Here is a 407,666-nt window from a genome sequence, read left to right as displayed (position 1 = left end):
TTCGTTGGCCGCCAGAAGCGCCGCCGCTCTCGTTCGATGAGCGGGTTATAAGCCCACCCATGCGGACACGTCAACAGCGGGGATCAAGAAAAATCAAAAAACTTACAAGTCACTGAAATAAAACAACTTTCTTATTCAACACCGCACAACACATCCCCAAAACACACCCCAAACAACCAAAACACACACCCAAATCTTGTCCGGACGGTAAAAAACATGACGAAACCATGACGAATGTCAGTTTGCCGCGATCACCCGATCCCCGCCCCTTCTCCAAGGGGGTGCTGCCGGGATATTCAGGGGGGCAGAGCAGACCGGAGAAGAGCATGTCCGCCTCCTATAATGACGCCTCCTATAGAGAGGGTACGATCTGAGCATGGCGTCGATCCTCGATACATTGCCGAGCCTGCCGGTGCTCGAAGCGCTGCCGGCGCTCGGTGCGGCCCTCTCATCGGGCACGAGCGCCGTGCTGTCGGCGCCGCCCGGTGCGGGCAAGACGACGCTGGTGCCGCTCTTCCTTCTTGGCGAGGCCTGGCGGGGCGACGGGCGGATCATCCTGCTCGAGCCGCGCCGGCTTGCCGCGCGCGCCGCGGCGGGCCGCATGGCGGCACTTCTGGGCGAACGGGTTGGCGAGACCGTCGGCTATCGCATGCGGCTCGACAACCGCGTCTCGGCGCAGACACGGATAGAGGTGGTGACGGAGGGCGTTTTTGCCCGCATGATTCTCGACGATCCGGAACTGCCCGGTGTTTGCGCGGTGCTTTTCGACGAATTCCACGAACGTTCGCTCGATGCGGATTTCGGCCTGGCGCTGGCGCTCGACGTGCAGGCGGCGCTGCGCGAGGACCTGCGCATCCTCGTCATGTCGGCGACGCTCGATGTCGCGCGGGTGTCGGCGCTGCTCGACAATCCGCCTGTCATCGTAAGCGAGGGGCGCACCTTCCCCGTCGATATCCGCTACCAGGACCGGCCGGCCGGCGAGCGCATCGAGGACGGCATGACCCGCACCATCGTTGCGGCGCATCGTGAAGAGAGCGGCTCGATCCTCGCCTTCCTGCCGGGACAGGCCGAAATCACCCGCACCGCCGAACGGCTGGCGGGCCGGTTCGGGCCGGAGACCACCGTCGTGCCGCTCTATGGCAATCTCGGCCAGAAGGACCAGGATGCGGCGATCCGACCGGCACCGGCCGGCACGCGCAAGATCGTGCTGGCGACGTCGATTGCCGAAACGTCGATCACCATCGATGGCGTGCGCATCGTCGTCGACAGCGGGCTGCAACGCCTGCCGGTCTTCGAGGCGGCGACCGGGATCACGCGGCTGGAGACGGTGCGCGTGTCGCGCGCCTCGGCCGACCAGCGTGCCGGCCGCGCCGGGCGGACCGAGCCTGGCATTGCGATCCGGCTCTGGCATGCCGGCCAGACGGCGGCGCTGCCCGCCTTCACGCCACCGCAAATCCTGTCCAGCGACCTGTCCGGCTTCGTGCTCGACCTTGCCCATTGGGGCGTGGCCGATCCCGCTACTCTCCGCCTCGTCGACCAGCCGCCGGCCGCAGCCCTTGAGGAGGCGCGCAATCTGCTGCGCCTGCTTGGTGCGCTCGATGCGACCGGTGCGCTCACACAGGCGGGAAAACGCATCCGCGCGCTGGCGCTGCCGCCGCGGCTTGCCGCCATGATCCTGCATGCCGCGCAGGACGGCGAACAGGCGGCAGCGGCGCGGCTGGCCGTGCTGCTGACGGAACAGGGGCTTGGCGGCCCGGCCGTGGATATCGAAGACCGCCTGCGGCGCTTTGCCAACGAACGCGGCGAGCGTGCGGACGCCGCGCGCCGGCTCGCGAGCCGTATGGCGGAGGGGTTTGGCAAGGCGAAGGGAGACGGAACGAGCATACCGGGCGCCTTGCTGCTGCATGCCTTCCCGGACCGGGTTGCCCTGCAGCGCGGCGGCCGCGGGCGGTTCGTCATGGCGAACGGGCGCGGCGCGGAACTGCCGGAGACCGAGCGGCTTGCCGGCTGCGACATGATCGTCGTCGCCGACCTGACGGGACAGGCCGGACGCCAGCGCATTCTCGCCGCCGCCGAAATCGACCGTGCCACGGTCGAGGCCGAGCTTGCGGACAAGATCGTGCGCGAGGATCAATGCGTCTTCGACCGCGCCAGCCGCCAGGTGCGCGCGCGCCGGGTCGTTCGCCTCGGCGCGATGATTCTAGAGGAGACGCCGCTTCCGCGCCCGAGTGGAGCGAAAGCCGCATTGGCGCTGGCAGACGGCGTTCGCCAGCTCGGCCTCCAGGCCCTGCCGTTTTCCCGCGAGGCGGCACAATTGCGTGACCGGATCGGCTTCCTCCATCGTTCGATCGGCGCGCCCTGGCCGGATACCAGCGACGACGCGCTGCTGGCGACGCTCGACACCTGGTTCGTTCCCTTCCAGGAGACGACGCGCGGCATCGACGATATCAAGTCGTCAAGCCTGCAGGAGGGCCTGATGGCGCTGGTACCTTATGAGGTTCAGCGCGATCTTGCGCGGCTGGCGCCCACCCATTTCGAGGCACCGACCGGCCAGCGCCACCCGATCCGTTATGATGGCGACGAGCCGGTGCTGGAAATCCGCGTGCAGGAACTGTTCGGGTTGAAGCAGCATCCGGCCATTGCAGGCGGCCGGCTGCCGCTGCTGCTCGAACTGCAGTCCCCGGCGCACCGCGTCATCCAGACGACGCGCGACCTGCCCGGTTTCTGGGCGGGCTCGTGGCGCGATGTCAGGGCCGACATGCGCGGGCGCTATCCGCGGCATCCCTGGCCGGAGGATCCGGCCGAGGCGATGCCGACGACACGCGTCAAACCGCGCGGTACATAAGAGCAAGCAAGTCCAGCAAGAGTGCGAAACGGTTTTGCGGCCGCAATTACGCAAAGGCTCCAGAGCCAAGAGGAAAAGACATGGCAGGATATCAGGACATCGAGTTCGAGGGCGCCGGCCGGCGGCTGCGCCTCGAAACGCTCATTCGCCTGCGCTGGCTGGCGGTGGCGGGCCAGACGATCAGCGTCATCGTCGTCGGGCTGTGGCTGGCATTTCCGCTGCCGCTGCTGCCGGCCGGGATACTGATCGCCCTGCTTGCGGCGGTGAACTTCTTTCTTGCCGTGCGTTTTCCGCCCGCACACCGGCTGACGCCGGCCTCCGCCTTCCTGCTGCTCGCCTTCGACCTCTGCCAGCTGACGGCGCTGCTCTTCATTACCGGCGGCCTTGCCAACCCGTTTGCGCCGCTCGTCTGCGTGCCGGTCATCATCTCCTCGTCGTTGCAGCCGATCCGCTTCAGCCTGCCGCTCGGTTTCCTGTCCTTCCTCGGCATCACCGCCCTTGCCTTCACGCCGTTCCCCTTGCCGTGGTTTCCCGGCACGCTGCTCGTCGTTCCGCCGATCCTGACCGCCGGCTTCTGGTTCGCCATCGTGTCGACCACCGCCTTCGCCGCCTTCTATTCCTATCGCGTGTCGCAGGAAGCCGCCGAGCTTTCCAATGCGCTGCAGGCGACCGAACTCATTCTCCAGCGGGAAAAGCACCTGTCGCAGCTCGATGGCCTTGCCGCCGCTGCCGCCCATGAACTCGGCACGCCGCTCGCCACGATCAGCGTCGTGGCGCGCGAGATGGAGCGCGAACTCGGCACCGACGAGCGCTTCAAGGAAGACGTGCAGCTGCTGCGCAGCCAGAGCGAGCGCTGCCGCGACATCCTGCGCCGGCTGACGACGCTGTCGACGGAGGACGAGGCGCATATGCGGGTGCTGCCGCTCTCCTCGCTGCTGGAGGAGGTGCTGGCGCCGCACCGCGAATTCGGCATCCGGCTCAACCTGGTCGAAAACAACGACCGCAACGGCGAGCCGGTCGGCAACCGCAATCCCGGCATTCTCTACGGTCTCGGCAATCTTCTGGAAAACGCGGTGGACCATGCCCGCGAAGAGGTCACCATTACCGTCGACCACACGCCGGAGCGCGTGACGATCGTCATCGAGGACGACGGCGACGGTTATGCCGCGGACATTCTCCAGCGCATCGGCGACCCCTACGTCACCAAGCGCCAGCGTGACGAACGGGCCGGCGGGCTTGGTCTCGGGCTGTTCATCGCCAAGACCCTGCTCGAGCGCTCGGGCGCCAAATTGACCTTCGGCAATCGCACGGGCGACCGGCCGGGTGCGCGCGTCTCGGTCGATTGGCCGCGGGGCCGCATGGAGGCAAAGGCCGCGAAATGACTTTACCCGCCCCCGCTTACGGGCGATAAGCTGATCTTGATCAAGAACGGACGAAAATCGGCCTCGGAAGACGAAAATGGCAGAAAACACCGACACGAACAGCATCGCAGCAGACGATATCGGCCCGGATCCGTCGTTGCTCCTCGTCGATGACGACGCGCCCTTCCTGCGCCGTCTTGCGCGCGCCATGGAAACGCGCGGTTTCGCCGTCGATACGGCTGAATCCGTCGCGGAGGGCATTGCCAAGGCCAAGACGAACCCGCCGAAATATGCGGTGGTCGACCTGCGCCTCGGCGACGGCAGCGGCCTCGACGTGATCGCCGCCATCCGCCAGCGCCGCGACGACACGCGCATCATCATGCTGACCGGCTACGGCAATATCGCCACCGCCGTGAACGCCGTGAAACTCGGCGCCGTCGATTATCTGGCAAAGCCCGCCGATGCCGACGACATCTTTGCCGCGCTGACGCAGCGCCCCGGCGAACGCGTGGAACTGCCGGAAAACCCGATGTCGGCGGATCGCGTGCGCTGGGAGCATATCCAGCGCGTCTATGAAATGTGCGACCGCAACGTCTCCGAGACGGCCCGCCGCCTCAACATGCACCGCCGCACGCTCCAGCGCATCCTGGCGAAACGCGCACCGAAGTAAAAAAACCGGGACTGCGCGGGCGTCAGGTCAGGCCAACCCGAAAATGGTCGATTTTTTCGACGCGCCGGCTGCTAAGCACGGTTGAAAGCCAGGACGCTCGCCGCTACGGCAATCGTCGATACGGCTTCCAACCTGTCCGGAGACTTCAGTGAGCGACGCATTCGGCTTCATGTTCGGGTTCTACGGCCTGCTGCTCGGTCTCGCCGTTGCCGAGGTCGTCTCCGGCTTTTCGCGCGCCTATGACGAACGCAGCACCCGCCGGATCGGCATCGTCGCACCGCTGTTCGGCACGCTGCTCCTCGTCGATCTCATCACCTTCTGGATGAATGCCTGGGCCTATCGCGATCTGCCCGACGTGCGTTACCTCACCGCGCTTGCCGTGGCGCTGGTCGCCCTGCTCTATTATTTCGCCGCCACCCAGGTTTTCCCGAAGGCCACCGAGAAGGACACGCTGGACAACCACATCATGGAACACCGGCACGTGGTGGTGTTCTGCGTGCTGGCGAGCAACCTCATCACCCAGATCCCGAACGTGATCTCCGCCGTCACGACGCCGTGGGCGCCGTCGGATATCGCGCTCTGGCTCGGTCTCAACATGATCTACTATGTGCTTCTCGGCACCGCCGCACTGGCAAAAAGCAAGACGGTCGTCTGCGTGGTCGTTGCCGTGGCCATTCTGTATGTCACCGGAGCGACGACGATCTTCGCCTAGGCTGGCTCGTCGCGCCGGCCGGAGACGATGGCCGAGATATCCGGCCCGTCCTGCCGCCCGTCCATCGAAAACTCGGCAAGCAGCAGCCGGCCGGCGGCGACGCGGGCAAAGGCGAAGGTCACGGACTTGCGTGTCGGCGGTGGCAGCCTGTGTTCCGGCGCGTCGCGAAGGATATGCGCGCCATAGGCGTCGGAGAGGATCAGGCCGCATTCCTCCGGGAAGATATCGAGCGGCACCTCTTTATGGGTGGCGAAGAACAGCCGGTCGCAATGGCGCCGGTAGTCCGGCCATTTGCGGTCCACCTTGAAATCCTCGATCGACGTCTTGATCTCGACGATCCAGATCTCCCCCTTGTCGGACAGGCTGATCAGATCGGCGCGCCGGCCGCTTGCCAGCGTCAGTTCGGGCAGCACCGCATGGCGCATCTCGGCCAGCATGCGCTGCACGCCGCGGCGCACCATCATGGCACGGTCGGACTGGCGGCCGTCGATCAGCGGATTGTCGTTGTGAAGCGATACGATCGTCATTCAAAAAACCTCGGCGAATCGCATTTTACCGCGAAACGGTTTTTCGGCCGGGAAAAAGTTAAGCCGACGGGCGGATTGGCAGCCGGGAAAAGACTTCGTTAACCGCATGCCGCGGTTCCTGTGCGGCTTCGAAGCAGGCGGGGCGCAAGGCCATTGAATGGCGCGCGCAGGCATGCTTGGCATGGCTCGGGTGTGGCGAAAGCGGCAGGTTACCGGGCATTGTTGTTGCAAAAAAACAATCCGCCGGCTTTTTGCTTTGGCTTTAGCCCACGCCGGAGCACACAGACTTGCATTGGCTGGTTTAATCGAAAATAAACCATAACCGATGAAAGCTCCGCGTCTCGGAACTTCTTAATTCCTTTTTCCAAGAGAATCACATGCGTTTCCGCAATGCCCTCCTCCTGTGCGGCCTCGCAGCGGCCGTCACGCTCGCCGGTTGCTCTTCTTCCTCCGTGTCCCTTCCGGGCGAAAAGGTGGCGACCAATGCCATCTTTACATCGGAATATGGCCCTGTTGAGGACAATGGCTATGCCCTGCCGGGCATCCCGATCAACAAGGTGAACCCGAAGTTCCACCGCCAGATCGTCGATTACGCCACCAAGGAAAAGCCCGGCACGATCGTCGTCAACACGCCGAACCGCTTCCTCTATTACGTGCTGCCCGGCGGCAAGGCCGTTCGCTACGGCATCGGCGTCGGCAAGGCGGGCTTTGCCTGGCAGGGCGAGGCCTACATTGCCTGGAAGCAGGAATGGCCGAACTGGCATCCGCCGCAGGAAATGGCAGACCGCAAGCCGGAAGTCGCACGATACGTCAAGGACGGCATGGGCCCGGGCCTGAAAAACCCGCTCGGTGCGCGCGCGCTCTACCTCTTCAATGAGAAGGGCCAGGACACGCTGTTCCGCCTGCACGGCACGCCGGAATGGGCCTCCATCGGCACAGCCGCATCGTCGGGCTGCATCCGCCTGATGAACCAGGACATCATCGATCTCTACAAGCGCGTCCGCCCCGGCCAGGGCGCCCGCGTCGTCGTCCAGCAGTAAGCGGACGTCCTTCCTCAAACGAAAGAAGCCGCCGGATCGCTCCGGCGGCTTCTTTCGTTTGTGCTTTGCATGGCCACCTTGATGGGTACCACGCTCACCTCCCCACCAACGTCATCCTCGGCCTTGAGCCGAGGATCCACCGCCTCGCCCGGGGTGTGGATGGTCGGGTCAAGCCCGACCATGACGGCGGAAAGGTGTGCAGCCCTTGTCGGCAGCCGAGCCGCCGGATTGCTTCGGCAGCGTCCTGCTATCAGCCGTTCGCCGCCTTCAGCTCCAGCCGGCGGCGGTGCAGGACCGGCTCGGTATAGCCGTTCGGCTGCTCGCGGCCCTTGAGCACGAGGTCGAGCGCGGCCTGATAGGCAATCGAACCGTCGAAATTGCCGGCCATCTTCTGGTACAGCGGGTCGCCGGCATTCTGCCCGTCGACGACGGCGGCCATGCGCTGCATGGTCTCGACGATCTGTGCTTCCGTCACCACGCCGTGGTGCAGCCAGTTCGCCATGTGCTGGGCGGAGATGCGCAGCGTGGCGCGGTCCTCCATCAGGCCGACATCGTTGATATCAGGCACCTTGGAGCAACCGACGCCCTGGTCGACCCAGCGCACGACGTAACCCAGAATGCCCTGCGCATTGTTGTCGAGCTCGCGCTGGATTTCCTCCGGCGTCCAGTTCGGCCGAACGGCGACCGGCACGGACAGGATATCCGACAGCTTTGCCCGCGGACGCGAGCGCAGCGCTGCCTGAACCTCGGCGACATTGACCTTGTGGTAGTGCGTGGCATGCAGCGTCGCGGCCGTCGGCGAGGGAACCCAGGCGGTGTTGGCGCCGGCCTTCGGATGGGCGATCTTCTGCTCCAGCATGGCGGCCATCAGGTCGGGCATGGCCCACATGCCCTTGCCGATCTGCGCATGGCCGGAAAGCCCGCATTCCAGGCCGATATCGACGTTCCAGTTCTCGTAGGCCGCAATCCACGCGGCCTGCTTCATGTCGCCCTTGCGGATCATCGGACCCGCTTCCATCGAGGTGTGGATCTCGTCGCCGGTGCGGTCGAGGAAGCCGGTATTGATGAAGACGACGCGCTCTTGTGCCGCGCGAATGCATTCCTTGAGGTTGACCGTCGTGCGGCGTTCCTCGTCCATGATGCCCATCTTCATGGTGTTCGGCGCCATGCCAACGGCAGCCTCGACCCGGCCGAACAGCTTTGACGCGAAGGCGACTTCTTCCGGCCCGTGCATCTTCGGCTTGACGACATACATCGAGCCCTCGCGCGAATTCTTGCGGCGGCCGTTTACGCCGATGTCGTGCAGCGCGATCAGCGCGGTGACCATGGCATCCATGATGCCTTCCGGCACCTCGTTGCCGTCGCGGTCGCGGATCGCCGGGTTGGTCATCAGGTGGCCGACATTGCGCACCAGCATCAGCGAGCGGCACTTGACCTCGAAGGGCGAGCCATCGGGCGCCGTATAGGTAAAGTCGTCATAAAGCTTGCGCTCGACCGTCTCGGAGCCCTTCTTGAAAGTCTCCTTCAGGTCGCCCTTCATCAGGCCGAGCCAGTTGCGATAGACGAGCACCTTGTCCTCGGCATCGACGGCGGCGACCGAATCCTCGCAATCCATGATCGTCGTCAGCGCGGCCTCGATATTGACGCCGGCAATGCCGGCCGGGTCGGTCTTGCCGATCTCCCAGTCGCGGTTGAGAAGGATCTCGATGCCGAGGCCATTGTTCTTGAGCAGCACATGGCGCCAGCCCTCGTGCTCCGCATGGCCGGCATATTGCTCGGGCCGCTTCAGCGAAACGGAGCGGTCGCCCGCCATCAGAAGCAGTTCCGAACCGGCTTTGATATCGGTAATATCGGCCCAGCGGGCGTCGACGAGCGGTGCAGCCTCGTCGAGGAAGGCCTTGGCCCACGCCACCACCTTCTCGCCGCGCTTCGGATTGTAGCCCTTGCCCTTTTCCGCGCCGTCGGTTTGCGGAATGACATCCGTGCCGTAGAGCGCATCGTAGAGCGAACCCCAGCGCGCATTGGCGGCATTCAGCGCGTAGCGCGCATTCATGACCGGCACGACGAGCTGCGGGCCGGCGAGGCTGGCAATCTCGGGGTCGACATTGTCCGTCGTCACCGTGAAGTCGCCGCCTTCCGGCAGCAGGTAGCCGATCTCGCGCAGGAACGCCTGATAGGCCGCCATGTCCACCGGCGCGCCGTTTGCGCGATACCAGGCGTCGATCTTTTCCTGCAACGCATCGCGCTTGGCGAGCAGCGCACGGTTTTCCGGCGCAAGGTCGTGCACGATGGCGGAGAAATCGGCAAAGAAGCGCTCGGCGTCCACGCCCGTGCCGGGAAGAGCCTCCGTGACGATAAAGTCATAAAGGGCACTGTCGATCGAAAGACCGGCTTTTTCGGTAAAAGTCATCTGAAAAGGCTCCGAATGGCGGGACGAAGGGGGAGTATCCCGAATGCTGTCACTTTCCGGAGCTTTCATTCATAGTCAATTCGGCAAAGGCATAAAGAATTTATTCCGCTACGGATAAAATCGTACTTATCAGGCCACTGACAACCAGCCTCCAGGGCGGCAAACAAACCCCAGGGCCCCTCATCCGGCCCTACGGGCTACCTTCTCCCCGTTGGGGAGAAGGGAAACGAGACGTCTGCGATAATCCCCTTCTCCCCAACGGGGAGAAGGTGCCGGCAGGCGGATGAGGGGGTTCAACAGGCTAAAGCGATTTCTTGTCATGCTCGGGCTGGACCCGAGCATTCACGCGTCACCCGCCGTATAGATCCTCGGGTCAGGCCCGAGGATGACGCTCCGGGTGTGGTAGGCCGTCACGCCTCGTCGGCAATGCGCGGCCGGCCGCTGGCCGTTGCGGTAAAACGCGCCTCCATGAGCTTGCGGCTGCCCTCCACCTCCGGCGCATCGATCTCTTCCGACAGCGTCACGACCGGCTCGTCCGCACCATTGGCCCGGGCAGAATGCAGTGCCGCCGTCACCGCCCGTTCCTTGGCCAGCGAGAAGGCAGCCGCCTCGTCGATCAGGCGCACGCTGTCACCTGCACCATTGACGATGAAGACGCCGTCCTCCGGCATGGTCACGAAGACCGTGACGGCCGCGCGCACCTGGCCGACGACCGCGCCGACGGCATTGGCGACGCCGGCATCGGCCGGAATGGACGATTCGGCGCCCAGCATCTCGGCGATATCAGGGTAGTAGACCGGCGCCGACGCCCCGAGGCCGACAAGCGGCCGGTCGAGCGCGACGCGGAATGTCACGATGCCCGGCACGCGGTGAAGCGCGCGGTCGATTGAAATCGAATTGGCCGGATCGAGCGCCCCCACGCCGTCATCGGCAAGGCAGGCGGAGAGAATGACATCCGCCGACTGGCGGGTCAGCCGGTCGACAATTGACCGTGCCAGGGCTTCCGGGCTGTCGGCGATCGGCCGGCCGGTGCCGTCCTTGGTGCGCGCGGCGAGTTCCAGCCCGAGGCGGGCGGCAGCGGCATCCCACTGGCCCTGCCCGCCGAGCACATGCATGGCGTCCGACGGCGTGATGCCGACAAGATGCACGAGGCCGCGGGCGACCAGCCGGTCGAGCGTCGCCTTCTGCAGCGTGGTGACGAGCAGGCCGTCGAGCGGCAGCGGCGCAGCACCGATCTTGTCGTAAAGCGACTGTTCCTGCGGCTGGAGCCCGCTGGCAAGCCGCTCCGGCACGCCGGTGCGCACGGCAAAACGGCCATCATGCCGCCCGACATGCGCCGTACGGATCTGGCGTTCGAGCACCGGCACGATGGCGCCGGGATGCAGCGCCGAGGCGAGGCTGAGCGGCAGGAAACGGCGCGGCCCGAGATCGATCTTCGCCTTGAGGCCGCGATCGTTGATGCGCACCTCCGAATCGCCGCCGAGCCCGAAGGTCCGCATGGCGACGGCCTCGACCATGGTGCGGTAGCCGCCGACGACGGCGCCCTCCGCATCAAGCTTCGGCCGGCCGCCGTCGAGCACCGCGACATCCGTCGTCGTGCCGCCAATGTCGGAGACGACGGCATTGTCGAGGCCGGTCAGGTGGCGCGCGCCGACAAGGCTTGCCGCCGGACCGGAGAGAATGGTTTCGATCGGGCGAAGCCGCGCCTCGGCAGCCGAGATCAGCGCGCCGTCGCCGCGCACCACCATCATCGGCACATGGATGCCGCGGCGCGTAAGATAGTCCTCGCAGGCGCCGATCAGCCGGTCGATCATCGAGACCAGGCGAGCGTTGAGCAGCGTCGTCAACGCGCGGCGCGGGCCGCCGAGTTTGGAGGACAGTTCGTGGCTGCAGGTCACCGGCAGGTGCGAGACCGCGCGGATGCGGTCGCGCACGCGCTGCTCGTGCGCCGGGTTGCGCACGGCGAAATAACCGGCGACGGCGAAGGAGGACACGGTTTGCGACAGCGTCGGCAGGGCCTCGTCCAGCGCCGTCATGTCGAGCGGCGTCTCGTTGCCGTGCACATTGTGGCCGCCGGGCAAAAACAGCACTGGATCGTTGCCCAGCGCATCGGCAAGCCCGTCGCGCTTCAAGTCGTCCGGGCCGAAGCCGATCATCACCAGCCCGGCACGGCCGCCCTGCCCCTCGACCAGCGCATTGGTGGCAAGCGTCGTCGACAGCGAGACCAGGCCGATCGCGGAAACCGCGGCTTTCGCCTGCTCCAGTACGGCTTCAACCGCCCCCGAAATGCCGACCGAAAGATCGTGGCGGGTGGTGAGCGCCTTGGCGCGGGCCACCACGCCGTGGGTTTCGCTGTAGAGCACGGCATCCGTATAGGTGCCGCCGGTATCGATGCCGAGTAATAAATGATCTGCCACGAGAATTCTTCCGGACTACCTGCCGTCTTCTTCAAAACAGGACTGGCTCTTTTCAAAGCCGGTCTGGAATGGTGTTATTGCATGTCCAAGTCGATTGCCACCATCCCGCCGGCGACATCAGGTGAAAGAACGAGGAGTCCACCCAGTGATCGATCTCTCCATCAGAAGGCCGCTTCTGGCTGCCCTTCTTCTCGGCACGGCCCTTGTTGCCGGCAGCCTGCCCGCCAAGGCCCAGGAAGAGGGTGAAGAGCAATACCAAGCGCAGATCCCGGACGTGGCGATCTACAAGGCGATGCTGGATGCCAACAAGCAGACGGGCTGGGTGCAGTTCCGCGAGTTCGCCGACCAGCAGCTCATCTATTTCACGGCCTTGCAGACCATGCATTGCCGACTGAAGGAGGTGCGTTATTCGATCAATTCCGACGCGCTCGACAAGACGTTCCCGATGGCGGCATGCGATCCGGAACTGCCCTTCAACCTGCCGTCGGACGACAGCCAGAACTGGCTCTATCTCAACCTGAAGCCGGGCGAGGCGCAGACGATCGCCGTGCAGGCAGTCTGGGACGATGGCAGCGGCAGCGAAATCGTCGTCTACCAGCCCTGCAAGAATCCGGAAGCGACCTGCGCCTCGATCAAGACCATCAAGAAATCGAAGAAGCGGGCCGACGAGCCGTCACCCGCAACGCCAATCCGTTAGCCGGCTGCGTCGTCAGGCGCTGCACTGGCCAGGGGCGCGTCGTCTCAGTCATGTCGAAGCGGAAGCGGTGCATCAGCACGCCGAGTGCGATGATCGCCTCCTGCATGGCGAAGGTCGCGCCGATGCAGATGCGCGGACCCGCGCCGAACGGCAGGTACTGGAAGCGGTGGATGGCATCGCGGTTTTCCGGCAAAAAGCGTTCCGGCATATAGGCGCGCGGCTTCTGCCAGAGAAGCGCATGGCGATGCAGCGTCCAGGGCATGACGAGGATGGTCACGTCCTTGGGGATCTCGACCCGCTCGCCGGAAGGGCTCGTCCAGACGTCATCGGCGATCGCCTCGCGGTTGATCGAGGGGGCCGGCGGATAAAGCCGCATCGCCTCCTCGAAGGCGGCGCGCGTCCAGGGCATAAGCTCCAGCCATTCGACGGGATCGGCGCCGCTTGCCAGCACCCGATCGATCTCCTCTTCCATCGCCTCGCGCACATGCGGGCTATTGGCCACGCAATAGAGCGTCCAGGCAAGCGCCCGCGCCGTCGTCTCATGGCCGGCTCCGATGAAGGTGAGGATATTGTCCTCCACCTCCTCCATGGTCAGCCCCTCCGGCCCGGCAGCACGTAGCAGCAGGGTGAGGAAATCGTTCGGCGCGTCGCCCGCGGCGCTGTTCATGCGTTTCAAGCGCAAATCCATCGTGTCGCGCACGATCTTGCGGAATTTTCCGAGCACCCTTAGCCCGCCAATCCGCGTGACACGCGGCACCCAGGCGGGCGCGCGCAGCAGATCCATCGGGTCAACGCGACCCATCGAGTGCAGCAGGTCGTCCACGTCGTCGGCGAAATTGTTGGAGGAGGTGACGATCTCGCCGGAAAACAGCGTCTCGGACAGGATGGCGAAGGCGAGCTCCGTCATGTCGTTGCCGATATCGAAGGCCGCACCGTCCGCGCCCTCGTATTTCTGCGCGTAAAGCTCCGACTGCGCCAGCATCTGGCTGGCAAAGCCCTTGGCATGGCGCGGCGTGAAGATCGGCGCGACGGCCTTGCGGGACCGGCGCCAGACCGCACCCTCCGCCGTCAGCAGGCCGTCACGCAGGATCGGCCGCAGCACGAGCTGGCGCACCACCGCCATCTTGTAGTTGGCGGCATTGTCGACGAGCAGATATTTGATGAGACCGGGATCGTTGACGATCAGCGTCTTCTCGCCAAAAAAACTCGTCATGATCCAGGGCAGCGTATAGGAGGGCTCGCCCCACAGCTCCAGCGGATTGCGGAACACCGTGCGGATGATCTCGAGCTTCGACGGCGGCACCGTGCGCGGGATCGGCGCCGGCGGTTCGAACGGCTCGGGACGCATATCCATCGTCTGGCTCCTATGATCGGCTCACCTGTAGACTGGGCCGATATAGAGGCGGAAGTTAGAGCAATTCCAGCAAACTACGTAGCGGTTTTGCGCACCGCGACGTGCGGACGATCAGAGCAGGGACCGAAGCTCCGCCAGTTTGTCGTTCACCAGCCAGCCGTAATAGTTCTCTTCCGGCCAGGTCACCTCGCCGGCGGCGCGGCGGGCGGCGAAGGCGCTCGCGCGGGCGTCCGGGTTGCCGATATTGTAGAGGGTTGCCGTCACGCCGGGGTTTTTCGAGATGTCGACGCCGGCGATCTTCTTGTAGGCGTCGATCGAGCGGCGGATCGAGGCTGCCATATAGGCAAGCGAGATATCCGGATCCATGATCGCCTTGTAGACGCCGGCGGCATCCGCCTCGTCGAGCCGGTCGTAGCCGGAAATGCGGGCCACATCGTCCGTCAGCGTCAGCGCCGTCAGCGGGTTGATCTGGCCGAGGCCAAAGGTCTGGCCGGCATAGAAGGGTTGGAAGAACACCGCGCTGAAGCGATTGTTCGGGAAGGACGTGCCGCCGACCGTGCGGCCCTTGAACGACCGGTTCCAGACCTGCTCGCGGCAGGTCCACAGCCCGTAGGAGCCCTTCTTGCTGGCGCATTGCGCAAATTCCGGCCGATCGACGAAATCCGCGACCGATTCCCCGTCATAGGCAAAGCGGAAGCTGCCCGTATAGGAGGCCGCCTTCACATAATAGCTCTGCAGCCGGTCATAGGCATCGACATTGTAGGTGTGTTCGCCGACGATCGCGCCGACCATGTGGATCGGGTCGATGCCGTATTTGCCGGCAGTGGACTTGATCTTGCCGGTGAGCTCGCGGTCGGTGGCGAGAAGATCGCGCACCTTCTCGTATTTCGCGTCGAAGGAGGTTTTTCCGGCCTTCGTGCGGCGCACGGAGGCGCCCGGGATGTTCGGCTGCTCGGCATTGATGTTGCCGGCGGGCACCACGTCGATGGCCAATGCCACGGTCTGGCTCTGGACAAAAAGGGCGGCTGCGAGGGCAAACACAGGGATCAGCTGTCGCACGATTGCGGTTCCGTCTTCTGGTGATGTCGGCGAATGGCGAGACCGATGGAAGAGAAACATGTCGGAATGATGCCAAAACGTGGCAATGACCTAGGCCGCGATGCCCTTGCTGTCGAGGCCCCTTCCCGTCAAAAACCCCGCACCGGCGGTCGCGAAGGCGACCACCGGTGCGGAAACGTCACAGGATGTAGCGCGACAGGTCCGTATTGGCCGCAAGCGCCCCGACATGCTTGCGGACATACTCCGCGTCGATGACGAGCGTGTTGCCCGGCTTGTCAGGTGCCTCGAAGGAGATCTCGTCGAGCACCCGCTCCATCACCGTCTGGAGACGCCGCGCGCCGATATTCTCCACGCTGGCGTTCAACTGCACCGCCACGTCGGCCAGCGCATCGAGCGCATCCTCGGTGAAGTCGAGGTCGACGCTTTCCGTCAGCATCAGCGCCTTGTACTGGCGGATGAGGCTCGCCTCGGTCTCCGTCAGGATGCGGCGGAAGTCCTGCTTGGTCAGCGCCTTCAACTCGACGCGGATCGGCAGGCGGCCCTGAAGCTCCGGCAGCAGGTCCGACGGCTTGGAGACATGGAAGGCACCGGAGGCGATGAACAGGATATGGTCCGTCTTCACCGGCCCGTACTTCGTCGCAACCGTCGTGCCTTCGACAAGCGGCAGCAAGTCACGCTGCACGCCCTCGCGGGACACGCCCGCCCCCATGCCGCCGTCACGCGCGGCGATCTTGTCGATCTCGTCGATGAAGACGATGCCGTCATTCTCGGCCGAATGGACCGCCTCGCGCTGGATCTGCTCCATGTCGAGCAGCTTGTCGGACTCGTCGTCGATCAGGATCTTGTAGCTGTTCTTGACCGTTGTCTTCACCTTCTTCGTGCGCCCGCCCATCGCCTTGCCGAACATTTCCGACAGGTTGAGCACGCCGATATTGGCGCCCGGCATGCCGGGGATTTCAAAACCGCCGGGCATGCCGCCGCCGGTATCGGCAACGTCGACCTCGATTTCCTTGTCGTCGAGCTCGTTGTTGCGCAGCTTTTTACGGAAACTATCGCGCGTCGCCGGCGAGGCGGTGGCGCCGACCAGCGCGTCGAGCACCCGTTCCTCGGCATTGGCATGGGCCTTGGCCGTCACCTCGGCGCGCTTCTTTTCGCGCACCAGGCCGATGCCGACCTCGACGAGGTCACGCACGATCTGCTCGACATCACGGCCGACATAGCCAACCTCGGTGAACTTGGTCGCCTCGACCTTGACGAAGGGCGCGCCGGCGAGTTTTGCCAGGCGGCGGGAAATCTCCGTCTTGCCGACGCCGGTCGGGCCGATCATCAGGATGTTCTTCGGCATCACCTCGTCGCGCAGGTCCGGCTCCAGCTGGTGCCGGCGCCAGCGGTTGCGAAGCGCAATCGCCACGGCGCGCTTGGCGTCGTGCTGGCCGATAATGTAGCGATCGAGTTCGGAAACGATCTCGCGGGGGGAAAAATTGGTCATGGGTTTCCTCTAGCAACGATCCCGGGCCATCATCAGCGCCGGGCCGTCCTCAGTCATGCGTTGATCGAAAGCATGGAATCCGGCCTTTTCATAGGCCCGGATGGCATGCGCATTGTCGGGATGCGGATCGAGCACGACCCGGTCGATACCCTCAGTGAAGACCTTCTGCACAAAAGCCTCGATCATCGCCGGTCCGTGGCCGATGCCGACCATGTCGGCAAGGCCGATGAACTGGTCGATGCCGACGGTGCGCTCCGGCCGGTCACCGAAGGACAGGTCGTCCGAAGCGATCCGATAGGCCTGCAGATAGGCGAAGGGTGCGCCGGCATGGAGCACCACGAAGGATTCCATGGTCGGCTCGTCGAAATCCGCCGCGATGCCGGCGACCTCGTCCGCCGGCTCGCCCCACCAGCGCCGGACATGCGGCGCGTTCAGCCAGCGTTCCAGCATTGGCAGGTCGGCTTGCGTCACCGGCCGGAAAACATAGGCCTCAGCGGTCGGCATCCAGCGTCTCCACCACGACATTGTGGTTGGTGTAGACGCAGATGTCGCCGGCAATGTGCATGGCGCGGCGCGCGATGTCCTCGGCCGACTTGTCGGTGTCCATCAGCGCACGGGCCGCCGCATAGGCGTAGTTGCCGCCCGAGCCGATCGCCATGGTGCCGTGTTCCGGCTCCAGCACGTCGCCATTGCCGGTCAGCGCCAGCGTGACGGACTTGTCGGCGACCAGCATCATCGCTTCAAGACGACGCAGATATCGGTCGGTCCGCCAGTCCTTGGCAAGCTCGACGGCGGCGCGCATCAGCTGGTCGGGATATTGTTCGAGCTTGGATTCCAGCCGTTCGAGCAGCGTGAAGGCGTCGGCCGTCGCGCCGGCAAAACCGGCGATCACGTCGCCCTTGCCCAATCGGCGGACCTTGCGCGCATTGCCCTTCATCACCGTCTGGCCAAGGCTCACCTGGCCGTCGCCCGCCATCACCACCTTGCCGTCCTTGCGAACGGTGATGATCGTCGTGGCGTGCATGGAAGCGTAGGGGTTGTGTTCACTCATAAGCGTACCTTCGAAAACCCGGCATCCCGGGCATGGCACCGCCATCGAGGCGGCCTCGTTGTCTCCTATGTAAGCGGCGTTTCGACAATTGCAAACGGCGGGCGGGTGCGACCTGGCCCGGCGCCGGCACGCGTCGCGGACCGAAACGACGGCCCATCCGCTTCAAAAATAAATCTTGCTTTCTCCGCGCGATAAGCAAGTTATTGTCTCCTAACCAACACGAGGGAGACGGCAATGGCCAAGGGTCAGGTTCGAAGCAACAAGGAAACGCGCAAACCCAAAAAGGACAAGGTCGCCGACAAGGCCGCGCCGACGCTGGGTTCGCAGGTCAAGAACAGCGAAAGCTCGACGAAGAAGAAGTAACGGGTACAGGCAGCGGGTTTTCTGAACAAAGTCCCGCAACCCCTTCCCTCCGTGATCCTCGGGCGTGCCCCGGGGATCCATTCCTCCTCGCCGCAGCGCGTGGATCCTCGGGTCACGCCCGAGGATGACAGGGAGCGCATGGCAAGGGTTTCCCAAGGCAATGGGCGTCGATCCCGACCTTTATCTCGCTTTTTTACATCCTCGATTTTCCCCACCCCCAAAACGTCCCGTATCCTGACCGTCCTTCCGCCGCCGGACGGATCGCGTAACGTGTCGATGCGGACGGGAGGAGGCGCTTTCGTGTTCTGCCGAAACGTACGGCAGGGGCGAAAGAGGCGTGGAGCGCCGTGGTGACCGAAGGCCTTTTCCCGTGTCTTACGGGATCGGGCCGGCGGGAGCTGCGGCGGGCGAGGCTTCCCCCTTCCCCGGGTCGCGGGGTCGGCTTGGGTCCGCCATGCAAGCATGGACGCGCATGCCCCCGAAACCCGTGCCAAGCGGTTTTCGGACAAGGCGATGCGAGGACGATGCGCAGCGAAGCCTTGCCATGCCTGAAGGAGGACTAGGCCGCCTCCGAAGAACGCCTGGGCCGCGCGAAAGCGAAGCCACCCACTTACCCCTTCCAGAGGCAACGCTTTCGCGCGGTTCTCCGGACCAGGACAATGTCGGCAAAAGTGCGGAACGCGGTTTTGCGGGCATTGCGGAAACAAAGCTCTTCAACAACCCGCGGGCAACCGGCGGGCCGTTTCGGCCTGCGGCGAGAAACCTCGACAGACTGGCGTTTTCCATGGAGCCCTGTTAAGGAGCGGCGATAAAATTACCGGAGACTGCAATGAGCCGCACAGCCAGCGTTTCGCGCAAGACGAACGAGACCTCCGTTTCGGTCACCGTCGACATCGACGGCACCGGCGCGTCGACCATTTCGACGGGCGTGGGCTTCTTCGATCATATGCTCGACCAGCTGTCGCGCCATTCGCTGATCGACATGCAGATCAAGACCGATGGCGACCTGCATGTCGACGACCACCACACGGTGGAAGACACCGGCATCGCCATCGGCCAGGCCATTGCCAAGGCGCTCGGCGATCGTCGCGGCATCACGCGGTATGCCTCGCTCGACCTTGCCATGGACGAGACGATGACGCGCGCCGCGGTCGATGTGTCCGGCCGCCCCTTCCTCGTCTGGAACGTCAATTTCTCGGCCCCGAAGATCGGCACCTTCGACACCGAGCTGGTGCGCGAATTCTTCAACGCGCTCGCCCAGCACGCCGGCATCACGCTGCATATCCAGAACATCTACGGCGCCAACAACCATCATATCTCGGAGACATGCTTCAAGGCTGTCGCGCGCGTGCTGCGCACCGCGACCGAGATTGACCCCCGCCAGGCGGGCCGCGTTCCCTCGACGAAGGGTTCGCTGGCCTGATTGGCCCATCTGGAGGCCTGTCGATGGCCACATTCCTTGTTCTGATACCGCCGGGCGCAAAATCCCAGGACGAAAAGGCCCGGATCATCCGCGACCGTTTTTCGTGGCTCGCCTTCATCGTCCCGGTCGTCTGGCTGCTCTGGCATCGCGCCTGGCTTGCCGCAGCCCTCGCCTTCGCCGTGCAGTCGCTCGGTTCGATGATCGGCGACCATCCGGTCTTCGGCCTTGCCGGCCTCGGCGTCTCGCTTGCCACCGGCCTCCTCGTCGCGCTTGAAGGCCCGTCGATGGTCGTCGCCTCGCTGGAGGGCAAGGGCTGGACGGTCGATGCGGTGATATCGGCCGACGACCGTGCAACGGCGGAAGAGATTTACTACATGGAAAACCAGACCGGCGACGCGCCGGCGCCGGAAAGCGCCCGCCCCGTCCTGCCGGCATCCGAAACCTCCGCGCGCCGGCACGCTCCCATGCTTGGCCTCGTGGGTTTCCAGGAAGGACGCTGACATGCGTGTAGCCATCATCGACTACGGCTCGGGCAACCTGCGCTCGGCCACCAAGGCGTTCGAACGCGCCGCCCGTGAGGCCGGCATCGACGCCGAGATCGACCTGACGGACAAGGCCGACCGCGTCGCCACCGCCGATCGCATCGTGCTGCCCGGTGTGGGCGCCTATGCCGATTGTCGCCGCGGCCTCGATGCCGTGCCCGGCATGGTGGAAGCGCTGCGCGATGTCGTCGAGGCGAAGGCCCGTCCTTTCCTCGGCGTCTGCGTCGGCATGCAGCTGATGTCCTCACGCGGGCTCGAAAAGACCACGACCGAGGGCCTCGGCTGGATCAAGGGCGACGTCGTTTTGATGACGCCCAGCGATCCGGAGCTGAAGATCCCGCAGATCGGCTGGAACACGCTGGACCTCCAGCGCCGGCATCCGCTTTTCGAGGGCATTGCCACCGGGGAGGCCGGCCTGCACGCCTATTTCGTGCACTCCTACCATCTCGCCGCGGAAAACCCGGACGATGTGGTCGCGACGGTCGATTACGGCGGCGCGATGACCGCCTTCGTCGCCAGCGGCAACAAGGCCGGCGCACAATTCCATCCGGAAAAGAGCCAGACGCTCGGCCTCGCCCTCATCACCAATTTCCTCCGCTGGAAGCCCTGAACTGGAAAACGCCATGATCCTCTTTCCCGCCATCGACCTGAAAGACGGCCAGTGCGTTCGCCTCAAGCTCGGCGACATGGACCAGGCCACCGTCTACAATCCCGACCCGGCCGCGCAGGCGAAAGCCTTCGAGGACCAGGGCTTTGAATGGCTGCACGTCGTCGATCTCAACGGCGCCTTCGCTGGGGAAAGCGTCAACGGCGCTGCCGTCGATGCCATCCTGAAGGCGACGAAGAACCCCGTGCAGCTCGGCGGCGGTATTCGCACGCTGGACCATATCGAAAACTGGCTGTCACGTGGCCTCTCGCGCGTCATTCTCGGCACGATCGCCGTGCGTGACCCGGCGCTCGTCATCGAAGCCTGCAAGAAGTTCCCCGGCAAGGTCGCCGTCGGCATCGACGCCAAGGGCGGGAAGGTTGCCGTCGAAGGCTGGGCGGAAGCCTCCGAACTCGGCGTGATCGAGCTTGCCAAGAAATTCGAAGGCGCCGGCGTTGCCGCGATTATCTATACCGATATCGATCGCGACGGCATCCTGACTGGCATCAATTGGGAGGCCACGCTGGACCTCGCCGAGGCGGTCTCCATTCCCGTCATTGCCTCCGGCGGCCTCGCTTCGATGGACGACATCCACCACCTCATCGCCCCGGAAGCCCACAAGCTGGAAGGCGCGATTTCCGGCCGGGCGCTCTATGACGGCCGCATCGATCCCGCTGAAGCGCTGGCCGTGATCCGCGATGCGAAAGGACGTGCCGCATGACCCTCAAAGCCCGCGTCATACCCTGTCTTGATGTCAAGGACGGCCGCGTCGTGAAGGGCGTCAGCTTCGTCAATCTGGTCGATGCCGGCGATCCGGTGGAATCGGCGCGCGCCTATGACGCCGCCGGTGCCGACGAGCTCTGCTTCCTCGACATCACCGCGTCCTCCGACAACCGCGACACGATCTTCGACGTCGTGGCGCGCACGGCCGAGCACTGCTTCATGCCGCTCACCGTTGGCGGTGGCGTGCGGGCGGTGGCGGATATCCGCAAGCTCCTGCTTGCCGGTGCCGACAAAGTCTCGATCAACTCCGCTGCCGTCGCCAATCCGGATTTCGTGGCTGAGGCCGCCGACAAGTTCGGTAACCAGTGCATCGTCGTGTCGATCGATTCGAAAAAAGTCTCCGCCGAAGGCGAAGAGGACCGTTGGGAGATCTTTACCCATGGCGGCCGCAAGGCGACCGGCATCGACGCCGTCGCCTTCGCCGAAAAAATGGTGGAGCGTGGCGCCGGTGAACTGCTGCTCACCTCCATGGACCGCGACGGCCAGAAGGGCGGTTATGATATCGCGCTGACTCGCACCATCGCCGACCGCGTTTCGGTACCGGTCATCGCCTCCGGCGGCGTCGGCAATCTCGACCACCTCGTGGAAGGCGTGCGTGACGGGCATGCCACTGCGGTGCTGGCCGCCTCGATCTTCCACTTCGGCACCTATACCGTTGGAGAGGCCAAGCGCTATATGGCCGAGCATGGCATTGCCATGCGGCTCGACTGAGGAGGGACGAATGAGCACCTTCACCCTTGCCGATCTGGAACAGATCGTCGATGCCCGCGCCAAGGCCGATCCGGCGGAAAGCTGGACGGCCAAGCTCGTTGCCGCCGGACAGCAGAAAGCGGCAAAAAAGCTTGGCGAAGAGGCCGTCGAGACCGTTATTGCGGCGATCGAAGGCGAAAAGGCCGCTCTGACGAGTGAATCAGCCGATTTGCTCTATCATCTGATGGTCGTATTGAAAATCGGTGGCGTACCGTTACAAGATGTCATGGCGGAATTGGCCCGGCGTACGGGCCAATCCGGCCTAGCAGAGAAGGCCAGCCGGCAGAGTTGATGATCCAGGCAGCGCTCGACAAGGACCAGGCGGATATTCCGGACGATTTCGGCAACCGCGACTATTCTCCCTACCGCTTCTTCTCGGCAGAGGAATGGGCGCATTTCCGAGCCGATACCCCGCTGACGCTCAAGGCTGACGAGGTGCAGCGGCTGCGCTCGCTGAACGACCCGATCGACCTCGACGAGGTGCGCCGCATCTACCTGTCGCTGTCGCGCCTGCTGTCGGCCCATGTCGAATCCTCGCAGATGCTGTTCCGCCAACGCAAGCAGTTCCTCAGCCTCTCCGACGAGGCGAAGACGCCCTATGTGATCGGCATCGCCGGCTCGGTCGCCGTCGGCAAGTCGACCACGGCGCGTATCCTCGCCGAGTTGCTGGCCCGCTGGCCATCGAGCCCCAAGGTCGATCTCGTGACGACCGACGGCTTCCTCTATCCGAACGCCGTGCTCCAACGTGAAAACATGATGGACCGCAAGGGTTTTCCGGAGAGCTACGACATCGGCGCGCTCTTACGCTTCCTCTCGGCGATCAAGGCCGGCAAGGCCGACGTCAAGGCGCCGATGTATTCGCACCTGACCTACGACGTCCTGCCGAACGCGTTCCGCACCATCGACCGGCCGGACATCCTGATCTTCGAGGGCATCAATGTCCTGCAGTCGCGCAACCTGCCGGCCGACGGCAAGGTCGTGCCGATGGTGTCCGACTTCTTCGACTTCTCGATCTATATCGATGCGGAAGAGGCGCTGATCCACAACTGGTATGTCGAGCGCTTCATGCGGCTGCGCGACACCGCCTTCAAGGACCCCGATTCCTACTTCCACCGCTATGCGACGATCAGCGAGACAGCGGCGCTGGCGATCGCCGAAGGCCTGTGGAGCAACATCAACCTGAAAAACCTGCACCAGAACATCCTGCCGACCCGCCCGCGCGCCGACCTGATCTTGCAAAAGGGCCAGAACCACCTGATCGAGACGGTGGCCTTGCGCAAACTATAGCCGGCTATGGATTGACCCGTCGCAGTGTGAGATTGATGCGCCCGGGATTCTTCAAAAGCGTTGAGGTGCCCGGATAGATCCGGTCAACCCCATGAAAAATCAGCCGACTTTCTCCACCAAACACGAAGACATCGCCGCTCGATAGCCGGAAGGAGCGGGTCGGATCGTTACGGGAAACTCCGCCGACGCGAAACAGGCACTGATCGCCGAGCGATACGGATACGACCGGTGCGCCGAACTCCGTTTCGTCGCGGTCCTGATGCAGCCCCATCTTCGCCTCGGGCTCATAGAAATTGACCAGGCAGGCTTCCGGCGGCTTTTCGAAGCCGGCAACCGTCTCCCACAAAGCCAGCAGCGCATCGGGAATGGCCGGCCAAGAGCGTCCGGTCTCGGGATGCGCCGGTTGATAGCGATAGCCGTTGTCCTTGTCCGTCACCCAGCCAAGCGGCCCGCAATTGGTCATGCGCACCGACATCGGCTTGCCTGTCTTCGGCATGCGCGGCACGAAAAGCGGCGCTTCGGTCACGACGTGCCGTATCGCGGCGACAAGCGTCTCCTGCGCCGCACGGTCGAAATGATCGGGGAAGTAGCGCAGCCCCGGGGCGAGGCCGCGCTCAGCCATGGCCACTCACGCTTCCGACAGGTCCGGAATGCGCAGCACCTGCCCGGGATAGATCTTGTCCGGGTGGGACAACATCGGCCGGTTGGCGTCGAAGATCAGGATATGCTTGGCGCCCTTGCCCTTGCCGAAATAGGTCTCGGCGATCTTCCAGAGGTTGTCGCCCTTCTTGACCGTGTGCAGCGTCGGCTCCTTGGCGGACGTCGACACCTTCAACAGCTCCGTCAGGTCGATCTTGTCGAGCTTCAGGCCGGAATCGGGGGAGGCAACCTTAAGATCGGCCGCTTCGACCTTCGAAATTCCCAATGTGTTGCCAACGGCGATGACCGCCTTTTCAAAGGCCGTCTGGTCAGCCACGACGCCCTTCAGCACACATTTGTCACCCTCGACGGAAACTTCGACCTTCTGCGTGCCGAGATCGAAGGAATCGAGCTCCTTCTTGACCGCGTCCGCTGCCGGCGCTTCGTCGTCGCCGATGCCGAGCTTCTTGCCGGCGCTCTTGATGAAGCTGAAGAGACCCATGGTTACCTCCCGTGTTTTGTTTTCTTTGACTTAAGCAGAGCCTTCCTGCGAAGGGAAGGTTTCGTTTCACTCTCACGTATAAACGGCCAAGTTGCGGCAATCATTCGCCGTCGGGCTTCGCGCGCATACGTTTCACGCCCGACCGGCCCGATTTTTCCTTGAGCCGGCGTTCGACCGACCCCTTTGTCGGCTTGGTCTTCCTGCGTGGCGGTGGTGGCGGTTCGGCAGCCTTGAGAATCAACTCCTTCAGCCGCTCGCGCGCATCCTCGCGGTTGCGCTCCTGGCTGCGGAAGCGGTTCGCCTCGATCATCAGCACGCCATCCTTGGAGACCTTGCGGCCGGCAAGCTTTTCGGCATTCGCCTTGACGCGCTCGTTCAGCGACGGCGAGTTGCGCAGGTCGAAGAACAGCTGAACCGCCGTCGACACCTTGTTGACGTTCTGGCCACCCGGACCGCCCGCCAGCACGAACTGTTCGGTCAGCTCCCAACCGGCAATCGTGATGGAATCCTTGATGTAAAGAGGGTCGCTGGCCATGGAGGTTCCTTTCCAGGCCGTTGTAACGGGCAGACGGGGAAACGGGAAGCCGTGTGCCGAGACGAAAAACCCGGCCTTTCGAGCCGGGTTTCACGTGAATCATTGCCAAAACCTTACTCGGCGGCAGCCTTGAGGCCCGGTGCCGCGTCGCGCACGCTGCCATCCACCTGACCCTCGAACTTCTCGAAGTTGGTGATGAACATGTCGACGAGCTTTTCGGCCTGCTTGTCGTAAGCAGCACCGTTGGCCCAGGTCGAGCGCGGGTCGAGGATCTTCGTATCGACATCCGGCACCGAAACCGGGACCTGGAAGCCGAAATTGTCGTCACGGCGGAACAGCGCATCCTTCAGCGAGCCGTCGAGCGCTGCGGCGAGCAGCGTACGAGTCGCCTTGATCGGCATGCGACGGCCTTCGCCATAGGCGCCACCGGTCCAGCCGGTGTTGACCAGCCAGCAGTCGACGCCTTGCTCGGCGATCAGTTCCTTGAGCAGGTTGCCGTAGACCGTCGGGTGGCGCGGCATGAAGGGCGCGCCGAAGCAGGTCGAGAAGGTGGCTTCCGGCTCGGTCACGCCACGCTCCGTGCCGGCAACCTTGGCGGTGTAACCGGAGAGGAAGTGGTACATGGCCTGGTCGGGCGTCAGCTTGGCGATCGGCGGCATCACGCCGAAGGCATCGGCCGTCAGCATGATGATCGTCTTCGGATGCGGCGCGCGGCCGGTCTCGCTGGCATTCGGGATGAAGTCCAGCGGATAGGCGCAACGGGTGTTTTCCGTCAGCGAGCCGTCGTTGAAGTCCGGAACGCCGTTCGCATCGAGCACGACGTTTTCCAGCACAGTGCCGAAACGCTGCGTCGTGGCATAGATTTCCGGCTCGGCTTCGGCCGAAAGACGGATCGTCTTGGCGTAGCAGCCGCCTTCGAAGTTGAAGATGCCGTTTTCGCCCCAGCCGTGTTCGTCGTCGCCAACCAGCGTGCGGTTCGGATCAGCCGACAGCGTCGTCTTGCCGGTGCCGGACAGGCCGAAGAACACGGCGGCATCGCCATCCGGGCCGACATTGGCCGAGCAGTGCATCGGCATGACCTTTTCCGACGGCAGCAGCCAGTTCAGCACGGTGAACACCGACTTCTTCATTTCACCGGCATAGAAGGTGCCGGCGATCAGCACGATGCCGCGCGACAGGTCGCAGGCGATCATGGTTTCCGTGCGGGCACCATGGCGGGCCGGATCGGCCTTGAAGGTCGGCAGGTCGATGATGGTGAGTTTCGGCGCGAAACCGGCAAGGTCCTTCTCGTCCGGGCGGATGAGCAGGTTGCGGATGAACAGCGAATGCCAGGCGAGTTCCGTGACGACGCGGGTCGGCAGGGCATATTCGGCATCGGCACCGCCGATGAGGTCCTGCACGAAGAGATCGCGGTCGCCGGCATGCGCTAGCATATCGGCATGCAGCACGTCGAAATGCTCGCGCGACACGGCCTTATTGTTGTCCCACCAGATGGCGTCGACGGTGTTTTCGTCACGAACGACGAACTTGTCCTTCGGCGAGCGGCCGGTGTGCTGGCCGGTGAGCGCGCGCAGCGCGCCATGCGCCGTCTTGACAGCTTCGCCGCGACCGAGCGCCTCTTCGTAAAGAGCCTCTGCTGCAAAGTTGTACCGGACCGTGCCGTTGGTGTGGATACCCATCGCGGTGAGCCCCTGAGCGGGGTTGCGAACGCCAAGTTCCTGCATGGTCCAGTTTTCCTCCGTAGGCGACAAGACTGGTGTGAATTTTCGAGGAAACTAATCTGGCACTGTCACAAAAACAAGAGGCAATTCGAAATTAGGCAACAATATCAATTATTTAATCGATTTAAAGAATTGTGTTACTTTTTTAATCGTTTGAATAATCGATTTAAAAAGCGACTCGTCCCCGGCTCACAAAACGTCATCCTTTATCTTTGCCACAATTTGTTCCACCTTTATCCCCAAGGAGGCGCATCACATCCAGGACAGGAACTCGATCCGAGGTTGGGAAAGGCGCCGATGACTATGGAGATTAGCAGGATGCAGACGATCGCACTCGTAGACGACGACCGGAATATCCTCACATCCGTATCGATCGCCCTGGAGGCGGAAGGTTACAAGGTCGAGACCTATACGGACGGCGCCTCGGCGCTCGATGGTCTGCTTGCCCGCCCCCCGCAGCTTGCCATCTTCGATATCAAGATGCCGCGCATGGACGGCATGGAGCTGCTGCGCCGGCTGCGCCAGAAGTCGGACATTCCCGTCATCTTCCTCACCTCAAAGGACGAGGAGATCGACGAGCTGTTCGGCCTCAAGATGGGCGCCGACGACTTCATCACAAAGCCGTTCTCCCAGCGCCTGCTGGTCGAGCGCGTCAAGGCCATCCTGCGCCGTGCTTCCAGCCGCGAGGCGGCCGCAACGGCCGGTGCCACAGGTGCACCGAAGGCCGGCGAAGTTGCCGCCCGCTCGCTGGAACGTGGGCAGCTCGTCATGGACCAGGAGCGCCACACCTGCACCTGGAAGGGCGAACCGGTGACGCTGACCGTCACGGAGTTCCTCATCCTGCATTCGCTGGCGCAGCGCCCGGGCGTCGTAAAGAGCCGCGATTCGCTGATGGATGCGGCCTATGACGAGCAGGTCTATGTCGACGACCGCACCATCGACAGCCACATCAAACGGCTTCGCAAGAAGTTCAAGATGGTCGATGACGACTTCGACATGATCGAAACGCTTTATGGCGTCGGTTATCGCTTCCGCGAAAGCGCCTGAAGCCGCTCATCCGAAGCGATTTCGCTTGCATCGACTGCGGCGGCGATGGCATGCCGCAGTCCTGGCGGCGTATCGCCGCCGCCCGCATTCAAGGATAGGACCGCGTGCCGCAGACCGTGCTCGACAGGGATGGAGGAGAAACCGAGGGTCGGCCCGCGCCGCGCTCGTTTCGACGCCGCTGGACCCATCCGTTCACGCTCGCCCGCCGCATCTTCGGCAATGCCGTCTTTTCCAGCCTCACGCGCCGCATCCTGTTCTTCAACCTCGTGGCACTCGTCGTGCTCGTCGCGGGCATCCTCTATCTCAACCAGTTTCGCGAGGGCCTCATCGACGCACGCGTCGAAAGCCTGCTGACGCAGGGCGAGATCATCGCCGGCGCGATTTCGGCCTCCGCCTCGGTCGATACCAACTCGATCACCATCGATCCGGAAAAGCTGCTGGAGCTGCAGGCCGGCCAGAGCATCACGCCGCTGCCGAATGACGAGGACCTAGAGTTCCCGATCAACCCGGAGCGCATTGCCCCCGTTCTCCGGCGGCTGATCTCGCCCACTCGCACCCGCGCCCGCATCTACGACACCGACGCCAACCTGCTGCTCGATTCGCGCCATCTCTATACCCAGGGCCAGGTGCTGCGCTTCGACCTGCCGCCGGTGGAGCCGGAAAGCACCAGCCTCATCGAGCGGATGAATGTCTGGTTCAACCGCATTCTCCAGCCGAGCAACCTGCCGCAGTATAAAGAGGCGCCCGGCGGTGACGGCTCGATCTATCCGGAAGTGATGAATGCGCTGACCGGTGTGCGCGGCGCCGTCGTGCGCGTCAACGACAAGGGCGAGCTGATCGTCTCGGTCGCGGTGCCGGTGCAGCGTTTCCGCGCCGTGCTTGGCGTGCTGCTGCTCTCCACGCAGGCCGGCGACATCGACAAGATCGTGCATGCCGAGCGGCTTGCCATCATGCGCGTCGCGGGCGTTGCCGGCCTCGTCAACATCGCGCTGTCGCTCCTGCTCTCCAGCACCATCGCCAACCCGCTACGCCGGCTTTCGGCGGCAGCGATCCGCGTGCGGCGCGGCGCCAAGGAGCGTGAGGAAATCCCGGACTTTTCGGTGCGCCAGGACGAGATCGGCAACCTTTCCATTGCGCTGCGCCAGATGACCAACGCGCTCTATGACCGCATCGACGCGATCGAGAGCTTTGCAGCCGACGTCAGCCACGAGCTGAAGAACCCGCTGACATCGCTGCGCAGCGCGGTCGAGACCCTGCCGCTGGCCCGTACGGAAGAATCCAAGAAACGGCTTCTCGACATCATCCAGCACGATGTGCGCCGCCTCGACCGCCTGATCAGCGACATTTCCGATGCCTCGCGGCTCGATGCGGAACTGGCCCGCAGCGACGCGCGCACCGTCGACCTCGAAAAGCTGCTCGGCGACCTCATCGACATTTCGCGCCAGGTCAACACACGCAAGAAGCCGGTCACGCTCGATTTCGTGGTCGACCGCAAGGACAATCCAAAGGCCAAGTTCGAGATCAGCGGCTACGAGCTGCGCATCGGCCAGATCGTCACCAACCTCATCGAGAATGCGCGCTCCTTCGTGCCGGATCCGGGCGGGCGCATCGTCGCGCGGCTGTCGCGCGGCCGCAACGACCGCTGCATCATCCAGATCGAGGACAACGGGCCGGGTATTCAGGCCGAGGACGTCGATCGCATCTTCGAGCGCTTCTACACGGACCGACCGTCAACGGAGGATTTCGGGCAGAATTCCGGCCTTGGCCTCTCCATCTCGCGCCAGATCGCCGAAGCCCACGGCGGCACCTTGAAGGCCGAAAACATCGTCGACAAGGCGACCGGCAACGTGATGGGCGCCCGCTTCACCCTTTCGCTCCCAACAGGCACGCAAAAATGACCACAGGCTCCAATGTGCACGGGACGGCGATCGTGATCGGCACAAGGGGGTATCTGTTCGTCGGCCCGTCCGGGGCAGGCAAAAGCGCCATTGCGCTCCATTGCATTGCCGAGGCGCGCGCCCGCGGCCTGTTTGCCGCGCTCGTCAGCGACGATCAGGTTCTGGTGTCAGAAATGGCCGGGCGCCTCGTCGCCCGGGCGCCCGCCAGCATCGCCGGACTGGCCGAAGTGCGGGGCGCCGGCATCGTCAAAATGGAGGCAATCGAGTCCGCCGTGCTGGAGCGGGCGATCCGCCCGATCGAGCCGCCTTTTGCCGAACGCCTGCCGCCGGAGGGCGAAACCGTCGAGGTCCTGCCCTCGCTCTCCCTGCCCCTGACGCGGCTGCCGCTCTTTCCGGGCTGCTCGGCCTTTTCGACACTGACCATAATCCACCCGGAAATCCTGAAAAGTTGACGCCAAAAGCGCCAGCAAAACACGAAATCAGCCATTTTGGGCTTGCACTTGGTCTTTTCATTGACATGATGGCCACCCCAACGGTGGACGGAATTGCTGCGTTGCGGTATTCGCCGTTCGTTTTGAATTGGGAAACTGGAGCGACTGCTGATGATCGGACTGGTGCTTGTCACCCATGGCAAGCTGGCGGAGGAATTTCGTCACGCCCTTGAACATGTGGTCGGTCCGCAAAAGGCGATCGAGACCGTCTGCATCGGCCCCGAGGACGACATGGACCAGCGCCGCCAGGATATCCTGGAAGCCGTCCAGAAAGCCGACCAGGGGCACGGTGTCATCATCCTCACCGACATGTTCGGCGGCACGCCCTCGAACCTTGCGATTTCCGTCATGACCGGCGACGGCATCGAAGTGATCGCCGGCGTCAACCTTCCCATGCTGATCAAGCTTGCCGGCATCCGCGGCGAGAACAACATGGAAAAGGCGCTGATCGACGCCTCCGAGGCCGGCCGCAAATATATCAATGTGGCCAGCCGCGTCCTGAGCGGCAAATAAGGTTTCCCGCCGTCCATGACCGTCTCGAAAGAGCTTCTCATCATCAACAAGCGCGGCCTGCATGCCCGTGCTTCGGCTAAATTCGTCCAGACGGTGGACGGCTACGACGCGGAAGTGACGGTTTCCAAGGACGGCATGACGGTGGGCGGCACCTCCATCATGGGGCTGATGATGCTGGCCGCCAGCCCGGGATGCAGCGTGTTCGTCACCGCGACGGGCGCCCAGGCGCAGCAGGTGCTGGACGCATTGGATGCGCTGATTGCCGACCGTTTCGGCGAAGAAATGTAAACCAAGTGTCGATATAAGGATATAAAGACTTCTTTATATCCGGTTGCTCCAGCTGACGTTTCCTGATAGGAAGCGCCATCACCAAAAGCCAGAAGGCTGGAGACCTCCATGACCACCACGAAGGACTACCACGTCGCCGATATCGCGCTTGCCGATTTCGGCCGCAAGGAAATTCAGATCGCCGAAACCGAAATGCCGGGCCTGATGGCCTGCCGCGAAGAATTCGGCACGGCAAAGCCGCTCAAGGGCGCGCGCATCGCCGGCTCGCTGCACATGACGATCCAGACCGCCGTTCTCATCGAGACGCTGGTCGCACTCGGCGCCGACGTGCGCTGGGCCTCGTGCAACATCTTCTCCACGCAGGACCATGCCGCCGCCGCGATCGCCGCCGCCGGCATCCCGGTCTATGCCGTGAAGGGCGAGACGCTGACGGAATACTGGGAATACACCGACAAGATCTTCCAGTGGACCGATGGCGGCCTCTCCAACATGATCCTCGACGATGGCGGCGATGCCACCATGTACATCCTGCTCGGTGCCCGCGCCGAAGCCGGCGAGAACGTGCTGTCGAACCCCGGTTCGGAAGAAGAGGAAATCCTCTTCGCACAGATCAAGAAGCGCCTTGCTGCAACGCCCGGCTGGTTCACCAAGCAGCGCGATGCCATCCAGGGCGTCACCGAAGAGACTACGACCGGCGTCAACCGTCTCTACCAGCTCCAGCAGAAGGGCCTGCTGCCCTTCCCCGCAATCAACGTCAACGATTCGGTCACCAAGTCGAAGTTCGACAACAAGTACGGCTGCAAGGAATCGCTGGTCGACGGCATCCGCCGCGGCACCGACGTGATGATGGCCGGCAAGGTCGCCGTCGTCTGCGGTTACGGCGACGTCGGCAAGGGTTCGGCTGCATCGCTCAAAGGTGCCGGCGCCCGCGTAAAAGTCACGGAAATCGATCCGATCTGCGCGCTCCAGGCTGCCATGGACGGTTTTGAAGTCGTGCAGCTCGAGGACGTCGTCTCCTCGGCCGACATCTTCATCACCACGACCGGCAACAAGGACGTCATCCGCGTCGACCATATGCGCGAGATGAAGGACATGGCGATCGTCGGCAATATCGGCCACTTCGACAACGAGATCCAGGTCGCCTCGCTGAAGAACTTCAAGTGGACGAACATCAAGCCGCAGGTCGACATGATCGAGTTCCCGAAGGGCAACCGCATGATCCTGCTGTCGGAAGGCCGCCTGCTCAACCTCGGCAACGCCACAGGCCACCCGTCCTTCGTGATGTCCGCTTCGTTCTCCAACCAGGTTCTGGCCCAGATCGAGCTCTTCACCAAGGGCGACGCCTACAAGAACGAGGTCTACGTTCTGCCAAAGCAGCTCGACGAGAAGGTCGCGCGCCTTCACCTCGCCAAGCTCGGCGCCAAGCTGACCGAACTTTCCGACGAGCAGGCCGGCTATATCGGCGTGACGACGACCGGTCCGTTCAAGGCTGAGCACTACAGGTACTGATCCTTACCCGGATTATCCACAACATCTAGAGGCGGTGCGCTTGACAAGGCGCGCCGCCTCTTTTTTGGCCTCGTCCCTTCCCGACGATTCGGTAAACAAGTATCGTTAAGCAGTTGATTCGGCGTTGAGATGCGGACCTTACGCGCCGGATGGGATGTCTTGTCGATCAGGCGGCAAACGGACGGAGACATACCGGGGATGATGTCGGAATTGAAACGAGGCCGTTCCAGGCAGGCTTTCGCCATGCCGGAACGGGACACAGCGCATTCGTTTGCGCTCCAAAAATTTATGGTTAACGGATGGTTTACGAACGGCAGGCGCCGTCTCGTATCGATACTGGCGGCCGGCTCTGCGCTGGCGTCTGTTGCCGGCCCGGCGCATGCGGCTGGCCCCTATCTGGCCACGACCGAAATCGTCACCATTTCCATGCTGCTCGGCGTGATGTCCGCGGCGATGGTTTCTGCCATCTGGATGATCCGCCAGCGCGGCCGCATGGAAGCGGAAAGTCGCGAGCTGAAGGCAAGTCTTGCCGACGCCCGCCACAACGTCTCGCGCCTCCAGGCGCTGATCGGCGACAAGGACCGGCGCATCGTCGTGTGGGACGGCCTTTCCGACAAGCCGGAATTCCTAGGCCAGTTGCCGGCGGAAACCGGCGCTCCGCAGGCCGACCGTGATTTCCTGGCCTTCGGCCGCTGGCTGAAACCCAACTCCGCCGCGGACATCGAACGCGCCGTGGAGCGGCTGCGCTCGCAGGCGCAGAGTTTTGACCTCATCATCGAAACGGCGCGGGACGAAGTCATCGAGGCGCAGGGCCGCGTGTCCGGCGGACAGGCCTTCGTGCGTTTCGTCGCCCTCAACAATCTTCGTGCTGAGGCAGCCGAGTTGAAGCTCGAGCGCGACCGGCTTGTGCAGGCGCTGACCACGCTGCAGGGCCTGCTCGACCAGATCGACCTTCCCGTGTGGCAACGTGCCGGCGACGGATCGCTCGCCTGGGTGAACGAAGCCTATGCCGAGGCCGTCGAGGCGAAGGATGCGGCCAGCGCCGTCCACGAGGGACGCGAACTGCTGCCGGCCATCGCGCGCGAAAAGATCCGCGCCGCCAGCACCTATGATGCCCCCTTCCGCGACAAGGTCTCGACCGTCGTGCACGGCAACCGCAGCTTCTTCGATGTCGTCGACGCGAAAAGCGCGACCGGTTCCGCCGGCATCGCCGTCAACATTTCCGATATCGAGGCCGTGCGCGAGGAACTCGTGCGCACGCTGAAGAGCCATGCCGAGACGCTCGACCATCTGGCAACACCGGTCGCAATCTTCGACGGCGAACAGCGCCTGCAATTCTATAACCAGGCTTTCCAGCGCATGTGGGAGATCGAAACGGCCTTCCTCGAAAGTAAGCCGGGCAATGGCGAGCTGCTCGACAGGCTGCGTGCCGGCGGCAAGCTGCCGGAGCAGCTGAACTGGAAACAGTGGAAGGACGCCGCCCTTTCCGTCTATCGCGCCATCGAAACCCAGACCGACCTCTGGCACCTGCCGAACGGCCAGACGCTGCGCGTTTTCGCGACCGCGCGCCCGCAGGGCGGCGCCACCTGGGTCTTCGAGAACCTGACCGAAAAGGTCGATCTCGAAACGCGCTACAACACGCTGGTGCAGGTGCAGGACGAGACGATCGACCATCTCGCCGAAGGTGTGGCGGTGTTCAGCCCGGATGGGCGCATCCGGCTGTCCAATCCGGCCTTCCGCGCGCTCTGGGGCATCAGCGAGGCGGAGGTGAAATCCGGCACGCATATCCGCGCTATCGAGCAGGCCTGTGCGGTCTCCTACGACAAGCCGGACGGCTGGAAGCGCTTCGCGCACATCATCACCAGCTTCGATGACGAGCGCCCGTCCTGCCAGGGCGTGCTGGAGCTGCGCACCGGCCTGATCCTCGACTTCGCCGTCATTCCGCTTTCCAACGCCCAGACGATGCTGACCTTCGTCAACGTCACCGACAGCGTGCGCGTCAGCCGTGCACTGACGGAAAAGAACGAGGCGCTGCGCAAGGCGGACGCGCTGAAGAACGATTTTGTCCAGCACGTCTCCTATGAGCTGCGCTCGCCGCTCACCAACATCATCGGCTTTGCGGACCTTCTGAAGACGCCGACCATGGGCGAACTCAACGACCGGCAATCGGAATATGTCGATCACATCGCGACCTCCTCGGCCGTGCTGCTGACCATCGTCAACGACATTCTCGATCTCGCCACCGTCGATGCCGGCATCATGGAACTCGACTATAGCGAGATCAACCTGACGGACCTGCTCGACGACGTGTCGATGCAGTTTTCCGACCGCCTGCACGACGCGCAGGTGACGCTGGAAATCACCGCGCCGGACAATCTCGGCACCATCGTCGCCGACCAGCAGCGCCTGAAGCAGATTCTCATCAAGCTGCTCAGCAACGCCGCGAATTTTGCGCCGGAGGGCACGTCCATCGGGCTCAAATGCTGGCGCGAGGGCAGCGACCTTGTCTTCACCGTCTCGGACCGCGGGCCGGGCATCCCGCAGGATGTGCTGAAGACGGTGTTCGATCGCTTCGAAAGCCACGGCCGCCACGGCGGCGCGGGCCTCGGTCTCTCCATCGTCGAAAGCTTCGTCAGCCTGCATCACGGCACCGTCACGATCGATAGCCACGAGGGCCGCGGCACGGATGTCGCCGTCCGCCTCCCCTCCGCGACGATGACGTCGTTTGCAGCGGCGGAATAGGCCCGAAGGACCACCATGTCGCTCGACATCTTTCTCGCCGACGACGCCGCAACCATCCGCTTCGGCGAGGACATGGCGCTCGCCCTGAAGCGCGGCGACTATGTAGCGCTCCATGGCGATCTCGGTGCAGGCAAGTCGACCTTTGCCCGCGCGGTGATCCGCGCCATTGCGGACGATGCCCTGCTGGAAGTGCCGAGCCCGACCTTCACGCTGGTGCAGAGCTATGAGCTGCGCATCCCCGTCGCGCATTTCGACCTCTACCGCATTGCGGACGCTGCCGAGATCGATGAACTCGGGTTCGATGAAGCGCTTTCCGACGGTATCTGCCTCGTCGAATGGCCGGAAAAGGGTTCTGGCGCGCTGCCGACCGACGGGATCACGCTGCGCTTCGTGCACGAGGGTGATGGCCGCCGTGTTGGGATCGACGGGCCGGCGGCAGCACTTACCCGGATTCGGCGCTCGCTGGCGATCCGCGCCTTCCTCGACAATGCCGGCTACCAGAATGCGACACGGCGGCACCTGACGGGCGATGCGTCCGTTCGTGCCTACGAGCATGTCTACACGGGTGAAAAGCGTCTCGTCCTGATGGATTCGCCGCGGCACACGCCGGGACCGATCCTTGCCAAGGGCAAATATTACCAACAGATCGCCCATATCGCCGAAGATGTGCGGCCGTTCATCGCGATTGGCAGATACCTCGTCTCCCGCGACCTTCGTGCGCCTGCCATTTACGACATGGACATCGACCAAGGTATCCTGCTGATCGAAGACCTCGGCAGCGAGGGTGTCCTCGACGCCGATGGCGTGCCGATCACTGAGCGCTACCGCGAAAGTGCCGCCTGCCTTGCGCGCATGCACGGGCAGGTTTTTGCGCGTGATCTGCCTGTCGCCAATGGTATCGTCCACCGCGTGCCGGATTTCGACCGTGACGCCATGCAGATCGAGGTGAGCCTGCTCACCGACTGGTATCTGCCCTGGAAGCGCGGAACGCCGGCAAGCGACGAAGAACGGCGCGACTATATCGCGATCTGGGATGGGCTGATCGAAAGCCTCGCGGAAGCGGAACACAATCTGCTGCTGCGCGATTTCCATTCACCGAACATCATCTGGCGTCCGGAGGCGACCGGCACCGACCGGGTCGGCATCATCGACTTCCAGGATGCGATGATCGGCCCGTCCGCCTATGACGTCGCCTCGCTGGTGCAGGATGCCCGTGTCGACATGCCGGACGGTGTGGCGGACGATGTGCTGGACCACTATCTTTCCCTGCGCGGCAAGGAGGCCGGTTTCGACCGCGAACGCTTCCTGCGCGACTGGCATGTCATGGCGGCACAGCGCAACTGCAAGCTCATCGGCCTGTGGGTGCGGCTGATGCAGCGCGACGGAAAGCCCGCCTATATGCGCCACATGCCGCGCACCTTCCGCAATCTCACGCGTGTGCTCGGCCATCCCGACCTCGCCCCCTTGCGCGACTGGTGCGAAAAGGCTGGAATCCTCGCGACCGAATCATAAGCGCGAGTATCCGATGACAATCGAAGACGCCATGGTGCTGGCCGCCGGCCTTGGAACGCGCCTGCGCCCCATCACCGATACGATGCCGAAGCCGCTGGTGCCCATCGCCGGAAAGGCGATGATCGACTATGGGCTCGACGCGCTGGCAGAGGCGGGCGTGAAGCGCGCCGTCGTCAACGTTCATCACTTCGCCGACCAGATGAAAGCCCATCTCGCAACGCGCACGGAACCAGCGATCATTCTCTCCGACGAAACCGATGGCCTGATGAATTCGGGCGGCGGGCTCGCCAAGGGCTTGAAGCTGCTTGGCCGGGATCCTGTGCTCGTGATGAATGCCGACCTGTTCTGGATCGGCGAGACGCCGGATCGGCCGAGCAATCTCGCCCGGCTGGCCGAGGCCTTCGATCCGGACCGCATGGACATGTTGCTGCTTTGTGTAAAGCTGGAGGACACGACCGGCCACAATGGCAAGAAGGATTTTTCCATGGACACGGCGGGGCACCTCAAGCGCTACAAGGACGGCGACGGTACGCCGTACGTTTATGCCGGTGCCATCGCCATGATGCCTGGTCTGCTGGATGATGCGCCCGACGATGCCTTCAACCTCAACATCTATTTCGACCGGGCGATCGAAAAGGGCCGGCTGTACGGCATCATGCTGGAAGGCCACTGGATCACTGTCGGCACGCCGGACGCGATCGGTGCGGCGGAAGCCGTGATCGGCGCCTTCCGCGAGGCCGCGGCGTGACATTCACCGAAAGGCATGAGGGGTCTCCCCCTCATCCGACCCTACGGGCCACCTTCTCCCCTCGGGGGAGAAGGGGAAACGAGACGTTTACGGTTTTTTCCTTCTCCCCCGCGGGAAGAAGGTGCCGGCAGGCGGATGAGGGGGCGTCTCGCACTGCGACCGCACCTCTCGGAGAACTGTCATGACGGAACGCGGCCGCATCTATTCCATTCCGGCGAGCCTGCCCTTTCTGAAGACGGTGGCCTCGACCCTCATCGACGGCCAACTTGTTCCCGGCTTTACCTATGATCCGGCCGATCCGCTGGCGCTCGCCGACGTGACGGTCTATGTGCCGACCCGGCGTTCGGCCCGCGTGCTGCGCTCGGAATTCGTCGATCTTCTCGGCGGGCGCTCGGCGATCCTGCCGGTCATCCGGGCGCTGGGCGAGACCGACGACGACAGCGGCTTCTTCGATGACGTCACGCCGGCACTGCTCGATATGGCGGAACCGCTTTCCGGGCCGACGCGGCTTATCGAACTCGCGCGTCTCGTGCTGGCCTGGCGCAACCGCCTGCCGGCCGCCGTCACCGCCGTGCATGCCGAAAGCCCACTGGTGGCGCCGGCGAGCCCGGCCGATGCCGTCTGGCTTGCCCGCAACCTCGCCGACATCATCGACGCGATGGAGACGGAGGAGCTCGATTGGCTGGCGCTCGACAATCTCGACGTGTCGAACCATGCGCTCTGGTGGCAGCTGACCGCCGAATTTTTGAAGATCGCCAGCGAATATTGGCCGGCGCGACTGACCGAGCTCAACCGCTCCTCGCCATCGCTCCGGCGCAATGCGACGCTGCATGCCGAAACGGAGCGCTACAGACACGCGCCGCCTGCAGGCCCGGTGATCATCGCCGGTTCGACCGGCTCCATTCCGGCGACGGCCGGCCTTATCGCCGCCGTGGCGGAGCTGCCGAACGGCGTCGTCATCCTGCCGGGGCTCGACCGTTTCATGTCCGACGCCGAATGGCTGCTCGTCGGCCATCAGGGCAGTGCATTGGGCGCACAGAAACCGGATGCAGCCGCCCGCAGTCATCCGCAATACGGCCTCTACCGCCTGCTCGCCCGCATGGGCTGCACCCGCAGTGATGTCGAGCCGCTCGGCACGCCCCACGAAGCGTTGGAGTACCGTGCAAAAGTCCTCTCCAGCGCCTTCCTGCCGACGCAGGCGACGGCAAGCTGGGGCGATGTTCGCGGCGCGCTCGATGTCGAACGACTAGAGGACGCTTTCCGTGACGTCTCGCTCGTCGAGGCGGCCAATGAACGCGAGGAGGCGCTGGCGATCGCCATAACGCTGCGTCTTGCACTGGAAGACGGCGAAGACGCCCAGGCCGCGCTGATCACACCCGACCGCAAGCTCGGGCGACGCGTGGCGGCGGAACTTGCGCGATTCGGCATCGAGGCGGACGATTCGGCCGGCACGCCGCTCCTGTCCACGCCGCAGGGCACGCTTCTGCGGCTCCTGGTCGAGGCGGCGCTGCGTCCCGGCGATCCGGTGCCGCTCGTTGCACTTCTAAAACACCCGCTCGCCCACTTCGGCCTGCCTTCCGCCGACCTCGGCGACGCCGTCACCGCGCTGGAGCTGACTGCGCTGCGTGGCGGCACGGCCGAGATCGACATCTCCACGCTCGAACCCCTGCTCGATGCCGCACTAGAGCGACAGGCGGACGACCGCCATCCACCCGTCTGGCGCACGGCCCTGCCCGAGCAGGCTATCCCGCTGGCGCGTGATCTTGCACGCCGCGTTGCAGACGCCGTCGAGCCGCTGGCCGGCGTGCTGGTGCAGCAAAGCCGCACCGGGCGTCGCTTTTCGTCGAAACTCACCGTTTCCGACTGGGCCGAGCGGACCGGCCGTGCGCTGGAGGCGGTGGCGGTGGATGAGCGCGGCGATCTTGCTGCACTCTGGTCCGGTGAGGCGGGCGATGCCCTTGCCAACCTGCTGAAGAGCGTGATGGAGACGGACGGCCAGATCGAGGCGGACGGGCCGCAATGGTGCGACATCATCGAGGCGCTCGCAGCGAGCGAAAGCGTCAAGCCGCGCTCCATGCGCCATCCCCGCGTCTTCATTTTCGGCGCACTCGAATCGCGCCTGCAGAGCGTCGATACGGTCGTAATCGGCGGGTTGAACGAGGGCACCTGGCCGGGGCAGGCGACGAACGACGCCTTCCTCTCGCGCATCATGAAGGTGGAAATCGGCCTGGAGCCGCCGGAACGGCGGATCGGCCAGCTGGGCCATGATTTGCAGATGGCGGCCGCGACCCCCAAACTGATCCTGACCCGGGCGTTGCGCAACGGCACGGCACCGACCGTCGCCTCGCGCTGGCTGCAACGGCTCATCGCCGTCGGTGGTCCGGTTCTGGCGGCCGATCTGCGCCTGCGCGGCAAGGACGTCATCGACTGGGCAAACCAGCTCGACAAGGGACCCAATGTGGCGAATGCAGCGCGCCCGGCACCGCGGCCACCCGCCGAGCTGCAACCGAAAAAATACTCCTTCAGCCAGATCGGCCGCCTTCGGCGCGATCCTTATGCGATCTATGCCCGGCATATCCTGCGTCTCGATCCGATCGCACCGTTCAACCTCGACCCGGGGCCGGCCGAGCGCGGCTCGCTCTATCACCGCATCGTCGATCGCTTCGTGCGGGAGGAGGCAACGGGCGAGCCCCACACCCTCGTCGCCCGCATCCTGAACGAGGAATTCGATGCGGTCGCGCTGCCGCCGCATATCGATGCCGTCTGGCGTCCGCGGTTTGCCGCGGTCGCCCGCGCCTTCGTGACATGGCATCTCGAACGGGCCGGCGGCGTTCGCGAAAGCCTGACGGAAGTTCCGGCCTCGCTCGATCTCGGTGTCGCCGGTATCCGGCTGACCGGCATTGCCGACCGGATCGACATCCTGCCGGATGGCAGCGCCGATATTCTCGACTACAAGACCGGCAGCACGCCCTCACTCAAGGTGGCACGCGCACTGCTCGATCCGCAGCTGGCACTGGAAGCGGCGGCACTCAAGCGCGGTGCCTTCCGGGGGCCGGGCATCCGTGAGCCGGCAAACCTTCTTTATGTGCGCCTCAAGCCGGGTGAGCGGTTCAAGGCCGAACAGGTCAATAACGAACACGCCAAATCCGCCGGCACGATACCGAAATCCGCCGCCGACCTCGGCGAGGATTCTCTGACGGAGCTGGAAAAGCTGCTGACCGGGCTGATCGAGGGGCGCTACGGCTTCGCCTCCCGGCTCATTCCCGAGCAGGAACGGGACTATGGCGGCGAATACGACCACCTGGCGCGGGTCGCCGAATGGTCATCGGCGGAAAATGGCGGGGAGACCGAGGATGCTTGAGGACGGTGTTCCCAAGGACGATCGGCCCGCCTCCGCCGATCCAGCCACCTGGCTGAGCTGGACGTCGCAGAAACAGGCGACGGCGTCGGATCCCGATCGCTCGGCCTGGGTTTCGGCCAATGCCGGCTCTGGCAAGACGCACGTCCTGACCCAGCGTGTCATCCGGCTGCTGCTCGCCGGCTGCCGGCCATCGGCCATCCTTTGCCTGACCTATACCAAGGCAGCAGCCTCCGAAATGTCGAACCGCGTCTTCGAGCGGCTCGCCGATTGGGCGACACTCTCCGACGCGGAACTGTCCGAGCGCGTGGCCTCCGTCGAGGGCAAGCGGCCGGACCTCCTCAAGCTCGCCGAGGCGCGCCGCCTGTTTGCCCGGGCGCTCGAAACGCCGGGCGGCCTCAAGATCCAGACCATCCACGCCTTCTGCGAGGCGCTGCTGCACCAGTTTCCGCTGGAAGCCAATGTGGCCGGTCATTTTTCCGTGCTCGATGACCGGGCGGCAGCGGTGCTTCTGGCAGATGCCCGCCGCACGCTGCTGACGGCAACGACGAGCGAGGACGACGCGGCGCTGACCGACGCCTTCGCCACCGTGCTCGACATTGCCGACGATACCGGGCTCGAGCGGCTGATCTCCGACATCGTCGCGCGCCGCGGGCCCATCCGGGAGTTTCTTGAAGGCGCGACGAAAGCCGGCGGCGTGGATGTCGTGCTGCGCCGGGAAACCGGGCTCGATCCCAGCGAGACGGCGGAGGACATTCTGGCGTCTTTCTGGCCGCTCGATGGCTTGCAGGGTGTCACGCTTGAATCCTACCTCGTCGCCGCCGAAAATCTTGGTAGCGAGACGGTGAAGGCGTCCGCTGCCGGTTTGCGCGGCCTGATAAAGCTGACGGATGCCGAGGCGCGGCGGGCGGCACTCTACGATCTGTTCTTCACCGGCACCGGCGCGCCGCGCAGCCTGGACCGGTCGTTCTTCTCCAAGAAAGTGCGCGACAGCGCGCCCTATCTGGAAGAGGCGCTGCTGGCCGCGCAGGCGCATATCACGGCCTGCGAAGACCGACTGCGGCGCTTTCGCATGTATGAGGCGACATCGGCAGCCCTTGTCATCGCGGAGCGGCTGATCGGCGACTATGAGGATTTGAAGCGGGCGCGCAGCCTGCTCGACTTCGACGACCTGATCGACCGGACGGCGGCGCTCTTGACCCGTGACCGGGTGAGCGCCTGGGTGCACTACAAGCTCGACCAGGGCATCGACCACATCCTCGTCGACGAGGCGCAGGACACCAGCCCACGGCAATGGCAGATCGTAAAAGCCTTGACCGACGATTTCTTTGCCGGCGAAACGGCGCGCGTTACGGGGCGCACGATCTTCGCCGTGGGCGACGAGAAACAGTCGATCTATTCCTTCCAGGGCGCCCGGCCGGAACGCTTTGCCGAGGAAGGCCGCGAGGTTTCGCGGCGCACGCGGGCGGCGGACACCGCCTTCAGCCCGATCCGCCTGCTGCTCTCCTTCCGCTCGACACGTGATGTGCTGTCAGCCGTCGACCGGGTGTTTCTCGAGGCCGGCAATGCGCGCGGGCTGTCGCCGGATGGCGGGGAGATCGTGCATGCCTCCAATCGCGGGCGCGAGCCGGGGGCCGTCGATATCTGGGAGGTGATCGCCGCACCACCCGGGCTGGACGAGGACGACTGGACCGCGCCCTTCGATGCCGTGGCCGAAGAAGCGCCGATCAACGTGCTGGCGCGGCGCATCGCCGACACGCTGGCGGGCTGGATCGGCCGCGAGACCGTGACGGAAAAGCGCAAGGCGCGGCTGATGGCCGCCGGCGACGTCATCGTGCTTGTGCGCAAGCGCGACGCCTTCGTCAATGCGCTCACCCGCACCCTCAAGCAGCGGCACAACCTGCCCGTCGCCGGTGCCGACCGGCTGGTGCTGACAAAACATATTGCCGTGCAGGACCTGATGGCGCTCGGCCGCTTTGCCGTGCTGCCGGAGGACGATCTTTCCCTTGCGGCGCTGTTGAAGAGCCCGCTGTTCGGCGTCGGTGAGGACGCGCTGTTCGAACTGGCGGCGCGGCGCGGCGAAAAGGAAGGCCTCTGGGCGCGGTTGCGCGCGGCGGGGGAAGAGGATGTCACGTTTTTTTCGATCGTTCGGCGGCTGGAAAATCTTGTCCGTGACGCGCGTGGCCAGTCGGTGCACGACTTTTATGCGCGCATCCTGGGTGCCGGCGGCGGGCGACGGGCGTTTCTTGCCCGGCTCGGGACGGAGGCGGGCGAGATTATCGACGAATTCCTCACCTTCGCGCTGGAGCAGGAGGAAAACGGCCTGCCCGGCCTTCAAGCCTTCGTTTCCACGCTGGAGCTGGAGGCGCCGACGGTCAAGCGCGAGCAGGACAAGGCGCGCGGCGAAATCCGCATCATGACCGTGCACGCGGCCAAAGGGTTGGAAGCGCCGGTTGTGTTCCTCGTCGATGGCGGGGCAAAGGCTTTCAGCCACAGCCACATGCCGACCCTGCGCTTCCTTTCGGCAGAAAACCTCGCCGGCGGCCTACCGGCCTGGCTGCCGCTGAAGGATTTCGGCAATGCTCTGACCGCGACCGATGCGGAGCGCATCAAGGCCGGTGCCGAAGAGGAATACCGCCGGCTGCTCTATGTGGCGATGACACGCGCGGCGGACCGGCTGGTGGTTTGCGGCTATCGCGGGCGGCAGGAGAACAAGGATACCTGGCATCCCATGATCGCGACGGCGCTATTATCCGATAGTGAACGCGCCGTCGAAACGACCTTTTCGACGGCGGGCGAGAGCTGGCAGGGCCTGGCCTGGCGTGAAGCCGGCGCGGCGGCTGTCGGCGACGTCATCGTAGCCTCCATCGAGGAGAAGACCAGAACCATCCTGCCCGAAGCGCTCGGCAAACCCCTGCCGGTGCAGAAAGCCTTGCCGCGGCCGCTGAGCCCATCCGGTGCCGCAGCGGTGATCGAGACGGATGCAGCTGATCTGCTGGTGCCCTCGGCGCTGTTTGCGCGGCGGGGCGGCGGCGGCCCGGATACGGGGCTAGCGCTGGAGCGCGGACGCATCCTGCATCGGTTCCTGCAGGTCCTGCCGTCCTTCGACCCGGGCGAGCGGCCGGAAGCGGCGCGGCGTTATCTCGAACGGGCCGCCGCGAACTGGCCGGCCGCAGCGCGGGCTTCGCTTGTGACAGCGGCGCTGGCGGTGATCGACGACAAGAGCCTTGTGTCGATCTTTTCCCCTGCGGCGCGGGCGGAAGTGTCGATCATGGGCACATTGGCGCTGGGCAGCCGCGACTATGCGGTATCGGGTCGGATCGACCGCATGGCCGTCAGCGAAACGGCGGTGGAGATCGTTGATTTCAAGACGAACCGGGTGCCGCCGGCGTCGGCGGAGGCGATTCCCTTCGAACACCGCGCGCAGCTGGCGATCTACCGGGCGATCCTCGGACCACTCTATCCCGGCCGGGAAATCCGCTGCGGACTGATCTACACGGAAGCGGCGAAAACCTATTGGCTGGAGGCCGGGGTTCTGGAGGCGAGCCTTGCCGAACTCACGTCAAAGTGAGATACCGGGCAGAACAATCCACCATCGGCCGGGCTTGAAACCGCAGGCCAAAAGCATCACATCCTGTGCAACAATCACCATTCAAGGAGAGCCTCATGGCTACCGTTAAAGTCGATCAGTCCAATTTCGAGGCCGAAGTGCTGAATTCCGCCGAGCCGGTCGTTGTCGATTTCTGGGCTGAATGGTGCGGCCCGTGCAAGATGATCGCCCCGGCACTCGAAGAAATCGCCACCGAACTGGCCGGCAAGGTCAAGGTCGCCAAGCTGAACATCGACGAGAACCCGGAACTCGCCGCCAAGTTCGGCGTACGCTCCATTCCGACGCTCGCCATGTTCAAGGGCGGTGAAGTGGCCGATATCAAGGTCGGCGCCGCGCCGAAGACGGCCCTGTCCTCGTGGATTTCCAGCGCCGCCTGATCGGCTGACGGCTGCTTTAAAGAAAAAGCCCGGCTGGAAAGCCGGGCTTTTTGTCGTTCAGGTGGGCGGCGTGCCGTTGTCGGCGAGCACGTCACCGACGAGATAGAGCGAGCCGCCGATCAGGATGCGCGGCGGCACGGAATCTTCCGCGGTGATGTTGCCGATTTCGGCCAGCGCATCGGCGACCGTCAGGAGCGGTGCCGCTTCCAGGCCGGCGCGGGCGGCATCTTCGGCAAGCGCCACCGGATCGAGCCCGGCATCCGAGCCGCGGATCGGCACCGTGAAGACGCGTTCGGCAAGGCCGCCGAAGGGTTCGAAGTAGCCGATCGGATCCTTCGTATTGATCATGCCGGTGATGAGGAAAAGCGGGCGCGCCTCGCGCTCCTCGAAATTCGCCATGGTCTCGGCGATCACCTGACCGGCGCCGGGATTGTGGCCGCCATCGACCCAGATCTCGCTGCCGCGCGGGGCAAGCCGCTGGAGCGTGCCGTCGGTCAGCCGTTGCAGGCGACCCGGCCATTCGACGCGGACGAGGCCCATTTCCAGGGCATGGTCGGAGATGGTGAAACCGGCAGCCTTGACGGTTCGGATCGCAGCAGCCGCGTTGCCATATTGGTGGCGGCCCGGCAGGCGCGGCAGGGGCAGGTCGGCCAGGCCGAATTCGTCCTGATAGACGAGCCGACCGTACTCCTCATGCGCCATGAAATCCTGGCCATAGATGGCATGCGGGCAGCCGAGCCGTTCGGCGGTCTCGATCAGCACGTCGCGGGCGGCCTCTTCCGACTGGTAGCCGATGACGACCGGCGTGCCGCGCTTCATGATGCCGGCCTTTTCCGCCGCGATCAGTTCGACGCGGTCGCCGAGATAGGCCTGGTGGTCGAGCGAGATCGGCATGATGACGCTGACCGCCGGGTGCGGCATGACATTCGTCGCATCGAAGCGTCCACCCAGGCCAACCTCGATGATCGCCACATCCGCCGGATGCTCGGAGAACAGGACGAAGGTAACGGCCGTCAGGATTTCGAATACGGTGATCTTTTCGCCGCCATTGGCTTCCGCGACGCGGCGGACGACATCGGCCAGCACGGCGTCTTCCACGAACTGGCCACGACCGCCCTTGACGCCGATGCGGTAGCGCTCGTGCCAGTTGACGAGGTGGGGCGAGGTGTGGACGTGGACGCCAAAACCCTGGGCCTCCAGGATCGAACGGCAGAATGCCGTAACCGAGCCCTTGCCATTGGTGCCGGCCACATGGATGACCGGCGGTAGTCTCAAATGAGGATCGCCGAGGGCTGCGAGAAGCCGCGTGATGCGGTCCAGCGAAAGATCGAATCCCTTGGGATGGAGGCCGAGAAGCTTCTCGATCTCCGCTGCCGCTTCGCTGGCCGTTACCATCGTCATCTTACCCTCGCGATGAGGTTTTTTACTGCGCCGCAATGGCGACAGCGCCGTTCGCGACGACAGGGGATGCCGCCGCTGCCGGCTTCTTCATCAGGATTTTCAGAAGGCGAGCCAGCGTGTCCGGGATGTCATGGCGCTTGACGACCAGGTCGATCATGCCGTGTTCCAGCAGGTATTCCGACGTCTGGAAGCCTTCGGGAAGTTTTTCGCGGATCGTCTGCTCGATGACGCGCTTGCCGGCAAAGCAGATTTCGGCACCCGGCTCGGCAAGGTGGATATCGCCCAGCATCGCGTAGGACGCCGTAACGCCGCCGGTCGTCGGGTTGGTGAGCACGACGATGTAAGGAAGGCCGGCTTCCTTGAGCATTTCCACGGCCACCGTGGTGCGCGGCAGCTGCATCAGCGACAGGATGCCTTCCTGCATGCGCGCGCCGCCGGAGGCGGGGAACATGACGAGCGGGCATTTTTCGGCAATCGCGCGTTCGAAGGCCTTGATGATCGCCTCGCCTGCGGCAATGCCGAGCGAGCCACCCATGAAGTTGAACTCATGCACGACGGCGACGAGCTTGACGCCGCGCGACTTGCCGACGCCGGCGACAATGGTGTCTTCCAGATCGGTCTTGGTGCGGCTGTCGCGCAGGCGGTCGGTGTACTTCTTCGAATCGCGGAATTTCAGCGGATCCTGCGCCACCTTCGGCTGCTGCAGGGCCTCGTAGACGCCGTCGTCGAACAGATCCTTGAGCCGTGCCTTGGCCGGCATCTTCATGTGGTAGCCCGAGGCGGGGATGACCCACTTGTTTTCCTCGAGATCGCGGTGAAACACCATCTCGCCGGTTTCCGGGCACTTGATCCAGAGGTTTTCCGGAACGTCCCGGTCGGGGCGGCCAAGCATCGAGTTGATCTTCGGCCGAACGTAATTCGTGATCCAGTTCACGGTCTAGACTCCCGTTATAATGGTGGTTCCCATGTGGGAACTTTACTCCGCCGCCGCAAGGCGCGACGCACGCACGCCCGATGCGAGGCTCATGACCAGCGTCTCGACGCCGGCAACGGTGGCGGCACTGGCCTTGCCGTCCGCCGTCAGGCTGGAGGCGATCTGGTTGACGATGGCAGTGCCGACGACGACACCATCCGCCGAAGCGCCGATGGCGCGGGCGTGTTCCGCCGTCTTGACGCCGAAACCGACGCAGACCGGCAGCGTCGTATGCGCCTTGATGCGGCCGACGGCGCCGCCGATGAGCGACGGATCCGGCAGAGCCGAACCGGTGATGCCGTTCATCGACACATAATAGACGAAGCCCGAGGTGTTTTTCAGCACTGTCGGCAGGCGTTTTTCATCCGTGGTCGGTGTTGCCAGACGAATGAAGTTGATGCCCTTGGCAAGCGCCGGGATGCACAGTTCGTCGTCCATTTCCGGTGGCAGGTCGACGACGATCAGGCCGTCGATGCCAGCTTCAAGCGCCTCGTCGAGGAAGCGGTCGACGCCGTAGATGTAGATCGGGTTGTAATAGCCCATCAGCACGATTGGCGTCGCGTCGTCGTGCTTGCGGAAGTCGCGGGCCATCTGGATCGTCTTGGCGAGCGTCTGGCCGCCGGCGAGCGCGCGCTGGCCGGCCAGCTGGATCGCCGGGCCATCGGCCATCGGGTCGGAAAAGGGCATGCCGAGTTCGATGACGTCGGAGCCTGCCTTCGGCAGCGCCTTCATGATCTCCAGCGAGCTGGTGTAGTCCGGGTCGCCGGCCATGAAATAGGTGACGAGGGCCGGGCGGCCTTCCGCTGCGATATCCGCAAAGCGTTTGTCCATGCGTGCGGTCATCTTAGAGCTCCATGCCGAGGATCTTGCCGACGGTGAAGATATCCTTGTCGCCGCGGCCGGAGAGGTTCATCAGGATGATCTGGTCCTTGCCCATCTTCGGCGCGCGCTTGATGACTTCGGCGATGGCGTGGCTCGGCTCGAGCGCCGGAATGATGCCTTCGAGCTTCGTCAGCAGCTGGAAGGCTTCCAGCGCTTCATCGTCCATGATCGGCACATATTCGGCGCGACCGATCTGGTGCAGCCAGGCATGTTCGGGGCCGATGCCGGGATAGTCGAGGCCGGCGGAAATCGAATGGCCTTCCTTGATCTGGCCGTCCGCATCCTGCAGCAGGTAGGTGCGGTTGCCATGCAGCACGCCCGGCGAACCGGCGGTCAGCGAGGCACAGTGCAGGTCGCCGTCAAGGCCCTTGCCGCCGGCTTCGACGCCGACGATCTGCACGCTCTTGTCGTCGAGGAAGGGATGGAAGATGCCGATGGCGTTCGAACCGCCGCCGACGGCCGCGATCACCATGTCCGGAAGGCGACCCTCGGCGGCCAGAAGCTGCTCGCGGGCTTCCGTGCCGATGACGGCCTGGAAGTCGCGCACCATCTCCGGATAGGGGTGCGGGCCTGCGGCGGTGCCGATCAGGTAATAGGTATCGTCGACATTGGTGACCCAGTCACGCAAGGCCTCGTTCATGGCGTCCTTCAGCGTGCCGCTGCCCGCCGTCACCGGCTTCACTTCGGCACCGAGCAGCTTCATGCGGAAAACGTTCGGCGCCTGACGCTCGACATCCGTCGCGCCCATATAGACGACGCAGGGGAAGCCGAAGCGTGCGGCAACGGTGGCCGACGCCACGCCATGCTGGCCGGCACCGGTTTCCGCGATGATGCGCGTCTTGCCCATGCGCTTGGCGAGCAGGATCTGGCCGATGCAGTTGTTGATCTTGTGCGAACCGGTGTGGTTCAGCTCTTCGCGCTTGAAATAGATCTTTGCGCCGCCGAGATGCTGCGTCAGGCGCTCGGCATAATAGAGCGGGCTCGGCCGGCCGATATAGTGCGCGCCGAGATCCTTCAGCTCCGCCTGGAACGCTGGATCGGTCTTCGCCCTGTCCCACTCGTCCTGAAGCTCGAGGATCAGCGGCATCAGGGTTTCGGCAACGAAGCGGCCCCCGAAAATGCCGAAACGGCCGTCCTCGTCCGGACCCTCGCGGTACGAATTCAGGTTGGGTGACTGGTTCACTTGCCTCTCCCTGCGACGGCGGTCTCGTGTTCCGCTTTTCGTGCCGCTTCAAAAAACGCTTCGATCAGGCCGAGATCCTTGACGCCCGGTGCGCTTTCGACGCCGGAGCTGGCATCGATGCCCGGTGCGCCGGTCAGCCGGATGGCCTCGGCGAGATTATCCTTGTTCAGCCCACCGGAAAGCATGTAATCGACGCCGTCGTCAAGCAAATGCATGAGCGTCCAGTCGAAGGACACGCCATTGCCGCCCGGAAGTTCGGAGCCGGCCGGCGGCTTGGCATCGAACAGGAACCGGTCGGCGATGCCGATATAGGGTTCGATCTTCTTCAGATCGTCCGCGTCGCGCACCGAAAAGGCTTTCATGACAGGCAGGCCATAGACCGCCTTGACGTTCAGCACGCGTTCCGGGGTCTCGCTGCCGTGCAACTGGAGAATGTCGGGTGAAAGCTGGTCGACGATCTCGTCGAGTTCGTCATTGTCGGCATTGACCGTGACGGCGACGATCTTCACCCGGCCGCGCACGCGATCCGCCAGACGGCCGGCATCCGAGGGCTCGATGTTGCGCGGGCTTTTCGGAAAGAAGATGAAGCCGATATGCGTGGCGCCGAGCGAAACAGCCTTGTCGACGGCCTCCTCGGTCTTCAGCCCGCAGATCTTGATGTCCAGTGACGTGTCGCGTGTCATGGGCAGGGAAGTCGCACGATTTTCCCGAAGAGTCGAGCCGAAAGACGGCGGCGAATCGTCCGGAACCGGCACCCTTGCATGACAGCCCGGCGGTCCCATATGGGTTGAAGATACAGACTGGAGACCTCCATGCGGCTCATCATTGCCATCCTCCTGCCCTTTCTCGTGTTTTTCACCATCGGGCGGCCGATTGCCGGCATTATTTGCCTCATCTTGCAGATCACGCTGATCGGCTGGCTGCCCGCCGCCATCTGGGCCGTCTACGCTCTGGGGCAGTATAATACGGACAAGAAAATCCGGGATGCACTGGGCGACCGACGCTAGGTATCAGCCGAAATCCAGGGCGTGCAGCAGGCTGCCATTGCGCTTCAGCCAGCGTTTCGCCTCTTCCGTGGTCGGGCAGAGCTGTTCACACAACGCCCAGAAGGCCGGACTGTGGTTCATCTCGCGAAGATGCGCTACTTCGTGGGCCGCGAGATAGTCGATAACACCGGGCGGCGCCATGGCGATGCGCCAGGAAAAGCTGAGGGCGCCATCGGCTGAACACGAGCCCCAGCGGCTGCGCGTATCACGCAACGTCAGCGACTTCACTTTCTTACCGATGCGGCCGGCATGAACGGCGACGAGCCTGTCCAGCTCCAGCCGCGCCTCCTTCTTCAGGAAATCACTGATGCGGCGCGGAATGCTCTCTTCCATGCCGCCGACGCGCAGCACCGCCTCCTCATCGATGATCAAGGCTTCCGTCAGGCCGCGCAGCCGGCCCGTCGCCTCGATCCGGTGGGAAATACCACGGATCATCACATAGCCGCCATCCGCCAGTTCGTTCGTCGTGCGAAACTTTGCCAGCTTGGTCATCAGCCAGCCCTGATGACGATCGAGGAAGTCGCGGATATCGCGCTCCGGCACGCCGCTCGGCACCGTCATGCGCAGCGCCCGCCCGCCGGGCTCGATGCGCAGCGTCAGGCGCGTCGCGCGAAAATCCCGCCGGATGGTGAGCGGCAGGCGCCTGCCGTTGACGTCGACCTCACGCCTTTCCGGCGGGGGCGGCGTCTTCAGGGCCTTGCGCGGCTTGCGAAGCGAGGAAAACATGCTGCCTTTCATAGCCGATTCGGCCCCGACTGAAACGCCCCGACGAAAAAACCGGCGCCTGGGCGCCGGTCGGGAATTCACCACCCTCTCTCCTGTCATGGTCGGGCTTGACCGACCAACCATGCCGCGGACGCTGCGTGGATCCTCGGGTCAAGCCCGAGGATGACGAAGGGGGGCGACGCCTACGTAGCGGGGAAGCCCGGGACGTCGCCATGGCCGGAGGCGCGGCGTTCGCGCATGAAGCGGTCGAACTCCTCCTGGTCCTTGGCGCGGCGCAGCTCGCGGCTATAGGCATCGAACTCCTCGCGCATTTCGTCAAGCTTGCGGCGCTCCTCGTCGAGGCGGGCGAGCTCGGCGTCACGCCAGTCGTCGAAGGCGACGTTGCCGGTGGCGGCGCGGAACGCGGAACGACCGCGACCACGGCCGAACTTGCTGCGGCAGGAGGCGAACATGCCATCGAGATTATCGTTGGCGTCTTTCTTGAAGGATTTCAGGCGGTCGCCGAAGATGATGTAGGCGAGCATGGCGAGGCCGAGCGGCCAGAACACCACGAAGCCAAGCACCATCAGGGCGATGGTCGCAGGCGTCCAGTCCGGACGGATCAGTGCTGACTGGTTCATGTGCAATCTTCCTCACGATCGGCGGAAACCACCTCGGTTTCCACTGATTCCGATGTGGTTAGACCGCCCATCGCGTTCAAGACGATGTCCGATGAATTCGGACAAGTGCCTGAAAGCAGCCCGAAAAATCAGGAAGCAGCGCTCGACTTGCCGCCCTTGATAACACGAGGCATCGGCTTCGCCTTCGCGCTGCGGGCATGTTCGTGCATGAACGCCACGATGCGCGGCGCGATCTCCTTGCGGAAGCGCGAGCCGTTGAAGACGCCGTAATGGCCGACATCCGGTTGCATGTAGTGCATGCGCATATGGTCCGGAATGTTGGTGCAGATGGTCTGCGCCGCCTTGGTCTGGCCGACGCCGGAAATGTCGTCGTTCTCGCCTTCGACGGTGAGGAGCGCCACATTACGGATCGCCGTCGTATCGACGGGACGGGCGCGGTGCATCATCTCGCCCTTCGGCAGAGCATGTTTCATGAAGACCGTTTCGACCGTCTGCAGATAGAACTCCGCCGTCAGGTCCATGACCGCCAGATACTCGTCGTAGAAATCCCGGTGCTTTTCGGCAGCGTCACCATCGTTCTTCACGAGATGTGCAAAAAACTCCTTGTGCGCGACGACGTGGCGATCGAGGTTCATCGACATGAAGCCGGAGAGCTGCAGGAAGCCCGGATAGACCATGCGCATGACGCCCGGCTGCGGCCACGGCACCGGCATGATGACATTGTCGCGGAACCAGTCGATCGGCTTTTCTTCCGCGAGCTTGTTGACCGCGGTCGGGTTGATGCGCGTGTCGATCGGCCCGCCCATCAGCGTCATGCTGGACGGCGACAGCGGGTCATTGTCGGCTTCCATGACGGCAACAGCGGCCAGCACCGGCACGGCCGGCTGGCAGACGGCGACCACATGCGTATCCGGACCCAGCGCATGCAGCATCTGGATAACGTAATCGATATAGTCGTCGAGATCGAAACTACCATCGGAAAGCGGCACCATGCGCGCATCCACCCAGTCGGTGATATGCACTTCCGCATGCGGCAGCAGCGCTTCGACCGTGCCGCGCAGCAGCGTTGCATAGTGGCCGGACATCGGCGCGACGATCAGGACCTTCGGGTCCTTGCGGTGGCCGGCCGGCAGACACCGCTCGAAATGGATGAGATTGCAGAAGGGCTGTTTCCAGACGACCTTTTCGTGAACCGAAATGGTCTGGCCATCGACAACCGTGGTGGGAAGGCCGAATTCCGGCTTGCCATAGCGGCGGGTGGTGCGTTCGAGCACTTCGAAGCCTGCGGCCATGGTGCGGCCGAACGTGGTATGCGTCAGCGGATTGAGCGGGTTGCGGAACGCCATGCGCATCTGGTCCGCGACGACACGCCAGGGTGCCATCATCGCATGGTTGAGTTCGTAGAGCTGATAGTACATCGGACGCGTTACCCCATTTCCCGGTGCAAGGCCCAAGCCCGCTGCACCACCGGTTTCCGCAGATGCGAAAAGACTAACATGTTTTCGCTGCGTGGCAACACGCCGCATGTCCATCCTAAGCCCGCGAACCTTTCGCGGGCATGAACAGAATTCTGCCCTTCGCCGGGTTTCCGGCCCCGTTCAGGCAGCAACGCGCACGATCGCCTTGATGAGGCCGGCCTTTTCCGCCGCCCAGCGGGCAAGGTCGAGGGGAACGCGCTCCAGCGTGGTGCGATGGGTGACGAGCCTGTCCACCGGGATCTGTCCCGCGCGGATCGCCGCCATCACATGCTCGAAATCGACGCGCGTCGCGTTGCGGCTGCCGACCAGCGTCATTTCCCGCTTGTGGAACTCCGGATCGGAGAAACGGATCTCGTCCTTCACCACGCTGACCAGCACGAGCGCGCCGCCATGGGCGACATAGGCGAAGGCCGCTTGCATCGACGCTGCGTAGCCGGTGGCATCGAAGACGACATCGAAACCGTCGCCGCCGGTGGCATCCAGTACCATCTGCGCCGCCGCCGAGCCCGCGACGATGCCGTCGTCGAAACCGAACCGCTCCCTGGCCATGGCGAGGCGTTCGGTGGACGTGTCCATCAGCGTCACGGCGTGGCCGGCAATGCGGGAGAACAGTGCGGTGCCCAGGCCGATCGGTCCGGCGCCGATCACCAGCGCCCGGGATCCTGCGGGCGCCAGCGAGCGGCGCACGGCATGGGCGCCGATCGCCAGAAACTCCACGGTCGCGGCCGCCTCCAGGGAAAGACCGTCAGCCGGATAAAGATTATCGGCCGGGACGAGGATTTCCTCACAGAGCGCGCCATCCGTATGCACGCCGAGAACGCGGATCGCGGTGCAGCAATTGGGCTTGCCCTTCCGGCAGGCGATGCAGGTACCGCAGGAAATATAGGGGTTCACCACGACAGGAGCACCGACAGCAAGTGCGCTCTGGCCGGGGTCGGTGACGATGGCGGAGACTTCGTGGCCCATCACCCGGGGATAGTCGAGGAATGGGTGTTTGCCTTCGAAGATGTGGTAATCGGTGCCGCAGATGCCGACATGGCTGACGGCGACGCGCACCCAGCCGTCGGGCGGTGCGCCCGGGTTTTCACGGACAGCAATCTCCAGCCGGCCGGGTTCGATGCAGACGATGGCTTTCATCTCAGCGGCTTCCGCGGCGGCGCAGCTGGTCGAAATAGACGATGACGATGATCAGCAGGCCGGTGATGATGCGCTGCCAGAACGAATTGACGTTCAGGAGGTTCGCGCCGTTGTTGATGGTCGCCAGGATGAAGGCGCCGAGCAGCGGGCCGTGCACCGAGCCCACCGCGCCGAACAGGCTGGTGCCGCCGATGACCGACGAGGCGATCGCCTGAAGCTCCCAGCCTTCCGCCTGCGTGGCATTGCCGATGCCGATGCGCGAGGCGAGCAGCAGGCCGACGAAGGCGGCGCAGGTGGCCGAGAGAATATAGGCGAGGTAGATTGTGCGGTTGACATTGACGCCGGACAGCCGCGCTGCCTCACTGTTCGAGCCGACGGCGAAGAGATAGCGGCCGAAGCGCGAGAGATGCAGGAAGACGAAGGCCGGGATCGCAACGAGGATGACCATCCAGAACAGGCTCGGCACGCCGAGGAAATCGGTGCGGGAGAAGTTCGTGAAGCCTTCATGGTTGATCGAGATCGTCGAGCCGTTGGTGATCAAGAGGCCGATGCCGCGCAGCGAGGTGAGCGTGGCGAGCGTGATGATGAAGGGTGGCAGGCCCATGCGCACGATGCCGAACCCATGGAAGGCGCCGATCGCAACCCCCATCAGCAGCGTCAGGATGATCGACGCCCAGAGCGGCACGCCGGCCTGAAGCAGCCAGGCGACGATGACGCTGGTGAAGCCGACGATCGCGCCGACGGACAGGTCGATGCCGGCGGTGATGATGACGAAGGTCTGGCCGACCGCGAGGATCGCCGTCATCGCGCCCTGGCGCAAAAGGTTGCTGATATTGCCCGGCGTCCAGAAGGCATTGGTCGACAGGCCGAGCAGCAGCCAGAGGAACAGCAGAAGCCCGAGCAGCGTCAGGCCAAGCAGGATGTTGGTGCCCCTCTTCGGCGCCGGTGCGCTTTCCGTCGTCGTGTCCACGCTCATGTTTCTTCTCCTTGTTTTCGCGCGGCGCTCAGATGCCGATGGCCTGGGTCAGGACGTCCTCGTGCGAGGCCACCCGATGGTCGTGGCTGGCGACGAGCCGGCCGCCACGGAAGACATGCAGCCGGTCGGAAAGCTCGTAGACTTCCGGCAGGTAGGACGAAATGAGGATGATGCCGGCGCCCTTTTTCAACAGTTCGCCGAACAGGCGGTAAATTTCCGCCTTGGTGCCGACATCGACGCCGACCGTCGGCTCGTCGAAGATGAAAAGCCGGGCGCCATGGCTCAGCCATTTGCCGATGACGATCTTCTGCTGGTTGCCGCCGGACATGGCCGACGCCAGCACGCGGCGCGACGGGGTCTTGATGCGAAGATCGCGGATCTGCCGGTCGGCATTCGCCGCCTCGTCACCCTTGCGGATCACCAGTCCAGAACTCAGCCGCTTCAAGACCGGCAGGTTGATGTTGAGGCCGATGGGCAGGTTGAGGCAGAGGCCCTGATCGCGACGGCTCTCCGGCGCCAGCGCGATGCCGAGTTCCATCGCGGTGCGTTCGTTGCGGATATCGACCTTCCTGCCGTCCCAGAAGATTTCACCGGAAGAAAGCGGCTGGCGGCCATAGAGGCCGAGCGCGAACTCGCTGCGGCCGGCACCGATCAGGCCGTAAAGGCCGACGATCTCACCCGCGCGCACCGTTAGCGAGACATCCTCGAAACCCGGGCCGGACAGGCCCTTCGTCTCGACGATGACATTGCCGATCGGCACCTTTTCCTTGTGGTAGATCTGCTCGATCGTGCGGTTGATCATCAGCGCGATCAGCTCGTTCTCGTTGGTCTCGCCGATCAGGCGCGTGCCGACATGGGTGCCGTCGCGCAGAACCGAGACACGGTCGGCAAGCTCGAACACTTCCTCCATGCGATGGCTGATATAGACGATGGTGACGCCCTGATCGCGTAGCCGGCGAATGAGCCGGAAGAGCTGGGCCGATTCCTGGCGCGTCAGATAGGCGGTCGGCTCGTCGAAGATCAGGAAACGGATGCCGCGCATGGCGGCCTTGGCGGTCGCCACCAGCTGCTGCTGGCCGATGGTGAGATTCTGGAGGGGTGCGGCGGCCGGCAGCTGGAAACCGAGATCATCGAGCACCGCCTGCGCCGCGCGCTCCATGGCACCCTTGCGCATCAGCCCGTAGCGATCCATCTCGTCGCCAAGGAACATATTGGCCGCCACAGAAAGGTGCGGGCAGAGCACCACTTCCTGATGCACGGCATTGATGCCGCGGGAGATGGCCTCGGTTGGGGTCGCGAGTTGCACGGGCTTGCCGCACCAGAACACCTCGCCGGCCGTGCGGCGGATGACCCCGGTCAGGAGCTTGATCAGCGTCGATTTGCCGGCGCCGTTTTCGCCGACGATGGCGTGGATTTCGCCAGCGAGAAAAGTCACCGTTGCCGGTTTCAGCGCCTCGACCAGGCCGTACTTCTTCTGAAGCCCGCGCAGTTCGACGATCGGCGCGCCACGCGGCACCGTTTCGGATTCAGCGAGCTTCGCCTCGTCTTCATGCCGATGGCTGAGCTCTTCAAGGCTGCTCATCGCTGTCTCCTCCCGACTGCGTGGAAAGCGTCCCGCCCGGATCATGCGACCCGGGCGGGAGATGGTCAAACGGTCAGATCTTCGGGTTCAGCAGCGCGTCGATCTTCGGATCAGCCATGTTCTCCTTGGTCACGAGATTGGCACCGGTATCGACGAAGGTTTCCACCTTTTCGCCCTTGGAGACGGCGAGCGCCGTCTTCACGCCGTCATAGCCCATGCGATAGGGATCCTGCACGACGAGGCCGGCAAGCACGCCTTCCTTGAGGAAGCCGACGGTCTTTTCGTCGCTATCGAAGCCGATGACCTTGATCTTGTCGCCGAGCTTGTTTTCGGCGATCGCCTGGCCGACGCCCTGCGCCATGATGAGGTTGGAGGCGAAGACGCCGACGAGGTTGGGGTTGGCGGTGATGAGGTCGGTCATCATGTTGAGGCCGGTGGTGGCCTGGCCGTCCGCATATTTATCGGCAACGACCTTCAGGCCCGGATATTTCGTCTTGACCTGATCGAGGAAACCCTCGCGGCGCTGGTCGAGCGAGCCGACGCCCGGCAGGCTGGTGATGATGGCGATTTCGCCCTCTTCCTTGCCGGATACTGCCTTGATCGCGGCAGCAAGACCATCAGCCGCGATGCGGCCGCCCTGCACGTTGTCGGTGGTCAGGAACGAGGTGAAGGCCTTGGAATCCGCGCCCGAGTCGATGCCGATGATCGGAACGGACTTGGCCGCTTCATCGACCGGCTTGCCGAGCGCCTTGAATTCCGTCGGCGAAATGACGACGGCGGCCGGGCCGCCCGCGACGGCGTTTTCAAGAATGGTGATCTGGCCGTTGATGTCGGATTCCGACTGCGCGCCGAGTTCCGGCACGTTGACGCCGAGATCCTTGCCGGCAGCGCGGGCGCCAGCCAGCACGATCTGCCAGTAGAAGGACGTGGTGTCCTTGACGATGATCGGGATGGTGACGTCCTGCGCGAAGGACGCGGCAGGGGCCATGGTGGCGAGGACTGCGGCACTCGCCAGCGCCGTGAAGGCGCGGCGAGACAGAAGCGATCTTACAATGCTCATCAGATTTCTCCTCTCAGATGCTTCCTGTTCCTCTTTGGATCGGGCCGCAGGAAGCGAACAACTCGACCTTTTATCGATAAAAAACATTTATGGATCAAACTATACCCGCCTGCCATCCTTGGCAAGCAAGCAATTCTCACTATAAAGGCTGCATTTCCAAGCGTTCCAGTCCATTGCCCTCCGTCCTCCCAAACGGTGGCTGCCAGGTGATTAGACCCGGTAGACCTCATGCGGGTGCACGACACCCTTCTTCAGAATGATGTTGCCATAAAGCCGGAATTCCGTCGTCGCGACAATATAGGCCGCCTTCTTCGCCATCTCATAGAAGGCAAAACGCTCGACCGCATGGACGGTGAAATCGCCGGCCAGTTCGCGCACCACATCCTGAAACGTCGCGCAGATCTCGGGAACCGCCGTCGGATCGCCAACAACCTCCATGCGCCAGGCAGCCTGCGGCACGAACGTATCGAGCGGCATATGCGCCAGCACCGCTTCGGTGATCGACACCGCATCGACGCCGTCCGCCCGGATCACCTTGGGGCCTAGAAAACTCGACGGGAAATTCGCGTCGGCGATGACGATATCGTCGCCATGGCCCATGGTCCTGATCGCGTGCAGCAGGTCCGGCCCGAGCAGCGGATGAATGCCTTTCAACATGGTTTTGCGATCCTCCCAGATCGACATTACTGCCGGACGGCGTCTTCTCCCAGTTCGGGCGCCACCAGCGTGTACGGCTCGAAAGCCGGGTAAATATCCTGCGGCACGTCCATGCGCGCGAGCGCCATGTTGCGGTGCAGACTTTCAGGCTTCGCCGTGCCGAGCAGGACAGACGCCACGGCCGGGTGCTGCAACGGGAAATGCAGGGCGGACGCGGCAAGCGGCAGACCCTTACCCTCTGCAATCCCCACCATCGCGCCGACCTTGGCCAGGATATCCGGCGTCGCCGGCATATAGTCGAAATGCGCGCCCGCGACCGGGCCGGTCGCAAGGATGCCGGAATTGAAGACGCCGCCGACCACCAGCGACGTGCCCTTTTCCACGCAGAGCGGCAGAAGCGCGTCCACCGCAGAACGATCGAGCAACGTGTAGCGGCCGGCGAGCAGGATGGCGTCGAGATCGGCATGGCGCATGACATCGAGGCAGACGGGAACTTCGTTCACACCAAGCCCGAACGCGCTGATGACGCCGGTGGATTTCAATTCGGCAAGCGCCTTGAGACCGGAGTCGAGCAACTGCCTGATATAGACGGCGTTGCGCTCGGCACCATGTGTGTAGACGCCGATATCGTGCACATAGAGAATATCGATACGATTGAGCCCCAGCCGCGCGTAGCTCAATTCGACGGACCGCATGATGCCGTCATAGCTGTAATCGTAGAGCACATCGAAGGGCAACGGATCGACAAAACCATAGTTCGGCACCCTGTCGTCCGGCACCGGCACCATGACACGGCCGACCTTTGTGGACAGCACATAGCTACCCGTCGGCTTCTCGCGCAGAAAGTCGCCGGTGTAACGCTCGGCGAGCCCAAAGCCGTACCAGGGCGCGGTATCGAAATAACGAAGCCCCTCGTCCCAGGCGGCATCCAGGGTGGCCATCGCGGTGTCGCGCGGGCAGGCGCGGTACAGCCCGCCAAGCGATGCCGTGCCGAAACTGAATTCGGTGACGGCAAGATCCGTCCTCCCGATGGTCCTCGTCTTCATGCGACCTCCCCGCCGATGTCCTCTCATCGGCGTTTTGTCTTTTATCGACAATAGACAGATCGTCGTCAATGGGTAATATGCAGGAAGGAGGAAGCGGGAGGATGACAGCGGACGGCGCCTTGCGCGCCGGGCGTCTGGCCATTTGCCCGGTCAGCCATTAAGGGACGCGACACCTCGAGAACCGGCGGCACCCATGGCCAAACAGAACAATGTCTTCAAGGACGCTTTCAATCGCTGCGTCAAGCTTCTGGAGCAGACGGCGAGCCTGCCGTCCGAGCCGGAACTCGGCGCCACGCTCGGCGTCAGCCGCACGACCGTGCGGGCGATCCTGACCCGGCTGGAAGACGTCGGCCTGCTGACCTGGGAAAAGCGGCGCAAGATCGTGCTGAGAAAACCCGTCGCCGCCGATTATTTTCCCACCGAGGAGACGGATTCGCTTTCCGAAATCATCGAGCGCAGTTTCATGCGCCGGATTCTCGCCGGCGGCGCCGAACCCGGCATGCAGATCAACGAGCTGGAGCTGGCCCGCGAGATCGGCATCGGCACGACGAGCGTGCGCGAATTCCTCATCCGCTTCAGCCGTTTCGGGCTCATCGAAAAGCGGCCAAACAGCCATTGGGTGCTGAAGGGGTTTACCCGCGAATTCGCGTTGGAGCTGACGGAAGTGCGCGAAATGTTCGAACTGCGTTCGGCCGCCGCCTTCGCCCGCCTGCCGGAGGATCATCCGGCCTGGCAGGAACTCGACGCGATCGAGGCCGTGCATCACGCGATCCTCGCCGATATCGACAATCGTTACCTGGATTTCTCCGAACTCGACGAGCGTTTTCACCTCCTGGTGCACCGCGCCTCGAAGAACCGTTTCATCGTCGATTTCTACGATGTGATCGCCATCGTCTTCCACTACCACTACCAGTGGAACAAGACGAATGCGCGCCAGCGCAATGCCCGGGCACTTGAGGAACATCTCGCCTATATCGCCGCCCTGCGCTCGCGCGACGCGATCGAGATCGAGCTCGCCTGCCGGCAGCATCTCAAATCCGCGCGCGAAACACTGCTGCAATCCATCAACTGAGATGACCGCCATGCCGACGCCTATCGTACAATTCGGAACCAGCCGTTTCCTTCAGGCGCATGCGGATCTCTTCGTCAGCGAGGCCTTGGAAAAGGGCGAGGCGCTCGGCCCCATCACCGTCATCCAGACGACCGGTTCGCCCGAGCGCGCCGGACGCCTCGCCGCGCTGGCGGCACCGGGCGGCTATCCCGTCATCGTGCGCGGCCGACAGGACGGCCGTGACATCGAGCGCGAACTGCGGGTGACCAGCGTCACACGCGCGCTTTCGACGGCAAACAATTGGGATGAAGTCCGGCGGGTTTTTTGCGAGGAAGCCGATGTCGTGCTGTCGAACACCGGCGACACCGGCTACGACGTGGGCGGGAACGATCTTGCGAGACCGGTTCCGGCCTCGTTTCCCGGCAAGCTTCTGGCGCTGCTCCACTACCGTTTTCAGGCGAATTCGCGCAAGCTGACCGTATTGCCCTGCGAACTCGTATCCAGAAACGGCGACGTGCTGAAGCGCCTGATCCTCGACCTCCAGGCCGTCCGTTACCCGGAGTCTGAATTTCGCGAATGGCTGCAGACCGACGTGGTCTGGGCCAATACGCTGGTCGACCGGATCGTCTCCGAGCCGATCGAGCCAGCCGGCGCGGTGGCGGAACCCTATGCGCTGTGGGCAATCGAAAACCAGCCAGGCCTGACCGTGCCGTGCCGGCATCCCGCCATCCACATCGTCGACGACCTGACGCCCTTTGAAAAACTGAAACTGCACATCCTCAATCTCGGCCACACCGTGCTGGCCGATTTCTGGATGAAGGAAAACCGCCCGGCGGACGAGACCGTGCAGGCGATGCTGCGTGATGCCGATATCCGGCAACGGCTGCTTTCCCTCTACAGGGCCGAGATCATCCCCGGCTTCGCTGCGAAGGGTTTATGCAGGGAAGCGGAGGCCTATGTCGCCGCAACGGTGGAGCGTTTCGACAATCCGTTTCTCGATCACCGCATGCGCGATATCGCCAACCACCACGCGGAAAAGCTCCGCCGCCGCCTCGTCGACTTTCACGCCTGGACGCCTGATGTCCCGAAGCCGGTGCTGCTGGAAATCGCTGGCGTTCAATAACCGCCGCCGCGCTTGTCGGAGACATCTTCACCAAGGAAACGGCGGCGAAGGCCGTCAACCGCCGAAACGAGGCAGTTCACGTCGGTTCCGATGGCCATGAAGTCCGCACCGAGATCGCGGTAGACCTCGGCCTGCGGCAGCGAGACGGTCATGATGCCGCGTGCCTTGCCGTGCGCCTTGGTGCGCGCGAAGATATGGGTGATCGCCGCCAGGACCTCCGGGGCGCCCGGATTGCCAAGGTGGCCCATATCCGCCGCGAGATCCGATGGGCCGATGAAGATGCCATCCACACCCTCGACCGCCGCGATTTCGTCGACCGCCGCAAGGCCCGCCTTGTTTTCGACCTGCACGATCAGGCAGATCTGCTCATTGGCGGTCGTTATGTAATCCGGCGTGCGGTTGAAATCGCTCGCCCGGCCAAGACCGGCGCCAACGCCACGGATGCCATGCGGCGGATAGCGGACGGCGCGGACCAGGGCTTCCGCCTGCGCAGCCGATTCGACCATGGGAATGAGGAAGGTCTGGGCGCCCTGATCAAGCAGCTGCTTCAGAATCCAGGCCTCGCCCATCGGCGGGCGAACCATGGCATGGGTAGCCGAATGACGCAGCGCACCGACCTGCGCACTCATCAAGGGCATATCGTTCGGGCCATGTTCGCCATCGATCAACAACCAGTCGTAGCCGCTCGTCGAGAGGATTTCCACGGCATAGGCGCTGCCGAGGGCTGCCCAGAGCCCGAGCTGGAACCGACCGTCGCGAAGCGCGGCCTTGAAGGCGTTTTTGGGTGCTGACACGATTTTTCCTCTCAAAACAGAAACCGGCCGGGCGGTGCCGGCCGGACCTTGCTCTCGAAATGTCTCAGGCGATGCCGCCGAGGCAGACATATTTGATCTCGGTAAATTCCTCGATGCCGTAGCGCGAGCCCTCGCGGCCGAGACCGGAGAGTTTTACGCCGCCGAAGGGCGCTTCCGCCGTCGAGATCAGGCCGGTATTGACGCCGACCATGCCGTATTCCAGCGCCTCGGCGACGCGGAACACCCGCGACAGTTCCTTGGCATAGAAATAGGAGGCAAGGCCGAACTCCGTGTCGTTCGCCTGGGCGATGACGTCATCCTCGTCCTTGAAGCGGAAGAGCGGCGCGACGGGGCCGAAGGTTTCTTCCCGCGCAACCGCCATGTCCGGCGTCACGTCGGCAATGACAGTCGCCTCGTAGAAGGTGCCGCCGAGCGCGTGGCGCTTGCCGCCCTGCAAGACTCGGCCACCTTTCTTGACCGCATCCGAAACGTGCTCTTCGACCTTCTCCAGCGCTGACGTATCGATCAGCGGGCCAAGAATCACGCCCTCGTCGAAGCCATTGCCGGTCTTCAGCTTGCCGACGGCGGCTGCCAGCTTTTCGGAGAAGGCGTCATAGACCCCATCCTGCACATAAAGCCGGTTGGCGCAGACGCAGGTCTGGCCGTTGTTGCGGAATTTGGCGATCAGCGCGCCTTCGACCGCCGCATCGAGATCGGCGTCGTCGAAGACGATGAAAGGCGCGTTCCCGCCGAGCTCGAGGCCGAGCTTCTTGATGGTCGGGGCGCATTGCTTGTAGAGTTCGGCGCCGATTTCCGTCGAGCCGGTGAAGGTAAGCTTGCGCACGGTCGGGTTGGCGGTCATTTCCGCGCCGATTTCGCGGGCAGAGCCCGTGATGACGGAGAACAGGCCGGCGGGCAGGCCGGCGCGTTCGGCGAGGATGGCGATCGCGATCGCTGAGAATGGCGTCTGCGAGGCGGGTTTCAGCACCATGGCGCAACCGGCGGCAAAGGCGGGGCCGGCCTTGCGGGTGATCATGGCATTGGGGAAGTTCCACGGCGTGATGGCCGCGACGACGCCGATCGGCTGCTTCATCACGAGGAGGCGCTTGTCCTTCTGGTGACCGGGAATGATATCGCCGTAGAGGCGACGCGCTTCTTCGGCGAACCATTCGACGAAGCTTGCGCCATAGACGATTTCGCCGGTGGCTTCGGCGAGCGGCTTGCCCTGTTCCATGGTCAGGATGCGGCCAAGGTCGTCCTTGTTGTCGATCATCAGCTCGAACCACTTGCGCAGCACGCCCGAGCGCTCCTTGGCGGTGCGGGCGGCCCAGCCCTTCTGGGCTACTGCGGCCGCATCGATCGCTTCCTTGGTCTCCTTGGCGCCGAGCTTCGGAACATAGCCGACCAGCTCACCCGTCGCAGGGTTCTTCACGGCAATGCCGCTCGAATCCGCGTCGATCCAGCGTGTGCCGACAAGGGCTGCCTGGCGCAGCAGGCTCGGGTCTTTCAGGCTCATCGGATATCTCCCATTTCGCGATGCCGTTTCTCATGTGTCGCAAGGGTTATATTGCCTTCGCACCCCCTTCGACAATGCGACAGACATGCGATTTTACCGCTTGCGGCAGCCGGTGGCGGGGCTAAGGTCGGGGCGCAATTTCTGACATTCGAGGCTTGTTATGACCCATCCCACCGGCCGCATCGCGGACCACACGATTGCCCCCCTCTTCCTCGACCGCTGGTCGCCCCGCGCTTTCACCGGCGAAGCCATGCCGCAGGCGACGCTGCTCTCGCTCTTCGAGGCGGCACGCTGGGCGCCGTCGGCCGCCAACGGCCAGCCGTGGCGCTTCGTTTACGGCCATCGCGGCACGGAGGCCTTCGATACGATCTACAACACGCTGGACGAGGGTAACCGCCGCTGGGCGGACAAGGCCTCCGTGCTCGCCGTGATCATCTCGCAGACCCACCGGAAGAATGCCGACGGCGAGATGCGGCCCGCCTATACCCATGCCTTCGATACGGGCGCCGCCTGGGCCTATCTCGCCCTTGAGGCGACGCGCGCCGGCTACCACGCGCACGGCATGGGCGGCATCGACCGGGAAAAGGCCATGCAGGTTCTCGGCGTTCCGGAGGGGTTTCGCGTAGAGGCGGGACTGGCGATCGGCAAGATCGCGCCGAAGGAGACGCTGCCGGAGGATCTTATGAAACGCGAGGTGCCGAGCACGCGCAAGCCGGTGGCGGAGTTCATCTCCGAAGGGACATTCACCGCCTGACCCTCGAAATGAAAGAGCCGCCTTTCGGCGGCTCTTTTCGGATCAGATGTCGAGGTTAGCGACGCTGAGGGCGTTTTCCTGGATGAAGTCGCGACGCGGCTCCACCTCGTCGCCCATCAGGCGAGAAAACAGTCCATCGGCATCCGTCGCATCGGGAACCTTCACCTGCAGCAGCGAGCGGACGTTCGGATCGAGCGTCGTTTCCCAGAGCTGCTCGGCATTCATCTCGCCGAGACCCTTGTAGCGCTGCATCGAAAGGCCCTTGCGGCCGGCTGCGAAGACGGCATCCAGCAGGGCGCGCGGGCCGGTGATTTCAAGCTGACCGTCCTTGCGGCGCAGCACAGGCGGCGGCGCGTAGGTTTCCCGGAAGCGTACGGAAAGCTGGTCGATGTGGCGCGCATCGGACGAGCCGATCAGCGCCATGTCGACATGGGCGGATTCCTTGACGCCGCGCACCATGCGCTCGAGACGCAGGCCGCCATCGGTGGCGACAGACCCCGTCCAGCCGCGCTCCGTCTCTTCGGAGATCAGGTCGAGCCGGCGAGCCACCTCTTGCGCCTTGTCAGCATAGGCCTCGCGGTCGTGGCTGAGCTCGAGGTTCAGCGCGCCGGAAATGGCCGCCTGTTCGACGATCGAGCGGCTGTAACGCGAATGTAGGCCATCGAGCAGCGAGCGCAGACGCAGCGCATCCTGGATCAGTTCGCGGATATCCTGGCCGGCACGCACCTCGCCGGAAGCCAGCTCCAGCGTTGCATCGTCGAGGCCGGCATTGATCAGGTAGTCTTCCAGTGCCTTTTCGTCTTTCAGGTACTGGCTCGATTTGCCGCGCGCCACCTTATAGAGCGGCGGCTGGGCGATGTAGAGATGGCCGCGCTCGATCAGCTCCGGCATCTGCCGGAAGAAGAAGGTGAGCAGCAGGGTACGGATATGGGCGCCGTCGACGTCGGCGTCCGTCATGATGATGATCTTGTGGTAACGCAGCTTGTCGGCGTTGAACTCATCCTTGCCGATCGACGTGCCGAGTGCCGTGATGAGCGTGCCGATTTCCTGGCTGGAGAGCATCTTGTCGAAGCGCGCGCGCTCGACGTTCAAGATCTTGCCGCGCAGCGGCAGGATGGCCTGGTTCTCGCGCGAACGCCCCTGCTTGGCGGAGCCGCCAGCCGAATCACCCTCGACAAGGAAGACTTCAGACTTTGCCGGGTCCCGCTCCGAGCAGTCGGCGAGCTTGCCGGGCAGCGACGAGATGTCGAGCGCACCCTTGCGCCGTGTCAGTTCACGCGCCTTGCGCGCGGCCTCGCGAGCGGCAGCCGCCTCGACGACCTTGCCGACAAGGATTTTTGCGTCCGACGGATGTTCCTCGAACCAGGTGGACAGCGCCTCGTTCACGAGGTTTTCCACGGCAGGCCGAACTTCCGACGAAACCAGCTTGTCCTTGGTCTGCGAGGAGAATTTCGGATCGGGTACTTTCACCGAAAGCACCGCGGTCAGGCCCTCGCGGCAGTCTTCGCCCTGCAGCGTCACCTTTTCGCGCTTCATGATGCCGGATGTGTCGGCATAGGAAACGACCTGGCGGGTCAGCGCGCCGCGGAAACCCGCCATATGCGTGCCGCCGTCGCGCTGGGGAATGTTGTTGGTGAAGCAGAGCACGTTCTCGTGGTAGCTGTCGTTCCACCACATCGCGACCTCGACGGTGATGCCGTCCTTCTCGCCGCGGATGGCGATAGGCTTCGACACCAGCGGCTTCTTGGCGCGGTCGAGATATTGCACGAAGGCTTCAAGGCCGCCCTCGTACATCAATTCGTCCTGCTTGATATCCGAATGACGGCGATCGGTGAGCACGATGTGCACACCGGAATTCAGGAAGGCGAGTTCGCGCAGGCGATGTTCGAGCGTCGAATAGATGAATTCGATGTTCGAGAAGGTGTCGGGGGACGGCAGGAAGGTGACTTCCGTACCAGTCTCGGCACCGCATTCGCCGGTCACCACGAGCGACCCATCGGGCACGCCATGGGTGAAGCTCATTTCGTGGATCTTGCCGGCGCGGCGGATCTTCAGCTTCAGCTTGACGGAGAGCGCATTTACCACCGAAACGCCCACGCCGTGCAGACCGCCGGAAACCTTGTAGGAATTCTGGTCGAACTTACCGCCGGCATGCAGCTGGGTCATGATGACCTCGGCCGCCGAGACGCCCTCTTCCTTGTGGATGTCGGTCGGGATGCCGCGGCCGTTGTCGGTCACCGTTACGGACCCGTCCGCGTTGAGCGTGACGGTCACGATATCCGCATGGCCGGCCAGCGCCTCGTCGATCGCATTGTCGACGACCTCGTAGACCATGTGATGCAGACCCGAACCGTCATCGGTGTCGCCGATATACATGCCAGGGCGCTTGCGCACAGCATCGAGTCCCTTCAGGACCTTGATCGAATCTGCGCCATACTCGGCCGGGCCGTTTTCGGTCTCGGGTGTGTCAGTCATACAAACGTCTTTCCAGAAGTTTCGCGGAAGGCGGGAAGCGCGGCGAATCACCGCTTTCCAAGTCTTTGAATATAGGGATTTTGCCCTCAAGTTCCAAACCTGAGAGCGCGTAAACACGGCAGAATTCGGGGAATCAACCGGGTTTTACCCGAGAATTGCAAGCTTTTTCGAGAATACCGGCAAGACGGCGTACCGTCTCGGGCGGCAGGCTGCGGATTTCCGCCGAAAGCCGGTTGGCAAAGGCGGTATATTCCGGCGGCAGGCCGGCCGTATCGACCACGATGCGCGGGTCGGAAATCTGCGCAATGCGGAAAAGTTCTTCCGCTTCGTCCCAGATGACGTTGAAATAACCGGCCACCCGCTGGAGAAAATCGAAGCTCGGCATGCCGCGCTTGCCATGTTCCAGTGCCGAAAGATAGGCGGGGCTGACGCCGAGCGCCTGGGCCATTTCCTTCTGCGACACACCCTTGCGGTCGCGCAGATGGCGAACCGCCTTGCCGAACGGCGTCGTCATGGCTTTTCCCCCGGCTGGCGGGCGAGCCGCACATAAAGCGCACCCTCCCCGCCGTGATTGCGCGCTGCCGCCTCGTAGGACGAGATCAGCGGCCGGAATTCCGGCAGCGAAAACCACAGCGGCACCGCCCGCTTCAGCGCACCGTCACTGCCAAGCGAGGTGCCCTTGCCGGTGATGACCAGCACATGCCGCAGGCCACGCGCATGCGCCTTGATGAGGAAGCCGAGCAGGAAACCGTGCGCCTCGCTCTGGATCATGCCGTGCAGGTCGATGCGCGCTTCCAGCGCCAGGCGCCCCTTGGCAATCTTGCGCTTGACGGGACGCTCCAGCGGGTGGTGGCGGGTTTCCTTGCCGCGAGCGGTCGTGAGGGCAATGCCTTCGGCGGCCGGCTTGTCGGCCTTCGCCTTTTTCGGCTCTGGTGCTTTCTGCTCCTCGACCTTTTCCGCGAAGACAGCTTCGAACTCCGTCAGGGCATCGAGCTTGCCCGGCATTGCACGCGTGCTGCGCGCCACCTTGCCCCAGAGAATGCGGTCCTCGCTCGAGAGCGTCTTATCCTTCGGCATCGAGGTATCGCCCCGCAGCCGCCTTGGGGATGAGGATATGGAAGGTCGCCGCATTGCGCACGTGCCCCGCCAGCGCACCCGCCGCATCCCCCGACCCAGTAAAAATATCGCCGCGCGCCGGGCCGACAATGGCCGTTCCCGTATCGAGCGCCAGCATCAGGCGCCGGAACGGTTTTCCCTCATCCATGTGGGTGAGGCCGTCGCTGGAGATGAAGAACGGCAGGCCGAAGGTGTGGATCATCCGGTCGACAGCCAGCGCGCGGCCAGCGACCAGCGGCACCTTGGCGGCGGCGATCGGCCCGAGCGAATCATCGGTTACCACCGCTTCCTTGAAGAAGATGAAGGAGCGGTTGTGCCAGAGCACGTCGTCCACCTCGGCCTCATGACGGCCAAGCCAGTCGCGGATCGAGGCCATGGAGACGGTGGCCGCATCGATCTCGCCGCGATCGATCAGGAGCTTGCCGATCGGCGAGAACGGGTGGCCGCTTTTGGCGACGTAGGTGATGCGCTTAACGGAACCGTCCGGATAGACAAGCCGTGCCGCGCCCTGCACATGGGCGAAGAACACATCCACCTTCGAGCGGGCATAGGCGATTTCCAGCCCGCGGCCTGCGAGATAGCCCCGTTCGATTGTGCCGCGATCCGGATGTTCGACGATCACGCCATCCTTCAATTGGCCGAATGCAAAACCCGGCGCGAAACCGGCCGGACGATTGTTGTCGTCGATATCGACCAGGTCCTCCGGCCGGGAATAGAAGGGATAGCGATATTCCGCATCGGGCTCCGCCCGCACCGCCACCTCGGGCTCGTAGAAGGCGGTGACGAAACCGGAAGAGCCATCCGCCTTGTCGATCAGGAACGGCACGCAGTGCGTCTCGAAAAACGCCCGTACCGCCGCGGCACCTTGCGGCTTCTCGTCAGCGGCAGCATCCAGCAAGGTCAAAAGCTCGCCGGCGGTGATGCCAAGCGAGCCTGTCTTGTAGGGCTTTATCATGCGGATGTGGGCGCGACAGCGATCCATCGCCGCCAGCAGCGGCGTTGGATCATCGTCGTCCCAGCCGGGAAGCGCGGAAAACCGGGCCGGTACCAGGCGGTAGTCCATGATTGGGCCTCGCTCAGCCTTCCGATTCGGTGGCGATCAGCTTCCAGTTCGGATCGCGCGAACGGATGTCGCGGGCAAAGGTCCACAGGTCGTTGACTTCCGCCACCGTCTCCGCGTCGCCTTCGACCAGCGCACCGGCCTTGTCATAGGTGGCGGAGATCAGCTGGCTGATGATGCGCAGCGTCACGTTCACTTCGCTGTCCTTGACCTCTGCACCGACGATATCGGCCTTCTCGATGCCGACGAAGCTGGAGCGAACAACCTCACCCTTGCTCTCGCGTTCGGAAATCGCAGCATCAAAGCCCTCGTAGACTTCGCGCGACAGAAGGTTGCTCAGCGTCTTGCGGTCTCCATCGGCAAAAGCCACGACGACCATTTCGTAGGCCATGCGCGCGCCGTTGACGAATTCCTTCGGGTTGAAGGACGGATCGACCTTGATGACGCTGCGCAAGGATTCGTTGAGCGGCGTGCCCGGTGCTGCGAAGCTATCGACGGAGGCATAAGGATTTTCCTCCTCATCGGTACCATCACGCTTCGGCAGCGTGACCACTTTGCCACGATCAGCCGAATCAGCCTCACCAACGCTCTCGCGTTTGGAATAGGGATCGAAGGGCGGGCGTTCGCTGCCGGTGCGACGGCCGAGCACGCTGCGCAATTGCAGGAAGATGACCACCGCAGCCACAAGGAAGAAAATCGTTACAAAGTCGAATGAGCCCATTATCGATCCGAAACCGGTTCCTGTTTTTCTTTTCTATCCCCATATAGTCCGCAAAGCCTGATCATTCAAATGGCGATGACGTGAATGCGACCAAGACGCGCGGAATAGGTGTCGGCAGTATCGATCTGAGCGAATCTATGCGACAGTTGCCGCCATGCTAAGACGTCTTGTTCCTCTCTTCATTCTTTTGCTGCCGCTGGCGGAAATCGCCTGTTTCATTGTTGTCGGGCGGCGCATCGGCCTGTTTCCGACACTGTCGCTCGTCGTGCTTTCGGCCGTTGCCGGCATTGTCCTGATGCGCGTCCAGGGTTTTGGCGTGCTCAACCGGTTGCGCCAGTCGGGCCAGGCCGGGCGCGCGCCTGGCAAGGAGCTGCTTGACGCGGCGATGATCCTCATTGCCGGCATCCTGCTGCTCATTCCGGGTTTCCTTACCGATATCCTCGGCCTTGCGCTTTTTCTTCCGCCGGTCCGCAGCTTTCTCTGGAACCGGCTGATGCGCAACGTGGTTGTGGTCGATATCGGCGGCGCGCGGCCGGACAATCGGCCAAGAACCGACCCGCAGCGCACCATCGATCTCGACGACGGCGACTTCCGTCGCGACGACCGGCCCTGAGGCCCCGAGGGTTGTAAGCCCGGGGCCGAAATGATAGATGGCCTGACTTTCTTAAGTCCCCGAGGATCGTTTCCATGACCGACGCAGTGTCCGACAATTCCGCCGCGAGCCCTTCGCTCAACATCCTGGCGCAGTATGTGAAGGATTTCTCCTTCGAAAACCCGGGCGCACCGCGGTCGCTGCAGGCCCGTGACAAGGCGCCGGCGATCAACATCAGCGTCAACGTCAACGCCAATCCGCTTTCGGAAACGGACTTCGACGTCATCCTGTCGCTGAATGCCGAAGCCAAGGACGGCGACAAGATGCTGTTCAACGCCGAGCTTGCCTATGGCGGCGTCTTCCGCGTCACGGGTTTCCCGCAGGAACACATGCTGCCGGTTCTCTTCATCGAGTGCCCGCGCCTGCTCTTCCCCTTCGCGCGCCAGATCATTTCCGACGCCACCCGCAACGGTGGCTTCCCGCCGCTGATGATCGACCCGATCGATTTTGCCCAGATGTTCAGCCAGCGCATGGCCGAAGAGCAGGTCAAGGCCAAGGTTCAGGCCAACTAAGCCGACCAGAGCTTTCCAAACACAACGCCCGGCCACTTGGTGACCGGGCGTTTTCTTTTGCCTACCGATAGCCGAAGCCGGATTCAGGCGTCGTATTTCGCCCAGATCGCCTTGCCGCCCATCGTGCCTACCATGGCGGCATGGGCAGTCTGCTCTTCCTCGGTGAGACGGGGTGCCAGGGGTTTCGGGCGCGCGCCGAGCTGCAGAGCGACCTCATCCTCGGCCTCGACGAGGGTCCTGCGGCCCATTTCGGCCGTGCCGAGACCGAGTGCCGCCTGCCGGCCACCGAGCATCTCGATATAGACCTCGGCGAGCAGTTCGGAGTCGAGCAGCGCGCCGTGCTGCGTGCGGTGCGAATTGTCGATGCCGTAGCGCCGGCAGAGCGCATCGAGCGAGTTCGGCCCCATCGGATGTTTCCGGCGCGCCAGCGCCAAGGTGTCCGTCACCCGTTCCTGCAGGATCGGCGGCCGGCCGAGCCGATCCAGCTCGGCATTGATGAAGCCCATGTCGAAGTTGGCGTTATGCGCGACCCACCGGGCCTCGCCGAAGAAGTCGAGGATTTTTTCAACCACCTCGCCGAAGGAGGGTTTGTCCTTCAGCGATTCGTCGGTGATGCCGTGCACCGCAAGCGCATCGGGGTGGACCTTGCGGTCGCCCGGATTGATATAGAGATGGAGCGTACGGCCGGTGGGGAAATGGTTTTCCAACTCCACGCCGCCGATCTCGATGACGCGGTCGAGCTTGTTGTCGAGGCCGGTCGTTTCCGTATCGAAGATGATCTCGCGCATCAGTCCTGCCGTCCCTTCAAGCTATGGATTTGCCTTGACGCAATTCCAGCAAAACCTCTTCCACCTGTTTGCGTGCCGCTTCAAGCCCCCGGTCCGTATCGATGAGGAAATCGGCCCGCCGACGTTTTTCCGCATCCGGCATCTGGCGCGACAGGATCAGCTCGAATTTTTCCGCCGTCATGCCGGGGCGGGCAAGCACCCGCTGCCGTTGCGTCTCGGGATCACAGGTGACGACGACCACCTTGTCCACCCGCTTCTCGCCCCCCGTTTCATAGAGCAGCGGAATATCGAGCAGAACGAGCGGCGATCTGTTACGGCGTGCCGCATCGAGAAAGGCGGTTTCCCGCGCCCGCACCAGGGGGTGGATGATGGCCTCCAGTTCGCGAAAACGCCCGGGCGCCTGCGCCAGGACTGCCGACAGCGCTTTCCGGTCGATGGCACCATCTTTCAGCGCCTCGGGAAATCGCTCAGCCACCGGCGCCACGGCTTCCTTGTGATACAGGTCGTGAACCGTTGCATCGGCATCGTGCACCGGCACACCCAGATCGGAAAACATCTGCGCGGTCGTCGACTTGCCTGTCCCGATCGATCCCGTAAGGCCGAGCACGATCATCAATGGGCCTCCATGTCCGCAAGGATCCGGCGACGCAGTTCCGCATCGACGGTCGGTCGTTGACCGAACCACTTTTCGAAGCCTGGTGCCGCCTGGTGCAGCAGCATGCCGAGGCCATCCACCGTGGCAAACCCCTGCGCCTTTGCCTGGCTGAGGATGGGCGTGATCAAGGGCACATAAACGATGTCCGTCACCACCGCGCCGTGAGCCAGCGGCGAGAAATCGAAATTCGGCGCCGGCTCGCCATCCATGCCAAGCGACGTCGTGTTGACGAAAAGCCCCGCCGCTTTCGACACCTCGGGCAAGGCCGCCATGTCATGCGCATGGACCTTTGGTCCAAAACGGTCGGCCAGTTCCTGCGCCCGCGCGACGGTGCGGTTCACCACATGGATTTCAGCGACACCACGATCGCGCACGGCCTGGATGATCGCCCGGCTTGCCCCTCCTGCCCCGAGAATAACGGCACGATCGGTCTTGTCCCAACCGGGTGCAACAGCATCGAGATTGGCCAGAAAGCCAAAGCCGTCCGTGTTCGTTGTGTGAAGCGCACCGTCCTCCAGCCAGAGCGTGTTCGAGGCTCCGAGTTCCTCGCTCAGGGCATCCGGCCTGTCGGCCAGTGCAAAGGCTGTCTCCTTGTGCGGAATGGTGACATTGCCACCGGTGAAGCCGGATTCACCACTCTGCAGCCTAGAAATGAAGCCGGCGAAATCCTGCGGCGAAATCTCTTGGCGTGTGTAGGAACCAGGAATCCCCAGGGTTTCCAGCCAATAGCCGTGAATGAGCGGCGAGCGCGAATGTTTGACCGGGTAGCCCGTCACGAAGGCATGGCGGGCGATTGTTTCACGTGAATCATGCATCGATGGCACCGAGATCGCGAAGTTTAGCCAGCAACGGAAGCAGTGGCAGGCCGAGGATGGTAAAGTAGTCGCCGTCGATCCGCTCGAAGAGTTGGACCCCTTCCCCTTCCAACTGATAAGCGCCGACGCTCGCCAGCACGCGCGTGCCCACCCGGGCGAGATGACGGTCGATGAAGGTTTCGGACAGCGGCCGCATCGTCAGGTTCGCAATCGAAACGTCGCTCCAGAGCGTTTCCCCATCCCGCACAAGCGCAATGCCGCAGTTCAGCGAATGGATTTTCCCGGACATCGCCGTCAGGTGCGACTTCGCCTCCGCCATATCCGCCGGCTTGTGAAACACGCGGCCTTCAAGCGAAAGCGTCTGGTCCGAGCCGATTACCAGCGCACCCGGATTGCGCCGGGCAACGTCCCGCGCCTTCTCGATCGCCAGCGCCTCGGCGATCGCCTGCGGCGTCGGATTGTGCGCGGCAAGGGCCGCCTCCGCGGCACGCTCATCAATCTCGGCCGCCCGCGTTTCAAAGATCAGGCCGGCATTTTCCATGAGCATACGGCGAAAGGGGCTTTGCGAAGCCAGGATCAGGGGCACCGTCATCCAGATATCTCCGTGGGTCTTTCCCCGCGTTAGCGAAGCTTGGGACGAAGCGCAACGATGGCGGCGGCCGTTTCCTCGATGGAGCGGCGCGTGACGTCGATGATCGGCCAGTTGTGGCGCGCGCAGATGGCGCGGGCATATTTCAGTTCCTCGGAAATCTGCGCGCGGTCGATATAGTCTTCGCCGCGAAAATCCTGCGTCTGTCCGAGCAGCCGGTTCTGCCGCACCTGGGCGATCCGGTCCGTCGTGGCGATCAGGCCGACGACCAGCGGTTTCGTCGTGGTCGACAACCGATCCGGCAGCGGCACGCCGAGCACGATCGGCACATTGGCTGTCTTGATGCCGCGATTGGCGAGATAGATGCTGGTCGGCGTCTTGGACGTGCGGCTGATGCCAACGAGGATGACATCGGCCTCCTCCAGATTGGCGGGAAGCTGCCCATCGTCATGGTCCATCGTAAAGTTCAACGCGTCGATGCGCGCGAAGTATTCCGCATTCATCACATGTTGCGCACCGACCCGGCGGCGCGACGGCGCGCCGAGATAGGACTGGAAGAGATCGATGACCGGCTCAAGCACCGAAACACAGGGCACGCCCATCTCGCGGCAGCGCTGGTCGATGATGTCCGACAGCTCCCGGTCGACGATCGTATAGAGCACGATGCCCGGCGCACCATCGATCGCATCGAGCACCGGCATCAGCTGCTTGCGGTTTCGCACCAGCGGATAGACGTGTTCGAGCGCCTGCGAAGACTGGAACTGCGCCGCCGCCGCCCGTCCCGCCGCGATCAGCGTTTCGCCCGTCGAGTCCGAAATGAGGTGCAGATGGAAGTAGTTTTTGGTGCTTTCCACAATATCCTCGACCCCCTGTTGATGACCCGGGATAAACAGCAGCTAAGAACGGCAGGGGGGCGGAGGCAAGAGGATAAGTGCCGATTTATCCACAAATGGCAGTCGCGAGGAAAGCGATTCAGGGCGCTTGTGGATAAGACTCACATCATGGCAAAGTGTCGCGTTTGCCCACAGCCTATCCACAGGAAAACGCTTTTGGCGGCACGAGGAATCATTTTGATTCTAAAAGAGGAATCTGGATTTCCTCGTTCTGTAATGAAAATAGCATTCGGCCGTTCGCCTTTTCCTCTCTCTGTGCGCTGAGACCCGCCGGCTGTGGAGAGGATTTAATCCTTGATAGTCACCGACTCTAAGAAATAGAAACCCTTTTAAGAGAGATTATTTCTTTATTGGAGAACCCCGCGATGTCTGCGAAAAGCCGGAAGATCGTCGAAGTCCTGAATGGCAAGACGGTGTCTCCGCCTCCTGTCTGGCTGATGCGGCAGGCCGGACGCCATCTGCCGGAATACCGGGCAACGCGTGCAGAAGCCGGAAGTTTCCTCGATCTCTGTTATTCGCCGGCACTGGCAACGGAAGTCACGCTCCAGCCGATCCGCCGCTATGGCTTTGATGCGGCGATCCTGTTTTCCGACATCCTCGTCATTCCCGATGCCCTGAAGCGCAATGTGCGTTTTGAGGAAGGCCATGGACCCCGTCTCGATCCGATCGACGCGGACGGTATTTTTGCCCTGAAGGGAGACGACGTTCAAAATCACCTCCAGCCGGTCATGGAAGCGGTCGGCCGTATCCGCCATGCCCTGCCACCGGAAACCGCCCTGCTCGGCTTCTGCGGCGCTCCCTGGACGGTTGCGACCTATATGATCGCCGGTCAGGGAACGCCGGACCAGGCGCCAGCCCGCCTCTTCGCCTACAGGGAACCCCGCGCCTTCGCCCGACTGCTCGATGTGCTGTCCGAATTGTCCGCCGACTACCTGGTGGCGCAGATCGATGCCGGCGCCGACGCGGTGCAGATCTTCGATTCCTGGGCCGGCGTCCTCGGCGAAAAGGAATTTGCCGATTATGCCGTGCGGCCCGTGCGGCGAATCATCGATTCGGTGAAATCCCGCCGTCCTCACGCCAAGGTAATCGCCTTCGCCAAGGGCGCCGGCCTGCTTTTGAAGACCTACCGGCAGGAGACGCGCGCCGACGCCATCGGCCTCGACTGGTCAGTGCCGTTGTCCTTCGCCGCTGATCTCCAGAAGGACGGCGCGGTACAGGGTAATCTCGATCCCATGCGTGTCGTCGCCGGCGGTGCGGCTCTGGACGAGGGTATCGATGCCATCCTGCAAGCCCTCGGCAATGGCCCGTTGATCTTCAATCTCGGCCACGGCATCACGCCGCAGGCCGATCCGGAAAACGTCATGCGCCTGGTGGCGCGCGTTCGCGGAGAAAACCGGTGAGCGAGAAACAGACGGGCGAAAGCGCCGGGCGCCGGGCACGATTGCGTGCGGCGGCCGCCCTTGCTGTCTTCGCCCTGCTGGCCGTCGTCCTGATCGCCTTTCCACCAGACGATTTGTATCTTTGGATCAGGGCGTTGCACATCATCGCGGTGATGTCGTGGATGGCGGGGCTGCTCTACCTGCCGCGGCTCTTCGTCTATCACACGGACGCGCCGGCCGGCTCCGCCCAGTCGGAGACGTTCAAGGTGATGGAGCAGCGGCTCTACCGCACCATCATGCAGCCGGCCATGGGTCTTTCCTGGCTGCTCGGCCTCTATCTCGCCTGGTCCGTCTATGGTTTTCAGGGCGGCTGGCTCCATGCCAAGCTCGCTTTCGTCGTGCTTTTGACAGGGGTTCATCACTTTTACGGCAACGCGGTCAAAGCCTTTGCCGACGACAAAAACACCAAAACCGGCCGGCAATGGCGCATCTGGAACGAGGCTCCGGCCCTTTTGATGATCCTCATCGTCGTGATGGTGGTGGTCAAACCGTTCTAGGTCGTCGCGACAAAAAAGACGAAATTTGCAGGCCCCCTTGCGAGGCAGCGCCGGAACCGCTACTTTCCGCCCATCTCATCTCTCGTGGCATGTGTATTCGTTCAGTGGACTGCACCGGACCCCGCGCAGTTCGTCCTTGACCCGCACGCCTTTTCCCACCCCCGACGATCCCAGCATGGACCATTCATGGCCGAAATGAAGCTACAAGACCTCAAGAACAAGACTCCGACCGACCTCCTTGCTTTCGCCGAATCGCTCGAGGTCGAGAACGCGAGCACGATGCGCAAACAGGAACTGATGTTTGCCATCCTGAAGATGCTGGCCTCGCAGGAAGTCGAGATCATCGGCGAGGGTGTCGTGGAAGTGCTGCAGGACGGTTTCGGCTTCTTGCGCTCGGCCAATGCGAACTACCTGCCGGGTCCGGACGATATCTACATCTCGCCCTCCCAGATCCGCCGCTTCTCGCTGAAGACCGGCGATACCGTCGAGGGCCCGATCCGTGGACCCAAGGAAGGCGAGCGTTACTTTGCGCTCCTCAAGGTCAACACGATCAACTTCGACGACCCGGAAAAAATCCGCCACAAGGTCCATTTCGACAACCTGACGCCGCTCTATCCGAACGAGCGCTTCAAGATGGAACTCGACGTTCCGACGTCGAAGGATCTTTCGCCGCGCGTCATCGATCTGGTGGCGCCGCTCGGCAAGGGCCAGCGCGGCCTCATCGTCGCCCCGCCACGCACGGGTAAGACGGTTCTGCTGCAGAACATCGCCCATTCGATCACGGCGAACCATCCGGAATGTTATCTCATCGTTCTCCTGATCGACGAGCGTCCGGAAGAAGTGACGGACATGCAGCGCTCGGTGAAGGGCGAAGTGGTGTCCTCGACGTTCGACGAGCCGGCGACGCGCCACGTGCAGGTCGCCGAAATGGTCATCGAAAAGGCCAAGCGCCTTGTCGAGCACGGCCGTGACGTTGTCATCCTGCTCGATTCGATCACCCGCCTCGGACGCGCCTACAACACGGTCGTGCCGTCGTCCGGCAAGGTTCTGACCGGCGGTGTCGACGCCAACGCCCTGCAGCGCCCGAAGCGCTTCTTCGGTGCTGCGCGTAACATCGAGGAAGGCGGTTCGCTGACGATCATCGCTACAGCGCTGATCGATACCGGTAGCCGCATGGACGAAGTGATCTTCGAAGAATTCAAGGGTACCGGCAACTCAGAAATTGTGCTGGACCGCAAGGTCGCCGACAAGCGCATCTTCCCGGCGATGGATATTCTCAAGTCCGGCACGCGCAAGGAAGACCTGCTCGTGCCGCGCGGGGATCTCCAGAAGATCTTCGTTCTCCGCCGTATCCTTGCCCCGATGGGCACGACCGATGCGATTGAGTTCCTGATCGATAAGCTGAAGCAGACGAAGAGCAATGGCGATTTCTTCGATTCGATGAACACCTGATCGGTTCCGCCGATTTGTTAGCCCCATGGTCCCGATCGCAAGTCGGGACCATTTTCGTTTGTGAAACACAAATCGATTCTACACCGAAACAAACCGACCGATTCGTATCCGGAACGACAAAAGAATGAAGGCCAAAGACACGATATTTGCCCTGTCGAGCGGCGGACTGCCCTCCGGCGTCGCTGTGATCAGGCTGAGCGGCCCGCAGAGCGGGGATACTATTGGGCGGCTCTGCGGTCACGTACCCCGGCCACGGCACGCGTCGCTGTTACCGATTCGGGACCGGAATGGTGCGATGCTCGATCAGGGGATCGTGTTGTATTTTCCTGGCCCCAACTCGTTTACCGGCGAAGATTGCGCCGAACTTCAGATTCATGGAGGACGCGCGACGGTCAAAGTCGTGCTGGCGACCCTCGCCGGGCTTGAAGGATTGCGGGTTGCCGAGGCTGGAGAGTTCTCGCGCCGCGCCTTTCTGAACGGACGCATGGACCTGGTGGAAGCAGAAGGCCTTGCTGATCTCATCGTCGCCGAAACAGAGATGCAGCGCCGTCTTGCGGCGGAGCAGGCGTCGGGAGGCCTGTCCACGCTTTATGATTCGTGGGCGAAACGGTTGACGCACGCCCGGGCGATGATCGAAGCGGAGCTGGATTTTGCCGACGAAGACGACGTCCCAGGATCGGTCGCTGCCTCGATTTGGCGTGATATGCGTGCCTTGGAACAAGATATTATTAACCACCTCGCCGAGGCAAAAACCGGCGAAATCGTTCGGGACGGCTTGAATGTCGTGATCGCCGGCCCGCCGAATGCGGGAAAGTCGAGCCTCCTGAACCATCTCGCCAGGCGTGATGTCGCGATCGTCACGGACGTGCCGGGAACCACCCGGGACGTGCTTTCTGTCGATCTCGACCTGTCGGGCTTCGCCGTCCGTCTTCATGATACGGCGGGTTTGCGCGAGACGGATGATGTGGTTGAACGGGAGGGTATTCGACGGACGCATCTCTCCATGTCGCAAGCACATCTTGTTCTGCTGCTGTCCGAACACTCGGGCGCCGATAGGCTACTGCTCGATGAGCATTACGAAGGCCCGGTTCTTCACGTTCGCACGAAGGCAGATAAGACGGAGCAGCCTTGGCTGACCGATGGTACGGATGTTATGATCTCCGTGAAGTCCGGTGAGGGCATAGCGGAACTGCTCGACGCGATCGGGCGGCATCTGCCCGATCTTGAGGCCGGCAGCGCCTTGGCGCTCCCGACACGGCAACGACATGTCGCCAGCTTGACGGAGGTACGGAAGCAGATAGGGCTTGCCCTTGAATCGGATGTGGAAGGCCTGGATATACGGGCGGAATATCTCCGCCGCGCCGGCCAATCCCTTGGTCGCGTGACGGGTCGCGTCGATGTCGAAAATTTGCTCGACGTTATCTTTTCGGAATTTTGTATTGGCAAATGATTCACGTGAAACACCACAACGTGCACGAGTCGTTTCGAGCGTTTCACGTGAAACAGGTAGGTGCGATATGACAAGTATAAACAGCTATGATGTCATCGTCGTCGGTGGCGGCCACGCTGGCGTCGAGGCCGCGGCTGCGGCGGCACGGTTCGGTGCCAAGACGGCATTGGTCACCCATAAAGCGACGACCATTGGCACCATGTCCTGTAATCCCGCGATCGGCGGTCTTGGCAAAGGCCACCTCGTCCGCGAAGTCGACGCCCTGGATGGTTTGATGGGTCGTGTGGCGGATCACGCCGGTATTCAGTTCCGACTGCTGAATCGTAAAAAAGGGCCTGCGGTGCGTGGACCGCGCACGCAGGCTGACAGGAAGCTCTACCTTCAGGCAATGCAGGCCGAGATTTCTGGTATTTCCGGCCTGCACGTTATTGAGGGTGACGCCTTCGACTTGGCGTTCTCTGATGGACAGCTCGAAGCCCTGATCATGAAGGATGGACGCCGGCTTGCATGTCGCGCTGTGGTCATTACGACGGGCACGTTCTTGCGCGGCCTTATTCATATCGGCAGCGAAAAGATTCCGGCTGGCCGCGTTGGTGAAGACCCATCGATCGGGCTTTCCGCGACCTTCGAACGGCTTGGCCTCTCCTTGGGGCGGTTGAAGACCGGCACGCCGGCGCGTCTGGATGGACGGACGATCCGGTGGGATGCTGTCGGTCGTCAGGCTGCCGATGAAGATCCGGTGCCGTTTTCCTTCATGACGGATCGCATCACGACGCCGCAGATTGAATGTGGCGTGACACGCACGACACCGACGACCCACCGCATCATCGAAGAAAACATCGGCAAGTCCGCCATGTATTCCGGGCAGATCGAGGGTGTGGGACCGCGATACTGCCCGTCGATCGAAGACAAGATTGTCCGGTTCGGGGAGCGGGATGGGCACCAGATCTTTCTGGAGCCAGAAGGTCTCGACGATCACACTGTCTATCCCAACGGCATTTCCACTTCGTTGCCTGCCTACGTGCAGGAAGCTTTCATCCGGACCATTCCCGGTTTGGAGGAGGTGACAATCCTGCAGCCCGGCTATGCGATCGAATACGATCATGTCGATCCAAGGGAACTGTCAGCGTGCCTTGAAGTCAAACGCCAACCGGGCCTCTTTCTCGCGGGGCAGATCAATGGCACGACCGGTTACGAAGAGGCGGCGGCACAGGGACTGGTGGCGGGTCTCAATGCCGCGCGGCGTGCGGCGGGTCACGATGGCCATATCTTCAGCCGGACCGACAGCTATATCGGCGTGATGATCGATGACCTGACATCGCGTGGCGTCACCGAACCGTACCGGATGTTCACCTCCCGCGCGGAATACCGACTGTCCTTACGAGCGGACAACGCCGATGCCCGACTGACACCACTCGGCATTGACCTCGGTATCGTCGCCAAACCGCGCCGGGACCGTTTTACCCAATGGTCGGGCGACATGCAGACCGCACGAGAGAGGTTGCAGACGCTGCGGTTATCGCCGAATGAGGCGGCAGTGCACGGCATCAAGATCAATTTCGACGGTGTCCGTCGAAGCGCTTACGACCTGCTTGCCTATCCCGACATCAACTTTAGAGATCTGGCGGCAATCTGGCCGGAAGACCTCGCTGAGTTTGTGTCGCGTGTTCGGGATGCGATCGAAATCGAGGCCACCTACGCCGTCTATATGAATCGGCAGGAGAGGGACATTGCCGAGGCGCGCCGCGAAGAGGAACGCCGAATTCCGGACGACTTTGATTTCAGCACGCTGCCGGGCCTATCGATCGAGCTTCGTCAGAAGCTTGCCGCGGCGCGCCCGTCAAACCTTTCCCAGGCGTCGCGCGTCGATGGTATGACACCAGCGGCACTGACCCTTCTCCTCGCATATCTGAAGCGTCTACCGGCGGACGCAGTGCAAAAGGCTGCCTCTATATGAAGACTATGCCTCGCGATTTGGATGGCCTGAATGTTTCACGTGAAACTGTGGAGAGGCTGAACGGCTTCGTCGTGCTTTTTCAGAAATGGGCGAAAGCCATCAATCTGGTTGCGCCGTCGACTCTTTCCGAGGTTTGGGCCCGGCACGTCGTGGATAGCGCGCAGATCTATGCACTCTATCCCGGAGCCCGGACGTGGGTTGATCTCGGCAGTGGGGGTGGCTTCCCCGGCATCGTGACAGGCATTCTACTCGCTGAGCGGGACGATGGCTGGGTTCATCTGGTCGAGAGCAACAACAAGAAGGCGGCTTTTCTGCGAACAGCAATTCGCGAAACCGGCGCGCGCGCTTCGGTCCATGCGATTCGCATCGAGGAAGCGCCGTCCGTTATTCCCCAGTGCGATGCGATCTCTGCCCGAGCCCTGGCAGATCTTGATCTTCTCATGGATTTCGGCCTCCCTTGGGCGGAGCGGAATCCGGATTTGCGACTTTTCCTGCACAAAGGGCGGGATTACCAAAGGGAGGTCGATAAAGCGCTTGGTCGGTGGAGATTCGATCTGGTAAAACATGCCAGTGTTGTCGAGCCGGATTCTGTCGTGCTCGAACTCTCGCATCTTTCGCGAAAACCTTAGGGATTGCATGTCCATGGCAGGCGAAAAGAACCGGATCATTACGATTGCGAACCAGAAGGGCGGCGTTGGAAAGACGACGACGGCGATCAATCTCGCGACGGCGCTGGCAGCTATCGGTGAGCGGGTCCTGATTGTCGATCTGGACCCCCAGGGAAATGCCAGCACGGGCCTGGGCATCGACCGCCGCAATCGCGAACTGTCGTCGTTTGATCTTTTAATCGGCAGCCACGGTGTGGCCGAGACAGCGGTACCAACCGCTGTGCCCAACCTGTCGATCATTCCATCCACAATGGACCTGCTTGGCATCGAAATGGAAATTGCCCAGCAGAATGACCGGGTCTTCCGCTTGAAGCGTGCGCTCGCGTCTGAAGGCGCGTTGTCTTACTCTTACGTGCTCGTCGATTGCCCGCCGTCCTTCAATCTGCTGACGATGAATGCCATGGCGGCGGCCCATTCCGTGCTCGTGCCGTTGCAATGCGAGTTTTTTGCCCTGGAAGGCCTTAGCCAGCTTCTGGAAACGGTCGACCAGGTGCGTCGCACAGTCAATCCGCGACTGGATATCCAGGGCATCGTTCTCACCATGTTTGATTCGCGCAACAATCTGGCGCAACAGGTCGTCAACGATGTGCGCACGCATCTCGGTGAGAAGGTCTATCATACGCTCATTCCGCGGAATGTGCGCGTTTCGGAAGCGCCTTCCTATGGCAAGCCGGCCATTCTTTACGATCTCAAATGCGCCGGAAGCCAGGCCTATCTTCAGCTCGCTTCCGAGGTGATCCAGCGAGAAAGGCAGCGGAAGGCTGCTTGATTCAGTATCCGTGAGTAGAACCGATGAACGATGATACCTCCAAGCGGCGCCTCGGCCGCGGCCTCGCGGCACTGATCGGGGAGATGGACCAGGTGCCGACCGCCGACATCGGTGATCGACCGGCAGTCAATCCCGATCGACTTGTGCCGATCGAGTTTATCGGTCGAAATCCGCGTAACCCGCGGCGTTATTTTGACGAATCCGAATTGCAGGATTTGGCGTCCTCCATTCGCCAGCACGGTATTGTCCAACCTGTCGTCGTGCGTACGATTGCAGAAAGCCGCTACGAAATCATCGCTGGCGAACGTCGCTGGCGCGCGGCCCAGCTGGCAGGTCTGATCGAAATCCCGGTTATCATCCGCGACGTGGACGACCGCACGGCGCTGGAAATTGCGATCGTCGAGAACGTTCAACGTTCGGATCTCAACCCGCTGGAAGAAGCGATGGGCTATGAGCTGCTGATCGCCGATCATGGCTATACGCAGAACGACCTCGGCGAGATCATCGGCAAGAGCCGCAGCCACGTGGCAAACAGTCTTCGCCTGTTGAAGTTGCCGGAGCCTGTGCGCGATATGCTTGCCTCCGGCACGCTATCGGCCGGGCACGCGCGGGCGCTCATTCCGACATCGGATCCCACTGTCCTTGCGAAGGCTGTCGTGGCAAAAGGCATGTCCGTACGGGATACGGAGCGTCTCGCCCAGAACGATATCAAAGCTCAGAGCGATCCGAGCCATGCGCAGACACCGCGCAAGGAGGAAAAGGATGCCGATACGCTGGCCTTGGAGCGAACGCTTTCGGATGTCCTTGGTCTCGATGTCACCGTAAATCACAAGGGCGGCGGCGGTCAGCTTCGGATCGCCTACAAGACACTGGAACAGCTCGAAGAAATCTGCCGGCTTCTAGAGCGTCGTTGACGCTTCCAAGAGGCTCGCTATTCCACGCGAAGGTCACAAATCCTTAGCCGGATTCAGCGGCGGGCCGACTGAAGCACGGTTGCCAGCAGGGTCTGCATGGCAATCGTATCTTCCAGAGCAGCGCGCTGCCGGCTTTGCAGGATCGCCGCCTGCAGGCGCTGTGTTTCACGCCGAATGGCCGGACCTGTCCAGGTTTTCAGCGCATTCTCCACGATCGGTTTGCGGCGGAAATGAAGATGCCGGCCCAAGGTCGCAATGGCCTGCGCGGCGGGCGCTCGTTTTTCGTCCATTTCTGCACGCATCAGTTCCATAAGCTGGAACTGTCGCAGGCATCCTTGCAGGACGAGGAAGACCGGCGTCTTGGAGGAAACGATCTTCTGGATGGCATGCAGGAAGCCGTCACGATCGCCCTTGAGGATGGCATCGATGGCGTCGTCCGTCGAGATCGCACTGGCATCGCCGACAATTTCCTCGACATCCTGCTCCTCGATAAGCGCCTTGCCGCGACAATAGAGCGCCAGCTTGCGCACCTCGTTGCGAGAGGCCAGCCTGTCGCCGCCGATGGTTTCCGTCAGGCGCTGCCGGGCGGCGGGAGAAATTCGCAGGTTCTCGGCCGTCAGTTCCTGATCGATCAACGTCTGCAGGGCGCGGCCGTCATCGGAATAACAGGGGACGGCGACGATCTGGGCGGAGGATTCTGCCGCCTTGCGCAGGGCTGCACCCTTCTTCAGGTCGCCGGCTTCTATGATCAGCGTAGAGGAGCCTGCTGGCTCGCGCGAGAGGATTTCCAGGGCATCGGAAACACCCTTCTCGCTGCCGACGTTGCGGATCCAGACAAGACGATCACCGCCGAACAGGCCGATGGCGTTCATCTCGTCAATGAGCCGCCCCGGTTGGCTGCCGATTTCACCAGCGTCGAGTTTCACGACGGAGAACGCGTCTTTGAGATCGACACCGCTGGCCGCGGCAAGCGCCGAGGCTCGTTCGGAAACGAGCCCGCGGTCGGGTCCGTAGATAAGGAGCAGGCGCGCAGGCAAAGGCTTCCGTTTCAGGAAACCATCAAATTCGTGCGATTTGATCTCGGCCATAGCCGGCTCAGCGACGGCCGAGAGCCGACGCGATATCGGCTCGGACCAGCTCTGCGAGTTCGCGGGCACCGCGGTTTTCCGCATCGCGAACGGCGCGCAGCTTGGCGAATTCCTGGATCGGGAAATCGACCAGCGCGACGGCCGAACGTTTGCCGGATGTAATCGTTTCGCCGGAGTCGGACTTCACGAGGTTGTAGTCCGCCGACACGACGATACGACCGGCACGTGGAACATCGTCTGCCACATCGATCAGCACGCCGATATTGCGCACGGAGACATTGAGATCCAGATGATAGAGGGCGTTTTGCGGTTCGCCCGCACCGCCGGCAAAGAGGAAGATCAGGTCGTTGCGGACCTGCTGTTCCACACGGTCGTCGGCCTCCGAAATGGAGACGGAGGCAAGCTTGCCTTCCGTGCCGGCGGCCGTGGAATAGAGCGGGCGCACCTGGCACCCGGCGAGCGCGCCGAGAAGAGCGATGCCGGCGAGTGCCTTGCCGAGTCGCGAGAGGCCGGTTCCGTCAGACAACAACATTCACGATCCTCTGCGGTACGACGATGATCTTCTTGGGGTGCTTACCGGCAAGTGCTACCTGGACGGCCTCGAGGGCCAGCACGGCCGCTTCGACCGCACTCTGGTCCGCATCGCGGGCGATTGTCAAATCCGCACGCTTCTTGCCGTTGATCTGCACGGGCAGCGTGATCTCGTTTTCGATGACCAGACGATCGTCATAGGACGGCCAGGCTGTCATTGCCACGAGGCCTTCGCCGCCGATTTCTCGCCAGCACTCTTCCGCCAGATGCGGGGTCATCGGCGCGACGATGCGGATCAGGATGCCGATGGCTTCCCGAAGGGCCGCAGTGAGTTCAGGCGAGGCCTTGCCGGCGGCTGCCGTTGCCAGCGGCGCGGCGATCGTGTTGACGAATTCGTAGATGCGCGCGACAGCCTTGTTGAAGGCGAGCTTGTCGTAATCCGCCTGGACGGCCTTCAGCGTCTTGTGCGCGGCCTGCGAGACAGCGAGTGCCTCGCCCTCGGCGCCGGCGTGGCTTTCGACGGTCTTCAGCACCGGTGCGGCTTCGGAGACGAGACGCCAGACGCGCTGGACGAAGCGGTTTGCGCCTTCGACGCCGGCTTCCGACCAGATGACGTCACGGTCCGGCGGAGAATCGGAGAGCACGAAGAAGCGGGCGGTATCGGCGCCATAGGAGGCAATGATATCGTCCGGATCGACGACGTTCTTCTTCGATTTCGACATCTTCTCGATCGAGCCGATGGCAATTTCTTCGCCGGATTCGAGATGCAGTGCGCGGCGTTTGCCGTCCGCTTCCTCGATGCGGATTTCCGCCGGCGTCACCCATTCGCGCTTGGCGCCTTCGCCGCGGCTATAGGTTTCGTGCACGACCATGCCCTGCGTGAAGAGGCCCTTGAAGGGCTCCTTGATGTCGAGATGGCCGGCCACCTGCATGGCGCGGGTGAAGAAACGCGAATAGAGCAGATGCAGGATCGCGTGTTCGATGCCGCCGATATACTGGTCGACCGGCAGCCAGGCATTGGCGGCGGCCGGGTCGGTCGGGTTGTTTTCCCAAGGGGCGGTGAAGCGCGCGTAGTACCAGGACGAGTCGACAAAAGTGTCCATCGTGTCCGTCTCGCGACGGGCATTCTTGCCGCAATGCGGGCAGGCAACATGACGCCAGGTCGGGTGACGATCGAGTGGATTGCCGGGCTTGTCGAAGGTGACGTCGTCCGGCAGCTTCACCGGCAGGTCGGCCTTAGGTACGGGCACGACACCGCAATCATCGCAATGGATGACCGGGATCGGGCAGCCCCAATAGCGCTGGCGCGAAATGCCCCAGTCGCGCAGGCGGAAATTCACCTTGCGCTCGCCCTGCGGCGCGTTGCCGAGCGTTGCCGCGCTCAGGCGCTTGGCCACCTCTTCGAATGCTTCGTCCGTGCCGAGGCCGTCGAGAAAGCGGGAATTGATCATCACGCCGTCGCCGACATAGGCTTCGTCGCCGATCGCGAAGGTGGCGGCGTCGCCATCCTTCGGCATGACGACGGGCACGACCGGCAGGTCATATTTGCGCGCGAAATCGAGGTCGCGCTGGTCACCGGAGGGGCAGCCGAAAATCGCGCCCGTGCCGTAGTCCATCAACACGAAGTTCGCGACATAGACCGGCAGTTCCACGCTGGCATCGAAGGGATGGCGAACGCGGATGCCCGTGTCCATGCCCCTCTTCTCGGCGGTTTCGAGGGCGGCAAGCGAGGTGCCGGCGCGGCGGCATTCCTCGCAGAACGCCATGATCTCTGGATTGGTGGCGGAGACTTCGCGGGCCAGCGGATGATCGGCGGAAATCGCAAGGAACGAGGCGCCGAACAGCGTGTCGGGACGCGTCGTGTAGACGGTGACATCCTTCTCGGTCGTCAGGCCGGCGCCGCTGGACACTTCCCAGCGCACCAGCATGCCTTCGGAGCGGCCGATCCAGTTCTTCTGCATCAGCCGGACCTTTTCCGGCCACTGATCGAGCGTTTCCAGCGAATCGAGCAGGTCCTGGCTGAAATCGGTGATGCGGAAGAACCACTGCGTCAGCTCGCGCTGCTCGACGAGCGCGCCCGAGCGCCAGCCGCGGCCATCGATGACCTGCTCATTGGCGAGAACGGTGTGGTCGACCGGGTCCCAGTTCACCTTGGACTGCTTGCGATAGACGAGGCCCTTTTCCAGGAAGTCGAGGAACAGGTGCTGCTGGCGCTGGTAGTACTCGACATCGCAGGTGGCGAATTCACGCGACCAGTCGAGCGACAGGCCCATCGACTTCAGCTGCGCACGCATCGTCGCGATGTTTTCGTAGGTCCAGCTCTTCGGGTGCACCTTGTTCTGCATGGCGGCGTTTTCGGCGGGCATGCCGAAGGCGTCCCAGCCCATCGGGTGCAGCACGTTGAAGCCGCGCGCACGCTTGTAGCGGGCAACCACGTCGCCCATCGCATAGTTGCGCACATGGCCCATGTGGATGCGGCCGGACGGATAGGGGAACATCTCTAGCACGTAGTACTTTTCGCGCGGGTCGTCGTTCTGGGTCAGAAAGACGTTTTCTTCGTTCCATTTTGCCTGCCAGCGGGGTTCGGCATCGCGCGGATTGTAACGTTCGGTGGCCATGTCTTTGATGTTCCGGAAGTCTTTTGGGAGTCTTGGAGGGCGGTTCGCCCATGCGAATATAGTGGCGAGACCTTCATCATGAAACCGCCGAAGCGTCAAGTTTTGTGGGCCTCGCGCGGGCTTGTCGCAGCGTCTCGTGCTTGGCAAGCGGCGCCGTTTTCGCTAGGTCCGGAGCCTGATGCTGATGGAGAGTGATCATGGACCTTCAGGACCGTCTCGAGGACGTTCGCAACCGCATGCGCAAGGCAGCCGTGGAAGCCGATCGGCGGCCTGAAGCGGTCACGCTCGTCGCGGTCTCGAAGACCTTCGATGCCGAAGCGATTCGCCCGGCGATTGCGCTTGGACAGCGTGTGTTCGGCGAGAACCGCGTGCAGGAAGCGCAGGGCAAGTGGCCCGGCCTTCGCGAGGAGACGGCCGGTATCGAACTTCACCTGATCGGCCCGCTGCAATCCAACAAGGCTGCCGAGGCGGTGGCGCTGTTCGACGTCATCGAGACGGTGGACCGCGAGAAGATCGCCCGCGCACTTGCCGCGGAAATGGCGCGGCAGGCGCGCGCGCTCAGGCTCTATGTCCAGGTCAATACCGGGCTCGAGCCGCAGAAGGCCGGCATCGCACCGGACGACACGGTCGCCTTCGTTGCCCTCTGCCGGGAAGAGCTTGGCTTGGTCATCGAGGGCCTGATGTGCATTCCGCCGGCGGACGAAAATCCCGGTCCGCATTTCGCATTGCTCGCCAAGCTCGCGGCACGCTGCGGTCTCGACAGGCTGTCGATGGGCATGTCCGGTGACTATGAAACTGCCATCGGCTTCGGCGCGACCAGCGTGCGCGTCGGCTCGGCGATTTTCGGCACGCGCTAAATCGCCTGTTCGATTTGATGAAGCGCAAGCGGCGGTTTTGTCGCTTAGGGCTTTCGTCTGGCTTTGCGAAAAGCCCTCCCTCTCCTATTCTCCCAACCGGAGGAGCCGGCCGCTTTATGGCCGGCGGGAGGAAGCGATGCACAAAAATTATGCCGAGACCTATCGGGCCTGGAAGGATGACCACGAGGGTTATTGGACCGAGGCCGCGCGGGCGATCGACTGGTTCACCGAGCCAGTGAAGATTTTCGACGCCGGCCAGGGCGTCTATGGGCGCTGGTTTCCCGATGCGTTCAGCAATACCTGTCACAACTGCGTCGATCGGCATGTGGAGGCCGGTCGCGGCGATCAGGTCGCGCTGATCTACGACAGCCCGGTGACTGGCCGCAAGGCGCGCTACAGCTATGCCGACCTGTTGGTGCAGGTGAACGCCATGGCGGCGGTGCTTGTCGATCATGGTGTCGCGAAGGGTGACCGCGTCATCCTCTATATGCCGATGATCCCGGAAGCGATCTTCGCCATGCTCGCCTGCGCCCGCATCGGGGCGATCCATTCGGTGGTGTTCGGCGGTTTTGCAGCAAGTGAACTCGCGGCGCGCATCGACGATTCCACGGCGAAGCTCGTCGTTTCGGCGAGTTGCGGCGTCGAGCCCAATCGCATCATCGCTTACAAGCCGCTGCTCGATTCGGCGATCGAACTTGCGAAGCACAAGCCGGAGCATTGCCTCGTGCTGCAACGCGCTGAGCTCGCGGCAGACCTCACGTCCGGTCGGGATGTCGATCTCGGCGCGGCGCTGGAGGCTGCTGCGGGGCGCACGGTTGCCTGCGCGTCGCTTGCCGCGACCGATCCGCTCTATATTCTCTACACGTCAGGCACGACCGGCCAGCCGAAGGGCGTCATTCGCGACAATGGCGGGCATATGGTGGCGCTTGCCTGGTCGATGGGGGCGCTCTACGGCGTGGCACCCAGTGAGGTGTATTGGGCGGCATCGGATATCGGCTGGGTCGTCGGCCATTCCTATATCGTCTATGGGCCGCTGCTAAACGGCAGCACGACGGTGCTCTACGAGGGCAAGCCGGTCGGCACGCCGGATGCCGGCGCCTTCTGGCGCGTCGTCGAGGAGTACAAGGTCTCCGTGCTGTTTACGGCGCCGACCGCTTTCCGTGCGATCCGCAAGGAGGATCCGGAGGGTGTGTTCGTGAAACGGCACGATCTCTCCAGCCTGCGCGCGCTGTTCCTCGCCGGCGAGCGCGCCGATCCGGAAACGATCCGCTGGGCGGAAAGTGTGCTGGGCGTGCCGGTCATCGATCACTGGTGGCAGACGGAGACTGGCTGGGCGATTGTCGGCAACCCGCTTGGCCTCGATCCGCTGCCCGTGAAACACGGATCGCCGACCGTGCCGATGCCCGGTTACGAGTTGCACGTACTGGACGATGCCGGCCATGAGGTGCCGGCAGGCACGCTCGGCAACATCGCGATAAAACTTCCCCTGCCCCCGGGCTGCCTGCCGACCTTCTGGAACGCCGACGAACGGTTTCACACGACCTGCCTTGCGGAGTTCCCTGGCTATTACAAGACAGCAGATGCGGGCTACCTCGATGAAGACGGGTATGTCTTCGTCATGGCGCGCACCGACGATATCATCAATGTCGCCGGCCATCGGCTTTCGACGGGCGCGATGGAAGAGGTTTGCGCCAGCCATCCGGACGTTGCCGAATGCGCCGTCATCGGTGTTGCCGATGCGGTGAAGGGACAGGTGCCTGCCGGCTTCCTCGTTCTGAAGAGTGGTGTTTCACGTGAATCATCGCTTGTGGAGCAGGAGGTCGTGGCGCTGGTGCGCGAGCGTATCGGCCCCGTCGCGGCCTTCAAGACGGTACTTTGCGTGAAGCGACTGCCGAAAACGCGTTCCGGAAAAATCCTGCGCGGCACCATGCAGAAGATCGCCGATCGGGAAGAATGGAAGATGCCGGCGACGATCGACGATCCTGCTGTTCTCGATGAGATCGCCGGAGCGCTGTCGGCACGACGAATCGGCTAGCCGCCTTGCATACAGGCAAAGAAAAAGCCCGGTCGTGGAAACGGCCGGGCTTTTTGATGTGGTGTTCGACGGTGCTTAGAAGCGCTCGTCTTCATCCTCGTCGGGCGTTGCCGACTTCAGCGACTTGAGCTTGGCAAAGACGGCATCGGCGTCGATTTCCTTCTCTTCCTCGCGGTCGGTGCCGTAGGGCAGCTTTTCCGTTTCCTGCGCGGATTCGAGTGTTGCACCCAGTTCGGCGGCGGTCGGCAGCGGACGACCCTTCGAGGCGCGTTCGACTTCGAGGTCGAGGTCGATCTGCGAGCACAGGCCCAGCGTCACCGGATCCATCGGCGTCAGGTTGGTCGAGTTCCAGTGGGTGCGTTCGCGGATCTGCTCGATCGTCGACTTGGTCGTGCCGACGAGACGCGAGATCTGCGCATCCTTCAGTTCCGCGTGGTTACGAACCAGCCAGAGAATGGCGTTCGGGCGATCCTGACGCTTGGAGACCGGCGTGTAGCGCGGGCCCTTGCGCTTGGATTCGGGCACGCGAACCTTCGGTTCGGAAAGCTTGAGCTTGTGGTTCGGGTTGCCTTCCGCACGGGCGATTTCGTCGCGGGAAAGCTGGCCGGTCGAGATCGGATCAAGGCCCTTGATGCCCTGGGCCGATTCGCCGTCGGCGATCGCTTTCACTTCGAGCGGGTGCAGTTTGCAGAACGTGGCGATCTGGTCGAACGACAGCGCCGTGTTGTCAACAAGCCAGACGGCCGTTGCCTTTGGCATAAGCAGCTGTTGAGCCATGGATATAGTCCTCTTGTGCGTCCGCGCCGGTGTCGCGGGCCGTGGGTAGTAACCACTATGTTCCGGGAATTCGGCCCTCTATAACCTCACTGTCGCAGAAATGCAATTCTTCAAGCGACAAATGACCTTTGTCTAATTGCCCGACGGATTTGACCTGTTATGTATGGCGCAGGAGTTGCGGGGAGCCCGAGGAGATGCGGCATCCCGCCTATGCGCAGTGAGGAGGAATCCATGTCCGCAAAGACCTATCCGGTCCTGAAATCCGCGAAAAGCCGAGCGCTGATCGACAACGAAACCTATCAGAAATGGTATCGCGAGAGCGTCGAGAACCCGGAGCGTTTCTGGGACAAACACGGCATGCGGATCGACTGGTTCAAGCCCTATACCAAGGTCAAGAACACGTCGTTCACCGGCAAGGTCCCGATCAAGTGGTTCGAGGACGGCATCACCAACGTCTCCTACAATTGCATCGACCGCCACCTGAAGACGCATGGCGATCAGGTCGCCATCATCTGGGAAGGCGACAACCCCTATATCGACAAGAAGATCACCTATAACGAGCTTTACGAGCACGTCTGCCGCATGGCGAACGTGATGAAGAAGCACGGCGTCAAGAAGGGTGACCGCGTCACCATCTACATGCCGATGATCCCGGAAGCGGCCTATGCGATGCTCGCCTGCGCGCGCATCGGCGCCATCCACTCGATCGTCTTCGGCGGCTTCTCGCCGGATGCGTTGGCCGGCCGTATCGTCGACTGCGAATCGACCTTCGTCATCACCTGCGACGAGGGCGTGCGCGGCGGCAAGCCGATCCCGCTCAAGGAAAACACCGATACGGCGATCGACATCGCGGCGAAGAACCATGTCATCGTCAACAAGGTTCTGGTCGTGCGCCGCACCGGCGGCAAGATCGGCTGGGCGCCGGGCCGCGATATCTGGCACCACCAGGAAGTGCTGACCGTGCCGCGCGATTGTCCGCCGGCAAAGATGAAGGCGGAAGATCCCCTCTTCATCCTCTACACGTCCGGTTCGACCGGCAAGCCGAAGGGCGTGCTGCACACCACTGCCGGCTACCTCGTCTATGCCTCGATGACGCACAAATACGTCTTCGATTACCAGGATGGCGATATCTACTGGTGCACGGCCGATGTCGGCTGGGTGACCGGCCATTCCTACATCGTCTACGGCCCGCTGGCGAACCGCGCGACCACGCTGATGTTCGAAGGCGTGCCGAATTTCCCGGATGCCGGCCGCTTCTGGGAAGTGGTCGACAAGCACAAGGTCAACATCTTCTACACCGCGCCGACGGCGATCCGCGCGCTGATGGGTGCCGGCGACGCCTATGTGAAGCGCTCGTCGCGTTCGTCGCTGCGCTTGCTCGGCTCGGTTGGCGAGCCGATCAACCCGGAAGCCTGGGAATGGTACTACAACGTCGTCGGCGAGGGCCGCTCGCCGATCGTAGATACCTGGTGGCAGACGGAGACCGGTGGCATTCTCATCACCCCGCTGCCGGGCGCGACGGACCTCAAGCCGGGTTCGGCAACACGGCCGTTCTTCGGCATCAAGCCGCAGCTCGTAGACAATGAAGGCAATGTGCTGGAAGGGGTCGCTGACGGCAATCTCTGCATCACCGACAGTTGGCCCGGCCAGATGCGCACGGTCTATGGTGATCACAAGCGCTTCGTCGAAACCTATTTTTCGACCTACAAGGGCAAGTATTTTACCGGTGACGGCTGCCGGCGTGACGAGGACGGCTATTACTGGATCACCGGTCGCGTCGACGACGTGCTCAACATTTCCGGCCACCGCCTCGGCACGGCCGAAATCGAATCGGCGCTCGTCTCGCACCATCTGGTCTCGGAAGCTGCCGTCGTCGGCTATCCGCACGGCCTCAAGGGTCAGGGCATTTATTGCTACGTCTCGCTGATGGCCGGCGAAGAGGGCAATGATGCGCTGCGCCAGGACCTGGTGAAGCATGTGCGCAAGGAGATCGGCCCGATCGCGAGCCCGGACAAGATCCAGTTCGCCCCCGGCCTGCCAAAAACCCGTTCCGGCAAGATCATGCGCCGGATTCTGCGCAAGATCGCCGAGGACGATTTTGGCGCACTCGGTGACACCTCGACGCTTGCCGATCCGGCCGTTGTGGATGACCTGATCGCCAATCGGCAGAACAAGGCCGCCGGCTGATTGAAGAGGCTCGGATTAATGCGAAACGGCGGCCTAGGCCGCCGTTTTCTTTTGGAGAATTGCTTGAGGGAATATCCTCTCCTCTCCTCTCCTCTCCTCTCCTCCCCTCTTCCGTCATCCTCGGGCTCGACCCGAGGATCCATGCGGCGGGTGCGGCGTGAATGGTCGGGTCAAGCCCGACCATGACGAAGGAGAGGTAACGGACCGCGGTGATAGGCCGGGTCATTCCTGAGCCGGATTCCCACCCTCAGAAATCGATCGCCCGACCGTTGACTTCCCAATCGCCGAAACGGGCCGGGTCCGCACCGCCGCGGCCGCCAACCTCGGGAGCCGGTTCAACCGGCTGCGCGGCCTTGCGCCGTTCTTCGGCTTCCTGGAGGGCGCGCAATGCGGCGGGAGAAAGCACCTTGCGGCCGCCTGAATGATTGTCGTTGTCGTTCTGCATGAAAATCGGCATCCTTCCCGGATATTGAAGAATTCCTGTTCGCTTACCATCATATAGGAGCGTGACGGCGCTGTGGAAAGCGCTGATTCACGTGAAACACTCCCTTGACAACAGGGGAATGCACGCGGGCAACGAGACCCGACAGGAGCCGAAAACCTATGAACATCGTTCGCACAGCCATGCTTCTCGCCTTCATGACGGCGCTTTTCATGGGCGTGGGCCTGCTCATCGGCGGCAAGGGCGGCATGATGATCGCGCTGCTCATCGCCATCGCCATGAATTTCTTTTCCTACTGGAATTCCGACCGCATGGTTCTGTCCATGTACGGCGCCAAGGAGGTCGATGAACGCTCCGCGCCGGAATATTTCGGCATCGTGCGTGACCTCGCAAAACGCGCCGGCCTGCCCATGCCGCGGGTCTATGTCATCAACAGCGACCAGCCGAACGCCTTTGCAACCGGCCGCAATCCGCAGAATGCTGCGGTTGCCGCCTCGACCGGTCTTCTCCAGGCGCTCTCCTATGAAGAGGTGGCGGGCGTGATGGCGCACGAGCTTGCCCATATCCAGAACCGCGACACGCTGACCATGACGCTGACGGCGACGATTGCCGGTGCGATTTCGATGCTTGCCAACTTCGCCATGTTCTTCGGCGGTAGCGGCAACCGCGAAAACAGCAACCCGCTCGGCTTCATCGGCGTGCTGATCGCGATGATCGTTGCCCCCTTTGCCGCCATGCTGGTGCAGATGGCGATCAGCCGGACGCGCGAATATTCGGCCGACAAGCGCGGCGCGGAAATCTGCGGCAATCCGTTGTGGCTCTCGTCGGCGCTCGGCAAGATCGCCGTCGCGGCGGGCCGCGTTCCCAACAACGATGCCGAGCGCAACCCGGCCACAGCGCATATGTTCATCATCAACCCGCTCTCGGGCGAGCGTATGGACAACCTGTTTTCGACCCATCCGAACACCGAGAACCGCATCGCGGCGCTGGAGGAAATGGCCCGTGGCATGCAAGCGCGCTCGACGGAGCCGGTCCGGGCTGATAATCCCTCACGCAAATCGCGCTCCGTCCCGACGACGGGCTGGGGACGCGGTGGTTCCGAACCACCCAAGGGTCCCTGGTCTTGAGCGACGACAGAAAACACAGAGCACATCCAAACAGGCATCGCGGCGGCAAGGGGCGAGCCCCCGTGGAGGCGCCCGAGAGCCATTCGGAAAAGCCGGGCCTGCGCGCCCGGCAGGCGGCCGCCAAGATCCTTGCCGCCGTCATCGACCGCCGGACGCCGCTCGACGGCATGCTGGACGCCGAGAACGGCAACCCGGCCTATCGGCAGCTCAACGACGCCGACCGTGCGCTGGTACGCGCCATCATCAACACGGCGCTGCGCCATCTTCCCCGCATCGACACCATTCTGGACACGCTGGTCGGCACGCCGTTGCCGGTGGGCGCGCGCGCCTTGCAGCACGCCCTGACGGTCGCCGCGGCACAGATCCTCTATCTCGACGTTCCGGACCATTCCGCTGTCGACCTTGCGGTCGAGCAGGCGCAGATCGACCCGCGCAACCGCCGCTTTGCCAGCCTCACCAATGCGGTGCTGCGTCGCCTGTCGCGCGAAAAGGCCTCGCATCTGGCGGCGACCCGTTCGATTCCCGTCGTTCCGGACTGGTTCTACCAACGGCTTATCGACATCTACGGGCGTGAGCACACGGGACGGATTGCCGAAGCGCTTCTCGAACCGTCGGCTATCGACCTCACCGTCAAATCCGACCCGGAAGGCTGGGCTGCTCGGCTGGGCGGTCTCGTCCTGCCGACCGGTTCCGTGCGCTTGCCGGCCGCCTCCGGCGCCATTCCGGCATTGGAAGGGTTCGACGCGGGCGAATGGTGGGTGCAGGACGCCGCCGCCAGCATTCCGGCAAAGCTGTTTGGTGATCTTGCCGGCAAGCGCGTTGCCGATCTCTGCGCTGCGCCCGGCGGAAAAACCGCGCAGCTGGCGCATGCCGGTGCCGAGGTCACGGCGCTCGACCAGTCCGCCAACCGCCTGAAGCGGCTCATCGGCAATCTCGAGCGCCTGGCGCTCCCGGTGACGGCTGTCGAGGCGAACATGGCCGACTACCGTCCTGACGCGCTTTTTGACGCCGTCCTGCTCGATGCGCCCTGCTCGTCCACCGGCACGATCCGTCGCCATCCCGACGTGCTCTGGACCAAGGGTCCGGAAGACATCGAAAAACTTGCCCGTCTGCAGGAGCGCCTGCTGCGCCACGCGCTGACGCTGGTGAAGCCCGGCTGCGTGCTCGTCTTCTCCAATTGCTCGCTCGATCCGAACGAAGGGGAAGAGACGGTCGCCCGCGTTCTCGCCGACAATCCGTCCTGGCAAATCGACCCCGTCGATCCTGCCGATTGGCCGGGCCTGGAATCGGCGATCTCGCCACGCGGCGAATTCCGCACGACACCCGCCATGTTGCCGGCGACCGAGACCCATGCCGGTGGTTTGGACGGATTTTACGCCGTGCGGCTGCGGAACGGCGGCTAAACGACAGATCCTCACGCCCTGCCTGGCCGCGTCATCAACAGTCCATCAGCTCCGATGAATTGACGCGGCTTGCCGCATCAGCCTACCTATAGGAAGGAGGCATTCGTTAACCATGCAGCTTTCCGACCGGCAGCGGCTTCTCTATCTGTATTTGCGTGAGGGTTGGCGCCGGTTCTCGCGGCGGCTTGCCTTGGGCCGAATTAGCGCCATGCGGTTTTCCGGCGGCACGCCGGATCGCCTGGTCGTCGCACCCACCGACCTGCATCCCGCCGATTCTTTTGCCGGCGAAGAAATAGCCGCCGGCCGGTTCCCTCTGGCGGGGCGTGTTCTGGAGTGCGAGGGTGATTCGCCCTTCGCGCTGGAGCTTCCCTCGGAAGAGTTCGCCGTCCGCCTGCATTCGTTTGGCTGGCTGCGCCATATGCGCCTCGTCGATCCGGAAAAGGCAGCACAGACCTCCCGCTTCATCGTCGACGACTGGCTGCAAAGCCATGGCCGCGTCATAGGCGGCCTCGCCTGGCGGCCGGACGTCGCCGCGCAACGCATCATCGCCTGGCTCTCCCATTCGCCGGTCGTGCTGAAGGATGCCGACTATCCGTTCTATCGCCGCTTCCTGAAGAGCCTCGCCTTCCAGGTCCGTTATCTGCGCCACGTCGCCGATACGACGCGGGATGGCGAGCCGCGGCTCAGGGTGCGCATAGCCCTTGCCATGGCCTCCATCGCCATGCCGGCCACCGCCGCGCGAATGCGCAAGGCCGCGCGTCATCTCGACGAGGAACTCGACCGGCAGATCCTTGCCGATGGCGGCCATTGCTCGCGCAATCCGCGGGCAGCACTCGATCTGCTGCTCGATTTGCTGCCGCTGCGCCAGACCTATGTCAATCTCGGCCATGACATGCCGGCGCAGCTCATTCCCTGCATCGATCGGATCTATCCGGCGCTGCGTTTCTTCCGCCACCAGGGGGGTGAACTCGCGCTGTTCAACGGCGCCACCTACACGCTGGCGAACGAATTGATGTCGGCCCTGCGCTACGACGAGACGGGCGGCGCGCCATTCAAGGCGCTGCCATCCATCAATTACGATCGCCTCGCGGTGAAGGAGACGGTCGTCCTGATGGACACCGGCCTGCTGAAAGCCGTCGATCTTTCCGCGACGGCGTCTGCGGGAACGCTTTCCATCGAGATGTCGTCCGGCAAAAACCGTTTCATCGTCAATTCCGGCCGGCCGCGATTTGCCGGAGAGGCCTTGCGCCAGCTGTCGCGCACGACGGCGGCCCATTCGGTCGCCACCTTGAACGATACCTCATCGTCGCGCATTTCCAGCTCGCGCTTCCTCGGGCCGATCATCATCGGTGGCGTCAAGAAAGTCGATGTCGCCCGCACCGAGCGCGAATCCGGTGCCGATGGCGTGACGGCCGGCCATGACGGCTACCTGAAGCGTTTCGGCCTTCTCTACGAGCGCGATATCCTCGTTGCAGCCACCGGAAGCGAAATTCGCGGCCGGGAGCGTTTCTTCAAGCCGAACGACCCGAGCGGCACCATCGAAAAGGGCCAGGCGGTGGTGCGTTTTCATATCCACCCGACCATCCAGCTCTATCGCGCGTCGTCGAACGAGACCCGGCTGGTCGCGCCGGATGGAGAAGCCTGGGCGCTGACCTGCGTCGATGTGCCGGTCGAGGAGGAAGAGGACGTCTTCTTCGCCGATCCCTCCGGCGTCAGGACGTCGCGCCAGCTGACGCTGACCATGCCGCTCAATACGGTGCCCGAAGTTCAGTGGTCGCTGGTGCGACAGCGCTGAATTGCGGGCGTTTGCCGTTTTCTCCGGGCGACGGCTGTGATAACGGGGCGCATGACCATCCGGCCCCCCTCCCGCGGGCCGTCAGAACGGAGCGCCCCCATGGCCGTTGTTTCCAAGAAAATCCCCGCCCCTGATCGTGTTGTCGTGCGCACCGCGCTTCTCTCCGTCTCCGACAAGGCGGGCATCGTCGATCTCGCCCGCGCGCTCGCCGACAAGGGCGTACGCCTGCTGTCGACCGGCGGCACGCACAAGGCGCTGAGCGACGCCGGCCTTACGGTGACCGACGTGTCCGAGGTCACGGGCTTTCCGGAAATCATGGATGGCCGCGTGAAGACCCTGCATCCCTCCGTGCATGGCGGCCTGCTGGCGATCCGCGACGATGCGGAGCATGTCGAGGCGATGAAGGCGAATGGCATCGATGCGATCGACCTGGCGATCATCAACCTCTATCCGTTCGAAGAGGTGCGTGCCAAGGGCGGCGACTATCCGACGACCGTCGAGAACATCGACATCGGCGGCCCGGCAATGATCCGCGCATCCGCCAAGAACCATGCCTATGTGACTGTTGTCACCGACCCGGCCGACTACCCTGCCCTGCTGGAAGAACTGGCGGGTGGGTCGACCTCCTATGCCTTCCGCCAGCGCCTCGCCGCCAAGGCCTATGCCCGTACGGCGGCCTATGACGCGGCGATCTCCAACTGGTTTGCCGAGGCGCTCGACATCGCCACGCCGCGTCACCGCGTGCTTGGCGGCGTGCTCAAGGAAGAGATGCGCTACGGCGAGAACCCGCACCAGAAGGCCGGCTTCTACGTCACCGGCGAGAACCGCCCCGGTGTCGCCACAGCGACGCTGCTCCAGGGCAAGCAGCTTTCCTACAACAATATCAACGATACGGACGCCGCTTTCGAACTGGTCGCCGAGTTTCTGCCCGAAAACGGTCCGGCCTGCGCGATCATCAAGCACGCCAATCCCTGCGGCGTCGCCACCGGCAAGACGCTGAAGGATGCTTACGCGCGGGCGCTGGCCTGCGATCCGGTCTCCGCCTTCGGCGGCATCATCGCGCTCAACACAACGCTCGACGGCGAGACGGCGGAAGAGATCGTCAAGCTCTTCACCGAAGTCATCATCGCGCCGGATGCGGACGAGACGGCGCGGGCCATCATTGCCGGCAAGCCGAACCTGCGCCTGCTGGTCACGGGCGCGCTGCCCGATCCGCGCGTGCCGGGCCTTTCCGCCAAGACGGTTTCCGGTGGCCTGCTCGTGCAGAGCCGCGACAACGGCATGGTCGAGGATCTCGAACTCAAGGTCGTCACCAAGCGCGCACCGACGGCACAGGAACTGGTCGACATGAAGTTCGCCTTCAAGGTCGCCAAGCACGTCAAGTCGAATGCCGTGGTCTATGCCAAGGATGGCCAGACGGCTGGCATCGGCGCCGGGCAGATGAGCCGCATCGATTCCGCCCGCATTGCCGGGCTGAAGGCGGAAGAGGCTGCCAAGGCGATGGGCCTTGCGGAGCCGCTGACACGCGGCTCGGCCGTGGCTTCCGAAGCCTTTTTGCCCTTCGCCGACGGCCTGCTTTCGGCGATTGCCGCCGGTGCGACCGCGGTCATCCAGCCGGGCGGCTCGATGCGCGATGCGGAAGTGATTGCGGCGGCTGATGAGGCGGGCGTCGCGATGGTCTTCACCGGAATGCGCCACTTCCGGCATTGAATTTATCCGGATTCTTCCCCGGAATCGAAACGCCCCGCTTGCGGGGCGTTTTGCGTTTCAGGTGTTCACCCCGTTGGCCGGATAGGGTGTGCGCAGCAAGAGCAGGAAGCCGACGACGAGGAAGGCGATGAGCGCCATCATGCCGATGCGCGCCGAGCCTGTTGCCGTGGTGATGAGCGCGACCGACAGTGGTGCAAGGAAGGACGTGGCGCGGCCCGAGAGAGCATAGAGGCCGAAATAGCGGCCGGCTTCGTCCGGATGGATGCTCTGGGCGAGGTAGGAGCGGGCGGAGGCCTGGACGGGGCCGAAGGCGACGCCGATCAGCAGGCCGTAGAGGATATAGGCCTTTTCCGCTGCCGTGGCGAAGAGACCGCCGGAATCGGCGGTCGATAGCGGGATAAGGCCGAACAGGGTGACGCCGGGGCCGGTGGAGACGATGCCGATCGTCGCAATGGTCAGGCAGACGAGGCTGATCACTACAACGGTTTTCGAGCCGAGACGCTTGTCGAGCCGGCTGGCATAGAGGCAGCCGCCGATGGCGACGACGTTGAGGATGATGCCATAGATGCCGAGTTCAAACGTCTGCCAGGCGAACATGCCGGCGGCAAAGGTGCCGCCGAGTGCCAGGAGCCCGTTGACACCGTCCTGGTAGATCATGCGGGCGACTAGGAAGCGCAGGATGCCCGGCTTGCCGCGCAGGTCGCGCAGGGTGGCGGAGAGATCCGCCAAGCCGGCGCGCACGGCGGCGGCGATCGGCAGTCCTTTGCTTTGATCCGGCGTGAAGAAAAACATCGGCAGTATGAAGACGAGATACCAGAGTGCTGAAATCGGCCCGGTGATGCGGGCGTCCGCGCCGGTCGCTGGATCGAGGCCGAACAGCGGCGCAATGCCGATGGCGGTCGTTCCCGTCTCCGGATTGGCAGCGAGAAGCGCAACGACAGCGATCAGCACGATCATGCCGCCGAGATAACCGAGGCCCCAGGCGATGTTGGAGATACGGCCGGCATCTTCCGGTTTGACGAGGCGCGGCATCATCGAATCGTTGAAGACGATAGAAAACTCGGCCGCCACCGTCGCCAGCACGATCATGGCCATGGCGAAGGGCAGGCTGCTGCCGGGCGTGGCATGCCAAAGCGCGATGAGTGACAGGATCTTGATCACCGCGAAGACGGCGATCCAGGGTTTTCGCGCGCCGGAAGCATCGGCGATCGAGCCCATGATTGGCGCGAGCAGCGCAATCACGATGCCGGAAATAGTGAGCGTATAGCTCCAGGCGGCCTGCCCGGCAGCATGGTCTTCGGTCAGGCGCGAGACGAGGTAGGGGCCGAAGATGAAGGTGGTAATGACCGTGAAGAAGGGCTGTGCCGCCCAGTCGAACAGCATCCAGCCTGTAATACCGAGACGGCCTACGCGCGGCTCCCGGCTTTCTACGACATCCGTCATCGCCCCTCCTGAAACGCGGGGCGAAGACTGAGCGCCCGTCCGCAAGCCGGCTAATGAAGCCTATGCTTCGTCAACCGGCAGCAGGACTGTGTCATTTCGCCCGTTCCTGCGCAAGATCGCTGAGGACGCCTGCGGCGACGCTCACCTTCGCGAGCGTGGCCTCGCCCGCTTCGATCAGCGCAGAGAGATTGGCCGTCACACGGGCAAGCTTCTTCTCGTCAGCCTGTTGCCAGGCCGCGAGCGGCGCCTTGTCGCCCTTGTGGCGCGTCAGGACGACCGTCGCGAGATCGCGGCGGGCATTGGCGATGTCGGTGAGGCTGCGTTGCAGGGCGAGCGCCTCGTAGAGATCGCCGGTCTGGATGCGGCTTGCCGCCGAGAGCAGCCGGCCGATATTGAGCGTCGAGCTGATACCGGCGAAGGTCTGCGCGGTCTTGCCGAGCGTGTCGCCCGTCGACCCGGCAATCAGCATCACCTCCGGCACAAAGATCAGCATGGAGAGCGTGGCGATTTCTTCCGCCAGATCCGCCGGCACGCCTTCGTCCTCATAGGCATGGGCCTTGCGGCGGGCTTCGTCGCCAGCCGCTTCCGAAATCAGCGTCGAAAGATGCGGGCGAAGCTGCTTCAGCGCCTGCTTCAGCTTGTGCACTGCCTGCTCCATCGAGCCCGATACCGCGCCCGTCGTCAAAAGCAGGCTTGTGACGGTGGCGTAGATGCGGCCGATCTCCTCATAGAGTTCGTTCTGCACGGACCCGGCGACGAGAGTGTCCAGCGCATCGACGCCGGCATAGAGCGCCGAGAGGCCGTAGCCATCGCGGGCGATGACGGCCGCCTTCACGGCATCCGCCGGACCGAAGCCGGTGCCATCGGTCAGCGTGGTGATGAAGGCCGGGCCGCCGCGGTTGATCACCTCGTTGGCGAGGATGGTCGCGATGATTTCCCGGCGCAGGCGATGCGAGCGGATGTCGTCCGCATAGGTTTTCTGCATCTTCGCCGGGAAGTAGCTCATCAGCGTCGGTTCGAAATAGGGCTCGTCCGGCAGGCCGGTGTGGACGAGCTCGTCGAACAGCACGAGCTTGGCATAGGAGAGCAGCACGCCGATCTCCGGCCGCGTCAGCGGCTTGCCAGCCTGGTAGCGTTCCGCCACCGTGCGGTCGTCCGGCAGGGTCTCGACCTTGCGGTTGAGCTGCCCGGCAGTTTCCAGGCGGTCCATCAGGCGCGTCAGCGGCGCGCGGTTGGCAACACCCTGCTTTTCGATGAGCGAGATCGCCAGCGATTGCAGGTAGTTGTTGCGCAGCACGAGGTGGCCCACCTCGTCCGTCATCGAGGCGAGCAACACGTTGCGCTTGGCGCGCGTCAGCCGCTCGTCACGCATGGCGGAAGCGAGCGCGATCTTGATGTTGACCTCGACGTCCGACGAATTCACGCCGGCCGAGTTGTCGATGGCGTCGGAGTTGCAGCGCCCGCCCTTGAGGCCGAAGGCGATGCGGCCGCGCTGGGTAACGCCGAGGTTTGCGCCCTCGCCGATCACCTTGGCGCGCACATCGTCGGCGACGATGCGGATCGGGTCATTGGCGCGGTCGCCGACTTCCGCGTCGGTTTCGTTCTGGCCGCGGATATAGGTGCCGATGCCGCCGAACCACATCAGGTCGACCGGGGCCTTCAGGATCGCCGTCATGATTTCGAACGGCGTCGCCTTGGCCTTGTCGATGCCGATGACCGCCATGGCTTCCGGCGTCAGCGTCACGGATTTTTCCGTACGCGGGATGATCATCGCACCCTTGGAGAGCACGGAACGATCATAGTCCTGCCAGCTCGAGCGCGGCAGGGCGAACATGCGGCGACGCTCCGCGAAGGACGTATCGGTATCCGGCGACGGATCGATGAAGATATCCCGGTGGTCGAAGGCGGCCAGCAGGCGGATTTTCCGCGACAGCAGCATGCCGTTGCCAAAAACGTCGCCCGACATGTCGCCGACGCCGGCAACGGTGAAGGGCGTCTTCTGGATGTCGATGTTCATTTCACGGAAGTGGCGCTTGACGGTTTCCCAGGCGCCGCGGGCGGTGATGCCCATCTTCTTGTGGTCGTAGCCGGCAGAGCCACCCGACGCGAAGGCGTCGTCGAGCCAGAAGCCGGCTTCCTGTGCCAGACCGTTCGCGGTGTCGGAGAAGGTTGCGGTGCCCTTGTCGGCGGCGACGACGAAATAGGGATCGTCACCGTCGAGGCGGACCGTATCGGCGGGCGGCACGATGTCCTGGCCGACAATGTTGTCGGTGACCGAGAGCAGCGTGCGGATATAGGTCTTGTAGGCCTCGGTGCCGGCCTTGAAGATGGCGTCGCGGCTGCCGCCAACCGGCAACTGCTTCGGATAGAAGCCGCCCTTGGCGCCGACCGGCACGATGACCGAGTTCTTCACCTGCTGCGCCTTCACGAGGCCCAGCACTTCCGTGCGGTAGTCCTGTGCACGGTCGGACCAGCGCAGGCCGCCGCGGGCGACCTTGCCGAAGCGCAGGTGCACGCCCTCGACCTCGGCGCCGTAGACGAAGATTTCGCGGAAGGGGCGTGGTTCCGGCAGGCCGTCCAGCGCCTTCGGATCGAGCTTGATCGCCAGCGTCTTGCGCGGCTTGCCGTCGGCATCGCGCTGGAAGTAGTTGGTGCGCAGCGTCGCCTGGATGGCGTTGACGTAGCGGCGGAGAATCCGGTCCTCGTCGAGGCTCGGCACGTTGGCCAGGGCTTCTTCGATCGCCGTCGCCGTTTCACCGGTCTTCTTCTCGCGCTGGCGGTCCGAAAACTTCGGGTCGAGGCGGGTCTTGAACAGGCGGAAGAGGTTGGAGGCGATCGCCGGATACTTGTTGAGCGTATCGGCAATATAGCCCTGCGAATAGGGAATGCCGGTCTGGCGCAGGTAGCGCGAATAGGTGCGCAGCGCCATGATTTCGCGGGCGGAAAGCCCACCGGTCAGGATGAGACGGTTCAGCGCGTCATCGTCCACCTCGCCATGCCAGGCGGCAAGGAAGGCTTCCTCCAGCATCGGGCTCAGTTTGTCGAGGTTGATCTCGATCCCGTCGCGGTGCTTCAGCTCCATGTCATGCAGGATGACGCGGCGCTGTTCGCCATCGAGACCCACGACGGTCAGGTCGTGCGTCTGTTCGCTGATGACGTTGAAGCCGAGATTTTCCAAGAGCGGCACGCGCTTCGACAGCGACACAGGTTCGTTGGCGTGGAAGATTTTCAACTCGACCGAGCTGAGATCGGTGTTCCAGGCCTTGCGGTAGAAGGCGATGCTGATCGGGTTTTCGGATGTTGCCGTGGTAATCAGGGCAAGGTCCGCATGGGCCTCGGCGGGTGTGAAATCCTCCTGGTAGCCGCGGTCGGCGACCAGTCGCAGGCCATCGGCATTGGAGAGTGCTTCGAAACGGTCGGTCCAGCGGGTGGCGATCTCGCGCACGGCCTGCTCGAGCTTTGCCTGCGGGATGCGCGGCGTCTTGCCGCCGGAGCGGCCGACGATGAAATGCACGCGGGCAAGGCCGCCTTCCGGGAAAGCCGGATAATAGGCGGAGACGCGGCCGTCATAAGCCGACTTCAGATAATTGCCGATTTTTTCGCGCACGTCGGAATCGTATTGCTCGCGCGGCACGTAAACGATCACCGAGACGAAACGGTCGAAGCGGTCGATGCGCGGCAGCACGCGAATGCGCGGCCGGTCGGACAGTTCGTTGATCTGTTCGCAGAAGCTGGCAAGCAGGCCGGTGTCGATCTGGAAGAGATCGTCACGCGGATAGGATTCCAGCGTGTTGATCAGCATCTTGCCGGAATGGCTCTTCGGGTCGTAGCCGAAATGCTCGACAACATCCGCCACCTTGGAGCGCAGAAGCGGGATCTGGCCGGCGGCATGGGTATAGGCTGTCGAGGTGAAGAGGCCGACGATGCGCAACTCGCCGATCACCTTGCCCTTCTCGTTGAAACGCTTGAGGCCGACATAATCCATATAGGCGCGACGGTGCACGACGGATTTCACATTTGCCTTGGTGACGATCAGCAGATCCGGGCCTTCGAGGAATTCCAGGATTTCCGGCGTCGTCGTCACGGCGTCCTTGCCGAGGCGCAGCACGCGGACGTCCGGGTCGGCGAGAATGCCGAGGCCTTCGCCGCCGCGCTCCACGGTCGCCTGCTCGCCCTTGCCGGAATAGCTGTATTCGCGCATGCCGAGGAAGGTGAAGTTGTTGCCGCGCAGCCAGGTCAGGAAGGCGAGCGCCTCGTCCTTGTCGGCCTTGGCCTTGGCGTAGCGCTCCATGTCGGCCATGGCGCTGTCGAGTTTTTCGACCATGGAAGGCCAGTCGTCGACGGCGACATGAACCTGGTGAAGCACGTTGCGGACCCGCTCGGTGAGCGACGCCGCCTCATTGGGCGCGAGCTCCGAGAGATGGATCTCGATATGGCTGACCCGCTGCGTCGGCTCGCTTTCCTCGTCCGGCGAGAAGAGCTTCGGCGCTTCACCGGGCTTCACCACGAGGATCGGGTGGATCGCGAGGTGTACGTCGCGATGTGTGCTCGTCACTTCGCCCATCACCGAATCGTAGAGGAACGGCTGGTTGCGGTCGGTAACGGAGAGCACGGAGACCGGCTGGCCCTGGGGCCGGACGTCAGGCAGCGTGGTGACGGTCACGCGCGGCGCGGAGCCGTCCCAGGCCTCGATTTCGGCCATGGCATGGGCGGCGGCTGCAGCCAGCATTTCGCCGGTATAATGCTCGATATCGTCCTTGCTGGCACGTCCGAAAAGGATGTCCGGGTTCAGCGTCTTTGCGCCGAGGGCGGCGGCTGCAGCTTTGGCGGCCTCGATGTGTTTTTCTCGTTTCACGTTGGTCCTGGCACCCATGGAATTTTCCCTCGAATCCGATCGCCGGACGTTAGCAGAAGAAAAAATACGCGCGACGAAATTTGTGCATTTGCGAGAAAATTCAATCGATTTTGTCCGGAATAGGTCAGTTTTGCTGACGTTTTGACGTTAAATCGGGGTTTTTTCGTCGAAAAGCAGCCAAAAACCGGCGGAAGCCGTTCCATGTTGCCCTGCAGCGACAGGCACTTGCCATGTCGGGCGTTGACAGGAAAACACCCCCTTGTCATCACTCGAACGGAACGAGGGAGCAGGCTATGACCGAGAGCGACAAGGGCACCGTCATCGTCATTTCGAGCCATGTGGTGCGCGGCACGGTGGGCAACCGCGCCGCCGTCTTCGCACTCGAAACACTCGGCCATCCGGTCTGGGCGCTGCCGACGGTCATTCTGCCCTGGCATCCCGGCCACGGAAAATCGACGCGGGTGGCGATTTCGGCGGATGATTTCGACGCGATGATATCAGACCTCACCCGAGCACCATGGCGGAGCGAGGTGAAAGCCGTCTTGTCCGGCTATCTCGGTAGCGTTGCGCAGGCGCGCGCCGTGGCGCGGCTGGTTGAAAGCCTTCGTGTGGACAATCCCAATCTTCTTTACATGTGCGATCCGGTCTGCGGCGATGAGAACGGCCTCTATATCGCGGAAGAAACGGCGGTGGCGATCCGCGACAGCCTGATCCCGCTCGCCTCGATCGCCACGCCCAACCGCTTCGAACTGGCCTGGCTCGCCGGCGCGCCGCTTGAGACCAATGCGGCAATCGTTGATGCTGCCCTCTCGCTCGGCCCGGCCCGCATGCTCGTGACCTCCTCGCTGCCGCTGATGGCGGGCAGCACGGGCAATCTCTATCTTTCCGGCCGCAGCGCGCTTCTGGCGGAACACCGGCTCGTGCCGAACCCGCCGAACGGCACCGGCGACCTGCTTGCCGCGATCTTCCTGTCCCGGCTGATGGAAAAGCTACCGGAAGAGCGCGCGCTGATGATGGCGACCGCCAGCGTCTTCGAGATTGTCGCACGCACCGCAAAGCGTGGTGCCGACGAACTGACGCTCGAGCAGGACGCCGCCAGCATTTCGACACCCATGGCCATGGTGCAGATGCGCCGCCTTGTGCATCCGGCGCAGACGCGACGGCCCTAAAGCGCCTTGCGCCCTGCCCTGCGGAGTGGTTTATGCACTTCCGGATGGGGCCTCATCCGTAGATCGTTACACGGGGGTATTCCGACATCATGAACCGCTTTCCCGATCGTCTTCTGAACGGCTACCGCAATTTCATGTCCGGCCGCTATGCCGAACAATCGGCGCGCTACAGGGCCTTGGCCGAGACCGGCCAGAAGCCAAAGACCCTCGTGATTGCCTGTTGTGACTCCCGCGCTGCACCGGAAACTATTTTCGACAGCGGGCCGGGCGAACTTTTCGTGGTGCGCAACGTGGCGAACCTCGTGCCGCCCTACGAGCCGGACGGCCAGTTCCACGCAACCTCGGCAGCGCTCGAATTCGCGGTGCAATCGCTGAAGGTCAGCGATATCGTCGTCATGGGCCATGGTCGCTGCGGCGGCATTTCGGCCGCGCTCGACCCGGATGCCGAGCCGCTATCGCCCGGTGACTTCATCGGCAAGTGGATGGGCATGCTGAAGCCCGTTGCCGAGCAAATCCAGGGCGCTGAAATCCTGACGCAGGCTGAGCGCCAGCGTGCGCTGGAGCGCGTCTCCATCCGCAACTCGCTTGCCAATCTGCGGACGTTCCCTTGCGTGCGCATTCTGGAAGAGAAAGGCCGCATGCAACTGCACGGCTCCTGGTTCGATATTTCGACCGGCGAGCTTTGGGTCATGGACGGCAAGACGGGCGACTTTTTACGCCCGAGCCTCTAGAGCAATTTCAGCAAAGCCCGGAATCGCGAAAACGAGCGGGAGAGCTTTTTCGCGATTTAAAACAAAGCGGGCATGCTCAAAATGCAAAAACCCGGCGCGAAGGCTCGCACCGGGTTTTCTGTATTCAAATCTTATCCGGCTCAGTCGCCGTCGATTTCCGCGCCGATGATGGCGATCGCGCGCTGGTAGACGCTGGCCGCGTTCCAGCCCTGCAAGGCGCCAAAGTTGCCCTCGCCCGGCTGATAACCACCGCCGGCACTCCAGCCGTGGCCGCGCAGGAAGTTCGCCGTCGAGGCGAGCGCATCGGCCTTCGAGCCGACGAGGTCGATGCGGCCGTTGCCGTCACCGTCGACGCCATATTTCAGCACGTTTGCCGGCAGGAACTGCGTCTGGCCGATTTCGCCATGTGCCGCACCACGGGCTGTGGTGCTGAGCGTGCCGTTCTGCACGAGTTGCAGCGTTGCGTAGAGCTGGTTGGTGAAATAGTCCGACCGGCGGCAGTCATAGGCGAGTGTCGCGACGGCCGAGATCGTGTGTTCCTTGCCGAGGAAGCCGCCGAAGCCGGTTTCCATGCCCCAGATGGCGAGCAGCGGACCGGCCGGCACGCCGTAGCGCGCTTCGATACGGTCGAAGAGGGCAGCGTTCTGCTTCTTCAGGCCCTTGCCGCGGCGGATGATCGCCTGGCCGCCGCGCTTCTGCATGAACTGCTCGAGCGAGAGCTTGAAGCTTTTCTGGCCGCGGTCGGCGCGGATCGTCGCGCGCGCGTAGCTGACATTGGCGAAAGCCTTGTTGATCGTCGCGCTGCTGATGCCGCGGCCGGCCGCCTCATCCTTGAATGCCTCGACCCAGGCCGGAAAACCGCTCGCATCGTTGCCGCACTTGGCAGCCTCAGCCACCGCCGGCACCGCTGCTGTGGCGATCAATGCGGCCAGCACCTTGGCCACGCTCTTTGTCATGCCCATAAAAAACCCCGTGATGTTCGTCTATCCGCTGCGGGAGCATGTCATGCTCCCCTGTTCCTGTCACCGCAACTCGCCGTGAGCCCGCTCCGGCGAGACCGCCGGCATGGTTTCAAAGCGAAGTCCCGATTGTTCTCAGACGGAACAACCGGGACTTTTATTTAAACTTGGTTAAGGGAACGTTGCCATTTCTGACCGAAATGCGCCAGACGCCCCTTCTCCTCGTCTTTCGTTCAATCAGGCGGCCTGCTTCTTCGCCTTGATCAGGCCACGGGCAACGAGCAGCTCCGCAATCTGGATGGCGTTGAGGGCGGCACCCTTGCGCAGGTTGTCGGAAACGACCCAGATGTTGAGGCCGTTCTCGACGGTTGCGTCCTCGCGGATGCGCGAAATGTAGGTCGCGTCTTCACCGGCCGATTCGTACGGCGTGATGTAGCCGCCGTTTTCGTGCTTGTCGATGACCTGGCAACCCGGCGCTTCGCGCAGGATCTCGCGGGCTTCGTCCGCCGTGATTTCGCTTTCGAACTCGATGTTGACCGATTCGGAATGGCCGATGAAGACCGGAACGCGCACGGCCGTGCAGGTCACCTTGATCTTCGGGTCGAGCATCTTCTTGGTCTCGGCGAGAACCTTCCACTCTTCCTTCGTGTAGCCATCTTCCATGAAACTATCGATATGCGGAATGACGTTGAAGGCGATGCGCTTGGTGAACTTCTTCGATTCGACCGGATCGGCGACGAAGACGGCGCGGGTCTGCTGGAAGAGTTCGTCCATGCCTTCCTTGCCGGCGCCGGAGACGGACTGGTAGGTCGAGACGACGACGCGCTTGATCTTGGCGCGATCATGCAGCGGCTTCAGCGCGACGACCAGCTGGGCGGTCGAGCAATTCGGGTTGGCAATGATGTTCTTGCGGGTGAACAGGCTGATGGCGTCCGGGTTCACTTCCGGAACGATCAGCGGAACGTCGGCGTCGTAGCGCCAGGCGGACGAGTTGTCGATGACGACGCAGCCCTTGGCGCCGATCTTCGGCGACCACTTCTGCGAAACCGTGCCGCCAGCCGACATCAGGCAGATGTCGGTGTCCGAGAAGTCGTAGTTTTCGAGGTTCTGGACCTTCAGCGTCTTGTCGCCGAAGGACACTTCGGTGCCGAACGAGCGGCTGGAGGCCAGCGCCACGACTTCGTCAGCCGGGAAGCCCCGCTCGGAAAGGATGTTCAGCATCTCACGGCCGACATTGCCGGTCGCGCCGACGATTGCGATCTTGAAACCCATATTTATGCTCTCTTTCTCTGTCTCTCCGCGGGGTCAGGAGGGGAAACCCGCCGGCCTCGACGCGGGTTTCGGTCCCCGGCCATACCGGGGAGAGAGCGGTGGGCCAGAGACGTCAGACGGTTTTCGTCGTCGTTTTGGCCGTTGTTTTGGAAATCGATACGCAATAGCGAACCCGTCCGGCGTTGAAGGCCGGAGCGATCATGCTGGCGATGGTTAGACCAAAGCGGTTCATGTCGGTTCCCTTGCGTGCGTGCTGAATACGCTCATCTTGCGAAGAGTCAAGCCTTGCAGGATGAATGCGGCGTTTCAGTGAGACCAGTCGCCTGTAACTTAAGTCTTAGGCCGAAAGTCATAAGCCCAAAGCAGCGCTGATGTCACAGTCCATTTTCTGCCATCCTTCCATCAGGCGCACCCCGTCCGGTGTTTTTAGGGAGGAACTCCGGACCTCCATGGGCTGCCCCGACACGCCGTTTTTGTGGAGGACAAACAAATGGCAAATGTTTCGACGGCAGGCACCGCCAAGGCGGCGCCGATGACCGGCGAGCAGAAGAAGGTGATCTTCGCCTCTTCGCTCGGCACAGTTTTCGAATGGTATGATTTCTATCTTTACGGTTCGCTGGCGATCTATATCGGCGCGACTTTCTTCAGCCAGTATCCAGAAACGACGCGCAACATCTTCGCGCTGCTGGCCTTTGCTGCCGGCTTTCTCGTTCGTCCGTTCGGCGCGCTGGTGTTCGGTCGTCTCGGCGATCTCGTCGGCCGCAAGTACACCTTCCTCGTCACCATTCTCATCATGGGCGTCTCGACCTTCGTCGTGGGCCTTCTGCCCGGTGCCGCCACCATCGGTATCGCCGCTCCGATCATCCTGATCCTGCTGCGCATGCTGCAGGGCCTGGCGCTCGGCGGTGAATATGGCGGTGCTGCCACCTACGTCGCGGAACATGCTCCCGACGGCAGGCGCGGCTACTTCACCTCGTGGATCCAGACAACGGCGACGCTCGGCCTGTTCCTGTCGCTGGTCGTCATCCTCGCGGTGCAATACATTCTCGGCAAGGAAGCCTTCGCCGAATGGGGCTGGCGCATTCCGTTCCTGCTCTCGGCCATTCTGCTCGGCGTTTCCGTATGGATCCGTCTGAAGATGAACGAATCGCCGGCCTTCGCGAAAATGAAGGAAGAGGGCAAGGGTTCCAAGGCACCGCTCAGCGAAGCCTTCGGCCAGTGGCGCAACGCCAAGATCGCGCTGCTCGCACTGTTCGGCGCCGTCGTCGGCCAGGCCGTCGTCTGGTATTCCGGCCAGTTCTACGCGCTGTTCTTCCTGACCGGCGTGCTGAAGGTCGACGGTCAGTCGGCGAACATCATGGTTGCCTGCTCGCTGCTGCTAGGCACCGGCTTCTTCGTCTTCTTCGGCTGGCTGTCCGACAAGATCGGCCGCAAGCCGATCATCATGGCCGGCCTGCTGCTTGCCATGCTAACCTACTTCCCGCTGTTCAAGGCGCTGACCTGGGCCGGCAACCCGGCACTTGCACAGGCACAGGACACGATCCGCGCGACGGTTACCGCCGCTCCGGGCGACTGCAAGTTCCAGTTCAACCCGACGGGAACTGCGAAGTTCACCACGTCGTGCGATATCGCAACATCGTTCCTGACCCGCAACTCGGTGCCCTATGACGTCGTCACCACGGCGGCTGCCGGCACGGCTGCGACGGTGAAGATCGGCGAGCAGACGATCAACAGCTATGACGCCATCGCCGCAGGCGACCAGGCCAAGGCTCTCGACGCTGCCTTCCAGAAGCAGACCAACATGGCGCTTCATGACGGCGGTTATCCGCTGGTCCGCGGTGCCGCCAAGGTTCCGGAAGCCAAGCTCGATGCCTTCGTCGCCGCGAACCCGGAACTCGCCCTTGATGCGGCGGCCATCCGTGCCGGCGAAAAGGCCAACATGCCGGCAGCCGACCTCATCAAGGCCAAGCTGCTGACGGCCGAAGAAGCCACCGGTGTCACCGACATGCCGGTCTACACGATTGCCGGCGGCGGTCCCTTCACCATGGTCGCCGATCCTGCAAACGTGAACTGGACCACGATCATCGCGGTGCTGACGGTCCTCGTGATCTACGTCACCATGGTCTACGGCCCGATCGCCGCCCTGCTGGTCGAACTCTTCCCGACCCGCATCCGCTACACCGGCATGTCGCTGCCCTACCATATCGGCAACGGCTGGTTCGGTGGTCTGCTCCCGGCAATGGCCTTCGCGATGAGCGCTGCCCAGGGCGATATCTACTTCGGTCTCTGGTATCCGATCGTCTTCGCAGGTCTCACGCTGGTTATCGGCCTGCTGTTCCTGCCGGAAACCAAGGACCGCGACATCCACGCCATGGATTGATCTCCCCCCTTCCGATGAGTTCATGGCAATCCGGCTCGTGGCAACACGGGCCGGGTTTTTTATTGCGCTGTTGGGGGAAGAAGCGCCTTCGGCAGCGGCCAGCCCTTCTCGTTGAAACGGAAAAGCCATTCCTTGCGGGCGAAGAAGAAGGCTGTGGCAACGGCGGTCCAGAGGCCGAGCAACAGGCCTGCGGCCACATCGCTCGGATAATGCGCGCCGACGATGACGCGCGAGACGCCGATCATCAGCGCACCGATCAAGAAGAGCGGCCGCAGCCGCGGCGCGAGCATCGAAAAGGCGCCGAAAAAGGCGCCGACGGCCGCCGAATGACCGGATGGAAAGCTGGAATAGAGATCGTCATAGGCGAAGGGCGTCAGGCTGTAGGCGCCGTGGTCGGCAAAAAGCTCCGGCCGCGCCCGCCCGACGATCAGTTTGAAGAGATGCACCAGTGCGCTTGTCGCGCCGATCGTCAGGAAGAAGTAGAGCGACAGTCGTCGCGCGGTTCTTGCCCGGCCCGCTAAGGTCTCGTTCCGGCTGACCCGGTGGATGATGTAGGCGACGATGATGATAACGGCGGAGCCGTAGATCATCCAGCTGAAGGTGCCGAAATCCGTGATGCGCTGGTTGAAGGTGACGATGGCGCCAGGCAGGCCCTGGGCGCGTTGCGACAGGGCCGGATCGAAGGGGATGAGGGCCAGGACGAGCACGACGGTGGCGGCGAGGATCCAGAGCGTGGAGGTGGCGAGCGGTCGGTTCATGGGTATCCTTCGGACATGGCGTGTGTCCCATGTGTTGGCGACCGCTGCCATTTCAAGAGAGCGGACATGAAAAAGGCTCCCGGAGCGATGCGCCGGGAGCCTTTTCAGTCGGATGGTTTGTCTCAGGCCGAGAGCTTCTTGAACGCTGCGAGGATCGCGTCGCCCATGTCCGTCGTGCCGACCTGGCGGCTGCCTTCGGACATGATGTCGCCGGTGCGAATGCCACTGTCGAGCACGTCGGCGATCGCCTTCTCGAGGTTGTCGGCCTCCGCGACCATGTTGAACGAGTAGCGCAGGCACATGGCGAAGGACGCGATCATGGCGATCGGGTTGGCAATGCCCTTGCCGGCAATGTCCGGTGCCGAGCCGTGCACGGGCTCGTAGAGCGCCTTGCGCTGGCCCTTTGCGTCCGGCGCGCCGAGCGAGGCGGACGGCAGCATGCCGAGCGAGCCGGTCAGCATGGCGGCGACGTCGGATAGCATGTCGCCGAACAGGTTGTCGGTGACGATGACGTCGAACTGTTTTGGCGCACGAACCAGCTGCATGCCGCCGGCATCCGCCAGCATGTGCTCGAGCTGCACGTCGGAATACGCGCGCTTGTGCGTTTCCGTCACGACCTGGTTCCACAGAACGCCGGACTTCATGACGTTGCGCTTTTCCATCGAGCAGACGCGGTTGCCGCGCGTGCGGGCCAGTTCGAAGGCGACGCCGGCAATGCGCTCGATCTCGTAGGTGTCGTAGACCTGCGTGTCGATGCCGCGCTTCTGGCCGTTGCCGAGATCGATGATCTCCTTCGGCTCGCCGAAATAGACGCCGCCGGTCAGTTCGCGCACGATGAGGATGTCGAGGCCCTCGACCAGCTCGGGCTTCAGCGAGGAGGCGTTGGCGAGCGCCGGATAGCAGATCGCCGGGCGCAGGTTCGCAAACAGCTTCAGGTCCTTGCGCAGGCGCAGCAGGCCGGCTTCCGGGCGCACCTCGTAGGGAACGGCATCCCATTTCGGGCCGCCGACGGCGCCGAACAGCACGGCATCGGCCGCAAGCGCCTTCTCCATGTCGCCTTCCGAGATCGCCGCCCCATGCGCGTCATAGGCCGAGCCGCCGACGAGGCCTTCGTCGGTCTCAAAGCCGGCGCCGAGTTCGGTGTTCATATAGGCGATGATCTTGCGGACTTCCGCCATGGCTTCCGGGCCGATGCCGTCGCCGGGCAGAAGGAGGAGGGTACGCGCTGTCATGGCAATTTCCTTGATGTCACGGATTGGTCGCGCGCTTCTTAGCGCAACTTCCGTTCAAGGAAAATCGCCGGGACGAAAGATTTTTGCGCGAGTGGTTCAGGTCTGTCGAAGAGCCGTCACTTCGATCTCGATCAGCATTTCCGGCCGGATGAGGTCGCAGACGACCATGGTGGCGGCGGGGCGGATCTTAGCGAATGTCTCGCCGAGGATCGGAAAGACGCGGTCGGTGAAGGCGGCTTCGGTGACGTAGTAGTGGCAGCGCACGACGTCGGCAAAGGAGAAGCCGGCCTCATCCAGAACCTCGCCAATGGTGGCGAGGCAGCGGCGCGTCTGCTCTTCGACGCTTTCCGGCATGGTCATCGTCGCGTAGTCGTAACCGGTCGTGCCGGAAACGAAACACCAGTCACCCTGAACGACGGCGCGCGAATAGCCTGCCTTCAGTTCGAAGGGAGAACCGGACGAGATGAGCCGGCGCATCGTCTCAGGCCCAGGGGCGCGAGGAGGCGTTCTGCTTCTCGAAGCTGTCGATGGCGGTCGCCTTCTCCAGCGTCAGGCCGATGTCGTCGAGGCCGTTCAGCAGGCAGTGGCGACGGAAGGCGTCGATGTCGAAGGTGATGCGGCCACCGTCGGGTCCGGTGATTTCCTGGGTTTCCAGGTCGACGGTCAGGATGGCATTGGAGCCGCGGCTGGCATCGTCCATCAGCTTGTCGAGGTCGTCCTGGCTGACGACGATCGGCAGGATGCCGTTCTTGAAACAGTTGTTGTAGAAGATGTCGGCGAAGCTGGTGGAGATGACGCAGCGGATGCCGAAGTCGAGCAGCGCCCACGGCGCGTGTTCGCGCGAGGAGCCGCAGCCGAAATTGTCGCCGGCAACCAGGATCGTGGCGTTCTGGTAGGCTGGCTTGTTCAGCACGAAGTCTTCATTGACGCTGCCGTCTTCATGAAAGCGCGCTTCGGCGAAGAGGCCCGCGCCGAGACCGGTGCGCTTGATGGTCTTCAGGTAGTCCTTCGGAATGATCATGTCCGTGTCGATGTTGACGACGGGAAGCGGCGCGGCGACGCCGGTCAGCTTGACGAACTTTTCCATGCGGATACCTCGAAAGTCGGTGATGTCGGTTCGGTCCAGCGTTTAGATCAGTTTTCCCGGAATTTGAAGGAGAATCTTCGGAAAACCGGGTCGAGCAAACGCAAAAGCCGGGCGCGGTCTGCGCCCGGTGTCCCCTTCAAGAAGAGGGATGCGGTTAGAGATCGATGATCGTGCCGCGACCGTCGTTCCAGATGCGCGGCTCGCGCTGGCCGGAAGCCGTGCGATTGTTGCGTGCGCGGGCCCTTGCCCGGACCGGGGCAGGCTGGAGCTTGCCGGCGAGCATCGAGCCCAGCATCAGCACGGCGACGATGCCGGCGATGGCAAGGCCGACGGAGGCGGCGAACAGGAAGGTCGCGCCTGCGATGAGCGTGGCGAGGACTGTGAAGACGATGGAGCGTATGCGCTGCATGGATTTTGCCCTTTCTCTAGACTGCAATGTGGGGGCCGATTTTGTTCATTGCAAGGCCGAACTCGCCGGATTCGTGGCGCTGCAGTGCTTGCCGGCTGCGACAAAGCGCGGCAAAAAGGATGGATGAACAGAACCCCGCACCACCATCCGCTTCGCCTGCGCCGTTCGGTGCTGAGCGTTCCCGCTGCAAATCCGCGTGCACTTGCCAAATCCGTGGCGCTCGATTGCGATGCGATCATCTTCGATCTTGAGGATTCGGTCCTGCCGGAGAAGAAGGCGGACGCGCGCGCTGCCCTCGTCGAGCATTTCAAGGGGCTCGGCCGGGCCTCCGGTTGCGAACATGTCATCCGGATCAATTCGCTCGACGGGGCGGACGGCGCGCTGGACCTCGAAGCGGTGCTGGACTGCATGCCGGATGCCGTGCTGCTGCCGAAAGTGTCGGAGCCGCAGGACATCCTCACCGTTGCTGACTGGCTTTCCGAGGCGGGGGCAGATGACGGTCCACGGCTCTGGGCGATGATCGAGACGGCTGCCGGTCTGCTCAATCTCGCGGCCATTGCCGAGACGGGGCGCACCCAAGGCGGCCGGCTCGATTGTTTTGTCGTCGGTCTCAACGACCTGCGCAAGGAAACGGGTATTGCCGATGTTCCGGGCCGCCCCTACCTCGTTCCCCTGTTGCTTCAGGTCGTCGTGGCGGCGCGCGCCTCGGGGCTCGATATCGTCGACGCCGTGTTCAACGATTTTTCGGATACGGACAGTCTTGAAGCGGAATGCGTGCAGGGAAGGCAGATGGGTTTCGACGGCAAGATGCTGATCCATCCCGCCCAGATTGCCATCGCCAACGAGGCCTTCGGCGTCGCTGAGGGCGATGCCGCGGAAGCACTCGCCATCGTCGCCGCCTTCGCAGCACCCGAAAATGCCGGCAAGGCCGTCATTGATCTGCGCGGCCGCATGGTCGAAAAGCTCCACGCCGACCAGGCCGGGCGTCTGCTCGCCAAGGTCGACATGATCAACGAGAGAAAGAGAAACGCATGAAAGTCTACCGTCTGCTGACCGCTCCCGACGATGCCTCGTTCTGCCACAAGGTGACGCTGGCGCTGAACAAGGGCTGGGAACTGCATGGCTCGCCGACCTACGCCTACAATGCCGACGCCAAGATCATGCAATGCGGCCAGGCGGTGGTGAAGGACGTTCCGGGCAAGGACTACACGCCGGACATCAAGCTGTCCGAGCAGTAAGCTCGAAGCAAATCGCGGCGGTTCAGCCCGCCGCGATCTCCGCGCTCGCCTCGATGCGCTCCATGTCGTCGTCGGACAGGCCGAAATGGTGGCCGATCTCGTGGATGAGCACATGGGTGATGATGTCGCCCAGCGTTTCCTCGTTCTCCGCCCAGTAATCGAGGATCGGGCGGCGGTAGAGGGTGATGCGGTTCGGCATCTCGCCGGTCTCTACGGTGAAGCGCTCGCTGATGCCGCGGCCCTCGAACAGGCCGAGCAGGTCGAACGGCGTTTCCAGCGCCATGTCTTCAAAGACGTCGTCGCTCGGGAATTCGGCGATCTCGATGATGAGGTTGCCGGTGAGCGCGCGGAATTCTTCCGGCAGATGGCCATAAGCCTCCAGCGCCAGCGATTCGAACGCGCTGATCGTCGGGGCATGGCGCGTCCGCCAATCATCGGTCTGGTCAATGCGGGCCATGGGCACTCCTTTGACCGTCATATAGACGATTTCCAGCGCTTTTCGAGGGTAGAATTTGCATGCCCTGCCCGCATTCCGTCGCGTCAATGGCACGTTTTGCGTGGCGAGCCGACTTTTCTGCCGACGGGCGTCAAAACAGCGACTTTTCGAAAAGGCGCCGCCAAAAGGCACTTTTGCAACAAATCGTGATCGGTCAGCTTGTCGCACCTGGCTCAGGATTTTCACCATGTCACAAAAGCGTAACCCTCTGAAAAGGCGATATTTCTAGTCAAGATTAGAACGACTCTAAATTAATGAGTCAACAGGGCTGACCTGTTCATTCTTGACAACCAATGTCCTCTTTTGCTTAATGCCGGAAACTCAGTACTTTGCGTATGGCAGGCAGGACGAAATGCTGGTTTGCAGCTGCAACTTCATCACCGATAAGGACATTGTTGACGTGATCAACAGCCTCCTCGACGAGGACTGTTGGCAGCTCATCGTGCCTGCAAAAGTCTACCACGCAATGCAGAAGCGCGGCCGTTGCTGCGGCTGTTTTCCCAACGTGGTGGACATCATCGTCCGCACAACCGAGCAGTACCACGCCGGCCGCCACTCGACGGACGACGAGATATTTGATTTCATGACCCGCCTCAAACAATTCCATGAAGAAAACAGGAGAGCGGATCTTGAAAGGCGACAAAAAAGTCATCGAGCAGCTTAACGAAGCGCTCCATCTCGAGCTGGGTGCTGTCAACCAGTACTGGCTCCACTACCGCCTTCTCGAGGACTGGGGTTACACGCTTCTCGCCAAGAAGGAGCGTGCCGAGTCCATCGAAGAGATGCAGCACGCCGACAAGCTGGTCGCGCGCATCATCTTCCTCGAAGGCCACCCGAACCTCCAGACCGTCGCGCCGCTTCGCATCGGCCAGAACGTCAAGGAAGTGCTGGAAGCCGACCTCGCCGGCGAATACGATGCCCGCAAGGCCTACAAGAAGTCGCGCGACATCTGTCATGATGCCGGTGACTACGTCACCATGAAGCTCTTCGAAGAGCTTTTGATCGACGAGGAAGGCCATATCGACTTCCTCGAGACCCAGCTTGAGCTTCTCGGCAAGCTCGGCGCGGAAAAGTACGGCCAGCTCAACGCCGCACCGGCCAACGAAGCCGAGTAACAGAGGGCCTCTTCGGAGCGACCCGTTCACATCATCCCGAAATCCCCGGCTTGCCCGGGGATTTTTCGTTTCCGGCCCGCCCGTCCAACCCCTGTAACCTCGGTAACAGGCAGACTTGCGCGCGCGGCCGATCCACCGCTGTCAGTTCCCGCGGAAACAGGGACCCGTCTTTTTTTGCCGAATATAGCGGCAGAACGCACGCAGTCTGCGGCGTTCGATTGAACGGACGAAGCCGGTCCCGGCTTGAAGCATTTCCTTCCAGGACCTTCGCACTTTCCATCGTGGTCTCCCAGCGGGGCCGCGGGCGGCCGGCGCATGTCCAGAACGCACGATGAGGAGACCCGAATGGGTACAATAATGGGTACGGATGGCGTCGACACTTTGCTCGGCAGCGATCTCGAGGATGATTTCATCATGGCGCTCGGCGGTGCCGACAAGGTCAATGGTGGCATGGGCCGCGACTCAATCATGGCCGGTGAAGGGGACGATACGGTCAACGGCTCGTTCCAGGACGACATGATCACGGGCGACGGGGGCAAGGATACGCTCTACGGCGACAGCGGCAGCGACATGATCGAGGGTGGTGCCGGAGCGGACAAGTACTATGGCGGCTCGGGGCGTGACACGCTGATAGTCGGCAAGCTCGCTACCGCATCCGGCGACGTGCTCGACGGCGGCTCAGGTACCGACCGAATGATCATCGACTATTCCGATCAGGCGACGGCCCTCAACATCACCATCAAGGACTGGATTTCACCGCAAACGCTGACCGGCAATGTCAGTGCGCTGAATGTCGAAAGCTTCGACATCACCGGCACCAATCTCAACGACCGCGTCACGGGCGGAAATTACTCCGACACGCTGAGGGGCGGTCGTGGTGATGACACCCTGTCCGGCGGCCGCGGCCTGGTGGACATGCTGTTTGGCGAGGACGGCAACGACACGATCCGGGGCGGCTATGGCACAGACTTCGTCGATGGTGGCGCCGGTGACGACAAGCTCTATGGCGAGCAGGGCGTAGACCTGATCAACGGCGGTGCGGGCAACGATATCGCCTATGGCGGTGCCGACTTCGACTTCATCAATGGCGATGCCGGCAATGACACGCTTTATGGCGATGCCGGCAACGACATCATCGATGGCGGCGAAGGCAACGACACGGTGAATGGCGGCACGGGCGATGACGCCCTCGACGGCGGTGATGGCAATGACATCATCGAAGGCGGCAGCGGCAACGACACGATCACCTACACCTATGGCGAGGGCAAGGACACGATCACTGACGCCAGCGGCAGCGACCGCCTGGAGATCGAGGCGTTCACCGGCAACTTCACGGCCAAGGCGGCGACCGTGGTGAATACCCTTGCCGGCGGCACGACCATCAAGGGCTTCGAGCATTACACGATAACGGCCACCGGGTCGGGTGCCAACGTGATCACCACGGGTGCCGGCAACGACGTCATCGACACGGCTGCCGGAAAGGACACCGTCAATGCCGGTGCCGGCAACGACATGGTGGAACTGGGCGAGGGCGGTGCGGACAAGGCGGATGGCGGCGCCGATTTCGACTATGTTTCGGTCGATCGCCGGTCGACCACGACCAGCCTGACCTTCGAGGCGACGGGTGCCGCCGCGAAGATCAGCGAGGGCACGACGCTGAACAACTTCGAGGTTATCGAAGTGGCCTTCGGGTCGGGCAATGACGTCGTGAAGTCCGTAGGCTCGGCGTCAGCCGTGCACTTCCTCGGTTTTGCCGGCAACGACACGCTGATCGGCACGGCCGGTGCCGATACGCTCGACGGCGGTGAAGGCAATGACAAGCTGACCTCCGGTGCCGGCAGCGATACGCTGCACGACCAGGGCGGCACCAACTCGATCAGCGCCGGCGACGGCAATGACGTCGTACGCGTTGGCGACAGTGCAAAATCCGTCGGCCACAACACGGTGGATCTCGGTACGGGCAATGACAGTTTCTACCGCACGGCCTCGACCGGCAAGTTGACGCTCGACGGCGGCATTGGCACGGATTCCGCGTCCATCGATTTCAGCAAGTACTCCACGGGGATCGTCTTCAACCTGTCGCCGAATGTCACGGTCACCGGGGCGCCGGTCACTGTCAAGAATGTCGAGCGGGTCGCACTCATCGGCGGTACCGGCAACGACACCTTTACCGGCGGTGCGCTGAGCGATGATCTGCGCGGCGGTGCGGGCACCGACACGCTCACCGGCGGCGCAGGCAACGACTACCTCTCCGGCGATGCGGGTGCCGACACGCTGCGCGGCGGTGACGGCAACGACGTGCTTTATGGCGACGGTCTCAACAAGACCGGTGGCCGCGACAAGCTCTACGGCGAGAACGGTAACGACACGGTCGGCGCCGGCATCGGCGACCTTGCGGATGGCGGCGCGGGCACCGACACCCTCAATCTGGACGTCGCGGAGCAGTCGAAGGACATCACCTTTACCTTCTCGACGGGCAAGGTGACGGTCGACAGCACGACCAGCTTCAACGCCTTCGAGGCGCTGAACTACGATGGCAGCAAGGGCAAGGACACGGTGACCGGCGGCGCGCTTGCCGACAGGCTTGAAGGCAATGCCGGCAACGACATCCTGCGCGGTGCAGCCGGCAACGACACCCTGGAAGACGGTGCGGGCAACGACCAGCTGTTCGGCGATGCCGGCAACGATGTGCTCGTGCGCACCGCGTTCACCGGCAAGGACGTCTTCGATGGCGGTTCGGGCATCGATACGCTGATGTTCGAGGACGGCCCGACTTCGGTGGTCCTCGACCTCGAAACCCAGGCAAAGAACAAGGGCCTTGCGCTTGGTCTGACCGTCAAGGGCTTCGAAATCATCCACGGCAGCAGCGCCGACGATGACATCCGGGGCGATGCCAGCAACAACACGCTCTATGGCAACGATGCCGACGACGTGTTGCAGGGGCGTGCCGGCAATGACGTTCTCGTCGGCGGGGCGGGTGACGACTGGCTGACCGGCGGAACCGGCAACGACCAGTTCGTCTTCAACCTTGCGGGCCGGGATGGCGAGGGCGACGTCATCACCGATTTCACCCGTGGCCAGGACAAGCTGATGATCGACCGCAGCGATTACGGTGTGGCGGCCGGTGACGCGGTCGTGATGCTGGTGGTCGGCGCCGATCCGGTTGCCACGAGCACGAAGGGCACCTTCCTGTTCGAAAGCGACAATGGTCGCCTCTGGTTCGATGCCGACGGTAAGGGCACGGAGGCCGATCTGGAACTCGTCGCGACGCTGCAGGGCGTCAAGACGCTGACGACCAGCGACTTCGGGTTCCTTTGAGCCTTCCCGCAAAGAAAGACCCCTCCCCGGCTTGCCGGGGAGGATTTGTTGTCAGGGTGCGAGATGCGTGAAGGCCGCGACGACTTCCTCGTAGACCTGGCGCTTGAAGGGCACGATCAGCTCCGGCAGGTCGCGCATCGGCTTCCAGTCCCAGGCGTCGAATTCCGCCTCATGGCCACCGGGCGGCGGGTTGATGGCGATTTCGCTCTCTTCGCCTTCGAAGCGAAAGGCATACCAGCGCTGGGTCTGGCCACGGAACTTGCCTTTGAGGCCGATGCCGATCAACTGGGCCGGCAGGTCGTAGTTGATCCAGCGGCCCGCGTCGGCGAGGAGCGAGACGCTCTTCATGCCGGTTTCTTCGTAGAGTTCGCGGTAGGCCGCCGCCAGCGGATCCTCATCCTCGTCGATGCCGCCCTGCGGCATTTGCCAGAGCTGCGGCGAGCCGTCATATTCGGAGTTGCCGACGGGAATCCGCCGGCCTGCCCAGACCTTGTTGTCCGCATTCAGCACCATGATGCCGACGCAGGGGCGGTAAGGCAGGTCCTCGGCCCGAACCACCTTGTGTTTGTCCTTGCCCATCGAAAATTCCTATCGTTTGGCGGGAACGGCTGCGAGCGACGCGACACCGACGATCTCGATGCCGCGACCGCCAGCTTCCTCGCACCATTCGCGAATGGCGTCCACACTTTCGTCGAAGGCTGACGCCATGCCGATCGCCGTGCCGTTGCGGCGGGCGATGCGTTCCAGTTCGTCGAGCTTCTTCAGCACCGCGTCGCGTGAAAGATCGGCGTCGAGCTGGAGGTCGGCAAAGGCATGGGGTGCCTCGACGGCGCCGGCGATCGTACCCGAAAGCGACTGCGCCGAGCTGCCGTCGTCGAGGAAGACGAGGCCGCGGTTGGAGACGTCGCGGACGATCGGTTCCAGCGCATCCGCATCCGACAGGAAGCGGCCGCCCATGAAGTTCACGATGCCCGTGTAATTGGTGACCTGTGCCATGGCGCGGTGCAGTTCCGCAAGGTTCTTGGTCTCGCTGAGATCGGTGCGCAGCGTGTAGAGGCCCGGATCGTTCTGCGGATAGTCGAAGGGCTCCAGCGGCACTTGCAGCAGGATTTCGTGACCCTTGCGACGCGCCTCCTGCATCCAGCGCGACAGGCTGTTGCCGCTGGCCGCAAAGGCGAGGGTTACCTCGCCCGGCAGCTGGCGGATGGCGCGTTGCGTACCCGTCTGGCTGAGTCCGAGCCCGCCGACGACGATGGCGATGCGCGTGCCGCGCGCACCAGACCAGGGCCGGGCATATTGGTCCATCGGCCGCGTACCGTCGAGACCGATGATCGGGATCTTGCCATCGGACGTGTCTTCGAGCAGGTCGTCGTTCGGGAAGGCGGCTGTGCGCGCATCCTGCCCGATACGATTGGCCTCGATGATCAGCGGGCCGTCGCCGTCGCGTGTACCCGGCGAGTACTTGCGCACGATATTGCCGTCGTCGGTCAACGTTTCCTCGACCTGCGCGCCGGAAAGCCCATTGGCCCTGCGCACGCCATCCTTGGCGTCGGCCGTCTTCTGGTCGGCTTTGGTGTCAGTCGCCGTTTGGGATGCGGCTTCTTCAACGGGAGCCGTGAGGGGCGCGGTGCGCAACCCGCTCGGCGCCAGCGATGTCCAGCCGGAAAAGCCGAGGAGGCCCACGATGGCGACGGCAAACACGACATTGCCGGCGGAGAACCGCGAGGGTCCTGCCGTTCCTGGCCTTGCCTTGCGGTCCTGGCCGAGAGGTGCGTGAATGTCTGTGCCCAAGGTCAGTCCGCGCTGGCCGGAAGGTGCGGAGGAAAACAGGGCCCGCGCTGCGGCGGGCCCTGCGAATGCATCTTACTTCTTCAACTCGGCCTTTTCCGGATTGGCCGGGAAAGACGGGTCGGTCTTCTGGCCGCGCAGCAGTTCCAGCGCGTACTGAAGCTGCAGGTCGTCCTTGGCTTCCGGCGGCACGTAGGCGGACGAACCCGAACCGGATTCCGTCTCGCTCTGGCCCTGGATATGGCCGCGCAGGTTCGATTCGCCGGCGGATTCCAGCTTGCCCTGCAATTCCGGCGGCAGCGGCTGTTCGACCGTGACGTCCGGCGTAATACCGGTGCCCTGGATCGATTTGCCGGATGGCGTGTAGTAGAGCGCCGTCGTCAGGCGCAGCGCACCGGCGTCACCCATCGGGATGATGGTCTGGACCGAACCCTTGCCGAAGGACCGCGTGCCGAGCACGGTGGCACGGCGCAGATCCTGCAGAGCGCCAGCGACGATTTCAGACGCCGATGCCGAACCGCCATTGACCATGACGATGACCGGCTTGCCGTCGGTGATGTCGCCCGGCGTCGCGTTGAAGCGGCGGGTTTCGTCCTCGTTGCGGCCGCGGGTCGAGACGACCTCGCCGCGTTCCAGGAAGGCGTCGGAAACGTTGATCGCCTGGTCGAGCAGACCACCCGGGTTGAGGCGCAGGTCGAGCACGTAGCCCTTCAGCTTGTCGGCCGGAACCTCTTCCTTGATCTTCTCGATCGCGGCTTCCAAGTCATCATAGGTCTTTTCCGTGAACGAGATGACGCGGAGGTAACCGACATCGCCCTCGACGCGGGATTTTACGGCCCGCACGGCGATGATGTCGCGCATGATCGTCAGTTCGATCGGCTTGTCCGCGCCCTTGCGGATCAGCGTCAGCTTGATCGGCGTGTTGACGGCGCCGCGCATCTTCTCGACGGCTTCTTCGAGCTTCAGGCCACGCACTTCCGCGCCGTCGATCTTCGCAATGAAGTCGCCCGCGAGAACACCAGCACGGGATGCCGGCGTGTCGTCGATCGGCGTGATGACCTTGACGAGCTCGTCTTCCATCGTGACTTCGATGCCGAGACCGCCGAATTCACCGCGCGTCTGCGTGCGCATGTCTTCGGCGTCCTTGGCATTCATGTAGGAGGAATGCGGGTCGAGCGAGGTGAGCATGCCGTTGATGGCATTCTCGATCAGCTGATCTTCTTTCGGCGGCGTCACGTACTGGGCGCGCACACGCTCGAAGACATCACCGAAGATGGAAAGCTCGCGATAGGTCGACGAGCCGGCAGCTTCGGCGGGCAATGTTGCCGTGTTGATGACGCTCATGGCCGTCGCACCCATGAGTGCACCGACGAGAACAAGAGAAGCCCTACGTATCATTGCGTGCCTTTCCAGCATATTTGGCGGACCACCACGGCCGGGAATCAACCGGTTTTCCGTTCTTTCGGAATTCAATGTAAAGTGTCGGCTTGTCTGTTTCCAGCGTCAAAGCGTTGACACTCGCGACCCTTTTTTCACCCATCACGGCGAGCGGTTCTCCCGCCACGACGAATTGACCCTCTCGCACGTTCACCCGGTCCATGCCGGAGAGGACGAGATGGTAGCCCGCCCCCGCATTCAGGATGATCATGCGCCCGTAACTGCGGAACGTGCCGGCAAAGACGATCCAGCCATCCGAGGGTGCCGTGACCAGCGCACCCGGATTGGCAGCCAGCGTCAGCCCCTGCGAATCATGGCCGGTGCCGTCCGCTTCGCCGAATCGGCGCAGAACGTCGCCCGCCACGGGATAATCGAGTTTTGCCTGCAGTTCGGAGAATTCGTATGCCGGAGCAATGCGGTTTTTGTCGGGCACCGCGTCGCGCGCGATCGCCCTCGCCTTCTCCCGCTCGGCCGCGCTCAGGTTGCGCAGTTCCTCTTCCTTGGAGCGCGCAAGGGCTGCCGCATCACGCACCGAGCCGATGTCGCGCTCCAGGCTGCCGATCAGGCCTTCGAGGCTGGTTGCGCGGGCTGCGAGCTCGCCGGCGCGACGGCGTTCGGCGGCGAGCGTGCGGTTGTTGGTCTCCGCCAGGGCCTCGTTCTGGGCCACCAGCAGTTCCGAGCGCTTTTCTTCCTCGATGCGCAGTTGCATCGCGTCGGTCAGCTCGGTCTTTTCCTGGTCGATATCGCTCTTGATGTCCATCAAGGAGGCGAGGTCGTCGACAAGCGCATTGGTTTCCTTGCGGATGCCCGGCACGACGGCGCCAAGCAGGATGGCACTGCGCACGGATGACAGCGCATCTTCCGGCGTCACCAGCAAGGCGGGCGGCGGATTGCGGCCCATGCGCTGGAGTGCGGCCAGAACTTCGGCGAGCAGGCCGCGGCGATCGTGCAGGGAGACGCGCACGCCGGCCTCGCGCTCGCGCATGCCTTCGAGCCGCTTTTCGCCGGCGAGGATCTTCTCTTCCATGTCCTTGCGCGTGGCGGCGGACTTGACGATCGCCTCGCGCAGGCTTTGCCGAGATTTTTCGAGCGTGGCGATTTCCGCTTCCAGCTCTTTTGTCTTCTCCGAGGAGACGGTGATCGATTGCGAGAGCGTTTCCAGCTCCCGGCGCGTGCTGTCGCGGCGAAGTGCCAGGGCTGCGGCCGGATCCGGCTCCGCCTTGGGCAGCGAGCCGGTCTTTTCGAGCGTGACCTCGGCCTCGTTCGGCTCGGCGGAAATCGGATAGGGTGCGACGGCCAGGATCACGGCAGCCGAGAGCAAAGCCGGCCGCAGCAGGCGGCCAAACCCTTCACCCCGGTTGATTGTGCCGGTTTTCCTCATCGTCTCCCGAACGTCCGTTCTCACCGCTCTATGCTGATTTGGCGCTTTCGCCAAGAAATCCCGCGATCACGAAATCAATTGGGCAACAAACAGCGCCAAAAATACGGCCTCTGCCATCCTGAACTCTGGGGCTTGCGTGGCGATGACGCTTTCGTCAGCTGCGGTGGTATGGGTGGCCGGAAAGAATAGTGACGGCGCGATAAAGCTGTTCGGCGAGCAGGATGCGCACAAGTTGGTGCGGCCAGGTCAACTTGCCGAGGCAGAGCGTGGCGTCGGCGCGGGTATAGAGGGCGGGGTCGAGCCCGTCGGCGCCGCCGATCGCGATCATCAGGTCGCGTTTGCCGCCGTCGCGAAAACCGGCAAGGAGGTCGGCAAAGGCTGGAGAATCGAGCGATTTGCCGCGCTCGTCGAGCAGGATCAGCACAGCGCCGTCAGGCAGCGCCTTTTCCAGCATCGCCGCTTCCTCGCGCTTGCGCGTCTCGGGGTTGCCGGCGCGGCTTTCGCCGACTTCGGCAAGCTTGCCGAGTTCGAGGCCGATGGCGGGACCGGCCTTCGCGAAACGGTCTATGTAGCGGGCCGCAAGATCCTTCTCCGGGCCGGCCTTCAGCCGTCCCACCGAAAAAAGTCCAACCCGCATTGCCTTCGTCCTGTCCGTTCATGGTGGCGCGAAATCGCGTCACCTCTTTTCCTCACCGGACAGGTGTCCGGCACTATCGTCGTGCGCAATTCCGGACGCAAAAGCGTGTCGCGCTTTCGCTCGAATTGCTCAGTGTACGGTGCCGTCCTCGATCTCGGGAGCCGCCCACATCCGTTCGATGTTGTAGAACTCCCGGATTTCCGGCCGGAACACGTGAACGATGATATCGCCCGCGTCGATCAGCACCCAGTCGCCCGCCTCGAGGCCTTCGACGCGGGCATTGCCCAGGCCTTCGTCCTTGAGATCGGAAATGAGGTGATCGGCAATCGCCATGACATGACGGTTCGAGCGTCCGGACACGACCACCATGTAGTCGCCCAGCGCCGATTTACCGGCAATGTTGATTGAGACGATATCTTCTGCCTTCGAGTCCTCGAGGCTTGCGAGGACCAGTTGAAGCGCACGGTCGGCGGCATCGTCGCCACGTCCCGGGCTTTTCGAGAAAACGCTTTTGGCGCTTCCCTTTGCGTGCACTGTTGTCAGGTTCGTTCCTTTCTGGGTACCAGGACAGCACATCTCGTACCGGCATACCGGACCGGTACATACTAAATGTAGGCATCAATGGGTGCCAGTTTCAAGACGTACTTCTGATGGATGGTTTTCTCTAGAGTCTGCGTTTGTCTTTTCTGGAAAACCGAGTTCGACTTTTTCCTGACAAACTCTAGCTCTGTGCGGTGCGCAATGCCGTGGAACTCAGTCCCGAACGCGGCCCGTGAATGAAGGTCCAGGCGGGCGCCCGGCGGCCCGGCAGCGACATGGCGTCCTCCTCGTCAACGCGGGCATAATCGAAGGTTTTTGCCATGCGCGAGGAGAGGTAGGAGAGCGTCGAGCCCGGGCGGTCGATGACAGCGATCGGGAAGGTGCAGGCGATCTTCTGCCAGTTCTGCCACTTGTGGAAATTCTTGAGGTTGTCGGCACCCATGATCCAGACGAAGTTGACACCGCGGTTCAGCGCCTGCACGCGCTCCAGCGTCTTGGCCGTATAGCTCTGGCCGAGCCGCTTTTCGAAGGCGGTCACCTTGATGCGCGGGCCGGGCGCCATGGCCTCGCTCAGGCGAAGGCGTTCGGCAAGTGGCGCCAGTTCGCGGTGATCCTTCAGGGGGTTGCCGGGTGTGACCATCCACCAGAGCTGGTCGAGGCCGAGCCGGCGTAGTGCGGTTTCGGCAACCAGCGCATGGCCCTGGTGCGGCGGGTTGAAGGAACCGCCGAACAGGCCAACGGCCATGCCTTTTTCAACATGCGGCATTTTCAGATAGTGGTCTGCAACCGCGTCCGACGTCACTTCAGGGCCGCACCTGTCCGGTGCCGCGCACCCGGTATTTGAACGAGGTGAGCTGCTCGACCCCGACGGGGCCGCGCGCATGCATCTTTCCCGTGGCGATGCCGATCTCACCGCCCATGCCGAACTCGCCGCCATCGGCGAACTGCGTGGAGGCGTTGTGCAGCAGGATCGCCGAATCGATCTCGGTGAAGAAGCGTTCGACCACCACCGGATCCTCGGCGATAACGGCTTCCGTATGGGCGGAGGACCAGCGGTTGATGTGCTCGATCGCGCCGGAAATGCCGTCAACAAGCGAAACGGAGATGATAGCGTCGAGATATTCCGTCGACCAGTCCGTCTCGGTCGCGGCAACGAGCTCGGGGATACGGGTGCGGATTTCGTCCGTCGCGCGGACTTCGCAACCGGCGGCGCGCAGGCCCTCCACCAGCGGTGCCAGGTGCGTGTCGGCCACGGTGTGGTCGATCAGCAGCGTCTCCGCCGCGCCGCAGATACCGGTGCGGCGCATTTTGGCATTGACGACAATCTGTTGGGCCATGCCGAGGTCGGCCGACTTGTCGACGTAGATGTGGCACAGGCCTTCGAGATGGGCGAAGACCGGCACGCGTGCCTCGCTCTGCACACGGGCGACGAGGCTTTTGCCACCGCGCGGCACGATGACGTCGATCGATCCGTTGAGGCCGGACAGCATGGCGCCGACGGCAGCACGATCCGTCACCGGCACATACTGGATCGCATGTTCCGGCAGGTCGGCGCTCTTCAGGCCGGCGACGAGGCAGGAATGGATAGCCTGCGATGAATTTACGCTGTCGGAGCCGCCGCGCAGGATGACGGCATTGCCGGCCTTCAGGCAGAGCGCACCAGCATCCGCCGTCACGTTCGGCCGGCTTTCATAGATCACGCCGATCACGCCGAGCGGTGTGCGCACGCGTTCAATATGCAGGCCGTTCGGCCGGTCCCATTCGGCAATGATATCGCCGACCGGGTCCTTCAGACCCGCGATGTCGCGGATCGCCGCGGCGATGCCCTCGATGCGCTCCTGCGTCAGGGTCAGCCGGTCGATAAAGGAGGCGGCGACGCCGCTTTCCTTGGCATTGGCAAGGTCGATGGCGTTTGCTGCGAGAATGGTCTCGCGACCCGCAAAGATCTCCGCGGCCATGGCTTCGAGCGCACGGTTCTTCTGCTCGGCGCTTGCGATGGCGAGCGGGCGGGCGGCCGCGCGGGCGTTGCGGCCGATATCGGCCATCAGGCTGTCGATATTGGTCCTGACCTGATCAAGCATGGCTCAAATCCTTTCCCGCCTCGGCAGCGGCCGGCGCGAAAAAGCCGGTCACTACCAGATCGTCCCTGTGCACCATGGCAGCGCGGCCGGCATAACCGAGAATGGGCGCGATCTCTGCCGATTTCTTGCCGACGATCAGCCGCGCTTCGTCGGCATCGTAGCCGGCAAGCCCACGGGCGATCTCGCGCCCGTTGGTGCCATAGATCGATACGGTATCGCCGCGGGAAAACGAGCCCCAGACGCCCCGCACGCCGGCGGGCAGAAGGCTTTTTCCCGAGGTGAGCGCCGTTTCCGCGCCTGCATCGATTTCGAGGCGCCCCGCCGGCTGCAACTGCCCGGCAATCCACGTTTTCCGTGCTGTTACCGGCGAACCGGAGGGCGCAAACCAGGAGGAGCGAGCGCCCTCTTCCACGGCGCGCAGTGGATGGTCGACCTTGCCGGAAGCGATGATCATGGCGCAGCCCGCACCGGTCGCGATCTTGCCGGCATCGATCTTGGTGCGCATGCCGCCGCGCGACAGTTCGGACGCCGCACCGCCGGCCATCGCCTCGATTTCCGGCGTGATCGCATCGATCGTTTCGAGGAAGCGGGCGTCGGGATCGAGATGCGGCGGGGCCGTATAGAGGCCATCGATATCGGAGAGCAGAACCAGCAGGTCAGCGCCGGTCATGGTGGCGACGCGCGCGGCAAGCCGGTCGTTGTCGCCGTAACGGATTTCCGTGGTCGCGACCGTGTCGTTCTCGTTGATGATCGGCACGGCGCCGAGTTTCAGCAATTGGTTGATGGTCGCGCGTGCGTTGAGATAGCGCCGGCGTTCTTCCGTGTCGCCGAGCGTCAGGAGAATCTGGCCCGCGACGATGCCATCGGTGGACAGGCTTTCCGACCAGGCGCGGGCGAGCGCGATCTGGCCGACGGCGGCGGCGGCCTGGCTTTCTTCCAGCTTCAGCACGCCCGAGGGCACCTTCAGCACGGAGCGGCCGAGCGCGATGGCGCCGGAGGAAACGACGAGCACTTCGGTGCCGCCAGCCCTGAGCGCCGCGATATCGGCGCACAGGTTATCGAGCCATGCCTTTTTCAGGCCGGTACCCCGGTCGACGAGCAGGGCGGAGCCGATCTTGATCACAATCCGGCGGTATTTTCCGAGCGGTTTGCGGCTTTTCGTCATCTCAGTCGTCGGATCCGGAATTCTTCGCTTCAACGATGATGTCGCGCAGCGCCCGAAGCGTCGCGATCATGCCGACATTGGCGACGGCGGACAGCTGCAGCGGCGTCTGACCGCAGGCTTTTTTGAGCGCCTTGGTCTTCTCCTTCAGTTCGTCCTCGTCCAGCAGGTCGATCTGCGAGAGCGCGACGATTTCCGGCTTGTCGGTAAGGCCGCCGCCGTAGGCTTCCAGCTCGTACTTCACCGTCTTGTAGGCCTTGGCGACATCCTCTTCCTGTGCGGAGACGAGGTGCAGCAGCACGCGTGTGCGCTCCACATGGCCGAGGAAGCGATCGCCGAGCCCGATGCCGTCATGGGCGCCTTCGATGAGGCCCGGAATGTCGGCAAGGATGAATTCGGCGCCGTCGATCGTCGCGACGCCGAGATTCGGGTGCAGCGTCGTGAACGGGTAGTTGGCGATCTTCGGCCGGGCGCGCGTGCAGGTGGCGAGGAAGGTCGACTTGCCGGCATTCGGCAGGCCGACGAGACCGGCATCGGCAATCAGCTTGAGCCGCAGCCAGATGGTCTTTTCATCGCCCCCCAGGCCCGGATTGGCCCAGTTCGGCGCCTGGTTGGTGGCGGATTTGAAATGCGTGTTGCCGAAACCGCCATTGCCGCCGGCGGCCAGCTTGAAGCGCTGGCCTTCCGTCACCATGTCGACGATCAGCGTCTCGTTGTCTTCCTCGAAGATCTGGGTGCCGACCGGCACTTTCAAGGTGACGCTGGCGCCGTTTGCGCCGGTGCGGTTGCGGCCCATGCCGTGCGTGCCGGTCGCAGCCTTGAAGTGCTGCTGGAAGCGGAAATCGATCAGCGTGTTGAGACCGTTGACGGCCTCCACCCACACGTCGCCGCCGCGTCCGCCGTCACCACCGTCCGGTCCGCCGAATTCGACGAATTTTTCACGGCGGAACGAGACAGCCCCTGCCCCGCCGTCACCGGAACGGATATAGACTTTTGCTTCGTCCAGGAACTTCATAGGCTCGCCGTTCGCTTTATTTGTATGGTCGTGGTCATTTTGCCGTCTTCGATATAGCCGCTTCCCGCAGAGGTCAAAGACTATCGTGAAATTCGTCAGCTACAACGTCCAGTACGGGATCGGTCTCGATGACCGATTCGACCTGCCGCGCATCGTCTCCAGCATCCACGGCGCCGATATCATCGCGCTGCAGGAGGTGACCCGCAACTTCCACCGCAATGGCAATATCGACATGGTCGCGGAATTGCAGACCCTGCTTGCCAATCATTATTCCGTCTTTTGGCCGGCCTGCGATCTCGATGCCGGCTCGGCGATCGAGAAGGGCCGGGTGGTTAACCGCCGCTTCCAGTTCGGCAACATGGTCTTTTCTCGCTGGCCGATCCTGTCGACCCGGCTCATCTCGCTGCCGCGCACACGTACGCTCGACAAGCTCAACCTGCAGCGCGGTGCAACCGAAGCGGTGATCGCCACGCCGAAGGGGCCGATCCGCGTCTACTCCGTGCATCTCGACCATGTCCACCGCGACGAGCGCATCGCGCAGATCCGTTACCTCAAGGATCGCGCCCAGCTTTACGGCGTCGAGGGCGGGGCGATTTCCGGTGCGCATGAATTCGGCGTGGCCGAGCCGCCGGTGCCCGAGGATTACGTGCTGATGGGCGATTTCAACATGGTGCCGGAATCGCCGGAATATTGCGAAATGGTCGGCGGCGTGGATGGGCTCTACGGCCGGCAGATTCGCGCCACCCATCCGGTCGACGCGGTGGCCGGTCTCGGCAAGCGCCATGCCGCAAGTTTCAGCTGGATCAATCCCAAGGATCACGCCGATCGCATGTTCCTTGACTACTGTTTCCTCAGTCATGGCCTCGTCGAACGGCTGACGGATGCCTGGGTCGACGAAACCGCCTTCGGTTCCGACCACATGCCGGTCTGGTTCGAACTTTCCTGACGCAGGAGAACCGGGGCGGGTTTTCCGCCCCGGTTCATATTAGTGCCTTGGCGCTGCCGGACGGAAATCACCCGGCTCCAGGCGCGTTTCGATATGGGCGACCATCGTGCCACGCGCCAGGCTGAACACGTCGCTGCACCCGGTCACGCGAAACCCCGCCTTTTCCTGCACCTTCAGCGAGGCGAGGTTGTCGGCGAAGATGCCGGAATGGATCACCGTGCCCGGCATGCGCATGAGGAAACGCGTCGTTGCCGCATGCACCGCCTCACTCATATAGCCGCGCCGCCAGTAGAAGCGGTTCAGCCAATAGCCGAGTTCCCATTCGCTGCCACGCCGCTCGAAGGAGACGCAGCCGATATGGACGTCGTCGCCGGCGGTGATGGCAAAGGCCCAGCCCTCCTGGAGATCGGTGGTCGCCACCGAAAGCCATTCGGTCGCATCCTGCCGGTCATAGGGGGCGGGCACCCGCGCCAGCATGCGCGAGACCTGGAAGTCGTTGAGCGACTGGGCGATCGCGTCCGCATCGGACATGCGGTGCGGACGCAGCACGAGACGCGCCGTCGTGATGACCGGGCAGGGCCCGGGACCGGTGACACGCTCGTGCTCCATCGGGGTCTGCATGGCGTTCATCGCATGCCTCCCCAGCTCTTCAACGAGACCCAGGTCTTGCGGTCGAGCCTGTACCATTCGACGGGAACCATGCCGCCGACCGAAAGGCTCTGCACCATGCCGGTCGCCTGGAACTGGAAGCCGCACTTCTGGATGACCCGCCGGGACGGGATGTTCATGACCCGGCAACGCGCATCGATCTGCTCGACGTCACGGGTGCGGAAGACCATGTCGATCAGTGCATGGGCCGCTTCCGTGATATAGCCCTGGTTCCAGTAGGGCTCGCCCAGCCAATAACCAAGCTCGACCGTTCGCCCGTCTTCGTGCGGCTCGATGCCGCAGCAACCGAGGAACGCGCCGTTGTCGGCTTTGGTAATGGCATAGACGCACTTGCCAATCGCGCCGGCGCGTGTGCGTCGCACGAAATCGGCGGCATCCGCCACCGTATAGGGGTGGGGCATGCGGGCGACCATGTTGGCGATGTTGGCGTTGTTGGCGAGATGGGCAAGGGCGTCGATGTCGTCTTCGTGCGGAGCTCTCATGACGAGCCTCTGCGACAGTAAGATCGGGCAATCGGTCCTTGGCCGTTCAGGCCTCAGCCTTTCCTTGGGAGACCGTGATTGGTCTCCTCTCAACAAGTCGGTTTGCATGGTTCAGTCCTCCGGAACGAGAAAGGGGAGATGGGTCTTGCCCCATCTCCCCTTTTTTCGTCAGGTCTGAACCTGTCGCGCCAGCCGGGTCAATGAGACGCCGGCTGTTTTAGAGCGCTACCGGCTTATTCCGCTGCTTCCGCTTTCGGGGCGACAGACACGTAAACGCGACCGTTGGCCTTCGTACGGAAATTCACATTGCCAGCCGTAAGAGCGAAGATCGTGTGATCTTTGCCGAGACCAACATTGGCACCGGGATGCCACTGCGTGCCGCGCTGGCGGAGGATAATGTTGCCTGCGATGACGGCTTCGCCGCCAAACTTCTTCACGCCAAGGCGCTTGGACTCGGAATCGCGACCGTTGCGCGAGGAGCCGCCAGCTTTTTTGTGTGCCATGGGAGTTCTCCTTTACCTGTCCGGATTATTCGGCTGCTGCTTCGGCGGCTTCAGACTTCTTGGAAGCCTTCTTTGCCTTGCCGGCGCCAGCGATGTCGAGAATGCGGACAGTCGTGTTGTGCTGACGATGACCGCGCGTACGCTTCGAGTTCTGGCGACGACGCTTCTTGAAGGCGATAACCTTCTTGGCGCGGCCATGCTCGACGACTTCGGCGGTGACGATGGCGCCTTCGACGAAGGGTGCGCCAATCGTCGCATCGGCACCGACGCCAACCATCAGCACTTCGGTGAATTCGATCTTCGCACCAGCGTCGCCCGACAGCTTTTCGATTGTCAGAACGTCGTTGGCGGCCACGCGGTACTGCTTACCGCCGGTCTTGATGACTGCGAACATTTTATATCCTTTCATGTTCGTGCCGGCTCTTTGCCCCGAAAGGCACGGCCGTCTTTTTGTCAGTCGTGAATAGCGATGCATTGGCGCATCGCCGGCCCAAATGGTTCCCTGCTACATGCCATGCTTGAAAAACATCAAGGACGTGCGGCACAAAGAACCAGCGTTGCGGCACGGGTTAAACCTATACCACTGCACCTTGCGCAATAGGTGAGGCGGTGAAAACTGTCAAGGAGATTTCCGTCACCGTGACAAATAGATGAACATTCAGGGCCCACGCCCCCTTGCAAGCCCGTCCGACACCCGCTATGTACCGCCCCGCGCTGACCAAGCGCCGACCAGCAAAGCGGAGAGGTGGCTGAGTGGTCGAAAGCACCGCACTCGAAATGCGGCATACGGGCAACCGTATCGTGGGTTCGAATCCCACCCTCTCCGCCATAAATTCTTGATTTTCAGCTGACTAAGCCGGCGCTTTGAGCCGGTTTCCGGGCCGTTCGACGGTTGGCTAAGACCTTCCTCTTTGATGGTCACCGAACCGTACCTCGATAAACGAACGCCGCCGATCGATCGGCGGCGCCTTGGTTGTGGCTGGGGTTTGCACTTGGTCACCCTCGATCGAGGGTTTACCAGCTGAAGTCGTCGCGGCTGAGTTCGCTGAGCCGGGTGTCTTCGATCACCAGATAGTCGCTGCCGGCGCGGATGATGACGTCGGTGCCCGACTGTTTGGCGGCGTTGCGAATGTCGGAGTAGCTGTCGAACTGGTTGTAGTAGGATACGTCGATGCGGTCATCGCCGTTTTCGAAGTCGGTGACCGCGTCGCGGCCGCCGTTGAAGACGAAGACGTCGGCGCCTTCGCCGCCGGTCATCCGGTCGTTTCCGGTGCCGCCGTTCAGGATATCGTTTCCTTCATGCGCGACGATGCGGTCGTTGCCGGATTGGCCGAAGATCGTGTCGTCGCCCTCGCCGCCGGAAAGCGTGTCGTTACCGGCGCCCGCATAGATCCTGTCATTGCCTTCGCCGCCGCTGATATAGTCGCTGCCCTTCCCTGCTACGGCGTAGTCGTTGCCTTCGTCGAGGATCAGCCGGTTGTTGCCGTCGCCGGCGCGCAGCACGTCGTCGCCCTCGCCGCCCCACAGCTTGTCGTTGCCGCTGCCCGAGACGATCCGGTCGTTGCCCGAACCACCCCAGACCTGGTTGTGGCCGCTGCCGGCGTCGATGCGGTCATTGCCTTCTTCGCCATAGAGGAAATCGTTGCCGCCATGGCCGTACAGCAGGTCATCGCCCGAACGGCCATAAAGATAATCCTGCTGGTTCGTCCCGACGATCCGGTTGTCGTCGTCGTTTCCGCGTTTCGTAACCATTTGAAAGCTCCTCGGTTCACAGGCACCATTGCCGTGTTGCGAGGGAAGAACGGGGCGCCTGGCGGCTTATTCCATCGAAATGCATTTTTTGCTGGATGAGGCTCATGCCTCTCGCCTTGATCCGAAATGGTCGCTTGCGTGGGGCGGAAGGCGAAGAGCAGCATTGTCGCCTGAATTTGCCGGTTTTCCTGCGTCTACGGCATGGACTCGCTGCACTGCGGCATGGCATAGGGCGCGCAACACGACGAGGCCCGTTTTTCATGATCCGCATCGAGAATATCAGCAAGTCCAACAGCCACCGCATCCTCTTCATCGAGGCGTCGGCCGCGTTGAACCGCGGCGAGAAGATCGGGCTTGTCGGGCCGAACGGCGCCGGCAAGACGACGCTCTTCCGCATGATCACCGGGCAGGAGGCGCCGGACGAGGGGCAGGTTTCGGTCGAGAAGAACGTCTCGGTCGGCTATTTCAGCCAGGATGTCGGCGAGATGGCGGGGCGCAGCGCCGTCACCGAGGTGATGGATGGCGTGGGGCCGGTGAGCACGGTGGCCGCCGAGTTGCGCGACCTCGAGGCGGCGATGGTCGATCCGGAACGGCTCGACGAGATGGACGCGATTATCGAGCGGTATGGCGAGGTGCAGGCGCGCTACGAGGAGCTCGACGGCTACGGGCTGGAGAGCCGGGCGCGCGAGGTTTTGGCGGGCCTGAGTTTCAGCCAGGAAATGATGGATGGCGATGTCGGCAAGCTTTCGGGCGGCTGGAAGATGCGCGTGGCGCTGGCCCGCATCCTCCTGATGCGCCCGGACGTCATGCTGCTCGACGAGCCGAGCAACCATCTCGACCTCGAAAGCCTGATCTGGCTGGAACAGTTTTTGAAGGGCTATGACGGCGCGCTGCTGATGACCTCGCACGACCGCGAGTTCATGAACCGCATCGTGACAAAAATCATCGAGATCGACGCCGGCTCGCTCACCACCTATTCCGGCGACTACGGTTTTTACGAGGGGCAGCGGGCGCAGAACGAGAAGCAGCAGCAGGCGCAGTTCGAGCGCCAGCAGGCGATGCTGGCCAAGGAAATCAAGTTCATCGAGCGCTTCAAGGCGCGCGCCTCCCATGCCGCGCAGGTGCAGAGCCGGGTGAAGAAGCTCGACAAGATCGAGCGCGTCGAGCCGCCGCGTCGGCGCCAGACGGTCATGTTCGAATTCCAGCCGGCGCCGCGCTCCGGCGAAGACGTCGTCAACCTCAAGAACGTCAACAAAGCCTATGGCAGCCGTTCGATCTACCGCGATTTCAGCTTCCTGATCCGCCGCAAGGAGCGCTGGTGCGTGATGGGCATCAATGGCGCCGGCAAGTCGACGCTGCTGAAGCTCATTGCGGGTGCGGCGACCCCGGATGAGGGCAGCGTGACGGTCGGGGCGAGCGTCAAGGTCGGCTATTTTGCACAGCATGCGATGGATCTGCTGGACGGCGAACTGACGGTGTTCGAATGGCTGGAGGCGGAGTTTCCGCGGGCAGGCCAGGGGCCGCTGCGCACGCTGGCCGGCTGCTTCGGCTTTTCCGGCGATGACGTCGAGAAGCGGTGCCGGGTGCTTTCCGGCGGCGAGAAGGCGCGCCTCGTGATGGCGGCGATGTTGTTCGATCCGCCGAACTTTTTGATCCTCGACGAGCCGACGAACCATCTCGACCTCGACACCAAGGAAATGCTGATCAAGGCCTTGTCGGAATATGAGGGCACCATGCTTTTCGTTTCGCATGACCGGCATTTCCTCGGTGCCCTATCGAACCGTGTGCTGGAACTCAACGGCGATGACGTGCACCAATATCCCGGCGGCTATACCGAATATGTCGCCCAGACCGGCCATGAGGCGCCTGGCGTGCCCAACTGAGGCGGCTGTCTCTGGTCGGCGTTTCACGCTATGACGTGGGCGTGATCGCACGGCTGGAGAGCACATGCGGCGAAAGAAACCGCTTTATCGAAGCGTCAACACGCGTGCCCGGGGTGTCTTTCACAATTCCGGCGGCGACTATCGCTGGTCGCGACGCCGGGAAGACCGGCTGCATGACGGCGCCATGCCTGGCAAGCAGCGCCGCGGGCTCGATTATACGCCGCTCTTCAAATTCCTGCTGTCGCGCCTTGGTGATGATTGGGATGCCGTCCATGCCGAGGCGGTGGCGCGGCTCGACAGGCCCGAGCCGATCTTCTGGATGGTCGCCCGGTCGGATGCGGATAAAAGCCCGTTCGTGTTGATCGGCGAAAACACCTATTACAGCGGTCTCTTCGTCGACGCGGACAACCGGCTGCGGCTTGTCGATCCGGACCTGCGTGTCGAGCATATGGAGCCGGGCTGCGCCTGCTGCACGCACACGTTTAACGGCGTGCCCTTCACGCGCAAATACGATCCGTCGGCCGGTTGATCGTCAGGCCTTTTCGCCGCGATATTGCTCATCCGTCACCTTTTCCAGCCAGGTCACCGGCGAACCATCCTGCGATTCAGCGATGGCGACATGGGTCATCGCGGTGCGGTCGGTGGCGCCGTGCCAGTGTTTTTCGCCGGGCGGGAACCACACGACGTCGCCGGGGCGGATTTCCTCGATCGGCCCGCCCTCATGCTGCGCCCAGCCGAGGCCGGCGGTGACGATGATGAGCTGGCCGAGCGGATGGGTGTGCCAGGCGGTGCGCGCTCCGGGCTCGAAGGTGACGATCGCGCCGCCGGCGCGGCCGGGCGCCTCGGCCTTGAACGGCGTGTCGAGGCGGACATTGCCGGTGAAATAATCCGCCGGGCCGGGCGTCGAAGGATTGGTGCCGTTGCGCTTGATGTCCATGACCGTCTCCGATTCGTTTGCGCGACCTTACACCCGATCACTGGCGGAGCCACCGGAGACGACTTATGAGGGTGGCCAGGATTTTCAAGGTGGAGCAGCATGAGCAAGCGGATCGGGATCGTCGGCGGCGGGCCGGCCGGGCTGATGGCGGCGGAGGTGCTGTCTGCACGCGGCTATGCGGTGACGGTGCTGGAGGCCATGCCGACCATCGGACGAAAATTCCTGCTGGCCGGAAAATCGGGCCTCAACATCACCCATTCGGAGCCCTATGCGCGTTTCGCCGGCCGTTTCGGCGCGGCGAACGACCGGTTGCGCCCGGCGCTCGATGCCTTCACACCGGAAGACCTGCGGGCCTGGGCGCTGGCGCTCGGCGCGGAAACCTTCGTCGGCACGTCCGGCCGGGTGTTTCCCAGGGTAATGAAGGCCTCGCCCTTGCTGCGCGCCTGGCGGGCGCGGCTGGAAAAGCAGGGTGTCGAAATTCGCGTGCGTCACCGCTGGAAAGGGTTTGCACCGGGCGGTCTGCTGGTCGAAACGCCGGAAGGTGAGAGCGTGATGGAATTCGATGCCGTCCTGCTCGCGCTGGGCGGGGCGAGCTGGCCACGGCTTGGCTCGGATGCCGCGTGGGTCGACGGGCTTGTAGAGAGAGGCGTCGATATCGCACCCTTCCGTCCCGCCAACTGTGGCTTCGACGTGGAGTGGTCGGCGGTCTTCGTGGAAAGGTTCGCCGGCGCGCCGGTCAAGGGTGTCACCGCAACGTCGGCGGCCGGCACAATTCCCGGGGAATTCGTCATCGCCGAGACCGGCGTTGAAGGCAGCCTCGTCTATGCCCATGCCGCTGAACTTCGCGACGCGCTGGAGGAGACGGGCGCGGCAAGGCTGATGCTTGATCTGGCGCCGGGACGATCGGCTGAACGGCTTGCGGCGGATCTAGCGAAGCAGGGGAGCAAGGCGAGTTTTTCCACGCGCTTGCGCAAGGCTGCCGGGCTTGACGGCGTGAAGGCGGCACTGCTGCGCGAATGCCTTGCCGATGCTGCAAAGCTTGTTCCCGTGGCGCTGGCTGCGACGATCAAGGCGTTGCCGCTCAGCCTTGTTCGGCCGCGGCCGATTGCCGAGGCGATTTCGTCGGCCGGCGGCATTCGTTTCGACGCCATCGATGAGGCCTATATGGTGAAGGCCATGCCGGGTGTCTTTGCCGCCGGTGAAATGCTCGACTGGGAAGCACCGACCGGTGGATATCTTCTGACAGCGTGTTTTGCCACCGGCCGGGCGGCGGCGGCCGGTATGGATCGCTGGCTATGCAACCAGGCGATATGACACCGGAATTCAGCTCCGCTTCGGCCGCGCCGGGGCATGGCTGAGACCACGGGCCGCTTCCTTCAGGCAATCGAGATAGCGCTCGCGGTTGGCAAGCCCGTCATCGCGCGGGGCGACGAGGCAGAGCGTTGCCGCCACATGGCCCTCTTCGTCGGTGACCGGCACCGCGAAGCAATGGGTAAAGCTGTCGACGATGCTGTTGAAGGTAAAAAGCCCGTCCCGTTCGGCCTGGCGCACCTCGGCGAGGAAGGCCTGCGGGTCGAGCCATTCGCCGCTCGGCAGGCAGAAATCCTGCGGCGGAATGAAGGTCAGGATGTCCTCGTTGCTCATATGTGCCACGAGCAGCCGGCCGGACGCCGTCCACGGGATCGGCACCGACTGGCCGACATCCGTCGAGATGCGGAAGGGGCGCGCGCCTTCGCGCATGCGCACGACCGTGTATTTGTTGCCATCCAGCATGCAGAACTGCGCGGTCTCGCGCGTCTCGTCGGCCAGCCGTTCCAGCGCCGCCTCGCATTCGCGGGTGAAGTCGAAATGGTTTTCGTAAGCCGCGCCGAGGAAATAGAGCTTTCGGCCGAGATAGACGCGGCCTTCGCCGCCGGTGAATTCCAGAATGCCGTTGCGCAGCAAAAGGTTCACCAGCTCATAGACGGATGAGCGCGGAGCGCCGATCTGCGCGGCGATCTCGTTGGGTTTCAGTGCCTGGCGCTTCTGGCGCAGGAAATCGAGGATCTCGAAGGCGCGGTCGAGCCCACGGGCACGTTTTCCCCCTGCATCGTCGGAAAGTGCATCCATTCTCGTCGGTCCCTGGCTTTCGTCGACCAAGCTTCTCTCGCCGGCCGCGACATCTGTCAATCCGCACGCTCCCGCCGCGTCGCACGAAATTTCGCCACCCCTCTTGCGGGCAGAAAAAATCAGCATAAGATCGCGCCGTCCAGTATTTAGATCATGTGTACATTATATTGGACGAAAGCGGATGGCAAGCCCGTAACCGCTCGCCGAACAAAAAGGGGAACGCCATGAAGAATTTTGAAAACCGCCCGTCCACCGCGCTGCGCAGCCGCCTTCTCGCAGGTGCCGCCGCTGCCACGGCCCTCCTCGTCCTGTCGGCCGGCACGGCATCGGCCGCCGCCAATTGCATCAAGGGCGACCGCAAGGCGCCCTATACGGTCGGCTGGGCGAACATCTATTCCGTGCCGACCTGGATGAAGCAGACGGAAGGCACGATTGCCGCCGAAGTGGAGGAACTGAAGAAGGCCGGCCTGGTCAAGGACCTGATGATCACCGACGCGCAGGGCAATGCCCAGACGCAGATCCAGCACATCCAGTCGATGATCGACGCCAATGTCGACGCCATCGTCGTCATCGCCGGCTCGTCCAACGCGCTTGACCGCGTGATTTCGGATGCCTGCGACAAGGGCATCGCCGTCGTGAACTTCGACAGCCTCGTCAACACCGACAAGGTGACGGCGAAGATCAATACGGATTCCGCCGAATGGGGTGCGGGTGCTGCCAAGTGGCTCTCCGACCAGCTCGGCGGCAAGGGCAAGATCATCGTGATGAACGGCCCGGCCGGCATTTCCGTCAGCGACGACCGCCGCAAGGGCGCCCAGCCGGTGCTCGACGCCAATCCGGGTCTCGAAATCATCACCGAGACGAACACCGAATACAACGCCGCCCCCGCGCAGGAAGCGATGACCAGCCTGCTCTTTGCCAATCCGGAAATCGATGGCGTGCTGTCGCTCGGCGGCGCGATCTCGGCCGGCTCCGTCATGGCCTTCGACCGCCAGGGCCGAGAACAGGTTCCGATTACCGGCGAGAATGCCCGCCAGTTCCTGGAACTGTGGAAGGAAAAGGGCCTGAAGGGCTGGGCCACCATGCAGCCGAACTGGCTTGGCGCATTCTCGGTCTATACGGCCGTGCAGGCGCTGGAAGGCAAGGACGTACCGGCCTTCGTCAAGGTGCCGCTACCGGTCATCGATGACAGCACGATCGACAGCTATCTCGCGCGCGCCGACCAGTTCCCGGCCGACGGCTACATCTACTCGGATTACGACAAGGCGCTGTTCGACAAGCTGCTCGCCCAGTAATCCGCATGAAGGATGCCGTCATGACGGATGCAAAACCCCTGCTGGAAGCCCGGCAGGTGTTCAAGGGATTCTTCGGCAATCCCGTTCTGAAGGGCGTCGACATCGCCCTTCATCCCGGCAGGGTGCATGCCCTGCTGGGGGAGAACGGAGCTGGAAAATCCACGCTGATCAATCTTCTCTCCGGTGCCCTCCAGCCGGACAGCGGCACGATTGCCGTCGACGGTCGGCCGGTCGGGCGTTTCAGCCCGGCCGCCGCCCGTGCGGCCGGCATTGCCGTGGTGCAGCAGGAACTCAGCCTCACCGCCGACTTGTCGATCGCCGAAAACATTGGGCTTGGCGCCTTCCCGCGCCGCTTCGGCCTGATCGACTATGCGGCGCTGCATCGCGGCGTGCGTGAGGTTTGCGCCATGGTGGGGCTGACCGAGCCGCTCGACATGCCGGTTGCCGATCTCGCCCTTGGCCGTCGCCAGATGGTGGAGATCGCCAAGGCGTTGTTCCGCAAGCCGCGTGTGCTCATCCTCGATGAGCCGACCTCCTCGCTTTCCGCCCATGAGGCCGGCATTCTGGCCGGCGTCATCGAGAGGCTGCGGGAGCGCGGCACCGCACTTCTCTACATTTCCCACCGCCTCAACGAGGTGCAGGCGCTGTGCGCGCATGTCACCGTGCTGAAGGACGGCGGCGTCACGGCGGACCAGTCGCTGTCGGGTATCGACGGCGAAGGGCTGGTGCGTCTGATGGTCGGCCGCGAGACGGGTGATCTCTTTCCGCCGCGCCCGGCTTGCACGCCCGGCGCACTGCGCATCGACGTTACTGGTTTTTCGGCTGGCCTCGTGCGCGATATCGCCTTCTCCGCCCGTGCCGGCGAAATCGTCGGCATCGGCGGGCTGGTCGGGCAGGGGCAGGAAGATCTGTTGCTGGGCCTCTATGGGGCGATCCCGGCCAGGGCCACCAGGGCGGAGGTTTCGGGTGTACCCGGCCTGCCCGCGGATGTGGGCACAGCGAATGCCGCTGGCCTCGTCTATGTGCCGGCCGACCGCAAGCATGAGGGGCTGGTCCTGCCCCATTCCATCGCCTCCAACCTCATCCTGCCCTCGCTCGGCCGTCTCGCCCGCAACGGGTTTCGCGATTCGGCGGCGGAGACCGGCCTTATCGCCGACCTGGCACGCCGGCTGACCATCAAGGGCGACGTCGCCCGCCCGGTCCAGGCGCTGTCTGGCGGCAACCAGCAGAAGGTGGCGCTCGCCAAGTGGCTGCCGCTCGATCCATCCGTTCTGCTGCTCAACGACCCGACGCGCGGCGTCGATATCGAGACCAAGCGCGAAATCTACCTGATGCTGCGTGCCTTCGCCGCCGAAGGGCGGCTCATCATCATTGCCAGCTCCGACACGCCGGAACTCGTGCATCTCTGTGACCGCGTCGTCGTGCTGCGCGAGGGCCATGTCGCCGCGACGCTTGTCGGTGATGCGATCAGCGAAGAGGCCATCGTCGGCGCGGCCATGGGCGTCGATAGAAAGGGAGCGGCCGCATGAGCGCTGTTTCGTCCTCCTTCGGGCTCTATGGCGCTATCCAGCGTCGTCGCAATCGCGGCCTTAGCGGCCTCTACCTCGTCGTCGCCGCGTTTCTCGTGCTTTATGCGGTGCTCTTTCCGGGCCTTCTTTCGATCGGCGGCTTTTCCAAGTTCACGCAGAACTGGTTTCCGCTGGCGCTCGTCACGATGGCCCAGGCACTGCTGATGCTGAATGGCGGCATCACGCTGGCGATCGGCCCGCTTGTCAGCCTCGGCGCGGTGATTGCGGCAACCACCATGGGCGGCGTGTTCGGCGTGCCGGGCGGCATTCTCGCCGTCGCCTTCACCGGCCTTGCCATCGGCGCCGTCATCGGCGTCATCGTGGCGCAGCTGCGCCTGCCGGCGATCATCGTCACGCTGGCTGGCTCCTTCATCATCACCGGCGTGGCGCTGCTTCTCCTGCCGCGGCCCGGCGGCTTCATTCCCGGCTGGCTCTCCACCATGCTCGCCGGCCACACGCCCGTCGCCTTCCTGCTGCTCGTCCTCATCCTGGCTCTCTGGAAAGTGTTTCTGGCGACGCCGCTCGGCCTCGGCATCTATGCCGCGGGTGACAACCCGATCGGCGCCTTCCGCTCCGGCGTGCCGGTCGAGCGGGTGAAGATCGTCGCCTTCGCGCTCTCCGGCCTGCTTACCGCACTTGCGGGGCTCTTCGTCGCGGCGCAGACCGGCTCGGGAGATCCGGTCATCGGCGCGCCCTTCACGCTCAACTCCATTGCCGCGGCGGTGCTCGGCGGCGTCGGCTTCCTCGGCGGCAAGGGCACGATGCGCGGGGCGATCTGCGGCAGCCTGCTGCTGTCGGTGATGATCAACGTGATGTTCTTCCTCGGCTTCCCGCCGGTCGCGCAATACATCGCGCAGGGCCTCATCATCGTCGGTGCCGTCGCGGTGCCGGAACTTCTCAAGCAGTGGAGAGCCAGGCGATGAAGGCCGCAAAATCCCTGTTGCGCAATCCGCCGCTGCTCACCCTCGTCCTGGTGGCGCTCGTCTGGCTGGTTGCCGGCCTTACGCTGCGCGGTTTCGGCGCCTACGGGCACCTGCGCTATCTGCTGGAACTCGCCGCGGTCATCGGCATTGCCGCTGCCGGCCAGACGCTGGTCATCCTGATGGGCGGCATCGACCTTTCGGTCGGCGCGGTCATCACCGTCACGGCGATCCTCGTGCCGCTGATTTCACCCGCCTGGGATCCGACCGGTCTTGTCGGTATCGCACTTGCGCTGACGATTGCCACCGGCATCGGCTTCCTCAACGGTGCGGGTGCCGCCTATCTGCGCGTGCCGCCGATCATCATGACGCTCGCCATGGCGACGTTCCTGCAAGGCCTGCTCGTCGTTGTCGCCGGCGGCAGCGCGGTCACCGTCAGCAATCCGGCCGTGCTCCTGCTGGGGCAGGCAAGGCCGCTCGGGGTTCCGGCCGGCATCCTGCTGTGGTTCGTGGTCTCGGCCGCCGTGCTGCTCATCATCCACCGCATGCCGATCGGTGCACGCTTCCTGGCACTCGGCGCAAACCCGCTCGCCGCCCGCCTGTCCGGGGTCAGTGTGGCGCGCAACACGCTGATCCTCTATGCGCTGTCGGGCTTCTTCGCGGGTCTCGCCGGCATTCTGGTGCTCGGCATGAACCGGCAGGGTTATGTCGGCATCGGCGATCCCTACCTTCTGACCTCGATTGCTGCCGTCGTGCTCGGCGGTACATCCATCCTCGGCGGGCGCGGCACCTATGCCGGCACCATTCCGGGCGCCATCCTGCTCGTGACGACCACGGCGCTGATCACGGTGGTCAACGCCTCGCCCGGCTGGCGCTCCATCATGTTCGGCACGCTGATCCTGTCGCTTCTCCTGGTTTCCGGCCGCGAGGCGCGGCGATGATGGCGCGCTACGACGGGCCGGTCATCGACCCGCACCATCATCTCTGGGACTTGTCGCTGAAACGCCATCCCTGGCTGGAAAAAGCCCGGACGGCTGGCGAGGAGATGGTTTTCGGCAGCCTCGCACCGCTCCTGCGAAACTACGGCATCGCGGACTACCGTGCCGATGCCGCAAACCAGAACGTGGTCGCCACCGTGCATATCGAGGCCGGCTGGTCGGATGCCCATCCGCTGGAGGAAAGCCGCTGGCTGGACGGCCTCGATCGCGGCTCCGGCGTGGCGAGGCGCTACGTTGCGCGCGTTTCTCTCGATAGTCCTGAGGCCGCGCGCCTCATCGAGGCGGAGGTGGACAATCCCAACGTGGTCGGCATCCGCGACATCGTGAGCTGGCATCCTGAGCCGGCGAAGAGTTTTGCCGCGCGCGCGTATCGCATGGTCGATCCCGTCTGGCGGACCGGCTTGGCGCATGCCTCCGGGCTCGGTCTGGTCTTCGATCTCATGCTCTATCCCTGGCAGATGGTCGAGGCTCTCGACCTGGTGACCGCCTTTCCCGATACGCTCTTCGTGCTCAACCATGGGGGAAGTCCGGCGGATCGCACGGCGGGGGGCATGGCACTCTGGCGCAGTGGCCTTCGTGCGCTCGGCAGGCAACCGAATGTCCGCCTGAAGATTTCCGACCTCGTCGCTTATGACAACGACTGGACGCCCGGAAGCCTTGGTCCGGTAATCGAACATTGCCTCGACTGCTTCGGCCCGGAGCGGTCGATGTTTGCCAGCGATTTTCCCGTCGCCGGCCTGCACGCGTCCTTCGATGAGGTTTACGCGGTCTTCCGCGCCGCTGCTGCTCCGCTCTCCATCGATGAGCAGCGCGCCCTTTTCTTCACGACCGCCAACGATACCTACCGCCTCGGGATGAGCGATCCCGCCCTGGGCGAAGGAGAAAACCATGTCTGACCTGCACGCAAATGGCGCGGATAATCCGCTGATCGACGACCGCATTCGCGGATTCCCGCCGGGACACGCAGCTTTGCCGCTCGATGCGCTCGGCAAACAGAGCTGGAAACCCTACGATGGAACCATGGCGCTGCCGCTGATCTCCCTCGACCAGCAGGCCTTCGCCGGCAATATCGACCTGATGATGGCCTATGTGAAGAGCCATGGCGTCGACATCGCCCCGCATGCCAAGACGCCCATGTCGACGGCGATTGCCGGTGCACTGCTGGCGACTGGCGCCTGGGGTACGACGGTTGCGGATATCCGACAGGCCGCGGTGATGCTGAAGGCCGGCCAGCGCCGGTTGATCCTCGCCAACGAGATCGGCGGCATCGCCGCTGCGCGCCGGCTGGCCGCCCTGCTTGCCGTCTATCCCGAGGCGGAGATGCATGTCTTCGTCGATTCCGTCCCTCTTGCCGCGGCCCTGAGTGCCGCCTGGCGCGAGCGCGACGACCTGCCGTCGCTCGGCCTGATGGTGGAGCTTGGTGCCGGCCGCGCCGGCGCGCGCGATCCGGACGCGGCGGGTGCGATTGTCGACACCATCCTTGCGGCCGAGACGCCAAGCTTCCGCCTTACCGGCATCGCCGCCTACGAGGGCGCTGCCGCGACAGCAGACGCGGACGAAACCCTGCGCCGGATCGACGGGCTGGTTGCCATGACGGCGGCCTTCCTGCCTGCCGTCCGTGCCCGAATCGGCAAGGAGCGGCCACTCATCCTGACGGCGGGCGGCTCGGTGTTTTTCGACCGGGTCGTCGCCGGTCTTTCGGCTGCGGTTTCGGCCGATCCCGATTGCCGCCTGGTGCTGCGCAGCGGGGCGATCTTCTTCCACGATCACGGCGTCTATGAACGCGGCCTTGCCGGCCTCGATGCGCGCGGCGGTTTCCAGTTTGGTGGTGGCGTCCGCTCCGCATCAGAGGGCTTCAAGCCGGCGCTGCGGGTCTGGGCCGAGGTGCTGTCGCGGCCCGAGCCGGGGCTTGCGATCTGCGGCATGGGCCTTCGCGACGTCGCAATCGACCAGGGCCTGCCGCGGGCGCTTGCACTTTATCGAGACGGCGTGCGTCGCGCCGATTTCACCGGTGCCGACGTGCTGCGCCTCAACGACCAGCACGCCTTCGTGACCGTGCCCGCCGGCAGCGATGTGGCCATCGGCGACGTGGTCGAGTTCGGTATCTCGCATCCCTGCACCTGCCTCGACCGGCACGCCATCCTTTACGGCCTCGACCCGGACCACACGGTCGTGACCGCCTATCTCACCAGCTTCGGCTGAATGTCTCCTCCCAAGGCAAAAAAAGGAAAACACGCCATGATCCAGCGCTATCAGAAGGGCCCGCGCATGAGCCAGGCCGTCAGCTTCGGCGGGCTCGTCTATATTGCCGGCCAGGTCGCGGAAGACCGCAAGGCCGCCATCGAGGACCAGACGCGCGATGTGCTCGGCAAGATCGACGCCCTTCTGAAGGAGGCCGGCACGGACCGCTCGAAACTGCTCGCCGTCAATGTCTTCCTGCCGGCGATCGTCGATTTCGAGGCGATGAACGGTGTCTACGACGCCTGGATCGACCCGGCGAACCCGCCGGCCCGCGCCTGTGTCGAGGCGCGCCTTGCCGATCCGGACCTGCGCGTCGAAATGACCGCCGTCGCGGCGCTTTGAGAGGCGCATCATGCACAGCGGTCTCGTCAATCCGATCGATTTTACGCTGGAAGGCCGGCAGTCCGGCCATCTCGCCATCCCCTATTCGATCGACCGTTCGCCCTATTATCAGATCCGTGTCCCGATCCTGCGTCTCAGCAATGGCGAGGGGCCGAGCCTGCTCCTGATGGCCGGCAACCACGGCGACGAATATGAAGGCGAACTCCAGCTCGGGCGGCTGATGCGCCTGCTCGACGTCGACAGGATTCGCGGTTCCGTCACCATCCTGCCGATGGCGAACCTGCCGGCGGTGATTGCGGCGAAGCGCTGCTCGCCGTTCGACGGCGGCAACCTCAACCGCGCCTTCCCCGGCGATGCGACGGGTACGCCGACGGCGCGGATGGCGCATTTCCTCGAGCACACGCTTTTTCCGCTGCATGACGTGGTGCTCGACCTGCATTCGGGCGGCACCTCCATGGCGCATCTGCCCTGCACGCTGATCGAGCGGCAGGCGGATGCCGTGCGTTTTGCGCGCGCCGTCTCGCTGATGCGGGCCATGGGCGCCACGCATGCCTTCATCGCCGACAACGGGCCGGCGGCACCGACCTCTATGGGGGCCGCGGGCCGGGCTGGCGCAATCGGCCTTTCGGGCGAGTTCGGCGGTGGGGGAACGGTGACGCCGGAGACGATGGCGTTCACGGCCGGAGCGATCGATCGTTTGCTCGTGGCGCTCGGCATCGTCGAGGCTCCGGTGCTGTCGCGCGCATCACTACCCGCACCGCCGGCTCTGCAGCTACTCTCACTGTCTCGGCACAGTCAGGGCATCTACGCCAGCCGACGCGGCTGGTTCGAACCTGCCGTCGCGCTGGGAGCCGTGGTGTCGGCCGGCGACCGTGCCGGCTGGTATCATGACCTCGAACGGCTGGAGCAGCCGGAGGAGGAACTGCGTTTTGCCGAAGGCGGCATCGTCATCTCCCATCGCCTGCATTGCGACAGCCAGGCCGGCGATTGCCTGATCCAGGTCGCCGAGCCGATCGACGGGTGAGGGCAGCGGTCTTTGCGATCAGGCGATCGCGTCGACGGCCTCACGCACCCAGTCGAGGCGTTTGGCGGGAATGAGGCCGTAATTGTAGAAGTTCACGCCATCGGCGCCGGCATCGACGGCGGCCTTGGCGCGCGCGGTGAGGATCGCCGGACCGTCGACCTCGGGATAGAAGACGCGGAGGCCCAATCCTAAGAACTTTTCCGGGCCGAGCAGGGCGCGGCCGGTGTGCATGACATCGGCGATGGCCTCGGGCGTCATGTCGTAGCAGCAGAGGATTGCGCCGTCGCAGAGCTTTCCGACGGCCGCGAGATCGACCCCGCCAAGCCAGCCGTCCTTGAGATCGATCAGCACGATGCGCGTCGCCGGGTCGGCGGCGGCCTTGATCTCGCCGATCAGGCTCGTCACCGGTTCGGAGCGCCAGGTCAGGAAGGCGTGCAGTTCCGGGTGGGCGCGGAAGGCGTCGATACCGGCTTCGGGAAAATCGGGAAACTGTTTTTCCGGCACGGCCCGCTCGCACAGTTCGGCAATGAAGCGGGCGACCGTCTTTCGGGCGCCCTCCACCGGGACGCCAGCTTTTTCGGCGCGCGCGGTGCAATGGTCGCAGAAGCACAGCGACAGCAAAAAGTCGTCCTCGGCGGTGAGGCCGACGCCGTCCTTTTCATGGTGGTATTCATGCGCGAAGCCCATGAAGTTCGGGCTTTCCAGCTCCAGCATGTCGGGCTGGTAGTTCGTCGTGATGTCGCGGACGAGGGTCACGACATAGTCGCGCGCTGCCGGGCTCGACGGGCAGAGATTGTAGTAATTGGCGTTGCCATAGGCGTTTCGGGTCACGTGGTCCGGGTGCAGCATGCCGAGCCGGCTGTTGTGCAGGCAGACGGTCCAGCAGGAGACCTTGAGGCCGGTCGTTTCGCGTGCCTTCGTCAGTGCGTCGAGCATGTCGCCGCGATCGAGAACATTCTGCGCCACCAGCGGGCGGATCACCTTGTCCTGCCAGAGCGTGTCGTCCGGGCGGAAATAGACGGTGCCGTCTTCCGGGAAATAGGCCTTCTGCGTCGGGCTGCGCGGCTGGAGGAAACGACCGGCATGGTATGAGGTCGCCACGCTCACCGTGTTGAGGCCGGCACGGCCCGCAAGATCGGCGGCAAGCGCCTCGAGCCCCTGGTCCTGGATGTCCCAGGGATAGGTCCACATGGAAAGATGCATGGCGTGCTCCCGTTGCGCTTGTCCGCTACTTAGAACATGTGTCCATAATAGTGTCCAGATGGATTTTGGAGACACGACAGGCCGGCTTGCATTGCTGAGAGATTCGGTGCGGCCTGTCTTTCAGACGGGATCATGTCGGGGCAATCGTCGGCTTCAGTCGCAGCCCTGGAACGGCCCCGTTGGCATTTTCGACGCATTGGATGTCGCGAACCGGAGGGATTCCTTGCAAGAGGCGGCGTAGCTTCTCGCCATTGCAGGGGCTTGCGCTGGCGCAAGCGGACTGAAATATGCGCCATGCCGTAAGTGCGGCCCGCATGACAAGGGGATCGCCGATGCTTGCCCCCGCATCGGCCGAACGCGAGATGGAACCGATGAAAAGCCACGTCCTGACAGTATCGTGCCAATCGACCCGCGGCATCGTCGCCGCGATCACCGGCTACCTCGCCGAGAAGGGGTGTTACATCTCCGACTCGTCGCAGTTCGACGACCTCGAAACCGGTCTGTTCTTCATGCGTCTCACCTTCCTGTCCCAGGAAGGCCTGTCGGAGGAGGACATCAAGGCTGAATTCGCCCCGGTCGCCAAGCCCTTCGGCATGAACTATCGCTTCAACGACAGCGACGAGCGCATGAAGGTGCTGCTGATGGTGTCGCGCTTCGGCCATTGCCTGAACGACCTGCTCTACCGCTGGAAGATCGGCGCGCTGCCGATCGACATTGTCGGGGTCGTGTCGAACCACTTCGACTACCAGAAGGTCATCGTCAACCACGACATCCCCTTCTACCACATCAAGGTGACGAAGGAGAACAAGCCGCAGGCCGAAGCCCGGCTGATGGAGGTGGTGGAACAGTCCGGTGCGGAGCTGATCGTGCTTGCCCGCTACATGCAGGTGCTGTCGGATGCGGTGTGCAAGAAGATGTCGGGGCGGATCATCAACATCCACCACTCGTTCCTGCCGTCGTTCAAGGGGGCGAACCCGTACAAGCAGGCCTTCGAGCGCGGCGTAAAACTGATCGGTGCGACGGCGCACTATGTGACGGAGGACCTCGACGAGGGTCCGATCATCGAGCAGGACGTGGCGCGCATCACGCATGCGCAGTCTGCGGAGGACTATGTGTCGATCGGCCGGGACGTGGAGAGCCAGGTTCTGGCGCGCGCCGTGCATGCGCATATCCATCACCGCACCTTCATGAACGGCAACAAGACGATTGTCTTCCCGCCGAGCCCCGGTTCCTACGCATCCGAGCGCATGGGCTGACCAAGCGACGGCTGTTAAGGCTCGGTATTGCTGCGCCCTAAAGAGACCTCCGCCCTTGGCGGAGGTCTTGCCGTTTCAGGCCTGGCGCTTGAAGCCGCGTACAAGAGCGAGGGCGATCAGGAGCAGGATGGCGGCCACCGCGAAGGTGACATGCATGCCGGTCGCCACGGCCGCGGCGCTGGCGCCCGTCACGTCCTTCGTGCCGACGGCAAGCGTGAAGATCGCGCCCATCAGCGAGGCGCCGGTGATCAGGCCCAGATTGCGCGACAGGTTGAGCAGGCCGGAGGTGACGCCGCGCTCCTCCGCGGCAATGCCCGTCATCACGGCCGCATTGTTGGCGGCCTGGAAGAGCTGGTAGCCGGGTGTAAGAACAACGATCGCCAGGATATAGCCGGGAAGGCCGAACAGGGCGGATAGCACGGGCAGGCCTGCGGCGCCCGTCGCCATTGTGGCAAGTCCGGCGGCGACCATGGGGCTTGCGCCGAATCGGTCGACGAGGCGTCCGGCAAGAATACCGGTCAGCACCGACACCACGGGACCGATCGCCAGCACGAAGCCGACCTGCGCCGGGCCGAAGCCGAGCGTGCGCGACAGGTAGAACGGTCCGACGACCAGCGTCACCATGATCACCGTCGCGACGAGGATGTTCGCCGCAAGGCTTGCGGGAAAACCGGCACGGCGGAAGGCGGCAGGCCGGATCAGCGGAAAGGCGATCCGGCGTTGCCGAAGCACGAAGAGGCCGGCACCCACGGCCGAGGCGGCGACGAGCGCGACATTCAGCGGACCGACCCGGCCCTCGCCCACCGTCATCGCCAGTGCATAGGCCGCCAGCGTTGCCGCCAGCAGGCCGGCGCCGGCGAGGTCGAAACGGCCGGTCGTGGGGGCTTTGCGGTCATCGGGCAGGAAATGGTGGACGAGGGCGAAGGCGGACAGGCCGAAAGGTACGGCGACGAGGAAGATTGCGTGCCATCCCAAGCCCGATATCAGCAGGCCGCCGAGCGACGGGCCGAGTGCTGTGCCGACGGCGGACATGGTGCCGAGCAGGCCCATGACGCTGCCGATCTTCTCTTTCGGCACGGTTTCGCTGACGAAGGCCATGGCAAGCGCCATCATCGCCGCGGCACCCGCCCCCTGAACGGCGCGCGCGGCAATGAGGAGGGGTAGCGACGGCGACAGGCCCGCCAGCAACGAGGCGGCGGAAAACACCGCAAGACCCGCCAGCAACAACCGGCGTCGGCCGAATAGGTCGCCAAGGCGCCCGATGCTGGCGATCAGCACGGTGCTGCTCAAGAGATAGGCGAGCACGACCCACTGCACGTGCTGGAAGGGTGCTGCAAAGACATCCGCCAGCGTCGGCAAAGCGACATTGGCGATGCTGGTGCCGAGCGAGGACAGCAGGATGGCGAGCGAGAGGCCGGCAAGAGCTCCGGCCCGGTGACGGTTTACCGTTATGGTCTCTGTATCGTGCATGGTTTTGCTCCTTGGGATCCTCAGAGCAGGTAGTCCGCTGCGTGATAAGGCGGAAGGCGCATCATTTGCATTGTGCTCGTGCGTTTGACGCCATGTCATCTTTTCGCGGGCATGCTAGGATCGCGCCATGTCACGACCCGATCTCAATCTTCTCGTCATGCTCGATGTGCTGCTCGCCGAGGGCAATGTGGCGCGGGCAGCGCAAAGGCTGCGGCTCAGCCCCTCGGCGATGAGCCGTGCGCTCGCGCGGTTGCGGGAGGTGACCGGCGATCCGCTGCTCGTGCGGGCCGGGCGGGGGCTCGTGCCGACGCCGCGGGCACTGGAGTTGCGTGACGAGGTCGGCCAGGTCGTTGCGGCAGCCGAAGCGCTGCTGCGCCCGGCAAAGCTTCTCGATCTCGCAACCCTCGAGCGGACCTTTACGCTCCGCAACCGCGAGGGTTTCGTCGATACATTCGGGTCGGCCTTGCTGGCGCGTCTCACGCGGGAGGCGCCCCATGTAAAAATCCGCTTCGTTCCAAAGCCGGATAAGGAAAGCACGCCGCTGCGCGACGGAACGGTCGATCTCGAAACGGGCGTGATCGGCGATACGACGGGACCGGAAGTGCGCGCGCAGGCACTGTTTCGCGATCGTTTCATCGGTGTCGTGCGCAAGGGGCACCCTCTGCTCGACGGCCCGATCACGGCGGAGCGCTATGTGCAGGGCGGCCATATCCTCGTTTCCCGCGGCCGGCGTGAGCGCGGCCCGGTCGACGAGGCACTGGCTTTGATGGGGCTAACGCGCACCATTGCCGTGACCGTCGCAAGTTTTGCCGAGGCCGTGACGCTCGCGCGGCACTCCGACCTGATCGCCCAGGTCTCCGACCGTTCGACCCTGTCGCTTCGCGACGACATGGCGAGTTTCCCGCTGCCGATCGCCCTGCCGGACTTCACCATTTCCATGCTCTGGCATCCGCGCATGGATGCCGATCCGGCGCATCGCTGGCTGCGCGCCTGTTTCCGCGAGGTCTGCACCGGCAAGGCAGGTGACTTTCTGCCGGAACAATGCTAAAGGGCCGGCAACTGGGCCCTGAGCCGCATCGAGCGGCGCCGGTGGGCCCGCAACGAACTTCTGTCGAGCATGGACCGCTTGCGGCGCAACAGCCTGCGCCAGCCTGGCCTGTTCTTGAGGATGACCCGATGGCAAGCATGGATTTTCTCAACACGGCCGAGCCAGTCAAGGCACCGGTCGTCCGCACCCTTCCCGCCGCGGAAAAGCCGTCACTGATCGGCCTTTCGCGTGAGGACATGGGCCGGGCGCTCGCCGAAAAGGGCATTCCCGAGCGGCAGGTGAAGATGCGGGTCAGCCAGCTCTGGCACTGGCTCTATGTGCGCGGCGTCTCCGATTTCGACGACATGGCGAATATCTCCAAGGACATGCGCGAAATGCTGAAGACGCATTTCACCATCGCCCGTCCGGAGATCGTCGAGGAGCAGGTTTCCGCCGATGGCACGCGCAAGTGGCTGCTGCGCTTCCCGCCGCGTGGTGCCGGCCGTCCGGTCGAGATCGAGACCGTCTATATTCCCGAAGAAGGCCGCGGCACGCTGTGCATTTCCAGCCAGGTCGGCTGCACGCTCACCTGCTCCTTCTGTCACACCGGCACGCAGAAGCTGGTGCGCAACCTGACGGCCGAGGAAATCCTCGCGCAGCTGCTGCTTGCCCGTGATCGCCTCGGCGATTTCCCCGACCGGGACACGCCGGCCGGCATGATCGCGCCGGCCGAAGGCCGCAAGGTCTCCAACATCGTCATGATGGGCATGGGCGAGCCGCTCTACAACTTCGAGCACGTCAAGACGGCGCTGTTGATCGCGACCGACGGCGATGGCTTGTCGCTCTCCAAGCGCCGCGTGACGCTGTCGACATCGGGCATCGTGCCGGAAATCTATCGCACGGGTTCCGAGATCGGCGTTATGCTGGCGATCTCGCTGCATGCGGTGCGCGACGACCTGCGCGACATGCTGGTGCCGATCAACAAGAAATATCCGCTGAAGGACCTGCTGGAGGCCTGCCGGGCCTATCCGAGCCTGTCGAATGCGCGCCGCATCACCTTCGAATATGTGATGTTGAAGGACGTCAACGATTCGCTGGAGGACGCCAAGCTGCTCACCCAGCTGCTCAAGGGCATTCCGGCGAAGATCAACCTCATCCCGTTCAATCCCTGGCCGGGCACCAACTACCAGTGTTCGGACTGGGAGCAGATCGAGCGTTTCGCCGATTTCATCAACCAGGCCGGCTATGCCTCGCCGATCCGTACCCCGCGCGGCCGCGACATTCTCGCCGCCTGCGGCCAGCTGAAATCGGAATCCGAGCGCATGCGCAAGGTCGACCGCATGGCCTTCGAGGCGATGATGATCGTCGGGCATGGCGAGGACGACTGAGGGATCGACGCCTCCATCTCCTATCAGAAATTGTGATTGAAGAAGCGGATTCCGAGAATTGATTTGAACGGCCGTTTTGCCTAGAAACGGGTCAAAATCATTCTAGGGAGGCCCTCCATGCGTCAACTTCTCCTCGCTTTCGCGGCAACGCTCGCGATTTCGCTGCCGGCCAAGGCCGAAAACGTCACGGTGGCCGTGACGGCCATCGTCGAACATCCGGCACTGGATGCCGCCCGTGACGGCGTCAAGGAAGCGCTGGAAGCCGCCGGCTACAAGGAAGGCGAGAACCTGACGTTCCTCTACGAGTCGGCGCAGGGCAACCCCGCGACGGCAGCGCAGATCGCCCGCCAGTTCGCCGGCGAGGAGCCGAACGTCATCGTGCCGATCTCCACGCCGTCCGCCCAGGCCGTCGTCTCCACGACGCGCGACATCCCGGTGGTCTTCACGGCCGTTTCCGACCCACTCGGCGCGCAGCTCGTCAAGGACATGGACAAGCCCGGCGGCAACGTCACGGGCCTTTCCGACATGTCGCCGGTTGCCGAACACCTGGCGCTGATCAAGGAAATCCTGCCCGAAGCCAAGACCATCGGCTTCCTCTACAATTCGGGTGAAGCCAACTCCGTTTCGCTGCTTGCCGTGCTGAAGACGGAAGCGGAAAAGGCCGGCCTGACGGTCGTCGAATCCGCTGCCACGAAATCGGCTGAAGTCCAGGGTGCCGCCCGCGCGCTCGTTGGCCGCGCCGATGCGATCTACATCCCGACCGACAACACGATCATTTCGGCGCTCGAAGGCGCGGTTGCCGTTGCCGAAGAAGCAAAACTGCCGCTCTTCACCGCCGACACGGATTCCGTTTCGCGCGGCGCCGTCGCGGCACTCGGCTTCAACTACAAGGACGTCGGCAAGCAGACGGGCGAGATCGTCGTGCGCATCCTCAAGGGTGAAAACCCGGGCGACATCGCCGTGAAGGTTGCCGCCGGCACGGACCTCGTGGTCAACAAGTCCGCTGCCACCAAGATGGGCGTCACCCTTCCGGAAGCCGTCGTCGGCCGCGCGACCCGCGTCATCGAATAATCTGCCGTCCCCAGGACAGCTGAAATCGGAATCAACCGCTGCCGGATCGCCCGGCGGCGGTTGATCTGTTAAAAGGACCCCTCCCGCAAGACCCGCGGGAAACGGGCAGAGCATTTCCACCTTCAGTGAAAATGCTCTATCTTTTTGTTTTTACGCAATTCCGAACGCAAAACCGCTACGCACTTTTGCTGGAATTGCTTAGGAGAAAGCGTAGAGCCGTGAGCCTGATTGCCTTCTGGGGTGCCGTCGAACTGGGGCTGGTCTATGCCTTCGTCGCGATCGGTGTTTACCTTGCCTTCCGCGTGCTGGATTTTCCGGACCTGACCGTGGACGGCTCGTTTCCGCTCGGCGCTGCCGTCACGGCGGTTCTGATCATCGCGGGCGTCAATCCCTGGCTTTCGGCTGGTGTCGCCATGGTGGCCGGTGCTGGTGCCGGCCTCGTGACGGCGATGCTGAACGTACGTTTCCGCATTCTCAACCTGCTCGCCTCGATCCTGACGATGATCGCGCTCTTCTCGGTCAACCTGCGTGTGATGGGCAAGCCGAATGTCGCGCTGATCAATGCCGATACGATGATCAGCCCGTTCTTCGGCCTCGGTCTGCGTGATTTCTATGTCCGCCCGCTGTTCGTCGGCGTTCTGGTGGTAATCGCGGTGATAATCGTCTGGCGCTTCCTGGAAAGCGACGCCGGTCTTTCGATGCGGGCAACCGGCGCGAACGCCCGCATGGCCCGTGCGCAGGGCGTCGATACCAACCGTCAGATCTATCTTGGCATCGCACTGTCCAATGCGCTGGTGGCGCTCGGCGGCGCGCTCTTTGCCCAGACGAACGGTTTTGCCGATGTCACTTCCGGCGTCGGCACCATCGTCGTCGGTCTTGCGGCCGTCATCATCGGCGAGACGCTTTTTGGCGCACGCGGCATCCTGATGGCCCTGATCGGCTGCGTGCTGGGGTCAATCCTCTATCGCATCGCGATCCAGCTGGCACTCTCCTCCGACGTGCTCGGCCTTCAGGCCTCCGACCTCAACTTCGTGACGGCGCTGCTTGTCACCGTGGCGCTCGTGCTGCCGCGCCTTCGCCGCGGGGGAGCCGCCTGATGATTTCCGTTTCCGATATCAAGGTCGTCTTCGGCAAGGGCACGCCGCTGCAGAAGCAGGCGCTGAACGGCGTCAGCCTGACCATCGAGGAAGGCCAGTTCGTCACCGTCATCGGCTCCAACGGCGCCGGCAAGTCGACGCTGCTCGGCGTGTTGGCCGGTGACGTGATCGCTACTGAAGGCCAGGTGAAGATCGCCACGGTGGACGTGACCCGCCAGGGCACGGCGGCGCGCGCCGGCCGGGTCGCCCGCGTCTTCCAGGATCCGCTGACCGGAAGCTGCGGCGCACTCTCGATCGAGGAAAACCTGGCGCTTGCCGCCCGTCGCGGCGAACGGCGTGGACTTTCCTCGTCGCTCGGCCCCAAGCGCCGCGCGCATTTTCGCGAGCGCATCGCCGAACTGAACCTCGGGCTTGAGAACCGCATGCGCGACCGCATGGACCTCCTGTCCGGCGGCCAGCGTCAGGCCGTCTCGCTCGTCATGGCGACGCTCGCCGGATCCGACGTGCTGCTGCTCGACGAGCACACAGCGGCGCTTGATCCGGGCATGGCGGAATTCATCATGACCCTCACGCAGAAAATCGTGTCTGACCGCAAGCTGACAACGCTGATGGTGACACATTCGATGCGCCAGGCGCTCGACTACGGCCACCGCACGGTGATGCTGCATGGCGGCGAGATCGTGCTCGACGTGGCCGGCGACAGCCGCAAGGACCTCCAGGTCGAAGACCTGATCGACATGTTCCGCAAGATGCGTGGCCAGACGCTGGACGATGACGCCCTGCTGATCGGCTGACGCCCACAAAGCGCCCGAATCCGGCAGCAGCTTTCTTCCGTCGGATTTGGGGGATGCGCATGCTGTTTCGCCGTACGCTGCTGGCCGGTGGCCTGTCTTCAGGAGTTGTGCTCGCGCTGCCGGCAGTCTTGCGGGCAGAGGCAACACCTGCGGATCGGCTCGTTGCGGCCGCGCGAAAACAGGTCGGCGTGACGCTGACCTATGATGCGGCCTATTCCAGGCTCGATTATCCCGGCGGCGACGTGCCGCGCGAGCGGGGCGTGTGCACCGACGTGCTCGTCCGCGCCTACCGGGACGGGCTCGGCATCGACCTTCAGGTGCTGGTGCACGAAGACATGCGGCGCGCCTTCTCGGCCTATCCGGCGCTTTGGGGCCTGAAGAAGACGGACCGCAACATCGACCATCGCCGGGTGCCCAACCTCCAGGCGTTCTTCAAGCGCGCGGGTGCGGCATTGGCGCTGAGCGAGAATGGTGGGGATTACCTGCCGGGTGATATCGTCTCGCAGATGCTGCCTGGCAATCTACCGCATATCGCCATCGTGGCGAATGAACATTCTTCCGATGGCTCCCGGCCGCTCGTCGTTCACAATATCGGCGTAGGCGCGCGTCTGGAGGACGTGCTTTTCGCCTATCCGATCACCGGGCATTACCGCTACGGCGTGTGACCGCCCCTACTTCGCCTGCGTGAAGAAAATCTTCATCGCGAAGACCGAGAAGACGCCGGCGAAGGTGTAGTCGATGCCGCGCAGCACCTTGGGGTTCTGCTGGAGCCAGGCGGCGAGCCTGTCGGCGGCGAGAATGACGATGATGTTAATCGGCATGCCGACGATGATGAAGAACAGGCCGAGGAAAATCAGCTTGCCGGTGACCTCCGGATCGCCGGCCGAGATGAATTGCGGCAGGAAGGTCATGAAGAAGATGATGACCTTGGGGTTGAGCAGGTTCACCCAGAAGCCGCTGGAAATGTTGGCCAGAGCCGTACCGCGTGGGCCGGCCGCGGCATCGACAGAAAAATTCGAGCCGTAGCGGATGGCCTGAATGGCGAGCCACAGCAGGTAGGCGGCACCGCCGGTCTTCAGGATCATGAAGGCGGTCGGCGAGGCGGTGATCAGCGCCGAAATGCCGAAGGCGACCAGCAGCGTGTGCACGATGATGCCGAGGCCCGTGCCGACCACCACGAAGAGCGCCGGACCACGGCCCTGCGACAAGGCCCGACTGATCGACAGCGTCATGTCCGGGCCGGGGGTGGCCGCCAGAAGCAGGCTTGCGGCCGCGAAGGTGAGAAGTGTCGGCAGCGTGGGCAGAAAGTCCATGATGGTGTTTCTCAGAAGCCGGAAGGATGCGAAATCCCTAGTCCGGCTTTCAGCGAATTACCAATCAAAGCTTGTGATAGGCCGTCATAACGCTCGATGAACGTCCCGGTTTTGCCGACAGGCCTGCCCCACCCAGGACGTCATCCCCGGCCCTGAGCCGAGGATCCGTACCAGGGGGGCTCAGGCGTTATTCGCCCTCGACGAAGGCCCGGAACTTTTCCGCATAGTCATTGTGCCAGCGCGACAGCGGCGGGCGGTTTTCGATGACGTCGCCGATCGCCCAGGCCATGCGGCGTTCGTCGAGCGCGCGGGGCACGTCGTTGTCGGGGCAGAGGATGTAGAAGTCGCCGCGCTCCAGGCTTTCCAGCAGGAAGTCGACGGTCTGGGCGGAGGTCCAGGCGGCATCCGGCTTTTCCGTACGGTCGCCTTTGGTCAAGCCGGTGAAGACGAAGCCTGGGATGAGTAGATGGGCGGAGATGTTTGCGCCCTCGGTGTTGCGCAGTTCGTGCTGGAGGGCTTCGGTAAACACCTTCACCCCGGCCTTGGAGACATTGTAGGCCGGATTGCCGGGTGGCGTGGTGATGCCCTGCTTGGAGCCGGTGTTAATGATGAGGCCGGGTTCGCCATGGGCCAGCATGTTGGGGCCGAAGACCTGGCTGCCGTGGATGACGCCCATCAGGTTGACGGCGAGGATGTGGTCCCAGTTGGCCTCGGCGCTGAAGATCGAGGTGGCCGGCTGGATGCCGGCATTGTTCATCAGCACATGTACGCGGCCGAACCGCTGGAGTACGGTGCGTTCCAGCGCCTCCAGTTCGTGACGGTGGGCGACGTCCGTCTCCACCGCCATGATGTTTGCTTCGCCGGCAATCGCCTCGAGTTCGAGGCGGGCCTCGCCGAGCCGGTCGCCACCGAGATCGGCGATCGCGACGCTCATGCCGGCCTCGGCGAAACGCCGTGCGGCCGCCAGCCCGATGCCGGAGGCACCGCCGGTGACGACGGCGACATTGGCTTCCTTGATGATGTCCTGGATGTTCGTCATGGGGCACCCCTTCCATGGTTTACTGAGGCGAATATGGGTTGCGATGGCGCGCTGTCAAACCTGGCTTGCGTCAGGAAGCCTCCCGCCTCACCCTTGCGTCACGCGCCAACTTCGCTAAAAGTGCCGCGACACCGGGCCTTGCGGGCTTGCCGCAGATCCTCTCCATGCAACGGACCTCATCACCATGGCATCTTACAAAGACGTGAAAAAAGTCGTGCTGGCCTATTCCGGCGGCCTCGACACCTCGATCATCCTGAAATGGCTGCAGACCGAGCTCAATGCGGAAGTCGTGACGTTCACGGCCGACCTCGGCCAGGGCGAAGAGCTGGAGCCGGCGCGCAAGAAGGCCGAGATGCTCGGCATCAAGGAGATCTTCATCGAGGACGTGCGCGAGGAATTCGTGCGCGATTTCGTCTTCCCGATGTTCCGTGCGAATGCGGTCTATGAAGGCGTCTACCTGCTCGGCACGTCGATTGCCCGTCCGCTGATCTCCAAGCACCTGATCGAGATCGCCGCCAAGACCGGCGCGGATGCCATCGCCCATGGCGCAACCGGCAAGGGCAACGACCAGGTCCGCTTCGAGCTGTCGGCCTATGCGCTGAACCCGGACATCAAGATCATCGCGCCGTGGCGCGACTGGTCGTTCAAGAGCCGCACGCATCTCTTGGAATTCGCCGAGCAGCACCAGATCCCGGTCGCCAAGGACAAGAAGGGTGAAGCGCCGTTCTCCGTCGACGCGAACCTGCTGCACTCCTCGTCCGAGGGCAAGGTTTTGGAAGACCCGGCCGTCGAGGCGCCGGAATATGTGCACATGCGCACGATTTCGCCGGAAGCCGCTCCGGACAAGGCGACCACCATCAAGGTCGGCTTCGAGCGTGGTGACGCGGTTTCGGTCAACGGCGTGCGCATGTCGCCGGCAACGCTGCTCGCCACCCTCAACAATTACGGCCGCGACAACGGCATCGGCCGCCTCGACCTCGTGGAAAACCGTTTCGTCGGCATGAAGTCGCGCGGCGTCTACGAGACGCCCGGTGGCACGATCCTGCTAGCCGCTCACCGCGCTATCGAATCCATCACGCTCGACCGGGGTGCAGCACACCTTAAGGACGACCTGATGCCGCGTTATGCCGAGCTGATCTATTACGGCTTCTGGTTCTCGCCGGAACGCGAAATGCTGCAGGCGCTGATCGACCGGAGCCAGGAGCATGTCGAGGGCGAAGTGACGCTGAAGCTCTACAAGGGCAATGTCATGGTCACCGGCCGTGAATCGGACAAGTCGCTCTATTCCGACAAGCTCGTCACCTTCGAGGACGACCAGGGCGCCTACGACCAGAAGGACGCCGCCGGCTTCATCAAGCTGAACGCGCTGCGCCTGCGCACGCTCGCCGCCCGCAATCGCCGCGGCTGATCCGATCGTCTACCCATGAAAAAGCCCGCTGTTGGAAACAACAGCGGGCTTTTTGCTTGGGAGGGTTCGATCTCAGAGGCCGAAGGCGTCCTTGAACTGGTACCACCAGGACCCGATGGTGGAATACTGCGCGCGGAACATGCGCCCGCCCGGGAAGGGAATCCAGGGCAGTTTCTCGAACTGGCTGAAACGCGACAGGTCGCCGTGGATCGCCTCGCTGAGGATGCGGCCGAACAAGTGCGAGCCCGTGACGCCGTGGCCGCTGTAGCCATGGGCGAAATAGGTGTTCTTGCCGATCTTGCCCATCTGCGGCACGCGCGAGAAGGAGAGGGCAAAATTGCCGCTCCAGGCGTAGTCGATCTTCACGCCCTTCAGCGACGGAAAGACCTTTTCGAGGTTCGGGCGGATTTTTGCCCGCACGTCGGCCGGGTCGGTGCCGCCATAGACGGTGCCGCCGCCGAAGATCATGCGCTTGTCGGCCGACAGGCGGAAATAATCGAGGATGTAGCGCACGTCCTCGACGCACATGTCGCTCGGGATCAATGCATCGGCGCGGTCGCCGAGCGGTTCGGTCGCGACCATCTGGGTCGAGACCGGCATGACGCGCGAGACGAGTTTCGGCACGACATGGCCGAGATAGGCATTGCCGCAGATGACGGCGGTGTTTGCCGTGACGCTGCCGCGCGCGGTGTGGATGACCGGCTTTTCAGCCTCGTGTTCGACGCGAATGACGGGCGACTGTTCGTAGATCACGCCGCCGAGCGATTCCAGCGCCTTGGCCTCGCCGAGCGTGAGGTTCAGCGGGTGCATGTGGCCGCCGGTCGTGTCCAGCATGCCGCCGATATAGGCATCCGTCTTGACGAGCTTCTGGATCGCCGCCTTGTCGAGCATCTGGTGGTCGTCCATGCCGTAGCTCTTCCACAGAGCCTTCTTGTGCTCCAGGTCCTTCATGTGGGCGGGCGTATAGGCGGCGTAGATGTTGCCTGTCTTCATGTCGCAATCGATGTCGTATTGCGAAACGATGCGGCGGATGATCTTGCCGCCTTCCTGCACGAGGCCGCCGACAAAGGCGCCGGCCTGATCGCCATAGCGGCGCTTGATCGTGTCGAGGCTGGCATTCAGGCCATTGACGATCTGGCCGCCGTTGCGGCCGGACGCGCCCCAGCCGATGCCGGCACCTTCGACCATCACGACCTTGTAGCCCTTCTCGGCGAGGTGGATGGCGGTCGAGAGGCCGGAATAGCCGGCGCCGAGCACGGCAACGTCGGCCGTGACCGCGCCTTCGAGCACTTTCGGCGTGCGCACGATGTTGCGGGAGGCGGCGTAATAGCTGTCGGGATAGGTGCCGTTGCCGGCATAGGATTCATTCGTGGCCATCAGACGATTTCCAGGTAGGCGCTGAACTCGAAGTCGGTCACCTGTTCGGCGAAGCCGGCGATTTCCTGCCGCTTGCAGGCGATCAGCATGGAGCGGAGATCCGCGTCGAAGATTTCCGAGACGATCGAGCCGTTCTCGAAGGCGGTGACGGCCGAGCCCCATTCCGAGGGGATGCGCGGCAGCTGCGAGAGATAGGCGCGGCCCGAGACCGGTGCCGGCGGCTCCCACTTGTTGCGGATGCCGACGAGCGCAGCGCCAAGGATGCCCGCCATGACGAGATAGGGGTTGGCGTCGGCGCCGGCGACGCGGTGCTCGATGCGCCGCGCCTTGTTGCTGCCGCCGGGGATGCGGATGGCGGCGGTGCGGTTCTCGTAGCCCCAGGAGACGGAGGTCGGGGCGTGCGTGTCCGGCCTGAGGCGACGGTAGGAGTTGAAATGCGGCGCGAAGAGCAGCGTCGATTCCGCCATGCCACGGGTGAGGCCCGCGACGGCGTGTTTCATGATGTCGGAACCTTCCGGCGTGCCGTCGTCGAAGACATTGTTGCCATCCTCGTCGATCAGGCTGAAATGCATGTGCATGCCGCTGCCAGAACGCATGCCGTAGGGTTTTGCCATGAAGGTGGCGGCAAAGCCGTGTTTGCGGGCGATGCCCTTGATGATGCGCTTGAAGAACAGTGCGTCGTCGGCGGCCTTCAACGGGTCGTCGGAATGCATCAGATTGATTTCGAACTGGCCGATGCCGTTTTCGGCGACGGCCGAATCCGCCGGCACGTTCTGCCGCTCGCATTCCGCATAGACGTCGGAGAAGAACTGGCCGAAATCGTCAAGCTCGTCGATCGACAGGATGGCGTCGGAATCGAGCCGCTTGCCGGTATAGGGCGAGATCGGCGGCTGGGCATGATCCGGCTCGGCGTCGATCAGGTAGAATTCCATCTCCGAGGCGACGACGGGGCGCAGGCCGAGTTCGTGATACTGGCGCACGATATTGGCGAGCGCCTGGCGCGGATCGGCGAGGAAGGGTTCGCCATTCTCCTTGAACAGCCAGAGCGGCACGACGGCGGACGGTTTCAGCGTCCAGCTTACGGGCAGCGCGCCGCGGCCGGTCGCCGCGCAGATGCCGTCCATGTCGCCGCTCGCGAAGACGTGGCTCGAGCCGACGATGTCTTCGCCCCAGACGTCCACGCCGACGATGGAAAGCGGCATGCGGATGCCGCCCTTCAACACCTTTTCCGCCTGCCCGACGGGCACGCGCTTGCCGCGCAGAATGCCGTTTAGATCGCAGACGACGGCCTGGATGCTTTCCACGCCATCGGCGGTGATCAGCCAATTGGAATCTTCGTTCATCGCCCTCGTCTTTCTATATCACATAGTAATATTTGTGATCACATTTTGGAAATATGCACACTTTCTTGTCGCCGGTCAAGCTGCTAGAACCTGTCACAAGGGGTAGGATAGCACCCTGCAGCCGGTCACAGGAGGGATGGATTGGGCAATTTGGCGCTTGAGCCGCTGGACCGGCCGGAAGGCATGACGACGCATGAATATGCGCATCGGCGCCTGCGCCAGGCGATCATGGTGGGCTCCATCCGGCCGGGCGAATCACTGACCATTCGCGGCATTGCGGAGGCGATGGAATCGAGCCCGACGCCCGTGCGCGAAGCCCTGCGGCGCCTCAGCTCCGAGGGGGCACTCCGGGTGCTCGACAACAGGCGCATCATGGTGCCGCGCATGACGGCGGACCGCTTCAGCGAGCTGGTCTCGCTGCGCTCCGTGCTGGAGCAGCATGCCGCCCGCCGGGCCGTGCCGCACATCACCGAACGGCGCATCGACCGCCTTGCCGAGATCGACAAGGCGCAGGACGAGGCGATTTCCCGCAAGGACAACGGGACGGCCCTGTTGCTGAACCAGGAATTCCATCGCACGCTATACACTGCCAATCCAGAGCAGGTGATCATGCCGATGGTGGAGAGCATCTGGCTCCAGCTCGGCCCCTTCCTCGGCATCGCCATGGAACATGTCGCCCAACTCTATTTCGTCGATCGTCACGTGGAGGCCATCGAGGCGCTGCGCAAGCGCGACGAGGATGCCGTGGCGGCGGCGATCAAGGCCGATATCTCTGAGGGCATCGGCGGCTTCGAGCGCGCGGCGATCGAAAACCTGCTGCGGCTTGCCGGGCAATAGGTCTAATCGACCGTCACAGTATCTCCAAGGGCGATCCGTCCCGGGGTGACCACCCTTGCCAGCACGCCAAATCCGCCGCCGCCGTGTTTGGCGATCGTGTGCAGCACATCCTTGTCGAACGGCACGCCGGGCTGGCCAAGCGCGGTAAAGGCGCAACGCGCGCAGGGCTCGAGGATTTCGATGACCGCGTTGCCGGCGCGCAGGATGCGGCCAATGAGCTTTTGCTCGACGAAATCGACGTCACCCGCATCTGTACCGATCAGGATGTTGGGCCGAAAACGCCTGATGTCGAGGACGGCCGTGGGCAACAGTGCTTGCAGGTGTGCCAGCGAAGACGTGGTCAGAATATGCAGGTGATCGCGATCATAACGCGGTGCCGCACCCGTTTCGCCGAAGGGCAGGAACTGGACGGGAAATTCGAGATGGTCGGAAGCGACCCCGTCGGCGGTCGGCGAGGGGAGGGCATGCCATGCGGTGCCATCGCGGCTGATTTCCGGTCCATCGACAGCCGCCCGCGATTGGAGCCCCGGAACCGGCCGCCAGCGCCGCTCTTTTTCCGGCGCCGCAACGGCCTTGCTGTCTTTGTCGAACAGCCCCCATTGGCGGTCTCCGACGATACCGGCTTCGTCGAGCTCGGCGGTTTCGAGCTGTTCTCCGGTCAGCGAACTGACGGGATAACGCCAGAGTTCGCGCGTGGTACCAAACTGCATGCCGCTTCCTTTCGAAGGTCCCCTCATGTCGTGACGCTATCGCCGCATCCGGCCGGTGTCCATCTCCGGCGCCTGAAGGCGCTTTGCCGCAAGCAAGCGGCTTGCATCCCCCGTTCGGCCCATGCAATGGATCAGAAAACCTGAATGTGGACTATGGGGCAGGCACATGAAGACGGACGTCATTGTTCTCGGCGCGGGCGTGATCGGCATTTCGACCGCGATCCATCTGGCACGGCGCGGCAAATCGGTGGTGCTCGTCGATCGCCGGGGTGCTGCGGAAGAGACGTCCTATGGCAATGCCGGCCTGATCCAGCGCGAGGGTGTCTTTCCCTACGGTTTCCCGCACGATTTCGGCGCGCTGTTCCGCTATGCGCTGAACAACACGATCGATGCGCATTATCATCCGTCGGCGATCCCGAGCATCATTCCGTTCCTGGCGCGCTACTGGTGGCATTCCGGCTTCCGCCAGCACCAGAGCATTGCCCATCTCTATGCGCCGCTCATCGAGAACTCGATTTCCGAACATGCCGACCTGATCGCGGCGTCGGGTGCCGACGACCTCATCCGCAAGGACGGCTGGATGAAGGTTTTCCGTTCCGAGAAGGCGCGCGACGCCGCCTATGCGGACGCGGAAAAGCTGTCGGCCAATTTCGGCGTCAACCACCAGAAGCTGACGACGGCGGAAGTGGCGGCGGCCGAGCCGTCCATCCGTGCGGAGCTCACCGGTGGCCTGCGCTGGACAGACCCATGGTCGATCCTCGATCCGCAGAGCCTGATGAAGCGCTATCTTGCCTATTTCCAGTCGCTCGGCGGCACGCTTCAGTCCGGTGACGCTGCGACCATCGAGCATGTGCTGGAAGGCGAGGGCTGGCGCATTGCGACGCCGGAAGGTCCGCTGGAAGGCAAGGAAGTCGTTGTCGCGCTCGGCCCCTGGGCCGATACGGTAACGCGCAAGCTCGGCTATCGCTTCCCGCTCGCCGTCAAGCGCGGTTATCACATGCACTATGGTGCAGAAGAGGGTGCACACCTCAACAACTGGGTGCTCGACGCCGAGCGCGGCTATTTCCTCGCGCCGATGCAGCGCGGCATCCGCCTCACCACCGGCGCCGAATTCGCAAGGCGCGACACGCGCAAGACGCCCGTGCAGCTGCGCCGCGCGGAAAAGGTGGCGCGCGAGTTCTTCCCGCTCGCCGAACGGCGCGACGAGGAACCGTGGATGGGCTGCCGCCCCTGCACGCCGGACATGATGCCGATCATCGGCAAGGCGCCGCGCCATTCCGGCCTCTGGTTCGCCTTCGGCCACGCCCACCACGGCATGACGCTCGGTCCGATCACCGGGCGCGTGCTGGCGGAAAAGATGCTGGGCGAGCGGACGGTGATCAATATCGGCCCGTATCGGCCGGAGCGGTTCATCGCCTGACAGTGATCTCGTGAAGGCAAAATCGCCGTACGGCGAGGCGTTGGCGCGAAGAGTGTTCGCCCAGCTTGGTCCGATTTGCCCCCGTAGATCACCCCACCCTCCGTCATCCTCGGGCTTGACCCGAGGATCCACGTATCACGGAAGGCCCAGTCCTTGTGGCATGGATCCTCGGGTCAAGCCCGAGGACGACGGTGGAGAGGTCGTTGTGCGGCTTCTTGTTGGAGGTCGCTTAGGCCGATGGCATCGCCTAACGCCGGATCCGCGTCGACAGGATAATCGAGGACAGCGTGCGTTCCACGCCGTCGATTGCGCCGATCTTGTCGATCAGGTGGTCGAGTTCGGCGATGGATGCCGCCTCGACCACGGCGATCAGGTCGAAGTTTCCGCTCACCGAATGCAGCGTGCGCACGGCGGAGATGGCGTGCAGCTCCGTCGTGATGCGCGAAAGCGTCTTTGGCGCGATGGTGATCAGCACGTGGGCCTTCACCATGCCGCTCTCATAGGCGTCGGAAAGTTTGACGCCGTAGCCGGCGATCACCCCGTCCCGCTCCAGCCGATCGATCTTGGCCTGCACGGTGGTGCGCGACAGCCCGAGCTTGCGGGCGATCGTCGCGGTCTGTTCGCGGGCGTTTTCGCTGAGGATGGCGAGAAGCTCACGATCCTTGGTGCCTAACGTCGAAATGCTCATTTTTGCCGTCATTCTGCCGATACTGATAATGTATTATGCCAGATGTGGCGCTTTAAATCGACAGTCACTGCCTCCAAAATAAGCGCATCAATTCATGCCGGAGGGAAATCACATGAAAGACATCGTCGTCATCGGCGCAGGCAAGATCGGCTCGACCATCGCCCGCATGCTGGCTCACAGCGGGGACTACCGCGTCACCGTCGCGGACCGTTCGGACGAGCAGCTTGCCGCCGTCGAGCGCCACGATGCCGTTTCGACCGTCGTCGTCGACATCGCCGACGCTGCCGCCATGAAGGCCCTGCTGACCGGCAAGTTCGCCGTTCTTTCGGCCGCTCCCTACCACCTGACGGTCGCGATTGCCGAAGCCGCTGCGGCTGCCGGCGTGCACTATCTCGACCTCACGGAAGACGTCGAATCCACCCGCCACGTCAAGCGCATCGCTGAAACCGCCAAGACGGCCTTCATTCCGCAGTGCGGCCTTGCACCGGGCTTCATCTCGATTGTCGCCAATGACCTTGCCAGCCGCTTCGATTCGCTCGAAAGCGTGCGCATGCGCGTCGGCGCCCTGCCGCAGTACCCCTCCAATGCTCTGAACTACAACCTCACCTGGAGCACGGACGGCGTCATCAACGAATATATCGAGCCTTGCGAAGCGATCGTCGAAAGCGCGCTGATCGAGGTTCCGGCGCTGGAAGAGCGCGAAGAGTTTTCGCTCGATGGCGTCACCTACGAAGCCTTCAACACGTCGGGCGGCCTCGGCACACTCTGCGAATCGCTGAAGGGCAAGGTCCGCACGCTGAACTACAAGACGATCCGTTATCCCGGCCACGCCGCCATCATGAAGGCGCTGCTCAACGATCTCGGCCTGCGTCACCGCCGCGAAGTCCTCAAGGACATCTTTGAAAACGCCCTGCCGACCACCACGCAGGACGTCGTCATCATCTTCGTGACCGTTTCCGGTCGCAAGGGTGGCCGCCTGATCCAGGAAACTTACGCCAACAAGGTCTACAGCGCACCGATCGCCGGCGCCCTGCATTCGGCCATCCAGATCACGACCGCCGGCTCGATCTGCGCCGTGCTCGACATGCTGGCCGATGGAACGCTGCGCGCCGAAGGTTTTGTTCGCCAGGAAGAAATCGCCCTCGAGGCCTTCCTCGCCAACCGCTTCGGCCACCACTACGCCCAGGACCAGCACGGCGCCCGCGCCGCCTGATTTTTCCAGCCTTTCAACACCCCGGTCCAAAAGCCGGGGTGTTTTCGCATCTGTGGCGCCGCCGCGGGGAAGCAGAGAACGCCAAAAGGCGCGGATCAATAAAAATGGGGCCTCATTCGAGGCCCCTTTTCTTTTGTCGATTGTCTGGTGCAGATCAGGAAAGCCGCGCGACTGCGTCCGCGATGCGCTTCAGCGCTTCCGTCAGTTCCGCTTCCGACGTGGCGTAGGAGATGCGGAAAAACGGCGAGAGGCCGAAGGCGGAGCCGGGCACGACGGCGACATGGGCGTCTTCCAGCAGGTAATCCGTGAAGTCGCTGTCGGCTTCGATGCGCTTGCCCTTGGGCGTCACCTTGCCGATCACGCCGGCGCAGCCGGAGAAGGTGTAGAAGGCGCCTTCCGGGGTGCGGCAGACGAGGCCGGGAATGGCGTTCAGTGCGGACACGACGAGGTCGCGGCGGTGCTTGAAGCTCGCCTGGCGGTCCTTCAAGAAGTCCTGAGAACCGTTCAGGGCCTCGACCGAAGCGGCCTGGCTGACGGAGGAGGGGCAGGAGGTCGCCTGGCTCTGGATCACGGCCATGGCCTTGATCAGCGCCTTCGGGCCGCCCGCATAGCCGATGCGCCAGCCGGTCATGGCATAGGCCTTGGAGACGCCGTTGATGGTCAGCGTGCGGCTCTTCAGGCGCGGCTCGATGGCGACGGGGGTGACGAACTTGAAACCATCGTAGACGATGTGCTCATACATGTCGTCGACCATCAGCCAGACATGCGGATGCCTTAGCAGCACGTCGAGCAGCGGGCGGTAGTCGGCCTCGCTATAGGCCGCACCCGAGGGGTTGGACGGCGAATTGAACAGCACCCAGCGCGTCTTCGGCGTGATCGCCTTTTCCAGCTGCTCCGCCTTCAGGCGAAAACCGGCTTCGGCATCGCAGGGAATCAGCACCGGCACGCCGCCGCAGATTTCCACGATGTCGGAATAGGAGGTCCAGTAGGGCGTCGGGATGATCACCTCGTCGCCCGGATTGACCGTCGCCATGAAGGCGTTGAACAGGATCTGCTTGGCGCCGGTCGCGACGGTGACCTCGTCGAGTGCATAGTCGACGTTGTTTTCGCGGCGGAATTTTTCGCAGATCGCCTTCTTCAGGTCCGGCGTACCGTCGAGCGCGGTATATTTGGTGTCGCCGCGGTCGATGGCGGCCTTGGCGGCGGCCTTGACGTTATCCGGCGTGTCGAAATCGGGCTCGCCGGCGCCGAGGATGATGACCGGCAGGCCGTCCTTCTTCATGGCAGAGGCGCGGGCGCCGATCTGCAGAATCTTCGAGACGCCGATGGCGGCGATGCGCGAGGCGGGCGTAAAGCCCGCCTCCTCAACCTTGGTCTGATTGTTCATGGCGGTTTACTCGAGATCGCCCTTATTCGATGTCAAACGAGACGCCCTGGGCGAGCGGCAGGGCCTTCGAGTAGTTCACCGTGTTGGTGGCGCGGCGCATATAGGCCTTCCAGGCGTCGGAGCCGGATTCGCGGCCGCCGCCGGTTTCCTTCTCGCCGCCGAATGCGCCGCCGATTTCCGCACCGGACGTGCCGATGTTGACATTGGCGATGCCGCAATCCGAGCCGTCGACCGAGAGGAAGCGCTCGGCTTCCTGGACGTTCAGCGTGAAGATCGACGAGGAGAGGCCGGCCGAGACGGCGTTGTGGTCGTCCAGCACGGCGTCGAAGTCGGAATACTTCATGACGTAGAGGATCGGCGCGAAGGTTTCTTCGAGAACCGGGCCGGCCTGCTTCGGCATTTCGACGATGGCTGGCTTCACATAGTAGGCCGTGTCCTTGCCGGCATCGGCAATGCGCTCGCCACCGGTGACGGAGCCGCCTTCGGCCTTGGCGGCTTCCAGTGCCTTCTGCATGCCGTCAAAAGCCTGCTTGTCGACGAGCGGGCCGACGAGAGCCGAGGTTTCCAGCGGGTTGCCGACGGAAACGCTGGTATAGGCCTTCTTCAGGCGCGGCACGAGCTGGTCGTAGACGCTGTCATGCACGAAGAGGCGGCGGAGCGTCGTGCAGCGCTGGCCGGCGGTGCCCATGGCACCGAAGGCGATGGCGCGCAGCGCCATGTCGAGATCGGCGGACGGGCAGACGATACCGGCATTGTTGCCGCCGAGCTCGAGGATCGAGCGGGCAAAACGCTTGGCGAGACGCGGGCCGACTTCCTTGCCCATGCGGGTGGAGCCGGTGGCCGAGACGAGTGCGACTTTCGGGTGGTCGACAAGGACTTCGCCGATGGCGCGGTCGCCGATGAGGACCTGGGAGAGGTTTGCCGGGGCTTCGCCGAAGCGGGCAAGCGCACGCTCGAAGATCGCCTGCGACGCAAGTGCGGTGAGCGGGGTCTTTTCAGACGGCTTCCAGACGGTGGAATTGCCGGCAACGAGGGCGAGTGCGGTGTTCCACGACCAGACGGCGACGGGGAAGTTGAAGGCCGAGATGATGCCGACGACGCCGAGCGGGTGCCAGGTTTCCATCATGCGGTGGCCGGGGCGCTCGGTGGCGATCGTCAGGCCGTAGAGCTGGCGGGAGAGGCCGACGGCGAAATCGCAGATGTCGATCATTTCCTGCACTTCGCCGAGGCCTTCGGAGGTGATCTTGCCGGCTTCGATGGAAACGAGGCGGCCGAGATCGGCCTTGGCGGCGCGCAGTTCTTCGCCGAGCAGGCGCACGAGCTCGCCGCGCTTGGGAGCGGGCACGAGGCGCCATTCCTTGAAGGCCTCATGGGCGGCTTCGATGGCCTTGGCGGCATCGGCCGCGGAAATGGACTTCAGCTTGGCGATTTCCTCGCCGCTGACCGGGCTGTAGGAAGCCATGTCGCCACCTTGCCAGGCGGCGCGCGGCACGCCGAGCTTGTCGAGAAGGGCGGCAGTTTCCTGTTTCACGTCGACTTTCGTCATGGGTATTCTCCCTGATGTCTTGTTAAAAGGTCATGGCGCCGAGCGAACCCGGCGAGGTGATGGTTTTCAGCCCGGCCGCAAGCCGGCGAATCTCTTCGGGCGTGTATTTGTCGTAGAAGGCCTGATTCTTGCGGCCGATGGCGTGTTCCGCACTGAAGCTGCCGTCGAACTGTTCGACCGCCACCGTGAACACCCAGTCGCGCAGGTCCATTTCGAAATCGGGATCGGCAAGGCGCGGATCGTCCTTGGCGACGACGAGGTTGAAGTGCACGCCGCCATCGCCGATATGGCCGAAATCGCAGATCGTCACGTCTTCGAAGTGGTCGGGCATTTCCGCCTTCATATGGGCGAGGAAAGGCATGATGTCACCCCGGCGGAACGATAGATCGAAGGCGATCAATCGCCCGCTATGTTTCACGCCTTCGGACAAAGCATGTCGCAGCGCCCAGATCTCATGCGGCGGGCCGACGAAAGCGTCGGCGAGCGGTGCATCCTCGCGCTCCCAGATGGCGGCCAGCACCTCTTCCAGCACTGCATCGAGCGGCTGTTCGCCGTCGCGCGGCGGGCTGGAGCGGGAGATTTCCGCAAGGATCACGAAATCCGGCACGATGCCACCCTGGAAGGGGTTTCTCAACGACGGTACATGGTCGAGGGCGGCGCGAATGGCATTGCCGGACATGCCCTCGAAGGCCGAGAGGTAGCTGCCGAGCGCATCTTCCATGGCGACGAGGAGGGCGGAAACCTGTTCGTCCGAAGACGGAATGAGGAGCGCTGTCGCAGACTGTTTTGGTGCGGGTTCGAGGTTGAGCACACATTCGGTGATGATGCCGAAGGCGCCGGACGTACCGATGAAGAGCTGTTTCCAGTCCACGCCGGTGTTGTTCTTGCGCAGATCCGAGGAGAGGTCGAGTACCGTGCCGGCTTCGTCGGCGAGCACGACGGTGAGGCCCAACGTGTTGCGGCGCACGTCGCCATAACGCAGGAAGCGCGAGCCGCCGGTGTTCGTGGCGATCATGCCGCCGAGGCGCGGATCGGCGCCGAGGTCGATCGGGAAGAACAGGCCGCTCTCCTCCAGCTTGCCGTTGAGATCGGAGAGGCGAACGCCAGCGCCAGCCTTGATGGTGCGGTTGACGCGGTCGAGTTCAAAGGGGGCCGTGAGGCGATCGAGGCTCAATACGCCCTGGTGGCCGCTGCCGTCGGGTGTCGAGCCGGAGACAAGGCCGGTATTGCCGGACTGCGGGATGAGGGCGATGCCGTTCGTGACGCAGTAGGAGACGACGGCGGAGGTCTCGGCCGTCGTTGCAGGACGCGCGACGAAGGCGGCGCGGCCCTTGTCATAGCGCGCGCCGGTCTCGTAGGCAGCCATGTCCGAGGCCTCGGCGAGAAGACCCTTCTCGCCGAGCAGGCTTTTCAGCGTGTCGATATGGCGTGCCTCGATCATTCTTTCGTCCGTCACTCCGCGGCGGCCGCCATGTTGACGATGCCGAGGCACATTTCAAGCGATGCGCGCTGGATGCCGGCATAGTGGGCGAATTCGTCCAGAACCGTTGCACCGAGATCGCGCTCGAACATCATCTGGTTCGGGCTCGCGACAAAATCCTGCGCCGCGTCGTCGCCGAGGTTCGACTGGAAGATGCCCGCGGCGCTGACCGGGAGGAAATCTTCGTAGACGATCGGATCGAACTGGATGAGGCCGGCTTCGATGGCGGTTTCGAGATCTGCCCTGCGGCCGGAGACCGACATACCCTTTTCCGTCAGCGAATAGCTGAAATAGCCAAGGCCCGCCTTGCGAATACCGTCCCAGGTGTCCGGGAAGGCCTTGAAGACGTCGGCAAGTGCTGCTTCATATTCGCTCGCATTGGAGCCGTCGGCGGCCGGGCATACGCGGGCACGGGTGTCGTTCAAAAGCGTGTCGTAGAGCGCGCGGCCCTTCGGGGTCAGCGCCACACCACGCTGTTCGATCTCGCCGAAGCGGGCGCTGTGCGAGCCCGCCTGCCAAGTGCCGTCCGCAGCGATGAAGGAAACGGCCTCTTCCAGCGCCTTGAACGAGGTCTGGCGCAAAAGGATCGGGCAGTTGCGGGTCGGCGGGCCTTCGACGACGGCCTTGGGCGCGATGCCCTCCTGCGGCATGCGCGCCTGGATCTTGTCGATATCCAGCGTGCGCGGCGTCAGGTGGTTGATGTGCGGGCCCTTGAAGGAGACGACGTCGGCGATCAGGCGGTGCGCATCGTGCAGGCGCTTGTACATGTCGGCGCTGACGATAGCATGGTCGTGCCAGCGGAAGGTTTCGAGCACCTGCGCGACGAAGCGGGCGGCGTCAGCGGCATCGAGGCCGCCGTCGCGCTCGGCCTTCTCGACGAGGGCCACGGCTTCATCCGTGAAGATTTTCCGTGCCGCGAGCACGTCGGCGGCTTCCTGGCGCAGTGTTTCGTCGGCGATCAGGTCGAGGCGAAGCAGCGAGGTGAAAACGCGAAACGGGTTGCGGCTGAGGCTTTCGGCGCCGACCGGCCGGAAGGCGGTGGAATGAACAGGCACGCCGGCCGTGGAAAGATCGTAATAGCCGACCGGGTGCATGCCCATGACGGCGAAGGCGCGGCGCATCATGGAAAGCTCTTGCCGTGTGCCGAGGCGGATGGCGCCATGGCGTTCTTCCGAGATGCGGTCGAGCGTATCCGTCGCTTCGAGGCGCGTCTTCAGATGCGCGTCGGCGGCGAGTGTCTCGTCGTTGACCGAGGCCACCAGCGACATCAGCGTGCCATAGGCCGGCACCTCGTCGCGGTACATGGCGGACATGGCGGCGGAGAAATTCGAGCGGATCTTGTCGGCGGAAAGGATCGAACTGGATGTCATGGCGAACGGTCTCGTCTCGTTGGCGCGGCAGTTCCGGATGGAAAAGGCTTCACACTTTTCCTGGAATTGCTTTAGAAGGGTGGGAGGGCCCTGATCATTCTCAAAACGGATCATACCGGATCGTTTCCTTGAGCGATTGCGACCGTTCTGACTATGTTGATGCGAGGAAAGAATGAAGCTCAGTCGAAGGCTGATCCCGGACGTCACCACGCTGCAGGCGTTCGAATGTGCTGCCCGCCATGGCAGTTTCACGCAGGCGGCACACGAGCTGAACCTCACCCAGAGCGCCGTCAGCCGCCAGATCAAGGACCTGGAGGAACAGCTCGGCGTGCTGCTGTTCGAGCGCGTGCGCCAGCGGGTCGTGCTGTCGGATGACGGGCGGCGTTTCCTGCCGGAAGTGCGCAAGCTGCTGCACCAGACAGAAGAGACCATGCTGCGCGCCATGGCGTCGGCGTCTTCCGAACACAGTCTCAGCATCGCGACGCTGCCGACCTTCGGCAGCCGCTGGCTGACGCCGCGCATTCCGGCATTTCTCAGCGAACATCCGGGCACGATCGTCAACATCGCCTCCCGTTCGAAACCGTTCGATTTCGACGAAGAGAATTTCGACCTTGCCATCCATTACGGTCAGCCGGTCTGGGCACGCGCCGCCTGCTCCTACCTGTGCAGCGAGGTCATCCTGCCGGCGGCAAGCCCGGAGCTTCTGAAGGCGTGGAACTTTTCCGAGCCGAAGGACCTGGAGACGGCACCGCTTCTCCATCTCGCGACGCGCCCGAAGCTCTGGGCGCAATGGTTCGAGATGAACGGCGGTTCTGCCGATACCGCCTATCGCGGCCACCGCTTCGACCAGTTCGCCATGGTCATCGAATCGGCCGTCGCCGGCCTCGGCTTTGCGCTCCTGCCGCACTACCTGATCGAGCAGGAGCTGGCGACCGGCCGGCTGGCCGTCGTCTTCGACCGGCCGATGGAGACGGAAAACAGCTATTATCTCGTCGTGCCCGAGGGAAAGCTCGAAAACCCGTTGAGTCAGGCGTTTCGTGCCTGGATCGCCAATCAGGTTCCCGACCGGCATTGACCGCCTGTCATGCGGACGGGGCATGACCCCGTTCTCAATTTTTGCTTTAGTCATGGTGCCGCATCGTCGATGGTGCGGGAATAGCTCCTCCTTCTGAAAAGCAGACCACCATGCTCAACGATCCGCGCTCCCATGGCCTTTGGGAGATGACCGCACCACCCGCCCCCGAAACGGTCGCCTTTTCCGGCAAGGCGGATGCGGATGTCGTCATCGTCGGTGGCGGCTATACCGGGTTCTCGACAGCACTCCATCTTGCCGAGCGCGGCACGCGGGTCATCCTGCTCGAGGGTGCCGAAATCGGTTACGGCGGGTCGGGCCGCAATGTCGGCCTCGTCAATGCCGGCATGTGGGTGATGCCGGACGAGCTGCCGGGCGTGCTCGGCGATCTCTATGGCAGCCGGTTGCTCGAACTGCTCGGCAATGCGCCGCGCCTGGTGTTCGACCTTGTCGAAAAGCACAAGATCGATTGCGAGATCAACCCGGCCGGCACGCTGCACTGTGCCGTCGGCCAGTCCGGCCTCGATGAATTGAAGCAGCGTGCGGAGCAATGGTCGCGCCGCGGTGCGCCGGTGCGCCTGCTCGATGCGGCCGAGACGGCGGTGAAGGTGGGTACCGATGCCTATGCCGGTGCGTTGCTCGACATGCGAGCCGGTACGATCCAGCCGCTTGCCTATGCGCGCGGCCTGTCCCGCGCGGCGATCGCCGCGGGCGCGCAGGTTTTCACGGGAAGCCTGGTGACGGGCGCGGAGCGAACCGGCAAGCGCTGGACGGTCAACACCCCGCGCGGCTCGGTGACGGCGGATTGGGTGGTGGTCGCGACCAATGCCTATACGGTGGCACCCTGGCACGAGGTGCGCGCCGAGCTTACCCACCTGCCCTATTTCAATTTCGCCACGGTGCCGCTTTCGGCGGAGATGCAGGCAAAAATCCTGCCGGAGAGGCAGGGGGCCTGGGACACGAAGGAGGTGCTCTCCTCCTTCCGCTTCGACAAGCGCGGTCGGCTGGTGTTCGGCAGTGTCGGCGCGCTGCGCGGCACGGGCACGGGCATTCACAAGGCTTGGGCACGGCGGGCGCTGAAGAAGCTGTTCCCCGCGATCGGCGATGTCGCCTTCGAGGCGGAATGGTACGGCAAGATCGGCATGACAACCGACAACCTGCCGCGTTTCCATCGCCTGGCCGAAAATGTCATCGGTTTTTCCGGCTATAACGGTCGCGGCATCGCGCCGGGCACCGTTTTCGGCCGCACATTGGCACAGCTTGTTTCCGGCGAGATCGCCGAGATGGACCTGCCGCTGCCGGTCAGCGATCCCGAGGCCCAGTCCTTCCGCTCGGTGCGGGAGGGCTATTACGAACTCGGCGCCCAGATCGCCCATTTTGCGGGCGCGCGGTTTTAAGAGACCCAGGCGAAAGGCCCGATTTTATATTTGGCACGCCGTGCCCTTCCCACCCTCGACGTCATTCTCGGGCTCGACCCGAGAATCCATGCATTGGATACAGTGTGGATGGTCGGGTCAGGCCCGACCATGACGAAGGAGGAGAAATGCGCGTTTGGCTCGCGATCTGACGCCCGGCGGAGGCCGGGCGTTCGGTCTTCATGGTCTCAGTGTCTGCCCGGCAGGCGCGGCAGGAAGATCGTGAGAATGCCGAGCAGCGGCATATACGAGCAGACTTGGAAGACGAATTCGATGCCATGGCTGTCCGCGACGCCGCCGAGCAGGGCGGCACCCAGGCCACCTGCGCCAAAGGCGAAGCCGAAGAAGATGCCGGCGATCATGCCGACGCGGCCTGGTATCAGCTCCTGCGCGAAGACGACGATGGCGGAGAAGGCCGACGAGAAGATCAGGCCGATCAGCACCGTCAGGGCGCCCGTCCAGAACAGGTTGGCGTAGGGCAGCATCAGCGCGAAGGGAATGACGCCGAGGATCGAGAACCAGATCACGAAGCGCGTGCCGAAGCGGTCGCCGATCGGGCCGCCCAGGAAGACGCCGACGGCCGAGGCGCCGAGGAACAGGAACAGCATGAGCTGCGCCTGCTGTATGTCGAGGCCGAAGCGTTCGATCGTGTAGAAGGTGAAGTAGCTCGAAATGCTGGCGAGATAGGCGTTCTTCGTCGTCGTCAGCAGAACGAGCACGGCGAGCGCCCAGGCAACGCGCTTGCCCGGCAGCGGCAGTTCACGGCTGACGGCGGGGCGGCCGGCGGACGAGCGGCGCTCGCCGGCATACCAGTTACCGACCCAGGTCAGGATGACCATGCCGAGAAGCGCGATCGCCGAGAACCAGGCAACGCTCGTCTGGCCGAAGGGCAGCACGATGAAGGCGGCGAGCAGCGGGCCGATCGCCGTGCCGGCATTGCCGCCGACCTGGAACATCGATTGCGCGAGGCCGTGGCGACCGCCGGAGGCGAGACGGGCGACGCGCGAGGATTCCGGGTGGAAGATCGCCGAGCCGAGGCCGATCAGGCAGGCGCCGAAGATCAGCACGGGGAACGAGTGCGCATAGGCGAGCATGATGAGGCCGACGAAGGTGCTTCCCATGCCGACCGGCAGCGAGAAGGGCATCGGCCAGCGGTCCGTCACGATACCAACGGCCGGCTGTAGCAGCGAGGCCGTCACCTGGAAGGCCATGGTGAGCAGGCCGATCTGCACGAAGTCGAGCGCGTAGTTTTCCTTCAGGAGCGGATAGAGCGACGTCAGCAGCGACTGCATGATGTCGTTCAGCATGTGGCAGGCGCTGACCGCGGCGATGATGGAATAGGTGGTGGTGGCAGCGCTGCGGGGCGCTGCGGGAACGACAGTCGACATGGGTAGCCTCGAATGATCCGCCCGGGTTGGCGTCTTTTGCCGTTCCCATACTAGGATTGCCTGCGGCCTGCTTTTGTGCTGAGGTCCATTTCTTACGCGAGTGGGCCAAAGATGGAAAAATTGACAGCTGCGCGCCTGAAGGCGCTCGATGACGATCACATCCGCAATCTTTCCCGCATGGAACAGTCGAACGAGGACGTTCTGGTCCACAGTTCGGAGATTCCCGGCGGCTATACCGTGCCGCCGCACCGCCATCGGCGCACGCAGTTCCTCTGTGTCTTTGCCGGCGTCGTGCTGGTTTCGACGGATCGCGGCCGCTGGATGATCCCGCCCGGCCATGCACTGCTCATCCCGCGCGGGCTGGAACATTCCGTCGAGATGTACAGCGATGTCAGCATGCGCTCGGTCTACATTTATTCGCCGGAAGGCCGTGCCTCCTCGCAGGAGCCGACGGTGCTGGAGGTGACGGACCTTGCCCGGCAGCTGATCACGGAGGCCGTGCGCAAGGGCGCGCTCTCCGAGGAGCGCAACCGGGCGGAGCTGGTGATGGCGCTGCTGCTCGACGAGATCGGCCGCCTGCCCGAACGCCGTCTCGGCCTGCCCTTTCCGGCGAGCGGTCGACTTGCCGGTCTCTGCCGCGATTTCGTCGAGCAGCCGTCACCGACGGCGAAGATCGACGATTGGGCGCGCCGTCTCAACATGAGCCGACGCACCTTCACACGGTTCTTTCGCGAGGAGATGGGCATCAGCTTCGTGACCTGGCGCCAGCAGGCCTGCCTGTTTGCCTGCCTGCCGCGGCTTGCTGCCGGCGAGCCCGTGACGCGCGTGGCGCTCGAAGCCGGCTATGAAAGCGTGCCGGCCTTCACCACCATGTTCAAGCGCATGCTCGGCTCCTCGCCGCGCGCCTATCTCACAAGCCGCGAGGCGGCGTAGGAGTCTCAAAAAGACCGGCAAAGGACGCGATCCGGGGACTGTTTTCCGCCGGCTTTTGGGATTAGGAAGGGGTGCGGGACCCAAATCGGGCCGCAGACCGGGAGCGCAAGCCGCACGGGAGACGGAATTTGAGAAAAATACGGGTCATCGGGATCGGCGCGGGCAATCCCGAGCACATGACCGTTCAGGCAATCAATGCGCTGAACCGGTCGGATGTGCTGATTATACCGGTGAAGGGCGATGAAAAGGCCTTTCTCGCCGATGCGCGCCGTGACATTTGCGACCGGTTCCTCACCAACCCTGCCTGCCGCATCCTCGATTATGCCGTTCCGGTGCGCCGCGCCGATGGTTCCTACGAGGACGGCGTCAACGACTGGCACCGCGCCATCGCCGCGATCTACGAGCGCACGCTGCTGAACGCGGTCGGCGAGGACGAGACACTCGGCCTGCTCGTCTGGGGCGATCCCATGCTCTACGACAGCACGCTGCGCATCATCGACCATGTCCGCACCGCCGGCCGCGTTGCCTTCGAAACAGAAGTCATCCCCGGCATCACCAGCGTCCAGGCACTCTGTGCCAGCCACGGCATCGCGCTGAACCGCATCGGCTTGCCCGTCGAAATTACCACCGGCCGCCGGCTTGCCGCGGGCTGGCCGGAATCCTCGCGTGATGCGCTGGTCATGCTCGATGGCGTGCAGGCTTTTCGAACGGTAACGGATCCGGAAGCCGACATCTGGTGGGGCGCCTATCTCGGCACGCCGCACGAAATCCTGCTTTCCGGCCGGCTGGCCGACATGGCTGAAACCATCACCGAGACCCGCCGCACGGCGCGTGAAAAGCATGGCTGGATCATGGATACCTATCTGATCCGGCGTCCTGCCACTGAGGCGGAGGAGGGGCCGGCATGACGGTGACGCTCGCCCTCGACCGGTGCGATACGGGTGCGCTGCGCCGCGGCGCCTGCCCCTCGATCGCCGCGCCGATGCAGACCGGTGACGGCCTGCTGGTGCGCCTGCGTCCGGTCGCTCCTGCCCTGACGGCGGATGATCTGCTTGCCCTTGCCGATCTCGCCCGCGCCCATGGCAATGGCCTGATCGAAATCACCGCACGCGGCAATCTCCAGCTTCGCGGCTTGACGGAGGCTTCGGTACCGCACCTCGCGGCCGGCCTTGACGCTGCCGGCATCGTTCCCCAAACGGGCGTCGCCATTGAAGTCCCACCGTTCGCCGGCATCGATCCGTCAGAAATTGCGGATGCTATGCCGGTTGCGGATGCGTTGCGCAAGGCGATCTCCCGGGCATCGTTTATCCTCGCCCCGAAACTCGCAATCGTTGTCGATGGCGGTGGCATGCTTTCGCTTGCCGACATGATCGCGGATCTCCGGCTTGATGCCGTCGTTGTCGGGGGACGCACAGCATGGCGCCTGTCGGTCGGTGGCGATCGTCAAAGGGCAGGACCTGTGGCCTTGCTGCCAGAAGACTCCGTGTTGGATGGTGCAATGGCCGTCATCGCCGCGCTCGTGGCCATCGGTCCCGCCGCCCGCGGCCGCGATCTGGATGTCGCCGCGCTGGTGCGGATGCCGGGTGCTGCGCCGATGCAGGCTGTACCTGCGGCCCTGTCCACCCACCCGCTCGGCGCACACCGCATCGGGAGCGAAACCGTGCTTGGCCTGGCGCCGGCATATGGCCAGATGCATGCCGATCGGCTTGCGGCGCTTGTCGAGGGACTTTCCGCCTGTGGCGCCGTGGAATTCCGCCTCGCACCGCATCGCAGCCTGCTGGTGCGCGGCCTTTCCGGCGAAACGCTTGCAGTCGCCCGGGCCTGCGCCGATCGCCAGGGGTTCTGGAACACGGACAACGCGCCCGGCCGCACCATCTCCATATGCGCCGGCGCCGCCGGCTGCGCTTCGGCCAGCTTCGACACTCGTGCCGCCGCCGATGCCTTGGTCGCAGAAGCTGGCGGCTTGCTGGACGGTTCCCTAGACATGCACATTTCCGGCTGCCCGAAGGGCTGCGCCCATCCGCCCGTTGCCGCCATCACGCTCTGCGGCACGGCTGCGGGTGTCGGCCTCATCCTCGACGGGCGGGCGAGCGATGCGCCGACGGCGATTGTCCCGGCCGGTGATCTGAAGCCGGCTATCCAGCGCTTCGGCAGCGTTCTGCGCGCGCGCCGCGCGGAGGGCGAGACCGCCAGAAACCTGCTCGACCGCACCCCGTCCGCGGTCCTTCTTTCCGCATATCAAGGCCAGTCATGACCCAGTACGACTACATCAAGGATGGCACTGCCATCTACGAAAAATCCTTCGCGATCATCCGCGCGGAGGCCGATCTCTCGCGCTTCTCCGAGACGGAGGCGGATGTCGCGGTACGAATGATCCACGCTGCCGGCCTGGTGGAGGCCGCACCGCATTTCGTCTTTTCGCCGGATTTCGTGACGTCCGCGCGCGCGGCCCTTCAGGGTGGTGCGCCGATCTTCTGCGATGCGGAAATGGTCGCCCGCGGCGTTACCGCCGCCCGCCTGCCGGCCAACAACGACGTGCTATGCACGCTGCGCGATCCGCGCACGCCGGAACTTGCCGCGGAAAGTGGCAACACCCGCTCCGCGGCTGCCATCCGGCTCTGGCTCGATCGCATGGCCGGCTCGGTCGTTGCCATCGGCAACGCGCCGACGGCACTTTTCTATCTGCTGGAACTTTTGCGCGATGGCGCGCCAAAACCGGCGGCGATCCTCGGCATGCCGGTCGGCTTCGTCGGGGCGGCTGAATCCAAGGATGCGCTGGCCGAAAATTCCTATGGCGTGCCCTATGCCATCGTGCGCGGCCGTCTCGGCGGCAGCGCGATGACGGCGGCGGCGCTCAATTCGCTGGCGAGGCCGGGACTATGAACATGGTGGCGACGGTGGCGGGACGATTGTATGGCGTGGGCACGGGGCCGGGCGATCCGGAACTCCTGACGCTGAAGGCGGTGCGGGCGATCGGCGAAGCGGATGTGCTTGCCTATTTCGCCAAGGCCGGGCGCTCCGGCAATGGGCGGGCGATTGTCGAAGGCCTGCTGAAGGCGGATATGGTGGAGCTGCCGCTCTACTATCCGGTGACGACGGAGATCGAAAAGGATCACGACGACTACAAGAGCCAGATCACGGCCTTCTACGATGCCTCCGCCGCGGCCGTTGCCGAACATCTCGCCGCCGGCCGCACGGTCGCAATCCTCTCCGAGGGCGACCCGATGTTCTACGGCTCCTACATGCATCTGCATGTGCGGCTTGCCGATCGCTTTCCGACGGAGGTCATCCCCGGCATCACGGCCATGTCCGGCTGCTGGTCGCTCTCCGGCCTGCCGATCGTGCAGGGCGACGACGTGCTTTCCGTGCTGCCGGGTACGATGGACGAGGACGAGCTGTCGCGCCGTCTCGTCGATACACAGGCCGCCGTCATCATGAAGGTCGGCCGCAACCTGCCGAAAATCCGCCGGGCCCTTTCGCAGGCCGGCCGCCTGGGCGAAGCGGTCTATGTCGAGCGCGGCACCACGCCAGTCGGCAAATCCATCCGGCTCTCGGAAAAGCTCGACGACACTGCGCCCTATTTCTCGCTGGTGCTGGTGCCGGGCTGGAGCACCCGCGGATGACGGGCAAGCTCTTCGTGATTGGCACCGGCCCCGGCAATCCCGACCAGATGACGCCGGAGGCGCTTAGCGCCGTCGCGGCCTCGACCGAGTTTTTCGGCTACTTTCCCTATATCGACCGGCTGAATCTTCGCTCCGACCAGATCAAGGTCGCCTCGGACAATCGCGAGGAGCTGAACCGCGCGCAGGCGGCCCTGATCCGTGCTGCGGCGGGTATCAATGTCTGCGTCGTCTCCGGCGGTGACCCGGGTGTCTTCGCCATGGCGGCGGCGGTCTGCGAGGCGATCGATGCGGGGCCGGACGACTGGAAATCCGTGGACCTCATCATCGTTCCGGGCGTCACCGCCATGCTGGCCGTCGCAGCGCGCATCGGCGCGCCGCTCGGCCACGATTTCTGTGCGATCTCGCTGTCCGATAATCTGAAGCCCTGGGAGATCATCGAGAAGCGGCTGCGCCTGGTCTCCGAAGCCGGACTTGTCATTGCGCTCTACAATCCGATCAGCAAGGCGCGGCCCTGGCAGCTCGGCAAGGCATTCGAGATCCTTCGCGAGACACTTCCGGCCACGACGCCGGTGATCTTCGGCCGTGCCGCGGGCCGGCCGGACGAGCATATGCTGGTCATGCCGTTGGGAGACGCCGCGGCGGAGCGCGCGGACATGGCGACCTGCGTCGTCATCGGCTCGCCGGAAACGCGGGTCATCGCGCGTCCCGGCCTCTCGGACCTGGTCTATACGCCGCGTTTCCTGAAGGATGCGAGCAGATGATCGGTAAGCCGCACCGCATCCTCGACCGTCTCGGCGTGGTGGCCGCTCTCGCTGGCCGCCCGCTCGACGAGTATGACGGTGAGGCCGAGAATACGCGCGGCGATGATCTTGCCGTAGGTGGCGTCACCGCCGGAATTCTTGCTGACGATGATATCGATGCGCTGTTGCCGCAGCAGGTCCACTTCCGCCTCGACGGCGAAGGGACCGCGGGCGAGCAGGTATTCGACGCTCGGTGCCTCCATCGGCGGATCGACCGGATCGACGCTGCGCACGAGATAGTGGTGCTGCGGTGCTGCGTCGAAGGCTCTCGCCTCCTGCCGGCCGATGGCAAGGAAGACGCGGCGCGGCTGCGCACCCAAGGCGGCAACGGCCTCTTCGATCGAGGCTCGGCGGATCCAGCGATCGCCCTCCGTCTCCTCCCAGCCGCGCCTTTCCAGTCGCAGCAGCGGAATGCCCGTCGTCGAGCTCGCTGCGCGGGCGTTGGCCGAAATTTGTCTCGCGAAGGGATGGGTCGCATCGATCATGAGCTCGATGGCATGCTCATCCAGATAGGCCGCAAGCCCCGGTACGCCGCCGAAACCACCCATGCGCACGGGCGCGGGCTGCGGCGCGGGATCGACAGTCCGGCCGGCAAGCGAGAGCGTGACGGCAAGATCGGACCGGCCGGCAAGGCGGCCGGCAAGGTCGCGGGCTTCCGTCGTGCCGCCCAGTATGAGGATGCGTCGCTTGTCCACGCCTGATCAAATCCCCCCGCAAGCCGCCCCCTGGCTTTCCATCGTCGGGATCGGCGAGGACGGTCTAGCGGGTCTCGGTGACGAGGCCAAGGCCGCAATTGCCGCCGCCGAGCTGGTTTTCGGCGGCACGCGGCATCTGGAGCTTGCCGACGCTGTGATCCGGGGCGAGCGCCATGGCTGGTTGTCTCCGTTCGAGCGTTCGGTCGATGCCGTGCTGTCAGTCCGTGGCCGGCCGGTCGTCGTGCTGGCCTCGGGCGATCCGTTTTTCTACGGCGTCGGCGTCACGCTGTGCCGTCGCATCGCGCGGGCCGAAATGCGCGTCTTCCCGGCGCCGTCGTCATTCAGCCTTGCGGCTTCTCGCATGGGCTGGGCGCTTCAGGATACGCTTTGCCTCTCGCTGCATGGCCGCCCCATCGATCTCATTCGCCCGCACCTGCATCCCGGCAGCCGCATTCTCGCGCTGACGTCGGACAGTGATGGCCCGGCGGCGCTGGCCATCCTGCTTGCGGAAAGCGGCTTTGGCGCCTCGACGCTTACCGTTCTCGAAGCGCTCGGTGGCGCGCGGGAGCGGCTGAGCAGCCATCGGGCGGAGACGTTTGCCCTTACGGATGCCGATATGCTGAATGTCTGCGCCGTGGAGGTTGCGGCCGGCAGTGCCGCGCGGGTCCTCGCCTATACGCCCGGTCTCGATGATGATTTGTTCGAGCATGACGGGCAGATCACCAAGCGTGAAGTCCGCGCGCTGACCCTCTCCGCGCTGGCGCCGAAGCGGGGCGAATTGTTGTGGGATGTCGGCGCCGGCTCGGGATCGATCGGCATCGAGTGGATGCTGGCCGATCCCTCGCTTCGCGCCATCGCGATCGAGGGAAACACCGAACGCGCCGCCCGCATCCGCCGCAATGCCAACAATTTCGGCGTGCCGGGCCTTTCGGTCGTCGAAGGCGTGGCGCCGGCAGCGCTTGCCGGGCTTGCTGCGCCGGATGCCGTCTTCATAGGCGGCGGCGGCAGCGAGGCGGGGGTGATGGAGGCGGCGATTGGCGGCGTGAAGGCCGGTGGTCGGCTCGTCGCCAATGCGGTGACGACGGAAATGGAAGCGGTACTGCTTGCGCACCATGCCCGGCTTGGCGGCGCGTTGACCCGCATCGATATCGCGCGGGCCTCACCCGTCGGGCAGATGACGGGCTGGCGGCCCGCCATGCCGGTCACGCAATGGAGCTGGGTCAAGCCGGCTAAACAAATTGAGGAATAATATGACCGTTCATTTCATCGGCGCCGGCCCCGGCGCTGCCGACCTCATCACTGTGCGTGGGCGGGACCTGATCGGCAAGTGCCCGGTCTGCCTCTATGCCGGTTCCATCGTCTCGCCGGAGCTTCTGCAATATTGCCCGCCGGGCGCGCGCATCGTCGACACGGCGCCGCTATCGCTCGACGAGATCGAGGCGGAATTTTTGCGCGCGGCGCAGGCGGGGGAGGACGTGGCGCGGCTGCATTCCGGCGATCTTTCCGTCTGGAGCGCCGCTGCCGAGCAGATTCGCCGGCTCGAAAACCACGGGTTGACCTATACGATGACCCCGGGCGTGCCGTCCTTTGCCGCGGCCGCCGCCGCACTTGGTCGCGAACTCACCATTCCTGCTGTCGCGCAGAGCCTCGTGCTCACCCGCGTCTCCGGCCGCGCCTCGCCCATGCCGAACCGCGAGACGCTGGAAAATTTTGGTGCGACGGGCGCCACATTGGCCATCCATCTGGCCATTCACGCCCTGGACAAGGTGGTTGAAGACCTTACCCCGCTCTACGGCGCCGATTGCCCGGTGGCGATCGTCGTGAAAGCCTCCTGGCCCGATGAGCGTGTGGTGCGCGGCACGCTCGCCGATATCGTGGCGAAAGTCGCCGAAGAGCCGATCGAGCGCACGGCGCTGATCTTCGTCGGCCGCGCGCTCGCGGCCACGGATTTTCGCGAAAGCTCGCTCTACGATCCCACCTACCAGCGGCGTTTTCGCGGCCGGGGCGACTAGATCGGCAGAAGCGCCTCCAAGGCGAGCGACGCCTTGGAGCGGTAACGCTCCTTGTGCCGGAGCAGGCGAAAGGCGCGCTCCGGCAGGTCGAAGGCGATGCGGGCCAGCCGGCGTGATGCCAGGTCGTCCGCGACGGCCAGTTCGGAAATCGCGGTCAATGCGCCCCCGGCAAGCACGGCGCTGCGCACGGCTTCGTTCGACGGCAGGGAAAGTGTGATGTCGAGGGATGCCTCGTCCACGCCGCGCGCCGCCAGCGCAGCGGTCAGGGCGCCGCGTGTGCCGGAGCCCGCTTCGCGCAGAACCCAGTGCGCCGCCAAAAGATCGGCCGGCTCGACCGGTTTGCCCAAGAGCGGATGGTCGGCGGGTGCAACGACGACGACGCGGTCGCGCGCGACGATCCGCTGCGAGAGCGCAGGGTGGTCGATTGCTCCTTCGACGAATCCGAGGTCCGTCCGACCCTCGAGCACGGCTTCGGCAACCTGCTCCGTGTTGCCGCTGCCAACACGCATGTCGATGGCCGGATAGGCCGCGTGGAAGCGTATGAGCAGCGGGGGCAGCCAGTAGGCGCCGACCGTCTGGCTGGCGGCAAGCGTCAGCGTGCCGCGCTTGAGGCCGCCGATTTCGGTGAGGAACAGGTCCGTGCTTTCGGCCCGCGCCAGCGTCGCCCTGGCTTCCGGCAGGAAGGCATGGCCTGTCTCCGTCAGTTCGATCCGCCGGCCGGTCCGGTGAAATAGCGCGATGCCATACCGCTCCTCCACGACGCGGATCGCCGAGCTGACGGCGGAGGGCGTGAGGTTCAGCGCCTCGGCGGCCTGCGTGAGATGCTCGCGCTCCGCCACGGCGACGAAGATACGGAGCTGTTCGAGCGTCATCATATGTTCGATCCAATCGAATGAAACATCCGATACTTACTGATGGATTGAATGGACTTTCAAGCGCATCGTTGGCGCATGGAAAATTTATCTAACAACAGAGTATTTCTTGGAACGCGTGTTTTGCTGCCGGGCGTCGCCCTGGCCGGCCTGGTCTCCGGTCTTGCGGTGCTTGCCGAGCACCTGGAAGTGCGCCTGACGGGTGGAGCTTGGATCGAGGCCCTGGTGCTGGCCATCCTGATCGGCGCCGTGTTGCGGCTGTTTTTGCGTCAACCCGCCTGCTTCGATCCCGGCATTGCCTTTTCGGCAAAGTACTTTCTCGAAGTGGCCATCGTCCTGCTCGGTGCGAGCGTCAGTGCTGCGGCGATCGGGGGGATGGGCATTTCGCTGATCGGTGCCATTGCCGTGGTTGTGGGGGCGGTTCTCATGACGAGTTACGGGATAGGGCGCTGGCTTGGCCTGTCCCGCTCCGTTGCGCTGCTGGTGGCCTGCGGCAACTCGATCTGCGGCAATTCGGCGATTGCCGCGACGGCGCCCGTCATCCGCGCCGACGCCGAGGATGTCGCCTCGTCCATCGCGTTCACCGCCGTGCTCGGTATGATCACCGTGCTGCTCCTGCCGGTGCTGGTGCCGCTACTCGGCCTTTCGGCGACGGGTTACGGCGTGATGGCGGGCATGACGGTCTATGCGGTGCCGCAGGTGCTGGCGGCGACCGCGCCGGTCTCCGCCCTCAGCATCCAGATCGGCACCTTCGTCAAGCTTGTGCGCGTGCTGATGCTCGGGCCGGTGATCTTCTTGCTGTCCTGTGCTTCGGCGGGGGCAACGGGGCGCAGGCCCGCGCTGCACCGGCTCGTGCCGTGGTTCATCCTCGGGTTTCTCGCCATGCTGACTGCCCGCAGTGTCGGCCTTGTCGATGCCGCCATGGCGGGCGCGATGGGCGAGGTCGCGACGGTGCTGACCATTCTTTCCATGGCCGCACTCGGCCTCGGCATCGACCTGAAGCGCGTGATGCGCGCGGGACCGCGGGTGACGGCCGCGGTCGTGCTGTCGCTCGGCGTGCTGGTCACCGCCAGCTACGCCATGGTGCTCGCCCTCGATCTCGCGACGGCCTGAAAGCCTCAGGCCGCGTTTTCCCGCACCGGTGCCGGCACGTAGTTGAGCACCGGCCCGAGCCAGCGTTCCACTTCGACGACTGGCATATCCTTACGCCGCGCGTAGTCTTCCACCTGGTCGCGCTCCACCTTGGCGACGCCGAAATAATAGCTTTCGGGCGACGCTATGTAGAGACCGGAGACGGAGGAGCCGGGCCACATGGCGAAGCTTTCGGTCAAGGTCACGCCGATTTCCTTTTCCGCGTCGAGCAGGCGGAAGAGTGCCGTCTTTTCCGTATGGTCCGGCTGGGCGGGGTAGCCGGGTGCCGGGCGGATGCCGGCATAGGGCTCGCCAATGAGGTCGGTCGGAGCAAAGGTCTCGTCCGCCGCGTAACCCCAGAGTTCCTTGCGCACCACTTCATGCATGCGTTCGGCAAAGGCTTCGGCGAAACGGTCGGCGAGCGCTTTCACGAGGATCGAGTTGTAGTCGTCATTCGCCCGCTCGAAGCGTTCGGCAATGGCGATCTCGCCGATGCCGGCCGTCACGACGAAGCCGCCGAGATAGTCCTGCTTACCGCTGTCTACCGGAGCGACGAAGTCGGACAGGGCGACGTTCGGCCGGCCGTCGCGCTTGGAAAGCTGCTGGCGCAGTGTGAAGAAGGTCGCAAGGTCCTTGTCGCGTGCCTCGTCGGTGAAGAGGCGGATATCGTCTCCGACGGTGCCGGCCGGCCAGAAGCCGACGACGGCCTTCGGGGTGAACCATTTTTCCGCGATGATTTTTTCCAGCATCGCCTGTGCGTCCGCAAAGAGCTGGCGGGCGGCCGGGCCCTGCTTCTCGTCATCGAGGATTTTCGGATAGACGCCCTTCAGTTCCCAGGTCTGGAAGAACGGCGTCCAGTCGATATAGCGGGCGAGGTCGGCGAGATCCCAGTCCTGCCAGACGCGGGTGCCGAGGAAGGACGGCACCTTCGGCCGATAGGCGGACCAGTCGGCCTTGAAGGCATTGTCGCGCGCCTTGGTAATCGGCAGGCGCTGCTTTTCCGCCTCGCTGCGGGCGTGGGCGTCGGCCACCTTGCGGTACTCGGCCTTCAGCGTCTCGACATAACCGGGCTTCATCTCGGCCGACAGCAGGCTGCCGACCACGCCGACGGCGCGGCTGGCATCGGTGACATAGACGGTCTGGCCGCGATCGTAGCGCGGATGAATCTTGACGGCTGTGTGCACGCGGCTCGTCGTCGCGCCACCGATGAGGAGGGGGATATCGAAACCCTCGCGCTCCATTTCATTGGCGACATGCACCATCTCGTCGAGCGAGGGCGTGATCAGGCCGGACAGGCCAATGATATCGACCTTTTCCGCCTTCGCCGTCTCGAGGATCTTCGCCGCCGGCACCATGACGCCGAGATCGATGATCTCGTAGTTGTTGCAGGCGAGCACGACGCCGACGATGTTCTTGCCGATGTCGTGCACGTCGCCCTTGACGGTCGCCATCAGGATTTTTCCGGCACTCTGGCGCTCGCCGCTGCCGCCATTGGCAAGCTTTTCGGCCTCCATGTAGGGCAGCAGCACGGCGACGGCCTGCTTCATCACGCGGGCGGATTTCACGACCTGCGGCAGGAACATCTTGCCGGCGCCAAAGAGGTCGCCGACGACGTTCATGCCGGCCATCAAGGGGCCTTCGATGACGTGCAGCGGGCGTTCCGCATTCTGCCGGGCCTCTTCCGTGTCGGCCTCGACGAATTCGGTGATGCCGTTGACGAGGGCGTGTTCGAGGCGCTTTTCGACCGCCCAGTCGCGCCAGGCGAGGTCGCGCTCCTTGGCTTCCTTGCCGGCCGTGCCCTTGAAGCGTTCGGCGATCTCCAGCATGCGCTCGGTCGCGGTGCCGCCGCCCTTCGGCGCGCGGTTCAGCACCACGTCTTCGCAGGCCTCGCGCAGGTCCGCCTCGATCGTGTCGTAGACGGCGAGCTGGCCGGCATTGACGATGCCCATGTCCATGCCCGCCTGGATGGCGTGGTAGAGGAACACCGCGTGCATCGCCTCGCGCACCGGCTCGTTGCCGCGGAACGAGAAGGAGAGGTTGGAGACGCCGCCCGAGATATGGGCATGCGGCAGGGTGGCGGTGATTTCGGCGGTCGCTTCGATGAAGTCGACACCGTAATTGTCGTGCTCCTCGATGCCGGTGGCGACGGCAAAGATGTTCGGGTCGAAGACGATGTCTTCCGGCGCAAGGCCGGCGACTTCGGTCAAGAGCTTGTAGGCGCGGGTGCAGATATCCACCTTGCGCGCCCTGGTGTCGGCCTGCCCGGTCTCGTCGAACGCCATGACGACGACGGCGGCGCCATAGGCGCGCACGAGCTTCGCGTGGTGCAGGAAGGCTTCCTCGCCTTCCTTCAGCGAGATCGAGTTGACCAGCGGCTTGCCCTGCACGCATTTCAGGCCGGCCTCGATCACCTCCCATTTCGAACTGTCGATCATCAGGGGAACGCGGGCGATATCCGGCTCGGCGGCGATGAGGTTGACGTATTCCGTCATGGCCCGAGCTGAATCGATCAGGCCCTCGTCCATGTTGATGTCGATGATCTGCGCGCCGTTCGCCACCTGGTCGCGCGCGACGTCGAGGGCGGCCGCATAGTCGCCGGCGGTGATCAGCTTGCGGAATTTCGCCGAGCCGGTGACGTTGGTGCGCTCGCCGACATTCACGAAGGGAATGGCGTCGGTCAGCGTGAAGGGTTCGAGGCCGGACAGCCGCATATGGCGCGGGATGTCGGGGATTTCGCGTGGGCTATGGCGCGCGGCGGCGGCGGCGATGGCGCGGATATGGTCCGGCGTCGAGCCGCAGCAGCCGCCGACGATATTGACGAGCCCGTCGCGCATAAACCCTTCGATCTGGGCGGCCATCTCGTCCGGCGTCTCGTCATATTGGCCGAAGGCGTTCGGCAGGCCGGCATTGGGGTAAGCACAGACGAAGGTCTGCGCGACAGAGGAGATTTCCGCGAGATGGGCGCGCATGGCATTGGCGCCGAGCGCGCAGTTGAGGCCGATCGAGAAGGGATCGGCGTGGCGCACCGAGTTCCAGAAGGCTTCCGGCGTCTGGCCGGACAGCGTGCGGCCGGAAAGGTCGGTGATCGTGCCGGAGATCATGACCGGCAGCTCGATGCCCTTTTCCTCGAAGACTTCGCGGGTGGCGAAGATCGCGGCCTTGGCGTTCAGTGTGTCGAAGATCGTCTCGATCAGGATGATGTCGGCGCCACCATCGATGAGGCCGCGCAGCTGATCGGCATAGGCGAGGCGCAGATCATCGAAGGAGACGGCGCGGTAGCCGGGATTGTTGACGTCGGGCGAGATGGAGGCGGTGCGGTTGGTCGGGCCGAGCGCGCCGGCGACGAAACGGCGGCGGCCGTCCTTTTCCTGCGCGCGCAGGCCGGCGCGCCGCGCAAGGCGCGCACCGTCGCGGTTCAGTTCATAGACCATGTCCTCCATGCCGTAGTCGGCCTGGGCGATGGTGGTGGAGGAGAAGGTGTTGGTTTCGAGAATATCGGCGCCGGCCAGCGCATAGCGGTAATGAATGTCCTCGATCGCGCCCGGCTGGGTCAGCGTCAACAGGTCGTTGTTGCCCTGCTGGTGGCAGGCGCAATCGCCGAAGCGGTCGCCGCGGAAATCGTCCTCGATGAGCTTGAGCGTCTGGATTTCCGTGCCCATGGCGCCGTCGAGCACCAGGATGCGCTCGCGCGCGGCTTTTTGCAGGGCTGCGAGGATCTCGCGGCCGTCGCGGCGCGGCAGTTCGGGGCCGAACAGGGTGTCCAGGTGCGATTTGGCCATGGCAAAGCCCTCCGGTGCAATCATACTGCATCGGAAGTCACATAAAGATATCTTTATGTCAATATGCGTTTATGCGGACCGACGCGTCAGTGAAGCGGACGGTCTGCACCGGCAAGCGAGGCGAAAAGCGATCGCAGGCGGGCAATATCCGGATCGGCATCCTCATAACGGGAGAGTTTCTGCACCTCCTTCAGTGCCTCGACGGCAAGGTCGGCGCCGCGCGGTTGCCAGAGCAGCCAGGAGATGAAGACGGATTCCGGCTTTCCGGTGCCGGAGAGGCCGTTGTGATCAAGTGCAAGCATTTCTTCCCCAATCGGTAAATTGGGGGATGACCGGACGCACGCATGCTGGATTTCGCCGAAAGGCGACAAGCAAGCGCACCACTGGGACACCCCGCCCATGGACGTTTCAAGTATCAGGGCAGGTCTCCTGGCTCACGGGTCGTCGCCTCTGTCTCGCCTTCCCGGTCCAAAGACCAGTGGCTTTATCGACAGTCGCTCACCGTTCACAGTTGCGGGGGCAGCGCCGGTCTTGGCACTCCATCTGGAGCATCGCACCGGCTTCCCTCTTAGCCTCCAAGCCGCATGCGACTCGGAAGACCCTGACTTCGGCAAACTGGCGTCAGCGCGCCGGCAAGTCAATGGTTTTGACTATCATGCACAGGGCGGGAACTTTTTCCCGCATCAGGCATTTGGCTTTCCGCCTGCACCATGCGCAGGTTCGCCCTTGGGGAGGGATGGGCGATTCACCAAATCCGCAGATGAGGGTCCATGCTGCGCCATCCAGTCCTGTTGACATGTTGCAAGTCTCTGTCCTTACGGCTAAAAAATGCCGTTTTCATGCACCACGCGGCCAGGATGCCAACAAGCGTGTCGCCTGAGCCCTGTCCAACCGTCAAGTGCCCCCGGGGTGCGGTTCGGTGCCATGGCTGATCGCGGCACAAATATGAACCCTGCCCGCAAAAAACTGTCCAGCGCAAAGGCCGCCGCCGGATGGTTCCACATGGCCGGATCCAGAATCAGAAACATGCCCCTTCATAATACGCCGCAAGCCTCCTCGCGCGATGCCGACGTCAAGCAGATCGATTATAACGATTCGATCCGCGCCACCTATCTGACGCTGGAGGAGCTTGCCGATTGCGGTGAAGCGCTGGCGCGCGACAAACGCGCGGCCCTGCCCGGCTTCCGACCCTTCGAATTCCGTGCCCGGCACAAGGAAAACGAGAAGGAAATCTTCCGCGTCTACCAGACGACGGCGAAGGATGTCGAAGCGGGCGTGCAGATCACCCCCGCAGCCGAATGGCTGCTCGACAACTATTACGTCGTCGAAGAGGCGATCCAGGAAGTCCGCCGCGATTTCCCCCGCCGCTTCTTCCGCCAGTTGCCGACCCTGGAGGTCGAGGGGCAGGTGATGCCGCGCACGCTCGCCGTCGCCTGGCTCTATGTCGCCCATACGCATAGCAGCGTCTCGCATGACGGCCTGACGGCTTTCGTCCAGGGCTTCCAGAAGGTCGATGCGCTGAAGATCGGCGAACTCTGGGCGCTGCCTTCCTTCATTCGTTTCGTGCTTCTTGAAAACCTCCGCCGCATTTCGAGCCGCGTCGAGCGCTCGCGCAAGATGCGGCTGAAGGCGAACGAAGTGGCGGACGAACTGATCCGGCTCAACGATCCGGAAAAATGCATTGCCCATCTCCAGTCGATGGAGACCTTCATCGACGACAACACCTTCGTCATCCAGCTGCTCTACCGGCTTCGTGACGGCTTGCAGGCCTCCGGCGCGGTAATCCAGTGGCTGGAGCGCAAGATCGAGAGCCGCGGCAGCGACCTTGAGGAGCTGATCGTCGCGGAGAACAACCGGCTGTCCTCCGGCAACGTCACGATGAGTTCGCTCATCAAGAGCCTGCGCTCCGTCGACGATACGGAATGGCCCGTCTGGTTCGAGAGCGTCAGCCGCCTCGACGAAGCGCTGCGCCAGCGCTCCGACTATAGCGACCTCGATTTCGGCTCGCGCAACAAGTACCGCAACACGATCGAGCGCTTCGCCCGCCGCTCCGGCAAGACCGAGCTGGAAGTGACCGAAATCGCGCTCACCATGACCGAGGAAGACGCGGCGGCGCATGTCGAGGACCTGGATTACAAGGCCAATGTGGCGGCCTTCCTCGTCGGCAAGAAGCGCAAGCAGCTCGAAAAGCGCATCGGCTATCGTCCGTCGATCGTCCAGCGCGCCGTGCGCCTGACCCGCAAGCTGGATTGGTTTGCGATTGCCGCGCCCAACATCATCCTGACGCTGCTGGCGATGATCGCGGTCTATTTCTTCCTCGATCCGCTCGATATTCCGAATGGCGCATGGCTGATCATGCTCGTGCTTTTCGCGCTGCCGGCCTCCGAGGGCGCGACGGGTCTTTTCAACACGCTGGTCACCTTCTTCGTCACGCCGTCCCGCCTTGTCGGCTACGAATTCAAGGACGGCATTCCGGACGATGCGCGCACGCTGCTTGCCGTGCCCTGTCTGATTTCCAAGCGCGACCATGTCGACGAATTGGTGCGCAATCTCGAAGTGCACTACCTCGCCAATCCGCGTGGCGAGATCTATTTCGCGCTCATCAGCGACTGGGCCGACAGCCAGTCGGAAGAAACGCCGGCCGATCTCGACGTGCTCGAATATGCCAAGCGCGAGGTTGCGGCGCTGTCCGCCCGCTACGCCTATGACGGGCGCACGCGCTTCTACTTCCTGCACCGCCGCCGGCTCTACAATCCGTCGGAAGGCGCCTGGATGGGCTGGGAGCGCAAGCGCGGCAAGCTGCACGAGCTGAACCTGCTTCTGCGCGGCGACGGCGACACGACCTTCCTGCCGGGCGCCAACATCGTGCCGGCGGACGTCAAATATGTTATGACGCTCGATTCCGACACGCGCCTGATGCGCGATGCCGTGACCAAGCTCGTCGGTAAGATGCATCACCCGATCAACCGCCCCGTCATCGACGAGGCGACGGGCGAAATCACCGCCGGCTACAGCATTCTCCAGCCGCGCGTCACGCCCTCGCTGACGACCGGTAAGGAAGCCTCGACCTTCCAGCGCATCTATTCCGCCGACCGAGGCATCGATCCCTACGTCTTCACCGTGTCGGACATCTACCAGGACCTCGTCGGCGAAGGCACCTTTACCGGCAAGGGCCTCTATCACGTCGACGCCTTCGAGGCGGCCGTGAAGGGCCGGATCGGCGAGAATGCCGTGCTGAGCCACGACCTTCTCGAAGGCTCGCTGTCGCGCTGCGCACTGGTGACGGATGTAGAACTCGTCGAGGATTTCCCGACGCGCTACGGTGTCGAGACCTCGCGCCAGCATCGCTGGGCGCGCGGCGACTGGCAGCTGCTGCCCTACCTCTTCAGCCCGTCGAGTGGAATTTCCATGATCGGCCGCTGGAAGATGTACGACAACCTGCGCCGCAGCCTTATCCCAATCGGCTGGCTCGTCGCCTCCGTCATGGGCTGGTACTACATGGAGCCGCGCCAGGCGTTGATCTGGCAGCTCGTGCTGATCTTCCTGCTCTTCGTCGCACCGACGCTGTCGCTGATCTCCGGCATCATGCCGCGCCGCAACGACATCGTCGCGCGTGCCCATGTGCATCGGGTCATCTCTGATATCCGCGCGGCCAATGCGCAGGTGGCACTCCGCATCGTCTTCATCGCCCATTCGGCGGGCTTGATGGCGGACGCGATCATCCGCTCGCTCTACCGCACCTTCGTCAGCCGCAAGCTGATGCTGGAATGGCGCACGGCCGCGCAGGCCGATAGTGCTGCGCGCGGCGGCATCCTCGCCCATTACAAAACCATGTGGCAGGCGCCGGCGCTCGCCGTGGTCTCCGTGGCGCTCGCCATGGTCTCCGATACGGGCCTGCCCTTCATCGGCATTCCCTTCGCCCTCGTCTGGCTGCTCTCGCCGATGATCGCCTGGAATGTCAGCCAGACGGCGGAGACCGAGGACCAGCTCGTCGTGTCCGACTATGTCGCCACTGAGCTGCGCAAGATCGCGCGGCGCACCTGGCGCTATTTCGAGACCTTCGTGACGGCCGAGCAGCACTTCCTGCCGCCGGACAATTTCCAGGAAACGCCGCAGCCGGTGCTTGCCGAGCGCACGTCGCCCACCAATATCGGCGTCTACCTGCTCTCGGTCATCTCCGCGCGCGATTTCGGCTGGATCGGTTTTGAAGAGACGGTGCGGCGCCTGGAGCAGACGGTTTCGACCATCGACGGCATGCCGAAGTACCGCGGCCACCTCTACAACTGGTACCGCACGAACACGCTGGAAACGCTTGGCCCCCGCTACGTTTCGGCGGTCGATAGCGGCAACCTCGCCGGCCACCTCATCGCCGTCTCCTCCATGTGCCGCGAATGGGCCGAAGCGCCGTCGGCGTTTCTGCAAGGCAGCCTTGACGGCATCGGCGACGTGGCATCGATCCTGTCCGAGACGCTGACGGAACTCCCCGATGACCGCAAGACCGTCCGACCGCTGCGCCGCCTCATCGAGGAGCGCATCGCCGGCTTCCACAACGCGCTCGCCGCGGTCAAGCGCGAGCACGAGTTTGCCTCCATCCGCGTCATCAACCTTTCGGTGCTGGCACGCGACGTCAACAAGCTGATCGTCAACCTCGACCACGAGATCAAGTCGCCGCAGAGCGGCGAGGTCGTGCATTGGGCAGGCGCGCTGGTCGCGGCTTGCGAGGCGCATATCGCCGACAGCGTCTTCGACCTCGGCAGCATCGAGACGTTGCGGGCGCGGCTGGTCGTGCTGCGCGACCGTGCGCGCGACATCGCCTTCTCGATGGATTTCGGCTTCCTGTTCCGCCAGGAGCGTCGCCTGCTGTCCATCGGCTACCGCGTCGAGACCAACGAACTCGACGAGGCCTGCTACGACCTGCTCGCCTCGGAAGCGCGCCTGACGAGCCTGTTCGCGATCGCCAAGGGGGATCTTCCCACCGAGCACTGGTACAAGCTCGGCCGTCCGGTCGTGCCGGTCGGCTCGCGCGGTGCGCTGGTCTCCTGGTCCGGCTCGATGTTCGAATATCTCATGCCGCCGCTCGTCATGCAGGAGCGCCAGGGCGGTATCCTCAACCAGACGAACAATCTGGTGGTGAAGGAGCAGATGAACCACGGCCGCCGTCTCGGCACGCCCTGGGGCATTTCGGAAGCGGCCTTCAACGCCCGCGACCACGAGCTGACCTATCAGTATACCAATTTCGGTGTCCCGACGCTCGGCCTCAAGCGCGGCCTCGGCCAAAATGCGGTGATCGCGCCCTATGCCTCGCTGCTTGCCTCGCAATACGCGCCGGCGGCCTCGCTCGAAAATCTCGAGCGTCTGCGCAAGCTCGGTGCCCTCGGCGTTTACGGCTTCCACGATGCCGTCGATTTCACGCCGACACGCGTGCCGGAGGGTAAGACCTGCGCGGTCGTGCGCAACTACATGGCGCACCATCACGGCATGTCGATCGCCGCCGTCGCCAACGTCGTCTTCAACGGCGCGCTGCGCGAACGTTTCCACTCTGACCCGGTCATCGAGGCTGCCGAACTTCTCCTGCAGGAAAAGGCGCCGCGCGACATTCCGGTCATCAACGCCAAGCGCGAACCGGAAACCGTCGGCAGCACGCAGGCCGACCTGTTGCGCCCGGAAATCCGCATCATCAAGGATCCGTTCTCCAGGGAGCGCGAGACCGTCTTCCTGTCGAACGGTCACTACTCGGTCATGCTGACGGCGAACGGTGCCGGCTATTCACGCTGGAACGGTCAGTCGGTCACCCGCTGGAAGCCTGACCCGACGGAAGACCGCTGGGGTTCCTTCCTCTTCCTGCGCGATACCGCGACGAACGAGTGGTGGTCCGCCACCGCCGAGCCGAAGCGTGCCGAGGGCGAGGAAACGAAGACCCAGTTCGGCGACGACAAGGCGGAGTTCATCAAGACCGTCGGTACGCTGACGAGCGAGGTCGAGGTCATCGTCGCCACCGAGCACGATGCCGAAGGCCGTCGCCTGACGCTGCTCAACACCGGGCCGGAAGACCGCTTCATCGAAGTGACCTCCTATATGGAACCGGTGATTTCGACAGATGACGCCGACAGCGCCCATCCGCTGTTCTCCAAGATGTTCATCCGCACCGAAATCGGCAAGCGCGGTGACGTCGTGCGCGCCGAGCGGCAGAAGCGCAACCCGAACGAGCCGGACATGACGATCGCCCACCTGATCGTCGACAATGCCGGCCCCTCGCGCCGCACCGAGATCGAGACGGACCGCCGCCGCTTCATCGGCCGTGGCCGGTCGCTGACGACGGCTGCCGCCTTCGATCCGGGTGCACAGCTTTCCGGCACGGACGGCTTCACGCTCGATCCGATCATGGCGTTGCGCCGCGTCGTGCGCGTGCCGGCCGGCAAGAAGGTCAAGGTCATCTTCTGGACCATTGCCGCTCCCAGCCGTGCCGAAGTGGATGCGGCCATCGACCGTTATCGCCATCCGGATGTGTTCAACCATGAAATGATCCATGCCTGGACGCGCTCGCAGGTGCATATGCGCCATGTCGGCGTGACCTCGCAGGAGGCGGCGAGCTTCCAGATGCTCGGCCGTTATCTCACCTATCCGGACATGCACCTTCGCGCCGATACTGGCACGATCCAGAGCGGGCTTGCCGCCCAGTCGGCGCTGTGGCCGCTGGCGATTTCCGGCGACTTCCCGATCTTCGTGCTGCGCATCAACGACGAGATCGACATCGACGTCGCCCGCCAGGCACTGCGTGCACAGGATTACCTGCGCCACCGCGGCGTCACGGCCGACCTCGTGATCCTTAACGAGCGCGCCGCCTCCTATGCGCAGGACATGCAGCACACGCTCGACCATATGTGCGAAAACCTGCGTATCCGCAGCCAGTCCGACGGCGCGCGCCAGCACGTCTTCACGGTGCGCCGTGACCTGATGGACGGCACCACCTGGCAGGCGCTGCTCGCCACGGCGCGGGCCGTCTTCCACGCGCGCAATGGCACGCTTTCCGACCAGATCGCCCGCACGGTCGCCCTGTTCTCCACGCCGCGTGGCGAGGAGGAGACAAAGGCCGAACCGCCGGCACCCAAGCTGCCGGTTCCCGCCGGCGAGCCGGTCGACATAAACGGTGACGGTCTTTCCTTCTGGAACGGTTTCGGCGGCTTCAACGCCGAGCGCCGGGAATATGCCGTGCGGTTGCGCGGCGGCGAAGCGACACCGCAGCCGTGGATCAACGTCATCGCCAACCGGCATTTCGGCTTCCACGTCTCGGCGGAGGGCGCCGGCTATACCTGGAGCCGCAATTCGCGCGACTTCCAGCTGACGCTCTGGACGAACGATCCGGTCGTCAACCGCCCGGGCGAGGCCTTCTATGTGAGAGACCGCGAGCGCGGCACGGTGATGACGCCCTTCGCCACGCTGTCGCGCAAGCCCTCGGTGAAGTTCGAGACCTGGCATGGCCTCGGCTATTCCGCCTTCCGCAGCTGGGAAGACGATATCGAACTCGATCTCGTGCAGACGGTCGATCCGGAGGATCCGGTCAAATATTCGCGCCTCGTCGTGAAGAACACCGGTGAAACGGAACGCAGCCTGACGGTCTATGGCTATGTCGAATGGGTGCTCGGCAACAACCCCGCCAGGACCGCGCCCTTCGTGCTGACCAGCCATGACGAGGAAAGCGGCGCGCTCTTTGCAACGAACCCGTACAGCTTCGACTTTGCCGGCCGGACCAGCTTCTTCGCCGTCGATGCGCCGCTCTCGGGCTTCACCGCGAAACGGCGCGAGTTCATCGGCCGCGGCGGCGATATCGTGCTGCCGGCGGCTGTCGTCGCGGGGCAGGCGCTGTCCGGTTCCGCTGAAGGCATCGGCGATCCCTGCGCGGCGCTTGCCGTCGATATCACGCTGAAACCCGGCGAGACGCGTGAACTGCATTTCGTGCTCGGCGACACGGCCGATGCGGACAGCGCCCGTGCGCTGGCCGACAAGAGCCGTACGGCGGATTTCGACAAGGTCATGACCGCTGTTCGTGGCTACTGGAGCGACTTTACCGGCACGCTGCAGGTCAAGACGCCCGATGCGGCGCTCGACCGCATGGTCAACGACTGGCTGCCCTACCAGGCGCTGGGTTGCCGCATCCAGGCTCGCTCGGCCTTCTACCAGGCGAGCGGTGCCTACGGCTTCCGCGACCAGTTGCAGGATACGCTTGCCTTCATCCTGCACCGGCCGGAGCTTGCCCGTGGGCAGATCCTCAACGCCGCCTCACGGCAGTTCGCCGAAGGCGACGTGCAGCATTGGTGGTTGCCGGACAACGGCGCCGGCGTGCGCACCATGATCTCCGACGACGTGGTGTGGCTTGCCCATGCGACCGAATATTATTGCCGGGTCACCGGCGACCGGGCGATCCTCGAAGAAACGCTGACCTTCATCGAGGGGCAGGCGCTCGCCGAGGGCCAGCATGACGCGTTCTTCACGCCGGACCGGTCGTCTGAAGACGCGCCGCTTTATGAGCATTGCGCCCGTGCACTCGACCTGGCGCTGCGCCGCACGGGAGAGAACGGCCTGCCGCTCATCCTCGGTGGTGACTGGAACGACGGCATGAACCGCGTCGGCGAAGCCGGCCGCGGCACGAGCGTCTGGCTTGGCTGGTTCCTTGCCGGCACGCTCGGCGGCTTCATTCCGCTTGCGCGCGAGCGGGGCGATCAGGCCCGCGCCGGCCAATGGGAAGAGCATCTCGGCCGTCTCAAGGTCGCGCTTGAAACGGCGGGCTGGGACGGCAGCTACTACCGTCGCGGCTATTTCGATGATGGCACGCCGCTCGGTTCTTCCGAGAGCGCGGAATGCCGGATTGATTCGATCGCACAGAGCTGGAGTGTGCTGTCCGGCATGGGCAGCATGGAACGGTCGCGCCAGGCGATGGATGCGGTGATGGAAAACCTCGTCGACCGGGAGCATGGCATCATCCGCCTGTTCACTCCGCCGCTCGTCGAGACCCCGCAGGATCCCGGCTACATCAAGGCCTATCCGCCGGGTGTGCGCGAAAACGGCGGCCAGTATACCCATGCCGCGACCTGGGTCGTGCTGGCGCTGGCGCGGCAGGGCCGGGCGGAGGACGCCTGGACCTGCTTCAACCTGCTGAACCCGATCAACCACGCGCAGAACCCGGAGGCGGCAGCACTCTACCGCGTCGAGCCCTATGTCGTTGCCGCCGATGTCTATGGCGAAGGCGAACGCACGGGGCAGGGTGGCTGGACCTGGTATACCGGCTCGGCCGGACTGCTCTACCGTGCGGCCGTCGAGGGCATCCTCGGCATCCGCAGGGAGGCGGGGCGCCTGTTCATCGAACCAGTGCTGCCGGCGGCGTGGAGCGGCTATGAGGCGACGCTCAAGCTGGACGGCCAAACACTTGCGATCCGCATCGAGCGTGCCGATGACGGTGGATGGCAAGCAAGTGTGAACGGAACTGTCATCAAATCTTCAAACGAGGGTTATTTGCTCTGATCCACGCATGTGGACCAGAGCATTATGACAGACAGACTTGGACCGGTGGGCGCTGTGCCGCGCGAACGCGACACACGCCTCGACGTCTTCCGGGCGCTTGCCCTGCTGACGATCTTCGTCAATCACGTTCCGGGCCAGTATCTGGAACACCTGACGCATAAGAACTTCGGCTTTTCCGATTCGGCGGAAGCCTTCGTCCTCATTTCGGGCATGTCGGTCGGGCTTGCCTATGGTTCTCGTTTTGCGGTCGGCGAGCGGCTGGCGGTGACGCTGCGCATCCTGCGCCGGGCGCTGACGCTTTACGTCGCGCATATCATGACGAGCGTCATCACCTTCGCGATCTTTGCCGGCGGCGCCCTCTGGTTCGGCCGGCCGGATCTCCTGTCCGAGATCAACCTGCGCGCCGTGGTCGACCGCACGGAGCAGGGCGTGGTCAGCATGGTGCTGCTCGGCCATCAGTTCGGCTACAACAACATTCTCTCCATGTATGCCGTACTGTTCCTGATGCTGCCGGGCTTCCTTTGGCTCTATCGGCGCAGCGCCTGGCTGCTGCTCGCCGTTTCCGGCACGCTCTGGCTCTGTGCCGGCATCTGGCAGATCGCGCCGTCGAATTTTCTCGACGACGGCTACTGGTTCCTCAATCCGCTGTCCTGGCAGTTCCTGTTCGTCATCGGCTTCGTCGGCGTGTTGCGGGCGAAGAGGAAGGGTTTTCCGCGCAATCCGGTGCTGATGGCGCTGTCGGCCGCCTACCTCGTCGTGTCAGGGCTCTGGGTCGTGCTCGCCTGGTGGAACATCGACTTTTCCTATGGCCTGCCGGCAGTGCTGACCGGCTTCGACAAGACGTTCCTGTCGACCACCCGGCTGCTCCATGTGCTGGCCGGCGCCTATCTGGTGGCGACGATCCCGGTTCTGTCCAACTGGGCCGCCTTGCCGCTCTCCCATCCGCTGGTGGCCGTGGGGCGGCATTCGCTTGCCGTCTTCATCTTCGGCACAATCCTTGCGATGACGGGGCAGGTGATGATGTTCGTGACCGGCAAGAACCCGATCCTCGGTACGCTCTACGCGATCCTCGGCATCGCGCTGCACATCGCCTATGCGCGCTATCTCGACTGGCAGGCGGCCGTCATCAGCCAGAACGCGAACCGGCAGGGCTTGCAGGCCCTGCCGGTCAAAAGGAACGACTCGCAACGATGAGAGAGACGTCAGGCGGCGGTGTGGCTCTTGCGCACGTCGTCGTCCGTCAGGATGCCGCTCGCCCGCAGCAGGGCGGCGAAGCGGCCGTTGCTCTGGCTGAGGTCGTTGAACGTGCCCATCTCGGCCACCTTGCCATGGTCCATGAAGACGACGAGGTCGGCTTCGCGGACGGTGGACAGGCGGTGGGCGATGATGAAGGTCGTGCGGTTGCGGCGCAATTGGTCGATCGCCGCCTTCACACGCGCTTCCGTTTCCACGTCGAGCGCACTGGTCGCCTCGTCGAGCACGAGGATCGGCGCGTTCTTGAGGATGGCGCGGGCAATGGCGATGCGCTGGCGCTCGCCACCGGAAAGCCGGTTGCCGCGTTCACCCACATGGGTCTCGTAGCCGCTCTGGCGAGAGGTGATGAAGTCGTTCGCGGCGGCAGCTTCCGCCGCGGCCTCGATGTCTTCCTGCGTCGCACCTTCGCGGCCGAGGCGGATATTGTCCGAAATCGAGCGATTGAGAAGGCCGGCATCCTGGAAGACGGTGGCGATCGAATGGCGCAGCGACTTGCGCGTCACCGTGGCGATATCGACGCCGTCGATAAGGATCTGGCCGGATTTCGGCTCGTAGACCCGCTGCAGCAGGTTGATGAGCGTCGTCTTGCCGGCACCCGTGGGGCCCACGATGGCGACGGTCTGGCCGGCCTCTACCGTGAAGGAGACGTCGCTGACGCCCTGTGTCGCATTGGCGAAGTCGAAGTTGACGTTGCGGTATTCGACCCGGCCCTTGACCTCGCCGAGATCGCCGGCGTTGACCGGCTCCTCGCGTTCCTTCACCGCGTCTTCCAGCGTGAAGAAATCCTCCAGCTTGGCGCGCGCTTCGAAAATCTGCGTGGCGAAGGCCTTCATCTGGTCGAGGCGGCCGATGAGCAGGCCGGCGAAGCCGATAAAGGCGATGACGTCGCCGACACGGATTTCGCCACGCTGCACCAGCACCGTGCCGATGACGAGGATCGTCATCATGGAAATCGTCGAGGCGATGCGGTTCAGCGCGCTGGCAATCGCCCACCAGTCGAGCACAGGAAACTGCGCGTTGATCAGGCGTTCGGCAAAGCGCTTCAGCTCGCGCGTCTCGGATTCGATGCGGTTGTAGCTGTGCACGACCGAAACGTTGCTGATCGAGTCCGACACGTGGGAAAAGACGGTGTGGTAGTGGTTTTCAACCGATGCCTGGCCTTCGCGGGTGCGGTTCATCACGACCTTGCCGATGATGACATAGAGCACGCCAAGCACCACCAGCACGATCGACAGGCGGTAATCCATGACGAACGCAGTCGGGATCAGCAGAACGAGCGCGACGGCGGTCGCCAGATGCGTGCGCATGAATTCCAGCCACAGGCCGAACAGCGTTTCGCAGGCCCGCAGCAGCGTGTGCAGCGCGTTCGAGGTGCCGCGCTGGCTATGCCAGGCAAGCGGCATGGAAATGATGCGGCCGAACGCCTCCGTCAGAAGGCTCGCACGACGGCCATGCGCCAAACGGTCGGCCTCGCGGGCGACGAGCACATAGGCGATCGTGTTGAACAGGCCGAAGCCCGCCCACATGGCCAGCATCGGCGTGACGTCTCCCTTGGAGGAGATGGCGTCGATGATGCGGCCGAACAGGATCGGTTCCGCAATGGTAATGATTGCCAGCACGATGTTGGCCACAACCACCGAGCCGACGCGAATCTTGTAGACCCCAAGATAGCTGAGGGCTCTTGCATAAACCTGAAACAAAGACACGAAATAAGGCCTTTCCGGCGATACCTGTTGTGCGGTGCAGCGAAAGCACCTGTTCTCTTTGCAGTGCGCTGTTAATCAGCGGAAGGGGCAAAAGTTCTTCGGCAGCGTGCAAATTTCATGACTCCCATGAAATCTTGCGTGATTTTCCATTTTCCGCTGCGCTATGTCCCTTGGCCGATTGATTTTCATCCTTCGATCCTGCCAATTGTATGCGGGGCAACATGAATGGGACATGACTGGTCCGAACGCGGGGCCGGCTTTGGTTTTTTTCAGAATTGGATTTGGGGCGCTTCACGCGCGAGGCATATGAAGATCAACTTGCTGGTGCAGTTCCTTGCACTGATCGACGAGTTGCGAGGTCGGGACGAGACTACGGCCGAGTTTGAGCGTCTTCTCCTGCTCTATGGCTTCGACTACTACGGTCTCATCCAGGCACCGAAGCCGGTGGAAAGCCCGACCAACCTGTTGCTCGCCGGCCGCTGGCCAAAGGGCTGGCCGGAAACCTATCTGCGCAAGCGCTACATGCAGGTCGATCCGACGATACGTTATCTCGGCCATGCGCAGGCCGGCTTTCGCTGGCGCGACACGCTCGGCGCCTTCCGCCTGAGCCCGCATCGCAAGCGCATGGAGCGCATGATGGTCGATGCGCGGCACAACGGGTTGGAGGACGGCTACATGTTTCCCGTTCACGGCCGACGCGGCCTTATCGGCAGCCTCAGCCTGGGCGGCAAGCCGGTCGAACTGGAAAGCGTCGAGATCGGTCTTTTCGACGGCATCGCCCGGCGGCTCTTCTGGAAACTCATCCAGGCGGCCGATCCGGAAGAGGCGGCACGCCTCTCCGCCATCGTCGACGTGGAATTGACGCGCCGCGAAATGGAGGCGCTGAGCCTGCTTGCCGAGGGCATGACCTCGCACGATATCGGCCGGGTGCTCGGCATCTCCAGTCACACGGTCGACTGGTACATGAACGGCATCCAGGAAAAGCTCGGCGCGCGCAACCGGCACCACGCCATCGCCATCGCCTTCCGGCTCGGCCTTGTCTCCTGACTGTCGTAATTCTTTTGTCGAACGACGACTCCAAAATTGAACTTTGAAAATAACCCGCTAATAATTCTCTTCGCGGGTGCAGCATTTCCCGTTTTCAAGTCACTGAGGAGTCCGACTTGCCCATTTCCAAGATCCTTGTCGCCAACCGTTCCGAAATTGCCATCCGCGTGTTCCGCGCAGCCAACGAGCTCGGCATAAAAACGGTCGCGATATGGGCGGAAGAGGACAAACTCGCGCTGCACCGCTTCAAGGCGGATGAAAGCTACCAGATCGGCCGCGGCTCGCATCTGGCGCGCGATCTCGGGCCGATCGAGAGCTATCTCAATATCGAGGAAGTGATCCGCGTCGCGAAGCTTTCCGGCGCCGATGCGATCCATCCGGGTTACGGCCTGTTGTCGGAAAGCCCGGAATTCGTCGATGCCTGCGATGCCGCCGGCCTCATCTTCATCGGCCCGCGGCCGGATACGATGCGCCAGCTCGGCAACAAGGTCGCCGCGCGCAACCTTGCCATTTCCGTCGGCGTGCCGGTCGTGCCGGCCACCGATCCGCTGCCGGACGATGCGGACGAGGTCCACCGCTTGGCCGCTGAAATCGGCTATCCCGTCATGCTGAAAGCCTCCTGGGGCGGCGGCGGGCGCGGCATGCGCGCCATCCGCGACCCGAAGGACCTGCTGCGCGAGGTGACGGAAGCCAAGCGCGAGGCCAAGGCCGCCTTCGGCAAGGACGAGGTCTATCTCGAAAAGCTCGTCGAGCGCGCCCGCCACGTCGAAAGCCAGATTCTTGGCGATACGCATGGCAATGTCGTGCATCTGTTCGAGCGCGATTGTTCGGTCCAGCGCCGCAACCAGAAGGTTGTCGAGCGCGCACCGGCCCCGTATCTGAGCGAGGCGCAGCGCCAGGAGCTGGCCGCGCATTCCATCAAGATCGCCAAGGCGACGAACTATATCGGCGCCGGCACGGTCGAATATCTGATGGATATGGATTCGGGCAAATTCTACTTCATCGAGGTGAACCCGCGCATCCAGGTCGAGCACACCGTCACGGAAGTCGTGACCGGCATCGACATCGTCAAAGCGCAGATCCACATCCTCGACGGCGAGGCGATCGGCACGCCGGAATCGGGTGTGCCGGCGCAGGCCGATATCCGCCTCAACGGCCATGCCCTGCAGTGCCGCATCACCACGGAAGATCCGGAACAGAACTTCATCCCCGACTATGGCCGCATCACCGGCTACCGTTCGGCCTCCGGCTTCGGCATCCGTCTCGACGGCGGCACGGCCTATCCGGGCGCGGTGATCACCCGCTTCTACGATCCCCTGCTCGTCAAGGTCACGGCCTGGGCACCAAACCCGAAGGAGGCGATCGCCCGCATGGACCGGGCGCTGCGCGAATTCCGCATCCGCGGTGTAGCCACCAACCTCACCTTCCTTGAAGCGATCATCAGCCACGAGGCCTTCCGCGACAACAGCTATACGACCCGCTTCATCGACACGACGCCGGAACTCTTCCAGCAGGTGAAGCGTCAGGACCGCGCGACGAAGCTGCTCACCTATCTCGCCGACGTCACCGTCAACGGCCATCCGGAAGCGAAGGGCCGTCCGAGGCCGCCGGCGGATGTCGCCAAGCCGATCGTCCCCTTCATCGAAGGCAAGATCGTCGCCGGCACCAAGCAGAAGCTCGACGAACTCGGCCCGAAGAAGTTCGCCGAATGGGTGCGCGGCGAAAGCCAGGTCTTCCTGACCGACACGACCATGCGCGACGGCCACCAGTCGCTGCTCGCCACCCGCATGCGCACGCATGACATCGCCCGCGTCGCCGGCACCTATGCGCGCGCGCTGCCGCAGCTCTTCTCGCTGGAATGCTGGGGCGGCGCGACCTTCGACGTCTCCATGCGCTTCCTCACGGAAGATCCGTGGGATCGTCTCGCCCGCATCCGGGAGGACGCGCCGAACCTGCTCCTGCAGATGCTGCTGCGCGGCGCCAACGGCGTCGGCTACAAGAACTACCCCGACAATGTCGTGAAATATTTCGTCCGCCAAGCGGCGAAGGGCGGCATCGACGTGTTCCGCGTCTTCGACTGCCTGAACTGGGTCGACAACATGCGTGTGTCGATGGATGCGATCGCGGAAGAGGGCAGGATCTGTGAGGCGGCGATCTGCTACACCGGCGACCTCCTCAATTCCGCCCGCCCGAAATATGATCTGAAATACTACACCGCGCTCGCCGCCGACCTGGAAAAGGCCGGCGCCCACATGATCGCGCTGAAGGACATGGCGGGCCTCCTGAAGCCTGCTGCCGCCCGCGTGCTGTTCAAGGCGCTGCGCGAGGCGACCGACCTGCCGATCCATTTTCACACGCACGATACGTCCGGCATTGCCGCCGCGACCGTGCTCGCCGCCGTCGAATCAGGTGTCGACGTGGTGGACGCGGCAATGGATGCGCTGTCCGGCAACACCTCGCAGCCCTGTCTCGGCTCGATCGTCGAGGCGCTGAAGGGCACGGAGCGTGATCCGGGCCTCGATCCGGCATGGATCCGCCGCATCTCCTTCTACTGGGAGGCCGTGCGCTACCAGTACGCCGCCTTCGAAAGCGACCTCAAGGGGCCGGCGTCCGAAGTCTACCTGCATGAAATGCCGGGCGGCCAGTTCACCAACCTCAAGGAACAGGCCCGCTCGCTCGGGCTTGAGACCAAGTGGCACAAGGTCGCCCAGGCCTATGCCGACGCCAACCAGATGTTCGGCGATATCGTCAAGGTGACGCCGTCCTCCAAGGTGGTGGGCGACATGGCGCTGATGATGGTCAGCCAGGACCTGACGGTCGCGGACGTCCAGAACCCAGGCAAGGACGTCTCCTTCCCGGACTCGGTCGTCTCGATGCTGAAGGGCGATCTTGGCCAGCCTCCGGGCGGATGGCCACAGGCACTGCAGAAGAAGGCACTGAAGGGCGAGGCGCCCTATACCGCCGTGCCCGGCTCGCTGCTGCCCCCGGCCGATCTCGATGCCGAGCGTAAAACCATCGAGGACAAGCTGGAGCGCAAGGTCGACGACTTCGAGTTCGCCTCCTACCTGATGTATCCGAAGGTCTTCACGGACTACGCGCTTGCCGCCGATACCTACGGCCCCGTCAGCATTCTGCCGACGCCGGCCTATTTCTACGGCCTTTCGCCCGGCGAAGAACTGTCGCCGGAGCTGGAAAAGGGCGTCTCGCTCGTCATCCTGCACCAGGCGCAAAGCGAGCCGGATACGCAGGGCATGGTGAAGGTGTTCTTCGAGCTGAACGGCCAGCCCCGCCTCATCAAGGTTCCGGACCGCAACCGCGCTGCGACGTCGACGGCCCGCCGCAAGGCGGACATCGCCAACGCCACCCATCTCGGTGCGCCGATGCCGGGCGTCATCTCGACGGTCTCGGTCTCGGCCGGCCAGTCGGTCAAGGCTGGCGACGTGCTGCTCTCCATCGAGGCGATGAAGATGGAAACGGCGCTGCATGCGGAAAAGGACGGCACGGTCTCGGAAGTGCTGGTGAAGGCCGGCGACCAGATCGACGCCAAGGACCTGCTCATCGTCTACGGCGCCTGAGCGGTCCCTACCTCACCTTCGTCATCCTCGGGTCGACCGGGGATGACGTCGTGGTGGGAGAGGCTTTTCGACAAACTGAGGGGATGGGGTAACTCCATCCCCTTTTTGGTCTTGCTTTCCGGTAAGGCCGGACGCAAAACGCGGCGGAATTGTCATACAAACGTGGGCTTTCCATGAGCTTCGTCATCCGCACCGCCGATCTCGGCGATATTGCTGCCTTCACAGAAATCTACCGCGAATCCGTCCTGAACGGGGTGGCGAGCTACGAGGTCGACCCGCCGTCGCTTGACGAGATGGGGACGCGCTTCAAGGCAATCACCGATAAGGGCTACCCCTATATCGTGGCGATCGAGCAGACCGGCCTCATCCTCGGCTATGCCTATGCATCGGCCTTCCGCACGCGGCCGGCCTATCGCTGGCTCGTCGAGGATTCTGTCTATCTGGCGCCGGAAGCGCGTGGCAAGGGCGTCGGCAAGGCACTGCTGGCGGAATTGATCCGCCGCTGCACGGAGCTCGGCTTTCGCCAGATGGTGGCCGTCATCGGCGGCGCGCACCCCGCCTCCATCGCCGTGCACAGCGCGGCCGGCTTCGAACATTCAGGCCGCATGACGGCAACCGGCTTCAAGCACGGGCGCTGGCTGGATACGGTGTTCATGCAGCGCGCGCTCGGCGAGGGCGCCGGCACGGAGCCGTCCGGGCAGGACTATCCGGGAACGATGGCTTAAAAGTCGCTACGTCTCGATGAGCCGCAGCGCTTTGTCGAACACCTTGAGAACCTGGCTCAGCTCGTGGCCGCGTTTCAGGATGGTCCCGTGCTGGTTGATGACGCTGTAGGCGCCCTGCTTGGCGGTGAGCTTGGGGTTTTTCTCGACGCGGTAGAGTGGCATTTCGCCGGACCGCTTGAAGATGGAGAACACCGCCTTGTCGCGCATATGGTCGATGGCGTAGTCGCGCCATTCGCCTTCGCCGACCATGCGGCCGTAGACCCGGAGGATTGCGTCGAGCTCTCGTCGATGGAACGTTACGGGCAGCGGATCCTTGCTGCTCCTGTATTCCCTGAGGTCGACCACGCCATTGGAAGCCTGCAAATCCGGCTGATCAGTCATCGAATCTCCGCACCTCGTCTGTGACGGCGAGGTGACAGTGTGCCTGACCGGAGCCGAAATGCAAGGCGGATGGGCCGAGACTTGCGTTTTCGCAAAAATCGACTTCGCCGCATTTCAGACAAACAGACGCCCAAATTTGCAGCGAGAGTTCGCCAGTCGCAGCCCATGCCTGCCTGCTGCCTTGTGCGGGAAGCCGGTTGGTAGGGTGAGCGCCTGTCGAAGTTGCCCTGTATTCCGTTGCCGGTAACTTCGTCTTGGTCCGGTCCGTGTTTCTTCGAACCCTCAAGCCCCAGCCCCTCGAGGAAACCGGACCGGGCCTCCCCTGACGTGCTTGCGCACTTCAGGTTTGTCTTTCGCATACCGTCCCCGCAAAACCGCTTCACACTTTAGCGCGGTATGCTCTGCGGGAGATTTACCGAGACTTCTTGTCGCCCGTCAGCACCGTCGCGCCCAGAATGGCGCCGGGCGTATCGGCCGTCTGCATGCGCTGGATAAGCACGGCGCAGCCGCCGGACTTCTTTTTCTTGTTCAGCATGTCGGCCGGCAGCACCAGGTTGGTCTCCTTGCCTTCCCACATGCCGATCGTTTCCATGTCTGTGACGGCATGCCAGTAGTTGACCGTCTTGCCGAGATTCTCGCCCTTGTCGATGTTGATCGTGCGCTCGCGCTCGAAATAGGCGATGACGATATTGGCCTTGCCTTCGCCAGGGCCGACGCGGATGCGCAATTCGTCGTTCTTGACCTCGACATCGACCGGCACGGTCAGCCCCTTGCCCTCGTCGGGCATGGCACCGATACGCGAACGGATGCCGGAAATATCCGCGCCGTTGATGTGCTCGCGGCCGTTCAGCACGGCCTGTGGGGTATAGACGCCGTTGCGGCCGAACATGCGGGCATAGGCATATTGCCGGTCGGTATTGTCCTTGGAGGCGAGCGTGTCCGCCCAGCCGAGATAGTTCCAGTAGTCGACATGGTAGGAGAGCGCGACGACCTCGCCTTCACGGGCAAGGGTTTCCAGCGCCTTGTCGGCCGGCGGGCAGGATGAACAGCCCTGGCTGGTGAAGAGTTCGACGACACCCTTGGGCTTCGTTACTTCCTGCGCATGCGCAGCCCCTGTGCCGGCTCCCAACGCGAGCAGGATCGCCAGACAATCCAGTATGTGCGGTCTCGGCATGATCATTTCCAATGGAGCGCCGGCAATGGCCAGCCGTTTGAGCCGTCATACGCGCTTGCCGGTTCAACAGGAAGTCACGATGGAGTGAGCTTCATAGCGGAGAAAAAGGCTCCGGAAAACGAAAAATGCCGGGGTTTTGGCCCCGGCATTTCGTGTTTTGACGCTGAAACCGATCAGGCGGCGAGGTCGCGCAGAACGGTCTGCAGGATGCCGCCATTGTTCATGTAGGTGACTTCGTCGAGCGTATCGATGCGGCAAAGCAGCGGAACCTCCTTCACCGTGCCGTCGGCATAGGTGATCTTGGCGATCTTCTTCTCGCGCGGCTTGATGTCGCCTTCCAGGCCCTCGATGGTGACGACTTCGTCGCCCTTGAGGTCGAGCGACGCCCAGGTCGTGCCTTCCTCGAAGACGAAGGGCACGATGCCCATGCCGACGAGGTTGGAGCGGTGGATACGCTCGAAGGACTGTGCCACCACGGCCTTGACGCCGAGCAGGTTGGTGCCCTTGGCCGCCCAGTCGCGCGACGAGCCGTTGCCGTATTCGACGCCGGCGAAGATGACGAGCGGAACGCCCTCGGCCTTGTACTTCATGGCCGCGTCGTAGATCGACATCTCTTCCTTCGTCGGATAGTGGATCGTGTAGCCACCTTCCTTGCCGTTCGGGCCGAGCATGTGGTTGCGGATGCGGATATTGGCAAAGGTGCCGCGCATCATCACTTCATGGTTGCCGCGGCGCGTGCCGTACTGGTTGAAGTCGGCAACGGCAACGCCGTTGTCCGTCAGGTAGGCACCGGCCGGAGACGCGGCCTTGATCGAACCGGCCGGCGAAATGTGGTCGGTGGTGATCTTGTCGCCGAACAGGCCGAGGACGCGCGCACCCTCGATGTTCTTGAGGCCCGAGCCGGTCTTGCCCATGCCGACGAAGTAGGGCGGGTTCTGCACATAGGTCGAGTGGTCGTCCCAGGCATAAGTCTGGCCGGCGGGTACCTGCACGGCCTGCCAGTTCTCGTCGCCCTTGAACACGTCGGCATATTTCGCGGCGTAGAGCGCGCGGGTGACGTATTTCAGGATGAACTCCTGGATTTCCTGCGAGGTCGGCCAGATGTCCTTGAGGTAGACCGGGTTGCCGTCCTTGTCTTCGCCGAGCGGCTCCGTCGTCAGGTCCTTCTGGACCGAACCGGCGAGTGCGTAGGCGACGACGAGCGGCGGCGAGGCGAGGTAGTTCGCCTGCACGTCCGGCGAAATGCGGCCTTCGAAGTTGCGGTTGCCGGAGAGAACGCCGGCGGCAATCAGGCCCTTGTCGTTGATCGTCTTGGAGATCGGCGCCGGCAGCGGACCGGAATTGCCGATGCAGGTCGTGCAGCCGAAGCCGACGAGGTTGAAGCCGAGCTTGTCGAGGTCGGCCTGCAGGCCGGACTTGGCAAGGTATTCGCCGACGACCTGCGATCCCGGTGCCAGCGACGTCTTGACCCACGGCTTCGTCTTCAGCCCCTTGGCGACCGCGTTGCGGGCGAGGAGGCCTGCGGCGATGAGGACCGACGGGTTGGACGTGTTGGTGCAGGACGTGATGGCGGCAATGGCGACGTCGCCATGGCCGAGATCATAGTCGGTGCCTTCGACCGGGTAGCGGTTCGAAAGCTGGCCCGGCTTCTTGTAGTCGGTGTCCATCGAACCGGCGAAGCCAGACGCGATGTTTTCCAGCGGGATGCGGCCTTCCGGACGCTTCGGGCCGGCCATGGCCGGCACGACGGCGCCGAGGTCGAGTTCGAGCGTGTCGGTGAAGACGAGGTCGGACCCGTCATTGTCACGCCACATGCCCTGCGCCTTCGAATAGGCTTCGACCAGCGCGATGCGCTGCTCTTCGCGGCCGGACATGGTGAGGTAGTTGACGGTTTCGCCGTCGACCGGGAAGAAGCCGCAGGTCGCGCCATATTCCGGACCCATATTGCCGATCGTCGCGCGGTCGGCGAGCGTCATGTTGTCGAGGCCGGGGCCGAAGAATTCGACGAACTTGGAGACCACGCCCTTCTTGCGCAGCATCTGCACGACCATCAGTACGAGGTCGGTCGCAGTGACGCCTTCCTTCAGCTTGCCGGTCAGCTTGAAGCCGATGACTTCAGGCAGCAGCATGGAGACCGGCTGGCCGAGCATGGCGGCTTCGGCTTCGATGCCGCCCACGCCCCAGCCGAGAACGCCGAGGCCGTTGATCATGGTCGTGTGGCTGTCGGTGCCGACGCAGGTATCCGGGTAGGCGATGATCTCGCCGTCTTCTTCCTTGGTCCAGACCGTCTGGCCCAGATATTCCAGATTGACCTGATGACAGATGCCGGTGCCCGGGGGAACGACGCGGAAGTTCTTGAACGCCTGCTGGCCCCACTTGAGGAAGCGGTAGCGCTCGCCGTTGCGCTGGTATTCCAGCTCGACGTTGCGGGCAAAGGCGGTCGGTGTGCCGAATTCGTCGACGATGACGGAGTGGTCGATGACGAGGTCGACGGGAACGAGCGGGTTGATCTTTTCCGGGTCGCCGCCAAGCGACACCATCGCGTCGCGCATGGCCGCCAGGTCAACGACGGCCGGAACGCCGGTGAAGTCCTGCATCAGCACGCGCGCCGGGCGATAGGCGATCTCGTTTTCGACCGTACCCTTGTTCGTCAGCCAGTCGACGACGGAGAGGATCTGCTCCTTGGTGACCGAACGGCCGTCCTCGAAGCGCAGCAGGTTCTCCAGAAGCACCTTCATGGAATAGGGCAGCTTCGAGACGCCGGCCAGCCCGTTCGCCTCAGCCTTGGGAAGGCTGTAATACACATAGTCGGTGCCGTTGACCGTAAGGGTCGAACGACAATTGAAACTGTCTAGGGATTTGGACACTTTATACCCCGTCTCGTCTGGCGCCAGAAAGCTGACGTACGAACGCCCTTGCGCTGTTCAAGCGCGTTATGGGATGCGGGTGCGGTCATTTCCGCTGTCCGTACGCGGAATTCATTCCGTGTTCGGCGCTTGGATGAAATTCACGCCGACCGCTGGCGTGTTGCGGGCGTTATAGATAATTTCTAAACAAGGTTCCAGAGCGCCGAAGGGCAAATCGGGACAATTTTTTTGCATTGCGACCAATGTCGTAAAAGGAAAGTGAAACGCCATGCGGCTCGTCGCCGAGGGATTGAGCGCCAAGCGCGGCGAGGATTTGATTTTCCAAGATATTTCCTTTGAAATCCCGCGCGGCGAGGCCCTCGTCGTCAAGGGGCCGAACGGCTCGGGAAAGTCGACCTTGCTGCGCGTCCTGGCCGGCCTTCTGCCGGCGGAAACGGGCACGGCAAAACTCGTTGCTGCGGCGCAACCGGTGGAGCGTCTCGACGAGGCCTGCCACTATCTCGGCCACCGCAATGCGATGAAGCGCGAGCTGACCGTCGACGAGAATCTCACCTTCTGGAAAGCCTTCTTCGGGGATTTTTCAGGTGGCGCCGGCATCTCCGTCGACGAAGCCGTCGAATCAGTCGGCCTCGGCGACATCGCCCACCTTCCCTTCGGTTATCTCTCCGCCGGCCAGCAGCGCCGCATGGCCATGGCAAAGCTTCTCGTCGCCTGGCGCCCGGTGTGGATCCTCGACGAGCCGACGGCCGCGCTCGATGTGGACGCCGAAAAAATGTTCGCCGGCCTCGTCACCACCCACCTCACCCGCGGTGGCATCGCGATTGCCGCGACGCACCAGCCGCTGGGGCTGGACGGGTTGAGGGAGTTGCGGATGACGGGGTTCGCGGGTGTGGGGGAGAAGGTGTGGTGATGCGCTTCGCGACCCCCCTCTGCCCTGCCGGGCATCTCCCCCACAGGGGGGGAGATTGGCTGGGTGACAAGGCATTCTCCCTTCCGCAACGTTCGCGATGGGCGAAGCGTTTCCGCGATTCGATCTCCCCATTTGTGGGGGAGATGCCCGGCAGGGCAGAGGGGGGTGAGCCACGCCCACAGCACAGCGAGGTCCCCGCATGATCGCCCTCCTCGCCCGCGACCTCAAACTCTCCGTCCGTGCCGGCGGTGGTGCCCTCATCGGCGTGCTGTTCTTCATGACAGTCGTCGCCGTCATCCCCTTCGGCGTCGGCCCCGATCTCAACCTCCTGTCGCGAATCGGACCGGCGATCCTCTGGATCGGCGCCCTGCTTGCCTCGCTGCTCGGCCTCGACCGGCTGTTCCAGGCCGAGCGCGAGGATGGCTCGCTCGATCTTCTGCTGATGCAGGAGACGCCGCTGGTGCTTGTGGTATTCGTCAAATGCATTGCGCACTGGGTCGCGACCGGCCTGCCGCTCGTCATCGCCTCGCCCTTGCTCGGCCTTTTCATGAACATGGACGAGGTGGCGATCGGTGCGACGACGCTGACGCTGCTGGCAGGGACGCCGGCGATCACCTTCATCGGAGCGGCCGGTGCCGCGATCGCGGTGGCACTGCCGCGCGGCGGGCTGCTTGTGTCGATCCTCGTGCTGCCGCTTGCCATCCCCGTGCTGATCTTCGGGGTGAGTGCGGTCTATGCAGCGATCCAGGAACCGGCCCCCTTCCTGCCGCCCTTCCTCATTCTTGTCGCGATCAACCTGTTCTTTGCCGTGCTCGGGCCTGTCGCGGCGGCGGCGGCCCTTCGCCTGTCCAGCGACTGACACGAATGTGATTGCGGCAGATCAATTGAAGATACCGGGCTTACACGTTAAAGAACCATCATGAGCGAACCGAGCCTTGCCATCCGCAAATTCAGCGATCTCGCCAACCCGACGCGGTTTCTGGCGCTGGTCTCGACCGTCTGGCCCTGGCTTGCCGGGCTGACGCTCTGTCTGTTCGCGGTCGGGCTCTATCTTTCCTTCACGACGGTGGGCGATTACCAGCAGGGCGAGACGGTGCGCATCATGTATGTGCATGTGCCGGCCGCCTGGCTTTCCATGATGTGTTACACCGTCATGGCACTGTCCGCGCTCGGCACCTTGGTCTGGCGCCACCCGCTCGCGGATGTCTCGGCGAAGGCCGCAGCACCCATCGGCGCCTGTTTCACGCTCGTCGCCCTCATCACCGGCTCGCTCTGGGGCAAGCCGATGTGGGGCACCTGGTGGGTGTGGGATGCACGGCTTACCTCCGTCTTCGTGCTGTTCCTGATGTATCTCGGCCTGATCGCGCTCAACCGCGCCATGGACGAGCCGACCCGTGCTGCAAAAGTCAGCGCCGTGCTGATCCTCGTCGGCTTTGTCAACATCCCGATCATCAAGTTTTCCGTCGAGTGGTGGAACACGCTGCACCAGCCGGCAAGCGTCATCCGCCTGGACGGGCCGACGATTTCCGGCGAATTCCTCCGCCCGCTGCTCGTGATGGCCATCGCCTTCACCATGCTGTTCTTCACGCTGCACATTCTCGCCATGCGCAACGAGATCCTGCGCCGGCGCATTGCCGCGCTGCGCCGCCACGCCGCCCGTTCCGCCGGAGGTGCCGCATGAGCCACGCCTTCTACGTCACGGCGTCCTATATCGCTGCCTTCTCGGTCTCGATCGGCCTCATCCTGTGGGTCTGGCTCGATCATCGCGGCCGTCATCGCGAGCTTGAACGGCTGGAAGCGGCCGGCGTGCGTCGCCGCTCCGCCCGTGAGGAAACCCGATGAGCGAATCAGAAGGCACTGCACAGGGTGCTGGCACGCGCACGCGCCTGATTCTTGCAGCACTACCGCTGGCGATTTTTCTCGGTCTCGCGCTGATCTTCTGGACGCAGCTCAATTCCGGCCGCGATATCTCTGAAATCCCCTCCGCGCTGATCGGTACCAAGGCGCCGTTTCGCGATCTCGAGCCGCTAGCGGGTGCGCTAAAAGATGGCGTGCAGGTTCCCGCCCTTTCGGCGGAAGCCGTGAAGGGTAAGCTGACGCTGGTCAATTTCTGGGCGTCCTGGTGCGTGCCGTGCCGGCAGGAGCATCCAGTCATCCTGTCGCTGTCCAAGGACCCGCGCCTCACCGTGGTCGGCGTCAACTACAAGGACGGCAGCGAAAACGCGCTGCGTTTCCTCGGCGAACTCGGCAATCCCTTCTCCGCCATCGGCCTCGATCCCGTGGGGAAAATGGCGATCGACTGGGGCGTCTACGGCATCCCCGAATCCTATCTCGTCGGCCCGGATGGCACGATCCTTTACAAGAAGGTCGGGCCATTCGATGAAAAGAGCCTGAAGGACGGGCTTTTCCCCGCGATCGAAAAGGCACTGGGCGCGCCTGCTAAAGCGGGCTGATGGTGTTTGCCGTAAATCCTCGGGGCAAGCCCGAGGATGACGGCGGGGAGGAGAGACCCCCAAGACCTTTGGACGGTGCGGAAGGCGACGTCGTTACTTGAGCCGCCGTTCGTCTCTTCTTTCGTCCATCCTCGGGCTTGACCCGAGAATCCACACAGCATCCGATGACGGAAAAGCAGTGCCCGCGACGTTGTCCTTACGGCGCCTTGCCCTCTTCGGGCTGTTCGATCGAGTGGCGCATGATCAGCGGCATCTGGGAGAGCGTGAAGAGAATGGTGATGGGCATCGTGCCCCAGACCTTGAACGCCACCCAGAAGTCGGTCGAGAACGACCGCCAGACGACTTCGTTCATCACGGCAAGCACGAGGAAGAACAGGCCCCAGCGCAGCGTCAGCTTGCGCCAGCCTTCGTCGGTCAGCTTGAAGGCGGCGTGGAAGACGTAGCCGAGCAGGGATTTGCCGAACAGAAGGCCGCCGAGCAGGATGGTGCCGAACAGCGTGTTGACGATGGTCGGCTTCATCTTGATGAAGGTGTCGTTCTGCAGCCACAGCGTCAGCGCGCCGAAGACCAGGACAACGATGCCTGAGATCAGCGGCATCATCGGCAGCGTGCGGGTCAGGATCCACGAGACGATCAGGGCGAGCGCGGTGGCCGCCATGAAGAGGCCGGTGGCGATGAAGATCGGTCCGCCCATTTCGGCAAGCACCGGAAACTGCGCCGCCAGCCATTCGCCGCGCGAATTGGCGAAGAAGAAGACGACGAGGGGGCCGAGCTCCAGCACCATCTTGAGGAGGGGGCTGACCTTCTCCTCCGTCTTGGCCGGGGTTTCCAGCGTAACCTTGCTCATTCTCCAACTCCTGCGATCGCTTCCGCGAAATCCTTGGCCTCGAAGGGTTCGAGATCGTCGACCCCCTCTCCGACACCGATGAAATAGACCGGCAGCTTGTGTTTGGCGGCAATCGCCACAAGGATGCCGCCGCGGGCCGTACCGTCCAATTTTGTCATGATCAGGCCCGTGACGCCCGCGACGTTGCGGAAAATCTCGACCTGGTTCATCGCGTTCTGCCCGGTTGTAGCGTCAAGCGTCTGGAGAACCGTGTGCGGTGCGTCCGGATCGAGCTTGCCGAGCACGCGAACGATCTTTTCCAGCTCCGCCATCAGCTCCGTCTTGTTCTGCAACCGGCCGGCCGTGTCGACGATCAGCACGTCGCTTTTCTTCAGCTTGGCCTGTTCGTAGGCCTCGTAGGCGAGGCCTGCCGCATCGGCGCCGAGCTTGGACGAGACGATGTCGGAGCCGGTACGCTCCGCCCAGATTTTCAGCTGCTCGATGGCAGCGGCGCGGAACGTGTCGCCGGCGGCCAGCATCACCTTCAGGCCGGCGCCCGAGAGCTTGGCGGCGAGCTTGCCGATCGTCGTCGTCTTGCCGGTGCCGTTGACACCGACGACGAGGATGACATGCGGCTTGTGATTGAGGTCGAGCTCCAGCGGCTTGGCGACCGGCGACAGCACCTTGGTGATCTCGCTTGCCATGATGCGCGAGACGTCGCCGCCCGTCACATCCTTGCCGTAGCGTTCGGAGGCCAGCGTGTCGGTGATGCGCAGCGCCGTTTCCACGCCGAGATCGGCCTGGATCAGCAGGTCTTCGAGGTCCTGCAGCGTCGCGTCGTCGAGCTTGCGCTTGGTGAACAGGCTGGTGATTTGGCCGGTGAGCTGCGAGGAGGTGCGCGAAAGCCCGTCGCGCAGGCGCTGGAACCAGGTGCGCTTCGGCTGCGCCACCGGCGTCTCCACGACGGCCGAGCGCTCGGCTGTGGCAAAACCCTTCGGCAGCACTTTCGGCTCGGTGCGGATTGCCTCTTCGAGAACGGGATCTTCGACTTCCGCAGGCGGCGCTTCCTCTATCGGGACGATTTCCGGTTCCGGTTCGGCGATCTCTTCCACTGGCGGGGCCGGCTCATCTTCAACGATGGCTTCTACCGGAGCCGCCGGCTCCTCTTCGACAGGCGCTTCAATAACGTCTTCCTCGGAGGTGACGTCATCACTCTCCGGCCCAGCTGCGGTTTCCACCTCAGCCGGCGCGACCGGATCCTCGGCAACCGGCAGATCCGGGGCATGCGGCAGCGGATAGATATCGGGCTCCGCTTCCTCCGGCACATGATGGGTGGCCTCGGGATTGGCGGCTTCCGCCTCGTCAAGCAGCGCGTCACGCTCCTCGACAGCATCGATGACGGCGATTTCCTCGCGCTCGGCTGCCTGCTCCGGCTCCGGCTCGATCACCTCGGCCGCAACGACCGGGGCTTCCGCCTCCGGCTTGGGCGCAGGGGCGGTGTCTTTTCCGAATGTAAAAATCTTCTTGATGAAGCCGAGGGCCATAAAAGTGTCCGCTAGTTGCGAAGGGGGGCGGTGCCGGGAGCATTCGCCGGCTGCATCGTCAGGTGTCTGCCATTGTGGCCGGTGATCGTCACCGGCACAAGGTCGCGAGGTTTGAGGCCCGCGGCATCGACGAGCGTGAAGTTTTCCGTATGGGCGAGGCCGTTGTTCTCGACGAGGATTTTTTGCACGGTGCCGACCATCTGGTCGAGATGGGCCTCGTGCAGCCGTTTTCCAGTGTCGCGCAGCCGGCCGGCGCGTTCCTTGACGATAGCGCGGTCGAGCTGCGGCATGCGGGCGGCCGGCGTGCCGGCGCGCGGGCTGTAGGGAAAGACGTGCAGATGGGCGATGCCGCAGTCTTCGGCATGCCGCTGCGCATTGGAAAACATCTCTTCCGTTTCCGTCGGGAAGCCGGCGATCATATCGGCGCCGAAACTCGCCTCCGGACGCAAGGTTTTCACCCGCTCGCAGAAGGCGACGGCATCAGCGCTGGAATGGCGGCGCTTCATGCGCTTCAGGATCATGTCGTCGCCATGCTGGAGCGAGAGATGCAGGTGCGGCATGAAATGCGGCTCGTCTGCGATCAGGTCCCAGAGGTGATCATCCGCCTCGATGCTGTCGATCGAAGAGAGGCGCAGACGCTGGATTTCCGGCACCTGCTTCAAAAGCGCCTTGGCGAGTTGGCCGAGGCTGGGTTTTCCGGGCAGATCGGCGCCGTAGCTGGTGGCATCGACGCCGGTCAGCACGATCTCCGAATAGCCGCTCTCGATGAGCCTGCGTGCCTGGTCGACGACGGCACCCATCGGCACGGAGCGGGAATTGCCGCGGCCGTAGGGGATGATGCAGAAGGTGCAGCGATGGTCGCAGCCGTTCTGCACCTGCACGAAGGCGCGCACATGGCCATCGATCAGCTTCACCATCTGCGGCGCGGTTTCCCGCACGCTCATGATGTCGTTGACGCGCAGCTTCTCTTCCGCCGAGACGCCGAAATCCGGTAGTGCACGGTAGGAGGCGCTCTTCAGCTTCTCCTCGTTGCCGAGCACGGCGTCGACTTCCGGCATCTCCGCAAAAGTGTGTTTTTCCGTCTGCGCGGCGCAGCCGGTGACGATAATGCGGGCATGGGGGTTGTTGCGGCGCGCGCGGCGGATGGCCTGGCGGGCCTGGCGCACGGCCTCGCCCGTCACGGCGCAGGTGTTCACCAGCACGGCATTGTTGAGCCCCGCCTTCTCGGCCTCCGCGCGCATCACTTCCGATTCGTAGGTGTTGAGCCGACAGCCGAAGGTTATGACCTCGACGCCGCTCAAAGGGCGGCCGCCTCGGCATCGTCCCGGCGGAAGGCGCCGGTCGCGGGGTCCAGCGTGCCCGACCATTCCCATTCGGCCGGGCCGGTCATGATGACGTGGTCGTCGTCGCGCCACTCGATCTGCAGCGTGCCACGGTTCGGGCTGCTGGCAACGGTGATCGTGACCTTGCGGCCGGTGCGGCCGGTGCGTGCGCCACTGACGCCCGAAGCGCAGGCGGCGGAACCGCAGGCGAGCGTCAGGCCGGCGCCGCGCTCCCAGGTGCGCGTCGTCATGGACGTCGGCGACGTGACCTGCGCCAGCGTGATGTTGGCCTTTTCCGGGAACATCGGGTGGTTTTCGAGCAGCGGGCCGAAACGGTCGAGGTCGAACGTCATCGGATCGCGATCGACCCAGAAAACGGCGTGCGGATTGCCCATCGACATGGCGGCGGGCGAATGCAGGATCGGATCGTCGATCGGCCCGATCTGCAATTCGATGCGGCTGGTGTCGTAGAATTCTTCCGCCAGCGGAATGCGGCTCCATTCGAAGACCGGCTTGCCCATGTCGACCGAAATCGTGCCGTCCTCGTGCTCGACGGCATTGAGGATGCCGGCGACGGTCTGGAAGGTGAAGACCTTGCGGCCGGTCTCGGCGGCGAGTGCCTGCACGACGCAGCGCGTGCCGTTGCCGCAGGCCTGCGCCTTCGTGCCATCGCAATTGAGGATGTCGATCCAGGCATCGGTGCCGTCGACCCTGGGGTCATGGACCGCCATGATCTGGTCGAAGCGGGTGGCGGGATCGGCTGCGAGCGCTATCGCCGCGGCCGGCGTCACGACATCCTTGCGGCCACGCATGTCCACGACCAGGATGTTGTTTCCCAGCCCGTTCATCTTCGCGAAGTCGACCGTCTTTGTCATCACGTATGCCCGATCGGGCCAAAAGGCCCCGTTGGGGGCGTATATGGCGGAAAAGCCCGCGGATTTCCAGTGCCTTGCATCAGGCCGTGGCGGCAGGGACCTCGAAGACTTCGCCGGGCCTCAAGGCGCGAAAACGTGCGCGCGCGATGCCGGCCGCGTCGAGGGCGGATTCCAGCGCGGCGAGCGGCTCGTCGACGCCCTCGTTTGTCAGCCGGAACGTACCCCAGTGATGGCCGGCGACATAGGCCGCACCGCTCGCCACCATGCCCTGCACCGCCTCGTACGGGTTCTGGTGCTGCGGGCGCATGAACCAGCGCGGCTCATAGGCGCCGAAGGGCAGGTTGGCGAGGCGGATCGCGCCGTGTTTCTCGCGGATCGCCCGGTAGTTGATGCCCTGGTGAAAGCCGGTATCGCCGATATGGTAGATCTTGCCGCCCGGCGTTTCGATGAGGAAGGCCGCCCACAGCGCCATGCGACGATCGCCGAGCCCGCGGGCCGACCAGTGGTGGCAGGGTTCGCAATGGAGCGTCACACCGTCGGCGACCGGAATGTCGCCGCCCCAGTCCATGGTCGTCACGCGCCCTTCGCCGACAACCGGTCCGATGATCCTGTCATTGCCAAGCGGTGTGACGATGCGGCAATCGTCCCGCTCGGCCAGCGCCTTCAGCGTGGCAAGGTCGAGATGGTCGTAGTGGTTGTGCGTGACGAGCACGAGGTCGATCTTCGGCAGATCGGCAAGCTTTATGCCCGGCGGGTTGACGCGCTTCGGGCCGGCAAAGCCGATCGGGCTCGCGCGGTCGCTCCACACCGGGTCGGTCAGGATGTTGAGGCCGGCCGTCTGGATCAGCAGCGCGGCATGCCCTGCCATGGTGACGACGAGGCGCTCGCCATTGACCTGCGGCTCCGGCACGGCGAAGGGAAAGGGGCTTGGCCAGTCGAGCGGCCAGGTCGCCTGACCGCCACCCAGTTTCCACCGCATCAGCTCGAAGAAGCTGTTCGGCTCTTCCCCATTGGGATTGAAGAAATAGGTGCCGTCGAAATGATCGCTGACCGGGCCGTCATAATAGCGGTTGGCAGCCATGCTGCGGCCGGCGAAAGCTCCGCCGGCAAGCGTTGCCAGGGCACCAAGGCTCGACCATTTCAGGAACTTGCGACGGTTCATTGACAATACATAAGTCCTGCCAGGGGCCGTCGCAATGTGCCGCGCGGGCCTCGCGGAAATGTGACCGACGCCTCGCCTGCCGGCTGATCCTTGACTTTCCGGCCTCTTTGCTGTTTAAGCCGCGCATCTGCGACAAGTGAGACGACTTGAAGCCACCGACCGGGACCCATTGCGGTATAAACAGATCCCGGAGGTCAACACCCGACAGCGCGATGCGCCCTCGGGTGCTTTTTGGCTTTGCGTCTTGTTTTTGTCACTGATGGCACCGACGTTTCCGTTCCGTGCGGAAACAAGAAGGATGACGTGATGTTTGAAACACTCCAGGACCGCCTTGGCTCCATTCTGAATGGATTGACGGGCCGTGGCGCGCTTTCCGAGGCCGATGTCTCGGCGGCGCTGCGCGAGGTCCGCCGTGCGCTGCTCGAAGCGGACGTGGCGTTGGAAGTGGTGCGCTCCTTCACCGATGCGGTGCGCGAAAAGGCCGTCGGCGCGGAAATCCTGAAGTCGATCAAGCCCGGCCAGATGGTCGTCAAGCTCGTGCATGACGAGCTTGTCTCGATGCTCGGCTCCGAGGGCGTGTCGATCGATCTCAATGCGGCGGCTCCCGTCGTGATCATGATGGTCGGTCTGCAGGGCTCGGGCAAGACCACCACTTCGGGCAAGATCGCCAACCGGCTGAAGACGCGCGACAAGAAGAAGGTCCTGATGGCCTCGCTCGATACGCGCCGTCCGGCCGCGCAGGAGCAGTTGCGGCAGTTGGGCGTCCAGGCGGGCATCGATACGCTGCCCGTTATTGCCGGCCAGTCGCCGACCGACATCGCCTCGCGTGCCGTGCAGGCCGCAAAACTCGGCGGCCATGACGTCGTCATCCTCGACACTGCCGGCCGTACCCATATCGACGAACCGTTGATGATCGAGATGGCGGAGATCAAGCGGAAGTCCAATCCGCATGAAATCCTGCTCGTCGCCGACGCGCTGACCGGTCAGGACGCCGTCAACCTCGCCCGCAATTTCGACGAGCGCGTCGGCATTACCGGCCTCGTGCTGACCCGCATGGACGGCGATGGTCGCGGCGGTGCGGCGCTCTCGATGCGTGCCGTCACCGGCAAGCCGATCAAGCTGATCGGCGTCGGCGAAAAGATGGGCGAACTCGAAGAGTTCCATCCCCGCCGCGTCGCAGACCGCATCCTCGGCATGGGCGATATCGTTTCGCTCGTCGAGAAGGCGGCGGAGAATATCGACGCCGAGAAGGCGGCCGCCATGGCCGCCAAGATGGCCAAGGGCAAGTTCGACCTGAACGACCTCGCCGACCAGCTGGGCCAGATGCAGAAGATGGGCGGTATGGGCGGCATCATGGGAATGATGCCCGGCATAGCCGGCATGAAGGACAAGATGTCCGCCGCCGGTCTCGACGACAAGCTTTTCGGCCGCCAGATCGCCATCATCAATTCGATGACCAAGGCCGAGCGCGCCAACCCGGACATGCTCAAGCATTCCCGCAAGAAGCGCATCGCCGCCGGCTCCGGCACCGATGCCTCCGACATCAACAAGCTTCTCAAGATGCACCGCCAGATGGCGGACATGATGAAGATGATGGGCGGCAAGAAGGGCGGCGGCATGATGAAGCAGATGATGGGCGGCCTTGCCGGCAAGATGGGCCTCGGTGGCCTTGGCGGCGGCATGGGCGGCATGCCCGATCTGTCGAAGATGGATCCGAAGCAGCTCGAAGCGCTTGCCAAGCAGGCGGAAGCCGCCGGCATCAAGCCCGGCAGCATGCCGGGCCTGGGCGGCGGTGGTCTTCCCGGTCTCGGCGGGGGCCGTCTTCCGGGTCTTGGTGGCCTGCCGGGCCTTCCCGGCCTGCCGAAGAAGAAGTGAGGAATTGAGGCATGACGATCGATCCGACGGTCAAGCAGCAATTGGGGGAATACCGGCAGTCGATCGACAATATCGACGCTGCCCTTGTGCATATGCTCGCCGAGCGTTTCCGCTGCACCCAGGCGGTGGGCGTTCTGAAGGCCACGCATGAACTGCCGCCGGCCGACCCGGCGCGCGAGGAATACCAGATCGAGCGCCTTCGCCGCCTGGCGAAGGATGCCAATCTGGATCCGGATTTCGCGGAGAAGTTTTTGAACTTCATCATCCACGAGGTGATCCGGCACCACGAAGCCATTGCTGCTGAACACAGCGGCGCAAACCAGAATACCGCTTGAAACAAGCGGTCACCTACATCCAAGGAGAAATGACATGGCACTGAAAATTCGTCTCGCCCGCGGTGGCTCCAAGAAGCGTCCGTACTACCAGATCGTTGTTGCCGACGCCCGTTCGCCGCGCGATGGCCGCTTCCTGGAGAAGGTCGGTTCGTGGAACCCGATGCTCGGCAAGGAAGACGCGACCCGCGTCCAGATCGACGCCGACCGCATCAAGGAATGGCTCTCCAAGGGTGCTCAGCCGACCGACCGCGTTGCCCGCTTCCTCGATGAAGCCGGCGTCGTGAAGCGCGAAGCCCGCAACAACCCGGACAAGGCAAAGCCGGGCAAGAAGGCGCTCGAGCGCGCTGCCGAGAAGAAGCAGAAGGAAGAAGACGCCGCTGCTGCTGCCGCTGGCGAATAATTTTCCCTGACATCATCTTGAACGGGCGGCGTGTTCCATGCCGCCCGTTTTTATTTGCCCGTTTTTATTTGGACGAAGCTCAAGAACGTCGTAAAGCGTTTTCGCGTAGCTGAAGCCTCATCGAACGTTCGGAACCGAACCATGGCGAAACCGGAAAATCCTATCCTCATGGGCACCATCGGCGCGGCCCAGGGCCTGCGCGGCGAAGTCCGTGTGAAATCCTACACCATCGACCCGACGGCGATCGGTGACTACGGCCATCTGCACACCCAGGACGGCCGGTCCTTCGAGGTGCTGGAGGTGCGCGAGGCGAAGAACGTCGTCGTGGTACGCTTCCGCGGCATCAACGACCGCAACACGGCCGAGACGCTGAATGGCCTTGAGCTCTATATCGATCGCGACAACCTGCCGGACGAGGAACTGGACGAGGACGAGTTCTTCTATGCCGATCTCGAAGGCCTGGAGGCCGTCGACACGCAGGGCCGCAGCCACGGCACGGTGACCGGCATCTTCGATTTTGGTGCAGGTGATCTCCTGGAGCTCAAAGGTCCCGGCAAGCGTCCTGTGCTCATTCCGTTCTCCGAAGCTGCCGTGCTGGAAATCGATGTCGATGGCGGCCGCCTGGTGATCGACGCCTTTGCGGCCGGTCTCGAGGAAGAAGAAAAGGAAGGCCCCGGCAGCCGGCGGCGCCGCCCCCCCGAAGACGACGGGGAATGACGTGGCTTTCCGCGCCACCATCCTGACGCTCTACCCGGAAATGTTTCCGGGCCTCCTGGGCCAGTCGCTGTCCGGCAAGGCGCTGGATCGCGGCGACTGGGCGCTCGACTGCGTGCAGATCCGCGATTTCACGACCGACCGCCACCGCACCGTGGACGACACGCCGGCCGGCGGCGGTGCCGGCATGGTACTGAAGCCGGACGTTCTGGCGCGTGCCATCGATCATGCCTCCGAGGGCGACAGCCGCCCGCGGCTGCTGATGAGCCCGCGTGGGCTGCCGCTGACGCAGGCCCGCGTGCGCGAACTCGCTGCGGGCGAGGGCGTGATTGTGGTCTGCGGCCGTTTCGAGGGTGTCGACCAGCGCGTCATCGACGGGCGGCAACTCGAAGAAGTGTCGATCGGCGATTACATTCTCTCGGGCGGCGAGCCGGCGGCGATGATCCTGCTCGATGCCATCGTGCGCATCCTGCCGGGCGTGATGGGCAATGCGCTGTCCGGCGAGCATGAAAGTTTCGAGGGCGGGCTGCTGGAGCATCCGCACTATACGCGCCCGCAGGTCTGGGAAGGCCAGGAAATCCCCGGCGTGCTGACCTCCGGCCACCATGCGGCGATCGACAGATGGCGCCGCGAGGAGGCCGAGGCGCTGACGCGTGAGCGCCGGCCGGATCTTCTCGCTCAGCCCGTCACGAAATAATAGACCGTCAGCGCCGCACCGACAGCGACCACCAGGGCGCGGATGACCGGCTGCGGCACGCGTCGTGCTGCCCAGACACCGGACCAGCCGCCAAGTGCGCCGGCCGGCACCATGACGGCCGCCTGCGGCCAGCCGACCACATCGCCGCTGGCAAAGACGACGATCGCGACGGCGGCGATCACCACGGCCAGGAAATTCTTCAGCGCATTGAGCCGGTGGTAGTCGCCGCCTTTCGTGAGGCCGAGCACGGCGAGCATCATGATGCCCATGCCGGCGCCGAAGAAGCCGCCATAGATCGAGGTCGCAAACTGCCCGGCAAGGCCGAGCGGCGAAACCGGCGTTTCGGCATGCAGCGTCTTCGGCTTGAGATAGGGGCCGGCGGCGAAGATGACGGTCGCGGCGAACAGCAGCCAGGGCACCAGCGCGCGGAAGGACGGATTGTCGAGCGACAGCAGCAGCAGCGCTCCGCCAAGGCCGCCGACGAGGGAAATCACCCCGAGCAGTGCCGCTTCGCGCCAGTCCGCCCTGATCTCCTTGGCATAGGCAAGCGAAGAGGTAACATAGCCGGGAAACTGGGTGATCGAGGAGGTGGCATTGGCGACGATCGGCGGCAGGCCGGTCAGCGTCATCGCGCCGAAGGTGAGGAACGTGCCGCCGCCGGCAATGGCGTTCACCACGCCCGACAGGAAGCCGGCAACGAAAAGCAGTATGGCATCGGCTATGGACATGATACTCCCAGCGGCAGCGGCCGGGATGCCGTGCCGCTCCTCCCTTTTGGGTGATAGCGTGGCCGCAAGGGACCGGCAAGCGCCGAAAACCGGCTCTTCAAGGCGGATTCTTTCGGCCTCGGGGATGACAAGCCGGTTCGATTGGTGTATTGGCCCGCACGGATTTGGGATAACCCAGCCGACCTGCAAGCAAAGAATGGCGAATCCGCTCCGCCCGGCAACGGGCTAACCCAAGAGGCATGACCTCGCAAGGTGACCGTCGAGCGCTCTGGCTGTTTCAGAAGAACCAGAAGGTTTAGACCGATGAACATCATCCAGCAGCTCGAAGCCGAACAGGCCGCGAAGATCGAAGCCAAGCGCACGCTTCCGGAATTTTCCCCGGGCGACACGCTCCGCGTCAACGTCCGCGTGACGGAAGGTACCCGTACCCGCGTCCAGGCCTATGAAGGCGTGTGCATCGCCCGTTCGGGTGGCAGCATCAACGAGAGCTTCACCGTTCGCAAGATTTCCTACGGCGAAGGCGTCGAGCGCGTATTCCCGGTTTACTCGCCGCTCGTCGAAAGCGTCGAAGTCGTGCGTCGCGGCAAGGTCCGTCGCGCCAAGCTCTATTACCTGCGCGATCGTCGCGGCAAGTCGGCTCGTATCGTCGAGAACACCGGCACGCGCGCCCGCAGCCTGAACGACGCCGAGCGCGCCGCTGTTGCTGAAGAAAAGGCCCGTCTCGAGGCCGAGAAGATTGCAGCAGCCCAGGCACTCGCCGCTGAAAAGGCCGCAGCTGAAGCCGCCGAGAAGGCCGCTGCCGAAAAGGCAGCAGCAGAAGCTGCTGAAGCCGCAAAGGCTGCAGAGCCCGCCGCTGAATAATCAGCGCGGCATCTGATCGATCGAAGCCGTCGGCCTGTGCCGGCGGCTTTTTTCGTTTCTGCGGGTTTTACTGGCTTTTCGCGCCAAGTTCGGCGGCGATACGATGAACCTCGCCCTCGAGATTCTTGCCGGGGCAGGCGGTCTGGGCGAAATCCTTGTGGGTGCCGATGCGGTCGGCCGGAATGCCGTACTGTCTGGAAAGATCGCGGATCAGCGTCTTCAGCGCGGCCAGCTCCTCTGCCGTCGGTTTCTCATTCTCGAAATTGCCCTCCACGACGATCGTGATATGGCCGGCCGGATTGTACTTCGTGTTGGTATCACCGACGAAGCTGATCTGCCGGCCCTCGGCGATCTTGCCATCCACGGCGATGTAGAAGTGGTAGGGAATGTCGGCCCAGGGCTCCTTCGTGCGCCCGTCCGCAAGCTTGGATTTCGCCTGCGAAAAGGCCTGTAGCGACGTCATCTTCTTGACGATCGAAAGGCCGTGTTTGCTGCGCGTAGCGGTGTGGTGCACGGTAATGCGTGACGGCGTCTGCTTTTCCATCGCCAGCACCGGCTTGCGGGCGCCCCATTCGGCCCGGCTCATCACCTCAGCGGCGCCCGCTGAAGACGCCATCACGAACGAGGCGAGGAGAAGAAATGCCGGTCTTGTGATGCCCATCAGCGGATTTCCTTGATGTATGCGTCTCCCACAACCTGTTGCGCGTTGCCGAGTTCCCGCAGGGCCGTGCTTTTCTTGTAGGGACCCATCACCACGGAGTAGAGCCCGTCGGCAAGGCTTCGGTAGTTGTTCGTATCGATGATGGAGACGTCATAGCCCCGGTTTCGCATCAAGCCGGCGCGCTTGCGGGCCTTTTCCGCTTGGCCCTGCGGGAAGGAGCCGAGGATGACGAACCAGCCAGCCGAGACGCGCTGGGTCTCGAGCCCGGTATTTGCCTCGGGTTCCACATCCTCGTCCGTGTCCGGTACCTGCTTGACCTCCTCCACCTTCGCCTTGCTCGCGGCCTCTGTCTCAAGCTCCTCCACGAGCGCGCGCGCATAGTCGGCGTAGCGGCTGTCGGGAAATTTGCGCAGGAAGGCCTGGTGGATCTTCAGGCTGCGCAGGTCCTTGATGGCGTTCCATTCCTCAAGCGCGGGATCGACCTCGGCCTGAACGGAACCCCGGTTGTTTGTCTCGTCCGGCGTTTCCTTGGCCGTCTCGACGGGCGTAGCCTGACTGCCGCCAGGAAGAAGCACGATCTCGCCGGTGATCTGGTCGTAGAAGGCGGGTTGCTGCTTGCGGCCGACAGTCTTTGCCGTCGCCTCCACCTCGCTCTGTACGGCCTTGGCGAGCGCGATATGGCTCATGCCGGGCTTTTGCAGCAGCGGCAGCAGGGTGCGTGTAAAGATCGAATTGGGATTGGCGTCATTGTCGCCGAGCCGGTCGAGCGCTTCCTGCCCGGCGCCCGCCGACATCAGCACGAACGTGCCCGTCGGTGGTGCCACGACCTGAAGGCCACGCGTCGCGCCGACGCTCCGGCCACCTTTCGAGGCGAAGGGATTGTTGCGGCAGGCATCGAGCACGAAGAAGCTGACGGCGGCGCCTTTGCCCTGCACGCGCGCCAGGAGGTCGTCGACCACATGCGCCTCGTCGCGCACCAGGCCGGCATTGCTGGTATCGGGGATGTCGACCGGCAGCAGGATGTTCTGGCCGTCGATCGCCACGCCATGGCCGGCAAAGAAGAAGAAGGCCGTGTCACCGGGCGCGATGCGTTCGACGAAGTCGGCGAACTTCGCATTGATCTGGCGCCGGGTCAGGTTTTCGCCGAGATCGACGGCGAAATCGAGTTTGGCCAGCGACTGCGAGACGGCGCGTGCGTCGTTCACGGCCTTCTGGAGCTGCGGCACGGCCTCATAGGCGTCGTTGCCGATGACGAGCGCCACGCGTTTGGCCGCGGCAGGAACCGTGCCGAACAAAAGACAAGTCAGAATGATAAACAGATATCTCATGGAAGCCCCCCGGCCATGCCATCCACCAAGCCTACGCCCATGCTCTTCGCGCGAAAAGAGCAAAGGTGAAAGAAGCGCGCGGCTTGCCTAGCGAACAGTAACTGTGACAGTGTTCCGCCGCCACAATTCAGGAGCATAGTTGATGTTTTCCCGCCGCGCCGTCCTTGCAGGCCTTGCTGCCGTTGCCCTCATGCCCGCCGTCGCTTTCGCCTCGGACCTGCCGGACCTCGGCGGCAAGACGGTCGTCGTCGTGACGGAAAATGCCTATCCGCCGATCCAGTTCGTCGATCCCAAGACGGGCGAGCAGATCGGCTGGGAATATGATGCGATGAACGAGATCGCCAAGCGGTTGAACTTCAAGGTCGAGTACCAGAACACCTCGTGGGACGCGATGATCCAGGCCGTCTCCGACAACCAGTACAACATCGGCATGACCGGCATCACCATCAAGGACGATCGCAAGGAGAAGGTGGACTTCTCCGACCCCTATATGCGCTCGCAGCAGTTCATGCTGGTGCGTGCCGACGAGACGCGCTTCACCGATGCAAAATCCTTCGCAGCGCTGACGGACGGCCTGATCGCCGCGCAGCCTGGCACCTCGCCTTTCTACACCGCCGTCTATGAAATCCTCGACGGCAACGAGCAGAACCCGCGCATCAAGCTGTTCGAGACATTCGGCGCCACGGTGCAGGCGCTCCAGGGCGGTGATGTCGATCTCGTGCTGACCGACAGCGTTGCCGCCAAGGGGTATGTCGATGCTTCCAACGGCAAGCTGAAGGTCGTCGGTGATCCGCTCGGCACGGAAGACTTCGGCTTCATCTTCCCGAAGGGGTCTGATCTCGTCGCCCCCGTCAACGCGGCGATCGCCTCGCTCAAGGCGGATGGCACGCTCGACGCCCTCAACAAGAAGTGGTTCCTCGACTACAAGATGGGCCAGTAGCGGGCGGCCATGGCGCCCGTTTCTTCCGACGCGTCGAAGGGCGACTATCCCTGGTGGCTGGTCGCGCTCGGCGTGATCGCGCTGGCGCTTGCCGGCGTCATCGTCGCCAATGATCTCTACACCCAGGTGTTCAGCGTCGTGCTGAAGGGGCTGTGGGTCACGATCTTCGTGACCCTCGTCGCCTTCCTGCTCGCCACCATGCTCGGCCTCGGTGTCGCGCTGATGGCGCTGTCGGACAGCAAGGTGCTGCGCCAGATCGCCCGCTTCTACACGGAGGTGATCCGTGGCGTGCCGATCCTCGTGCTGTTGTTCTATATCGCCTTCGTCGGTGCGCCGGCGCTGGTGGCGGTGATCAACCTCGCGCTCTCGCCGCTTGTCGGTGCCGGCCTTGCCGAGCCGATGCAGGTGCGTGACCTCTCCTTGATGTGGCGGGCGATCTTCGCGCTGATGATCGGCTATTCCGCCTTCATCGCCGAGGTTTTTCGCGCCGGCATCCAGGCGGTCGACAAGGGGCAGATCGAAGCGGCCAAGGCGCTCGGCCTGTCGCGTTTCCAGCGCTTCCGGCTCGTCGTCTTCCCGCAGGCGGTGCGCGTCATCCTGCCGCCGCTCGGCAACGATTTCGTTGCGATGGTGAAGGACAGTTCGCTCGTCTCCGTGCTCGGCGTCGCCGACATCACGCAGATGGGCAAGGTCTACGCCTCCGGGTCCTTCCGGTTCTTCGAGACCTACTCCATCGTCGCCTATGTCTATCTCATCCTGACGATCGGCCTTTCGCTGGGCTTGCGCGCCCTGGAAAGGCGCCTGCGCCGCAACTGAGCTTACTCGCGGGCAAGAATGATCAGGCGGTCGGTGGGATCGAACGTGATCTTTTCCGACTTTGCCGGATTGACCACGACACCGCCCATGTTGCGCGGGTCGTGGCCCGGCGCATTGGCGCGGCTGTAGCCGAGCGCCACCTCGCCGCGGATGAGGGCGGCGAGGTTGACGGTGTAGAAATTCACCGGCCGGTCGATGGCAATGTAGTCGGTGACCGGTCGCATGTAGATTTCCGAGCCGTCCTCGTCGAGCAGCTCGTCAAAGATCTGCGCCATCAGTTCGTTTTCCGAGGCCTGCGCCAGCATCAGGCTCACCAGCTTGTTGCTGACGACGAAGTCGTCGGCGCGTGTGACGGCTGCGAGGTTGCGGTTGCGCACGTCGATCATCTCGCTGACGATGCCGATATGCTGGTTGGCGGCATCCGCGATCTTGCGCAACTGGAGCAGCGTCACCAGCGTGGCGGTGTCGGCCGGCTGTGCGGCCATGTGGTCGCTGTAGCCGAGCACCAGCACATGGTCGTAGGACGGCACGTCGAGCGCATCGAGTGCCGCGCGGTTCGACGTGTCGATCGCCGTGCAGCGAACCGTCAGGTTCTCCTGCAAATAGGAGAGCCCTGCGACCTCCGCCTCGAGATTGGGCGTGTTGGCGGCGATCATCAGCTCGGAGCCCGGCGAGACGTAGCGCGACAGCTCCTGCGTAATGATCGGCCCGCGCCGGTTCCAGCCAAGCAGCAGTGTGCGCTCCGGTCCCGGCTCGCGGTGGACGCGCGGCCGCACGATCTCACGGTCGACCTCGAATTCTCCCGTCCGGAGCTTGATCGTCGCATCGTCCTCGGCAATGAGGATTGCCCGTTCGCCGGCGAGGATGATGTGGTTCGTCGGCGGGTTGAGATGCACCACGCCGTCATTGTCGCAAAGGCCGATCAGCGTCGATGTCTCATAGGCCATGACGGCATTGCCGAACGACTTGCCGACAAGGGCCGGCTGTTCGACTGTGTAGATTTCCGAGCCGTCGAAATCGAGCAGTTCGGTATAGACCGCCGAAAGGCCGGCCTGCCGGCTGGAGCTGACGACGATGCGGGAGATCAGTTCATCGGCGAGCACCAGCTGAAGTTCCGAGCCGCCGACGATGCGGGCGACTTCGGCGTTCTTCTCGTCGCGGATCTCGGCGGCGATCCGGTAGGGCTCCTTGCGTCGGCCGGGATCGTTGACGAGGGCGAGCACGGTCTTGATGACCTCGGAATCGGCATAGTCGCTTTCCGGCGACAGCACGATGATCGAGCGCGACGCCTGCGGATTGACGATGTTGACGTCGTAGAGGTCGGTCGGGTCGCCGCTGCGGCAGATGATGCGGGTGCTGCCGAGGTCCTCGATCTTGTTGGCGATCTCGTCCTCCATCTCCACCTTGTCCTTGTTGGCCATGATGACGATGCGCGCATTGCGGCGGCTCTGGTTGGCAATGACGAGTTCGGAAATGACGTCGAAGATCGACGGCGACCAGTTGAAGATGATCGTGTGGTCTTTTTCGAGCACATGCGAGCGGCCCTTGCGCAGCTCGTCGAGCTTTTCGTCGAGGCCCGAGCTCAGCACGCCGATGAGGGCGGAGAACACGAAGATGCCGGCAACGGTGACGAAGAGCGAGACGCCGCGGAAACCCCAGCCGACATCGCCGCCCATGGCGCCTGCATCCATGGTGCGCATCAGCGATTCCCAGGCGCCTTCGATGAAGGAAACGGGTTCGCTGCCCTGCTGGGTAATGCCGGTTATCGCCAGGAACAGGCCGGCGACGACAATCACGACCAGCGAGATCACGGTCAGCCAGCCGATCAGCGCGATCGGCCCCGCCGCCATGCTCTTGTCGAACTGGTAGCGCAGGCGGTCCCGCCAGGTAATCGTCTTCATATTCTGTCCCCTTGACCGACCCTTAGCCGGATACGCCTATCGAGTGTCAAATATTCGGAGCCGGGGCAAGGAGGACGGGCGGATATTTTCGGAAACAGCGTGCGTGGCGGGGCAGCCACCAACTTGCCGAGCCTGCGAAAAATCGCTATATGCGGGACCATGGAATCCAAATTCGGATGCACGGAAAAGCATGTCGTCGTGCTGCAGGACCATAAGCGCCTGCCGGCACGCTTCTTTGCGCGTGTCTTCGGGGCGCTCACCAGCCGCCTAGCCTGATCGCTCTCGATCCTGCAAGCCCGTGTGCTTGCTGAATTCCTGTACCCTCAACATGCCAAGCGGATGAAGAGCTATGAGCGCACCCCGTACCCTCTATGACAAGATTTTCGACGATCATATCGTCTCCCGCCAGGAAGATGGCACCTGTCTTCTCTACATCGACCGTCACCTCGTTCACGAAGTGACGTCGCCGCAGGCTTTCGAAGGCCTGCGCATGGCCGGCCGCAAGGTTCGCGCACCGGAAAAGACGCTCGCCGTCGTCGATCACAACGTTCCCACCTCGCCGGATCGGGCGCAGGGCATCAAGAACGAGGAAAGCCGCATCCAGGTCGAGGCGCTTGCGACCAACGCCGCGGAATTCGGCGTCGAATACTATTCGGAAAAGGATGTCCGCCAGGGCATCGTGCACATCGTTGGTCCCGAGCAGGGTTTTACGCTGCCGGGCATGACCATCGTCTGCGGTGACAGCCACACCTCCACGCACGGCGCCTTCGGTGCACTGGCGCACGGCATTGGCACGTCGGAAGTGGAACACGTTCTGGCGACCCAGACGCTGATCCAGAAGAAGGCGAAGAACATGCTGGTGCGCGTCGACGGCCAGCTGCCGCCGGGCGTTACCGCCAAGGACATCATCCTCGCCATCATCGGCGAGATCGGCACGGCCGGCGGCACCGGCCACGTCATCGAATTCGCAGGCGAGGCCATCCGCTCGCTGTCGATGGAAGGCCGCATGACGATCTGCAACATGACGATCGAAGGCGGCGCTCGCGCCGGCCTCATCGCGCCCGACGAAAAGACCTTCGAATATATCAAGGGCAAGCCGCGCGCCCCGAAGGGCCAGGCGCTGGATATGGCGATCGACTATTGGAAGACGCTCTACACGGAAGAAGGCGCGCATTTCGACCGTGTGGTCGTGCTCGATGCCGCCAACCTGCCGCCGATCGTCTCCTGGGGTTCTTCGCCGGAAGACGTCGTTTCCGTGCAGGGCGTCGTGCCGAACCCGGACGAGATCGATGACGAGACCAAGCGTTCCTCCAAGTGGCGCGCGCTCGACTATATGGGTCTGAAGCCGGACACCAAGATCACCGACATCGCCATCGACCGTGTCTTCATCGGCTCCTGCACCAACGGCCGCATCGAAGACCTGCGTGCCGTCGCCGCCGTCGTCGAAGGCAAGCAGGTGGCGTCGACCGTCAGCGCCATGATCGTTCCGGGCTCGGGCCTCGTGAAGGAGCAGGCGGAGAGGGAAGGCCTCGACACGATCTTCAAGGCGGCCGGTTTCGACTGGCGCGAGCCGGGCTGCTCCATGTGCCTTGCCATGAACGACGACCGCCTGAAGCCGGGCGAGCGCTGCGCCTCGACCTCGAACCGCAACTTCGAAGGCCGCCAGGGATTCAAGGGCCGCACGCACCTCGTGTCGCCCGCCATGGCCGCCGCCGCCGCGATCGCCGGCCATTTCGTCGATATCCGCGAGTGGAACTGATCACGGCTTCATTGCCGTTGTGATACAAAGCCGGGAGCACGCTCCCGGCTTTTTCATTTGTAGGAGATCCCCATGAAACGCCTCCTCTTGTTGCGCCACGCCAAATCCGCTTGGCCGGAGGGCGTGGAAGATCACGATCGCCCCCTTGGCGACCGCGGCCACCGGGACGCGCCACGCATGGGCGCCTACATGGCCTCCGCCGGCCTCCAGCCGGATTTCGCGCTGGTCTCGTCGGCGCGGCGCACGCAGGAGACCTGGGCGCTTGTCGAACAGGCGTTTGCGAAGCCCTGCCCGTCCCGTACGGTGCCGTCGATTTATGAAGCCGAGCCGGCGGCCATTCGCGCGGCGATCCAGGCGGCACCGGAGGAGAGCAAAACGCTGCTCGTCATCGGCCACAATCCGGGTTTTGAGAATTTGGCCGCGCTCTTGGCGTCGGACGGCGATGGGGATGCGCTGGCTCGGCTGCGGACGAAATATCCGACGGCGGGGTTGGCGGTGATCGTCTTCGATGTCGAGCGTTGGGAGAATGCCGCCCCGGGAACCGGTCGGCTCGAAGGCTTCGTCACGCCGAAGACGTTGCCGTAAACGAAACGGGCGGCCGAAGCCGCCCGTCGCAGGATCAGAACGTTGCCGTCATCGGGTCCGGCCCGATGCGCTTGCCGTCCCTTTCGAGGCCGGCGAAGGTCGCCATGTCTTCGGCGTCGAGCTTGAAATCGAAGACCTTGAAGTTCTCCGCGATGCGCGACGGCGTCACCGATTTGGGAATGACCACCAGCCCGTTGTCGATGTGCCAGCGGGTGATGACCTGGGCGGGCGTGCGGCCGTGTTTGGCGGCGACCTTGGCGACGACAGGGTTTTCCAGCAGCGTGCCCTGGCCGAGCGGGCTCCAGGACTGGGTGATGATGCGGTGCTTGTCGTGGTAGGCCCGCGTCTCGGTCTGCGGGAAGTCCGGGTGCAGCTCGATCTGGTTGATGACTGGCGTGATGCCGGTCTCGTCGATCAGGCGCTGCAGGTGCGCGGGATAGAAGTTGGAAACGCCGATCGAGCGGGCGCGGCCTTCCTTCTGCAGCTGGATGAAGGCCTTCCAGGTATCGACATACTGGCCGCGGTGCGGTGCCGGCCAGTGGATGAGGTAGAGATCGACATAATCGGTGCCGAGCCGTTTCAGGCTGGCATCGAACGCCTTGAGCGTCTGCTCGTAGCCCTGGTCGGAGTTCCAGAGTTTCGTCGTGAGGAAGATTTCGGCACGGTCGACGCCGGATGTGCTGATACCCTCGCCGACACCCTGCTCGTTCTCATAGATCGCCGCCGTGTCGATGTGGCGATAACCGGTGGCGAGCGCTGCCTTGACCGCGGTCACGGCGGTGTCGTTCGGGGTCTGCCAGACGCCGAGGCCGACCTGGGGAATGCTGTTGCCGTCATGAAATGTGATTGTCGTTTGATCGCTCATCAGGATGTCTCCGTGAAAATGGACGGCGTGCTTGAACCCGAAGGTTTCCCGTGGCGCCTTGCAGCCTGGCGACGGTCGGGATGCATATAGGTCCGGCGGCGCGCTATTTCAGCGGCGCTCCGGCAGAAAATTCAGAGAACCCGCACGACCGTGCCGCGGCGCAGATGCGGCAGGATCAGCAGCATGTTCCGCCGGGAAACGGCGATGCAGCCGGCGGTTTGCGGGCGGTCCGGGTCGAAAAGATGAAAGAAGATCGCCGACCCGGCATTGCGGCGGCGCGCCGTGACGTTCCAGTCGAGCACGAGGCAGATATCGTAGAGCGTGTCCTCGCGCTGCATGTCTTCATGGCTCGGCTTGAAGGGCGCGCGGACCAGGCGATTGTAGTTTGGGTGGCCGGGATCGTCGCACCAGAGCATGGAGGGGCGGACGCGGCGAAGCGGCAGGGCTGTCTTCGGCTGGGCCAGCCGGTCTCCGCGCAGGAAGCCGGAGAGAAGCTGCATGGCGGCGATGGGCGTTGCGCCATCACCCTCGCGCTTGCGGCTGGTGCGCCCGGAGCGCCCGATGACGGCGGGGATGCGCAAGGAACCGACCTGCACGATCGCGCGGGTCTTGTTGCCCGGTGCAGGGCGCACGAGGACAGTCTTCACGCAATGTTTAGGAGAAGTGATCCGGCTCATCCATCCCTGCCATATTCGCGCCATGGGGCAATTTAACAGGCTAAGACACAGGCGCACCCGGAAGGCCATCCCTTCCATTTGAATTTTGGGCACAACTCCCTTACTTTCCAGGGGAATGCCGAGAGGTAAAGCATGACATCCCGCACGATCCTTCTTGTCGACGACGACAACGACCTCCGTGAAACGCTCGTCGAGCAGCTTTCGCTCTATGAGGAATTCACCACGCTCGAGGAAACCACGGCCGGCAAGGGCATCCAGGCGGCCCGCAGCAACCAGATCGATCTGCTGATCATGGATGTCGGCCTGCCGGACATGGATGGGCGCGAGGCGGTGAAGCTGCTGCGCAAGGGCGGCTTCAAGGCGCCGATCATCATGCTGACCGGGCACGATACCGATTCGGACACGATTCTCGGGCTCGAAGCCGGCGCCAACGACTATGTGACGAAGCCGTTCCGCTTCGCCGTGCTGCTCGCACGCATCCGCGCACAGCTGCGCCAGCACGAGAGCAGCGAAGACGCCACCTTCAGCGTCGGGCCCTACACGTTCAAGCCCGGCCAGAAGCTGCTGACGCTGGAAAACGGCCAGAAGATTCGGCTGACGGAAAAGGAGGCGGCGATCATCCGCTACCTCTACCGCGCCGACCAGAAGGTGGTGACGCGCGACGTGCTGCTGGAGGAAGTCTGGGGCTATAATTCCGGTGTGACGACCCACACGCTGGAGACCCACGTCTACCGCCTGCGCCAGAAGATCGAGCGCGACCCTTCCAATGCGGAGATTCTCGTGACAGAGAACGGCGGGTACAAGATCGTACCGTAATTCAAGAGGAGCGCCCGACGTGGCACTCGCTGACGACATCGCCCTTCTGTCCCGCGTGCCGCTCTTTGCGGGGCTTTCCGACGACAAGCTGCGGCTGATGGCCTTTGGTGCGGAGCGTCGCCGGCTGGTCGAGGGGCAGACGCTGTTTCGCGAGGGCACATCGGCCGATTGCGGCTTTGTCGTCGCTTACGGCGCCTTCGGCCTGACCTCGACACTGCGCGACGGCTCGACGCGCGACGAAGGCATGGCGGATGCCGGCACGCTTCTCTCCGAACTAGCCATGATTTCCGCGGTGGAGCGGAAGTATACGGCGGTCGCCATCGAGGACAGCGAGGTCATCCGCATCAACCGGCCGCTGTTCCGGCGCATGCTGGAGGAATATCCTGATGTCGCCGTGCTCGTCGATGCGCGCATCCGCGAAAATCTTTCAGCGATGATTACCCAAATGCGCGGCCTCGCCCGCCGCTTCGCTTGAGCTCTTCCAGCGCAATTCCGAGCTCAAACCCGCTGCGCACTTTTGCTGGAATTGCTTTTAAAAATCGAACTCGGCAATGACCGGCACGTGGTCCGACGGCCGCTCCCAGCCGCGCGCCTCGCGGATCACCTTGATGTCGGTAAGGTGCGGATCGAGGTCGGCGGAGGACCAGATGTGGTCGAGGCGGCGGCCCTTGTTGGCAGCCTGCCAGTCGGCGGAGCGGTAGCTCCACCACGTATAGAGCTTTTCCTCGGCCGGCACCTTGCGGCGCATCAGATCGACCCAGGCGCCCTTCGTCATCACGTCCGTCAGGCCTTCGGTCTCGATCGGCGTGTGGCTGACGATCTTCAGGAGCTGCTTGTGCGACCAGACGTCGTGCTCCAGCGGTGCGATGTTGAGGTCGCCGACGAGGATCGAGGAAATGCCGGCCTCGGCCTCGGCATGCAGCAGCTTCATCTCTTCGATGAAATCAAGCTTGTGGCCGAATTTCGTGTTGATCGTGCGGTCCGGCTCGTCGCCGCCGGCCGGCACATAGAAATTGTGCAGGCGGATCGACTTGCCCCGGTGATGGAAGAGCACCGAGACGTGGCGCGCATCACCGACACCGCAATAGTCACGCCGCTCGACGATCTCGGTCAGCGGCAGGCGGGAGATGGTGGCAACGCCGTGATAGCCCTTCTGGCCGTGAATGACGATGTGCTCGTAGCCGAGCGCCTTCAATGGCTTGGAGGGGAAGAGGTCGTTCGGGCATTTGGTTTCCTGCAGGCACAGAATGTCCGGCGCGAACGTCTTCAGGAAATGTTCGACGAGCGGCATGCGCAGCCGCACGGAGTTGATGTTCCACGTCGCGATCGAAAGTGCCATGCTCAAACCCTCAAAAACACCCGGCCCGTTCTCACGGGCCGGTCGGGGCGTCTTAGCGCATGCGGATCGAAACGGAAACGGTTTTGGCGCGCTTACTTCGTTCCGCGGTTGCGGATTTCGTCGTAGGGGATCGAGAACACCTTGTCGTCGAGCGGAACGCCGGTCTTCACGTTGAAGATCATCACGGAAGTGTCCTTGCCCTGCGCATCGGTGATCGTCCACTGGCGCAGGTCATAGGTCTTCGGGTCGAACATCATGGTGATGGTCGAATCGCCGAACATGTTGCGGTCGCCCAGCACGATGGTCGTCAGGTCCGCCTCTTCCTTGACGTTGCGCACCATCTTGGCGGACAGGTCGATCTTGTTGCCGAGCAGCAGGTTCAGCGGCGTCTTGGAGAGCGGGTAGATGTCCCAGGTCTTGAGCTTGCGGTTGCCGATGACGACCGACTTGCCGTCGGCGATCACGCGCATCGGCGAGGGGTCTTCATAGTTGAAGCGGATCTTTCCCGGGCGGTCGATGAAGAACTTGCCGCCGGTCTGTTCACCGCGCGGGCCGAACTGCACGAACTCGCCCATCATGGTCTTCACGGACGAAAAATGGTCGGCGATCTTTTGTGCGGTGGCACTTGCCTGCGCCGACGCCTCGACGGGCGAAAGCACCGAAAGGCCGGCGGCAAGCGTGAAGGCCATCAGGCAGGTAAAACCGCGGCGCGTCAGCGTTCCGGTCGCGCGGCCGTTCTCGGATCGGGTCATGTCGGTCTCCTTCATGGGCATGTCATGCGAGCCAAACGCGGCGCCATGATGGCATCGGCCCACATCGCGGGACGTGAGGATTGGAACGCCGTTCGAGGCGCTCCGTTCCCGGTTATCGTCCCGATATTTCGTCTTCCGTCGGCACGAGGATCTCGCGCTTGCCGGCGTGGTTTGCGGGGCCGATCAGCCCCTCCTTCTCCATGCGCTCGATCAGCGAGGCGGCGCGGTTGTAGCCGATGCCGAGACGGCGCTGGATGTAGGATGTCGAGGCCTTGCCGTCACGCAGCACCACGGCCACCGCCTGGTCGTACGGATCGTCCGAATCGTCGAGATTGGCAGTGCCGGCGGGACCATGCCCGTCATCGCCGTCCTCGTCGTCATCGGCAGTGATCGCGTCGAGATATTGCGGCGCGCCCTGCGTCTTCAGGTGCGCCACGACAGCTTCCACCTCGCCGTCCGAGACGAAGGGGCCGTGCACGCGCTGGATGCGCCCGCCGCCGGCCATGTAGAGCATATCGCCCATGCCGAGCAGCTGTTCGGCGCCCTGTTCGCCCAGAATGGTGCGGCTGTCGATCTTCGAGGTCACCTGGAAGGAGATGCGGGTGGGGAAGTTCGCCTTGATCGTGCCGGTGATGACGTCGACCGAAGGACGCTGCGTCGCCATGATGACGTGGATGCCGGCGGCACGCGCCATCTGGGCAAGCCGCTGGACGGCGCCTTCGATGTCCTTGCCGGCGACCATCATCAGGTCGGCCATTTCGTCGATGATGACGACGATATAGGGCATCGGTTGGAGATCGAATTCCTCCGTCTCGTACATCGCTTCGCCGGTCTGGCGGTCGAAACCGGTCTGCACGGTGCGGCTGATCTGCTCGCCCTTGGCCAGCGCCTGCTCGACGCGGCTGTTGAAGCCGTCGATGTTGCGCACGCCGATCTTCGACATCTTCTTGTAGCGCTCCTCCATCTCGCGAACCGTCCATTTGAGGGCGACGACGGCCTTCTTCGGATCGGTGACGACGGGAGAGAGCAGGTGCGGGATGCCGTCATAGACGGAAAGTTCCAGCATCTTCGGGTCGATCATGATCAGCCGGCACTGTTCCGGCCTCAACCGGTAGAGCAGCGACAGGATCATGGTGTTGATGGCGACCGACTTGCCCGAGCCGGTGGTGCCGGCGACGAGCAGGTGGGGCATCTTGGCGATATCGGTAATGACCGGCTCGCCGCCGATCGTCTTGCCGAGCGCCATGGCGAGTTTCGTCTTGCTGGTCTCGAAATCGCGGCTGGCGATGAGTTCGCGAAGATAGACGGTTTCGCGGGTCTGGTTCGGCAGCTCGATGCCGATGGCGTTGCGGCCCGGCACGACGGCGACACGGGCGGCGATCGCGCTCATCGAGCGGGCGATGTCGTCGGCAAGGCCGATGACGCGCGACGACTTGATGCCGGGTGCGGGTTCCAGTTCGTAAAGCGTCACGACCGGGCCGGGGCGGACATGGATGATCTCGCCCTTGACGCCGAAATCCTCCAGCACGCCTTCCAGCATGCGGGCATTCTGCTCCAGCGCGTCGGCGGACAGCGTGGTGTCGCGCACCTGGCCGCGCGGTTCGGCGAGCAGATGGATTGGAGGCAGGGCAAAGCCGTCCGGGCCGACGAAGGAGGTCTGCGCCTCGCGCTCGATGCGCTGGCCGGGTTTCGGGCGAGCGGCGGGCGGTGCCACGCGGGCCGTTGTGGCGGGCGCTGTCTGCCGGGGCGGCGCACGGCGTGGCGCCCAGTCGGCAGCGATGTCGTCGGAATCGTCGTCCGAGAGGATGCCGCTCGGACGGACGAGCGGCTCGTCCATGTCGAAGGGCACATCGTCATCGTCGGTGGCCATCGGGGGGGCGGCGACCACGCGGCGGCCGTCCAGCGAGGGTTCGACGCGCTCGGTGGCGCGGGCCGGCGTGCGGGCCCGTGCCGGTTCGTTCAGCGTGCCGAATTCGTCCTCGTTGAAATCGTAGGGCTGCTCGATGCCGCGCGCCCTGCGGCGCTGGTTGCCGAGGCCGAAGAGGCGGCGCATGCGGGCGTGGCCGGTGTACCAGGCGTGGGTCATCGCGCCGGCGAGAACGGTGAGCGGACCTTCCCGCTCGTCGTCGTCATCCTCGTTGCCCTCGGCAATGGTGCGGGCCCGGCTCGCCGTCGGGACGGGAGCGAAATCCTCCTCGTCGTCGATCGAGACGGAGCCGATCAGGCCCGCGCTGAACACCATCGACCAGGCGGCGGGGATGGCGATGATTCCGCCGAGGATGCTCGCAAACACGCCGGTCGGGTAAGCGCCGGTGAAGAGGGCGGGGAAGCGCAAGATCATGTCGCCGAAGACGCCGCCAAGCCCGGTCGGCAGCGGCCAGGTAACGGGGGCGGGCACGCAGGAGAGGGCGGCGGACGCGAGGATCGCGCCGCCGAGCCACGCGCCGGCGCGCTGCGGCACGCGGTTGAAGCGCCGGCCGCTGATCAGCGCCAGGCCCCAGGCGACGACCGGCAACAGTGCGATCACGCTCGCAAGCCCGAAGAACTGCATGAAAAGGTCGGCGAAGACGGCACCGGAATATCCGAGGATGTTGGCCGGCGTGCCGCCCGAGGCATAGGAGAGGCTGGGGTCCGCGACGTTCCAGGTGGAGAGCGCTGCAATGGCGAGGGCGAGACCGAGGAAGACGCAGAGCCCGAACAGGATCTGCGTCTGTCGCCAGACGAATGCTGACAGAACGAAACGGTCGTGACGGTTATCCAGTCCTGCCGAAATGCTTCTGCTCATGGGGTACAGTCCGTGTTCACGCCAAGGAATATCGCATCATTTCCGCGCGATTCGCGGAGGTGCCTGACTGTGAACCCTACGAAGGAAGCCTTAATGGCGCGTTAACCATGCGCCGCCCGAAGCCATATGGGACCGTGCTTTCGGCGCAGAAACGAAAAGGGCCCGGACTTTGGGTCCGGGCCAAGGGCGGCATAGTTTCCTATGGCCGCGACGGGATCGTGGCGGCGGCTGGCAGGAGCAATTCCGCTTTTCTTCGAGCCGCGAAAATGCTCCTGCCCTTGGTTCTTACGCAGTTCCGGACGCAAAACCGCTGCGCACTTTTGCTGGAGCTGCTTTAGCCGCCGCGAACTTTTTACGAGTGGTAAGCCGCTTCGCCGTGGGACGACAGGTCGAGACCTTCGCGCTCGGCTTCGACGGAGACGCGCAGACCGACGACCATGTCGACGATCTTGTAGAGGATCGCCGAGACGACGCCGCACCAGACGATGGTGATGAGAACGGCGACGATCTGGGTATAGGTCTGGGAGACGATGGAGAAGTCTGCTGCACCGGTGCCGCCGAGGCTCGGTGCGGTGAAGATGCCGGTGCCGACAGCGCCGATGATGCCGCCGATGCCGTGAACGCCGAAGACGTCAGCCGTGTCGTCGAAGCCGAACTTGTTCTTCACCGTGGAGACGAAGAAGTAGCAGACCGGCGAGGCGATGAGGCCAAGCACGATGGCGCCGATCGGACCGACCGAGCCGGCAGCCGGGGTGATGACGACGAGGCCGGCGATCATGCCCGAGGCAGCACCCAGCATCGAGGCCTTGCCGCGGGTGAAGTTCTCCGCCAGGCACCAGGCAACGATCGCGCCGGCGGTTGCGAGGAAGGTGTTGATCGTGGCGAGCACTGCACCGCCCGAAGCTTCGAGGTTGGAGCCGGCATTGAAGCCGAACCAGCCGAACCAGAGCATCGCGGCACCGACGAGCGTGAGCGTCATCGAGTGCGGGGCCATCATGTCCTTGCCGAAGCCGGTACGCTTGCCGACCATGATCGCGCCGATAAGGCCCGCAACACCGGCATTGATGTGAACGACCGTGCCGCCGGCGAAGTCGAGAGCGCCCATGCCGAAGATCAGGCCATTGGCGTCCCAGACCATGTGAGCGATCGGGAAGTAGACGAAGGTTGCCCAGAGCACGGTGAACAGAATCACGGCCGAGAACTTGATGCGCTCCGCGAAGGCGCCGACGATGAGGGCCGGCGTGATGGCGGCGAACGTCATCTGGAAGGCGATGAAGGCATATTCATAGATCACGACGCCATCCGTGAAGGTGGCCGACGTGCTGTCGATCGTGACGCCCGACAGGAAGAGCTTTCCGAAGCCACCGAAATAGGCGCTCGTCGAGCCGCCGAAGGCGAACGAATAGCCATAGACGACCCAGACGATCATCATGACGGCGCCGACGACCGTGCACTGCATCAGCACGGACAGCATGTTCTTGGCGCGCACCAGGCCGCCGTAGAACAGGCCGAGGCCCGGGACGAGCATGAACAGGACGAGGATGGTGGCGAGATACATGAAGGCGGTGTCGGCCTTGTCCGGAACCGGCGCCGCGGCAGCGGCTTCGGTGGCAGCTGGTGCTGCTTCCTGCGCGAAGGCGACAACGGGCGCAAACATGGCCGTCGTGGCGGCAGCCACGCGGGAAAGGGTATGAGAAAACTTGAATGACGACATTGTAAATAGGCTCCCTGAAAGGCCGTTTGCTTAAAGCGCTTCGGAATCGGTTTCGCCGGTGCGGATGCGCACGGCGTGATCGATGGAGTAGACAAAGATCTTGCCGTCGCCGATCTGGCCGGTCTTGGCGGCAACGGTGATCGCTTCGACGGCGGTGTCGACGATATCGCTCGGCACGGCGATCTCGATCTTCAGTTTCGGCAGGAAGCTCACGGCATATTCGGTGCCGCGGTAGATTTCCGTGTGTCCCTTCTGGCGTCCGTAACCCTTCACCTCGGTCACCGTCAGGCCCTGGATGCCAACGGCGGTGAGGGCTTCGCGCACCTCATCGAGTTTGAACGGCTTGATAATGGCCATTACGATTTTCATCTGGTTCCCATCCTTCGTGCTTGTCCCCCAGCCGGGGCCATCTCTCCTTGCCGCGGCAAACGCAACGACTGGGAACTACACATTCAAGGGGCGTGCCAGATTCGAACGGATCGAAAATGATCCGCTAAGGTTATGAATTTAAATCGATAAAAATCGCACCAATGTTGCGGTGCAAAAAATCATCACCGCAAATGGTCAAAAAATAGGCGTTAATAGACTTATGAGTAAAAATTACTCAGTTGCCTTTTTCCGAATCAGCCCTTCCTGGGCGACGGAGGCAATGAGGGTGCCGGAACGGGTGAAAATTGCGCCACGGGTCATGCCGCGGCCGCCAAATGCCGAAGGACTGTCCTGGCTGTAGAGCAGCCAGTCGTCGAGAACGGGCGGCCGGTGGAACCACATGGCATGGTCGAGGCTCGCCACCTGCAGCGAGCGATCGAGCACCGAAGTGCCGTGCGCAAAGAGCGACGTGTCGAGCAGCGTCATGTCGGAGAGATAGGCGAGCACGGCTGCCTGGAGGTGGCGTTCCGCCGGCACCGGCCCGGTGGTGCGCACCCAGATGTTCTGGCTGGGCTCCAGCTTGTCGCGCGAGAAATAGTGGGTGAGCGAGACGGGGCGTAATTCGATCGGTCGCGGGCGCTCCCAATAGGCGCGGATATGCGATGGCGCCTGCGTCATGAACTGCGCCTTCAGGTCCGCCTCGCCGAGCAATTCCTCCGGCGGCGGCACTTTCGGCATGGGGGCCTGGTGCTCAAAACCATCCTCGTCGTCCTGGAAGGACACCGTCATGAAATAGATCGGCTTGCCGTGCTGGATGGCGACGACGCGGCGCGTCGCGAAGGAACCGCCGTCGCGGATGTTTTCGACATCGTACAGAATCGGCACGGCGGGATCGCCCGGCCGCACGAAATAGGCATGCAGTGAATGCACGAAGCGGCCCGGTTCTTCCACGGTTCGCGTCGCCGCCACCAGCGCCTGGCCGATCACCTGCCCGCCGAAGACACGTTGCCAGCCGACCTGCGGGCTCTTGCCGCGAAACAGCCGGATCTCCAGCCGTTCCAGGTCGAGCGTCTCCAGAAGGGCATCCATGGCGGGGTTTTGTGCAGGTTGGCGCGACATTTGGACGTGGCTCCCAAGGGTGGCCCAAGGTAGGAAAGCGGGCCTTCTTCCTCTATATAGAGCAAAAGCAGACCTCAAGCGTCCAGGAGAACGCCATGCCCGAAGCCCCCATGCTCGACGTCCTTGTCGCCGGCGGTGGTTATGTCGGCCTGTCGCTGGCCGTCGCAATCAAGAAAGCCGCGCCGCACCTCGCCGTCGAAGTCGTCGACGGCGCGCCGGAGCATGTCTGGCAGAAGGACGAGCGCGCCTCGGCGATCGTTGCCGCCGCGCGCAACCTGCTTGACGTGCTTGGTGTGTGGAACGAGATCGCGCCGGAAGCTGAACCCATCCGCCGCATGGTCATCACTGATTCGCGCACGGCCGATCCGGTGCGCCCGGTCTTCCTCACCTTCGAGGGAACCGGCTCCGGCGACGATGGCCAGCCCTTCGCCCATATGGTGCCGAACCGCGCCATGACCGGCAGCCTGCTGCGCCAGGCCGAAACCCTCGGCGTGGCCGTGCGCTGGGCGACCTCGGCAGACGGGTTTGCCACCGGCCAGCACGCCACGGCGGTCCGTCTTTCGGACGGCTCCGAACGCCAGACCCGGCTGCTCGTCGCCTGCGATGGCGTGCGCTCGAAGCTGCGCGACATGGCCGGCATCAAGACCGTGCGCTTCGACTACGGCCAGTCCGGCATCGTCACGACGGTCGAGCACGAGCGCCCGCATGATGGCACGGCAGAAGAACACTTTTTGCCCGCCGGCCCCTTCGCGACGCTGCCGCTCACCGGCAACCGTTCCTCGCTCGTCTGGACCGAGCGCACGGAAGACGCGCGCCGCCTCGTCGAAAGCGACGACCTGGTCTTCGAGGAAGAACTGGAGCGCCGCTTCGGCCACAAGCTCGGCAGCCTGAAGGTCGTCGGCGGCCGCCGCGCTTTTCCGCTCGGCCTGACGCTTGCCCGCGCCTTTGTCGCACCGCGTTTTGCGCTTGCCGGCGACGCGGCGCATGGCATTCACCCGATTTCCGGCCAGGGCCTCAACCTTGGCTTCAAGGACGTGGCGGCGCTTGCCGAGACGATCGTCGAGGCCGACCGTCTCGGCCTCGATATCGGCGCGATCTCCGTGCTGGAGCGTTACGAAACCTGGCGCCGCTTCGATACGGTGCGCATGGGCATCACCACGGATGTGCTGAACCGCTTGTTCTCCAACGATGCCACGCCGCTGCGCGTGCTGCGCGATGTCGGCCTCGGTGTCGTCGATCGCCTGCCGGGCCTCAAATCCTTCTTCATCCGCCAGGCGGAAGGCACGTCCGGCGGCGGTCATCCGCGTATGCTGGTCGGCCAGCGGATCTGATTCGCGGTGAACCTCTAAACGCGCATCCCACCCCTCTGCGTCATCCTCGGGCTTGACCCGAGGATCTACAATCTCCAGGCATGCCGTGCTGCGTGGATCCTCGGGTCAAGCCCGAGGATGACGACCGAGGGTGCCGTGCCCCCGGACAACTGCTCGGTACTCCGCCCTCAATCCTTGATTTCGCGTGCCTCGGAAATCAGCATGATCGGGATCCCGTCGCGGATCGGATAGGCGAGCTTTGCCTTTTCCGAAATCAGTTCGCCGGTTGCCGCATTGTAGCTTAGCCGACCCTTGGTCAGCGGGCAGACGAGCAGTTCGAGCAGCTTGGGGTCGACCTGGCTGGTGCTGGCATTCATTGCTGGCGTCCTATTGCAGCATCGTGTCGACATCGCCGTAGCTGCGTGCCAGCACGATCTCGGTGATGGCGATGAGCGTTTCCGCGCGGGTCTTGAGATCAGGCGCCTCCAGCAGGGCCTGTTTCTCCGCCGGCCCGTAGGGCGACATCATCGCCATGGAATTGACGAGCGTCGTGTTGCTGGCGCGCTCCACGCTTTCCCAGTCGGCTTCCAACTTGTTGGCATCGAGATAGGCTTTGAAGGCGGCGAGCAAGGCGTCGCGGTCGACGCTCGTTTCGTCGTCCTGCGCGGTCAGATCGGCGATGAAGGGGGCGATGCGGAAGTTGCGGTAGGATTTGCTGCCGCGCACCTCCTCCAGCAGGCGATAACGGCACACGCCGGTCAGCGAAACGATGTAGCGCCCGTCGCCGGTCTCGGCAAACGAGGTGATCCGGCCAATACAGCCGACCTGGCAGAGCGCCGGCGTTTCGCTTGCGGTGTCATCGGCGCGGTGGTCGCCAAAGACCGGCTGCACCATGCCGATCAGCCGGTGCGTGGCGAGCGCATCGTCAAGCATGGAGAGATAACGCGGCTCGAAGATGTTGAGCGGCAATTGCCCGCCGGGCAGCAGCAGGGCGCCCGTCAGCGGAAAGACGGGGATGGCCTCGGGCAGGTCCGCCGGCTTCAGATAACGCGCATTTCCCACATGCATGGCATTGCCTTCCCATTCCCGGTCGGTCCGCGGCGCGGTGAAAATCTCCCGCCCCTCGTCCTCGCGCCTCCTCCCGAATGTGGGGTAGGTGCGGCATTTCTCAAGGGAGGCCGCACCGTTCCACGGAAAAATGCCTCAGGAAAACAGGATCGCCGACAGCTTGCGACGGGCGGCCATCGTTGCCGGATCCTTCGGTCCCCAGATGTCGAAGAACTGCAAAAGCTCGCGGCGGGCACCGTCGTCGTCGAAGGTGCGGTCGCGCTTCATGATGTGCAGCAGATGGTCGGCCGCCGCCTGGCGGTCGCCCTCGACATTGCGGATTTTCGCAAGATTGAGCCGCGCGGCATGGTTATCGGGGTCGAGCGCCAGCGCCTGTTCAAGGGCAGCCGGGTCGCCGAGCTTGCGCGCTTCTTCGATCTGGTCGAGTTTTTTCAGCACGGCCACGACGGCCGGATCGGCCGCTACGGCGTCCGGCAGGTCGCTGAGTGCCTGGCGGGCACTCTCCGGCTGGCCGACGGCGATCATGCAGTCGGCAATGCCGGCAAGAGCGGCCGCATTTTCCGGATCGGCCTGCAGCAAAGTGCTGTAGAGATCGGCCGCACCGTCGAGATCGCCTGCGTCGAACAACGTCTTCGCTTCGGCGAGCAGTGCCTCGATCTCGGCCTTCTCGTCAGCGCCCGCGGGGCCGGCGATCTTGTCGATGAACTGGCGCACCTGGCTTTCCGGCACGGCGCCCATGAAGCCATCGGCCGGCCGTCCGTTGACGAAGGCGACGACGGCGGGGATCGACTGGATGCCGAGCTGGCCGGGAATGGAGGGATGGTCGTCGATGTTGAGCTTGACGAGCTTCACCCGGCCCGCACTTTCGCGCACGACCTTCTCGATAATCGGCTGGAGTTGTTTGCACGGGCCGCACCAGGGCGCCCAGAAATCGACGAGAACGGGCTGCTGGCGCGAGGCTTCCAGCACGTCGCGCGTGAAATTCGCGGTCGTCGTGTCCTTGATCAGGTCATCCGCCGCCGGTGCCGCGCCGCCATAGTTCGCCGAAACGTTCATCTGCCCGCCATAGGACGATGCATAGGGGTTGTCGCCTGCACTCATGGGTCTCTCCTGTGGCGCGAACCGCGCGCCTTCATTCGTCGTCGCTGCGCCCAAAATCGTATGTCAGGACGTGACTTTCAAGACAAGCGGCTCGTGTCCGGTCGCTTCGATAAAGCGCAACAGATCCTTCGAGCCGATCGAGGTCGTCGCATCGTTGCGCAGCGGATGCCCATTGATCGTGTCGTAGGCCATCAGGTCGGCGTCGATGATGATCTTCACCTTGTTCGCGACATCGTTGATCACGCCGAAAGCGGTGACCGCGCCCGGGATGACGCCGAGATATTCCATCAACTTTTCCGGCCTACCGAAGGAGACGCGGCTTGCCGCACCGATCACGCTGTGGATGGTCTTGAGGTCGACCGTTGCATGCTCCTCGACCGTCATCAGGAAATAATTGTCCTTCTTGTCCTTCACGAAAAGGTTCTTCGTGTGGCCGCCGGGGATTTCGTCGCGCAGCGCCACCGATTCGGCGACGGTGAAGACCGGCGCGTGTTCCTTCGTGCTGTGGGCGATGCCGAGCCCATCGAGAAACTGAAAGAGGTCCTTGTCGGTCTTCGGCTGCGTGTCGGTCATTCTTGTCTTCCCGGCATGAATTGCTCCTGCCCGCTGATAGGGCTTCGGCAGCCCCAGCGCAACCGCCCGGAAAACCGGCGCTTTGAAAGTCGCCACGATTTTTTCTGCAAAATCCGACATTTCTCTGTTGCATTTAAAAAGGCCTTGGGCCATATAGCGCCCGTCGCCGCAACGCAGCAGCGACCTTCGGCCAACCACTACCCCAGGCCGACGATGATGAGCGGGTGTAGCTCAGGGGTAGAGCACAACCTTGCCAAGGTTGGGGTCGGGCGTTCGAATCGCCTCACCCGCTCCAATTCTTCCAGACCTTCAAAGCCTCGGTTCGCCGGGGCTTTTGTGCGTTTGGACAGTCGGAATCTCGGGCGGTGGATGAGGTGAAATGGCGCGCGGTTGCCATCGGGTGACGAGGTGGGACGCACAACCGTAGCGCACGACCCTCGGTAAATCGGCTCCAAGGACCAATTTGACGGCGTCTTGCGTCAATCGAGTGTTTCGCTAGCGCCCAGCTGCGGGAAGCCGTCGCAATTACGGGCGGCGAACCCGCAATTCCTTGGCCGGTAAATCCGCTTGTAGTTGCCTTCGATCGCTCTCAGCCTTTGCTTTTTCTGGTGCTCTCTCATTTGCGGGGAGATGGACTGGCGCATTTCCGCGTGCGAGCGCGATGGTGCGCTTGCCGCGCAGCCGGAGACGCCGAGGCTTATGGCGAGAAGGACGGCCGCAGTGGCTGGCTTGAACTTGGCGTTCGACATGTTTCACTCCAGATTTTCCTGGCGACTGCGCTGTTTGGTGCCTCGTCCCGATTGTTCCAGCGCCACAATTTTGCCCTCGAATGGCACCCTTGCGAACACTTTAACTTAAAATGCCCTTAACCATCCACCCTACATCTTGGCATCCGCTGGATGACTCCAGAATGAAGGCGGCGCTCAGCGGCGGTTCAGGTCACTGGCTCTATCCAATGCAGCGAACGCTGGGTTCGTTTCGAAATCGAGGAAATTCCATGAAAACCGCAGGTCTCTTGCTCGCATCTCTTCTTCTCGCGTCGGCTGCACATGCGGACGACATCTCGCTTGGCGTGCCCGGATATGGCGGAAGTGGCTGCCCGTCCGACAGCGTCTCGGCAACGATCAGCCCCGATGGCAAGGCACTCAGCCTTCTGTTCGACAACTACGTGGTCGAAGCCGGCGGCGATACCGGCAAGAGCTTCGACCGCAAGACCTGCAACGTGGCGATTCCCGTTCATGTGCCGCAGGGTCGCAGCGTCTCGGTTCTCGCCATCGATTATCGCGGCTTCAACCAGCTTCCGCGCGGCGCGCGCTCGCAGTTTAACGTGGAATATTTCTTTGCGGGAACCCGCGGCCCGTCGTTCACGAAGACCTTCAACGGCCCGACGGAGAAGGATTACCTGATCACCAACAAGCTGGTTGCCGATTCGCTGATCTGGTCAGCATGCGGCGAGGATGTGAACCTCAGGACCAACTCCAGCATCCGCGTCAACACCACGCGTAAGCAGGAAGCCATGGCGACGGTGGATACGCAGGACGTCAAAGCCGCCATCGTCTATAGCCTGCAATGGCGCAAGTGCCGCTAACGGATGACTCCCGGGGTAGCGTTTGGCGCTGCCCCCATTCTTCAGGAATTTTGTAGATGCGTATTCCGGCTCGTTTCGCGCTTGTCGCGCTCGCCTTGGCGCCACTGCCGACTGTGGCCCTGGCGGCAGACGGCTGTGCGGATGGCACGTTCTCCCGTGTGCAATCGCCCGACGGGAACGCGACGAGCTTCCTCTTCGACGACTTCTCGGTGACCGCGGGTGGGGCCTCCGGTGTGCGGCGCGCCATGAGCACATGCAAACTCAGCGTGCCCGTCACTCAGGCGAACGGACACTCGGTCTTTGCAGTGGACTATCGCGGCTTTGCCTCGACGGAGGCGGGCCAGATCGCCTCCATTCGCGCCTTGCAGGAACGCATGCAGATCCTGAATTACGAGATTTCAGGATCTGGCGAAGAAGATGTGTCGATCTCGGGCCGGCTCGGCGTTTCGGGATCCGATACGCTGGATCTCTCCGTCATTCTGGATGCGACCGGCCCGCTCGACAATGACGCGTTCGAATCCATACTGTTTCTCGATTCTATCGATTTCGCCCGGCTCGGTTTCACCACCACCGCGTCGGTTGTCGAATCGGCGAACCAGATCGCCCGCCAGAGGCAGTCCATCGCGGTCGACCTGATGGATATCGCGCAGAACCTGCTGGGCCAGGCAGGCCGCTTCGACGAGGGAAACTACATTGGCGTTTTCGCAAGCTCGCAAGCCGCCGCCGGCTTCAACGGGCGCTGGGAGGCCGGCAGCGGCGTCAGCATGTTCGGCGGCGTGGCGATGGTCAATCCGAACGGTGCTGACGCCGTTTCTGACACGCTCGCGCTTCTTGCTGGCGGCGTGCGCTATACAACGCCGCAAGCCACCTGGCGTGCCTTCGGTGAGGCCGGCGCATGGGGATCACCCAGCGTTTCCGCCTCGCTGTCGCGAAGCTACGTCAATCTGGACGAGATGGTGTTCACGGGCGGGGCGACGTCCGGCTCACTGTTTGCCTCCTACGCCCGGCTCGGCGTGATCTATGCGCCCGACGATGCGAACGAACTGGCGCTCTCGACCCGTTTCACGCGCGCCTGGTTGAACCTCGACGGGTACGACGAGGAGATTTCGGACAAGAACCTGTTTGCCGCCCATGTAAAATCCAGCCGGTCCACCGCAGATTCTGTCAGCGCGGAGCTTTCCTGGAGTCGCAAGGTCGACGAGCGGTTCGACTACACCATCACGGGCGCCGTGGGTCGCACATTTGCGGGCAAGAACGGCGCGAAGGCATCCGTCGACTGGGTCGGCGACGTGAACGGCAACGCCGATGACCAGAATTTCGCGACGGTCTTGGGTCGCGTGGGCTGGAAGTTGGATAAGAACTGGCAGTTGAACACATCGCTGTCAGCAACATTCCGCGAAAGCGACAAGCCTACTTGGAATATCGGCGGACAGGTGAAAGCGTCGTTCTGAGCCTGCCACGATAGCTATGTTTCTACATATTAAACGGCACCATGGCATCGCTGCGCGAGCGTCGGCTAGTAGTTGTCCGGGGCTTTTGTGTTTTTGGCTTTCCGAGTGTTTCCGGGCGAAGCGGCATCGCTTCGGCGTCGGTTAATGCGACGAAACAATATCCTAGAGAAATTCGGGTGAACCGGATTTCACCGGGTTTGCTCTAGAGCGAATCAGCGAGCTTGCGGTCGGAGCGCACGAACCGCGCGTGATCGGTGATGAAGGCGGCGATCCTGTCGGCGCCGTTCTGCCAGTCGATAGCCTCGCAGCGCGCCACTATGTGGCGCCGCTGCCATGGGTCGAGAAGCCGCGTGATGAAGTCGCGGCAGCGCGGCAGATCGGTGTCACGCCGCATGGTCCAGCCGTAGCCGTTGAGTTCTGCCCAGCGGGCGCGGCTGAGCTGCATATCCATTTCATCGGCCTCGTTCGGCACGAAGAGGGTCGGGATGGTGCCGAGCAGGTTTTCGTGGAAGCCGTTATAGCCGGCGGCCGATACGGCGGCGTCGAAGGCGCGGCTGTAGCGGAAGACGGGATAGGCCTCGCGCACCAGGTGGCGCGGACCGGACGGCTGGATGGGCTCGACGGCCGCGCGAATGGGTGACCGGAACTCGACGACGACCGTATCGGGATGGGACAGCACGGCGTCGATGACGGCCGCGCGAACCCCTGCCATGTCGAAATTGTTGCCCGAGCCGATCTGCAGGGCAACGACCGTGCTGCCCGTCGGCAGAGCGAGCAGGTGGCGGGCTTCCTCCCTTTCCATGCGGTCTTCCGGCGTAATGTGCAGCACGGGCGGTACCGTATAGGCGCGGTGGCGAACGTCCCTGGTCGGCCCGGTGTCGAATTCCTCGGCAAACTCGCCCGGTTCGATGACAGCGTCGAAAGCGCTTTCCAGATCGAGGAAGAGGCGATGGCCTTCCCGCCACATCGGCCGGCGCATCCAGAGGGAATAGATATCCGGAAAGAGCGCCAGCACGTCAGCGATGGCGGGAAAAACGGCTGTCGCATCATAGGCGATGACGGCGGGCTTCAAATGGCTGACGAGTTCGAAAAGCTCGTCGGCGAAGACGCTGCGCCAGTCCTGCGTATCCGCGCCCATGGCCCTGTGGTGGTTGAAGAAATGCGTCTGGTAGCCGGCATCGACCGCCACTTTTGCGGCATAGGACATGGTCGCGAAAACCGGAATGAGATCCGGCGGCAGGCGGTCGGCGACGGCCATCTGGCGGGTGATATGGCCCATGCCGACCCCGTTCGACGACAGGAAGAGCACGGGACGCGCCGGCAGCGGTGGCATGAGGAGTGTTGGCGACGGCGGCTTATCCGCATCGGCGGGCATCAGGGCGGCAATCCGACCGGCAAAACGTTCGATGCTGTGCCGCTCCACGGCAAAGCGGCGGGCGCGCTCGCTCTGGGCAGCATAGAGGGCCGGATTGGCGATGTGGTGGTCGATAAGCATCTTGACGTCATCGGGCACGGCATAAAGCGCGGCTTCGCCGAACAGAGGCTCGAAATGTTTGGGAAGAATGGTGACGAGGCCGGCGGCAAGCGCCTCCAGGATCGCGCGGCCAAAAGCCTCCGACCAGGCCGTGCTGTGGTAATAGACATAGAAATCGAGGTCGGCGAGGAATTCCGCGACACCCGTGAAGCCGAACGGCTGCAGCTTCCAGTTTTCCGGGATCGCGCCGTAATGGGCCTGCAGGAATTCTTCTCCGCCCAGCATGCGGATTTCATAGCGCCTGGCATCCGTCGGATAGACGGCCTTGGCCTCCTCGAGCGTGTCGGGCCATTTCTGGGGGTGCGGACGGGAATGCCGGCCGATGCGCACCGGCATCTTGAGGGCCTGTGGTTTGCGGCAGGGCCAGTCGTCGAGATCGATGAGGTTGTGCCAATCCTCCTCCAGCAGGGCGCAATCCTGCGGCAGATGGCGCGGCAGGCTTTTGCGGACGACGGCGCTGACGGGCGCCAGCAGCACCGGCTTGCCGAAGGCGAAGCGCGCGTGCTTCACGACGGTTGCGATGTCATATTGCCGGCTTCCTGCCCGGTCGATGGCGGGGTGGTGCAGCACGATCACCACTTTTTCCGCCTCGATCATCGGTCGCGGCTGCAGCGGGTTTATCAGGATGCCGGGATGGTGCAGCAGCAGCAGCCGGGCCTCGACCTTCTGCGCCGGATCGACCCGGTCCGTCAGGCCGTTGTCGAGATGGGCGCGGATGTCCGCATGCACCGGGAAGGGCAGGCCGAGGATCGGCCCCTTCACCATGAGCAGCCCCGTGCTCCAGCCTTCGCACGCGGCCGCCGTCATTTCCGCGGCAAGGGCCGTGGACGTACCCCCCTCGAAACGCACGTCGGCGACGAAAACGATGTCGTAGCGGCAGACCGTCATGCAGGCCGCTCCTCTGTCGCAGCGAGGAAACGGTCGATGTTGGCGCCGTAGGCAAGGACATGCTCGGGCTGCCATTTGGCAAGGATGATCTCCCAGCGGGCGCTCAGATAGGCGTGCCAGCAAAGCGCATCGCGGTGCCGTGCCTGCTCTGTAAGCGACGGGAAATATTCGAACGCCGCGCCGGCGGCACGAAAGTGCAGGAACTCCGGCACGTCGGTGACGTAGACGATCTTGTCATACCCTGCAAAGGTCTTGCCGATCTTGGCGATGATCTCGTCGTGTTTGTCGCGGGCCACCTCGAACAGCGTCACGACCACGATGCGTTTCGGCCCGGCCGAGCGGTAGATGTAGAGGTCGTTCTGTTCTGCGGCCGTGGCCGCGGGCTGTCGATCGGCCCGGAAGAACCGCAGAAGATCCATTCATGCCTCCTCGGTTTGTTTAGGCCATCGCACGCTGGCGATCTCTCTCAGCCAGGCTTCCACCGACTGTTGATCCGGCTCGCCTTGTCGGTCGGAAAACAGGCACGCGACGAACAGGCCGTCGGCCGGTACCGCAAGTCGGGCGGTCAAGCGCCGGATTTGGCTGAAGCGGTCCTCATCGGCCGCGATCGGCTCGATCGTGAGCGGGTGTTCGTCGGGTGCATAAAGGCGAGCAGTGATCGCAAGGTCGCCATCACCGAGACAGATCCGTCCGTCGCCATCGGAAGCCGCAGCCTGCGTGTGGCACTGCCAGAGGACCGAAGGCCTGTCGCTGTCGTGCTTCGGCACGATCAGGTCCGCAACGACGACGCCGCCGTTTTCGCCGGGTGTAAAGCCGCGCAGATGCCGGAAGGGTGACGTGGGGTCGACGATATCCAACGCGATCCGGGAACCGTCTGCCGCGATGGTCGCCTCGGCCTCTCTCGATTGCTCGCCGGCGAAGGCGACATTGTGCGCACGGGTCTGCGTCAGGAAATAGGAGGGGCGGCGTGCAGGGTCGAAGTAACCCGGCGCCGCATAGTCTTCGCGACCGAGATCGCAAACAAGACGCTCTTTCCCCACATCGAGCACGAAGCTTCCGAGGTCGGCATGGCAGTGGTTTGTGGCGTTGCGCCCGGCGCGGGCGGCCAGGTACCACTCCGTTCCGTCGGCGAGGTGGCGCAGGATGGCGTATCCGGCGTCAAACACCTCGATTGGAGGTGCTGCTTCGGAAACCGGCGAGCCGGGCGGCGCGTGGTACCAGAGAAGATCGAAGGGATGGACCGCACCCGGTGCTTGCCACTGCCATGAAACGGCGCCCTCCTCTTTGCTGCGTGCGGCAAACCAGCCAAGCATCGGGGAGCGTTCGTGCTCGGTCGGCTCGTCGCCGGCGTTGAAACCCTGGCCGGACGGGCTGACGAGCGCCCGCTGGAAGCGCCAATGGGCGGGCAGGCGGCTGACCTCCTCGGGCACGCGGTGCGACAGGCCAGCCTCCGTGAGCGCCTCGACGGCGAGGATGGCGTAGCGCGCGGCATAGGCGCCGTAGGCGGCGCCCTCCGGCCAACCGCCCTTGTCGTCGAAAATGGAAAGGGCCGAGCGGAACGGGCCGAGAGCGAGATCGAGGAGTTCGTCGCAGGGTTCGGGCATGGCCGAGCGCGTCAGCGCCGCAACGGTGATCAGGCCGCCGCAACACACCAGCGTCCAGTTGGTCCGCGCCGTTGTCCAGTCCGACCCGGCATGCAGTGAAGAGAGGCCGGGAAGCAGTGCGTGGCGAAGAAGGGCGTCGTCGACCAGCGCCAGCTCGTTTTTCGACATGACGGGCTGCGCCCAGTTTCGCCCGATCGCCACGGCAGCAGCCATTTCTGCCGTGTCGATGAAATGCTGCCGGTTCCAATCGGGAAACCGGGCGGCGGCCATGATTTCACTGCCGATCCTGCGCCGGAAGGCGGCACGGCCGGTGACAGCCCACGCCACCCCAAGCGTGACGACGCGCTCGCCGAGCAGCCGGCTCGTCTCAAGCAGGATGCCACGCGCCGGATCGATGCGGTGTTCGATGGGTGCCGCCCGGCCCATGTCGTCGGCGCGCGCGACGATCGTCCCGGCGATGTGTGCGGCATGGGCGTTCTGCGCCAGGAGACGCCGCAATCGATCCGGTTTGTTCTTCCCGAAGAGCATCATAGGAAACGCCCCTGGCCGGATCGACCCGTCTGCGGCCCGCCTTGAATTGTCCGACAGACAGCATAGAGCACGACGCTTCCAAACTTGACAAGCGCTAGATAAACCCAGAGGATGAGGGCACTTAATTCTTCGACAGTAGTGTATTCTCAAGCCATAACCGTGCGAAGTGGGGATGGGCCATGGCGAGATTGCTGGCAGGGAAGATATCGGCGCTCGTCGCTCTTTTTACGGCATCGATGATCATCAGCGGTTGTGAGACGACTGCCGGTGCGCCGGAGATTTGCAAGACGAATCCAAAGTCTTCGCGCTGCGCGAAGGTTGTCAAAAAACAGCCTGCGAAGGTCGCCCAAGCTCGGAAAACTCAGAAGGCAAGCAGTTCGGTTTCTCAATCATTGAGAAGCAACTACTGACGGCCTGCGTTCAAGCCGCACTGTAGAACTACTATGGGAAGGAGTTGATGGACATGCGACGCCATGGCCTTCTTGTTTATGCCCTTTCCTTCTTTCTTGTTGTCCTTCCCGGACTGGCCTTTGCCGAAGCGTCTCCGGTCAAGCGTCTTGCGCTTGTGCTTGGCAATGAAGCCTACAAGGATTTGCCCCCGCTCAAGAATGCGCTGGCCGATGCGGATGCCATGGATGCGGCATTGCGCGACGTGGGCTTCGAGGTGCAACTCGTGCGCAACGCCGACAAGTCCGGCATGGAGCGCGCGCTCATCGACTTCCGCAACAAGATCAAGCCCGACTCCGTCGTGCTCGTCTACTATGCCGGGCATGGATTACAGGCGTCGGAAGAGAATTTCCTGGTGCCGATCGATGCCAGGATTGCCGATGCGATGGACCTGCCGCTCGTCGCCATGTCGGCAAGCCAGGTGCTGCGCCAGCTCGAGGGCACGAAGGCCGGTTCGATCATCTTCATCCTCGATGCCTGCCGGGACAATCCCTTCCTCGGCAAGGACGGCAAGACCCGTTCGATCGGGAACGGCGATTCCCTGTCGCGCGGGCTCGCCCGCATCGTCAGCAAACATACCGGAACGCTGATCGCCTTCTCCACCTCGCCGGGCGACGTGGCGCAGGATGGCAAGGGCGGGAACAGCCCCTATACCAAGGCGCTGACCGCCGCATTGCGCACGCCGGGGCAATCGATCGAGGCGATCTTCAAGGAAACACGCGCCCGGGTGGTCGAGGCGACCGGCGGCGAGCAGATCCCGTGGGAAAATTCGTCGCTCGTCCGCGATGTCGTGCTCATTCCGCAGGCCGGCGGTCCCAAGGTCGTCGAGGCGACGCCGTGCGATCTAGCGGCCGCCCATCCCTCCGATCCGGAACGTATCGGCCCGAGCGTGGAATATGCCAATCTCGATCCGCAGATCGCCGTTCCGGCCTGCGAGGCGGCGGTGGCAAGCGATCCCACCAACATGCGCTTCAAGACGCTGCTTGCCCGTGCCTTCGACAAGGCCGGCCGCGGCGAGGATGCCTACAAGCTCAACGAAGTGGCCATGGCCGCAGGCAATCTGGCCGCCTATCACAATATGGGCAACCTCTACCGAAAGGGCCTCGGGGTGAAGCTCGATCTGGCAAAGGCCTTCGAGCTCTACCTCTATGCCGCCGAACGCGGGCATCCCGAAGACCAGAGCAATGTCGGCTATATGTATTTCCAGGGCCAGGGGGTCGCGCAGGACTATGGCAAGGCGCGTATCTGGCTGGAAAAGGCGGCAAACCAGAATTGGGGTGCCGCCTTCGACAAGCTCGGCCTCATCTATCTCAAGGGGCTCGACACCAAGGTCGATCTGAAGGCGGCCGCGGAGAACTTCCAGAAGGGCGTGGATCTCGGCGACCGCAGTGCCATGGTCAACCTTGCCAACCTCTACAAGGACGGCAAGGGCGTCGAGAAGGATCCGAAAAAGGCCTTCGACTTCTATTCGCGCGGCGCTCGGCTCGGCGCGGTCGCTGCCTATGTCAATCTCGGCAATCTGTATGAGGAAGGTCGCGGGGTCGAAAAGGACCTGCTGCAGGCCGCGTTCTGGTTCACGCTGGCGTCACGCGAGGGGCGGGAAGACGCCCTGGAGAAATTGCGCGCGACGCGGGCCGCTCTGTCCGAAGGCGACAAGGAAATCCTGCAGCAGCGGCTGGACGACTGGGCACGCGGCCGTTTCGGTTGATGGTTTTCGCGTCAGATTTGATTTGTTGTGCGTGCCGTACGGCAATGTCTCCAGCCGGTCGTGGAAGCCGGCGGTCTTGACTAAAGCTTAGTTGTGGGCATATACCCGCATAATGACCGCACCGTGTTACTGCAACCGTTTGAGAATGGCCAACCGCAAGCTCAGCGCCCTCTATGATGGCGCGCTGGAGCCGACGGGCATCAACATTGCGCAGTTTTCCCTGCTGAGGAATGTCGAGCGGCGCCAGCCGGTGAGCCTGACGGAGCTTGGTCGGCATATGGAACTGGATCGCTCGACGCTTGGACGCAATGTCCGCGTCCTCGAACGCATGGGGCTGGTCGAATTCGGGAGTGGAGACGATCAGCGCGAGGCGCTGGTGCTTCTGACCGGCGGTGGTACCGAGATATTGCAGACCGCCGTGCCGCTCTGGCAGGCCTGCCAGGACGACGTGGCCGCCCGCCTCGGGCCGGAAAAACTCGCACTTATAACCGAACTGAACAGCCTGCTGTGATTTTTTGACAATTAAGCGGGTAGCTACCCGTAGATTGGATGCCGCATGCCGAACACCCTACCTTCCACCGGCACGACGATCTCGCGTTTCGCCGCCCGCCATGGCGTTCATTATGGCTGGGTGGTGGCGGCCACCACCTTCCTGACCATGCTGGTGACGGCGGGTGCCGTCGGCACGCCGGGCGTCCTGATCGGTCCCCTGCAACAGGAATTCGGCTGGAGCACGTCGGAAATTTCCTCCGCCTTCGCTATCCGCCTCGTGCTGTTCGGGTTGATGGGACCCTTCGCCGCCGCCTTCATCAACCGCTTCGGCATCCGCCGGGTCGCGAGCGTCGCGCTTCTACTGATCGGCGCCGGCATTCTCGGATCTTTCGCGATGACGGAGCTCTGGCAACTCACCCTGCTCTGGGGCGTCGTTGTCGGCTTCGGCACGGGGCTGACGGCCATGGTTCTCGGCGCGACGGTCGCGACGCGCTGGTTTTCCACCCGGCGCGGCCTCGTGGTCGGCCTGTTGACGGCCAGCACGGCGACCGGCCAGCTGGTGTTCCTGCCGCTGATGGCGTCGCTCATGGAGAGCCTCGGCTGGCGTGACGCGCTTACGCTCATTCTCGCCATGCTGTTCCTCGCGGCCGTCGTCGTCCTCGTCTTCATGCGTGATCACCCCGCTGATGTCGGCCTGGCGCCCTATGGCGCGAAGGATGGAGTGGTCGTCGCCCCCACACCACCGGCAACACTGGGCGCGATGCTTGCCTCCCCCATCGCGGTCCTGATCGAGGCGGCGCAGACCCGGATCTTCTGGGTGCTGTTCGGCACCTTCTTCATCTGCGGCGCCAGCACGAACGGGCTGGTGCAGACGCATTTCATCGCGCTCTGCGGTGATTTCGGCATGGCCGCCACCGCGGCTGCCGGCATGCTGGCGATCATCGGCATCTTCGACATTGCCGGCACGATCGGTTCGGGCTGGTTGTCCGATCGATTCGACAGCCGCATCCTGCTGTTCTGGTACTACGGGCTGCGCGGGCTTTCGCTGGTCTATCTGCCCTTCACCAGTTTCAGCTTCTATGAACTGTCGATCTTTGCCGTGTTCTACGGTCTCGACTGGGTCGCCACCGTTCCGCCGACCCTCAAGCTCACCATCGACCGCTTCGGAGCACGGGCGCCCATGGTGTTCGGCTGGGTTTTCGCCGGTCACCAGCTCGGCGCCGCCTTCGCCGCCTGGGGCGCGGGTTTCACCCGGACGGCATACGAGACCTATCTTCCCGCCTTCTTCATCGCGGGCGTGCTGTGCCTCATCGGTGCGCTTGCTGTCGTTACGATCCGCGAGCCGAAAATGCCGGAAGCGGCAGCGCAGCCTGCATGAGCGTCAACCGCCTGCCGGGCTTGGCGAGCGATTTTCCGCCCGCCAGCTGGCGGGGCTCTGCGTGGTGACCCGACGGAATTCGCGGTTGAAGTTCGATTTCGTCTGGAAGCCGGCTTCGAACATGGCCGAGGTCACCGGCATGTCGGTCTCGCGCAGCAGCCGGCAGGCCTCGGCGATGCGGAAGTCGTTGATATATTGCGAGACGTTCTTGCCGGCGAGGCGGTTGATGGCGCCGGAAATCTGTCGGGCCGGCACGCCTGCCCGCCGCGCCAGGCGCGAGAGCGTCAGGTTCTCGTCGCGAAAAAGGTTTTGCGTGGCGAGCAGCCGGTCGACGCGCTCCAGAACGTCGCGGTCCCTTTCATCCGCGGAAGGATCCTGATCCGTCTCGCCGGGCGCCGCGGGGAGCGCGCGGGCGCGGGCGGCGACGGTTGCCGTCAGGCCGAGGAGGAAGAGGCTGAGCAGGTTGGCGTTGCTGACCATCATCGGCACGTTCTCCCCGCGGCTCCATTCGAAATCGAGCACGACCGCGATATCGAAGGATGCGGAAATGCAGAGCGCGCCGGCGGCAATCAGCAGGGCCTTGTGCGCGCCCGCAGCGCCATCGAGCCGCGCCTCGTCCAGCCCGTCGGGACCGGCCGTGGCAAGCCGCAGCAGGATCGTGGCATAGCCGACGAAGATGACGACGAGGGCAACGTCGATGAAATAGGGTGCGAACAGCAGCAGGGCGATGACGACGACCGGCGGCAGCACGTTGAGCCAGGGCATGTCTTGCCGATCGGGCTGGATCAGGCTGCGGAAACTCGCCAGCACCAGTGGCGGTAGCGACGCCGCCAGCACAGGCAGCACATAGCGCAGCGCAGTCAGGTCATAGCCCCAGCGCAGGCCGACGATGACGGATTGCAGGATGCAGAGCCCGATCAAGGCGAGAAACGGCCGGTTGCCGCTTTCCTGATTGCGCAAGAGCGCCACGAAGCGGATGGCGAGCAGCAGGGCGACGACGAAGGGCAGGGGAATGAAGAGCACGGCAGGAACGGTTCTGTTGACGATGGACGCATCATGATCCGGATCGCGATCAAGGGCGACCTCAAACATGATCGAGGACGTCGGGAAGGCCGTCAGCGGCGATGATTTGCCCGTCAAATCAATCGAGCGAGGCTCCCATGTTTCCCTTTCGCATGTTTTCCGTCCTTCTCATGGCGGGTGCATCCATCACATCCGTCCATGCCGCCGAGGTCGGCGTTCGCACCTTCGGCGTTGCCGCGCCGGAACGTGGCCGCGACATAGAGGTCACCGTCTGGTACCCTGCCGCTGACGGTGGAACGCCAGGCCTGGTCGGCGACAACAGGATTTTCAAAGGAGAGCCCGCCACGCGCGATGCGGCGATCGCCGCGGGCCGCTTTCCGCTGGTGCTGCTGTCGCACGGCTCTGGTGCGCGGGTCGAAACCATGGGCTGGCTGGCGATGAAACTCGCCGAAACGGGGTTCGTCGTGGTCGGCCCCAACCATCCCGGCACGACGAGCGGGGATTCGACGCCTGCGGCAACGCCCCTCATCTGGGAGCGCACGGCGGATCTTTCTGCGGTGATCGATCGCTTCTCGACCGATCCGACCTGGGGTGCTGCGATCGATCCGGCGCGGATCGGCGTCGTCGGCTTCTCGCTTGGCGGTTCGACCGCGCTGGAAATTGCCGGTGCGCGGGCCGATCTCGAAGCCTATGCCCGCTATTGCGACAGCTATGACAAGTGGGATTGCGCCTGGTTTGCCGGCGGACGCGGCTATGTCGACGAGAAGCCCGTCGACGTGGAGAAAGTCGACCTGCGCAAGCTCGACAAGGCCCGTTTCGAACAGTCGAACCATGACCCGCGCATCCGTGCGGCCGTGCTGGTGGATCCCGGGCTGGCGCAGGCCTATGTCGATGACAGTCTCAAGGCGATCGACATTCCGTTGAGCTTCATCAATCTCGGCGGCCCGGGGGCAATTCCCGAAGCGGTGATCGCCGACAAGCTGGCGGCGCTGGTGCCGCAGGCAAGCTATGCGACGGTCACGGAAGCCGTGCATTTCAGCTTCCTGCCGGAGTGCAAGGATGGCGCTGGCGACTTCCTGAAATCGGTCGGCGAGATCGATCCGATCTGCGACGAAACGGGTAGCCGGTCGCGGGCGGATATCCATGCGGAGCTGAAACGCCTCATCGTCGATGCGCTTCAGCGTAGCCTCAAGGGTTCGTTCTGAGCCGAGGGTTGCTGAATGAGAAAGACCAGCGACCGGTTGTCAGGTCGCTGGTCTTTGGCGTGTTTGCAGAGGACGTCAGGCGGCGCGGCGCTGGTAGACGGCGTTGCCGCGTCCTGTGTCGATATGGAACTGCGACAGCGCGGTCTGGAGCTGGGCGGCCTCGCTGGCCAGCACCTGGCTTGCGGCGGTGGTTTCTTCCACCATCGCGGCATTCTGCTGGGTCATCTGATCCATCTGGTTGACGGCCGTGTTGATTTCGCCAAGCGCTGCGGACTGTTCCTGGGCGGCACGCGTGATCGAGACGACGTGGTCGTTGACGCGGTTTACCAGGTCCTTGATCTCGGAGAGCACGTCGCCGGTCGAGAGAACCAGCGAGACGCCGCCCTTCACTTCGCCGGCCGACGCGTTGATCAGCGTCTTGATCTCCTTGGCGGCATTGGCGGAGCGCTGGGCGAGCTCACGGACTTCCTGGGCGACGACGGCAAAACCGCGGCCGGCTTCGCCGGCACGCGCCGCTTCGACGCCGGCATTCAGCGCCAAGAGGTTGGTCTGGAAAGCGATCTCGTCGATGACAGAGATGATCTGGCTGATCTTCTGCGACGACTGCTCGATGCGGCCCATGGCGCTGATGGCGTTCTGGACGATGTCGCCGGACTTGTCGGCGCTGTCCTTGGCTTCGCGCACGATTTCCGAGGCTTCGAGCGCGCGGCTTGTCGAGGTTTTGACCGTGGTGGTGATTTCCTCGAGGGCAGCCGCCGTTTCTTCAAGCGAAGCCGCCTGCTGCTCCGTGCGGTGGGCAAGCTGGTTTGCCGCGGCGGAAAGCTCGCGGGAATTGCCGGATATCGTGCCGGCGGTGGTGAGGATGCCGGTCATCGTGCTGCGCAGCGTCAGCATGGCGCCGTTGACGTTGGCCTGAAGCTCGGCGAAATCGCCCTGGAAGTGGCCGGCCATTTCCTGCGTCAGGTCGGCATGCGAGAGCGAGGCGATCACGCGGCGCACTTCGCTGACGCCGCGGTCGACATTGATCACCAGATCATTGACGCCCGTCGCGAAGCGGCGAAGGTCTTCGTCCTCATAGGCCTTGGTGATGCGGCGCGAAAAGTCGCCGGCGGCCGCGGCCGCCACAATGGTGCTGATGTTTGTTTGCAGGTCCTTGCTCTGCGCCTGGAGGGCGGCTTCCTGCGCCTCCATCTCGCGCATCTGCATCTCGTTGGCGCGGAACACGTCGAGCGTGCGCGCCATGGCGCCGATCTCGTCCTTGCGCTCGGTGCAGGGGATCGTGTCGTCGAGCTTGCCGGCGGCGAGATTGGACATGACGCCGGTCAACAGCTGGATCGGCCGCACGATGCCGTTGCGAGCGAAGAGCATGCTGAACAGCATGCCAGCGACGATGCAGACGAAGGCGGTCGCCAGCAGCAGGATCTGCGTCGTGGTCGAACGGGAGATTGCGACGGCGCGCGATTCCGACAGCGTGTTGGCGGAGTAGGTCGTGTATTCCTTCAGCGCGGCGGTGACGGCCTTCTGGCCTTCCAGCGCCTTGTCGAGGGCAGCGAGAACGGCGGCGCGGTCCTGGCCCTTGTCCGAGCCGGCGACGGCCACCATGGCGCGGATATCTTCGAAGTACGGTGTCAGTGCCGCGCGAACGCCGTCGAGCAGCTTCTGTTCGCTGGCATCGGCCGTGGAGGCGATCTTCGGCAGGCGGTCGAGCATTTCCGCGGCGCGCTTTTCCGTCTCGGCGGCGAAATCGGCGGCCTTTTCCGGGGCGATTGCGAGCTGGTAGGTCATGCGGCTGATGGCGATGACGTCGATGCGCAGGTCCATGGCCTCGCGGGCAACTTCTTCACGTCCGCCGGTATCTGAAAGGGCAGCACCCAGCGAAGTCAACCCGCGGCTGCCGACGGTGGCGATGGTGCCGGCGGCAAGCCCCATCAAAAGCACGAGCAGGCCGACTTTCCGGGAAATCGAGAGATCCGAAATTTTCATGGATAGCGTCCCTAAGGGCGACCGACGCTGTCCTGGCGCGTTCCATCCCAAACAACCCGGGAACATTCCGGGTCAATCTGGCATCGTTTGTCTAATAGAAAGGTTTCTAATTTGTTGCGCCGCAGCACCCGAGGGTCTCACCCCTTGCGAAAGACGTAGTCCGTCTCCTGCCGCAGCGTTTCGCCGGGCCGAAGAATGGCATTCGGGAAGCCGGCGTGGTTGACGGCATCCGGCCAGACCTGCGTTTCCAGGCAGAAGCCGGCAAAGGAGCCGTAGCGGCGACCATCGAGCCCTGGGACCGGCGGGCTGACTTTCGCGCCGGTGTAGAGCTGTACGCCCGGCTCCGTGGTCAGCACCTCCAGCGAGATGCCGGAGAGGGGGCTGCGAACCTGGGCTACCGCGCGTTTCTCCTGCCGTTCGGCCGAGAGGCAGAAATTATGGTCGAAGGCGACGCCGCCCTCTTCGGTCTGCCGGCGGAGCGGCGCCCAGTCGCGGAGGTCGAAGGGCGTTCCCGCGACGGAGCGGATTTCGCCGGTTGGAATGAGGTTCTCATCGACCGGCAGATAGTGTTCGGCCTTAAGGCGGATCTCGTGGCCGAGGGCGTCGGCCGTGTCGTCGAGGATGAAATAGCTGTGCTGGCAGAGGTTGACCGGTGTGGGCGCATCCGTCGTCGCCTGGTAGGCGACGGAGAGCACGCCATCGCCCGGCAGGCGATAGGTGCAGGCGATGGCGCAGGTGCCGGGATAACCGGCGCGGCCGGCGGGGTCGGCCAGCGTCAGGGTGACGAAGTCGCTGCCGTGATCGGCGATATGCCAGTTCTGCCGACCGATGCCGTCGCTGCCGCCGTGCAGGTGCGAGACGCCGCGTTCGTTGCATTCGAGCTGGTACTCGGTGCCGTCGATCGTAAACCGCCCGCCGCCGATGCGGTTGGCGCAGCGCCCCGGCGTCGCGCCGAAATAGGGGGAGTGGGCGAGGTAGGAGGGGAGATCTTCGAAGCCGAGCACCAGCGGCGCGTCCTGTCCCGTGAGCCTGAGGTCCTGGATGACGGCGCCCCAGGTCAGCACCTGGGCGGTTAGCCCGCCGCCGGTGATCGTGATGCGCTCGACCGCCTCGCCGGACTCAAGGCGACCGAAAATTTCATTCCCTGCACCCACGCTCGCGTCTCCTCGCCGATCCCAATTGCGGGCGGCAAACTGCTGCAATTCCTTCCGGCCCGCAACCGAAAAGTCATACTTTTCGAGAATCGGCCCTTAGAAGGTCTTCTGGTAGATGATGAAGGGCGTCTTGTCGGCGATGCGGTCGTAGAGGTGGCGCGCGGTGGCGTTGAACTCCTGGGTCATCCAGTAGACCTCCGGCGAGCCCGCCTCCTTTGCCTTGGCATAGACCCCTTCGATCAGCGCGCGTCCGATACCGGAGCCGCGCACCTCGGGATCGGCGAAGAGATCCTGCAGATAGCAGACATTGCCGACCGTCCAGCAGGAGCGGTGGAACAGGTAGTGGGCGAGGCCGACCGGCTTGCCGTCAAGCGTGGCGATAAGGCCGCGGAACTCGCCGTCCGCCACTTCGCCCGTCAGCCGGGCGAAGGTGGTGGCAAAAATTTCTTCCGGCAGGACCGTCTCGTAGAAGGCGAGATAGGCGGTCCACAGGCGGCGCCATTCGCCTTCATCGTCTGCATGCAAAGGGCGAATGACGACACGGCTCATGGTCAGGCTCCTGTTCTGATCTTTTCCAGATCATAACTCGTGGTTTGATAGATTTCGTTGATCCAGTTGCCGAAAAGCAGGTGCGCATGGCCACGCCAGCGGTTCTGCGGCGGCAGCGACGGATCGTTGTGCGGGAAATAGTTCTTCGGCAGCTTGATCGGCACGCCGGCCGCAACATCGCGGAAATACTCGTCGGCAAGGGATGTCGAATCATATTCGACATGGTTGAAGATATAGAGATTCTTCGCCTTGTCCTGCACCAGGCACACCCCCGTCTCGTCCGATTCCAGCAGTATATCAAGCCCCGGTACGGCGCGGATATCTTCCGCACGGATTTCCGTCCAGCGCGAGACGGGGACCTCGAAATTATCGGAGAAGCCGTTCAGGAAGACCGACGACGGTTTGCGGTTGTGGTGGCGGTAGACGCCGAATGCCTTTTCCTCCAGCGTGTGCTTCGGTACGCCGTGGAAATGGTAGATCGCCGCCATGCCGCCCCAGCAGACGTTCAGCGTCGAATGCACGTTGGTCTGCGTCCAGTCGAGGATCTCCTTCATCTCGTCCCAATAGGTGACGTCCTCGTAATCGAGGATTTCCACCGGCGCACCGGTGATGATGAAGCCGTCGAACTTGCGGTGACGCACCTCTTCCCACGTGTCGTAGAAGGCAAGCAGGTGGTCTTCAGAGGTGTTTTTCGCACGGTGGCCGCCGACGCGCACCAGCGACAGTTCCACCTGCAGTGGCGAGGCGCCGACGAGGCGCGCCATCTGCACTTCCGTCTTGATCTTGTTCGGCATGAGGTTGAGCAGCCCGATCTGCAACGGGCGGATATCCTGCCGGATCGCCACCGTTTCGGTCATCACCCGCACACCCTCGTGAACGAGGGTTTCGAAGGCGGGGAGCGTATCGGGAATCTTGATGGGCATGTCTCAACTCGATCCAAAACAAAAACCGGCCGCAACGATGTCGCAACCGGTCCACGTAAGGGTCTTCCTCGCGCGGCCCTTTAGCGACTTGTTTAACGTGGCTGCAAGCCGGCCGGCCAAATCACCACGAGCGTTTTAGATAGCGCTAGTTTCCTTGCGAATCAATCCATCGCCGGGAACGGTCAAGGCCCGGATGCAGCAAGCATCCGGGCCTTGACCGTTCAAAGCGTCGAGAACTTAGTAGTAGCTGTAGTGGCGCTTCTTGTAATAGACCTTGCCGCCCCAGTGGCCGCCCCAGCGATGGCCGTAGTGACCATAGTGGCGCTTGACGCGGTAGTGCTTGTAGCCGTGATGGCCGTAGCCATAGCTGTTGTAACCGTAGCTCTTGTGACCGTAGCCGTAATAGCCGGCCTCGGACGGGGCAGCGAAGGAAACAGCAGCGACGACGGCGACAACTGCAGAGATAATGAACTTGCGCATGGGACTCTCCTGATCTCTTTCGGGTTACAGAATGAGCTCCTCTCATCCAGTGATCAGACTTTCCCATATCGGAGGAATTTAAGCTGTTTCGGATGGAACAGGCGGTCTCGCGTCCGTTTTCCCCATCCCGGCCCACTCGCAACCTCATCCTCGGCCCTGAGCGGAGGATCCATGCCACGGCTGCGGTCGGTGGATGCTCGGGTCAAGCCCGAGCATGACGAAGGAGAGGTTGGGCGACGTTCTCAGCGGCCGCCTTGGCCTTCCAGCTCTTCCCGCAGCATTTCCAGCTCGAGCCATTCCTCTTCCATATTGGTGAGCTGCTCGCGCAGCTTTTCCATCTCGGCGGCGAGTTTGTTGAAGGTTGCCGGGTCCTTGGTGAAGAGGGCGGGATCGGCCATCTTCGCCTCGCGGACGGCGATCTCCTTTTCCGTCTTCGCCATCTCCTTCGGCAGGTTTTCGAGCGCGAACTTCTGCTTGTAGGAGAGTTTTGCCTTGCCCTTGCTATCGGGTGACGCGGCCGTGGCTGTCTCGGCGGCTTTCGCCTTCTCGGCCTTTTCCGCCTTGCGCTTCTCCTCGATTGCGCCGCGGCGCTGCGCCATCATGTCGGAATAGCCGCCGGCATATTCGATCCAGCGGCCGTCCGGGTTTTCCGGATCGGCGGGCGCGATGGTCGAGGTGACGGTGCGGTCGAGGAAGTCGCGGTCATGGCTGACGAGCAGCACGGTGCCGGCAAAACCCGCGACGATCTCCTGCAACAGGTCCAGCGTCTCGATGTCGAGGTCGTTGGTCGGTTCGTCGAGGATCAAGAGGTTGGTCGGCCGCGACAGAATGCGGGCCAGCATGAGGCGCGCGCGCTCACCGCCGGACAGGTTGCGGATCGGCGTGCGGGACTGTTCGGGCTGGAACAGGAATTCCTTCATATAGCCGGTGACGTGGCGCTGCTCGCCGTTGACGATGAGCGTCTCGCCGCGGCCGTCCGTCAGATAATGGGCGAGCGTGTCGTCGAGGTTCAGGTCCTCGCGGCGCTGGTCGAGGGTCGCGATCTCCAGGTTGGTGCCGAGCTTGACGGTGCCGCTGTCCGGCTCGAGCTGCCCGGTCAGCATCTTGAGCAGGGTGGTCTTGCCGGCACCGTTCGGGCCGACGAGGCCGATGCAGTCGCCACGGTGCACGCGGATCGAGAAGGGCGCGACGATGGTGCGCTCGCCATAGCTCTTTACGATCTTGTCCGCCTCGATGACCAGCTTGCCGGACTCTTGCGCGTCGGAGGCGCTCGCCTGCACGCTGCCCTGCGGGCCCTTGTGGCCGCGGTAGCGCGAGCGCAGATCGTGCAGCGCGCCGAGGCGGCGCATGTTGCGCTTGCGTCGCGCCGTCACGCCGTAGCGCAGCCAGTGTTCCTCGCGTTCGATCGCCTTGCCGAGCTTGTGCTGTTCCAGCTCTTCGGCCTCCAGCACCTCGTCGCGCCAGGCTTCGAAGTGACCGAAGCCCCGATTGAGCCGACGCGACTGGCCGCGATCGAGCCAGACAGTGGCGTTCGAGACCTTTTCGAGGAAACGACGGTCATGCGAGATGACGACGAGGGCCGAGCGGGTCGATTGCAGCTCGCCTTCCAGCCATTCGATGGTCGGGAGATCCAGATGGTTGGTCGGCTCGTCGAGCAGGAGAATATCCGGCTCCGGCGCCATGACGCGGGCGAGCGCCGCCCGGCGCGCCTCGCCGCCCGACAGCGACTTCGGGTCCTCGGTGCCGTTGAGGCCGAGATGTTCGAGCAGGTAGGTGACGCGGTAGGGATCGTCGCTCGGGCCAAGTCCCGATTCCGCATAGGCGGCCACCGTGTCGTAGCCGTCGAAATCCGGCGCCTGGTGCAGGTAGCGGATCGTGGCGGAGGGGTGGCGGAACACCTCGCCGGATTGCGCCTCGGCAAGGCCGGCGGCGATCTTCATCAGCGTCGACTTGCCCGAGCCGTTGCGGCCGACAAGCGAGATGCGGTCGCCGGGCTCCACCTGGAGGCTTGCGCCGGCCAGCAGCGGCGTGCCGCCGAAGCTCAGGAAGATGTCGTCGAGTTTGAGGATGGGCGGTGCCAAGGGTCAGGCTCCTGAAAGGTCATAGGGCCGGGCGATCAGGATCGCGCGGCCGGAGGCGAGCGAAAGACGGATTGCGCCTTCCGCGACATTGGAGATGGTGCGGGATGCCCCGAAGGGCAGCGAGAAATTCGTCAGCGGATAGCGCACGTTGCCGATATCGAGGCCGGCAAGCGGCGAGAGGCCGAGCACGGAAAACAGGCTGCCCTTCGGCAGGTCGATCTCGCGGTTGCCGGCCAAGAGCGGCCAGGCCTCTTCCTCACCGGAGGTGAGCTTGATGGCAAAACCCTGCTCTTCCAGCGAGACGGCGTGCAGGAGGTGCATCAGGGCATGGTCGCTGCGTTCGCCGCCGAGTGCGCCGGCCAGCACGATGTTTTTTGCGCCGCGCTCGGTGGCGACCGAGACGGCGATGGCGCCGTCGGTTTCGTTCTTGGCGACGGGATAGGGCTGGCGCTCGATGTCCGGCCAGGTGGCCAGCAGTTCCGGCGGCGTGGAATCGAAATCGCCGACCCAGATTTCCGGCGTGACGCCAAGGGTTTTCGCATGCCGCATGCCACCATCGGCCGCCACGACACGCGCACCCGCAACGTCCGCCGCAAGGCGCGGCGTCGGCTGGAGCGCGCCTCCGAGGAGGACGACGAAGGTCTGGTCTGTCGGTGCCGGCAAGGTCATGGCTGATGCCCTTAGCGCATGTTTCCGGGAAAGGGAAAGATTTTGGCGTTTTGCCCGGCTCTTCCGAGCCAGCAGGCATATCCACGCGGCGTTTCCGCCCGTGGTTTTGTGAGAGGGTATCGGACGGGGCGCTGGAAGCTGCCGCGTTAGAGTTAGGTATGTGGCACCTTGCAGCGCCCCGTTCAGCGGTTTTTGCCTGCGACTCGGTCTCTCTGGGAGGAGGGGTCTATGGGAACAGTGGCGTGCCTTTCCGCTGGGAAAGCACCATGCACGCCCTCAGACTTACGGCACCGCAGCCATGGCTGCCGGTCGGCACCGTCTTCCATCGCGCCGGACGAACCGGGGTAAACCCCCGCGGGCGTCACCCGGCGCCAAACCCGATCCCTTTGTGTGCCCCACAGGCACGCCCGGCGAATTTATCAGGAGAAACGGCAGGCCCGGCCCGGCGCCCCGCCGTTTCCCCCGGATCGCCGGAGGGAGACCATTTTCCGCAGGCCCTTCCGGTGAAGGTTCACGTCCTTCCCGCACCGAAAGCGCCGATCCCGCCTGACTGCCACGCCTGGCAGCGTATCCTTCGGCGGGATGGCAGGATTGTAGGCATGGATTCCGAGGGTGGGGAAAATGTGAAGCGGAAGTGGGGATGATGTGAGGTCGTGCCGTGTGGCGCGGATCCTCGGGTCAAGCCCGAGGATGACGAAAGAAGAGGACGCGGCGGCCCCGGAAACGGCTGTATATGCCGCACCTTGATGCCTTACCTGGATGCTGCATCTTCTACCGTTCCGTTTGATCGCCCTGCAATCTCTCCTCCCCGCCGTCATCCTCGGGCTTGGCCCGAGGATCCATGCTGCACGGCGTTCACCACAGATCCAGATACAAATCCTGCCAGTCCGGATTCATCGCCTCGATCAGCTCGATCTTCCACTGCCGATACCATCGCTTCAATGATTTTTCCCGCTGAATGGCCGTTCCGATGCTGTCATGCTCCTCGTACCAGACGAGGCGAGAGCAGCCATATGTCAAGGTGAAGCCCGCTGTCAGGCCTTCCCGATGTTCGTGAATGCGTCGCTCCAGATCGGACGTCACGCCGATGTAGAGCGTGCCGCGCTTCTGGTTGGTGGTGATGTAGACGTATCCCGCCATGCGGGAAATGTGGGAGATTGTGGATCCTCGGGTCAAGCCCGAGGATGACGAAAGGAGAGAGGAGTGTGGCAGCAAGAAGCGGTGGTGCGTGCCGCACTGTTGTGTGCTCCCGCGTGTTGCACCGTTCGATGAGCCCGCGTCTCTCTCTCTCTCTCTCCCGCTGTCATCCTCGGGCTTGACCCGAGGATCCATGCCGCACGGCACACCCAAACAGCAAAAAACCCGGATGCAGGGACATCCGGGTTTTCGGGGAGGTCAGGGGGTGGTCGGTTTATTTGCAGACCTTGATCTTCTTGATGATGACGTTGCCGTAGTAGTCGTAGGACTTCACTTTCTTGATGAAGCAGTGCGGCTTGTGGCCGTAGCTGTAGTAGCCGGCCTGCGAGGGGGCGGCGAAGGAAACCGCGGCGACGAAGGCGATGGCGGCGGAAAGGATGATCTTGCGCATGGGGTTTCTCCTGATCTCGGGGATGAGCCTCTCTCATCCGGTGATTGGACTTTCCCACATCGCCTCGCACCGCGCTGTTCCGCATGGAACAGGGTGCGACCGTGCCGTTTTGCGTCACCCGGACGACGCTTGCCCGCAAAACTCTTGCGTACTGTCACAAGCGGGATTATGCCTTTTCCTGCTCTAACGGGGTGCTTGTGGGTTTCGATCCATGGGCTGAGAGGCGGTTTCGCCAACCCGAAGAACCTGATCCGGCTCGTACCGGCGGAGGGATTAGACGGCACATTCCAGCGCCCTATTCCCGTTTGTGAACAGACTAGGAGGCGCGGATGCGCAAGATTGTATTGTCCTCGATTGCGGCACTTGCCGTTTCCATCGCTTTTCCCGCCTTCGCGCAGGACAAGACGCTAACGATCTACACCTATGAAAGCTTCGTTTCCGAATGGGGCCCCGGCCCGAAGGTCAAGGAAGTCTTCGAAAAGACCTGCGGCTGCACGGTCGAATGGGTCGGCGTCGCCGATGGCGTCGAACTGTTGACGCGCCTGAAGCTGGAAGGCGAGGGCACGAAGGCCGACGTGGTGCTCGGCCTCGACACCAACCTTATTACCGAGGCGAAGGCGACCGGGCTTTTCGAGGCGCACGGCCTGACGCCCGAGGGGCTGACGGTGCCGGGCGGTTTTTCCGACGATACGTTCCTGCCCTATGACTACGGCCATTTCGCCGTCATCTACGACACCGAAACGGTGAAAAATCCACCGACGAGCCTGAAGGAGCTGGTCGAGGGCGATCCGTCGCAGAAGATCGTCATCGAGGACCCGCGCACCTCGACGCCGGGGCTCGGCCTGCTGCTCTGGGTGAAGTCGGTCTATGGCGACAAGGCGGGCGAGGCGTGGGGCACGTTCAAGAACCGCGTCTTGACGGTGACCCCCGGCTGGTCGGAAGCATACGGCCTGTTCACCAAGGGCGAGGCACCGATGGTGCTGTCCTACACAACCTCGCCGGCCTACCATGTGATCGCGGAAAAGTCGGAGCGCTACAAGGCGGCCGCCTTCTCCGAAGGGCATTATGTGCAGATCGAGGTGGCCGGCCTGACGCGCACCTCCGACGACAAGGACCTGGCAAAGCAGTTCCTGACCTTCATGACCGGACCTGACTTCCAGTCGATCATCCCGGAAACCAACTGGATGATGCCGGCCGCCAAGACGAAGGATCCGCTGCCGGCCGCCTTCGACGCGCTGGTCAAGCCGGAAAAGACCTTCCTGATGGCATCGGACGAGGTGGCGGCGAACCGCAAGGCCTGGATCGACGAATGGCTGGCCGCGATGAGCGCCAAGTAACGTGATCTTCGCACGCGCTGAACGAAAGACATTGCGCGTCGCCGGGGGCCTTGCCCTCGGCGGCGTGCTTGCTTTCGTCGGCGTGGCGACGGTGATGCTGCTGGCGCATGCCGGCGGCGGCGATGCGCCGCTGTTCGACGCCTATATCTGGCGCGTGGCGCAGTTTACCCTGATGCAGGCGACACTTTCGACCGGGCTTTCCCTCCTGCTTGCCATTCCCGTCGCCCGCGCGCTGGCGCGACAACGGGATTTTCAGGGGCGGGTGTGGATCATCCGCCTCTCCGTCGTGCCGCTCGGGCTGCCGGCGCTGGTGGCTGCGCTTGGCATTATCGAGGTCTGGGGGCGGCAGGGTGTGGTCAACGATCTGCTGCGGCTCGGCGGTTTGCAGAACCCGGTCAGCGTCTACGGGCTCGCCGGCATCCTGATTGCCCATGTCTTCTTCAACCTGCCGCTCGCCGCCCGCTTCCTGCTGGCGGCGCTTGACCGCATTCCGCCGGAATACTGGCTGTCGTCGGCCAATCTCGGCATGGGCGGCGGTGCTGTCTTCCGGCTGATCGAATGGCCGGTGATCCGGCGCGTCCTGCCGGGCATTGCCGGGCTCGTCTTCATGCTTTGCGCGACGAGTTTCACCATCGTGCTGACGCTCGGCGGCGGGCCGGCGGCGACGACGATCGAGGTGGCGATCTATCAGGCGCTGCGCTTCGATTTCGATCCGCAGCGCGCCGTGCTTCTGGCCTTCCTGCAGATCGCCGTGACGGCGGCGCTGCTCTGGCTCCTGTCGCTGTTCGCCCGTCCCCCGGAGGAAGGCGCTACGGCCGGCCGCGCCATCCGTCGTTTCGACGGGCGCCGGCGGCGCCTTGCCGATGGGGTCGTCATCCTCGTCTTCACGCTGTTCACCGCCGCGCCGCTCGCCGCGACCCTTGCGGCGGGGCTGGCTGCGGATTTCGGGCGGCTGGCGCTCGATCCGCTGCTGCATCGGGCGCTGCTCACGAGCCTTGCGATCTCCTTTGCTTCCGCGAGCCTCAGCCTCGCGATCGCCTTGCCGGTCGTGCTCGTGCCGCGGCTTGCGGAGGCGGGTGACGCGGGTGCCGCGACGCGGGCGATGGGCCGCGCGCTGCCGGCGGTCGGTTCACTCATCCTGCTCGTGCCGCCGGTCGTCGTCGCGACCGGGTGGTTTCTGGTGCTGCGGCTGTTCGGCGAGACGGGGCGGTTCGCGCCTGCCGTCATCACCGTCATCAATGCGCTGATGGCGCTGCCCTTCGTGGTGCGCGTGCTGGAGCCGGCCTATCGCACGCATCTTGCCCGCACGGCACGGCTGGCGCTCAGCCTCGGCGTCACGGGGATGCATCGTCTGCTATGGATCGACTGGCCGGCACTTAAGAAACCGTTCCTGACGGCCTTTGCCTTTGCCATGGCGCTGTCGCTCGGCGATCTCGGGGCCGTCGCCATCTTCGGTGCCGAGGGTTTTGTCACGCTGCCCTGGCTGCTGTTCTCGCGCATGGCGAGCTATCGCACGGCGGATGCGGCGGGCATCGCGCTGATCCTCGGCCTGATATGCCTGGCTCTGACGCTGCCCTCGACGGCGGCGGAGCGTCCAACGGAAAGACCCTCCAGCGATGCCTGATATTGCCGTTCGCCTGACCGATGTCACTGTGCGCTTCGATGAGAAACGGCTGGCCTTCGATTGCGCCATCACCGTGGGCGAGGCGGTTGCCGTGGCGGGGCCATCGGGGGCGGGGAAATCGACACTGTTCAACGTGATCGCCGGTTTCCAGACGCCGGCGGCGGGGACGGTGTCGCTTCTCGGTGAGGACATGGCGGCGCGCGAACCGGCGGAGCGGCCCGTCTCGGTCATCTTCCAGGACAACAATCTCTTCACGCATCTAACGATTGCCGACAATGTCGGGCTCGGCATCGATCCGGGGCTGCGGCTCGATACGGCGGCGCGGCAGAGCGTTTTCTCGGCGCTTTCGCGGGTCGGCCTTGGCGGTTTCGAGCGACGCCTGCCCGGCTCGCTCTCCGGCGGCGAGCGGCAGCGTGTGGCGCTCGCCCGCGCGCTGGTGCGGCGCCGGCCGATCCTGTTGCTCGACGAGCCGTTTGCAGCACTCGATCCGGCCATGCGGGCCGACATGGCAAAACTGCTTCTGGAGCTGCGTGCCGAGACGAAGAGCACGATGCTGTTCATCACCCACCAGCCGGACGATATCCGCCGGCTGGCCGACCGGGTGCTGTTTCTCGAGGACGGTGCGATCGTGCTCGACGAGGCGGCGCGCGACTTCCTATCGCGGCGGGAACCGCCAGGGGTTGCAAAATTCCTCGGTCATTCCGCGATTTAGCGGAAAGGGCGGGTTTTCGCTCTCAACCGGTGCCACAATTTGGTCGCCCCCCTGTGTCACCGGAGCCACAAGGGAAGCGTTTGTCGAATCGGAGGTTGCCGGCCGGGTATGGTGCGTCTATCTCCTCTATTCGAGGACGCGAGGATCCGCGTTCGAGCTGCACCGCAGGGTTGCTGTTCGGGCGAGGGCTCCGTCATGGCTGTGGGCAAGAGAAATGGCGAAAGCAATGCAGGACACTGCAGTGGTATCCGGACGCGGGGTTTTCAGACCCATCGCGGGGCTGCTGCTTGCCGGCATGCTGCTTTCCGGCTGCCAGTCGATCATCGAGCAGACCTACGAGCCGACGATCTCGCCATCGTCCAATCCGCAGATCGTCGACGAGGTGCAGAAGAACGATCCGCGCGCCCAGATGGGTGCACGCGAGCATCCGCGCATCGTTGCGAGCTATGGCGGCGAGTACAAGGACGCCAAGACCGAGCGGCTTGTCGCGCGCATTGCCGGCGCGCTGACGCTCGTTTCGGAAAACCCGAACCAGTCCTATCGCATCACCATCCTGAATTCACCGGCGATCAACGCCTTTGCGCTGCCGGGCGGTTATCTCTACGTGACGCGCGGCCTGCTGGCGCTTGCCAATGATGCATCGGAAGTGGCGGCCGTGCTGTCGCACGAAATGGCGCACGTCACCGCCAATCACGGCATTGAACGGCAGAAGAAGGAAGAGGCGGAAGTCATCGCGAGCCGCGTGGTGGCGGAAGTGCTCTCCAGCAACATTGCCGGCAAGCAGGCGCTGGCGCGCGGGAAAATGCGCCTCGCCGCCTTCTCGCGCAACCAGGAACTCCAGGCCGACGTCATCGGTGTGCGCATGCTGGGTGAGGCGGGTTACGACCCGTATGCGGCGGCGCGTTTCCTCGATTCCATGGCAGCCTATGCCCGCTTCACGGCGGTCGACCCCGATTCCGACCAGAGCCTCGACTTCCTGTCGAGCCATCCGAACGCGCCGCAGCGCGTGGAACTGGCGCGGCTGCATGCGCGGGCCTTCGGGGCGGAAGGCACGGTGGGCGACCGTGGCCGCGATTATTACCTCGCCGGCATCGACGGTCTGCTCTACGGCGATGCGCCGGAAGAAGGCTATGTGCGCGGCCAGACCTTCCTGCACGGCAAGCTCGGCATCCGCTTCGACGTGCCGGTCGGCTTCCAGATCGACAACAAGGCCGAGGCGGTTCTGGCGACGGGTCCCGGCGACGTGGCGATCCGCTTCGACGGCGTGGCCGACAGCCGCGGACAGGACCTGGTCAACTATATTTCGAGCGGCTGGGTGACAGGCCTCCGGCCCGAGACGATCCAGCCCATCATGATCAACGGGCTGGAGGGTGCCACCGCCAAGGCGGCGGCCGACCGCTGGGAGTTCGACGTCACGGTCGTGCGCATCGACAAGCAGATCTACCGCTTCCTGACGGCGGTGCCGGCGGGATCGAAGGCGCTGGAACCGACGGCTGCGACCCTCAAGGGATCGTTCCGCAAGCTGACGCCGGCCGAAGTCGCCTCGCTGAAGCCATTGCGTATCCGAGTCATTGCGGCGCGCGCCGGGGATACCGTGGGATCGCTTGCCGCACGCATGATGGGCACGGACAGGAAGGTCGATCTTTTCCGGCTGATCAACGCGATGACGGCGACCAGCACGGTGCGGCCGGGCGAAAAGTTCAAGATCATCAGCGAGTGATTTGAGAGGCGCCTCGTTTGAGGCGCGCCGAGAGCATGGATCCCCGGGTTTGACCCGGGGATCCGCCGGCATGGCGTCTCATGCGTAGGCGAAATCCGTCGTCTTGCTCACCAGCACCGCTTTCAGCTTTTCCAGCGCGCGGTTCTCGATCTGGCGGACCCGCTCCTTGGAAATGCCGAGAAGAACGCCGAGTTCTTCGAGCGTCGCGCCGTTTTCCGCAAGGCGGCGGGCGCGGATGATCTTCATCTCGCGCTCGTTCAGCTGGCCGAGTGCTGCGTGCAGCCAATGGTGACGCCGTTCGCCGTCGATGCTGCCTTCGGCCTGTTCGTCCGGCAGGGGGGCGTCGCTGGTCAGGAAGTCGAGGCGGCTGGAGCTTTCGCCCTCGGCCGAGGAAATCGGCGCCTGAAGCGACAGGTCGGAGGAGGAGAGGCGGGCATCCATGGTGCGCACGTCGGCCGTGCTGACGCCGAGGGCTGCGGCGATCTCCTGGTGCATGGCTTCCGCCGTCAGATAGGTGTCGCCGCGCGCGAGGCGGGCGCGCAGGCGCCGCAGATTGAAGAACAGCGCCTTCTGGGCGGAGCTTGTGCCGCCGCGCACGATGGACCAGTTGCGCAGCACATAATCCTGGATCGAGGCGCGGATCCACCAGCTGGCATAGGTGGAGAAGCGCACCTGGCGCTCCGGCTCGAAGCGGGCGGCGGCTTCCAAGAGGCCGATATAGCCTTCCTGAACGAGATCGCCGAGCGGAAGGCCGAAGTTGCGGAACTTGCCGGCCATCGAAACGACAAGCCGCATATGCGCCATGGCGATGCGGTTGCGGGCTTCCTGATCCTTGTTGTCCTTCCAGGCGTGGGCGAGGGCCTGCTCTTCCTCCCGCTCGAGATAGGGAGCCGACATTGCAAGCTTGATCATGCGGCGGTCTGCGGTCGTCGTAGCCATGGGGTCTCTCCACGTGAACCGAACCGATGCAAGGACGCCCGTTTCAGGCATTCGCCTTGCACCCTGCTTGATGATGACGTTTCAGAAAGACCGACGGTTCGCCCGAAACACCGATTCCGGGAAAAAAAGTGATGACCTCACGCCGCGGCCGCCCGAAGCCGGTCGTCCTCGGGGTTGCAAACGGCTCTGCGGCAGAAAAGTTCCAAAGAAAAAGCCCGGCTGTTGCCAGCCGGGCTTTAAATTTGGAAGGCGCGCCCTAGATCAGGCCGCTTCGTCCTGGGAGTCGTCTTCTTCGATGGCCTTGCCGCGCTTCGGACCCTTGCTCAGGTTGGTCTCGACGAGACGAACGGCTTCGGTTTCCGACATCTTGTTGACGGCTGCGATTTCGCGAGCCATGCGGTCGAGGGCGGCTTCATAGAGCTGACGCTCGGAATAGGACTGTTCCGGCTGGTTTTCGGCACGGTACAGATCGCGAACCACCTCGGCGATCGAGATCAGGTCGCCGGAATTGATCTTGGCATCATATTCCTGCGCGCGGCGCGACCACATGGTGCGCTTCACACGGGCCTTGCCCTGGACAACCTTCAGAGCGCGTTCGACGAAATCGGTCTCCGACAGCTTGCGCATGCCGATGGAAACGGCCTTGGCAACCGGCACCTTGAGACGCATCTTGTCCTTTTCGAAATCGATGACAAAAAGCTCAAGCTTCATGCCGGCGACTTCCTGCTCGTCGATGGCGACGATCTGACCGACGCCGTGAGCGGGATAAACGATCGATTCACCGGTCTTGAAGCCATGGCGCGTGGAAGATTTCTTCTGCTGGGTCGTCATTCTGTTCAAATACTCCCTGTTACGCTCCCGGCGATGCCGGGTGGGTCCGGGGACCCGGGAAAGACGGGGGCACCCTGGGGGGTGTCACCATTCTGGTCCGTCCGCCGACGCAAAAAGGTCCCCTAGCGACGCGATCACATGTGAGCAACCGAGGTTGCCTATGGGAGGTGAGCGACGTTGAGGGATCGTTTGCTTTCGTGGTGGTGTTCGGGCATGCGAAATGCCGCGATGTGGATCAGTATTCAGACCCTACCACAAAAAAGTGCCGAAATCAATAATTTGCTTCGCATGGGTCATCAAGCCTGCCCTATCGCTTTTTCGCGGGAGCATGCTTTTTTCCCCAGGTTCACTCGGCGGCTTGCGCGGGCCGGTGAGGTTTTGAAGGTCGGCGTCCGATGCGCTACCGCGCCAACCTGTTGTTTTCCCGCACTGTGTGGGCGGCAGGCAAATGCGTTCCGGCGACCGGATGTCTCAGTCGCCCTGGCCGGGGTTCGGCGAGAAGAACTGCTCGTACTTGCCCTCGACGCCGTCCATTTCCTTGGCTTCCGGCATGGCATCGCGCTTGACCGTGACGTTCGGCCAGATCGAGGCGAACTCGGTATTGATCTTCAGCCACTTGTCGAGGCCCGGTTCGGTGTCCGGCTTGATCGCTTCCGCAGGACATTCGGGCTCGCAGACGCCGCAGTCGATGCACTCGTCGGGATGGATGACGAGAAAATTCTCACCCTCGTAGAAGCAGTCGACAGGGCAGACTTCGACGCAGTCCATGTATTTGCAGCGGATGCAGTTGTCGGTCACGACATACGTCATGAGTCACTCCAGAGTAGTCATAAGGCGGCGGAGCCGTCCGCCACCGCAGAACCTGTCACGCGATCGGCCTGCCGGACGGGAATGCCGCGCACGCGCAGGCGGTCCGGAGGCTGAGGTAAAGGCTTTGGGGGCGCTTTGCAAGCGTAATACATGCGTCGCCGGGCGCATGCGAGGTATAGAATTCTAATCCTCGTCTTTGCCGGAAAAACCATGCAGGCGGTCGGTTTCCCGGCGTTCCCGCTTGGTCGGGCGGCCGGCGCCGCGCTCGCGCGTTGCCTGGTCGTAGAGCGAGCGTTCCTCGCGCGGCGGCGGGGGCGGCGTCATGTCGCTGTAGAGGTGGCGGGCTTCCTCATACGGGCCGCGGCGTTCGCCGGGCAGAAGCACCTTGACGATCATGTCGTGCCGGTCGAGCGAAAGCGCGACGACATCGCCGGGACGCAGGGCATGGGACGGCTGGCGGACCTTGACGCCGTTGACGCTGACATCGCCGGCCTCGACGGATTTCGCGGCCAGCGAGCGCGACTTGCGCAGGCGCGCGAAGAACAGCCACTTGTCGATGCGCTGTCGCGCCTGACCTGCCGGCTGTTCTTCGTGTTGCGCCATCGCTTACTTCTTCATCTGCTCCTTGAGCGCTGCCAGCTTGGCGAAGGGTGAATCCGGATCGATCGGCTTTTCCTTGCGGGGTGGCCGAGCCTCGAATTTCGCCTGCTGCGGCTTGGCCGCGCGATCGTTGCGTTCGCCGCGATCCGGGCGGTTGCCCCCCTGCGGCTTTCCGTCGCGGCCCTTGTTCTGGTCCGGACGGCCACGGCCGCCGTCGCGACGGTCGCCCCGCTCACCGGTCGGCTGGTTGCGATTGCGATCGCCGCCGCGGCGTTCGCCCTGGCCCTGGCGTTCGCCGTTGTTGCGATCACCCTGACGCTCGCCGCCATGGCGATTGCCCTGGCGCTGGTTGTTGTCGTGACGCGAGCCCGGACGCCAGAGCAGAACCGGCTTGACTTCGACCGGTTCGCCTTCGGCGGCAGCGTCTGCTGCGACGGGCGTTTCTACGGCGGCTTCTGGCTCGGCAGCCGGCGCCTGCTCGGCCGTCGCGGCTGCAGCCGGCGCCTCGCTGTCGGCATCCGACGCGTCGGCGTCATGTTCGTCCGTCGTCTCGCTGGTTGCTTCAGCCGTCTCGCTGGTTGCTTCAGCCGTTTCGGCGGTCGCATCTGCCGGTTCGGCGGCAGCAACGGCTGCGGGTGCCTGCGCGGCGAGGAAGGCGGCGGCCTCCTCGGGCTTCACGCTGTCGGCACGATAGCCGAGACCCTTCAGGATCTCTTCCATATCGTCCGGCGTCGCACCCAGGATGGACAGCATGGCGGTCGTCGCCGTGAAGCGGCGGCCGTCATAGGCGCCTTCCGGACGCGGCGTGCCCGGCTTCCACTGCAGCAGCGGGCGGATGAGATCGGCGAGGCGCTCGAGAATGTCGATGCGCACGGCGCGCTTGCCGAGGAAGCGGAAGCCGGCGAGCTTGTAGAAGGCGCGCTCATAGGTCGGATCGGTGACAACAGAGGTGCGGCCGGCGGCCAGCACCGGAATGAGGTCGCCGTAACCCGGCTTGTCGATGCCGTCGTTCTTCAGTGCCCAGAGCAGGGTGATGAGTTCGGCCGGCGCCGGCTTCAGGAGGGCCGGCATGAAGATGTGGTAGGCGCCGAAGCGGATGCCGTGCTTGCGCATGGAGGCGCGGGCATCCTGGTCGAGCGCTTTCACATCATCCGCAACGTCGCGGCGGAACAGCACGCCGAGATTTTCGACGAGCTGGAAGGCGAGACCCTTGGCGAGGCCCTGAAGGTCTTCCGCGCGCGAAAGATCGTCGAGCGGCTTCAGCACGGTCGCGATGTGATGGTTGACGTAGCGCTCGATGCGGGCGGCGACGTGGTCGCGCGCATTGCCGGTCAACTGCTCGTCGGAGAGCAGGATGACGCGCGGACGCATGATATGGTCGGAGGGCGCGAGGCGCGCGACGGGATCGCCGAGCCAGCGCACCGTGCCATCGGAACCGAGCGCGAGGTCGGCATTGCCAGCGGCATGCAGGCGCGCGGCACGAGCCTCGAACTCCAGCGCAAGCGCCTTATGCGCGGCAGCCTGTACGGCCTTCGCATCGGGTCCTTCCGTTCCGGAGACGAGCGTGAACCGGAAACCGGCCAACTGCCCGACATGATGTCCTTCTACGAAGACATCGCCATTCACACTGATTTCAGCTTCCAACATCGCATTCTCTCTCAGGCGCTTCATGAGCACAGATGTCCTGCGATCAACAAAGCGTTTCGTCAACCGTTCATGTAGCGCATCGGACAATCGGTCTTCGATTTCCCGCGTCTTTTCCTGCCAGTGTGTCGGATCGGCAAGCCATCCGGGCCGATTCGACACATAGGTCCACGTCCGTATCTGCGCGATTCGCGCCGAAAGCGTGTCGATTTCACCGTCGGTTCTGTCGGCCCGCCGGACCTGATCCGCCATGAAATCTTCGTTAACCGTACCGCGCTTTACGAGGTCCGCATAGAGCGTCGAAATCAGGTCGGCGTGCTGGGCGGGGGTGATGCGGCGGTAGTCGGGAAGCGCGCAGGCCTCCCACAGTTTCTGCACGCGCTCCGGCGTCGTCGCGAGGTCGCGCACGTCCGGATAGCGCGAAAGATGTTCGAGCGCCTGCTGGTCGACGGCCGGCAGCGCTCGCGTCAGGCCGGCGATCGGTGGTGCGGCGTCGAGCGACTTGCGCAGCGTCACGAGCGACGAATAGTCGAAGCGCGTGGTGCGCCATTGCAAGACTTTGACGGGATCGAACTGGTGCGTCTCGATGCGCTTGACCAGCTCGTCGTCGAAGGGATCGACGCGGCTCGTGATGCCGAAGGTGCCGTCGCGCAGGTGCCGGCCGGCGCGGCCGGCGATCTGGGCGAGTTCGGCGGGGTTCAGATTGCGGAACTGGTAGCCGTCGAATTTCCGGTCCTGCGCGAAGGCGACATGGTCGACGTCGAGGTTGAGCCCCATGCCGATGGCGTCGGTGGCGACGAGATATTCGACGTCGCCTTCCTGATAGAGCGCGACCTGGGCGTTGCGGGTGCGCGGGCTCAGCGCGCCGAGCACCACCGCCGCCCCGCCGCGCTGGCGGCGGATCAGTTCGGCGATCGCATAGACCTCGTCGGCGGAAAACGCGACGATGGCGGTGCGCTGCGGCAGGCGGGTGATCTTCTTCGAGCCGGCATAGAAGAGCTGGGAAAGGCGCGGCCGTTCGATGACATGGATGCCGGGCAGCAGCTGCTCGAGGATCGGCTTCATGGTGGCGGCACCGAGCAGCAGCGTCTCGTCGCGGCCCCTCAAGTGCAGCACGCGGTCGGTGAAGATATGGCCGCGCTCGAGATCGCCGGCGAGCTGCACCTCGTCGATGGCGACGAAAGAGGCGCGCGTCTCGCGCGGCATGGCCTCCACCGTGCAGACCGAAAAGCGCGCCATATGCGGCGTGATCTTCTCCTCGCCGGTGACGAGCGCCACATTGTGCTGCCCGACCTTCTCGACCACACGCGTATAGACCTCGCGCGCCAGGAGGCGCAGAGGCAGGCCGATAATGCCCGTCTCATGTGCCACCATGCGCTCGATTGCGTAGTGGGTCTTGCCCGTATTCGTCGGGCCGAGCACCGCGGTGACCCCGCGGCCGCTCAAGATCATAGGTGCTTGCGACAAGTCACATACCGGTTGTTTCAACGCTCGCCAGACGCATCCGGCAGGCAACAGATGCCCATCGGGGGCCGCGATGGCAAGGGGGGAGGCGAAACTGCGTGTTTTTCCGGGTCGTTTGCCGGCTTATGGAACGGGAGCGGAACGAAACGGCGACGAATCGCTGACTCGGGCGGATTCAGGGTTTGTTCACCACAACGGGTGGACGGGATTGGTGCGGTGGGGGCGAAATGTTGAATCGGATCAATGGATTTGGCGCTTGGTTTTGGCGACCGTAGAGACGCACCGATCTTAATAGCGGAGGTGCCGATCAATGAACCTAACGATTGCGATTCCTTGGCGATTGGCCATATGCTCCGCCGTCTCATCTCCTGACCAAACCGTCCAGTGGGCAAGGAGATGATCGTCGAGAACCACTGCCGCCGAGCAGAACTTTGACGAAGGGTCGCGATCACATACCGTTTGTACCAAACCCGGTTTTGTCAGTTGCAAAGAGACTATCTGATCAAAAACCCGCTCACGCCCGACAGTGGTATGAGATTTCAGCATGCTGATCTCGCGGATATCCATTAGCTCGAAGCTTCCTGGAAGATCAGCGAGTTCCTCTGATCTTAATCCGGTGCAAAGCTGCCTTGCCCACATGCGACTTAGCAACGGGCAGATTTCCCGCGAGATCGACATCTCGTTGTAGGAACCATAAAGGGCAATAGACATCCGTAATGAACGCGCTGAAACTGGTCTTTCGGGATCATTTGCTTGTTTTACAAGTTGCTTTCTCGCGTCGTCCGAAGACGAAGCCTTATCAAAAGCCGCTTGAAAATTAGCGTTCCGAACAGAAGCGCCGCTAAGCGCTACGAAGGGTAAAACAACCGTCTCATCGGCGATCGAAAAGTGTGCGTCACTCGATAGAAAATCGACATCCGGTATCGGCGGATTTTGGTTGTCACAGGAAGTCGAAAAGAAAAAGACCGCCAACAAGAGGCCAATGACCCTGCAATCCATGTGTATTCGTTTCCGCAAAATAATCCAAAAAACGACTTACGATGCCCGCCTACCCCGGCTCATCCGTTCTGGTGTCCGCTTGCGCGGATTGAAGTCAACCATCTAGGAAATATTAAACTGTTGAATGTTCTGAAGAGCGGTTACCCTCGTCGAGGCTAACGGAAAGCACGGCCTGTCGTTGGATTGCTTCGGCTATTTCAATGTGAGGCGGCGTATGGTCGCCAGCGTGGCGGACAACATAAGAGGAAACGGTGAAAAACGTCTTGTTTGTGTGCAGCCAGAACAAGCTTCGCAGTCCGACGGCCGAGCAGGTGTTCGCAAACTGGCCGAATATCGAAACCGCGTCGGCCGGCACGAACAATGATGCGGAGAATCCGCTTTCGGCAGAGCAGATCGAATGGGCCGATATCGTTTTCGTGATGGAGAAAGCGCACCGCAACAAGGTGCAGGGCAAATACCGCACCGCGCTCAAAGGCAAACGGCTGATCTGCCTGCACATCCCGGACGACTACGACTTCATGGATCCCGCCCTCATCCGGCTATTGGAGGCCAAAGTCCCTCGGCACTTTTAGGCTCAGCGCAGCAACCGCGCCGAGAAGGGGCTTTGATCAGGCCGACAGGCATCTGCACGCGTTATCGGCAGGCCTGTCAAACCAAATGGTCGTGCAATTCCATCCCCGTCTCAGTTCTCGCTCGACTCGTACAGCCGAAAAATTTCCTCGGTGACGCAAGGCTCGCCGCCGATGGATTTCCTCGACGACACCATCACGAAGCAGTTCACGGTGAAAGTGTTGGTGTAGAAATTGCCGTGGCCGGAGAGGCAGTGGGCGGCGTCCTTGGGGTGGCTGCCCTATATAGCGAGCTTGTCGCTTCCAGCGCTAAAATGTGTCACCTCCGTAACCGTAAACAAACTGCATTCCTTCGTTTTTCACTCGCCGTTCCATCAACATCATGAAGCCTGACGCACTTGGGATCGGCAAGTTTCGAAACCGGAGTGCGATTCGAACATTTTCCAGTGTAGTGTTCGGATGCCTTTGCAGGAACGGTGCGCTTTTCGCGACTGCTATACAGTCCTCTATTTTTTGTTCGATCGTTTCGAGGTGCATGGTTATTATCTCCTCATCCGACCATGAATGAAAGGCTAGCGCCTCTTTGGATGTCCAGGGAAGAGTATCATTGATTACCATCCGCACGTGACCGTGCTGGTAAGGTATTTCCAAGACGCGCTCGGAAACGCCTCCATGGGTGTGATGGCTCGGCTCTCGATTTTTCACTGTGATACCGCGTCGTCACGCGTCAAATGCCGTTGATGAGCAAATAGGGATGACGACCAAGGATCGTCCGTGCACGACCCTCGAACCGGTCAAGGAATGTTAGCAGCGCCCTTCGATGGAGTTTGTGCCGCTGCGGTATTAGTCCGGGGCAAATTACGTATTTGCCAACGGGCGCAGGCAGCTTCGCATTTCCTGCTACGTCACGTCGCAGGTCCGAAAATCGGGGTAAGATGTCGAGCCACGTCTCCCGCGTTGCCCAAGTGATACCCGAGTGCCGATAGCTGTTTGACCAATCCGGAAAGGAACGCGCGACCATACCCTCAATGAAAAGGAAGGCTTCTTCCCTCACGCTGAAAATATCTGGACCAAAACAATCGTGATCATAGTCATCGCGAAAGGCGTGGTCACAGGGTGCGAAGCTGAACGTGAGTCCGCCCTGGTGCCCATCAACGATTCGATAGTCGATTTTCATGAAAAAGCGGACACCGCGTGCCGCACAAGGAAATGACGATCTGTCATAGCAACAGGTTCGTCACATATCAATTGCAACACTCATCCACCACCGCGATGGTCACCAGTCGAGTCAACGACATCGCAAAGTCCGGTATCGGTCGATTGCGGCACGCCGAAAGCGTTGCCGACATCAAACCGGATGGTCGTGCAGGTCCGCGCCGTCCCAGCTTCCGCCCGATTCGTAGAGCGGGAAGACCTCTTCGGTGACGTAAGGCCCGCCGCCGACCGATTCCTTCGACGACATCAGCACGAAGCGGTTCACGGTGAAGGTGTTGGTGTAGAAGTTGCCGCGGCCGGAGAGGTAGTGGGCGACGTCTTCCGGGCGGGCGTTGCGCAGGCGCGCGAGGGTGACGTGGGGGGTGAATTTGCGCGGGTCGGCGGGCAGGCCGAGGCGCTGGCAGATGCGCTCGATTTCGGCCTGGAGGGCGTACATTTCCGGGGCCTGGGTGACGCCGGCGAAGACGGAATGGGGTTTCTTCGAGCCGAAGGAGCCGATGCCGGACAGGCCCAGCTGGAATTCGGGGCGCTCGATGCGGTCGAGCTTGTCGACCACCTCGTCGGCGGTGCGGCCGTCGATATCGCCGATGAAGCGTAAGGTGATGTGAAAGTTCTCGACGTCTATCCAGCGGGCTCCGGGGAGGCCACCTCTCAGTAACGAGAGGCTCATGGCCGCGTTGCGCGGCACTTCGAGGGCGATGAAAAGTCTCGGCATGGCGACCTCTCCACACTGGAATGTACTGTCAGCGAATCACGCAACCGCTTTTTGCGCAACCCTTATTTCGCACCCGCGAAAACTACTCCCCTGCCGTGATCGACTTGAGGAAGGTTTCCGCGGCCGGAAGTATGGTCTTCACCATGACGTCGACGCCCTGCGTGTTGGGGTGCATGCCGTCCTCGAGCTGGAGGTCTGCCTTGGTGACGACGCCGTCGAGGAAGAACGGATAGAGCGCCACGCCGTGTTTGTCCGCCATGCGCTGGTAGATGCCGTTGAAACGTTCGCCATATTCCGGGCCCATGTTCGGGGGCGCGATCATGCCGGCGAGCAGCACGGCGATGCCGCGCTCCTTCAGGCGGGTCAGCATGGCATCGAGGTTCTTTTCCGTCTGTTCCGGCGGAATGCCGCGCAGTGCATCGTTGGCGCCGAGTTCGAGGATGACGCCCTTCGTGCCGTCCGGGATCGACCAGTCGAGACGGGCAAGACCGCCCGACGTGGTGTCGCCGGACACGCCGGCATTGGCGACCTCGACCGCGAAACCCTTTTCGCGCAGCGCCGCCTCCAGCTTGACCGGAAAGGCATCCGATGCGGGAAGCTGGTAGCCGGCCATCAGGCTGTCGCCGAAGCCGACGAGCTTGACCGGCTCGGCCAAGGCGTTGCCGGCGGATAACAAAGCTGTGATTGCAAGTGAGGCGAAAATCGAAAGCGCCGCTTTAAACGACATAGTGCTGATCCTAGATTGCTGGCATTCCAGTTGTTCCAACAACATATAGGGCAGAATTCCTTGGCCAAAACCATCATCGATCTTAAAAATGCCGATCTCACCCTCGGGAGGGCTGCCGCCTCCGTGCATGTGCTGAAGGGAATCGGCCTGTCGATCGATGCGGGCGAATCGGTCGGCATCGTCGGCCCGTCGGGGTCCGGCAAGTCGACATTGTTGATGGTGCTGGCCGGTCTGGAACGGCTCGACAGCGGTGAAATCCATATCGATGGCGCCGGCCTGCATGGCATGAGCGAGGACCAGGTGGCGGATTTTCGCGGCCGCAACATCGGCATCGTCTTTCAGTCCTTCCACCTCATTCCCAACATGACGGCGCTGGAAAACGTCGCGGTGCCGCTGGAGCTTGCCAATGTGCGCGATGCCTTCGAGATCGCCCGGCGCGAACTGACGGCGGTCGGGCTCGGCGAACGCCTGTCGCACTATCCCGGCCAGCTTTCGGGCGGCGAACAGCAGCGCGTGGCGATTGCGCGCGCACTGGCGCCGGCGCCGAAACTGTTGATCGCCGACGAGCCGACCGGCAATCTCGACACCGAGACCGGCCGGCAGATCGCCGACCTGCTGTTTGCCAAGCAGGCCGAGCGCGGCACGACGCTGGTGCTGGTGACGCATGATCCGTCGCTCGCCGCCCGGTGCAGCCGGCAGGTCGCCATGCGTTCCGGTGAGATCGTGTCGGGTGCCGCACCTCTCAGGGCCACGCTCGCAGAGGCGGTGCCGGCATGAGGGTCGGCTCGATCCTTCGGCAGTTTCCGCTGGCGATCCGTCTGGCGCTGCGCGAAATGCGCGGTGGCCTGAAGGGGTTTTACATTTTCCTCGCCTGTATCGCGCTTGGAACGGCGGCGATTGCGGGCGTCAATTCCGTATCGAGCGCCATCACGCAGGCGATCGCCTCGCAGGGGCAAACGCTGCTGGCCGGTGACGTGCGTTTCGAGTTCAACAACCGCTTTGCGACGCCGGAAGAACTGAAGCATTTCCAAAGCCTTGGCGATGTGTCGCTGTCCACCGGGCTGCGCTCCATGGCGCGCCTGCCGGATGGTTCCGACCAGACGCTGGTGGAGGCGAAGGGCGTCGATGGTGCCTATCCGCTCTACGGCGCGTTGGAAACCTTGCCGCAGCAGCCGGCGAGCCAGCTGTTTGCCAAGCAGGGCGAGGCCTTTGGCGCCGTGGTGGCGCCCTTGCTGCTGGACCGGCTCGGCATTGTCGTCGGCGACGAGATCCTGCTGGGCACGGCGAAGCTCAAGGTCACGGGCACGCTGGTGCGCGAGCCCGATGCGGTGTCGGAAGGGTTTGGCTTCGCGCCGCGCCTGATGCTGTCGGAAGCGGCCTTGCAGGCAAGCGGCCTCGTGCAGACCGGCAGCCTGGTGGAAAATGCCTATCGCGTCCGGCTTGCCGATCAGGACGTGTCGCTCGCAAAGGTCCGGGCCGATGCCAACAAGGCCTTCCCGAAGGCCGGCTGGTCGATCCGCACCGCCAACAGCGCCGCACCCTCGCTGACCACCAACATCACCCGCTTCTCGCAGTTCCTGACGCTGGTCGGCCTGACGGCGCTGATCGTCGGCGGCGTCGGCGTGGCGAATGCCGTGCGGGCCTATCTCGATTCCAAGCGTTCGGTCATCGCGACCTTCAAGTGCCTCGGTGCGCCGGCCTCGCTGGTGGCGCTGATCTACCTGACGCAGATCGCGCTGATTGCGGCCGTAGGCATCCTGATCGGCCTTGTTGCCGGGGCGCTGATGCCCATGGTGGCGATGCAGTTCCTCGAAGGCGTGCTGCCGGTGCCGGCGGAGGCGACGCTCTATCCGTCCGCCCTGCTGATCGCCGCCGTCTTCGGCCTGCTGACGGCGCTTGCCTTCGCGATCATGCCGCTTGGCCATGCCCGCGAGGTGCCGGCGACGGCACTGTTCCGCGAGCAGGGTTTTGAAACCGGCCGGCTGCCGAGCTGGCCCTATGTGCTGGGGGCGGCGGTCTTTCTTGCCGCATTGGCGGGGCTGGCGATCTTTACCGCCTATGACCGCTACATCGCATTGGTCTTCCTCGGCGCCATCGCCTTCGCCTTCGTGGTGCTGCGCGTTGTTGCCATGCTGATCACGGCGCTGGCCAAGCGCAGCCCGCGGGTCAATTCGCCATCGCTGCGCCTCGCCATTGGCAATATCCACCGGCCGGGGGCGCTGACCTCCTCCGTGGTGCTGTCGCTCGGGCTTGGGCTTGCGCTGCTCGTCACGCTGACGCTGATCGACGGGAATCTGCGCCGCGAGCTCACCGGCAACCTGCCGGAGCGGGCGCCGAACTTCTTCTTCGTCGACATCCAGGGCAGCGAACTCTACGGGTTCCGGCAGGTGCTGCAGTCCAACATGCCCGATGGCAAGATCATCGAGGTGCCGATGCTGCGCGGCCGCGTCATGGAGCTGAACGGCGTCGACGTGGCGAAGGTCAAGGTGCCGCCGGAAGGCCAGTGGGTGCTGCGCGGCGATCGCGGCATCACCTATGCCAAGCGCACGCCGGAAAATTCGACGCTTGCCGAAGGCGAATGGTGGCCGGAGGATTATTCCGGCGAGCCGCTCGTCTCGTTCGCGGCGGAGGAGGGACGCGAGCTCGGCCTCAAGATTGGTGACACGGTGACGGTCAGCGTACTCGGCCGCAACATGACGGCGCGCATCGCCAACTTCCGCAATGTCGAGTGGGAATCGCTGTCGATCAACTTCGTCATGGTCTTCTCGCCGAACACCTTTGCCGGCGCGCCGCATGCGTGGCTGGCAACGGTGATCGACCCGTCGGCGACGGCGGAGCAGGAGGCGGCGACGCTGAAGGCGGTCACCAACGCCTATCCGACCGTCACCAGCGTGCGCGTCAAGGATGCGCTCGACGTGGTCAACGAGCTGGTCGGCCAGCTGGCGACGGCGATCCGCGCGGCTGCCGCCGTGGCGCTGATCGCCTCGATCCTCGTGCTGGCCGGCGCGCTTGCCGCGGGCAACCGGGCGCGCGTGCACGATGCGGTCGTGCTGAAGACGCTGGGCGCCACGCGTGCCACGCTGATCCGCGCCTTCAGCTACGAATATCTGATGCTGGGGCTGGCCACCGCGATCTTCGCGCTGTTTGCCGGGGGTGTCGCGGCCTGGTTCGTGGTGAGCCGGATCATGACGCTGCCGTCGAGCTTCCTGCCGGATGTCGCGGTGATGACCGTGGTGACGGCGCTCGTCATGACCGTCGGCATCGGCCTTGCCGGGACCTGGCGTATTCTGGGACAGAAGGCGGCGCCGGTGCTGCGAGAGCTTTGAAATTGCAAGGCCCGTGGCTCGCGCAAGGGTCGCGGGTCTTGTGCGAGACACAATTCATGCGCATATTTACCACAGGCAAGCTGGAGCCCCGCAGCGGTTGCCTGGACCCCGCAAGCGCGCCGAACGATCGGAGCGAACAAACGGGAGCCCGACACCGTCTATTCCAAGGGGCTTTATGAGAGGAAAACATGGCTGATCTTCGCAACTACCAGACCCGAACGGCGAATACCGGCGCTCAGGCCGGTGCCGTCATCGACCAGGGCCTGCGCACCTACATGCTCCGGGTCTACAACCTGATGGCCTTCGGTCTCGCGATCACCGGTCTCGTGGCGTATTTCGCCTCGCAGGCCGCCTTCGCCGATGGCCAGCTGACCGCGTTCGGTCAGGCGATCTATGTGAGCCCGCTGAAGTGGGTCGTCATGCTCGCCCCGCTGGCGCTGGTCTTCTTCCTGAGCTTCCGCATCCACACGATGAGCGTTGCCGCCGCGCAGGCGACCTTCTGGGTCTATGCCGGCCTGATGGGCCTGTCGCTGTCGTCGATCTTCCTGGTCTATACCGGCGCCAGCATCGCGCAGACCTTCTTCGTCACCGCTGCCGCCTTCGGCTCGCTGTCGCTGTTCGGCTACACGACGAAGCGGGACCTGTCCGCGATGGGTTCGTTCCTGGTGATGGGCCTGTTCGGCCTGATCATCGCCTCGCTCGTCAACCTGTTCCTGCAGTCCTCGGCGCTCGACTTCGCGATCTCCGCGATCGGCGTGCTGGTCTTCGCAGGCCTGACGGCCTGGGATACGCAGAAGATCAAGGAAATGTATTTTGAAGCCGACGACGCCGCCGTGGCCGGCCGCAAGGCCATCATGGGTGCGCTGACGCTCTACCTCGACTTCATCAACCTCTTCCTGTTCCTGCTGCGTTTCCTCGGCAACCGCGAGTAACGCCAGGAGCCGTAGGGCTGATCACACGAACCCCGCCGGAGACGGCGGGGTTTTTGTTTGGGGCTTCGGCGTTTGCAGACACGCCCTCAATGTCGTTCGGCAATCAAACGTGATCTTCCCGTTTCTTGACGTTTTTGCCGGTTCATGCGCATTGTCGCTCAATCATGCACGATTTGGTGTCGACGATGTCCATACACGACCTTCTTCTGGGAGAACGGCAGGATCTGATCCGCGCACGGCTCGACGTCTCGGGCCGGGTGATCGCGGCGGAGCTTGCGCAGGAGCTGGGTGTGTCGGAAGACACGATCCGGCGCGATCTGCGCGAGATGGCGGCGCTGGGACTTTGCCGCCGTGTCTATGGCGGCGCGCTTAGGGTTTTGCAGTCGACGAGTTCGATGAACGAACGTATTGCCGTCAGCGGCGACCGCAAGGCGGCGCTGGGTCGCACCGCAGCCGAACTGATCCCGGCCGGCAGCACGATCTTCCTCGATTCCGGCAGCACCAACCTGGCGCTTGCCCGCGCACTGCCGGCGGGCAGCGATCTCACGGTCATCACCAATGCGCCGGCGATCGCGACGGCCGTTCTCGAACGCGATATCGCAACGATCCAGCTCGGCGGATTGATCGATCCGCGCGCCGGCGGCGCGGTCGGCGCAAAGGCGATGCGCGATGCGGAGGCGTTCCGACCGGATATCCTGGTGCTCGGCGTCTGCGGCATCGACCCGGATGCCGGCGTCACCGCTTTCAGTTTCGAGGATGCGGAATTGAAGCGCCTCATCATCTCGCTGAGCAAATCCGTGCTGGTCGCGGTCCTGAACGACAAGCTTTCCACCGCCGCTCCCTATTCGGTCGTGCCGCTTTCCCGGGTGACGCGTGCCGTGCTCGAGGTGGATGCGGATGACGCCGAGGCCGACCGGCTCGCGGCGGCCGGTATCCAGATCATCCGCGCCAGGTAGGCCCCGAACCTCGCGATTCCTTTGTAAAACGGATCTCCCATGACGACCTCCGACAATGCCCTTGCCGGCAAATCCATCGCCAAGACCTATTTCCCGTCGACACGGCTTGCCGTCTCCGGGCTCTTCCTGCTGAACGGCACCTTTGCCGGCGCCTGGGCGCCAAAAATCCCGGAATTCGCAAGCCGTCTCGACCTTGCCGAATCCGGGCTCGGTCTGATGATCATGTGCTTCGGAATCGGCTCGCTGGTGCTGATGCCGATCGCCGGCATCCTGATCGCCCACTATGGCACGACGCGCACGGTGAAGGGCGCGACGATCCTCTTCCTTTCGACGATGCTGCTGCTCTCCATCGCGCCGAATATCCCGGTCGGTGCCGTCGCCATCTTCTTCTTCGGCGGGCTGATGGGCGCGATGGACGTCGCCATGAACGGCAATGCAGTCGAAGTGGAGAAATCCATGCGGCGCGCCATCATGTCGTCCTGCCATGCCTTCTGGAGCCTCGGCGCCTTCATCGGGGCCACGACCGGCGGTTTCCTGATCGAGCGGCTCGGCGTGATGGGCCATGCGGGACTGCTCACCGTGGTCGGTGCCGTCGCACTCGTGTTCATCTGGCCCTTTGTCCTGCACGATGCGCCGCATCCGAACGAGGAGCGCCAGAAGGTGCGCCTGCCGATGACGTTGCTGCCCTGGCTGATCGGCCTCATGGCGCTGTTCTCCATGGCGCCCGAGGGCGCGATCCTCGACTGGGGTGCGCTCTATATGCGCGACGAGCTTGGCGCGTCGCTGGCGCTCTCGGGTTTCGCCTTCGGTGCGTTCTCACTGACGATGGCCGTCATGCGCTTTGCCGGCGACCATGTGCGTGATCGCTTCGGCGCGGTGAAGACGCTGCGCTTCTGCACCGTCATGGCGATGATCGGCATGGTCACCGCCGGCCTGGCGCCGAACGCCTATATTGCGGTGATCGGCTTTGCGATCTGCGGCGTCGGGATTTCCAACATGGTGCCGATCGCGTTTTCCGCCGCCGGCAACCTGCCCGGTTTCGCGCAGGGCGTGGCGCTGTCGGTTGCAACCGTCATGGGCTATTCCGGTTCGCTGTTTGCACCGTCGATCATCGGCTTCATTGCCGAGCATACCGGCTTTGCCATCATCTTCGCGCTGCTGCCGGTGCTGTTCATCGTCGTGCTGCTGCTGTCGCACCATGCGGTGCATGCGGATGTGCGCGATCACCGTTGACGGCAAAACGACGCGCGGCGATCAAATCGTCGCGTGTCCCAAAGCAATTCCAGCAAAAGTGCGCAGCGGTTTTGCGTCCGGAATTGCCTAAAAACAAAGAGATAGGGCGTTTTCGCGTCTCGCAGAAAAGCGGAAATGCTCTGGCGCTTGCAGTTGACAAGCCCGGTTTCCTGATCCACCTGAGGGAAAAGGCCGCGCGCCAAGGCTCGCGTGCAGCCGCTTTTCGAGCAAGAGGCTCCATTATGTCCTTTTCCTTCGACTTTGAACCGAAGCCGCGGCGCCAGTCCGTCGGGGTCGATGTCGGCGGCGTGCTGGTCGGCGGCGGTGCGCCGGTCGTCGTGCAGTCGATGACCAATACGGATACCGCCGATATCGACGGTACGGTCGCCCAGGTCGCGGCCCTCCATCGCGCGGGTTCGGAGATCGTGCGCATCACGGTCGACCGCGACGAGAGTGCGGCGGCGGTGCCCAAGATCCGCGAGCGCCTGCTGCGTCTTGGCCTCGACATACCGCTCGTCGGAGACTTTCACTATATCGGCCACAAGCTGCTCGCCGATCACCCGGCCTGCGCCGAGGCGCTGGCGAAGTACCGTATCAATCCGGGCAATGTCGGCTTCAAGGAAAAGAAGGACCGGCAGTTTTCGGCAATCGTCGAGACGGCGATCCGCCACAACAAGCCGGTTCGCATCGGCGTCAACTGGGGCTCGCTCGACCAGGAGCTTTTGACGCGGCTGATGGACGAAAACCAGGCCAAGGGTTTTCCGCTGACGGCCCAGCAGGTGATGCGCGAGGCGATCTGCCAGTCGGCGCTGCTCTCTGCGGATCTGGCGGAAGAAATCGGCCTGCCGCGCGACCACATCATCCTGTCGGCCAAGGTCTCCAACGTGCAGGATCTCATCGCCGTCTATGCGATGCTGTCTTCCCGCTCCGACCATGCGCTGCATCTCGGCCTGACGGAAGCCGGCATGGGCACCAAGGGCATCGTCGCCTCGTCGGCCTCGCTCGGCATCCTGCTGCAGCAGGGCATCGGCGACACGATCCGTATCTCGCTGACGCCGGAGCCCGGTGGCGACCGCACCCGCGAGGTGCAGGTGGCGCAGGAACTGCTACAGGTCATGGGTTTTCGGCAGTTCATTCCGGTGGTGGCCGCCTGTCCGGGCTGCGGGCGCACGACCTCGACGGTGTTCCAGGAACTGGCGCAGAAAATCCAGGACGACATCCGCAAGAACATGCCGGTCTGGCGTGAAAAATATCCGGGTGTCGAGGGCCTCAAGGTCGCCGTCATGGGCTGCATCGTCAACGGGCCGGGCGAAAGCAAACATGCCGATATCGGCATCTCGCTGCCCGGTACCGGCGAACTGCCGATCGCGCCGATCTATGTCGACGGCAAGAAGGCGATGACGCTGCGCGGCACCAACATCGCCGGCGAATTCGAGACGCTGGTCAACGACTATATCGAGAAGCGTTACGGGCAGGGCCAGGCGGCGGCTGAATAAGCTTTCTCAGGCGCCACGCCGGACGGAAAACCGCTTCACACTTTTCCTGGCGCGGCTCAGACTCAGAGCCGCGTTGTCAAAAGCTTGAAGCCTGCAAAAGCGAAGAAGGCGGCCATGACGCCTTCAATGGCGCGACGCGACTTGAGATAGGCCCGGTGCACGGGGCCGAGCGAGAAGACCAGCGCGAAGCCGAGGAAGACGGCAATCCCCATCACCATGCAGCCGGCGATGAAGGTGATCATCACACCGCCCGGCGCGCCCGGCGGCATGCCGAGCGATGTCAGCATGATCCAGTTGAAGATCGCCTTCGGATTGGTGATGTGGATGCCGAGGCCCTTGAGGTACTGCCGGCGCGGCGACAGCGGCGGCATGGCCGCCATCTGCGCGCGATAGACTTCCTCGCTCTTGCGCGCCGCCCTGTAGGCGTTCCAGGCGAGCCACAGCAGGTAGCAGCCGCCGACGATCTTCAGCACGATGATCGCCTGGCCGTAGGTACGGATGAGGGCCGAGAGGCCCGATGCCGTGAGGATCGCCCAGATGTAGGAACCTGTCAGCACGCCCGAGGCGAGCGCCAGCCCGGCGCGGCGGCCCTGGCTGATCGAGGTCGCGATGATGGCGATGATCGCCGGTCCCGGCGAGGCTGTCGCGATGAAATAGGCGGTCCAGGCGACGGCGAGTTGCGGCAGGTAGGGCGTGATGTCGGTCATGGTTCACCGGTGGATATCGGTGGACGATAGCCGATCGTGTTTTCCGCTCCTAGCTGGAGAATTGCACCACATGTCACTGTCGGTCGGGAAGGTCGGCGCATCCCCCTCATCCGGCCCTTCGGGCCACCTTCTCCCCGCTGGGGAGAAGGGGAGGTGCGGTGTGTTGTTGAACGCGCCGTCGAGAGGATGAAAAGGAGGCCTTGTCCCCTTCTCCCCAGCGGGGAGAAGGTGCCGGCAGGCGGATGAGGGGGCTGTCGCCGCCCTGGTCGAACCCTCAGACGATGTCCTCGACCGCGGCGATCAGCCGGTCGCATTCCTCCGGCGTGCCGATGGTGATGCGCAGGAAGTCCGAGATGCGGGGTTTTGCGAAGTGGCGCACCAGCACGGCGCGGTCGCGCAGGCCCTTGGCGAGGGCTTCGCCGCTATGGCCGGGGTGGCGGGCGAAGACGAAGTTGGCCTGCGAGGGCAGGACCTCGAAGCCGCGCTGGCGAAGCGCGCCGGTGACGCGTTCGCGTGTCTCGATGACCTTGCCCCGGGTCTCGTCAAACCAGGCGCGGTCGTCCACGGCGGCGGCAGCACCGGCCTGGGCGACGCGGTCGAGCGGGTAGGAGTTGAAACTGTCCTTGACGCGCTCCAGCGCATCGATCAGCGGGCGCTGGCCGATGGCGTAGCCGACGCGCAGGCCGGCCAGCGAGCGGGATTTCGACAGCGTGTGCACGACGAGCAGGTTGTCGTACTTCCTGGTCAGCGGGATGGCGCTCTCGCCGCCGAAATCGATATAGGCCTCGTCGACCACGACCGGCTGGTCCGGGTGTTCCGAGACGAGCTTTTCGATCGCCGCCAGCGGCAGGCCGATGCCGGTAGGCGCGTTCGGGTTCGGCAGGATGATGGCGCCGGCGGGGCGGGCGTAATCCGCCAGATCGATGGTGAAATCGTCCTTCAGCGGGATCTCCACGGCCTCGATGCCGAACAGGCGGCAATAGGTCGGGTAGAAGCTGTAGGTGATATCCGGATAGAACAGCGGCTGCTCGTGGTTGAGAAGCGCCACGAAGGCGTGCGCCAGCACCTCGTCCGAGCCGTTGCCGACAAAGACCTCGTCGGCCTCCACACCGTAGAAGCGGGCGATCGACTGGCGCAGCGCCAAGGCAGACGGGTCCGGGTAGAGCTTCAGGCTGTCGGCGACGGCGGCCTGCATGGCGGCGATCGCCTTTGGCGAGGGGCCGTAGGGGTTTTCGTTGGTGTTGAGCTTGGTGAGGTTTTGAATGCGCGGCTGCTCCCCCGCGACATAGGGCTTGAGCGTGGCGACGATCGGCGACCAGAATTTGCTCATGAGGTCAGTTCCTGCGATTGGCGATGAAATGGGCGGTTTCGATGAGAATCCCCGCCCGATGGCTGAACGGCGCAAGAAGCGCCTCGGCCTCCTTCACAAGCTCCTGAAGACGGCTTTCCGCCCAGGCCTGGCCGCGGCGTGACACGAGCGTCGCCTTGCCGCGGTCGGCATCCTTGCCGGTCGCCTTGCCCATGGTCTCGGCATCAGCGGTGAGATCCAGCAGATCATCGGCGATCTGGAAGGCGAGGCCGACCGTTTCGCCGTAGCGGCGCAGCGTCGCCCGCTCATCATTTGAGGCGCCTGCGATGATCGCCCCGGCCTCGCAGGCAAAGCGCAGGAGTGCGCCGGTCTTCATGGCCTGCAGCGTGACGACGCCGTCTTCGTCCGGCGCCTGTTTTTCCGCCGCAAGATCGAGCGCCTGGCCACCGGCCATGCCGCCAATGCCGGCGGCGCGGGCGAGCGCCAGTATAAGGGCCGCCTTGGTGGCGTCCGGCAGGCGGGTTTCGGGCGCGGCGACGATGTCGAAGGCAAGCGTCAGCAGGCTGTCGCCGGCAAGGATGGCGGCAGCCTCGTCGAAGGCGATATGCACGGTCGGCTGGCCACGGCGCAGGTCGTCGTCGTCCATCGCCGGCAGGTCGTCATGCACGAGCGAATAACAGTGGATGCATTCGAGCGCGGCGCCGATGCGCAGCGCCGTCGCGCGCTCGACATTCGGGAAGAGGGCGGCGGATTCGATGACGAGGAAGGGGCGCAGGCGCTTGCCACCGTTCAGCACGCCGTGGCGCATGGCGGCGAGAAGCCGTTCGGGGCGGGCGATTTCGTCCGCCTGCACGGTACTCGACAACAGTGCGGCGAGCAGCGCTTCCACCGCTTCGGCATTGCTCTTCAGGAGGGATTGGAATTCCTGGTAACGTTCGCTCATGGCCGCTCTTTGGCATGGGCTCCGGGCTTAGGCAACGGGAATGCCGGGATGGCGGCAAAGAATCGCGGCACGCCGCTGGTTTTTGGCGAGCCGTGACGGTATGAAAGCGCAACGACGCAAGGATGGGCGCCGGCACTTGGACATCGTACCGGAAACACGGGCAGACACGGTCAATTCGGAGGCAGATGCCGGTGGCAGGGATGGTTTGATGACCCGCCTTCGCCGGCACTGGCGACGCATTGTCCTTGCCGTGGCGGCTTTTATCGCACTGCCCTATGTGCTGATCCTGCTCTATACGATCGAGTTCGTCCGTCCGGTTTCGACCCTCATGCTGAGCGACCTCGTGCTGTTGCGCGGCTACGACCGGCAATGGGTGGAGTTCGATGCGATTTCACCCAATCTCGTGCAGGCGGTGATGATGTCGGAGGACGGGCAATTCTGTCGCCATGCCGGCGTCGACTGGGGCGAGATGCGGGCGGTGGTGAACGAGGCGCTGGCCGGCGAGCAGACGCGTGGTGCCAGCACCATCCCCATGCAGACGGCAAAGAACCTGTTCCTGTGGAACGGCCGCTCCTTCCTGCGCAAGGTGATGGAACTGCCGCTCGCCGTCGTTTCGGATTTCGTCTGGAGCAAGCGGCGGCTGATGGAGATCTATCTCAACATCGCCGAATGGGGGCCGGGCATCTACGGCGTCGAGGCAGCGGCACAGCACCATTTCGGGGTCCCGGCCGCAAAACTCTCACGCCGGCAGGCGGCCCTTCTCGCCGTTTCGCTGCCCAATCCCTTCGAGCGCAATGCCGGCAAGCCGGGGCGCGGCCTGCAACGGCTGGCACGGTTGATCGAACGGCGGGCGAGCCGGTCGGGCGAATATATCAAATGCCTTTATGAGTGACGTCAGGGCTTTTCATTGGCGTTTGCCGGCCTGAGCCCATAGGATTCGGCGCCTGCAAGGAGCACGCAATGTCAGACCTCATCCTCTATGTCGGCAACAAGAACTATTCCTCCTGGTCCTTCCGGCCCTGGATTGCGCTGGCAGCGGCCGGCGTGCCCTTCACGGACAAGGTGATCCCCTTCGATTTCGCCGCGGGCAATCCGGAAATTCGAAAAGTCTCTCCGACGGGCAAGGTGCCGGTGCTGTATCATGGCGCCGTGCGGGTGTGGGAATCGCTCGCCATCATCGAATATGCCGCCGAGCTTTTTCCCGACAAGGGCATCTGGCCCGAAGACGTGGCGGCCCGCGCCGAGGCACGGGCGATCTCGATGGAAATACTCTCCGGCTTCCACGCGCTGCGCAATACCTGCCCGATGAACATCCGCCGCGAGCCCGGCGCGGTCGACCTGTCTGATGGCGTGAGAAACGACGTCGCGCGCATCGAAACGATCTGGAAGACGGCGCTGGCCCGCTCCGGCGGCCCGTTCCTGTTCGGTGCGTTTTCGGCGGCCGATGCCATGTATGCGCCGGTCGTCAATCGCTTCGAAGCCTATCGCCTCACGAAGGATGAAACCGTACTGGCCTACATGGCGCGCATGAAGGCGCATCCGGCCTGGCAGGAATGGGAGCGGGCCGCGCGCGCCGAGACCTGGATCGTGCCGGAAGACGAAGCCTGACCGACGGAATCGAAAAATTCGGGTCAGGGACTGGTCAAGCGGCGTTTTGCCATGTATAAGCCCGCCAAATTTCCGAAATAAAGACATGTCTTTGTCAGCCATTCGGTGGCCTGCGGATGTGTTTGCCCGATAAGTGGAGTTAGTGAAATGGCTGTACCAAAAAGAAAAACGAGCCCGTCCAAGCGCGGTATGCGCCGTTCCGCAGACGCTCTGAAGGGTTCGACCTACATCGAAGACAAGAACTCGGGCGAACTGCGCCGTCCGCACCATATCGACCTGAAGACCGGCATGTACCGCGGTCGCCAGGTTCTGACGCCGAAGGAAAGCGCATAATCTGCGTTTTCGGCATCAGCTGAGATCAGGGGCCGGTTCGACCGGCCCTTTTCTTTTGCGCCATTTTTGCCGGTCTCATCGACACGACATTTTCTTGTGCCGAATCTTAGGCTAAGAGGGCCGGAAGGGCTGCTCGTGCGAGAGCGGCCAGAGGAGAGCGCCATCCATGCTTTTTGCCATCCCGCTTCTGATCATCCCGTTCGCTCTCTACAATCTCGCCATGACCGGGCTGTTCGGTGACGGTGGCACCGCCGTGCTCGACAGCGAGGTGCTGGCGGTCAACATGCTGTCTGGCACGACCTGGACGATGGCCTTTGGCGACCTGCTCATCTTCATCGCGCTCGTGCTGCTCTTCGTGGAAATCCTGAAGGCCACGCGGCCGGGCTCGCGCGCGCTCTTCGATCACATGCTGTCGATGGTGCTTTTCGTGGCGTCTCTCGTCGAGTTCCTGCTGGTGCAGGGGGCGGCCACGCAGATCTTCTTCATCCTGATGACCATCTGCTTCATCGACGTCATCGCGGGCTTTGCGGTCTCGATCCGCACGGCGGGCCGGGATCTTTCGATCGGGCTCTGACAAGGCGCGGGGAGGCCCCGCGCCGTTTCTGGTCTCAGCTCAGGTTGTCGAGCTTGGTCTGCAGCGCGCGCAGTTGTTCCTTCAGCTCGTCGAGATCCTTGGGCTCGGCCTTGCGGGTTTCCTTCGGCGGCGTGGCATTGGCGAAGGGGGCGAACATCTTCATCGCCTGCTGGAACAGTTCGGTGTTGCGTCGCGTCGTTTCCTCGATCAGCGCCATCGGCACCTGCAGGTTCTTGGCAAGCGGCGTATCGCCCAGCGCCTTGTTGATCTGCTCGCGCATCTGCGAATGCTGCTCGGTGAAGGCCTGCATGGAGTGTTCGAGATAGCTCGGCACCACCATCTGCATCTGATCGCCGTAATAGGAAATCAGCTGGCGCAGGAAGGAGATCGGCAGGAGCGTGTTGCCGGTCTTGGATTCCTGCTCGAAGATGATCTGCGTCAGCACCGAATGAGTGATGTCGTCGCCCGATTTCGCATCCTGTACGGTGAAGTCCTCGCCCTTCTTCACCATGACTGCGAGATCGTCGAGCGTCACATAGGTGCTCGTGCCCGTATTGTAGAGGCGGCGGTTGGCGTATTTCTTGATGACGATCTGACCGTCGTTCTTGGCCATTAGGGTCTCCTCATCCCCGTGTTCCTGTTTCTTTTTTGATGCCGGGGAGTATCCGCAAAAACAGGCTTCCTGACAATCGAATTGTGCGATGCGGCGAGGAATGCTGCGCAACATGGAATTTCATGCTGCATGCCCGTTCGATGAAATTTTAGCGCTGCGGGATATCCCGTTTGACTCTCCCCCTCCGCTTTGCCAGTTTTGATTTGGGAGAACCGCCGGGCTCGCGCCGTTCGCGCATCGGGCCCGGTTCCAGGGCCGTCCGCAAGGCCGTCAGAACTGAGGAAGTTACACCATGAGCACCCCATCCATCGTCATCGCCAGCGCCGCCCGCACCGCGGTCGGGTCCTTCAACGGAGCCTTCGCCAATACGCCCGCCCATGAACTCGGGGCGACGGCGATTTCGGCGGTTCTGGAGCGCGCGGGCGTGGCAGCGGGCGAGGTGAACGAGGTGATCCTCGGCCAGGTGCTGCAGGCCGGCGAAGGCCAGAACCCGGCCCGCCAGGCCGCCATGAAGGCCGGTGTGCCGCAGGAAGCCACCGCCTGGACCATGAACCAGCTCTGCGGTTCGGGTCTTCGCGCCGTGGCACTCGGCATGCAGCAGATCGCGACGGGTGACGCGAACATCATCGTTGCCGGCGGCATGGAATCCATGTCCATGGCGCCGCATTGCGCGCATATGCGCGCCGGCGTGAAGATGGGCGACTTCAAGATGATCGACACGATGATCAAGGACGGCCTGACCGACGCCTTCTACGGCTACCATATGGGCATCACCGCGGAAAATGTCGCCAAGCAGTGGCAGCTTTCGCGCGACGAACAGGACGCCTTCGCCGTGTCTTCGCAGAACAAGGCCGAGGCCGCCCAGAAGGACGGCCGCTTCCGGGACGAGATCGTTCCCTTCATCGTCAAGACCCGCAAGGGCGACGTGTCGGTTGATGCCGACGAATACATCCGCCATGGCGCGACGCTCGATTCGATGGCCAAGCTTCGCCCGGCCTTCGACAAGGACGGCACGGTGACGGCGGCCAATGCCTCGGGCCTCAATGACGGTGCGGCCGCAGCCCTCCTGATGTCGGAAGCCGAAGCCTCGCGCCGCGGCATCCAGCCGCTCGCCCGCATCGTTTCCTGGGCGACCGCCGGCGTCGACCCGAAGATCATGGGCACCGGCCCGATCCCTGCATCGCGCAAGGCGCTCGAGCGCGCCGGCTGGAAGATCGGCGATCTCGACCTCGTGGAAGCCAACGAAGCCTTCGCGGCGCAGGCCTGTGCGGTCAACAAGGACCTTGGCTGGGATCCGTCGATCGTCAACGTCAACGGCGGCGCGATCGCCATCGGTCATCCGATCGGCGCCTCTGGCGCCCGTATCCTCAACACGCTCCTTTTCGAGATGAAGCGCCGCGGCGTCTCGAAGGGCCTCGCCACGCTTTGCATCGGCGGCGGCATGGGCGTGGCGATGTGCGTCGAGAGCCTGTAAGCATCGACTGACATTCTGCTTTGCCAGGACCTGCCGCCAGCGGGCGACAGGTCGACTCAAAAAACAGTTTCAGGGGAGTGAGCGACATGAGCAGGGTAGCATTGGTAACGGGTGGATCGCGGGGCATTGGTGCTGCCATTTCGGTGGCGCTGAAGGCCGCGGGATACAAGGTGGCTGCAAGCTATGCCGGCAATGACGATGCCGCCAATGCCTTCAAGGCCGAAACGGGCATCCCCGTCTACAAGTGGGACGTTTCGAGCTACGAGGCCTGCGTCGAGGGCATCGGCAGGGTGGAGGCCGATCTCGGCCCCGTCGACGTTCTCGTCAACAATGCGGGCATCACCAAGGACGCGATGTTCCACAAGATGACGCCCGACCAGTGGGGTGCGGTGATCAACACCAACCTGACGGGCCTGTTCAACATGACCCATCCGGTCTGGACCGGCATGCGCGACCGCAATTTCGGCCGCGTCATCAATATCTCCTCGATCAACGGCCAGAAGGGCCAGATGGGCCAGGCGAACTACTCCGCCGCCAAGGCCGGCGATCTCGGCTTCACCAAGGCGCTCGCCCAGGAGGGTGCCGCCAAGGGCATCACGGTCAACGCCATCTGCCCGGGTTACATCGGCACGGAAATGGTGCGCGCCATTCCGGAAAAGGTGCTGAACGAGCGGATCATCCCGCAGATCCCCGTCGGGCGCCTCGGCGAGCCGGAAGAAATCGCCCGCGTCGTCGTCTTCCTCGCGTCCGACGATGCCGGTTTCATCACCGGCTCGACCATTTCGGCGAATGGCGGGCAGTTCTTCGTCTGACGCCATTTTGAACAAAACGGAACACGGCGCCTTCGGGCGCCGTTTTCATGTGGTACAGTACGCAAGACGGAGAGGGCCATGAAACAGGAACGATTGAGCGAAGAGGCGATTGCCGAGGCACTGGCGGGACTGGACGGCTGGAGCCGTTCCGGCGACGGCATCGCCATCGAGAAGCGATTCAAATTCAAGACGTTTCGCGAGGCCTTCGGCTTCATGACCGAAGGGGCGCTTGCGGCGGAAAAATTCAACCACCATCCGGAATGGTTCAACGTCTACAATCGCGTCGATGTGCGGCTGACCAACCACGATGCGGGTGGGCTGACCGAGCTTGATGTCAAGCTGGCGACCGCCATGGACAAGGCGGCGGCACTGCGCACGAAGAGTTGAAGCTGCGTGAGCGCATTCCCATATGATCCTCGCCGGACGGTTTTGAACGTTACAGCGCGCCTTGCGCGCAGGCCGGCTTTGCCACCTGAAGGAGGCCCTGCATGGATGATGTGAAGATCGGCGAGATCCTTCTGCCGGGAGACGAGGACGAGCAGGACCGGCAGAAGAGCCGCGTGAAGAGGCGGTTCTGGCCGGTTCTGAAGCGCGCAATGCGGCAGGTTCCCTTCTCCCGCGATCTCGTTGCCGCCTACTATTGCGCGCTCGATTCCCGCACGCCGGCCCGGGTTCGCGGCATCCTTCTGGCGGCACTTGCCTATTTCGTGCTGCCGCTCGACGGCATTCCCGATTTCTTCGCGCTTGTCGGCTTTTCCGACGATATTGCCGTGCTGACGGCGGCCTTCGCGGCGATCCGCGGGCACATCCGCCCCGATCACTATGTGGCCGCAGACAAGGCCATGGCGGACGAGCCGGACATGCAGGCCACCGGTTAATCGGCGGTCCTGGACGGCATCTCCCGGTTGTTCGCGTAAACCGTGGTAGCGCCAGTCAAATTCTTGCCCTATTCCTTGTGCCATTAGGGGTTTCGACGGGTTTCTATCTCACCATATGGGGATCGGGGGCGCCCGCCTTTCTTGCGAAGGCAGCGGCGGGTTCTTGACGCAAACTGTCCCGGTGCAGTGCGGAAACTCCACGTAAAATGCGTGTCTGTTGACGGTTTGGTAACCTGAATTAAGTCAAAATGAACCAAATCGTCATCATGCATGGCTTAAACCGGCATCGGGGGCGCCGCCTTCGGTCGGTACACCACAGGCAAGACAACCGGCAGGAAAACATGTTCGTAAGAAAGCTCGCAACCGCACTCGCCCTTGTCGTCGCGACCGCAGGCGTTGCCTCGGCCCAGACGCCGACGCGCATTCAGCAGTTCAATGCCTGGGGCGCCTATTCCTATCAGGCGAACGGCGGCAAGGTCTGCTACGTGCTCTCCGTGCCGAAGGACAAGAACCCGCCCGGCGTCGACCACGGCGATGTGTTCTTCCTGGTCTCGCAGCGCCCCGGCCAGAACATCAGCTACGAGCCGCAGGCGATGATGGGTTATCCGCTTCAGGAAAACTCCAAGGTCAACGTCGTCATCGACGGCCGGAGCTTCGCGATGTTCACCAAGGGCAATTCGGCCTGGGTGGAGAATGCTGCCGAAGAGCCGGCGCTCGTCGCGGCCATGCGCAGCGGCAAGGACATGCAGGTGCAGGCGAAATCGCGCCGCGGCACGGGCACGTCCTATTCCTATTCGCTTTCCGGTATCTCGGCTGCGCTGAAGCAGATCGAAGGTTGCCGCTAACAGCCCTTGAATTTCGCAGTGGTTGCAGTGAAAGGCCGGCTTTACGCCGGCCTTTTCGTTTGGGGCGATTATTCCGCCGGTTTCGTCACAAGCTGCGCGTCGCGGCTGCAGATCGCGCGGTACCAGACGTAGGAGACGATGGCGATCAGGCCCATGGTCGGGATGATCGTTCCGAAGGCGAAGAGGGGCAGCCCGATGGCTGCGGCGGTGAGGCCGGCGATGAAGCCGGAGCCCATCTGGATGAAGCCCATGGCGGCAGACGCCGAGCCCGCAATGTGCGGGAAGGGTTCCATGGCGGCGGTCATCATGTAGGGCATAACGAAGGCGATGCCGAAGGCATAGATGCCCACCGGACCCATAACGCTGAGGAAGGTCGGCTCCAGCAGGTGCGAGGTGGTGGCGATCAGGATGCTGGCAATGCCGATGAAGCAGAGGCCGGGGAAGACGATGCGGGCCGGCGGCATTTTGCGCATCAGGAAGCGCACGACGACGGTTCCGGCAAAGAAGAACCCCGATTGCATGAGCATGCCGACGCCGAATTCTGTGGGCGTCAGGCCGACCTTGCCGATCAGCACGAAGGGCAGCATGGTCGCCTGGCCGTAAAGCGCGCCGACGGCGCCCGCCATGACAAGCGTGGCGGAGACGAAGCGGCTGCTGGTCGCGAGTTCGCGATAACCACGCAGGATCGGGCCGATATGGCCCTTGGCCGGGTCCGGTGTTGTCGTCTCGGCCATGCAGAAATAAACCGCGCCGCAGGCGGTCAGTGCAAAGCCGACCATCAGGAAGAAGATCGACTGCCAGCCGAACAGGCCGAGCGCGAAGCCGCCAAGCGTCGGCGAGACGGCCGGGCCGATGGCGAGCATCATGCCCACCATATTCATGATGCGGGCGGCCTCGGTGCCGGTGAACTGGTCGCGCACGATGGCGCGCGACACCGTCATGCCGACGGAGGCGCCGATGCCCTGAACGAGGCGGCCGGCCAGCAGCACTTCGACGCTCGGCGCGAAGGCGGCCATCAGGCTGCCGGCAAGGTAGACGCTCATGAAGATCAGCGTCGTCTTGCGTCGGCCAAGCACGTCCGACATGGTGCCGGACACCAGCTGCGACAGGGCGAAGCCGGCGAAGTAGAGCGACAGTGTCAGCTTGATCGCCGATTCCGTCGAGGCAAAGGCATGCACCAGTTCCGGCATGGCCGGTGTGTAGAGCGCCATGGAGACGGGGCCGAGCGCCACGAGGAAGGCGCTGATGATGCTGGTCCGGCGTTCGCTCATGCGTGGCGCCGTCATCGAATACCTTCCTTGACGAAGGCGAGTGCAGAACTGTCTTCCTCGAGTGCCACGAGATTGGCGCGCAGCTGCTTCAGCTGGCCGCGCATCACATCGATATCAGCCGTGCCGATGCCGCTCGTCACGTGCTGCATCAGCTCGATCTGCTCGTCGCGGATGCTGGCGATGAGGCCGCCGGCGGCCGGCGTCGTGAAGATCAGCTTGGCACGGCGATCGACCGGATCGGCGCGGCGCTCGATGAAGCCAAGGCTCTGGAGGCGGTCGAGATAGGTGGAAAGCGTCATCGGTTCGATGCCCATGCGCTGGGCAATGTCGAGCTGCCGGCTGCCTTCCAGCGTGGCGATGCGCACCAGCGTGCGGGCCTCGCCCGGTGTCAGGCCGAGACCGGCGGTGGCGATGCGGCGCTCGAAAGCGCTACGCAGCATGCGGGCAACGTCGATGAGGACGAAACCGAGGGCGTCGGGATCGGGGCGAGGGGACATGATCACTTTCTGGCTTATTATAAGTTCAACTTACTATACCGGGCCGAAATGAACAACGGCCAAGCCAGCGCTGCAACGCATGGCTGCCTTGCGAAACGACAAATGCACCCTTGACGAACGCCTTCGCAGGCGCTGGAATGCCCTGAGATTCCAGAGGATTCCCGATGACCGGTTCGATGCTATTCGGCGCCTTCATGGCTGCCCTGCTTTATGTGCTCATTCCCGGGCCGGCTTTCCTCGCCCTTCTCGGCATCGGTGCCGGGCAGGGGCGCAAGGCGGGCGCGCTGTTCATGGGCGGACATCTTGCCGGCGACCTGCTCTGGTCGAGCCTGGCGTTGGTGGCAATTGTCGGGGCCAAGACGATCGGCACCACGGTCTTCGACGTGCTCGGCCTGCTTTGTGGTTTCTATCTCGCCTGGATCGGCTGGTCGGCGCTCAGGGCAAAACCGCGCGCGGATGGCGGCGCGGTAATGACGGTCGACCGGCCGCTGCGCCGCGGGCTGATCTTCGGTCTCACCAACCCGAAGGGCTACCCGGTGGCGCTGGCGACCTTCACTGCCCTGCTTGCCGGTTCCTCGAACGCGCTTGATTTCGATGCGCTGCCGGCGCTGCTCGGTGTCTCGTTCTTCGGCTTCCTGATGGCGGATATCATCCTGGTCGCCATCATCGGCGCCGGCCTGGTGCGCCGCTTCTACCGGCGCCACGAACTGGCGATCGTGCGCCTGTCCGGCCTGCTCTTCATGGGTTTTGCCGTGCAGGCCGTCTGGCATGCGGCGCCCGGTCTCTTGGGCTGGCGCAAACCCTAGACAGCGACGGCGGGGAAGCGGATCGTCACGCGCAGGCCTTTGTCGTCCGCACCGCTCTCCAGCACCATCGTCGCATCGAACAGCGCGGCGATTTCCTCGACGATCGGCAGGCCCAGCCCCATGCCCGGCGCCGTGTTGTGGTCGCCGCGGGAAAACCGCTGGCGCACGAGGCTGCGGCGCTCCGGCGGGATGCCGGGGCCGTTGTCCTCGACGATGAGGAGCACGGCATCTGTCGCCTCGCGCACACGGACCGTCACTTCTGCGCCGTTGCCGGCATAGGCGATGGCGTTTTCCACGAGGTTGCGCAGAAGCTCACCGAACAGCAGCGGTTCAGCGCGGGCAAGTGCTGGGCCATCGCCTTCATAGCCGAGATCGATACCGGCTTCGGCGGCCGATGGCACGCGGTCAGCCGTGAGCTGCTGGGCGAGCGCGGCGATATCGATCGGGGCCGGTTTCTTCGGTTCGTTGGAGCCGGCGGCGTCGATCTTGGCCATCAGCAGAAGCTGAGCGAGGATGCGCTCGGCATGCGCCACGGCAGCATCCCCCTTGCGGGCGGCCTCCTGCGCTTCCTCCAGCGTGCCGGCGCGGCTGGCAAGCGCCAGCTGGGTGCGGATGATGGCGAGCGGCGTGCGCAGCTGGTGGCTGGCATTGCCGGAAAAGTGGCGTAGCGCATCGAGTGCCGACTGCAGGCGCACCATGAAGGAATTGACCGTTTCGACCACGCCCTGCACCTCGCTCGGCACACGCTGCTCGATCGGGTGCAGGTCGTTCGGGCTGCGTTCGGCGATGGCGTCGCTGAGCCGATAGAGCGGGCGCAGAGACACGGTGACGGCGATCCCGACGATGGTGGCGGCACCGGCGATCATCATGGCAAGGCGCAGCGCCGAGCGCAGCAGGATGGCCTGGGCCAATTGTCGGCGGGCTATGGTGGTTTCGGCGACGGTGACGGCGAAGGGCACGGAGTTGATGCCGGTCGAGGCCGAGCGTTGCAGCACCGCGATGCGGATCGGCTCGCCGCGGAAGGTCGCATCCTGGAAGCCGATCGGCTGGCCCTGCATGTCGTCGATGGTCGGCAGCGTCTGGTAGCCGGTGATGAACTGGCCCGGCGGGCCGTCGACCCGGTAGAACACGCGGTCCTGCGCGGCGGAAGTCAGCATTTCCAGCGCGACATAGGGGATGTCGACTTCCAGGCTGCCGTTTTCCGCGACCACGACACGTTCGGCAATGGCGAGCGCCGAGCCGGCGAGCACCCGGTCGGAGACGGCGTTCGCCGTCTTGACGGCTTCCCAGTAGGTGTCGACGAGAGCGACGATGCCGATCACCGCCGTCGAGACGAGCAGCCAGAGCAGCAGGCGCCGACGAAGCGAGGAGGCGGGGGAGAGGGTCAAGCGGCGGGCGCCTTGTCGAGATAGTAGCCGATGCCGCGCGCGGTGCGCACGGTCAGGCCGTGCGGGGCCAGCCGTTTGCGGAGCCGGCTGACATATTGTTCGATGGCATTGGCGGAGAGATCGTCGTCGAAAGCGGCGAGCGACTGCATGATCGCCTCCTTGGCGACGACTTTTCCGGCGCGCATGAAGAGGATTTCGAGCAGGCCGACTTCTCGGGCCGGAATGTCGAGCGGCGCACCCTCGGCCGAGAAGGTGCGCGAATTGAGATCGAGCGCGACGCCGCCGAAGGTGATGGCCGAGGAGCGCAGACCCGCCTGGCGGCGCAGCAGCATGCGCACGCGCGCCTCGAATTCAGAAATGTCGAAGGGTTTGATCATGTAGTCGTCGGCGCCGAGATCGAGGCCGCGCACCCGCTCCTCCGGGGCACCGCGCGCCGTCAGGATCAGCACGGAGGCCTTGTCCTTGCGGGCGCGCATGGCGCGCAGCACATCGAGGCCGTCCATTTCCGGCAAGGTCAGGTCAAGAATGACGAGGTCGAAATTTTCCGACGCGATGGCGGCATCGGCAGACGCGCCGTCACGCACCACGTCCACGGCATGGCCGGTGCCCTTGAGGATGGCGGACAGGCCGTCCGCCAGGGCATCATTGTCTTCGACCAGTAGAATGCGCACGTCGTTTCGTCCTCCTTGCGGAACTCTAACGGTGGCGCGTGCACTTGTGAACGGCCTCGCGCTTTGGCAAGGTCGCGCCATGCGTCTTGTCCTCATCCTTCTTGCCCTCATTGCGGTGCCGCTTCCGGCTTTTGCGGAGCCGACCTTCTTTCCGGCGCGCGACGGCAATGCGGAGGCGCCGGTGCTGGTCGTCTATTCCTCGCTCGACGAGCCGCTCGCCCGGCCGATGATCAGGGGCTTCCAGGAGGCCAATCCCGATGTCGCTGTGCGCTATGACGAGATGCTGACCGGGGAAGTGCACGACCGCATCGTGCGCGAGACGGATGCCGGCGAGAAGACCGCGGATTTTGCCTTCTCTTCGGCGATGGACCTGCAGGTCAAGCTCAGCAATGACGGTTATGCCCAGCGCAGCGACCTGCCGATGAGCGAGCGCTGGCCGCAATGGGCGAACTGGCGCAACACGGCCTATGCGCTGACCTTCGAGCCGGCCGTCTTCGTCTATCACAAGCCGAGCTTCAAGGACGAGAAGCCGCCCGCCTCGCGCGCCGAGTTCGTCGAGTACCTGAAACGGCAGGGCGAGAAGGTCTACGGCCGCATCGGCACCTATGACATCGAGCGTTCGGGCGTCGGTTTTCTCTTCATGGCGCGCGACCAGGAGCAGTTCGGCGATATCTGGACGGTGATCCAGGCGATGGGCGCGGCGGGCGTCAAACTCTATTCGACGAGTTCGGCGATCCTCGAGCGGGTCGCCGACGGGCGCTTCGTGCTTGGCTACAACATCCTCGGCTCCTATGCGGCGGACTGGGCCTCGCGCCATCCGGATGTCGGCATCGTCCTGCCGAAGGACTATACCGTCGTCATGTCGCGTATCGGCCTCGTGCCGCAGGCGGCCGCCTCCCCGGAACTCGGGCGGCGTTACCTCGCCTTCTTCATGTCGAAGGAGGGCCAGACCATCATGGCGCGCGAATTGCAGATCGCCGCCGTCAGCCCGGAGGTCTCGGGTTCGAACACGGCGCGCACCATGAGCGCGCTGCTCGGCGCGCAGCTGAAGCCGGTGCCGGTGAGCCCGGGCCTCATGGTCTATCTCGACCAGGTGAAGCGCGCGCGGCTGATTGCACGCTGGAACGAGGTTCTGCGCACGCAATAGCGCGGTCATGCTCGACCAGCGAATAGAGAGCCTGTCCATGTCAGGTAGATGTCAGCTTCTTGTGTTGGTTTAGGGGTCTTCAACGTCCGTGGAGGCGGACGGAAGACCGGGAGGAGACTTCAGCCAAAATTGCGCCCGCGAACCGACGTTCGCGTTGCTGTGGCCGATCCGTTCCTCCCTCCATAATCAACGATGCGCGAAACAAGCCGCGCCTGACGGAGGACACACTCTTGAAACATTTCTTCCTGGCATCCCTGATTGCCGGCGCCATGGCGCTTCCGGCCTTTGCCGCCGATTATTCGATCATCGCACCGGCAGGCCCGGGCGGCGGCTGGGACCAGACGGCCCGCTCGCTGCAGACGGTTCTGCAGGATGAGAAGATTTCCGGCAGCGTCCAGGTGGTGAACGTTCCGGGCGCCGGCGGCACGATCGGCCTTGCCCAGTTCGCCAGCCAGAATTCCGGCAATCCGAACGCGCTCATCGTCGGCGGCTACGTCATGGTCGGCGCAATCCTCACCAACCAGTCGCCGGTGACCCTCAAGGACGTCACGCCGATCGCCCGCCTGACCGGCGAGTACGAAGCGATCGTCGTTCCGGCCGCGTCGCCGATCCAGAACATGGACGATCTCGTCAAGGCGCTGAAGGCCGATCCGGGTGCCGTTTCCTGGGCTGGCGGTTCGGCCGGCGGCACGGACCACATCGCAGTCGGCCTGATCGCCAAGGCAGCCGGCGTCGACCCGACCAAGATCAATTACATCGCCTATTCCGGCGGTGGCGAAGCGCTTGCCGCGATCCTCGGCAACCAGGTGACGGCCGGCATTTCCGGCTACGGCGAGTTCGAAGCCCAGGTCAAGGCCGGCACGCTGCGCCTGATCGCCATCTCGAGCGCCGAGCGTGTCGAAGGCATCGATGCCCCGACCATCAAGGAAGGCGGCCTCGACGTCGTCGTTGAAAACTGGCGCATGGTGGCCGCAGCCCCCGGCCTTTCGGCCGAGCAGGTGGCCGCGGTCAATGCCGATATCGAGAAGGTTGTGAACTCCGACGCCTGGAAGGGCATCCTGAAGACCAAGGGCTGGCAGAACACCTATCTCGCCGGTGACGCCTTCAACGCCCAGCTCGACAAGGACATTGCTTCGACCGCAAGCATCCTCAAGGACATCGGGCTCGTCAAATGAGCGAGGTCCAGTCCTCCAACGAAAAGCGCCGCCCTGACAGGGCGGCGCTGGTCATCGCACCGGTTCTCTTCATCATCGCTGCCGTGATCTGGTGGGATGCCGGCCGCCTTGCGGAGATGAGCAACTATTCGCGCATCGGCCCCGCCACCGTGCCACATGTCGTCGCCATCGGCCTGGCGCTGCTCGCCATCTGGACGGCCTTTGAAGCCTGGCGCGGCGATTTTCCCGAGCGCGAGCCGATCGAGGTCCAGCCGGTGATCTTCATCGTCGCGGGCCTTGCTGGGCAGATGCTCCTGCTCAAGACCGCGGGCTTCTCCATTGCGACGGGCGTGCTCTTCGCGCTGACGGCCTTCGGTTTCGGCCGGCGCAAGCTGTGGATCTCGTTGCCGATCGGCATCGCGTTCAGCTTCGTCGTCTTCATCATCTTCGGCCGCTTCCTGCAGCTCTCGCTGCCTGCCGGGCCGCTCGAGCACCTGTTCTTCTGAGGGCCTGACAATGGGTACTTTCGAATTCCTGCTGCAGGGCATCGCCATCGCCGCGCAGCCGATGAACCTGCTCTATGCGCTGATCGGCGTCACGCTTGGCACCGCCGTCGGCGTTCTGCCCGGCATCGGCCCGGCACTGACGGTCGCGCTGCTTCTGCCCGTCACCTACAAGCTTGATCCGGCCGGATCGCTGATCATGTTTGCCGGCATCTATTACGGCGGCATGTATGGCGGTTCGACGACGTCGATCCTGCTCAACACGCCGGGCGAAAGCGCCTCGGTGGTCACCGCGCTCGAAGGCAACAAGATGGCCCGCGCCGGCCGTGGTGGACCGGCCCTTGCGACGGCCGCGATCGGCTCCTTCGTCGCCGGCCTGATCGCGACACTCGGCCTCGCCTTCATCGCACCCTTCGTCGTGAAATTCGCGCTCTCCTTCGGCCCGCGCGAATATTTCGCGCTGATGGTGCTCGCCTTCGTGACCGTTTCGGCCGCGTTCGGCGATTCGACGCTGCGCGGCCTTACCGCCCTCTTCGTCGGCCTCGCACTTGCCGTCATCGGCATCGACCAGCAGACCGGCCAGGCGCGGCTTTCCTTCGGTATTCCCGATCTCCTCGACGGCATCGAGGTGACGACGCTTGCCGTTGCCATGTTCGCCATCGGCGAGACGCTCTACGTCGCCTGTCAGGGCTCCCGCATCCCCGAGAAGGTGGAGGCGGTCAAGGGTTCGGTCTGGATGAGCAAGCAGGACTGGGCGCGCTCGTGGAAACCGTGGCTGCGCGGCACGTTCATCGGCTTCCCGATCGGCGCCATGCCGGCCGGCGGCGCGGATATTGCAAGCTTCCTGTCCTATTCGACGGAAAAGCAGTTCTCCAAGCACAAGGACGAGTTCGGCAAGGGCGCCATCGAGGGCGTTGCGGGTCCGGAAGCTGCGAACAACGCATCCGCTGCCGGCACGCTCGTGCCGCTGCTCTCGCTCGGCCTGCCGACGACGGCGACGGCGGCGATCATGCTTGCCGGCTTCCAGCAATACGGGCTCCAGCCCGGTCCGCTGCTGTTTGCCACCAATCCGCAGCTCGTCTGGGGCCTCATCGCCAGCCTGCTGATCGCCAACTTCATGCTGCTGGTGCTGAACCTGCCGCTGATCGGCCTCTGGGTGAAGCTTCTGACGATCCCCAAGCCCTGGCTCTATGCCGGCATCCTGCTGTTTGCGACGCTCGGCACGATCGGCGCCAATCCGTCGGTGTTCGAGCTTGGCATGCTGCTCACCTTCGGCCTGCTCGGCTTTGCCATGCGCCTCTTCGGCTATCCGATCGCGCCTGTCGTCGTCGGCCTCATCCTCGGGCCGATGGCGGAACAGCAGCTGCGCCGCGCGCTGGCGATCAGCCAGGGCGATGTGACCTCGCTGTTTATGTCGCCGATCGCTGCCGTGCTCTTCGTGCTGGCCGTGCTCGCCGTCGTCGTGCCGCTCATCCTGCGGGCACGCGGCAAGGGTGAAGTTCTCTCGCAGTTTGCAGCGAACGAAGACTAGATCTCGGTTCCTCCCGCGATCGAAAGCAGTGCAGGCCGGAAACCCCCGTTTCCGGCCTGCATTCGTTGCATGGCTGGGCTGACAAACCGTCAGTTGTTCTTTCGGGCCGCAAGCATCATCTTCTGCTCGTAAGCTAAAACAGAAAGCGAGCAATCAAATGACCACCCTCCGCAACTCCTTCGCCCAGGGCTTCTTCGGCCGGGCCTTCGCCGTACTGAGCGCTGCCAATGCAGCCGCCGCGGCTGTCGAAGGGCACCGCCGCCCGAAGGAACGCGACCTGAAGACGCTCGGCATCAACCCTGCCGACTTCCCGCGCGTCTAACGCGAAGTATAGAATTCTCTGAATGAAAAGGCCCGCTGATCGCAAGATCAGCGGGCCTTCTGTGTTTTGGGATTTGCGTCCGTTTTGATCTCACTTTGTTGGACGTCCTCCCTCTCTATCGTCATGGTCGGGCTTGACCCGACCATCCACGCCACACCCGCGGCCTGGATCCTCGGGTCAGGCCCGAGGATGACGGAGGAGAGGGTTTCAAAGTGCAATGGCCGGCCGCCGAAACGGCCGGCTCAATGTTCGTTACGCGTTGTTCTCGCCAAGCTGGGCCGACACGCGGTCCGAGCCGTGGCCGGCATGGCTGCCCAGTTCGCGTTCGCGCCTGTTGTAGCGGATCGACGACCAGAGCGAGATACCGATCAGCGTCGCGCCGCCAAGGCCGGTGATGACTTCCGGAATGTGCACCAGCGTCTGGAAGTACATGACGACCGACAGGACCAGGATCGCGTAGAACGCGCCGTGCTCCAGGTAGCGGTATTCGGCAAGCGTGCCCTTCTCCACCAGCATGATCGTCATCGAGCGCACATACATGGCGCCGATACCGAGGCCGATGGCGATGATGAAGAGGTTCTGCGTCAGCGCGAAGGCGCCGATGACGCCGTCGAAGGAGAAGCTGGCATCGAGCACTTCAAGATAGATGAACGCGCCGAGGCCACCCTTGGCCGCTTCCGACATCGCCTTCTGCGAGGCATCGAGCAGGCCGCCGACGACTTCCACTGCGAGGAAGGTCAGGAGGCCGTAGATGGCGGAGAAGACGAAGGTATTGGCGTCTTCACCCTCGAGCAGGTTCGAGAAGACGAGGATGAGCGCGAGAACAAAGGCGATCTCGATGCCCTTGACGGTCGCCGAACGGGCCATGTGCTTCTCGATGAAGCCGATCCAGTGCACGTCCTTCTCATGGTTGAAGAAGTAGGTGAGGCCGACCATCATCAGGAAGGTGCCGCCGAAGGCAGCGATCGGCAGGTGGGCGTCGTTCATGATGCGGGCGTATTCCGCAGGCTCGCGCGCGGCGAGAATGATCGCTTCGATCGGGCCGATGCGGGCGGCGATGACGACGATCAGCAGCGGGAAGACGATACGCATGCCGAAGACGGCAATCACGATGCCCCAGGTCAGGAACCGGTGTTGCCAGACCGGCGTCATGTCCTTGAGCTTGTTGGCATTCACGATTGCGTTATCGAAGGAGAGCGAAATCTCCAGAACCGCGAGAACCGCGCAGATGAAGAAGACGGTCGCCATGCCGGCGAGCGTGCCTTCGGTCTGCCAGCCGAGCAAGGCGCCGAGCGCCAGGCCGATGACGGTGGAGATGATGGCCCATTTCAGGTAGGAAAGAGTGGTCTTGCCTTCGCCGTTGCCGATCATGACAGCGCCTCCATGCTGGAGGAAATGCGGGAAGCGAGGTTGTGCATACCACAACGGGCATGCGGGTAAGGCATGGTCAGGATTTTCATGTGCGTTTGAATCCGCCGGCTAATTGCTGGCGGTACCGACATCACGAGAGCGCCGTAAAAACTCTCGCCAGAGGGGCCCGGCACCAGGGTTCACCGCGGCAGGATGTCAAAAGCCGCGATAAGGGCTGTTTTCACCGAAGTTGCCCTCCACGTCAAGAGGCAGGGTGCCGCATCGCCCTCAACGCGTTTGCGCGACCCCTGTTCCCGTATTTTATGTCGGCGCCCTGTACCAACACGCTGCTCCGTTCCTATATTCGCCGCACAGTGATTTGCCAGAAGGAACCGCCCGCATGACTGAAACGCGCATCGATCCCGCCCTCGTCGAGTGGACCGGCCTCAACGGCCTGCCGCGTTTCGATCGCGTCAAGGACGAGGCCTTCGCCGCGAGCTTCGATGCGGCGCTGGCGGCGCATGAGGCGGAGATCGATGGGATTGCCAATAACCCGGAGCCGGCAACCTTCGAGAACACGATCGTCGCGCTGGAAATTGCCGGCGACCAGCTGTCGCGCGTTTCCGCCCTGTTCTGGAGCCGTGCCGGCGCCAACACCAACGACACGATCCAGGCGCTGGAACGCGAGATCGCGCCAAAAATGTCGCGGCACTATTCGAAGATCGGCACCAATGCCACGCTCTTCCAGCGTATCGATGCGCTGTGGGAAGGCCGTGAGGCCCTGAACCTCTCTCTGGAGCAGATCCGCGTGCTGGAACGGCACTGGAAGGGTTTCGTGAAATCCGGCGCCAAGCTGGAAAAGCCGGAGCAGGAGCGGCTGTCGACGATCAACGAGACGCTCGCCGGGCTCGGCGCGAAGTTCGGCCAGAACGTGCTGGCCGACGAAAAGAGCTGGGTGCTGTTCCTCGATGAGGGCGATGCGCTCGATGGCCTGCCGGATTTCCTGAAGGATGCCATGGCATCCGTGGCGCGCGAGCGCGGCGAGGACGGGCGCTATGCCGTCACGCTGTCGCGCTCGATCATCGAACCCTTCCTGACGTTTTCGGCGCGCCGGGACCTGCGCGAACAGGCGTTTCGTGCCTGGGTGGCGCGCGGCGAGAACGAGGGCGAGACGGACAATCGCGGTATCGTCAAGGACACGCTGGCGCTGCGGGCGGAAAAGGCGGGCCTGCTCGGCTACGAGAACTTTGCCGCGCTGAAGCTCGACAACACGATGGCGAAGACGCCTGACGCGGTGAACGGGCTCCTGATGCAGGTCTGGGAAAAGGCCGTGGCGCGGGCGCGGGAAGAGGAGGCGGATTTGGCCGTGCTTGTCGCCGATGAAGGCCGCAACCACGCGGTCATGCCGTGGGACTGGCGCTACTATGCGGAAAAGCTGCGGGCGAAAAAGTTCAACTTCTCCGAGGCCGAGCTGAAACCCTACCTCCAGCTTGAAAAGATCATCGATGCCAGCTTCGACGTTGCCGAGCGGCTGTTCGGCATCCAGGCGATCGAGAAGAAGGATGTGCCGGTCTATCATCCTGACGTGCGCGTGTTCGAGATCCGTGACCGCGACGACACGCTTGTCGCCATGTTCCTTGGCGATTATTTCGCCCGGTCCTCCAAGCGCTCGGGCGCCTGGATGAGCTCCTACCAGAGCCAGCACCGGCTGCCGCTTGCGAACGGTTCGGTCGGCGAAATCCCGATCATCTACAATATCTGCAATTTCGCCAAACCCGCCGAGGGCAAACCGGCGCTGCTGTCGATCGACGATGCCCGCACGCTGTTCCACGAATTCGGCCATGCGCTGCACGGCATGCTGTCGGACGTCACCTATCCGTCGGTGTCGGGCACCGGCGTTTCGCGCGACTTCGTCGAACTGCCCTCGCAGCTCTACGAACACTGGCTGACGGTGCCGGAAATCTTGACGCGTTACGCCGTGCATTACCAGACCGGCGAGGCGATGCCGGCAGCGCTGCTCGACAAGGTGCTCGCCGCCCGCACCTTCAATTCCGGCTTCGCGACGGTGGAGTTCACCTCTTCGGCGCTGGTCGACATGGCCTTCCACACGCGCGGCGCCGTCGCGGATCCGATGGCGGTGCAGGCCGAGGTGCTGGAAAAGATCGGCCTGCCGGCGTCCATCGTCATGCGCCATGCCACGCCGCACTTCCAGCACGTCTTCTCCGGTGACGGCTATTCGGCCGGCTACTATTCCTACATGTGGTCGGAAGTGCTGGACGCGGACGCCTTCGCGGCCTTCACCGAGACCGGCGACGCCTTCAACCCGGCCATGGCCGAGCGGCTGAAGACCTATATCTACGCCGTCGGCGGTGCCGTCGACCCGGAAGACGCCTACAAGGCCTTCCGCGGCAAGCTGCCGAGCCCGGAGGCGATGCTGGAGAAAAAGGGGTTGGCGGCTTAGGGGTGCTGTTTCCCTTCCCTGAACCGTCACGCCACCCGTCGCCGTCATCCTCGGGCTTGACCCGAGGATCCACGCATCACGGCATGCGTTAAATTTGTGGCATGGGTCCTCGGGTCAAGCCCGAGGATGACGGAGGAGAGGGTGCGGCTCATGGCCAGTAAGTCGACGGCCTGAGGGTGATGGTTGCTGGCCGGATCTGTCGCACCAGCTACTGGCAGTCATCGTCCCGTCACTGAACTTTCGGTGAATCGTCATCGTCCCGTTACCGGACTGACATGGCCGGGACTCATGGTCTGCCCGCCTGGCGTTTCGATTCGCGGGTCAGGCCGGAGGTGGCATGGCGATTGTTCCGGAGACGCTGACGCGGCGTTCTTTCCTTCTGACCGCAGGGGCCGGCGCGCTTGCGACGTCCTCGGCGCTGGCGGTGCCCTATTATGCGCGGCGTCATGGCAGTCCGGTCTTTTCCCACGGCGTGCAGTCGGGTGATGTCGATTGTTCGTCCGGCATGGTCTGGGCGCGGGTCGACCGGCCGGCCGAGGTGACGCTGGAATATTCGACCACCGAGAGTTTTCTCGATGCGGCACGCCTGCCGTTGCAGAAAGCGACGATGGGCACGGACAATACCGTCAAGGCGATGTTGCAGGGCCTGCTGCCGGACCAGGATATTTTCTATCGCTTCACCGCAAACGATCCCTATTCCAGCCATCTGATCTCCGAGCCGGTCGTCGGACGCTTCCGCACGGCGCCGATGCGCAAGCGCTCTGTGCGTTTCGTCTGGTCTGGCGATACGGCAGGCCAAGGCTGGGGCATCGACAATGTCGGCATGAAGACCTATTCGACCATGCTGCGCCATGAGCCGGATTTCTTCATCCATTCCGGCGATACCGTCTATGCCGACGGCCCGATCCCGGACGAAATTCCGCTGCGCGACGGCGGCGTGTGGAAGAACCGCATCGTGACGGATGAGAAACGCAGCGTGGCGCGCACGCTGGAAGAATTTCGCGGCCAGTGGAAATACAATCTGCTCGACGACCACCTGCTGTCCTTCAACACCCAGTGCCCGACCTTCTTCCAGTGGGACGACCACGAGGTTTTGAACAACTGGTCGGAATCGAGCGACCTGACCGGCGACCGGCGCTATCCGGACAAGGATATCGGCGTCTATGAAGAGCGTGCGCGGCGCGCCTTCCATGAAATGACGCCGATCCGCTATTTTCCCACCGAGCCCGGCCGTATCTTCCGCAAGGTCGCCTATGGTCCGCTGCTCGACGTGTTCTTCGTCGACCTGCGCTCGTATCGCAGCCCCAACCGCGGCGGCACGGAAAACGGCCTGTTCGGCTGGCGGCAGGCAGACTGGCTGCGCCGAGAGCTTGCCGCCTCGCAGGCGGTCTGGAAGGTCATCGCCTGCGACATGCCGCTCGGCCTCGTCATCTGGGATGATTATGCCAACAGCCTTGGTTATGAAGGGGTTGCGGACGGTCTTAATGGTCCGCCGGCGGCGCGCGAGCGCGAAATCGCCGACCTGCTTTCCTTCATGCGGGACAATGCGATCCACAATGTCGTGTGGCTGACGGCGGACGTGCACTACACCGCTGCGCACCACTACGACCCGTCGCGCGCAAAATTCCAGGAGTTCAATCCGTTCTGGGAATTCGTCTCCGGGCCGCTGCATTCCGGCACCTATGGGCCGAAACCGCTCGACATGACCTTCGGCCCGGAAGTGCGCTTCATCAAGTCGTCGAAAGGCGGGGTCGACAGCAACCTGCCGCCGTCCGCCGGCCTGCAATTCTTCGGTCTCGTCGATATCAACGGATCGAGCGAGGAGATGACCGTGCGGCTGATGGACCGGGAGGATCAGGAGCTTTGGCGCGTCACGCTGCCGCCCGTGCGTTCATCATGAGAGCAAGCCGCGCGCTGGTCGGGCAACAGAGTTGCATCCCGCCCCTTTCGCATTTGCGGAAAAACATGTAAGAGCCCGACCATTGAAGACGGCGCCCTTATACCCTGCGCGCCCCGAACCTCAGAGATTACACCATGTCTATCCGCAATATCGCGATCATCGCGCACGTCGACCATGGCAAGACCACGCTTGTTGACGAGCTTCTGAAGCAGTCCGGCTCGTTCCGTGAAAACCAGCGCGTTGCCGAACGCGTGATGGACTCGAACGATCTCGAAAAGGAACGCGGCATCACCATTCTCGCCAAGGCGACCTCGGTGGATTGGAAGGGCGTTCGCATCAACATCGTCGACACCCCCGGCCACGCCGACTTCGGCGGCGAAGTGGAGCGTATCCTCTCGATGGTGGACGGCGCGATCGTTCTCGTCGACTCGTCGGAAGGCCCGATGCCGCAGACCAAGTTCGTGGTCGGCAAGGCCCTCAAGGTCGGCCTGAAGCCGATCGTCGCGATCAACAAGATCGACCGTCCGGACGGCCGCCACGAGGAAGTGCTGAACGAAGTCTTCGACCTCTTCGCCAATCTCGACGCCACCGACGAACAGCTCGACTTCCCGATCCTCTATGGTTCGGGCCGTAACGGCTGGATGAACGTCAACCCGGAAGGCCCGAAGGACGAAGGCATGGCGCCGCTGCTCGACCTCGTGCTGAAGCATGTGCCGGAGCCGACGGTCGCCGACGGTCCGTTCCGTTTGATCGGCACGATCCTCGAAGCCAACCCCTTCCTCGGCCGTATCATCACCGGCCGCATCCATTCCGGCTCGATCAAGCCGAACCAGGCGGTCAAGGTTCTCGGCCAGGACGGCAAGCTCATCGAAACCGGCCGTATCTCGAAGATCCTCGCCTTCCGCGGCATCGAGCGCACGGCGATCGACGAAGCCCATGCAGGCGACATCGTCGCCATCGCCGGTCTCTCCAAGGGCACGGTTGCCGACACGTTCTGCGATCCGTCGGTCACCGAGGCCATGACGGCACAGCCGATCGACCCGCCGACCGTCACCATGTCCTTCATCGTCAATGACAGCCCGCTTGCCGGCACCGAAGGCGACAAGGTGACGAGCCGCGTCATCCGTGACCGCCTGTTCAAGGAAGCCGAAGGCAATGTCGCGCTGAAGATCGAAGAGGCCGAAGGCAAGGATTCGTTCTACGTTTCCGGCCGCGGCGAACTTCAGCTCGCCGTTCTGATCGAGACCATGCGTCGCGAAGGTTTCGAACTGGCCGTGTCGCGTCCGCGCGTCGTCATGCACAAGGACGAGAACGGCACCACGATGGAGCCGATCGAAGAAGTCGTCGTCGACGTCGACGAAGAGCATTCGGGTGTCGTCGTGCAGAAGATGTCCGAGCGCAAGGCCGAGATGACGGAACTTCGTCCGTCCGGCGGCAATCGTGTTCGCCTGAAGTTCCTGGCGCCGACCCGCGGCCTGATCGGCTACCAGTCGGAACTGTTGACCGACACGCGCGGCACGGCCGTCATGAACCGCCTGTTCCACGACTACCAGCCCTACAAGGGCGCCATCGGCGGTCGCGTCAACGGCGTGCTGCTGTCGAACGCTTCGGGCGAAGCCGTCGCCTATGCCATGTTCAACCTTGAAGACCGCGGCCCGATGATCATCGAGCCGGGCGAAAAGGTCTATGCAGGCATGATCATCGGCATCCACACCCGTGACAACGACCTCGAGGTCAACGTTCTCAAGGGCAAGCAGCTCACCAACATCCGCGCCGCCGGCAAGGATGAAGCCGTGAAGCTGACCCCGCCGATCCGCATGACGCTCGACCGCGCGCTGTCGTGGATCCAGGACGACGAGCTGATGGAAGTCACGCCGAAGTCGATCCGTCTGCGCAAGATGTTCCTCGACGCCAACGACCGCAAGCGATTCGACAAGCAGCGCGCGTCCGGCGCGGCATAAGCCACTTCTTCCCGAAACGGGACATTTTGAACCCCGGCCCCCTGAAATAAGGGGGCCGGGGTTTTTCATGTGTGTGCCATCGTTTTACGACTTGTGACGTTTGTTAAAAAAGCGTTAACTTTTCCGCGTGCCATCCGGAACTCGCCTGTGGGCAATGGATGCCATTGCATGGTGCGGGATTCCGATGGAATCGGTGCGGGAATAAGAGTGGTGTTATGAAAACACTGTCGATCGATGTGCGGCGCGCCGAGCCGCAGGACGCGCGCGCGATATCCGAGGTACATCGGGTATCGTGGCTGCAGACCTATGGCGGCCTCATTCCGCATATCCCGCTCAACCAGATGGTCGATCGGCGGGGCGAGACCTGGTGGCGCAAGGCGACGCGCGGTCCCGCGACTTTGCTGGTGCTGGATGTCGCCGGTACGGTGGCAGGCTATGCCACGCTCGGCCTCAACCGCGCCCGGGCCCTACCGCAGGAAGGCGAGATCTACGAATTGTATCTGCGTCCGGAATACCAGGGTATCGGCCTTGGCCGCATGCTGTTCGGCGAGGCGCAACGGCTTTTGAAATCGCTCGGCTGCAACGGCCTGATCGTCTGGTGCCTGGAAGACAGCGAACATGCCGACCGCTTCTTCCGATCCGCCGGCGGCCGCGATATTGCGGAAGGCATGGAGAGTTTCGGCGTGAAGGAACTGAAGAAGGTCGGTTTCGTCTGGCCTTAGGCTATTCCTTGGTCTCCGGCAGATAGCGCATCGGTTCCCCTGCCAGTTTTCCCCTTGTTCCATGCCATTGCGGCTCGCTGACGCCGCAGGCGAAATTGTGCGCTTCCTCGTCCGCGACCGTTCGGGCGCGCGTGTTGGCATCCTTGTTTTCCAGCGCATCGACATAGCCGACGACGCAGCTCGTCGGGTTTTCAGCGGTTGCGACCGTCGAGACGACCAGGACCTGGCCGTAGCGCGTCGTCACGTCGCTGGTGGTCTCCGGGTCGGACACGAACCAGCGGACGATGGTCGCAACCGGCCTGCCATCCGTGCCGAGGCGCCATTCGATCTTGGCGTTGGTGTGATTGAACGGCCCGAAGCTTTCAAAAGCCTCGTCGAGCCAGACCTTGCTGATCGGGCCATAGGCCTGGCTCTGGCGGAGGTCACCCTCCTTGAAATAGACGGCGAGATCCTTGTAGCCGTCGCATTGAAGGGTGATGCTCGGGCCTTCGTCGGTTTGCGACAGCGTCTTGCAGGCATCGAGATTGCGCTCGGAATAGGCGCTTTCGTTCGCCTGTGCGACGGTCGCGACGCAAGCGGCGAGGGTTGTCGCAAGAAGAAAAGCTGTCAGGTGCATGGGTATCCTCCGGTCCTGAGAAGACGAAACATCGCAGCGGTCTATTCGGCCCCAGTGAAAGTCATGTTGCGCCGCAGCGGGATTCGCATTAGGAAGCCCGCAATCAACCCAGTGCACTGAGGGAGCCCCCATGCGTATCGATGCGATTTCCGTTGGCAAGAACCCGCCGGACGACGTGAACGTCATTGTCGAGGTGCCGGTCGGCGGCCACCCGATCAAGTACGAAATGGACAAGGAAGCCGGCGCGCTCGTCGTCGACCGTTTCCTCTACACGCCGATGACCTATCCGGGCAATTACGGCTTCGTGCCGCACACGCTGTCGGAAGACGGCGACCCGATCGACGTGCTGATCGCCAACACCCGCCCGCTCGTTCCGGGCTGTGTCATCAACGTGCGCCCGATCGGCGTGCTGGTCATGGAAGACGATGGCGGCAAGGACGAGAAGATCATCGCCGTGCCGGTGCCGAAGCTGACCCGCCGTTACGACAAGGTCGAGAACTACACCGACCTGCCGGAAATCTCGCTGAAGCAGATCGAGCACTTCTTCTCGCACTACAAGGATCTGGAGCCCGGCAAGTGGGTGAAGATCGCCGGCTGGGAAGACGTCACCGTCGCCAAGCGGATGATTCTCGAGGCGGTCGACCGCTACAACGCCCAGAAGTAAGCGCCTGCTGCGCTCTTCGAGCCTGAAACAAAAATCCTCCGGGTCGCTGTCGATCCGGAGGATTTTCTTTTTCTGAGTGTCGTCGGCCCTGAGATCAGGACAGAAGGGCGGGCGCCAGCACGCTGCGGATCACCTGCTCCAGGAAGAACAGGATGACGAGCACGACGAGCGGCGAAAGGTCGACGCCGCCGAAATTCGGCAGGATGCGGCGGATCGGGCGATAGATCGGTTCGGTCAGCTGGTAGAGCGAGCGGCCGATGGTCGCGATCACCTGATTGTTCGCGTTGATGACATTGAAAGCGTAGAGCCAGGAAAAGATCGCCGAGGCGATCACCAGGAACCATGCAATGCTGATGATGAACAATAGGGTGTTGATGACCGCTATCATTGACGTCTCCAATTGGTTTCGTCACGACATGTAGCCATTGCAGGCCCCGCCAGCAAGGCCGGGGTTCATAGGGTGCGGCAACATGTTTAATGCCGGCCTTTATCCCCACGCAATCGCCGGCGCAAAACCGCTTCGCCCGTCTCTTGGAATTGCGCTTACCCCTCGTGAAAAATACGGTCGAGGAAGGCCGTCATCCAGAGGCGCAGGCGCGCGTCATAGAGCAGGCGCCCATCGAGATGGGCGCGGCCGGCCTGCGCGCCCGGCAACTCGAAACGATGCGCACCGCGCACGACCCAGCGGTGCATCATGGCGAGCGTCAATTCACCGTGGAACTGGATGCCCCAGGCATTGTCGCCGTAGCGAAAGGCCTGGTTCTCGTAGTGATGGCCGGTGGCGAGCAGTGTTGCGCCTGTCGGCAGGTCGAAGCCTTCGCGGTGGAACTGGTAGACCATCTCCGGCCAGGGCATCAGGGCCGTACCGGCTTCGGTGGCATTCAGCGGATACCAGCCGATCTCCGTCCAGCCGTCCTCGTGGCCGAACACCGTGCCGCCGAGATTTTTCACCAGCATCTGCGCGCCAAGGCAGATGCCGAGGAACGGCTTGTTCTCCGCCAGCGGCACCGAGAGCCAGTCGATTTCCTGCCGGACATAGGGTTCGTCGTCATTGGCGCTCATCGGCCCGCCGAAAACCACGGCGCCGGCATGCTGTTCCAGCGTTTCGGGCAGTGGATCGCCCAGCACCGGGCGACGGATATCCAGCGCATGACCCATCTGCTGCAGGATCTGGCCGACGCGGCCGGGGCTCGAGGTCTCCTGATGCAGCACGATCAGGACAGGGCGCCTGCGGCGCGGGTTTCGCGGGAAATCGAGCATGGCTCAGGCTTCGTCCTGTTCCTCTTTCTCCCCGGCTGCTCCCACACGTCCGGCCACTTCCTGCCGCTTCATGATGCGCTCTCGCCCGGAGACGCCCATCAGGTCGGCAATGCGCCAGATGGCATGATCCTCCATCTCGCTGCGCTCGCCATCCGCATAGACGATCTCCCACAGCAGGCCGATCAGGTCGACACGCTGCTCTTCCGAAAGCTGGCGTTTCAGCTCGGAGGTGAAGCGGAAGAAATCGATCGCCTCGCTTTCGGCATCCGTGCCGGCGGCGACGAGGGCATCGAGTTCCGCCTCGTCGACACCGTAAAATTCTTTGAAGCGGGCGCGCAGCGCCTTCTTCTCGACCTCAAGCACCTTGCCGTCCGCCTCCATCACCTGGATGCACAGCGCCATGACCGCGACGCGCGGATCATCGGCGGCAAAGGCCGGCTTGTCGTCGCCGCCGGAGAGGCTCGCGAGGAATTGCTGCAAGCGTTCGAACATCGATTTTTAGCCCCGTTCCCCAAACCCTCAGAACAGCCTGAAGCCGCTCGTTCCGTCTCGCTTGACTGCCCCTTCCTTGACGCCCGGATCGTCCGGCAGGCCGTAGAAGGGACGTTCTTCCTCTTTTTCCTCCACCGTCTCCACCTTCGCCTTTTCGGGCGCCTTTTCAGGTGTCTTGGCCGGCGTGACGGTCTTGAGAGGGATCGGCTCGACGACCGTGGCGATCACGGCGGGTGCCTCGGCCTCGGCCTTTTGGACCTTCACCACCTCTTTGACCCGGATGACCGGCTTCGCCTCGATGGCGAGCGGCGGCAAGGTGCGGATGGCCTCGTCGACGGCATCCGTCGAGCCCTCTTCGACCGGCCCCTGCAATTCACTGACCGGTGTCTTCCATTCGAAAGCATCGAGACGCCCGGTGACGGGCGAAACGGCGTGCCATTCCGGCGCCGTGATGCCATCGGCGGTCCAGGCTGGGTCACGGGGCGCCTTCAGCGCCTGGTTCATCCAGTGGCGGATGCGGCCCTGATCGCCGGTCTCGGCGTCCTCGATATCGGCGAGCAGCAGGAAGGCGCTTTCGCGCGGCGAAAGGCGTGCGGTGGCCTCCGCCTTGGTGCGGGCAAGCGCGAAGTCGCGGGTTTCCAGCGCGGCCTCGGCAACCGCATAGAGCGCCTCGGCATTGTTTGGCCGCAGCGCTTCCAGCTTCTCCGCCCGCTTCAGCCGGTCGGAGGCGGAATCGCCGCTGCGGGCGCGGACATAGAGTTTTGCCACGTCGCCGTGCGCCGTCGCCTTCCAGAGCTTTTCGAGGATGGTGGCGGCCTTGCGCAGATTGTCCTCGCGCAGATAGGCCTTCGCCTCGATGAGGCCGGCCGGCACGAAGTTTTCGTCGAGCTTCAGCGCCTGGTGCGCATCGTCACGCGCACCCTTGGGGTCGGCGTCGAGTTTTGCAGCGGCGCGGGCGGTCAGCAGCACGGCCCTGCGGCGGGCATGGGCCTTCTTCTCTTCGGGCGAGCCGGTGCGGCCGTCGCCAAGCAGTTTCAGGGCTTCGTCCCAGTCACCGGCGGCGGAGCGGTATTCGAGTGCGGCTTCCGCCGCCCAAGGCAGTTGCGGCGCCTTTTCCGCAGCACGCTCGGCATATTGCCGGGCGGCTTCGTTGGCGCCGAGGCGGCGGGCTTCGAGATAGAGGCCGCGCAGGCCAAGTTCGCGGGTCTCCGGGTCGTCGGCCATCAGCTCGAATTTTTTGCGCGCATCGTCATAGCGGCCTTCGATCATCGCCGCCTGCGCTTCGAGCAGGTGGAGCAGCGGCTCCTGATCGGCATTGAGCAGGCCCTTGGTGCGGCCGAGCATCTTTCGGGCACCGGCGGCGTCGCCGGCACCGGCAGCGATCAGGCCGGTCGACAGGGCCTGGTAGCCGCGGTCGCGCTTGCGGGCGCGAAAATAGCGCTGGATCGAGTGGGGAGACGTCCAGACGACGCGCACGATCCACCAGGAGAACATGACGGCGGCGATCAGCGACACGACGAGCGTGGCGGCGACCATCAGGCTCATGTCGGCGCGTTGGCCCTGCCAGATGATCGACAGCTCGCCGGGACGGTCGGCAAGCCAGGCAAAGCCCGCGGCGAGGGCGAGAACGAAGAGAGCGAAGACCAGAATGCGAATCATGAAGTCTTCTCCTCAGCCCTGGTTGCCGGTGGATGTGCCGGTCATCGCGCCGGAAACGACGCTGCCGATCAGGCCTTCGACAGCGACGCGCTGGTCGAGCGTGCGCTTGTAGTCGACTGCCGCGGCCTGGCCGACGTCCGGCAGGGTCTGCCATTCGATCTGCGCGCCCTTGAAATCGCCGTTCTGCAGCTTGGTCTCGATACGGGCGACGATGGCTTCGGGTGAATCCCCCTCGACCGTGCCGACCGGCCGCACGCGGATCGCCGAGGCGGCGCTCGACATCAGGCGGTTGAAGATGCCCTGGTCGCCGTCCGGCTGGTGCACGGCGTCGAGGATGCCGTCGGTGGTCTTCTGGAAATCGCGCACGAGGTCCGAGCGCGACGGCACGCCGATGGCGGCATGTTCGCGCAGGCCCGCGACGGACGGGTCATCCGGCGAGATGCTGGCGAAGGCCTCGAGTTCGGCGAGATAGGGGCCGCCGCGGTCGATCGCGGTCTTGAGTGCGCTCGCGGCCACGGCGCGCGCCAGCTCGGTGTCGTTGCGCGGTTCGTCGAGTTTTTGCTCGGCGGCGGCAATGCGCTCGGTCAGCTGGGTTTCGGTGGAGCTGACCGCCTCGGTGGTGCGCGCAACGGCTTCGCGCAGTGCCGTCAGTTCGGTCGTAAGGCGCGTCACGTCGGCTTCGAGCCTGGTGACAGCCTCCGGCGCCGCACCGGCAGCAGCCGTGCCGTCGCCCGCCGAGGTTTCGAGCGCCGCGATGCGGGCCTCGATCGGCTGGAGATCGACCGGGCTGGCGGGCGTGGTTTCGGAGAGCCGGGTTTTCAGCGCCTCGACTTCATTGGAAAGGGCTGCGACCGCACTGGTGTCGCCGGCGCGTTCCGGGCCGAGTGCGGGCAGGTAGCCGCCATATTGCAGGCTGCCGGCGCCGAGAAGCGCGATCAGGCCACCGAGAATGCCGGTAGCAAGCATGCCGGCATTGCTTTTCTGCGGCGGCGGTGGCGTTTGCGCGCGCACCGGCTCCTCATAGGTCGACCGGGCCGGCTCGACCGGGTCCTGCTTTTCCTCGACGACCTCGGGCTCAGCGGCAACAATCTCTTCGGCGACCGGTTCCTCGGTTGCGGTTTCCGGTGTGACGGCCTCGGCTTCGGCCTTTTCCTCAGCCGTGAGCGCTTCGTTGCTCACGGAGGCCGGAACCGCCTCCAGGTCGATGGTCACGGGTTCATCGCTGGCCTTCTTGCGACGGGACGGGGTTTCCGGTTCCATGGCGAGCTCCTCGCGTTCATGTGCATTGCATTAAACGTAGACAGGGAAGGCAAGGAGGGAAAGACCCTTGCGGTAAATTCATCCGCCGGCGCCTGCGCTTAGAGTGCCTGACAAAACCGCGCGGGGTTGGCTTGCCGGCGCTTTTCGCCTGTCGCGTCGTCGCCGACGCCGGTAGCATCGACTGCGGGAAGCTCCTCGGGGCAGACGAAAGTCCCTCGGTAATCCTCCGCCCGGAGGTTTTGTTCGGCACTCCTAGAGCAGATCGAGCAGGCTTTCCTCGTTGGGCGCGATGGCAACGACCGTCAAGGCCGCGAAACGCTGCGGTACGCCATGGGCGACATTCGGGCTCATGCAGAGCATGAGCGTCGAAAGAAAGCGCTCGGGCATTTCGATCAGCGGCGACAGTTCGAAGAAGGTGCGCGCCGTTTCCCGCGAATAGAACAGCACGGCATCCGGCACCGGCCGGAGGAGGGCGGCCTCCGTTTCGCTGCGTTTGGGGATGCGGGGCACCATGCGGTAGCATTCGACCGTGCGGAAGGGGATGCCGTTTTCCGTGAGGCGGGCTTCGAAGGCGGGCGCGCGCGGATTGCCGGCAAGGTAGAGGATCGGTTCGGCCGGCATGCCGAAATCCCGGCAATGGCCGATGATCATGTTGGCCAGATCCCGGCCGTCCCCCTCGGGGGTCAGCACGGTGCGGAAACCGGCCTCTGACGCGGCCTCTGCCGAGGCGCGGCCGACAGAGAAGACGGTGGTTAGCAGGTGGCGGTCAAGTGTCTCGCCGACCATGCCGAAAAGGCGGGCGACTTCCGCGCTGGTGATGGCGATTGCCGAATGGCGCACGGCAAGGGCGGATTTCAGGGCCTCGACGTCGTGTTCCGGCGCGGCCAGCGGTAGCAGCCGCGTGTCATGGCCGAGCGCTTCCAGCTTGCGTGCGGTGCGTGCCGCCGCTTTTTGCGGTCGTGTGACGACAACCTGCACGGATCAACCCCAGCTTTCGAAGAAATCCGCTCCCGCCTTGTCGCGGATCGCCTGGCCGGCTTCCTCGCCGAGCTGACCAGCGTCACCCGCCGGGCCGCTCGTCTCGATCTCGTGGTACTGGCTGCCGTCGGGTGTCAGGATCATGCCGCGGAACTGCAGGTGCTCGCCCTCGACCGTCGCATAGCCGGCGATCGGCGTGCGACAGGAGCCGTCGAGCGTGGCGAGGAAGCCGCGTTCGCAGGTGACGGCGGTGCGCGTCGCCCGGTCGTCGATGGCGGCGAGCAGGCCGTTCATACGATCATCGCCTAGACGACTTTCGATGCAGATCGCGCCCTGCGCCGGGGCGGGCGGGAAGGAAACGGGATCGAGGATTTCCGTCGGCACGTCGAGCTTGCCGAGGCGCTTGAGACCGGCATAGGCGAGCAGCGTTGCATCGGCCTGGCCTTCGGCGAGTTTTGCGAGGCGCGTTTCGACCTGGCCGCGGAAGACGCTGACGTTGAGGTCCGGCCGCAGGCGGCGGATCAATGCCTGGCGGCGAAGTGACGCGGAGCCGACGGTGGCGCCCTGCGGCAGATCGAGCAGGCGTTTTGCCGCACGGCCGATAAAGGCATCGCGGACATCCTCGCGGGGCAGGAAGGCGGAAAGATGCAGGCCGTCCGGCAGTTTCGTCGGCATGTCCTTGGAGGAATGCACGGCGAAATCGAGTTCGCCGGAGATGAGCTGCGCCTCGATTTCTTCCGTGAACAGGCCCTTGCCGCCGATCAGCGCCAGGGAACGATCGGTGATGCGGTCGCCTTTCGTCGAGAGCACGACGATCTCGAACATTGCTTCCGAAAGACCATGGGCCGCCATCAGGCGCGAACGGGTCTCATGGGCCTGGGCAAGCGCCAGCGGGCTGCCACGCGTGCCGATCCTGAAAGGTTTTGTTTGCATCCGCCGTAATCCGTTGTTACCGGGATGTCTCGTAACCGGCTTTAAAGCCGCCCGCAATCAATCCTAGTGCTTCATGTCGTCCCAATTGACCATTCTCGGCATCGAAACGAGCTGCGACGAGACCGCCGCTGCCATTGTCGTGCGCGATCCGGACGGAAGGGGCGAGATTCTCGGCGAAGTCGTGCTGAGCCAGCTCGAAGAGCACAGCGCCTATGGCGGTGTGGTGCCTGAGATCGCGGCGCGCGCCCATGTGGAAGCGCTGGACAGCCTGATTGCCGAAGCCCTTTTGCGCGCCGGGCGCTCGCTCAAGGATGTCGATGCCATCGCCGCGACGAGCGGGCCGGGGCTGATCGGCGGGCTCATCGTCGGGCTGATGACGGGCAAGGCGATCGCCCGCGCCACCGGCAAGCCGCTCTATGCCGTCAATCATCTCGAAGGCCATGCGCTGACGGCGCGGCTGACGGACGGGCTGTCGTTTCCCTATCTGATGCTGCTCGTCTCCGGCGGCCATACCCAGCTCGTGCTGATCCGTGGTGTTGACGACTATGAGCGCTGGGGCACGACGATCGACGACGCGCTGGGCGAGGCCTTCGACAAGACGGCCAAGCTGCTCGGCCTGCCCTATCCCGGCGGGCCGGCGGTCGAGCGCATGGCGAAGACCGGCAACCCGGAACGCTTTACCTTTCCGCGGCCGCTCGTCGGCGAGGCGCGGCTCGACTTTTCTTTCTCAGGCCTCAAGACCGCCGTGCGCCAGGCGGCGCAGTCGATCGAGCCGGTGACGGAGCAGGATATCGCGGATATCTGCGCCTCCTTCCAGCGCGCCGTGTCGCGCACCCTGAAGGACCGCATCGGCCGCGGGCTCGAACGGTTTCGGACGCTCTTTCCCGAAATGGCGACACCGGCGCTCGTCGTTGCCGGTGGTGTTGCGGCGAATGCAGAACTGCGGTCCACGCTGCAGGCGCTCTGCGACAAACACAAATTCCGTTTCATCGCGCCGCCGCTGGCGCTCTGCACCGACAATGCCTCGATGATCGCCTGGGCGGGACTGGAGCGCATGGCGGCGGGCTTTGCGCCGGATGACCTCGCCGTCGCGCCGCGTTCGCGCTGGCCGCTCGACCGCGAGGCCGCGACGATGCTTGGATCCGGCAAACGGGGAGCCAAGGCATGAGCACCACCCCAAGGATTGCCGTCGTCGGCGCGGGCGCCTTCGGTACGGCGCTGGCGAGTGTCGCCGCGGCGAGCGGCGGCGACGTCACGCTGATCGGCCGCGATGCTGCGGGCGTTGAGATGATGCGCGCGTCGCGGCGCAACGAGAAGGCATTGCCGGGCATCGACCTGCCGGAAGCGCTGGCGTTCAGCGCCGAGGTCGAAACCGTTCGCGGTGCCGGCATCGTGCTGTTCGCCATGCCCTCGCAGGCGCAGCGCCAGGCGGCGCGGGATCTGGCGCCTCTGCTGGCGCCGGGCACAGCGGTCGTGATCTGCGCCAAGGGCATGGAAAAGGGCACCGGCCGGCTTCTGACGGACGTTCTGGAAGAGGAACTGCCGGGCCGCGAGATTGCGGTGCTGTCCGGCCCCGGCTTTGCCGCCGATATCGCGCGTGGCCTGCCGACGGCGATGGTGATTGCCGCGCGGACGGCGGAGATCGGCGCGGCGCTGGCGCAGGCCCTGTCCGGGCCGACGTTCCGGCTCTATCCGTCGACGGACCGGATCGGCGTGCAGCTTGGCGGTGCCTTGAAGAATGTGCTGGCGATCGCCTGCGGCATCATCGAGGGCGCCGAGCTCGGTGATTCGGCGCGTGCAGCCTTGATTTCGCGCGGGCTTGCGGAACTGTCGCGCTTCGTTGCGGCGCATGGCGGGGAGGGCAACACGGTGACGGGGCTTTCGGGCCTCGGCGATCTCGTGCTGACAGGCACGAGCCACCAGTCGCGCAATCTGCGCTTCGGCATCGCGCTCGGTCGTGAAGGCAATGCCGCCGGCTGGTCAGGCGATCTCGTCGAGGGCGCCTTTGCCGCTTCGGTTGCCGCCGGCGTTGCCGTGCAAAAGGGTATCGACATGCCGATCACCGATGCGGTCGCCCGCATCATCGACGGCACGCTCGACGTGAAGACAGCGATCGGGCAGCTGATGACGCGCCCGATCACCCAGGAATAGACAGGAAGGATTGTTTCATGCTTTTCGCATTCATCTGCGCAGACAAGCCCGGTGCGCTTCAGATCCGCCTCGATACACGGCCTGAACACGTCGCCTATCTCAACGAGCTTAATGCGGGCGGAAAACTCGCCTATGCTGGCCCGTTTCTCGGTGACGACGGCAAGCCGACCGGCAGCCTCGTCGTGGTCAAGGCCGAGACGATCGAAGAGGCGCGGCAGATCGCCGACAACGACCCCTATGCCAAGGCTGGCCTGTTCGCCTCCGTCGAGGTGAAGGCCTGGAACTGGGTCTTCAACAATCCGGAGGCCTGAGACGCATGGCATATTGGCTCTACAAGTCCGAACCCTTCAAATGGTCCTGGCAGATGCAGAAGGATGCCGGTGAAGCGGGCACCGAATGGACCGGCGTGCGCAACTATTTGGCGCGCAACCACATGCGGGCGATGAAGGTCGGCGACAAGGGCTTTTTCTATCATTCGAATGAAGGGCTGGAGATCGTCGGCTTCACGGAAGTCTGTGCGCTGTCGCATCCGGATTCGACGGCCGGCGAGGATCCTCGCTGGGATTGCGTTGATATTCGCGCGCTGCAGGATATGCCCAAGCCGGTGACGCTGAAGGATATCAAGGCCAATCCCAAGCTCTCCAACATGGCGCTCGTCACCTCCATGCGCCTTTCGGTGCAGCCGGTGACCGAGGACGAGTGGATCGAGGTCTGCCGCATGGGTGGGCTCTCCAAGCCGCCGCGCTAATGCTTCGCCTTTTTTGTTCTCCGCATCGTCTTCCCGAAAACCGGTTCCCCCTTTTCGGGACGATGCTTCGGTGAAAACCCACCCCGAAGTCTTCATCCGCGAAAACACCGACGTGCTGTCGCCGCCGCATGTGCCGGAGGTGAAGCTCAGGCTTGCCACCGAGGCGCATGAGCTCTGGCTGAAGACGGAGGAGGAGCTGGAGGCCATCGGCCTGCCGCCGCCGTTCTGGGCCTTTGCCTGGGCCGGCGGGCAGGGACTGGCTCGCCATGTGCTGGATCATCCGTCCCTCGTGGCGGGGCGGTCCGTGCTGGATTTTGCCAGCGGCTCCGGCCTCGTCGGCATAGCGGCGCGCCTGTCCGGTGCTGCATCCGTGCTGGCGGCGGATATCGATCCCTGGAGCGAAACCGCCATCCGGCTCAATACGGCGCTGAATGGCGTGGAGCTCGCCTCTACCGCCGAAAACATGGTGGGCCGGGACGAGGGCTGGGATGTCGTGCTTGCCGGCGACGTGTTTTATGACCGCGCCTTTGCGGACGTCCTCATCCCGTGGTTTGCCGCCCTTGCGGCACGCGGGGCAATGGTGATCGTCGGCGATCCGGGCCGCGCCTATTGCCCGCGCGAGCGCATGGAAGCGCTCGCGACCTATACGGTGCCGGTGACACGGGCGCTGGAGGACAGCGAGGTCAAGAAAACCACCGTCTGGCGGTTCAGGAACCCGGCCGGATGACGCAGACGCCGGCTTCCCACGAACAACCATCCTGGTCGGGCGTGACCGTGATGACCTTGGGCCTGCGGTTTTCGACGAACGGCGCATCGATCAGGTCGTCAGAATAACGGTCCCTGTCGATGTAGAAATACAGGCCGTTGCCGGGATCGCGGTAGGCCGAGATGGCGCCGCCGTAGAAGTTGCGGTCCTGACGCCAATGGCGGTCGCGATTGCGCTCCACCCGGCGCTCATAACGGTTTCGGTCGCGCGGTCGCCATTCGCGACGGTCGCGCTGCGTCGTGACGCGGCCGCTGATGCTGTCCTGCGACCATTCGGAACCGCGCGACCATCCGACATCGGAGTTGCGGTCGCTCGCCTGTGCGGCCGTCATGCCGCCCGCTGCCAATGCGACCGAAAGCACTAGAACTTTCGTCGCACGGGATACTGAAAACAGACTCATTCTGTCCTGCCTTTCGGATTACGCTTAACAAATCCTTAACGGCAAGATGGGGCAGGGCCGGGCAAAAGTCACGGATTTGGTTATGAATTTTGGCGTTATCGTTAATTGACGGAAAGCGTCTCGAAATGGCGCAAACGACGACTGCCGTATAATCGATTAAATTCATTTTGCAGTGCAATGAGGCTTGTGGTCCCGCCCTCTGGTGAGTAAACGTCGCACTCACTACATTGTGCACAACATACTGCAATTCCGGAGAAAATTTGTCCAGTTTTTGGCTCTCCGGGGTTCCGTGAGGTTCAGATGGCGAATGTCACTCGAAGCCGGCCGCTCTCGCCGCATCTCCAGGTCTACAAACCGATCCCGACGATGGTCATGTCCATCGTGCATCGCATCACCGGTGCCGCACTCTACTTCGGTACCGTGCTGGTCGCCTTCTGGCTGATCGCGGCTGCGTCCGGTGAAGCCTATTTCGAATGGGCCAACTGGCTCTTCGGCTCGCTGATCGGCCGCCTCGTGCTGTTCGGCTACACCTGGGCGCTGATGCAGCACATGCTGGGCGGCCTTCGCCACTTCATGTGGGACATGGGCCACGGCTACGAGAAGAATTTTTCCACCAAACTCGCCATCGCAACCCCGGTCGTCTCCGTCGCTTTGACGCTGCTGATCTGGATCGTGGCCTACCTGGCCCGCTGAGGAGAGCCCCATGGACATGCGCACGCCCCTCGGCAAGGTTCGCGGCCTCGGCTCGGCAAAGGACGGCACGGAGCATTTCTGGCGCCAGCGCCTGACGGCCGTCGCCAACGTTCCGCTTATCCTGTTCTTTGTCGGTTTCCTCATCTGCTACAACGGCGCGTCCTATGCCGAAGTCACCGCAGCGCTCTCGAACCCGATCGTCGCCGTCCTCATGGGCCTCGTCGTCGTCTCCGGCCTCATCCACATGAAGCTCGGCATGCAGGTCATCATCGAGGACTACGTGCATGCGGAGGGCATCAAGATCGGCCTTCTCATGCTCAACACCTTCTTCGCGATTCTCGTCGGCGGGCTCTGTCTTTTCGCCGTCCTCAAAATCGCTTTCGCAGGATAATCCATCATGGCAGCGATCTCCTCCCCGGCGGCCAACGGCAAGGCCTATAATTATGTGGACCACTCCTTCGACGTGATCGTCGTTGGCGCCGGCGGTGCGGGTCTGCGCGCCACGCTCGGCATGGCCGAGCAGGGCCTCAAGACGGCCTGCATCACCAAGGTTTTCCCGACGCGTTCGCACACCGTCGCCGCCCAGGGCGGCATCGCGGCCTCGCTGCAGAACATGACGCCGGATTCTTGGCAGTGGCACCTCTACGACACCGTCAAGGGCTCCGACTGGCTCGGCGACGTCGACGCCATGCAGTATCTCGCCATGGAAGCGCCCAAAGCGGTCTATGAGCTGGAGCATTACGGCGTGCCGTTCTCGCGCAATGCGGAAGGCAAGATCTACCAGCGGCCGTTCGGCGGCCATATGCAGAACTACGGCGAAGGCCCGCCGGTGCAGCGCACCTGTGCCGCCGCCGACCGGACCGGCCACGCCATCCTGCACACGCTCTACGGCCAGTCGCTGCGCAACAATGCGGAATTCTTCATCGAGTATTTCGCACTCGACCTGATCATGGCCCCCGATGGCCGCTGCACCGGCGTCGTCGCCTGGAACCTCGATGACGGCACGATCCATCGCTTCGCTGCCAAGATGGTGGTGCTGGCGACCGGCGGTTATGGTCGCGCCTATTTCTCGGCCACCTCGGCGCATACCTGCACGGGCGACGGTGGCGGCATGATCGCGCGTGCCGGCCTACCGCTGCAGGACATGGAATTCGTGCAGTTCCACCCGACCGGCATCTATGGTGCCGGCTGCCTCATCACCGAGGGGGCGCGCGGCGAAGGCGGCTATCTCGTCAATTCCGAAGGCGAGCGCTTCATGGAGCGTTATGCCCCGTCGGCGAAGGACCTCGCGTCGCGCGACGTCGTCTCGCGCTGCATGACGATGGAAATCCGTGAAGGCCGTGGCGTCGGCAAGAACAAGGACCACATCTACCTGCATCTCGATCATCTCGATCCGGCCGTTCTGCATGAGCGCCTGCCGGGCATTTCCGAGAGCGCAAAAATCTTTGCCGGCGTCGACGTAACGCGCGAGCCGATCCCGGTCCTGCCGACCGTTCACTACAACATGGGCGGCGTGCCGACCAACTACTGGGGCGAGGTGCTGAACGCCAACAGCGAGAACCCGGAGCGCATCGCGCCCGGCCTGATGGCTGTCGGCGAAGCCGGCTGTGCCTCGGTGCACGGCGCAAACCGCCTCGGTTCCAACTCGCTGATCGACCTTGTGGTGTTCGGCCGTGCCGCCGCCATCCGCGCCGGCCAGGTGATCGACCGCGTCGGCTCCGTGCCCGCACTCGACATTGCCGCCTGCGACAAGATCATGGACCGTTTCGATCGCCTCAGGAACGCCAATGGCGGCACGCCGACGGCCATCCTGCGCGACAAGATGCAGCGTACCATGCAGGACGACGCGGCGGTGTTCCGCACGCAGGAATCGCTCGAAAGCGGCTGCAAGCGCATGACGGCGATCTGGAAGGAACTGCCGGATATCAAGGTCACCGACCGCTCGATGATCTGGAACTCCGACCTCGTAGAGACGCTGGAGCTGGAAAACCTGATGGCGAATGCCATCACCACGGTCTACGGTGCCGAAGCGCGCAAGGAGAGCCGCGGCTCGCATGCCCGCGAAGACTATGTCGACGGCCCCTTCGCCGGCCGCGACGACGTCAACTGGCGCAAGCACACTTTGTCCTGGGTAAACGAGGCGGGCGACGTGACGCTCGACTACCGCCCGGTGCACACCGACCTCATCGCGGACGGGATCGATCCCCAAAAGATCGCGCCCAAGGCCCGCGTGTATTGATCCCGAGGAGAACAGGACATGGTTGAACTCGCTCTCCCGAAAAACTCGCAGATGACCGAAGGCAAGGTCTGGCCGAAGCCGGCCGGTGCCACGAACACCCGCGAGTTCCGCATCTACCGCTGGAACCCGGACGACGGGAAGAACCCGTCGATCGACACCTTCACCATCGACGTCGACGATTGCGGCCCGATGGTGCTGGACGCGCTGCTCTATATCAAGAACAAGATCGACCCGACGCTGACGCTGCGCCGTTCCTGCCGCGAAGGCATCTGCGGCTCCTGCGCCATGAACATCGACGGCACCAACACGCTTGCCTGCACCAAGGGCATGGACGAGGTGAAGGGTACGGTAAAGGTCTATCCGCTGCCGCATATGCCTGTCGTGAAGGACCTCGTCCCCGACCTCACCAACTTCTACGCCCAGCACCGCTCGATCGAGCCGTGGCTCAAGACCGTGTCGCCGGCGCCGGCCAAGGAGTGGAAGCAGAGCCACGAGGACCGCCTCAAGCTCGATGGCCTCTACGAGTGCATCCTGTGTGCCTGCTGCTCGACCTCCTGTCCGAGCTACTGGTGGAACGGCGACCGCTATCTCGGCCCCGCCGTCCTCCTCCAGGCCTATCGCTGGCTGATCGACAGCCGCGACGAAGCGACGGGCGAGCGCCTCGACAATCTGGAAGACCCCTTCCGCCTCTATCGCTGCCACACCATCATGAACTGCGCCCAGGCCTGCCCGAAGGGGCTGAACCCGGCCAAGGCCATCGGCGAAATCAAGAAGATGATGGTCGAGCGCCGTCTCTGAGCCATGCTTGACAGTTTCGCGCCCGACATCGTCGCAGAGATACGCCGTCGTCTGGACAGCGTGCGGGCGCAGGGTGTTCGGATCGGGTTTGCCATCGAAAGTGGCAGTCGGGCCTGGGGGTTCCCTTCGCCTGACAGCGACTATGATTGCCGTTTCGTTTATGTGCGGCCGGTGAAGGACCACCTGAGTTTACAGGTGGTCCGCGACGTCATCGAGTTTCCGATTGTCGGCCTTGTCGATACGGGGGGCTGGGACCTTCGCAAGGCGCTTCTTCTCGCCCTTTCGGGCAATGCCGTGATCATTGAGTGGCTGAAATCGCCGCTGGTCTACGAGGAAGAAGCGGGCTTCCGTGCTCGACTGTCTGCGCTGCTCGATGAGATCGTCGAGCCACAGAGAGTGGCGAAGCACTATGTCGGGCTTCTGCAAAAACACGCCGACGATAGCCTGCTCGAATCGGCCAGATTGAAGAAATTCCTTTACGCGCTTCGTCCCGCAATCGCGCTTGCCTGGATGTCGGCGCGGGATTTCAAGTCGCTGCCGCCGATGAACATGGTGGAATGCATGGAGGGGGTAGCGCTTCCGGATGAGGTCACGCGCGAAACCTTGCTGCTGATAGACATCAAGAAACGGACACGGGAGATGGGTGAGGGCTTGCCACATCCGGCCTTGCGGGCCTTCGTGGCGGAGGCCCGCGCGCGCTTCGTCCACATGGATAAGCAGCTACTAAAAACTGCGCCCGACATCGACTGGCGAAAAGAAAAGGCGAATGCGTTCTACCGAGCCGAAGTTCTTAGCGGGTCCTCCTAGAGAGTGTCGGCAAGTTTACTGCGCGTAAAGTAAACGTGTGACAGACTCCGTGAACTCGAAACATGCTCACCGACACTTGATTTAAACCAACGATTCACGCTAATTCGCCATGATTGTCGCGTATGCACGGCATCGCACGAAGGCAGGAGTATCGACATGCGGATTGTACATGTGGCAGGCGGGCTGATGATGGCGCTTGCTCTGGCCGGTTGCCAGCGGACTTCGTCGATGGACAGCGTGAATACGCAGCAGAACCTCACGCCGCTGGAAGCCCAGCCGATCGGGACTGTCCAGTCGAGCCAGCTTCCGGACCCAACTACCGACACCTCGCAGTTCCCGGCAAAGCCGACGACCGATACGGCGATGGCGACGGGCACCGCTGTTGCCGGCGGCACGGTGGACGCGGCGGCGGCGGCGGCGCTTGATGTCACCAAGGAATCCATGGTCGGCAACTGGCGCGTGGCAAGCGGCCCGTCCTCCTGCGACATGTTCCTGACGCTTACCAACCTTGGCGGCGGCTCGCGCGGCGGCACGCGCGGTTGTGCCGGCGAACTGACGGCGATGGGCTCCTGGGAAGTCGCCGGCAAGCAGGTCGTGCTGAAGGACCGTGCCGGCAACGCGATCGCGCGCCTCTACAAGTCGGCGGATGCCCGCTTCAACGGTACGACCAATTCGGGCCAGCCCGTCAGCCTTTCGCGCTGATCCCCTTCCGATCTCTCCGATACGGGTAGCCTCCGCCTATGGGCAAGGACTGGGACAGGGGTTCGACGCATCCGGACCATGGCGTTTCGGATCGGCTTGAAGCGCTTGTCGCAAGCGGTGAGTTGAAGCCCGACCCGGCCCAGAGGGCGATGGCGGCGCGTTTCGACCGCCTGCTTGTCGAGCTTCATGCCCAGCGGCCGGCGCGCAAGTCGAGTGCGCTCGGCTGGCTCTTCGCCTCCCGCAAGCCCGAGACCGTCAGCGCCCCCAAGGGGCTCTACATTCATGGCGGCGTCGGGCGCGGCAAGACCATGCTCATGGACATGTTCTTCGAGCAGGCGCGCGTGAAGCGCAAGCGCCGGGCGCATTTCCATGAATTCATGGCCGACGTGCACGACCGCATCCACAAACATCGCCAGAAGCTGAAGGCCGGCGAGACCAAGCAGGCCGATCCCGTGCCGCCGGTCGCCGAAAGCCTGATCGAGGAGGCGCGGCTTCTCTGCTTCGACGAATTTTCCGTGACCGACATTGCCGATGCGATGATCCTGTCGCGTCTCTTCGGCGAACTGTTCCGGCGCGGCTGCATTCTGGTCGCGACGTCGAATGTCGAGCCGGACAATCTTTATCGGGATGGGCTGAACCGCAGTCTTTTCCTGCCGTTCGTCGATCTTCTCAAGCAATATGTCGAGATCGTGCCGCTCGACTCCCTGACGGATTACCGGCTGGAGAAGGACAGCGGCCTGCCGGTCTTCCGCTATCCGCTGAGCGCCGAAGCCGATATGGCGATGGATGCGGCATGGCGGCGCGAGACGGTGGGCAAGACGGTTGCGCTCGAGACGATTTCCTTCCGGGGCAGAAAAATAGCCGTGCCGCAGGCGGCGGGCCGCGTTGCACGCTTCTCCTTCGCCGATCTCTGCGAACGGCCGCTGGGCGCGGCTGACTATCTCGAAATCCTCGCGCATTACGACACGCTGTTCGTCGATCATGTGCCTTTGCTCGGGGCGGAAAAGCGCAACGAGACGAAGCGCTTCATCAACCTCGTCGATACGATCTACGACCATCGCGCGCGGCTCTTCGCTTCAGCTGCGGCGGCACCGGAGAGCCTGCTGGCGACCCGCAAGGGCACGGAAGGTTTCGAGTTCGACCGCACGGTGTCGCGCCTCATCGAGATCCGCAGCACCGAGTATCTGGCCGACCACAAGGCCCGTTACACCAATGACGTGACGAAAGCGTGACGGTAATTCTTACGTCTACGTAAGAATTTTTGCATCTAACCGATTGAAAAGCTTCACTCCAAAAGTAGGTGTTGAATTTTTAACGCGAGGGGCGTAAGCCCTTGCGCCGAAAGGTCCTGCAATTGCGACATTCGGGACCTGTTGATCGGAGCAAGAGGAAGCTTTCATGGCCCGCAAGAAGATCGCACTTATTGGTTCTGGAATGATCGGTGGCACGCTGGCGCATCTCGCCGGCCTGAAGGAACTGGGCGACATCGTCCTCTTCGACATTGCCGACGGCATTCCGCAGGGTAAGGGCCTCGACATCGCCCAGTCCTCGCCGGTCGAAGGTTTCAATGCCTCGCTGACGGGTGCAAGCGACTACGCCGCAATCGAAGGCGCCGATGTCTGCATCGTCACCGCCGGTGTTGCCCGCAAGCCCGGCATGAGCCGCGACGACCTGCTCGGTATCAACCTCAAGGTCATGGAACAGGTCGGCGCCGGCATCAAGAAATATGCCCCGAACGCCTTCGTCATCTGCATCACCAACCCGCTCGACGCGATGGTCTGGGCACTGCAGAAGTTCTCCGGCCTGCCGAAGAACATGGTCGTCGGCATGGCCGGCGTGCTGGACTCGGCCCGCTTCCGCCTCTTCCTCTCCGAAGAATTCAAGGTCTCCGTACAGGACGTCACCGCCTTCGTTCTCGGCGGCCACGGCGACACGATGGTACCGCTCGCCCGCTACTCGACCGTCGGCGGCATTCCGCTGACCGACCTCATCAAGATGGGCTGGGTCACCAAGGAACGCCTCGAAGAAATTATCCAGCGCACCCGTGACGGCGGCGCCGAAATCGTCGGCCTGCTCAAGACCGGCTCGGCTTACTACGCGCCTGCCGCTTCGGCGATCGAAATGGCCGAATCCTTCCTCAAGGACAAGAAGCGCGTGCTGCCCTGCGCCGCCTACCTTTCCGGCCAGTACGGCGTGAAGGACATGTATGTCGGCGTGCCCACCATCATCGGCGAAGGTGGTGTCGAGCGCATCATCGAGGTCGAGTTCAACAAGGCCGAACAGGAAGCCTTCGAAAAGTCGGTCGGCGCCGTTGCGGGTCTTTGCGAAGCCTGCATCAACATCGCCCCTTCGCTGAAGTAATCCGGTATCAGGATAGGATTCCCCTATGAACATTCATGAATATCAGGGCAAGGCTCTGCTGAAGAGCTTTGGCGCCCCGGTCGCCGAGGGCGTTGCCATCTTCTCCGCCGACGAGGCGGAAGCGGCAGCGAAGTCGCTGCCCGGCCCGCTCTACGTGGTCAAGAGCCAGATCCACGCCGGCGGCCGCGGCAAGGGCAAGTTCAAGGAACTCGGCCCCGACGCCAAGGGTGGTGTGCGCCTCGCCTTCTCGATCGAGGAAGCCAAGGCCCACGCCAAGGAAATGCTTGGCAACACGCTGGTCACCGCGCAGACCGGCCCGGCCGGCAAGCAGGTGAACCGCCTCTATATCGAGGATGGCGCCGACATCGACCGTGAACTCTACCTGTCGCTGCTCGTCGACCGCTCCGTCGGCCAGGTTGCCTTCGTCGTTTCGACCGAAGGCGGCATGGACATCGAGGCTGTCGCCCACGACACGCCGGAAAAGATCCTCACCGTCGCGATCAACCCGGAAGCCGGTGTGACCGCCGACGACCTGGCCAAGCTCACCTCGGCCCTGAAGCTTGAAGGCGAAGCCAAGGCTGACGCCGAAAAGCTCTTCCCGATCCTCTACAAGGCCTTTGTCGAGAAGGACATGAGCCTGCTCGAGATCAACCCGCTGATCGTCATGAAGAACGGCCGCATGCGCGTCCTCGACGCCAAGGTGTCGTTCGACGGCAACGCGCTGTTCCGCCACGACGACATCAAGGCGCTGCGCGACGAAACCGAAGAAGACGCCAAGGAAATCGAGGCCTCCAAGTGGGACCTCGCCTATGTGGCGCTCGACGGCAACATCGGCTGTATGGTCAACGGTGCCGGCCTCGCCATGGCGACGATGGACATCATCAAGCTGTACGGCAAGGAGCCGGCGAACTTCTGCGACGTCGGCGGCGGCGCCGGCAAGGAGAAGGTCGCGGCGGCCTTCAAGATCATCACGGCCGACCCGAAGGTCGAGGGCATCCTCGTCAACATCTTCGGCGGCATCATGAAGTGCGATGTCATCGCTGAAGGCGTCGTCGCAGCCGTGCAGGAAGTGGGCCTCAAGGTTCCGCTGGTCGTTCGTCTCGAAGGCACGAATGTCGAACTTGGCAAGAAGATCCTGAACGAATCGGGCCTGGCGATCACCGCCGCCGACGATCTGGATGATGCTGCCAAGAAGATCGTTGCCGCGATCAACGGCTAATTGAAGGACCTGACCTCATGTCGATTCTCGTCAACAAGAACACCAAGGTCCTCGTTCAGGGCCTGACCGGCAAGACCGGTACCTTCCACACCGAACAGGCGCTCGCCTACTACGGCACGCAGATGGTCGGCGGTATCCACCCGAAGAAGGGTGGCGAAACCTGGACCGGCTCGAAGGGCGAAAGCCTGCCGATCTTCGCCTCGGTTGCCGAAGCCAAGGAAAAGACCGGCGCGGACGCCTCCGTGATCTACGTTCCGCCGGCCGGCGCCGCGGACGCCATCATCGAGGCGATCGAAGCGGAAATCCCCTTCATCACCTGCATCACCGAAGGCATTCCGGTTGCCGACATGGTGCGCGTCAAGGCTCGCCTCGACCGCTCCTCCTCGCGCCTGCTTGGCCCGAACTGCCCGGGCATCCTGACGCCGGAAGAATGCAAGATCGGCATCATGCCGGGCTCGATCTTCCGCAAGGGTTCGGTCGGTATTGTTTCGCGCTCCGGCACGCTTACGTATGAAGCCGTCTTCCAGACCTCCAACGAAGGCCTCGGCCAAACGACGGCTGTCGGCATCGGCGGCGACCCGGTCAAGGGCACCGAATTCATCGACGTGCTGGAGATGTTCCTGGCGGACGACGCCACGACCTCCATCATCATGATCGGCGAAATCGGCGGCTCGGCTGAAGAAGATGCGGCGCAGTTCCTCATCGACGAAGCCAAGAAGGGCCGCAAGAAGCCGATGGCCGGCTTCATCGCGGGCCGTACCGCACCGAAGGGCCGCACCATGGGCCACGCCGGCGCTGTCGTTTCCGGCGGCAAGGGCGACGCGGAATCCAAGATTTCCGCGATGGAAGCCGCGGGCATCCGCGTCTCGCCGTCGCCGGCACGCCTTGGCAAGACGCTGGTCGAAGTCCTCAAGGGCTGACACATCAGAACTGGGTCGGCCGGCTGAAAATGCCGGCCGGTCCGTCTCTTCCCGGCGCGGTGCGGACAGGCACGCGACGGGTGGCAAGCCGGGAAAGCCCGGTCAACACGATCGTTCGGGAGGCGGGTGCTACGCCCGCGAAACACCATGGCACGACTAGACGCCAACGAACAATTTCTCGCCACGTCCTTCCTCGACGGCGCGAACGCAGCCTATATCGAACAGCTCTACGCGAAGTACGAGGCGGACCCCGCTTCCGTCGGCGAAGAGTGGCAGGCCTTCTTCAAGGCCCTCGAAGACCAGCCCTCTGACATTGTGAAGGCCGCCAAGGGCGCCTCGTGGCAGCGGGCGAACTGGCCGATCGTCGCCAATGGCGAACTCGTCTCGGCGCTCGACGGCAACTGGGGCGTCGTCGAGAAGGTGCTTGAGAAGAAGGTCCAGGCAAAGGCGGAAACCGTTGCCGCCAAGACCGGCGCGCCGGTCAACCAGGCCGACGTCAACCAGGCGACGCGCGACAGCGTGCGCGCCATCATGATGATCCGCGCCTACCGCGCCCGCGGCCACCTGCATGCCAAGCTCGATCCGCTCGGCATTGCCGCACCCGTCGAGGACTATCACGAGCTGTCGCCGTCGAACTACGGCTTCACCGATGCCGACCTCGACCGCAAGATCTTCATCGACAACGTGCTCGGCCTCGAATATGCGAGCATTCGCGAAATGGTCGAAATCCTCGAGCGCACCTATTGCTCGACGATCGGCGTCGAGTTCATGCACATCTCCAACCCGGAAGAGAAGGGCTGGATCCAGGAACGCATCGAAGGTCCGGACAAGGGCGTCGACTTCACGCCGGAAGGCAAAAAGGCGATCCTGCAGAAGCTGATCGAGGCGGAAGGCTTCGAACAGTTCATCGACGTCAAGTACAAGGGCACCAAGCGCTTCGGCCTCGATGGCGGCGAAGCGCTGATCCCGGCGCTCGAGCAGATCATCAAGCGCGGCGGCCAGCTCGGCCTCAAGGAAATCGTGCTCGGCATGGCCCACCGTGGCCGCCTCAACGTTCTGACGAACGTGATGGCCAAGCCCCACCGCGCCGTCTTCCACGAGTTCAAGGGCGGCTCCTACGCGCCGGACGAGGTGGAAGGCTCGGGCGACGTGAAGTACCACCTCGGTGCGTCCTCGGACCGCGAGTTCGACGGCAACAAGGTGCATCTGTCGCTGACCGCCAACCCCTCGCACCTCGAAATCGTCAACCCGGTCGTCATGGGCAAGGCACGCGCCAAGCAGGACCAGATGGCGAAGATCTTCGAGGGCGACATCATTCCGTTGTCCGAGCGGGCCCAGGTCATGCCGCTGCTGCTGCACGGCGATGCGGCCTTTGCCGGCCAGGGTGTCACGGCTGAAATCCTCGGCCTGTCGGGCCTGCGCGGCCATCGCGTCGCCGGCACGGTGCACGTGATCATCAACAACCAGATCGGCTTCACCACCAATCCGGCCTTCTCGCGCTCCTCGCCCTATCCGTCGGATGTGGCGAAGATGATCGAGGCGCCGATCTTCCACATCAACGGCGACGATCCGGAAGCGGTGACCTACGCTGCGAAGATCGCCACCGAATTCCGGATGAAGTTCCACAAGCCGGTCGTGCTCGACATATTCTGCTACCGCCGCTTCGGCCACAACGAAGGCGACGAGCCGGCGTTCACCCAGCCGAAGATGTACAAGGCGATCCGCGCCCACAAGACCGTGGTCAGCCTCTATGGTTCGCGCCTCGTTGCCGAGGGCGTGATCAGCGAAGGCGAATTCGAGAAGATGAAGGCCGACTGGCGTGCCAGCCTCGAACAGGAATTCGAGGCCGGTCAGTCCTACAAGCCGAACAAGGCCGACTGGCTGGACGGTGTGTGGTCGGGCCTGCGCTCGGCCGACAACCAGGACGAACAGCGTCGCGGCAAGACATCCGTGCCGATGAAGCAGCTGAAGGAAATCGGCCGCAAGATCTCGACGATCCCGGAAGGCTTCCGCGCCCACAAGACCATCCAGCGGTTCATGGACAACCGCATGCAGATGGTCGAGACGGGCGAAGGCATCGACTGGGCAATGGCCGAGGCGCTCGCTTTCGGCACGCTCTGCGTCGAGGGCACGAAGATCCGCCTGTCCGGCCAGGACTGCGAACGCGGCACCTTCTCGCAGCGCCATTCGGTGCTCTACGATCAGGAGACCGAAGACCGTTACATCCCGCTCGCCAATCTCGCGCCGACCCAGGCCCGTTACGAGGTCATCAACTCGATGCTTTCGGAAGAGGCGGTGCTCGGTTTCGAATACGGCTATTCGCTGGCCCGTCCGAACGCGCTGACGCTGTGGGAAGCCCAGTTCGGCGACTTCGCCAACGGCGCGCAGGTCGTCTTCGACCAGTTCATCTCGTCGGGCGAACGCAAGTGGCTGCGCATGTCGGGTCTCGTCTGCCTGCTGCCGCACGGCTATGAGGGCCAGGGTCCGGAGCACTCCTCCGCCCGCCTCGAACGCTGGCTGCAGATGTGCGCCGAGGACAACATGCAGGTCGCCAACGTCACGACGCCGGCGAACTACTTCCACATCCTGCGCCGCCAAGTGAAGCGCGACTTCCGCAAGCCGCTGATCATGATGACGCCGAAGTCGCTGCTGCGCCACAAGCGCGCTGTCTCCTCGCTGTCGGAAATGGCGGGCGAAAGCTCGTTCCACCGTCTGCTGTGGGACGACGCCGAGGTCATCAAGGACGGCCCGATCAAGCTGCAGAAGGACGCGAAGATCCGCCGCGTCGTGATGTGCTCGGGCAAGGTCTACTACGACCTGCTGGAAGAGCGCGAAAAGCGCGGCATCGACGACGTCTACCTGCTGCGCCTGGAACAGCTCTATCCGTTCCCGGCCAAGGCGCTGATCAACGAGCTGTCGCGCTTCCGCAATGCCGAGATGGTGTGGTGCCAGGAAGAGCCCAAGAACATGGGCGGCTGGGCCTTCATCGACCCCTATCTCGAATGGGTGCTTGCCCATATCGACGCCAAGTACCAGCGCGTGCGCTACACCGGCCGTCCGGCCGCTGCCTCGCCGGCAACGGGCCTGATGTCCAAGCACCTCGCGCAGCTCGCTGCCTTCCTTGAGGACGCACTGGGCGGTTGATCCGCCCAGTTCCCCGCACCCGCGACAACGAAATCAAGAACGGAACACACTCATGGCTACCGAAATCCGCGTCCCGACTTTGGGAGAATCCGTCAGCGAAGCCACCGTCGGCACCTGGTTCAAGAAGGTCGGCGACGTCATCAAGGCCGACGAGCCGCTCTGTGAGCTCGAAACCGACAAGGTGACGATCGAAGTGCCCGCACCGGCCGCCGGCGTCCTGTCAGAAATTGTTGCGAATGCCGGCGACACCGTCGCCCCGGGCGGCCTGCTCGGCCAGATCTCCGAAGGCGCTTCTGCCGGTGCGGCTGCTCCGGCTGCCGCCGAAAAGGTCGAGAAGGTTGCGGCTGCTCCGGCTGCCGAAGCCAAGCCGGCCGCTGCTGCGTCCTCCATGCCGCCGGCCCCGTCCGCTGCAAAGCTGCTTGCCGAAAACAACGTCTCGGCCGATCAGGTCGACGGTTCCGGCAAGCGCGGCCAGGTGCTGAAGGGCGACGTGATCGCCGCTGTTGCCAAGGGCATCACGGCAACCCCTGCTGCTGCCGCCGAGCCGGTCAAGGTTGTCGCCCGTGCGGCATCTTCCGAAGCCGATGCACCGCGCGAAGAGCGCGTGAAGATGACGCGCCTGCGCCAGACGATCGCCAAGCGCCTCAAGGACGCGCAGAACACCGCAGCCATGCTCACCACCTACAACGAGGTGGACATGTCGGCCGTGATGGACCTGCGCAACCGCTACAAGGACCTGTTCGAGAAGAAGCACGGCGTGAAGCTCGGCTTCATGGGCTTCTTCACCAAGGCCGTGACGCACGCGCTGAAGGAACTGCCGGCCGTCAACGCCGAGATCGACGGCACCGACATCATCTACAAGAACTACTGCCACATCGGCGTCGCCGTCGGCACCGACAAGGGCCTCGTCGTTCCGGTCGTGCGCGATGCCGACCAGATGTCGATTGCCGAAATCGAAAAGGACATCGGCCGCCTCGGCAAGCTCGCCCGTGACGGCGCGCTCTCCATGGCCGACATGCAGGGCGGCACATTCACCATCTCGAACGGCGGCGTCTACGGTTCGCTGATGTCCTCGCCGATCCTCAACGCTCCGCAGTCCGGCATTCTCGGCATGCACAAGATCCAGGAGCGCCCGGTCGTCGTCGGTGGTCAGATCGTCATCCGCCCGATGATGTATCTCGCCCTCTCCTATGACCACCGCATGGTCGACGGCAAGGAAGCGGTTACCTTCCTGGTCCGCGTCAAGGACAGCCTGGAAGATCCGGAACGCCTCGTTCTCGATCTGTAAGGGAGGTCCCTATGGAGGCGGCAGCGTCTGCATCTTCGCCGATGCTCGTGCTTCTTGCACTGAGCGTGGCGCTGCTCGTCTTCCATATCGGGCTCCAGGGCATGCTCTCCACGAGGGAGCTTGGCTCCGCCTGGAACGCCGGCCCGCGCGATGGCGCGCGGGAGCCGACAGGCAAGCTTGCCGGACGCGCCGCCCGCGCGTCGGCGAATTTTCGGGAAACCTATCCTGCCTTCGTCGCCCTTGCGCTGGCGCTTGCCATCGCGGGCGACCCGGCAGGTTGGGGCCTCATCGGGGCGTGGCTGTGGTTCGTGGCCCGGCTCGTCTATATCCCGCTCTATCTCGCAGGCATTCCCTATATCCGTTCGATCGTCTGGCTCGTCGCGCTGGCAGGTCTCGCGGTCATGGCGGGTGTGGTCGTTTTCTAGGAGGCTGGCATGGCATTCACCAATGTTCCCCCGCTTCAGCCGCATATCTGCGTGAAGGGCGGCCTGGAAGCGATCGCCTTCTACGAAAAGGCGCTCGGCGCTGAAAACACGTTCCACCAGCTTGCCGAGGATGGCAGGCGCGTCATGCACGCCAATCTCGCCATCTATGGCGGCGAGGTGATGCTGCACGACGAGTTCCCGGAATTCGAGATGGCCGTCAGCGCGCCGACGACGGTCGGCGGCACGAGCTTTGCCATCAGCATCAACCTGGCCGACCCGTCCGCCGTCGATGCGGCCTTTGCCAAGGCGGTGGATGCCGGCGCCCATGAACTGATGCCGCCAGCCGATGTGTTCTGGGGCGCCCGCTACGCCCGCATCACCGATCCCTTCGGCCATATCTGGGCCTTCAACGCGCCCCTGGAGAGACAATGAGCAGCTATCTTCTGGAACTCGCCTCGCTGATGGCGATCTTCTCCTTTGCCATCGTCTCGCCGGGTGCCGACCTTGCCATGGTCATGCGCCAGTCGATCGTGCATGGGCGCCGTTCGGCGATCATCACGTCCTTCGGCGTCGGCACCTCGCTGATGTTCCACGTCACCTACACGATCCTCGGTCTCGGCCTCATCATTTCCCAGTCGATCTACCTCTTCAACATCGTCAAATGGTGCGGTGTCGCCTACCTCATCTATATCGGCATCAAGGCGTTGCGCGCCGGCAAGACGGACATGTCCGTCGAGGCTGTGAAGGGCAACGAGGACGGCAAGGGCGAGCAGTCGGCGCTGCGCGCCTTCGGCCTCGGCTTCCTCGCCAATGCGCTGAACCCCAAGCCGGTCTTCTTCTTCCTGTCGATCTTTTCGACCGTCGTCAGCGCCCATACGCCGATCGCCATCAAGTTCGGCTATGGCCTCGTCATGGCGTCCTGCCTGATCGCCTGGTTCGTCGGCGTCTCGCTGTTCATGACGACCCCGCGCATGCGGGCGGCGTTTTCCCGTGCCAGCCAGTGGATCGATCGCGCCAGCGGCCTCGTCTTCATCGCGCTCGGCATCAAGCTCGCCACGGAAAAGGCCCACTGAGCATGCGCACCGCCCTCGTTTTCCTCGGTCTCGTTGCCGCGCCCGCCGCTTCCGCGGCGGAGTGCCGGCAGGACCGCGCGATCTATGCGGATCGCGACGGGGGCTATGAGCTGACCTTCGAGCCGGTCGGGTCGAGTGCAGCGGCAACCAGCCATCATTTCAAGCTGAAGGTTCTTTCAAGCAGTACGGTGCTCGATGGCATCGTCATGCCCGGTGACGACCCTGTCCGTTCCAACGGCATGGTCATGCACAATTGCCCGGAGGGCGACGTGACCGGCGAGGAGATCGCCGCCTGCACGGTCTGGGAGGGCGTGATCTACGTGCTCGACGGCGCCGGTGATGCCGCCGTCCTGCCTGAGGAAGGCGCAAAGGCTGCCGAAACTCTGCTGCTGGCCGGCTTCGGGCCGTCGCTGCGCTATTCGACGCTGTGGGACGAAGGCAAGGCCAAGGTCGCGCCTTGGGACGTGTTCAAGCGGAAGGGATGCGCCGCATGACGGAAGCGCCCGTTCTTCTCGTCACCGGCGGCAGTCGTGGCATCGGCGCAAGTGTCTGCCGCATGGCGGGCGCTGCCGGCTGGCAGGTCGCGGTGAACTACGTCTCCAACCTCGACGCGGCCGAGGCTGTCGTCGCGCAGATCCATGCGCTGGGCGGTTCGGCGATTGCCGTTCAGGGCGATGTCGGCAGTGAGCTCGGCCTTGCCTCGATCTTTTCGGCGATCGACGGCACCTTCGGCCGGCTCGACGGGCTGGTCAATAATGCCGGCATCGTCGCCCAGCCCCAGCGTCTCGACGAGATGTCCGCCGAGCGGCTGGAGCGCATGTTCGCCGTCAACGTCATGGGCTCGATCCGCTGTGCGCAGGAGGCCGTACGGCGCATGTCGACGCTGCACGGCGGCAAGGGCGGTTCGATCGTCAACATTTCCTCGGTGGCGGCCCAGCTCGGCTCGGCCGGGCAATATATCGATTATGCCGCCAGCAAGGGCGCGATTGAGAGCTTTACCATCGGGCTTGCCCGCGAGGTGGCGCTGGAAGGCATCCGCGTCAATCTCGTTCGCCCCGGCATCATCGACACCGACATCCACGCTTCCGGTGGCCTGCCGGAGCGGGCGCGCGACATGGCGGCGCTCATTCCGATGCAGCGGCCGGGCACGGCCGATGAAGTCGCCCATTCCATTCTCTATCTTCTCTCCGATGCGGCATCCTATGTGACGGGTGCCGCCCTCAACGTCAGCGGCGGCCGCTAGGCCCCCGCGCAGGAAGGACTTGTCATGGCATATGATCTCATCGTTATCGGTTCCGGCCCCGGCGGCTATGTCTGCGCCATCAAGGCGGCTCAGCTCGGCCTGAAGGTCGCGGTCGTCGAAAAGCGCGCGACCTACGGCGGCACCTGCCTCAATGTCGGCTGCATTCCGTCGAAGGCGCTGCTGCATGCGTCGGAGACCTACAGCCATGCCGCCCATGGCATGGAAGCGCTCGGCATCGACGGCGTGAAGCCGACGCTCAACCTGCCGAAGATGATGGCGCACAAGGATGCGACCGTGAAGTCGAACGTCGACGGCGTCGCCTTCCTGTTCAAGAAGAACAAGATCGACGGCATCCAGGGCACCGGCAAGGTGCTGGGCGCAGGCAAGGTCTCCGTCACCAGCGACAAGGGCGAAGAGCAGGTTCTGGAGACGAAGAACATCGTCATCGCCACCGGCTCCGACGTCGCCGGCATTCCGGGCGTTCCCGTCGATATCGACGAGACGATCATCGTCTCCTCCACCGGCGGCATCGCGCTGGAGAAGGTGCCGGGTCATCTCATCGTCGTCGGCGGCGGCGTGATCGGCCTCGAGCTCGGCTCGGTCTGGGCCCGCCTCGGCGCCAAGGTGACGGTCGTCGAATATCTTGACACGATCCTCGGCGGCATGGACGGCGACGTCTCCAAGCAGTTCCAGCGCATGCTCGCCAAGCAGGGCATGGAGTTCAAGCTCGGCGCCAAGGTGACGGGTGTGGAGAAGGCGGGTTCGGGCGCCAAGGTGACCTTCGAGCCGGTCAAGGGCGGTGACGCGACCACCATTGACGCGGACGTCGTGCTGATCGCCACCGGCCGCAAACCCTATACCGAAGGCCTCGGCCTCAAGGAAGCCGGCGTGGCACTCGACAACCGCGGCCGCGTCGAGATCGACAACCACTTCCAGACCAACGTTCCCGGCATCTATGCGCTGGGTGATGTGGTGCGCGGCCCGATGCTCGCCCACAAGGCGGAAGACGAGGGTGTCGCGGTTGCCGAAATCCTCGCCGGCCAGGCGGGCCACGTGAACTATGACGTCATCCCGGGCGTCGTCTACACCCAGCCGGAAGTCGCCTCCGTCGGCAAGACGGAAGAGGAACTGAAGGCCGCGGGCATCGCCTACAAGGCCGGCAAGTTCCCCTTCACGGCAAACGGCCGCGCCCGCGCCATGCTGGCGACCGACGGCTTCGTCAAGGTGCTGGCCGACAAGGACACCGATCGCGTGCTCGGCGTGCACATCGTCGGCTTCGGCGCCGGCGAGATGATCCATGAGGCAGCCGTGCTGATGGAGTTCGGCGGCTCGTCGGAAGATCTCGGCCGCACCTGCCATGCGCACCCGACCATGTCGGAAGCCGTCAAGGAAGCCGCACTCGCGACCTTCTTCAAGCCGATCCATATGTGATCGCCTCAGGCGGCTGCGACAACCGGCCGCCTGTCCTCGCCCGCCGAACGGGGGCACCATGAAAGCCACAAAGGATGGCCTTCATGTCCCCCGTATCGAGACCCGTCTCGCTCCCGCATCCACTTCTTCCGTCTGCTGACTGGGCGGATCGTTTTACGCTTGGCCTGCCCGTCGACAACCTCACGGCGCGCGAGGCGGCACGGTTGGCGCTGGAGCACCCGCCGGGCTGGGTGCGCCGGCTGATGGTGCTGCGCAATGCGCTCGTCGCGCCCTTCGGGCTGAAGGGGGCGGCGGAGCAGGTGAAGACATCGGAAACGGAGATCGGCGGCTTTCCGGTGGTGAGCGCGACCGACGACCGGGTCGTGCTCGGCTTCGACGACCGGCATCTGGATTTCCGCATCGTCATTGATATCCGGCAGGACCGGCCGAGCGGCCAGACCTTGAGCGTGATGACGCTCGTGCACCGCAACAACCTGCTCGGTAGGCTTTATCTTGCAGCCGTCATGCCGTTCCACAAGCTGATTGTTCGAACGATGCTGTCCGGCATCGGACGCCGGGTCGTCCAGAGGTGAGGCTTAGTTCACCGCGGTGACGGTAAAGCCCTGCTTGCGCAGCAGTTCCACGACACCTTCCGCACCCGGAAGGTGCAGGCTGCCGACGGCGATGAAGACGTTGCCGTTCGCCAGGATGGGGGCTGCGCGCTCCGCCATGGTGTGGTTGCGGTCGATGATGATGCGCTGCTCGAAATCGGCATAGGCGGCTTTGTCGTCGTCCGTCTGGGGGGCGGCGGCGCGCATCATCGGCATGATCATGCCGGTATCGCCGGCGAGATAAAGCTGGCTCATCGTTTCGATGACGTCCTTCAGCGTATCGCCGAGCGCCAGCGTCTGGACGAGGCCTTCCACCTGCGGCTCGATCGGCAGCGAATCGAGGGCGGAAATCTGCTCGATCAGGGTTTCGAGACCCTTCAGCGTCTTGCCATCGGCAAGCGCATCCCTGGCGAGGCGCTGATCGAGGAAGGCAATGCCGGATGTCTTGCGAGCGACTTCGCAGGCGGGAAGTGCCACGAAGCTCATGATCATCCATGGCTTCATGCGGCCGACGGCGGCCAGCGACAGGCCGCGGGTCTTGAGGCCCTCCGCCAGCTTGTCCTCACCGGCCTTGTCGAGGAAGTCGGTGATGGATTTGCCATCCGTGAACATGGTGAGGTCGGGGCGGGTCATGATCGCCGCGGCCGCCTTCTTCTCGTCGGCAATCTCGTCCGATTCGACGACGATGGTCGTGGCATCGGCATAGGCGGTGCGTGCGGCCTCCGGCATTGCGAGCACGCGCGGGTCCGTCACATGCATGGTACCGAGCAGCCAGGAGGCGGGCCTGCCATCCTTCTCGATCTTCCAGAAGATGCCCTTGCCGTTCGGCACGGCGTCTGCCTCGGCGCGCAGCTTGGCAAAGCCTGCCGGGTCGTCCTTCTCGTATTTCACCAGCAGGTTATCGCCACCGCAGACCGGCGGTTCCTGTGCGTTGGCGGGAGAGAGCGTCGCCAGAACGACGAGGAAGGAGAGGGCGACCAGCACATGAAGCGCTGCCATCATCCAGAGGCCGGCATCAGCCAGGCGGTCGGCGATGGCAGTGCGGCTTTTCTGAAGCGTGACGATCATGGTCGATTCCCTGTCATTTTTGGCGACCCTAGCGGCCTCGCCCTCATAATCTCTTAACGAACGTCAGGCGCGGGGATGGGCGCGGTCGTAGATTTCGAGAAGCCGGGCCGAATCGACGCCGGTATAGACCTGCGTCGTCGAGAGGCTGGCATGGCCGAGCAGTTCCTGAATGGTGCGCAGGTCCCCGCCGCCGGCAAGCAGGTGCGTCGCGAAGGAATGGCGCAGTGCATGGGGCGTGGCGCTGTCGGGAAGGCCGAGCGCACCGCGCATCTTCTGCATCTCGCGCTGGATGATGGCCGGCTGCAACGGCCCGCCGCGCGCACCGCGGAAGAGCGGCCTGTCGTCGGACAGCGGGATGGGGCAGAGTTTTATGTAATCCTGAACGCCGGTGAGCGCCGGGGCGATCAGCGGCACGATGCGCATCTTGTCGCCCTTGCCGGTGATGCGCAGCGAGGTGGGCGTGCCGGCAAAATCTGCGGGCGTCAGCGACAGCGCCTCGGAGATGCGCAGGCCGCAGCCGTAGAGCAGCGTCAGCACCGCGGCGTTGCGCGTGCGGATCCACGGTTCGTCGGCCAGTTGCTCGTGCGCATCGACGACGGCGATGGCCTGGCGATCGGACAGTGGCTTCGGCAGCGACTTCGGCTGTTTTGGTGAACGCACGGCGGAGGCGCCGGCGGCATTGGCGAGGCCCTTGCGCTCCAGATGGCGCAGGAACGAGCGCAGGCCGGCGAGACCACGGCCGAGCGTGCGGGCACCGGCTCCATCGCGGCGACGGGAGGCGAGAAAACCGCGCAGGTCCGCCGGGCGCAGGTTGTCGATGTCCTTGAGGCGGGCCGGGGCGGCGAGATGCCCGGTGAGGAAGGCGAGGAACTGGCGGGTGTCGCGCTCATAGGCGTCGAGCGTGTTGCCGGAGAGCCGTCGCTCGTCGGCAAGTGCTGCCAGCCAGCCCTGCCGCTCGGCCATCAGCGTCGGGTCGGCGATGATGAGAAGTTCGTTCATGTCCTGCCCCTGGCGCAATTCCGGCAAAATGCTTGAGCGGTCTTGCGTCGGAATGTGCGCAAAACAAAAATGGGATCGTCGGAGGCGATCCGCCGTTTGCGGCAGGATGGGTGATTTGCGTTAGGGATTTGCTAATGGTCGGTGCGAGGGCTGGGCAAGTCGGCCTGCCTTCCTCTAGACATGGTGGCTTGTATAGAGAGCGCCATCGTTTCGAATTCGGATCCGTTTCATGCTGCTGCGTTCCATGTCCGCCGAAAATTACCGCTCGCTGCGCGCAATCCGCATGGATCTCGGGCGGGTGAACCTGTTCGTCGGCGAAAACGGGGCGGGGAAATCCAACCTCTACCGGTCGCTGCAACTGGTGCAGGCCGCGGTGCGTGGCACATTCGCCCAGGAGATCGCGGCGGAGGGCGGCATGGGCTCGGCGCTCTGGACGGGCAAGCGGCGGCCGAACGAGCCGGTGCGCATTCGCCTGGAAGCTGAACTGCTCGACGAGGATCGTGCGATCACCTTCCGCTATCGGATCGAAGCGGGGTTGCGACCACCGGCAGCCGCCGGCTTCGCCTTCGAGCCGCAGGTCAAGGTCGAGGAATTGTCGATCGAGACCGGCCGCCGGCCGGTGACGATGATGAAGCGGGCGGGACCCGGCATCATGGTGCGCAACGAGGCGGGCCGCATGGCCGAACATCCGGAGCAGGCGCTGGCCTCGGAGACCGCCGTGGCATTGCTTGGCGACGCCGGTCATTATCCGGAGGTCGGGACGTTTCGGCGCGCCGTCTCGCAATGGCGCTTCTTCCACGGTTTTCGCTCTGATCGGGATTCGGCGCTACGCCAACCGTGCCTTGCCGTCACCGCGCCGCTGCTCGATGAGGACGGGGCGAACATGGCGGCGGTCTTCGCGACGCTGAAGTGGACGCGGGGCGACACGGTCGACCTCGACCGGGCGGTGGCGGCTGCCTTTGGCGGCGCGCAGCTTTCCGTGCCGGAGCCGGAGGAGTTCGCTTCCTATGGCCTGACTTTCCCGCAGTTTCCGCAGCGCGTCTTCCAGCCACGCGAACTTTCCGATGGGCAGATCCGCTTTCTGGCACTGGCGGCGGCACTGCTCTCCTACCGTACACCGCCGTTGATCGCGCTCAACGAGCCGGAGGCAAGCCTGCACCCGGACATGCTGCCGGCGCTGGCCGAAATGATCGCGCGCGCCGCGCAGTCGAGCCAGCTGTGGATCGTCACCCATTCCGAGCGGCTGGCGCGGGAAGTGGAGACGCGCTGTGGTGTGCGCGCCAAACGTGTCGTGCGCAATGATGGCGCGACCTGGATCGACGGCATGCGGCTGACCGGCGAAATGGCGGAGGATGACGAATGAGCGGGAGGATCGCGATCTTTGCGGTTTTCTTCCCGGCGTGGCGGGGGCATCTTCGCGCCTGATGGACAACGATTCGATAGACCTTTTCGGGGAAAAACTGTTTCCGCGCACGGTGCCCGTGATGGTGCCGGTGCCCACGCCCGTGCCCTATTCCTACACGGTGCCGGAGGGCATGGCGGTCGAGCCGGGCTCGATCGTGCAGGTGCCGCTTGGGCCGCGGTTGGTGCCGGGCGTCGTCTGGGATGGCGACAACGACGGCAAGTTCGATCCGAAGAAGCTGCGACCCATCGAGAAGGTGTTCGATTGCCCGCCGCTCTCGAAGGAGATGCGCGATTTCCTTGACTGGGTGTCCGCCTATACGGTGACGCCGCCCGGTCTCGTCGCCCGCATGGCGCTGCGCGCGCCGGCCGCCTTCGATCCCGAACCGATGATCGAGGGGCTGCGCTTTACCGGACATCGGCCGGAGCGGCTGACCAGCGCGCGTGAGCGCGTGCTGGAAATGGTCGAGGACGGCATTCCCTGGACCCGGTCTGGGCTCGCGCATGCCGCGGGGACCTCGACGAGCGTTATCGATGGGCTTGTGAAGCAGGGCACGTTCGAGACCGTGTTCCTGCCGCCGCCGCCTGTCGTGGCGGCACCGGACCCGGACTATGTCGAGCCGCGGCTCGAAGGGCCGCAGACGGACAGCGCTGCGGAGCTGGTGGAAAGCGTGCAGGCCGGCGGCTTCAATGTCTCGCTGATCGACGGCATTACCGGGTCGGGCAAGACGGAAGTCTATTTCGAGGCGATCGCCGAGACCTTGCGACAGGGCAGGCAGGTGCTGATCCTGCTACCGGAAATCGCATTGACCGCGAGTTTCCTGGAGCGGTTCCAGGATCGTTTCGGTGCCAAGCCCGCCGAATGGCATTCCGACCTCGCCCCGCGCATCCGTGAAAAGGTCTGGCGGCAGGTGACGACGGGAGATGTTCGGGTCGTTGCGGGCGCGCGGTCGGCGCTGTTCCTGCCCTTCGAGAATCTTGGCCTCGTCATCGTCGATGAGGAGCACGATCCGGCCTACAAGCAGGAGGACCGCGTCTTCTACAATGCGCGCGACATGGCGGTGGTCCGGGCGCGCATCGGTGATTTTCCGGCGGTGCTCGTTTCGGCAACGCCGTCAGTCGAAAGCCGCGTCAACAGCGATGTCGGGCGCTACAAGAAACTGCACCTGCCGACGCGTTACGGCGATGCTGCCCTTCCCGACCTGCATCTCGTCGACATGCGGCGCCATCCGCCGGCGCGCGGCGGTTTCCTTTCGCCCATCATGCTGCGCGGTATTGCCCGCACCATCGAAAAACAGCAGCAGGCGCTGCTTTTCCTCAACCGGCGCGGTTATGCGCCGCTGACGCTCTGCCGGGTCTGCGGCCATCGCTTCCAGTGCCCGCAATGCTCGAGCTGGCTGGTGGAGCACCGGTTTCGCGGTCAGATCCAGTGCCACCATTGCGGCTATGCCGAGCGCACCCCGGAATCCTGCCCGGAATGCGGAACGTTCGATCATCTCGCCGCCTGCGGGCCGGGGGTGGAGCGTATTGCGGAGGAGGTGGAGAAGCATTTTCCCGAAGCGCGCACCATCGTGCTCTCCTCCGACCTGATGGGCGTGAAGCGGTTGCGGCTGGAGCTAGAGGCGATTGCGCGCGGCGAGGCGGATATCGTCATCGGCACGCAGCTTGTCGCCAAGGGGCACAATTTTCCGCTGATGTCGCTGGTCGGCGTGGTGGATGCGGATCTCGGGCTTGCCAATGGCGACCCGCGGGCGGCGGAGCGGACGTTCCAGCTTCTCTCTCAGGTGACGGGGCGTGCGGGACGCTCCGGCCTCAAGAGCCACGGTCTCATCCAGACCTACCAGCCGCTGCATCCCGTCATGCAGGCGATTGTGTCCGGCGATGCGCAGGCATTTTATGACCGCGAGATCGGCGAACGGGAGAAGGCGCTGCTGCCGCCGTTCGGTCGGCTTGCCTCGGTCATCGTTTCGGCCGACACCCGTATCGAGGCGGAGGCCCATGCGCGGGGGCTGCGCCAGGCGGCACCCCATGTCGACGGCATCTCGATCCTGGGTCCGGCCGAGGCGCCGCTGGCGCTCGTGCGCGGCCGGCATCGGTTTCGCCTGTTGGTGCATGGCCGCCGCAACAGCGACATGCAGGCATTCCTGCGTACCATGATCGCCAACGGGCCGAAGGAGCGGGCGTCGCTGCAGGTGCAGCTCGACATCGATCCGCAGAGTTTCCTCTGAGTTGCAGGGTTAACAAAGAGTTGTGTGAATTCGGCCGGCCGGCTTCTGCGATTCGCGCGCCTGTGCGATAGAGGGCGAATAAGCACCGACGGAGAAACGCCGAAATGGAATTCTACATCCCCACCGAGACGGGCGAGTTCCTGGCCTTCTCAGCGGCCATCGCAACGGCCCTGCTGGGGCTGTTCGGCCTGTTCGCGCCGGGAATGGCGCTGAAACTTGCCGGCCTCCAGCCCCGCGAGACGAGCCGCGAGGGCTTCGCCTTTGTCCGTTCGGCCGGCGGCTTCTATGCGGGACTGGCGATCGTCGCGCTTCTGATGGCGCAGAGCTGGATCTATATGGCGATCGGCGGCGGTTTCGCGCTCGCCGCCTTCGGCCGCATCCTGTCGCTGATGTCGGACGGGTCGTTTTCGGCCAAGAATCTTCTCGTGCTGGTCGTGCAGGCAGTGCTCGCCGCCCTGCCGCTCGGCTATGCTTTCGGCTTTCTCTGAGCGAAAAAACGACGTTTTCCGCCTCAGTGGCGCCAGAGCATAGTCTGCGCAGTCAACTTTTGCTCCGACTATGGCCGACTTATGGCGCATTCCTGCGCCGCGCGTGTTGCGAGTCCCGGTTTCGTATGCTAGACGAACCGCGAAATTCAGAAAAAGCGGGCGCAAGAGCCCGTGGGGACTGAAGATTACCGCAACGATTTCAGTGCGTTAGGACTGTGGCACCGCTACCGCCCTCCGCTCTGGATGATAAGAAGAGAAGCTTGTGCCCGTGGCAGACACATCCCAGCTCGTTTCCGGTGTTGCAGAAAGATACGCGTCTTCGCTTTTCGACCTCGCGCAGGAAGCCGGCTCGGCTGACAGTGTCGGTGCAGATCTCGCCCGTTTCCAGGCGTTGATCGATGGAAGCGAAGACCTCAAGCGGCTGATTCTCAGCCCTGTCTTCTCCGCCGAAGATCAGACCAAGGCCATTGCCGCCGTTGCCGCCAAGGCTGGCATCACGGGTCTCGTCGCAAACTTCCTCAAGGTGGTTGCGTCAAATCGCCGCCTCTTTGCTATCCCGGGCATGATCAAGGCATACCGCGTCATCGCGGCCCGCGCCCGCGGCGAAATCACGGCCGAAGTCACTTCGGCCCACGCGCTGACCGCAGCGCAGGAAACAGAATTGAAGGCGGCGCTCAAGGGCGTCACCGGCAAAGACGTGGCGATCGCCGTCACCGTCGACCCGTCCATTCTCGGTGGTCTGATCGTCAAGGTGGGATCGCGCCAGATCGACACGTCCCTTCGCACCAAACTCTCTACTCTTAAGCTTGCACTGAAAGAGGTCGGCTGATGGATATCCGCGCCGCGGAAATTTCCGCAATTCTCAAAGATCAGATCAAAAATTTCGGCAAAGAGGCGGAAGTCTCGGAAGTCGGCCAGGTGCTCTCCGTCGGTGACGGTATTGCCCGCGTTTACGGCCTCGACAACGTCCAGGCCGGCGAAATGGTGGAATTCCCCGGTGGCATCCGTGGCATGGCGCTGAACCTCGAAAGCGACAACGTCGGTGTCGTTATTTTCGGTTCGGACCGTGACATCAAGGAAGGCGACACCGTCAAGCGGACGGGCGCCATCGTGGACGTACCGGTTGGTCCGGAACTGCTCGGCCGCGTCGTCGACGCGCTCGGCAACCCGATCGACGGCAAGGGCCCGATCAATGCCAAGCAGCGCTCGCGCGTTGACGTCAAGGCTCCGGGCATCATCCCGCGCAAGTCGGTGCATGAGCCGATGTCGACCGGCCTCAAGGCCATCGACGCCCTCATCCCGGTCGGCCGCGGCCAGCGCGAGCTGGTCATCGGCGACCGCCAGACCGGCAAGACCGCGATCATCCTCGACGCGATCCTGAACCAGAAGGCGATCCACGACAACGGCCCGGACGGCGAGAAGCTGTACTGCGTCTACGTCGCTATCGGCCAGAAGCGTTCGACCGTCGCCCAGTTCGTGAAGGTTCTCGAAGAGCGTGGCGCTCTGCAGTACTCGATCATCGTTGCTGCAACCGCCTCCGATCCGGCGCCGATGCAGTATCTCGCACCGTTCGCCGGTTGCGCGATGGGCGAATACTTCCGTGACAACGGCAAGCACGCCCTCATCGGTTACGACGACCTTTCCAAGCAGGCCGTTTCCTACCGCCAGATGTCGCTGCTGCTGCGCCGCCCGCCGGGCCGCGAAGCCTATCCCGGCGACGTTTTCTACCTGCACTCGCGTCTCCTCGAGCGCGCTGCAAAGCTCAACGACGACATGGGCGCTGGTTCGCTGACGGCTCTGCCGGTCATCGAAACCCAGGGTAACGACGTTTCGGCGTTCATCCCGACCAACGTGATCTCGATCACCGACGGCCAGATCTTCCTTGAAACGGACCTGTTCTACCAGGGTATCCGCCCGGCCGTTAACGTCGGTCTGTCGGTTTCCCGCGTGGGTTCGTCCGCTCAGATCAAGGCGATGAAGCAGGTTGCCGGCTCGATCAAGGGCGAACTCGCCCAGTATCGTGAAATGGCAGCCTTCGCCCAGTTCGGCTCGGACCTCGACGCCGCAACGCAGCGCCTGCTGAACCGCGGTGCACGCCTGACCGAACTCCTGAAGCAGCCGCAGTTCTCGCCGCTGAAGACGGAAGAGCAGGTCGTGGTGATCTTCGCTGGCGTCAACGGCTACCTCGACAAGATCGCAGTCAACCAGGTCGGCAAGTTCGAGCAGGGTGTGCTCGGTTACTTCCGCTCCGAGGGCAAGGCGATCCTCGATGCGATCCGCACCGACAAGGCGATCAGCGACGACACCAAGGGCAAGCTCAAGGCCGCCCTCGATGCCTTCGCCAAGACCTTCGGCTGAAGCTGACGGTTCCAGCCCTGCGCGCTGATCTGGCGCGCAGGTGTCCCGAACTTAGGATTTGACGCATGATCTACCCAGATCATGTCACAGGACGGAAAACGGATGCCTTCACTTAAGGATCTGAAAAACCGGATCGCCTCCGTCAAGGCGACGCAGAAGATTACCAAGGCGATGAAAATGGTCGCCGCGGCAAAGCTTCGGCGTGCCCAGGAAGCGGCCGAGGCCGCCCGGCCCTATTCGCAGCGCATGAGCGTCGTGCTCGCCAACATTGCCCAGGCCGTCGGCCAGGACGATTCGGCACCGCGCCTGATGACCGGCACGGGCAAGGACCAGGTTCACCTGCTCGTCGTCTGCACGGCGGAACGCGGCCTGTGCGGCGGTTTCAACTCGCAGATTGCGCGTCTGGCGCGTGACCACACCCGCAAGCTTCTGGCGAGCGGCAAGACGGTCAAGATCATCTGCGTCGGCAAGAAGGGTTTCGATATCCTGCGCCGCGAATTCGCTTCGCTGATCATCGACCGTGTCGACCTGCGTGAAGTCAAGCGCGTCGGCTTCGAGAACGCTGACCAGATCGGCCGCAAGGTCATCGGTCTGTTCGAGAAGAACGAGTTCGACGTCTGCACGCTGTTCTATTCCGAGTTCAAGTCGGTCATCTCGCAGATCCCGACCGCGCTCCAGCTCATTCCGGCCTCCGCTCCGGCGGTTGTTGCCGAGACGACCGGCGCGACGGCGATCTACGACTACGAGCCGGATGCTGCCGCGATCCTCGGGGATCTCATCCCGCGCAACATTTCCGTCCAGATCTTCCGGGCCCTGCTCGAGAACGTCGCCGGCGAAATGGGTGCCAAGATGAGCGCCATGGACAACGCGACCCGCAATGCTGGTGAAATGATCAACAAGCTGACGCTTTCCTACAACCGTCAGCGCCAGGCTCAGATCACCAAGGAACTCATCGAAATCATCTCGGGCGCTGAAGCGCTCTAAGGACCAGGACAAAGAGGGTAAGAGATATGGCTAAGGCAGCTACCCCGAAGGACACCGCAGCGGCGAAGAAGCCGGCTGCGACCAAGACGGCAGCAGCAGCGGCGGCTCCGGCCGCAGCAGCAGCAACCAAGGCTCCGGCCGCGAAGGCAACGGCAGCCAAGGCACCGGCTGCAAAGACCGCTGTCGCCAAGGCCGTCACGAAGGCTGCCGCTCCGGCCGCACTCGTCGCAACCGGCCGCGTGACGCAGGTTATCGGCGCCGTCGTCGACGTCGCCTTTGACGGCGACCTGCCGAAGATCCTCAACGCGCTGGAAACCGACAACAACGGCAACCGCCTTGTTCTCGAAGTTGCCCAGCACCTCGGTGAAAACACCGTGCGCACCATCGCCATGGACTCGACCGAAGGTCTCGTCCGCGGCCAGCCGGTCGCCGACACGGGTGCCCCGATCACCGTTCCGGTCGGCCCGGAAACGCTCGGCCGCATCATGAACGTCATCGGCGAGCCGGTCGACGAAGCTGGCCCGCTGGTCACTTCCGGCAAGCGTTCGATCCACCAGGAAGCACCGTCCTACGTCGAGCAGTCGACGGAAGCGCAGATCCTCGTCACCGGCATCAAGGTCGTCGACCTGCTCGCACCTTACGCAAAGGGCGGCAAGATCGGCCTGTTCGGCGGCGCAGGCGTCGGCAAGACCGTTCTCATCATGGAACTGATCAACAACGTCGCCAAGGCGCACGGTGGTTACTCGGTGTTTGCTGGCGTGGGTGAACGCACCCGCGAAGGCAACGACCTTTACCACGAAATGATCGAATCCGGCGTGAACAAGCACGGCGGCGGCGAAGGCTCCAAGGCTGCCCTCGTTTACGGCCAGATGAACGAACCGCCGGGCGCACGCGCACGCGTCGCTCTGACGGGTCTGACGATCGCTGAAGACTTCCGCGACAAGGGCCAGGACGTTCTGTTCTTCGTCGACAACATCTTCCGCTTCACGCAGGCTGGTTCCGAAGTGTCGGCTCTGCTCGGCCGTATCCCGTCGGCCGTGGGCTATCAGCCGACGCTCGCCACGGACATGGGCCAGATGCAGGAACGCATCACCACCACGACCAAGGGCTCGATCACCTCGGTTCAGGCCATCTACGTTCCCGCCGACGACTTGACCGACCCGGCGCCGGCAACCTCGTTCGCCCACCTTGACGCAACGACGGTTCTGTCCCGTTCGATCGCCGAAAAGGGCATCTACCCGGCCGTGGACCCGCTCGACTCGACCTCGCGCATGCTCGACCCGATGGTTGTCGGCGAAGAGCACTACGAAGTCGCCCGTAAGGTCCAGACGACCCTGCAGCGCTACAAGTCGCTTCAGGACATCATCGCGATCCTGGGCATGGACGAACTGTCGGAAGACGACAAGATCGCCGTTGCCCGCGCCCGCAAGATCGAGCGCTTCCTGTCCCAGCCGTTCTTCGTCGCCGAAGTCTTCACCGGTTCGCCGGGCAAGCTCGTCGCTCTCGAAGACACGATCAAGGGCTTCAAGGGCCTCGTCAACGGCGAGTACGACCACCTGCCGGAAGCCGCCTTCTACATGGTTGGTTCCATGGAAGAAGCCGTCGAAAAGGCCAAGAAGCTGGCTGCTGAAGCCGCTTGATGAACTTTGGGCGCCCTGAACCGGGCGCCCTATTTCCCGGCCGAATGAAATCAGAAGAAGTGAATGGTCATGGCTGACAGTTTCAACTTTGAACTCGTTTCTCCCGAGCGCCTGCTGGTTTCCGGCAGCGTCAGCTCCGTCGTCATTCCGGCGACCGAGGGCGAGATGACCGTCATGGCCAACCATGCGCCGACCATGACGACGATCAAGCCGGGTGTCGTCACCGTGACGTTCGCGGATGGCAAGAAGGACCGCTACGTGGTCTTCGGCGGTTTTGCCGATATCATCCCGACCGGCTGCACGCTGCTGGCCGAATCGGCCGTGCATGTCGATGACATCAAGAGCGAAGACATCACCCGCCGCATCGAGGCCGCCCGCAAGGAACTCGAACATGCTGCCTCTGACGAGCACAAGTTCGGTGTCGAGACGTACCTTGCCGAGCTGACCACGCTGAACGGCATCGTAATGCCGGTCTGATCCCCATAGGGTGATCGCTTGAAACAGAAGCCCGCCTTGGCGGGCTTTTTTGTTGTCCGTCAAATGCGCGGGCCTTGCAGAAGGTCCTCTTTACCTTAACGTCAAGAAGGCACTTTTGCGGGCAAGGTGTCGGCCATGCAATTTGCTGTTTCTTTACGGGGCAGGTGGAGAGTGGCGTCACATATGCCATGCCCGCCATGACGGTGGGCCAAGCATCAGGACGAGGAATGATGACCAGCAAGATCGTACCCGTGATCATGGCCGGCGGTAAGGGCACCCGCCTGTGGCCGCTCTCCCGCGCGTCTGCGCCAAAACAGTTCCTCGAGTTTCTCGGGGAGGCGACGCTGTTCCAGAAGACGCTGGCGCGAGTCGCGGACGCGGGCCTTTATGCGCCGCCGATCGTCGTCACCAACAATGATTTCCGCTTTCTCGTCGCCGAGCAGGCGCGTGCCGCCGGCATCGCGCTGACCTCGATCCTGCTGGAGCCCGTCGCGCGCAACACCGCGCCGGCGCTTGCCGTCGCGGCGACTGTCATCGCGCGCCAGTTTGGCGAGCAGGCCGTCATGCAGGTGCTGGCATCGGACCACGAGATCGATGCGAACGACGTCTATTTCGCCTGCATCGCCAAGGCGCAGGCCGCGGCTGAGGCCGGCCGTCTCGTCACCTTTGGCATCACGCCGAACGAACCGGCTACCGGCTACGGCTATATCGAGATCGGAGAGGACCTCGGAAACGGGGCGAACGCGGTGCGGCGCTTCGTCGAGAAGCCGGATCGCGACCGCGCGACGGCCATGCTGGCGGCGGGCGGCTACTTGTGGAACTCCGGCATGTTCATGCTGCCGGTCGGCCTGTTCCTGCGCGAGCTTCGGCAATATGCGCCCGAGGTGCTGGATGCGGCGAGCGAAGCCGTTGCCAAGGCCAAACATGATCTCGATTTCGAGCGGTTGGACGAAGAGGCCTTTGCCCGGGCGCCCGATATTTCCGTCGATTATGCGATCTTCGAGAAGACGCCGATCGCTGCCGTCGTGCCCTCGCCGATCACCTGGTCCGATCTCGGCAGCTGGGATTCGGTGTGGAAGACCGGCAAGCAGGATGAGGCCGGCAACGTCGCGGATGGCAGCACGACGGTACTCGACACGCGCAATTCGCTGGTCATCTCGCGCGACATCCATGTCGCGGTGCAGGGGCTCGACAATATCGCGGTCATCGCCAGCGAAGACGCGGTCTATGTCGGCCGCATGGAAGACAGCCAGAATGTCGGCAAGCTGGTCAAGCACCTGGCGGCCCTGCCGAAGACGGCGAAGCTGACCGAAACCCACCCGACATCCTATCGTCCCTGGGGTGGCTATACCTCCGTGCTGAACGGCGAGCGCTTCCAGGTGAAGCGCCTGTTCGTGACGCCGGGCAAGCGGCTCTCGCTGCAGAAGCACCATCATCGTTCCGAACATTGGATCGTGGTGCGCGGCACGGCCGAAGTGACGATCGGCGACAAGACGATCCCGCTGCGCGAAAACGAATCCGTCTATATTCCGCAGGGCGAATTGCACCGCCTGGCAAATCCCGGAAAGATCCTGCTGGAGCTGATCGAAGTCCAGACGGGGTCCTATCTCGGCGAAGACGATATCATCCGCATCGAGGATGAGTTCGGCCGCGGGTAAATCGGGTAGGCGGCAAGGCTAAAGCAGCCTTGCCCCGTCAGGGGTCGCCTTCAGCGCCGTCAGTCGTCCCGTCTTGTAGCAGCCCGTATCGATGCAGATCCGGCGGGTGCCGAAAACTGCCTCCGTCCCGGCCGTATGGCCGTGGATCACGTTGATCGGCAGAAGCGGCCCTTCGCTCAGAAACGGCTCGCGAATCCACAGCAGGTCGCGATCCGTCTGGTCTTCGATCGCAATGCCCGGGCGGATGCCGGCGTGCACGAAGAGGCAGGTTCCGATCGTCGCCATGACAGGCAGGTTTTCGAGAAGGGTGACGTGTTCGTTCGGGATCGTCGCGCGCAGCATCGGCCCGATATCCGCCAGCTCCTCGGGCCGCCGCAGATGCGCGAATTCTCCGAGGCCGTAGGACCATAAGGTCGCATCGCCTCCGACATTCATCCAGGCCGCATTGTTCGCCGGGTCATGAATGAAGCGCAGGAACGTATCGTCGTGATTGCCGCAGAGCGCGATGCGCTCGATGCCGTCGCCGTGGTCCTGCCGGGCGATATGGCTGAGCACTGCCTTCGAATCCGGCCCGCGATCGATATAGTCTCCGAGATAGATCAGCAGCGGGTCCTGCACGCCGCTTTGCCGGACATCCGCCAGGATGCGTGCTTCCAGTGCGAGCAGCGCATCGAGGCAGCCGTGGATGTCGCCGATGGCGTAGATCGTCGACCGGCGCCGGTCGATTTCGATGCGGCGTCTTGGCGGGGCGTCATGGGTGGTGGTTTCTGTATTGCGAAACATGCGGGGGAGAAGGTTTTTCATATGGGCAGACCATAGGCGGAAGCGATTGCGCTGTGAACTGGCAAGGGGCGTTGCAGCACTCAGCGCCGCTCCTGTGGCGGGCAGCGCCCGTTTGCGCGGCATTCCGTGTCGATCCAGATCCCGGTTTTTGCGGCCATCGCCCGTTGCTGGACCGCAGCCAGGCGTGGCGTCGCAGCCCAGGCTGCTCCCTTGGCAATGAGACTTTCCGCCAGGTCCGCGTCACCGACACGGCACGAGACGAAGACGGCATGGCCAGCGCGAAAATGTTCACGGCAGGCCAGTGTGCGGTTGGTGATCAGGCGCTTCAAAAAAAGCCGTGCCTGCTGGCCGCAGGCGGCGATGTGCCTGTCATCGCCACGGCAAAGCCGCTTCGGGTTGACCGCCACGGCATCCGCCAGCACGTAGAGGCGCCCACCCTCCTGAAACGAGCTGCTGTCGAAGACGGTGACGCGCGTCGTCGGTTTCAGGGTCAGCGGCGGGATTTTCCGTTCGACTTTTACCCGCTCATAGCCTTGCGCCTTGCGGTCGATGCGAACGGGCTTGTCGGTCCAGATCGGATCGTCGGAAATCGCACCCGATTGCAGGCCCGCGGCCAGCGCTGCCGTCCATGACAGGAGAAGCGAGGTTGCCATTGCCCATGCAATCGCCCGCCCGTTCGGTTTCGTCCTCGTCGCCGCTTTCATGCCTGCTCCGGTTTGAATGGGAGGAGTGTGGTTGGGAATGTCTGCCATCAAGGGAGGACTACAGCGTATCGGGCAGCGGCATCCAGCGGCCGCGATCGAAATAGTCCGGCAGGTAGGAGCCGCGGTTTCGCGTACGGTCCGGCGTGATGACGAAGTTGTAGCGTGGCGTCTCGCTGAACTCCTTCTTGAGCTGGATCCGGTTGCCGAAGCGGATGATGTCGAATTCCTTGAGGGCGCGGATATCGGCAAAAATCTCCGGCGCTTCTTCCCAGCGCACCTCCTCGAGAAAGACTTCGAGGGCGGCGATGACGGCGCCCGTCACCAGGCCTTGCGTTGCGGGGTTTTCGATGTTGAGCTTGATGCGGAAGGAGGAAACGCGTGTCTCAGCATTGCCCTTGATGGCAAGGAAGGCGGACGAGGGTGCGTTTGCGCCATCCTGCGCGTGCGGGAATTCGCGGTAGGATTGGCAATCCCAGCTTTCCTTGTCGAAAATCCCGACCTTCCAGCCGGGATTGGGAAAACCGCTGCGCTCCAGGGCTTCGCAGAGGGCCTGCGGTGCCTTGCGGATCGTGCGCACGAATTGCGTCTGGCTGGGGGTGACGGGGGTGAGCAGGCGTTCCGAAATGAGACCCTTCGGGCGCGGCATGCGATTGCCCTTCAGCTCATAGGGCCGAAGCGCTCGCTCGCGCGGGGTCGTGTCGATGGGATCGAAGCCGAAGCGGGAAAGCAGCAGGTTGAGATTGCGGTAGTTGTTGGCGAGAAGCACGGTGGCGCCGATCGCGCCCAGCAGCACTACGGCGAAGAGCCCGAAGACAAGCAAGCCGGATATGCCCTGTTTTCTCCGCTCCGTCATGCCGAACCGCGCCGTTGCCTGTGGCGATGGAGCTGATGCCGGTCATTGTGCAACAGGCAGGGCAAGGCCCCTGGATCAGCCGATCTCACGCTCCTGATAGGCTACAAGCAGGGTGCCGGCAAGCGCCAGTGGCCAGGCGACGCAAAGCAGCAGGCCGAGCACGCGGTCGAGATCCCACCGGCCGCCCTTTTCCGCGCCTTCGCGCAGGCTGCAGTCGATGAACAGCAGCGCGATCAGCGTGTAGAAGGCCATGAGCAAGGCGCTAAGTGTCATCGTCCCACGATCTTTCGTTGCAGGAGGGCGGCGTGTAAGCCACCCCCATGGTCCTCGACGGACCACACGATCACCGAGGCCTCCCCACGGCCTCGCTTCTCTCCTGAATGCCCCAAAGTGTGACACTGTTTACCATCGTTGCCAATAGAAACATGATGTCGGTAAGCATGTTTGGATGGTTCTGCTACAGCCCGTTTCGCGCGGCCAGCAGGCTGGCGTGCAGTTTCAGCACTTCCGGCGGCGGGGTGCGAAATTTCGGCAGGCCGAGATGATAACCGTAGCCGGTGACGAGGCTTGTCGTGCCCAGTTGCACGAGGGAGCCTTCGGCAAGCTTTGCGGCAATAAGACCGAGGCTGCCGAGCGCCACGCCATCGCCGCTGAGGGCTGCGTCGATGGCAAGCGCATAGGTCGAAAAGGTGAGGTGCGGGCGGGGAAACGGCATCCGGCGGTAGGCTTCGGGTGCCACGCGCTCCAGCCACGGGCGGAAGGAGATCCAGTTGGCGTTGAAGCGCTCGTAGTCGATCAGATCGAGGCCTGCGAGATCGGCGGGCTTGACCGTGGCGGCCTCCAGTCCCTTGCGGGCGATGTAGCCCGGTGCGGCCACCGGCGCCAGTTCCTCGGCCAGCAGCGGGGTCAGGTCCCAGCGGGGATGTTCCCCCGCGGAGTAGAGGATCACGAGGTCGTTGTTTTCCGAGGCGAGATCGGCGGGGCTGTCCGATGTGACGAGGCGGAGGGAGACGTCCGGGTTGTCGCGGGCGAAATTGCGCAGGCGCTGGCCGAGCCAGAGATGGGAGACCGAGCCGCTGGCGGCAAGCGATATGCTTTGCCCGGCGCCGGTGCGGAAGGGTTCGAGGCTTTCCTCCAGATAGTCGAGCGAGGCGCGCACGCGCTGGAACAATTTTTCGCCACGCGGTGTCAGCGTCAGGTTCTTGCCGCTGCGGGCGAAGAGCTGGGTGCCGAGATGGTCTTCCAGCCCCTTGATGCGGCGGCTGACCGCGGCTTGCGTGATGTTCAGCTCGCGGCCGGCACGGGAAAAGTTCATGTGGCGGCAGGCGGCGTCGAAGACGCGAAAGGCTTCAAGGGGGATATGGGCGAGTAAACTGGCTTTCATGATATGAAGTTATCAAAAAGCCCGAAAAATCCAAGGATTTGAAAATCTGAAATCGTGATGCACGGTTCGGCAAATCAATTCGGGGTGTTCTCGTGAAGTTCGCAACGTCTTTCGTGCCTGATATCCGTTTTGGTGACGGGGTCCATGACACCATCGCCGCGTCTGCCCGCGCGATGGGGGCCGAAAAGGTCCTCGTCGTCATCGATGGTTTTCTTGCGGGGAATGGCCTTGGCGGGCGTCTCGCTACCCAGTTTGCAGCGGAAGGTCTGAGCGCGGACTTGTTTTCCGACTTTGCGGGCGAACCGAAACTGGCCCATGTCAGGGCGGCGACGGATGCCGCGCGCGGCAAGGATCTCGTCGTCGGCATCGGCGGTGGCTCGGCGCTTGATATCGCGAAGATTGCGGCTTGTGCTGCGGCGGCGGATGCAGATCCGATGCACTACGCGCTGGCCGCCAATCCGCTTCCCAACAGGCCGCTGAAGAAGATCATGGTGCCGACCACGGCGGGCACGGGCTCCGAGACCTCGGCGACGACGATCTTTGCCGGGCCGGAGGGAAAGAAACTCTGGATCTGGGGGCCGGAGGCCAAGGCCGATCTGGTGCTGCTCGATCCGGCGCTGACGGTGACGCTGCCGGCCAGCCTCACCGCCTGGTGTGGGCTCGATGCCTTCGTGCACGCCTTCGAGGCGGCGACCAACCGCAATGCCCATGCGGGTGCAACGCTCTATGCCCATGCCGCTTTGCGCCTTCTCACCGAGGCTTTGGAGAAGGCGGTGAAGAGCCCGGCGGATATCGAGGCGCGCGGCAAGGTGCTGCTCGGCTCGTGTTATGCGGGCGTGGCGATCGACAATTGCGGCACCGCGGTCGCCCACAATATCAGCCATGCGCTTGCCGGCCTCGCGCCCGTGCACCACGGGTTGGCCACGGCGCTCGGCTTCGAGGCGACGCTTGCCTGGCTCGTGGAGGCTGATACCGCGGATCTTGCCGCCGCCGCGCTTGCCTGCGGCCTGTCCGATGCGGCAATGCTGCCCGGTTTCGTCGGAGACCTGATGGATCGCTGCGGCATTGTCCGCGCGTTGCCGAAAGCCTTTGCCGCCTTCACCGCCGATGATCTCGCCCGCGAGATGCGCGCAGCGGAGAACCAGCCGATGCGCCGCTCGACGATCCGCGGCATTGCCGACGCCGATATCGATACGATGGCCGCCGCGATGATGGCCCTGCCCAAGACGCTCTGAGGACCTGACATGACCGAACAGTTCAGCCGTGCCTATTGGGAAGACCGCCTTGCCGGGCTCTCGTTCGACCGCGGACATTTCATCGACGGCAAGGTGCAGCCTGCCACGTCCGGCCGGACCTTCGTGCGCACGCGCCCGATGGATGGCCAGCCGGGTGCGGTGCTGGCGCAGGGAGATGCGGCGGATGTCGACCTGGCCGTCGCCTCGGCGCGCAACGCCTTTGCAAGCGCCGTATGGCGCGGCAAGGAGCCGCTGGAAAAGAAGAAGATCATGCTGGCCTGGGCGGAGCTGATCCGTACCCATGGCGAGGAACTGGCGCTTTTGGAAACGCTCGATGTCGGCAAGCCGGTGCAGGCGTCGCTCGGCGTTGACGTGCGGCTCTGCGCCGATGGCATCCAGTATTACGGCGAGATGATCGACAAGCTCTATGACGAGATCGCGCCGACGGGGCCGAAGGCCCGGGCGCTGGTGCGCAAGGTGCCGATCGGTGTCGTCGCGGCGATCACGCCGTGGAACTATCCGATGATCATCGACGCGTGGAAGCTCGGGCCGGCGATCGCGGCCGGCAATTCCGTCGTGCTGAAGCCGGCCGAACAGTCCTCGCTCTCGGCGTTGAGGCTGGCGGAACTGGCGATCGAGGCGGGCCTTCCCGCCGGCGTCTTCAATGTCGTCACCGGCTTCGGCGAAGAGGTCGGCAAGCCGCTTGCGCTGCACATGGATGTCGACATGGTCGCCTTTACCGGTTCGACGGAGGTCGGCAAGCTGATCATGGGGTATGCGGCGCAATCGAACCTCAAGCGCGTGGCGCTGGAGCTTGGCGGCAAGTCGCCGCTCGTCGTGTTCGAGGATGCCGATCTGGATGCGGCGGCGAGTGCGGCCGCCTGGGGTTGCTTCTACAATTCCGGCGAGACCTGCCACGCCGCCACCCGCCTCGTCGTGCAGCGCTCGGTGCAGGATGCACTGATCGGGAAGATCGAGGCGGTGGTGAAGCGCGAGATTGCGCTTGCACATCCCTTCGAGCCCTCGGCGCAGATCGGTGCGCTGATCGAGGCGGAGCACATGGACAAGGTGCTCGGGCTGATCGCCATTGGCGAGAAGGATGGTGGTCGCCGTGCTTTCGGGGCGGAACGGGTGCTGTCGGAAACTGGAGGCTATTATGTCTCGCCGGGCGTCATTACCGATGTGACGAACGACATGCGCATCGCACGCCAGGAGATTTTCGGACCCGTGCTGGCGGCCATTGCCTTCGACACGGAGGAGGAGGCGCTGGCGATCGCCAACGACACGATCTATGGGTTGGCCGGCGCGGTCTTCACCCGCGACATGGACCGGGCGCACCGCTTTTCCGAGGCGATCCATGCCGGCACGGTGTGGATCAACACCTACGACATGTCGAACTTCGCGACACCCTTCGGCGGCTTCAAGCAATCCGGCTTCGGCCGCGACCGTTCGGTGCATGCGATCGACAAATACTGCGACTACAAGACGATCTGGCAGCAGTTCGGCTGAGCTTTTTGTTTTTTCGCAGTTCCCACGGAAAACCGTTTCACACTTTTCCTGGAACTGCTCTTGAAGGGGGAAGGCATGAGCAAGATCGTTTCCATCGGGATCAGCCACCACCGGCTGCCGCTCGATCCGCCGTTCAAGGCCAGCTGGGATGGCCGGCCGCGTCGGCATTTCGACGCGACGATCGTGCGCGTGACGGATGACGAGGGCCGCGAGGGCATCGGCTCCGGCGACCTGATGAAGGGGTTCGAGGGGCACGACGACCTGTTCATCGGCCAGGACCCACGCCATCTCGAACGGCACTACGAGGTGGTGTCGCATATCAACTTCCACTATGGCCGCTGCTGGCCGCTGGATCTCGCGCTCTGGGACCTTGCCGGCAAGGTGACGGGCGAGCCAGTCTGGCGCATGCTTGGCGGCCGGGCTGATCGCGTTCGGCTCTATGCCTCCTCCGGCGTGCTGCGCGAGCCCTCCGCCATGGCGGACCAGGCGGAGCGCTATATCGAAGAGGGTTTTCCGGCGATGAAGGTGCGCTTCTCGTCGTCTGCCGGCGGCCGCAATGGCTGGCGCGACGACGTCAAGGCGCTGGAGGCGATCCGGGCGCGCGTCGGCGATCGGCTGGAGCTGATGGTCGACTGTAACCAGGGCTGGCGCATGCCCTGGGACACGACGCTACCCTGGACCTTCAAGGATGCGCTCGTCGTTGCGCGCGAACTGGAACGGCTCGGCATCTACTGGATGGAGGAGCCGCTGCACCGCTCCGACCGCAAGGGCATGAAGGCGCTGAAGGAGGCGACGGATATCCGCATCGCCGGCGGCGAGATGACGCGCGAGCTCTACGAATTCCGCGACATCATCGAGGAACGCGCCTTCGACGTCATCCAGCCGGACGTGGCGCTGGTCGGCGGCATTACCGGTTGTCGGCGGCTCGCCTTCCAGGCGCGCGAGGCGGGGGTCACCTTCACGCCGCACTCCTGGACGAACGGCATCGGCGTGCTGGCCAACGCGCATCTGACGGCGGGGGCGGGGGACGCGCCCTTCCTCGAATATCCCTATGACGCGCCGGAATGGAGCGAGGCGCGCCGCGACTATCCACTCGCCACGCCGCTGCGCCATGAGAATGGCTGGCTGCTGCTTGGCGAGGCGCCCGGCCTCGGCATCGTGCTCGATGAAGAGCGGCTCAAGGCAACGCGGCTCGGCTGAGACGCTTCGCCCTCTTGACATCCGCCCCGTGGAGGCCGACTTCACGGGGATACGGACGCGAAGGAGACGAGCCATGAGCGAGGCAGCCCGCACGACGATCGACCAGGCGGAAGTCGACCGCTTTTCGGCGATGGCCGCTGAGTGGTGGGACCCGGCCGGCAAGTTCCGTCCGCTGCACAAGTTCAATCCCGTCCGCCTCACTTATATCCGCGATCTCGTCGCAGCCCAGTTCGGCCGCGACCCGAAGGCGCATCGCCCGCTCGAGGGGCTCCGCATCCTCGACATCGGCTGCGGTGGCGGCCTGCTCTCGGAGCCGATGGCGCGCATGGGGGCGGATGTGGTCGGCGCAGACGCGTCGGAAAAGAATATCGGTATTGCCAAGGCGCATGCGGCCGGCAGCGGCGTTCCGGTCGATTACCGGGCGGTGACGGCCGAGGCGCTGGCGGAAGCCGGCGAGACCTTTGACGTCGTGCTCAATATGGAGGTGGTCGAGCACGTCTCCGACGTCGAGTTCTTCCTCACCACCTGCGCTTCCATGGTGCGTCCCGGCGGCATGACGTTCGTCGCCACGATCAACCGCACCATGAAGGCGGCCGCACTTGCGATTTTTGCCGCGGAGAATGTGCTGCGCTGGCTGCCACGCGGCACGCATCAATATGAAAAGCTGGTGCGTCCGGAAGAGATCGAGAAGCCGCTTACGGCTTCGGGCCTGACGGTAACGGACCGGACCGGCGTGTTCTTCAATCCGCTGCTCAATCAGTGGAACCTGTCGAAGGACATGGACGTCAACTACATGATGGTCGCCCGCCGCGCCTCCGTGTAGTCAGGGTTTCAGTGTCTTCGCAACGGCGAGCAGGTCTTCCTGTCCGGCCGCATTGTGTTCGGCCTTTGCCTTCACACGGTTGCGGTCGATGGCGACGGGATGGCCATCCGGACAGAAGGCGACCTTGAAGGTGAAGGCGCGCGGCGTCGGGCCGTTGTCGTGCAGGTGCTCCAGTCGCTCCGCACCGTCGGCCCACACGGGCCGCAAACCGTCCGGCACCCACCACAGGACGAGCGAAGGCCAGGCCTGCTTCTGGTTCCAGTTGCGGGCATGTTTCAGCGCGTCGGCGTGCACGCCGTTATAGGTGAAGGCCATCAGCGCCTCGAGGTCGGCCCAAAGCGACAGCGAGGAGGGGGCGTCCTCGAAGCCGCTGCCCTTGATGAAGCGGGGATAGACCTTCTCGCCCCAGCTTTCCGGTCCCGGCACGTCGTCATAGCCCGAGCGGCCGACATAGCCGTCTGCCCGGCTTGCCGCCTCGAAGTTCAAGGGTTCGCGCAGGCGAAATCCTTCGACGCGCGGGCTTTCGTAGTCATCGACATGGAGGCCGAAATTGTAGGCGGCGAGGTGATGGCCGCGCATCAGTTCGTATCGTCAGGCAGGACGGGGAGAGGGGCGACTTCGACGCCTTCTTCCAAGAGGTCGCGCACCTCTTCGGCGGAGGCGCGGCCGATCAGGCCCCGCTGCTCGGTTTCGCCATAGTGGATCTTGCGGGCCTCCTCGGGGAAGCGCTCGCCGACATCCTCGGAATTGGCGCGGATGGAGGTGACGACCTCCCGGAGCTTCGCCATCATTTCCTTCTGGCCGGCCTGCACGACGAGTTCCTGGCGGCGCTCCTTCTTGCGGGCGGTCGAGACGGACGGAGCCATCAGGCGCTTGGCGACGTGGGCGGAACCGCAGGACGGGCAGGAGACAAGCGCCATCGTCTGCTGGCGGTCGAAATCGCCCGCCGAGCCGAACCACCCTTCGAAGGCGTGCCCGTTGTCACAGGAAAGCTCGTAGCGGATCAAGCGGCAACGCCTCCCTTCGCGGGCTCGCCCGCCACCTCGAGGGTGAAGGCGCGTCCATTGCGCAGGTTGGGGATCTTGTCATGCGCGGCCTTGACGGCGGCAGGATCGACCTCAGCGAGCACGATGGCTTCGCCGGTGCCGCCGGCCGAGGCAAGGACGCGGCCCCAGGGGTCGATGATCATCGAATGGCCGAAAGTCTCGCGGCCGTCCTCGTGCACGCCTGCCTGGGCTGCGGCGATGATATAGACGCCGTTCTCGATGGCGCGGGCGCGCAGCAGCGTTTCCCAGTGCGCTTCACCCGTTTGGCGGGTGAAGGCGGCGGGCACTGAGATGATCTCGGCGCCGGCCTGAGCCTGCGTCTTGAACAGTTCCGGGAAGCGCACGTCGTAGCAGATGGCGAAGCCGAGCTTGGCGAAGGGCAGGTCGGCCATGCGGGCAACGGCACCCGGCGAATAGACCGCGCTCTCGCGCCAGCTCTCGCCATTGTCGAGATCGACGTCGAACATGTGGATCTTGTCGTAGCTGCAGACCTTCTCGCCATCCGGGCCGAACAGGAAGCCACGGTTGGCGACCTTGCCGTCGGAAAGCGCGATGGCCGTCGAGCCGACATGCACATGGATGCCGAGTTCCCTGGCGAGTTCCGCAGCGGCCGCGACCACGAGGTCGTCGGCCTCCGAGCGGAGGATGGCTTTAAGCCCGGCGCGATCCCGCTGGAGGGCGCCGGTCATCTCCGGCGTCTGGACATAGACAGCGCCCTTGCCGGCCGCCTCGCGCACGAGGCGCCGCATCGTTTCCACGTTGCGGACGGGATCGGTCCCGGAGCACATCTGGACGGCGGCGATCGTGACGGTCATGGATTGTCTCCCTACGCCGCCAGCAGCGCGTCGAGTTCGCCGGCGCGTTCCAGCGCATGCAGGTCGTCGCAGCCGCCGACATGGCGGTCCTTGATGAAGATCTGCGGAAAGGTTGTGCGGCCGTTGGCGCGCTTGATCATTTCCTGGCGCACCTCCGGTGCATAGGTTGCGTCATGCTCCTCGAAGGCCACGCCCTTGGTCTCGAGAAGTTTCTTGGCGGCGCTGCAATAGCCGCAGAACTGACGCGTATAGATGACGACCGAAGCCATAGTTTGCTGCTCCAAAGCTTGGAAAACCTTGTCTTTCATATAGGTCCGGGAAGCGCCCTTGCAAAGGTCAAAACGGTGACGTCGGCAACGCCGGCGTGTTTCAGGATACGGGTGACAGCCGCGACGGTGGCGCCGGTCGTGTAGACATCGTCGACGAGCACGACGCGGCGGCCGAACAGTTTCTCGCGGCCTTCCGGCGTGATGGCGAAGGCGCCGCGCACATTTTCCTCGCGGGCGCGGGGGCCGAGGCCGATCTGGCGGCGGGTGCGTTTCACGCGGCGCACGGCGTCGATGAGCACCGGTTTGCCGGAGAGCTGTGCGAGAGCACGTGCGAGTTCGGCGGCCTGGTTAAACTTGCGCCAGAGCAGGCGGAAGCGGTGCAGGGGAACGGGCACGATGAGATCGGCTGTCTGCACGCTGCCGTCGCCGGCGCGCAGCATCCATTGCGCCATCATCGGCGCCAGGTCGGTTCGGTCGCGGTACTTCAGCGAATGCACCAGCACGCGGGCGAGGTCGTCATAGAGCGCGACGGAGCGCAGCCTGTCGAAGGGCGGCGGATTGGCGATGGCATCGGCGCTGAGGATGCCGGGGCCGAGATCGTGCGAGAAGGGTGTACCGAGCATCTCGCAATAGGGGCGTTCGATGAAAGCGAGCTTCGCCCAGCAGTGCGGGCAGAGGCTGGCGCTGCTGCCGAGCAGCACGCCGCACCCGGCGCAGGGCGGCGGATAGACGAGGTCGAGGGCGGCACCTGCAAGACCGCGCAACCGGCGGGCGACGACCAGCCGGAGCGGGATTGCCGGCACTGCCTCGGCCTCGATTTCGCCCATGCGGTTGACAATAGTCTCTCCCAATGGCCAAAGCGATGGGATTCCGAACTGGATTTTGACGATGGAAACGCTCTTCGACCACGCCCTGATCGACATGCACCGGCTGCGGGCCCTCAAAGACGGGCCGGCGGATTTTCTGCTCGACGTGGTGGCGCGGGAACTGGCCGAGCGCCTCAGCGTCATCGACCGACGCTTCGAGCGGGCGGTGGAACTGCATGGCCATACCGGTGCCGTTGCGCGGGCGATTGCCGAAACGGGCAAGGTGGATACCATCGAGCGGATCGAGAGCGACCAGCGCTTTGCCACGCCCGGTGCCGAGTTTACCGTCTCGCCGCTGGAAACGGTGCCGTTGGCGCCGCAATCGGCAAACCTCATCGTGTCGCCGCTCGCTTTGCATCTCACCAATGACACGCCGGGGGTCTTCGTGCAGATCCGCCGGGCGTTGAAGCCGGACGGGCTGTTTCTCGCGGTGATCCCGGGCAATGGCACGTTGCAGGAGCTCCGCGAGGTTCTGCTTGCGGCGGAAAGCGAGATGACCGGTGGGGCGAGCCCAAGGGTGGTGCCTTTCCCGGACGTGCGCGACATCGGTGCGCTGCTCCAGCGCGGCGGCTTCGCCCTGCCGGTGACCGACAAGGAGACCTATACGGTCCGCTACGATTCGCTCTTTCCGCTGATGAAGGACCTGCGCGCCATGGGCATGGCCAATCCGCTTGCCGGGCGCAGCCGCAGGCCTTTGGCACGCGGCGTGCTGCTAAGGGCGGCGGAGCTTTATGCGCAACGCTTTTCCGATCCCGACGGGCGCATCCGGGCGACCTTTTCGGTCATCTATGTCTCAGGCTGGGCGCCACATGAAAGCCAGCAGAAACCGCTGAAACCCGGCTCGGCGACGATGCGTCTGGCCGATGCGCTCAAGCAGACCGGGCAGGAATAACCGCGTTAATTCCGTGCAGATTCGATGCTGGTCGTGACCGTGTTGAAGACATTTCCGAGGCTGCCGCTAAAGGCCTGCAGACCGGCCAGGAGACCGATGGCGATGAGCCCCGCGAGGAGCCCGTATTCGACAGCTGTCGCGCCATTGCAGCTTGAGAGGAATGATTTCAGCAGCCTGCGCACCATTCATCTCTCCTGCGTGCTTCGAGCACTTGAGGTTTCCTGTCGGCTCAGCAGCCGCTGCCCTGACCATTGCCGCTGACGATGCAGACGGCGCCCGGCATTTCCTGCAGTACGCTTCGGCGTACCGTGTATCGCTTGGTTCCATCCGTCGGGATCGAGCCCGTCGAGATCATGTCGAAGTCGTCCGGCACGTTCGCGATCATGCGCTTGTCGGTCTTCGCGGAGAGGACCGGGGTGAGGACAAGCGCAAGTGCTATCACGGCAGTACCGAAGAGCAGAGCAAGGTTCAGCGCACCGGTCCGGGTATCTCCGGCCGGCGTGTAGTCCTTCTCCTGAACGGCTTTCCAGAAGTCATCGTCACGCATCACAGGGTCTCGTAGGCATTGCAACGTTCAAAGCTAATCTTTGAACGACGGTGCTAAACGATTGCTTAACGGGAAACGAAAAATGCAGGGTTATTTCCTGCCGAACGCTTAAAGAAGATCCATCAGGAAGGGGATCAGCGGTTCGTCGGCCGGCGGCATCGGATAATCGCGCAGCGCCTTCGGCCGCACCCACTTGATCGCCTGCCCTTCGCGTCCGTGGGCGGTGCCCTCGAACCGGCGGCAGACATAGAGCGGCATCAAAAGGTGGAAGTCGTCATAGGTGTGGCTGGCGAAGGTCAGCGGCGCGAGGCAGGCGACCTTCGTCTGGATGCCGAGTTCTTCGTCCAGTTCACGGATCAGCGTCTCTTCCGGCGTTTCGCCGGCCTCGACCTTGCCGCCCGGGAACTCCCAGAGACCGGCGAGCGATTTGCCCTCGGGGCGTTGTGCCAGAAGGATACGGCCATCGGCATCGACGAGCGCGCAGGCGGCGACGAGCAGGATGCGGCGGGGCTTGGGCGTCGGTTCGGTCATGCCGCGGCAGGTCCCCGGTAGCTGTACTGGTAGACGTCCTGGAAACCGGCGCGGCGGTAGAGCGCAATGGCCGCCGCATTGTCCGCCTCGACCTGCACCCAGGCATGGCGGGCGCCCTTGAGCTTGGCCCAGCGCAGGCTCGCATGCAGGATCGCGGTGCCGAGGCCCTGGCCGCGCCGCTCTTCTGCGACGCCAAGCTGGAGGATGCCGACCAGATCATTATCGTGCACAGCGATCGTCACGGCCGTCGGGCCGAACTCCGCATCCTCGAAGATGAAGAGGCCGGTTTCCGGCTTGATGGCGTTGATGATCTCGGTCAGGCCGGGCTTCAGCGCCGGGTCGTCGCCGGCCACGCGGATGCGCGCATCGACGAAGCGGCCGACATCGCGGCTCGGCAGGTGGTCGAGGCCTTCGTCGCGGGGAAGGGTGGCAAGGTCGGCCATCATGACGACGGTATGGCCGTCTTCGACCCAGCCGGCCTCGTCCATGAAGTCGATGAGTTTTGGCGGCGTCAGCGGCGTCTGGCGCACGAGCAGCGGCCGGCCGTAGTCGGCAAAGCGCTTTGCCGCCTTCTGCAGGCGGATGTCGATGTCGCGGTAGTCGGATGGATCGAGCGGGTTTACCGAATTCAGCCGGCGGGAGGGGTGGCCGGCGGTTAGCCGGCAGAGCCAGCTTCCGTCATACTGCACCGAGGCTGCCGGCCAGGCGCGAAAACCGACGGCCTCGAGCCGGCGGACTTTGGGGAGGTCGTTCATCGTCTTTTGTCCGGAGGGGGTCACGCGGGTCCCGGCCTCAGCTACGGTAGTCGCCGTTGATCTCGACATATTCCTTGGTCAGGTCGCAGGTCCAGACCGTCGCCTTTCCACTGCCGAGGCCGATCTCGACGCGGACGGGGATGTCCTGCTTCTGCATGACAGCCGTCGTCGCATCTTCGGAATAGGAGGGATCACGTTCGCCATCGACGGCGACGCGCACGTCGCCAAACCAGATGGCGAGGCGGTCGCGGTCGGCCATCTCGCCGGATTTGCCGACGGCCATGACGATGCGGCCCCAATTGGCGTCCTCGCCGGCAACCGCGGTCTTGACGAGCGGCGAATTGGCGATCGACAGCGCGATGCGCTTGGCGGCGGCGTCGGTCTCAGCACCTTCGACGGTGACTTCGACCATCTTGCGCGCGCCTTCGCCGTCACGCACGACCTGAAGCGCCAGATCACGCAGCAGATCGTTAAGGGCGGCGCGGAAACCGTCGAGCGATGCGTTGTCGGCCGTTACCGGCTGCTGGCCATCGACGGCGCCGGTCGCAAAGAGCATCAGCGTGTCGGAGGTCGAGGTGTCGCTGTCGACGGTGACGGCGTTGAAGGTCGGGCCGACGCCGGCCGACAGCAGGGATTGCAGCACCGGTGCCGGGATGTCGGCATCGGTAACGACGAAGGACAGCATGGTCGCCATGTCGGGCGCGATCATGCCGGCGCCCTTGGCGATGCCGTTGATGCGCACGGTAACGCCGCCGAGGTCAGCGGTGCGCGTGGCGACCTTCGGATAGGTATCCGTCGTCATGATCGCCTTGGCGGCCTCGAACCAGAAATCTTCCGCGCCGGAGGTGGCGAGGCCATCGAGCACGCCGGAGAATTTCGTGGCGTCGAGCGGTTCGCCGATGACGCCCGTCGAGGCGAGGAAGACTTCGCTCTCGGCACAGCCGATCGCCTTGGCGGCCGCTTCGGCGGTCAGCTTCGTCGATTCGCGGCCCTTGCGGCCGGTAAAGGCATTGGCATTGCCGGAATTGACGACCACCGCACGGGCGACGCCGCCGGCCAGGTTGGCCCGGCAGAAATCGACCGGGGCGGAAGGGCATTTCGAGCGGGTGAAGACGCCTGCGACCGCCGCGGGGCGATCGAAGACCATCATCAGCACGTCCGTCCGGTTCTTGTACTTGATCCCTGCGGCGGCGGTCGCCATGCGCACGCCGCGGACCGGCGGCATATCGGCATAGGTTTTCGGGGCAAGCGGGGAGATCGAGCCGGACATCGTGCATTCCTGTTTGAGGAAAGGCCCGACGGGAGCCGGGCCGGCCTGTTTGAAGAAAGGCCCGACGGTAGACAGCCGGGCCGGCCTTGAGTGAATGAGGCCCGGCGGAAAACGCCGGGCCGTTGTCGTTCTTACTGCTGGCCTTCGATGGCCGGCGCGGGTTCGCCTTCGCCTGCAGCTTCCGCCTTGTTAACCGCGTCGTAAGCGGTCTTCAGCGCCGGATCCTGGATGTCGATCGGTGCTGCAGCCTTGGCCTTTTCCAGAAGCTCAAGATACTTGTCGCGCATGACGAGCTGACGAACCTGGGGCTCGACCTGGTCGAGTGCCGGGGGCTGCTGCTTGCGCTTGTCCTCGATCTTGATGACGTGGAAGCCGAACTGCGACTTGACCGGCACCTTGGAATAGGCGCCCTTTTCGAGGGCAAAGGCGGCGGTTTCGAATTCCGGAACCATGCGGCCCTTGGCGAAGTAACCGAGGTCGCCACCTTCCGACTTGTTCGGATCGGTCGACTTCGCCTTGGCGATCTCGACGAAATCCTTGCCGGCATCGAGCTCGGCGATCACGGCCTTGGCTTCTTCCTCGGTCTTGACGAGAATGTGGCGGGCGCGGATTTCGTCTTCCGGCGTGATGGCGGAGACTTCCTTTTCGTAGCGCGCCTTCACGTCTTCCGGCGTGACGGCATCAACGACATGCTTCTTGAAATAGGCGTTGTGCAGTTCGCGATCGGTGAGGAAAGCGAGGCGCTGCTTGAACTCGGCGTCGTCCTTCAGGCCTTCCTTGTCGGCATCGGCGGCAAGCAGCTTGACGTCGATGATCGAGGAAAGGGCGGCGACGCGCTTCTGCTCGTCCGGCAGGTTGGCGAGTTGCGGGTCGAGGCCTGCGATTGCGAGCTTCAGTTCCGATTCGTGGATCTCGAGCGCGCCGACCTTGGCGACGACCGGATCGGCGGCGGCGTCCTGTGCGCGGACGCTCGTGCTTGCGGCGACGATCGCGATCAGGGCGACTGCCGCGAGCTTGCTGTACTTCAACATAGAGAAAGACCTTTCACATCCTCGCCGGAATCAAGCGGATATCCGGTGCCAAACGGCTCAACACCACCAGAATGTGGCAGTTGTGCAACCGCCTGAGCCGTTGACATCATTCGACCCCCCTCTTATCTGTCACGCAATCCCGCGTCCAGATCAGTTTCCGGGCGTTTCACGGCTTTGCGCGCAATTCCTACGACCTGTCACGCGCCGGGTGCCCACAAAGAAAGGACCATCCTGATGGTCAGCCTCGGCGGCATAGCCCGCAAGTTGTTCGGTTCCTCGAACGATCGTCGCATCCGCTCCTATAGTCCGCGTGTCGACGCCATCAATGCGCTGGAACCGCAGATGAAAGCGCTCTCCGACGACGCATTGCGTGCGAAGACCGTGGAATTCCGCGAGCAGCTCGCCGCGGGCAAGACGCTCGACGACATCCTGGTGCCGGCCTTTGCGGTCGCCCGCGAGGCGGCCTTGCGTGTTCTGGGGTTGCGTCCCTTCGACGTCCAGCTGATCGGCGGCATGATCCTGCACGAGAAGTCGATCGCCGAAATGAAGACCGGTGAAGGCAAGACGCTCGTCGCGACGCTTCCGGTCTACTTGAACGCGCTCGCCGGCAAGGGCGTGCATGTCGTGACCGTCAACGACTATCTCGCCACCCGCGACAGCGCGCTGATGGGCAAGATCTACGGCTTCCTCGGCATGACGACCGGCGTCATCATGCACGGGCTTGACGACGACCAGCGCCGCGCGGCCTATGGCTGCGACATTACCTACGCGACGAACAACGAACTCGGCTTCGACTATCTGCGCGACAACATGAAGTACGAGCGCGGCCAGATGGTCCAGCGCGGGCACTTCTTTGCCATCGTCGACGAAGTGGATTCGATCCTCGTCGACGAAGCGCGCACGCCGCTGATCATTTCCGGCCCGCTCGACGACCGCTCCGATCTCTACACCACCATCGATGCCTATATTCCGCTGCTCGATGAAGGGGATTACGAAATCGACGAGAAGCAGCGCTCCGCCAACTTCTCGGAAGTCGGCACGGAGAAGCTCGAAAACCTGCTGCGCCAGGCGGGGCTTCTGAAGGGCGAATCGCTCTATGACGTCGAGAACGTCGCGATCGTGCACCACATCAACAACGCGCTGAAGGCCCACAAGCTCTTCACCCGCGACAAGGACTACATCGTTCGCAACGACGAGATCGTCATCATCGACGAATTCACCGGCCGCATGATGCCGGGCCGCCGCTATTCGGAAGGCCAGCACCAGGCGCTCGAAGCCAAGGAAAAGGTCACAATCCAGCCGGAAAATCAGACGCTGGCCTCGATCACCTTCCAGAACTATTTCCGCATGTATTCCAAGCTCGGCGGCATGACCGGTACGGCGTCGACCGAGGCGGAAGAGTTCGGCAACATCTACGGCCTCGACGTCGTGGAAGTGCCGACCAACCTGCCGATCAAGCGCCTCGACGAGGACGACGAGGTCTACCGGACCGTCGAAGAAAAATACAAGGCGATTATTCAGGAGATCAAGGACGCACGCGAGAAGGGCCAGCCGGTTCTCGTCGGCACGACCTCGATCGAAAAGTCTGAATATCTTGCCGAGCGCCTAAAGATGGCCGGCTTCAAGGACTTCCAGGTGCTGAACGCCCGCTACCACGAGCAGGAAGCCTATATCGTTTCGCAGGCCGGCGTGCCGGGTGCGGTGACGATCGCCACCAACATGGCCGGCCGCGGTACCGACATCCAGCTCGGCGGCAACCTCGAAATGCGCCTCGAGCGCGAGCTTGCCGAGATGGAGCCGGGTCCCGAGCGCGACGCAAAGCGCGAATCGGTGATTGCCGAGGTCAAGAAGCTGAAGGAGCAGGCGCTTGCCGGCGGCGGACTCTATGTTCTTGCCACCGAACGCCACGAAAGCCGCCGCATCGACAACCAGTTGCGCGGCCGTTCCGGCCGTCAGGGCGACCCGGGCCGCTCGAAGTTCTTCCTGTCGCTGCAGGACGACCTGATGCGCATCTTCGGTTCCGAGCGCATGGATTCCATGCTGCAGAAGCTCGGTCTCAAGGAAGGCGAGGCGATCGTCCATCCGTGGATCAACAAGGCACTGGAACGCGCGCAGAAGAAGGTCGAAGCCCGCAACTTCGACATCCGCAAGAACCTCCTGAAGTATGACGATGTGCTGAACGACCAGCGCAAGGTGATCTTCGAGCAGCGCATCGAGCTGATGGACAGCGAGAACCTGTCGGAAATCGTCACCGACATGCGCAACGAAGTGGTCGAGAACCTCGTCCGCCTGAACATTCCGGAAAACGCCTATGCCGAGCAGTGGAACGTTGCAGGCCTGAAGGCCGGCGTCGTCGAGCAGCTCAATCTCGACCTGCCGATCGAGGCCTGGGCGGCCGAGGAAGGCATCGACGAGAAGGACATTCTCGAGCGCCTGCACAAGGCAGCCGACGATGCCGCCGCCGACCGTGCCGAACGCTTCGGCGCGGAAATCATGACCTATGTCGAGCGCTCCGTGCTGCTCCAGACCCTGGACCTTCTGTGGCGCGAGCACATCGTCAACCTCGACCACCTGCGCTCCGTCATCGGCTTCCGCGGCTATGCCCAGCGTGATCCGTTGCAGGAATACAAGGCGGAAGCCTTCGAACTCTTCCAGGCGCTGCTGGCGAACCTTCGCCAGACGGTCACGGCACAGCTGATGCGCGTCGAACTCGTGCGCCAGGCTGCCGACGGACCGGCACCGTCCCTGCCGGCCATGGAAGGCCACCATATCGACGGCACGACCGGCGAGGACGATTTCGGCGAAGGCAATGGCGGCGGCTTCATGGCGGTTGGCGTCGAGCCGGAGAACCGCGACCCGAACGATCCGTCGAGCTGGGGCCGCGTCTCGCGCAACGAGCCCTGCCCCTGCGGTTCCGGCAAGAAATACAAACATTGCCACGGTGCCTTCGAACAGGCCTGATCGCAGAGACTGAAAATGCCGCCTTCGGGCGGCATTTTCTTTGTCCGGCCAAGGCGCGTGACGCCGCGACCCAACCGTTTGTTAACCCTGATCTGACAAGACTGACGCTGTTGAGTTCTGCGTAGCGTTTGGGTTCCTGTGTTGATGGCGGTCATTCAATCGGCTGAGAGGTTGCTGCCATCCGGCCTGCGCGGCAAGGCGGAGCCGCTCACGCGTGCGCTCGCGACAATCCTGTCCAGCGATGATCCCCGCAACCTCGCCCAGCGCATGGCGCTCATTGCCTTTGCCATCCGGGTTGCCAGCGCTGCCATCGCCTTCCTGACGCAGATCGTGCTGGCCCGGGTGATGGGCGAGTTCGAATACGGCATCTTTGTTTTCGTCTGGGCGCTCATCGTCATCGTCGGCGACATGTCCTGTCTCGGCTTCCACACGACGGTCGTGCGCTTCCTGCCCGACTATGTGGGCCGCAGTGCCCTTGCGGAAATCCGCGGACTTACCTCCACCGCCCGCATCTTCGCCATTCTGTCCTCGACCACGCTTGCGGTGCTCGGGTTCCTCTGCCTCTGGTTTTTCCGCGATTCCTTTGCCAGCTACTATGTCCTGCCGCTGTTCATCGGCCTGTTCTGCATGCCGATGATCGCGCTCGGCGACGTGCTGGAAAGCACCGCGCGCGCCCATAGCTGGGCGGTGGTGGCGCTGAGCCCCACCTATATCGTCCGCCCGCTGCTGATCCTCGTCTTCATGGTGCTGGCGGTGACGCTCGGCGCGCCACATACCGCCCTGACGGCGATGACCGCGGCGCTGGCCGCGACCTACCTCACCACGGTCGTGCAGTTCTTCAACATCGTCTACCGGCTCGGCAAACGCTATGTCGCAGGCCCGCGCAAGATCGAGTTCTCGCTCTGGATCAAGGCGGCGCTGCCGATCTTCCTGATCGAAGGGTTCGGCTTCCTGCTTACCAATTCCGACGTCATCGTCGTCGGCCTCTTCCTCGATCCGGAAAGTGTGGCCATCTATTTCGCCGCGGCAAAAACCATGGCGCTCGTGCACTTCGTGTTCTTCTCCGTAAAGGCTGCCGCCGCCCCGCGTTTTTCTGCCATGTTCTCCGCGGGTGACCGCGTAGCCCTTGCGCGCTTTGCCGGCGAGACCGTGCGCTGGAGTTTCTGGCCATCGCTCGCCGTCGGCGGCGTGGTGCTGCTGTCTGGCCATCTGCTGCTGTCGCTCTTCGGGCCGGCTTTCACGGCCGGCTGGAGCCTGATGTTCATTCTCTTTGCCGGCATTCTCGTCAAGGCTCTTGTCGGGCCGGGCGAAGTGCTGCTCACCATGTGCGGTGAACAGCGGCTCTGTGTCGGCGTCTATGCCGTGGCGCTTACGGCAAACATCCTCTTCAACGTCACGCTCATTCCGCTCTTCGGCCTGACGGGCGCCGCCATCGCCACCGCTGGCGCCATGGTCGTCGAGGCGCTGCTTTTGCACATCGTGGTGCGCACCAAACTTTCCATCATTCTCTTCGCCTTCGCCAATCCGGTGAAGGCGAGCCTCGTCAACGGGATGGACCATCATGACCGATAGCCACGGCATCGACCACGCCATCGCGGCAGGGCGCGCCCAGGCCGCTATCCCGCCAGCCCCGCCACTGGCACAACCGCCGGCCGACCAGCGTTTCATCGTCGGGCGGCCGGGCCGCTCGCTGGCGCTCTATCCGGCAACGGCGGGCTATGAGCTGCAGCAGGAGCTCGATTTCCTGTCGAACCGCGTCATGGAGCCGAACGTCTTCTTTACGGGACGGTTCCTGGCGCCGGCCATGCCGCGCCTGGAGGATCGCACCGTGCGGCTCTCGGTCATCCGCGACGAGGGCGACGGGCGCAGCCGCATGCGCTTCCTGATGCCGTTCTCCGTGGAAAAGCCGGGCTTCTCCATCGGCTCCAGCATTCTGCGTGCCTGGTCGAACCCGTTCGGGCCGCTCGGCACGCCGCTCGTCGATGCCGAGGACGCGGCCGAAACACTCGACAATTTCCTCGAAGCGCTCGGTGGGCCGGGCACCGGCTTGCCGCCGATCCTCGTCCTGCCGGACCTGCGCCTCATCGGTGCCTTCGCCCAGCTGCTGCGCGCGGTCGCGATCGGCCGCAACCTGCCGGTCACCATCACCGATACCTATCGCCGGCCGATGCTGGACAGCCTGCTCGATGGCCAAACCTATCTGCAGAACGCCATCTCGCCCGAGCATTTCCGTGAGCTGCGCCGGCAGTGGCGCCGGCTCGATGCAATGGGCGAGCTCAGCTACAACGTCGCCCGCCAGCCCGCCGACATCCGCCTGCGCATGGAAGAATTCCTGCTGCTCGAGGCGGCCGGCTGGAAGGGACGCGGCCGCACGGCGATGATCAACGACCGCTATCGCGCTGCCTTTGCCCGCGAGGCGATCAGCAATCTTGCGGAAACCGACGGCGTGCGCATCCACACGCTCGATCTCGACGGGCGCGCCATCGCCTCGATGATCGTCTTCATGACGGGCGGCGAGGCCTATACGTGGAAGACGGCCTATGACGAGGCGTTTGGGAAATATTCGCCCGGCAAGCTGCTCGTCGCCGAGCTGACCGAATGGCACCTCGACGACGCGAATATCGCGCGGTCGGATTCTTGTGCGGTGCCGGACCATCCGGTCATGAGCCGCTTCTGGGAAGAGCGCGAGGACATGGGCACGCTCGTCGTCGGGCTGCAACAGAACCGCGACCGCGACGTCCGCCAGACGGCGGCGCAGCTTCACCTTTACCGCAACACGCGCAATGTTGCGCGGCTGCTGCGCGACAAGATCCGGTCGCTGGCGCGGCGCTAGGCGCAATTCCAAACGGCGCACTTTGCCGGAATTGCTCTAGGCCGCGAACGGCGCCTCTTCCGCCGCGCGCTTGCGCAGCAGGTGGCGAATGACCTTGCCGGAGGTCGTCAGCGGCAGGGATTCGACGAAATCCACTTCGCGGGGATATTCGTGCATGGAAAGCCGTGATTTCACCCAGTCGCGGATGTCGGTGGCGAGCGCTTCCGAGGGTGTCTCTCCCGGGCGCAGCATGACATAGGCCTTGACGATCTCGGTGCGAACCGGATCCGGTTTGCCGACAGCGGCGGCAAGCTGCACGGCCGGATGACCGGCGAGGCAATCCTCGATCTCGCTCGGGCCGATGCGGTAGCCGGAGGAGGTGATGACATCGTCGTCGCGGCCGAAGAAGGTGACGTAGCCGTCCTCGTCCATGCGGCCGAGGTCGCCGGTCGTCATCCAGTCACCGACGAATTTTTCCGCCGTCGCCGTCGGGTTCTGCCAGTAGCCGAGGAACATCACGGGATCGGGCCGTTTGACCGCGACCTGGCCGACCGTGCCGCGCGGCACTTCCCGGCCATCGGCGTCGATGATCGCGACGACATGGCCGGGCACCGCCTTGCCGATCGGGCCGGGCCGCGACACGCCGAGCTTGCCGATCGAGCCGAGCACGATGTTGCACTCGGTCTGGCCGTAGAATTCGTTGATGGTGATGCCGAGCGTGTCGCGGACCCACTCCCAGGTTTCGCGGCCGAGCGATTCGCCGGCCGAGCCTATGGTGCGCAGGTTCAGCCGGTATTTTTCACGCGGGTTTGCGACACTCTTCATCAGCCGCAGCGCCGTCGGGGGGATGAAGGCGTTGCGCACGTCCATATCCTGCATGATGCGGTAGGCCATGTCCGGATCGAATTTCTGCCCTGGCGAGGAGACGACCGGCACGCCGAGCAGCAGGGCCGGCAGCAGTACGTTGAGCAGGCCCCCCGCCCAGGCCCAGTCGGAGGGCGTCCAGATGCGGTCGCCCGGTTGCGGCAGGAATTCGTGATGCATCTGGAAACCCGGCACATGGCCGAGCAGCACCCGGTGGCCATGCAGGGCGCCCTTCGGCGGGCCGGTCGTGCCCGAGGTATAGATCATCATCGCCGGGTCGTCCGGGCCGCTTTCGATCGCCTTGAACGGACCGGCGTGGCGGTCGACGAGGTCCTGAAAGGACTTCGCTGCCGGATCGCCGACCGGTTCGATCGTGATCACCAGATCGAGGGTCGGCAGCTCCGGCCGGATCGGCTGCAAACGGTCGAAACCGAAATGGTTGGTGACGATCGCCTTCGCCTCGGCGTTCTTCAGCCGGTAGAGCAGGGCATCGGCGCCGAAAAGCAAGGCGAGCGGCAGGGCAATGGCGCCAAGCTTGTAGGTCGCCAGGTGCGCGATGACCGTCTCGAAACCTTGCGGCAGGAGGATCGCGACGCGGTCACCCCGGCTGACGCCTTCCGCAGCAAGCGCCGCCGCAAACGCGTCGGAGCGTGCGGCGAGCTCGCCATAGGTCATCGAACGCGGCAGCGCATCCGGGCGGAAATGCTGAAGGCAGATACGCTCCGGTTCACGCTCGGCCCAGGCATTGGAGACCGCGGTGCCGATGTTGAACCGTTCCGGGATCTTCCAGCGGAAATCCCGGTACAGCGCATCATAGGTCGATCTCTCGGCGAGCATCCGGCGGCACTCCAGTTTGCTGCATTGCACCTAGCATTCCGGAGGGGCAGCCCGCAATGGCGCCTTTGTGGGGGTCAGAGCCAGGACAGGCGGTTGTCCACGCTGCTGACATTCGCAATGGACGCTGCGATTGTCGTTGCGCGCTCCGCCTCCTGCGGGGAACTGATGTTGCCTGACAGAATGATCCGCGTGCCCTCGCAGGTCACGGTTACATCGGACGCATCCACGTCGCCGGCGACGGACAGGGCGTCAGCGACCGCCTGTTCGAGCCAGGCGGGGTGTGGTGCTTCGAAGTGTTCGGGTGGTTCACCCTTGAAGGTACCTTCTTTGAAGACCATGGAACGCTCCTGTGGTTGACTGAATAGAAACGCGGAAGGGGAGGATTTGTTCGGTGCTGTTTAGGGATGGTTAGGACTGTTCCGAAGTCGGACAGATCCGCCCCGAATTGGGAGTTGTTGGCCTGTTTGGCGCAGGCTAAGCATCGGTTATCGCAACCGGGGATAGAGTATGAGCAATATCAATATTAGGGGTTTCTCTTTGAAATCCGGCGCAAATTTCAACAAATTCGTTTCCGAAAAGTTGCAGGCAATCCTGGATTATGATCGCGAAGTTGCAAAGCCGACCTACCTCGAGTTTCGTGACGACAGCAAGAACTACATGAAGTTCAGCGGTACGAACCTGACGTACAAGGTCGTGGGCGGGGAAGTTTTTGGTGTCACCGGCGGCACGATCACGGCTTTCAAGGCCGTCTCCGACGGCATCGCCGTCCTCGACGTCACCAACCTTTCGCTGACCGGCAAGGCCTTAACGGCGGCGATCGACAGCGGCAGCACCACGAAGTTCCTCAATGCCTTCCTGTCCGGTGACGATGTCATCAAGGCGACCAACTATGCCGACGTCTTCTGGGGCGGCAATGGCAATGACACGCTCTACGGCTACAACGGCAACGACACGATGTCCGGCGGCAATGGCGTGGACAAGCTCTACGGTGGTGCTGGCAACGACACGCTGAAGGGCGATGCCGGCAATGACCGGCTGGAAGGTGGTGCCGGCGCGGACAAGCTCTATGGCGGTGCCGGTGCCGATACCTTCGTCTTCCTCTCAGCGCAGGATTCGACGGTGGCTGCGAGCGGGCGCGATACGATCTTCGACTTCAGCCAGAAGGAAAAAGACAGGATCGACCTCAAGGCGATCGACGCCGATACCACGCTTGCCAAGGACCAGGCGTTCTCCTTCATCGGCAACAAGGCCTTCTCGAAGGATGCCGGCGAACTTCGTTACGTGAAGACGGGTGGCGACACCTATATCCAGGGCGACGTGAACGGTGATGGCAAGGCGGATTTTTCGATTGTGGTGGACGCGTCCATCACCTTCACCAAGGCGGATTTCATTCTCTGATCATGGCCCGCGAGTGGCCCCGTATTTCCGTTTATCGGGCCTAAAATGGTTGAGACCCAAGAGCGTGCACATCGCTCTCGGGTCCCCCTCACAACCGCATCCGGGGGTGTCTGCGGCTGCCCCCGTAAAATGCGGCACAGCAAAATTTGTTCCCGCTAAAAAATGATTTTTTGCAGGCTGCCCCGAATTTCGGCTTCCGCAGACGGGGATGGGATCGCCCTGATGCCAGCCCCAACAAGGCGCGGACGATAGATTTTGATTGTCTGTCGCGTGCTTCAGCCCAGGGTCACGACCAAACCAGCTGTCGCAAAGCCGCGGGCGTAGTCTCCGAGCGGTGGGTACCATCCGGCACCTTGCGGTCCGGTTCCCCAGGCGATTCGTTTATTGGCCAGGTGCCATTTGTTGAATTTTTCGCCGGCCCGCGCCGGGTAATCCTGCAGTTTGCAAAACACATTCAGCCATGGATCGGCCGCCCAGACATCGACGGAAAGCGGACTTCCCGCCAACTCTTCCACTGTATTGTTTCCCAAATTCGCGCATTTGACGCGCGGTCCGACAGCACAGAAAACGTGGTCCGCCGGTGCCGCCAAAGAGACCAATGCCACTGGCGCAGGTTTTGGCTCCCCCAGCCTGACCCAGGCACTTGCTGCCGCGATCATTGCAAGTTCGCCGCAATTTGCCGCGACGGGACGCATACGAAGAAGCGCCTTCCCATCGCGCAAGAAATGGGTCGTCGGAATACCAAAACGTTCACGGAACCCGCCAAGCTGGCGAAGAGCAGCGCGCAGCTGATCTCCATGCGCCTGGTCGCTCTCGGCAAATGTCGCACCGAATGCCACCGGCGCATAGTTGTGCTGATTGGCGGCAAATGCGGAGTTTCCGTCTAAGTGGAGTTTGTTGCTGGATTTATATCCTGCTGCGTAAATATCTCTCGCAGCGCTAAAGCCAGTGCTAGCTGCTACCATGAAGGACATTGCGGCAAGCTCCCCTTTGAAAAACAATCATAGGTAATCATAAATGGTACGGGGAGGGAAGGGACGTGGCGCAGCCCAGAGGGTTGCCGTCGAGGATTATTTAAACCCGAGGGAAATACCGTCCTGCCAATCACAACCAAAGACGCTTAAACCGTCAGAGGCCCTCTACCGCGCCCCGAAAAGCCGGCCGTTGGATGGATTGTCACGGTATTTCTTCGAAAATGCCTGAAAAACCAGTCTTATCCAGGATAAGTACTGGTGCGGGATAGCGAGAACCAGCGCGATGGGTAGGTGGGCGGCGTCGCGCGGAAAAGAATGGTGCCCCATGCCGGAATCGAACCAGCACTCCTTTCGGAACTCGATTTTGAGTCGAGCGCGTCTACCAGTTCCGCCAATGGGGCACGGTACTGCAGCCATCGCCGTTTACACGAAGCGTTCGTGGGCGGCAACCGGGAAATCGGGGCTAAATGGGCCGATCACATATCCGTGCAGGTGATTTACAACGACGTGCCACCTGATAGAACTCGGCGCCGTTCGCCGGCACCTCCGCCGGCCCGATTGGACGATCCTGATGACGGCATTCCTCGACCTTTCCCGCAAGACATCCGCAAGCCTGCTTTCGCTCGGCATGGTGGCGACCGTGGGCGGCGCGCTCGCCTTCGAACATGTCGGCGGCTACATTCCCTGTGCGCTCTGCCTGCTGCAGCGGGATCCCTATTATTACGGCATTCCGGTCGCGGTTGCGGCGCTGGTCTCCGCCCTGTTCGGCGGCCCGGCCTGGCTGACGCGCCTGCTTTTGGCGATTGCCGGCATCATGATGCTGGTCGGTGCAGGCATGGGCGTCTATCACGCGGGCGTCGAATGGAGTTTCTGGGAAGGGCCGGCGACCTGCGCAACCTCCGCCCAGGGCGTCACGCAGAATGCCGGTGACCTGCTGTCCGATCTCAACAGCAAGCACGGTCCGTCCTGCACGGAAGCCTCCTTCCGCTTCCTCGGCCTGTCCTTTGCCGGCTGGAATGTGATCGCAAGCCTCATCCTCGCCGCGATCGCCTTCAAGGGCGTGCGGTCCACGAAAGCCTGAGATGCCGCAACCCGTGGCGTCACGCATGTCGTCGCCGCAAAAGTGCCTGGCACTTTTGCGTGACCTGCGTCAGGGCTGCAGTTCGACGTCCCAGTAGAGATAGTCCATCCAGCTTTCATGCAGATAGTTGGGTGGAAACAGTCGCCCGTTGTTGTGCAGATCCTGAACCGTCGGCTGGTAGGGCTTCTGATGCGGGAACATGCCCGCCTGCTTCGGCAGCTTGCTGCCTTTTCTCAAATTGCACGGGGAGCAAGCCGCGACCACATTGTGCCAGGTCGTCTCGCCGCCATGGGCGCGCGGGATAACATGGTCAAAGGTCAGGTCGTCGGGCGTCCCGCAGTACTGGCATTCGAACTTGTCGCGCAGGAACACGTTGAACCGGGTGAAGGCCGGGTGGCGTGAAGGCTGCACGTAGGACTTGAGGCACACGACGCTCGGCAGGCGCATCGTGAAGCTCGGGGAGGAAACCGAATGGTCGTATTCGGCGATGATGTTTACGCGGTCAAGAAACACGGCCTTGATCGCGTCCTGCCAGGACCAAAGCGACAAGGGGTAATAACTCAGTGGCCGGTAGTCAGCATTCAAGACAAGAGCTGGCAGGGCCTGTGGTGAAACAGAAATCGTCAAGGGCTTCTCCTGATCGATTCGGCATCTGCTCTTCTATATTAGGCCCGTTGTTACAGCATTGTGAAGCGGGAAAGGAAAAGCGAAAACAACGTATTTCGCAAAGCTCACCCTTCGAGCACCGGCGCGACCTCGCGGCGCATCTCGCGGGCATAATAAGCCCAGAACAATCGGGCCGAGACGCCGCGCCAGGGCGACCAGCTTTCGGCGATCCGGTCGAGCTCCTGGGGGCTCGGGCGCATGGCAAGGCCAAGCGCATGGGCGACGGCATTTTGCAGGGCGATATCGCCGGACGGAAAGATATCCGGGTGGCCGCCGCAGAACAGCAGGTAGACATCCGCGGTCCAGCGGCCGATGCCCTTGATGGCGGTGAGCTTGTGGGTCGCAGCCTTCGCTTCCATGCGGCAGATCGCGTCGAGATCGAGTTCCCCGCGATCGACGGCTTCGGCCGCGCGGCGCAGTGTTTCCGCCTTGGCGCGCGACAGCCCGATCGTGCGACAGGCCTCGTCGGAGAGGGCGAGGATGTGGTGGGGCGTGATATCGCCGGATAGCTCTTCCAGCCGCCGCCAGATCGCATCCGCACTGGCGCGCGACACCATCTGGGCGACAATGATGCCGGCAAGGCCGCGATAGCCGGGGGGCAGGCGGCGAAGCGGCACCGGGCCGGCCTTGTCGATGACGGTGAACAGGCGCGCGTCGAGCAGGGCGAGGTCGACCAGACCCGTCGCGACATCCGCCTCCGAATTGATCATGTGCAGTCGCATGGTTTCGAGCGGCCTCGATCCTTGTTCCAACAGCGGCCTTTGTGCGTCAATTTCAATGCGCAGCCCTGTAGTGACGTGACACGCCTCTTCATGCCAGAAGACCTCATGCAAAGTGCTTTGTCAAAAAATCGTGTCTTTCGGTTTGCGCCGAGCCCGAATGGTCTATTGCATCTCGGCCATGCGCTCTCGGCCATCCTCAACCACGACCTTGCCGCGGCCTGCGGCGGACGGTTCCTGCTGCGCTTGGAAGACATCGATCCTGCCCGATCGCGTGCCGAATTCGAGGCGGCGATCTACCAGGACCTCGCCTGGCTGGGGCTTGACTGTGAAAAGCCGGTGCGGCGCCAGTCGGAGCATCTCGCGTTTTACGCCGAGGCACTGGAACGGCTGAAGGCGATGGGTCTGCTCTATCCGGGCTTTTTGAGCCGCGGCGAGGTGAAGGCGCGGGTCCAGGCGCATGAGGCGGCGGGTGGTCTCTGGCCGCGCGATCCGGATGGGGCGCCACTCTATCCGACGGAAGAACGTGTGCTAGACCGGGATCAGGCGCATGCCTGGATCGCAGGGGGCCGCCAGCATGCCTGGCGGCTCGATATGGACAAGGCCCGGGCGCTGGCGCCTGATATCCTCGACTGGTCGGAGGCGGGCGAGGGGCCGGAGGGCGAGACGGGCATCGTGACGGCGCGGCCCGAGCGCTGGGGAGACGTCATCCTGTCGCGGCCGGATGCGCCGGCGAGCTACCACCTCGCCGTCGTGCTCGACGATGCGGTACAGGGCATTACCGACGTGGTGCGCGGGCAGGATCTTTTTTATGCGACGGCGGTGCATCGTCTCCTGCAAAGCCTGTTCGGGTTGCCGGCGCCCGCCTATCGTCACCACGGGCTGGTGCCGGGGCCGGATGGGCGAAAACTGTCGAAGAGCAACCAGGATACCGGGATTGCGGCCTACCGTGAAAAGGGTGTTTCACCTGCCGGCATTCGCGCCTTGCTCGCGCGCTATGGCTTCGTCTTCCATTGAATCGTCACCGGCTGGCGGCTGTTGTTTGCGCACGCCCCTGATCTTGTCGAGAATCAGGCGTTTTACACGGAACTTCATCAGGGCCGCGTTGATCTCCGCGCCGAGGATGAAGATCACCCCGACGATGTAGAGGAAGACCAGGGCGATCATGATCGAGGCGAGGCCGGCATAGGTGGAGACGTAGTTGGCGAAGGTCGTGAGATAGGAGGCGAAGGTATAGGCGCCGATACCCCAGGCCAGAAGCGTCAGCAGGATGCCGGGCAGCACGTCGGCGATCTTGCGCCGGCCGGCCGGCAGCCAGAGATGGGCGATCAGCAGGCCGACGAGCAGGACGAGGATGGTGCCGAACAGGCCCCAGCTTTCCACCCAGGAATAGACATAGTTCAGCCAGGGTAGCCAGTCGCCCGTTGCTCGTACCGCGAGCGGTGCGGCGACCAGCACGATGCTGATGACGGCGAGCGCCAGCACGCCGGCAATGACGAAGCCGAGGCTGGCCAGGCGCGTCACGTACCAGTAGCGCGTTTCGGCCACCCGGTAGGCGCGGTTGAGCGACACGCGCAGCGCCTCCACCCCGTTCGAGGCGAAATAGGCGGCGGCGAGCACGGAAACCGTGAGAAGGCCGCCGCGTGGAATGGTGAGGACGGCGACGACCTCGCGGGAAATGGGGGCGGCGATCGATTCCGGCCAGGTGTCGAAGATCAGGTGCACGGCGGTCTCGGCGAACTGGTCGGCGCCGAGGAAGGAGCCGAGTGCGGTGCCGAAGATCAGGAAGGGAAAGATCGCCAAAAGCGTGGAGAGCGCGACATGGCTCGCCATCGCCCAGCCGTCGTCCTCGGAAAAGTGCCAGATCGCGTCGAAGACGACCTTGTAGGCAAGGCGGATGGCGGTCGGCATCGGCAATATCCAGTCCCTTTGCGACCGTGCCCGGCCGTCTTCGCAATTGTCTGCCTGGGCATAACGTCTTAAACCGGATTCAGTTTAAGACGTTATGCTCAAATTCAAATTTCCATAACACCACGCTTTAAGGACGACGCGTGGTGCTGTCGTGGTGATATGGGAAACGGACGCAGATTTGTACAGGAAACCGCCATGTCTTCTCCAAATGCGACGACCGCGCCGAGCATCATCGTCACCGGGTGCTCCTCGGGTATCGGCGCGCACTGCGCGCGTGCGCTGAAGGCGGAAGGCTGGCGGGTTTTTGCGACGGTGCGGCGGGAGGAGGACCTGGCGAGCCTCGAAGCCGACGGCATCGAGGCGCTGCTGATGGACTATACCAAGCCTGAAACGATCGCCGCCCTTGTCGAGACGGTGCTGGCGCGCACCGGCGGTCGGCTCGACGCGCTCTTCAACAATGGTGCCTATGGACAGGCCGGTGCCGTCGAGGACCTGCCGGTGGACGTGCTGCGCCAGCAATTCGAGACGAACGTCTTCGGCTGGCACGACCTGACGCGGCGGGTGATCCCCATCATGCGCAGCCAGGCGGCCGGCCGCATCGTGCAATGCTCGTCGATCCTCGGCATCGTGCCCTATCGCTGGCGCGGCGCCTACAACGCCTCGAAATTCGCGCTCGAAGCCCTGTCGCTGACGATGCGCATGGAGCTTGCCGGCTCCGGCGTGCATGTCAGCCTGATCGAGCCGGGACCGATCACCTCGCGTTTCACCGCCAATGCGCTCACCCATATCGAGAAGAATATCGATCTCGAAAACTCCGTGCATGCGGAGGAATACCGGCGGCAGTTGCAGCGGCTGCGCGGCGAAGCCAAGCCGGCGCGCGGCAAGCTGGGGCCGGAAGCGGTGCATGCGGTGCTGCGCCATGCGCTGACGGCGAAGACGCCACGGCCGCATTACATCGTGACGACACCGGCCAAGCAGGGTGCGCTGTTGAAGAAGCTGCTGCCGGCCGCCTTGTTCTACCGCATCATCGGCCGGCTTGGTTGACGCGGCGCGGCGTCGCAGGCGCATTCGCCCGAAAACACGTGCTATTTGTCGTGAATGCCCTATGTGAATAGGGCTGACGGAAATCAAATCGGATTGTTGGCATGTCTTCCTTTCTCACCTTCATGACCCTGCTCGTCATGGGCCTCGTGGTGATCGTGCTCGTGCGCGGTCTCGTCAACATGGCCAAGGGCGGCAGTGGCAACACATCGAACAAGCTGATGCAGGCCCGCGTGCTCTTGCAGGCGGTCGCCATCGTCCTCATCATGCTGACGCTCTGGATTACCGGCGGCGGACGCTGAGGGGACGATGGTCAAGCTCAACAAGATCTATACGCGCACAGGCGATGACGGCACGACCGGTCTTGTCGCGGGGCCGCGTCGCAAGAAGCATGACCTGCGCGTCGAATCCTACGGCGAGGTCGACGAGGCGAATTCCTACATCGGGCTCGTGCGCCAGCATCTTGCCGATTTCCCTGCGCTTGATCGGATGCTGGTGCGCATCCAGAACGATCTTTTCGACCTCGGTGCCGACCTAGCGACGCCCGATACCGGCAAGAAACTCGATTACGAGCCGCTGCGCATCGCGCAGTCGCAGGTCGACCGGCTGGAGGTGGAGATCGACACGCTCAATGCCGATCTCGAGCCGCTGCGTTCCTTCGTGCTGCCGGGCGGCACGCCTGCGGCGGCGGCGCTGCATCTGGCGCGCACCGTTGCGCGCCGGGCCGAGCGGCGGATCGTGGCGCTTCAGGATAGTGGGGAGACCGTCTCGGTCGCGGCGGTCGCCTATATCAACCGGCTCTCGGATTTCCTGTTCGTCGCCGCGCGCTGGGTCAACGACAAAGGACGCTCGGACATATTGTGGGTTCCGGGGCAGAACAGATAAGCTCGTTCGCAGCAGGCCTTGGGAAGGGGATCCATGTTCATACCGCTGCACGACGCGAATGCTCTGAAATACATCAAGGTGCAGTATGTCACGATCAGCCTGATCGTGATCGATGTCGTCGTCTGGCTGGTGACGGGGCTTGCCTCGACGCAGTCGTTTTCCGATGCCGCGGTGGTCGGCCTCGGCTATATTCCTGCGGTCGTCTTCGATTTCGCCGACCTAGAGCCGAGCCTCGTGCTGGTGCCTGAAGATGCGACCTATGTCACCTATGCCTTCCTGCACGGTGACTTCATGCATCTCGCCTCGAACATGCTGTTCCTCTGGGTGTTCGGCGACAATGTCGAGGATGCGCTCGGCCATTTCCGCTTCCTCGTCTTCTACCTGCTCTGCGCGGCGGCCGGCGCCCTCGTGCACGGTCTGGTGCAGCCGGATTCGGAAGCGCCGCTGATCGGCGCCTCGGGGGCGATTTCCGGGGTGGTGGCGGCATATTTCCTGCTGCATCCGAAGGTGCGTGTCTGGGTTCTGGTGTTCTTCCGCATTCCGCTGCCATTGCCGGCGGTCATTCCGCTCGCCTTCTGGATCGCGCAGCAATTCTACATGCTGGTGGTCGATGGTGACAGCGGCGTCTCCTGGGGCGCCCATGTCGGCGGTATCGTCGCAGGGGCCATCCTCGTGCTCGTTCTGCGCCGGCGCGGCGTGCCGCTGTTCGACCGGACGATCGTCACGCCGAAGGCCGTCCGGCATGTCGAGGCGCCCCCTGCTGCCGTCGAGGAGACGCCGTCGGGCCCCTCCGTGCCGCCGACCCATTGGGGGCGTTGAACGTGTCGCAGATGGTAAATTGACGTGAACGTAAAGGTAATTTATAACGCCTCCGTTTTCACGTGGGGAGGGCTCGTGACACATTGTGTTTGGGGAAAAAACGCGTATCGATGTCGCCAACCGACAATCAGGGCGCCCTTGAAAGGCGCATTTTCCCTCGCGGGCATATGAAGGAAGGAAGCCATGAAGATCTTGGTCCCTGTAAAGCGGGTCGTTGATTACAACGTCAAAATTCGCGTCAAGTCTGACGGCTCGGGTGTCGAGCTAGCGAATGTGAAGATGTCGATGAACCCGTTCGACGAGATTTCCGTCGAGGAAGCGCTGCGGCTGAAGGAAGCCGGCAAGGCGGAGGAAGTGATCGTCGTGTCGATCGGCCCTGCCAAGGCCGAAGAGACGCTGCGCACCGCACTCGCCATGGGTGCCGACCGCGCCGTGCTGGTGGAGACCGACGA

Annotated in this window: 373 protein-coding genes, 3 tRNA genes, 4 pseudogenes and 3 riboswitches; of the genes and pseudogenes, 202 read left to right on the top strand and 178 right to left on the bottom strand. The window is 63.6% G+C overall.

What is annotated here, in order from left to right; all coding sequences use genetic code 11:
* Positions 1-376: 376 nt before the first annotated feature.
* From hrpB to AC1RT2_RS12915, 4 genes are all read left to right on the top strand, one after another.
* Entirely contained in the window at positions 377-2,845 is a 2,469-nt protein-coding gene (gene hrpB / locus AC1RT2_RS12930; protein WP_493102350.1) for an ATP-dependent helicase HrpB, read from the top strand.
* 80 nt (positions 2,846-2,925) lie between these two features.
* Positions 2,926-4,227 (top strand): ActS/PrrB/RegB family redox-sensitive histidine kinase, encoded by a 1,302-nt coding sequence (locus tag AC1RT2_RS12925; RefSeq protein WP_069060479.1) that lies wholly within the window; start codon positions 2,926-2,928, stop codon positions 4,225-4,227.
* 76 nt (positions 4,228-4,303) lie between these two features.
* Positions 4,304-4,876 carry an ActR/PrrA/RegA family redox response regulator transcription factor gene (locus AC1RT2_RS12920; protein WP_493102347.1) on the top strand — a complete coding sequence of 191 codons (573 nt, stop codon included), beginning with the start codon at positions 4,304-4,306 and terminating at the stop codon, positions 4,874-4,876.
* A gap of 148 nt (positions 4,877-5,024) precedes the next feature.
* Positions 5,025-5,588, top strand: coding sequence for a hypothetical protein (locus AC1RT2_RS12915; RefSeq protein WP_069060481.1), 564 nt, complete (start codon positions 5,025-5,027; stop codon positions 5,586-5,588).
* On the opposite strand, the gene AC1RT2_RS12910 is transcribed toward AC1RT2_RS12915, so the two are convergent.
* Complete coding sequence (locus AC1RT2_RS12910) at positions 5,585-6,115, bottom strand: MmcB family DNA repair protein (protein ID WP_493102345.1); 531 nt, start codon at positions 6,113-6,115, stop codon at positions 5,585-5,587. The two genes, AC1RT2_RS12915 and AC1RT2_RS12910, sit on opposite strands and share 4 nt — an antisense overlap.
* A gap of 377 nt (positions 6,116-6,492) precedes the next feature.
* On the opposite strand from AC1RT2_RS12910, the gene AC1RT2_RS12905 reads away from it, so the two are divergent.
* A complete protein-coding gene (locus tag AC1RT2_RS12905) occupies positions 6,493-7,155 on the top strand; it encodes a L,D-transpeptidase (RefSeq protein ID WP_069060483.1) in 663 nt (220 codons plus the stop codon).
* Positions 7,156-7,405: 250 nt separating this feature from the next.
* Here AC1RT2_RS12905 and AC1RT2_RS12900 read toward each other — a convergent pair whose 3' ends face one another.
* On the bottom strand, positions 7,406-9,565 hold the full coding sequence (locus AC1RT2_RS12900) for a malate synthase G (RefSeq protein ID WP_493102343.1): 2,160 nt from the start codon (positions 9,563-9,565) through the stop codon (positions 7,406-7,408).
* Positions 9,566-9,975: 410 nt separating this feature from the next.
* Entirely contained in the window at positions 9,976-11,982 is a 2,007-nt protein-coding gene (locus AC1RT2_RS12895) for a hydantoinase/oxoprolinase N-terminal domain-containing protein (RefSeq protein ID WP_493102341.1), read from the bottom strand.
* Positions 11,983-12,127: 145 nt separating this feature from the next.
* Here AC1RT2_RS12895 and AC1RT2_RS12890 point away from each other — a divergent pair, with 145 nt between their 5' ends.
* Entirely contained in the window at positions 12,128-12,679 is a 552-nt protein-coding gene (locus tag AC1RT2_RS12890) for a hypothetical protein (protein WP_493102339.1), read from the top strand.
* On the opposite strand, the gene AC1RT2_RS12885 is transcribed toward AC1RT2_RS12890, so the two are convergent.
* The 5 genes from AC1RT2_RS12885 to hslV all read right to left on the bottom strand — a co-directional run bounded on the left by AC1RT2_RS12885 (position 12,624) and on the right by hslV (position 17,632).
* The gene (locus tag AC1RT2_RS12885) at positions 12,624-14,033 is read right to left on the bottom strand and encodes a cytochrome P450 (RefSeq protein ID WP_493102337.1); all 1,410 of its coding nucleotides are present in this window, start codon (positions 14,031-14,033) and stop codon (positions 12,624-12,626) included. The genes AC1RT2_RS12890 and AC1RT2_RS12885 overlap by 56 nt on opposite strands.
* 111 nt (positions 14,034-14,144) lie before the next feature.
* Positions 14,145-15,092: a DUF1402 family protein gene (locus AC1RT2_RS12880; RefSeq protein ID WP_444802209.1), complete on the bottom strand. Its 948-nt coding sequence runs from the start codon at positions 15,090-15,092 to the stop codon at positions 14,145-14,147.
* 178 nt (positions 15,093-15,270) lie between these two features.
* On the bottom strand, positions 15,271-16,581 hold the full coding sequence (hslU, locus tag AC1RT2_RS12875; protein WP_493102335.1) for an ATP-dependent protease ATPase subunit HslU: 1,311 nt from the start codon (positions 16,579-16,581) through the stop codon (positions 15,271-15,273).
* 9 nt (positions 16,582-16,590) lie between these two features.
* Complete coding sequence (locus tag AC1RT2_RS12870) at positions 16,591-17,085, bottom strand: GNAT family N-acetyltransferase (RefSeq protein ID WP_493102333.1); 495 nt, start codon at positions 17,083-17,085, stop codon at positions 16,591-16,593.
* Positions 17,072-17,632 (bottom strand): ATP-dependent protease subunit HslV, encoded by a 561-nt coding sequence (hslV, locus tag AC1RT2_RS12865; RefSeq protein WP_069060491.1) that lies wholly within the window; start codon positions 17,630-17,632, stop codon positions 17,072-17,074. Before hslV ends, AC1RT2_RS12870 begins: the two co-directional genes overlap by 14 nt.
* Positions 17,633-17,866: 234 nt before the next feature.
* Between hslV and AC1RT2_RS12860 the strand changes: the two genes are divergently transcribed.
* The 8 genes from AC1RT2_RS12860 to coaA all read left to right on the top strand — a co-directional run bounded on the left by AC1RT2_RS12860 (position 17,867) and on the right by coaA (position 23,426).
* The gene (locus tag AC1RT2_RS12860) at positions 17,867-17,995 is read left to right on the top strand and encodes a hypothetical protein (protein WP_286157141.1); all 129 of its coding nucleotides are present in this window, start codon (positions 17,867-17,869) and stop codon (positions 17,993-17,995) included.
* A gap of 829 nt (positions 17,996-18,824) precedes the next feature.
* Positions 18,825-19,418 carry an imidazoleglycerol-phosphate dehydratase HisB gene (gene hisB / locus AC1RT2_RS12855; RefSeq protein WP_493102330.1) on the top strand — a complete coding sequence of 198 codons (594 nt, stop codon included), beginning with the start codon at positions 18,825-18,827 and terminating at the stop codon, positions 19,416-19,418.
* 23 nt (positions 19,419-19,441) lie between these two features.
* Positions 19,442-19,918, top strand: coding sequence for a DUF2628 domain-containing protein (locus AC1RT2_RS12850; protein WP_493102328.1), 477 nt, complete (start codon positions 19,442-19,444; stop codon positions 19,916-19,918).
* A 1-nt stretch (position 19,919) separates the two neighbouring features.
* On the top strand, positions 19,920-20,570 hold the full coding sequence (gene hisH / locus AC1RT2_RS12845) for an imidazole glycerol phosphate synthase subunit HisH (protein ID WP_069060494.1): 651 nt from the start codon (positions 19,920-19,922) through the stop codon (positions 20,568-20,570).
* Positions 20,571-20,583: 13 nt separating this feature from the next.
* Entirely contained in the window at positions 20,584-21,327 is a 744-nt protein-coding gene (gene hisA / locus AC1RT2_RS12840) for a 1-(5-phosphoribosyl)-5-[(5-phosphoribosylamino)methylideneamino]imidazole-4-carboxamide isomerase (protein WP_493102326.1), read from the top strand.
* The gene (gene hisF / locus AC1RT2_RS12835; RefSeq protein WP_069060496.1) at positions 21,324-22,100 is read left to right on the top strand and encodes an imidazole glycerol phosphate synthase subunit HisF; all 777 of its coding nucleotides are present in this window, start codon (positions 21,324-21,326) and stop codon (positions 22,098-22,100) included. Before hisA ends, hisF begins: the two co-directional genes overlap by 4 nt.
* Positions 22,101-22,110: 10 nt before the next feature.
* The gene (locus tag AC1RT2_RS12830; protein ID WP_069060497.1) at positions 22,111-22,431 is read left to right on the top strand and encodes a phosphoribosyl-ATP diphosphatase; all 321 of its coding nucleotides are present in this window, start codon (positions 22,111-22,113) and stop codon (positions 22,429-22,431) included.
* Positions 22,431-23,426 carry a type I pantothenate kinase gene (gene coaA, locus AC1RT2_RS12825; RefSeq protein WP_069060498.1) on the top strand — a complete coding sequence of 332 codons (996 nt, stop codon included), beginning with the start codon at positions 22,431-22,433 and terminating at the stop codon, positions 23,424-23,426. Before AC1RT2_RS12830 ends, coaA begins: the two co-directional genes overlap by 1 nt.
* A 4-nt stretch (positions 23,427-23,430) precedes the next feature.
* Here coaA and AC1RT2_RS12820 read toward each other — a convergent pair whose 3' ends face one another.
* The 4 genes from AC1RT2_RS12820 to AC1RT2_RS12805 form a co-directional block, all read right to left on the bottom strand.
* Positions 23,431-24,048 carry an alpha-ketoglutarate-dependent dioxygenase AlkB family protein gene (locus tag AC1RT2_RS12820; protein ID WP_493102323.1) on the bottom strand — a complete coding sequence of 206 codons (618 nt, stop codon included), beginning with the start codon at positions 24,046-24,048 and terminating at the stop codon, positions 23,431-23,433.
* Between the two features lie 6 nt (positions 24,049-24,054).
* A complete protein-coding gene (gene lysM / locus AC1RT2_RS12815) occupies positions 24,055-24,567 on the bottom strand; it encodes a peptidoglycan-binding protein LysM (RefSeq protein WP_069060500.1) in 513 nt (170 codons plus the stop codon).
* A gap of 100 nt (positions 24,568-24,667) precedes the next feature.
* Positions 24,668-25,102, bottom strand: coding sequence for an alternative ribosome rescue aminoacyl-tRNA hydrolase ArfB (gene arfB, locus AC1RT2_RS12810; protein WP_069060501.1), 435 nt, complete (start codon positions 25,100-25,102; stop codon positions 24,668-24,670).
* 113 nt (positions 25,103-25,215) lie between these two features.
* Entirely contained in the window at positions 25,216-26,826 is a 1,611-nt protein-coding gene (locus AC1RT2_RS12805) for a phosphoenolpyruvate carboxykinase (protein WP_493102320.1), read from the bottom strand.
* A gap of 315 nt (positions 26,827-27,141) precedes the next feature.
* Here AC1RT2_RS12805 and AC1RT2_RS12800 point away from each other — a divergent pair, with 315 nt between their 5' ends.
* The 13 genes and pseudogenes from AC1RT2_RS12800 (at position 27,142) to trxA (AC1RT2_RS12740) (ending at position 44,916) form a co-directional block, all read left to right on the top strand.
* On the top strand, positions 27,142-27,870 hold the full coding sequence (locus AC1RT2_RS12800; protein WP_210187395.1) for a response regulator transcription factor: 729 nt from the start codon (positions 27,142-27,144) through the stop codon (positions 27,868-27,870).
* A 116-nt stretch (positions 27,871-27,986) separates the two neighbouring features.
* A complete protein-coding gene (locus AC1RT2_RS12795) occupies positions 27,987-29,768 on the top strand; it encodes a sensor histidine kinase (RefSeq protein ID WP_069061569.1) in 1,782 nt (593 codons plus the stop codon).
* Positions 29,765-30,220 (top strand): HPr kinase/phosphorylase, encoded by a 456-nt coding sequence (locus tag AC1RT2_RS12790; RefSeq protein ID WP_493102318.1) that lies wholly within the window; start codon positions 29,765-29,767, stop codon positions 30,218-30,220. The genes AC1RT2_RS12795 and AC1RT2_RS12790 overlap by 4 nt, the downstream gene beginning before the upstream one ends.
* A 150-nt stretch (positions 30,221-30,370) precedes the next feature.
* A complete protein-coding gene (locus tag AC1RT2_RS12785; RefSeq protein WP_069060505.1) occupies positions 30,371-30,772 on the top strand; it encodes a PTS sugar transporter subunit IIA in 402 nt (133 codons plus the stop codon).
* A gap of 15 nt (positions 30,773-30,787) precedes the next feature.
* Positions 30,788-31,060, top strand: a complete 273-nt coding sequence (locus AC1RT2_RS12780; protein ID WP_069060506.1) for an HPr family phosphocarrier protein — start codon at positions 30,788-30,790, stop codon at positions 31,058-31,060.
* A gap of 108 nt (positions 31,061-31,168) precedes the next feature.
* Positions 31,169-32,569, top strand: coding sequence for an adenosylhomocysteinase (gene ahcY / locus AC1RT2_RS12775; RefSeq protein ID WP_493102315.1), 1,401 nt, complete (start codon positions 31,169-31,171; stop codon positions 32,567-32,569).
* Positions 32,570-32,857: 288 nt separating this feature from the next.
* A complete protein-coding gene (locus tag AC1RT2_RS12770; protein ID WP_493102313.1) occupies positions 32,858-35,311 on the top strand; it encodes a sensor histidine kinase in 2,454 nt (817 codons plus the stop codon).
* A gap of 15 nt (positions 35,312-35,326) precedes the next feature.
* Positions 35,327-36,823, top strand: coding sequence for a tRNA (adenosine(37)-N6)-threonylcarbamoyltransferase complex ATPase subunit type 1 TsaE (gene tsaE, locus AC1RT2_RS12765; RefSeq protein ID WP_493102311.1), 1,497 nt, complete (start codon positions 35,327-35,329; stop codon positions 36,821-36,823).
* Between the two features lie 13 nt (positions 36,824-36,836).
* A complete protein-coding gene (locus AC1RT2_RS12760) occupies positions 36,837-37,571 on the top strand; it encodes a nucleotidyltransferase family protein (RefSeq protein ID WP_493102309.1) in 735 nt (244 codons plus the stop codon).
* Positions 37,572-37,596: 25 nt separating this feature from the next.
* Positions 37,597-37,717 (top strand): annotated as a pseudogene (locus AC1RT2_RS12755) (endonuclease domain-containing protein); the annotation flags it as partial.
* Positions 37,718-37,752: 35 nt separating this feature from the next.
* Entirely contained in the window at positions 37,753-40,932 is a 3,180-nt protein-coding gene (gene addB, locus AC1RT2_RS12750; protein WP_493102307.1) for a double-strand break repair protein AddB, read from the top strand.
* The gene (gene addA, locus AC1RT2_RS12745) at positions 40,925-44,500 is read left to right on the top strand and encodes a double-strand break repair helicase AddA (RefSeq protein ID WP_493102305.1); all 3,576 of its coding nucleotides are present in this window, start codon (positions 40,925-40,927) and stop codon (positions 44,498-44,500) included. The genes addB and addA overlap by 8 nt, the downstream gene beginning before the upstream one ends.
* Positions 44,501-44,595: 95 nt before the next feature.
* The gene (gene trxA / locus AC1RT2_RS12740; protein WP_069060512.1) at positions 44,596-44,916 is read left to right on the top strand and encodes a thioredoxin; all 321 of its coding nucleotides are present in this window, start codon (positions 44,596-44,598) and stop codon (positions 44,914-44,916) included.
* A gap of 57 nt (positions 44,917-44,973) precedes the next feature.
* Here trxA (AC1RT2_RS12740) and AC1RT2_RS12735 read toward each other — a convergent pair whose 3' ends face one another.
* From AC1RT2_RS12735 to AC1RT2_RS12715, 5 genes are read right to left on the bottom strand one after another with little or no spacing between them, the layout of a single operon-like run.
* The gene (locus tag AC1RT2_RS12735; RefSeq protein ID WP_493102303.1) at positions 44,974-46,317 is read right to left on the bottom strand and encodes a bifunctional folylpolyglutamate synthase/dihydrofolate synthase; all 1,344 of its coding nucleotides are present in this window, start codon (positions 46,315-46,317) and stop codon (positions 44,974-44,976) included.
* A gap of 22 nt (positions 46,318-46,339) precedes the next feature.
* Complete coding sequence (gene accD / locus AC1RT2_RS12730) at positions 46,340-47,251, bottom strand: acetyl-CoA carboxylase, carboxyltransferase subunit beta (RefSeq protein WP_493102301.1); 912 nt, start codon at positions 47,249-47,251, stop codon at positions 46,340-46,342.
* Positions 47,252-47,293: 42 nt separating this feature from the next.
* Positions 47,294-48,133, bottom strand: a complete 840-nt coding sequence (trpA, locus tag AC1RT2_RS12725; RefSeq protein WP_069060515.1) for a tryptophan synthase subunit alpha — start codon at positions 48,131-48,133, stop codon at positions 47,294-47,296.
* A gap of 1 nt (position 48,134) precedes the next feature.
* Entirely contained in the window at positions 48,135-49,355 is a 1,221-nt protein-coding gene (gene trpB, locus AC1RT2_RS12720) for a tryptophan synthase subunit beta (RefSeq protein WP_493102299.1), read from the bottom strand.
* Positions 49,352-50,038, bottom strand: coding sequence for a phosphoribosylanthranilate isomerase (locus tag AC1RT2_RS12715; RefSeq protein WP_493102298.1), 687 nt, complete (start codon positions 50,036-50,038; stop codon positions 49,352-49,354). Before AC1RT2_RS12715 ends, trpB begins: the two co-directional genes overlap by 4 nt.
* A gap of 129 nt (positions 50,039-50,167) precedes the next feature.
* On the opposite strand from AC1RT2_RS12715, the gene AC1RT2_RS12710 reads away from it, so the two are divergent.
* Positions 50,168-50,362 (top strand): YqaE/Pmp3 family membrane protein, encoded by a 195-nt coding sequence (locus AC1RT2_RS12710; protein WP_069060518.1) that lies wholly within the window; start codon positions 50,168-50,170, stop codon positions 50,360-50,362.
* 3 nt (positions 50,363-50,365) lie between these two features.
* Here AC1RT2_RS12710 and AC1RT2_RS12705 read toward each other — a convergent pair whose 3' ends face one another.
* The 9 genes from AC1RT2_RS12705 to AC1RT2_RS12665 form a co-directional block, all read right to left on the bottom strand.
* Positions 50,366-51,127: a M48 family metallopeptidase gene (locus AC1RT2_RS12705; RefSeq protein ID WP_493102297.1), complete on the bottom strand. Its 762-nt coding sequence runs from the start codon at positions 51,125-51,127 to the stop codon at positions 50,366-50,368.
* 182 nt (positions 51,128-51,309) lie between these two features.
* A complete protein-coding gene (locus AC1RT2_RS12700) occupies positions 51,310-51,747 on the bottom strand; it encodes a DUF2852 domain-containing protein (RefSeq protein ID WP_069060521.1) in 438 nt (145 codons plus the stop codon).
* A 128-nt stretch (positions 51,748-51,875) separates the two neighbouring features.
* Entirely contained in the window at positions 51,876-53,165 is a 1,290-nt protein-coding gene (gene phaZ, locus AC1RT2_RS12695) for a polyhydroxyalkanoate depolymerase (protein ID WP_493102296.1), read from the bottom strand.
* A gap of 180 nt (positions 53,166-53,345) precedes the next feature.
* Positions 53,346-54,362 carry a zinc-binding alcohol dehydrogenase family protein gene (locus AC1RT2_RS12690; protein ID WP_493102295.1) on the bottom strand — a complete coding sequence of 339 codons (1,017 nt, stop codon included), beginning with the start codon at positions 54,360-54,362 and terminating at the stop codon, positions 53,346-53,348.
* A 1-nt stretch (position 54,363) separates the two neighbouring features.
* On the bottom strand, positions 54,364-55,338 hold the full coding sequence (locus AC1RT2_RS12685; protein WP_493102294.1) for an ABC transporter permease: 975 nt from the start codon (positions 55,336-55,338) through the stop codon (positions 54,364-54,366).
* A 28-nt stretch (positions 55,339-55,366) separates the two neighbouring features.
* Positions 55,367-56,920 (bottom strand): sugar ABC transporter ATP-binding protein, encoded by a 1,554-nt coding sequence (locus AC1RT2_RS12680; RefSeq protein ID WP_493102292.1) that lies wholly within the window; start codon positions 56,918-56,920, stop codon positions 55,367-55,369.
* A 73-nt stretch (positions 56,921-56,993) separates the two neighbouring features.
* Complete coding sequence (locus AC1RT2_RS12675) at positions 56,994-57,980, bottom strand: ABC transporter substrate-binding protein (RefSeq protein WP_493102290.1); 987 nt, start codon at positions 57,978-57,980, stop codon at positions 56,994-56,996.
* A 210-nt stretch (positions 57,981-58,190) separates the two neighbouring features.
* On the bottom strand, positions 58,191-58,637 hold the full coding sequence (locus tag AC1RT2_RS12670; RefSeq protein WP_493102288.1) for an RbsD/FucU family protein: 447 nt from the start codon (positions 58,635-58,637) through the stop codon (positions 58,191-58,193).
* Between the two features lie 26 nt (positions 58,638-58,663).
* Positions 58,664-59,683 (bottom strand): aldo/keto reductase, encoded by a 1,020-nt coding sequence (locus tag AC1RT2_RS12665; protein ID WP_493102286.1) that lies wholly within the window; start codon positions 59,681-59,683, stop codon positions 58,664-58,666.
* A gap of 193 nt (positions 59,684-59,876) precedes the next feature.
* Between AC1RT2_RS12665 and AC1RT2_RS12660 the strand changes: the two genes are divergently transcribed.
* Positions 59,877-60,755, top strand: coding sequence for a GntR family transcriptional regulator (locus AC1RT2_RS12660; RefSeq protein ID WP_493102284.1), 879 nt, complete (start codon positions 59,877-59,879; stop codon positions 60,753-60,755).
* 10 nt (positions 60,756-60,765) lie between these two features.
* Positions 60,766-61,857 (top strand): mannitol dehydrogenase family protein, encoded by a 1,092-nt coding sequence (locus AC1RT2_RS12655; RefSeq protein ID WP_493102282.1) that lies wholly within the window; start codon positions 60,766-60,768, stop codon positions 61,855-61,857.
* On the opposite strand, the gene AC1RT2_RS12650 is transcribed toward AC1RT2_RS12655, so the two are convergent.
* Entirely contained in the window at positions 61,851-62,651 is an 801-nt protein-coding gene (locus AC1RT2_RS12650; protein WP_444800847.1) for an aldolase/citrate lyase family protein, read from the bottom strand. The two genes, AC1RT2_RS12655 and AC1RT2_RS12650, sit on opposite strands and share 7 nt — an antisense overlap.
* 64 nt (positions 62,652-62,715) lie before the next feature.
* The gene (gabD, locus tag AC1RT2_RS12645; RefSeq protein WP_493102280.1) at positions 62,716-64,167 is read right to left on the bottom strand and encodes an NADP-dependent succinate-semialdehyde dehydrogenase; all 1,452 of its coding nucleotides are present in this window, start codon (positions 64,165-64,167) and stop codon (positions 62,716-62,718) included.
* 160 nt (positions 64,168-64,327) lie between these two features.
* Between gabD and AC1RT2_RS12640 the strand changes: the two genes are divergently transcribed.
* Entirely contained in the window at positions 64,328-64,921 is a 594-nt protein-coding gene (locus AC1RT2_RS12640) for a nitroreductase family protein (protein WP_493102278.1), read from the top strand.
* Between the two features lie 42 nt (positions 64,922-64,963).
* Here AC1RT2_RS12640 and gyrB read toward each other — a convergent pair whose 3' ends face one another.
* From gyrB to AC1RT2_RS12610, 6 genes and pseudogenes are all read right to left on the bottom strand, one after another.
* The gene (gyrB, locus tag AC1RT2_RS12635) at positions 64,964-67,396 is read right to left on the bottom strand and encodes a DNA topoisomerase (ATP-hydrolyzing) subunit B (protein WP_069060532.1); all 2,433 of its coding nucleotides are present in this window, start codon (positions 67,394-67,396) and stop codon (positions 64,964-64,966) included.
* 133 nt (positions 67,397-67,529) lie between these two features.
* Positions 67,530-67,910 carry a helix-turn-helix domain-containing protein gene (locus AC1RT2_RS12630; protein ID WP_069060533.1) on the bottom strand — a complete coding sequence of 127 codons (381 nt, stop codon included), beginning with the start codon at positions 67,908-67,910 and terminating at the stop codon, positions 67,530-67,532.
* A pseudogene (locus tag AC1RT2_RS12625) lies at positions 67,907-68,251 on the bottom strand (Smr/MutS family protein); the annotation flags it as partial. The pseudogene AC1RT2_RS12625 and the gene AC1RT2_RS12630, both read right to left, overlap by 4 nt.
* Positions 68,252-68,370: 119 nt before the next feature.
* A pseudogene (locus AC1RT2_RS12620) lies at positions 68,371-68,473 on the bottom strand (Smr/MutS family protein); the annotation flags it as partial.
* Positions 68,460-69,575 carry a murein transglycosylase A gene (gene mltA, locus AC1RT2_RS12615; RefSeq protein ID WP_493102275.1) on the bottom strand — a complete coding sequence of 372 codons (1,116 nt, stop codon included), beginning with the start codon at positions 69,573-69,575 and terminating at the stop codon, positions 68,460-68,462. The pseudogene AC1RT2_RS12620 and the gene mltA, both read right to left, overlap by 14 nt.
* Positions 69,576-69,588: 13 nt before the next feature.
* Entirely contained in the window at positions 69,589-70,293 is a 705-nt protein-coding gene (locus AC1RT2_RS12610) for a Tim44/TimA family putative adaptor protein (protein ID WP_069060536.1), read from the bottom strand.
* A 154-nt stretch (positions 70,294-70,447) separates the two neighbouring features.
* Between AC1RT2_RS12610 and AC1RT2_RS12605 the strand changes: the two genes are divergently transcribed.
* Complete coding sequence (locus tag AC1RT2_RS12605; RefSeq protein WP_493102273.1) at positions 70,448-70,906, top strand: FxsA family protein; 459 nt, start codon at positions 70,448-70,450, stop codon at positions 70,904-70,906.
* Between the two features lie 74 nt (positions 70,907-70,980).
* Positions 70,981-71,457 carry a protein-export chaperone SecB gene (gene secB, locus AC1RT2_RS12600; RefSeq protein ID WP_069060538.1) on the top strand — a complete coding sequence of 159 codons (477 nt, stop codon included), beginning with the start codon at positions 70,981-70,983 and terminating at the stop codon, positions 71,455-71,457.
* 83 nt (positions 71,458-71,540) lie between these two features.
* On the opposite strand, the gene dnaQ is transcribed toward secB, so the two are convergent.
* From dnaQ to AC1RT2_RS12575, 5 genes are read right to left on the bottom strand one after another with little or no spacing between them, the layout of a single operon-like run.
* Complete coding sequence (gene dnaQ / locus AC1RT2_RS12595) at positions 71,541-72,245, bottom strand: DNA polymerase III subunit epsilon (protein ID WP_493102271.1); 705 nt, start codon at positions 72,243-72,245, stop codon at positions 71,541-71,543.
* Positions 72,246-72,261: 16 nt separating this feature from the next.
* On the bottom strand, positions 72,262-72,858 hold the full coding sequence (gene coaE / locus AC1RT2_RS12590; RefSeq protein ID WP_493102269.1) for a dephospho-CoA kinase: 597 nt from the start codon (positions 72,856-72,858) through the stop codon (positions 72,262-72,264).
* On the bottom strand, positions 72,858-73,715 hold the full coding sequence (locus AC1RT2_RS12585) for a shikimate dehydrogenase (RefSeq protein WP_493102267.1): 858 nt from the start codon (positions 73,713-73,715) through the stop codon (positions 72,858-72,860). The genes coaE and AC1RT2_RS12585 overlap by 1 nt, the downstream gene beginning before the upstream one ends.
* Positions 73,708-74,307: a Maf-like protein gene (locus AC1RT2_RS12580; RefSeq protein ID WP_493102265.1), complete on the bottom strand. Its 600-nt coding sequence runs from the start codon at positions 74,305-74,307 to the stop codon at positions 73,708-73,710. Before AC1RT2_RS12580 ends, AC1RT2_RS12585 begins: the two co-directional genes overlap by 8 nt.
* A gap of 29 nt (positions 74,308-74,336) precedes the next feature.
* Entirely contained in the window at positions 74,337-75,158 is an 822-nt protein-coding gene (locus AC1RT2_RS12575; RefSeq protein WP_444800860.1) for a pyruvate, water dikinase regulatory protein, read from the bottom strand.
* Positions 75,159-75,562: 404 nt separating this feature from the next.
* Here AC1RT2_RS12575 and hemE point away from each other — a divergent pair, with 404 nt between their 5' ends.
* From hemE to AC1RT2_RS12535, 8 genes are all read left to right on the top strand, one after another.
* Complete coding sequence (gene hemE, locus AC1RT2_RS12570) at positions 75,563-76,597, top strand: uroporphyrinogen decarboxylase (RefSeq protein WP_493102262.1); 1,035 nt, start codon at positions 75,563-75,565, stop codon at positions 76,595-76,597.
* A complete protein-coding gene (gene hemJ, locus AC1RT2_RS12565) occupies positions 76,594-77,133 on the top strand; it encodes a protoporphyrinogen oxidase HemJ (RefSeq protein WP_493102260.1) in 540 nt (179 codons plus the stop codon). Before hemE ends, hemJ begins: the two co-directional genes overlap by 4 nt.
* Positions 77,134-77,319: 186 nt before the next feature.
* On the top strand, positions 77,320-78,585 hold the full coding sequence (rho, locus tag AC1RT2_RS12560; protein ID WP_150129972.1) for a transcription termination factor Rho: 1,266 nt from the start codon (positions 77,320-77,322) through the stop codon (positions 78,583-78,585).
* A 124-nt stretch (positions 78,586-78,709) separates the two neighbouring features.
* Positions 78,710-80,035 carry a tRNA uridine-5-carboxymethylaminomethyl(34) synthesis GTPase MnmE gene (mnmE, locus tag AC1RT2_RS12555; RefSeq protein WP_493102258.1) on the top strand — a complete coding sequence of 442 codons (1,326 nt, stop codon included), beginning with the start codon at positions 78,710-78,712 and terminating at the stop codon, positions 80,033-80,035.
* A 67-nt stretch (positions 80,036-80,102) separates the two neighbouring features.
* Positions 80,103-81,992, top strand: coding sequence for a tRNA uridine-5-carboxymethylaminomethyl(34) synthesis enzyme MnmG (gene mnmG, locus AC1RT2_RS12550; RefSeq protein ID WP_493102256.1), 1,890 nt, complete (start codon positions 80,103-80,105; stop codon positions 81,990-81,992).
* Positions 81,989-82,621 (top strand): 16S rRNA (guanine(527)-N(7))-methyltransferase RsmG, encoded by a 633-nt coding sequence (rsmG, locus tag AC1RT2_RS12545; RefSeq protein ID WP_069060548.1) that lies wholly within the window; start codon positions 81,989-81,991, stop codon positions 82,619-82,621. Before mnmG ends, rsmG begins: the two co-directional genes overlap by 4 nt.
* 13 nt (positions 82,622-82,634) lie before the next feature.
* Positions 82,635-83,429, top strand: coding sequence for a ParA family protein (locus tag AC1RT2_RS12540; RefSeq protein ID WP_069061574.1), 795 nt, complete (start codon positions 82,635-82,637; stop codon positions 83,427-83,429).
* A 23-nt stretch (positions 83,430-83,452) separates the two neighbouring features.
* Positions 83,453-84,343, top strand: coding sequence for a ParB/RepB/Spo0J family partition protein (locus AC1RT2_RS12535; RefSeq protein ID WP_493102253.1), 891 nt, complete (start codon positions 83,453-83,455; stop codon positions 84,341-84,343).
* Positions 84,344-84,396: 53 nt separating this feature from the next.
* On the opposite strand, the gene holA is transcribed toward AC1RT2_RS12535, so the two are convergent.
* From holA to leuS, 3 genes are read right to left on the bottom strand one after another with little or no spacing between them, the layout of a single operon-like run.
* Positions 84,397-85,431: a DNA polymerase III subunit delta gene (gene holA / locus AC1RT2_RS12530; protein ID WP_493102251.1), complete on the bottom strand. Its 1,035-nt coding sequence runs from the start codon at positions 85,429-85,431 to the stop codon at positions 84,397-84,399.
* Positions 85,432-85,438: 7 nt separating this feature from the next.
* Positions 85,439-85,963 carry an LPS assembly lipoprotein LptE gene (gene lptE / locus AC1RT2_RS12525; RefSeq protein WP_493102249.1) on the bottom strand — a complete coding sequence of 175 codons (525 nt, stop codon included), beginning with the start codon at positions 85,961-85,963 and terminating at the stop codon, positions 85,439-85,441.
* Positions 85,950-88,580 (bottom strand): leucine--tRNA ligase, encoded by a 2,631-nt coding sequence (gene leuS, locus AC1RT2_RS12520; protein ID WP_493102247.1) that lies wholly within the window; start codon positions 88,578-88,580, stop codon positions 85,950-85,952. Before leuS ends, lptE begins: the two co-directional genes overlap by 14 nt.
* Before the next feature lie 197 nt (positions 88,581-88,777).
* Between leuS and AC1RT2_RS12515 the strand changes: the two genes are divergently transcribed.
* Both AC1RT2_RS12515 and AC1RT2_RS12510 read left to right on the top strand, forming a co-directional pair.
* On the top strand, positions 88,778-89,437 hold the full coding sequence (locus AC1RT2_RS12515) for a YggS family pyridoxal phosphate-dependent enzyme (RefSeq protein WP_493102245.1): 660 nt from the start codon (positions 88,778-88,780) through the stop codon (positions 89,435-89,437).
* A gap of 136 nt (positions 89,438-89,573) precedes the next feature.
* Positions 89,574-91,472 carry a propionyl-CoA synthetase gene (locus tag AC1RT2_RS12510; protein ID WP_493102243.1) on the top strand — a complete coding sequence of 633 codons (1,899 nt, stop codon included), beginning with the start codon at positions 89,574-89,576 and terminating at the stop codon, positions 91,470-91,472.
* A gap of 75 nt (positions 91,473-91,547) precedes the next feature.
* On the opposite strand, the gene AC1RT2_RS12505 is transcribed toward AC1RT2_RS12510, so the two are convergent.
* Positions 91,548-92,249 carry a DUF1013 domain-containing protein gene (locus AC1RT2_RS12505; protein ID WP_069060555.1) on the bottom strand — a complete coding sequence of 234 codons (702 nt, stop codon included), beginning with the start codon at positions 92,247-92,249 and terminating at the stop codon, positions 91,548-91,550.
* Between the two features lie 231 nt (positions 92,250-92,480).
* Here AC1RT2_RS12505 and acs point away from each other — a divergent pair, with 231 nt between their 5' ends.
* Entirely contained in the window at positions 92,481-94,436 is a 1,956-nt protein-coding gene (gene acs, locus AC1RT2_RS12500) for an acetate--CoA ligase (protein ID WP_493102241.1), read from the top strand.
* A 247-nt stretch (positions 94,437-94,683) separates the two neighbouring features.
* Here the strand turns inward: acs and AC1RT2_RS12495 are convergent, their stop codons facing one another.
* Positions 94,684-94,881, bottom strand: coding sequence for a DUF1674 domain-containing protein (locus tag AC1RT2_RS12495; protein WP_493102239.1), 198 nt, complete (start codon positions 94,879-94,881; stop codon positions 94,684-94,686).
* Positions 94,882-95,039: 158 nt separating this feature from the next.
* On the opposite strand from AC1RT2_RS12495, the gene htpX reads away from it, so the two are divergent.
* The 4 genes from htpX (at position 95,040) to purH (ending at position 100,913) form a co-directional block, all read left to right on the top strand.
* Positions 95,040-96,005 (top strand): zinc metalloprotease HtpX, encoded by a 966-nt coding sequence (gene htpX, locus AC1RT2_RS12490; RefSeq protein WP_069060557.1) that lies wholly within the window; start codon positions 95,040-95,042, stop codon positions 96,003-96,005.
* A complete protein-coding gene (locus AC1RT2_RS12485) occupies positions 96,002-97,408 on the top strand; it encodes an RsmB/NOP family class I SAM-dependent RNA methyltransferase (RefSeq protein WP_493102237.1) in 1,407 nt (468 codons plus the stop codon). The genes htpX and AC1RT2_RS12485 overlap by 4 nt, the downstream gene beginning before the upstream one ends.
* Positions 97,409-97,520: 112 nt before the next feature.
* The gene (locus AC1RT2_RS12480) at positions 97,521-99,203 is read left to right on the top strand and encodes a heparinase II/III family protein (RefSeq protein WP_493102235.1); all 1,683 of its coding nucleotides are present in this window, start codon (positions 97,521-97,523) and stop codon (positions 99,201-99,203) included.
* A gap of 99 nt (positions 99,204-99,302) precedes the next feature.
* A complete protein-coding gene (gene purH / locus AC1RT2_RS12475; RefSeq protein WP_493102234.1) occupies positions 99,303-100,913 on the top strand; it encodes a bifunctional phosphoribosylaminoimidazolecarboxamide formyltransferase/IMP cyclohydrolase in 1,611 nt (536 codons plus the stop codon).
* Positions 100,914-100,970: 57 nt separating this feature from the next.
* On the opposite strand, the gene AC1RT2_RS12470 is transcribed toward purH, so the two are convergent.
* Positions 100,971-102,356, bottom strand: a complete 1,386-nt coding sequence (locus tag AC1RT2_RS12470) for an MFS transporter (RefSeq protein ID WP_493102233.1) — start codon at positions 102,354-102,356, stop codon at positions 100,971-100,973.
* 91 nt (positions 102,357-102,447) lie between these two features.
* Positions 102,448-107,229, bottom strand: coding sequence for an NAD-glutamate dehydrogenase (locus AC1RT2_RS12465; protein ID WP_493102232.1), 4,782 nt, complete (start codon positions 107,227-107,229; stop codon positions 102,448-102,450).
* A gap of 275 nt (positions 107,230-107,504) precedes the next feature.
* Between AC1RT2_RS12465 and pdxY the strand changes: the two genes are divergently transcribed.
* Entirely contained in the window at positions 107,505-108,380 is an 876-nt protein-coding gene (gene pdxY, locus AC1RT2_RS12460; RefSeq protein WP_493102230.1) for a pyridoxal kinase PdxY, read from the top strand.
* An 89-nt stretch (positions 108,381-108,469) separates the two neighbouring features.
* On the top strand, positions 108,470-109,111 hold the full coding sequence (locus tag AC1RT2_RS12455) for a carbonic anhydrase (RefSeq protein WP_069060564.1): 642 nt from the start codon (positions 108,470-108,472) through the stop codon (positions 109,109-109,111).
* 140 nt (positions 109,112-109,251) lie between these two features.
* Here AC1RT2_RS12455 and AC1RT2_RS12450 read toward each other — a convergent pair whose 3' ends face one another.
* Together AC1RT2_RS12450 and AC1RT2_RS12445 are read right to left on the bottom strand one after the other, a co-directional pair.
* Positions 109,252-110,073 (bottom strand): lytic murein transglycosylase, encoded by an 822-nt coding sequence (locus AC1RT2_RS12450; RefSeq protein WP_493102229.1) that lies wholly within the window; start codon positions 110,071-110,073, stop codon positions 109,252-109,254.
* Between the two features lie 234 nt (positions 110,074-110,307).
* Positions 110,308-111,342 carry an aspartate-semialdehyde dehydrogenase gene (locus AC1RT2_RS12445; RefSeq protein ID WP_493102228.1) on the bottom strand — a complete coding sequence of 345 codons (1,035 nt, stop codon included), beginning with the start codon at positions 111,340-111,342 and terminating at the stop codon, positions 110,308-110,310.
* A 490-nt stretch (positions 111,343-111,832) separates the two neighbouring features.
* On the opposite strand from AC1RT2_RS12445, the gene AC1RT2_RS12440 reads away from it, so the two are divergent.
* On the top strand, positions 111,833-113,722 hold the full coding sequence (locus tag AC1RT2_RS12440) for an MFS transporter (RefSeq protein ID WP_069060567.1): 1,890 nt from the start codon (positions 111,833-111,835) through the stop codon (positions 113,720-113,722).
* Between the two features lie 59 nt (positions 113,723-113,781).
* Here AC1RT2_RS12440 and AC1RT2_RS12435 read toward each other — a convergent pair whose 3' ends face one another.
* From AC1RT2_RS12435 to AC1RT2_RS12415, 5 genes are all read right to left on the bottom strand, one after another.
* Positions 113,782-114,480, bottom strand: a complete 699-nt coding sequence (locus AC1RT2_RS12435; protein WP_493102226.1) for a phosphatase PAP2 family protein — start codon at positions 114,478-114,480, stop codon at positions 113,782-113,784.
* A 122-nt stretch (positions 114,481-114,602) separates the two neighbouring features.
* On the bottom strand, positions 114,603-115,712 hold the full coding sequence (gene leuB / locus AC1RT2_RS12430) for a 3-isopropylmalate dehydrogenase (RefSeq protein WP_493102224.1): 1,110 nt from the start codon (positions 115,710-115,712) through the stop codon (positions 114,603-114,605).
* A gap of 96 nt (positions 115,713-115,808) precedes the next feature.
* Positions 115,809-116,189 (bottom strand): RidA family protein, encoded by a 381-nt coding sequence (locus AC1RT2_RS12425; RefSeq protein ID WP_493102222.1) that lies wholly within the window; start codon positions 116,187-116,189, stop codon positions 115,809-115,811.
* A gap of 4 nt (positions 116,190-116,193) precedes the next feature.
* Positions 116,194-116,799 carry a 3-isopropylmalate dehydratase small subunit gene (gene leuD / locus AC1RT2_RS12420; protein ID WP_069060571.1) on the bottom strand — a complete coding sequence of 202 codons (606 nt, stop codon included), beginning with the start codon at positions 116,797-116,799 and terminating at the stop codon, positions 116,194-116,196.
* Between the two features lie 154 nt (positions 116,800-116,953).
* Positions 116,954-117,208: a hypothetical protein gene (locus AC1RT2_RS12415; protein ID WP_261005332.1), complete on the bottom strand. Its 255-nt coding sequence runs from the start codon at positions 117,206-117,208 to the stop codon at positions 116,954-116,956.
* Positions 117,209-117,331: 123 nt separating this feature from the next.
* Between AC1RT2_RS12415 and AC1RT2_RS12410 the strand changes: the two genes are divergently transcribed.
* Positions 117,332-118,243, top strand: coding sequence for an HpcH/HpaI aldolase/citrate lyase family protein (locus tag AC1RT2_RS12410; protein ID WP_493102219.1), 912 nt, complete (start codon positions 117,332-117,334; stop codon positions 118,241-118,243).
* The gene (locus AC1RT2_RS12405; protein WP_493102217.1) at positions 118,240-118,446 is read left to right on the top strand and encodes a DUF1737 domain-containing protein; all 207 of its coding nucleotides are present in this window, start codon (positions 118,240-118,242) and stop codon (positions 118,444-118,446) included. Before AC1RT2_RS12410 ends, AC1RT2_RS12405 begins: the two co-directional genes overlap by 4 nt.
* 22 nt (positions 118,447-118,468) lie before the next feature.
* Here AC1RT2_RS12405 and AC1RT2_RS12400 read toward each other — a convergent pair whose 3' ends face one another.
* Entirely contained in the window at positions 118,469-118,903 is a 435-nt protein-coding gene (locus AC1RT2_RS12400) for a metallopeptidase family protein (RefSeq protein WP_069061576.1), read from the bottom strand.
* 332 nt (positions 118,904-119,235) lie between these two features.
* Here AC1RT2_RS12400 and AC1RT2_RS12395 point away from each other — a divergent pair.
* The 3 genes and pseudogenes from AC1RT2_RS12395 to AC1RT2_RS12385 all read left to right on the top strand — a co-directional run bounded on the left by AC1RT2_RS12395 (position 119,236) and on the right by AC1RT2_RS12385 (position 123,375).
* Positions 119,236-119,606 (top strand): annotated as a pseudogene (locus AC1RT2_RS12395) ((2Fe-2S)-binding protein).
* A complete protein-coding gene (bfr, locus tag AC1RT2_RS12390; protein ID WP_069060575.1) occupies positions 119,572-120,057 on the top strand; it encodes a bacterioferritin in 486 nt (161 codons plus the stop codon). Before AC1RT2_RS12395 ends, bfr begins: the two are co-directional and overlap by 35 nt.
* A gap of 345 nt (positions 120,058-120,402) precedes the next feature.
* A complete protein-coding gene (locus tag AC1RT2_RS12385; protein ID WP_493102214.1) occupies positions 120,403-123,375 on the top strand; it encodes a calcium-binding protein in 2,973 nt (990 codons plus the stop codon).
* 51 nt (positions 123,376-123,426) lie between these two features.
* On the opposite strand, the gene AC1RT2_RS12380 is transcribed toward AC1RT2_RS12385, so the two are convergent.
* From AC1RT2_RS12380 to obgE, 10 genes are all read right to left on the bottom strand, one after another.
* The gene (locus AC1RT2_RS12380) at positions 123,427-123,954 is read right to left on the bottom strand and encodes an RNA pyrophosphohydrolase (protein WP_493102212.1); all 528 of its coding nucleotides are present in this window, start codon (positions 123,952-123,954) and stop codon (positions 123,427-123,429) included.
* Positions 123,955-123,963: 9 nt separating this feature from the next.
* Complete coding sequence (locus AC1RT2_RS12375; RefSeq protein ID WP_493102210.1) at positions 123,964-125,166, bottom strand: divergent polysaccharide deacetylase family protein; 1,203 nt, start codon at positions 125,164-125,166, stop codon at positions 123,964-123,966.
* A gap of 72 nt (positions 125,167-125,238) precedes the next feature.
* A complete protein-coding gene (locus tag AC1RT2_RS12370; RefSeq protein ID WP_069060579.1) occupies positions 125,239-126,561 on the bottom strand; it encodes a S41 family peptidase in 1,323 nt (440 codons plus the stop codon).
* Entirely contained in the window at positions 126,551-127,981 is a 1,431-nt protein-coding gene (locus AC1RT2_RS12365) for a murein hydrolase activator EnvC family protein (RefSeq protein WP_493102208.1), read from the bottom strand. The genes AC1RT2_RS12370 and AC1RT2_RS12365 overlap by 11 nt, the downstream gene beginning before the upstream one ends.
* A gap of 154 nt (positions 127,982-128,135) precedes the next feature.
* Positions 128,136-128,618, bottom strand: coding sequence for a 23S rRNA (pseudouridine(1915)-N(3))-methyltransferase RlmH (gene rlmH, locus AC1RT2_RS12360; protein ID WP_069060580.1), 483 nt, complete (start codon positions 128,616-128,618; stop codon positions 128,136-128,138).
* A gap of 129 nt (positions 128,619-128,747) precedes the next feature.
* The gene (rsfS, locus tag AC1RT2_RS12355; RefSeq protein ID WP_069060581.1) at positions 128,748-129,194 is read right to left on the bottom strand and encodes a ribosome silencing factor; all 447 of its coding nucleotides are present in this window, start codon (positions 129,192-129,194) and stop codon (positions 128,748-128,750) included.
* A gap of 145 nt (positions 129,195-129,339) precedes the next feature.
* Positions 129,340-129,924 (bottom strand): nicotinate-nucleotide adenylyltransferase, encoded by a 585-nt coding sequence (locus tag AC1RT2_RS12350; protein ID WP_286157227.1) that lies wholly within the window; start codon positions 129,922-129,924, stop codon positions 129,340-129,342.
* Positions 129,925-129,961: 37 nt separating this feature from the next.
* Entirely contained in the window at positions 129,962-131,239 is a 1,278-nt protein-coding gene (locus tag AC1RT2_RS12345) for a glutamate-5-semialdehyde dehydrogenase (RefSeq protein WP_493102205.1), read from the bottom strand.
* Positions 131,232-132,404, bottom strand: coding sequence for a glutamate 5-kinase (proB, locus tag AC1RT2_RS12340; protein WP_069060584.1), 1,173 nt, complete (start codon positions 132,402-132,404; stop codon positions 131,232-131,234). Before proB ends, AC1RT2_RS12345 begins: the two co-directional genes overlap by 8 nt.
* Position 132,405: 1 nt before the next feature.
* Complete coding sequence (obgE, locus tag AC1RT2_RS12335) at positions 132,406-133,416, bottom strand: GTPase ObgE (RefSeq protein ID WP_069060585.1); 1,011 nt, start codon at positions 133,414-133,416, stop codon at positions 132,406-132,408.
* Positions 133,417-133,501: 85 nt separating this feature from the next.
* Here obgE and AC1RT2_RS12330 point away from each other — a divergent pair, with 85 nt between their 5' ends.
* Complete coding sequence (locus AC1RT2_RS12330) at positions 133,502-134,362, top strand: endonuclease/exonuclease/phosphatase family protein (protein WP_493102202.1); 861 nt, start codon at positions 133,502-133,504, stop codon at positions 134,360-134,362.
* A 39-nt stretch (positions 134,363-134,401) separates the two neighbouring features.
* Here the strand turns inward: AC1RT2_RS12330 and AC1RT2_RS12325 are convergent, their stop codons facing one another.
* The 4 genes from AC1RT2_RS12325 to rplU form a co-directional block, all read right to left on the bottom strand.
* The gene (locus AC1RT2_RS12325) at positions 134,402-134,992 is read right to left on the bottom strand and encodes a GNAT family N-acetyltransferase (RefSeq protein ID WP_493102200.1); all 591 of its coding nucleotides are present in this window, start codon (positions 134,990-134,992) and stop codon (positions 134,402-134,404) included.
* Positions 134,989-135,621 carry a GNAT family N-acetyltransferase gene (locus AC1RT2_RS12320; RefSeq protein WP_493102198.1) on the bottom strand — a complete coding sequence of 211 codons (633 nt, stop codon included), beginning with the start codon at positions 135,619-135,621 and terminating at the stop codon, positions 134,989-134,991. The genes AC1RT2_RS12325 and AC1RT2_RS12320 overlap by 4 nt, the downstream gene beginning before the upstream one ends.
* Positions 135,622-135,746: 125 nt before the next feature.
* Complete coding sequence (gene rpmA, locus AC1RT2_RS12315) at positions 135,747-136,016, bottom strand: 50S ribosomal protein L27 (RefSeq protein WP_069060589.1); 270 nt, start codon at positions 136,014-136,016, stop codon at positions 135,747-135,749.
* A 25-nt stretch (positions 136,017-136,041) separates the two neighbouring features.
* A complete protein-coding gene (gene rplU / locus AC1RT2_RS12310; protein WP_069060590.1) occupies positions 136,042-136,410 on the bottom strand; it encodes a 50S ribosomal protein L21 in 369 nt (122 codons plus the stop codon).
* A 345-nt stretch (positions 136,411-136,755) separates the two neighbouring features.
* Between rplU and AC1RT2_RS12305 the strand changes: the two genes are divergently transcribed.
* A tRNA-Ser gene (locus AC1RT2_RS12305) sits at positions 136,756-136,845 on the top strand.
* 185 nt (positions 136,846-137,030) lie between these two features.
* Here AC1RT2_RS12305 and AC1RT2_RS12300 read toward each other — a convergent pair.
* A complete protein-coding gene (locus AC1RT2_RS12300; protein WP_493102195.1) occupies positions 137,031-137,768 on the bottom strand; it encodes a calcium-binding protein in 738 nt (245 codons plus the stop codon).
* Positions 137,769-138,028: 260 nt separating this feature from the next.
* Between AC1RT2_RS12300 and AC1RT2_RS12295 the strand changes: the two genes are divergently transcribed.
* Both AC1RT2_RS12295 and AC1RT2_RS12290 read left to right on the top strand, forming a co-directional pair.
* Positions 138,029-139,651, top strand: coding sequence for an ABC-F family ATP-binding cassette domain-containing protein (locus AC1RT2_RS12295; RefSeq protein ID WP_444800908.1), 1,623 nt, complete (start codon positions 138,029-138,031; stop codon positions 139,649-139,651).
* 64 nt (positions 139,652-139,715) lie between these two features.
* Complete coding sequence (locus AC1RT2_RS12290; protein ID WP_493102193.1) at positions 139,716-140,180, top strand: hypothetical protein; 465 nt, start codon at positions 139,716-139,718, stop codon at positions 140,178-140,180.
* Positions 140,181-140,183: 3 nt separating this feature from the next.
* Here the strand turns inward: AC1RT2_RS12290 and AC1RT2_RS12285 are convergent, their stop codons facing one another.
* Positions 140,184-140,588, bottom strand: a complete 405-nt coding sequence (locus AC1RT2_RS12285) for a (R)-mandelonitrile lyase (protein ID WP_493102191.1) — start codon at positions 140,586-140,588, stop codon at positions 140,184-140,186.
* 99 nt (positions 140,589-140,687) lie between these two features.
* Here AC1RT2_RS12285 and AC1RT2_RS12280 point away from each other — a divergent pair, with 99 nt between their 5' ends.
* Complete coding sequence (locus tag AC1RT2_RS12280) at positions 140,688-141,902, top strand: TIGR03862 family flavoprotein (RefSeq protein WP_493102189.1); 1,215 nt, start codon at positions 140,688-140,690, stop codon at positions 141,900-141,902.
* A 9-nt stretch (positions 141,903-141,911) separates the two neighbouring features.
* Here the strand turns inward: AC1RT2_RS12280 and AC1RT2_RS12275 are convergent, their stop codons facing one another.
* Positions 141,912-142,697: an IclR family transcriptional regulator gene (locus tag AC1RT2_RS12275; protein WP_069060596.1), complete on the bottom strand. Its 786-nt coding sequence runs from the start codon at positions 142,695-142,697 to the stop codon at positions 141,912-141,914.
* Positions 142,698-142,921: 224 nt separating this feature from the next.
* On the opposite strand from AC1RT2_RS12275, the gene AC1RT2_RS12270 reads away from it, so the two are divergent.
* The 8 genes from AC1RT2_RS12270 to AC1RT2_RS12235 are packed head-to-tail and all read left to right on the top strand — an operon-like array spanning position 142,922 to position 151,085.
* The gene (locus tag AC1RT2_RS12270; protein WP_493102187.1) at positions 142,922-143,992 is read left to right on the top strand and encodes an ABC transporter substrate-binding protein; all 1,071 of its coding nucleotides are present in this window, start codon (positions 142,922-142,924) and stop codon (positions 143,990-143,992) included.
* A gap of 20 nt (positions 143,993-144,012) precedes the next feature.
* Positions 144,013-145,521 carry a sugar ABC transporter ATP-binding protein gene (locus AC1RT2_RS12265; protein ID WP_493102185.1) on the top strand — a complete coding sequence of 503 codons (1,509 nt, stop codon included), beginning with the start codon at positions 144,013-144,015 and terminating at the stop codon, positions 145,519-145,521.
* Positions 145,518-146,483: an ABC transporter permease gene (locus tag AC1RT2_RS12260; protein WP_493102183.1), complete on the top strand. Its 966-nt coding sequence runs from the start codon at positions 145,518-145,520 to the stop codon at positions 146,481-146,483. Before AC1RT2_RS12265 ends, AC1RT2_RS12260 begins: the two co-directional genes overlap by 4 nt.
* Positions 146,480-147,421 carry an ABC transporter permease gene (locus AC1RT2_RS12255; RefSeq protein ID WP_493102181.1) on the top strand — a complete coding sequence of 314 codons (942 nt, stop codon included), beginning with the start codon at positions 146,480-146,482 and terminating at the stop codon, positions 147,419-147,421. The genes AC1RT2_RS12260 and AC1RT2_RS12255 overlap by 4 nt, the downstream gene beginning before the upstream one ends.
* Positions 147,418-148,374, top strand: a complete 957-nt coding sequence (locus tag AC1RT2_RS12250; protein ID WP_493102179.1) for an amidohydrolase family protein — start codon at positions 147,418-147,420, stop codon at positions 148,372-148,374. Before AC1RT2_RS12255 ends, AC1RT2_RS12250 begins: the two co-directional genes overlap by 4 nt.
* Positions 148,367-149,680 (top strand): alanine racemase, encoded by a 1,314-nt coding sequence (locus AC1RT2_RS12245; RefSeq protein WP_493102177.1) that lies wholly within the window; start codon positions 148,367-148,369, stop codon positions 149,678-149,680. The genes AC1RT2_RS12250 and AC1RT2_RS12245 overlap by 8 nt, the downstream gene beginning before the upstream one ends.
* A gap of 36 nt (positions 149,681-149,716) precedes the next feature.
* Positions 149,717-150,061: a RidA family protein gene (locus AC1RT2_RS12240; RefSeq protein WP_493102175.1), complete on the top strand. Its 345-nt coding sequence runs from the start codon at positions 149,717-149,719 to the stop codon at positions 150,059-150,061.
* Between the two features lie 10 nt (positions 150,062-150,071).
* Positions 150,072-151,085 (top strand): M14 family metallopeptidase, encoded by a 1,014-nt coding sequence (locus tag AC1RT2_RS12235; RefSeq protein ID WP_493102173.1) that lies wholly within the window; start codon positions 150,072-150,074, stop codon positions 151,083-151,085.
* An 18-nt stretch (positions 151,086-151,103) separates the two neighbouring features.
* On the opposite strand, the gene AC1RT2_RS12230 is transcribed toward AC1RT2_RS12235, so the two are convergent.
* Entirely contained in the window at positions 151,104-152,288 is a 1,185-nt protein-coding gene (locus AC1RT2_RS12230) for a hypothetical protein (protein WP_493102171.1), read from the bottom strand.
* 371 nt (positions 152,289-152,659) lie between these two features.
* On the opposite strand from AC1RT2_RS12230, the gene purU reads away from it, so the two are divergent.
* A complete protein-coding gene (purU, locus tag AC1RT2_RS12225; RefSeq protein WP_493102370.1) occupies positions 152,660-153,544 on the top strand; it encodes a formyltetrahydrofolate deformylase in 885 nt (294 codons plus the stop codon).
* Positions 153,545-153,619: 75 nt separating this feature from the next.
* Here the strand turns inward: purU and AC1RT2_RS12220 are convergent, their stop codons facing one another.
* A complete protein-coding gene (locus AC1RT2_RS12220) occupies positions 153,620-155,014 on the bottom strand; it encodes an MFS transporter (protein ID WP_493102169.1) in 1,395 nt (464 codons plus the stop codon).
* Positions 155,015-155,141: 127 nt separating this feature from the next.
* Here AC1RT2_RS12220 and AC1RT2_RS12215 point away from each other — a divergent pair, with 127 nt between their 5' ends.
* From AC1RT2_RS12215 to AC1RT2_RS12190, 6 genes are all read left to right on the top strand, one after another.
* Positions 155,142-156,062, top strand: a complete 921-nt coding sequence (locus tag AC1RT2_RS12215) for a LysR family transcriptional regulator (protein WP_493102167.1) — start codon at positions 155,142-155,144, stop codon at positions 156,060-156,062.
* A gap of 128 nt (positions 156,063-156,190) precedes the next feature.
* Positions 156,191-157,429 (top strand): dual-specificity RNA methyltransferase RlmN, encoded by a 1,239-nt coding sequence (gene rlmN / locus AC1RT2_RS12210; RefSeq protein WP_493102165.1) that lies wholly within the window; start codon positions 156,191-156,193, stop codon positions 157,427-157,429.
* A 117-nt stretch (positions 157,430-157,546) separates the two neighbouring features.
* Positions 157,547-158,500, top strand: a complete 954-nt coding sequence (locus tag AC1RT2_RS12205; RefSeq protein ID WP_493102163.1) for an ABC transporter substrate-binding protein — start codon at positions 157,547-157,549, stop codon at positions 158,498-158,500.
* A gap of 218 nt (positions 158,501-158,718) precedes the next feature.
* Positions 158,719-159,597 carry an ABC transporter permease gene (locus AC1RT2_RS12200; protein WP_069060610.1) on the top strand — a complete coding sequence of 293 codons (879 nt, stop codon included), beginning with the start codon at positions 158,719-158,721 and terminating at the stop codon, positions 159,595-159,597.
* Entirely contained in the window at positions 159,597-160,391 is a 795-nt protein-coding gene (locus AC1RT2_RS12195) for an ABC transporter ATP-binding protein (protein ID WP_493102161.1), read from the top strand. Before AC1RT2_RS12200 ends, AC1RT2_RS12195 begins: the two co-directional genes overlap by 1 nt.
* 59 nt (positions 160,392-160,450) lie before the next feature.
* The gene (locus tag AC1RT2_RS12190) at positions 160,451-161,056 is read left to right on the top strand and encodes a DUF1287 domain-containing protein (RefSeq protein WP_493102159.1); all 606 of its coding nucleotides are present in this window, start codon (positions 160,451-160,453) and stop codon (positions 161,054-161,056) included.
* A gap of 6 nt (positions 161,057-161,062) precedes the next feature.
* Here AC1RT2_RS12190 and AC1RT2_RS12185 read toward each other — a convergent pair whose 3' ends face one another.
* Together AC1RT2_RS12185 and AC1RT2_RS12180 are read right to left on the bottom strand one after the other, a co-directional pair.
* Complete coding sequence (locus AC1RT2_RS12185) at positions 161,063-161,704, bottom strand: LysE family translocator (protein ID WP_493102157.1); 642 nt, start codon at positions 161,702-161,704, stop codon at positions 161,063-161,065.
* Between the two features lie 187 nt (positions 161,705-161,891).
* The gene (locus AC1RT2_RS12180; RefSeq protein ID WP_493102155.1) at positions 161,892-162,743 is read right to left on the bottom strand and encodes an SDR family NAD(P)-dependent oxidoreductase; all 852 of its coding nucleotides are present in this window, start codon (positions 162,741-162,743) and stop codon (positions 161,892-161,894) included.
* 184 nt (positions 162,744-162,927) lie between these two features.
* Here AC1RT2_RS12180 and AC1RT2_RS12175 point away from each other — a divergent pair, with 184 nt between their 5' ends.
* Entirely contained in the window at positions 162,928-164,151 is a 1,224-nt protein-coding gene (locus tag AC1RT2_RS12175) for an argininosuccinate synthase (protein ID WP_493102153.1), read from the top strand.
* A gap of 72 nt (positions 164,152-164,223) precedes the next feature.
* Here the strand turns inward: AC1RT2_RS12175 and AC1RT2_RS12170 are convergent, their stop codons facing one another.
* Together AC1RT2_RS12170 and AC1RT2_RS12165 are read right to left on the bottom strand one after the other, a co-directional pair.
* Positions 164,224-165,528, bottom strand: a complete 1,305-nt coding sequence (locus AC1RT2_RS12170) for an NAD(P)/FAD-dependent oxidoreductase (protein ID WP_493102151.1) — start codon at positions 165,526-165,528, stop codon at positions 164,224-164,226.
* Complete coding sequence (locus AC1RT2_RS12165) at positions 165,528-166,871, bottom strand: glutamine synthetase family protein (protein ID WP_069060616.1); 1,344 nt, start codon at positions 166,869-166,871, stop codon at positions 165,528-165,530. The genes AC1RT2_RS12170 and AC1RT2_RS12165 overlap by 1 nt, the downstream gene beginning before the upstream one ends.
* Positions 166,872-167,054: 183 nt before the next feature.
* Here AC1RT2_RS12165 and AC1RT2_RS12160 point away from each other — a divergent pair, with 183 nt between their 5' ends.
* Positions 167,055-167,708 carry a GntR family transcriptional regulator gene (locus AC1RT2_RS12160; RefSeq protein ID WP_069061581.1) on the top strand — a complete coding sequence of 218 codons (654 nt, stop codon included), beginning with the start codon at positions 167,055-167,057 and terminating at the stop codon, positions 167,706-167,708.
* A 2-nt stretch (positions 167,709-167,710) separates the two neighbouring features.
* Here the strand turns inward: AC1RT2_RS12160 and AC1RT2_RS12155 are convergent, their stop codons facing one another.
* Entirely contained in the window at positions 167,711-168,418 is a 708-nt protein-coding gene (locus tag AC1RT2_RS12155) for an MOSC domain-containing protein (protein ID WP_444799303.1), read from the bottom strand.
* A 166-nt stretch (positions 168,419-168,584) separates the two neighbouring features.
* Here AC1RT2_RS12155 and AC1RT2_RS12150 point away from each other — a divergent pair, with 166 nt between their 5' ends.
* Positions 168,585-169,838 carry an NAD(P)/FAD-dependent oxidoreductase gene (locus tag AC1RT2_RS12150; protein ID WP_493102148.1) on the top strand — a complete coding sequence of 418 codons (1,254 nt, stop codon included), beginning with the start codon at positions 168,585-168,587 and terminating at the stop codon, positions 169,836-169,838.
* A 247-nt stretch (positions 169,839-170,085) separates the two neighbouring features.
* Here AC1RT2_RS12150 and AC1RT2_RS12145 read toward each other — a convergent pair whose 3' ends face one another.
* Positions 170,086-170,526 (bottom strand): Lrp/AsnC family transcriptional regulator, encoded by a 441-nt coding sequence (locus AC1RT2_RS12145; protein ID WP_286157142.1) that lies wholly within the window; start codon positions 170,524-170,526, stop codon positions 170,086-170,088.
* 112 nt (positions 170,527-170,638) lie between these two features.
* On the opposite strand from AC1RT2_RS12145, the gene AC1RT2_RS12140 reads away from it, so the two are divergent.
* Positions 170,639-171,739, top strand: coding sequence for a saccharopine dehydrogenase family protein (locus AC1RT2_RS12140; RefSeq protein WP_069060620.1), 1,101 nt, complete (start codon positions 170,639-170,641; stop codon positions 171,737-171,739).
* Positions 171,740-171,893: 154 nt separating this feature from the next.
* On the opposite strand, the gene AC1RT2_RS12135 is transcribed toward AC1RT2_RS12140, so the two are convergent.
* The 4 genes from AC1RT2_RS12135 to hglS are packed head-to-tail and all read right to left on the bottom strand — an operon-like array spanning position 171,894 to position 177,522.
* Positions 171,894-173,126, bottom strand: a complete 1,233-nt coding sequence (locus AC1RT2_RS12135; RefSeq protein WP_493102145.1) for a pyridoxal phosphate-dependent aminotransferase — start codon at positions 173,124-173,126, stop codon at positions 171,894-171,896.
* A 22-nt stretch (positions 173,127-173,148) separates the two neighbouring features.
* On the bottom strand, positions 173,149-174,672 hold the full coding sequence (gene amaB, locus AC1RT2_RS12130; RefSeq protein WP_493102143.1) for an L-piperidine-6-carboxylate dehydrogenase: 1,524 nt from the start codon (positions 174,670-174,672) through the stop codon (positions 173,149-173,151).
* Between the two features lie 22 nt (positions 174,673-174,694).
* Positions 174,695-176,113: an FAD-binding oxidoreductase gene (locus AC1RT2_RS12125; RefSeq protein WP_493102141.1), complete on the bottom strand. Its 1,419-nt coding sequence runs from the start codon at positions 176,111-176,113 to the stop codon at positions 174,695-174,697.
* An 11-nt stretch (positions 176,114-176,124) separates the two neighbouring features.
* Positions 176,125-177,522: a 2-oxoadipate dioxygenase/decarboxylase HglS gene (hglS, locus tag AC1RT2_RS12120; RefSeq protein ID WP_493102139.1), complete on the bottom strand. Its 1,398-nt coding sequence runs from the start codon at positions 177,520-177,522 to the stop codon at positions 176,125-176,127.
* A 172-nt stretch (positions 177,523-177,694) separates the two neighbouring features.
* On the opposite strand from hglS, the gene AC1RT2_RS12115 reads away from it, so the two are divergent.
* Complete coding sequence (locus AC1RT2_RS12115) at positions 177,695-178,597, top strand: LysR substrate-binding domain-containing protein (protein WP_493102137.1); 903 nt, start codon at positions 177,695-177,697, stop codon at positions 178,595-178,597.
* Positions 178,598-178,707: 110 nt separating this feature from the next.
* Positions 178,708-179,991, top strand: coding sequence for an NAD(P)/FAD-dependent oxidoreductase (locus tag AC1RT2_RS12110; RefSeq protein ID WP_493102135.1), 1,284 nt, complete (start codon positions 178,708-178,710; stop codon positions 179,989-179,991).
* A gap of 206 nt (positions 179,992-180,197) precedes the next feature.
* Here the strand turns inward: AC1RT2_RS12110 and AC1RT2_RS12105 are convergent, their stop codons facing one another.
* On the bottom strand, positions 180,198-181,397 hold the full coding sequence (locus AC1RT2_RS12105; protein WP_069060626.1) for an MFS transporter: 1,200 nt from the start codon (positions 181,395-181,397) through the stop codon (positions 180,198-180,200).
* A gap of 111 nt (positions 181,398-181,508) precedes the next feature.
* Here AC1RT2_RS12105 and AC1RT2_RS12100 point away from each other — a divergent pair, with 111 nt between their 5' ends.
* From AC1RT2_RS12100 to AC1RT2_RS12075, 6 genes are all read left to right on the top strand, one after another.
* Positions 181,509-182,330 carry an AraC family transcriptional regulator gene (locus tag AC1RT2_RS12100; protein WP_493102132.1) on the top strand — a complete coding sequence of 274 codons (822 nt, stop codon included), beginning with the start codon at positions 181,509-181,511 and terminating at the stop codon, positions 182,328-182,330.
* A gap of 128 nt (positions 182,331-182,458) precedes the next feature.
* Positions 182,459-183,238: a precorrin-6A synthase (deacetylating) gene (cobF, locus tag AC1RT2_RS12095; protein ID WP_493102130.1), complete on the top strand. Its 780-nt coding sequence runs from the start codon at positions 182,459-182,461 to the stop codon at positions 183,236-183,238.
* Positions 183,235-184,584, top strand: a complete 1,350-nt coding sequence (cobG, locus tag AC1RT2_RS12090) for a precorrin-3B synthase (protein WP_493102128.1) — start codon at positions 183,235-183,237, stop codon at positions 184,582-184,584. Before cobF ends, cobG begins: the two co-directional genes overlap by 4 nt.
* Positions 184,581-185,213: a precorrin-8X methylmutase gene (locus AC1RT2_RS12085; RefSeq protein WP_493102126.1), complete on the top strand. Its 633-nt coding sequence runs from the start codon at positions 184,581-184,583 to the stop codon at positions 185,211-185,213. Before cobG ends, AC1RT2_RS12085 begins: the two co-directional genes overlap by 4 nt.
* A gap of 2 nt (positions 185,214-185,215) precedes the next feature.
* Positions 185,216-185,953, top strand: coding sequence for a precorrin-2 C(20)-methyltransferase (locus AC1RT2_RS12080; RefSeq protein ID WP_493102368.1), 738 nt, complete (start codon positions 185,216-185,218; stop codon positions 185,951-185,953).
* Positions 185,950-186,714 (top strand): precorrin-3B C(17)-methyltransferase, encoded by a 765-nt coding sequence (locus AC1RT2_RS12075; RefSeq protein WP_493102124.1) that lies wholly within the window; start codon positions 185,950-185,952, stop codon positions 186,712-186,714. Before AC1RT2_RS12080 ends, AC1RT2_RS12075 begins: the two co-directional genes overlap by 4 nt.
* Here AC1RT2_RS12075 and AC1RT2_RS12070 read toward each other — a convergent pair.
* Positions 186,678-187,448, bottom strand: coding sequence for a cobalt-precorrin-6A reductase (locus AC1RT2_RS12070; protein ID WP_493102123.1), 771 nt, complete (start codon positions 187,446-187,448; stop codon positions 186,678-186,680). The two genes, AC1RT2_RS12075 and AC1RT2_RS12070, sit on opposite strands and share 37 nt — an antisense overlap.
* Here AC1RT2_RS12070 and cbiE point away from each other — a divergent pair.
* Both cbiE and cobM read left to right on the top strand, forming a co-directional pair.
* On the top strand, positions 187,441-188,697 hold the full coding sequence (gene cbiE / locus AC1RT2_RS12065; RefSeq protein WP_493102122.1) for a precorrin-6y C5,15-methyltransferase (decarboxylating) subunit CbiE: 1,257 nt from the start codon (positions 187,441-187,443) through the stop codon (positions 188,695-188,697). The two genes, AC1RT2_RS12070 and cbiE, sit on opposite strands and share 8 nt — an antisense overlap.
* Position 188,698: 1 nt before the next feature.
* Positions 188,699-189,460, top strand: coding sequence for a precorrin-4 C(11)-methyltransferase (gene cobM, locus AC1RT2_RS12060; RefSeq protein WP_493102121.1), 762 nt, complete (start codon positions 188,699-188,701; stop codon positions 189,458-189,460).
* Here the strand turns inward: cobM and AC1RT2_RS12055 are convergent.
* Entirely contained in the window at positions 189,457-190,332 is an 876-nt protein-coding gene (locus AC1RT2_RS12055; protein ID WP_493102366.1) for a LysR substrate-binding domain-containing protein, read from the bottom strand. The two genes, cobM and AC1RT2_RS12055, sit on opposite strands and share 4 nt — an antisense overlap.
* A gap of 78 nt (positions 190,333-190,410) precedes the next feature.
* Between AC1RT2_RS12055 and AC1RT2_RS12050 the strand changes: the two genes are divergently transcribed.
* The gene (locus tag AC1RT2_RS12050; protein ID WP_493102119.1) at positions 190,411-191,445 is read left to right on the top strand and encodes a YeiH family protein; all 1,035 of its coding nucleotides are present in this window, start codon (positions 190,411-190,413) and stop codon (positions 191,443-191,445) included.
* A gap of 5 nt (positions 191,446-191,450) precedes the next feature.
* Here AC1RT2_RS12050 and metH read toward each other — a convergent pair whose 3' ends face one another.
* Both metH and AC1RT2_RS12040 read right to left on the bottom strand, forming a co-directional pair.
* Complete coding sequence (gene metH / locus AC1RT2_RS12045; protein WP_493102117.1) at positions 191,451-195,242, bottom strand: methionine synthase; 3,792 nt, start codon at positions 195,240-195,242, stop codon at positions 191,451-191,453.
* 86 nt (positions 195,243-195,328) lie between these two features.
* The gene (locus AC1RT2_RS12040) at positions 195,329-195,544 is read right to left on the bottom strand and encodes a hypothetical protein (RefSeq protein WP_069060636.1); all 216 of its coding nucleotides are present in this window, start codon (positions 195,542-195,544) and stop codon (positions 195,329-195,331) included.
* Between the two features lie 100 nt (positions 195,545-195,644).
* Positions 195,645-195,861, bottom strand: a riboswitch (cobalamin riboswitch).
* Positions 195,862-196,268: 407 nt separating this feature from the next.
* On the opposite strand from AC1RT2_RS12040, the gene AC1RT2_RS12035 reads away from it, so the two are divergent.
* Both AC1RT2_RS12035 and AC1RT2_RS12030 read left to right on the top strand, forming a co-directional pair.
* Positions 196,269-204,758 (top strand): glycoside hydrolase family 94 protein, encoded by an 8,490-nt coding sequence (locus AC1RT2_RS12035; protein WP_493102114.1) that lies wholly within the window; start codon positions 196,269-196,271, stop codon positions 204,756-204,758.
* A gap of 24 nt (positions 204,759-204,782) precedes the next feature.
* Entirely contained in the window at positions 204,783-205,952 is a 1,170-nt protein-coding gene (locus AC1RT2_RS12030) for an OpgC family protein (RefSeq protein WP_493102112.1), read from the top strand.
* 8 nt (positions 205,953-205,960) lie between these two features.
* Here AC1RT2_RS12030 and AC1RT2_RS12025 read toward each other — a convergent pair whose 3' ends face one another.
* A complete protein-coding gene (locus AC1RT2_RS12025) occupies positions 205,961-207,718 on the bottom strand; it encodes a glucan ABC transporter ATP-binding protein/ permease (RefSeq protein ID WP_069060638.1) in 1,758 nt (585 codons plus the stop codon).
* A 306-nt stretch (positions 207,719-208,024) separates the two neighbouring features.
* Between AC1RT2_RS12025 and AC1RT2_RS12020 the strand changes: the two genes are divergently transcribed.
* The 3 genes from AC1RT2_RS12020 to AC1RT2_RS12010 all read left to right on the top strand — a co-directional run bounded on the left by AC1RT2_RS12020 (position 208,025) and on the right by AC1RT2_RS12010 (position 213,065).
* On the top strand, positions 208,025-208,765 hold the full coding sequence (locus AC1RT2_RS12020; RefSeq protein WP_493102110.1) for a LuxR family transcriptional regulator: 741 nt from the start codon (positions 208,025-208,027) through the stop codon (positions 208,763-208,765).
* A 116-nt stretch (positions 208,766-208,881) separates the two neighbouring features.
* The gene (gene pyc / locus AC1RT2_RS12015; protein ID WP_493102108.1) at positions 208,882-212,340 is read left to right on the top strand and encodes a pyruvate carboxylase; all 3,459 of its coding nucleotides are present in this window, start codon (positions 208,882-208,884) and stop codon (positions 212,338-212,340) included.
* 173 nt (positions 212,341-212,513) lie between these two features.
* Positions 212,514-213,065 carry a GNAT family N-acetyltransferase gene (locus AC1RT2_RS12010; RefSeq protein ID WP_069060641.1) on the top strand — a complete coding sequence of 184 codons (552 nt, stop codon included), beginning with the start codon at positions 212,514-212,516 and terminating at the stop codon, positions 213,063-213,065.
* A gap of 6 nt (positions 213,066-213,071) precedes the next feature.
* On the opposite strand, the gene AC1RT2_RS12005 is transcribed toward AC1RT2_RS12010, so the two are convergent.
* From AC1RT2_RS12005 to acnA, 3 genes are all read right to left on the bottom strand, one after another.
* Positions 213,072-213,446 carry a DUF2794 domain-containing protein gene (locus AC1RT2_RS12005; protein ID WP_493102106.1) on the bottom strand — a complete coding sequence of 125 codons (375 nt, stop codon included), beginning with the start codon at positions 213,444-213,446 and terminating at the stop codon, positions 213,072-213,074.
* A gap of 412 nt (positions 213,447-213,858) precedes the next feature.
* Positions 213,859-214,626 (bottom strand): DUF1223 domain-containing protein, encoded by a 768-nt coding sequence (locus AC1RT2_RS12000; protein WP_493102104.1) that lies wholly within the window; start codon positions 214,624-214,626, stop codon positions 213,859-213,861.
* A gap of 167 nt (positions 214,627-214,793) precedes the next feature.
* A complete protein-coding gene (gene acnA / locus AC1RT2_RS11995) occupies positions 214,794-217,487 on the bottom strand; it encodes an aconitate hydratase AcnA (RefSeq protein ID WP_069060644.1) in 2,694 nt (897 codons plus the stop codon).
* Between the two features lie 268 nt (positions 217,488-217,755).
* Here acnA and ccmA point away from each other — a divergent pair, with 268 nt between their 5' ends.
* From ccmA to AC1RT2_RS11970, 5 genes are all read left to right on the top strand, one after another.
* The gene (gene ccmA / locus AC1RT2_RS11990; RefSeq protein ID WP_493102102.1) at positions 217,756-218,397 is read left to right on the top strand and encodes a heme ABC exporter ATP-binding protein CcmA; all 642 of its coding nucleotides are present in this window, start codon (positions 217,756-217,758) and stop codon (positions 218,395-218,397) included.
* A 199-nt stretch (positions 218,398-218,596) separates the two neighbouring features.
* Positions 218,597-219,256, top strand: a complete 660-nt coding sequence (ccmB, locus tag AC1RT2_RS11985; RefSeq protein ID WP_493102100.1) for a heme exporter protein CcmB — start codon at positions 218,597-218,599, stop codon at positions 219,254-219,256.
* Positions 219,257-219,316: 60 nt separating this feature from the next.
* The gene (locus tag AC1RT2_RS11980) at positions 219,317-220,078 is read left to right on the top strand and encodes a heme ABC transporter permease (protein ID WP_069060647.1); all 762 of its coding nucleotides are present in this window, start codon (positions 219,317-219,319) and stop codon (positions 220,076-220,078) included.
* On the top strand, positions 220,075-220,239 hold the full coding sequence (gene ccmD, locus AC1RT2_RS11975) for a heme exporter protein CcmD (protein ID WP_069060648.1): 165 nt from the start codon (positions 220,075-220,077) through the stop codon (positions 220,237-220,239). Before AC1RT2_RS11980 ends, ccmD begins: the two co-directional genes overlap by 4 nt.
* Positions 220,236-220,850, top strand: a complete 615-nt coding sequence (locus AC1RT2_RS11970) for a DsbE family thiol:disulfide interchange protein (protein ID WP_493102097.1) — start codon at positions 220,236-220,238, stop codon at positions 220,848-220,850. The genes ccmD and AC1RT2_RS11970 overlap by 4 nt, the downstream gene beginning before the upstream one ends.
* A gap of 196 nt (positions 220,851-221,046) precedes the next feature.
* Here AC1RT2_RS11970 and AC1RT2_RS11965 read toward each other — a convergent pair whose 3' ends face one another.
* From AC1RT2_RS11965 to AC1RT2_RS11945, 5 genes are all read right to left on the bottom strand, one after another.
* Entirely contained in the window at positions 221,047-221,697 is a 651-nt protein-coding gene (locus tag AC1RT2_RS11965) for a septation protein A (protein WP_257950427.1), read from the bottom strand.
* On the bottom strand, positions 221,694-223,220 hold the full coding sequence (ftsY, locus tag AC1RT2_RS11960) for a signal recognition particle-docking protein FtsY (protein WP_493102095.1): 1,527 nt from the start codon (positions 223,218-223,220) through the stop codon (positions 221,694-221,696). Before ftsY ends, AC1RT2_RS11965 begins: the two co-directional genes overlap by 4 nt.
* Positions 223,221-223,231: 11 nt before the next feature.
* The gene (mtaB, locus tag AC1RT2_RS11955) at positions 223,232-224,521 is read right to left on the bottom strand and encodes a tRNA (N(6)-L-threonylcarbamoyladenosine(37)-C(2))-methylthiotransferase MtaB (protein ID WP_493102093.1); all 1,290 of its coding nucleotides are present in this window, start codon (positions 224,519-224,521) and stop codon (positions 223,232-223,234) included.
* On the bottom strand, positions 224,518-225,417 hold the full coding sequence (dapF, locus tag AC1RT2_RS11950) for a diaminopimelate epimerase (RefSeq protein ID WP_493102091.1): 900 nt from the start codon (positions 225,415-225,417) through the stop codon (positions 224,518-224,520). The genes mtaB and dapF overlap by 4 nt, the downstream gene beginning before the upstream one ends.
* Positions 225,418-225,496: 79 nt before the next feature.
* Positions 225,497-226,579, bottom strand: a complete 1,083-nt coding sequence (locus AC1RT2_RS11945; RefSeq protein ID WP_493102089.1) for an MBL fold metallo-hydrolase — start codon at positions 226,577-226,579, stop codon at positions 225,497-225,499.
* A gap of 306 nt (positions 226,580-226,885) precedes the next feature.
* On the opposite strand from AC1RT2_RS11945, the gene ffh reads away from it, so the two are divergent.
* The 5 genes from ffh to trmD all read left to right on the top strand — a co-directional run bounded on the left by ffh (position 226,886) and on the right by trmD (position 230,600).
* Positions 226,886-228,454 (top strand): signal recognition particle protein, encoded by a 1,569-nt coding sequence (gene ffh, locus AC1RT2_RS11940; RefSeq protein ID WP_493102087.1) that lies wholly within the window; start codon positions 226,886-226,888, stop codon positions 228,452-228,454.
* Between the two features lie 11 nt (positions 228,455-228,465).
* Positions 228,466-228,789: a chorismate mutase gene (locus tag AC1RT2_RS11935; RefSeq protein ID WP_069060657.1), complete on the top strand. Its 324-nt coding sequence runs from the start codon at positions 228,466-228,468 to the stop codon at positions 228,787-228,789.
* A gap of 34 nt (positions 228,790-228,823) precedes the next feature.
* Positions 228,824-229,189 (top strand): 30S ribosomal protein S16, encoded by a 366-nt coding sequence (gene rpsP, locus AC1RT2_RS11930; protein WP_069060658.1) that lies wholly within the window; start codon positions 228,824-228,826, stop codon positions 229,187-229,189.
* A gap of 141 nt (positions 229,190-229,330) precedes the next feature.
* Complete coding sequence (rimM, locus tag AC1RT2_RS11925; RefSeq protein WP_493102085.1) at positions 229,331-229,906, top strand: ribosome maturation factor RimM; 576 nt, start codon at positions 229,331-229,333, stop codon at positions 229,904-229,906.
* Between the two features lies 1 nt (position 229,907).
* A complete protein-coding gene (trmD, locus tag AC1RT2_RS11920) occupies positions 229,908-230,600 on the top strand; it encodes a tRNA (guanosine(37)-N1)-methyltransferase TrmD (protein ID WP_069060660.1) in 693 nt (230 codons plus the stop codon).
* Here trmD and AC1RT2_RS11915 read toward each other — a convergent pair.
* On the bottom strand, positions 230,582-231,328 hold the full coding sequence (locus AC1RT2_RS11915; RefSeq protein WP_493102082.1) for a sulfite exporter TauE/SafE family protein: 747 nt from the start codon (positions 231,326-231,328) through the stop codon (positions 230,582-230,584). The two genes, trmD and AC1RT2_RS11915, sit on opposite strands and share 19 nt — an antisense overlap.
* A gap of 303 nt (positions 231,329-231,631) precedes the next feature.
* Here AC1RT2_RS11915 and rplS point away from each other — a divergent pair, with 303 nt between their 5' ends.
* Positions 231,632-232,189, top strand: coding sequence for a 50S ribosomal protein L19 (gene rplS, locus AC1RT2_RS11910; RefSeq protein ID WP_069060662.1), 558 nt, complete (start codon positions 231,632-231,634; stop codon positions 232,187-232,189).
* Positions 232,190-232,256: 67 nt separating this feature from the next.
* Here rplS and AC1RT2_RS11905 read toward each other — a convergent pair whose 3' ends face one another.
* Together AC1RT2_RS11905 and AC1RT2_RS11900 are read right to left on the bottom strand one after the other, a co-directional pair.
* On the bottom strand, positions 232,257-232,850 hold the full coding sequence (locus tag AC1RT2_RS11905) for a peptidoglycan recognition protein family protein (protein ID WP_493102080.1): 594 nt from the start codon (positions 232,848-232,850) through the stop codon (positions 232,257-232,259).
* The gene (locus tag AC1RT2_RS11900; RefSeq protein ID WP_493102078.1) at positions 232,850-234,178 is read right to left on the bottom strand and encodes a caspase family protein; all 1,329 of its coding nucleotides are present in this window, start codon (positions 234,176-234,178) and stop codon (positions 232,850-232,852) included. Before AC1RT2_RS11900 ends, AC1RT2_RS11905 begins: the two co-directional genes overlap by 1 nt.
* 142 nt (positions 234,179-234,320) lie before the next feature.
* Between AC1RT2_RS11900 and AC1RT2_RS11895 the strand changes: the two genes are divergently transcribed.
* Together AC1RT2_RS11895 and AC1RT2_RS11890 are read left to right on the top strand one after the other, a co-directional pair.
* Positions 234,321-235,118, top strand: coding sequence for a basic amino acid ABC transporter substrate-binding protein (locus AC1RT2_RS11895; protein WP_493102076.1), 798 nt, complete (start codon positions 234,321-234,323; stop codon positions 235,116-235,118).
* Between the two features lie 9 nt (positions 235,119-235,127).
* Complete coding sequence (locus AC1RT2_RS11890) at positions 235,128-235,934, top strand: amino acid ABC transporter permease (protein WP_493102074.1); 807 nt, start codon at positions 235,128-235,130, stop codon at positions 235,932-235,934.
* Between the two features lie 2 nt (positions 235,935-235,936).
* On the opposite strand, the gene AC1RT2_RS11885 is transcribed toward AC1RT2_RS11890, so the two are convergent.
* A complete protein-coding gene (locus AC1RT2_RS11885; protein ID WP_493102072.1) occupies positions 235,937-237,835 on the bottom strand; it encodes a CASTOR/POLLUX-related putative ion channel in 1,899 nt (632 codons plus the stop codon).
* Between the two features lie 349 nt (positions 237,836-238,184).
* On the opposite strand from AC1RT2_RS11885, the gene leuC reads away from it, so the two are divergent.
* Together leuC and AC1RT2_RS11875 are read left to right on the top strand one after the other, a co-directional pair.
* Complete coding sequence (gene leuC / locus AC1RT2_RS11880; RefSeq protein ID WP_069060667.1) at positions 238,185-239,594, top strand: 3-isopropylmalate dehydratase large subunit; 1,410 nt, start codon at positions 238,185-238,187, stop codon at positions 239,592-239,594.
* Positions 239,595-239,666: 72 nt separating this feature from the next.
* Positions 239,667-240,179: a SixA phosphatase family protein gene (locus AC1RT2_RS11875; protein ID WP_493102070.1), complete on the top strand. Its 513-nt coding sequence runs from the start codon at positions 239,667-239,669 to the stop codon at positions 240,177-240,179.
* A gap of 34 nt (positions 240,180-240,213) precedes the next feature.
* On the opposite strand, the gene AC1RT2_RS11870 is transcribed toward AC1RT2_RS11875, so the two are convergent.
* Positions 240,214-241,044 carry an aldo/keto reductase gene (locus AC1RT2_RS11870; RefSeq protein ID WP_493102068.1) on the bottom strand — a complete coding sequence of 277 codons (831 nt, stop codon included), beginning with the start codon at positions 241,042-241,044 and terminating at the stop codon, positions 240,214-240,216.
* Positions 241,045-241,175: 131 nt separating this feature from the next.
* The gene (locus tag AC1RT2_RS11865) at positions 241,176-241,691 is read right to left on the bottom strand and encodes a L,D-transpeptidase family protein (RefSeq protein WP_493102066.1); all 516 of its coding nucleotides are present in this window, start codon (positions 241,689-241,691) and stop codon (positions 241,176-241,178) included.
* A 162-nt stretch (positions 241,692-241,853) separates the two neighbouring features.
* On the opposite strand from AC1RT2_RS11865, the gene AC1RT2_RS11860 reads away from it, so the two are divergent.
* Together AC1RT2_RS11860 and AC1RT2_RS11855 are read left to right on the top strand one after the other, a co-directional pair.
* On the top strand, positions 241,854-242,537 hold the full coding sequence (locus AC1RT2_RS11860) for a response regulator transcription factor (RefSeq protein WP_493102064.1): 684 nt from the start codon (positions 241,854-241,856) through the stop codon (positions 242,535-242,537).
* Positions 242,538-242,556: 19 nt separating this feature from the next.
* Complete coding sequence (locus tag AC1RT2_RS11855) at positions 242,557-243,012, top strand: cyclic nucleotide-binding domain-containing protein (RefSeq protein ID WP_069060672.1); 456 nt, start codon at positions 242,557-242,559, stop codon at positions 243,010-243,012.
* Positions 243,013-243,069: 57 nt separating this feature from the next.
* Here the strand turns inward: AC1RT2_RS11855 and AC1RT2_RS11850 are convergent, their stop codons facing one another.
* The 6 genes from AC1RT2_RS11850 to tesB all read right to left on the bottom strand — a co-directional run bounded on the left by AC1RT2_RS11850 (position 243,070) and on the right by tesB (position 250,615).
* Positions 243,070-243,876 (bottom strand): exodeoxyribonuclease III, encoded by an 807-nt coding sequence (locus tag AC1RT2_RS11850; RefSeq protein WP_069060673.1) that lies wholly within the window; start codon positions 243,874-243,876, stop codon positions 243,070-243,072.
* A gap of 92 nt (positions 243,877-243,968) precedes the next feature.
* On the bottom strand, positions 243,969-244,643 hold the full coding sequence (locus AC1RT2_RS11845) for an outer membrane lipoprotein carrier protein LolA (protein WP_493102061.1): 675 nt from the start codon (positions 244,641-244,643) through the stop codon (positions 243,969-243,971).
* 97 nt (positions 244,644-244,740) lie between these two features.
* Positions 244,741-247,413: an FtsK/SpoIIIE family DNA translocase gene (locus AC1RT2_RS11840; protein WP_493102059.1), complete on the bottom strand. Its 2,673-nt coding sequence runs from the start codon at positions 247,411-247,413 to the stop codon at positions 244,741-244,743.
* 352 nt (positions 247,414-247,765) lie between these two features.
* Positions 247,766-249,127 carry an ammonium transporter gene (locus AC1RT2_RS11835; RefSeq protein WP_069060676.1) on the bottom strand — a complete coding sequence of 454 codons (1,362 nt, stop codon included), beginning with the start codon at positions 249,125-249,127 and terminating at the stop codon, positions 247,766-247,768.
* Positions 249,128-249,157: 30 nt separating this feature from the next.
* Entirely contained in the window at positions 249,158-249,496 is a 339-nt protein-coding gene (locus AC1RT2_RS11830; RefSeq protein WP_444799364.1) for a P-II family nitrogen regulator, read from the bottom strand.
* A gap of 231 nt (positions 249,497-249,727) precedes the next feature.
* Positions 249,728-250,615, bottom strand: a complete 888-nt coding sequence (gene tesB / locus AC1RT2_RS11825) for an acyl-CoA thioesterase II (RefSeq protein WP_493102056.1) — start codon at positions 250,613-250,615, stop codon at positions 249,728-249,730.
* Between the two features lie 110 nt (positions 250,616-250,725).
* Between tesB and AC1RT2_RS11820 the strand changes: the two genes are divergently transcribed.
* Positions 250,726-251,946, top strand: coding sequence for a ubiquinone biosynthesis hydroxylase (locus AC1RT2_RS11820; RefSeq protein WP_493102364.1), 1,221 nt, complete (start codon positions 250,726-250,728; stop codon positions 251,944-251,946).
* Positions 251,947-252,113: 167 nt separating this feature from the next.
* On the opposite strand, the gene AC1RT2_RS11815 is transcribed toward AC1RT2_RS11820, so the two are convergent.
* The 4 genes from AC1RT2_RS11815 to AC1RT2_RS11800 form a co-directional block, all read right to left on the bottom strand.
* A complete protein-coding gene (locus tag AC1RT2_RS11815; RefSeq protein WP_069060679.1) occupies positions 252,114-252,302 on the bottom strand; it encodes a Trm112 family protein in 189 nt (62 codons plus the stop codon).
* A 10-nt stretch (positions 252,303-252,312) separates the two neighbouring features.
* Complete coding sequence (locus tag AC1RT2_RS11810) at positions 252,313-252,993, bottom strand: LON peptidase substrate-binding domain-containing protein (RefSeq protein WP_069060680.1); 681 nt, start codon at positions 252,991-252,993, stop codon at positions 252,313-252,315.
* A gap of 135 nt (positions 252,994-253,128) precedes the next feature.
* The gene (gene trxA / locus AC1RT2_RS11805) at positions 253,129-254,094 is read right to left on the bottom strand and encodes a thioredoxin (protein ID WP_493102053.1); all 966 of its coding nucleotides are present in this window, start codon (positions 254,092-254,094) and stop codon (positions 253,129-253,131) included.
* 63 nt (positions 254,095-254,157) lie between these two features.
* Positions 254,158-254,667: a prolyl-tRNA synthetase associated domain-containing protein gene (locus AC1RT2_RS11800; RefSeq protein ID WP_493102051.1), complete on the bottom strand. Its 510-nt coding sequence runs from the start codon at positions 254,665-254,667 to the stop codon at positions 254,158-254,160.
* Between the two features lie 220 nt (positions 254,668-254,887).
* Here AC1RT2_RS11800 and AC1RT2_RS11795 point away from each other — a divergent pair.
* Positions 254,888-254,962 (top strand) — tRNA-Gly (locus tag AC1RT2_RS11795).
* 184 nt (positions 254,963-255,146) lie between these two features.
* Here AC1RT2_RS11795 and AC1RT2_RS11790 read toward each other — a convergent pair.
* Positions 255,147-255,416: a hypothetical protein gene (locus AC1RT2_RS11790; protein WP_493102049.1), complete on the bottom strand. Its 270-nt coding sequence runs from the start codon at positions 255,414-255,416 to the stop codon at positions 255,147-255,149.
* A gap of 248 nt (positions 255,417-255,664) precedes the next feature.
* Here AC1RT2_RS11790 and AC1RT2_RS11785 point away from each other — a divergent pair, with 248 nt between their 5' ends.
* Both AC1RT2_RS11785 and AC1RT2_RS11780 read left to right on the top strand, forming a co-directional pair.
* Positions 255,665-256,255 (top strand): DUF4360 domain-containing protein, encoded by a 591-nt coding sequence (locus AC1RT2_RS11785; protein ID WP_493102047.1) that lies wholly within the window; start codon positions 255,665-255,667, stop codon positions 256,253-256,255.
* A gap of 95 nt (positions 256,256-256,350) precedes the next feature.
* Positions 256,351-257,706, top strand: coding sequence for a DUF4360 domain-containing protein (locus tag AC1RT2_RS11780; protein WP_493102045.1), 1,356 nt, complete (start codon positions 256,351-256,353; stop codon positions 257,704-257,706).
* 202 nt (positions 257,707-257,908) lie between these two features.
* Here the strand turns inward: AC1RT2_RS11780 and AC1RT2_RS11775 are convergent, their stop codons facing one another.
* From AC1RT2_RS11775 to AC1RT2_RS11765, 3 genes are read right to left on the bottom strand one after another with little or no spacing between them, the layout of a single operon-like run.
* Positions 257,909-260,128 (bottom strand): glycosyltransferase, encoded by a 2,220-nt coding sequence (locus AC1RT2_RS11775; protein WP_493102043.1) that lies wholly within the window; start codon positions 260,126-260,128, stop codon positions 257,909-257,911.
* Positions 260,125-260,547, bottom strand: a complete 423-nt coding sequence (locus AC1RT2_RS11770) for a hypothetical protein (protein WP_493102041.1) — start codon at positions 260,545-260,547, stop codon at positions 260,125-260,127. The genes AC1RT2_RS11775 and AC1RT2_RS11770 overlap by 4 nt, the downstream gene beginning before the upstream one ends.
* A complete protein-coding gene (locus AC1RT2_RS11765) occupies positions 260,548-262,263 on the bottom strand; it encodes a heparinase II/III domain-containing protein (protein ID WP_493102039.1) in 1,716 nt (571 codons plus the stop codon).
* A 179-nt stretch (positions 262,264-262,442) separates the two neighbouring features.
* Here AC1RT2_RS11765 and AC1RT2_RS11760 point away from each other — a divergent pair, with 179 nt between their 5' ends.
* The 4 genes from AC1RT2_RS11760 to AC1RT2_RS11745 all read left to right on the top strand — a co-directional run bounded on the left by AC1RT2_RS11760 (position 262,443) and on the right by AC1RT2_RS11745 (position 266,288).
* Positions 262,443-262,673 (top strand): hypothetical protein, encoded by a 231-nt coding sequence (locus AC1RT2_RS11760; RefSeq protein WP_493102037.1) that lies wholly within the window; start codon positions 262,443-262,445, stop codon positions 262,671-262,673.
* A 47-nt stretch (positions 262,674-262,720) separates the two neighbouring features.
* Positions 262,721-264,418, top strand: a complete 1,698-nt coding sequence (locus AC1RT2_RS11755; protein WP_493102035.1) for a caspase family protein — start codon at positions 262,721-262,723, stop codon at positions 264,416-264,418.
* A gap of 145 nt (positions 264,419-264,563) precedes the next feature.
* Entirely contained in the window at positions 264,564-264,929 is a 366-nt protein-coding gene (locus tag AC1RT2_RS11750; RefSeq protein WP_493102033.1) for a MarR family winged helix-turn-helix transcriptional regulator, read from the top strand.
* 45 nt (positions 264,930-264,974) lie between these two features.
* Positions 264,975-266,288, top strand: coding sequence for an MFS transporter (locus tag AC1RT2_RS11745; protein WP_493102031.1), 1,314 nt, complete (start codon positions 264,975-264,977; stop codon positions 266,286-266,288).
* A 3-nt stretch (positions 266,289-266,291) separates the two neighbouring features.
* Here AC1RT2_RS11745 and AC1RT2_RS11740 read toward each other — a convergent pair whose 3' ends face one another.
* Entirely contained in the window at positions 266,292-267,311 is a 1,020-nt protein-coding gene (locus AC1RT2_RS11740; protein WP_493102362.1) for a helix-turn-helix domain-containing protein, read from the bottom strand.
* Between the two features lie 137 nt (positions 267,312-267,448).
* On the opposite strand from AC1RT2_RS11740, the gene AC1RT2_RS11735 reads away from it, so the two are divergent.
* The gene (locus tag AC1RT2_RS11735; RefSeq protein ID WP_493102029.1) at positions 267,449-268,516 is read left to right on the top strand and encodes an alpha/beta hydrolase family protein; all 1,068 of its coding nucleotides are present in this window, start codon (positions 267,449-267,451) and stop codon (positions 268,514-268,516) included.
* A gap of 75 nt (positions 268,517-268,591) precedes the next feature.
* On the opposite strand, the gene AC1RT2_RS11730 is transcribed toward AC1RT2_RS11735, so the two are convergent.
* From AC1RT2_RS11730 to AC1RT2_RS11690, 9 genes are all read right to left on the bottom strand, one after another.
* Positions 268,592-270,499 carry a methyl-accepting chemotaxis protein gene (locus tag AC1RT2_RS11730; RefSeq protein ID WP_493102027.1) on the bottom strand — a complete coding sequence of 636 codons (1,908 nt, stop codon included), beginning with the start codon at positions 270,497-270,499 and terminating at the stop codon, positions 268,592-268,594.
* A 137-nt stretch (positions 270,500-270,636) separates the two neighbouring features.
* Positions 270,637-271,653 (bottom strand): aldose epimerase family protein, encoded by a 1,017-nt coding sequence (locus AC1RT2_RS11725; protein ID WP_493102025.1) that lies wholly within the window; start codon positions 271,651-271,653, stop codon positions 270,637-270,639.
* A 96-nt stretch (positions 271,654-271,749) separates the two neighbouring features.
* The gene (locus AC1RT2_RS11720) at positions 271,750-272,202 is read right to left on the bottom strand and encodes a GNAT family N-acetyltransferase (protein WP_493102023.1); all 453 of its coding nucleotides are present in this window, start codon (positions 272,200-272,202) and stop codon (positions 271,750-271,752) included.
* A gap of 2 nt (positions 272,203-272,204) precedes the next feature.
* Positions 272,205-273,125 carry a homoserine O-acetyltransferase MetA gene (gene metA, locus AC1RT2_RS11715; RefSeq protein ID WP_493102021.1) on the bottom strand — a complete coding sequence of 307 codons (921 nt, stop codon included), beginning with the start codon at positions 273,123-273,125 and terminating at the stop codon, positions 272,205-272,207.
* A gap of 60 nt (positions 273,126-273,185) precedes the next feature.
* Positions 273,186-273,263: riboswitch (SAM riboswitch) on the bottom strand.
* 99 nt (positions 273,264-273,362) lie between these two features.
* Entirely contained in the window at positions 273,363-273,605 is a 243-nt protein-coding gene (locus tag AC1RT2_RS11710; protein WP_069060694.1) for a hypothetical protein, read from the bottom strand.
* Positions 273,606-273,847: 242 nt separating this feature from the next.
* A complete protein-coding gene (locus AC1RT2_RS11705; protein WP_493102019.1) occupies positions 273,848-275,686 on the bottom strand; it encodes an ABC-F family ATP-binding cassette domain-containing protein in 1,839 nt (612 codons plus the stop codon).
* Positions 275,687-275,689: 3 nt separating this feature from the next.
* Positions 275,690-276,355 (bottom strand): thiamine diphosphokinase, encoded by a 666-nt coding sequence (locus AC1RT2_RS11700; protein ID WP_493102017.1) that lies wholly within the window; start codon positions 276,353-276,355, stop codon positions 275,690-275,692.
* Between the two features lie 855 nt (positions 276,356-277,210).
* Positions 277,211-277,495: a GIY-YIG nuclease family protein gene (locus tag AC1RT2_RS11695; protein WP_493102015.1), complete on the bottom strand. Its 285-nt coding sequence runs from the start codon at positions 277,493-277,495 to the stop codon at positions 277,211-277,213.
* 271 nt (positions 277,496-277,766) lie between these two features.
* On the bottom strand, positions 277,767-277,943 hold the full coding sequence (locus AC1RT2_RS11690) for a hypothetical protein (protein ID WP_493102013.1): 177 nt from the start codon (positions 277,941-277,943) through the stop codon (positions 277,767-277,769).
* Positions 277,944-278,120: 177 nt separating this feature from the next.
* Positions 278,121-278,233, top strand: a riboswitch (TPP riboswitch).
* 39 nt (positions 278,234-278,272) lie between these two features.
* Here AC1RT2_RS11690 and thiB point away from each other — a divergent pair.
* The 4 genes from thiB to AC1RT2_RS11670 all read left to right on the top strand — a co-directional run bounded on the left by thiB (position 278,273) and on the right by AC1RT2_RS11670 (position 283,336).
* Positions 278,273-279,280 carry a thiamine ABC transporter substrate binding subunit gene (gene thiB / locus AC1RT2_RS11685; RefSeq protein WP_493102011.1) on the top strand — a complete coding sequence of 336 codons (1,008 nt, stop codon included), beginning with the start codon at positions 278,273-278,275 and terminating at the stop codon, positions 279,278-279,280.
* A 4-nt stretch (positions 279,281-279,284) separates the two neighbouring features.
* Positions 279,285-280,904, top strand: a complete 1,620-nt coding sequence (thiP, locus tag AC1RT2_RS11680) for a thiamine/thiamine pyrophosphate ABC transporter permease (RefSeq protein ID WP_493102360.1) — start codon at positions 279,285-279,287, stop codon at positions 280,902-280,904.
* Entirely contained in the window at positions 280,897-281,616 is a 720-nt protein-coding gene (gene thiQ, locus AC1RT2_RS11675) for a thiamine ABC transporter ATP-binding protein (protein ID WP_493102009.1), read from the top strand. The genes thiP and thiQ overlap by 8 nt, the downstream gene beginning before the upstream one ends.
* Positions 281,617-281,842: 226 nt before the next feature.
* Entirely contained in the window at positions 281,843-283,336 is a 1,494-nt protein-coding gene (locus tag AC1RT2_RS11670; RefSeq protein ID WP_150129981.1) for a M48 family metalloprotease, read from the top strand.
* 78 nt (positions 283,337-283,414) lie between these two features.
* Here the strand turns inward: AC1RT2_RS11670 and AC1RT2_RS11665 are convergent, their stop codons facing one another.
* The 6 genes from AC1RT2_RS11665 to AC1RT2_RS11640 all read right to left on the bottom strand — a co-directional run bounded on the left by AC1RT2_RS11665 (position 283,415) and on the right by AC1RT2_RS11640 (position 290,623).
* On the bottom strand, positions 283,415-284,275 hold the full coding sequence (locus AC1RT2_RS11665) for an RNA polymerase factor sigma-32 (RefSeq protein WP_069060700.1): 861 nt from the start codon (positions 284,273-284,275) through the stop codon (positions 283,415-283,417).
* 261 nt (positions 284,276-284,536) lie between these two features.
* Positions 284,537-285,106 (bottom strand): CarD family transcriptional regulator, encoded by a 570-nt coding sequence (locus AC1RT2_RS11660; protein WP_069060701.1) that lies wholly within the window; start codon positions 285,104-285,106, stop codon positions 284,537-284,539.
* 471 nt (positions 285,107-285,577) lie between these two features.
* Complete coding sequence (fdxA, locus tag AC1RT2_RS11655) at positions 285,578-285,916, bottom strand: ferredoxin FdxA (RefSeq protein WP_069060702.1); 339 nt, start codon at positions 285,914-285,916, stop codon at positions 285,578-285,580.
* A 183-nt stretch (positions 285,917-286,099) separates the two neighbouring features.
* Positions 286,100-286,519 carry an RNA-binding S4 domain-containing protein gene (locus tag AC1RT2_RS11650; RefSeq protein WP_493102006.1) on the bottom strand — a complete coding sequence of 140 codons (420 nt, stop codon included), beginning with the start codon at positions 286,517-286,519 and terminating at the stop codon, positions 286,100-286,102.
* A 3-nt stretch (positions 286,520-286,522) separates the two neighbouring features.
* A complete protein-coding gene (locus tag AC1RT2_RS11645) occupies positions 286,523-289,612 on the bottom strand; it encodes a helicase-related protein (RefSeq protein ID WP_493102004.1) in 3,090 nt (1,029 codons plus the stop codon).
* A 300-nt stretch (positions 289,613-289,912) separates the two neighbouring features.
* The gene (locus tag AC1RT2_RS11640) at positions 289,913-290,623 is read right to left on the bottom strand and encodes a hypothetical protein (protein ID WP_493102002.1); all 711 of its coding nucleotides are present in this window, start codon (positions 290,621-290,623) and stop codon (positions 289,913-289,915) included.
* 251 nt (positions 290,624-290,874) lie between these two features.
* Here AC1RT2_RS11640 and AC1RT2_RS11635 point away from each other — a divergent pair, with 251 nt between their 5' ends.
* The gene (locus AC1RT2_RS11635) at positions 290,875-291,195 is read left to right on the top strand and encodes a low molecular weight protein tyrosine phosphatase family protein (protein WP_493101999.1); all 321 of its coding nucleotides are present in this window, start codon (positions 290,875-290,877) and stop codon (positions 291,193-291,195) included.
* Positions 291,196-292,540: 1,345 nt separating this feature from the next.
* On the opposite strand, the gene thpR is transcribed toward AC1RT2_RS11635, so the two are convergent.
* Both thpR and AC1RT2_RS11625 read right to left on the bottom strand, forming a co-directional pair.
* On the bottom strand, positions 292,541-293,122 hold the full coding sequence (gene thpR, locus AC1RT2_RS11630) for an RNA 2',3'-cyclic phosphodiesterase (protein WP_069060709.1): 582 nt from the start codon (positions 293,120-293,122) through the stop codon (positions 292,541-292,543).
* A gap of 82 nt (positions 293,123-293,204) precedes the next feature.
* Entirely contained in the window at positions 293,205-293,849 is a 645-nt protein-coding gene (locus AC1RT2_RS11625) for an arylesterase (RefSeq protein WP_493101997.1), read from the bottom strand.
* 60 nt (positions 293,850-293,909) lie between these two features.
* Here AC1RT2_RS11625 and AC1RT2_RS11620 point away from each other — a divergent pair, with 60 nt between their 5' ends.
* The 6 genes from AC1RT2_RS11620 (at position 293,910) to ispG (ending at position 301,792) form a co-directional block, all read left to right on the top strand.
* The gene (locus AC1RT2_RS11620; RefSeq protein WP_069060711.1) at positions 293,910-294,626 is read left to right on the top strand and encodes an ABC transporter ATP-binding protein; all 717 of its coding nucleotides are present in this window, start codon (positions 293,910-293,912) and stop codon (positions 294,624-294,626) included.
* On the top strand, positions 294,623-297,175 hold the full coding sequence (locus AC1RT2_RS11615) for an ABC transporter permease (RefSeq protein ID WP_493101994.1): 2,553 nt from the start codon (positions 294,623-294,625) through the stop codon (positions 297,173-297,175). Before AC1RT2_RS11620 ends, AC1RT2_RS11615 begins: the two co-directional genes overlap by 4 nt.
* Before the next feature lie 188 nt (positions 297,176-297,363).
* Positions 297,364-298,107, top strand: coding sequence for a Bax inhibitor-1/YccA family protein (locus AC1RT2_RS11610; protein ID WP_069060713.1), 744 nt, complete (start codon positions 297,364-297,366; stop codon positions 298,105-298,107).
* Between the two features lie 191 nt (positions 298,108-298,298).
* Complete coding sequence (locus tag AC1RT2_RS11605) at positions 298,299-299,063, top strand: DeoR/GlpR family DNA-binding transcription regulator (RefSeq protein ID WP_493102358.1); 765 nt, start codon at positions 298,299-298,301, stop codon at positions 299,061-299,063.
* Between the two features lie 39 nt (positions 299,064-299,102).
* Entirely contained in the window at positions 299,103-300,296 is a 1,194-nt protein-coding gene (locus tag AC1RT2_RS11600; RefSeq protein ID WP_493101992.1) for an MFS transporter, read from the top strand.
* A gap of 242 nt (positions 300,297-300,538) precedes the next feature.
* Complete coding sequence (gene ispG / locus AC1RT2_RS11595) at positions 300,539-301,792, top strand: flavodoxin-dependent (E)-4-hydroxy-3-methylbut-2-enyl-diphosphate synthase (RefSeq protein WP_069060716.1); 1,254 nt, start codon at positions 300,539-300,541, stop codon at positions 301,790-301,792.
* Positions 301,793-301,854: 62 nt separating this feature from the next.
* Here ispG and AC1RT2_RS11590 read toward each other — a convergent pair whose 3' ends face one another.
* From AC1RT2_RS11590 to AC1RT2_RS11580, 3 genes are all read right to left on the bottom strand, one after another.
* Positions 301,855-302,499 (bottom strand): LysE family translocator, encoded by a 645-nt coding sequence (locus tag AC1RT2_RS11590; RefSeq protein WP_493101989.1) that lies wholly within the window; start codon positions 302,497-302,499, stop codon positions 301,855-301,857.
* Between the two features lie 274 nt (positions 302,500-302,773).
* Positions 302,774-303,829: a histidinol-phosphate transaminase gene (gene hisC / locus AC1RT2_RS11585; protein ID WP_493101987.1), complete on the bottom strand. Its 1,056-nt coding sequence runs from the start codon at positions 303,827-303,829 to the stop codon at positions 302,774-302,776.
* Between the two features lie 4 nt (positions 303,830-303,833).
* The gene (locus AC1RT2_RS11580) at positions 303,834-304,751 is read right to left on the bottom strand and encodes a polyprenyl synthetase family protein (protein ID WP_493101985.1); all 918 of its coding nucleotides are present in this window, start codon (positions 304,749-304,751) and stop codon (positions 303,834-303,836) included.
* Positions 304,752-304,959: 208 nt separating this feature from the next.
* Between AC1RT2_RS11580 and mtgA the strand changes: the two genes are divergently transcribed.
* From mtgA to AC1RT2_RS11560, 4 genes are all read left to right on the top strand, one after another.
* Positions 304,960-305,643 carry a monofunctional biosynthetic peptidoglycan transglycosylase gene (gene mtgA / locus AC1RT2_RS11575; RefSeq protein WP_150129983.1) on the top strand — a complete coding sequence of 228 codons (684 nt, stop codon included), beginning with the start codon at positions 304,960-304,962 and terminating at the stop codon, positions 305,641-305,643.
* Between the two features lie 68 nt (positions 305,644-305,711).
* Complete coding sequence (locus tag AC1RT2_RS11570; RefSeq protein ID WP_493101983.1) at positions 305,712-306,359, top strand: glutathione S-transferase family protein; 648 nt, start codon at positions 305,712-305,714, stop codon at positions 306,357-306,359.
* A 147-nt stretch (positions 306,360-306,506) separates the two neighbouring features.
* The gene (gene rpmF, locus AC1RT2_RS11565; RefSeq protein WP_069060722.1) at positions 306,507-306,692 is read left to right on the top strand and encodes a 50S ribosomal protein L32; all 186 of its coding nucleotides are present in this window, start codon (positions 306,507-306,509) and stop codon (positions 306,690-306,692) included.
* A 166-nt stretch (positions 306,693-306,858) separates the two neighbouring features.
* Positions 306,859-307,266, top strand: a complete 408-nt coding sequence (locus tag AC1RT2_RS11560) for a hypothetical protein (RefSeq protein WP_069060723.1) — start codon at positions 306,859-306,861, stop codon at positions 307,264-307,266.
* Positions 307,267-307,300: 34 nt separating this feature from the next.
* Here AC1RT2_RS11560 and phaR read toward each other — a convergent pair whose 3' ends face one another.
* Positions 307,301-307,879: a polyhydroxyalkanoate synthesis repressor PhaR gene (gene phaR, locus AC1RT2_RS11555; RefSeq protein ID WP_069060724.1), complete on the bottom strand. Its 579-nt coding sequence runs from the start codon at positions 307,877-307,879 to the stop codon at positions 307,301-307,303.
* A gap of 292 nt (positions 307,880-308,171) precedes the next feature.
* On the opposite strand from phaR, the gene AC1RT2_RS11550 reads away from it, so the two are divergent.
* The 5 genes from AC1RT2_RS11550 (at position 308,172) to AC1RT2_RS11530 (ending at position 311,888) form a co-directional block, all read left to right on the top strand.
* Positions 308,172-309,353, top strand: coding sequence for an acetyl-CoA C-acetyltransferase (locus tag AC1RT2_RS11550; protein WP_493101980.1), 1,182 nt, complete (start codon positions 308,172-308,174; stop codon positions 309,351-309,353).
* An 86-nt stretch (positions 309,354-309,439) separates the two neighbouring features.
* Positions 309,440-310,165: a beta-ketoacyl-ACP reductase gene (locus AC1RT2_RS11545; RefSeq protein ID WP_493101978.1), complete on the top strand. Its 726-nt coding sequence runs from the start codon at positions 309,440-309,442 to the stop codon at positions 310,163-310,165.
* 78 nt (positions 310,166-310,243) lie between these two features.
* Positions 310,244-310,552, top strand: a complete 309-nt coding sequence (locus AC1RT2_RS11540) for a 4a-hydroxytetrahydrobiopterin dehydratase (protein ID WP_493101976.1) — start codon at positions 310,244-310,246, stop codon at positions 310,550-310,552.
* A 101-nt stretch (positions 310,553-310,653) separates the two neighbouring features.
* On the top strand, positions 310,654-311,043 hold the full coding sequence (locus AC1RT2_RS11535) for a YkvA family protein (RefSeq protein ID WP_493101974.1): 390 nt from the start codon (positions 310,654-310,656) through the stop codon (positions 311,041-311,043).
* Between the two features lie 341 nt (positions 311,044-311,384).
* A complete protein-coding gene (locus AC1RT2_RS11530) occupies positions 311,385-311,888 on the top strand; it encodes an invasion associated locus B family protein (protein ID WP_069060729.1) in 504 nt (167 codons plus the stop codon).
* 68 nt (positions 311,889-311,956) lie between these two features.
* Here the strand turns inward: AC1RT2_RS11530 and AC1RT2_RS11525 are convergent, their stop codons facing one another.
* On the bottom strand, positions 311,957-313,174 hold the full coding sequence (locus AC1RT2_RS11525) for a multidrug effflux MFS transporter (protein ID WP_493101972.1): 1,218 nt from the start codon (positions 313,172-313,174) through the stop codon (positions 311,957-311,959).
* The gene (locus AC1RT2_RS11520; RefSeq protein ID WP_444799411.1) at positions 313,171-313,656 is read right to left on the bottom strand and encodes a MarR family winged helix-turn-helix transcriptional regulator; all 486 of its coding nucleotides are present in this window, start codon (positions 313,654-313,656) and stop codon (positions 313,171-313,173) included. The genes AC1RT2_RS11525 and AC1RT2_RS11520 overlap by 4 nt, the downstream gene beginning before the upstream one ends.
* A 164-nt stretch (positions 313,657-313,820) precedes the next feature.
* Between AC1RT2_RS11520 and AC1RT2_RS11515 the strand changes: the two genes are divergently transcribed.
* Positions 313,821-314,462 carry a LysE family translocator gene (locus AC1RT2_RS11515; RefSeq protein ID WP_069060732.1) on the top strand — a complete coding sequence of 214 codons (642 nt, stop codon included), beginning with the start codon at positions 313,821-313,823 and terminating at the stop codon, positions 314,460-314,462.
* On the opposite strand, the gene AC1RT2_RS11510 is transcribed toward AC1RT2_RS11515, so the two are convergent.
* The gene (locus tag AC1RT2_RS11510; protein ID WP_493101969.1) at positions 314,459-315,850 is read right to left on the bottom strand and encodes a sensor histidine kinase; all 1,392 of its coding nucleotides are present in this window, start codon (positions 315,848-315,850) and stop codon (positions 314,459-314,461) included. The two genes, AC1RT2_RS11515 and AC1RT2_RS11510, sit on opposite strands and share 4 nt — an antisense overlap.
* Positions 315,847-316,521, bottom strand: a complete 675-nt coding sequence (locus AC1RT2_RS11505) for a response regulator (RefSeq protein ID WP_069060734.1) — start codon at positions 316,519-316,521, stop codon at positions 315,847-315,849. The genes AC1RT2_RS11510 and AC1RT2_RS11505 overlap by 4 nt, the downstream gene beginning before the upstream one ends.
* Positions 316,522-316,600: 79 nt before the next feature.
* Between AC1RT2_RS11505 and AC1RT2_RS11500 the strand changes: the two genes are divergently transcribed.
* The 5 genes from AC1RT2_RS11500 to AC1RT2_RS11480 all read left to right on the top strand — a co-directional run bounded on the left by AC1RT2_RS11500 (position 316,601) and on the right by AC1RT2_RS11480 (position 321,178).
* Complete coding sequence (locus tag AC1RT2_RS11500) at positions 316,601-317,668, top strand: ABC transporter substrate-binding protein (protein WP_493102356.1); 1,068 nt, start codon at positions 316,601-316,603, stop codon at positions 317,666-317,668.
* A gap of 230 nt (positions 317,669-317,898) precedes the next feature.
* The gene (locus AC1RT2_RS11495) at positions 317,899-318,843 is read left to right on the top strand and encodes a Bug family tripartite tricarboxylate transporter substrate binding protein (RefSeq protein ID WP_069060735.1); all 945 of its coding nucleotides are present in this window, start codon (positions 317,899-317,901) and stop codon (positions 318,841-318,843) included.
* Positions 318,840-319,328 carry a tripartite tricarboxylate transporter TctB family protein gene (locus AC1RT2_RS11490; RefSeq protein WP_493101966.1) on the top strand — a complete coding sequence of 163 codons (489 nt, stop codon included), beginning with the start codon at positions 318,840-318,842 and terminating at the stop codon, positions 319,326-319,328. Before AC1RT2_RS11495 ends, AC1RT2_RS11490 begins: the two co-directional genes overlap by 4 nt.
* A gap of 10 nt (positions 319,329-319,338) precedes the next feature.
* On the top strand, positions 319,339-320,856 hold the full coding sequence (locus tag AC1RT2_RS11485) for a tripartite tricarboxylate transporter permease (protein WP_257950505.1): 1,518 nt from the start codon (positions 319,339-319,341) through the stop codon (positions 320,854-320,856).
* Between the two features lie 157 nt (positions 320,857-321,013).
* Positions 321,014-321,178, top strand: coding sequence for a hypothetical protein (locus tag AC1RT2_RS11480; RefSeq protein WP_171902425.1), 165 nt, complete (start codon positions 321,014-321,016; stop codon positions 321,176-321,178).
* A gap of 252 nt (positions 321,179-321,430) precedes the next feature.
* Here AC1RT2_RS11480 and AC1RT2_RS11475 read toward each other — a convergent pair whose 3' ends face one another.
* Complete coding sequence (locus AC1RT2_RS11475; protein WP_069060738.1) at positions 321,431-322,549, bottom strand: DUF475 domain-containing protein; 1,119 nt, start codon at positions 322,547-322,549, stop codon at positions 321,431-321,433.
* 379 nt (positions 322,550-322,928) lie between these two features.
* Here AC1RT2_RS11475 and AC1RT2_RS11470 point away from each other — a divergent pair, with 379 nt between their 5' ends.
* The 4 genes from AC1RT2_RS11470 (at position 322,929) to AC1RT2_RS11455 (ending at position 329,572) form a co-directional block, all read left to right on the top strand.
* Complete coding sequence (locus AC1RT2_RS11470) at positions 322,929-324,989, top strand: M3 family metallopeptidase (RefSeq protein ID WP_493101963.1); 2,061 nt, start codon at positions 322,929-322,931, stop codon at positions 324,987-324,989.
* 337 nt (positions 324,990-325,326) lie between these two features.
* Positions 325,327-326,889, top strand: coding sequence for an alkaline phosphatase D family protein (locus AC1RT2_RS11465; RefSeq protein ID WP_493101961.1), 1,563 nt, complete (start codon positions 325,327-325,329; stop codon positions 326,887-326,889).
* Positions 326,890-327,023: 134 nt separating this feature from the next.
* A complete protein-coding gene (gene typA, locus AC1RT2_RS11460) occupies positions 327,024-328,850 on the top strand; it encodes a translational GTPase TypA (protein ID WP_069060741.1) in 1,827 nt (608 codons plus the stop codon).
* Between the two features lie 215 nt (positions 328,851-329,065).
* Positions 329,066-329,572, top strand: a complete 507-nt coding sequence (locus AC1RT2_RS11455) for a GNAT family N-acetyltransferase (protein WP_069060742.1) — start codon at positions 329,066-329,068, stop codon at positions 329,570-329,572.
* Position 329,573: 1 nt separating this feature from the next.
* Here AC1RT2_RS11455 and AC1RT2_RS11450 read toward each other — a convergent pair whose 3' ends face one another.
* Positions 329,574-330,188 carry a hypothetical protein gene (locus AC1RT2_RS11450; RefSeq protein WP_493101957.1) on the bottom strand — a complete coding sequence of 205 codons (615 nt, stop codon included), beginning with the start codon at positions 330,186-330,188 and terminating at the stop codon, positions 329,574-329,576.
* A gap of 130 nt (positions 330,189-330,318) precedes the next feature.
* On the opposite strand from AC1RT2_RS11450, the gene ppa reads away from it, so the two are divergent.
* Positions 330,319-330,852: an inorganic diphosphatase gene (ppa, locus tag AC1RT2_RS11445; protein WP_493101955.1), complete on the top strand. Its 534-nt coding sequence runs from the start codon at positions 330,319-330,321 to the stop codon at positions 330,850-330,852.
* Between the two features lie 94 nt (positions 330,853-330,946).
* Here the strand turns inward: ppa and AC1RT2_RS11440 are convergent, their stop codons facing one another.
* The 7 genes from AC1RT2_RS11440 to hemC all read right to left on the bottom strand — a co-directional run bounded on the left by AC1RT2_RS11440 (position 330,947) and on the right by hemC (position 337,434).
* On the bottom strand, positions 330,947-331,240 hold the full coding sequence (locus tag AC1RT2_RS11440; protein ID WP_069060745.1) for a YggT family protein: 294 nt from the start codon (positions 331,238-331,240) through the stop codon (positions 330,947-330,949).
* Positions 331,241-331,395: 155 nt separating this feature from the next.
* Positions 331,396-332,112 (bottom strand): glutamine amidotransferase, encoded by a 717-nt coding sequence (locus AC1RT2_RS11435; protein ID WP_493101953.1) that lies wholly within the window; start codon positions 332,110-332,112, stop codon positions 331,396-331,398.
* A 3-nt stretch (positions 332,113-332,115) separates the two neighbouring features.
* Positions 332,116-332,604: a tellurite resistance TerB family protein gene (locus tag AC1RT2_RS11430; RefSeq protein ID WP_069060747.1), complete on the bottom strand. Its 489-nt coding sequence runs from the start codon at positions 332,602-332,604 to the stop codon at positions 332,116-332,118.
* Between the two features lie 27 nt (positions 332,605-332,631).
* The gene (locus tag AC1RT2_RS11425; RefSeq protein WP_493101951.1) at positions 332,632-334,263 is read right to left on the bottom strand and encodes a heme biosynthesis protein HemY; all 1,632 of its coding nucleotides are present in this window, start codon (positions 334,261-334,263) and stop codon (positions 332,632-332,634) included.
* Positions 334,264-334,275: 12 nt separating this feature from the next.
* Positions 334,276-335,523 carry a COG4223 family protein gene (locus AC1RT2_RS11420; RefSeq protein ID WP_493101949.1) on the bottom strand — a complete coding sequence of 416 codons (1,248 nt, stop codon included), beginning with the start codon at positions 335,521-335,523 and terminating at the stop codon, positions 334,276-334,278.
* A 252-nt stretch (positions 335,524-335,775) separates the two neighbouring features.
* On the bottom strand, positions 335,776-336,501 hold the full coding sequence (locus tag AC1RT2_RS11415; RefSeq protein ID WP_069060750.1) for a uroporphyrinogen-III synthase: 726 nt from the start codon (positions 336,499-336,501) through the stop codon (positions 335,776-335,778).
* Between the two features lie 3 nt (positions 336,502-336,504).
* Positions 336,505-337,434, bottom strand: coding sequence for a hydroxymethylbilane synthase (gene hemC, locus AC1RT2_RS11410; RefSeq protein WP_493101947.1), 930 nt, complete (start codon positions 337,432-337,434; stop codon positions 336,505-336,507).
* 73 nt (positions 337,435-337,507) lie between these two features.
* Between hemC and tsaD the strand changes: the two genes are divergently transcribed.
* The 5 genes from tsaD to AC1RT2_RS11385 all read left to right on the top strand — a co-directional run bounded on the left by tsaD (position 337,508) and on the right by AC1RT2_RS11385 (position 341,060).
* Positions 337,508-338,602, top strand: a complete 1,095-nt coding sequence (tsaD, locus tag AC1RT2_RS11405) for a tRNA (adenosine(37)-N6)-threonylcarbamoyltransferase complex transferase subunit TsaD (protein WP_493101945.1) — start codon at positions 337,508-337,510, stop codon at positions 338,600-338,602.
* A complete protein-coding gene (locus tag AC1RT2_RS11400; protein WP_493101943.1) occupies positions 338,599-339,585 on the top strand; it encodes an NAD(P)H-dependent glycerol-3-phosphate dehydrogenase in 987 nt (328 codons plus the stop codon). Before tsaD ends, AC1RT2_RS11400 begins: the two co-directional genes overlap by 4 nt.
* Before the next feature lie 17 nt (positions 339,586-339,602).
* Positions 339,603-339,896: a YciI-like protein gene (locus tag AC1RT2_RS11395; protein ID WP_493101941.1), complete on the top strand. Its 294-nt coding sequence runs from the start codon at positions 339,603-339,605 to the stop codon at positions 339,894-339,896.
* A 5-nt stretch (positions 339,897-339,901) separates the two neighbouring features.
* Positions 339,902-340,333 carry an EVE domain-containing protein gene (locus tag AC1RT2_RS11390; RefSeq protein ID WP_069060755.1) on the top strand — a complete coding sequence of 144 codons (432 nt, stop codon included), beginning with the start codon at positions 339,902-339,904 and terminating at the stop codon, positions 340,331-340,333.
* Between the two features lie 70 nt (positions 340,334-340,403).
* Positions 340,404-341,060 carry a class I SAM-dependent methyltransferase gene (locus tag AC1RT2_RS11385; RefSeq protein ID WP_493101939.1) on the top strand — a complete coding sequence of 219 codons (657 nt, stop codon included), beginning with the start codon at positions 340,404-340,406 and terminating at the stop codon, positions 341,058-341,060.
* Here the strand turns inward: AC1RT2_RS11385 and AC1RT2_RS11380 are convergent.
* Complete coding sequence (locus AC1RT2_RS11380) at positions 341,041-341,499, bottom strand: hypothetical protein (protein WP_493101937.1); 459 nt, start codon at positions 341,497-341,499, stop codon at positions 341,041-341,043. The genes AC1RT2_RS11385 and AC1RT2_RS11380 overlap by 20 nt on opposite strands.
* 300 nt (positions 341,500-341,799) lie before the next feature.
* Here AC1RT2_RS11380 and sdhC point away from each other — a divergent pair, with 300 nt between their 5' ends.
* The 19 genes from sdhC to AC1RT2_RS11285 all read left to right on the top strand — a co-directional run bounded on the left by sdhC (position 341,800) and on the right by AC1RT2_RS11285 (position 360,414).
* Positions 341,800-342,192 (top strand): succinate dehydrogenase, cytochrome b556 subunit, encoded by a 393-nt coding sequence (sdhC, locus tag AC1RT2_RS11375; protein ID WP_069060758.1) that lies wholly within the window; start codon positions 341,800-341,802, stop codon positions 342,190-342,192.
* Between the two features lie 10 nt (positions 342,193-342,202).
* Positions 342,203-342,583: a succinate dehydrogenase, hydrophobic membrane anchor protein gene (sdhD, locus tag AC1RT2_RS11370; RefSeq protein ID WP_493101935.1), complete on the top strand. Its 381-nt coding sequence runs from the start codon at positions 342,203-342,205 to the stop codon at positions 342,581-342,583.
* A 6-nt stretch (positions 342,584-342,589) separates the two neighbouring features.
* Complete coding sequence (gene sdhA, locus AC1RT2_RS11365) at positions 342,590-344,431, top strand: succinate dehydrogenase flavoprotein subunit (protein WP_069060760.1); 1,842 nt, start codon at positions 342,590-342,592, stop codon at positions 344,429-344,431.
* Between the two features lie 18 nt (positions 344,432-344,449).
* Complete coding sequence (locus AC1RT2_RS11360; RefSeq protein WP_069060762.1) at positions 344,450-345,229, top strand: succinate dehydrogenase iron-sulfur subunit; 780 nt, start codon at positions 344,450-344,452, stop codon at positions 345,227-345,229.
* 3 nt (positions 345,230-345,232) lie between these two features.
* A complete protein-coding gene (locus tag AC1RT2_RS11355; protein WP_493101932.1) occupies positions 345,233-346,036 on the top strand; it encodes a nucleotidyltransferase domain-containing protein in 804 nt (267 codons plus the stop codon).
* A gap of 156 nt (positions 346,037-346,192) precedes the next feature.
* On the top strand, positions 346,193-346,738 hold the full coding sequence (locus AC1RT2_RS11350) for a protease inhibitor Inh/omp19 family protein (protein ID WP_493101930.1): 546 nt from the start codon (positions 346,193-346,195) through the stop codon (positions 346,736-346,738).
* 38 nt (positions 346,739-346,776) lie between these two features.
* Positions 346,777-347,970, top strand: a complete 1,194-nt coding sequence (gene zapE / locus AC1RT2_RS11345; protein ID WP_493101928.1) for a cell division protein ZapE — start codon at positions 346,777-346,779, stop codon at positions 347,968-347,970.
* Positions 347,971-348,136: 166 nt separating this feature from the next.
* The gene (mdh, locus tag AC1RT2_RS11340; RefSeq protein WP_493101926.1) at positions 348,137-349,099 is read left to right on the top strand and encodes a malate dehydrogenase; all 963 of its coding nucleotides are present in this window, start codon (positions 348,137-348,139) and stop codon (positions 349,097-349,099) included.
* A gap of 25 nt (positions 349,100-349,124) precedes the next feature.
* Positions 349,125-350,318 (top strand): ADP-forming succinate--CoA ligase subunit beta, encoded by a 1,194-nt coding sequence (gene sucC / locus AC1RT2_RS11335; protein ID WP_069060767.1) that lies wholly within the window; start codon positions 349,125-349,127, stop codon positions 350,316-350,318.
* Positions 350,319-350,335: 17 nt separating this feature from the next.
* Complete coding sequence (gene sucD, locus AC1RT2_RS11330; protein WP_069060768.1) at positions 350,336-351,238, top strand: succinate--CoA ligase subunit alpha; 903 nt, start codon at positions 350,336-350,338, stop codon at positions 351,236-351,238.
* Positions 351,239-351,385: 147 nt separating this feature from the next.
* The gene (locus tag AC1RT2_RS11325) at positions 351,386-354,382 is read left to right on the top strand and encodes a 2-oxoglutarate dehydrogenase E1 component (protein ID WP_069060770.1); all 2,997 of its coding nucleotides are present in this window, start codon (positions 351,386-351,388) and stop codon (positions 354,380-354,382) included.
* Positions 354,383-354,434: 52 nt separating this feature from the next.
* Positions 354,435-355,670 (top strand): 2-oxoglutarate dehydrogenase complex dihydrolipoyllysine-residue succinyltransferase, encoded by a 1,236-nt coding sequence (gene odhB / locus AC1RT2_RS11320; protein ID WP_493101923.1) that lies wholly within the window; start codon positions 354,435-354,437, stop codon positions 355,668-355,670.
* A gap of 11 nt (positions 355,671-355,681) precedes the next feature.
* Positions 355,682-356,095, top strand: a complete 414-nt coding sequence (locus tag AC1RT2_RS11315) for an MAPEG family protein (RefSeq protein ID WP_493101920.1) — start codon at positions 355,682-355,684, stop codon at positions 356,093-356,095.
* Between the two features lie 9 nt (positions 356,096-356,104).
* Positions 356,105-356,527, top strand: a complete 423-nt coding sequence (locus tag AC1RT2_RS11310) for a VOC family protein (RefSeq protein ID WP_493101918.1) — start codon at positions 356,105-356,107, stop codon at positions 356,525-356,527.
* Positions 356,524-357,168: a LysE family translocator gene (locus AC1RT2_RS11305; RefSeq protein WP_493101916.1), complete on the top strand. Its 645-nt coding sequence runs from the start codon at positions 356,524-356,526 to the stop codon at positions 357,166-357,168. The genes AC1RT2_RS11310 and AC1RT2_RS11305 overlap by 4 nt, the downstream gene beginning before the upstream one ends.
* Positions 357,169-357,170: 2 nt before the next feature.
* Entirely contained in the window at positions 357,171-357,662 is a 492-nt protein-coding gene (locus AC1RT2_RS11300) for a hypothetical protein (protein WP_493101912.1), read from the top strand.
* A complete protein-coding gene (locus AC1RT2_RS11295) occupies positions 357,659-358,411 on the top strand; it encodes an SDR family oxidoreductase (RefSeq protein ID WP_493101910.1) in 753 nt (250 codons plus the stop codon). The genes AC1RT2_RS11300 and AC1RT2_RS11295 overlap by 4 nt, the downstream gene beginning before the upstream one ends.
* A gap of 24 nt (positions 358,412-358,435) precedes the next feature.
* Positions 358,436-359,842, top strand: a complete 1,407-nt coding sequence (gene lpdA / locus AC1RT2_RS11290) for a dihydrolipoyl dehydrogenase (RefSeq protein ID WP_493101908.1) — start codon at positions 358,436-358,438, stop codon at positions 359,840-359,842.
* An 83-nt stretch (positions 359,843-359,925) separates the two neighbouring features.
* The gene (locus AC1RT2_RS11285) at positions 359,926-360,414 is read left to right on the top strand and encodes a DUF2867 domain-containing protein (RefSeq protein ID WP_069061594.1); all 489 of its coding nucleotides are present in this window, start codon (positions 359,926-359,928) and stop codon (positions 360,412-360,414) included.
* A 3-nt stretch (positions 360,415-360,417) separates the two neighbouring features.
* Here AC1RT2_RS11285 and AC1RT2_RS11280 read toward each other — a convergent pair whose 3' ends face one another.
* A complete protein-coding gene (locus tag AC1RT2_RS11280) occupies positions 360,418-361,500 on the bottom strand; it encodes a TraB/GumN family protein (RefSeq protein WP_493101906.1) in 1,083 nt (360 codons plus the stop codon).
* Positions 361,501-361,563: 63 nt separating this feature from the next.
* The gene (locus AC1RT2_RS11275; protein WP_493101904.1) at positions 361,564-362,499 is read right to left on the bottom strand and encodes a tyrosine recombinase XerC; all 936 of its coding nucleotides are present in this window, start codon (positions 362,497-362,499) and stop codon (positions 361,564-361,566) included.
* A gap of 229 nt (positions 362,500-362,728) precedes the next feature.
* Here AC1RT2_RS11275 and AC1RT2_RS11270 point away from each other — a divergent pair, with 229 nt between their 5' ends.
* The 9 genes from AC1RT2_RS11270 (at position 362,729) to AC1RT2_RS11230 (ending at position 373,733) form a co-directional block, all read left to right on the top strand.
* Positions 362,729-363,862 carry an AAA family ATPase gene (locus tag AC1RT2_RS11270; protein ID WP_493101902.1) on the top strand — a complete coding sequence of 378 codons (1,134 nt, stop codon included), beginning with the start codon at positions 362,729-362,731 and terminating at the stop codon, positions 363,860-363,862.
* A gap of 61 nt (positions 363,863-363,923) precedes the next feature.
* Complete coding sequence (locus AC1RT2_RS11265; protein ID WP_493102354.1) at positions 363,924-366,128, top strand: primosomal protein N'; 2,205 nt, start codon at positions 363,924-363,926, stop codon at positions 366,126-366,128.
* A 104-nt stretch (positions 366,129-366,232) separates the two neighbouring features.
* A complete protein-coding gene (locus tag AC1RT2_RS11260; RefSeq protein WP_069060778.1) occupies positions 366,233-366,616 on the top strand; it encodes an AGROH133_08824 family phage infection protein in 384 nt (127 codons plus the stop codon).
* A 262-nt stretch (positions 366,617-366,878) separates the two neighbouring features.
* Positions 366,879-367,445: a F0F1 ATP synthase subunit delta gene (locus tag AC1RT2_RS11255; protein WP_069060779.1), complete on the top strand. Its 567-nt coding sequence runs from the start codon at positions 366,879-366,881 to the stop codon at positions 367,443-367,445.
* Positions 367,445-368,974: a F0F1 ATP synthase subunit alpha gene (gene atpA, locus AC1RT2_RS11250; RefSeq protein ID WP_069060780.1), complete on the top strand. Its 1,530-nt coding sequence runs from the start codon at positions 367,445-367,447 to the stop codon at positions 368,972-368,974. The genes AC1RT2_RS11255 and atpA overlap by 1 nt, the downstream gene beginning before the upstream one ends.
* A gap of 102 nt (positions 368,975-369,076) precedes the next feature.
* Positions 369,077-369,958, top strand: coding sequence for a F0F1 ATP synthase subunit gamma (locus tag AC1RT2_RS11245; protein ID WP_069060781.1), 882 nt, complete (start codon positions 369,077-369,079; stop codon positions 369,956-369,958).
* A gap of 26 nt (positions 369,959-369,984) precedes the next feature.
* On the top strand, positions 369,985-371,598 hold the full coding sequence (gene atpD / locus AC1RT2_RS11240) for a F0F1 ATP synthase subunit beta (RefSeq protein ID WP_493101898.1): 1,614 nt from the start codon (positions 369,985-369,987) through the stop codon (positions 371,596-371,598).
* 69 nt (positions 371,599-371,667) lie between these two features.
* Positions 371,668-372,075, top strand: a complete 408-nt coding sequence (locus AC1RT2_RS11235) for a F0F1 ATP synthase subunit epsilon (RefSeq protein WP_069061598.1) — start codon at positions 371,668-371,670, stop codon at positions 372,073-372,075.
* 230 nt (positions 372,076-372,305) lie between these two features.
* Positions 372,306-373,733, top strand: a complete 1,428-nt coding sequence (locus AC1RT2_RS11230) for a mannose-1-phosphate guanylyltransferase/mannose-6-phosphate isomerase (RefSeq protein WP_493102352.1) — start codon at positions 372,306-372,308, stop codon at positions 373,731-373,733.
* Positions 373,734-373,751: 18 nt separating this feature from the next.
* On the opposite strand, the gene AC1RT2_RS11225 is transcribed toward AC1RT2_RS11230, so the two are convergent.
* The 5 genes from AC1RT2_RS11225 to AC1RT2_RS11205 form a co-directional block, all read right to left on the bottom strand.
* Entirely contained in the window at positions 373,752-374,516 is a 765-nt protein-coding gene (locus AC1RT2_RS11225) for a metallophosphoesterase family protein (protein WP_493101896.1), read from the bottom strand.
* Between the two features lie 80 nt (positions 374,517-374,596).
* Positions 374,597-375,220, bottom strand: a complete 624-nt coding sequence (locus AC1RT2_RS11220; RefSeq protein ID WP_493101894.1) for a thermonuclease family protein — start codon at positions 375,218-375,220, stop codon at positions 374,597-374,599.
* A gap of 58 nt (positions 375,221-375,278) precedes the next feature.
* The gene (locus AC1RT2_RS11215; protein WP_493101892.1) at positions 375,279-376,073 is read right to left on the bottom strand and encodes a DUF6030 family protein; all 795 of its coding nucleotides are present in this window, start codon (positions 376,071-376,073) and stop codon (positions 375,279-375,281) included.
* 75 nt (positions 376,074-376,148) lie between these two features.
* On the bottom strand, positions 376,149-376,346 hold the full coding sequence (locus AC1RT2_RS11210) for a hypothetical protein (RefSeq protein ID WP_444799460.1): 198 nt from the start codon (positions 376,344-376,346) through the stop codon (positions 376,149-376,151).
* 184 nt (positions 376,347-376,530) lie between these two features.
* Positions 376,531-377,457 (bottom strand): LysR substrate-binding domain-containing protein, encoded by a 927-nt coding sequence (locus AC1RT2_RS11205; protein ID WP_493101890.1) that lies wholly within the window; start codon positions 377,455-377,457, stop codon positions 376,531-376,533.
* A 92-nt stretch (positions 377,458-377,549) separates the two neighbouring features.
* Here AC1RT2_RS11205 and AC1RT2_RS11200 point away from each other — a divergent pair, with 92 nt between their 5' ends.
* The 4 genes from AC1RT2_RS11200 (at position 377,550) to ubiG (ending at position 382,224) form a co-directional block, all read left to right on the top strand.
* Positions 377,550-378,692 carry an iron-containing alcohol dehydrogenase gene (locus AC1RT2_RS11200; RefSeq protein WP_493101888.1) on the top strand — a complete coding sequence of 381 codons (1,143 nt, stop codon included), beginning with the start codon at positions 377,550-377,552 and terminating at the stop codon, positions 378,690-378,692.
* A 9-nt stretch (positions 378,693-378,701) separates the two neighbouring features.
* The gene (locus tag AC1RT2_RS11195) at positions 378,702-380,201 is read left to right on the top strand and encodes an aldehyde dehydrogenase (RefSeq protein ID WP_493101886.1); all 1,500 of its coding nucleotides are present in this window, start codon (positions 378,702-378,704) and stop codon (positions 380,199-380,201) included.
* A 75-nt stretch (positions 380,202-380,276) separates the two neighbouring features.
* Positions 380,277-381,401 carry a mandelate racemase/muconate lactonizing enzyme family protein gene (locus tag AC1RT2_RS11190; protein WP_493101884.1) on the top strand — a complete coding sequence of 375 codons (1,125 nt, stop codon included), beginning with the start codon at positions 380,277-380,279 and terminating at the stop codon, positions 381,399-381,401.
* Between the two features lie 73 nt (positions 381,402-381,474).
* Positions 381,475-382,224, top strand: a complete 750-nt coding sequence (ubiG, locus tag AC1RT2_RS11185; protein WP_493101882.1) for a bifunctional 2-polyprenyl-6-hydroxyphenol methylase/3-demethylubiquinol 3-O-methyltransferase UbiG — start codon at positions 381,475-381,477, stop codon at positions 382,222-382,224.
* On the opposite strand, the gene AC1RT2_RS11180 is transcribed toward ubiG, so the two are convergent.
* Genes AC1RT2_RS11180 through AC1RT2_RS11160 form a run of 5 tightly spaced genes read right to left on the bottom strand, consistent with a single transcriptional unit; the run spans position 382,225 to position 385,181 of the window.
* On the bottom strand, positions 382,225-382,803 hold the full coding sequence (locus tag AC1RT2_RS11180; RefSeq protein WP_493101880.1) for a DUF3291 domain-containing protein: 579 nt from the start codon (positions 382,801-382,803) through the stop codon (positions 382,225-382,227).
* On the bottom strand, positions 382,803-383,231 hold the full coding sequence (locus tag AC1RT2_RS11175; protein WP_069060790.1) for a DUF1178 family protein: 429 nt from the start codon (positions 383,229-383,231) through the stop codon (positions 382,803-382,805). The genes AC1RT2_RS11180 and AC1RT2_RS11175 overlap by 1 nt, the downstream gene beginning before the upstream one ends.
* Positions 383,228-384,085: a carbon-nitrogen hydrolase family protein gene (locus AC1RT2_RS11170; RefSeq protein ID WP_493101878.1), complete on the bottom strand. Its 858-nt coding sequence runs from the start codon at positions 384,083-384,085 to the stop codon at positions 383,228-383,230. The genes AC1RT2_RS11175 and AC1RT2_RS11170 overlap by 4 nt, the downstream gene beginning before the upstream one ends.
* Before the next feature lie 11 nt (positions 384,086-384,096).
* On the bottom strand, positions 384,097-384,354 hold the full coding sequence (gene grxC, locus AC1RT2_RS11165; protein ID WP_069060792.1) for a glutaredoxin 3: 258 nt from the start codon (positions 384,352-384,354) through the stop codon (positions 384,097-384,099).
* A gap of 35 nt (positions 384,355-384,389) precedes the next feature.
* Positions 384,390-385,181, bottom strand: a complete 792-nt coding sequence (locus AC1RT2_RS11160; RefSeq protein ID WP_493101876.1) for a ComF family protein — start codon at positions 385,179-385,181, stop codon at positions 384,390-384,392.
* Between the two features lie 61 nt (positions 385,182-385,242).
* Here AC1RT2_RS11160 and AC1RT2_RS11155 point away from each other — a divergent pair, with 61 nt between their 5' ends.
* Entirely contained in the window at positions 385,243-386,112 is an 870-nt protein-coding gene (locus AC1RT2_RS11155; protein ID WP_493101874.1) for a methyltransferase domain-containing protein, read from the top strand.
* Positions 386,113-386,117: 5 nt separating this feature from the next.
* On the opposite strand, the gene AC1RT2_RS11150 is transcribed toward AC1RT2_RS11155, so the two are convergent.
* The 6 genes from AC1RT2_RS11150 to AC1RT2_RS11125 form a co-directional block, all read right to left on the bottom strand.
* Positions 386,118-386,297: a Flp family type IVb pilin gene (locus tag AC1RT2_RS11150; RefSeq protein ID WP_069060795.1), complete on the bottom strand. Its 180-nt coding sequence runs from the start codon at positions 386,295-386,297 to the stop codon at positions 386,118-386,120.
* Positions 386,298-386,341: 44 nt separating this feature from the next.
* Entirely contained in the window at positions 386,342-386,659 is a 318-nt protein-coding gene (locus AC1RT2_RS11145; protein WP_069060796.1) for a hypothetical protein, read from the bottom strand.
* 108 nt (positions 386,660-386,767) lie between these two features.
* Positions 386,768-387,190 carry an 8-oxo-dGTP diphosphatase MutT gene (gene mutT / locus AC1RT2_RS11140; RefSeq protein WP_069060797.1) on the bottom strand — a complete coding sequence of 141 codons (423 nt, stop codon included), beginning with the start codon at positions 387,188-387,190 and terminating at the stop codon, positions 386,768-386,770.
* A complete protein-coding gene (locus tag AC1RT2_RS11135) occupies positions 387,187-387,945 on the bottom strand; it encodes a GNAT family N-acetyltransferase (protein ID WP_493101871.1) in 759 nt (252 codons plus the stop codon). The genes mutT and AC1RT2_RS11135 overlap by 4 nt, the downstream gene beginning before the upstream one ends.
* A 37-nt stretch (positions 387,946-387,982) precedes the next feature.
* Positions 387,983-389,215 (bottom strand): bifunctional glutamate N-acetyltransferase/amino-acid acetyltransferase ArgJ, encoded by a 1,233-nt coding sequence (gene argJ / locus AC1RT2_RS11130; RefSeq protein ID WP_493101869.1) that lies wholly within the window; start codon positions 389,213-389,215, stop codon positions 387,983-387,985.
* Between the two features lie 131 nt (positions 389,216-389,346).
* Positions 389,347-390,246 (bottom strand): peptidylprolyl isomerase, encoded by a 900-nt coding sequence (locus AC1RT2_RS11125; protein ID WP_493101867.1) that lies wholly within the window; start codon positions 390,244-390,246, stop codon positions 389,347-389,349.
* Positions 390,247-390,480: 234 nt separating this feature from the next.
* Here AC1RT2_RS11125 and secA point away from each other — a divergent pair, with 234 nt between their 5' ends.
* The 3 genes from secA (at position 390,481) to AC1RT2_RS11110 (ending at position 396,040) form a co-directional block, all read left to right on the top strand.
* The gene (secA, locus tag AC1RT2_RS11120) at positions 390,481-393,207 is read left to right on the top strand and encodes a preprotein translocase subunit SecA (RefSeq protein ID WP_069060801.1); all 2,727 of its coding nucleotides are present in this window, start codon (positions 390,481-390,483) and stop codon (positions 393,205-393,207) included.
* Between the two features lie 144 nt (positions 393,208-393,351).
* Positions 393,352-394,779 carry a lipopolysaccharide biosynthesis protein gene (locus AC1RT2_RS11115; RefSeq protein ID WP_493101864.1) on the top strand — a complete coding sequence of 476 codons (1,428 nt, stop codon included), beginning with the start codon at positions 393,352-393,354 and terminating at the stop codon, positions 394,777-394,779.
* Positions 394,769-396,040 carry a GNAT family N-acetyltransferase gene (locus tag AC1RT2_RS11110; RefSeq protein WP_493101862.1) on the top strand — a complete coding sequence of 424 codons (1,272 nt, stop codon included), beginning with the start codon at positions 394,769-394,771 and terminating at the stop codon, positions 396,038-396,040. Before AC1RT2_RS11115 ends, AC1RT2_RS11110 begins: the two co-directional genes overlap by 11 nt.
* A gap of 36 nt (positions 396,041-396,076) precedes the next feature.
* Here AC1RT2_RS11110 and AC1RT2_RS11105 read toward each other — a convergent pair whose 3' ends face one another.
* Both AC1RT2_RS11105 and AC1RT2_RS11100 read right to left on the bottom strand, forming a co-directional pair.
* Positions 396,077-397,720 carry an AMP-binding protein gene (locus AC1RT2_RS11105; protein WP_493101860.1) on the bottom strand — a complete coding sequence of 548 codons (1,644 nt, stop codon included), beginning with the start codon at positions 397,718-397,720 and terminating at the stop codon, positions 396,077-396,079.
* Positions 397,721-397,794: 74 nt separating this feature from the next.
* Positions 397,795-398,058: a BON domain-containing protein gene (locus AC1RT2_RS11100; protein ID WP_493101858.1), complete on the bottom strand. Its 264-nt coding sequence runs from the start codon at positions 398,056-398,058 to the stop codon at positions 397,795-397,797.
* Positions 398,059-398,257: 199 nt separating this feature from the next.
* Here AC1RT2_RS11100 and AC1RT2_RS11095 point away from each other — a divergent pair, with 199 nt between their 5' ends.
* Positions 398,258-399,118: a hypothetical protein gene (locus AC1RT2_RS11095; RefSeq protein WP_493101856.1), complete on the top strand. Its 861-nt coding sequence runs from the start codon at positions 398,258-398,260 to the stop codon at positions 399,116-399,118.
* A 275-nt stretch (positions 399,119-399,393) separates the two neighbouring features.
* On the opposite strand, the gene AC1RT2_RS11090 is transcribed toward AC1RT2_RS11095, so the two are convergent.
* Positions 399,394-400,092 carry a hypothetical protein gene (locus AC1RT2_RS11090; protein ID WP_493101854.1) on the bottom strand — a complete coding sequence of 233 codons (699 nt, stop codon included), beginning with the start codon at positions 400,090-400,092 and terminating at the stop codon, positions 399,394-399,396.
* Positions 400,093-400,408: 316 nt separating this feature from the next.
* Positions 400,409-400,493 (bottom strand) — tRNA-Leu (locus AC1RT2_RS11085).
* Between the two features lie 170 nt (positions 400,494-400,663).
* On the opposite strand from AC1RT2_RS11085, the gene AC1RT2_RS11080 reads away from it, so the two are divergent.
* A complete protein-coding gene (locus AC1RT2_RS11080; protein ID WP_493101852.1) occupies positions 400,664-401,173 on the top strand; it encodes a disulfide bond formation protein B in 510 nt (169 codons plus the stop codon).
* 69 nt (positions 401,174-401,242) lie between these two features.
* Here the strand turns inward: AC1RT2_RS11080 and AC1RT2_RS11075 are convergent, their stop codons facing one another.
* Positions 401,243-401,800, bottom strand: a complete 558-nt coding sequence (locus AC1RT2_RS11075) for an HNH endonuclease (protein ID WP_069060808.1) — start codon at positions 401,798-401,800, stop codon at positions 401,243-401,245.
* A 104-nt stretch (positions 401,801-401,904) separates the two neighbouring features.
* The gene (locus tag AC1RT2_RS11070; RefSeq protein ID WP_069061602.1) at positions 401,905-402,555 is read right to left on the bottom strand and encodes a DNA-3-methyladenine glycosylase family protein; all 651 of its coding nucleotides are present in this window, start codon (positions 402,553-402,555) and stop codon (positions 401,905-401,907) included.
* Positions 402,556-402,651: 96 nt separating this feature from the next.
* On the opposite strand from AC1RT2_RS11070, the gene gluQRS reads away from it, so the two are divergent.
* A complete protein-coding gene (gene gluQRS, locus AC1RT2_RS11065) occupies positions 402,652-403,575 on the top strand; it encodes a tRNA glutamyl-Q(34) synthetase GluQRS (protein WP_493101849.1) in 924 nt (307 codons plus the stop codon).
* On the opposite strand, the gene AC1RT2_RS11060 is transcribed toward gluQRS, so the two are convergent.
* Positions 403,522-404,469 (bottom strand): YihY/virulence factor BrkB family protein, encoded by a 948-nt coding sequence (locus tag AC1RT2_RS11060; RefSeq protein ID WP_069060810.1) that lies wholly within the window; start codon positions 404,467-404,469, stop codon positions 403,522-403,524. The two genes, gluQRS and AC1RT2_RS11060, sit on opposite strands and share 54 nt — an antisense overlap.
* Positions 404,470-404,664: 195 nt before the next feature.
* On the opposite strand from AC1RT2_RS11060, the gene AC1RT2_RS11055 reads away from it, so the two are divergent.
* The 5 genes from AC1RT2_RS11055 to AC1RT2_RS11035 form a co-directional block, all read left to right on the top strand.
* Positions 404,665-405,513 (top strand): SDR family oxidoreductase, encoded by an 849-nt coding sequence (locus tag AC1RT2_RS11055; RefSeq protein ID WP_493101847.1) that lies wholly within the window; start codon positions 404,665-404,667, stop codon positions 405,511-405,513.
* Between the two features lie 101 nt (positions 405,514-405,614).
* Complete coding sequence (locus AC1RT2_RS11050) at positions 405,615-405,812, top strand: twin transmembrane helix small protein (protein ID WP_069060812.1); 198 nt, start codon at positions 405,615-405,617, stop codon at positions 405,810-405,812.
* A 7-nt stretch (positions 405,813-405,819) separates the two neighbouring features.
* On the top strand, positions 405,820-406,395 hold the full coding sequence (locus AC1RT2_RS11045) for a cob(I)yrinic acid a,c-diamide adenosyltransferase (RefSeq protein ID WP_493101844.1): 576 nt from the start codon (positions 405,820-405,822) through the stop codon (positions 406,393-406,395).
* Positions 406,396-406,428: 33 nt separating this feature from the next.
* Positions 406,429-407,214, top strand: a complete 786-nt coding sequence (locus tag AC1RT2_RS11040) for a rhomboid family intramembrane serine protease (protein WP_493101842.1) — start codon at positions 406,429-406,431, stop codon at positions 407,212-407,214.
* 183 nt (positions 407,215-407,397) lie between these two features.
* Positions 407,398-407,666, top strand: a 269-nt coding sequence (locus tag AC1RT2_RS11035) for an electron transfer flavoprotein subunit beta/FixA family protein (protein WP_493101840.1), incomplete at its 3' end; no start/stop codon positions are given.

The organism is Shinella sp. GW821-FHT11G07 (assembly GCF_058808115.1).
The sequence above is the reverse complement of the archived record's forward strand: the minus strand, read 5'-3'. Positions and strand labels throughout refer to the sequence as shown.

What these genes read in the sequence shown, in the direction of transcription:
- hrpB (WP_493102350.1), top strand. Translation starts at nt 377, where the DNA reads ATGGCGTCGATCCTCGATACATTGCCGAGCCTGCCGGTGCTCGAAGCG.
- AC1RT2_RS12925 (WP_069060479.1), top strand. Translation starts at nt 2,926, where the DNA reads ATGGCAGGATATCAGGACATCGAGTTCGAGGGCGCCGGCCGGCGGCTG.
- AC1RT2_RS12920 (WP_493102347.1), top strand. Translation starts at nt 4,304, where the DNA reads ATGGCAGAAAACACCGACACGAACAGCATCGCAGCAGACGATATCGGC.
- AC1RT2_RS12910 (WP_493102345.1), bottom strand. Translation starts at nt 6,115, where the DNA reads ATGACGATCGTATCGCTTCACAACGACAATCCGCTGATCGACGGCCGC.
- AC1RT2_RS12905 (WP_069060483.1), top strand. Translation starts at nt 6,493, where the DNA reads ATGCGTTTCCGCAATGCCCTCCTCCTGTGCGGCCTCGCAGCGGCCGTC.
- AC1RT2_RS12900 (WP_493102343.1), bottom strand. Translation starts at nt 9,565, where the DNA reads ATGACTTTTACCGAAAAAGCCGGTCTTTCGATCGACAGTGCCCTTTAT.
- AC1RT2_RS12885 (WP_493102337.1), bottom strand. Translation starts at nt 14,033, where the DNA reads ATGGATATGCGTCCCGAGCCGTTCGAACCGCCGGCGCCGATCCCGCGC.
- hslU (WP_493102335.1), bottom strand. Translation starts at nt 16,581, where the DNA reads ATGACCAATTTTTCCCCCCGCGAGATCGTTTCCGAACTCGATCGCTAC.
- AC1RT2_RS12870 (WP_493102333.1), bottom strand. Translation starts at nt 17,085, where the DNA reads ATGCCGACCGCTGAGGCCTATGTTTTCCGGCCGGTGACGCAAGCCGAC.
- hslV (WP_069060491.1), bottom strand. Translation starts at nt 17,632, where the DNA reads ATGAGTGAACACAACCCCTACGCTTCCATGCACGCCACGACGATCATC.
- AC1RT2_RS12860 (WP_286157141.1), top strand. Translation starts at nt 17,867, where the DNA reads ATGGCCAAGGGTCAGGTTCGAAGCAACAAGGAAACGCGCAAACCCAAA.
- hisB (WP_493102330.1), top strand. Translation starts at nt 18,825, where the DNA reads ATGAGCCGCACAGCCAGCGTTTCGCGCAAGACGAACGAGACCTCCGTT.
- AC1RT2_RS12850 (WP_493102328.1), top strand. Translation starts at nt 19,442, where the DNA reads ATGGCCACATTCCTTGTTCTGATACCGCCGGGCGCAAAATCCCAGGAC.
- hisH (WP_069060494.1), top strand. Translation starts at nt 19,920, where the DNA reads ATGCGTGTAGCCATCATCGACTACGGCTCGGGCAACCTGCGCTCGGCC.
- hisA (WP_493102326.1), top strand. Translation starts at nt 20,584, where the DNA reads ATGATCCTCTTTCCCGCCATCGACCTGAAAGACGGCCAGTGCGTTCGC.
- hisF (WP_069060496.1), top strand. Translation starts at nt 21,324, where the DNA reads ATGACCCTCAAAGCCCGCGTCATACCCTGTCTTGATGTCAAGGACGGC.
- AC1RT2_RS12830 (WP_069060497.1), top strand. Translation starts at nt 22,111, where the DNA reads ATGAGCACCTTCACCCTTGCCGATCTGGAACAGATCGTCGATGCCCGC.
- coaA (WP_069060498.1), top strand. Translation starts at nt 22,431, where the DNA reads ATGATCCAGGCAGCGCTCGACAAGGACCAGGCGGATATTCCGGACGAT.
- AC1RT2_RS12820 (WP_493102323.1), bottom strand. Translation starts at nt 24,048, where the DNA reads ATGGCTGAGCGCGGCCTCGCCCCGGGGCTGCGCTACTTCCCCGATCAT.
- lysM (WP_069060500.1), bottom strand. Translation starts at nt 24,567, where the DNA reads ATGGGTCTCTTCAGCTTCATCAAGAGCGCCGGCAAGAAGCTCGGCATC.
- arfB (WP_069060501.1), bottom strand. Translation starts at nt 25,102, where the DNA reads ATGGCCAGCGACCCTCTTTACATCAAGGATTCCATCACGATTGCCGGT.
- AC1RT2_RS12805 (WP_493102320.1), bottom strand. Translation starts at nt 26,826, where the DNA reads ATGCAGGAACTTGGCGTTCGCAACCCCGCTCAGGGGCTCACCGCGATG.
- AC1RT2_RS12800 (WP_210187395.1), top strand. Translation starts at nt 27,142, where the DNA reads ATGCAGACGATCGCACTCGTAGACGACGACCGGAATATCCTCACATCC.
- AC1RT2_RS12790 (WP_493102318.1), top strand. Translation starts at nt 29,765, where the DNA reads ATGACCACAGGCTCCAATGTGCACGGGACGGCGATCGTGATCGGCACA.
- AC1RT2_RS12785 (WP_069060505.1), top strand. Translation starts at nt 30,371, where the DNA reads ATGATCGGACTGGTGCTTGTCACCCATGGCAAGCTGGCGGAGGAATTT.
- AC1RT2_RS12780 (WP_069060506.1), top strand. Translation starts at nt 30,788, where the DNA reads ATGACCGTCTCGAAAGAGCTTCTCATCATCAACAAGCGCGGCCTGCAT.
- ahcY (WP_493102315.1), top strand. Translation starts at nt 31,169, where the DNA reads ATGACCACCACGAAGGACTACCACGTCGCCGATATCGCGCTTGCCGAT.
- AC1RT2_RS12770 (WP_493102313.1), top strand. Translation starts at nt 32,858, where the DNA reads ATGGTTAACGGATGGTTTACGAACGGCAGGCGCCGTCTCGTATCGATA.
- tsaE (WP_493102311.1), top strand. Translation starts at nt 35,327, where the DNA reads ATGTCGCTCGACATCTTTCTCGCCGACGACGCCGCAACCATCCGCTTC.
- AC1RT2_RS12760 (WP_493102309.1), top strand. Translation starts at nt 36,837, where the DNA reads ATGACAATCGAAGACGCCATGGTGCTGGCCGCCGGCCTTGGAACGCGC.
- addB (WP_493102307.1), top strand. Translation starts at nt 37,753, where the DNA reads ATGACGGAACGCGGCCGCATCTATTCCATTCCGGCGAGCCTGCCCTTT.
- addA (WP_493102305.1), top strand. Translation starts at nt 40,925, where the DNA reads ATGCTTGAGGACGGTGTTCCCAAGGACGATCGGCCCGCCTCCGCCGAT.
- trxA (WP_069060512.1), top strand. Translation starts at nt 44,596, where the DNA reads ATGGCTACCGTTAAAGTCGATCAGTCCAATTTCGAGGCCGAAGTGCTG.
- AC1RT2_RS12735 (WP_493102303.1), bottom strand. Translation starts at nt 46,317, where the DNA reads ATGACGATGGTAACGGCCAGCGAAGCGGCAGCGGAGATCGAGAAGCTT.
- trpA (WP_069060515.1), bottom strand. Translation starts at nt 48,133, where the DNA reads ATGACCGCACGCATGGACAAACGCTTTGCGGATATCGCAGCGGAAGGC.
- AC1RT2_RS12715 (WP_493102298.1), bottom strand. Translation starts at nt 50,038, where the DNA reads ATGACACGCGACACGTCACTGGACATCAAGATCTGCGGGCTGAAGACC.
- AC1RT2_RS12710 (WP_069060518.1), top strand. Translation starts at nt 50,168, where the DNA reads ATGCGGCTCATCATTGCCATCCTCCTGCCCTTTCTCGTGTTTTTCACC.
- AC1RT2_RS12705 (WP_493102297.1), bottom strand. Translation starts at nt 51,127, where the DNA reads ATGTTTTCCTCGCTTCGCAAGCCGCGCAAGGCCCTGAAGACGCCGCCC.
- AC1RT2_RS12700 (WP_069060521.1), bottom strand. Translation starts at nt 51,747, where the DNA reads ATGAACCAGTCAGCACTGATCCGTCCGGACTGGACGCCTGCGACCATC.
- phaZ (WP_493102296.1), bottom strand. Translation starts at nt 53,165, where the DNA reads ATGTACTATCAGCTCTACGAACTCAACCATGCGATGATGGCACCCTGG.
- AC1RT2_RS12690 (WP_493102295.1), bottom strand. Translation starts at nt 54,362, where the DNA reads ATGAAAGCCATCGTCTGCATCGAACCCGGCCGGCTGGAGATTGCTGTC.
- AC1RT2_RS12685 (WP_493102294.1), bottom strand. Translation starts at nt 55,338, where the DNA reads ATGAGCGTGGACACGACGACGGAAAGCGCACCGGCGCCGAAGAGGGGC.
- AC1RT2_RS12680 (WP_493102292.1), bottom strand. Translation starts at nt 56,920, where the DNA reads ATGAGCAGCCTTGAAGAGCTCAGCCATCGGCATGAAGACGAGGCGAAG.
- AC1RT2_RS12675 (WP_493102290.1), bottom strand. Translation starts at nt 57,980, where the DNA reads ATGAGCATTGTAAGATCGCTTCTGTCTCGCCGCGCCTTCACGGCGCTG.
- AC1RT2_RS12670 (WP_493102288.1), bottom strand. Translation starts at nt 58,637, where the DNA reads ATGTTGAAAGGCATTCATCCGCTGCTCGGGCCGGACCTGCTGCACGCG.
- AC1RT2_RS12665 (WP_493102286.1), bottom strand. Translation starts at nt 59,683, where the DNA reads ATGAAGACGAGGACCATCGGGAGGACGGATCTTGCCGTCACCGAATTC.
- AC1RT2_RS12660 (WP_493102284.1), top strand. Translation starts at nt 59,877, where the DNA reads ATGGCCAAACAGAACAATGTCTTCAAGGACGCTTTCAATCGCTGCGTC.
- AC1RT2_RS12655 (WP_493102282.1), top strand. Translation starts at nt 60,766, where the DNA reads ATGCCGACGCCTATCGTACAATTCGGAACCAGCCGTTTCCTTCAGGCG.
- gabD (WP_493102280.1), bottom strand. Translation starts at nt 64,167, where the DNA reads ATGAGCCTGAAAGACCCGAGCCTGCTGCGCCAGGCAGCCCTTGTCGGC.
- AC1RT2_RS12640 (WP_493102278.1), top strand. Translation starts at nt 64,328, where the DNA reads ATGACCCATCCCACCGGCCGCATCGCGGACCACACGATTGCCCCCCTC.
- gyrB (WP_069060532.1), bottom strand. Translation starts at nt 67,396, where the DNA reads ATGACTGACACACCCGAGACCGAAAACGGCCCGGCCGAGTATGGCGCA.
- AC1RT2_RS12630 (WP_069060533.1), bottom strand. Translation starts at nt 67,910, where the DNA reads ATGACGACGCCGTTCGGCAAGGCGGTTCGCCATCTGCGCGACCGCAAG.
- mltA (WP_493102275.1), bottom strand. Translation starts at nt 69,575, where the DNA reads ATGGACTACCGCCTGGTACCGGCCCGGTTTTCCGCGCTTCCCGGCTGG.
- AC1RT2_RS12610 (WP_069060536.1), bottom strand. Translation starts at nt 70,293, where the DNA reads ATGGGCTCATTCGACTTTGTAACGATTTTCTTCCTTGTGGCTGCGGTG.
- AC1RT2_RS12605 (WP_493102273.1), top strand. Translation starts at nt 70,448, where the DNA reads ATGCTAAGACGTCTTGTTCCTCTCTTCATTCTTTTGCTGCCGCTGGCG.
- secB (WP_069060538.1), top strand. Translation starts at nt 70,981, where the DNA reads ATGACCGACGCAGTGTCCGACAATTCCGCCGCGAGCCCTTCGCTCAAC.
- dnaQ (WP_493102271.1), bottom strand. Translation starts at nt 72,245, where the DNA reads ATGCGCGAGATCATCTTCGATACGGAAACGACCGGCCTCGACAACAAG.
- coaE (WP_493102269.1), bottom strand. Translation starts at nt 72,858, where the DNA reads ATGATCGTGCTCGGCCTTACGGGATCGATCGGGACAGGCAAGTCGACG.
- AC1RT2_RS12585 (WP_493102267.1), bottom strand. Translation starts at nt 73,715, where the DNA reads ATGCATGATTCACGTGAAACAATCGCCCGCCATGCCTTCGTGACGGGC.
- AC1RT2_RS12580 (WP_493102265.1), bottom strand. Translation starts at nt 74,307, where the DNA reads ATGACGGTGCCCCTGATCCTGGCTTCGCAAAGCCCCTTTCGCCGTATG.
- hemE (WP_493102262.1), top strand. Translation starts at nt 75,563, where the DNA reads ATGTCTGCGAAAAGCCGGAAGATCGTCGAAGTCCTGAATGGCAAGACG.
- rho (WP_150129972.1), top strand. Translation starts at nt 77,320, where the DNA reads ATGGCCGAAATGAAGCTACAAGACCTCAAGAACAAGACTCCGACCGAC.
- mnmE (WP_493102258.1), top strand. Translation starts at nt 78,710, where the DNA reads ATGAAGGCCAAAGACACGATATTTGCCCTGTCGAGCGGCGGACTGCCC.
- mnmG (WP_493102256.1), top strand. Translation starts at nt 80,103, where the DNA reads ATGACAAGTATAAACAGCTATGATGTCATCGTCGTCGGTGGCGGCCAC.
- rsmG (WP_069060548.1), top strand. Translation starts at nt 81,989, where the DNA reads ATGAAGACTATGCCTCGCGATTTGGATGGCCTGAATGTTTCACGTGAA.
- AC1RT2_RS12540 (WP_069061574.1), top strand. Translation starts at nt 82,635, where the DNA reads ATGGCAGGCGAAAAGAACCGGATCATTACGATTGCGAACCAGAAGGGC.
- AC1RT2_RS12535 (WP_493102253.1), top strand. Translation starts at nt 83,453, where the DNA reads ATGAACGATGATACCTCCAAGCGGCGCCTCGGCCGCGGCCTCGCGGCA.
- holA (WP_493102251.1), bottom strand. Translation starts at nt 85,431, where the DNA reads ATGGCCGAGATCAAATCGCACGAATTTGATGGTTTCCTGAAACGGAAG.
- lptE (WP_493102249.1), bottom strand. Translation starts at nt 85,963, where the DNA reads ATGTTGTTGTCTGACGGAACCGGCCTCTCGCGACTCGGCAAGGCACTC.
- leuS (WP_493102247.1), bottom strand. Translation starts at nt 88,580, where the DNA reads ATGGCCACCGAACGTTACAATCCGCGCGATGCCGAACCCCGCTGGCAG.
- AC1RT2_RS12515 (WP_493102245.1), top strand. Translation starts at nt 88,778, where the DNA reads ATGGACCTTCAGGACCGTCTCGAGGACGTTCGCAACCGCATGCGCAAG.
- AC1RT2_RS12510 (WP_493102243.1), top strand. Translation starts at nt 89,574, where the DNA reads ATGCACAAAAATTATGCCGAGACCTATCGGGCCTGGAAGGATGACCAC.
- AC1RT2_RS12505 (WP_069060555.1), bottom strand. Translation starts at nt 92,249, where the DNA reads ATGGCTCAACAGCTGCTTATGCCAAAGGCAACGGCCGTCTGGCTTGTT.
- acs (WP_493102241.1), top strand. Translation starts at nt 92,481, where the DNA reads ATGTCCGCAAAGACCTATCCGGTCCTGAAATCCGCGAAAAGCCGAGCG.
- AC1RT2_RS12495 (WP_493102239.1), bottom strand. Translation starts at nt 94,881, where the DNA reads ATGCAGAACGACAACGACAATCATTCAGGCGGCCGCAAGGTGCTTTCT.
- htpX (WP_069060557.1), top strand. Translation starts at nt 95,040, where the DNA reads ATGAACATCGTTCGCACAGCCATGCTTCTCGCCTTCATGACGGCGCTT.
- AC1RT2_RS12480 (WP_493102235.1), top strand. Translation starts at nt 97,521, where the DNA reads ATGCAGCTTTCCGACCGGCAGCGGCTTCTCTATCTGTATTTGCGTGAG.
- purH (WP_493102234.1), top strand. Translation starts at nt 99,303, where the DNA reads ATGGCCGTTGTTTCCAAGAAAATCCCCGCCCCTGATCGTGTTGTCGTG.
- AC1RT2_RS12470 (WP_493102233.1), bottom strand. Translation starts at nt 102,356, where the DNA reads ATGACGGATGTCGTAGAAAGCCGGGAGCCGCGCGTAGGCCGTCTCGGT.
- AC1RT2_RS12465 (WP_493102232.1), bottom strand. Translation starts at nt 107,229, where the DNA reads ATGGGTGCCAGGACCAACGTGAAACGAGAAAAACACATCGAGGCCGCC.
- pdxY (WP_493102230.1), top strand. Translation starts at nt 107,505, where the DNA reads ATGACCGAGAGCGACAAGGGCACCGTCATCGTCATTTCGAGCCATGTG.
- AC1RT2_RS12455 (WP_069060564.1), top strand. Translation starts at nt 108,470, where the DNA reads ATGAACCGCTTTCCCGATCGTCTTCTGAACGGCTACCGCAATTTCATG.
- AC1RT2_RS12450 (WP_493102229.1), bottom strand. Translation starts at nt 110,073, where the DNA reads ATGGGCATGACAAAGAGCGTGGCCAAGGTGCTGGCCGCATTGATCGCC.
- AC1RT2_RS12445 (WP_493102228.1), bottom strand. Translation starts at nt 111,342, where the DNA reads ATGGGTTTCAAGATCGCAATCGTCGGCGCGACCGGCAATGTCGGCCGT.
- AC1RT2_RS12440 (WP_069060567.1), top strand. Translation starts at nt 111,833, where the DNA reads ATGGCAAATGTTTCGACGGCAGGCACCGCCAAGGCGGCGCCGATGACC.
- AC1RT2_RS12435 (WP_493102226.1), bottom strand. Translation starts at nt 114,480, where the DNA reads ATGAACCGACCGCTCGCCACCTCCACGCTCTGGATCCTCGCCGCCACC.
- leuB (WP_493102224.1), bottom strand. Translation starts at nt 115,712, where the DNA reads ATGACAGCGCGTACCCTCCTCCTTCTGCCCGGCGACGGCATCGGCCCG.
- AC1RT2_RS12425 (WP_493102222.1), bottom strand. Translation starts at nt 116,189, where the DNA reads ATGCGCCGGCTCATCTCGTCCGGTTCTCCCTTCGAACTGAAGGCAGGC.
- leuD (WP_069060571.1), bottom strand. Translation starts at nt 116,799, where the DNA reads ATGGAAAAGTTCGTCAAGCTGACCGGCGTCGCCGCGCCGCTTCCCGTC.
- AC1RT2_RS12415 (WP_261005332.1), bottom strand. Translation starts at nt 117,208, where the DNA reads ATGCAGCGCATACGCTCCATCGTCTTCACAGTCCTCGCCACGCTCATC.
- AC1RT2_RS12410 (WP_493102219.1), top strand. Translation starts at nt 117,332, where the DNA reads ATGAACAGAACCCCGCACCACCATCCGCTTCGCCTGCGCCGTTCGGTG.
- AC1RT2_RS12405 (WP_493102217.1), top strand. Translation starts at nt 118,240, where the DNA reads ATGAAAGTCTACCGTCTGCTGACCGCTCCCGACGATGCCTCGTTCTGC.
- AC1RT2_RS12400 (WP_069061576.1), bottom strand. Translation starts at nt 118,903, where the DNA reads ATGGCCCGCATTGACCAGACCGATGATTGGCGGACGCGCCATGCCCCG.
- AC1RT2_RS12385 (WP_493102214.1), top strand. Translation starts at nt 120,403, where the DNA reads ATGGGTACAATAATGGGTACGGATGGCGTCGACACTTTGCTCGGCAGC.
- AC1RT2_RS12380 (WP_493102212.1), bottom strand. Translation starts at nt 123,954, where the DNA reads ATGGGCAAGGACAAACACAAGGTGGTTCGGGCCGAGGACCTGCCTTAC.
- AC1RT2_RS12370 (WP_069060579.1), bottom strand. Translation starts at nt 126,561, where the DNA reads ATGATACGTAGGGCTTCTCTTGTTCTCGTCGGTGCACTCATGGGTGCG.
- AC1RT2_RS12365 (WP_493102208.1), bottom strand. Translation starts at nt 127,981, where the DNA reads ATGAGGAAAACCGGCACAATCAACCGGGGTGAAGGGTTTGGCCGCCTG.
- rlmH (WP_069060580.1), bottom strand. Translation starts at nt 128,618, where the DNA reads ATGCGGGTTGGACTTTTTTCGGTGGGACGGCTGAAGGCCGGCCCGGAG.
- rsfS (WP_069060581.1), bottom strand. Translation starts at nt 129,194, where the DNA reads ATGTGCTGTCCTGGTACCCAGAAAGGAACGAACCTGACAACAGTGCAC.
- AC1RT2_RS12350 (WP_286157227.1), bottom strand. Translation starts at nt 129,924, where the DNA reads ATGCCGCATGTTGAAAAAGGCATGGCCGTTGGCCTGTTCGGCGGTTCC.
- AC1RT2_RS12345 (WP_493102205.1), bottom strand. Translation starts at nt 131,239, where the DNA reads ATGCTTGATCAGGTCAGGACCAATATCGACAGCCTGATGGCCGATATC.
- proB (WP_069060584.1), bottom strand. Translation starts at nt 132,404, where the DNA reads ATGACGAAAAGCCGCAAACCGCTCGGAAAATACCGCCGGATTGTGATC.
- obgE (WP_069060585.1), bottom strand. Translation starts at nt 133,416, where the DNA reads ATGAAGTTCCTGGACGAAGCAAAAGTCTATATCCGTTCCGGTGACGGC.
- AC1RT2_RS12325 (WP_493102200.1), bottom strand. Translation starts at nt 134,992, where the DNA reads ATGAACGCCATGCAGACCCCGATGGAGCACGAGCGTGTCACCGGTCCC.
- AC1RT2_RS12320 (WP_493102198.1), bottom strand. Translation starts at nt 135,621, where the DNA reads ATGCAAACCGACTTGTTGAGAGGAGACCAATCACGGTCTCCCAAGGAA.
- rpmA (WP_069060589.1), bottom strand. Translation starts at nt 136,016, where the DNA reads ATGGCACACAAAAAAGCTGGCGGCTCCTCGCGCAACGGTCGCGATTCC.
- rplU (WP_069060590.1), bottom strand. Translation starts at nt 136,410, where the DNA reads ATGTTCGCAGTCATCAAGACCGGCGGTAAGCAGTACCGCGTGGCCGCC.
- AC1RT2_RS12300 (WP_493102195.1), bottom strand. Translation starts at nt 137,768, where the DNA reads ATGGTTACGAAACGCGGAAACGACGACGACAACCGGATCGTCGGGACG.
- AC1RT2_RS12295 (WP_444800908.1), top strand. Translation starts at nt 138,029, where the DNA reads ATGATCCGCATCGAGAATATCAGCAAGTCCAACAGCCACCGCATCCTC.
- AC1RT2_RS12290 (WP_493102193.1), top strand. Translation starts at nt 139,716, where the DNA reads ATGCGGCGAAAGAAACCGCTTTATCGAAGCGTCAACACGCGTGCCCGG.
- AC1RT2_RS12285 (WP_493102191.1), bottom strand. Translation starts at nt 140,588, where the DNA reads ATGGACATCAAGCGCAACGGCACCAATCCTTCGACGCCCGGCCCGGCG.
- AC1RT2_RS12280 (WP_493102189.1), top strand. Translation starts at nt 140,688, where the DNA reads ATGAGCAAGCGGATCGGGATCGTCGGCGGCGGGCCGGCCGGGCTGATG.
- AC1RT2_RS12275 (WP_069060596.1), bottom strand. Translation starts at nt 142,697, where the DNA reads ATGGATGCACTTTCCGACGATGCAGGGGGAAAACGTGCCCGTGGGCTC.
- AC1RT2_RS12270 (WP_493102187.1), top strand. Translation starts at nt 142,922, where the DNA reads ATGAAGAATTTTGAAAACCGCCCGTCCACCGCGCTGCGCAGCCGCCTT.
- AC1RT2_RS12265 (WP_493102185.1), top strand. Translation starts at nt 144,013, where the DNA reads ATGACGGATGCAAAACCCCTGCTGGAAGCCCGGCAGGTGTTCAAGGGA.
- AC1RT2_RS12260 (WP_493102183.1), top strand. Translation starts at nt 145,518, where the DNA reads ATGAGCGCTGTTTCGTCCTCCTTCGGGCTCTATGGCGCTATCCAGCGT.
- AC1RT2_RS12255 (WP_493102181.1), top strand. Translation starts at nt 146,480, where the DNA reads ATGAAGGCCGCAAAATCCCTGTTGCGCAATCCGCCGCTGCTCACCCTC.
- AC1RT2_RS12250 (WP_493102179.1), top strand. Translation starts at nt 147,418, where the DNA reads ATGATGGCGCGCTACGACGGGCCGGTCATCGACCCGCACCATCATCTC.
- AC1RT2_RS12245 (WP_493102177.1), top strand. Translation starts at nt 148,367, where the DNA reads ATGTCTGACCTGCACGCAAATGGCGCGGATAATCCGCTGATCGACGAC.
- AC1RT2_RS12240 (WP_493102175.1), top strand. Translation starts at nt 149,717, where the DNA reads ATGATCCAGCGCTATCAGAAGGGCCCGCGCATGAGCCAGGCCGTCAGC.
- AC1RT2_RS12235 (WP_493102173.1), top strand. Translation starts at nt 150,072, where the DNA reads ATGCACAGCGGTCTCGTCAATCCGATCGATTTTACGCTGGAAGGCCGG.
- AC1RT2_RS12230 (WP_493102171.1), bottom strand. Translation starts at nt 152,288, where the DNA reads ATGCATCTTTCCATGTGGACCTATCCCTGGGACATCCAGGACCAGGGG.
- purU (WP_493102370.1), top strand. Translation starts at nt 152,660, where the DNA reads ATGAAAAGCCACGTCCTGACAGTATCGTGCCAATCGACCCGCGGCATC.
- AC1RT2_RS12220 (WP_493102169.1), bottom strand. Translation starts at nt 155,014, where the DNA reads ATGCACGATACAGAGACCATAACGGTAAACCGTCACCGGGCCGGAGCT.
- AC1RT2_RS12215 (WP_493102167.1), top strand. Translation starts at nt 155,142, where the DNA reads ATGTCACGACCCGATCTCAATCTTCTCGTCATGCTCGATGTGCTGCTC.
- rlmN (WP_493102165.1), top strand. Translation starts at nt 156,191, where the DNA reads ATGGCAAGCATGGATTTTCTCAACACGGCCGAGCCAGTCAAGGCACCG.
- AC1RT2_RS12205 (WP_493102163.1), top strand. Translation starts at nt 157,547, where the DNA reads ATGCGTCAACTTCTCCTCGCTTTCGCGGCAACGCTCGCGATTTCGCTG.
- AC1RT2_RS12195 (WP_493102161.1), top strand. Translation starts at nt 159,597, where the DNA reads ATGATTTCCGTTTCCGATATCAAGGTCGTCTTCGGCAAGGGCACGCCG.
- AC1RT2_RS12190 (WP_493102159.1), top strand. Translation starts at nt 160,451, where the DNA reads ATGCTGTTTCGCCGTACGCTGCTGGCCGGTGGCCTGTCTTCAGGAGTT.
- AC1RT2_RS12185 (WP_493102157.1), bottom strand. Translation starts at nt 161,704, where the DNA reads ATGGACTTTCTGCCCACGCTGCCGACACTTCTCACCTTCGCGGCCGCA.
- AC1RT2_RS12180 (WP_493102155.1), bottom strand. Translation starts at nt 162,743, where the DNA reads ATGACGAACATCCAGGACATCATCAAGGAAGCCAATGTCGCCGTCGTC.
- AC1RT2_RS12175 (WP_493102153.1), top strand. Translation starts at nt 162,928, where the DNA reads ATGGCATCTTACAAAGACGTGAAAAAAGTCGTGCTGGCCTATTCCGGC.
- AC1RT2_RS12170 (WP_493102151.1), bottom strand. Translation starts at nt 165,528, where the DNA reads ATGGCCACGAATGAATCCTATGCCGGCAACGGCACCTATCCCGACAGC.
- AC1RT2_RS12165 (WP_069060616.1), bottom strand. Translation starts at nt 166,871, where the DNA reads ATGAACGAAGATTCCAATTGGCTGATCACCGCCGATGGCGTGGAAAGC.
- AC1RT2_RS12160 (WP_069061581.1), top strand. Translation starts at nt 167,055, where the DNA reads ATGACGACGCATGAATATGCGCATCGGCGCCTGCGCCAGGCGATCATG.
- AC1RT2_RS12155 (WP_444799303.1), bottom strand. Translation starts at nt 168,418, where the DNA reads ATGCAGTTTGGTACCACGCGCGAACTCTGGCGTTATCCCGTCAGTTCG.
- AC1RT2_RS12150 (WP_493102148.1), top strand. Translation starts at nt 168,585, where the DNA reads ATGAAGACGGACGTCATTGTTCTCGGCGCGGGCGTGATCGGCATTTCG.
- AC1RT2_RS12145 (WP_286157142.1), bottom strand. Translation starts at nt 170,526, where the DNA reads ATGAGCATTTCGACGTTAGGCACCAAGGATCGTGAGCTTCTCGCCATC.
- AC1RT2_RS12140 (WP_069060620.1), top strand. Translation starts at nt 170,639, where the DNA reads ATGAAAGACATCGTCGTCATCGGCGCAGGCAAGATCGGCTCGACCATC.
- AC1RT2_RS12135 (WP_493102145.1), bottom strand. Translation starts at nt 173,126, where the DNA reads ATGAACAATCAGACCAAGGTTGAGGAGGCGGGCTTTACGCCCGCCTCG.
- amaB (WP_493102143.1), bottom strand. Translation starts at nt 174,672, where the DNA reads ATGACGAAAGTCGACGTGAAACAGGAAACTGCCGCCCTTCTCGACAAG.
- AC1RT2_RS12125 (WP_493102141.1), bottom strand. Translation starts at nt 176,113, where the DNA reads ATGATCGAGGCACGCCATATCGACACGCTGAAAAGCCTGCTCGGCGAG.
- hglS (WP_493102139.1), bottom strand. Translation starts at nt 177,522, where the DNA reads ATGACATCCAGTTCGATCCTTTCCGCCGACAAGATCCGCTCGAATTTC.
- AC1RT2_RS12115 (WP_493102137.1), top strand. Translation starts at nt 177,695, where the DNA reads ATGAAGCTCAGTCGAAGGCTGATCCCGGACGTCACCACGCTGCAGGCG.
- AC1RT2_RS12110 (WP_493102135.1), top strand. Translation starts at nt 178,708, where the DNA reads ATGCTCAACGATCCGCGCTCCCATGGCCTTTGGGAGATGACCGCACCA.
- AC1RT2_RS12105 (WP_069060626.1), bottom strand. Translation starts at nt 181,397, where the DNA reads ATGTCGACTGTCGTTCCCGCAGCGCCCCGCAGCGCTGCCACCACCACC.
- AC1RT2_RS12100 (WP_493102132.1), top strand. Translation starts at nt 181,509, where the DNA reads ATGGAAAAATTGACAGCTGCGCGCCTGAAGGCGCTCGATGACGATCAC.
- cobG (WP_493102128.1), top strand. Translation starts at nt 183,235, where the DNA reads ATGACGGTGACGCTCGCCCTCGACCGGTGCGATACGGGTGCGCTGCGC.
- AC1RT2_RS12085 (WP_493102126.1), top strand. Translation starts at nt 184,581, where the DNA reads ATGACCCAGTACGACTACATCAAGGATGGCACTGCCATCTACGAAAAA.
- AC1RT2_RS12080 (WP_493102368.1), top strand. Translation starts at nt 185,216, where the DNA reads ATGGTGGCGACGGTGGCGGGACGATTGTATGGCGTGGGCACGGGGCCG.
- AC1RT2_RS12075 (WP_493102124.1), top strand. Translation starts at nt 185,950, where the DNA reads ATGACGGGCAAGCTCTTCGTGATTGGCACCGGCCCCGGCAATCCCGAC.
- cobM (WP_493102121.1), top strand. Translation starts at nt 188,699, where the DNA reads ATGACCGTTCATTTCATCGGCGCCGGCCCCGGCGCTGCCGACCTCATC.
- AC1RT2_RS12055 (WP_493102366.1), bottom strand. Translation starts at nt 190,332, where the DNA reads ATGACGCTCGAACAGCTCCGTATCTTCGTCGCCGTGGCGGAGCGCGAG.
- AC1RT2_RS12050 (WP_493102119.1), top strand. Translation starts at nt 190,411, where the DNA reads ATGGAAAATTTATCTAACAACAGAGTATTTCTTGGAACGCGTGTTTTG.
- metH (WP_493102117.1), bottom strand. Translation starts at nt 195,242, where the DNA reads ATGGCCAAATCGCACCTGGACACCCTGTTCGGCCCCGAACTGCCGCGC.
- AC1RT2_RS12040 (WP_069060636.1), bottom strand. Translation starts at nt 195,544, where the DNA reads ATGCTTGCACTTGATCACAACGGCCTCTCCGGCACCGGAAAGCCGGAA.
- AC1RT2_RS12035 (WP_493102114.1), top strand. Translation starts at nt 196,269, where the DNA reads ATGCCCCTTCATAATACGCCGCAAGCCTCCTCGCGCGATGCCGACGTC.
- AC1RT2_RS12030 (WP_493102112.1), top strand. Translation starts at nt 204,783, where the DNA reads ATGACAGACAGACTTGGACCGGTGGGCGCTGTGCCGCGCGAACGCGAC.
- AC1RT2_RS12020 (WP_493102110.1), top strand. Translation starts at nt 208,025, where the DNA reads ATGAAGATCAACTTGCTGGTGCAGTTCCTTGCACTGATCGACGAGTTG.
- AC1RT2_RS12010 (WP_069060641.1), top strand. Translation starts at nt 212,514, where the DNA reads ATGAGCTTCGTCATCCGCACCGCCGATCTCGGCGATATTGCTGCCTTC.
- AC1RT2_RS12005 (WP_493102106.1), bottom strand. Translation starts at nt 213,446, where the DNA reads ATGACTGATCAGCCGGATTTGCAGGCTTCCAATGGCGTGGTCGACCTC.
- AC1RT2_RS12000 (WP_493102104.1), bottom strand. Translation starts at nt 214,626, where the DNA reads ATGATCATGCCGAGACCGCACATACTGGATTGTCTGGCGATCCTGCTC.
- ccmA (WP_493102102.1), top strand. Translation starts at nt 217,756, where the DNA reads ATGCGGCTCGTCGCCGAGGGATTGAGCGCCAAGCGCGGCGAGGATTTG.
- ccmB (WP_493102100.1), top strand. Translation starts at nt 218,597, where the DNA reads ATGATCGCCCTCCTCGCCCGCGACCTCAAACTCTCCGTCCGTGCCGGC.
- AC1RT2_RS11980 (WP_069060647.1), top strand. Translation starts at nt 219,317, where the DNA reads ATGAGCGAACCGAGCCTTGCCATCCGCAAATTCAGCGATCTCGCCAAC.
- ccmD (WP_069060648.1), top strand. Translation starts at nt 220,075, where the DNA reads ATGAGCCACGCCTTCTACGTCACGGCGTCCTATATCGCTGCCTTCTCG.
- AC1RT2_RS11970 (WP_493102097.1), top strand. Translation starts at nt 220,236, where the DNA reads ATGAGCGAATCAGAAGGCACTGCACAGGGTGCTGGCACGCGCACGCGC.
- AC1RT2_RS11965 (WP_257950427.1), bottom strand. Translation starts at nt 221,697, where the DNA reads ATGAGCAAGGTTACGCTGGAAACCCCGGCCAAGACGGAGGAGAAGGTC.
- ftsY (WP_493102095.1), bottom strand. Translation starts at nt 223,220, where the DNA reads ATGGCCCTCGGCTTCATCAAGAAGATTTTTACATTCGGAAAAGACACC.
- dapF (WP_493102091.1), bottom strand. Translation starts at nt 225,417, where the DNA reads ATGACAAAGACGGTCGACTTCGCGAAGATGAACGGGCTGGGAAACAAC.
- AC1RT2_RS11945 (WP_493102089.1), bottom strand. Translation starts at nt 226,579, where the DNA reads ATGAACCGTCGCAAGTTCCTGAAATGGTCGAGCCTTGGTGCCCTGGCA.
- ffh (WP_493102087.1), top strand. Translation starts at nt 226,886, where the DNA reads ATGTTTGAAACACTCCAGGACCGCCTTGGCTCCATTCTGAATGGATTG.
- AC1RT2_RS11935 (WP_069060657.1), top strand. Translation starts at nt 228,466, where the DNA reads ATGACGATCGATCCGACGGTCAAGCAGCAATTGGGGGAATACCGGCAG.
- rpsP (WP_069060658.1), top strand. Translation starts at nt 228,824, where the DNA reads ATGGCACTGAAAATTCGTCTCGCCCGCGGTGGCTCCAAGAAGCGTCCG.
- rimM (WP_493102085.1), top strand. Translation starts at nt 229,331, where the DNA reads ATGGCGAAACCGGAAAATCCTATCCTCATGGGCACCATCGGCGCGGCC.
- AC1RT2_RS11915 (WP_493102082.1), bottom strand. Translation starts at nt 231,328, where the DNA reads ATGTCCATAGCCGATGCCATACTGCTTTTCGTTGCCGGCTTCCTGTCG.
- rplS (WP_069060662.1), top strand. Translation starts at nt 231,632, where the DNA reads ATGAACATCATCCAGCAGCTCGAAGCCGAACAGGCCGCGAAGATCGAA.
- AC1RT2_RS11905 (WP_493102080.1), bottom strand. Translation starts at nt 232,850, where the DNA reads ATGGGCATCACAAGACCGGCATTTCTTCTCCTCGCCTCGTTCGTGATG.
- AC1RT2_RS11900 (WP_493102078.1), bottom strand. Translation starts at nt 234,178, where the DNA reads ATGAGATATCTGTTTATCATTCTGACTTGTCTTTTGTTCGGCACGGTT.
- AC1RT2_RS11895 (WP_493102076.1), top strand. Translation starts at nt 234,321, where the DNA reads ATGTTTTCCCGCCGCGCCGTCCTTGCAGGCCTTGCTGCCGTTGCCCTC.
- AC1RT2_RS11890 (WP_493102074.1), top strand. Translation starts at nt 235,128, where the DNA reads ATGGCGCCCGTTTCTTCCGACGCGTCGAAGGGCGACTATCCCTGGTGG.
- AC1RT2_RS11885 (WP_493102072.1), bottom strand. Translation starts at nt 237,835, where the DNA reads ATGAAGACGATTACCTGGCGGGACCGCCTGCGCTACCAGTTCGACAAG.
- leuC (WP_069060667.1), top strand. Translation starts at nt 238,185, where the DNA reads ATGAGCGCACCCCGTACCCTCTATGACAAGATTTTCGACGATCATATC.
- AC1RT2_RS11875 (WP_493102070.1), top strand. Translation starts at nt 239,667, where the DNA reads ATGAAACGCCTCCTCTTGTTGCGCCACGCCAAATCCGCTTGGCCGGAG.
- AC1RT2_RS11870 (WP_493102068.1), bottom strand. Translation starts at nt 241,044, where the DNA reads ATGAGCGATCAAACGACAATCACATTTCATGACGGCAACAGCATTCCC.
- AC1RT2_RS11860 (WP_493102064.1), top strand. Translation starts at nt 241,854, where the DNA reads ATGACATCCCGCACGATCCTTCTTGTCGACGACGACAACGACCTCCGT.
- AC1RT2_RS11850 (WP_069060673.1), bottom strand. Translation starts at nt 243,876, where the DNA reads ATGGCACTTTCGATCGCGACGTGGAACATCAACTCCGTGCGGCTGCGC.
- AC1RT2_RS11845 (WP_493102061.1), bottom strand. Translation starts at nt 244,643, where the DNA reads ATGAAGGAGACCGACATGACCCGATCCGAGAACGGCCGCGCGACCGGA.
- AC1RT2_RS11840 (WP_493102059.1), bottom strand. Translation starts at nt 247,413, where the DNA reads ATGAGCAGAAGCATTTCGGCAGGACTGGATAACCGTCACGACCGTTTC.
- AC1RT2_RS11835 (WP_069060676.1), bottom strand. Translation starts at nt 249,127, where the DNA reads ATGTCGTCATTCAAGTTTTCTCATACCCTTTCCCGCGTGGCTGCCGCC.
- AC1RT2_RS11830 (WP_444799364.1), bottom strand. Translation starts at nt 249,496, where the DNA reads ATGAAAATCGTAATGGCCATTATCAAGCCGTTCAAACTCGATGAGGTG.
- tesB (WP_493102056.1), bottom strand. Translation starts at nt 250,615, where the DNA reads ATGTCGCGCCAACCTGCACAAAACCCCGCCATGGATGCCCTTCTGGAG.
- AC1RT2_RS11820 (WP_493102364.1), top strand. Translation starts at nt 250,726, where the DNA reads ATGCTCGACGTCCTTGTCGCCGGCGGTGGTTATGTCGGCCTGTCGCTG.
- AC1RT2_RS11815 (WP_069060679.1), bottom strand. Translation starts at nt 252,302, where the DNA reads ATGAATGCCAGCACCAGCCAGGTCGACCCCAAGCTGCTCGAACTGCTC.
- AC1RT2_RS11810 (WP_069060680.1), bottom strand. Translation starts at nt 252,993, where the DNA reads ATGCATGTGGGAAATGCGCGTTATCTGAAGCCGGCGGACCTGCCCGAG.
- trxA (WP_493102053.1), bottom strand. Translation starts at nt 254,094, where the DNA reads ATGAGTGCAGGCGACAACCCCTATGCATCGTCCTATGGCGGGCAGATG.
- AC1RT2_RS11800 (WP_493102051.1), bottom strand. Translation starts at nt 254,667, where the DNA reads ATGACCGACACGCAGCCGAAGACCGACAAGGACCTCTTTCAGTTTCTC.
- AC1RT2_RS11790 (WP_493102049.1), bottom strand. Translation starts at nt 255,416, where the DNA reads ATGTCGAACGCCAAGTTCAAGCCAGCCACTGCGGCCGTCCTTCTCGCC.
- AC1RT2_RS11785 (WP_493102047.1), top strand. Translation starts at nt 255,665, where the DNA reads ATGAAAACCGCAGGTCTCTTGCTCGCATCTCTTCTTCTCGCGTCGGCT.
- AC1RT2_RS11775 (WP_493102043.1), bottom strand. Translation starts at nt 260,128, where the DNA reads ATGACGGTCTGCCGCTACGACATCGTTTTCGTCGCCGACGTGCGTTTC.
- AC1RT2_RS11770 (WP_493102041.1), bottom strand. Translation starts at nt 260,547, where the DNA reads ATGGATCTTCTGCGGTTCTTCCGGGCCGATCGACAGCCCGCGGCCACG.
- AC1RT2_RS11765 (WP_493102039.1), bottom strand. Translation starts at nt 262,263, where the DNA reads ATGATGCTCTTCGGGAAGAACAAACCGGATCGATTGCGGCGTCTCCTG.
- AC1RT2_RS11760 (WP_493102037.1), top strand. Translation starts at nt 262,443, where the DNA reads ATGGCGAGATTGCTGGCAGGGAAGATATCGGCGCTCGTCGCTCTTTTT.
- AC1RT2_RS11755 (WP_493102035.1), top strand. Translation starts at nt 262,721, where the DNA reads ATGGACATGCGACGCCATGGCCTTCTTGTTTATGCCCTTTCCTTCTTT.
- AC1RT2_RS11750 (WP_493102033.1), top strand. Translation starts at nt 264,564, where the DNA reads ATGGCCAACCGCAAGCTCAGCGCCCTCTATGATGGCGCGCTGGAGCCG.
- AC1RT2_RS11745 (WP_493102031.1), top strand. Translation starts at nt 264,975, where the DNA reads ATGCCGAACACCCTACCTTCCACCGGCACGACGATCTCGCGTTTCGCC.
- AC1RT2_RS11735 (WP_493102029.1), top strand. Translation starts at nt 267,449, where the DNA reads ATGTTTCCCTTTCGCATGTTTTCCGTCCTTCTCATGGCGGGTGCATCC.
- AC1RT2_RS11730 (WP_493102027.1), bottom strand. Translation starts at nt 270,499, where the DNA reads ATGAAAATTTCGGATCTCTCGATTTCCCGGAAAGTCGGCCTGCTCGTG.
- AC1RT2_RS11720 (WP_493102023.1), bottom strand. Translation starts at nt 272,202, where the DNA reads ATGAGCCGTGTCGTCATTCGCCCTTTGCATGCAGACGATGAAGGCGAA.
- metA (WP_493102021.1), bottom strand. Translation starts at nt 273,125, where the DNA reads ATGCCCATCAAGATTCCCGATACGCTCCCCGCCTTCGAAACCCTCGTT.
- AC1RT2_RS11710 (WP_069060694.1), bottom strand. Translation starts at nt 273,605, where the DNA reads ATGCGCAAGTTCATTATCTCTGCAGTTGTCGCCGTCGTCGCTGCTGTT.
- AC1RT2_RS11700 (WP_493102017.1), bottom strand. Translation starts at nt 276,355, where the DNA reads ATGACCTTGCCGGCACCGACAGACCAGACCTTCGTCGTCCTCCTCGGA.
- AC1RT2_RS11695 (WP_493102015.1), bottom strand. Translation starts at nt 277,495, where the DNA reads ATGGCGGGATACGTCTACATCACCACCAACCAGAAGCGCGGCACGCTC.
- AC1RT2_RS11690 (WP_493102013.1), bottom strand. Translation starts at nt 277,943, where the DNA reads ATGCGCAAGATCATCCTTTCCGCCGCCATCGCCTTCGTCGCCGCGGTT.
- thiB (WP_493102011.1), top strand. Translation starts at nt 278,273, where the DNA reads ATGCGCAAGATTGTATTGTCCTCGATTGCGGCACTTGCCGTTTCCATC.
- thiQ (WP_493102009.1), top strand. Translation starts at nt 280,897, where the DNA reads ATGCCTGATATTGCCGTTCGCCTGACCGATGTCACTGTGCGCTTCGAT.
- AC1RT2_RS11670 (WP_150129981.1), top strand. Translation starts at nt 281,843, where the DNA reads ATGCAGGACACTGCAGTGGTATCCGGACGCGGGGTTTTCAGACCCATC.
- AC1RT2_RS11665 (WP_069060700.1), bottom strand. Translation starts at nt 284,275, where the DNA reads ATGGCTACGACGACCGCAGACCGCCGCATGATCAAGCTTGCAATGTCG.
- AC1RT2_RS11660 (WP_069060701.1), bottom strand. Translation starts at nt 285,106, where the DNA reads ATGACGACCCAGCAGAAGAAATCTTCCACGCGCCATGGCTTCAAGACC.
- fdxA (WP_069060702.1), bottom strand. Translation starts at nt 285,916, where the DNA reads ATGACGTATGTCGTGACCGACAACTGCATCCGCTGCAAATACATGGAC.
- AC1RT2_RS11650 (WP_493102006.1), bottom strand. Translation starts at nt 286,519, where the DNA reads ATGGCGCAACACGAAGAACAGCCGGCAGGTCAGGCGCGACAGCGCATC.
- AC1RT2_RS11645 (WP_493102004.1), bottom strand. Translation starts at nt 289,612, where the DNA reads ATGATCTTGAGCGGCCGCGGGGTCACCGCGGTGCTCGGCCCGACGAAT.
- AC1RT2_RS11640 (WP_493102002.1), bottom strand. Translation starts at nt 290,623, where the DNA reads ATGGATTGCAGGGTCATTGGCCTCTTGTTGGCGGTCTTTTTCTTTTCG.
- thpR (WP_069060709.1), bottom strand. Translation starts at nt 293,122, where the DNA reads ATGCCGAGACTTTTCATCGCCCTCGAAGTGCCGCGCAACGCGGCCATG.
- AC1RT2_RS11625 (WP_493101997.1), bottom strand. Translation starts at nt 293,849, where the DNA reads ATGTCGTTTAAAGCGGCGCTTTCGATTTTCGCCTCACTTGCAATCACA.
- AC1RT2_RS11615 (WP_493101994.1), top strand. Translation starts at nt 294,623, where the DNA reads ATGAGGGTCGGCTCGATCCTTCGGCAGTTTCCGCTGGCGATCCGTCTG.
- AC1RT2_RS11610 (WP_069060713.1), top strand. Translation starts at nt 297,364, where the DNA reads ATGGCTGATCTTCGCAACTACCAGACCCGAACGGCGAATACCGGCGCT.
- AC1RT2_RS11600 (WP_493101992.1), top strand. Translation starts at nt 299,103, where the DNA reads ATGACGACCTCCGACAATGCCCTTGCCGGCAAATCCATCGCCAAGACC.
- ispG (WP_069060716.1), top strand. Translation starts at nt 300,539, where the DNA reads ATGTCCTTTTCCTTCGACTTTGAACCGAAGCCGCGGCGCCAGTCCGTC.
- AC1RT2_RS11590 (WP_493101989.1), bottom strand. Translation starts at nt 302,499, where the DNA reads ATGACCGACATCACGCCCTACCTGCCGCAACTCGCCGTCGCCTGGACC.
- hisC (WP_493101987.1), bottom strand. Translation starts at nt 303,829, where the DNA reads ATGAGCAAATTCTGGTCGCCGATCGTCGCCACGCTCAAGCCCTATGTC.
- AC1RT2_RS11580 (WP_493101985.1), bottom strand. Translation starts at nt 304,751, where the DNA reads ATGAGCGAACGTTACCAGGAATTCCAATCCCTCCTGAAGAGCAATGCC.
- mtgA (WP_150129983.1), top strand. Translation starts at nt 304,960, where the DNA reads ATGACCCGCCTTCGCCGGCACTGGCGACGCATTGTCCTTGCCGTGGCG.
- AC1RT2_RS11570 (WP_493101983.1), top strand. Translation starts at nt 305,712, where the DNA reads ATGTCAGACCTCATCCTCTATGTCGGCAACAAGAACTATTCCTCCTGG.
- rpmF (WP_069060722.1), top strand. Translation starts at nt 306,507, where the DNA reads ATGGCTGTACCAAAAAGAAAAACGAGCCCGTCCAAGCGCGGTATGCGC.
- AC1RT2_RS11560 (WP_069060723.1), top strand. Translation starts at nt 306,859, where the DNA reads ATGCTTTTTGCCATCCCGCTTCTGATCATCCCGTTCGCTCTCTACAAT.
- phaR (WP_069060724.1), bottom strand. Translation starts at nt 307,879, where the DNA reads ATGGCCAAGAACGACGGTCAGATCGTCATCAAGAAATACGCCAACCGC.
- AC1RT2_RS11550 (WP_493101980.1), top strand. Translation starts at nt 308,172, where the DNA reads ATGAGCACCCCATCCATCGTCATCGCCAGCGCCGCCCGCACCGCGGTC.
- AC1RT2_RS11545 (WP_493101978.1), top strand. Translation starts at nt 309,440, where the DNA reads ATGAGCAGGGTAGCATTGGTAACGGGTGGATCGCGGGGCATTGGTGCT.
- AC1RT2_RS11540 (WP_493101976.1), top strand. Translation starts at nt 310,244, where the DNA reads ATGAAACAGGAACGATTGAGCGAAGAGGCGATTGCCGAGGCACTGGCG.
- AC1RT2_RS11535 (WP_493101974.1), top strand. Translation starts at nt 310,654, where the DNA reads ATGGATGATGTGAAGATCGGCGAGATCCTTCTGCCGGGAGACGAGGAC.
- AC1RT2_RS11530 (WP_069060729.1), top strand. Translation starts at nt 311,385, where the DNA reads ATGTTCGTAAGAAAGCTCGCAACCGCACTCGCCCTTGTCGTCGCGACC.
- AC1RT2_RS11525 (WP_493101972.1), bottom strand. Translation starts at nt 313,174, where the DNA reads ATGACGGCGCCACGCATGAGCGAACGCCGGACCAGCATCATCAGCGCC.
- AC1RT2_RS11520 (WP_444799411.1), bottom strand. Translation starts at nt 313,656, where the DNA reads ATGTCCCCTCGCCCCGATCCCGACGCCCTCGGTTTCGTCCTCATCGAC.
- AC1RT2_RS11515 (WP_069060732.1), top strand. Translation starts at nt 313,821, where the DNA reads ATGACCGGTTCGATGCTATTCGGCGCCTTCATGGCTGCCCTGCTTTAT.
- AC1RT2_RS11500 (WP_493102356.1), top strand. Translation starts at nt 316,601, where the DNA reads ATGCGTCTTGTCCTCATCCTTCTTGCCCTCATTGCGGTGCCGCTTCCG.
- AC1RT2_RS11490 (WP_493101966.1), top strand. Translation starts at nt 318,840, where the DNA reads ATGAGCGAGGTCCAGTCCTCCAACGAAAAGCGCCGCCCTGACAGGGCG.
- AC1RT2_RS11485 (WP_257950505.1), top strand. Translation starts at nt 319,339, where the DNA reads ATGGGTACTTTCGAATTCCTGCTGCAGGGCATCGCCATCGCCGCGCAG.
- AC1RT2_RS11480 (WP_171902425.1), top strand. Translation starts at nt 321,014, where the DNA reads ATGACCACCCTCCGCAACTCCTTCGCCCAGGGCTTCTTCGGCCGGGCC.
- AC1RT2_RS11475 (WP_069060738.1), bottom strand. Translation starts at nt 322,549, where the DNA reads ATGATCGGCAACGGCGAAGGCAAGACCACTCTTTCCTACCTGAAATGG.
- AC1RT2_RS11470 (WP_493101963.1), top strand. Translation starts at nt 322,929, where the DNA reads ATGACTGAAACGCGCATCGATCCCGCCCTCGTCGAGTGGACCGGCCTC.
- AC1RT2_RS11465 (WP_493101961.1), top strand. Translation starts at nt 325,327, where the DNA reads ATGGCGATTGTTCCGGAGACGCTGACGCGGCGTTCTTTCCTTCTGACC.
- typA (WP_069060741.1), top strand. Translation starts at nt 327,024, where the DNA reads ATGTCTATCCGCAATATCGCGATCATCGCGCACGTCGACCATGGCAAG.
- AC1RT2_RS11455 (WP_069060742.1), top strand. Translation starts at nt 329,066, where the DNA reads ATGAAAACACTGTCGATCGATGTGCGGCGCGCCGAGCCGCAGGACGCG.
- AC1RT2_RS11450 (WP_493101957.1), bottom strand. Translation starts at nt 330,188, where the DNA reads ATGCACCTGACAGCTTTTCTTCTTGCGACAACCCTCGCCGCTTGCGTC.
- ppa (WP_493101955.1), top strand. Translation starts at nt 330,319, where the DNA reads ATGCGTATCGATGCGATTTCCGTTGGCAAGAACCCGCCGGACGACGTG.
- AC1RT2_RS11440 (WP_069060745.1), bottom strand. Translation starts at nt 331,240, where the DNA reads ATGATAGCGGTCATCAACACCCTATTGTTCATCATCAGCATTGCATGG.
- AC1RT2_RS11435 (WP_493101953.1), bottom strand. Translation starts at nt 332,112, where the DNA reads ATGCTCGATTTCCCGCGAAACCCGCGCCGCAGGCGCCCTGTCCTGATC.
- AC1RT2_RS11430 (WP_069060747.1), bottom strand. Translation starts at nt 332,604, where the DNA reads ATGTTCGAACGCTTGCAGCAATTCCTCGCGAGCCTCTCCGGCGGCGAC.
- AC1RT2_RS11425 (WP_493101951.1), bottom strand. Translation starts at nt 334,263, where the DNA reads ATGATTCGCATTCTGGTCTTCGCTCTCTTCGTTCTCGCCCTCGCCGCG.
- AC1RT2_RS11420 (WP_493101949.1), bottom strand. Translation starts at nt 335,523, where the DNA reads ATGGAACCGGAAACCCCGTCCCGTCGCAAGAAGGCCAGCGATGAACCC.
- hemC (WP_493101947.1), bottom strand. Translation starts at nt 337,434, where the DNA reads ATGCAAACAAAACCTTTCAGGATCGGCACGCGTGGCAGCCCGCTGGCG.
- tsaD (WP_493101945.1), top strand. Translation starts at nt 337,508, where the DNA reads ATGTCGTCCCAATTGACCATTCTCGGCATCGAAACGAGCTGCGACGAG.
- AC1RT2_RS11400 (WP_493101943.1), top strand. Translation starts at nt 338,599, where the DNA reads ATGAGCACCACCCCAAGGATTGCCGTCGTCGGCGCGGGCGCCTTCGGT.
- AC1RT2_RS11395 (WP_493101941.1), top strand. Translation starts at nt 339,603, where the DNA reads ATGCTTTTCGCATTCATCTGCGCAGACAAGCCCGGTGCGCTTCAGATC.
- AC1RT2_RS11390 (WP_069060755.1), top strand. Translation starts at nt 339,902, where the DNA reads ATGGCATATTGGCTCTACAAGTCCGAACCCTTCAAATGGTCCTGGCAG.
- AC1RT2_RS11380 (WP_493101937.1), bottom strand. Translation starts at nt 341,499, where the DNA reads ATGAGTCTGTTTTCAGTATCCCGTGCGACGAAAGTTCTAGTGCTTTCG.
- sdhC (WP_069060758.1), top strand. Translation starts at nt 341,800, where the DNA reads ATGGCGAATGTCACTCGAAGCCGGCCGCTCTCGCCGCATCTCCAGGTC.
- sdhD (WP_493101935.1), top strand. Translation starts at nt 342,203, where the DNA reads ATGGACATGCGCACGCCCCTCGGCAAGGTTCGCGGCCTCGGCTCGGCA.
- sdhA (WP_069060760.1), top strand. Translation starts at nt 342,590, where the DNA reads ATGGCAGCGATCTCCTCCCCGGCGGCCAACGGCAAGGCCTATAATTAT.
- AC1RT2_RS11360 (WP_069060762.1), top strand. Translation starts at nt 344,450, where the DNA reads ATGGTTGAACTCGCTCTCCCGAAAAACTCGCAGATGACCGAAGGCAAG.
- AC1RT2_RS11355 (WP_493101932.1), top strand. Translation starts at nt 345,233, where the DNA reads ATGCTTGACAGTTTCGCGCCCGACATCGTCGCAGAGATACGCCGTCGT.
- AC1RT2_RS11350 (WP_493101930.1), top strand. Translation starts at nt 346,193, where the DNA reads ATGCGGATTGTACATGTGGCAGGCGGGCTGATGATGGCGCTTGCTCTG.
- zapE (WP_493101928.1), top strand. Translation starts at nt 346,777, where the DNA reads ATGGGCAAGGACTGGGACAGGGGTTCGACGCATCCGGACCATGGCGTT.
- mdh (WP_493101926.1), top strand. Translation starts at nt 348,137, where the DNA reads ATGGCCCGCAAGAAGATCGCACTTATTGGTTCTGGAATGATCGGTGGC.
- sucC (WP_069060767.1), top strand. Translation starts at nt 349,125, where the DNA reads ATGAACATTCATGAATATCAGGGCAAGGCTCTGCTGAAGAGCTTTGGC.
- sucD (WP_069060768.1), top strand. Translation starts at nt 350,336, where the DNA reads ATGTCGATTCTCGTCAACAAGAACACCAAGGTCCTCGTTCAGGGCCTG.
- AC1RT2_RS11325 (WP_069060770.1), top strand. Translation starts at nt 351,386, where the DNA reads ATGGCACGACTAGACGCCAACGAACAATTTCTCGCCACGTCCTTCCTC.
- odhB (WP_493101923.1), top strand. Translation starts at nt 354,435, where the DNA reads ATGGCTACCGAAATCCGCGTCCCGACTTTGGGAGAATCCGTCAGCGAA.
- AC1RT2_RS11315 (WP_493101920.1), top strand. Translation starts at nt 355,682, where the DNA reads ATGGAGGCGGCAGCGTCTGCATCTTCGCCGATGCTCGTGCTTCTTGCA.
- AC1RT2_RS11310 (WP_493101918.1), top strand. Translation starts at nt 356,105, where the DNA reads ATGGCATTCACCAATGTTCCCCCGCTTCAGCCGCATATCTGCGTGAAG.
- AC1RT2_RS11305 (WP_493101916.1), top strand. Translation starts at nt 356,524, where the DNA reads ATGAGCAGCTATCTTCTGGAACTCGCCTCGCTGATGGCGATCTTCTCC.
- AC1RT2_RS11300 (WP_493101912.1), top strand. Translation starts at nt 357,171, where the DNA reads ATGCGCACCGCCCTCGTTTTCCTCGGTCTCGTTGCCGCGCCCGCCGCT.
- AC1RT2_RS11295 (WP_493101910.1), top strand. Translation starts at nt 357,659, where the DNA reads ATGACGGAAGCGCCCGTTCTTCTCGTCACCGGCGGCAGTCGTGGCATC.
- lpdA (WP_493101908.1), top strand. Translation starts at nt 358,436, where the DNA reads ATGGCATATGATCTCATCGTTATCGGTTCCGGCCCCGGCGGCTATGTC.
- AC1RT2_RS11285 (WP_069061594.1), top strand. Translation starts at nt 359,926, where the DNA reads ATGTCCCCCGTATCGAGACCCGTCTCGCTCCCGCATCCACTTCTTCCG.
- AC1RT2_RS11280 (WP_493101906.1), bottom strand. Translation starts at nt 361,500, where the DNA reads ATGATCGTCACGCTTCAGAAAAGCCGCACTGCCATCGCCGACCGCCTG.
- AC1RT2_RS11275 (WP_493101904.1), bottom strand. Translation starts at nt 362,499, where the DNA reads ATGAACGAACTTCTCATCATCGCCGACCCGACGCTGATGGCCGAGCGG.
- AC1RT2_RS11270 (WP_493101902.1), top strand. Translation starts at nt 362,729, where the DNA reads ATGCTGCTGCGTTCCATGTCCGCCGAAAATTACCGCTCGCTGCGCGCA.
- AC1RT2_RS11265 (WP_493102354.1), top strand. Translation starts at nt 363,924, where the DNA reads ATGGACAACGATTCGATAGACCTTTTCGGGGAAAAACTGTTTCCGCGC.
- AC1RT2_RS11260 (WP_069060778.1), top strand. Translation starts at nt 366,233, where the DNA reads ATGGAATTCTACATCCCCACCGAGACGGGCGAGTTCCTGGCCTTCTCA.
- atpA (WP_069060780.1), top strand. Translation starts at nt 367,445, where the DNA reads ATGGATATCCGCGCCGCGGAAATTTCCGCAATTCTCAAAGATCAGATC.
- AC1RT2_RS11245 (WP_069060781.1), top strand. Translation starts at nt 369,077, where the DNA reads ATGCCTTCACTTAAGGATCTGAAAAACCGGATCGCCTCCGTCAAGGCG.
- atpD (WP_493101898.1), top strand. Translation starts at nt 369,985, where the DNA reads ATGGCTAAGGCAGCTACCCCGAAGGACACCGCAGCGGCGAAGAAGCCG.
- AC1RT2_RS11235 (WP_069061598.1), top strand. Translation starts at nt 371,668, where the DNA reads ATGGCTGACAGTTTCAACTTTGAACTCGTTTCTCCCGAGCGCCTGCTG.
- AC1RT2_RS11230 (WP_493102352.1), top strand. Translation starts at nt 372,306, where the DNA reads ATGACCAGCAAGATCGTACCCGTGATCATGGCCGGCGGTAAGGGCACC.
- AC1RT2_RS11225 (WP_493101896.1), bottom strand. Translation starts at nt 374,516, where the DNA reads ATGTTTCGCAATACAGAAACCACCACCCATGACGCCCCGCCAAGACGC.
- AC1RT2_RS11220 (WP_493101894.1), bottom strand. Translation starts at nt 375,220, where the DNA reads ATGAAAGCGGCGACGAGGACGAAACCGAACGGGCGGGCGATTGCATGG.
- AC1RT2_RS11215 (WP_493101892.1), bottom strand. Translation starts at nt 376,073, where the DNA reads ATGACGGAGCGGAGAAAACAGGGCATATCCGGCTTGCTTGTCTTCGGG.
- AC1RT2_RS11210 (WP_444799460.1), bottom strand. Translation starts at nt 376,346, where the DNA reads ATGACACTTAGCGCCTTGCTCATGGCCTTCTACACGCTGATCGCGCTG.
- AC1RT2_RS11205 (WP_493101890.1), bottom strand. Translation starts at nt 377,457, where the DNA reads ATGAAAGCCAGTTTACTCGCCCATATCCCCCTTGAAGCCTTTCGCGTC.
- AC1RT2_RS11195 (WP_493101886.1), top strand. Translation starts at nt 378,702, where the DNA reads ATGACCGAACAGTTCAGCCGTGCCTATTGGGAAGACCGCCTTGCCGGG.
- AC1RT2_RS11190 (WP_493101884.1), top strand. Translation starts at nt 380,277, where the DNA reads ATGAGCAAGATCGTTTCCATCGGGATCAGCCACCACCGGCTGCCGCTC.
- ubiG (WP_493101882.1), top strand. Translation starts at nt 381,475, where the DNA reads ATGAGCGAGGCAGCCCGCACGACGATCGACCAGGCGGAAGTCGACCGC.
- AC1RT2_RS11180 (WP_493101880.1), bottom strand. Translation starts at nt 382,803, where the DNA reads ATGCGCGGCCATCACCTCGCCGCCTACAATTTCGGCCTCCATGTCGAT.
- AC1RT2_RS11170 (WP_493101878.1), bottom strand. Translation starts at nt 384,085, where the DNA reads ATGACCGTCACGATCGCCGCCGTCCAGATGTGCTCCGGGACCGATCCC.
- grxC (WP_069060792.1), bottom strand. Translation starts at nt 384,354, where the DNA reads ATGGCTTCGGTCGTCATCTATACGCGTCAGTTCTGCGGCTATTGCAGC.
- AC1RT2_RS11160 (WP_493101876.1), bottom strand. Translation starts at nt 385,181, where the DNA reads ATGGGCGAAATCGAGGCCGAGGCAGTGCCGGCAATCCCGCTCCGGCTG.
- AC1RT2_RS11155 (WP_493101874.1), top strand. Translation starts at nt 385,243, where the DNA reads ATGGAAACGCTCTTCGACCACGCCCTGATCGACATGCACCGGCTGCGG.
- AC1RT2_RS11150 (WP_069060795.1), bottom strand. Translation starts at nt 386,297, where the DNA reads ATGGTGCGCAGGCTGCTGAAATCATTCCTCTCAAGCTGCAATGGCGCG.
- AC1RT2_RS11145 (WP_069060796.1), bottom strand. Translation starts at nt 386,659, where the DNA reads ATGCGTGACGATGACTTCTGGAAAGCCGTTCAGGAGAAGGACTACACG.
- mutT (WP_069060797.1), bottom strand. Translation starts at nt 387,190, where the DNA reads ATGACCGAACCGACGCCCAAGCCCCGCCGCATCCTGCTCGTCGCCGCC.
- AC1RT2_RS11135 (WP_493101871.1), bottom strand. Translation starts at nt 387,945, where the DNA reads ATGAACGACCTCCCCAAAGTCCGCCGGCTCGAGGCCGTCGGTTTTCGC.
- argJ (WP_493101869.1), bottom strand. Translation starts at nt 389,215, where the DNA reads ATGTCCGGCTCGATCTCCCCGCTTGCCCCGAAAACCTATGCCGATATG.
- AC1RT2_RS11125 (WP_493101867.1), bottom strand. Translation starts at nt 390,246, where the DNA reads ATGTTGAAGTACAGCAAGCTCGCGGCAGTCGCCCTGATCGCGATCGTC.
- secA (WP_069060801.1), top strand. Translation starts at nt 390,481, where the DNA reads ATGGTCAGCCTCGGCGGCATAGCCCGCAAGTTGTTCGGTTCCTCGAAC.
- AC1RT2_RS11115 (WP_493101864.1), top strand. Translation starts at nt 393,352, where the DNA reads ATGGCGGTCATTCAATCGGCTGAGAGGTTGCTGCCATCCGGCCTGCGC.
- AC1RT2_RS11110 (WP_493101862.1), top strand. Translation starts at nt 394,769, where the DNA reads ATGACCGATAGCCACGGCATCGACCACGCCATCGCGGCAGGGCGCGCC.
- AC1RT2_RS11105 (WP_493101860.1), bottom strand. Translation starts at nt 397,720, where the DNA reads ATGCTCGCCGAGAGATCGACCTATGATGCGCTGTACCGGGATTTCCGC.
- AC1RT2_RS11100 (WP_493101858.1), bottom strand. Translation starts at nt 398,058, where the DNA reads ATGGTCTTCAAAGAAGGTACCTTCAAGGGTGAACCACCCGAACACTTC.
- AC1RT2_RS11090 (WP_493101854.1), bottom strand. Translation starts at nt 400,092, where the DNA reads ATGTCCTTCATGGTAGCAGCTAGCACTGGCTTTAGCGCTGCGAGAGAT.
- AC1RT2_RS11080 (WP_493101852.1), top strand. Translation starts at nt 400,664, where the DNA reads ATGACGGCATTCCTCGACCTTTCCCGCAAGACATCCGCAAGCCTGCTT.
- gluQRS (WP_493101849.1), top strand. Translation starts at nt 402,652, where the DNA reads ATGCCAGAAGACCTCATGCAAAGTGCTTTGTCAAAAAATCGTGTCTTT.
- AC1RT2_RS11060 (WP_069060810.1), bottom strand. Translation starts at nt 404,469, where the DNA reads ATGCCGACCGCCATCCGCCTTGCCTACAAGGTCGTCTTCGACGCGATC.
- AC1RT2_RS11055 (WP_493101847.1), top strand. Translation starts at nt 404,665, where the DNA reads ATGTCTTCTCCAAATGCGACGACCGCGCCGAGCATCATCGTCACCGGG.
- AC1RT2_RS11050 (WP_069060812.1), top strand. Translation starts at nt 405,615, where the DNA reads ATGTCTTCCTTTCTCACCTTCATGACCCTGCTCGTCATGGGCCTCGTG.
- AC1RT2_RS11045 (WP_493101844.1), top strand. Translation starts at nt 405,820, where the DNA reads ATGGTCAAGCTCAACAAGATCTATACGCGCACAGGCGATGACGGCACG.
- AC1RT2_RS11040 (WP_493101842.1), top strand. Translation starts at nt 406,429, where the DNA reads ATGTTCATACCGCTGCACGACGCGAATGCTCTGAAATACATCAAGGTG.